Below are 452005 nucleotides of genomic sequence, written 5' to 3' on the forward strand. Positions count from 1 at the left end.
TCAACGGCATGGGTCGCCACTGGCGCTCGGGCGACCATGACTACGGCCGGGGCTGGAACCGCGACTACAGGGGCTGGAACAGCTCGCTGCGCGGCTACGATTCCGGCTCGTTCGAGTGCAAGGTCGATTATCGCGGCGGTATCCGCGACCTCGACTTCAAGGGCATTCGCGGCCTGTAACTTTTGCGACGAGCCGACAGGCTGAGAGGGTAGGCGGTTCATGCCGAAGAAAGCATGGACCGCCTATTTCTTGGCCATGATGGGCGGCGCGGATCGTGCGCGCCGGACGTGGGATGGACCTGCCATGAAGACCTTCCGTTCACGCATAGCCGTTTCGCTGGCCGCCGCTGCAGTCCTGTCCATGAGCGCGACGCCGGTCTTCGCCCGCGGCTACGGCGATTGGGGGGGCTACCGCCATCACCACCATGGTCGCGGTCTCGATGGCGGGGACGTTCTGGCCGGGCTGCTGATCGTGGGCGGCATTGCCGCCATTGCCAGCGCCGCCAGCAAGTCCTCGAAGAACAAGCGGGTTGAGGAACCCTACCGCTATCCCGGCGGGCCCGACTACGACGCCCCCGAGGATCGCGGTTATGGCAACGTCCCGCGTGAGGAGCGGGGCAATCCGCGTGATTATCCAGAAGGCGCGCGCTCGAACGACAGCTTCGACGACATGGTGGCGAGCTGCGCCGACGAGATCGAGCGCGGCGAGCGTCGCATCGATACCGTCGACAATGTCGCGCGCATGGGGGATCGCTACAGCGTCGAGGGCCGCCTTGAAGACGGCCGCGACTTCGCCTGCAGCATCGACCGCGACGGGCGCGTGCGTTCGGTAGCGGTCGACGGCCACGCCCTGATCTGACCCCGGTTGCCCAGGCCAAGGCCCGCTCCGGACGAGCGGCCCAGGCCGATCAGTCTTCCGCAGGGCCGGCATGGCCGGGCAGGGCGATCGACCAGTGGATCGCCGCGCCGCGCAAGGTAAAGCCGGCCAGCACCGCGATTGCCCAGGTCACTTGCGCCGACAGCCCGAGCGCGATGCCGAGACCGGCCAGTGCGGCCGAGAGTGCAGCGGCGGTCACGTAAAGTTCCGGGCGCATCAGGATCGAGGGCTGGCCGGCCAGGACATCGCGCACGATGCCGCCGACGCAGCCGGTGATGACGCCCATCATGATCGCCGGGACGGTGGGCACGCCCCAGGCCAGCGCCTTGATCGTGCCGAACACCGCATATGTCGCCAGACCCAGCGCATCGGCCCATTCCAGCAGCTTGCCCTCCCACCAGCGTACCGGCGTGAACCACGCGATCAGGGCGACGGCAAAGCAGACGGGCGCGACGAGCGGGTCCTGAATCCAGAATACCGGCGCCCCGATCAGCAGGTCGCGCACCGAACCGCCGCCGACGCCGGTGATGAGCGCGAAGAAGGCCACGGTCACGAAAGTCTGCCGCAGGCGTGCGGCCGCCAGCGCGCCGGTCAGCGCGAAGACGGCAATGCCCAGCAGGTCGAGCATCGGCGGCAGGGCAGGGACGGGCGGCGGCGCTATCGCGGAAATCATCGGCGTCATGCCCGTCCCTTAGCACCATCCACAGGACAGGGCAGGGGCCTTGCGTCGTCATGGCAGGGCGCTAAGTCTCCAGACCGGTCACACACAAGCAACGGACATTCCCCCCATGCCCGCAAGAAACAGAACCCCCGCAACGGAAAAGACGTCCGCGTCCAGGCTGACGCGCTTCTCGCTCCTTCCTCTCCTGCTCGCCGGTGCGGCGTGCACGCAGGCCCCCGGCGAAGTCGCGTCGGCGCCGCCGCCCGCTACCCGTCCGATCCCGGCCGAGGCGGATGGCGACTACAACCTGCTGGCCCAGAAGGAAAAACTGGCGACGATCCGGATGGATGTCGAGACCGGCTTCCTCAATCAGGAACAGCGCGACGTCGTCAACCTGCTGATCAAGGCCTCGGACCTGATGAGCGAGATCTACCTGCGCCAGCGCTATGCCGAAAACCCGCAGGTGCGCCGCGCGGTCTCGATGAACCGCCGGGCCGACCGCGACCTGCTGGTCGAGATGTTCGACCGCAACTTCGGCCCCTGGGACGAACTGGCCGAACTCCACCCCTTCTGGGGATCGACCCCGATGCCCGAAGGCGCAGGCTTCTATCCCGAGGACCTGACGCGCGAGGCACTGGAAGCCTATATCGCGGCCCATCCCGACCAGAAGGACGCGCTGCTCAGCCCCTACACTGTGGTGAAGCGCGATGGCGACAGGCTCGTCGCAGTGCCGTACTCGGTCGAGTACAGGCAGTGGCTGGAGCCTGCCGCGCAGTTGCTGGAGCAGGCCGCCGCACGCACCGGCAATCCCAGCCTGAAGAAGTTTCTCTCCCTGCGCGCTAGGGCCTTTCGCACCGACGACTATTTCGAGAGCGAGCTGGCCTGGATGGACCTGACCGGCACGCCCATCGAAGTCGCCATCGGGCCCTACGAAGTCTATACCGACCGCCTGATGGGCGCGAAGACCGCCTTCGAGAGCTTCGTGACGCTCAAGGACCCGCAGGAGTCCGCCGCGCTCGCCAAGTACAAGAACTATCTCAAGGACATGGAAGCCAATCTTCCCATCGAGGATCGGTACAAGAACTTCCAGCGCGGCTTCGCCAGCCCGATCGCGGTGGCCGAGCAGGTCCACGGCGGGGGCGACAATGTGCCCGGCGTCCAGACCATCGCCTTCAACCTGCCCAACGACGAGCGCGTGCGCGAGGCCAAGGGCGCGAAGAAGGTGATCCTGTCCAACGTGCTGGGCGCCAAGTTCGAACGCATCCTCAAGCCGATGGGCTCGCTGGTGCTCGAACCCGATCAGGCCGCGCGCGTCGACAAGAAGTACATGCAGTTCGAGACGCTGTTCCATGAACTGTCGCACAGCCTCGGGCCGGGCACGATCGTGGTGAACGGCGAGACGACAACGGTCGACAAGATGCTCAAGGAACAGGGTTCGGCGCTCGAAGAGGCCAAGGCCGATGTTGCAGGGGTCTGGAACATCCTGCTGATGATGCGCAAGGGAGAGATCCCGGAGGCGGAGAAGCCGCAGCTCTTCGCGACCTACTTTACCGGCATCTTTCGCGCGGTGCGCTTCGGCGCGGTCGAGGCGCACGGCAAGGGCGCAGCGCTGCAATACGCCTATCTGCAGGACAAGGGCGCGTTCCGCTGGAACGAGGCCGCGGGCCGCTACGTAATCGATGACGCGAAGATGGAAGCGGGCGTTCGCGACCTCCTGCATGACATCCTGATGCTGCAGGCCAATGGCGACTACGAAGGGACGAAGGCCTTCATGGGCAAGTGGGCGAAGCTCGATGCCCATGCCGAAGCCGCCGTCGCTTCGATGGCATCGCTGCCGGTGGATATCCGGCCGATCTATCCCGACGCGATCTGATCGAGGTCCGAGAGAGGCGTCTCTTCCCCCGGATAAATTCCCGCCACCCCGGATCGTGTCCGGGGTGGCGGGAGATCATCATAGTCGAAATATGCTGTCCAGCGCCCCTCAGGGGCGCATGACGACGCGTCCGAAGGGTTGGCCTTCCATGACGAAGCGATGCGCTTCCTCGACCTCGCACAAGGCGAATTCATGCTCGATCGGCATCTGGATTTCGCCCCGGGCAGCGCTTTCGAGCAATTCCGATACGACGGCATGGCCGCGCGGGGTGTGCATGGCATGGGCGATCGAAATGCCGGCGACGTTCAGCCCGTGCATGATCATCTCCAGATAGCCGAACTGGGGCATCCGGGCGCTGGCGACACCGGCAATCGCGTAGCGGGCTCCCGGACGCACGGTCTGGACGATGGAATCCTTTTCCATGCCGGCGCCGGAGTCGATGACGAGGTCGAAGCCCTTGCCGAAGGTGATTTCACGGAAGCGCTTGACCCGGTCGGGATCGCGATAATCGATGGCATGGTCCAGCCCGAGCGGGGCGATGCGAGACAGGCGTTCGTCGCCAAGGGCGGTGCCGGTGACCTTGGCGCCCGCGGCCTTGGCAAGCTGGACCGCGGCGATGCCGACGCCCAGCGTCGCGCCGTGGACCAGCACGTCCATGCCCGGCCGGACCTGCCCGAAGGCATGGAGGCTGTCGTGCGCGGTACCGAAGGTGAGCGGGACGACGGCGGCAAGGGCAAGGTCCATGCCTTCGGGAACGTGCCAGACGCTGCCCTGCGGCGCGGCGAAAAGCTCGGCATGGCTGCCGCCGAAATTGAAGCCGACGACGCGGTCGCCGATGCGAAAGCCGGTGACGGTGCTGCCCAGTGCTTCAACCGTGCCCGCCGCCTGGCATCCGGCGATATGCTGCTGATCTTCGAAAGGGATCAGGTGTCGGCAGACCATGTCCATCCCCTCGACGGAAATGTAATCTACCCGGATCAGCACGGCGTCTTCGGCCAACTGCGGATCGGGCACGGATCCGTAGCGCAGGACCTCCGGTCCGCCGTTTTCCTGATAGTAGGCCGCCTTCACCCCAATCCCTCTGCAATGCTTTGCAACATGTTAAATAGGAACGGGGTTATAATCACTTCAAGTGACATATCAGCAATTTAACTTAGCTGGGTTAGCAAATTCTGTGGACGGCTTCCGGTCTTCGCCCGCCGATCAGTCGCGCGCGAAAAGCTGGCCGAGATCCGCGAAGGCTTTCATTTCAATGGCATTTCCCGATGGATCGCGAAAGAACATCGTCGCCTGCTCGCCGGGCTGACCGGGAAAGCGCACGTGCGGGGCGATGACGAATTCCATGCCGCCTGCGGTCAGCCGATCCGCCAGTTCGTGCCATTGGTCTAGCGTGAGGACCACGCCGAAGTGCGGGACGGGGACGTCATGGCCATCGACCGGGTTTGCGCCGGCGTCGGGCGGGGTCATGTCCGGCACGCAATGGGCAACGATCTGGTGTCCGAAGAAGTCGAAGTCGATCCACTCGTCGCTGCTGCGCCCTTCCGGACAGCCCATCAGGTCGCCCCAGAAGCTCCGGGCGGCCGCAAGGTCGTGGACGGGGAAGGCGAGGTGGAACGGGCGCAGCGACATGGCGGCAGAGTTACGGGCAAGGCACGGTGAGGCCAAGCGCGATCTGCGCTCCGACTGGCCTGTCAGGGCGCTGCGTATTCCTCCGCCCGGACCTGGCGCGCAAGCTTGCGTCGGCCGAAGCGGGCGATCACGGCGCGGCCCAGCGACTGTCCCGGACGCTCCACCAGCCGATAGGTCGCATAGGCCAGCCCATAGGCGATGGGCGCGGTGATCGCGAAAGTCAGGGCGAAGCGGGCGGCTGCGGGGATGTCCTGCGCCCATCCCTCGATGGTCCAGGCGGCCACGCGGTGGAGGATCAGCAGATGGACGAGGTAGACCCCGTAGGACAGTTCGCCCAGCCAGTGGAACGGCGGTGCGCCCAGCAGCCGGGAGAGCCGGTCGATCCACGGTATCGCCCGCCAGTGCACCAGCGCGAAGAAGCCGAGGAAGATGCCCTCGCGCACGACGAGATGGAGCAGGTCGGTCTTGCCGCCGACCGGGATGGCCACCAGCGCGGCGGCAACGACGAGGCAGGCCCCCGCATTTCTCTCCAGCGCCGCCGCGATCAGCATGCCGGCCGCGAACAGGTGCATCTTGAGCGGCAGGAAGGAGGGCATCGGATAGGCTGCGCCCAGCGTCCCCGTCAGCAGGGCGATCGATACCGCGAGGATCGAGACGCACAGCGCGGTTCCGATCCAGCCGAGCCGGCCGGCAAGGAGCACGGCGAAGGGAAACACCGCGTAGAACTGCATCTCCAGCCCCAGGCTCCAGTCGGGCAGGGGGGTGCGGAAGGCATATTCGGGCAGGATTCCGAACAGGTAGGTTACGTGAAGCAGGACGTTCGAGGCGCTGGCGTCGGTATAGCGTTCCGGCGCCTGCAGGGGCTGGCCGAGGAAGCTATCGATCAGGACGCGGTCGGCGTAGATCGCCTTGCCCGCCAGCAGCGCGGCGGCGAGCAGGACGAAATAGAGCGGGGAGATCCGGAAGAAGCGCCGGGTCCAGAAGGCAGCCCAGGTGGCGGGGCGCACCCAGTCTTCCCTGTCCTTTCGCAGCTGGAACTGGAAAGTCATCAGGAAGCCGGACAGCAGGATGAACAGGTCGACGCCCAGGTCCGGCTTGCCGAGGATCGGGAGGGAAAAACCGGTAAGGATCAGGCAATGGCCGATCAGTACCCACAGCGCGGCAAGGCCGCGCAGGCCGTCGAGACATTCGATCCTGTTCAAACGCTACTCCTGCCCTGCGCCGTGGGGCCTCTTGCGGCGGTGCGACCCGCGATCCGGGCCGGTGCAGGGCATCGCCCCGGGGCCGGCCCCGGAAAGCGAACTCGCCGATCGGGGCGGCGCATTCCATCGGCTTTCGACCGGTGGAGGCGCAGCCTCGGGTAAACGAGTGGCGAGAGAATGCGTTCATCGGCTCGCCGCGCGCAGGCAAGCATTCGGCGCGCGGCGAGTGTCCCGGGAATCCCCCGCAGGCTGGCCCTGCGGGGGCAAGGGGTTAAAGGGAGACGCGCGCGTAGGCGCTCAGGCGTTCGCCGGTGCCCTTGTCGCCATATTCCACGGCTGCGGCGCGGTGCCGGTCGATCGAGGTGTCCGAGTAGAGCACGCCCACCGCAATCGGCCCGAAGCTCTGCTCGGCGCCCACGTACCAGTTGGCGTAGTTGCCGTCCGGACGCAGGCGCGTGCTCCTGGCATCGCCGTTCGAATTGCCGAACGCATAGCCGCCGCCGGCATAGGCGGTGATCGGCGTGCCGGGCAGGCCGACGCCAAGGTCGGCGCCGGCATGGCCATAGCTGCCGCCGATGGCATCCTGAGACGGCGCGTAGCTGACACTCAGGGCCAGTTGTGCCGGTCCCAGCGTGCGGGCGGCGCGCCCTTCCAGTTCCACGTAGTCCAGGTTCTTCGCGCCATCATCGGCCCCGGCAAACAGGTGACCGGCAATCCCTGCGGAAAGATCCCAGCCCGCCGCCGAGGTGGAATAGCGCGGGGCGATGGTGAAGCCCCAATCGCTGCCGCCGTGACGCCGGCTGCCGCGCAGGGTGGCGACGCTGGCCGAGATCGAGAGATCATGGCTCAGGGCGAGCGTGCCTTCGGCGCGCAGGGCCGGGGCGCTGTCGCTCCAGCTCAGGCCGTCCTCGCGATAGTCGGTCGTGGCCTCGATGCTGGCGCCGGTCTGCTCCATGGATTGCGCACAGGCCGGGGCGGATGCGAGGATGAGCGGCAAGGCAACGGCAAGGGCGTAGTGTGGGTTAAGGGACAAGTCTTTTCCTTGGTTCGATTCAATTGACGGCCAGCGAACGCACCGCCTCGATGGCGGCAAGCGCAGACGGGCGGTCCGCTTCTGCAGCAGAGGCGAGGAATTTCAAGATCTTCCCGTGATGTGCGGCCACCAGCTTCTCGAGACGTTCCGTTGCGTTCGCGCAGGGGCCGTATGCGGTCTGTCCGAGAACCTTGGTGGGGGCAATCGTGCTGGTCAGCGCCGGCGTGTTCGCGCCCATCTTGATGTGGCGCTCGACGGAGACGGTAGCGGTGAGATCGCAGCGGGTGCTGTGGGCGCGGGTGGGGGCGCCCGTCCTGCGGACCTTCGCATCGGTCTCGATCACGCCGCGATACTCAACGGCATGGTTCGCACCGCTGTGGTGGATGTCGATGGAGTGGGTGGGAGCGGTTGCAGCGGCGAGGGCAAGCGGAATCAGGGCCAGCGACATATCAATCCATCTCTATCTGCTTAAAAATCAGGCAAGAGTGATCAAAAAATGATCATGCCCCGGATAGAGCCGCTTCAATTCCCGATTGTTTCCCGAAAGTCTCGTTGTCGTGCTGCACGCGATCCGCACCGGTAGCCGAAAAGACAAAAGGCCGGCGCTGCGGGGCAGCACCGGCCTTCATGTCAGTCTGCGATGGACGGTCAGATGTGGATCGGCTTGCCCGTCACTGCCATCGCCGCTTCCTTGATCGCTTCCGAATGGGTCGGGTGCGCGTGGCAGGTGTAGGCGATGTCTTCGCTGGTGGCGCCGAATTCCATGGCCTGCGCGGCCTGGGCGATCATCGTGCCGGCGACCGAGGCGATGCACCACACGCCGAGCACGCGGTCGGTCTCGGCATCGGCGATCACCTTCACGAAGCCGTCGGGCTCGTGGTTGGTCTTCGCGCGCGAATTGGCGAGCATCGGGAACTTGCCGACCTTGACCGCACCGCGTTCCTTGGCCGCTTCCTCGGTCAGGCCGACGCCGGCGATCTCGGGGAAGGTGTAGACGACGCCGGGGATGACATCGTGGTTCACGATGCCGGTCAGGCCCGCGATGTTCTCGGCTACGGCAATGCCTTCGTCCTCGGCCTTGTGCGCGAGCATCGGGCCGGGGATGACGTCGCCGATGGCCCAGACGCCGTCGACCTTGGTCGCGAAGTCGTGGTCGGTCTCGATCTGGCCGCGCTGGTTCAGCTCAAGCCCGATCTTGTCGAGGCCGAGGCCCTCGGTGTTGGGACGACGGCCGATCGAAACGAGTACCGCGTCGGCCTCGATCACTTCTGCATCGCCGCCAGCGGCAGGCTCGACGGTGACCTTGGCCTTCTTGCCCTTCACCTCGACGCCGGTCACCTTGGTGCCCAGCTTGAGCGTCATGCCCTGCTTCTTGAACAGCTTGCCCGCTTCCTTGCGGACTTCGCCGTCCATGCCGGGCAGGAGCTGGTCGAGGAATTCGACGACGGTCACTTCCGCGCCGAGACGGCGCCAGACCGAGCCGAGCTCGAGGCCGATCACGCCGCCGCCGATGACGACCATCTTCTTGGGAACCGAGGCCAGTTCCAGCGCGCCGGTGGAATCGACGACGACGCCCTTGTCATTGTCGATCTCGACGCCGGGCAGGGGCGTGACCGAGGAGCCGGTGGCGATGACGATGTTCTTGGCGGTCACCGACTTGCCGGCGACTTCGACGGTGTGCGCGTCCCTGAACTGCGCATAGCCCTTGAGCCAGTCGATCTTGTTCTTCTTGAACAGGAACTCGATGCCGCCGGTCAGGCCCTTCACCGAATCCCGGCGCTGGCCGTGCATGGCCTCCAGGTCGAGTTCGGGCGTGACCTTGACGCCCAGCTTGGTCATCGCGCCGCTGGCGGCCTGCTCGAAGTATTCCGAGGCATGGAGCATCGCCTTGGAGGGAATGCAGCCGACGTTGAGGCACGTGCCGCCCAGCGTCTCGCGCCCTTCGGCGCAGGCGGTCTTGAGGCCGAGCTGTGCGGCGCGGATAGCGGCAACGTAGCCGCCCGGGCCGGCACCGATGACAAGGACGTCGTAATCGTAATCAGCCATGTGAGGCCTCCGTACGCTCGTGCCCGAAGCAGGTGCGGCACGAGGGGAAAATAGTCATTTCAGCACAAGTGAAAACCCCGCCCGGTCCGTCGATCCTCGAAGGTGGGCGGGGTGATCGGGATCAAAGGTCGATCAGGAGACGGGTGGGATCCTCGATCGCTTCCTTGATGGTCTTGAGCGCGGTGACCGCCTCGCGACCGTCGATGATGCGGTGATCGTAGGACAGGGCGATGTACATCATCGGACGGATGACGATTTCGCCGTTGCGCACGACCGGACGGTCCTCGATGCGGTGGAGGCCCAGCACTGCCGACTGCGGCGGGTTGATGATCGGGGTCGACATCAGGCCGCCGAACACGCCGCCGTTGGAAATCGTGAAGGTACCGCCCTTCATGTCTTCCATGGTCAGCGTGCCTTCCTTGGCGCGCTTGCCGTAGTCGGCGATGGCCTGCTCGATTCCGGCGAAGCCCAGCTTGTCGCAGTCGCGCACGACCGGAACGACGAGGCCGTTCGGGGCCGAGACCGCGATCGAGATGTCGACGTAGTCGTGATAGACGATCTCGTCGCCGTCGATCTGCGCGTTGACCGCCGGGATGTCCTTGAGCGCAAGGACCGAAGCCTTGGCGAAGAAGGACATGAAGCCGAGCTTGATGCCGTGCTTCTTGGCAAAGACGTCCTTGTACTTCTCACGCGCTTCCATGACTGCCGACATGTCGACGTCGTTGAAGGTGGTGAGGAGGGCGGCATTGTCCTGCGCGCTCTTGAGGCGCTTGGCGATGGTCTGGCGCAGGCGCGTCATCTTGACGCGTTCTTCCTTGCGCGCCGGCGCTGCAGCGGCGACCGGAGCGGCCGAGGCAGGCGCGGAAGCCGGCTTGTTCCTGGCGGCCGCGATCACGTCGTCCTTGGTGATGCGCCCGTCCTTGCCGGTGCCCTTGATGGTCGAGGGATCGATGCCGTATTCCAGCACCGCGCGGCGCACGGCCGGCGAGAGGACCGAGGCGCCCGAGAGGGCCTCTTCGGCGGCGACCGGCGCGGCTGCCGGTGCAGCAGCGGCGGGAGCCGGCGTTTCGGCCTTGGCCGCGGCTTCCTTCTTTGGAGCCGGGGCGGCGCCCGAACCTTCCTCGATGGTGGCGATCAGCGCACCGACGGTGACGGTGTCGCCTTCGGCGGCGAGCTGCTGGCCCATGGTGCCGGCGTGCGGCGCCATGACGTCGATGGCGACCTTGTCGGTCTCGAGGCTGGCGATCGGCTCGTCAGCGGCAACCGCCTCGCCGGGCTGCTTGAGCCACTGGCCGATGGTGGCCTCGGATACGGATTCGCCGAGCGTGGGGACCTTGACTTCGGTGGACATGGGTTATCTCAAGCCTTCTGCTTGCGTCGGAGTTCGTCACGGACGGAAAGGTGGAGTGCTTCGGCCACCAGCGCAGCCTGTTCGGCGGCATGGCGCTTGGCAAGGCCGGTTGCGGGCGAGGCCGAAGCGTTGCGGCCCGCGTAGCGCGGACGGCACGAGGATACGCCGGCTTCCTTGGCGGATTCCTCGATCAGCGATTCGACGAAGAACCACGCGCCGTTATTCTTCGGCTCTTCCTGGCACCAGACGATCTCCTCGAGGTTCTTCATGCGCGAGAGGCGCAGGGCCAGCGGTTCGCCCGGGAAGGGGTAGAGCTGCTCGATGCGGATGATCTGGGTGTCGTCGATCTCGTTCTGGTCGCGCGCTTCGAGCAGGTCGTAGGCGACCTTGCCCGAACACAGGATGACCTTCCTGGTGTTCTCGTCGCTCGGCGCCTTCGGGTCCGACAGGATGCGGAAGAAGTGGCCTTCGCCCACGAAGTCCGAAGCCGGAGACTTCGCCATCGGATGGCGCAGCAGCGACTTGGGCGTCATGATGATCAGCGGCTTGCGGAACGGACGGTGCATCTGCCGGCGCAGCACGTGGAAGTAGTTGGCCGGGGTGGTGATGTTGCACACCTGGATGTTGTCCGAGGCGCAGAGCTGCAGGTAGCGCTCGAGGCGGGCCGAGGAGTGTTCCGGACCCTGGCCTTCGTAGCCGTGCGGCAGCAGCATCACGAGGCCGTTGGCGCGCAGCCACTTGGCTTCCGATGCGGCGATGTACTGGTCGATGATGATCTGCGCGCCGTTGGCGAAGTCGCCGAACTGCGCTTCCCACAGGACCAGGGTCTTCGGATCGGCGCTGGCATAGCCGTACTCGAAGCCGAGCACGCCATATTCCGAAAGCGTCGAGTTCAGCACCTCGAAGCTGCCGTGGGGCAGGGTGTCGAGCGGGGTGTACTTGCGCTCGGTCTTCTGGTCGACCCAGACGGCATGACGCTGCGAGAAGGTGCCGCGTTCGCAGTCCTGTCCGGACAGGCGCACGCCGTAGCCTTCGGAGACGAGGCTGCCGAAAGCGAGCGCTTCGGCCGTGGCCCAGTCGAAGCCTTCGCCGGTCTTGAACATCTCGTCCTTCGCCTGGATCACGCGGGCGAGGGTCTTGTGGATGGTCAGGTCATCGGGAACCGTGGTCAGCGTGCGTCCGAGGCTGTCGAACAGCTTGCCCTCGATGCCGGTGTGCACGTTGCGGCGTGCTGTTTCCGGATCGACCGGCTTGTTGAAGCCGCTCCAGCGCCCGCCGAACCAGTCGGCATGGTTGGCCTTGTAGGTCTTGGCCGCCTCGAATTCCTCTTCGAGGTGATTGTTGAAGGCTTCCACCGTCTCGGCAAGGAAGGCGTCATCGATCACGCCTTCGGCCTTCAGGCGCTCGGCGTAGATGGTGCTGACCGAGGGGTGCTTCTTGATCTGCGCGTACATCAGCGGCTGCGTGAAGCTGGGCTCGTCGCCTTCGTTATGGCCGAAGCGGCGGTAGCACCACATGTCGATCACGATGTCGCGGCCGAAAGTCTGGCGATAGTCGATCGCCAGCTTGCAGGCGAAGGTCACCGCGGCCGGATCGTCGCCGTTGACGTGCAGGATCGGCGCCTGGACACCCTTGGCGACATCGGTCGGGTAGGGCGAGTTGCGCGCGAAGTTCGGCGTCGTGGTGAAGCCGATCTGGTTGTTGATGACGAAGTGGATGCAGCCGCCGGTGTTGTAGCCGGCAACGCCCGAAAGGCCGAAGCATTCCCAGACCACGCCCTGGCCCGCGAAGGCCGCGTCGCCGTGGATCAGCACCGGCAGGACCTGCTTGTGCTTGGCGCCGGGACCGACATCGTCGCCGATGTCGTCGTGGAAGACCTGATAGGCGCGGACCTTGCCGAGCACGACCGGGTCCACCGTTTCGAGGTGGGAGGGGTTGGGCATCAGGCTCATGTGGACCTTGATGCCGTCGAACTCGCGGTCCGTCGAAGTGCCCAGGTGGTACTTCACGTCGCCCGAACCGCCGACGTCCTCGGGGTTGGCGGTGCCGCCGGAGAATTCGTGGAAGATGACCTTGTAGGGCTTGGCCATCACGTTGGCGAGTACGTTGAGGCGGCCGCGGTGGGCCATGCCGTAGACGATCTCCTTGACGCCCTGGGCGCCGCCGTACTTGATCACCGACTCCAGCGCCGGGATCATCGATTCACCGCCGTCGAGGCCGAAGCGCTTGGTGCCGACGTACTTCTTGCCGAGGAACTTCTCGTACTGTTCGCCGCGCACGACGGCCTGAAGGATCGCCTTCTTGCCCTCGGGGGTGAACTCGATTTCCTTGTCGGCGCCTTCCATCCGATCCTGGAGGAAACGGCGTTCCTCGACATCGGCGATGTGCATGTATTCGAGGCCGACCTTGCCGCAGTAGTTGGCGCGCAGGATCTGCACCAGTTCGCGCACGGTGGTCCACTCGAGGCCGAGGTTGCCGCCGACGAAGACCGGACGGTCGAGCGCGTCGCCGGTGAAGCCGTGGTACTCGGGGGTGAGGTCTTGCGGCAGCTTGCGCTGGTTGAGGCCGAGCGGGTCGAGGTCCGCCGCCAGGTGACCGCGCACGCGATAGGTGCGGATCAGCATCATGGCGCGGATCGCGTCGGCGGCAGCCTGGTCGAGGCTGGCCTGATCGACCTTCTTGCCGCCCTTGGCGGCGGCCTTCTCGATCTGGACCTTGAGGGCCGTGGGATCGAGGCCCTGGGTGAGGTCGTCCTCGAACTCGGCGCCTACGCGCGGCCAGTTGTTGCGCTGCCAGCTCGGTCCGGGCTGGGGGCCGTCCATGCCGAGGTCCGGAGTGAAATCGAGATTTTCGTTGCCCATCGGAATCACCTTACCTCGTCGGATTAACAGCCCGACGTTACCGAGCAATCAGTTGGAAGCCGGCTGGTTCCCGGGGAGGAAAACCTGGCTGGCCATCTATGCAGTTAAAATTCTGCCTGTACTTGGCGACCCGGCGCATGGCCAGGCGGGGCGTGCCCCGCCAGACACATGCGCCGACCTGATCGTCAGGCGAATTCCTTGAGGGCTTCCACAAGGGTTTCACCGAGCAGCGAGGGGCTGGCCGCAACGCGGATGCCAGCTTCTTCCATGGCTGCGATCTTGTCTTCGGCGCCGCCCTGGCCGCCCGAGACGATGGCACCGGCGTGGCCCATGCGGCGTCCCGGAGGGGCGGTGCGGCCCGCGATGAAGCCGGCCATCGGCTTCTTGCGGCCACGCTTGGCCTCGTCCTTGAGGAACTGCGCGGCTTCTTCTTCGGCCGAGCCGCCGATTTCGCCGATCATGATGATCGACTTGGTCTCGTCGTCGGCGAGGAAGAGTTCGAGCACGTCGATGAAGTTGGTGCCGTTGACCGGGTCGCCGCCGATGCCGACTGCGGTGGTCTGGCCAAGACCGGCGTTGGTGGTCTGGAATACGGCTTCATAGGTCAGCGTGCCCGAGCGCGAGACCACGCCGACCGAACCCTTCGAGAAGATGTTCGCGGGCATGATGCCGATCTTGCATTCACCGGGAGTGAGCAGGCCGGGGCAGTTCGGGCCGATGAGGCGCGACTTCGAACCGGTCAGGGCGCGCTTGACGCGGACCATGTCGAGCACCGGAACGCCCTCGGTGATGGCGACGATCAGTTCGATTTCGGCATCGATGGCTTCGAGGATCGCATCGGCGCAGCCCGAAGGCGGAACGTAGACGCACGAAGCGTTGGCGCCGGTCACGGCCTTGGCTTCGGCGACCGTGTCGAACTGGGGCAGGCCCAGATGGTCGGTGCCGCCCTTGCCGGGGGTGACGCCGGCAACCATCTGCGTGCCGTAGTCGAGCGCGGCCTGCGTGTGGAAGCTGCCGGTCTTGCCGGTCATGCCCTGGGTTATGACCTTGGTATTCTTGTCGACGAGAATGGACATGGATCTTTTCCTGTTCCTGAACGTGGAAGCAGCCGGTTAGGCTGGGGAGGTTCCAAGAAACTATTTGCGTCGTGCGATACTGGCGAGATTGTCAGGCCAGCATCGCGCGACGGATATTTCCTCAGGCCAGCGAGCCGTCGATGCCCTTGCAGGCGACCAGCAGTTCCTTGACCGCGTCGATCGAGACCTGCAGGCCGGCCTTGGCCTTCTCGTCGAGCGAGATCTCGATGACTTCCTCGACGCCGTCCTTGCCGATCTTCACCGGCACGCCGACGTAGAGACCGTCGACGCCGTACTGGCCGTCGAGGTAGGCGGCGCAGGGCAGGATGCGCTTCTGGTCGCCGAGGTAGGATTCAGCCATCGCGATGGCCGAGGCCGCCGGCGCGTAGAAAGCCGAGCCGGTCTTGAGCAGGCCGACGATCTCGCCGCCGCCGTTGGCAGTGCGCTTGACGATCTCGTCGATGCGCTCCTGGGTCGACTTGCCCATCTTGATGAGGTCGGGAACCGGGATGCCCTTGACGGTCGAGTATTCGACGACCGGGACCATGGTGTCGCCGTGGCCGCCCAGCACGAAGCTGGTGACGTCGCGGACCGAAACGCCGAATTCCCAGGCGAGGAAGGTCGAGAAGCGTGCCGAGTCGAGCACGCCGGCCATGCCGACGACCTTGTTGTGGGGCAGGCCGGAGAATTCGCGCAGCGCCCAGACCATCGCGTCGAGCGGGTTGGTGATGCAGATCACGAAAGCGTCGGGGGCGTACTGCTTGATGCCTTCGCCGACCGACTTCATGACCTTGAGGTTGATGCCCAGCAGGTCGTCGCGGCTCATGCCCGGCTTGCGGGGAACGCCTGCGGTAACGATGACGACGTCGGCGCCGGCGATGTCGGCGTAGTCATTGGTGCCGGTGATGGCGGCGTCGAAGCCTTCGACGGGACCGCACTGCGACAGGTCGAGAGCCTTGCCCTGGGGGATGCCTTCGGCGATGTCGAACAGGACGATGTCGCCCAGTTCCTTCTGCGCAGCGAGGTGCGCGAGGGTGCCGCCGATGTTGCCGGCGCCGATAAGGGCAATCTTCTTACGAGCCATGATGCGTGCTTGTCCTTCCCAATGGCGGGACCTCGGACGTAAAAGGCGGCCTGCTTTGTCCCGCATAAGGCAGGTGCCGTCAGTTGCGAAGGGGGCCCTACGCCCCTCTCAACGACATTGCAACCGCGAAACGACGCGGACAGGCCACAAGCTTGCACTTTTAATTGATAACAGTTCGCAATTGCAATAGCGGCGATCAAACAAGCCGTTCGAGCGCGATATTTCAACGATTTGGCAAGGTTTGTGCGAGTCTTGCGCCGCGCGGGACATGTCTCTTGCCGATCCCGGGGCATGGCAAGAGGGCCGGGCCGAATTGCCCGAAAGGTGGGTCGTACAGACCTCGGTGCCTCTCCGACGCGTTGATTCGGACTGCCCGTCGTCCAGTCGGTTCAAGGATCGGTCGTCGTGCGCAGGGGATGCTGCGCACGTGCGGCTTCAACAGGCCCGAAGCGGGTTGCAGGTGCCGGACGGTGGAGTGATGGCGTACCCCGGGGCGGGCGTGAGGTCAGCCGTGGCGGGCGATCTTGCGGGCCAGGGCGTCGGCCATGCGGCGGTCGAGCTGGCGGCAGATCGAGATCCACCAGCGGCAGCTTTCCTCGTCGCTGGCAGCCTTGGCGGCTTCTGCATTTTCGCGCGCATGGGCAGCGGCCGAGAGGCCGTGGCGGGCGAAGTGGCGCAGGGCCTCGGTCAGCATCCGCTGGTCGTTCGCCGCCTGCATCGGCAAGTGCATCTGTTCGGAATAGGCGGCGATGGCCCGGCGGGCGGAGCCACCGAGGATGGGCTTGCAGCCGTTGTCGTTGACCGCACCCAGGGGGGCGGAGGGACACAGGGCACGAACAATCGCAGGGCTCTTTCCGCCATAGGCAGCGGCAAAGCGGATCGTCATGTCAGGCAGGCCCTTTGTGTCGTTGTTCTGATCTGGACCCTTATGGCAGTCAGGCTCTAAGCCTTTGTAATGGCCTATGGTTGCCGAATTCTTGCCGGGGCGTCCCGATGCCCCGAAAGGGGACGGATTGCGCCGGTTCAGCTGCCCGGCTGGGCGATCCAGCGGCCGCTGTTGGCGTATTGCGGCTTGATGTCGCCGGTCTCGGGCAGCTTCTGTGCGCGGTAGAGCGCATCGCCGCCGCGCTCGCGAATGGCATCGGAATAGAGCGGGACGGGCGCGGCTCTGGTTGGGGGCGCTGGCGTGTCGGCTGGACTTGCCGCGGCCGTGAACGATGCGTCCTGCGCAGCGAACTGGCGCTGGATCGCCACCGGATCGAGCGTGTCCGCCGCAGCCGCGGCGAGGGCGACGGTGTCGCGACGGTGCGGCGCGGCAACCGGCTCGCCGCCGAGGTAGGCGAAGCGGAAGGCGCCCGGGCGGCCCGCTGCGCCATGGAAGCTGTAGAAGCGATGCGCCCCGATGGTGCCGAGGTAGTCGAGGCTCGCGGCCCAGTAGGGATGGACCTGCACGGTGTGGTAATGCGTCGCCAGGCCGACGGGCGCATAGACGTAGCCCGACAGGGCGGCGCGCGCGACCTGCATCGCCCGGTCCCAGAAATAGCGCGAGGGCTTGCGGGCGAGCGAGCCGTCGCAGGTGAACGAAAACTGGCAGCCGCTGGCGCGTTCCGATCCTTCGTAGACCACGCCGCAAACGGTGCCGGGATAGGCCGGGTGGGCCACCCGGTTAAGCACGACCTGCGCGACGGCGCGCTGGCCGGCTTCGGCCTCGCTCGCGGCTTCATAGTATATGGCTGCGGTCATGCACTGCAGGGCGCGGGTGCGGTCGACGCCGCTGGCATGGATGTTGAGCGGGCGGGCAAGGGGCCGGGTTCCGCTCGCCGCTGCCGCAGCATCCCCGGCATCGGAATGCACGCCTTCGCCTGTCTGCAGGGGCGCGGTTTCCTGTTCGAGATAGTAGAAGGCGGAGCCCGGAAAGCTCGATCCGGCGCGCTCGAAGGGCATCGGCTCGAGAGTCTGCGCCTCGGCCGAGGCATCGGCGATGGAGAAGCGGCCCCAGTTTCCCGGCGAAGCGAAGGCGGGCAGGGCGATCGCGGCAAGGCCGGCAAAGCCTGCCGCCCAGCGCCGCTGCAGATGGGCGCGGTGGGCGTGGCGGTTCCTGCGCCCGCGCTCGAACCGGGCCGCGAAGTCGCGCGGGGGCGCCTCGCTTTCGCCGATCAGGGCAATCAGGGCAGGTGGCTCGGTCAATCGGTTCCTTTCGGTCGCCGCGTCAGCGTGCATCGGCGGCGCATCCTGCGCCTAACCCGCTTCGCGATCTGGCGCATCCGGCCTGTCACGGCCGTCCCGAAGCGATACACCGCGCCCTTTTACCCTTAACCGGTAAACAAATCTCTCGCGCGATCAGGTGCTTGCGTTGCCGCGCTTGCAAGGCCTGCAACGCCGCAGTATCCGCCCGGCCACGTCACGGGTTGTCCGGCTTGCCGGACCGAAGAGGGAAGCCGGTTCAAATCCGGCGCTGTCCCCGCAACTGTGACCGGGGAGTTCCGTCCCGAATGGCCACTGGCGGCTTGTGACAAAGCGCCGGGAAGGTGGGGCGGCGCGACGATCCGGGAGCCAGGAGACCTGCCCGAGATGGTCGTTCCGCGCCGGGCGGGTTGGACCGGAATGCAGCGAGTCATGCGCCGATACAGGTGCAGCCTCAGCCACGAGCGACACTTCGTTCAGGTTGGAGGTTTTGTACGTGAAGTATCTGTTTCTGCTCGGCACCGCGCTTGCCGTTTCCACGCCCGCCCTCGTTTCCCCGGCCCTGGCCGACGAGGTGGACAACACCATCGTCGTCACCGCCACGCGCACCGAGACGCCGCTGAGCCAGGTGGGCCAGTCGGTAAGCGTCGTCACCCGCGACGAGATCGAACGCACACAGGCGACGCAGGCGACCGAGGTGCTTGAGCGCCTGCCGGGCGTGACCGTTTCGGGCACCGGCGGCTTCGGCCAGATCACCAGCGTCTTCCTGCGCGGTGCGGAAAATGCCCAGAGCCTCGTGCTGATCGACGGTGTGCGCATCAACGATCCGGGCGATGTGGCCGGTGGCTTCGATTTCGGCGGTCTCACCATCGGCCAGTTCGACCGGGTCGAAGTGGTTCGCGGCTCTTCGGGCGTCCTGTGGGGCAGCCGTGCCATCGGCGGCGTGATCAACTTCATCACCGCGCGCCCGACCGAACAGTGGACTGCGCGTGCGCAAGCCGAATACGGCTGGCGCGACCGTCGGCAGGTTGGGCCTTCGGCTGCCGGCATGCTCGGTCCGGTCGGCCTGACGCTGGGCGGCAACTGGCTCGAGGGCGACGGCTATTCGGCCTACAACGAGCGCCGCGGCGCGACCGAGAAGGACGGCTTCGAAAGCAAGAGCGCCAATGCCCGTGCCGAAATCGAGCTGGCCGAGGGGCTGAGCGTCGACGCCGGCGGCTATTACACCAAGGCCGATTACGGTTATGACGATACCGGCGCCGATGCGCTCAATTTCGGGCACAAGCGCGATACGCTGGGTTACGCCAACCTGCGTTATGCCGGGCTCGACGGTCGCCTGACCGCGCGCCTGGGCTATGGCCTCACCGACACCCGCCGCATCTCCGATCACGAGATCTACGGTCCTTATACCACCAACGGCCGGAACGAGCGGGTCGAGGGACAGGTGACCTTCGCGCCGGTGGACCTCGTCAGCGTCCTGCTCGGCGCGGAGACAGAGACATCGAAGTTCTCCGATAACTTCGGTTCGAAGGACCGCACCTCGATCGACAGCTACTTCGGCATGCTGACGCTGCACCCGGTTTCGGGTCTGACGCTCAACGGCGGCCTGCGCTACGACGACCAGGCCGATTTCGGCCACCGCACCACTTTTGCGGCCAACGGCGCCTGGGCACTGGGCGAGGGCGAGGACGCGCCGGTGATCCGCGCCAGCTACGGCGAGGGCTTCAAGGCGCCATCGCTCTACCAGCTCTACACCAACGGCACTTTCAACCCGCTTGAGCCCGAGACCTCGAAGGCCTGGGACGCCGGGGTGGAACAGCCGTTCGCCGAGGGCAAGGGCCGCTTCACCCTGACCTGGTTCGACCGCAAGACGCGCAACCAGATCGATTACGACTTCGCGAACTGGAACTACTACAACGTGGGCCGCACGCGCGCGAAGGGCATCGAACTGGGCATGGTGGTGACCGACTGGGAGGGCTTCGATCTGAACCTGTCCTACACTTACCTCGATGCGAAGAACGAGCTGACCGGCGCGCGCCTTGCCCGCCGTCCGCAGAACAACTTCTACGCCAGCCTCGACAAGACCTGGGGCCTGGGGCTGCGTCTTGGTGCCGACCTGCGCGTGGGTGGCAACCGCTGGGACGATCACGCGAACACGCAGTTCGTCGAGGGGCACGTCGTCGTCGGCCTGCGCACGTCCTATCCGGTCACGCCCAACGTCGAGGTCTATGGACGCATCGAGAACCTGTTCGACGAGCACTACGAAGTGGTGCGCAGCTACGGCACGGCCGGCCGTTCGGCCTATGCCGGGGTTCGGGTGAAGATGTGACCTTGCCGCTTCCCCCGCAGTCCCGGTGGACCCGAGGGAAGCGTCTGGCGCGGGGTCTTGTCCGCGCCGGTGTCCTTGCGCTGGCATGGGCCGGCATATCCGGCTGCGGGGGCGGCTATACCGAGGCCGCCCCCGCAGCCGGGCCGGGCGATCCGGCCCATCCGACCATCGTCTCGCTCAATCCCTGTACCGATGCGATCCTTGCCGAAGTGACCGGGCCGGGGCAGCTGCTGGCGATCTCAGGATACAGCCACGATGCCCAGTCCACTTCGATGGACCTCGACAGGGCGCGCCGTTACCGCGCGGTTTCGGGCACGGTGGAGGAAGTCGCGGCGATCGGCCCGAAGGTCGTCGTCGCCAGCAGCTTCCTGCCGCCCGCGACGGCCAGCGCGCTCGCGGACCTGGGCTTCAGGGTGGTGAAGATCCCGATCGCGCCGGACCTCGATGCCGCGCGCGACCAGATCCGCGAGCTGGCGGGCCTTGCTGGCCATCCCGAACTGGGCCGCCGCCTGATCGGCCGTATCGACGGAGCGCTGGCCCGCGCCGCGCCGCCGCGGGGCGCGGCTGCGGTCCCGGCGCTGGTCTGGGAATCGGCAGGGCTCGTCGCGGGGGACGACACCCTGATCGTTGACATGATGGAGCACACCGGCTTTACGAATGCGGCCAGTGCACGAGGGCTTTCGCAGGCCGATTTCCTGCCCCTCGAAGAAGTGCTGGCCGATCCGCCGCGCGTCGTCTTCGCAGTTGGCAATCCGCTGGCCGAAGAGGACCGCATGCTCCACCACCCCGCTCTCGCGAGCCTGAGCCGCATGAAGCGTTTTCCGCTCGATCGTTCGATCCTCTGGTGCGGTGGCCCCACGATCCCGCGCGCGATTGACGCGCTCACACGGGCTCGGCGCGAACTGGACCGGCAGGACGTGGCGGCGCGGACGGCACGGGTGCGATGAACCCGCGCCTCGTTCTCCTGCTTCTGGCCGGCCTGCTTGTGGCCGTGCCGCTTTCGCTGCTGGCCGGACGCGTGTGGATCGATCCCTTTTCGCCTGCAGCGCACAATGCCTCGATCATCCTGATGCAGCTGCGCCTGCCGCGCGCGGTTCTGGCGCTGGCGGTGGGAGCGGGGCTGGGTGCCGCCGGGGCCGCGATGCAGGGCTTCCTGCGCAATCCGCTGGCCGATCCCGGGCTGTTCGGCATTGCACCGGGCGCGGCGCTGGGCGCGGTGCTCAGTTTCTGGACCGGCTATGCCGCCTCGCCGTGGCTGCTGCCGGTCTTCGCGCTGGCCGGGGCCTGCGGGGCGATGACGCTGCTGGCGCTGATTGCCGGTCGCAGCGGCGGCGTGGCACTGTTCACGCTGGCGGGCCTGATGGTCTCCAGCCTTGCCGGCGCGCTGATGAGCCTGGCGATCAGTCTGAGCCCGTCGCCCTTCGCGATGACCGAGATCGTCACCTGGACGATGGGTTCGCTGGCCGACCGCTCCTGGCGCGAAGTCTGGATCGCCCTGCCGCTCACCGCCGCCGGGATCGGCGTGCTCATGGCCGCGGGGCGCAGTCTCAATGCCCTGACGCTGGGCGAAGCCGCCGCGCGGTCGCTGGGGGTCGAACCGTTCCGGCTGCAGGCGCTGATGATCGCCGGCATCGGCCTGACGGTCGGCTCGGGCGTCGCCGTGGCCGGGATCATCGGTTTCGTCGGCCTGATGGTGCCGCACCTGGTCCGCCCGTTCACCGACCATCGCCCGTCATCGCTGATCGTCCCGAGCGCGCTGGCTGGCGCGCTGCTGCTGCTCATTTCCGATTGCCTGTGCCGCATCCTCCCGCTGGCCGGGGGCGAGCTGCGCCTCGGCATCGCGCTCAGCCTGCTGGGGACGCCGTTCTTCCTGCACCTCCTGCTCAAGATGCGCCGGGAACTGGCATGAGCCTCGGCGTCAGCAACCTCGTCGTGAAGGGACGGCTCGACGGCGTTTCGCTGCAGTGCCGTCGCGGGCTGGTCACCGCGATCTGCGGCCCCAACGGGGCGGGCAAGTCGACGCTGCTCTCCTGCATGGCCGGACTGCTGCGGCCCGACATGGGCGATGTCCTGCTGGGCGAACGGCCCTTGTCCCGCTGTTCGACGGCCCAGCGCGCGCAGTGGATCGGCTATCTGCCGCAGTCGCCAGAAGTGGCCTGGGATGTCTCGGTCGAAGTGCTGGTGTCGATCGGCCGCCTGCCGTGGAAGGACGCCCCGGCGAAGGAAGCGCAGGACGCCATCGACGAGGCGATTGCCGCGATGGATCTGGAAGCGCTTCGCCATCGCCCGGTCTCGCGCCTGTCGGGCGGAGAGCGGGCAAGGGCGCTGATGGCGCGCGTGCTGGCGACCCGGCCCGGCTGGGTGCTGGCCGACGAGCCCTTCGCCAATCTCGACCTTGCCCATGCCGCCGCGCTGATGCGCCGCTTTCGTCAGCAGACCAAGGCCGGGCGCGGCGTCGTGCTCGTGCTGCACGATCTGGCGACGGCGATGAACCACGCCGACCAGGTGCTGGTGATCAAGAACGGCAAGGTCGAGGCCGAGGGGCCGCCGGAAATCGCGCTGGCCCGCGATGTGATCCACCGCGTGTGGAACTGCCCGGCGCGCTGGCTGGGCGATCCGGGCGAGCGTGCCCTGTCGCTGGGGCAGCCTTCGCCGTTCACGCTGGATTCGCGCTAGGCCGGGGACAGCGCCGGTTCCTCGACAGGTTCCGGACAGGCGGGCATCGCGGCCCGCAACTCCTCCCCGCCGCGAAGGACAGGGAGGAAAGCGCAGCGAGCCTTACCGGCCCTTCGAAACCAGCCCGCGGGCTTCGAGCATCGGTTCCACTTCCGGATCGTATCCGGTAAAGTCGCGGTACATTACCGCGTAGTCCTTGCTGTGGCCCTGACCCAGGAAGCTGGCGCGGATGTGGTCGCCATTGGCGCGGGTCATGCCGCCGTGCTTTTCCACCCAGTCCCAGCCGTCATGCGCGAGCATTTCGGTCCAGATGTAGGCGTAGTAGCCCGCCGAATAGCCGTTGCTCCAGATGTGCCGGAAGTAGGGCGTGCGGTAGCGCGGCGGGATGAGGTCGGTGCGCAGGCCCATCTCGGCGAGGGCCTTGCCCTCGAAAGCCATCGGCGGCTGGCCGGCCTGCTCGGGAGTGAGGCGGTGCCAGTCCATGTCGAGCATCGCCGCCTCCAGCGTTTCGCCAAGGCCGAGGCCCTGATTGAACCTTGAGGCCGCCTCGATCTTCCCGATCAGCTCGGGCGGGATCGCCGCGCCGGTCCGGTAGTGCTTCGCGTAGTGGTTGAGCACTTCGGGAACCGTGGCGAAATTTTCGTTGAACTGGCTGGGGAACTCCACGAAGTCGCGCGCGGTATTGCTGCCCGCAAGCGAGGGGTACTTCTGGCTGGCGAACATGCCGTGCAGGGCATGGCCGAATTCGTGGAACATCGTCGTCACGTTGTCCCAGGTGGCGAGCGCCGGCTGGCCCTCGGCCGGGGGCACGATGTTGAGCGTGTTGAAGATCACCGGCTTGTCGCCCGTGAGGTACGACTGCTCGACGAAGTTGCCCATCCACGCGCCGCCCTGCTTGTTGGGCCGGGCGAAGGGATCGAAGTAGAACAGGGCCAGCTCGCTGCCGTCCTTGTCGTAGACTTCGTACGTGCGCATCGTCGGATGATAGACCGGAAGGTCGGTGCGGCGCTTGAAGGTGATGCCGTAAGTCTTGGTGGCGGCATGGAACACGCCGTCTTCCAGCACCCGCCAGACCTCGAAGTACGGCTTGATCTGCGCATCGTCGAGATCGTACTTCGCACGGCGCACCTGCTCGGCGTAATAGCCCCAGTCCCACGGTTGCAGGGCGATGTCGTCACCATGCGCCTTCGCAAAGTCCTGCAGTTCCTTCGCTTCGCGGGTCTGCGCGGCGGACAGGGCGGGCACGAAGCTCTGCATGAAGCTCATCGCCTTGGCCGGGCTGGTCACCATGCGGTCGTACATCTGCCAGCTGGCGAAGTCGGGCTTGCCGAGCAGCGCTGCCTTCTTCGCGCGCAGGGTGGCGAGTTCGGAGACGATGCCGGTGGTATCGTACTCGCCGCCGCTGGAGGTGCGGTTCACGCTCGCCTCGAACAGCGTCTTGCGGCTGGCGCGGTTCTTGAGCTGCGACAGTGCCGGGTGCTGGGTGAAGTTGAGCAGGGCGATGGCGTACTTGCCCTTCAGGCCCTTGTCCTCGGCATGTTTTGCAGCCGCGGCGATCGCGGCTTCGGGCATGCCGTCAAGCTGCGCGGCGCTGTCGAATACGGGGTCGGCGGCGGCGGTGCCTGCGGTCAGCTTCTGCGAAAACTCGGTTTCCAGCGAGGCGAGGCGCAGATTCATCTGCTTGAGCTGCGCCTTTTGCGCAGGGGCCAGCAGCGCGCCTTCGTGGACGAAGTCGGCATAAGTCGTTGCCAGCAGCATCGCGTCCTCGCCGGTCAGCGCCTTGCCTTGCGCGCTGTCATGCACTGACTTGACCCGGGCGAAGAGCTTTTCGTTGAGGTACATGTCATCATCGAGCGCGGCGAGCTTGGGCGACATCGCGGTATCGACTGCGTCGAGCGTGTCGTTGGTATTGGCCGAAACGAGCTGGTCGAACACGTTGCGCACGCGGGTCAGCAGGCTGCCTGCCTTTTCCAGCGCGACGATGGTGTTGTCGAAATCGGGCGCGGCCGGGTTGTCGGCGATGGCCGCGATCTCGGCGCGCTTCGCCGCGATCCCGGCCTCGATGGCGGGCTGGTAGTCGCTGTCCCCGATCGATGCGAAGTCGGGGGCGTGGAAGGGCAGGGTGGACGGCTTGGCGAAAGGCCCGGCATAGGTCGTTGCCGCATCGCCGGCCGCGGCCTTCGGGGCGTCAGTGGCGGCGGACACGGTCGTGCAGCCACTCATCAGCATCGCCCCGAGAACGAGCGGGGCGGTGGCTGTCATCAGCCGGATTTTCATGGAACAACTCTCCTGGGTGCCGGCATCCCCGGACCGGGGGGAACGCGCGGCAAACAGAGGCGGCGCGGGGGGATGCCGTTTCGGTCATGGCCGCGGTTTGAACCGCAGAAACCATGGCTTTGCAAGTCCTTGAGAGCCGTTCGTGCAAGGGTTGCGCAAGTCGGGTGGGCGGTGTTTCAAAGACTGTGCGCCCCCTGCGCCAGACGCACATTTGTTGCGTCGGCGGAAACTGCGCAGGGGGCGGTCGGTCCGGGCGTCAATTCTTCTTGAAGTGCCCGCCGGACCAGACTTTCATTTCTTCGCCGCCTTCGTTGTCGCGCACATGGTCGTCGCGCTCGCGATCGAAAATCAGCGAGCCGGTCCTGCGCGGGTCGCTCTTGCGGCGATACGGGATCTCCGGTCCGATCTTGGTTGCGTCCATTTCGTTTTCTCCTCTCGCATTGAGGAGAACGCGCGCAGGGTGCGATTGGTTCCCGTCAGGCGGGCGCGGCCCTGGCCGGCAGGCGTGATTCCACTGCGGCTTCAGCCAGCGTCTGCTTGTCCAGTTCGGCAAGGAAGGCATGGACCGCCCGGTCGAGCGGCGAGATCAGGCCGCAGTGGCGCTGCATGACGCACGATCCGCAGTCGGCAGGCTGCAGGTTCGGTTCGGTGAGCCGCACGACATCGCCGAGGCGGATGTCTTCGGCTGGCTTGCCAAGGCGAAAGCCGCCGCTGCGTCCGCGCACGGTCTCCAGAAGGCCCGCATTGCCCAGCGCATTGACCACTTTCATCGCATGATTGCGCGAGATCGCGTGGGCATAGGCCACATCCGCGATCGAAAGCAGGGCCTTGGGATCCTGGGCCTGCGTCAGCGCGGCGTGGAGCAGGATGCGCAAGGCGTAGTCGGTGTGCGCGGTCAGGCGCAAGGCGGGTCTCCGATAAAATGATGCTTTCTATTTACATCTTTTGGCGGCGCTGTATAGATGCATCCAGTTTGCATCTTTTAGGGGATTCGTCATGGCAGCACCGCTTTCCGAACAGACCATCGCCATCGTCAAGGCCACCGCACCCGTGCTGCAGCAGCATGGCGTGGCGATTACCACCCGCATGTACGAACGCCTGTTCGTGAACGAGGAAGTGAAGGCCATGTTCGACCAGGCCGCGCAGGTCTCGGGCGAGCAGCCGCGCCGCCTCGCCGCCGCGATCCTGGCCTATGCGCAGAACGTGGACAAGCTGCAGAACCTCACCGCGCCGGTGCAGCGCATGGTCCAGCGCCATGTCGAAACCGGGGTGAAGGCCGAGCACTACCCCTACGTCGCCGATGCGCTGCTCCCGGCGATCCGCGACGTGCTGGGCGATGCCGCCAGCGACGAAGTGCTGGCCGCCTGGGGCGAGGCTTACTGGTTTCTCGCCGACATCTTGATCGGCAAGGAAGCCGAAGCCTACGCCGAGCTTGAAGCCGCCGAATAAGTCCGGCGCTTCAGCGCGAGCCGACCCCGCGGGCGAACTGGGCCTGCAGGTCGGCAAGCGTGCGCTCCGGGATCGGCGGCAGCTTGCGCGCGGCCTTGCCTTCGCGCAGGGCCGCGCGGTCGCGTTCGTTCGGCTCGACCACCCGCACCCGCACAGCCGCCTTGCCCTTGGCGCGCACGCCGAGCAGCTCGGCCGCTCCGCGCGAAAGGTCGATGATCCGCGCGCTCTCGCCAAAGGGACCGCGATCGTTCACCCGCACGAGAATGCGCTGCCCGGTATCGAGTGAGGTCACCTCGACATAGCTGGGCAGCGGCAGCGTCTTGTGCGCGCCGGTGACCCAGTCGGGCCGGAAACGCTCGCCGTTGGCGGTCTGGTTGCCGGACTCGTTGCCGTACCACGTCGCATAGCCGAGCATGTCGTAGCGCGGATCCGCGGCGGGCGTATAAGTCACGCCGCGGACCTTGTAGGGCGGGCCGATGCGCACCGGCGTGTCGCTGACGGGGCGGAACTTCACCCCGCCACCGCAGGCCGAGAGTGCAAGGACCAGCAGCGTGCCGATCGGGAGCCGCAGGCGCATGGCTACTGCCGCACGCCTTCGCTCTTCTCACGGATCGCCCTGAACTCGGAGCCGGGCTTCCACTGCGGCCACTTGCCCGAGTTCGCCAGTTCCTCGCCGATGGTGCCGATCAGGTCGATGTCCTGCACCGCCCCGTCGAGGTTCCAGTCGCTCGACCATGCATCGCAGGCCTGGTGATAGCAGTTGCCGGTATAGGCATCGATCCACGCCTGACCCGCAGCGGTGCCGCCCTGCTTGAGGTCGGCCGCCCCGGCAATGCCCATCAGCAGCATCACCGGCACCCCGCGCTTGGCGAAGGAGAAGTGGTCGGCGCGGTAGAACAGGCCGCGCTCGGGCAGGCTTTCCTGCGTCACCGTGCGCCCCTGCGTTGCCGCGATGCGCGCCATGTCGTCTTCCAGCGTGTCCTGGCCCTTGCCCACCAGCACGACGTCGTTCGCCGCGCCCGCCGTCTGCAGGATGTCGATGGCAAGGTTCGCGACTGTCTTTTCCATCGGATAGACCGGGTTGGCGGCATAGAACTCGGAGCCGAGCAGCCCGCGCTCCTCCGCCGTCCACGCCGCGAAGACGACGCTGCGCTGCGGTGCGGGTTCGGCCTTCATGGCGCGGGCGATCTCGAACATCGCGGCGATGCCCAGTGCATCGTCGTTCGCCCCGGCGCGGTAGATGCGCCCCTGCGCGTCGGGTTCGCCCTTGCCGTAGGCGTCCCAGTGCGCGCCGAACATCACCACCTCGTCGGCGCGGGTCGTGCCCGGGATGCGCGCGAGGACGTTATGGCTGGCGATCTGCTCGTGAGTTACCGGCACGTCGGCAGCGAAAGTCACGCCTTTGAGCGGCACCGGACGGAAATCGGGCCGCCGCGCCGCCGCCGATAGTCTGGCAAGGTCCAGCCCGGCGTCGGCGAACAGGCGCTTGGCCGCATCGCCGGAAATCCAGCCCTGCAGGGCCAGGCTCGTCAGGTCTTCGGGCCTGCGCACGATGTCGTAGTTCTCGCCGCCCGGACTGACGACGACGTTCCAGCCATAGCCCGCGGCTTGCGTTTCGTGCACGATCAGCGCGCCCACCGCGCCCTGCCGCGCGGCTTCCTCGAACTTGTAGGTCCAGCGTCCGTAGTAGGTCATCGTTCGGCCGCCGAACCTGCCTGCCGCCGGCTCGCCTTTCTTCGCCGCGAAGTCGGGGTCGTTGACGAGGAAGACGGCCAACTTGCCCTTCAGGTCCACGCCCTTGAAGTCGTCCCAGCCGCGTTCGGGCGCATCCACGCCATAGCCGACGAAGACGACGGGCGCGTCCTCGATCGTGGCCGCATCGTCGGGGCGCACGGTCGAGATGTAGAGGTCCCTGGCCTGCTCCACCGGCATCGCGCCCTTGGGGCCGGCAAAGGCCAAGGTGCGCGCCTTTTCCAGCTTGGTGTGGAGCAGCGGGACGGTCTGGACCCAGCGCCCGTCGGGTCCGGCGGGCTGCAGGCCGAGGTCCTGGAACCGCGCGATCAGGTAGCCAATCGTGCGGTCCTCGCCCGCGGTGCCGGGCGCGCGGCCTTCGAAGGTATCGGAGGCGAGCGTCTTCACGTCGGTCGCGATGCGGTCGGCATCGACCGAGACTTTGGCGAGGGCAGGGTGGGAACTGGCAGCCAGTGCGGCTGCGGCGAGAACGGGGGGAAGTTTTCTCATGCCCCCCATCTTAGGTTGGCCGCCCCATGAGGCAAGCCGCCCCCCCAAGGCAAAGCGGGCCGGGTAAAGCCGACCGGGCAAAGCGGGCCGGGCAAAGCGGGCCGGGCAAAGCGGGCCGGGCAAAGCGGGCCGACCGGGAGCGCGCGAGGGGCAACGCCCCGCGACCGGCCCGAGTTGATCGCGCCTCATGATCGCGCGGGGGGATTGCCGCAGGGGGCATCCCTGCGGCGGGGGAGAGCGGAATTGCGTGGAGCCGAAGCCCGCGGCCCCGGCTGCAGGTCCGAAGGCAGGGAACCTTGCTGCGTTCCCTGCTTCCGGATCAGGCGCCCGCCCAGGACAATCGGGGCGGGGCCTCGATCAGCGCCCGGTCCTCAACGGGCGGCGATGGAAATGGAGGTGGTGAGCGCGGCCAGACGGCTCGGATCGTCCCTGGCGGCCAGGCGCGCGGCCATGATGGAATCGCGATCCGCAAAGGCGCGTTCCAGCGACTCGCTGCGGCAGGTGCGGGTCACGGCTACCTCACGCGGGATGCGGGCATCGGGTTGGCCGCAGACCGTCTTCACCGCAGAGGTGATGCGCATGTTCAGCCGGTCGATGCCCTGCGGGGTATCGAGGTTGAGGTCGTTGAAGCGCACTTCGCGATAAGGCAGCTTGGACCAGCTCGTGTCCTTCACGACGACCTCGGCGAGTGACGGGGTGGCGATGGCGAACGCGATTACGGCAAGGGCGGCGGCATGGATCCTCTTCATGGTTCATCTCCTGACTCTGTGTAGCGCAGGGCAAGAACCGTCAGGTCTTGCGACCTGCGGCGCGGGGAGTTCCAGGCGACCCGGAAACGCGATGCTAAGGCAAATTGCCCGACAAGACGTGCGCGCCGCGTGAAGCGATCACTACGGCGCTGTAATCATTTACAGAATTCTGAACCCCTCGACTCACCCCCGTATTGAAGGACTGGTCGGCAATAAAATTACTTGGGATTACCGGTGTTTGTAAAATTCGACTCGTCTTCTTGGTGTCCGGCGAAATCTTTACGCGCATTCGGGCGGGCGGGGAAGGGCGCGACTCGCTTGTTTGTTCGCTTGCCTCCTGCGTGCGGCAGGCCGCTTGCGTGTAAACCGGGAAATCGCAGCGAGGGGAAAGGCAGTCTGTGCCAGCAGGTTGGATGGGGCGCGCACTGGTTTCGAGCCGCTGCGTCAAGCTGGATTCCCGCCTGCGCGGTAGCGACGCGAGCGGCGCACGTTCGTTCAGCCAAGCGGTGCCTTTTCGGAATTGCGACCTGGAACCTGCATCATAGCCGTCATCGCGCGAATGGCGGCTACGCGCCTTTTCAACCCGCAAGCCCCCTTCCACCAGCGGAAAGAAACAGGAGCTGGCGTGCCCGTTGCAAACAATCACACACCTTTAAGCGATCCCAGACAATGCCCAATCACCTTTTCATCAGATGCATTGCGCACCTCAAATACAAAACCTGCTGATGAGTTTGGACTGAAGAAACGACCGTAAAAAGTGCCACTGTAGCCATAGGATGCATCAGTAACATTTCCAGAGAATGTTTTGTTTTCGCGATCTGGAGAACCCACGAAACTCATAGATGCTATTTGCACAGTTTGCGATTCAAAACTGGCAGATCCAGATATCCTATTATCAGAGGGTGTATAATGAAAATTACACGTCCCAATAACCTGCTTATCGGCTAGATTCTCCGCTTCGAAATAACCATATGCTCGCCCTTCGTAACCGGAGAAGTCCCTAGTCGGCAGATCAAATGGCTCGTCATGCCCAAAAATGGCTTGCCGATAGACAATTCGCTCTCCGATCTGCCCAAAATAGGAACTCTCTGATTTTGTGAGGCGAGTCACGAGAATGGCAGACTTCGCATCATGCTCAATAATCAGCCGGTCTTCAGTGTCGCCGTAGATATGCCAGATCGGACCAGTTTGCAGCGTATCATTAGTATACGTTTTAGAAATAATTCCCGGAAAAGCGTAGGTGATAGCGTCGGGATCGAGACGGAGTGTTAGGTAAGCGAGATCATCGCCTGCAAAGAGCGCTGCTCCTTCAATAACTGATGTCCCATTTCCTTCGAAAATCGTTGCCGAATATCCAAGACTGGTTTGCAGTGAAAACGGTTCTGTGAATGCGAACTCTTCAGTCACCTCAGGCGTCGAGGTCGGTATCGGGCTTGGAATTTCTGTGGGAGACGCAGTGGGTGTAGGAGAGCTTACCGAACCACTATTTTCTTCTCCACCACAACCTGAAAGACCCAAGAGAAGGCATGAAAGGTTGAGTGATTTTCTCGAAATGTTCACAGCGTCTCCCCCAACAAAATTTATACTCCGCAAAACACGGGCATAATTGGCTAGACCGACAGTGAACTATTGACGACAATGCAAGCGGATTAAAATTTGGAAATCTCCGCTCCGGTGAACGAATAGTCGCACTGATGGGCGGCGCCTTTTCGGAATTTTGATCTGGAACCTGCATCATAGCCGTCATCGCGCGAATGGCGGCTAAGCGCCCTTGTCGGTCGTTCCACGCTCGATCCGACGCGCCAACGAGCAGACCGTCCGGTGCCCCGTCCCGACATGATCGGTCAGCGGCCAAGATGGGTGGTAAGCGGACAAAGTTGGCTCAGCCTAGCAGGACTAAGAGCAAGCCAGAAAAAGCAGTAAAGAAGCCCAACGACACTGCGAACCAAAACATGCCAGTTTCATCCGCTTTGTCGATTCCGGGATCGGGCCAATGCGTCGCAATGCGCCCGTTCCATAGACTTTGAATGACGAACAATGACGCCAATAGGAAAAGCGCGCCGCCAAAAATATCTGCTCTTGTCACTCCGACTTTCCTAGCTCTGGCCCACCCGCGAACCTGCCGATCTTCTCACGAACATTTTGCATGGAAGGCAGTAGGCCGGATCAACGACCGCAATGTTGGCGGCTCCGGATCGGCAGATTCCCGGTTAAAATCTTGAAACTCTGCCCTTCCCGTGAACGGTTGACCGATCCTGCTGCTTGCCATGCTCGCCAAGGTGACGGCAAGGTCGGGGGAGCTGCCATTGCTTAGTTATCAATTTCCACACGAACGCACGCTTGAAAAATGCCAGTCTCACCTCCCTCGCGATGCCAAACCTCAACCACTTTGTAGTAGCGGAAATAGCCACCCATCTCCTTTGAAACATATTCTCCATGGCGAGGGAGGAATGCGAAATCGCCCACAAAGAGCGGCTTCATCTCATCTTTTTCATACACTTCAACGGTCGGCATGGCTGAAGGCTGACCTATTTCTCGCATGTCCGCAACGTCGGCGTATGGCGCTGGGCCGGTCTCAGGCCAATTTTTCGACGGTCTGGGGGCCGCTTCGCGCCCAGCCTCCGAGGGCCGCAGGTCAGCCAGGCGCCCGTTCACGACCTTCGGCGATCGCGTTGACTATCTGGGAAGCCGCACGACTGCTTTTGAGAGCGTCGTTATGAGTCATGTGGTGCGCATAATAAATGCACCATTTTTCCGAAATCGACGCGTTCGAAAAATACCATGTCTGATGCAGAGCCATCGAATATGGATCCGAAAAAATGGTTCTGTTGGCCATCTTTCTCTGCAAGATAGCCTTGGAATTTTCCATCGCGGAAAGCTCGTCGAACAGTAACACCGTCTCGCCGAAGTAATATGGGGCCGTTCGGTTCCACGTTGGCGTAACGGCCGCTGTAGACGCCCCACCAACGGTCGTCGTCGCCATTTGGGCCATGAAACCTATATACGTTGAAGTCAGGTCCGTAATCGACAGATGGTTGCTCACGGCTCGCAAGTTTAACCCATGAAAGGCCAACGCAAACGCCACCATCTTGGACCAGCGAGGCGCCAATTGCTGATTGAGCGAGTAGTCCAAGCGCTATTGCGAACATGAGCATTCCCCTGAAACCGCAGGCCCCTTCTCGTCGCATGTGATGAAAGCATCCGCAATAGAGGTGGCTTGAGAACGGCGGCTATCCTTGGGTCCGAAGCCGTAAAGCGACATTCCTCTACCGGCCCCTAGTCGACGCCTTGCCTCTCCAAGCGTGGTGGCAGGAAGTCCCTGCGTTCCTTGCCGCCAAATACTTATACAACATGCTCTGAATGCTGGCGTTGCCACGGCGCAAGCAAACCGCCAGCCATCGCTCCGGCCTTGAACGCCGGGCGCAAGTATCATCGAGGGCGCGGGCCCTTGGCGCAGCGGGTGGGCCGCGTCAGGATCGGTCCGGATGGGGAGGGGGCAGTCTGCCCCGGCGCCTCAGCGGCGGCAGCGTGAATAGTAGCCGGCGCGGCAGGCGGCGACGTCTTCGCGCCAGTCGGCCATCGCCCGGTCGTAGTCGCGGCGGTCGGCCTCGTAGTCGCGCATCTGCTGTTCGTAGCGGCGGTCGCTGTAGCCGGACGAGCGGCGGGCGTCGTCATAGGCGCGCCAGCCCTTGGCGTATTGCGCGTCACGCTTGCGAACGTAGTCGAGCTGTTCGCGGTTGAGGCGGCGGATCGTCGCCTTGTCGCGGGCGAGTTCCTCGGGCGTCATCTTCTCGTAAGGATCGTCCGCATGCACCGGACCGGACATCGTCGCCACGGCCAGCGCCGCTGCGCACAGGAAACCAAAACGCTGCATGATCTTTTAGACCCTCACCTGAACCCTGCGCGCTATTTGCCAATTCGGCGGCGGCGATGCAAAGCCATTGCGATAAACCGTTTGCAACCCATCTTGCGGGCAAGCCACTCCGCCGCTTGATCGACGCGAACAAATCTGGAACACACGCTCCCCATGAGTCTCTCCCACATTACCGTGCGCGGTGCGCGCGAGCATAACCTCAAGGGCTTCGACATCGCGCTCCCGCGTGAGAAGCTGATCGTCATCACCGGCCTGTCGGGCTCGGGCAAGTCGAGCCTGGCGTTCGACACGATCTATGCCGAGGGCCAGCGCCGCTACGTCGAGAGCCTGAGCGCCTATGCGCGCCAGTTCCTCGAGATGATGCAGAAGCCCGACGTCGAGCATATCGACGGGCTGTCTCCCGCGATCTCGATCGAGCAGAAGACCACCAGCCGCAACCCGCGCTCCACGGTGGCGACGGTGACGGAGATCTGGGACTACATGCGCCTGCTGTGGGCGCGCGTGGGCATTCCCTATTCGCCCGCCACCGGCCTGCCGATCGAGGCGCAGACGGTGTCCAACATGGTCGACAGGGTCATGGCCCTGCCGGAAGGCACGCGCCTCTACCTGCTCGCCCCCGTCGTGCGCGGCCGCAAGGGCGAATACCGCAAGGAACTGGCCGAGTGGCAGAAGGCCGGCTACACCCGCGTGCGCATCGACGGCGAGATGTACGCGATCGAGGACGCCCCCGCGCTCGACAAGAAGTACAAGCACGACATCGAGGTGGTGGTCGACCGCATCGCGGTGAAGGACGGCATCCAGACGCGCCTTGCCGACAGCTTCGAACAGGCGCTCAAGCTGGCCGACGGGCTGGCCTACGTCGACCTTGCGGACGGCAACGTCCCGGGTCGCGAGGAAGAGGAAGCGCAGGGGCGCAACCTCAAGGGTGCGGGCCTGCCGCCCAACCGCATCGTCTTTTCCGAGAAGTTCGCCTGCCCGGTCAGCGGCTTCACCATCGAGGAGATCGAGCCGCGCCTGTTCAGCTTCAACGCCCCGCAGGGCGCGTGCCCGGCCTGCGACGGCCTGGGCGAAAAGCTGCTGTTCGACCCGCAGCTCGTCGTCCCGAACGAGAACCTGACGCTCAAGCAGGGGGCGATCGTCCCCTGGGCCAAGTCCAACCCGCCCAGCCCCTACTACATGCAGGTGCTCTCCAGCCTTGCCGCGCACTTCGGGTTCGACCTCACCACGCCCTGGCAGGACCTGCCCGACGAGGTGAAGATCGTCGTCCTTTACGGCACCGCGGGCGCGCCGGTTCCGCTCACCTTCAAGGACGGGCGCAAGGAATACACCGTCAACAAGCCGTTCGAGGGCGTCATCGGCAACCTCAACCGCCGCATGATCCAGACCGACAGCGCCTGGATGCGCGAGGAACTGGCCAAGTTCCAGACCGCGCAGCCGTGCGAAACCTGCGACGGCAAGCGCCTCAAGCCCGAGGCGCTGTCCGTGCGCATTGCCGAAAGCGACATCGCCGATGCCGCGCGGCTTTCGGTGGCCGACGCCTTCGCGTGGTTCGGCGCGCTGGAAGGCAAGCTCACCGACCAGCAGCAGCAGATCGCCCGCGCCATCCTCAAGGAGATCAACGAGCGCCTCGGCTTCCTCAACAACGTCGGGCTCGACTACCTCAACCTCGACCGCACCTCGGGCACGCTCTCGGGCGGCGAGAGCCAGCGCATCCGCCTCGCCAGCCAGATCGGCTCGGGCCTCTCGGGCGTGCTCTACGTGCTGGACGAGCCGAGCATCGGCCTGCACCAGCGCGACAACGACCGCCTGCTGGAAACCCTCAAGCGCCTGCGCGACCTTGGCAACACGGTCATCGTCGTCGAGCATGACGAGGACGCGATCCGCGCTGCCGACCACGTGGTGGACCTCGGCCCCGGCGCGGGCGTCCATGGCGGCGAGGTGGTGGCCGAAGGCACGCTCAAGCAGGTGCTCAGGAACAAGCAGAGCCTTACTGCCCAGTACCTCACCGGCGCGCGCCGGATCGAGGTGCCGCAGACCCGCCGCAAGGGCAACGGTCACTTCGTCACGGTGGAGAACGCGCGGGCCAACAACCTCACCGGCGTGACGGCGAAGTTCCCGCTCGGCACCTTCTGCTGCGTCACCGGGGTTTCCGGCTCGGGCAAGTCCAGCCTCACGCTCGACACCCTCCACGCCGCCGCCGCGCGCACGCTGAACGGCGCGCGCATGATCGCCGGTCCGCACGACCGGGTGACCGGGCTGGAGATGTGCGACAAGGTGATCGAGATCGACCAGTCCCCGATCGGCCGCACCCCGCGAAGCAACCCGGCGACCTACACCGGCGCCTTCACCCAGATCCGCGACTGGTTCGCCGGCCTGCCGGAGTCTGAGGCGCGCGGCTACAAGCCCGGGCGCTTCAGCTTCAACGTCAAGGGCGGCCGCTGCGAGGCGTGCCAGGGCGACGGCCTGATCAAGATCGAGATGCACTTCCTGCCCGACGTTTACGTGACGTGCGAGGAATGCCACGGCAAGCGCTACAACCGCGAAACGCTGGAAGTGAAGTTCAAGGGCCACTCGATCGCCGACGTGCTCGACATGACGATCGAGGACGCGGAAGAGTTCTTCAAGGCCGTGCCCCCGATCCGCGACAAGATGCACATGCTCAACGAAGTGGGGCTGGGCTACGTCAAGGTTGGCCAGCAGGCGACGACGCTGTCGGGCGGCGAGGCGCAGCGCGTGAAGCTGGCCAAGGAACTGGCTCGCCGCTCCACCGGGCAGACGCTCTACATCCTCGACGAGCCGACCACCGGCCTGCATTTCGAGGACGTGCGCAAGCTGCTCGAAGTGCTCCACCGCCTCGTCGACCAGGGCAATTCGGTAGTGGTGATCGAACACAACCTCGACGTCATCAAGACCGCCGACTGGATCATCGACCTCGGCCCCGAAGGCGGCGTGCGCGGCGGTGAGATCGTGGCGGAAGGCACGCCGGAGCAGGTGGTGAAGAACAAGCGCTCGTTCACGGGGCATTATTTGAAGCCGTTGTTGGGGTGAACACCGTGAAATGCGTCGACGGTTCATGGCTGCATGAATAAACTTTCACTCGACTATTTAAGCCGAAATATAAGATAAGTTAATTTTTGTATTATTCGGTTGTGAGGCACTGATGTGCTTGCGGAGTGGGTTATTATGTTTGGTTTTCCTGCGCGTATTCTTCTGACGCTGACCGCATTAGCCCCCGTTATGTTTACCTATTCTTGGGCTACTTGGGATAGGGATCGTGCTCTTGCAAAATTGCTAGCAATTGGAGGTGTTTTACTAGTTCTTATCTGTATTCAACTCATTGCAAGGGCTCAATCAAGCCTAGAAGAGGTTGATGTAGAGATTACTGGAGCTGAAGCGGCTGATAGAGAGAATATCGCGTTCCTTTTGTTGTACGTCTCTCCACTATTTGCCGATAATGTTGGTGACTTAAATTGGTCAATTTTCTTGCCGGTTGTCGTGATATTTGGATTAGTCGTTGCTACTGGATACAACTATCACTTTAGCCCTCTCTTGGGCATCATGGGGTGGCATGCTTACAAGATTAGCACCAAAGAAGGCATAACTTACGTAATGTTAACTAGACGTGAGCTGCGTACTGCGCTTGGTCCGGTTAAGGTTCGGCAATTGACTGAATATGTCTTAATTGAGTTCAAGAGGCGGTGAATGCCAAATAATTTGTTTGCGCTAGTTGGTGACCGGGCATCTACCGACGTTTTTCGTGTGCAGCTTACGCATGAAGTGCAAAATCAGTTAGCTGGCTTGTTTGTAGCCTATGAGGCTGCGTTCCGTGATGGGGTGGACGAAGAGGTGTCGTTCACTCATGATTGGAAGGCTGATGACGATGAGATACTGACAATACCGACAAATGAACAAGTTAATACAATTTGTGCCGCCGTTGGGGGTGGTGCTCTTGCAATGCAAGCAATTGATCCAGAAGAGTTCAATTCTCAGGGCATTAGAGCTTTAATATTTTCGCCGACCGACAACGCATCTAGACTTTTGGTGCAGTACTTTTCTTCTACTCAGCAGCTGTCGAGGAAGGCATTTAGTCTTGTATTTGATGGTGATACATTCACGAGGCTGAGTAATCCTGCTTTCTCAATTGGATCCCGGGTGGACGCGATTATTGAGGGCGGCTTGGTGAAATTCAAGAACTTCAATTTCGTAAAAAGAGTTTTTGACCTTTTGGATAGTTATGTTGAAGCTTCGGACAGTCAGATTGAAGATTTTGCTGCATTGGAATGTGTGCACATTGACGATATCGAAGCTTTCAAGGAAATCACAAATCAGACTACAAGGAAGCTAATTTCCGCAGTGTCGTCCTCTGGCATACTCAGCGTTGTTGATGTTGAGACCATAAACTCCAGTGCTCAAGGCATTGGACTGAATGTAGTATTCGACAACGGGAAGATTATATTTCCACATGACAAGGCGCAATTGAAGATATTGCTAAGGTTTCTTGATCACGGCGTCTACCAAGCTCCACTTATAAATCAGCGATTTATGGCGAACTCCAAGAGAGCGATTTGATGCCGACTTCTTTGGTATCAAAGTAGTTTTCTACAGCGTGTTGGCATCCAAATAGTTCTATTTTTGGTGCTTTCCTACACACCCCCATATGCCATAAATACCCCGGTTCACCCCGGCGCGGGCCATTCGCGCCGGTCCTGATGCTCCAGTTCGAGGGGGTGAACCATGTCCGACAGTTCCAGCCCAGCCACGCCCGGCGCGCCGCATGGCGCGGCTCCGGGTTCCGGCCCGTCATCCGGTCCCTCTGCGGCAATGGCAGGCGACACTGCGCCGCCCACGCGCTTCGGGCGAGGGTGGATACCGGCTTCGCGCGATATCGGCCTGCCGTCCGACGATTGGCCCGGTTCCGCTTGCCCTGAGCATTTCGACCGGGATTGCGGCGGCGGGGCGGCCTCGCCGTCGGCGGCCTCGTCCTTCGGGCAGGCCCGGGGCTGCGGGCAGGGGGAACGGGACGGGCAGGGGGATGAAATGCCCACCGCTGACGCCTCCGCCAAGCGGGAGGGGGATGGCGTGCCCCACAATGGCTGGAGCGATGCGCGCAAGGTTGCCTTCCTCCACCACCTTGCCGACCGGGGCGATGTGCGCGCGGCCTGTGCGCAAGTGGGGATGAGCCGGACCTCCGCCTATCTCCTGCGGCGGCGCGATGCGGTCTTTGCGCAAGGCTGGTCCGCCGCGCTGCTGCTCGCGCGCGCCCATGCCGAGGAAGTGCTGGCGACCCGCGCGATCGACGGGGTGGACGAGGCGGTCTGGTTTCGCGGAGAGCTGGTCGGGCGGCGGCGGCGCTACGATTCCCGCCTGCTGCTGGCGCACCTTGCGCGGCTCGACCGGCTGGCCGAGCAGCACCACGTGAGCGAGCAGGCCGGGCGCTTCGATGAAGTGCTGGCGCTGCTCTCGGGCGCGGCGCCGGACGAGGACTTTTTCCAGCCCTCCTTGGACCCGGCGCTCGATCCCTTGCCGGAAGAGGGCGCGCCCGACCCGTTCCTGCCGCTCTCGCGCCGCGACTACGTCGATTATGCGCCCGCTGACCCGGAAGGGGCCGGGGCGGACTGGGATGCATGGCAGGCCCGCGCCTGCGATCATGTCGACGAAGTGTTGCGGCAGGCGCGGCAGGATCGCGCAGCGGACGCGCGCGACGGGCACTGCGTGGTCGCCTGGGACGGCTGGATCGGTCCGGGGCTGGACGAATTGCCCGAGGATCTGGCCGGGGAACCGGCCGGTCCCGCCGCGGGCGGGGGCGATGGCCTGCCGCTGGAGTACAAGTCGCTCGACGGTCCGGCGGCCTGTCCCCCTGGACCGTGTAAACCGTGTAAACCGGGCGGGCCTTCCGGCCTGTTTCGAAAAATCGGCTGGCGCCGGGAACGGATCGCCGGGCCTGTGGTTATCGCAAGTGAAGGCCGGCGCGGTGATGCTCCCACCCCCCTCCCACCACCGCGCTGGCCGACTTTTTGCGGGCCGGGGCCGATGGCAGGTTCGCAGGTCGCCGCAGGGCGGGGCGCGCAACGGTCCGGTACGGCCGCACGGGATGCGGCCGCTTGCACTCACGCTTTATGGGATTTCGGCTTTGGGGCCGTGGCCGCTCAGGCGCCGGACCCGCTTGGGCCGGGCCTGTCCAGGCTCAGTCGGCGAGCAGCGCCAGTTCCACGCGGCCCTTGCCGGCGCGGGTCAGGCCGATCTCGTCCGCGGCGGCGCGGCTGAGGTCGATCACGCGGTTGCCGTGGAACGGTCCGCGGTCGTTGATGGTGACGATGACCGAATCGCCGGTCGCTTCGTTGGTCACGCGCACCTTGCTGCCGAAGGGCAGGGTGCGGTGCGCGGCGGTGAGCGCCCGCGGGTCGAACAGGTCGCCGCTGGCGGTGCGGCTGCCGGCGAACTGGTTGCCGTAGTAGCTTGCCATGCCCGAACCGATCGGGTCGAACTCGGGCGCTTCGATCTCGGCGGCGTCGATCCCGGGGGTGGCCGGGGCGATGTCGGCGATGGTGACGGTGGAAGCGGCGGGCGCGGTCAGCGCCGGTGCGGCCTGCTGCTGCGGGGCCAGCTCGGGCACGGCAACGTCGGCGGCGTGGATGGGGCCTGCAAGCGGAAGCGTGACCAGTGCCGCAAGGGCGACAAGCAGGCTGGCTTTCCGGTTGCCCGGTCGAACTGACAAGATTTCCCACTCCGTCCCGTTTCAGGTGACGGGACTCCTACATGCCGCAGCGCGAAAAGGGGACTCATGCAAAAGCGGCCCGTCGCGCTTTGGCAACGGGCCGCCGGAATGTGTTAACCGTTTGAGAGGATTCAGGAAGCGTCGCGCTGGGCCAGCAACCGCAGGCGCAGGGCGTTGAGCTTGATGAATCCGGCGGCGTCCTTCTGGTCGTAGGCGCCCGCATCGTCCTCGAACGTGACGTGGCGTTCGGAGTACAGCGAATCGGGCGACTTGCGGCCGACGACCGAGGCCATGCCCTTGTAGAGCTTGAGCCGGACGGTGCCGTTGACGCGCAACTGGCTGTGGTCGATCGCGGCCTGCAGCATCTCGCGCTCCGGGGCGAACCAGAAGCCGTTGTACAGCAGTTCCGCGTACTTCGGCATCAGCTCGTCCTTGAGGTGAGCGGCGCCGCGGTCCAGCGTGATCTGCTCGATCCCGCGGTGGGCAGCGGCGTAGATCGTGCCGCCCGGGGTCTCGTACATGCCGCGCGATTTCATGCCGACGAAGCGGTTCTCGACGAGGTCGAGGCGGCCGATGCCGTGCTTGCGGCCCAGCTCGTTGAGCTGGGTGAGCAGGGTGGCCGGGCTCATCGCCACGCCGTTGAGCGCGATGCCGTCACCCTTCTCGAAGTCAATGGTGATGTATTCCGGCTGGTCCGGCGCATCCTCGGGATTGACGGTGCGCGAGTAGACGTAGTCGGGGGTCTCTTCCCACGGATCCTCGAGCACCTTGCCCTCCGACGAGGTGTGCAGGAGGTTGGCGTCGGTCGAGAACGGGCTTTCGCCGCGCTTGTCCTTGGGCACCGGGATCTGGTGCGCCTCGGCCCAGGCGATCAGCGCGGTGCGCGAGGTGAGTTCCCACTCGCGCCACGGGGCGATGACCTTGATGTTCGGATCGAGCGCGTAGGCCGACAGCTCGAAGCGGACCTGGTCGTTGCCCTTGCCGGTCGCACCGTGGGCGACGGCGTCGGCGCCGGTCTCGTGGGCGATCTCGATGAGGCGCTTGGAAATCAGCGGACGGGCAATCGACGTGCCGAGAAGGTAGTCGCCCTCGTAGCGGGCATTGGCACGGAACATCGGGAAGACGAAATCGCGCACGAACTCTTCGCGCAGGTCGTCGATGTAGATGTGCTCGTCGGGAATGCCCATGAGCTTGGCCTTGGCGCGAGCGGGTTCAAGCTCCTCGCCCTGGCCGAGGTCGGCCGTGAACGTCACGACCTCGCAGTTGTAGGTGACCTGCAGCCACTTGAGGATGACGCTGGTATCAAGCCCACCGGAATAGGCGAGGACGACCTTTTTGATATCGGACATGACGCTTGCGAGCTCCGCTGGAATCGACGCTGGAATTGCGACGCGCGCCTAACAGCGGGGGCGGGCCGGCGCAATGCCAGTGTTAAAAAGCGCCCGCAATCACTCGGCGCGAAGCAGGTCCCTTTCGCGCGCGGCCATGTAGTCGCGGGTGAGGGGCAGGGCGCGGCGGCTGCGGGTGTACTGGATCTGGTAGTTGCACATGCTCCCGCTCTCGAACGCGGCAGTCGCGCCGGCGAGGTAGAAGATCCACATGCGGTGGAAGCGCTCTCCGTAGAGGCCGACGATCTCGTCCTTGTGGGCGACGCAGCGCTTGTACCATTCGCGAAGGGTCAGTGCGTAGTGCAGGCGCAGGTTCTCGACGTCGGCTGCGATCAGGCGATAGCGTTCGCTGGCCGCGACGGTTTCGCTCAGCGCCGGGATGTAACCGCCCGGGAAGATGTACTTGCGGGTGAAGGCGTCGGTGGAGCCCGGGCCGCCCATGCGCCCGATCGTGTGCAGCAGCATGACGCCGTCGTCGACGAGCAGCTTCGCGCAGTCCCGGAAGTAGCGATTGAACTGCGCCTGCCCGACGTGTTCGAACATGCCGACCGAGACGATGCGGTCGAACTTTTCACCCTGAGCGGCAAGATCGCGGTAGTCGACGAGTTCGAAGCGGGTGCGGCCGGCCACGCCTGCGGCTTCGGCCCGCTTGCGCGCGAGGGCAAGCTGTTCCTCGCTCAAGGTAATGCCAAGGACATTCACGTCGGCATGCTTGGCCAGGTAAATCGCCATGCCGCCCCAACCGCAGCCAATGTCCAGCACCCGCTGGCCGGGAGCAAGGGCGAGCTTGGCGGCGATGTGGGCGAGCTTGGCCTCCTGCGCCTGTTCCAGCGTCATGCTGCCGCTTCCGTCCGCATTCGGCCAGTAGGCGCAGCTGTATTGCATGTGGTCCCGATCGAGGAACAGCGTGTAGAGGTCGTTGCCGATGTCGTAGTGGTGGGCGACGTTGGCCTTGGCGCGGGCGGCCTTGTTGATGCCGTCGATTACGGTGAGCGCGCGCGTTCCGATCTTCTTGAGTCTCGATCCTTCGCCGAAACTGCCGCCGCGATCCCACGGGCGATTGGCGCGCAGGAGCTGGACCAGTTCCATGATGTCGCCGCGCTCAACCAACAGCTGGCCGTCCATGAAAGCTTCGGCAGCGCCCAGTCGCGGGTCGAGGATGATCTTGCGCTCGGCGGTGGGATCGGTGAAGCGCACGGCGACATCGGGATAACCGGGCTCTGGCGTGCCTTTGCGCGTCCGGGTGCCGTCCGAATAGGTGATTTCCAGTGTGCCCTTGCGGACCGCCTTGCCGAGAAAGCGCTCAAGCAACATTTTCGACATTATGGTTTTGATCCCGCCCGATATTTCATATCCCTACGGTGGTCGAACCTGCCACAGGGAAACTGGTTCCTGAAATAATCGCAAGATCGAACCGCGCGGTCCTCTCCCGCTATTTCCGTTTCTTGTCTAATTCGGGCAGCGTAGCTGTAAGACTGCGCCTGACAAGAGGCATATACGGATGCAGAGCTTATTGCCGGGCGAGGAACAGGACGTCCCGTTCTTGGGCGAGCAGATGCTGGCCGGAATCGACGTACACCGTTTGCCCACTGGCTACCCATCCGTCGGCGAGGAACAGGGCGGTATCGGCGATGTCCTGAGGCGATGTTTTACGGCCCAGTAGGTTCATGCGATGCGAAACTTCGGTTTCGGCTTCCGTCTGGTCATGGCTGGCCAGGATCGCCCCGGGAGCAATGCCGTAGATGCGATCCTCGGCGCGGGTCCGGGCCATCGAAAGCATGGGAATGGTCGCCGCCAGCGCGTGTTTGCTCATCGTATAGGAGAAGAAATCCGGATTTGGATTGAGCAGTTTCTGGTCCGTGACATGGATCAGCCGCCGCCCGCCACGGGCTTGTGCATGGCGCAGAAAGGCCTGGGCTAGCAGGGCAGGTGTGCCGGCGTTAATCTGCATCGTCTTGTCGAAAGTGTGCTCGTCGAGGGCTTCGGCCGTATCGAGGTCGAAGACGCCAGCGCAGTTGATCAGGACCCGCCAGTCCTTCAGCCGCGCGGCAAGCCTTTCCACCATGGCGACAGCCGCCTGTCCGTCGCTCAGGTCGCAACTGACGATTTCGGCCGAGGACAGCTGTGCTTCCAGCGCTTCGGCTTGAGCGGTTGACTGGCCGTAGTGGATCACCACGTGCCAGCCAGCGGCTCCGAAGGCATGGGCAATGGCCGCGCCGATCCGCTTCGCGCCGCCTGTCACCATCATGGCCGGTCGCATGGTCATGTTGTGTAGGTCATATCGTGCCGTGTCATCGGACCTATTGGAGCATATGCGGCAGACGGGGGAAAGCGCTGGAATTCCAGTCTTTCGCAATTTTCGCATCTGAGGTGGATGGAGAAATGAAAGAGGGCGCCCCGTCGAACTTGACGGGACGCCCCATGTTTGTGCCCGATAGTGTCGCTCAGATCAGCGGCACTTGAGATCGCCGCGATCGATCGTCCGGCCGAGCAGACCACCGGCAACGCCGCCGAGGATCGCGCCGAGCGTCTTGTCGCCGTTGCCAGCCAGTTCATGCCCTGCAAGGGCGCCGACGCCGGCACCGATGATCAGGCCGGTCGTGCCATTGTCGCGGCGGCAGTAATAGCGGCCATCGCGCCCGCGCCAGACGCGGTCGTGTCGGGAGATCCGGCGCGGTTCGTAATAGCGACCGCGCGAATCGTAGATGCGGTGGTGGCGTTCCTTTTCGCGATAGCCATGGGCGGGAGCCCATGGCGGCGGATCGGCGGCGGCCGGTACGGCCGGGATCGCCAGGGCGGCGGCCGTGATAGCCAGAATGGATCTCTTGAACATTGCGTCCTCCTGCAAGTGCCTGTCTTGAACCTTTGAATTGCTTTTTGGTTCACCTGAACCCAACGCTGGATGAACAATTCGTTGGATGGCCGGGACTGGAGACAGACCGATGTAATCCTGCGATGAAGTGAACTGCAATGATGAAAGGTGCGTAAGGTGCAAATTGATCTCGTCGACGTCTTCGGTTCCGGACCGCTGAGCGGCAATCCGCTCGCCGTCGTGCGCGGGGGTGAGGATCTGGACGCTGAGTCGATGCTGAAGCTGACGCGATGGCTGGGTTATTCGGAAACGACTTTCATTCTGCCGCCGACCGACACTGCCGCCGATTACCGCGTGCGCATCTTCTACCCGGCAGGTGAGCTGCCTTTCGCCGGGCATCCGACACTGGGGACGGCACATGCCTGGCTCACTTCGGGGGGTGTGCCCAAACAAGCGGGCCGTATCATCCAGGAATGCGGTATAGGTCTTGTCGAGGTCCGGCAGGATGCCGACCGACTGGCATTTCGGGCACCCGACCTCTTGCGCTCCGGCCCGTTGTCGGATGAGGATCGGGCCGAAACGATCCGCCTCACCGGTGTGGACGAAGACCAGGTTATTGCAGCCGTCCATGCCGACAACGGACCGGGCTGGAAGCTCCTGCATCTCAAGTCAGCCGAACAGGTCGTGGCCGCAAACCCGGTGCCGCGTGCGCCGATGCCTACCGATGTCGGGCTGCTTGGCGCTTGGGGGCCGGGGCATGACAAGCAATTCGAGGTGCGCGCCTTCTTCGCCGATCCGACCGGGGCGATGGTGGAGGACCCGGTGACGGGAAGTCTCAATGCCGCAGTGGCGCAGTACCTGTTCGGGCAAGGCATGGCGAGCGGCAGATACGTTGCCGGACAGGGGCAGAGGATCGGTGCGGACGGTCATGTCCACTGCTCGCAGGAAACGGACGGCTCGGTCTGGGTAGCAGGGCGCGTGGAAACGGTGGCACAAGGCGCAAGGCTGACGTTCTGATCGGGGCGATTGCCACCTAGGCATCGCGCGCGGTTGAAGGCCGCACGGTAATCCTGTGGGGTGCCCATCCCACGCGATTGCTTCGCGCGGCTGCGTCACCTTGCAGAGATGGGTCTGTCAGGCTCGGTTCAAGCACGGAGCCGATGTTGCGGTATGCTGTGCCATCCAGGGCAGGACATCCTCGTAGGGCATGGGGCGGCAGATCCCGTAACCCTGCCCGGCGTTGCAGCCCAGGGTGGTGAGCAACTGCTGCGTCTCGGGGGTCTCTACACCTTCGGCCACCAGCGAAATGCCGAGGTTCTCGCACAGCACGACAAGGCTGTTGACCAGTGACTGGTCGAACCGGCTTTCCGTAAAGCGCGAGATGAAAGAACGGTCTATCTTGATCTCGCTGATGGCGAATTCGCGCAAGTAGCCGAAGGAAGTGAAGCCCGAACCGAAATCGTCGATGGACAGGCCGATGCCGTTTTTGCGCAACCTTTCGATGACGCGTTGGGCTTGGGCGGGATTGGCGATCAGGGCGGTCTCGGTCAGCTCCAGGGTTACGCGCCGTGGTTCGACTCCATGGCGGGCAATCAGCTCGGGCAGGCTATCGATGAATTTCGCCCTCTCGAGCATCCGTGCCGATATGTTGACTGCGATGGACGCTTTGTCGATCCGGTCCTGTATCTGCGCGAACTGGCGCAGCACCTTGTTGAGGCAATGGTTGGTGAAGGATTCGAGCAGGGGCGATTGCTCGACGGTGTGGATCAGCTGGTCGGCTGGCACCGGCGCTCCGGTTGGATGGCGCCAGCGCACCAGTACTTCGAAGCCCAGGACGCGGCCCGATCGCAAGTCGATCTTGGGCTGCCAGTGCCAGTCGACCGCGTCGCGCGACATGGCGCTTTCCAGTTCCTCCAGCATGCCCTTGCGGTCGAGCGAGGGGCCGGGACGGGCCTGGCTGTCGGTGGCTATCACGACCTTGTCGATGCCGCGCTTGGCGAGGTACATCGCATCGTCGGCCGCCGAGAGAAGGGTTTGCGGTTCAGTGCCCATCTCGGGGCACAGGGCGATGCCGATCGACCCGCCCACGTTGAGCATGCGATTGCCGCAGGCGACCGGCTGTTCGATCAGGTCGGTGAGCTTCTGGCCCATCTTCAGGGCCAGTTCGGTGGAATCGATGGCCTGCAGGATGACGGCGAATTCGTCACCTCCAAGCCGTGCCACGGTGTCCACCTCGCGCAAGTGACTGCGCAGGCGCTGGGCGATAACGGTCAGGGTCAGGTCGCCGGCGGCATGGCCAAGGCTGTCGTTGATCTCCTTGAACCGGTCGAGATCGAGCATGAGCACGGCAAAGGCATCGCCGTGGCGTCGGGCCCGGGCGCAGCACTGGCCGAGGCGGTCGAAGAACAGCGTGCGGTTGGGCAGGTCCGTCAGCGGATCGTGCAGGCTGCGGTGGGTCAGTTCCTCCTCTGCCCGGCGCAGTTCCTGCCGATACTTGCGCCAGGCAATCCCTTCCTCGATCGAGGCAAGGACCTGCTCCTGCGAGAGCTGACGCTTGGCGAGGAATTCGGTCATGCCCGACTTGATCGAATCCACCGCGATCTGTTCGTTGCTGTTGCCGGTCACGGCGACAATCGGGCAATCGGGATCGATCTCGTCGCGGATTGCGGGAATGAGATCGCGTCCGTCGCCGTCCTGCAGGCCGAAATCGAGGAAGACGATGTCGAAGTGGCTGGCCGGCATGCGGATCAGCGTCATTGCTTCGGCATGCGATGCGGCTTCGACAATCGATATGTCGCGCGGGCAGCGCCTGAGCATGCGGATCAGTCGCTCGCGATCGACGTCGTCGTCATCGACGATCAGGGCGGACAGCTCGTTACCGGTCTTGGGAAAGCCTTTCATCGTGGGGGGATCCTTGAAAGCCTGTCTTCACGGGAGTTCCTGGGTCAGGGTGTACTTGGTCATGAACTCGGCAAGGCGGGCGAACTGCGGCCCGACCTCGGACTTGACCATGTATCCGGCCACCTGTTCGTTGTAGGCGCGGCAACGGTCCTGATCGCGCGAGGAAGTGCTGAGCACGAAGATCACCGTGCGCCGCAGCTGTGGGTCCGCGCGTACGGCTTCGAGGAACTGGAAGCCGTCCATGCGCGGCATGTTGAGGTCGAGCAGGACGATCACGGGCGTTGTCAGTTTCTTGTCCGGGTGATCGCCCGAAAGGACGGCCAGCGCTTCCTTCCCGTCTCCGGCCGTCAGCGTCCGGCAGGGGACGTCATGCTTGCGAAAGCTGCGCAGCACGCCTTCGATGGCAACGTCATCGTCATCGACGATGAGGACCGTGCAGTCCGCCAGTACGGTGCATTCGCCGGTTTCAACCATTGTCGGTCTCCCGCAACAGGATGCGCGGCCAGTGCACTTCGAAGCAGGCCCCGCCTAACCTGCCCTTGCCGCGCACGACGGTGATCATGCCGCCATGCGCGTTGATCATGCGCCGGGTGAAGGCGAGTCCGACGCCGTCGCCGTCCGTGCCGGGGGAGGCGCGGTGAAACAGCTTGAAGATGCGCTCCTCATTGCCCTCGGCTATGCCGCGACCGTCGTCCTCGACGGTGAAGACGGCGAAGCGGCCTTCCTCGCGCAAGGCGATGCGCAGGTTTCCGCTGCGCTGGCCGTGGTGCTTCACGGCATTGCCGATCAGGTTGCGCAAGGAAGTGGCCAGCGGCGCACGCGGGGCCGTGATGGGGCCGCCGGCGATGTCCATCTCGACAATGAAGCTCTCGGGCACCATCGCCAGGGCGAGCGCCTCCGCGACCAGCTCGTGCGGATCGATCACTTCGGTCATCGTGTCGCGCGTGCCGGCTCGCGCATAGTCGAGCAGGTCGTCGATCATCTGCTCGGCGCGGGCAATGCGCGTGGCGATGCGATCGAAGTTGTGGCGCACGTCATGCGGGAGGCTGTCTTCACCCAGATCCTCGCGGATCCAGCTCACCAGATCACCGATCCCGCGCAGGGGAGAGCGCAGGTCGTGGCTGGCGACATATGTGAATTCCTCAAGCTGGGCATTGGTCTGCTGCAGAGCGCTCTCGGCGTTCTTGCGCTGCGATATGTTGCTGACGATCGCCATGGTCAGGGGCCGACCGGGATGCTCGAGCCGGGTGAGGGCGATTTCGACCGGCAGCTCTTCACCGGAGCTGTGCAGTCCGGTAAGATCGCGGCCGGATCCCATCATGCGCGAGCTGGGTGCGGCGATGTAGCCCTCGACGTGGCTGGCGTGCCCATGGCGATAGCGGTCCGGCACCAGCAGATCGAGCGGTTGGCCGACGAGGCTTTCCGGGCTGTAGCCGAACTCGCTTGCCAGCGTCCGGTTGGCCTGGACGATGCGCTGCCGGTTGTCGACGATCAGAAGGCCGAGCGGCAGGTTGTCGAAAATCTGGTTGAAGCGCCGTTCCGCGACGACCTGCCGCATGAGGCTTTGGACATAGACGATAGTGTGCCGGCCAGTGTTCCCGGGACTGTCGCCAAGCGTCAGGTCGACCGGATGGCTGTTGCCGTCGATACCGAACAGCGCGGACTGCCATGTCCTGCCGGGGCGCGCTTCGACCGACATGTCCAGCATCTGGCGCAGCATGTCCGCGTCATCGTCGGCCATCCCGGCGTAGATCAGCCGATGGTGCAACGAGGCAGGATCGCTCTCTCCCAGGATCGCGGCAAGGGCGGGATTGGCCCAGGAGACAACACCGGCATCGTCGATGCACATGGCTCCGATCGGGGCATGGGCCAGCGCAGTTTCGAAGCCCGTATCGAGCTGTGTCACGAGAGTCATCGACGCTCCCTTCACCTTGTCGACCGGGGCACGTCAGGGTGCGGGGCGACGTATCTGCCGTTGCCGACAGCGGGGGGGAAGGCGAAGCCGTGAGCGGACACAGCCCGCGCCTCCTATCTGCAGGCTAAGGGCCTACCTATTGGAGAGGCGCGAACGGGTCGCTCCGGATCTTTGCGTATTCAGGGAGAAGATGGGTCCGTTTCGGTGCCGTACTGGACCTTACGCGTCGATCAGATTTCTACGAAAGTGCCTGCCTCACGGTCCTTGCGGACCTTCAGGCCATCGAAGACAGAACCGTTCATCGTGATCCACACACCCGGCTTGGCTGCCTGGCAGCAGGCGAAGGCCATGCCGAGGTTGAACGCGGCATCGCTTTCCGAGAACCGCGCCGGAGCCAGTGCGCCGGCAAGCACGACCGTCTTGTCGGTCAGGTGGCCCAGCGACTGGGCGGTTTGCGCCATCGTGTCGGTGCCGTGGGTGACGACCACGCGCTTCTCCGGCGCATTGGCGATCGTTGCGGCGATGAGCGCGCGATCCTCGTCGGTCAGCTCGAGGCTGTCCTTGCGCATCAGTTCGACGATCCGGAACGGATGCGTGACGCGCGAGATTTTCAGCAGCTTCTCGATCACGCTCTCGGTGATCTGGTACTCGCTCAGAGCGTCGAAATACTGCTTGTCGATGGTGCCGCCGGTAGTGACGACGAGAATGGGTGACCTGTCCATGGCGGTGCCTTTAGCCGGGAAGGAGGGGGAGGGGCAATCGTCAGCCGAGAATGCCGGGCAGGTCGAGCCCTTTTTCGCGCGCGCACTCCAGCGCAATCTCGTATCCGGCATCGGCATGGCGCATCACGCCGCTGGCCGGATCGTTCCACAGCACCCGCTCGAGACGCCGGGCCGCGGCCCCAGTGCCGTCGGCGACGATCACCATGCCGGCATGCTGCGAATAGCCCATGCCGACACCGCCGCCGTGGTGGAGCGAGACCCAGGTCGCACCGCTTGCGGTATTGAGCAGTGCGTTGAGCAGGGGCCAGTCGGACACCGCGTCCGAGCCGTCGCGCATGGCTTCCGTTTCGCGATTGGGGCTCGCGACCGAACCGGAATCGAGGTGGTCGCGCCCGATCGCCACGGGGGCCTTCAGTTCTCCGCTCGCTACCATCTCGTTGAAGGCGAGGCCGAGGCGGTGGCGATCGCCCAGACCGACCCAGCAGATGCGTGCAGGCAGGCCCTGGAAGTGGATGCGTTCGCGCGCCATGTCGAGCCAGCGGTGCAGGTGGGCGTCGTTTGGCAGCAATTCCTTCACCTTGGCATCGGTCTTGTAGATGTCCTGAGGATCGCCCGACAGCGCGGCCCAGCGGAACGGGCCAACGCCGCGGCAGAACAGCGGGCGGATATAGGCGGGAACGAAACCCGGAAATGCAAAGGCGTTGTCGACGCCTTCGTCCTTGGCCATCTGGCGGATGTTGTTACCGTAATCGACCGTGGGCACGCCCGCTTCATGGAAGTCGAGCATCGCGCGCACGTGGACTGCCATGGATGCCTTGGCAGCCTTGGCCACTACTTCTGGTTCGCGCTCGCGGCGCCCGATCCATTCGGCGACGCTCCAGCCCAGTGGCAGGTAGCCGTTCACCGGATCGTGGGCGGACGTCTGGTCCGTGAGCAGGTCGGGACGGATGCCGCGCGCAAAAAGGTCGGGCAGCACTTGTGCGGCATTGCCCAGCAGGCCCACCGAAACTGCCTTGCCTTCGGCGCGGGCCCTGTCGAGGATCGCCATCGCTTCCTCGATGGTCTCGGCGCGATAGTCTAGATAGCCGGTGCGCAGGCGCATATCGATGCGGCTTTCCTGGCATTCGATGGCAAGGCACGAAGCGCCCGCCATGACCGCGGCGAGCGGTTGCGCGCCGCCCATGCCGCCAAGACCGGCGGTGAGCAGCCAGCGCCCGGTGAGGTCGCCGCCATAGTGCTGGCGTCCCATTTCGACGAACGTCTCGTAAGTGCCCTGAACAATGCCCTGGCTGCCAATGTAGATCCACGAGCCGGCCGTCATTTGGCCGTACATGGCGAGGCCCTTGCGATCGAGTTCGTTGAAGTGCTCCCAGGTCGCCCACTTCGGCACCAGGTTCGAATTGGCAAGCAGCACGCGCGGCGCATCGGCATGGGTGCGGAATACGCCAACGGGCTTGCCGGACTGGATCAGCAGGGTCTCGTCGTCCTTGAGGCGGCGCAGCGTCTCGACAATGCGGTCGAAGCTTTCCCAGTCGCGCGCGGCGCGGCCTATGCCGCCGTAGACGACCAGTTCCTCCGGACGCTCGGCGACGTCCGGGTGCAGGTTGTTCATGAGCATGCGCAAGGGGGCTTCGGTGAGCCAGCTTCGCGCAGTGCGTTCGGTTCCGGTGGCAGGGACGATCCGGCGCGAATTGTCGAGGCGGGTCATGGTCTTCCTTTCGCGAAGTCGAGGCAGGCTTCGATGATCTGGTGGAGCACGGGCAGCACGGCCGGCCGCGCGTCGAGCGGGGCGGGCCAGTTTTCGGGCGAGGGCGTTTCGGGCTCGGCCAGATAGCCGCGCATCGCCAGCTCCATCTGGATTGCGTGGATGCCGATGTCGGGCGCGCCGTAGTGTCGGGTGGTCCAGCCACCGCGGAAGCGCCCGTCGACGACATGGCTGTGCCCGCTTGCGGCGCAGATCGAGGCAATGGCCTCGCGCAGTGCCGGAGAGCAGGTTGCCCCGCCATTGGTGCCCACGTTGAATTGGGGCAGTTCGCCCTCGAACAGGCGTGGCACGCGGCTGCGGATGGAGTGCGTGTCGTAGAGGACAATGTCCTCGTGGCGGGTGCGCAGACGATAGATCTCGTCGCGCAGCGCCGCGTGATAGGGATCGAACCAGTGGGCCCGGCGACGCGCGATCTCGTCATCGGTGGGCCAGTCCCCGGCGTAAAGCGGCTCGCCGTCGAACGTTTCGGTCGGGCACAGGCCGGTCGTCGTCTGGCCGGGATAGAGCGAGAAACCGGAAGGATCGCGGTTGCAGTCGATCACGGTGCGTGAAACGGCAGTGCGGATCGTCGTTGCGCCCATGTCTCGCACGAAGGCGTAGAGTTCGGCGATGTGCCAGTCGGCATCCTTGCGGGCCAGCCAGGGCGAGGTCAGTCCCGCCTCGATGGTTTCGGGAATCGTGGTGCCGCCATGGGGAATGCAGACGATCAGCGGTGCGTCGCCGCGCCGGATGTCGAGCCAGCCGCTCATGCTACGCCCGGCAGCTCGATGCCCGCCGCCGCAACGATTTGGCCCGAACGGATAAGGGCGTTGGCCGCTTCCATGTCGGGATGGAAATGGCGATCCGGCCCAAGCGCGGGGATCGTCGCGCGAACGGTCTTTCGTACCGCTTCGAGGGCTTCGCTTGACGTGAGCGGCGCATGGAAATCGCAACCTTGCGCGGCGGCCAGCAATTCGATGCCGACGACTGCAGTGGCATTGCGGGCCATGGCCACGAGGCGGCGGCTGCCGTGGGCGGCCATCGAGACGTGGTCTTCCTGGTTGGCGGAAGTGGGGATGGAATCGACGCTGGCCGGATAGGCGCGCTGCTTGTTTTCGGAAACAAGCGCAGCGGCGGTGACTTGCGGGATCATGAAGCCGGAATTGAGCCCGGGTTCGGGCGTCAGGAACGCAGGCAGACCGGAGAGCGCGGGGTCGACCAGCATGGCGGTACGCCGTTCGGAGAGCGAGCCGATCTCGCAGATCGCTAGCGCGATCATGTCGGCGGCGAAGGCGACCGGCTCGGCATGGAAATTGCCGCCCGAAAGCGCCTCGTCGGTCTCCGGAAAGATCAGCGGATTGTCGGAGACGCCATTGGCCTCGATGGCAAGGGTCCCGGCTGCCTGCCGCAGCACGTCGAGCGCGGCGCCCATGACCTGCGGCTGGCAGCGCAGGCAATAGGGATCCTGCACGCGAATGTCGTTCTCGACATGCGAAGCGCGAATGGCCGAGCCTGCCATGAGGTGGCGCAGGACATCGGCGGTGGCGATTTGTCCGGCATGGCCACGCAGCCTGTGGATGCGATGATCGAAAGGCGCGTCCGAGCCCTTGGCTGCCTCTGTGGAAAGTGCGCCGGCAACCAACGCGGATTGCAGCAGCCGTTCGGCCTCGAACAGCCCCGCCAGTGCCCATGCGCAGGAGAACTGCGTACCGTTGAGCAGGGCAAGACCCTCCTTGGGGCCCAACTCTGCCGGTTCCAGCCCGGCACCGGCCAGCGCCTTCGTGGCCGCCATGCGTTCACCGCTTACGAAGACATCGCCGACACCCAGCATTGTTGCTGCCATGTGCGCGAGTGGCGCCAGGTCTCCGCTAGCGCCGACCGAACCCTGGCAGGGCACGGCCGGCGTGATGCCGCGTTCGAGCATGGCCTCGAGCAGTGCTGCCGTGCGCGCCGAAATGCCCGAAGCGCCCTGTGTCAGGCTGGCCAGCTTGAGGGCGAGCATCAGCCGGACGACATCGACAGGCGTCGGCTCACCCGTACCGGCGGCATGGCTCAGCACGATGTTGCGTTGCAGCTTGGCAAGATCGGCATCCTCGATGCGGATGCTGGCAAGCTTTCCGAAGCCGGTATTGATGCCATAGACCGGTTCCCCGCGCGCGACGATACGGGCAACGGCATCAGCGCCGCGGGCGATGGCACCCTCCGCACTGGCATCGAGGCGGACCTGCGCGCCGCGGTAGATGGCGCGCCAATCGGCAAGCGGGACGCTGCCGGGCTTCAGGGTAACGGTACTCACTGGCCTCTCCGGATGCGGGCGTGAAGGGGATTGAAGCCGATGCGATAGACAAGCTCGGCCGGGGTCTCGATGTCCCAGATCGCAAGGTCGCAGGCCTTGCCTGCCTCCAGCGTGCCGATCCGGTCACCAAGCCCGAGTGCGAGGGCCGCATGGTGGGTGACGCCGAGCAGGCATTCCTCGACGGTCAGCCGAAACAGCGTCGCGCCCATGTTCATTGCCAGCAGGAGCGAGGTCATTGGCGAAGTGCCCGGGTTGCTGTCGGTGGCGAGCGCGATGGGCACGCCCGCGGCGCGCAGGGCGTCAATCGGCGGGACACGGGTTTCTCGGGTGAAGTAGAAGGCGCCGGGCAGCAGGGTCGCGACGGTGCCGGCGTGGGCCATGGCGGCGATGCCGGCATCGTCGAGCCATTCGAGATGGTCGGCGGACAGGGCGCAGAATTCTGCGGCGAGGGCAGCGCCGTGCTGGTTGGAAAGCTGCTCGGCATGGAGCTTGACCGGCAGACCGGCCTGGCTTGCCGTTTCGAAGACTCGGTGGGTTTGCTCGCGCGTGAAGCCGATCCCTTCGCAAAAGGCATCGACCGCATCGGCCAGCCCTTCGGCGGCGAGAGCGGGGATCATGTCGTGGACTACGGTATCGATGTAGCCATCGGCATTCCCGGCGAACTCTGCAGGCACGGCATGGGCGCCAAGGAACGTCGTGGTCACGTCCACGGCACGTTCGTCGGCAAGCCGCCGGGCAGCGCGCAGCATCCGCCGTTCGGCATCGAGCGAGAGACCGTAGCCCGACTTGATTTCGATGCTGGTGACGCCCTCGGCGATCAGCGCGTCGAGCCGGGGCAGGGCACTTGCAACCAGTTCGTCCTCACTCGCTGCGCGGGTTGCCGCCACGGTCGAGACGATGCCTCCACCGGCTCGCGCGATCTCTTCGTAACTCGCCCCGGCGAGGCGCAGTTCGAATTCCTGTGCACGGTTACCGGCGTAGATGAGGTGGGTATGGCAATCGATCAGGCCGGGGGTGATCCAGCGGCCCGCGCAGTCGACCGTCTCCTCGGCCGTGAAGTCCGGGGCCTGCGTGCGCGGTCCCGCATAGGCGATCTGGCCGCCGCGCGCCGCCACGACGCCGTCTTCGACCACGCCGAGGCCGGGCCCGGCCATCGTCGCCAGACGCGCATTTACCCAGACTTTGTCGCACTTCACGAGAATCGCGGCCTCCATTTCGAGAGTGAAATCTTGGCATGGACGTGCAATAATGTATAGACATTAAATCGAGCCGACGGAGTCGCCCCATGAACACGGAAACGGTGCTGCATTTCGAACGCCTGCTTCTGCCCGGCGGCTGGCGGCGGGACGTGCGTCTCGAGCTGGAAGACGGGTTGATCGTGTCGATCACGCCCGATGCCGCGCCGCAGTCCGGCGACAAGCGGCACGCTATCGGACTGCCGGGCATGCCCAACCTTCATTGCCACGGCTTCCAGCGCGGCATGGCGGGTGCCGCAGAGTATCGTGGGGAGGGCGAGGACAGTTTCTGGACCTGGCGCGAGGCGATGTACCGCTTCGTCGATCGGCTCGATCCCGAAGCGATGCTGGCTATCGCCGCGCTCGCCTACATGGAGATGCTGGAGGCGGGCTTCACCCGCGTTGGCGAGTTCCATTACCTGCATCACGATCCTTCCGGGAAGACGTACGACGATCCGGCGCGCATGGGGGCAGCGCTTGCTGAAGCCGCTGCGGAGACCGGCATCGCACTCACGCTGTTGCCGGTTTTCTATGCGCAGGCAGGCTTCGGCGGATTGCCTCCGTCGCCGGAGCAACGGCGCTTCGTTACCGACCCCGAGAGTTTCGCGAGGTTGCTCGAAGCTTCCCGGCGCGTGCTGGCAGGACTGCACGACGCGCGCCTCGGCATCGCCCCGCATTCGCTGCGCGCGGTCACGCCCGCCGCGCTGGCAGAGGTTACCGCACTCGAACGGGATGGCCCCGTGCACATTCATGTTGCCGAGCAACAGCGCGAGGTGGACGATTGCCTTGCCTGGAGCGGCGCGCGGCCGGTGCAATGGTTGCTCGACAATGCCGATGTCGGGCCCGACTGGTGCCTCGTCCATGCCACCCATGTGAACGAGGCCGAATGGAAGGGAATGATCCGCAGCGGCGCGGTCGCCGGGCTTTGCCCCATGACCGAGGCGAATCTCGGCGACGGCATCTTTCCCGCCGCCGCAGCGTTGGCAGGCGGTCTGGGCTTTGGCATAGGCTCCGATTCCAACGTCCGGATCGACATGACCGAAGAACTCCGCCTGCTCGAATATGGCCAGCGTCTCTCGCTGCGCAGCCGTAACTGCCTGACCGGAACGCGCGGGGGATCGACCGGGCGGTTCCTCTATGAAGGTGCAGTGGTGGGCGGTTCGCAGGCACTGGCTGCCCCTGCGCCGCTCGCGCCGGGATCGCCGGCAGACCTGGTGAGCCTGCGCGCCGACGCGCCCTCAATGATCGGGCGCAGCGATGATGGCCTGCTCGATGCCTTCATATTCTCCGCCGGTCAGGGCGTGATCGAGAGCGTATGGCGCCGCGGCTGCCGGATCGTGCGGAATGGCCACCATGTCCGGCGCGAGGCGATCGTCGGCCACTTCGCGCAAACCATGAGGCGGCTTGCGCAATGACGCTGCCTCTGGGTGAACGCATCCGCGCCGAAGTGGAGGCGCGCATCGTCTCGGGCGAGCTGTCTCCGGGAGAGCGTCTTCCGACCGAAGCGGAATTGATGGCGCACTACGCTTGTTCCCGCATGACGGTGAACAAGGCGCTCTCCGCGCTTGCCGCTGCCGGGCTGATCGAGCGGCGCAAGCGTGCCGGATCGTTCGTCTCGCGCCCGCGGGTGCATTCGATGGTGCTCGACATTCCCGATCTGGCCGAGGAGATCGCGGCGCGGGGCCAGAGGCATCAATACCGCCTGCGCAAGCGCGAGATCACGGAAGGTCCTGACAGTCCCTTCGGACCGGACCGCGGCCGGGTGCTTTCGCTCGCCGGGGTTCACTACGCCAACGATGCGGCCTTTGCGGTTGAGCATCGCCAGGTCGACCTGACGGCGGTGCCGGACATCGAATTCGTTGATTTTGCGGAGCAGGCGCCGGGGTCCTGGCTGCTGCGGCACGTGCCATGGGATGAGGCCGAAACGCGCATAGCGGCGGAAGGGGCGGATGCCGAAGTGGCAAGCTGGATGATGGTTGCGCCCGGAACGGCGACGTTGCTGGTCGAACGCAGGACCTGGCGCGGCAAGGACAGCATCACCTTCGTGCGCCAGCACTTTCGCGGCGATCTTTACGATCTGGTTGCCCGCTTCGGCCAGTCGGGCGCGAGGCGCAGCTAGCGATCAGGACCCGCCCGGACGCGATCTGCGCCCGGACGGGAGAGTATCGTCAGAAGCCTGCCGAGATCGAGAACAGGATTGTCGAGTCGGCGATCTTCGAACCGTCCTTCGACGAAGCGAAGTTCGGCTGCAGGTAGGCGGCATCCGAGCGCGAGATGTCGGTATCGACATAGGCGACACCCAGCGTCACCGGGCCAAGCGCGAGATCGGCGCCGAGCGACCAGTCGAGGAACTCACCGGTTGGCGCGATGCTGGTGCCGTTCGGGCCGAGGCCCGAGTTGCCGTTCGAATAGCCCAGGTGTGCGTTGAGTGTGATCGGTGTGCTGGGCACGCCCACGCTGGCATCGGACCACACGTAGACGTTGTCGGACTTGGCGCCCGGGTTGTCGGGGATGCCCGCGTTGTAGCTGGCGGCGTTGTTGTAGACCTTGCCGAGTGCCTGCTGCTTGGGAGCATAAGCGACGCCAAGGAGGAAGTCGGCCGGGCCGAAGGTGGTCGAAGCCTTGGCGTAGAGTTCTGCGAAGTCGGTGTCTGAAGCGCCGCCCGGATACATGAACCAGGTCATGCCGACGTCGAGGTTAAGGCCACTGGCGATTTCGGTGGCATAGCCGGCGTAGAGGTCGAGCTCCATGTTGGAGCCACCGAAAGTGCCCCAGCCCGAAAGGTTGGAAGTCCAGGTGCCGGCGTAGAAGCCACTTTCATGCTCGACGTTGATGCCGCCCTGGATCGCCATTTCCTCGTCGGTCTGCGAGACGCCGCGGAAGCGGTAGTCCGAGACGAGGGCGACTTCGCCCGAAACGGTGATAGGACCGGGAGCGTCCTGCGCGAGGGCAGGCGAACCCATGCCGAGGCAGGCAGCGGCGAGACCGGCAACGCCGGAAAGCAGACGAAACTTCATATTTGGAACACCCTCATGATGACTTGTGTCTTCGTGTTCCGTCCTGCGGTCACCTCGTCGCCTGTCGCTGCGTGGCGCATGCGTGTCGCGATGACTTAGCTGACACTATTGGCGAAGGTTGTCCGCAGGCTTGCTCGTTTGTGACAAAGTATTTCGCATCTGCAGCATGGAGTTTCGGGTGTCTGAATCCGGGGCCGGCATGGTGTGCAGCCGGCAAAAGAAGCGGGCGGACACGCCTGTGCGTGTCCGCCCGCAGATGGTGACCGAATGCCGAAGCGTCCGGTCACTCAGGGTCAGTTGCTTCAGGTTGCCAGCGGTAGCGGCTTCAGAATCGAGGCCGGGCCGGTCACGCGGTCCTGATGGCCGCGCTGGCGGCGGCGGGAGATCCACTCGCTGAGCGTTTCCGCGGTTGTGTGGTCCATCGCCCGCACCCGGTCGAGGTCGAGGTGGACCGGGCGGTCGGCGGGCTGGCGTTCCAGCACCGCATTGAGCCGCGTCAGGCCGAGGAACGTTGCCGCACCGTGCAGTTCGAGACGCGGGCCGGCCTCGTCCTCGTGCTCATGGACCTTGAGGCCGAGGTTGCGGCCGTGGGGCAGGAGCTCGACCAGCGAGAGGCCGAGGCCGACGAGCACGCCGGTCAGCAGGTCGGTGGTCACCACGAGGATGAAGGTCACCGCCCAGATTGCCGCGGGCAGGTACCCGTGGGCCTTGAGCAGGTGCTGCACGTGCTTGAGGCTGACGAGGCGCCAACCGGTGACGACGAGCACGCCGCCCAGTGCGGCCATGGGTACTTCGCGAAGCAACCAGGGCAGCAGCGCGATGAAACCGAGGATCCAAGCACCGTGCAGGATCGTCGAAAGGCGGGTCTTGGCGCCGGCCTGCACATTGGCAGAACTGCGTACGATCACGCCGGTCATCGGCAGCGCGCCAACCATGCCGCACAGGAAGTTGCCGATGCCCTGCGCCCGCAGTTCCTTGTTGTACTCGGTGCGCACGCCGTCATGCATGCGGTCGACAGCAGCGGCCGACAGCAGCGTTTCGGCGCTGGCGATGAATGCGATCGCCACGGCAGCGACGATCAGACCCGGATTGGCGAGCGGGGCGAACCACTCCATGCTGGTCGGCAGTGCGAAGGCCGAACCGATCGAGGCGGGGACCTCGATCCGCGCGACGCCAAGGCCCATGCTCCAGGCAACCGCCGTTGCGGCGACGACGCCAAGCAGGGCTCCGGGGACGAGAGCCATCGACTTGGGGCGCAGCTTTTCCCAGCCCAACATGACGCCGATGGTCAGCAGGCCGAGGCCCAGCGCCATTTCGGTGGCCGAAACGCTGGAAAGGTCGAGACCCAGCACGCGGGCGGGCATCATCGCGATGTTCTCCAATCCGCTCGACATCGGCTTGGCGTCGAACAGGATGTGGAACTGGCCGATGACGATCAGCGCGCCGATACCGGCAAGCATGCCGTGGACCACGGCCGGGCTGATGGCACGGAACAGGCCGCCCATCTTGAGGGCGCCGGCAACCAGCTGGATTACGCCGGCCAGAAGCAATACCGGGCCCAGCGCCTCGAGCCCGTTCTCGCGGACGAACTCGAAGACGATAACGGCAAGGCCAGCGGCCGGGCCACTGACCTGCAACGGCGAACCGGCGAACAGACCGACGACAATGCCGCCGATGATACCTGTGACGAGGCCCTTCTCGGGCGGTACGCCCGAAGCGATGGCAATGCCCATGCACAATGGCATTGCCACGAGGAAGACCACGATCGAGGCCGTGAAGTCTCGCGCGAAAAAGGCAAATGGCCCAGCTCGCGTTTCGGCGGCGGCGGTACTCATTCCGCGGCCTCGGCGAGTTCGGTAGCGATGCGGGTGCGGGCCTTGAGCGCGACCGGAAGCTCGCGGTCTTCGCGCAGGGCCACGAATTCGCCGGTATCGCCGTCGAGGCCGAGGACCTGGCCGGCGTGAATATCGACGAACCAGCCATGTAGCGACATTTCGCCGCGGGCGATGGCCGCTGCGACCGAGGGATGGGTGCGCAAGTGGGCGATCTGCGCGATCACGTTCTCGAGACTGATGGCGCGGACGCGCTCCTGCTCGCCGAGCTCGGGGTGGCAGGTGCTCACGATATGCTCGGCCGCCGAGCCGTGGCGCAGCCAGGCAGCGACGTTGGGCATCTTGTCGAGGCCGACCGGATTGCTCAGGGCCTTCATTGCGCCGCAGTCCGAGTGGCCGCACACGATGATGTCACGCACGCCGAGGGCGGCAACGGCATATTCGACAGTGGAGGATACGCCGCCGTTCATCGTTGCGAAGGGCGGGACGATGTTGCCGGCGTTGCGGCAGACGAAAAGGTCGCCGGGCTGGGCCTGCATGATCTGTTCGGGGACGATGCGCGAGTCCGCGCAGGAAACCATCAGCGCCTTGGGCTCCTGGCCATGGGTGGCCAGCTTGCCGAACAAGTCGCTGCTGGCAGGGAAGATCGTCTTCTCGAAACTGAAGACGCGACCGATCAACTCGTTCACGTTGCTTACCTTTCCTTGGGTAGAATCGCCCTGCGGGATTTCCCCTCAGGTTCTGCTCAAGAGCTAGGTGGCGCGCTTGTCCGTCATTGTTCGCAAACGTTACGAAGTTTTGCTGCGTTGCAGCGCTCTGCTATTTCGGCGCAAGCGGCAGGCGGATCGTCGCGCGCAGGCCACCCTCGGGACGATTGCGCAGGTCGAGCGTGCCGTTCTCAGCGCGCACGGCCTTCTGGACGATCGGCAGGCCCAGGCCCATGCCGGCTGTATCGCGACTGCGCGCCGTATCCAGACGCACGAAGGGCTGGAGCGCGTCGGCGATGCGGTCTTCGGGAATACCGGGGCCATCATCCTCGATGACCACCTCCGCGCCATCGCCATCGCGCCGCACGTTGACCCGGACGTTGCCGCCGTAGTGGATGGCGTTCTCGATAAGGTTGGAAAGCGCGCGGCGGATCGCCACCGGACGGGCCTTGATGACGATGCCAGGAGTGCCCTCGAACGTGGCATCGGCGCCATGGTCGCCAGCGGTATCGACCAGTGTTTCGGCCATGATCGAGAGATTTATCCGCTCGGAAGGGATCGTTTCCCCGCCATTGTCGATATAGGCCTGGATCGATTCGATCAGCATGCGCATCTCTTCGATGTCGTGGGAAATCCCTTCGCGCACCTCGGGGCCGATGCTGACGTCATCCAGGCGCAGTCGCATGCGCGAAAGCGGTGTCTTGAGATCATGACCGATCGCCAGCATCGTCTGGGTGCGATCGACCAGCGACTGGTGAATGCGTTCCTGCATGTCGTTGAGCGCGCGGATCAACTGGCGCATCTCGTCCGGGCCGCGTTCGGGCACCGGCTGGGGTGGCCCCGAGCCCAGTTCCCGGGTTGCACCAATCACCGAACGCAGCGGTTTGAGCGTCGTGCTGAGGAGTGCCCAGGCGAGGGCCATCAGCAGGAGTGTCGGCAGGATGAGGCTGAGAATGCGCCCGACTGTCAATTTCCACGCGGCATTGGCGTGTGTGTGGAACTTCAGGAGGCTGCGGTCTGACAGCAGCACGGAACCGCCGATGTTGCCCTTGCCCGGCAGTTCCTCAAGGTGCAGTTCGATGTCGCCGGTGGCAAGGGCAGGTTCGATCTCGACGACTTGCGCGCGCAAGTTGGCAAGGCCAAGCGAACCGCGTTTGCGGTCAGTCGGAGGCGACCATTCGAGAGAGAAGCGGTCGGTGCTCAGTGCATTGGCTATGGCGCTGCGCTCCATTCCCGGAGCGCGCTCGATGGCGCGCGTCGCCAGCACGAGGTTCTCGGCAATCCGCTCGGCATCGTCACGTCGCAGTTCGAACGAGTTGACCCGCTCGAACAGCACCGTGTTGGCGATGATGTCGACGATGAGGACGAGCAGGAGAACGGCAAGCAGGCGCTCTGGCAGGCCAAGGCGCCGGAACAGTCCCATGCCGCTCTGGAGCATCAGGAACGGGTCACTTCCGCCCTGAACATGTAGCCGACGCCGCGCACGGTTACGATCGGCGACTCTTTGTCTTCAGTCTGGAGCTTGCGGCGCAGTCGGCTGACAAGGACGTCGATACTGCGATCCGAGCTGTCTCCGATACGTGAGCGTGACAGTTCCATCAGTCGCTCACGCCCCAGCACGCGCTGGGGATAACCCAGGAAGGTAGAGAGGAGGTCGAATTCCGCTCCGGTCAGGTCGACCATGACGCCATTCGGCGCGCGCAGTTCGCGACGCGCGAGCGAGACCTGCCAGCCATCGAAATAGAGCACTTCGGGCGCACGGCCGTCGGCCGGGCTCTCGATCGCGCCTTCATAGCCGCCGCGGCGCAGGACCGCGCTGACGCGGGCCGCGAGTTCGCGGGTGCTGAACGGCTTGGCAAGATAGTCGTCCGCACCCAGTTCAAGCCCGAGCACGCGGTCTTCCTCGCTGCCCCTGGCGGAGATGAAGATGATGGGAATGTCGCTTTCGCGGCGCAGGCTGCGGAAAAGGTCGAAGCCGCTGGTGCCCGGAAGCATGATGTCCAGCACGATGAGCTGGACCGCGGTTTCGCGCAAGGTGACCCACATCTCCGCCCCCGTTGCCGCGGTCAGCACGTTGAAGCCGCTCTGGCGCAGGGCCCGGGCGGTCAATGTGCGGAGCGCACCATCGTCCTCGACGAGAAGAATGGTGGGAGGCGTGGTGATCATGGCGTGGGGGGATCTGATTCTGTGTGCGAACGTCATCGTCTCTTGCATGTTGCCATGTAAATAGGAAGACCGGTGCGGTCAGGCAAACCGCACCGGCTCAAATAACGGGATGTTCGGATCAGCCCGACGTGTGAGGCAGGGCTTGGCGCACGGTCTCGACCGCATGGAGCAGACCCGCTGCCTCTGCAGGAGCAAGGCCGCCCCTGATCGACTTGCCGTCCTCGGCCTTGAACTTGAGCTGCCACGGCGAACGGCTTTGCGGCCTGTAGCCTTCGGCGATCTCGCTCACGACATTTTCGGGCAGTTCGAAGACGAGGCGGGTGTGGCGGTTGCACTCCCGGTGGATGGCGTCGACGGATGGGCAGTCCTCCTTCCACTGATCGGTGACGAGCAGGTCGGCCTGGGCGATCTGACCGCCGGCTTCATACTTCACGCCGACCACGCGCGGGGCCGGACCGGGGTGGACCAGCTCATGCCAGACCTGCCAGCGTACTGCGCCGGACTGACGATCGACGAGCGCGCGCAGGTGGACGTCGCGCGCATGGGCGCCGCCGATCGAGCGACCACGGTCCCATGCTTCGCGGGTCGAGACGACGACGTGGGGGGTGGCCGGATCGTCGTGTACTTCGACGCGCTCGCGCACCTCGTCCGGAGTGAGCTGCGCGAGGCCGGTCGGCAGCCGGTCGTAGGCCAAGGCGGAACCTGGCCAGGCGATCGGCGCTAGCACCATCGCCAGAGGGAGGAGCGAACGAGCGAGGGTCATTGCGCGCTCTTTTCTCCGGTTGCCTCAATCGCGAAATCGGAACGCGGCGTTTCGTTCTGCGCCTTTACCAGACGGTGGCGGCACGTGGGGTTCTTGGTCGGGTGCGCGGCGCAGGAAAGATTTGCCTGTTCGTTTCTGTTTGTTTCCGCGTCATTGGCGCGCCGCATGCCGATCACACCCTTGGCTTTCAGCATGGGACGGTGCGGAAAAGCCTCGGCGGCCGGTGCTACATCCACGCAGGCAAGGGTTGCCGATGAGCAGGATGCGCCCGGGTTTGCGAGGGTGGAAATCGCGAAAAGCGCTGCGGAAATCATTCTGTGCTCCCATGTGGAATCTCGATGGTTCCTGATTGGGAGTTCTTCGTGTCCTGGTTCCTTCGTCTCTGTGACGAATTGTTTCCGGACACAATTTTCGGAAATGAACGGGAAAGGCTTCGCTTGCGAAGGGAAGGGCCGCCACGCGGCTTGCGGACGGCTCAGCCCTTGGCGACAACTGCCGTGATACGGTCCGCCAGATCATCGAGATCGGCACGCGCCGTTGCGGTTTCGCCGGGTCGGTCGACGAGGCATTCCTCCAGCTTGCGCGCTGCCGCGCCCAAATCGGGAAAGCCCATTGTCCCGGCCATGCCGGCAATCTTGTGAACGATTGCGATCACTTCGGTGCGCGAGGCATCGTCTCCGAGCTTCGGGCGAAGCTCGAGGAGGGCCGGGAGATTGCCGTGCAGGCGCTCGATGAAGCGCAGGCGCAGCGGGGTTAACCGGTCTTCGAGGTCAGACACGGTCGACCAGTTCATGGACCTGTTTTGCCAGCGTCATTGCGTCGAAGGGCTTGGCGATCACGCCCAACGCGCCAAGCGATATCAGGCGCTGTCGTTCGTGTTCCTGCGCCCGTGCGGTGATGTAGACGATCGGCAGGCGGCTGCCGAAGCGTCGCCTGATCTGCGCATGGGTGGTCGGCCCGTCCATGTCGGGCATCATCATGTCGAGCAGTACGAGATCGGGCGTCCAGCTTTCCAGTATGGTCAGGGCTTCCGCGCCCGAACCGCAGGAACGCACATGAATCCCCGGATCGATTTCGAGCGCGATGGTTGCAACTTCGCGAAGGTCGGGCTCGTCGTCGACATAGAGAATTTCGATGGTCATGCGACGGTTTCCTGGGTGCGTGTGGGGGAGGTTAGGCTTTCGACGATGGCGACGAGCGCGCCGATCGGGGTGCGAGCCTTGGTGAGACAGGCATCGACCGATCCTGCGGTTTCGGGATCGGCATCCTGCGCGGAGAAGATCACGACCGGCAGCAGAGGTTCCCCGTCCCGGCGCAAGTCGGGAAGGAGGGCACTGCCGTCGCCATCGGTCAGGGTGAGGTCGAGGATCGCGAGGTCGAACCGGTTACTCGCAAGTTCGCGCCGCGCCGCGGCCAGGCTGTCCACGGCAACGACATTCGCGCGTCCATCGAGGGCCTCCGTGACGATGCGGGCGATGTCGGGATCGTCCTCGAGATGGAGAATACGCGGACGCGCGCCATCGAGAACGCGGCTGGCGGCATCGACGCTGTCGATCAGGCGGCCCACTTCGATGGGCTTGCGCAGCCAGTCCAGCACCAGCGCAGCATCGCCTTCCAGTTCGCGGGAACCGGTCTTGCCGCCCAGCGCAAGGATCGGTGTGCCGCTGTGTCGCGCCGTTTCGCGGACCATGCGGATGATCTCGATGCCTGCGCCGACCGACAGGCCCATGTCGACCACGATGCCGTCATAGTTTGATGAGGCGAGCGCCGCGCGCACTGCCTGTACATTGCCGACGAGGCTGACCGTGTATCCGGCGCGGCGCAAGGCTTCGGTAAATGCGCTGGCAGCACCGTTGCCGCAGACGAGCAGGCCCGCTTCCTGGCCTGGGGTTCCGCGCCCGGGCCCGTCGTGCAGGGCGGGCAGGTCGACGTGGAAGCTCGTGCCCTTGTTCAGCTGGCTGTCGAAACTCACTTTGCCGCCAAGGCGCTGGACGATCTCGCGCACGATCGACAGGCCGAGGCCGGTTCCGCCCTTCTGCCGGGTGTCGGAGGAGTCCGCCTGCGCGAACTTGCCGAAGATGCGGCTGCGGAATTCTTCGGGAATGCCATGTCCTTCGTCGGTGAAGGAGACGCGGTGATACCTGGCTCCGGGAGAGACGGTGACGGAAACCGTCCCGCCGTTGGGCGAGAACTTGATCGCGTTCGACATCAGGTTGGCGAAGACCTGCGCCAGCCGGTCGGCATCGGCCCTGACCCACACGGGCACCTGGGGCGCCTGAAGCGCCAGCTTGACGCCGTAGCCATCGGAGAAGCTGCGGTTTTCCTCTATCGACGTCGCCAGCGCCGCGCTGAGGTCCAGCTCGCTGTTGTGGAACGGCATGCGGCCGGATTCCATCTTTTCGATGTCGAGAATGTCGTTGATCAGACGCACGAGGCGATTGGCGTTGCTCTGCGCGATCGAGATGAGCCGTCCCGCGCGCTCGCCCAGTTCGCCTGCGGCCCCCCCGCTGAGCAGGCCCAGAGAGCCGGCGATCGAGGTAAGCGGCGTGCGCAGTTCGTGGCTGACGGTCGAGACGAATTCCGACTTGAGCTGCTCTACCCGCTTGCGTTCGGTGATGTCGCGAATGACCGCGACGTAACGCAGTCCCTCGTTGAGGACCATTGCGGAAAGCGCGATCTCGATGGGAAACTCCGTGCCGTCCTTGCGCCTGCCGACGATTTCGCGCGCCGTTCCGGCACCGTCGCTCGACAGGTGCATTTCGCGCAATTCCCGGGCGAACTCGCCGATTGCCGGCTGGCTGGCGAAAAGCATGCCGACGTCGCGCCGGTCGAGTTCGACTTCCCGGTATCCGAACAGGCGTGTGGTCGCCGCATTGGTGGTTTCGATCGAACCGCTGGGGTTGAGGGTGAGAATGCCGTCCATCGCGTTCTCGAGCACCGCCTGGCGGCGCAGCGATACGTCTTCGAGCTGGATCAGCGCCTGTTCGCGAGCGCGCAGGGTGCGCAAGATCGCGATGCCGGCAATGATCAGCAGGGCCAGAAGCAGGAACAGCAGGCTGAAGGTCACCTGACGCAGGGCCGAGATCGCCTGCTGCGACCGTGCGGAAACTTCCGTGAGCCTGTCATTCTCGCGCTTGAGGAGACTGGTGATGTGGCTCCGAATACCGTCCATCAGCCGCTTGCCCCCCTTGTTGCGGATAAGGGCGACGGCGCCGGCATTGTCACCTGCTTGCTGCAGGGAGATGATGCGGTCGGTGAATTCGCGTTTGTCGTGCGAGAGCTCGGAAATGGCAGCCAGTTCGGTGAGGTCCTCGGGCTGACCGGCAAAGGCACGGCGAAGCGCAGGTTCGATCCGGCCTAGTTCGCGGGTGCCCTTGTCGAAGGGCTGGAGGAATTCGGGGTCGCCGGTCAGGACATAGCCGCGGCCTCCGGTTTCGATGTCCTGATGCGCGGAAAACACCGAAAGAATGAGGTTGCGCTTCTCCTGCGTCTCGGCCTCGGCTGCGGCGAGCCGGTCGGTTGTCTGCACCTGTTCCTGCAGCAGCAGCGCAACGCCGCCGATCAGCAGCGGCACGATCAGGGCGATGATCTTTGCAATGCGCTGGCGCCAGCTCTCGCGTCGTGCGGCCACCGAAGCTGAGAGAGATGCCTTCACTTGGCGGCGCTCCTCTGGAAATCGTAGAAGCTCCCGAATGCCATGAGTGCCGGAACAGGCCGCGGCACTGGCGCGGCGGGTGGGCTAGAATACGCGGCTGACACCGAGAGCCACGTAAGGTTTGACGTTGCGGCCCGCCTGGTCGGTAATACCGCCCGAGACGAGGCCCTGCCATTGGCCGGTAATGCGGGTCGAGACGAAGCCGCCAACGCTCCTGCGGGTATAGCTGCGATCGCCCTGTATGCCCCCTTCGACGCCGATGCGCGTGTCGCTGCCGCCGTCGACCAGCGGGCCGAAGCGGGCCTGCGTGATGTAGGCGCGGTCGTTGATGCCCAGCGAGCCGAACCAGGTAAGACGCCAGGCATTGCCGAGCGCACCGTCGGTCTGAACTGCTGCATCGATCCTCGTGCCGCGCATGCGGTTGCCCGGATCGTCGGGCTTGAGGCTGGTGTCGGTGAGGCGCGGGCCGGCCGAGAAATTGGCCCAGCCCCAGTCGCCCGAGGTCTGGTAGACCAGCGCGACTTCGGCATTCACATATGTGGCGTCGATGCGCTGGCCATTCGCTTCGTAGCGGTATTTTCCGCCGCCGCCACCCGCGCGCAGGGCAAGTCCTTCGCCAAGGCGCGCGCCGGGCAGGGCCACGACCGCGCCGGCATAGCCGTTCGCGCCATCGCCCACCGATCCTCCGGCATAGGCAACGCCCGAATCCTGCGCGAGAGCAGGGACGGAAAATGCGAAAGTGCCGGCCGTAACGAGCCCTGCAGTCAGGAATTTGTTAGTGATGTTCATTCGGCATTCGATCCTGGTCGGCCGTGCCCCCGGCATTCGGAAAACACTGGCTCATTGCGGAACCTACCGAGAGTTGTTTGCCAAAAGGTAACCATTTCCGAAGATAATTTCCGGACGCTTTCGCAGTTTCCGGATCCGATGCAGAACTTCCCAGCCAGCCCCGTGCGCTATCATCTCGAAGTGCTTGTCGTCGATGACGACGACCTGATGAGCGACGTTCTGGCGGCACATCTCGAAGCGCTCGGCTGCAAGGTCGCTTCGGCGGCCAGTGGCGAAGAAGCGCTGGTACTGCTGGCAGGCAAGCCCGTCGACCTGCTCGTCACCGACTGGCAGATGCCGGGGATGGACGGCCTCGAACTCGTGCGGCAGGTTCGCGCCGGGCGCAGCGAGGACAGTTACCTGCATGTCGTGATGATGACCGCACGCAACGACGAAGTGGTTATCCGCAGGGCGATGGAAGCGGGCGTCGACGATTTCTTCTTCAAGCCCTTTGAGCAGGTCCAGCTTGAACTCGCAGTACAGAGCGCCCAGCGCAATCGCTTGCTTCATCGCCGCCTGCAGCGCCGCAACAGCCTTCTCGAAGTAGCCCATCGCCGCACCCAGGAGGCCCTTGAGCGGGTTCGGGCCGACCTTGACGCGGCGACGGCGCTGCATGAGCGCCTCCTGCCCACGGAAGGACTCGTAGGGGCGCTCAATTTCCGCCACCTCTACCGCCCTGCGGCCATGCTCGGCGGCGATTCCATCGGCGTATCGCCCTTGCGAGAGGGCGGAGCGCTGTTCTTCCTGATCGACGTGCGCGGCCATGGCGTGCCCGCAGCGCTCGATTCCTTCCATCTGCACCACCGCATCAAGCAGCTTCGCCCGACGTCGCCGCGCGATCTCGCCCAGTCGCTCGAAGCGATCAACCGCGAGATCCTCGACCGCGGTGACGAGAGCTATGCGACGATAGCCTGCGGCCTCGCCCGACCCGAGCGCGAGGAGTGCTGGATGGTCTGCGCCGGCCACCCGCGCCCCCTGATCGCGATAGACGACAAGGTCCTGATCCCCGAAGTCGATTACGGAATGCCGGTCGGCTGGTTCGACACGGCATCGTGGAAGCCGACACGCTTTGACTTCCCTCCCGGTGCGCGACTGGTGCTATATTCGGACGGCGTCACCGAATGCAGCAACAGTGCGGGGCAGGAGTTCGGCGTGGACAGGCTGGTACGGACACTGGCGAGCAATGCCGGAAAGCGGATACGCGATTTCGTGGGCGCCTTGGAACTGGGCCTGCTCGCAAGGCGCTCGAGCGCCGGCTTCGAAGACGACATCTCGCTCCTCGTGATTGAGAACAAGATTCCGGAGATACAATCGGCATGACGGGCAACACGCAGATCCTGAGGATCCTGATCCAGCATCCCAGGCTCGATGCCGCGGCAGCGCCGGCCTTTCGCGACGAAATGGCGGGGACTTTCGCAAACCGTCCCGAGCGCGTGCTGCTCGACCTTGGACAGGTCGAATTCATCGACAGCACCGGCCTTGGCGTGCTCGTCTCGCTGATGAAGCAGATGGGACCGGGCGGCAGGATCGCCGTGGTCGGCGCCAATGCGGCGGTGCGTCGCCTGTTCCAGATCACGCGGCTCGATACGCTGTTCGTGATCTGCGATACCGAAGAACAGGCAGATGCCACTCTCGGCTGACCGGCCCGGCGTCATCGCCATTGCGGCGAACCTCGCAGAGGTCCGCCGACTTGCCGCTTTTCTCAAGGAATTTTGCGTCCGTGCGGGAGTGGTTGAAGCCGCTTCTCTCGATCTCGAACTGGCGCTGGTCGAGGCCGCGAACAACGTCGTCGAACACGGCTACACGAATACCGGGCAGGGCGAGATGACGCTGGAGGTCAGCCTTGCAGGCGACGAATTGCGCCTGGTTCTGACTGACGGTGGCTCGCCGGTTCCGGAAGGGTACTTCAGCCAGTGCCGGGTGGTCGATCTCGACGCCACCCATGGGCGCGGTTGCAACATCATTCAGGCCTGCGTCGATGAGATAGACTATGTCAGTGCGGGGGGCTTCAACCGCCTCACGCTGGTAAAACGACTTCAGTCCTGAATCTTGTCGAGTGCCGTCGCCGCATCCTTGATCGGGGCGGCGTGATCGGGCGCCGGCTTGCCGGCTTCGCGCTGGAGGTTGCGATCCTCGATCTGCACGACGAGAGCTCCGGCGACGATCAGTACCACGGCGGTGATGATGTGGCTGCGGCCGCGGCGCAGGTTCTCGCGAATGCTCATGCCACGCTCTCCAGCTTTGATGTTTCGTCCTCCGGCTTCCAGAAGGCTGCGCGCACCATGATCGACATGGCAAGGATATTGTTGAGGCCCCACAGACCGTTGGCGATCAGCCCGCCAAGGCTGTAGCCGCCGCCGACAGTGAAAAGCCGGAGGGCGCACCAGGCGAAGCTGAACAGTGTTGCCGCCATGATCGCAATCTGGGGCCAGACAAGGCGCAGGTGATTGCCTTCCTGCCGCTGCTTGGGCGTGACCGGGAAGGAGATCTTCCTGCGCCGCACGACTGCCCACAAGGCGCGCAGCGATATCGGGAAGCTGGCGAGATAGGAGACCTTGCCCTGGAACCCGGAGAGACCCCAGGTGCCCATCAGGAACGCCAGCTCGTTGAGGACGAGAAACGGCATCGCGCGCATGAAGAAGTCGCCGGTATAGGCACTGACCGGCGGGATGGCGGTGGTCATGTAGATGATCGGCGCCAGCAGGAAGACGAGATTCCACAGCGCACCGAGGTACGACCAGAAAGTCGTGAGATACATGACCCGCTGCGCCATCGACATGCCCGGGCGCGTTACCGGGTTGTCGTGAAAGAAGATGTCGAGGCTGCCGCCTGCATACTTGAAGCGCTGGACCGTCCAGGCGAGCAGGTCCTGCGGCGAGAGCATCTTCGATTCCACTTGCGGATGCAGCACTGTCTTCCAGGTGCGCTCCTTGTCCTGGTGAAGGACGATGGTCGAATAAATGTCTTCCGAAACGTGGAACTTGTAGGGCGTCAGTTCCTGTTCCTGCGCGGCCTGCCAGCGGGCGAGCGCGTCTTCGTCTGCATTGCGGGGGCGCAGCAGGCGCGCAATGCGCGAGCGCGCATTGGCGGGGTCATGGGCGATCGCATCGGCGTAGGCGCGCAGCGCGACGAACATGACCGCCTCGCGCCGGTGGATCGACCCGGCCCCGCAGCAGAACGCCGCGTTCCAGGGATTACGGCGGCGCTGGATGATATCGTAGAACATCGCCGGATCGTTGGCGAAGGGATCCTCTCCGACCCGGATTTCGCCGAAGACTGTCTCGATCGCCTTGCCGAGCAGTCGTCCCGGCGATCCGGCGTGGCGGCCCCAGACGTCTTGCAGCCGCTCGCCTTCGGGGATGTCGTAGAACCATTGCGGAGTCTGGACGATGGCGACGTCGGGATCGCGAAAGTAGCCCAGCGTATGCTCGAGCATCGTCGGGAAGGGTCGGGTGTCGGCATCGCAGATGACGATGAAGTCGCCGCTCGTGCGCTCCATTGCATTGCGCAGGTTGCCCGCCTTGAATCCTGCATTGTTGTCGCGGGTGATGTAGCCGACGCCTTCCTCTTCGCAGACCCGTTGCATGTCCGCGCGCCGGCCGTCGTCGAGGACATGGATGCGAAAGTCTATGGAGTGGGGGTAGGCGACCTGCCTCGCATCGCGGATCGAGAGGCGGGCGAGTTCCACGTCCTCGTTATAAGTGGCGATGAACAGGTCGACGGAAACGGGACGATCGACGGCTTCGCCTTCGCGCACGCATTCGGTGATGGAAGCAGGCGGTTCCCGGCGCGGATAGTCGCGCGTCTTCCACAGGTTGGCCGTGAAGAGGAACAGGCCGAAGTAGGCGCAGGTCTCGGCCACGACCATCGGGATCGCGAACCACAGTGCGTCCATGTTGAGCGAACTGGTCCAGCGCCACCAGATGTAGACTGCACCGGCGACCAGGGAACAGATCGCCAGGAACTGCCATATCAGTTCGACGCTGCGAGATTGTGGCAGGGGCGCGGGCGGACGCCGGTTCTCGAACTTCGTAAAGTAGAAGTCTGCGCTCACGTTTGCCCCGTTTGCCTTGATCGCCCGGACCATGCTCCGGAACGGGCGTAAATATCTAGGGCAAGGGCTTGTAATGTCCACGAGTTTGGAGGCCCGGCAGACTCGCTTATCGACGAACCGATTGCGCTATTGGAACGGTTCGTTGAAGTTAACTGCGATGTAGTCACTTGCAGTTATCAGTTATATAACTGTGCGAAAGTGTCCGGAGTGCTTGCCATTGCGCGATGCGAAGGCGTATTGTCGGGCATCAATCGAAGCCTTGGGGGCAACCCCGAGCTGAGATTTTGACTGACCGCGCTTTCGCTTACCGGCAATGCGGTATCCGATTGACGCCCTTGGCCATGATCCCGGCTGGGAGTTGCAGGCAGAACATTTCCCCTCGGCTGAGAGCGTGGGAGAGATGTCCATGGCAATAGCGCGTCCAGCCGGCTCACTTCATGCCGGCGATGAGATCCACATCCGCAAGATCGGCCTGCATGACCTGATGACGGCCCTTGCCCAGGGATGGGACGATTTCCTCGACAAACGGGGAGATCTTGTTTTCGTCGGGCTGATCTATCCTGCGGCGGTGATGCTTGCGGGCATCTATGCCTACCAGGAATCGGTGCTGCCCCTTGTTTTTCCGATCGTGGCCGGTGCAGTCCTGCTTGGACCTGCCGTGGCGAGCGGATTCTATGAACTGGCCCGGCGCCGGGAACTGGGTCTCGATGCCCGCTGGCGGCACTTCCTCGATGTCTTCCATGGCCCTGCGGCCCTTTCGGTCATCAGCCTTGCCGCAGTGGTCGCGATGCTCTTCGTGGTCTGGCTGATCGCGGCCTGGTATATCTATGCCACGACCTTCGGCGCAGCCCATCCGGATGCGGCCCGCAACGTGGGGACCTTCTTTGAGACCGTGCTTTCGACTTCGGAAGGCTGGCGGATGATCGTCATCGGTAACCTCGTTGGTTTCGGCTTTGCCGTCGTCGTTCTGGCGATGAGCTTCATTTCCTTCCCGATGATGGTCGACGACCGCGTCGACTGGGGTACCGCAATGCGCACGTCGGTTCGCGTAGCGATGAAGAGCCCCGGCACGACGGCGATCTGGGGTGTCATGGTGGTCGCAATGCTGGTGCTGGGAGCGCTTCCCGCGCTGATCGGGCTGGCGGTGGTGCTGCCAGTGCTCGGCTACGCGACCTGGCACCTCTATACCCGGGCAGTGGTGCGCTGAGCGCCGCTACTGTGCCGCCGTTTCCCCGATCGGCTGTTTGGGTTGTGGAAGCGGCGGCGCACTGCCGCCGAGCGTGGCGAGATAACGAATGACCGCGGCACGGTCCTCGGGCTTGCGCAGACCGGCAAAGCCCATCTTGTTTCCCGGAATGTCCCGCGCGGGTGAGGCGAGATAGTCGAACAGCTCGGCGTAGGACCAGTTGCCGGGTTCCGACTTCATGGCATCGGAATAGGCGAAACCGGCGTGAGAGCCGATATCGCGGCCGACAACGCCCCACAGGTTCGGCCCGATCCTGTTCGGACCGCCTTGGGTGAAATCATGGCAGCTGGCGCAGACCTGGGCCTTGGCCTGACCGACTTGCGGATCGGCATCGGCGAGCAGTGTGCCCAGGTCGACGGGTGCGGCCTGCGGCTGCGTAGTGGGAGCGGCAATCGGCATCGGCTCGCGGCTGCCCATGCCGTGCATGAAGGCCATCATGCGCGCCCGCTCGCTTGGGTCATGCATGGCGTTGGGCCAGCCCCGTTGCACCGCGCCCATGTCCATCGGTGCCGCATTGTCGCCCATCGGATCGTAGCCGAGCTCGCTGGTCGGAGGCTTGCTCATGAGGTGATCGAAGAAGAAATCCAGTCCCCAGGCAACGCCGACCGCCGCCGCGATGCACATTCCCGCTGCCGTCCATCTCGACCGGATCATGGTTCAGCCTCCTCCGCCGAAGAAGATCGCCCGGGTCCAGAACGTGTAGTCGGACTCGAACAGCATGATCCGCACCAGCACCAGCAGGACCAGCGGTGGGACCAGGATCGCGTAGATCAGCGACAGTCGTTCCCAGGCCATGTGCATGAAGATCGACACGATCAGCCCGGCCTTGAGCAGCATGAACACGATGATCAGCGTCCAGCGCACGATCCCCTGAACGTGGAAGTAGTCCACGAGGTAAGACAGCGTGGAGAGTACGAAGAGGTAGCCCCAGACCTTGAGGTAGAGGCCCAGCGGGTGTTGTTGCCCCTCGGCATGGGCCGGAGCGGTCTGGGCCTCTTGGCCGGTCGCGGTGTCATGGTCCATGCCTTGCGTCCTTTCGCGTCACCACAGGTAGAAGAAGGCGAAGATGAAGACCCACACGAGGTCGACGAAGTGCCAGTAGAGACCGGCGATCTCGACGGCCGAGTAATCGCCCGTGCGGTCGTAGTGCCCGCGCAGGACCAGCGTCGCGACGATCAGCAGCATGATGACCCCGCAAGTCACGTGGAGGCCGTGGAAGCCGGTGATCATGAAAAAGCTGGCACCGAACTGCGGCGCACCCATCGGGTTCGCCCATGGGCGCACGCCTTCCTCGACGATCAGCTTGGTCCATTCGAACGCCTGCATGCCCACGAAGGTCGCGCCGAACAGGGCGGTGGCGAACATCAGTGCGGCGGTCTTGCGGCGGTCGCCGCGGTATCCGTAGTTCACCGCCAGCGCCATCGTGCCGCTGGAACTGATCAGCACGAATGTCATGATCGCGATCAGGATCAGCGGGATCGGTTGTCCGCCGATGGATAGCGCGAAGACTTCCGCCGTATTGGGCCAGGGCAGGCTCGCCGATGCGCGCATCGTCATGTAGGCGGTAAGGAAGCAGGAGAAGATGAAGGTATCGCTGAGCAGGAAGATCCACATCATCGCCTTGCCCCAATGGGTATGGCGAAAGACCTCCTGATCCGCAGACCAGTCCGCGGCAATCGACTGGATGCCCTGCGCGGCGTCGCGCGGTTCCAACTGGCTTGTGGTTACGTGGTCCATGATCCCATCGTCCCGCCTCTTCTCAAGTCACTACCAGCAGTGCAGCGAGCAGCAGCCACACCGCGAGCAGGTAGTGCCAGTAGATGGTGCAGAGCCTGACATTGCGGCAGATCCGCTGCCCGTCGGCGCGCATCGCCATCTGGCCCAGCGTGCGACCGCCTGCGAAAATCCCGCCCGCCAGGTGGAGGCCATGGATCGCGGTCAGCAGGTAAAAGAAGGCATTGGCGGGATTGGCTGAGAGGTAATAGCCCGCGGTCTGATAGTGCCACCACAGCAGGACCTGCCCGACGAGGAACAGGACTCCCAGCGCATTGCCGGCCATCACCATCGAACGCATCCGGGTTACGTCGTCCCTGCGCGAGGCGCGGGTCGCCGCTTCCCAGGCGAGGCTGCTGAGTACCAGAATTCCGGTGTTGATCCACAGCAGGGGCGGCTCGGGCATCGGGCTCCAGTCCTCGCCCGTCCCGTGATCGACTGCGCTGGGTATGCCCATGCGCACCAGATAGGCCGCCGCGATCAGGGTAAAGATGACGGTGGCGACGCCGAAATAGACGTAGACGCCGACCGTTGCCGCTGCCGGGCGATAACTGTCGGGCTCGCGATATTCGGCAATGCCGGGGTTCTCCCAGCTCTTTTCGGCAAGGCGCGAGATAAGGCTCATAACGCCGCTTCCTCGGAAGGCGCTTCGGCAGATGGTGGCTCATTCTGCGGGATGAAGTCGCGCGACGCATGGGGCACGCTGTAGTCGTAGGCCCAGCGGTAGACGGTGGGCAGGTGCGGCCCCCAGTTGCCATGGCCCGGCGGTGTCTGCGGCGTCTGCCATTCAAGGCTTGCCGCCCCCCAGGGGTTGGGATCTGCCTTGGGGCCGCGGAGCAGGTTCCAGATCATGTTGTAGAAGAACAGGAACTGCGCGGCGAAGACGATGATCGCGGCCACCGAGATTGCCTCGTTGGCCAGGTGCGCGGATTCGGGAATGAAGCTCGTCTCGCCCAGTGCGTAATAGCGGCGCGGAACACCCAGGATGCCGAGGTAATGCATCGGCAGGTACACCGCATAGACGCCCAGGAACGTGACCCAGAAATGGACCTGGCCCAGCGTCTCGTTCCACATCCTGCCGGTGATCTTGGGATACCAGTGGTAGATCGCCCCGAAGATCACCAGGATCGGCGAAACTCCCATGACCATGTGGAAATGGCCGACGACGAAGAACGTGTCGCTCAAGGGCACGTCGACGCTGACATTGCCAAGGAACAGGCCGGTCAATCCGCCGTGGATGAATGTGAACAGGAAGGCGATGGCGAAAAGCATCGGCACACGCAGGTGGATGTCGCCGCGCCACAGGGTCAGCAGCCAGTTGTAGACCTTGATCGCGGTCGGAATCGCAATGATCAGCGTCGAGGTTGCGAAGAAGAACCCGAAATACGGGTTCATGCCCGAGACGTACATGTGGTGCGCCCAGACCAGGAAGCTCAGCCCGCCGATGATCACGATCGCCCAGACCATCATGCGGTAGCCGAAGATGTTCTTGCGGGCGTGGACGCTGATGAGGTCGGATACGATCCCGAAGGCGGGCAGGGCGACGATGTAGACTTCCGGGTGGCCGAAGAACCAGAACAGGTGCTGGAACAGAAGCGGACTGCCGCCCTGCGTGTTGCTTTCCTGCCCCATCGTCATCATTGCCGGCATGAAGAAGCTGCTCCCCAGCAGATGGTCGAGCAGCATCATGATGGCCGCCACGAACAGCGCGGGAAAGGCGAGCAGGCCCATGATCGAGGCGATGAAGATGCCCCACACGGTCAGCGGCATGCGCATCAGCGTCATGCCGCGGGTGCGCGCCTGCAGGACGGTGGTCACATAGTTGAGGCCGCCCATGGTGAAGGCGATGATGAAGATCGCAAGGCTGCCCAGCATGGTTACGATGCCCCACTGGTTGCCGGGCGTGCCTTCGCTGATCGCCTGCGGGGGATAGAGCGTCCAGCCCGCGCCGGTCGGGCCGCCGGGCACGAAGAAGCCGGAAACGAGCACCAGTACGGAGAGCAGGTAGATCCAGTAGCTGAGCATGTTGACGAAGGGGAACACCATGTCCCGCGCGCCGATCATCAGCGGGATCATGTAGTTGCCGAAACCGCCCAGCAACAGCGCGGTCAGCAGGTAGACCACCATGATCATGCCGTGCATGGACACGTATTGCAGGTAGTTTTCAGGCTGGATCCACGGGAACAAGCCTGGGAAACCGAGCTGCAGGCGCATCAGCACCGACAGCACCAGCGCGACGAGGCCGATGGCGATGGCCGTCACGCCGTACTGGATGGCGATGACCTTGTGGTCCTGGCTCCAGACGTATTTACCGACCCAGGTCTTGGGATGATGCATCGGCCTCAGGTCGTCGGCAATCGTCGTAGCCATCAGCGCACCCCCCAGGTTGCTGGCGTCGAACAGGAATTGGCTTTGCGGAACATTTCCGTAACCGCATCGGGGCTGGACATCGCCAGGAGCTGGTTGAAGCTCTCCTGCTGGCCCAGCCATGCCTCGAAGCTCTCGCGCGGTTCGACCACAACGGTGCCGCGCATCTCGTGATGACCCACTCCGCACAGTTCCGCGCACAGGATGTCGAAAGTTCCGTTGGTCGTCGGCGTCATCCAGAAATAGGTGACGAGGCCGGGCACGAGATCCATCTTGGCCCGGAATTCAGGCACGTAGAAGTCGTGAAGCACGTCCTTGGAGCGCAGCACCAGCTTGACCGACTTGCCCTTGGGCAGATGCAGTTCGTTGCCCTGCACGAGAATGTCGTCGCGGCCGAACGGATCGAGCGGATTGACGCCGAAGGGGTTGTCCGGGGTCATGTACTGGACGCCAGCGGTGCCCAGCACGCCGTCAGGTCCGGGGTAGCGGAAGGTCCATTGCCACTGCTGCCCGATTGCTTCGACGACGGCGGCGTCCTTGGGCACGTCCACGTACTTGCCCCAGGCGACGAGGCCGGGCGCGAGCATTCCGACGATCCCGAGACCGGTCCAGAAGGTCAGCGTCCTTTCAAGGCGGGGGTTCTCGGGCGCATAGTGAGCGCGGTTACCGGGCCGGTGGCGGAATCGGACAATCGCAAGCGCGAGGAACAGGTTGAGCGAGATGAAGGCAATCGCGCAGATCACCAGGGTGATGTGCAAGGCGGAATCGATCGAGTCCCAGTTCGACGCAAGCGGCGTCTGCCACCACGGACTGAGCAGGTGGAACACGATCGAGCCGAGCACGAGCGCCACTATGGCGATCGCAACGCGCATAGGCATCTCCCCCTATTACCGGGCGAGCCTTTGCCGTTTTCAGTGGCAAGTTTCGACTCGCCGGGTCGGAATTAACCGACGCGTAGAACTATAGAGAAAAACGCACAGATAAGGAAGCTTGGCGCGATTCGGCCCTGTTGTCCGGCGTTACTCGCTTTGGCTGGGCAGAGGCTCACGACGCAGCCCATCCTTGAGAAACGCGTATTCCTCGGATGCCTCGGCCTTGGCAAGAAGGTCCTGCAGGGCGCGATATCGCAGGAGGGCCTGTTCGCCCAGTGCGGAAAGCCGGGCCCCGCGTTCATGGCTGCCGCCGGCCACCGTTTCCACCAGCGGTTCGGCCCAGCAACGGTTCATCGCGTCGACCAGCAGCCATGCCCGGCGATAGCTCATGCCCATCGCGCGTGCCGCGGCCGAAATGGAGCCTTCGCGCCCGATCGCTTCGAGCAGGTCGGCCTTGCCCGGACCCATGGCGATTTCGTCTCCACAATAGAGGCGCGCGTGCAGCTTGAGGCGGGGCGTTTCGGGCATGCCGCAATAATGGCCTCAAATCCGGCGCTTTTCCAGCTTGCGTGCCAAAGTGCGACGATGCAGCCCCAGACGGCGTGCGGCTTCGGAGATGTTGAAGTCGCACTCGACAAGGGTCTGGTGGATATACTCCCACTCCAGCGTCTTGATCGAGCTCTTGCGTCCGTCGACCGGGACATTGGGATCGCCCTGTGCGCTGGAGAAAGCGGCTTCGATGTCGTCGGTATTCGAAGGCTTGGCAAGATAGTGTGCCGCGCCCAGCTTGATCGCCTCGACCGCCGTTGCGATGCTGGCATAGCCGGTGAGAACGACGATATGCGTATCGGGCCGCAGGGCGTGCAGCGACTGGACGACCGCTAGGCCGGAATCGTTGCCCAGCTTGAGGTCGACCACGGCATAGTCGAAGTCCCCGGCGCGGGCGAGTTCATCTGCCTCGGCAGCCGATGTGGCGGAGGCGACGACATAGCCGCGTCGCTCGAACGAGCGGCGCAAGGTGCGCCCGAAGGCCGGATCGTCCTCGACGATCAGCAGGGTTGGCTTGTCTTCGCGCGGCTCGCTCGTGCTCATGCCTGATTGTCCTTGCCATAGGCCAGCGATTCAAGCGGCAGGATCAGCCGCACGGTCGCGCCGCCCGCTTCGCGGTTCTCGACGATGACCCGGCCGCCCAGCTTGCGCACGACGTTGACGACGAGAAACAGGCCGAGGCCGCCGCCGTCGCGTCCCTTGGTCGAGGAATAGGGCTGGCCGACGCGCCGGAGCATCTCTTTCGGGAAACCCGGCCCGATATCGCTGACCGCGATGACGATGTCGCCGTTTTCGCGCGCGATCTCGAAGATGACAAGGTCCGGCGAGACTTCCTGCGCGTTATCGATGACGTTGCCGATGACCTGTCGCAGGCCGGGGTCGGCGACGATCGTCTCATCCTCTCCGAAGCGGTTCACGAAGCGCAGCTCGCCGTCCATCCGGCTCTGCCATTCCTCGACGATCTCTCCGAACAGCGCATGGACCGTCGAGACGCTGGGATTCTCACCCCGCATTTCGCCGGCCGACATGAGGATACCGCTGACAATGGTCTTGCAACGTTCCAGCTCGACTCGCATGTCGGCAAGGTCCTCGCCGAGTTCGCCATTGGCCTTGATCTCGGGCAGGTGGGCCCAGTCGCCAAGGATCACCGACATGGAGGAGAGGGGGGTGCCCAGTTCGTGCGCCGCGCCCGAGGCGAGCAGGCCCATGCGGATGATGTGGTCTTCCTCCGCGGCCTGCTGGCGCAGTGCCGCCAGCGCCTTGTCGCTCTCGCGCCGGTTGCGGTCGAGCCGCACCACGAAGAAGACGAGCAGCACCGCGGCGAGCAGGAAGCAGAACAGGCTGCCGAAGATGTAGAGCCGGAACGGGTTGTCGGAATGCGGCGCGGGCAGTTCGAGCGGCACGTACTGGAAGGTGAGCAGCACCATGCACAGGCAGGTGTTAAGCGCGACCAGCCAGCTCCAGCGGGGTTCGAGGATGACGGCGCCGATCACGATCTGCAGCAGGAACAGGAAGGTGAAGGGGTTGGTTGCGCCGCCGCTGTGGTAGAGTTGCCAGCACAGCGCGACGACGTCGATCATCAACGCCACGAACAGCTCGGCCTGCGAAAACGACCGGCGGCGACGGATCACGCTGGCCGAGCCGAGGTTCACAAGGATCAGCACCAGCGGAGCGATCAGCAGCGCGGCCAAGGGCAGGTGGACGTGCAGGAACTGCTTGACCGAGACTATGGTGATGAGCTGGCCGATCACCGCGATCCAGCGCAGTTGCATCAGAAGGACGATGCTGCGCCAGGTCTCGCTCCCGGAAGTCGGAAAGGCGGCGAGCCTCAACACGCCTGCCTGTTGCCTTTGCGCGTCCAGACGAAAATCATCGCGGCAATCGACATGATCGCCATGGCGAACCAGGTCAGGGCATAGCCGAAGTGATTGTCGGGGAAGTGGATCACGGTAAGGCCCGGCTTCGGAGTGAGCCCGCCGGGGGCCTTGCCGGCTGCGTTCTCGCTCTGGGCGTCGATGAAGACCGGGGCTGCCGGTCCAAGATGGCGCGACCGGGAAAGGGCCGCGATGTCGCGCGAATACCAGCGATCGTTGCCGGGCCGGTTCGATTGCAGCAGGCTCCCGCCCGGCTCATCCTCACGCACCAGCCCGATGACCGAGACGCGGCCTTGCGGCACGCCCTTGCGGACTTGCGCCAGCTTGCTCCCTTCGGGAACGAAGCCGCGGTTAATCCAGACCAGCCTGCCGTCGTCGAGGCGCATCGGCGTCATCGTCCAGTACCCGGTTCCCAGTTCGGTGGCCGCCCGCACCAGTGCGGAGGCCCGGCCGATATAGGTGCCGCGTGCGTTTACGCGAAGATATTCGGCGCTGTCGCTGCCTTTCGCGATCAGGTCAGCAGTGTCGGGCAGGGCGGCGGGCGCGGCATGGACGCGCGCGTCGACGCGGGCGATCAGCGCGTGCTTCCAGTGCATGCGCTGGATTTGCCACACGCCAAGCGCGGCAAAGCCGACCGTCAGCAAAAGCAGAAGCGCGGCGAACCCCCAGGGCCGCCGCGCTTGCTTGATGTCCGGCCCTGCTGAGCGGGGCCCGGTCAGGGCAACTGCCCCATATCGTGGCTCATCGGCATCATGTTGTGATTGAGGTGGTACATGACCCAAAGCGAACCGGAAAGCGCGATCACGACTATGATGATCGTGAAGATCAGCGCCATGACCGTCCAGCCATTCTCGGCCTTCGTGTTCATGTGCAGGAAGTAGATCATGTGGACCACGATCTGCACGATGGCGAAAGCCATGATGACAAGGGCCGTCGCCTGCTTGTCGGCGATGGCCCCGGTCATCACCAGCCAGAACGGGATCGCGGTCAGGATGACCGAGAGGAAGAACCCGATCAGGTAGTCGCGCATGGAGCCGTGGCTGCCGTGATCATCGTGGTGATCGTCGGCGTGCGGGTGCGGGTGGACGTGGTGGTCTGCAGCGCTCATCACAGCATTCCCATGAGATAGACGAAGGTGAAGACGCCGATCCAGATGACGTCGAGGAAGTGCCAGAACAGCGAGAGGCACATCAGGCGGCGCTTGTTGGCCGGGATGAGGCCCTTCTTTGCGATCTGGGCTACCAGCGTGAACAGCCAGACGAGACCGAAGGTGACGTGCAGGCCGTGAGTGCCCACCAGCGAGAAGAACGCGGTGAGGAAGCCCGAACGCATCGGCGTTGCACCTTCGTGGATGAGGTGCGCGAACTCGTAGAGCTCGATCGCGAGGAACGCGGCGCCGAACACAGCGGTGACGAGCAACCAGATCTGGGTCTGGCCGACGCGGTCCTTTTCCATCGCCAGCATGGCAAAGCCATACGTGATCGAGGAGAAAAGCAGCATCGCGGTGTTGAGCGCGACGAGCGGCAGCTCGAACAGGTCCTTGGGCCCGGGCCCCGCTGCGAAGCTGCCGCCCAGGACACCGTAGGCCGCGAACAGCATCGCGAAGATGAGGCAGTCGCTCATCAGGTAGATCCAGAAGCCGAGCATGGTGCTGCCGCCTTCGGGATGATCGTGCTCGTTCAGGTCGTAGAACGCGGCAGTAATCTCGACCGCGCTCGCCTCGGGCGATGATTGCATGGTGGTGGCGTTCATGTCTCAGGCTCCCGCCGCCGCAAGCTGGCGATCGCGCGCCGCCTCGGTCTCGATGACCGTTTCGACCGGGATGTGATAGTCGCGCTTGTAGTTGAAGGTATGGGCGATGGCGTAGCCGATGACCCCGGCGAACGAGAGGGCTGCCAGCCACCAGATGTACCAGATCATCGCGAAGCCGAGGACCAGCGAGAGACCGGCCAGGATCGCGCCTGCGCCCGTACCCTTGGGCATATGGATCGGCCGGAAGCCGCTGGTCGGACGCTGCACGCCGCACCGCTTCATGTCGTCCCAGGCGTCGATGTCGTGGACGATCGGCGTGAAGGCGAAGTTGTACTCCGGCGGCGGCGAACTGGTCGACCACTCGAGCGTGCGGCCATCCCAGGGATCGCCGGTCTCGTCCTTCAGTTCCTCGCGCTTCCAGATCGAGACGGCGAACTGCACCAGCATCGCGGCAATGCCGAGAGCGACCAGGAACGCGCCGAAGGCCGCAACGATGAAGAAGGGCTGGAGCGAAGGATCGTCGAACACGCGCATGCGGCGGGTAACGCCCATCAGGCCCAGGATGTAGAGCGGCATGAAGGCGAACCAGAAGCCGGGGATCCACAGCCAGAAGCTGACCTTGCCCCAGAATTCGTTCAGCTTGAAGCCGAAGGCCTTGGGCCACCAGTAGTTGATCGCCGCGAAGATGCCGAACAGCACGCCGCCGATGATCACATTGTGGAAGTGGGCGATCAGGAACAGCGAGTTGTGCAGCACGAAGTCGGCAGGCGGCACTGCGAGCAGCACGCCGGTCATGCCGCCGACCACGAAGGTCAGCATGAAGGCGACCGTCCACATCATCGGCAACTCATAGCGGATGCGGCCGCGGTACATCGTGAACAGCCAGTTGAAGAGCTTTGCGCCGGTCGGGATCGAGATGACCATCGTGGTAATCCCGAAGAACGAGTTGACGCTCGCGCCCGAACCCATCGTGAAGAAGTGGTGGAGCCACACGAGGTACGAGAGGATGGTAATGACCAGCGTCGCGTAGACCATTGACGAGTAGCCGAACAGGCGCTTGCCGCAGAAGGTCGAGGTGACTTCAGAGAAGACGCCGAAGAGCGGCAGGATCAGGATGTAGACCTCGGGGTGGCCCCAGATCCAGATCAGGTTCACGTACATCATCGGCGAGCCGCCGAAGTCGTTGGTGAAGAAGTTGAAGCCGAGATAGCGGTCGACCGTCAGCATCGTCATCACAGCCGTCAGCACCGGGAAGGCGGCAACGATCAGGACGTTGGTGCACAGCGAAGTCCAGGTGAAGATCGGCATGCGCATCATGGTCATGCCCGGCGCGCGCATCTTGACGATGGTCGCGATCAGGTTGACGCCTGATAACAGCGTGCCGACACCGGCTATCTGCAGGGCCCAGATGTAGTAGTCGACGCCGACCCACGGGCTGTAGGCGAAGTTGGACAGCGGCGGATAGGCCAGCCATCCGGTCTGCGCGAACTCGCCCACGAACAGGCTCATCATGACGAGAACCGCGCCGGCCGTCGTCATCCAGAAGCTGAAGTTGTTGAGGAACGGGAACGAGACGTCACGCGCGCCGATCTGCAGCGGCACGATGTAGTTCATCAGGCCGGTGACGAAGGGCATCGCCACGAAGAAGATCATGATCACGCCGTGGGCGGTAAAGATCTGGTCGTAGTGATGGGCGTTGAGGTAGCCCTCGTTGCCGTTGAAGGCGATCGACTGCTGAATGCGCATCATGACCGCGTCGGCAAAGCCGCGCAGGAACATGACGAGTCCCAGCACCATGTACATGATGCCGATCTTCTTGTGGTCCACGCTGGTGAACCACTCCTTCCAGAGATAGCCCCAGAGCTTGAAATAGGTCAGCCCGGCGAGCAGCGCCGCGCCGCCCAGGGCGACGACGACGAAAGTCGCCAGGACGATCGGTTCGGTGGGAATGGCATCCCACCACAGGCGGCCCAGCAACAGGCTCCAGTGCGAATGATCTACGGCTTCCATGTCGTCAGTTCCGGGAAATCAGGAGGGGGCGCGCCGGCGCGTCGTCGTTCTGGTCGAAAGCGACGGACTGCGGGGCGGAAAGGCCGGCGCCGGTCAGCGAACGCAAGCTGGCGGGGGCCTTCACGGTATTCTCAGGGGCCTTGCCGGGCTCCTGCTTGCACAGGGCGCGGACCCAGGCCAGTTCGCGCCTGGCGGCGGCGTCGGGATTGGCGTTCGCTTCTGCGGAGGCACGGCGACCGTACTTGTCGTAGGCGAGCATCTCGACATTGCGGATGCCGGCTTTGCCAAGGCCGCCGCGCGCGTCAATCGCCATCATCTCGCTCATGCACATCTTGCCCGGCTCCACGCACATGTCGAGGATGGCGCCATAGAGGTCTGCATCGACCGAGGCATAGCGGGCGACCGGGTTCTTCTCGCTCGGCTTTTCGAGCTGGAGGTAAGTCGCGCGGTCGAGTGTGCCGGCACTGTCCTTGCCCCCGGCCTTGACGCCGTCGGCCCACCTGGTGAAGTCCGCGCCGGTAACCGAGTGCGTGGCGAAGCGCATGTTCGAAAAGCCCGCGCCCGAGTAGTTGGCCGAGAGGCCGACGAAGTCGCCAGTCTCGTTCATCACCGCGTGCAGGCGCGTTTCCATACCCGGCATCGCGTAGATCTGGCCGGCCATGGCCGGAACGTAGAACGAGTTCATCACGCTCGACGAGGTGATCTTGAACTGTAGCGGGCGGTTGGTCGGCAGGACCAGTTCGTTGACGGTTGCGATGCCCTGCTGGGGGTAGATGAACAGCCATTTCCAGTCGAGCGCGACGACTTCGACTTCGAGCGGCTCGGCATCGTGCGCAACAGCTGTCTGCGCGTCGATGCGGCCGATCGTGCGATAGGGGTCGAGCAGGTGGGTGGCCACCCAGGTCAGCGCGCCAAGGCAGATGATGATGAGCAGCGGCGCTGCCCAGATCACCAGCTCGAGCTGGGTAGAGTGATCCCAGTCCGGCTCGTAGGTCGCTTCCTTGTTCGACGCGCGGTACCGCCACGCGAAGAAGATCGTGAGCGCCATGACCGGAACGATGATCAGCAGCATCAGCACGGTCGAGATGACGACGAGGTCACCTTGCTGTTGCGCGACATCGCCGGCCGGGTCGAGCACGACCGAATTGCAGGCTGAAAGGGCGCCCGTCAGCGCCAGTGCGGCGGCGGTGCGGGCGACGGGGACTCGGGCCAGCGCGGACAGAAGGCGCGGCGATGGGGGAGACTCGGGAGAGCGCATGGCGCAGCGCCTAGGCCGATGCTGCGAATGCGAACATAGGACATTTTGTCCAATCCCCTTGATGGCGATCAATGACGATAGGGCGCAAATGTGACGTCGGGCGCTGCGTGCGTCCCGCAAGTGATTCGTCCGTGAAAGGCGCTGGAACGCGGCGCCGGGCATGGACCAGAAACAAAGGCCGCGAGATCCAGATGACCAGCACCCCCCAGACCGGCGAAGGAGTCCGCGAAGCCCTGGGCCTGCCTATCTTCAAGGAACATCACAAGCCCTCGCCGGGCGAAATCGCAATCGGCGTAATCATTGGCCGCACCTCGGAATTCTTCGACTTCTTTGTGTACGCCATCGCCTCGGTGCTGGTGTTTCCGCAGCTGTTCTTCCCCTTCGTCGATCCGCTGACCGGTACGCTCTATTCCTTCGCAATCTTCGCACTGGCCTTTATCGCGCGCCCGGTCGGTTCGCTCGTCTTCATGGCCATCGACCGAGCCTATGGCCGCGGCACCAAGCTGACGATCGCGCTGTTCATGCTCGGCGGATCGACGGCGGCCATCGCCTTCCTGCCTTCCTATGCCGATGCCGGCACCACCTCGATCTGGCTGCTGGCGCTGCTGCGCCTGGGGCAGGGCTTCGCGCTGGGCGGCACGTGGGACGGCCTCGCTTCGCTGCTCGCGCTCAATGCGCCGGAGAACCGCCGCGGCTGGTACGCGATGATCCCGCAGCTGGGGGCGCCGTTCGGCCTGATCGTGGCGAGCACGCTGTTTGCCTACATGATTGCCTCTTTGCCTGCCGCCGACTTCCTCGACTGGGGCTGGCGTTATCCGTTCTTCGTGGCTTTCGCCATCAACGTCGTCGCGCTCTTCGCGCGTCTGCGCATCGTGGTGACCGCCGAGTTCGAACACCTGTTCAACAGCCGCGACCTGCAGCCGGTCAGCGTGCTCGGCACGATCCGCAGCGAATGGCGTACCATCGTGATCGGCGCCTTCGCACCGCTCGCCAGCTTCGCGCTGTTCCACATGGTCTCGGTGTTCCCGCTGTCCTGGGTGTTCCTCTTTACCCGCGAAGCGCCGACGAGCTTCCTGCTCATCGAGGCGATGGCGGCAGCCTTCGGTGTCGTCGCGGTCATCGCTTCGGGCCGTCTGGCCGACAGGTTCGGTCGCCGCCGCCTTCTGGGCGCCTGCGCCGTGGGCATCGCTGTGTTCTCCGGTTTTGCGCCGCAGTTGCTCGATGCAGGCACGGCCGGTGAAATCGTGTTCATGGTGATCGGCTTTATCTTGCTGGGCCTTGCCTTCGGGCAGTCCTCAGGCGTCGTCGCCTCGGGCTTCGCAACCGAGCACCGCTATACCGGTTCGGCGCTGACCAGCGACCTTTCCTGGCTGTTCGGTGCAGGCTTCGCGCCGCTGGCCGCGCTGCTGCTGTCGGTCAACTTCGGCCTGATAGCCTCGGGCGGCTACCTGCTTTCGGGCGCGCTCGGCACGCTGCTGGCGCTCTGGTTCAACTCGGAGCTCGCAAGCCGCAATTGAGGCACCTGCGAGACGGATGTCTTGAGAAGGCCGGGATGTGCATTGCGCGTCCCGGCCTTTTTCCATCTTCTAGAGAGTAGGGGTTCAATCCCGGTTTCCGGCGTCTCCGGCAAGGCCGCGCAGGATCGGGCAGTCGGGCCGCTCGTCGCCGTGGCACTGCTCCGACAGGTCACGCAGGGTTGCGCGCATGGCTTCGAGGGCCGCGATCTTCTCGCCCAGTTCATCGATGTGGCGCAGGGCCATTTCCTTGACTTCGCTGCTGGCCCGCTCACGGTTGTCCCACAGGTCCAGCAGGGCCTCGATTTCGCTGAGCGAGAAGCCGAGGTCGCGCGCATTGGCGATGAAATGCAGGCGGTGGACGTCCTGCGCGTCGTAGTCGCGATAGCCGCTGTCGCGCCGCAAGGGCGGCGGGACAAGGCCGATCTTTTCGTAATGGCGGATCATGCGCTGTGACACGCCGCTCCTGCGCGATGCCTCGCCGATGTTCACAGCGAGACCCGATTGAGGCGCAGGGCATTGCTGATGACGCTCACCGAGGAGAGCGACATCGCCGCGGCGGCGATGATCGGAGAGAGCAGGATGCCGAAGAAGGGATAGAGCAGCCCCGCGGCAATCGGTACACCGGCGGCATTGTAGAAGAAGGCGAAGAACAGGTTCTGGCGAATGTTCGCCATCGTCGCGCGGCTCAGGTGCCGGGCATGGACGATGCCTTTCAGGTCTCCCCGCAGGAGCGTAACCCCGGCGCTCTCGATGGCAACATCGGTGCCCGATCCCATCGCGATCCCTACGTCTGCCGCAGCGAGGGCAGGGGCATCGTTCACCCCGTCGCCCGCCATCGCAACGATCCGCCCTTCGGCCTTCAGCTTCGCGACGACCGCGCTCTTCTGGTCGGGCAGGACTTCCGCCTCCACATCCTCGATCCCGAGTTTGTGCGCGACGGCCTGCGCCGTCGTGCGATTGTCGCCGGTGAGCATGACGACACGGATGCCGTCCGCACGCAGCGACTTGAGCGCCTCGGGCGTGGTGGCCTTCACCGCATCGGCAATCGCGACGATTCCGGCGGCCTTGCCGTCGATGCCGACGAAAATCGCCGTCGCACCATCGCGGCGCAGGTCATCGGCCTCGACCTGCATCGGCCCGGTGGCAATTCCGTGTTCTTCCATGAATCGGGCGTTTCCAAGCACGACCTTGCGGCCTTCCACGGTGCCGAGCGCTCCCTTGCCGGTAGGCGAATCGAACTCGCTAACGTCAGGAAGGGTGATCGACCGTTCCTCCGCGGCGCGGACGATCGCCGCGGCCAGGGGGTGTTCCGAAGCGCGCTCGACCGCGGCGGAGAGACGCAGCAGTTCGTTCTCGCTGCCGCCCTCGGCGGTGACGACCTTCACGACCGAGGGCTTGCCTTCTGTAAGCGTGCCGGTCTTGTCGACGACAAGCGTATCGACCTTCTCGAACTGTTCGAGAGCTTCGGCATTGCGGATCAGCACACCCATCCCGGCGCCGCGCCCCACGCCGACCATGATCGACATCGGCGTTGCCAGACCCAGTGCGCACGGGCAAGCGATGATCAGCACCGACACGGCGGCGATCAGAGCATGGGAAAAGCGCGGTTCCGGGCCCCAGATCGCCCAGATCGCAAAGGCGGCCACGGCGACGGCGAGAACGGTGGGCACGAAGAGGCCGGCGACCCGGTCTGCCAGCCCCTGAATCGGCGCGCGCGAACGCTGCGCTTCGGCGACCATCTGGACGATGCGCGCCAGCATCGTGTCTCGCCCGACTTTTTCAGCACGCACGATCAACGCACCGCTCTGGTTGATGGTGCCGCCGATGACGGTATCGCCAACGGTCTTCGTGACCGGCATGGATTCCCCGGTGATCATTGCTTCGTCGAGCGCCGAACGGCCGTCCTCGACCAGGGCGTCGACCGGAACCTTCTCGCCCGGACGCACGCGCAGCCTGTCGCCCGTGGCGATGTCCTCGATCGCGACTTCCGCCTCGCTGCCATCGTCCGCAATCCGGCGCGCGGTCCGCGGCGCCAATTCGAGCAGTGCCTTGATCGCGCCGGATGTGCGCTCACGTGCGCGCAGTTCGAGGACCTGTCCCAGCAGGACGAGGACGGTGATGACCGCCGCAGCCTCGAAATAGACCGGGACGGTGCCGTCGGCGTTGCGGAACGATGGCGGGAATGCGGAAGGGGCGAGCGCTGCGACCATGCTGTAGATCCACGCCACGCCGGTACCCATCGCGATCAGCGTGAACATGTTGAGGTTGCTTGATTTCACCGAGGCCCAACCCCGCTCGAAGAAGGGCGCACCGGCCCAGACGACGACTGGCGTCGCCAGCACCAGCTGGATCCAGATCGAGGTGCGCATCGGCACGAGGTGGTGGATCGCCGGAAACAGGTGTCCGCCCATCTCCAGTACGAAGACCGGCAGGGCGAGGGTGAGGCCGATCCAGAACCGCCGCGTCATGTCGATCAGTTCGTGGTTCGGACCGCTGTCGAGTGAAATCGTCTCGGGCTCCAGTGCCATGCCGCAGATCGGGCATGAGCCGGGATGGTCCTGCCGGATTTCCGGATGCATCGGGCACGTCCACACGGCGCCTTCGGGCACGTCCTCGGGCGGCGCGTCTGATGGGTTCAGGTAGCGCTCGGGATCGGCCTCGAACTTCTCCCGGCACCGCGCGCTGCAAAAGTAATGATCGCGCCCGTCATGCTCGCTGCGGTGCTTTGCCGTAGCGGGATCGACGGTCATGCCGCATACCGGATCGCGCACCGCTGCGTCGTCGTGCGCCGCGGCGTCGTGATGGTGATGGTGGCACTGCCCATGCTGCGTCATTGTTCGTCTCCAGAAGTGACGCAGCATGGAATGGACCCTGACACGATGTCAGAGTCAAGTGCAGTGAACTCGGTCGTTGCTCCGCCGCCCGATCTCGCGCGAAGGAACCTTACTAAGCGTCGCCGCAGCAGTTGCGCGACACGCTGGCAGCTGCCTCAAATCCTGCGGCAATCAGCGCGCCGGAAGCACCACCGCGCGGCATTCGCCAAAGCCGATCGGGACGTATCCCTCGGCATTCGCCGTTGCACGCAAGGTGACTTCGTCGCCATCTTCCAGGAAAGTGCGCGTCTCGCCGGTGGGCAGGGTGATCGGCTCCTTGCCGCCGCTGGTAAGCTCAAGCAGGCTGCCGAAGCCGTCGCGGGTCGGCGCGGAGATGGTGCCGGTTCCCAGCAGGTCGCCCGGTTGCAGGTTGCAGCCGTTCGATGCGTGGTGGGTGACGATCTGCTGCACGGTCCAATACATGTTGCTGGCCGGACCGTGGCTGAGACGGAAGGGCTCCATGCCGGCCTCGCGCATTTTTGCGCTGCACAGGAAAACCTCGAGTGTCACGGCAAGCGCGCCATGCGCGCGATCTTTGCCGTCCGTGAGATAGTCGAGCGGGGCAGGGTCGCCCTCGGGGCGCGGAGGCTGGGCCATGCGGAAGGGCGCCATGGCCTCGGGCGTCACGACCCACGGCGATATCGTCGAATGGAAGTTCTTCGCAAGAAAGGGGCCGAGCGGCTGGTATTCCCATGCCTGGAAATCGCGTGCCGACCAATCGTTCAGCAGGCAGAATCCCGCGATATGGTTCGCCGCTTCGGCCATCGCGATCGGTGTGCCCAGATCATTGCCCTGACCGATCCAGACGCCCAGTTCCAGTTCGTAGTCGAGCCGCACGCTGGGGCCGAAGACGGGTGTATCGGCCTCAGGTGGCTTGCGCTGGCCGCTGGGGCGCACGAGCGGCACACCCGACGCGCGGATCGAGGATGCGCGGCCATGGTAGCCGATGGGCACGTACTTGTAGTTGGGCAGCAGCGGATTGTCGGGGCGGAACTGGCGTCCGACGTTGTTGGCGTGGTGAATGCCGACATAGAAGTCGGTGTAGTCGCCGATCCGTGCGGGCAGGTGCAGCGTGCATGTATTGGCTGGATGAAGGTGCGGCTCGACGGCGCTGCGCTTGTCGCTCTCGGTGAGTAGCTGGCTCAGGCGAACGCGCAAGGCTCTCCGGTCGCTTTCGGGCAGGGCCATCAGCGCGTTCAGGCTGTCCGAGCCTGTGGTGCCCGAGGTTGCATCGGGGAGCAGGCCGGCCGTGGCGCAGGCTGACAGGTCGAGGATCATGTCGCCGATCGCCACGCCGATGCGCGCAGCCTTGCCCGCCGGAGAGAATACACCGAACGGGAGGTTCTGGACCGGGAAGTCGCGATGCCCTTTGGCGCTTTCAACCCAGCTTGCGAGGGCCGGATCGTGCGTCGCGTCGGTCTGCCAGAAAGTCATGTCTCGCTTATCCCTGTTTGCGGGCGAAAGCTGTGTGCCGCCCATGCCATTCGAACGCGGGCCCGGCTGCGTCGTTCCGACGCGCGAGGCAGCTATTTCCTACCATTCTTGCAGATAGGCTGCGAATTTGCCGTTCAAACTTGGCGTTGCGGTCATGCGATTTGACGCATAACTTCAGATTTATCCGATTATCTGAGAGAATACGTCAAAATGGATGCGCTGGACCGTAAGATTGTAGCGGAATTGCAGAAGGATGGCGCACTCAGCCATCCCGAGCTGGCGCTAAGGGTCGGCAGTACGGCACCGTCCTGCTGGCGGCGGGTCAAACAACTTGAGGAGGTCGGCGTTCTTCGCGGTGTGGTAAGGCTCGCCGATCCCAAGCTGCTCGGGCAGACGGTCAAGGTGATCTGCCAGGTGCGCATGCATAGTCACACCAATGAAAACGTGGCCGAGTTCGAAGCGCTGATGCGCGGGCATCCGCAGGTCACGGAATGCTATTCTATGTCGGGGGAATGGGACTATCTGCTCCACGTCGTTGCCGAGGACGTGGAGGAATACGAGAAGTTTCTGGCGCACACGCTGCTGAAGCACCCTGCCGTGGGCGCGGCATCGTCCCATTTTGCGCTCCGCACGGTGAAGTACGAAACGGCGCTGCCGATCAAGGGTACCGGTAAGGGATAGGCAACTCGCGGCTCAGCTGTTGATCGGCGAAATTCCGTCCAGGCCAAGGCGGGACAGGAGTACGTCGACAAATCCCTGTATCTCCACTTTGGTCGGAGGATTGGGCCTGATGATCGCATCCGAACGGAAGCCGACGATGGCAGTGTGAACCAGTCGCGAAAGATCGCGCGCATCGTCTTCATCGAAGCGGGTGGCGAAGTATTCCTTCATGTGTGCTAGCAGACGCGCTGGGCCGCGCGCATAGAATGCCTCGACGATTTCGGGAAAGCGCCCGCCTTCGGTCAGGATCAGGCCGAAGAGGCGACGCGAATTCTCGTCCATGAGCTTTTCGAGCAGCGTGACGCAGAGCTTGCTCAAGTTGGCAGTGCTGAAGCGGTTGTCCTTCAGGGCTTCTTCCATTTCTCGGCCGAAGCAATCGACGCGATGGTCGATGACCGCGATGAAAAGGTCTTCTTTCGATGCGAAGTGAGACCACAGCGTCGTCTTAGATCCGCCAAGCTCATCGGCTACAGCTGACATGCTGGTTGCCGCGTAACCGTGCTCCAGGAAAGAATGCGTGGCGATCGCTACGATCTCCGCGCGCTTTCTCGCCTTGTTGAGTTCCCGTTTGCCAAGTTTCTCTGTCATGTCTGTACTGTGCAGTACACTTTCCAGTTGACACTGACAAGGAGGGGCACAATAAAAAGTGTACGCATGAGTACGACATTATCCTCTCGAGTCGCGGTGGCTTCCATGCTGGCTGTGACCCTTTCGCTTTCCGCCTGCGCTGCGCCCGATCTCGGGCCGCGGCCCCAGATGCGCGCACCCGCGCATCTCGACAGTGGGCGGTCCCTGCAGACTTCGGCGACCGATGCCGCTTGGCCGCGTGAGCAGTGGTGGAAAGCCTACGGCGATCCCCAGCTCGACGCGCTGGTGGATGAGGCGCTGGCCAATTCGCCCAGTGTGGCCATGGCTGAAGCGCGCATTCGTCAGGCGCGCGGTGCTGCGCAGGTCTCTGGCGCGCAAACCCAGCCTCAGCTCGGCGGGCGTGGCTCGGCCGGGCTGACGAAGCAGAGCTACAACAACGGCGTGCCCATTTCCGTTGTGCCCAAGGGCTGGAACAGCACCGGCACGCTTGCGCTGACCGGCGATTTCGACCTCGACCTGTGGGGTAGGGCGCGCAAGGAACTTGCTGCTGCCACGTCGGAAGAAATGGCTGCGCAGGCGGACGCCCGGCAGGCGGAGCTGATGCTTTCGTCCAATGTCGTGTCGTCCTACTTCGACTTGGGGCGTCTCGTCGCACGGGGCAAGGCGCTCGCTGAAGCGGTCAAGGCGCGCCAGTCGATGGTGGACCTGACCGGCCAGCGCGTGGAGCAGGGTCTCGATAACGAGTCTCCGTTACGCCAGGCGCAGACCGCCGCGGCGCAGGCGCGCGTTGCGCTTTCGGCCAACCAGGAAGATGAACTGCTGCGCCGCCATGCGCTTGCGGCGTTGCTGGGTGCCGGGCCGGACCGCGGCCTTGCGATCCCCGCTCCCGCGATCGACAGTCTGCCCGAAACGCCCGTTCCTGCCGATGCCGGCATCGCACTTGCCGGCCGTCGTCCGGATATCGTGGCTGCGCGGTTGCGCGCCGAAGCGGCCGCATCGCGGATCGACGCTGCCAAGGCTGCCTACATGCCCGACATTTCGATCAGCGGTTTGATCGGCCTGACATCGCTCGGCCTGTCGAACCTGATCGACAGCGGATCGACTTACGGCAATGTGGGCGGTGCGCTCAGTCTGCCGATCTTCCAGGGCGGACGCCTCAAGGGCCAGTTCACCCAGGCCCGCGGCGGCTACGACGCGGCAGTCGCCAATTATAACGACACGGTCGTCGGCGCGCTCCGCGACGTCGCCGACACGCTGGCAAGCCGCAATGCGGCGGCCCAGCAGGAGAAGGATGCCTTTCAGGCACGAGAGCAGTCAGCTGCAGCTTACGATATTGCGCTCAAGCGCTATCGTGGCGGCCTGTCGAACTATCTCGAAGCCCTGACCACCGAGACCGCGGCATTGCAGGCGCGTACCTCGGCGATCGATGCCCATTTCCGGACCCTTGCCCTCGAAGTCGCGCTCAAGCGCGCTCTGGGCGGCGGGTTCGACGACAATTCCAGCGAGAAGGCTCCCGACAATGAGTAACGAGGTGCAGGACCTGCCTGCGGATGACGCAAACGGAGCCGGCGAGGCCAGTGTTATCGATCAGAAGCGGCGCAAGCCGTTGCTGATCGGTCTGGCCGTGGCCGTGCTTGCGGTCGGCGCGCTGTACTTCCTTTATGATGTGTTCATCGGCAGCCGTTCGGTCTCGACCGACAATGCCTATGTCGTTGGGGACACCGCGCAAGTGACCCCGCTGACCAGCGGGCAGGTGGCCGAAGTGCTGGTGACCGACACGCAGCCGGTGAAGAAGGGTCAGCTTCTTTTCCGTCTCGACGATACCGACCAGAAGATCGCGTTCGCCCAGGCCGAGGCCGGGCTGGCCTATGCGCAGCGGCGCTATGCCCAGTCGATCGCCAACAACAGTGCCCTTGGCGCTGCAGCCGATGCCAGTGCGCAACAGATCGCGTCTGCCAAGGCCCGCCTCGCATCGGCCAACGCCTCTCTTGCCAAGGCCCAGGCCGACTACAAGCGCCGCGCAGCCCTGGCGAACAGCGGTGCGGTGTCCGCGGAAGAGCTGGCCGCTGCGCGTGAGGCGCTCACTTCGGCGCAGGCGGCGGCAAGCCAGGCCAAGGCGGCTCTGGATGAAGCGCAATCGAACGCGGTCAGCGCGCGCAAGAAGGAGCAGGCCTCAGTGGCCCTTACTTCGGGCACCACGAATGAAACCGCGCCCGAGATCCGTCTGGCCAAGGCTCGGCTGGCGCAGGCAAAGCTCGACCTCCAGCGTACCGTGGTGCGCGCGCCGGTCGATGGCGTGATCGCGAAGCGTTCGATCCAGGTTGGCCAGAAGGTTGAGACCGGCTCGGTCGCGATGATCGTGGTCCCGGTCAACCGTCTCTACGTCAACGCAAACTTCAAGGAAGACCAGCTCGGCAAGGTCCGCTCGGGCCAGAAGGCGACCGTGGTTTCCGACTTCTACGGCAGCGATGTCACCTATCATGGCAAGGTCGTGGGCTTCTCCGGCGGTACCGGCGCAGCATTCTCGCTGATTCCGGCGCAGAACGCGACGGGGAACTGGATCAAGGTCGTGCAGCGACTGCCGGTGCGTATCGAACTCGATCCCAAGGAACTGGAGGAGCACCCGCTGCGCATCGGTCTGTCGATGGAAGCTGAAATCGACCTGACGGATCCGAAGTAATGGCGGGCGCGGCAACAGCACCTGCCGGGACGGGCCCGGGCGAGGCAGTGCCTCGCCCCCTGACCGGAATACGGCTGATCGTGGCCGGCTTCGTGCTGGCCATGGCGAACTTCATCGTCGTGCTCGATTTGACGATCGCCAACGTTTCGGTGCCGCATATCGCAGGCGGCCTGGCCGTCTCGGTTTCGAGCGGTACCTGGGTGATTACCTCCTACGCCGTCGCCGAAGCGATCTGCGTGCCGTTGACGGGCTGGCTGGCGGGGCGCTTCGGCACCCTACGCGTCTTCCTGTATTCGCTAGTAGGCTTCGCGGTCTTCTCCGCGCTTTGCGGCCTGTCCAGCACGCTGGGCATGCTGGTTCTGTTCCGCATCGGACAAGGCTTCTGCGGCGGTCCGCTGATGCCGCTGACCCAGACGCTGCTTTTGCGAATCTTCCCCAAGGAAATGCATTCACGCGCCATGGCGATGTGGGCGATGACCGTCGTCACCGCGCCGATTGCCGGCCCGATCCTCGGTGGCTGGATCAGTGACAACTGGTCGTGGGAATGGATCTTCTTCATCAACGTGCCGCTCGCCGTTCCGATCTTCTTCGGCATCGCGACTTTGCTGCGCGGGGCTGAGACGCCGACCAGGAAGCTGCCTATCGACAGGATCGGACTGGTGCTGCTGGTGATCTGGGTCGGCGCCTTCCAGATGATGCTCGACCTTGGTCGTGAAGAGGACTGGTTCAGCTCCACCAAGATTGTGATCATGGCCTGCGTGGCTGCCGTGTTCTTCGCAGCATTCGTGATCTGGGAACTGACCGAGAAACATCCCATCGTCGACTTGAAGGTCTTCCGCCACTCAGGCTTCACGGCGGCGACGATATCCTTGATGATTGCATTCGGGACCTACTTCTCGTCGGTCGTGGTCATTCCGCAATGGCTGCAGACGTCGATGGGATACACGGCCACCGATGCCGGCTTTGCCATGGCGTTCAGCGGCATCCTGGCCGTGGCCGTGTCTCCCGTTGTGCCCCGTCTGATGCAGAAGTTCGACCCGCGCCTGCTGGTGTTCGTCGGCATTTCCTGGATCGGCTTCTGTTCGATGCTGCGATCGTACTGGTCGACGGATTCGACGTTCTGGATGATATCGATGCCCCAGCTTCTGCAGGGGGCAGGGGTCTCGCTGTTTATCGTGCCGCTCACCACGATCAGCCTCAGCTCGGTCAACCTTGAGGAGACCGCGACGGCATCGGGCATCGCCAACTTCGCGCGAACGCTGGCGGGTGCCGTGGCGACGGCTCTGGTCACTACGTACTGGAACGATGCCTCGCGCATGGATACGGCCGAGATGGTCGGGACCCTCAATGGCGTCGAGCAGGTGTCCAGTACACTGCAGCATCAGGGCTTCAGCGCCGAGCAGGCTGCAGCCTCAATTTCCCAGATCGTGGAATTGCAGGGCACGGCGCTTGGGACCACGCACCTCTTCGCCATCTCTGCGGTTGTTCTGGTGATTGCCGCCTCGACGATCTGGGTCGCCCCGCGTCCGCCAAAGGATATGAAGCCGCAGGCGGCACACTGACCCCCCGAGCGTCCGGCCCCCCTCCACTGGACGTTCAAAAAAGAAGCGAGCGGACGACCACCTTGCCCGGTGTCGCCCGCTCGCTTTGCTTTCAGGGTGAGTGGATCAGCCTTCCGAGCCGCAGTTCGCGAGGATGTCGGCGGCCAGTTCCTCGAGACGCAGTTCGCTGTCGACCGCACCGGCTTCGACCGCCGCTGCCGGAGCCTGCGGGACGGTGGCGGTGTTGCGGTCCTGGGCAAGGGTGCGGCAGCCCGCGGCCTGAAGCAGCTTGAGACCCTTCGCGCCGTCTTCGCCCATGCCGGTCAGCACGGCGCCGATGGCAGGCATCGAAGCGCGCGCGATCGAGCCGAACAGCAGCGTTGCCGAAGGACGGAAACCTTCGACCGGATCGCGCTCGACAAGGCGCAGCCTGGCCGGAGCGCCGGGTTCGACGATCACGTGCTTGCCCGGATCGGAAGCGATGTAGACCGTGCCCGAGCTCAGTTCAGCGCCATCGGCAGCCGCTTTGACCGCACAGGGGAAGTCCTTGTTGGCACGGTCGATGAACATCTGCGCCAGTGCCGGTTCGGTCTGCAGGATGATCACGGTCGGGGGGCAGTTCTTGGGATAGCGCGAGAGCACTTCGGTCAGTGCATCGACGCCGCCCATCGACGCGCTGAAGGCCGCGATCTTGCCGTTGCTGACGTAGCCGCCGCCGGCTTCGGCCTCGGCCTCGGCCTTGGGGCCGCGATTGCGCGGCTTGTCGCGCACGTTCGAATTCGCCGCGGCAAGCACGATCTTGCCAAGTTTGCCCACCGTCTTGGCGAACTGCTCCGGCGTCGCCTTGAGCGGCTTGGGGAAGCATTCCACCGCGCCCAGTTCGAAAGCCTTGAGCGAGGTTTCGGTACCGCTCTGGGTAAGGCTGGACAGCATGACAACCGGCAGCGGGTTGGTGGTCATGATCTCTTCGAGGAATTCGATGCCGCTCATCCCGGGCATCTCGACGTCGAGCGTTACCACGTTCGGCATCAGTTCTGCGATCTGGTCGCGGGCCTCGGCGGCATTGGCGGCCGTGCCGACGACGCGAATGTTCTTCGTCTGCTCGAGAACATCGCAAAACAGGGCGCGCATAGCCGCTGAATCGTCGACTACCAGTACGCGGGCGTCATGCATGAGGGAGAAACCTTCTCGCTGAATAGTGAATATCGATTGCCTGTGCTGGATACCACTAATTCAGCGATCAAAATCCTTAACCAATCTACGGACATCGCCTGAGTTGGTAGCAAACGAGGTTTTGGCAAGGCGCCGTGTAGCGTGGCCTTCGTCAGTGGTTCGCAGACGATTTTTCGGCTCGATCGGAAGGTCATCGCGTTGCCCTAAGTTAACGATCTGGACGCGTGGAATTGGGCAGGTGGAGTGCCCGAATGACCGTCTCCTGACCGTTTCCCTAAGGATAACTGCGTAGGACCAGTGACATAGTGACGGAAAGGCTGTGGTCGTATTCAGCGACCAACTGTTGGGGGCACAATGAACAGCATTATCTTGCCGGCGCGCTGTGACCGCGCCGCTGCCGAAGCGATATGGCCGGAACTGGTTGCGGCAATGGGCGATGGCCCGACCGCGATCGACGGTTCGGGTGTGGAGCACGTCGGCCAGGCGGTGCTCCAGCTCCTCGTGTCCGCGCGCCGCAGCGATGGCGGAGCGACAATCACGCCGTCCCCGGCACTTCTCGATGCGGCCCAGCTGACCGGCCTGACCTCGGAACTCTTCGAAGAGAGCAAATTATGAGCCCTGAAGAAATCCAACAGATCTTCTTTGCCGAGTGCGAGGAATCGCTGGCGGCCGCGGAAAGCGGCCTCGCGGCCTGTCAGGCTGGAACGCAGGATGCCGATACCGTCAATGCCGTCTTCCGCGCGGTTCACTCGATCAAGGGCGGTGCGGGGGCTTTCGGCTACGTAGCGCTTCAGGCCTATACCCATACGTTCGAGACACTGCTGTCTGATGTTCGCGAAGGGCTGGTGGCGATCGAAAGCAAGCTCGTCGACCTGCTGCTCCGTGCGCTCGATACGCTCTCTGACCACGTAGAGGCGGCGCGTGAAGGCGGCGATGCGCCTGCCGACGCGGCGCTGATCAGCGAAATGGAAGCGTCCATGGCAGCCAATGCCGGCGGTGCTTCCGAAGCGGTCGAGCAAGCCCCGGCCGAGCCGGAAGTGAGCGAACCGGCTTCGTATGATTCGGACGCCGAAAGCAGTTCCGACTACGAACTCGATCTCGATGCGCTGCTCGACGATCTAACCGCAGGCTTTGACCCGGCTCCGGCCAAGGCAGCCGAAGCGGCGCCGGAAAAGCGTTGGAAGGTCCACCTTCGTCCGCACTCGGGCGCCATGCGCAATGGCAGCGAGCCGCTGCTGATGGTGCGCGAGATCGCCAGCCTCGGCGGCGAATGCGTGCATTGCGACATCTCGCAGGTTCCGCCGCTCGATGCTTTCGATCCGGCGCAGGGTTATCTGGGCTGGACGTTCTCGATGCCCGAGGCGGCCAGCGAGGATTCGGTTCGCGAGATATTCGATTTCATCGGTGACGACTGCGCGCTCGCATTCGGCGATGATGCAGAAATTCCCGAGGTGATCATCGTAGCCGCGGCCCCCAAGCCCGTGCCTGCACCGGTTGCGCCTGTGCCCGTGAGTGAACCGAAGGCCGCGACCCCGCAAGCTTCAGCGCCCGTCGCTGCCGCTCCGCAGCCCGCACCGTCTCCGGTTCAGGAACCGCCTGCCGATGCCGCCGCGAAGGCTGCACCGGGTGCTCCCCCGGCACCCCCGGCAGGTGGGCAATCGATTCGCATCGATCTGTTCAAGCTCGACCGCCTGATCGACCTCGTCGGCGAACTCGTGATTGCGCAGGCCATGCTCGTTCAGCGCCTTGGCGCCAACGGTATCACCGCGAACGAGGAGCTTTCGCTGCTCGAGACGCTGACCCGCGACATCCAGGAAAGCGCGATGTCGATTCGCGCGCAGCCGATCTCGAGCGTCTTCAGCCGGGTGCCGCGCATCCTGCGCGAACTGGCGTCCTCGACCGGTAAACACGTCAAGCTCGACGTCATCGGTGAGACGACCGAACTCGACAAGACGGTGATCGAACGCCTCGGTGAACCGCTCACACACCTCATCCGCAATGCCGTCGACCATGGCATCGAGAGCGCCGAGGATCGTATCGCCGCAGGCAAGGCGCCGGAAGGTACCCTCACGCTTTCGGCCGAGCACCGCTCGGGCCGCATCCTCATTTCGATCGCCGACGACGGCGCGGGCATCAACCGCGAACGCGTGCTGGCCAAGGCCGTGGAGAAGGGCATCGTCAGCGCGGATGCGCAGCTGACTGCCGAGGAAATCGACAACCTCATCTTCGCGCCCGGCTTCTCGACCGCGCAGACCGTTTCCAACATTTCCGGCCGCGGTGTCGGCATGGACGTGGTGCGCCAGAACGTTAAGGATCTGGGCGGTCGCATCACCATCGACAGCACACCGGGCAAGGGCACGACCTTCATCCTGACCCTGCCGCTCACTCTGGCGATCTCGGACGGCATGATCGTCAACGTCGGCGACCAGACCCTCGTGGTTCCGCTTGCCAGTGTGGTCGAAAGCCTGCGTCCGGGCGATGGCGAAGTGCAGGGGCTGGGCTCCAACCGCAACATGCTCAACGTGCGCGGACGCTTCATTCCGATCGTGTCTCTGCGTTCGGCGCTGGGCGCTTCGAGCGGAGCGCTGACGCCGGATGAGGGCGTCCTGATCGTCGTCGATACCGAAAGCACCGGCCAGGCCGCGCTGCTGGTCGATGAAATTCAGGACCAGCGCCAGTTCGTCATCAAGAGCCTGGCCACCAACTTTCGCGCGGTCGATGGCGTTGCCGGCGCGACCATCCTCGGTGACGGGCGCGTGGCGCTCATCGTCGATGTGGATGGCCTCGTCTCAAATGCCGCTCCGGGCCAGGAGCGTCAGGCTGCATGAGCGCGTCGCCCGCCACGACCGAGCCGATTCCCGGCGTCAGCCCGGACATCTACAGTGCGGCCGATTTCCAGGCCGTATCCGAGATCGTCTACCGGGCCGTCGGCATCGTGCTTCAGCAGGGCAAGGCGATGCTCGTCTATTCGCGCCTCGCTCCGCTGGTGCGGCAGGCCGGTTGCGTCACGTTCTCCCGCTACATCGAACTGATGCGCTCGGATGCGGAGGAACTGAACCGGGCCGTGGCGTCGCTGACAACCAATCACACCTTCTTCTACCGCGAGGCGCATCACTTCGAGCACTTGCGGCGCGAGGCACGTCCTCACCTGCTGGCCAAGCTCGAGAATAAGCAGCCGGTGCGGCTGTGGTCGGCGGGATGTTCCAGCGGGGAGGAGACCTGGTCGATGGTCATGACCCTGCTCGGTCCAGAACGGCAGGTGGGCCTCAACATGATGCGCAGTGACCTTCGCATTCTTGCCAGCGATGTCGCGCCCCATGCGATCGCGAAGGCAGACGCAGGAATTTATAGCGACAAGGAAGTGCAGCCGGTGCCCGAGGACTTGCGCAAGGCGTGGGCCCGCAGCGAGGGCGGCAACGTGTCGATGTCGGACGCGATCCGCTCGATCGTGCGTTTCCGCCTGCTCAATCTGCTGGGCGACTGGCCGATGAAGGGCCGGTTCGACGTCATTTTCTGCCGGAACGTCATGATCTATTTCGACAATCCAACCAAGGAGCGCCTGGTGCAGCGTTTCGTTGATGCCCTCGTCCCTGGCGGTTTCCTCTACATCGGTCATTCCGAACGCGTGACGGGGCCGGCTCAGCGCCAGCTCGATCTGGTTGGGCCGACGATCTACCAGAGGAGCGCCGCATGACGATCCGGGTTCTCATCGTCGACGATTCCGCGACCATGCGCGCGATCCTGATGTCGCGCCTGCGCCAGCAGCCGGACATCGAAGTGGTCGGCGCGGCTTCGAATGCCGCCGAAGGGCGGGCCATGATCAAGAGTCTCGACCCCGACGTCGTGACGCTGGACATCGAGATGCCGGGCATGAACGGTCTCGACTTCCTGGAGAAGATCATGACCTTGCGTCCCACTCCTGTGATCATCGTCTCGGGCGCCACGCGCGAAGGCAATGAGGTCACGGCTCGCGCGCTCGCGCTGGGGGCTGTCGATTGCTACTCGAAGTACGATCCGAGCGGGAAACTGGCATTCGAGGACAGCGGTCGCCTGGCCGGTATGATCCGTCAGGCCGCACAGATATCCTACGAAAAGCCCGGCAAGCCCGCCTCGGTCACGCCGGCTGCAGGCAGCAAGGCGATCCGGCGCGATGCCCGGCTGATCGCGGTCGGCTCATCCACCGGCGGGGTCGAGGCGCTGCAGGTCCTTCTGCGCGACTTCCCGGAGGACTGCCCGCCCACAGTCATCGTCCAGCACGTCAATCCGCGCTTCGCCCCGGCGATCGCGCGCACGCTCGATCAGGTCTGCCCGGCGAAGGTCGGCGTGGCGGTGCACGACATGCCGCTGCGGCAGGGTCACGTCTATCTCGCAGCCGAAGGCGATCATCACCTTCTGGTGAAGGGCACCGACGTGCTCTACGCCAAGTTACGCAAGGGCGAGCCGATTTCCGGGCATGTGCCCAGCGTCGATGCCCTGTTTCACTCGGTCGCCCAGTATGTCGGCGCCGAAGCGGTGGGCATCCTGCTGACCGGGATGGGCCAGGACGGTGCGAAAGGCCTGCTCGCGATGAGCCAGGCGGGTGCACACACCGTCGTTCAGGACGAGAGCACCTGCATCGTCTTCGGCATGCCGCGCGCGGCCATTTCGCTGGGCGCGGCGCGTGTCGTCGCTCCGATCAACCGTATTGCGCATCACGCGCTCAGCATGGCGGCCTGACGATCATGAACACGATCATCACCAGTGGAGCCACTGTGCGACTCACCGTCCTGCAGGGCCAGTTCAAGATCAGTGCGGGACCGCGCGTCGAACTCAGCACGGTGCTGGGAAGCTGCGTGGCCACCTGCCTCTACGATCCCGAAATCGAACTGGGCGGCATGAATCATTTCCTCCTGCCCGAGCCGCCTTCCGGCCGAAGTCCGGGCGAGGTGGACGTCCATTACGGCGTTTACCTCATGGAAATGCTGATCAACGAAATGCTGTCCTACGGCGCACACAAGAACCGTTTGCGGGCGCATCTCTACGGCGGCGCGAACATTCGCGCCGGCATGCAGCAGATCGGTACCGCAAATGCCGAATTTGCCCGCAGTTTTCTCAGGAGCGAGCGCATCGAACTGGTGCGCGAGGACTTGGGCGGCGCCAATGCGCGCCGTGTCGATTTCCGCCCGGCATCCGGAAAGGTCCGCTGCCGTACCGTCGCCTCCTCGGATGCACCCGAGGTCCAGGCACCACCCATGATCCGCCAGGCACCGCGTGGCGAAGTCGAACTGTTCTGAAGAAGTGAGGCATTTGATGTCCAGGACAACCAGAGTTCTAACCGTTGATGACAGTGCCTCGATGCGCGCGCTGCTCAATCACGCCCTGTCCACCAACGGCTTCGAGGTTTCGCAGGCCGACGACGGCGTCTCCGCGCTGGAATGGCTGGCGGTGAATGAGGTCGATGTCGTGATTACCGACATCAACATGCCGCGCCTCGACGGCTTCGGCCTGATCGAGCAGGTACGCGGCGGCACCCGTCATCGCGATCGCCCGATCCTGGTGCTGACCACCGAAAGCTCCGACGAAAAGAAGGCGCGTGCCCGCGCCGCCGGTGCGACCGGCTGGATCGTCAAGCCTTTCGACACCGACAAGCTTGTCGCGGCCGTGCGCCGCGTCGCCCACTGATCCGGCCCGGCAGGGTCATCGTTCAAAGCGAGGATGAGTTCATGCAACGCGAACTGATCACTTTCCAAGTCTCCGGCCAGGTCTTTGCGCTGGATATCATGCAGATCCGCGAAATCCGCGCGTGGAGCCCGGTTACGCCGATGCCCCGGGTGCCCAGCTACGTCGCGGGCGTCGTCAACCTGCGCGGCACCGTGCTGCCGGTCGTCGACCTGGCCGCGCGCCTGGGCTGGGCCGCCACGGAAGCGACGCCGCGCCACGCGATCATCGTGTGCCACGTCAATGGGCAGGCGCAGGGCCTTATCGTCGAGTCGGTCAGCGACATCGTTACCTTCGACAGCGAGACCCTGCAGGCGCCGCCATCTACCGGTAACGACAGCGTCGTGCCGTTCCTCGAGGGGCTTGCAGCCATCGACGACAACATGGTCATGGTTCTCGATCTCCAGGCGCTCAGCTCCGCCGAAGACGGCCTGATGGCAGCCTGAGAGGCACAATGCACCACGAACCCAAGTTCCTGGCGATGGCCGAGGTCCTCAACGAGCTCGGCAGTGAAGTGGAAGCGCTCGGTGAAGTCTTCTGCCGGGATGCGGCCTTTGCGGGCAGGCACATGCGCGAACTCCAGGCGATCGATCTGATTGCCCAGAAGCAGCGCGTGCTGGCCTCGATCCTGACGGCGGGGTTCAGCGAACAGGAGATGCGGCGCATCAGTCTCGATGCGCTGCGTTCCCGCTTCTGCGGCTTCCTCGAGGACGAGGATAGCACCCCTGGCACTGTTGCCGACAAGGGGCATACCGGCGAGGCCAGCCTCTGGGACTGAGGCTAGGCCGCCCGTAGGGGGCTGGCGCAATCGACTGGTCGGACTTGCGGGGGGGCGACGCGGGCCCTAGTCCGTGTCCATGACCGATGACCGTCGCCACGCGCCTGCCACCGCCCGCAATCGCGATCCAATCCTTGCTGTTCTGCGCGAAGCGTTGCCGGGCAGGGGACTGGTGCTCGAGATTGCGAGCGGGACCGGAGAGCACGCCGTGCACTTCGCCCGCGCACTTCCCGACATCACCTGGCAGCCGAGCGATCCGGATGCCGACGCACGGGCTTCGATTGCGTCATGGCGCGAGGCGGAAGGCGCCTTCAATCTGCGCGCGCCGCTGGAACTCGATGCCGCCGCCGTCTTTTGGCCGGTCGAGCGCGTCGATGCGATCGTGTGCATCAACATGATCCATATCAGTCCCTGGGAATCGACTCTGGGCCTGATGGCGGGAGCAGGGCGGACGCTGCCTGCCGGCGCTCCGCTCATTCTCTATGGACCGTTCCGACGTGAGGGCCATCCTCTCGAGCCCAGCAACGCCGAGTTCGATCTCAGCCTCAAGGACCGCGATCCGCGCTGGGGGCTGCGCCAGCTAGAGGAAGTGAGCGCAGTTGCCGATAGCGAGGGCCTGGCCTTCGAGCGCTATGTGGAAATGCCGGCCAACAATCTTTGTGTCATTTACCGTCGGCGCTGAAGCTGCGGCGCGTCAGGCGCGGCAGGACGATGAACTGGCCGATCGCGCGGACGACGAAGAACAGCGTGAAGGCCAGCCACAGGCCATGGTTGCCCAGAGGATGGAGCAGCCAGATCAGGATGCCGTAAACCGCCATGGCCACGGCCATCGTGCCCAGCATCGCGCGGGTCCATCCTGCGCCGACGAACACGCCGTCGAGCACGAATGAAGCGACGCCCAGTAACGGCAGCAGCGCCACCCAGAAGACATAGGTCCCGGTCTCGGCGATGACCGCACTGTCGGTGCTGAAGCGAGCCGCCAGCCATGCTCCCCCCAGCAGGTAGGCCAGGCTCAGGACAATTCCGGTCACGCCGCCCCAGATCAGGGCGTTGCGCACGGTGGCGGTGAAGCGATTGCGGTCGCGTGCCCCCAAAGCTTCGCCGCAGAGGACCTGCGACGCATTCTCGAATCCGTCGAGCAGCAGGGTGGAGAGCATGAAGAGCTGGAACAGGATGCCGTTGCCGGCCAGCGTGACGGCACCCTGCTGGGCACCGCTGCGCGCGAAGATGAGAATCGCTGCATTGAGGAGAAGGGTGCGCGCGAACAGGTCACGGTTGAGTGCGAAGAGGCGCACCAGCGCATGGCGCCGCCAGGTCATGCGGCGGGCGAAGGCAGCCCAGGCCTCGCGTGATGCGGGTTGGCGCAGGACGATGGCTGCCAGAAGCGCGAACTTGAGAGCTTCCGAACTCAACGTGGCAGTTGCGACACCGGCCACGCCCCACTTGGCGACGAGCACGAGCAGCAGATCGAGCGCGATGTGAACCGCATTGGCGATGATCTCGACGACGAGGATCTGCCGCACCAGTCGCTGCCCGATCAGCCATCCCACCAGCACGCAGTTGGCCAGCCAGATCGGCCCGGCCCAGTAGCGGATCGCAATATAGTCGCGGGCGCCTTCACGGACCTGTCCCGAGGCTTGGAGAAGATCCAGGCCGAGCGGGACCGTTACATGCATGGTAGCAAGGAGCAGGGCCCCGATGCCGAGCGAAACGGTGAGTGCGCGCACGAGCGTTTCGGCCTGCTCGCCGCTGTCGCGCCGTCCCGCGCTCTGCGCCGTCAGCGCGACGGTGCTGGTGCGCAGGAAATTGAAGATGTTGAGCAGCGCCATCATGTACTTCGCGCCGAGTTCGACAGCCCCTTGCGCCGGAGCGTCGCCAAGGCGCCCGATCGCCCACATATCGGCAAGCCCGAAGAGCGCCGTCGCGATGTTGGTCAGCATCGCCGGCAGGGCGATCGTCCAGAGCAGACGCGTCGTGCTGGCTTCCGGTGCAACGGAGGGCGATGAATTTTTCGTCGTCACGCTAGACCCCCCAAGCCCTTCCGCCCCTGCCGGCGCCATCGTGAGCTGAGCCTAGCATGCTATGCGAGCCGAATCAGACAACGGTGTCATAAATCGCGATACAATGTTCGCAAATGCAGAAGATTCTAGGAATTTTATGCTGCATTTGCGCATCAAGCGATTCGTGGTCTGGGGTGGGACAAGAAAAATGCGCCCGAAGGCGCATGATTCTCTTGTACTTTTTAATGATCGGCGTTCTACTGCAACTGCGAGATATCGGCGCGCCGGAGAGTGACTTAACTCCCCCCGGCGCGCTCTCTCCCAACGCCGTTAAGGTCGAGTGCGACCTTTCCCGTTCATATTGCAGAAATTTATATGCCGCGCAAAGGTTGAATTGCACGAATTGCTGCGCAGCAACTTCGAACGGGCTGCGGTTTGGCCTCTTGAAGCGACCGCACCCCATTTCGTTGGCTTCCGTCCGATACTGTCGGATCAAGTCCTTGCAACGTTTCGCGAGACCTTCTGGCGTTAACCAGATTGCTCGGGATCGGATGTCGATGCCCTTTCCGTTGCGCCGGTCGGGTGAAAAGGTCCTCAAGGCAAGAGCCACCGTAAAAAAGAAGGCGGAGAGGGTGATGGCGAAAAGGATCGGGCAAGGAATCGGCAATCGGAATTCGGCGGCAAGTGAAACGCGGCCCGGTGGCGATCTGCTCGGGGCTGGTGTGGTCAGGTTGTTGGCGATGCAGGTCAGGTTCGGGCACAGCATTTACCGGATTGAGGTGCATCCGGGCAGGCGGCGCGGACCGGTTTAGGCAAGCGCCTGTCGCTTCTTCGTGGATCGGTGTGGGCCTTGGCGCGGCGAGCCTTTCGGATCGCGTACCGGGCATGGCGCCGGAGCCTGACCGGTCCGCGAAGTTGTTCAGATGGCAGCGACCCGTTGAAGCAGGCACTCGATGTCCTCGGGATGGGCAAGACCAGCACCGGCCCGCAAAACGGCAGCCGAACCGGATGCTAGTCCGAGTCGGAACGCCTCGGTATCGCTCTGCCCACTCGCTAGGGCGAAGACCATTCCGGCGACGAAGCTGTCCCCGGCGCCTACGGCACTGGCCGCCTCGATGGGGATGGCAGGCAGGGTGACGGTCCCTTCCTTGCGCGCAAGGATGGCGCCTTCATGGCCCATCGTCACCGCGACGAGACGGGCCTTTCCGGCTTCGACGATGCCCATGGCGGCTTCCTCGATGGCCTTCACGCCTTCAAGGGAGCGTCCAAGGTAGGACTGCAATTCCCCGAGGCTGGGCTTGAGCAAAGTGAGGCCGCCTGCCTCGATCCCCGCGGCGAGCGCTCTGCCCGAACTGTCGAGGACAATCTCTATCCCACGGGAGCGCAGCAGGCCCGAGATCCTGGCGTAGTAATCGTCCGGTACGCCCGGAGGAAGCGATCCGCTCAAGACCATGTAATCGCATTGGGCTTCGCCTAACTGTTCGAGGCAGGCGCGCCATTCGCCCTCGGCGATCTGCGGGCCCTTGGGCACGAAGCGATATTCCTTGCCCGTCTCGTGCTCGAACACGGCGGAGGCGATCCGCGTCGGCCCGGCAATGGAAATCCGGGTGCGCACCAGTTGATGGCGGTCGATCAGGCCGTCGAGCGCCGGCCCGGTCGCGCCGCCCGACAGGTAGTAGCAGCGCGCATTCCCACCGAGCCTGACGAAGACCCGCGCCACGTTGATGCCGCCGCCGCCCGGAGCGTACCACTCGTTGTCGGTGCGCATCTTGTGCGTGTGGCGCATCTGGCCGACGTCATAGGATACGTCGATGGTCGGATTCATCGTGAGCGTGGCGATGTTTTTCATCTCGCTGCCTCCTTGTCCTGCTGCTTGAGCAAACTCGCGCGGCTACCCTTCGGGGTCCATGCGTTCTGCCAAATTTGCAAGCCAATCAAGGGCGAAAGCCCCTGCGCCGGACTGGCGCAGGGAGTTCAGGCCGCGTCGCGTTGTCGGGTAACCGGTAGGGCGCAGGCGGGTTCGGCGCGGCCGAAGAGAAAGCCCTGTCCCTGTACGCAACCTTCGCTGCGCAAGTAGTCGCGTACGATTTCCCGCTCGATGCCTTCTGCGGCCACCGACAGCCCGAGGCTGCGGCCAAGCCCGATCACGGCGCGGATCACGGCGCGCGAATTGGTCTCCTCGTGCAGGCTGAGAACGAAGGATTTGTCGATCTTGATCTTGGTGAACGGGTAATTGAGCAGGTAGCTGAGAGAGGAATAGCCGGTTCCGAAATCGTCCAGCGAAATGCCGATGCCGAAGGCGCGCAGGTTGCGGATGATGGCAGCAGGGCGGGGCCCCTTTTCCATCAGCACAGCCTCGGTAATTTCCAGCTCGAGCCGTTCGGCGGGAAGGCCGGAAGCGGACAGGGCGTTGATGACCGTGCTCAGCAAGTTGCCGTTTCGGAACTGCAACGGCGAGACGTTGACCGACAGCTTCACGTGATCGGGCCATTGCATCGCCGTGGTGCAGGCGGTCTGCAGCACGAAGCGACCGACCTGGTCGATCAGGCCCATCTCCTCTGCCAGGGGGATGAATACGTCGGGCGAGACGCTGCCCCGCTCGGCGTGGTCCCAGCGCGCCAGCGCCTCATAGCATTCGATCGCGCCGGTTTCGAGATTGACCAGCGGCTGGTAATAGACATCGAGTTCGCCGTTGCGCACGGCCTTGCGGAAGTCCTTCTCCAGCCTGCTCTTTTCCTGCGCGGCATGGTCCATGCGCGCCTCGAAGCTGCGGCAGCTTCCGCGCCTTTCGCCTTTCGCTGCATAGAGCGCCAGGTCCGCGAACCGCAGCAGGGTTTCCGGATCGCTGCTGTCATACGGTGAACTGGCGAAGCCGATAGTGGCGCCGATGTGGATCATATTGCCCTTCACATAGAAGGGTTCCGACAACGTGGTAATGATGGAGCGGCCGACCAGTTCGGTCTGCGTCTGGCTGGAACGGCGGAAGATCACCGCGAATTCGTCTCCGCCGATTCGGCACAGCAGCGCATCGGGCGGGATCAGTTCGCGCATGCGCATGGCTGCCTCGGTGAGCAGCAGGTCACCGAACTGATGACCATATGTGTCGTTGACGGCCTTGAAGTGGTCGAGGTCGACAAGCGCGATGGATACCGTCTCGCCGCGCCGCGTACGGTTCAGGGCATCGCGCAAGTGCTCGCGGCAGTGCGCGCGGTTGGCAAGCCCGGTCAGTTCGTCGTGACGGGCCATGTGCGCCATGCGCTGCTCGATGCGGCGGCGTTCGGTGACGTCGAAGATCGAGACGATCGTGGCTGCATAGCCCTCCATCTGCGACAGGCGGGTGGAGATGACCGCTTCCGCCGCCTCGCCGTCGCGCCGGACCATCTGCCAGCAATCGTTGGTGTCCGGGCAGTCGGCCGCCAGCATCGCTTCCGCCTCTGCGCGGGTGGCGGGTGGGAAGAGGGCGGCAATCGGCATCCCTGCCATCTCGTGCGACTCATAGCCGAAGAAGGCGCAGGCCGTCTCGTTTGCCGAGCGGATCTGGCCGCTGTTCAGATCGCATACCAGCGTGGCGATGGGGTTGCGTTCGAAGAGCAGGCGGAAGGTCTCTTCCTTCTGCTTGAGTTCGGTGATGTCGACGCGGATGCCGATGGTCCCGCCATCGCCTGTCTTGCGCTCCTCGATCATGATGCAGCGACCGTTGGAGAGGCGTTGCTCGTGGCGGATGCCGGGCTTGTGCAGCAGGGACAGGCGGTGCGAGAGCCATTCCTCCTCGCGGCCGGTGGCCTCGGGATAATCGCCGCGCTCGACGCCGATGCGCAGGGTGTCCTCCAACCTCACGCCGGGTTCGAGCAGGTCTGCGGAGCGCGAATAGATTTCCGCGTACTGGCGGTTCCACAGGACGTATCGGCCTTCCGCGTCGAGGAAGACGATCCCCTCCGGCAAGACCTCGATCGCTTCACGCAGGCGTCGTTCCGCAAGCGAAGCCGCCTGCAGCGCATGCTCCAGCGAAGACTGTACCTGCTCTTGGGCAGGTTCGCCGCTTTGCACTTGGTAAACCCCCACAGTCCCTTGCACGACCCCAGTGCCGGGAACGCTATCTTCCAGAGGTTAATTTTCTCATCATAACAACAAGAAGGCAGGAATTGGCAGGCCGGATCGGCGGTTTCGCATCGGAAGTGCGCCAGATCGGAGGAATTACGGCACTTTTCCTGCACAAGTCATTCAACGCAAAAGAAATGGCCCGTCGCACGGGGGGCGACGGGCCAAGCTTTCCTCCCCAGGAAAACAATTCGGTGATTCGGCCGGTGCTTCGGGGCGCCGTGCCTTTGCTGCATCTCAGCGGCGGGCTGCGCTGCTCAGACGGTGATAGAGGTTGGAGTACTTCGAGGAGATCGGATCGTCCTCGTGAGCCCGGAGATAGAACAGGACCGCTTCCTGCAGTAGCTGGAAGTCCTGGGTCGAAAGCACGGCGCGCGAGCGAGCCGGTTCGCAAGTGGTGGTAGTAGTCATCACTGTACTCCTTTCATGTCGCTCGTGGGTGCGGACGGGCCCGCGAACTCGTTGCTTCACTGCCCTGTGCAGCGAACCTGGGTCCCTTGTGGCCGGGGAGGAGGCTTCCCCGGCCACAAGGAAGATCGGGGTGATCGCCTCAGGCGGCGAACTGGTTCATCGTGTTGTGCTCGCCACCGGCCTTGAGGGCCGCTTCACCGGCGAAGTATTCCTTGTGGTCGTCGCCGATGTCAGAGCCGGCCATGTTCTGGTGCTTGACGCAGGCGATACCCTGGCGGATTTCCTGGCGCTGGACGCCCTTGACGTAGCCGAGCATGCCCGCCTCGCCGAAGTATTCCCTGGCCAGGTTGTCGGTCGACAGGGCCGCGGTGTGATACGTCGGCAGGGTGATCAGGTGGTGGAAGATGCCCGCCTCGCGCGCCGCGTCCTTCTGGAAGGTGCGGATGCGCTCATCGGCTTCTGCCGCCAGATCGGTGCCGTCGTAGTCGACACTCATCAGCTTCGCCCGGTTATAGGCCGAAACGTCGCGCCCTTCCGCGTTCCAGGCGTCGAAGACCTGCTGGCGGAAGTTGAGCGTCCAGTTGAAGCTCGGCGAGTTGTTATAGACCAGCTTGGCATTCGGCATGACTTCGCGGATGCGCGAAACCATGCCGCCGATCTGGCCGATGTGCGGCTTTTCGGTCTCGATCCAGAGCAGGTCGGCACCGTTCTGCAGCGACTGGATGCAGTCCAGGACGCAGCGGTCCTCGCCGGTTCCGGGACGGAACTGGTAGAGGTTGCTCGGCAGGCGCTTGGGGCGCATGAGCTTGCCGTCGCGGCTGATCAGGACGTCACCGTGGCCAAGCGTAGCTGCATCGACCTCCTCGCAATCGAGGAACGCATTGTACTGGTCGCCGATATCGCCGGCTTCGCGAACGAAGGCGATTTGCTTGGTCAGACCAGCGCCGAGCGAGTCGGTGCGGGCAACGATGACGCCTTCGTCAACGCCCAGTTCCATGAAGGCGTAGCGAACCGCGCGGATCTTCGCGATGAAGTCCTCGTGCGGAACGGTGACCTTGCCGTCCTGGTGGCCGCACTGCTTTTCGTCCGAGACCTGGTTTTCGATCTGGATGCAGCAGGCGCCTGCCTCGATGAACTTCTTGGCGAGGAGGTAGGTGGCCTCCGCGTTGCCGAAGCCGGCATCGATGTCGGCGATGATCGGAACGACGTGCGTTTCGTAGTTGTCGATCGCGGTTTCAAGACGCCTGGCCTCCATCTCGTCTCCGGTGTTGCGGGCCTTGTCGAGTTCGCGGAACATCATGCCCAGTTCACGCGCATCGGCCTGCTTGAGGAAGGTGTAGAGTTCCTCGATGAGGGCCGGGACCGAGGTCTTCTCGTGCATCGACTGGTCGGGCAGCGGGCCGAACTCGCTGCGCAGCGCGGCAACCATCCAGCCCGAGAGGTAAAGGTAGCGGCGCTTGGTCGAACCGAAGTGCTTCTTGATGGAAATCATCTTCTGCTGACCGATGAAGCCGTGCCAGCAGCCCAGCGACTGGGTGTAGTTCGCGGGATCGGCGTCATAGGCGGCCATGTCCTCGCGCATGATGCGCGCGGTGTAGCGGGCGATGTCGAGGCCGGTGTTGAAGCGGTTCTGCAGGCGCATGCGAGCAACCGATTCGGGTTCGATACCGTTCCAGGTGGGCTCTGTGCCGATGGTGCGGCCCGCCTCGATGATCTTCTGCTGGTAGGTCATGATTCGCTGTTCCCGTGAGCAATGGTGTTGCCGTTCGATGGGTCTGAGCTAGGCAAGAATTGCGCGGCGGAAAACGGTCCGCGAAGTGTCGTTGTAAAACTTTACAGATTTTCGTTGTAAAGTTGTACAGACCTGACAATAATTGAACTTATGGCTGAAAATCGTCCCTTATACCTTGGTCCAAGGCTGCGCCGCCTGCGACGCGAACTGGGTCTGACACAGCAGGCGATGGCCGACGATCTGGAAATCTCGCCCAGCTACATCGCGCTGCTCGAACGTAACCAGCGGCCGGTCACGGCAGACATGTTGTTGCGTCTGGCGCGGACCTACCGTCTCGAAATCGGCGATCTCGCGAGCGAGGACGGCGCGGACTATGCGCGGCGGTTGGGCGATGTGCTGCGCGATCCGGTGTTCGACGACATAGATCTGCCGTCGCTCGAGGTGTCTGACCTGGCGATGAGCTTCCCGGGCGTGGCCGAGGCGCTTCTGCGGCTTCACGGGGCCTATACGCGCGAGCAGCAGGCCCTGGCCGAGCAGCGCGACGCAGGGCCGGGTCGACAGGACAGCGATCCGGTGCGTGAAGCGCAGCGCTTCTTTGCCAATTCGCGCAACTACTACCACGCGCTCGATACGCAGGCCGAAGAATTGGCCGGAGAGATCGACAAGGCCGGCGGGATGGAAAAGTGGCTCGGCACAAAGGGCGTGCGCGTGCGTTTCCTGCCTTCCGATGTGCTGATGGATGCGATGCGCCGCTTCGACCGCCACAACCAGCAACTGCTGATCGACGATTCGCTCGATGGGGCGAGCCGGACGTTCCAGCTGGCCACGCACATCGCGCATACGGCCATGCGCAGTACGATCATGCAGATCGTGCGCGAGCAGGAATTTGCCAGCAACACGACCGCGACGCTCGTGCGTCGGGCGCTGGCGGGATACGGCGCGGCGGCGATCGTCATGCCCTACCGCAAGTTTGCGCGGGCGGTAGAGGCGCGCAAGTACGACATCGCGGCGCTGGGCGGTCTGTTCGGTGCGAGTTTCGAGCAGGTGGCGCACCGCCTCACCACCATGCACCGGCCCGGAGAGGAACGGGTGCCGTTCTTCTTCATTCGCGTCGACGAAGCGGGCAATGTCTCCAAGCGGCTCGATGGCGCGGGATTTCCCTTCGCGGCACACGGGGGCGGATGCCCCTTGTGGAACGTGCACCAGGTCTTCCGGCGCCCCGGCGAGATCCAGACGCAGTGGCTCGAACTGCCGGACGGCCAGCGCTTCTTTTCGATCGCGCGCACCGTTACATCGGGCAGGGGGCGCTACGGTCGCCCGCAGGTTATGCGCGCGGTGGCGCTGGCCTGTGCAGCGGAAGAGGCCGGGCGCCTCGTCTATGCTGCCGGCGTGGCACCGAACGAGGCTCCCAGTACGCCGATCGGGGTGACCTGTCGGCTGTGCCACCGCGCCGAATGCGTGGCGCGAGCGGTTCCGCCAATCGGCCGGGACATCCTTGCCGACGATTACCGCCGCGCGGCCCAGCCCTATTCCTTCGCGGAAAGCTGAGTCTAAAAGGGCGAGGATGAGCAAGGCCGATCTCAAGCCGGAGCGAAAGACGCGGCTGGGCGTCGTGGCAATCGTCGCCGTCCTGCACCTCATAGCGATTGCCGCGCTGGTTCGGGCCTTCACGCCGCAGTTCGCCGCGACTGTGCTGGATGGCGTGACCCAGGCGTTCACGGTGTCGGTCGAGGCGCCGCTGCCCAGGCCGACGGAGACGCCGCCGGTCGCATCCTCGCCATCTGAGGAGGAAGGCGCAGCCGCGCCGCCGGGCAAGAAGGCCAAGCCGCGCGAGACGGCCGCTCCGAAAGCGCCCATCGCGATCAAGCCGACACAGGCGCCGCCCGTGGCGGGCAAGGGCGACGAGAACGCTTCGGGCGCGCGCGACGAAGGCGAGGCGACGGGTGCGTCGGGCGAAGGTCGCGGGACCGGATCGGGTGACGGTGGATCGGGGCAGGGCGGCGGCGCCGTCACCCCGCCGGTCAAGATCAGGGGCGATATCAACTCGGCGAAGGACTACCCGCGCGACAGTCGCGATCTTCGCATCGGCAGCGAAGTCATCGTCGCACTGACAGTCGGCGCCGATGGCCGGGTGAAGGGCTGCCGTGTCGTCCAGCAGAGCCCGGACCCGAGCGCCGGTCAGATCACCTGCAGCCTTGCGACCGAGCGCTTTCGCTTTCGTCCGGCACAGGATGCGTCCGGACATCCGGTCGAGGCTGTTTATGGATGGAGGCAGCGTTGGTTTTATCGCGACTCTCGTGTAATCCGGTGGGAATTCGGGCGTACCTCCTGAAATTCCACGTTCTTTTCTGCAAAAATGGCTTAGGTTCAATCTCATGTCCGCTGGACTCACCTCGATCCCGAATGGCGGTGGCGGCGCTCGCAGCGCTGGTAGTGGCACGCCGAAGCGCGGAGCACTGACGTGAGCGCGGTTTTGCCGATCCGTCAGGTGGAAAAGCCTTGGGGGCGCGACGAACTTCCCGCGCCATTCGTTGCGCCGCAAGGCAAGCGCATCGGCGAAATCTGGTTTGAACCGCCCGCCGAACTGCCCTCGCTCCTCGTGAAGTACATCTTTACCAGCGAAAAGCTCTCGGTGCAGGTCCACCCCAACGATGCGCAGACGCTGGCAGAGGGGATCGGCCGACAGGGCAAGGAAGAGTGCTGGCTGGTTCTGGCAACGGAACCCGGCGCGACCCTTGGCATTGGCTTCCGCAAGGACCTGACCGAGGACGAACTGCGGGTTGCCGCACTGGACGGCTCGATCGAGGACCTGATGGTCTGGCACGAGGTTTCGCCGGGTGATTTCTTCTACATTCCCGCCAACACGGTCCACGCCATCGGCGCGGGCGTCAGCCTGATCGAGGTGCAGCAGAACAGCGATATCACCTACCGCCTGTTCGACTATGGGCGTCCGCGCGAACTCCATCTCGAAGAAGGCATGGCCGTCGCGCGGGGCGAACCCTACGCGATGAGGTGGAGCAGCAAGGTCGCTTCCGACAGGTCGCAGGTGCTGGTCGACGGGCCGTTGTTCCTGCTGGATCAGGTTGCAGGCTTGCCCGATGACGCCGCGGCGGATCGCTATCCTGGCGCCTTGCTGGTCATTCCGCGCGAAGGCTCGGTCACGGTCTCTGGCCAGTCGGTATCGCCCGGGGAATGTGCGCTGGCACCCGCATTCGAAGCTATCGGATTTGCACAAGATTGCGTTTGTCTTCTCGCGCGCGGCTGTGCAGACTGACGCCTCGATGCAATAAGGACGGGCATGATCGTCCAGACCATCCAGTTGGCATTGACGCCGGTCTTCGTACTTGTCGCCATCGGCAATATCCTCAACATTCTCTCGACCCGGCTGGGCCGGGTAGTCGACCGCGCGCGCATCCTGCAGACGATGCACATGGAGACCGAGGGGCCCGAGCACGACATGGTCGTCCGGGAAATCCGGATCATCGACAAGCGCATCACGATCATCACGCAGGCCATTCGCATCATGGTGCTCTCGGGTCTTGCCATTGGCTCGACGGTTGCGGTGCTTTTCCTCGAAGGGCTTGCGAGCTTCGACCTGCATGTCCTTGCCGCAGCGACATTTCTGGTCTCGGTCGTGCTCCTGCTCTACGCGTTGATCCTGTTCCTGCGCGAGACGCAAGTCGCTGCCGAAGCGTTGCGCATCCCGCGCGATTATCTGGAACTCGATCGCGAGATCTGAACCGGTCCCCTTTGGTCGCGGAGTGGGCAGGGCCTTCCTCTCGGATGCCTCCTGCTGTAACCCGGCAGGCACAAGCTTGGCGGCATAGGCGGGGCGAGAATGTGCGGGATTACCGGCTGGTACAGGCGCGGCGGTAAGTCGGTGCCGCGCGATGCAATCGTGCGGGCCTGCAACACGATCGTCCATCGCGGGCCTGACGACTGGGGCATTCACCTCGACGGCGACATCGGTCTTGGCCATCGCCGCCTTTCCATTGTCGACCTCGAAGGCGGGCATCAGCCGATTTACTCGGCGGATGGACGCTGGGCGATCGTCTTCAATGGTGAAGTCTACAACTTCCCGGACTTGCGCGAGGAACTTGAGGCCTGGGGTTGGATCTTCTCGACGCACAGCGACACAGAGACGGTACTGGCCGCCTACGTGCGTTGGGGCGACGATGTCTGGCCGATGCTCGAAGGCATGTACGGTCTGGCCATCTGGGATGTCAGGGAACGCCGCCTCGTCCTTGCCCGCGATCCCCTTGGCATCAAGCCGGTCTACTACACGCTGCAGCAGGGGGGCATCGCCTTCGGCTCGGAGATCCGCACGCTGCGGGCGATGACGTCGCCTGACGGCGGCTCGCTCGATTTCTCCATCGACGAACGCGGCGTCCATGACTTCTTCATGTTCGGGCACGTCCAGAAGCCGCGTTCGATCTGGCGCGAGGTGAGGACTTTGCCGCCCGGTCATGTCCTGCACATCGGGCCCGAAGGCGATCCCGAGATTCGCCAGTTCTGGCGCCCGCAGTTCAAGGAGCGCGCGGGCCTTTCCGAGGCGGAGTGGATCGAGGAGACGCAGCGTTGGGTCTCCGAGACCACGAAGCGGCACATGCTGGCCGACGTCACGGTCGGTGCGTTCCTGTCCGGCGGCGTCGATTCCAGCGCGATCGTTGCGGCGATGGCTCGCCATGCGACGGCTCCGGTCAAGGCCTTCACCATGGGCTTTCCCGGCACTTCCATCGACGAGACCGAGGCGGCTACCCGAATTGCGAAGCACTTGGGCTGCGAGCACATCACCTTGCCGCTCGAACCGCAGGACGCCGGCGTCATGTTGCCGGAAGTGCAGCGCAGCCATGACGAACCCTGCGCGGCGACGGCGGCGGTTCCGGTCTGGCATCTTTCGAAACTGGCGGCCGAACATGTGAAGGTCGTGCTGTGCGGTGAGGGATCGGACGAGATCTTCGCAGGCTACAAGCGCCAGCGCACCGCGCTTGCCGCGGCGCGGACCGGGCCTTTCCTGCGCATGCTCGAACCGGTTCTGGGCGCGGTGGACCGCATGCCCGGCATGGGAGGTAAGCGGCTCAACTACCTGCGGCAGAATGTGCGCCGGTTCCGGCAGTCGGCGATGCTGGAAAGCAATTACCAGCGCTTCTTTCAGGGCACGCAGATCTCGACGCCGTGGGTGCGCGAGGAACTGTACGAACAGGGTTTTCATGCGCGGCAGGAAGGCGATCATCCTTTCGCCGATCTTGAGAGGGAGTATTTCGGCTGGCCGGGCGCACGCGATCTCGATCCGCTGGCGCAGTTCATGCTGGCGGACCTGACGGTCCACATGCCGTCTTCCTTGCTTAACCGCACGGACCGTGGATCGATGGCTCATTCGCTGGAGGCGCGCGTGCCGTTCCTCAGCCACAAGCTGGTCGACTGGGCGCTGACGATGCCGCGCAACATGAAGTTGCGCGGCAAGGTCGGCAAGTATGCCCTTAGAAAGGCTGTCGAACCCTGGCTGTTCCCCGGCGCGCTCGATGAGCGAAAGCTGGGTTTCCAGTTGCCCTTCGCCGAGTGGTTCAGCGGCGGCTTCGCCAGCTTCGCGCAGGAAGCCTGGATATCAAGCGGCGCCTCGCGGAGCGGTTACCTGCGGCAGGACGCGGTTGAGAAGCTGTTTGCCGAGCATGCCGCGGGCCTCGCCAATCACGGTCGCATCCTCCACGCGATCGCCATGTTCTCCTGCTGGTGGGACCAGACTTTCGATGCTCGTTGACCTTGTCAGGAACCTCGAAGCCGCCGACCGCCAGTTCGACGTCTGCGTGATCGGAGCCGGCGCCGCCGGCGTCACCATCGCGCGCGAACTGATGCGGGCAGGGCACCGGGTGTGCCTGGCCGAGAGCGGCGGCATGGACTTCGAGGAGAAGACTCAGGCCCTCTACAAGGGCGAAAACATCGGCCACGAGTACTATGACCTCGAAGAATCGCGCCTGCGCTTCTTCGGCGGCACGGTGTCGATCTGGGGCGGCCGCTGCGCGCTGCTCGACGAGATCGACTTTGCCAAACGCTCATGGGTGCCACACTCGGGCTGGCCGATCACCCGCGATGACATCATGCCGTACTACCGCCGCGCGCAGGACATCTTCGAGATCGGACCGTTCGAATGGGGCGACGCCTACCGGCTTTGCGGCATTGCCGACCAGGGGTTCAGTCCGGATAAGCTGGCGACCGACCTGTGGCGCTTCGACGAGGCGACTGAGCGCTTTGCGCAGGGCCGGGCGCGGGACCTGATCGACGCGCCCAACCTGATGATCCTGCTTCACGCCAATGCGGTGAAACTGCAGGCGAGCGCCAATGGTGCCGAGATCGAGCATGTCGAGGTGCGCACGCTGGGCGGGCAGTCGGCAAGGATCAAGGCGAAGCACTATGTCCTCGCCTGCGGCGCGATCGAGAACGTGCGGCTCATGTTGGCTTCGGACGATGTCTGCGCTGGCGGTATCGGCAATGGCCGCGACCGGCTCGGCCGCTTCTTCATGGAGCATCCCACCGGCCGTATCGGCAAGGTGGAGACGGACAGGCCCTTCGACCTCTGGGCCGCCTACCAGAAGCGCTTCATGAAGTCCGGCCCGCCTTTGGCGCCGGTACTGCGTCTGGCCGATGGCCTGCAGGAATCGGAGGGCGCGATGAACTCGATCGTCACCTTCAAGCTGCAGCGCCCGCCGGAAAAGGGCGTGGCGCTGGGCAACAAGCTCTACGGTACGATCAAGCATTCGCTCAATCCGGACCGCACCGGCCGAAAGCTGGACCATATCTACCGGGGACTACGTGCATGGTTCCACCGGGTGGTGCGCGAGCGGGTGGAGGCGGCGATGGCCAATACCGGCATGACCGGCCTCTACATGATCATTCGCGGCGAGCAGGCGCCCAATCCGGACAGCCGCATCGTCCTGTCGCAGACCCGCAATGCGTTGGGGGAACGGCAGGCCGATCTCAACTGGCAACTCGATCCGCTCGACAAGCACACGGCGCGCGTCTTCGCCCGCGTCTTTGGTGAGGAGCTTCGGCGGATGGGGCGGGGGTCGGTGACGCCGAGCGAGTGGATCAGCGATGCTGCCAATGACTGGCCGGTCGATCCTACTGTCGGCAACCACCCGATCGCCGGATATCACCACATGGGCGGCGCCCGCATGAGCGACGATCCGGCGACGGGCGTCGTCGATGCCGATTGCAAGGTTCATAGCGTCGCGAACCTGCACCTTGCGGGCAGCTCGGTTTTTGCAACGGCGGGTTGGGCCAATCCGACGTTCACGCTGGTGGCGCTCGCGCTCAGGTTGGCTGAGCGGCTCGACGGGCAGCTTCAGGCGAAGTGATCGCTTGGGCCGGGAAGGGCCTACCCTTCTGAGCTACCGGCCAGATTGTGGTGTGCAGCCGCGATGAATCGGTTTATTCGGGGCGCAGGGCCTGAACGATGACTGCCGGATAGGGCAGCACAGGCCCGAGGATGCGATGTAACAAGGCGGGAACACTCCCCCGCAGATATGCCTGATACCGAATGAACGTGTTCCGGGTCGCTATGGTCAATGAGGATCTGATCCTCTGATTTGCGGTGCAAGGAGGAACGCAAGATGGCGAAGTTCGCGACTCGAATTGTTACGGGGGCGGCGCTTGCGCTGGCCTTGCCTCTGGCCGGTACGGCCCTGGCGCAGATAACCACGACGACTATCAGCTTTCCCAAGGGCGGGACCTCGGCAACGGTAGCCGGTACCATCGTCGGCGGGGCGATCCGAGATTACGAGGTTCGCGCAGGCGAGGGGCAGACCATGCGGGTCAACATGTCCGGCTCCTCGATCGTCTACTTCAACGTTCTTCCTCCGGGCAGTGACAACGAGGCGATTTTTACCGGCTCGACCGAAGGCAATTCCTTCTCTGGCACGCTCTCTGCCTCGGGGGCCTACAAGATCAGGGTCTACCAGATGCGCGCGTCGGCGCGGCGGGGAGAGAAGGGGGCGTTCAGGCTTAATGTCTCGGTGACCGGCATGCCGAACCATGGGATGGGGCACGGCTCCGGACATGGACCGGGAATGGGCCACATGGACGGCCTTGGAGGCATTGCCGGCATGGACTCGATCAATGCCATCGACGTCATGATGAACCGGGGTTTCACCAACGTGGATTCGTTCGATTCGGGCAATACCCAGTACGGCATCTTCTATAAGCGCTCGACCGGGGTCTGTGCGCAGCTGACCATGGCCGACGGAAAGGTCGTCGACGCCCGCGACATCAAGACGCATCCCAAGTGCAAGTGATGCGCGCGCTTGCGTCCTGAATCCAAAAACAGCCCGGAGCGGCGCGGTGCTGCTCCGGGCTGCCGGATCTTGGTCAGCCGGGGTAGGGCGGTCTGATCAGGCCGCCAACCTGAACGGCTCGATTTCACCCGAGAGGTAGAGCTTCTTCGCCTTGGCGCGGCTGAGCTTGCCCGAGCTGGTGCGCGGCAGGCTCTTGGGCGGAACCAGTTCGACCACGCAGTTCATGCCGGTGATCGAGCGCACCTTGTCGCGGATCATCTCGTGCAGCTCGAGGCGCTTGACCGGATCGGACACGCGGCAGTGAACCAGGACGGCCGGGGCTTCCTCGCCGTTTTCCATCTCGACGGAGAAGGCGGCGATGTCGCCGTGGTTGAAGCCGGGCAGCTGCTCGACGGCCCACTCGATGTCCTGCGGCCAGTGGTTCTTGCCGTTGATGATGATCATGTCCTTGGCGCGGCCTACGATGAAGAGGTAGCCCTCGGTCATGTAGCCCATGTCGCCGGTGTCCAGCCATCCGTCGACGAGGCATGCCTCGGTCGCTTCGGGATCGCGGAAGTAGGAATGCATCACGCTGGTGCCGCGGCACCAGACCTTGCCGATCTGGTGATCGCCCAGAGACTGGCCGTTTTCGCCGCGGATCACGACTTCCATGTCCAGCACGGGCTTGCCGCAATTGACGATGGCGCGATAGCGGGCCGGGCGGCTGAGATCGCGCGGAGAGCCCGAGAGGCGCTCCTCCTCGACCAGTTCCACGCGGATGCCTTCACCCGGGGGCATGATGGTGACGGCCAGCGTCGCTTCGGCGAGGCCATAGCTGGGCAGGAAGGCCGAAGCCTTGAAGCCCGCATCGGCGAAGGCGTTGACGAAGTTCTGCATGACGTCGGGACGGATCATGTCCGCGCCGTTGCCGGCAAGGCGCCAGCGCGACAGGTCGAAGCGGTCCGACACAGGGCTCTGGCTGGAAATGCGGCGGGCGCAGATGTCGTAGCCGAAAGTCGGCGAGTACGAGATCGAGGTGCCTTCGTTGCGGGTGATGAGGTCCAGCCATGCCAGCGGACGGCGGGCGAAGTCCTCGGTCTTGAGGTAGTCGCCCGAGACCTGGTTCGCGATCAGCGAGAGGAAGCAGCCGACGAGGCCCATGTCATGGTACCAGGGAAGCCAGGAAATGCAGCGGTCGGTTTCGATCAACTGCATGCCGTGGCTGTGCGCGGCCAGGTTCGACATAAGCGAACGGTGAGTGACGGCAACGCCGTGCGGGAAACGCGTCGAGCCGCTGGAGTATTGCAGGTAGCAGATGTCGTCCGGCTGCGCCTTGGGCAGTTCGCCTTCGGGCGCGTCCTTCGCTGCAAACTCGGACCACGTCGCATGGCCGCAGCCCTGTCGCTCTGCCGCGGCAGAGGTGAGGTGGGCGATCTCGTCCGGACCGATGAGCATGGTCGGGTCCGAGCTCTGGAGCTGGACGGCGAGTTGCTCGATATAGTTGTCCTTGCCGCCGAAGCTGGTCGGCAGGGGCAGCGGCACCGGCCACGCACCGGCGTAGACCGTGGCGCAGAACAGGGCCGCGAAGTCGATGCCGGTTTCGGCGATCAGGGCGATGCGGTCGCCCGGCTTTACACCGCGCGCCACCAGCGCATGGGCCACCGACCGTGCATCTTCGCGCAGTTCGCGGAAGGGATAGACGCGCGTCAGCGTGCCGCGCGGATCGTGGAAATTGAAGCCGCGCGAACCTTGCGCGGCATAATCCAAGGCATCGCAAAAGGTGTCGAAGTCGGCAAATCGACGGGGAAGCGCGTCCTCATTGGGAGTGCGGACAAGGTCCTTAGCCGCATTCGGCACCACGGAGATGGTGTCGCTCATATCTTCATAACCCGTTGTTGTTATACCGTTTTCCTTGCGGAACTGGGAGCTTCTAGCCGGTTTAACCTGAACCTTAGATAGCTGCCTTCAACGACCAAATTCCGCGCGCTCTCCCCATTCTGAGCCGACTGTGGCACGAATAGGGCAACATGTCTTCCAAGCGTCGCAATCCACAACCGTTGACGAAAGCCCGCCTCGAGGAATTGGCGCTGGCCTATGTCGCGCGCTTCGCAACGACGCAAGCAAAACTGCGCAGTTATCTTCAACGCAAGCTGCGCGAGCGCGGGTGGGCGGACGATGGTGCTCCCGAACTCGACGACCTTGTCGCCCGCTACGCGCAGCGCGGTTATGTCGACGATGCGAGCTGGGCGCGGATGAAGGCCGGCAGCCTGCTGCGCCGGGGCTATGGTGCCCGCCGCGTCGGCGAGGTGCTGCAGGTGGCCGGTGTCGATCACGATATCGCAGGGGATTTCCGGCCCGACGAACTGGAGCAGCGCCGCGCCGCGCTGGTCCTGGCCCGTCGCAGGCGCTTCGGGCCGTTCTCGGTTCAGGTTCCGGACATGGCGAAGCGGGAAAAGCAGATTGCCGCGATGATGCGGGCCGGACACAGGCTCGACATCGCCCGGCAGATCGTTGATGCCGACGATCCCGACGCGGTCGAGGACTGGGTCGAGTCGGTTTCCGGAGAAGATTCTTGCGCCTGAACAAAGCACTTACTGCCGCCGCCGCCACGTTCCTGATGATCGTTGGGGGGTGCTCGCAGGGCGGGCAGGAGGCCGTCGCCAAGCCGACCGCGCCCCTCGTCCATCCGGTATCGGGGCTGGAAGTCGTGCCGCTGATCATCAAGTCGCACGGCAAGGTCCACAAGTTCAGTGTCGAAGTGGCGAAGACCGAGGAAGAGCAGGCCAAAGGCCTGATGTTCCGCACCGAGATGGGACCGGATGAAGGGATGATCTTCCCTGAAGACCCGCCGCGCCGCCCAGCTTTCTGGATGCGCAACACGGTGATCCCGCTCGACATCATCTTCATCGGGACCGATCGCCGCATTCTCAATATAGCGGCCAATGCCGTGCCATATGACGAAACACCGCTGCCTGCTGTCGGGAAGGCGAGCGGCGTGCTTGAGCTGAACGGCGGCCGCGCGGCCGAACTCGGCATCGAGCCGGGCGACAAGGTCGAGTGGTAACCGGCCGCGGCCTCGCGCCTTCTGCGCAATAGGCGAGGTGCCAGGCTCCTGCCTGCGACATAGCATGCGATCCCGAAAGCGCGCCGATCCCTGGCGCGCGAATGCTGTCGGGAGAGTTGAATGGGCAAGCTGGTGGGTAAGGTCGCCCTGGTTACGGGCGGATCGCGCGGCATCGGTCGGGAAGTCGCGCTCGCCCTGGCGGCTGAGGGCGCCAAGGTCTGCATCAATTTTCGCAACAACGCCGCGGCCGCCGATGAAGTTGTCTCCATGATCGCGGAGAAGGGCGGGGAGGCGTTTGCCATCCAGGGCGATGTTGGATCGCTGGATGCGATCCATGCGATGTTCGCAGAATTCGACGGAAGGGCAGATGGCCTCGACATTCTCGTCAACAATGCCGGGATCGGGAAAATGGCCTCGATCGAGGAGACCGGAGAATCGCTGTTCGACCTCACCATGCAGGTCAACGCCAAGGGACCGTTTTTCGTGACGCAGGAAGCGCTCGGGCGCATGCGAGACGGCGGGCGGATCGTGAACCTGTCATCGATGGTGGCCCGCACGGCCTATGCCTCGTGCATTGCCTACGCGATGAGCAAGGCGGCGGTGGATCACTTCACCCGCTCGCTGGCACAGGAGGTGGGCGCGCGTGGCATTACCGTAAATGCCGTGGCCCCGGGCGCGACGATGACCGACTTCGCACCGGGCCTGTTCAACGATCCGGAAACCGTCCAACTGCTTGCCGAAGCTGCAGCGCTCAAGCGCGTGGGGCAGCCCGAGGACGTTGCCCGCGTCATTGCTTTCCTGTGCGGGCCGGACGGGGGCTGGGTCAGCGGTCAGGTCATCGAAGCAAGCGGCGGGATGCACCTTTAGTCTCGGCAAAAAGCGACTGGGCAAGCAAAAAAGGCGCCCCGGCCTGACGGTCGGAGCGCCTATTGTGTGCCTGTCGGATGTGCTCCGACAGGTCAAAACATTAGCGGCAACGGGCCGGGCGGCTCGAATTGCGGTCGATCTCGCGGCCGAGGAGGGCACCGGCACCTGCGCCGATGATCGTGCCGACCGTCTTGTCGCGACCGCCATCGACGGCGCGGCCGATCAGGGCACCGGCGACGCCGCCGATCAGCAGACCGGTCGTTCCGTCCGACTTCTTGCAGTAGTAGCGGCCATTGTCGCCGCGCCAGTAGCGGATGCCGTTGTCGGTCCTGTGATAATGCCGCTCCTTCGCGATGGCAGGGGTCGCGGTCACCATTGCGGTAGGAACGGTGAGGGCCGCCATGGTGGCGGCGATGATGGCTTTACGCATGGGGGATCACCTCTGTTGCTATGCGTTGTTCATGAATAGAACGCGCTCCATCGTGTCCTGATCCACAACGCCAGATGAACGATTGTGAATGCGCGAAAATCAGCGTCGAATGGTGTTCCCGATGCGGTGAATCGGGGTTGAGCCGACCCGAAGACTGGGCGCGGCGCGGCAATTGCACCTGCCATGTCCCCGCATTGTCGTGAATTTTGTCGCAGCCAAGTGGGCAAAGCGCTTCAACGCGCTTGGCATCGCGAGCGAAGGGCGCTAACGCGCGGCTCATGGGAATCCTGTCGAAGATCTTCACCTGGTGGGATGGTGCGACCATCGGAACCTCGCTCTGGAGCTCGCGTCATGGCGAGCACGTCGGAACTGACGCGCAGGGCAACAAGTACTATCGCTCGAAGGGCGACAAGACGAAGACCACCGAAGGCTATGAGCGCCGTTGGGTAATTTACGCCGGCGCCAACGATGCAAGCCGCGTTCCGGCCGAATGGCACGGCTGGCTGCATCATTCCTATGACGGTGTCCCCGAAAGTCACCTGCCGCCGCCGCGGATCTGGGAAGTCGACTATACGCCGAACGCCACCGGCACTGCGCAGGCCTACCTGCCGCAGGGCGCGCTGGAGCGTGGCGGCAAGCGTGCGGCTGCCACCGGCGACTACGAAGCCTGGTCGCCGGACGCCTGAAGTCTAGTGATGCGGGCCCGCGGCTCACGAATCCCCGCGCTGGCGTTGACTGCCTGTCTTCTGGCTCTTGCCGGTTGCGGTGGCGAACCTGAACCCGAGGCCGAAGACACCAGCGTTCCGGAGGCGCTTGCAGGGATGCAGGCCGGGCCGGCGCAGGCGGTGCAGGGGCAGCGGATCGGCACACCCAACAAGGACCGGGTCGTCACGCTCGGCGTCCTCAACAAGCGCAACAACCTGACCCAGGATCTCGAGATGAAGCCGGGCGAGACCCGGCGCATCGGCAACCTGGTGGTCAAGGTCGCGACTTGTGAAAAGACGCTCCCTTGGGAAAGGCCGCAGGAAGAGGGCGCCTTCGTTCAGGTCTTCGTCGAGGACCGCAGTTCGTCGAAGGAAAAGCTCGCCTGGCACAAGGTGTTCTCAGGCTGGCTGTTCAAGAATTCGCCCGGCCTCAACGTGGTCGAGCACCCGGTTTACGATGTCTGGGTCAAGTCCTGCGCGATGAGCTTCCCGGGGCAGGACGCGAGCCCGGCTTCGGCTGCATCTGCCAGCAGTGCGGCGAAGCCTTCTGGCAGCGAGAGCACGCCTGCTCCGAGCCCCGCGCCCAGTCCGGCGCCTGTACCGGCTCCGAGCCCGAGCGCCTCTGCATCGGATTCCAGCGCGAACTGAGCGGCCTTCAGCAGCGTCAGGTAGCGCTTCTGCGGCATTTCCACTGCGCCAAGCGAGGCGAGGTGTGGAGTGATGAACTGGCAGTCGAGCAGGATCGCGCCTGCGCGTCGTAAGGCCGCGACGAGCCAGGCGAGGGCGACCTTCGACGAATCGGGCACGCGCGAAAACATCGATTCGCCGCAGAACACCCTGTCGAACCCGACGCCATAGAGACCCCCGACCAGCTGCCGCCCGCTGCCGTCTAGCGCCTCCTGCCAGCATTCGATCGAGTGCGCATGGCCCAGGAAGTGCAGGTTTTCGTAGCTGTCCTGGATGCGGTGGCTGATCCAGCTTCCGCCTTCGTCGTCATCCTCGCGCACCGCGCGCGGAGCGGCGCAGGCTTCCATGACATCCGAGAACGCCACGTTGCAGGTCACGGTGAAGCGGCCGCGCCGCAGCGTGCGCGCCAGCGACTTGGACAGGTGAAAGCCATCGAGCGGGAGAATCGCCCTCTGGCGTGGCTCGATCCAGAAGATTTCCGGATCGTCGCGACTGTCCGCCATCGGGAAAATCCCGCTGCGGTAGGCGAGCATGAGCAGTTCGGGCTCGATCATGTTCGCGGTTCGCGGTGCGTGCACGGTGGTTTCCGGGACCTTGTTCACGGCGGTATTGCCTTGCAGGAGCTTAGCAAATCGTTGTGCCGTCGAATATCTTGTAAGGACACTCTTGTAATCCATCGCGGCTCCATCTAGAGGCCACGGCGCCCGCAGGAGTGTAGCTCAGTTGGTAGAGCATCGGTCTCCAAAACCGAGGGCCCACGGTTCGAGTCCGTGCACTCCTGCCAATTTTCCGAAAATCGTTGAGTTCGAAGCTTTCCCCTCAAGGGGTGACGATTCGTCACGCGATCATGCGATGGGAATTTGCGGCGAGCGGAAATCGGCTGTATCGCTGGCAGGCTTGCCAATCGCCTTGTGACGATTAGGAGGGCCGCGTCCTGCGACTCGGACCGTATGGTCCGTCCGGGGCTCACGTTCTTAGTGGCGTATCGGGGAAGATTCAGTCGCAAATGCACGGAACCGCGCGGCACAATACGGTTGAGACAAGCGCGTCAGGCAGACTGAAACGCGACGAAGCGCTTTGGCTTGGCATTTTCCTGTCATTCCTCGCGGCCCTGCCAGCCCTGCTGGCGTGGACGCCGCAGATGACGGACTATCCCTCGCACCTCGCCGGCTATCAGATCATGGTCGATCACGGGCGGGATCCGTTCCTGACCAAGTACTTCCAGTTCAAGTGGGAATGGACCGGCAACCTCGGCGTGGAACTGCTGATGGTGCCGATGGCGCCGCTGTTCGGGATCGAGCTGGCCGGCCGCATCATCGTGGCGCTGATCCCCATTCTTACCGGCCTTTCGATCATTTCGGTCAGTTGGACGCTGCGCCGCCGCGTCGGCGTCGGGGCGATCCTGGCTTTCGCGACGATCTGGTCGCCCTCGTTGCTGATGGGCTTCCTCAACTATTCGCTCTCGGTCGCGCTGGCGCTGTTCGCCTTTGCGGTGTGGGTCCAGCTCGATGAGCGTCACTGGACGCGGCGCCTGCTGTTCATCCCTGCGGGCTTCGTCGTGTGGCTTTGCCACGTATCGGGATGGGGCGTGCTGGGCGTCATGGTGTTCGGCTACGAATGGACCAAGCGGCGCAACTGGCTGGACTGGCGCCCGTTCCTCAAGCCCTGGCCGCTGATCTTCCCGCTTGTGCCGATGCTGCTGGGCATGGGCGCCAATTCGAAGGTCTCGTACGGCGGCGGCGTGCTCGATTACAAATGGGGCATCCTCTACAAGGCGATGCGCAGCTACGACTACCTGCTGGACGTGACCAGCGTGGCGGTGTTGGCGCTGGTCCTGTTCGTGGCTTTCGTCACGCGCCGCATAGACGGGCGCATGGGCTGGGCAGCCCTGATCCTCTTCGGCCTGACCCTGGTGGTACCGCGGCAGATCTTCGGCGGTGACTATGCCGACTATCGCCTCAGCACGACGGCGCTGCTTGTCGCGTGCCTCGCCATCAACTGGCCCGCGCCGCGCTGGGGCCTTGCGCTTTCCGGCCTGCTGTTCACGAGCCGCCTCGCGATCACTTCGGTGGCTTGGTACCAGGACGCGCAGACGGCCCGTCAGATGATTGCCGCGCTCGACTACATGCCCGAAGGCGCGAAAGTGGCGACGGCGGTGGCCATCCCGCGCAGCCAGTGGCTCTTCGGCCCCTTCGAGCATTTCGGCAGTTATGCCGTCGTCCGGCGCAGCGCGATGGAGAACTCCAACTTCGCCTTGCCCGACGTACACATGCTCACGATGCGCGAAACCGCCTTCCGCTTCGCCGATCCGACGCAGCGCATTCTCTACTCATCGAACCAGCGGATAGACTTGCGCAAGTTCCGTCCCGCGGTCCATGCCGAGTACCTGTGGTACATCGGCAAGGCGAAGCCGGTGGCACTGCCGGACGGCGCCCGGATCCTCTACAGCACGTCCAACTCGTTCCTTGCACGACTTGCCATACCGGCAGACCTTGCAAATCCGGTGGACGGAAGCTAAGTCGCATCTTCCTTCCGACAAGCGGATAACATTTGCCCCTCCCGGCCCCGGCCGGGGCGGCGATTTCCCCTAGCCGGAAGATATGAGAGTTTTTTCTCAGGCATCAGGCAAGAGACACGAGAGCAACTGACATGGCCAAGACCACTCCCGGCGAATTCATCCGGCAGGTGCGCGCAGAAGCCTCCAAGATTCACTGGCCCTCGCGCCAGGAAACTGTGACGACGGCGATCTTTGTCGGCATCATGACGGTGCTGCTCGCCACGTTCTTCCTTGGAATCGACGCGCTGTTCGGCTGGGTCGTCAGCTCGCTCCTGTCGCTGCTGTGATCGTCTGAAAACCGGAAGAAGAGAGAACCATGGCCCGTTGGTACATCATCCACGCCTACTCCGGCTTCGAGAACAAGGTTAAGGAAGCGATCCTGGCCGAGGCGGAGCGGATGGGGCTGTCGCAGCTCGTCGAAGAAGTGCAGGTCCCGCACGAAAACGTCACCGAAGTGAAGCGTGGCAAGAAGGTGCAGGTCGAGCGCAAGACGATGCCCGGCTACGTTCTTGCCAAGCTGACGCTGAACGACGACGTCTACCACCTCGTCAAGAACACCCCGAAGGTCACCGGCTTCCTGGGTGCCAGCGGCAAGCCGCAGGCCATCAGCGAGAGCGAGGCCGCACGCTACTTCGGCGCTGCCGAAGCCGCTGCTGCAGAGCCGCGCAAGCAGATCAACATCGATTACGAGATCGGCGATTCGGTGAAGGTCCTCGACGGACCGTTCGCCAGCTTCAACGGCATCGTCGAAGAACTCGATTTCGACAAGAACCGCGTCAAGGTTTCGGTGTCGATCTTCGGTCGCGCAACGCCGGTCGAGCTCGACTTCGAGCACGTCGAACTCAGCAAGTAATCCGGTACGACGCCGCGCCTGTCAGGGTGCGGCGTCGTACAGCGTCATCCAGACGCGGGCGCGCTCGGCAAAGCCGAGGTGTCCATAAAGCGCCAGCGCGCTTTCATTGTCCGCATAGCTGTGCAGGAACGGCACGCGGCCTTCATCCAGGATATCGGCGATAACCTTGCGCATCAGCCGCGAGGCCAGGCCCCGCCCGCGCACTTGCGGAAGCGTGCAGACGCCGCTGACTTCGACATAGCCCGGGACCCGCATGCGTTGCCCGGCCATGGCGACGAGCCTTCCCTCTTCGAACATTCCCCAGAACTGGCCCAAGTCGGCAGTGCTGTCCGCGAACGGGCCGGGTTCGGTCAGTCGCGCCAGTTCCAGCATCTGCGGGTAGTGGTCGCGGTCAAGCCTCACCAATGCAGCATCGTCGAGGGCAGGGCGTTCACCTGAGAAAACGAGCTGGATTCCCTGACGGCGCTTGGCAACGCGCGTTCCTTCGGGCTCCATCGCTTGCCTCGCCTCTTGCTCCAGTTCAACGATGAACAGGGAGCCGTGCTGGCGAACGAGGGCGGCAAGATCTGCCTGGCTTTCCCGCGAGCGGTCCTGCGTTGCTGCGAGCGGACCGATGTCCGACCGATAGCGCCGGGCCTTGCCCGATCCGATGGCGAACCCGGCCTGCTCGCCGGTCAGGGCATTCCAGATCAGACGGTCGAGGACATGTTCGCTCATGATCCGCTCCCTTCACTAAGCATGGCGCGCAGGCGCTGTTCGAACGGGGTCATTGCCAGGGCATGATCGAGGCGGGTGAGGTGGCCCAGCAGGTCGTCGGCGGGCCCTTCGCACAAGTCGGCCACGGCGCGCTGGACCAGCGGAAACACGCGTTCCTGAACGCGCGCCAGAAGCGCGCGGCCGGCATCGCTGAGGGTGAAGGCGCGCAGGCGTTGGTCACCATCGTTCTCGACTTGCTCGATCAGGCCCTCGACCAGCAGCTTGCCGATGCCGCGGGTGATGCCGGGCTGGCTCAGGTCAAGCCGCCGGGCCAGCGCACCGACAGTCAGAGGACCATGTTCCAGCGCGACAATGATCGGAAACTGGGCAGGTTGCAGGGTAATGCCTTCCAACCCGGCGAGTTCGGAAACGCCCGCCTGCAAACGTTCGCCCAGACGGCGAAAACGGCTTCCCAGGCACAGGAACCCGAGTTCGGCGATCAGATCGGTGGCTTTCGCGTTACCATTTTCCATATCGTGCTATATACCTTGGTATGCAGTGCGCGGCAATCACCTGTTTCGTGTTGCATAACAGGCGTGATCATACCGAATTCCGTCGTGTATCAGGGTGTTGGATTGGACTTAGCGCGATATTAACTAATCGGTCGCTACCCTGTGCATAAGATTTGGGGGAATTGAAGATGCGACAAACGCACGACGCGTTTGGAGGGGGCGTGGTCCGGTTGGGGCAACTCGACGGCCTTCGCGGCATTGCCGTTCTGGTCATTGTCCTTGGCTACCAGGCGCAGGCTCTCTTCACGGCAGGTTCGTTCGACCATGCAGGACCGGTGATCGACTGGCTCCATACCTGGGGCTGGAGCATCGTCGACCTGTTCTTCGTCATCTCCGGCTTCATCTTTGCGCACATCTATATCGGTGGGCGAGGGCTCGGCAGCCGCGATGACTTGGCGTCCTTCACATTCGGGCGCCTGGCGCGCCTCTATCCGCTCCATTTGTTGCTGCTGGTCCTGTGCGCCGCGCTCTACTGGGGGCTTCCGCAAAACGGCGAGGCCGCGCTGCTGACCCACCTGCTCATGTTGCAGGGGCTGGTGCAGCCAGCGGTGCAGTCCTTCAATCCGTCTGCCTGGCTCGTCTCGGTCGAAGCGATCTGCTGCGGCTTCTTCGGGCTGGCGCTTCACGCCGGACGGCCGACACTCCTCAAGGTTTCGATCGCCGCCATTTTCGTGAGTACGGTGTTCATCCTCGTTTTCGGTCTGCCGGGCGGGCCGTGGAATCAGGACCTGCTGATGCGCGGCATACTCGGCTTCTTTATCGGACAGATCCTGTGGCGGCGGCGGGTCGAGCTCCGCAAGTCGTCCCCGCTCGTGCTCTCGGTCATCTTCGCGATCGCCATTGCGCTCGACATGGGCAATGTCAGCCCGCTGCTGCCGCTCAGCCTCCTGGCCTGGCCGTCCCTGCTGCTGCTGGCCCTGCGAGTGCCGCTTTTGGAAAGCCGCGTCCTGCTCTGGCTGGGCGATCGCAGCTACGCGATTTTCCTGGTCCATGTGCCGATGCTTGACCTGATCGTGCGGATCATGGGCAGGCAGGAAGGCAGCGGCTGGTTCATGCTCGGCGCGACCCTGCTTTACGGGCTGGCCGTCCTGATCGCGTCCGAACTGCTCTATCTGCTGGCCGAAGTGCCGACCCGGCGCCTCGTGCGCGGCCGCATCGACATGCGCGATGTCAGCTTAACCCGGGCGTTACCGAGCAGGGGCTAAGAGCCGCCAGCGAATCAGGAGTTGGCATGAATCGGGCGGCGGATGAGCCAGGGCGCGATGTCGGGAGGCTGACACGTCTCGACGGATTGCGCGGGCTGGCCGCCTGCGGTGTCGCTTTCCTCTATCATACGCAGCAGTTGTTCCCCGCAGGCATGCATGGGGACGAGCCGCGCCTCTATCACTGGATTTACGACTGGGGCTGGACCCTGGTCGACCTCTTCTTCCTCATCTCCGGCTATATTTTCGCGCACGTCTGTCTGGGGCAGAACGCAGGTGAGGGCAGTGAGCCCCTGACTCGCGGCCGGTTGGCCGACTTCGCCGTCGCGCGGTTTGCCCGGGAAGGGCACGGCGCAAGTGGTCGTGATTGCCGCGTTTGCCGGTACGGCCCTGAGCCAGGCAGACTCGTGCTATCGCATGGTAGAGCAGCCGAGCCGCCGGGCGATCCGGCGGGCATGGCCGCGGCGCAAGCGACATATCGGCGCAGGAAGGACCAGTCCGGTGTGATCTCACGGGTCGGCGGGTGCCTGTGCCGTGCAACTGTCTCTTCCCTTTTCTCCGGATATCGTTTAGGGGCGCGCCCTTCGGACCGGCCCTGCCGGTGCGATTCCCGGCGGGAGGATGCCCGGTGCATCCGTCATACCGCTAAACATGAGCGCCCGATTTCGCCAATTTGCGCGGGGTCTGGCGCGAAAGTGTGAAAGGAGCGGCCTCATGGCCAAGAAGATCGAAGGTTACATCAAGCTGCAGGTGCCCGCGGGCGCCGCCAACCCCTCTCCGCCGATCGGCCCTGCTCTGGGTCAGCGCGGCGTGAACATCATGGAATTCTGCAAGGCGTTCAATGCCGCCACGCAGGAGCTCGAAAAGAGCATGCCGATCCCGACCATCATCACGGTCTATGCGGATCGCAGCTTCACTTTCGTCACCAAGACCCCGCCTGCCACCTTCCTCATCAAGAAGGCTGCCAACCTCAAGTCCGGCTCGAAGGAGCCCGGCAAGGTTTCGGCCGGAAAGATCGCGCGCTCGAAGCTGTCCGAGATCGCCGAGATCAAGATGAAGGATCTCAACGCCAACGATATCGAAGCGGCTACCCGCATCATCGAAGGCTCGGCCCGCGCGATGGGTCTCGAAGTGGTGGAGGGCTGATTCCATGGCAAAGCTGAACAAGAAGCAGAAGGCACTCACCGAGAAGCTGGGCGACAACCAGAAGCACTTCCCCGTCGGTGAGGCTCTGACCCTGCTGCGCGAACTCAAGACCACCAAGTTCGACGAGACCGTTGAAGTCGCGATGAACCTGGGCGTCGACCCGCGTCACGCTGACCAGATGGTCCGTGGCATGGTCTCGCTCCCGGCCGGCACCGGCAAGACCGTCAAGGTCGCCGTGTTCGCCAAGGGTGACAAGGCCGAGGCCGCTCTCGCTGCTGGCGCCGACAAGGTGGGCGCCGAGGACCTCATGGAAGACATGCAGGCCGGCAACCTCGACTACGACCGCGTCATTGCCACCCCGGACATGATGGGCGTCGTCGGCCGTCTCGGTAAGCTGCTGGGCCCCAAGGGCCTGATGCCGAACCCGAAGCTGGGCACCGTCACCCCGAACGTCGAGCAGGCCGTGAAGGACGCCAAGGGCGGCCAGATCGAGTTCCGCGTCGAGAAGCAGGGCATCATCCACGCCGGTATCGGCAAGATGTCGTTCTCGGACGAAGATCTGAAGACCAACTTCAACGCATTCGTCGACGCGATCGTGAAGGCCAAGCCTTCGGGCGCCAAGGGCAAGTACGTTCGCAAGATCTCGCTGTCTTCGTCGATGGGCCCCGGCCTCAAGATCGACACGACCGAGGTCGCCGGCGCCTGATTCTTTCAGGACCGGGCAAACGGTTAGGAATGGGCCGGCGGGGGAAACCTTGCCGGCCCTTTTCTTTGCCCGGATGGTCCGGGCTCAGTCCGCTTTGATTGACAAGGTGTCCCCGGTGAACGCGCCATCCGGTAAGTGCAGGGCAGCGGCCTGATAACATTCGACGACGAGGCTGATCGGCCGCCCATCGGGTAGCTGAAGTACGGCGCGGTGGGAGAGGATCGTCCCTTTCGGGCAGCCCTCCGCCCGGCCACGGAATGCTGCGAGGCGTTGGCGGGTAAAGCGAAGCGGGGCGACGACCGTGCCGAAGGGCGTATCGGTTTCGCGCAGCGCGGCATTCATCTCCGGCGTCAGGCGCGATGGCACGAACCAGTTATGTGCCTGCGACAGCGTCACCCCGCCGCAGTCGAGCTTGACATGGCGATACCCCAGGTTCGCCTTGCCCTCCACGCGCAGCAGGTCGAGCGCGTCCGAAGGCAGGGGCGCATCGTCGTTGCGGACGGCATTGGCGGAAACCCGAGGAGGATTGCCGATCCCCCTTGCCATGCACCAGTCCTGCAGTGCCAGCGTCGCGCTGTCCTGCGCGGCAAGGGCCCGTTCGAACTGACCCAGCGTGGCGCTGGCGCAGCCGTTGAGCGCAAGCGAAAGCAGCAGGGGCGCTATGGTGGCCTTAGATGCCACCGGCAACGGCCGGCCGGTCCATGGCTTCAAGGCCCCGAACCAGTGCGCGGGTGCAGGCGGCAAGGTCATCTGCGCTGGTCGAACGGATAACGAAATTGGCGCCGGTACGGCCTTCGCGCCAGAACGGGTAGGAGCCGATCTGGCAGGTCGCGAATGCCTTTTCCGTCTCGCGCAGGAGGTCCGCCACTTCGCTCTCGCCGACCCAGCAGCCGATGGTCTCGGACAGCAGCGGCGCGCCGCCTTCAAGCTGGCCTGAAAGAGCATCGAGCATGCCGGCGGTGATGCTTGGCACGCCCGCCATGATGAAGATGTTGCCGTGCCGAATGCCGGGGGCGCCGGTGTAGCGGTTGGGGATCAGGTCGGCCCCGTCCGGCGTGCGGGCCATGCGCAGGCGGGCATCGGTCAGCCCGCCGCGTGTCTCGTAGTACTGCTCGAGGATGGCGCGGGCCTCGGGGTGGACGATGACCTCGACGCCAAGCGCCTCGGAGATTGCATCGACAGTGATGTCGTCATGCGTCGGCCCGATGCCGCCGGTAGTGAACAGGTAGTCGTTGCGGGCCCGCAGGGTGTTGACCGCCTCGACGATGGCCGGCGTGTTATCCGCCACCACGCGCACTTCGGCGAGGCGGATCCCCTGGATCTGCAGCCAGCTCGCCACTTGGGCGATGTTCTTGTCGTGGGTGCGTCCGGACAGAATCTCGTCGCCGATGACGACGAGGGCGGCGGTGTAGATTCGCGAGGATTCGGCCATGGCCGCATGGCTAGGACAAATGCGCACGGATCGCTAGCCGCGGCGGGCTATAATTGCCGACCTCCGCGACTGAACCGCAAATGCCCGTCATCGATCGGCAATTCCCGGAATTCGCGGCGGTCGCGCATGAGGTCGTGGCTGAGCCGCCAGGGAGAACGGCTTGCACTTTTCGGGATGAGGTGGCGGCCTCGCTGGAGATAACCCGAAGAATAGCCGGCAAGGGGATCATCTGCCTCAAGGTCATGGTCGGGGGGCAGGAACGGCACAGCCGTATCGGCACCCCACGCATCCATCTGGCCGAGTAGGCGGCAGAGCCATTCGCTCACCATGTCGACCCGGCCGGTCCATGCCGCGTTGAGATAGCCGAATACGGCGGCGAGATTGGGTACGTTCGAAAACATGCAATTGCGATAGTACCAGTGCTCGCCGAAGTTCACGGGGCTGCCGTCGAGTGAAATTGCGATCTTGCCCAGGGTCGCCAGGCGCAGGCCGGTTGCCGTGACGATGGCATCGGCGTCGACCCGCTCACCGCTTTCCAGTTCTATGGCATCGGCGGTGACGCGCCCGATGGCGCCAGTGGCGAGAGCAGCCCGGCCCTCGCGGATCGCCTTGAAGAAATCCCCGTCAGGTACGAAACACATGCGCTGGACCCAGGGGCCGTAAGGCGGGGTGAAGGCCTTTTCATCGTAGTGTTCGCCGAGTTGATCGCGAATGCGTTGCTTGAGCCAGGCGCCCATCTGCTCGGGCTCGCGGCGCGACTTGTTGAAGAACCAGTACTGCAGCGCGTTGTTGCGCAGGCGGGTAAGGCTGTAAGCCCAGCGGCGCGGCAGGACTTTCGCGGCGGAGGTCGCAAACAGGTCGCGGGCAGGCTGGGCGAGGAACCAGCTTGGCGTGCGCTGGACCATCGTCACGCGGGCGCCGGCATCGGCAAGGGCGGGAACCAGCGTCACCGCAGTCGCGCCCGAACCGATCACGGCAATGCGCCTACCGGCAGGATCGAAATCCTGCGGCCAGAACTGCGGATGCAGCACCGGGCCTGCAAAGTCGTTGAGTCCGGCGATCTGCGGATCGTGGGGCACGTCGTAGTCGTAATAGCCCGAGCCGAGGAACAGGAACCGGGTCAGGAATTCGGCGGAGCCCTTTGCGGTCTTCGCGGTCACGCGCCAGAACGATTGGCTGCTGTCCCAATCGGCGTGGGTAACTTCGTGCGAGAAATGCATGTGGCGGTCGAGGTCGTACCGGGCTGCCACCTGCCCCAGATAGGACAGGATTTCCTCGCCGCGCGCCACCGACCTTTCGCCCGACCATGGCGCGAAAGCGAAGCCCAGTGTGTACATGTCGCTGTCCGATCGCACGCCGGGATAGCGGAACAGGTCCCAGGTTCCCCCGAGATTTTCGCGCCTGTCGAGGATGGCCATGCGCTTTCCGGGCAGATTGCGCTGCAGGTGAGCAGCCATGCCGATCCCGGAAATGCCGGCGCCGACGATCAGGATGTCGAGGGGGGCGCTGTCGATGCTCACTGCATCCTCTTACCGCCGCCGCGTTTCAAATCACGGGAAAAGCCCGAAGCGGACAAAAAAAGGGCCGATCCGAAGACCGGCCCATGGAAGTTTATTTGGGAGAGGATGCCTGAAAGGCCCGTTCGCTATGCCGACGGAGACGATTCGTCGCAAATGCGAAAAGATTTTCCGATGTTGCATGTTTTGCAATCGGGACTTTTGTCGGACGACGAGATGCTGTGCAAGCGCATGGAAAGCGGCCAAAAAAAATGGGCCGGTCCGAAGACCAGCCCTTGAAAGTTTTTTGGGAGAGGATGCCTGAAAGGCCCGCTCCATATGCTCGTGATCGGGTCATTCCGCAAATGCGAAAAATTTTCCTGAAGTTGCATGTTTTGCAACTGGAATGTCCTGAGGGCGATCCGGGTCAGGTATCGCTGCGTGCTCCGAACAGGTCGTGTTCGTCCGCATCTTCGACAAGAACGTCAACGATATCACCGACTTGCAGGTCTTTTCCGACATCGCGGAGGAAGACGTTACCGTCGATCTCCGGTGCATCGGCTTGCGAACGTCCCGTTGCGCCGATGTCGCCATCCTCATCCGGTTCGCCCACCTCGTCGATGATGACGGGCAGGATTCGGCCGATTTTGGACTGAAGCTTGGCGGCGCTTATCGCGGCGGTCTTTTCCATGATCCGGGCGTACCGCTCTTCCTTGACCTCTTCCGGCACGGCGCCCGGCAGGTCGTTGGCTGCAGCGCCTGCAACCGGCTCGAAGCGGAATGCGCCGACGCGGTCGAGCTGCGCTTCCTCGAGCCAGTCGAGCAGGTACTCGAAATCGGCTTCGGTCTCGCCGGGGAAGCCGACGACGAAGCTGGAGCGAATCGCGATGTCCGGGCAGATCTCGCGCCAGGAGCGCAGGCGTTCGAGCACCTTGGCTTCGTTGGCGGGGCGCTTCATCGCCTTGAGGACAGAGGGCGCGGCGTGCTGGAACGGAATGTCGAGGTAAGGCGTCAGCAGCCCCTCGGCCATCAGCGGGATGACCGCATCGACGTGTGGATAGGGATAGACGTAGTGCAGGCGCACCCAAGGGGCGCGGCCCTGTGCGTCCCTGAGCTGGCCCAGTTCGCGGGCGAGGTCGGTCATGTGGGTGCGGACCGCGTGGTCCTTCCACGAACGTTCCTCGTGCCGCACGTCAACGCCATAGGCCGACGTGTCCTGGCTGATCACCAGCAGTTCGCGGGTTCCGGCCTGCACCAGCTTTTCCGCTTCACGCAGCACCGCGTCGATGCGGCGGCTGGCGAGTTTCCCGCGCAGCTGTGGGATGATGCAGAACGCGCAAGCGTGGTTGCAGCCCTCTGAAATCTTCAGGTAGCTGTAGTGACGCGGCGTCAGCTTGACCCCTGCCTCGTCGTAAGCCTGCGGGATCAGGTCGAGGTAGGGGCTGAGATCCGGCGGCGCGGCTTCGTGAACGGCTTCGACGACGGCTTCGTACTGGTGCGCACCGGTCACGGCGAGCACGTCCGGGAAGCGGGCGCGGATCGTCTCGGCTTCATTGCCCATGCAGCCTGTCACGATGACACGGCCGTTTTCGGCAATGGCTTCACCGATCGCTGCCAGGCTCTCTTCCTTAGCGGAATCGAGGAAGCCGCAGGTGTTGACCAGCACGACGTCGGCACCGGCATAGTCCGGGCTCATCGTGTAGCCGTCTGCACGCAGTCGGGTGAGGATACGTTCGGAGTCGACAAGGGCCTTGGGGCAGCCAAGGCTGACCATGCCGACCTTCGGCGGGGAGGGGAGTTCTATGGCCATGGGATGGCGCGCCCGATACGCCGATTGAGGCGATGAGTCACGAATTGAATGAAACGCAGCTTTTCCAAGGATGCGCAATCGCACGCTTGCGCCTGATGCCGAAGGCTGCGAGACTGTGGCTAACAAGGCTTTTTCAATGGGATATGGCCTGAATCGGGAAGGAGTTTCTGCATGGGTCCGGTAAACTGGGTGGCGGTAGTTATCGCCGCGGCAGTGGCCCTTGGCATCAGCATTGCGTGGTTCGGCACCTTTACCCGCAAGAGCGGCCAGCTGATTCCCGGCAAGGCGGAAACGCGAGGGAACTATATCCTCGTGGCTGTGCTGATGTTCGTGAGCTCGGCGATGTTCGGGCACAGTTTCGCCCGGATCGGCGTTGAGACGCTGCAGGCCAAGCCATGGCTTTACTTCATGCAGACCGGGGGCATCGCCATTGCTTTCGTGATGCCCGCCGTTTGGCTGGTCGAACTGCGCAATCGCACTGAGCCGATGCGGCGGGTGTTCGATTGTGCGTTCTGGCTCGTTGCCTACCTTGCCATGGGTCTCGTGTTCTGGGCGCTGGGTTGATCCAGAGAAATCAGGCCGGGTCGCAACTGGCGTAGGAAATCTCGACGATTAGGTCGTCGGGCTCCAGCGCGTTGGCGTCCGGCTCCCAGAAGCCGATCACGCGAGATCCGCGGTAGATCCGCAAGCCTTTGCCGGTCGCGATCTTCTCAAGCGGTTTGCCGATCTCGTCAGGCTTGACCTTGCGTTCGACGAGCTGGACGCGGCCCGTGACCGACGCGAGATCCGACAGGTACTCGGAGATGTGTTGGCCTTCCGCCGACCCGGCCAGCAACAGGCCGGTGAAGCGCACAGGGTTGATCACGTTGTCGGCCCCGGCCTGGCGGGCCAGCAGTTCGTTGTCGTCGGCGCGCACCACCGCCGTGATCGGCACCTTGGGGGCGACATGGCGGGCGGTCAGGATGATGAGGATCGTGGTATCGTCGCGGCCTGCCGACACGAGGATCGAGCGGGCCTTGCCAATGCGCACGGCTTCCAGCGTCTCGTCACGCGTGGCATCGCCCTCCATGACGTTGCAGCCGGCGCTTTCCGCAAGTGCGAGTCTTGCCGAACTGGGGTCGATGACGACGATGCACGAGGGATCGGTGCCGCGCGCGATCAGTTCCTGTACCGCTTCGGACCCGCTGACGCCGTAGCCGAGCACGACGATGTGGTCTTCGAGCCGTTCCTGGATGCGCTTCATGCGCCAAGTCTCCCAGCTGCGCTTGATGATGAAATTATAGGCCGTACCGACGAAGATGTAGATCACCGCCAGGCGGATCGGTGTGACGATGACCGCTTCGATCAGGCGCGACTTGTCACTGACCGGGGCAATGTCGCCGAAGCCGGTCGTGGTGATCGAGATCATCGTGAAATAGACGACGTCGAGGAAGCTGACGGTGCCGTCGTGCGTGTCTTTCAGGCCATCGCGATCGAGCCAGTGGACCATGACGACGAGGAAGATAAGTCCGAGCGCCAGCCCGAGGCGAATGGCGACATCGGCCCAGACCGGGACGCCGATAGCGCGACGCAGCGGCTTGAACAGTGCCGGGTTGGGCCGCTTCTTCGACATAACCGAGGCTTAGGGTGACTTGGGCAGTTCGTCCAGCGGGTCTACCGGCTTGCCGTCTCGGCGCACTTCGAAGTGCAGTTCGTCGCCCTTGGCCAGGCCTGTGTCTCCCACGAGCCCGATCCGCTCGCCGGCGGCTACCCTGGCGCCGTCCTTGACCGTGATGCGGCTGAGGAAACCATAGGCGGTGAACCAGCCATCGCCGTGATCGATCACGACGAGATTGCCGAACTGCTCTTTTTCCTTGCCGGCGAACTTGACCGTACCGGCGGCTGCGGCCCGGACCATCGTACCCTTGGCAGCGGTGATGTCGAGACCGTCGTGATAATTCGCGCCGCTGCTGAAATCGCGGCGGACCGGGCCGGAGACCGGCCAGAGGAAGCGCGACTTGCTTGCGGCGGGCGTGATGGGTGCAGGCACAGCGGCCGAAACCGCGGGCTGTGCTGTCGCGCTCTTCTGCAGGTTGAGCAGGGTCGGGATCAGCAGGCTCTGACCTGGCTTGACCGGTGCCTCCGGATCGAGACCATTGGCGGTGGCGATCTGGTCCCAGGGCACGGCGTACTTGTAGGAAATCGCAAAGCCGGTGTCGCCCGCCTTCACGGTGTGGCGGCGGGTGCGTGGGATCTGCAGCTTCTGACCGGCCTTGACGATATAGGGCGGCTGCAGCCCATTGGCTTCGGCGATAAGGATGCGGGCAACCTTGGCGCGTGCGGCAATGCCGCCGAGCGTTTCGCCGGGGGTGACGATATGGACCGTCTCCTGCTCGGGCGAGATGATGGAGGTCGATTCGGTGCGCGCGGCGATCTCCCGCGATGCGGTCCTGACGGTGCCGGTGTCCTGCGTCTTGCCGGGAATGGTCAGCTTCTGGCCGATGCGCAGCACGTAAGGCGGCTCAAGCCCGTTTGCGCTGGCGATAGCGCTGGCAGGCGCGCCGGTGCGATTGGCGATGCCGTAAAGCGTTTCGCCGAAGGTAACTTCATAGGTGCCGCTGGCCGCTGCGGGACTGCTGTCTGTCGCGCTGCCCCGCGGGATCGCCAGCTCCTGCCCGACGCGCACCACGAATGGCGCTTGCAGGTTGTTCGCCTTGGCAAGATCGCCTGCATCCACGCCAGCGCGGTTGGCGATCCCGTTCAGGGTTTCGCCCGGCTCCACCACATGGACCGCTTCCTGCGCGGAATTGGCGGCCTGTGCCTGCGTCGGCGCAATTACCAGTCCCGGCAGCACAGCTGCCGCGGCGAGCAGTAGAGGGGCCTTCATGCCTTGTAGCGATCCACCAGATTGGACATCGACGCATCGTGCGTCAGGTCGAGCTGCAATGGCGTCACCGAGACAAATCCTTCCGCGATGGCTTCCAGGTCGGTGTTGTGACCCGGGGTATGCTCAATGCCGTGTAAACCAAACCAAAAGTAAGGAAAACCTCTAGGATCAATGCCTTCCACCACCGAACCGCGGGCGTAATCATGGAATCCCTGCCTCACCACGCGGATGCCGTTAACCTTGTGCGCGGGGATCGCGGGGAAGTTGACATTGATCAGCGTGCGCGGCGCGAAAGGTGTGTCGAGCAATGGCCGCAGCACCTTGGCGCCCCATTCTTCGGCAGCGGAGAAGTCGACGTTGTTGCCGACGCCTTCCTTGGAATAGACTTGGCTCAACGCGATCGAGGGAATGCCGGCCAACGCCCCTTCCATGGCGGCCGAGACCGTGCCCGAGTAGGTGATGTCGTCGCCCAGGTTCGCGCCGCGGTTCACGCCCGACAGGATCAGGTCGGGCGCGCCGGGCAGCACCTTGCGCAGCGCCATCGTTACCGAATCGGTCGGCGTTCCGGTAACCGAGTAGCGGCGAGGCGCGTGTTCGCGCAGACGCACCGGGCGCGTCAGGGTCAATGAGTGGCCGGCCCCAGACTGTTCCTCGCTCGGCGCGCAGATCCAGATGTCGTCGGAAAGCTGTGCCGCGATCTTCTCGAGAACGTAGAGACCCGGCGCATTGATGCCGTCGTCATTGGTGAGGAGGATGCGCATTGATCAAATTCCTTCGTCGCCCCGAATCGCCTTCGGGGCCCATTGTCCGGGGCTACATGCCGGCGAATTCACGCCGGCGCGTCGCTCAGGCGAGCGGTTCCAGCTTCTCGATCCCGCCCATCCGGGCCTTGAGCTTTTCCGGTACCGCGACCGAACCGTCTTCCTGCTGGTAGTTTTCCAGCACGGCTACGAGGGTGCGACCTACCGCCAGGCCCGAGCCGTTCAGCGTGTGCAGGAACTCGGTCTTCTTGCTGCCTTCGGGCTTGTAGCGCGCGTTCATGCGGCGCGCCTGGAAATCACCGCAGTTCGAGATCGAGCTGATCTCGCGGTAGGCGCCCTGGCCGGGCAGCCAGACTTCGAGGTCGAAGGTCTTGCGCGCGGTGGCGCCCATGTCGCCGGCACATAGCAGAACCTTGCGATAGGGCAGTTCCAGCGCCTGAAGGATGCCCTCGGCGGCTGCAACCATGCGGTCGTGCTCGGCTTCGCTTTCTTCCGGCTTGCAGACGGTGACGAGTTCGACTTTCTCGAACTGGTGCTGGCGGATGAAGCCGCGCGTGTCGCGGCCCGCCGCGCCCGCCTCGGAACGGAAGCAGGGGGTGAGCGCCGTCATGCGCAGGGGCAGGGCCTCGGCATCGACGATCTGTTCGCGCACCGCGTTGGTCAGGCTGACTTCGGCGGTGGGGATCAGCCAGCGCCCGTCGGTAGTCTGGAACAGGTCTTCGGAGAACTTGGGAAGCTGGCCGGTGCCGAAGGCGGCATCGTCCTTGACCAGCAGCGGGACGTTACATTCCATATAGCCGTTGTCCGCGGTCTGCGTGTCCAGCATGAATTGCGCAAGGGCGCGGTGCAGGCGGGCCATCTGGCCCTTGAGGAATGTGAAGCGCGCACCCGACAACAGCGCGCCGGTCTCGAAGTCTAGGCCGAGCGCAGGGCCGAGATCCGCGTGTTCCCTGGGCGTGAAGGCGAATTCGCGCGGGGTACCCCACTTCGCCACTTCGACGTTCTGCGTCTCGTCCTCGCCGTCGGGAACCTCGTCGACGGGGATGTTGGGCAGGCGTGCCAGTTCGTCATGCAGCCTGGCGGTCAGTTCCTTCTCCTCGGCTTCGAGCGCGGGGAGGCTTTCCTTGAGTTGCGTGACTTCGGCTTTCAGCGCCTCGGCGGTTTGCGCGTCGCCCTGGCCCATCGCCTTGCCGATTGCCTTCGATGCCTCGTTGCGGCGGTTCTGGCTTTCCTGCATGCGCGTTGCGACCGCGCGGCGCTGCTCGTCGAGCGAGAGGATCTGGGCGGAAGCGGGTTCAACCCCGCGGCGAGCGAGACCGGCGTCGAAAGCGGCCGGGTTTTCACGGATCAGGCGGATATCATGCATGACGCCGGGCTATGCCGTCTCGGCGAGTCCGGCGCAAGCGCGAGATGGCCTGTGTCACTCGGCCTTGCAGGTGCGAATCCCGAACATGGAATAGAGCGGGCACGTGCTGAACAGTCCCGTCATCAGAGGAACGAGCCCGACCCAGCCCCAATCCGTCTTCGGTCCTACAAAGACGAGGGCGATGAGGATGATCCCCAGAACGATGCGGCCCAATCGGTCCATCGTGCCGACATTTGTCTTGAACATGGCATTTCCCTCCTTCGATGAAGGAGCCATGCGCCCGATGGTACTAGAGGCGCATTGATTGCGATCAATGGAGGGATTTCGGCAAGTTTCCGATGGTGCCATCCCGGCAGGGGATGGTGGGCGCGACAGGGATTGAACCTGTGACCCCACCCGTGTGAAGGGTGTGCTCTACCGCTGAGCTACGCGCCCGCTTCCAAATGCGGAAGCGCGCCCCTAGACAACTCCGGACGAATTGACAAGCGTCCATTGCCGACTAAAGCGCGGGACATGACCGAAGAGACCAGTTCCGGCCCGGACGTGCCGCCCGATCGCATTGCCATCAACCCGAAGAGCGAGTTCTTCGATGCCGAAAAGCTGCGTCGCGGCATCGGTATCCGCTTCAAGGGCACCGTGCGCAACAATGTCGAGGAATACTGTATTTCCGAAGGCTGGGTGCGCGTTCAGGCAGGCAAGACGCTCGACCGTCGCGGCAATCCGCTGACGATCAAGCTGAGCGGCCCGGTCGAAGCGTGGTACGAGGATCTCGGCGAAGACGCGCCCGTCGCCAAGTAAGCGCTCTTCGCGATTGAGAGTTTCGGGGCCGGTCCTGCCAACTGGCGCAGGTCCGGCCCCTTTCGGGTAAACTCAGTAGTTTCCGGCGATGATGTCGCCGATGGGGTCGCTGTGGCGGCCCTTTTTCTTGCCTTCCGCCTGCGACGCTGCCGAATCGCCCTCGGAGGCAACGCGGGTCGACCTTGCGGCGGGAAGCGCGCCGGGCTCGGCGTTGTAGATGAAACCCGCGACCGGCCAGTGCGATGCGCCCAGGTTGTGGGCGGGGCCGTACCAGACGCGCACCTGGCTCCAGTCGTTTTCCGGTGAAACATCCAGAACGCTGACGTTGCGCTCGATCTTGCCGGGAACCGACCAGTTGGCATGGCTCACCAGGATGGTGCGGGAATCGACGATCTGCGTGACCGTTGCGACATGGCCGAGTGTGGAGTTGCCGTGCGGCTCGATCGCCAGGACGGCACCGACGCGCGGTTCGAAACCGCGGGCGTAGCGGCCCTTGGCCTGCTTCCACCAGGTATGGGCATCGCCATAGATCTGCAGGCCGGACAGTTGCCGCGCGAAGGGCACGCATTCCAGATAGTCGGAATTGCCCGATGCGCTCGGTGAACCCGATGAAAGAGGGCGGCTGCCCGCGCTGCCGGAATCGTCGTTGGACACGATAGCGTCGATCGCGCTGCGGGCACTTGCCGGAGAGATTACGGCCGCGCTCAATGCGAGAATGCTTGCTGTGCAGTAACCTTTCATGCCTGCAAGATCACCTAGGCACAGTTATCGTTTGCCTGCAAAATTGGGTTAACGGAGCGGCAAGAATTTGCCGGATGTTTGCCGGGTGCTTGCCAAAGCCTTCGGAAATCCCCAAGCGAGTCGCCATCATGCTCCCGCAAGTCATCATCATAGGCCGGCCCAACGTCGGCAAATCCACCCTGTTCAACCGTCTGGTCGGCAAGAAGCTCGCGCTCGTCGACGATCAGCCCGGCGTCACGCGCGACCGGCGCTTCGGCGATGCCGAACTGCTCGGGCTGAAATTCCAGATCGTCGACACTGCCGGTTGGGAAGACGACGAAGCGGAAACCCTGCCCGGACGGATGCGCAAGCAGACCGAAGCCTCGCTGGCGACTGCCGACGTCGCGCTGTTCGTTGTGGACGCGCGCGCCGGACTGACGCCGCTCGACGAGGAAATCGGCAACTGGCTGCGCGCCTCGCCGGTGCCGGTCATCGTGCTCGCCAACAAGGCGGAAGGGCGCGCGGGCGAGGGCGGTCTGCTTGAAGCCTACTCGCTTGGCCTCGGCGATCCGGTGGCGATTTCGGCCGAACACGGCGAGGGCATGGGCGACCTGTTCGAAGCCCTGCTGCCACATCTGGAGCCGCTGCAGCCGGTCGAGGAAGAGGAAGCCGAATTCGACGAGGAAGCGCTGCTCAAGGCGCCGCTCAAGCTGGCCATCGTCGGTCGTCCGAACGCCGGAAAGTCGACGCTGATCAACCGCTTTCTCGGTGAAGACCGGCTCCTGACCGGCCCTCAGGCGGGTATCACCCGCGATTCGATCGCGATCGACTGGCTCTGGACCGATCCCAAGACCGGCGATGAACGCGAGGTGCGCCTGATCGACACCGCGGGCATGCGCAAGAAAGCGCGCGTCGTCGAGAAGCTGGAGCGCATGGCGGTGGCCGATGCGCGCCACGCAATCGACTTCGCCGAAGTCGTGGTCCTGCTGCTCGATGCGACCAAGGGGCTGGAGCACCAGGACCTCAAGATCGCCTCCAAAGTTCTGGAGGAAGGCCGCGCCCTGATGATCGCGATCAACAAGTGGGACGTGGCGGAGGATGCCTCGAAGCTGTTCAACGGCATTCGTGCCGCGCTCGACGACGGTCTTGCGCAAGTGCGCGGCGTGCCGCTGCTCGCAGTCTCGGCACGTACCGGCAAGGGCCTCGACGACATGATTGCGGCGGCATTTTCGATCCGCGAGGCCTGGAGCCGCCGCGTGCCGACCTCTGCGCTCAACCGCTGGTTCGACGATGCCCTTTCGGCCAATCCGCCGCCAGCGCCGGGTGGCAAGCGAATCAAGCTGCGCTACATCACCCAGGCCAAGACGCGCCCGCCGGGCTTCGTGCTGTTCGGTACGCGTCTCGACCTGCTGCCAGAGAGCTATCGACGCTACCTGATCAATGGTCTGCGGCGTGAACTCGGCTTTGAGGCCGTGCCGATTCGCATCACGCTGCGCAGCCCGAAGAACCCGTTCAAGAAGGACTGACCGCGCCTCCGTTTGGGGCGTGACCGGTTTTTGATTCAGCCGGGGTGCGCCTCGGCTTCCGATTCGGCGGCGGCATCGGCCTGGTTTTCGGCTTCGGCGGCCTGCGCGCGCCTGCTTGCTTCGGTGCCCTTTATGTTTGTCAGGCTGCCGGCGCCCTTTGCCTCGGAAACCAGGTTCCATACGGCGATGAACAGCGCGGCGATGACCGGGCCGACGATAAAGCCGTTGAGACCGAACAGTTCGAGACCCGACAGCGTGGCAATCAGCACCACGAAGTCGGGCATGCGGGTGTCGCGGCCGACGAGGATCGGGCGCAGCAGGTTATCGATCATGCCGATGATGAACACGCCGCAGAAGACCATCACCCCGCCCTGGACGTAGTCTCCGGTCGCCAGCAGGTAGCCAGCGACGGGAACCCAGATGATACCGGTGCCGACGGCCGGCAGCAGCGAGAAGAAGCCCATCAGCACGCCCCACAGGAGGGCGCCTTCGATGCCGAGAGCCGAGAAGATCAGGCCGCCGACAAGGCCCTGCATCACTGCGACGACGACGGTGCCCTTCATAGTGGCGCGTACCACCAGCATGAAATGGTCGAGCAGCGCATCGCGCAAATGCGGCCTCAGCGGGATCGCGGTGCGCACCAGTTCACCGTAGCGCTCACCATCGCGCAGCAGGAAGAACGTGAGGTAAAGCATCACGCCCAGCGCAGCGATGAAGCTGAGGGCGCCTTGCCCGACGATGAGCAGGCGCGAGGCGATGTCTTGCAGGCCACTGGCGATGCCGGAGCCGAATTCGCGCCGCAGCGTCTCGAAATCGGTGGATGTGTAGCGTGCGATCGTGTTGCCGATCTGGTCGGGCAGGGCGGCGCGGATGCGCTGGAGCATGGCACCCAGATCGATCTGCCCGCTGCTGATCCGATCATAAAGAGACGTCGCTTCCTGTACGAGGCTGGCTCCCAGGAACAGGGCAGGCAGGATGAAGATCGCCAGCAGGAGAAGCAGCACCAGCGCCGCGGCCGTATTGGGCCTGCCTCCAAGCTTTGCCTCCAGTTTGCGGGTCATCGGTTCGAACAGGATCGCCGCGACGATGCCCCAGAGCACCGCCCCGAAATAGGGTGCGAGAAGCCAGGCGAAGGCGATGGTAACGAGTATGACGAGGCCGATGAATGCGTAGTCTTCAAGGCCGTATGCAGAGGGTCGCTTTGTCTCCATTGGCGGAGCAATATCATGAAATTCGGCAATTCCATCCCCGATCTTCCTTCCGGCAAGACCGGGGTGGATTTTTTCGACGAAGCGCGCGAGACAACCGTTCATCCCCCCGCATCAGGAGGTCACTCTCTTGCATTCCATCATGAAGTTCCGAATCGCCGTCAGCGTCCTGGCTATGGCGTCCGTCCCACTCGTCCCTGCCGTTGCAGCAGAGCAGCAGTCCTCCGTTTCCGGGCCGGAACGCAGCTTCAAGCCCGACGACCTGTTCAAGTTGCAGGGCGTTACCGATCCGCAGATATCGCCGGACGGATCGACGATCGTTTACGTGCGCAGCAGCGCCGACATCATGACCGACAAGGTCGAACCCTCGCTGTGGCTGGTCGATGTGTCCACGGGCGAGCAGCGTCCGCTCGTCGCCGGACCGGGCGCACACATGGCCCCGCGCTGGTCGCCCGATGGCAAGCGCATCGCCTATGTCTCGAGCGACGGCAGTTCCTCTCCGCAGCTCTACGTACTTTGGCTGGCGAGCGGGGCGAGCGTCAACGTCACCGACCTGCCCGACAGCCCGGGCGCGCTCGCCTGGTCGCCGGACGGCAGGCAGATCGCCTATACCATGCGCGTGCCGGGTGAAGGTACGAAGCTGGGCTCGCAGCCGGAAGGCCGCCCCGAAGGTGCGCAATGGGCCGAGCCGCTGCAGGTGATCGACCGTGTGACCTACCGCTTCGACGGAGCCGGTTATTTCGAACCGGGCTTCGACCATATCTTCGTCGTGTCCGCCGATGGCGGCGCGCCGCGCCAGGTCACTTTCGACAAGTTCGACGATGGCGGCCCGCTGTCCTGGACGGCTGATGGAAAGCGCATCGTCTTCAGTGCCAACCGGCATGAAGACTGGGAGCGCGACATCAACAATTCGGAAGTCTACAGCGTCGACGTCGCAAGCGGCGCGATCCGCGCGCTGACGACCCGGCAGGGTCCTGATGGGGGTGCTATCGTCTCGCCCGACGGAAAGCACATCGCCTATGTCGGCTACGACGACGTCAACCGCTCCTACGAGAACTCCGATCTCTACGTCATGAACGCCGACGGCAGCGGCGTAAGGCTGTTGACCCCGAAGCTCGACCGATCGATCGACGCGGTGGAGTGGGCGGGCAATAACGGCCTTTACGTCCAGTACGACGATGAGGCACAGACCCGGGTGGCGCGCGTCGGTCTCGACGGGTCGATCAAGCCGTTGGTTTCCGGACTGACTCCGGGCGGGCATTACGACCGGCCCTATACCGGTGGCAGCTTCAGTGTCTCGAAGGGCGGGCGCATCGCCTATACCGCCGGGACCACGAGCCATCCGGCGGACCTGTGGGTGTCCAATGGCGGTACGGGGCGCAAGCTGACCGACCTCAACGCAACCTGGATGGCAGACAAGGCGATGGCGCCGGTGCGCAAGCTGGCGGTGACTGCGCCCGACGGCAGGCCGATCGATGCCTGGCTGGTGACGCCTCCGGGCCTGCAGCCGGGCCAGCGGGCGCCCCTGATCCTTGAGATCCATGGCGGGCCGAACACGGCCTATGCTCCTGTCTTCGCCACCGATTACCAGCTCTATGCCGCGCATGGTTATGCCGTGCTCTACACCAATCCGCGCGGCAGCACGTCCTATGGCGAGGAGTTCGCCAACCTCATCGACCGCGCCTATCCCGGCACCGACTACGACGACCTCATGGCCTCTGTCGATGCAGCGATTGCCGATGGTGTGGCCGACCCGAACAACCTGTTCGTCACCGGCGGTTCGGGCGGGGGCGTGTTGACGGCATGGATTGTGGGCAAGACCGACCGGTTCAAGGCTGCCGCGACGCAAAAGCCGGTGATCAACTGGATCAGCGAAGCGCTGACGATGGACTCGACGCCGTTCACCTCGCGCTACTGGTTCGACAAGAAGCCCTGGGAAGATCCCATGTCTTACTGGAACCGCTCGCCGCTCAGCCTGGTCGGCAATGTGAAGACGCCGACGCTGGTGGTCGTGGGCAGCGACGACTACCGCACGCCGGTCAGCGAATCCGAGCAGTACTACGCCGCTCTGCAGATCCGCGGCGTGCCCACTGCCATGGTGAAGGTACCCGGCGCCAGCCACGGCGGCATTGCCGCGCGGCCATCGCAGTCGGCGGCGAAGGTTTCCGCAATCCTTGCGTGGTTCGACAAGTATCGGACTGACGGCAAGGCCGTCAGCGAGTAGCAGCAAGCTCCGCGGCCAACCGGGCGACCAGTTCGGCCGCGGGCATCGGGCGGGAAAGGGGAGCGCCCTGGCCTGCCCATTGCGCTCCGAAACCGCCTTCGCCCGCAGTCTTGGCGGCGGCGTTGAGCGCCTTGCCGGCATGATAGGCGCGCGGATAGGGCGCGACCGGAGGCAGCTCCCCGGTTGCGCCCAAGGCGGTGAAGCGATTGGCAAGGCAGCGAGCCGGACGACCGGAAATCGCGGCAGTCATCGTCGTGTGCCGTGCGCATTCACTGGCCAGTGCCATGCGATAGGCTGCGTCCGCGTTGCTTTCGGGACAGGCGACGAAGGCCGTGCCGAGCTGGGCTGCGACCGCTCCCAGATCGAGCGCGGCGCGAATGCCGTTGCCGTCCATGATCCCTCCGGCGGCGATGACCGGCAAACCGGACTGGGCGGCGAGCAGGCGGGTCAGTGCAAGGGTGCCAAGGCGGTCGTCCGGCGCGTCGGGATCGAACACGCCGCGATGGCCGCCCGCTTCCCACCCTTGTGCAACCAGGACGTCGATCCCGGCATCTTTCGCAAGCCGGGCTTCGTCGAGCGAGGTGGCGGTGGCGAACAGGAGGCATCCTGCGGCTTTCAGTGCGGCGATCGAGTCGGGATCGGGCAGGCCGAAATGAAAGCTCACCACCGGCGGCGCCAGTTCCACGAGCGTCGCCAGCATTTCGGCATTGCCGATCAGCGTCGGGTAGATCGTCTCAAGCTGCGTGGGCGGCTCGGCGCCGAACTCGGCAAAAGCGGGTGCGAGGGCGCTCAGCCACGCTGCCTCGCGCGGCGGATCGGCCTCGCATGGCGCATGGACGAAGAGATTGACGTTGAAAGGGCGGTCGGTCGCGGCGCGGAGCTGGACGATGTCGTGCGCTGCAGCTTCGGGCGTCAGCGTACCGACCGCGATCGACCCGAGCGCCCCGGCATTGCAGACGGCAGCGGCGAGGGCGGGCGTCGAGGTGCCCGCCATCGGTGCCTGGATCAACGGTATCGAAAGGTCGAGGCGCGAGATGAAGTCCATGGACGCCTTGCCTGGGCTCAGGACTCTCCTGCGGCCTCGCTCTGCAGTTGGCAGTAGTTCTGGATGCCCATGCGCTCGATCATGTCGAACTGCTTCTCCAGCCAATCCACGTGCTCTTCCTCGCTTTCGAGGATGCGCTCGAAGACTTCGCGGCTGACATAGTCGCGCACCGCTTCACAGTGGGCGATCGCTTCCTTGAGGAGCGGAATGGCATCGTGTTCGAGAGCGAGGTCCGCCTTGAGGATTTCCTCGACGTTCTCACCGACGCGCAGCTTGCCCAGCGCCTGGAAATTGGGAAGGCCATCGAGGAACAGGATGCGATCGGCCAGCACGTCGGCGTGCTTCATCTCGTCGATCGATTCGTGGCGCTCGTAGGCGGCAAGTTTCTTGATGCCCCAGTTGTCCAGCATCCGGTAGTGGAGCCAGTACTGGTTAATGGCGGTCAGCTCGTTGAAAAGAGCCTTGTTCAGAAAATCAATGACTTGTGGGTCGCCCTTCATCGCGCGTGCTCCTTTTCAACCGAGCCGCGAATATGGGCGCAGGGCTTCGGCCTGACAAGGCCGGTGGGCGCAGAATCAATGGCCTAATTCAATGGTGGACGAGAGAAACCGACAGATCGCAGCCGACTTCGTCGGCGATGATCTCTTCCGCTTCCTCAAGGCACTGGCGGCACTGCGGCGTGCGGCCCATGGCAGCGTAGAGCGTCTCGGCATTGCCCTGACAGCAGCGCGCGGCCGCCCTCAGGTCCGTTTCCTTAATCGCATTGCAGATGCAGACATACATAAGCGAATCCTCTTGTCTGCCATCATACGCAAATGAGAATGGATCGCAATATCAATTTAGAATCGCGGAATTCCGACGATTATCCAGTAGCTTGCGCATGACGAGTGAGCGCCAGAGCCATTCCAGCGGCCCCCGGCGGCAGTGGCCCAGCCACGGTTCGCTCCATGCCAGCATGAGCGTCCAGCCCAGCGCCACGAACAGCGATTGTCCGGCTGGTCCGACCCGGCCGAACAGATCGAAACCCCATCCGTAGAAGATCGCCGTCATCACCACGCTTGTGCAAATGTAATTGCTGAAGGCCATGCGACCGGCGGCGATCAGGCGCTGTCCGATTCGCGTTCGGGCAAGTGCAGGCGCGGCAAGCACGAGAATGGCGGCGTAGCCGATGGCGGTCAGAACATGCGGCACGACGAGTCCGTGGGAGATCATCATGTACATGGCGATGGGCGGGAAGTGGCGCGGCCAGGCCCAGTTCAATGCGGCCAGGGTCAGGACCAGTCCCGCGAAGCTGCAGAAAGTGGCGACGGCTTTCATGCGCCTGGCCGGCCAGGTCCCTGCGAAGAAGCCGTGGCGGTGCAGGACCATGCCCAGCATCATCAAGGGAAGGATTTCTCCATAAGTGCTGCTGGCCATGGTGAAGAGCCAGAAGGGATCGTCGTGCAGCTTGGCGGTTACGATGTCGAGATAGGAGGAGGTATATAAGGCCAGTTCACGCGCGCTTTCGTCCCAGTAGAGATCGAGCCGCGCGGTGACCGATTGTTGCTGCGCTAACGTGGCTGTGCCTAGACGGACCGCTTCCTCGGCATGGACGATGGGCAGTGCGGCCATGATTGCCCAGACATGCGTGCTGGCGAGAATGGCAAGCGCGAGGATCAGTGTCAGGCGCGTCGAAAGCTGGCGGGTCAGCAGCGCGACGATGCCGCAGGCGGCATAGACGAACAGGATATCGCCCCACCAGAGCAGCAGGTAATGCAGCGTTCCGAAGAGCATCAGCCATGACAGGCGGCGAACCTGCAGGAGTTCGCCGTCGCTGCCGTTATTCTCGGCCCTCTCGCAGAAGAGGGATAGGCTGGCCCCGAACAGGATCGCGAAGAGTGCACGCATCTTGCCTTCGAAGAAGACGAAACCGAAAGCCCAGGCCGCCTCGTCCGCAAGGCTGGCCTGATGCGGCAGGCTGGGGGTGATCGTATTGATGCTGGGGCCGGCGAAACCGGCGATATTGATGGCAAGGATGCCTAGAACCGCGGCGCCGCGAATGAGATCCAGCGTGACGAGACGCTCGGCGCTGCCTGCGATCGCCTTAGGCGACTGCAAGGCGAGTGCTGCGTCGATCAGTTCCTCACGGGGAGGCAGGTGAAGCCGCCCGCCGATAGTCTCGAGCAGGCGGCATCCGCTTCGTTCTTCGAGGCAAAGCCGCCGGCCTGCAGCTTGGTCAGCCTGCCTTCGGGGGCGAGGATCTTGCCATGTCCGACAAGTTCAGGGCGCTTGCTGACCTTTGCCCAGAGCCGTTCGGCATTGCCGGCTACGCCGAACGCGCCAAGTTGGACCCGCCATGGACCGCTGGTGTTGGGCACACCTGTCGGGGTGGGCCTTGCGGCCTCGACAGGCTTCTTCGGAGCCGGGTTCGCAAGGATCTTCGCTTTCGCGGTGGCCGGGGAAGGTGTGCCGGGTGCTGGAACGCTCTTGCGCGTGTAGTCGGCCCCGGCGGTTGCCGGGCTGGCGCTGCCGGTCGCGCGGACGGCTTCGGCTACGGCGTTTTCGGCAGTGACGATCTGCGGCGTGCGCACGCTGTCGGTTCGGGTGGCGGAGGGCAGGGTGCCATTGCCCAGTTCGGCAGTCGCGGTTTCCCGCTCCCGCGTGGCCTGAGCGTCGGCGGCGATGCGAGAAGCAAGCGCAACGCTCTTCTGCCGGTCCGCCAGCGGGATGTGCTCGTCCATCTGCTTCAGCGCATTGGTCGCCTGTTGCAGGCCGGCCTGCTGTGCAAGGCTGACGAGGGCATAGGCGCGCACCCAGTCCTTGGCGACGTGGTCTCCGTTGAAGTGTGCCACGCCGATGATGTACTGCGCCCGCGGATCGCCGCGCGCGGCAGAGGCTTCGAGATAGGGCATGGCCATGGCCCGTTCGCCATCCTGGAACAGCAGCAATCCGTAGATGTCCGCGGCCTGCACATGGCCTTGGGCAGCGGCCTTGCCGTATAGATCCTTGGCCTTGGCAATGTCTTCCGGCACGCCCCGGCCCATCTTGTAAGCCTGGGCGAGGTTGAACTGCGCATCCGGATCACCGGTGGCCGCCAACGGTTTCCACTCCCTCACGGCAGCAGCGTAGTCGCCCGCGGTCCACGCGTCGACTCCTGCTTTCACGTCAGCGAAGGCCGGCGTGGGCACGAGCGGGAGCAGAGTCGCGCAAAGGCCCAGATTGCGGAAAAATCGGAGAAATTTCTTCACAGCGAAAATTACTCGTTGATTGCCGCCAGGTTCCGCAATGGTAAGCGAAACTACGGTGCAGGTACCAGTCTTCAGATCGAGGCAGTGCCGATTTGCACTGTCCGGTTTCCTAAACGGGAATGGTGAAGGGTATCTTTCCGAAGCCCGAAAAACCGCATGACTGGGCGAAATCGGGCCCCGAGGCCGGTACGGCGTTGATTAACCGGAAATTAGGACCGATCTGCGATCCCACCTCTCGAGACTTTTACTGCGTATCGCAACTTCTCGGGGGACTTTGATTTGCGAGTACTGGCTTTGGCATCGCAGAAGGGCGGTTCCGGCAAGACCACGCTTTCGGGGCATCTTGCCGTTCAGGCCCAACGCGCCGGCGCTGGCCCGGTCGTCCTGATCGACATCGATCCGCAGGGGTCGCTGGCCGATTGGTGGAACGAACGTGAAGCCGAGTTTCCGGCCTTCGCCCAGACGACAGTCGCCCGCCTTGCGAGCGACCTGCAGGTCCTGCGCCAGCAGGGCTTCAAGCTCGCCGTGATCGACACGCCGCCGGCCATCACCATGGCCATCCAGAGCGTGATCTCGGTTGCCGAACTGATCGTCGTTCCGACCCGACCCAGCCCGCACGACCTGCGTGCCGTTGGTGCAACCGTCGACTTGTGCGAACGTTCGGGCAAGCCGCTGATCTTCGTGGTCAACGCGGCAACGCCCAAGGCGCGCATCACGGCAGAGGCCGCCGTCGCCCTTTCGCAGCACGGCACGGTTGCGCCGGTCACGCTGCACCAGCGTACGGACTTTGCGGCTTCGATGATCGATGGCCGCACGGTGATGGAAGTCGATCCCAATGGTCGCTCCTCGCAGGAAGTCACGGCCTTGTGGAACTACGTGGCCGACCGCCTGGAAAAGAACTTCCGCCGCACGGTCTTCTCCGCCCCGGCCAGCGCGCCGATGATCCAGGGCAACCATCGCCCGGTCGGTGGCTTCGGTCGCCGCGTGGCCGGTTCCTGAGGGGAGAGAAGGCATGAGCGAGCCCCGCGATTTCGCCTCGCTCTCGCCGAGGCTTCTTGCCCGCAAGGGCGGTGCCCGGCCGGCGATGCGTCCGCAGGACACCTCCAGGTTCACGGCTGGCGGAATCCCGATCGATCCGCGCAAGATGGACGACCTGGGCTGGAATGATTTCGGTCACGCCCATGGCTGCGAGGATAACGTGGCCCAAGCGCCTGCGCCAAGGCCGGAAAACCGTTTCAGCGCCAATCGTCCGGTCATGGCTCGTCCTGAACAGGCACCGGCGAGGAGCGCGAACGACGCAGGCAACGGACATGAAGTGCCCGAAGTGCTGCGCCAGATCGAACAGCTCGCCCACCGCATGCAACGCAGCGAACCGCCGGCACGGACTTTGCCGGAGGGTCGCCGCGCCGCTTTCACCCTGCGTCTCGATGCGGAACGGCATTTCCGTCTCAAGATGGCCGGCGTGGTTCTCAACCGCAGCGCGCAGGTCCTCGTGACCGAGGCGCTCGACAAGTATCTTTCTGAAATGCCGGAGCTGTTCGCGCTGACCGGCACTGCGCGCAAGCCTAGCTGAAGCAGGCAGAGGGGGGCAGAACAATGCGAGGTTTCGAAAACCGGACCCGGACGACTGGGCTTGCCGTATGCTCGGCGATGGCGGTTGTCATGCTTTCGGGCTGCGCCGGCCAGTCGCCGTTTGCATCGAGCGCCAGTGCGCCTGTGGCGCGCGGCCTCAACGACGCTGGTTCCGGAGCCGCGGTGGCGCGTGCCGAAAAGCGCGTCGCCCGTTCGCCCGAAAGCGCGTCCGCGCGCACCGAACTGGCGCAGGCTTACCTTTCGGCGGGACGTTTCGACTCGGCTGCGACCACGTTCGAGGATGCCGTCACGCTGGGCGGGGATAACGCCCGCATTGGTCTCGGTATGGCGCTGGCCTACATCGGCGCAGGCCGCAATGCCGAGGCGATCTCGGTTCTGGGCCGCTGGCGCAACGATATTCCGGCAAGCGACTTCGGCCTTGCCCTTGCCCTCGCCGGACAGCCCGAAATGGGCGTCGCCGTGCTGACCGACGCGGCTCGCAGCGAGGACGACAACAACGTCAAGACCCGGCAGAACCTCGCCTATGCCTATGCCCTTCAGGGACAGTGGATGCAGGCGCGGTTGATCGCGGGGCAGGATGTTCCGGCAGACCAGCTCGATGCGCGTCTGAGCGATTGGGCTTCGAAGGCCCGCCCCGATGCGTCGCGAGCCCGCGTCGCCGGCCTGCTTGGCGCACCGCTGCGCGCAGACCCGGGGCAGCCAACCGCGCTGGCACTGGGCAACAAGGAAGATGCAGCCCGGCTTGCACGTACCGATATTCCGACTCCTGCCTTTGGTCAGGCGCCCGCCGGTGAACTGCCGCCGGTGAAGACGGGCGAGAGCTTCTGGGGTGGTTCCGATCAGGCCGATCCGGCTCCGGCACCGGCCGCGCGTCCGGTTGAGCGGGCTTCGCTTGCTGCCGTCAACGAGGTTGTCGAACAACACGTCGAGACTGGGCCCTCCAACCGTTTCGTTGCCAAGCCGGTGATTCAGAAGGTCGCCAAGAGCGAAAGCAATTTCCAGGCGACTTTCGAACGGATGTCGACCGAGAAGATCGCCCAGCCCGAAAAGGCCAAGTCGAGCCGGACCGAAATCCAGACCCATCTCGTGCAATTGGGATCGTTCCAGTCTCGCGAAGGGGCCGAGCGAGCCTGGGGCATCTTCGTGAAGCGCAATCCTTCACTGAAGGATCACACCATGCGCATCACCGAAGCCGTCGTGAACGGCGCGCGCTACTACCGCGTGGCCGCTGAAGGCTTCGACCGGGCATCGGCGCATTCGCTGTGCTCTTCGGTCAGGAACCGCGGTGACGGTTGCCTGGCCTATTCCGAATCGCAATCGCTGCCCGGCGCCCTGCCGAAGGGCGGCGCCGTAGGAGCCCCGCTGCGCGCGCGGCGCTGAAGTCTCCTACCCAAATAGTTCCATGTGAACCTTGCAGGCCTTCGTCTTCGGACGAAGGCCTCTTTTTTTGCCCCGCTCGCCTGCCGGCGGCAGGCGATAGCGCAGGCATCCATTTTTTTCAGATGGGGGCTTGGATGGCCTTAGGCGGAGGGCTTCTTTGCCTTTACGGCAACGCCGCCCTTGAACAGCGCCAGTACACGGCCCTGCATCGGTTGCTTGTCGAACGGGGTATTGCCTGCCGCGGCCGCCATTTCGTCCGAATCGACGATCCATGGACGGTCCGGGTCGATCACGGCGATGTCCGCTTCCATGCCCTCGGCAAGGCGTCCGGCATCGACGCCCAGCAGTTTTGCGGGATTGGCGGACAGCAGCTCGAAAGCCCGGTTCATAGAGATCACGCCGTCGCGAACGAGCGTCATCGTCAGCGGCAGGAGCGTCTCCGAACCGGCCATGCCCGGCGCCGAATCGGTATAGGGCAGGCGCTTGTCCTCGGGACCGCGCGGATCGTGGCCCGAACCGATCATGTCGATGGTGCCGTCGGCAATGGCGGCGATCACGGCCTTGCGATCATCCTCGGAGCGCAGCGGCGGCGAGAGATGCGCGAAAGTCCGGAAGTTCGCGAGGGCCAGGTCCGAAAGCATGAAATAGGCCGGGCTGACGCCTGCGGTGACTTTCGCACCGCGATCCTTGGCGCGGCGCACGAGGTCGAGGCCGGCTGCCGTTGTCACCTTGCGGAAGTGGATCTTTGCGCCGGCTAGTTCGGCCAGGGCGATGTCGCGTGCGATTGCCAGGGCTTCGGCTTCGGCAGGAGCGCTGGGCAGGCCGAGGCGCGTCGCCATTTCGCCGGCGGTCGCGACGGCCTTGCCGACGAGGCCGGAGTCCTCGGCGTGGGTCACCACGACCATGTCGAGCATGCCGGCATACTGGAGCAGGCGCAGCATCGTGCCCGAATCGCGGATCCAGCTGCGCCCCGTGGCGACGGCGCGCGCGCCGGCGTCACGCATCAGGGCGATCTCGGCCAGCGATTCGCCTTCGAGGTTCTTGGTCGCGGCCGCGAGGGGGTGGACCCAGAAATCCGGTTTGCCCGATTGCGCGGCGAAGCGCACCCGCGCCGGCACGTCGAGCGGCGGGTCCTGATCGGGCATCAGCGCCGCGCGGGTGACTCCGCCAAAGTGGAACGCGGGCTTGTCGATCGAGAAGACCGCAAGGTCGACAAGCCCGGGTGTGACCAGCTTGCCGCGCGCTTCGTGAACCACGTCGCCCGCCTGCGGGGAGACATCGCCAATAGCGGTGATGAAGCCGCCTTCGCAGCGGATATTGCCGGCCTCGATCCGCCCGTCGGGAAGGACCAGCTTGCCGCCGGTGACGGTCAGGGGTGCGTGTATGCTCATGCCCAGCCCTCCAGTCCGCGCGCTTTTCGGGTCAGCACGTCGAGGCAGGCCATGCGAATCGCCACGCCCATTTCGACCTGTGTGGTGATGAGCGAACGGTCGGCGAGGTCGGCGACATTGCTGTCGATCTCGATGCCGCGGTTCATCGGGCCCGGGTGCATGACGAGGGCATTGCTTTCTGCCTTGGCGAGGCGCTCCAGCGAAAGGCCGTAGAGGTGGCGGTATTCGCGCGGGGAGGGGATGAACTGGCCCTGCATGCGCTCCATCTGGAGGCGCAGCATCATGACTACGTCGGCGTTGCGCAGGGCCGCATCGAAATCGTGGAAGACCTGGACGTTCATCCGTTCGATGTCGGCAGGCATCAGGGCCGGGGGCGCGCAGACCCGCACTTCGGCACCGAGCGAGGTGAGACACAGGATGTTCGAGCGGGCGACTCGGCTGTGCAGGATGTCGCCGCAGATGGTGACGCGCAGGCCATTGAAGGCGCGCTTGGCCTGGCGAATCGTCAGCGCGTCGAGCAGGGCCTGCGTGGGATGCTCGTGCTGGCCGTCACCGGCGTTGATGACGGGGCAGTCCACCTTGTCCGCGATCAGCTGGACTGCGCCCGAGCTGCCGTGGCGGATCGCGATGGCATCGGCGCGCATGGCATTGAGCGTCATCGCCGTGTCGATCAGGGTTTCGCCCTTCTTCACGCTCGATGTCGCCACGGCCATGTTGACGACGTCGGCGCCCAGACGCTTGCCCGCGATCTCGAAGCTGAGCAGCGTGCGCGTCGAGTTCTCGAAGAAGGCGTTGATGATCGTCAGGCCGGAGAGCAGGTCCCGCCGCTTCTGGGCGTGGCGGTTCAACTCCACCCACTGCTGCGCCTCGTCGAGGAGGAACATGATCTCATGCGGGGCGAGGCCCGCGATGCCTACGAGGCCGCGGTGCGGGAAGGCGGCGCTGCCTTCCGGGTAAGTGAATTCTGGCGATGTCATTGAAGACGATGCCTTAGGCATGCCTGCTCCCCGGCTCAAGCCGATTCGACCCGGCGATGCACGATGTCCCCAGCCACTGCTTTGCACTGCGCCCCGGCGCAGGTATGGGTGCCGGCGGAAAGGCAGGTAATTTCATGCAATTCGCGCGCAAGGTCTGGAAGCTGCTGGTAGCCTTCAAGGATGCACTGGCCCTGCTTTTCCTGCTGCTGTTTTTCGGGCTGATCTATGGTGCGCTGGCGTCGCGACCGACGCCGGGGCGCGTCGTCGACGGCGCGCTGCTGCTCGATCTCGATGGAGTCGTCGTCGAGGAGCGCAGTGAAGTCAGCCCCTTGCGGCTCCTGCTGTCTGCCGAGGCCCCGGCCGGTGAATATCAGGCCCGCGACGTCGAACGGGCCCTGCGCGGCGCTGTCAGGGACGGTCACGTCAAGGCCGTGGTGTTGGACCTCTCCCGCTTTCTGGGCGGCGGCATGGTTCACATGCAGGAAATCGGCAAGGCGCTCGACGCGGTGCGCGCGGCCGGAAAGCCGGTGCTGACGTTCGCCAATGCCTATGCCGATGACGGAGTGCTGCTCGCTGCCCACGCCAGCGAAGTCTGGGTCGATCCGATGGGCGGGGCCTTCGTGGCCGGGCCCGGCGGCACCCAGACCTATTACAAGGGCCTGTTCGACCGCTTCAAGGTAAACGCCCACGTCTACCGCGCCGGAACCTATAAGAGTTACGTCGAGCCCTACATCCGCAGCGACATGTCGCCTGCCGCACGCGAAGCCAGCGAAGATCTCTATGGCTCGATCTGGGCGACGTGGAAGGCCGACGTGAAGAAGGTGCGTCCCAAGTCGAAGGTAGAGCAGGTGGCCGGTGATCCCATGGCTTGGGTCGAAGCTTCGAAGGGGGATTTCGCGCAAGGGGCCAAGTCCGCCGGTATTGTCGACCGCATCGGCGACAAGACCGAATTCGAAAGGCGCGTTGCCGAAATCGCCGGCGATGGGCCGGGCGGCGATGGTCCCGCCTATGCCCATACCCGTCTCGACACATGGCTGGCGGCGAATCCCGCCAAGGCAGAGGGCGCCAGCATCGGTGTCATCACCATTGCCGGGGAGATCGTCGATGGCGAGGCCGGGCCGGGCAAGGCCGGGGGCGACCGCATCGCCAAGTTGCTCGACGACAACATCGACGAGGGCTTCAAGGCGCTTGTCGTGCGAGTCGATTCGCCGGGCGGCTCGGTCATGGCGGCAGAGCGTATCCGCCGTGCCATCGAGCGCTACAAGGCACGCAAGATCCCGGTTGTGGTCTCGATGGCCAACATGGCCGCGAGCGGCGGCTACTGGGTGTCCACGCCGGCAGAGCGGATCTTCGCCGAGCCGGGAACTGTTACCGGCTCGATCGGCGTCTTTGCTGTCGTCACCAGCTTCGAGAAGACGCTGGCCGACTTCGGGGTAACCAGCGACGGTGTGCGCACGACGCCGCTATCCGGGCAGCCCGACATCCTCGGCGGCTTCACGCCCGAGGTGGAGCGCATGCTCCAGGCATCGGTCGACAACATCTACGGCAAGTTTCTTGGAGTCGTTGCAAAGTCGCGCAAGACCACGCCGGAACGGATCGACCGGGTCGCACAGGGGCGCGTCTGGCCGGGGGCCGAAGCGAAGGAGCTGGGGCTGGTCGACGAGATGGGAAATCTCGACGTCGCACTGGCCTATGCGGCAAAGCAGGGCGGGGTAGGCAACGGAAAGTGGCACGCGCAGTACCTCGGCGCGAAGGAAGGCCGTTTCGAATCGATGTTGCGCAGCATGCTCGCCGGACCCGGCGACGGTGAAGCGGTCTATGACCTGACCGGCCTTGTCGCCGCGCGTCAGGAGGCCCAGACAAGGCGGATCGCAGCGCAATTCGCCAACCTCATGGGAAGTCGCGGCGCGCAGGCCTATTGCCTCGATTGCCCCGACCTGCCGGCGATCGGCGATCCCCGCGAAGCGGGCAACGGGCTGTCGCTGGCGGCCAGGCTGGCGGCTCTCGCAGGGCTGAAATAGGCCCGGTTCCGGGCCGCTCAGGCGGGGTTCATTCCTGCGGCGGCATTTCTTCGGGGCCGACGTCCGGCTGGTCGAAATCCGGCGAGTAGGGCGGGGCTTCCGCAGGCTGGCCGGGGTCGTTGGGTTCTGCCGGCGGAACCGGGGTTTCGGGCGGATTGTTCGCGGGGACGTCCCCGGGCTGCGTCGCCATGGATACCTCTCTCGTGCTGTTCGAACCCAACGTGGGGCCGAACGGATCGCCCTGCAAGGGATCATGACGAGTCGCGACGCTTGCCCTTTTCCGCGCGTGCTTATAAGGGCACGTCCCTTGAGTTTCAGGCTTCATCCGAATGCGGGCGTGGCGGAACTGGTAGACGCGCTGGTTTTAGGTACCAGTATCGAAAGATGTGGGGGTTCGAGTCCCTTCGCCCGCACCAGTTTCGCCGCGGTGAGAGGATGAAGCGAGAGAGTCGGTCGCGAGAGCGACCACAAGGATTGCACAGGAAGGCATCGAAATGCAGATCGTCGAAACCACTAACGAGGGACTGAAGCGCGCCTACACGGTGACCATCCCCGCCAAGGATATTTCCGCTCGCGTCGAGGGCGAGATCAAGAAGATCGCGCCGCAGGTGCGCATGCCCGGCTTCCGCCCCGGCAAGGTTCCTGCGAACCTCGTCAAGAAGATGCACGGCGAGGCGATTCACCGCGAAGCGCTCAACACCACCATTCGCGAAGCGATGGACAAGCTCGTTGCCGACAATGCGCTGCGCCCGGCCATGAACCCGGACGTGGCTCTGGGCGAGGGCTATGAGCAGGGCAAGGACGCCGAGCTCACCGTCAGCCTGGAAGTGCTCCCGGTCATCGCAGCACCGGCCATCGACGGCCTGAAGCTCGAAAAACTGATCGTTCCGGTTGCCGAATCGGCGGTCGACGAAGCGGTTGAGCGCATCGCCTCGCAACAGCAGCGTTTCGAGACCAAGGACGGTGCGGCAGAAGACGGCGACCAGGTAATCATCGACTTCACCGGCAAGCTCGACGGCGTCGAGTTCGAAGGCGGCAAGGCCGAGAAGGCCCCGCTGGTGATCGGCTCGGGCCGTTTCATCCCCGGCTTCGAAGAACAGCTCGTCGGCATCAAGGCCGGTGACGAGCGCACCATCACCGTGACCTTCCCCGAGGACTACCAGGCCGAAAACCTGAAGGGCAAGGAAACCACCTTCGACATCGTCGCACACGAAGTGAAGGCTCCGGCCGAAACCAAGATCGACGACGATTTCGCCAAGGAACTGGGCCTTGAGGGTCTCGACCAGCTCAAGGAACTGCTGAAGGGCCAGCTCGAGCAGGAAACTGCCGGCCTTACCCGCACCGCCATGAAGCGCTCGCTGCTCGACCAGCTAGCCGCCGGCCACGACTTCGACGTGCCGCCGACGATGGTCGAGGCCGAGTTCAGCCAGATATGGCAGCAGCTCACCCATGAAGCCAGCCACGAGGAAGATCCCGAGGCCGCGCTGAAGGAAATCGAGGCCGAGAAGGACGACTATCGCAAGATCGCCGAGCGCCGTGTGCGCCTGGGTCTGCTCCTGTCGGAAATCGGCCAGACCAACGGCGTCGAGGTTTCGCAGCAGGAAATGTCGATGCTGGTTTCGCAGGCGGCGCAGCAGTACCGCCCCGAAGACCGTCAGCGTTTCATGGAATACGTCGCCAACGACCCGATGATGGCCGCCCAGCTGCGCGCGCCCCTCTATGAGGACAAGGTCGTCGACTTCCTCATCGAGAAGGCCGAAGTCACCGAGCGTGAAGTGACCCGCGACGAACTGCAGGCTGCGATCGAAGCCGACACCGACGAAGCGACCGCGAATAAGCCGGCCGCGAAGAAGGCCCCGGCGAAGAAGGCTGCTGCCAAGAAGGCCGATGCCGCCGACGAGGGCGAGGCCGAAGCGTCTGCCGCCAAGAAGGCTCCGGCGAAGAAGGCCGCTACCAAGAAGGCCGACGACGCCGACGTGGAAGAAGCCGATAAGCCGGCTGCCAAGAAGGCTCCGGCGAAGAAGGCTCCGGCCAAGAAGGCTGAAGCTGCCGAAGAAGGCGAGGCCAAGCCTGCTGCCAAGAAGCCTGCTGCCAAGAAGGCTCCGGCCAAGAAGGCTGCCGAGAAGACCGAAGACTGATCCCGGTCGGTGCTTTGCGATTGACGGCCCGGTGTGCTCTGGCACGCCGGGCCGTTGTCGCATCCCGGTCTCTGCCGGATTTGAGGTATCGCTGAAACAATTGTCCCATTCCGGATGTCGATTGATCGGTTAATCCCCTTGAACATCGGCAAACGGCACGCGACATAGACGGTCCAACCAGAAGAGGACTCCCATGCTCGACCTGTTTGGCGCCTCGGGCGCCCAAGGAAAGTTCACCACCGATCCCGTGACCGGCGCTCTTGTGCCCATGGTCGTCGAGCAGACCAGTCGCGGTGAGCGCAGCTTCGACATCTACTCGCGCCTGCTGCGTGAGCGCATCGTCTTCGTGACCGGTGAGGTCGAGGACCACATGGCCTCGCTCATCGTCGCACAGTTGCTGTTCCTGGAATCGGAAAATCCCTCGAAGGATATCTCGATGTACATCAACTCGCCGGGCGGTGTCGTCACGGCGGGCATGGCGATCCATGACACCATGCAGTACATCAAGCCGCGCGTTTCGACCGTGTGCATCGGCCAGGCCGCATCGATGGGCAGCTTCCTGCTCGCTGCGGGTGAGCCGGGCATGCGCATCGCGCTGCCCAATGCCCGAATCATGGTGCACCAGCCCTCGGGCGGCGCGCGCGGCATGGCATCGGACATCGAGATCCAGGCGCGTGAAATCCTGCGCATGCGCAAGCGCCTGAACGATCTCTACGTGAAGTACACCGGCAAGTCGCTCGACGAAATCGAGAAGGCGATGGACCGCGATACCTTCCTCGAAGCCGAGGAAGCGCTGGCCTTCGGTCTCGTCGACAAGGTTTTCGAAACGCGGCCTGATGCGGAGAAGACGGCCGAAGGATGATGCGGCAGGGTGAATGGCGATACGCGGTGTTAGCCATTTAGCCAGTCTCAACGAATTCGGCCTAGGATTGCAAAACCGGCCCCCCGCAGAGTAGACTAATCGAGTCGCCTCAAACGGGGGCCAAAGACGGAAAATGACGAAATTGAGCGGATCTGACGCGAAAAGCACCCTTTACTGCAGCTTCTGCGGCAAGTCGCAGCACGAAGTGCGCAAGCTGATCGCGGGACCCACGGTCTTTATCTGTGACGAATGCGTCGAGCTCTGCAACGACATCATTCGTGAGGAAACCAAGGCCGGGATCGCGGGCAAGAAGGATGGCGGCGTGCCGTCTCCCCGCGAAATCTGCGAGACGCTTAACGACTACGTGATCGGCCAAGACCGCGCCAAGCGCGTGCTGTCGGTGGCGGTGCACAACCACTACAAGCGCCTCAAGCACAGCGGCAAGCAGGGCGACGTCGAGCTGTCGAAGTCGAACATTCTGCTGGTCGGCCCGACCGGTTCCGGCAAGACGCTGCTGGCGCAGACTCTGGCCAAGACGTTCGACGTGCCCTTCACGATGGCCGATGCCACCACGCTGACCGAAGCCGGTTACGTGGGCGAGGACGTGGAAAACATCATCCTCAAGCTGCTCCAGGCTTCCGACTATAACGTCGAGAAGGCGCAGCACGGCATCGTCTACATCGACGAGATCGACAAGATCAGCCGCAAGGCCGAGAACCCGTCGATCACGCGTGACGTTTCGGGCGAGGGCGTGCAGCAGGCACTGCTCAAGCTGATGGAAGGCACCACCGCTTCGGTCCCGCCGCAGGGCGGCCGCAAGCACCCGCAGCAGGAATTCCTGCAGGTGGACACGACCAACATCCTGTTCATCTGCGGCGGCGCCTTCGCGGGCCTCGAAAAGATCATCGCCGACCGCCTGCAGAAGCGTTCGATCGGCTTCGGTGCACACGTCGCCGATCCCGACAAGCGCCGCGTGGGCGAGCTCCTGCAGAAGTCGGAGCCAGAAGATCTGCTCAAGTTCGGCCTGATTCCCGAATTCGTCGGCCGTCTGCCGGTCATTGCGACGCTGGAAGATCTCGATATCGCTGCGCTCGTGAAGATCCTCAAGGAGCCGAAGAACGCGCTCATCAAGCAGTACCGCAAGCTTTTCGAGCTTGAGGACGTTGAGCTGACCTTCACCGACGAGGCGCTTGAGGCGATTGCCCAGAGGGCAATCGACCGCAAGACCGGTGCCCGTGGCCTTCGCTCGATCGTCGAGGGTCTGCTGCTCGATACCATGTACGACCTGCCGACCGAGACCGACATCGCCGAAGTCGTGGTCGACAAGGAAGTGGTTGAAGGCCGCAAGGAGCCGGTTCGCGTACTCAAGGGCGACAAGGCCGAAGCCGCGGCCTGAGGTTCAGCGCCGGACAGAACGGAAAAAAGGCCGTCCGCAGCGATGCGGGCGGCCTTTTTCTTTGAGACGCGGTGCTTTGAAAGTCAGATGACTGCTTCGCTTTCCAGGGCACAGGGTGCGTCCGGATCTGTCTCGATCTGGATCGTCGGGTGGCCGATGCCGAACTCGTGTTCGAGGTCGCGACCGAGTTGGCGGAGGAACGCGTCTTCGCGGCTTGCGCCCGGCATGACGAGGTGGGCGGTGAGCGCTGTTTCGGTCGTGCTCATCGGCCAGACATGGAGGTCGTGGACCCGCACGACGCCGGGTTGCCTCTCGAGGAAGGTGCGTACTTTCGCCACGTCGATATGATCGGGTACAGCCAGCATTCCCATACGCAGCGAATCGCGCAGAAGGCCCCAGCTCGACCAGGCGATCACGGCGGTGATAAGCAGGGACGTGATTGGGTCGATCACGGCAAGGCCACTCCCGTAGATTGCCAGGCCGGCCAGCACGACTCCGGCAGAGACCGCCGCGTCAGCCATGAGGTGGATGAAAGCGGCGCGCAGGTTGAGATCGCTCTTGCTGCCCTTGGCGAAAAGCAGGGCGGATAGCGCGTTCACGGCAATGCCGACTGCGGCCACGACGATCATTGTCATCCCGGCCACAGGTGCAGGATCGTTGAATCGCCGGATCGTCTCGACCAGGATCGCGCCGATGGCGACCCAAAGCAGCGCCGCATTGGCGATCGAGGCGAGGATCGAGGAACTCTTCAGGCCGTAAGTGAAGCGTTCCGAAGGCGGCCGGGCGGCCAACACGCTCGCGGCCCATGCCAGCATTAGCGAGAGCACGTCCGAGAGGTTGTGCCCGGCATCGGCCAGCAGTGCCATCGAGCCGCTGAACAGCCCTGCGACGACTTCAGCGATGACGAAACCGACATTGAGCGCGACGGCAATGGCGAAAGCCGTGTTGGCGTTGCCGGGCAGCGGCGGAGCGTGATGGTGGTGCCCGTGGCTATGCCCGTGACCATGGGAATGGTCGTGCCCGTGATGATGTCCGCTGCCCATGGCTGATTTCATCGCACGTGCGGGCAAGGGCCAGCAAGCTATGAAGTATCATCACATGTCATTCTATTTCATGGGAAATTTTGAACGGATGCAGGAGTGGCTTGGGGCGTGACATTTATGCCGCAATGCGGAAATGAAGTCCATGAATTAACGCATTGATAAATAGAGATTATCTGAATTTGTGACAATTTTGCATTATTTTAGCATTCCATAAATTGCCGAAGAGCGATCTAAAATGCACATAGATCGTCAGAAAGTTGTCATCTGGCGCTGCTTTTAGCGGCTGCAGCAATTCGGACGCGGGCTTCTTCCATCCGCGGCTTTGCTTGTCACACTAACCAGTTCTCAAGGGGCTTAGGATGAAGTTCCATTCAGCATTCATGACGGCGACCAGCACGTTGGCGCTTTGCACTTTTTCATTGGCGATTGGGGCCAGCTTGGCCGCAATGCCCGCTTACGCGCAGGAAACCTCTTCCGCGGTCCGCGGCGTCATCAATGGTCCCGCCGGTGTGATCGCCGGTGCGACTGTGAGCATCGTCCACCAGCCTTCAGGCACGAAGCTGGAGACCATGACCGCCGACGATGGCACGTTCGGAGCGAATGGTCTGCGCGTGGGTGGACCGTTCACTGTGACCGTTTCGGCGCCGGGCTACGAAGGCGCCACCATTAACGATCTCTATCTTCAGGCCGGACAGCCCGTCCGCCTTCCGGTGACTCTCGAAGGGCAATCGGAAATCGTGGTCTCGGCGGACTCGCTGATGCCACAGGTCGGACTTACCGATGGCCCCACCACAGCGCTAGGCCGCGAGCAGATCGAGAACGCCGCCTCGATCAATCGCGATATCCGCGATCTTGCGCGGCGCGATCCGCTTGTGACCATGGACCTTACCAACAGCCGTGCCATTGAAATTGCCGGCAACAACGGTCGCCTGAACCGCTTCTCGGTCGACGGCATGCAGATGTCGGACGACTTCGGTCTCAATAACGGTGGTCTGCCTACGAACCGCGGTCCCGTTCCTTATGACGCGATCGAACAGTTCACTGTCAAGGTCGCGCCTTTCGACATTTCCGAAGGCGACATGCAGGGCGGCGCGATTAACGTTGTGCTCCGCTCCGGCGGCAACGCGTTCCATGGCGGCGGCTTCTTCAGCTACACCGATGATGGCCTGACCGGCAGCAAGAGCGGCAAGGCTGACGTCAGTCTCGACTTCGATTCCAAGCAGTACGGCGGTTGGCTCTCGGGTCCGCTTGTGAAGGACACGCTGTTCTTTATGATGGCCTATGAGCGCACCAAGGAAGGACAGCCACTCGATGCTGGCTTCGGGCCGGGCTTTTCCAGCCAGGTTCCAGGTCTCACGCAAGACCTGATCGACGACGTGAGCAGCATCGCGAAAAGCCGCTATGGCTACGATACGATGGGTCTGATCTCGACGACGAACGAGAAGGACGAAAAGATTGTTGGCAAGCTGGATTGGAACATCAACAGCAGCCAGCGCGCATCGCTGACGTACATTCGCAATCTTGGTTCCAATCAGTTCCAGCAGAACACCTACCTGACCTCGCCTTTCGCGCTGGGCTTCCAATCCAATGGCTACGAACTCAAGGAAGAGGTCAACTCCGGGACGTTCGAACTGAACTCGACTTGGTCGGATGCGTTTTCGACGACGTTTCGTGCCTCATATCGCGACTACAACCGTTCGCAGACTCCGTTCGGCGGTCGCAATTTTCCGCAGATGGAAGTCTGTCTCGATCCCACCTCGATCAATACGAAGACCAACTCGAACACGTCCTGCGGTTCGACGCGCCTGTTCTTCGGTCCTGACGTCAGTCGCCAGTCCAATGCGCTGAATACCGAGAACCTCTCCATCGACTTCACCGCGCGTTTGCAGCTCGGCGATCACTCGCTGCGCTACATGGCCGGCTTCACCAAGGTCGATACGTTCAACCTCTTCCTGCAACGCTCGCTGGGTGACTTTTACTTCGATTCGCTTGAGGATTTCCGTAACGGGAATGTTAGCCGTATTCGCTACGCCAGCGCTGTGCCGTCAAACAACCCGAACGATGCGGCGGCGTCCTTTAGCACGACGAACTGGACGGTGGGCTTGCAGGACGACTGGCAGGTCACGAACAGTCTCGCACTGACCGCGGGCGTACGGTACGACCTGTTCGGCAACGACGTCCGTCCGCCGCTGAACAGCAATTTCCTTGATCGGGCCGGTTTCACTAATCGCCAGACCTTCAACGGCCTGGGCGTGATCCAACCGCGCGCCGCCTTCAGCTGGAATGCGAACGACCGTCTCGTGGTGCGCGGTGGCATCGGGGTGTTCGCCGGCGGTACGCCGGACGTGTTCCTGTCGAACGTGTTCTCGAACACCGGGCAGCTCACCAATTCGGTCGACATCACCTCGCTCAACTGCGGTTCGCGCGGCAATACCTGCGGTGCGTTCACTAACGTCACCGGCGGCACGATCGACTCCAGCATCATCAATTACCTGACCAGCAACACGAGCTCGCTCGCGGCGGCGCCGACCGACGTGATCGATCCGAACATCAAGCTGGCCCGTAAGATGAAGGTCACCCTCTCGGCCGATTACGAAGCGGACCTCGGGCCGCTAGGCGATGGTTGGCTTTTCGGGGCGCAGTTCCTCTACGACAAGACATTGCAGGGCTACATGTGGACCGATCTTCGCTCGGTGCAGGTGGGTACTTTGCCCGATGGTCGCCCGATGTACGGTCCGATCAATGGCGTCGCGACCACCAACCGCGACCTGATGCTGACCAACACCACTGACGGTCGCGGCATCTTCGGTACGTTCCGCGTCGAAAAGCGGCTTGGCGATTTCACTCTGAGTGGCAGTTACACGCGTTCGGACGTGAAGGACCGTTCCGCCCTGACTTCGTCGACTTCGTCGTCGAACTACGGGAACAACGCCTTCGTAGACCCGAATTTGCCTGCCTATGGCCGGTCGATCTACGAATACCGCGACCAGTGGAAGTTCGGCTTTAATTTCGATCATGCCTTCTTTGGCGATAACAAGACCAGCATCGGGCTGTTCGGCGAATATCGCTCGGGCCGTCCCTATAGCTTGACCATGCGTGACAACACCGGCACGCGCGGCACCGTGTTCGGCACGGTCGGAAACCTGAGCAACATGCTGCTTTATGTTCCGACCGCGGGAGGCGACCCGCTTGTGCAGTTCGACTCGGCAGCCAGCGAGTCTGCCTTCAACCAGCTCGTTTCGGATCTCGGCATCGAGAAGTTCCGCGGCGGCATCATCTCGAAGAACAGCCAGACGTCGCCCGATTTCTTCAAGATCGACTTGCACTTCGGCCAAGTGCTCCCGCTGCCGGTCGTTTCGGGTGGCAAGTTCGAGCTGTTCGCCGACATCGAGAACGTGCTCAATATGATCAACAAGGACTGGGGCGCGCTCCGCCAGGTTCAATTCCCATACAATTCCAACCTGGTTCGCGTGACTTGCGCCCAGGCCAGTGGCGGAAACTGCACGAAGTATCAGTATAGCAACGTGCTGGCTCCGAACGAAGTGCTGCAGACGCGCCAGTCGCTCTACGGTGTGCGGATCGGTGCCCGCATCAAGTTCTGATATCATCGATCGAGCAGAGAAAATGGAAAGGGAGGGGCCGAAAGGTCCCTCCCTTTTCTCGTATCGATAGCAGCTTGCCGACAATCTCCTGCGGGGCAACCGCGATCAGGCAGTAGGCGCCGAGCCTCTGGGTCTTACTGGTAGACGCAGGCGTCGTAGCCGTCGCGCTTCACGGTGCCGATGCGCGCGGCGATCGTGTTGCCGTAGCGGCGGGTGAAGCCCGAGGGGCTTTTGACTGCGCGGGTTTTGGGGCTGGGCAGGGCGGCTGCCATGCGTGCCGCTTCGGTTGGGGTCAGGTTGGCTGCGGACTTGCCGAAATAGCGCTGGGAGCCAGCCTCGACGCCGTAAGTGCCGATGCCGGTTTCCGCGACGTTGAGGTAGACTTCCATGATCCGGCGCTTGTCCCACAGGTTTTCGATCAGAAAAGTGAACCAGACTTCCAGGCCCTTGCGCAGGTAGCGGGTCCAGCCTTCGCCCTGCCAAAGAAACACGTTCTTGGCGGTCTGCTGGCTGATCGTCGAACCTCCGCGCAGACGACCGCCGCGGGCATTGCGCTCTATCGCCTTCTCGATCGCCTCGGTGTCGAAGCCGCTGTGGCTGCAGAACTTGCCGTCCTCTCCCGCGACGACTGCGGCAACCATGTTGCGGTCAATCCGGCTCAGCGGTTCCCAGTCCTTGGTGATGCCGTTGCCGTCCATCACCATGGTGACGGTGACCGGCGGCGGCACGAACCGGTAGAGGACAGTGAGACCCACGCTGATGGCGACGAACCAGACGATGGTTTTGGCAAGGATGCGCAGCAAGGGAGAAGGGCTCCGGAGATCAGGTTGGACGGCCCACTGGCGAATGCGTCGTGGGCCCGGTGATCTACTAGCGATCTTGTAGCTGCCGGAAAAGCGCTCCGCTGGACAGGTGCCCGACACCCCAAGATGGCAGATAGGAAAAAGGCCGGGCCTACCCCCTTTGGGTTGGCCCGGCCTCTTGTCCGGCTTGCGGTTGGCCTGAAGTCAGGCCACCTGCGGTCAGGTTGCCGGCATGAGGCGCTTTTCACCGGCAATCCGGTTCATCGCCTTCTGCAGCTTTTCGAAGGCACGAACTTCGATCTGGCGCACGCGCTCGCGGCTGACGTGGTAGACTTGGCTCAGCTCCTCGAGCGTCTTGGGGTCGTCCGTCAGGCGACGTTCGGTGAGAATGTCGCGTTCGCGGTCGTTGAGCGAATCCATCGCTTCGACCAGCATTTCGTGGCGGACCGAAGCTTCCTCGGCGTCGGCAACGGTTTCGTCTTGCAGCGGGCGGTCATCCGCGAGGATGTCCATCCACTGGCCTTCGCCTTCCTCGCGCAAGGAGACGTTGAGCGAGGCATCGCCGCCCATCATCATGCGCCGGTTCATGTTGACGACTTCGGTTTCCGACACGCCCAGGGTCGTTGCGATCTTGGCAACGTCGTCCGGGTGGAGGTCGGTATCCTCGTAGGCGTCGAGGTTCTTCTTCATCCGGCGCAGGTTGAAGAACAGCTTCTTCTGCGCGGCGGTGGTGCCCATCTTCACGAGGCTCCACGAGCGCAGGATGAACTCCTGTATCGAGGCCTTGATCCACCACATCGCGTAAGTCGCGAGGCGGAAACCCCGATCGGGTTCGAATTTCTTCACGCCCTGCATCAGGCCGATGTTGCCCTCGGAAATCAGTTCCGAAACGGGCAGGCCATAGCCGCGGTAGCCCATCGCGATCTTCGCGACGAGACGCAGGTGGCTGGTTACGAGTTGGGCGGCAGCCTCCGGATCCTCATGTTCCTTGTAGCGCTTGGCGAGCATGTATTCCTGCTCGGGGGCAAGTACCGGGAACTTGCGAATCTCGCTCATGTAGCGGTTGAGGCTTTGCTCACCGCCCAGAGTCGGCACAGCCGGGAGATTGCGTTCGTTGTTGCTCACGTTCATCCGTCCTTTCCGGTCGGCCATCGGTCAAAGACCCTTGCTAGGCGTCTTAGCTTGCGGCCACCTGTTCATGATAGCACATAAATCCGATTTCAGTTTTGCAATTCATCAATGAGTGCCGCCATGTCGGCGGGGACTGGGCTGACGAAGTGCACCTTCTCCTTCTTAACGGGATGAATGAAGCCAAGTTCCGCGGCGTGAAGCGCCTGGCGGGAAAATTGTAGCCTCTGGAGAATCGGGCGAAGCGCTGAAGGTGTACGTCCATAGACAGGATCACCCAATAGCGGATGGCCGATTGACGACATGTGAACGCGCACCTGGTGGGTGCGTCCGGTTTCGAGACGGCACTCGACGAGCGAGGCATTCCGGAGCCTCTCGAGGGTGCGGTAATGTGTCACCGCGTGCTTGCCGCGGCCTTCATCGACAATGGCCATTTTCTTGCGATTCGTGCTCGATCGTCCGATCGCGCCCGTCACCGTGCCGGCAATCGGAATCGGGTGCCCGCCGACTATCGCCTTGTAGGCCCGCTCGATCGAATGATCGGCGAACTGTGCAGCCAGCCCCTCGTGCGCCCGGTCGGTCTTGGCGACGACCAGCAATCCGGACGTATCCTTGTCGATTCGGTGGACGATGCCGGGGCGGGCGACGCCGCCGATCCCTGACAGCTGCCCGCGGCAGTGGTGGAGCAGGGCATTGACCAGCGTTCCGTCGGAATTGCCGGCAGCCGGATGGACCACGAGCCCGGCCGGCTTGTCGATGACGATGAGGAATTCGTCCTCGAACACGACATCGAGCGGGATGTCCTGCGCTATTGCCTCGGCCGGTGCCGCTGCGGGCACGCGGATCGCGAAGGGCGTGCCCTCGCTCACCTTGAGGGACGCTTGCGCCGCGGACTTCCCGTCCAGCGTCACGCGTCCTTCGCCCAGCAATGCCTTGACCCGCTCACGCGAGAGGCCGCTGGCTTCTGCCAGCATCTTGTCCAGTCTGCCGCCGCCAGGGCCGATGCAGCCCTCGATCAGATCTTCAGAGATGTTTGAACTACCCCCCATTGCGGCTAAGATTTGGGGATGGTCGTCGAAGTGACAAGTGGGGTGCTGGCAAGAATGCGCGAAGAGGCGAGAAAGGCCTCTCCGCGTGAATGCTGCGGGGTGCTTCTGGGTCACGGCGAACGGATCGACGAGGCACTGGTCGCGGCGAATGTCGCGCAGGATCCCGAGCGCAAGTTCGAGATCGATCCGCTGGTCCTGCTCTCTTCGCACAAGCAGGCGCGTGCGGGGGGCAAGCAGGTGCTGGGTTACTACCATTCGCACCCGGTCGGGCATCCCGTGCCTTCTGCCACCGATTGCGAGCATGCTTCTGGCGACCAGCGCATCTGGGCCATCGTGGCAGGAGAGGAGATCGGATTCTGGCGCGATGGGGCGAAAGGTTTCGAGCGGATCGAAATCCGTATGGTCGAGCGATGAAACCGGGCTTTTCGAAGAAATCCACCGGCATTCGGAACGTTCGATCCCAAATGAACCGCCACTACGGTTGCTTTCTGGTGCAAGAGCGGGAAAGGTCCGTCGCAAGCGGGGAAGCAGTTGCGCAAGCGACAATGGTTGTCGCCTTGCAGGCAATTGCTTGAAACCCGGACTGAAAAACGAGAGCCTTTGATTGATGACCATCAGTCCCGTCGAACTTGCCAGCCTTCTGTGTTCACGCCTTTGCCATGACATGCTCAGCCCGGTCGGTGCCCTGACCAACGGCCTTGAGCTGCTGTCGGACGAGAAGGACCCGGAGATGCGTCAGCGCTGCTTCGAACTGCTCGACCAGAGCGCGCGCATATCGGCCGACAAGCTCAAGTTCTTCCGCCTTGCTTTCGGTGCAGCGGGCGGCTTTGGCGAAATGATTCCGGTGAATGAGGCGCGCGCCCTGATCGATGCGCTTGTCGCCAGCAATGCGCGGATCTCGGTCAATTGGGCCTTCGCAAGCGATGTCATGCCCAAGCCGGCGATCAAAACCCTGTTGAATTTCGGGTTGATCGGCATCGAGGCGCTGCCGCGCGGCGGCACCATCGACTTCGCGGCGGAACTGCGCGACGGCACCAGTGAGATTGTGGTACGCTCCGCCGGTCCGCGCATCGCCTTCGATCGCGATATCGGTCGTGCGCTGGAAGGCTCGTTGCCGGAAGGAGACCTGTCGAGCCGGACTGCACCAGCGGCGATGCTGCACCAGATGGCGCAGGATGCCGGGGGCGGGCTGCAGTTTGCGCTTGCCGAAGATGCGCTGGTACTCGGCGCGGTTCTTCCGGGGGCCTGAAGGATCGCAGGTATCGCTCAGATGGGAGCCCGACGATGAATCGATGGTTGGTCAATCACGTCGTCGCGTCTCCCAACTGTAATATGCGCAAGCGGCCGATTTCGATGGTCGTGCTGCACTACACCGGCATGAAGTCGGCGCAGGAGGCGCTGGAACGGATGTGCGATCCGCAGGCCGAGGTTTCGGCCCATTACATGATCGACGAAGAGGGCATCGTCACCAGTCTCGTGCCGGAGGAAAAGCGTGCCTGGCATGCCGGACGCTCCTACTGGCGCGGTGAGGCGGACGTGAATTCGGCCAGTATCGGGATCGAACTGGTCAATCCGGGCCATGAATTCGGCTATCGTCCGTTCCCCGAGCCGCAGATGGACGCGCTCTTGCCGCTTCTTGCGGACATCATGGATCGCCACGATATTCCGCGCGCCAACGTGGTCGGCCATTCCGATGTCGCGCCGGCCCGCAAGCAGGACCCGGGTGAGTACTTCGACTGGGCCCGGCTCGGTGAACTGGGGCTCGCGCTCGAGATTCCGAAAGCCAAGATGAACCTGTTCTACGACAACCCGGGGGCCTTCTATCTCGCGCTGGAGCGGTTCGGTTACGACATTACCGATGGGCGCGCTGCCGTGCGGGCGTTCCAGCGACGTTGGCGGCCGGAAATCATCGATGGTGAAATCGATGGGGAGATCGGGGGAATCCTGTTCGAACTCTTGTTGGAGCGTGACATCGGTCGTGCTAGGTGACCGCTCGCCGGGGAGCTGGGCAGCCGCGTCCTTCGTCAAGCTCAGCATGAGCGGGGCAAAGGCCGAGGAAAGTCCGGGCTCCACGAAACAAGGGTGGCGGGTAACGCCCGCCGGGCGACTCTCGCGCAGGCGAGGGGAAGCTTAGGGATAGTGCCACAGAGAGCAGACCGCCGATGCCTCTTCGAGAGGCAGGCAAGGGTGAAAGGGTGCGGTAAAAGCGCACCGCGCTTCCGGTAACGGCAAGCGGCATGGTAAACCCCACCCGGAGCAAGACCGAATAGGGGCTGCTGGCCTTAGGCTTTCGGGCCGACAGGCGGGTCGGTTTCGGACCCAGGCAGCCCGGGTTGGTCGCTGGAGCGGCGCGGCAATGCGTCGCCGAGAGGAATGGCTGCCGCCGCGGCGTAAGGTCCCAGTCTTGGGAGACCACGCCAGGCACAGAACCCGGCTTACAGGCTCCCCGGCATATGGCTCGCGTCATCGACGCGAGCCGACATTTCACAATGAAGGATCATGCCGCCGCAGCAAAAGTGGAGATGGCTCCAGCTTCGTCTTCGCGTGCCTGGAGGAACCAGCGCTCGGTCCCTTCGATGCCGATTGCGGTCAGTGCGCCGAATACGAAAGCGCCCGTATCGATACCGATGCGGTTGCTGCGCACTTGGGGTTCCTCGGCGATCGTATGGCCGTGGATGACGAAAGCGCCGAAATCCCCGTTGTGGCTGAGGAAGGGCTCACGGATCCAGCGGCAGTCGCGCCCGAGCTGGTGATCGAGCGGGGTCTGCGGCCTGATGCCGGCGTGCACGAACAGGTAGTCGCCATTGCGTATCAGCTTGGTGAAGCTGTCGAGGAACGCGATGTCGTCGTTCGGGATCGCCTCGATCATGCGCAGTTGCAGCTCTTCCGGCTCTGCTTCGTCGATAAACCTCTCGTCTATGCCGTACGACATGATCGTTTCACGACCGCCGTATTTCAGGAAGCCGCGCAGGACATCGGCATTCACGAGGCTGGCGATGAGCATTTCCTCGTGATTGCCTTTGATGAATTCGAGCCGGCGATGCGTTGCCCACTCTTTCGCGCGTGCAACAACGGCAGAGCTGTCCGGTCCGCGATCGATCAGGTCGCCGAGAAGGATTACTGTGGTGTTTGCGCTTCCCCGATCGGCGTCATCCTGCTCGATGGCCCCTATCAGCGAATTGAACAGGTCGATCCGGCCATGGATGTCACCAATGGCATAGACCCGATCGCCTGAATTCAGTGTCGGGATACGGGCCGCTTTCTGACGTCCCAGCATGGTGCGGATCTTTGTGAACATTCTGGTTCGAGAGTTATAGGCCCCAAGGGAATGGCGGACAAGGTAATCAGCGACCCGTTTCGTGTAGTGGCAGAAAGTCCACACTTTCTTTCCCGTGTGTTGCTGAATCGAAATTTTTCTTGTGCCGTCCGGTGGTGCAGTGCAGCATTACTGGGCTGGCAAGATCGGTTCCATGAAGAGAACTGACGGCCAAGCGCAGGTGGGACGATGCATGGATAAGAAAGTTAGTGAGGGAATGAATATGCTTACGTCCGTCCGTGGCCTTTTCGCTGCAACTCTTTTCGCGGGTGCCGCACTCGCAGCAACCCCGGCATTCGCCGATGACGCCGGTGTCCCTTCGGACATCACCATCTCGGGCAATGCCGCGCTGGTTACCGAATACCGCTTCCGCGGTGTTGATCTCTCGGGTGGCGATATCGCTGTCCAGGGCGGCGTCGACATCAGCCATTCGAGCGGCTTTTACGTCGGCACCTGGGGTTCTTCACTTGACGAAGATACCGTCGGTTACGGCCACACCGAGCTCGACCTGTACGGTGGCTGGTCGGGTGACATCGCCAACGGGATTTCGGGCGATATCGGCGTGATCTACTACGCTTACCCGAACGCACCGGCCGGTGACTACGACTACGTCGAATTCTACGGCTCGCTCAGCAAGACCCTCGGTCCCGTGGATGGCACTGTCGGCGTCGCATATGCCCCGAAGCAGGATTCGCTTGGCGGCACCGACAATCTTTACATCTACACCGATCTCGGCGTGTCGGTACCGAACACCCCGGTCAGCCTGAAGGGTCACGTCGGCTACACCGACGGCTATCTCACCTATACCGCCGACGGCGATGCCTTCGACTGGTCGATCGGTGCTGAATTCGCCGTCAACAGCAACCTGAGCGTTGGCGTTTCGTACGTCGATGCGCAGGGCAGCCGTACGACCTTCGGTGACGGTTCATCGTACAATTTCGTCGACGGCGCTGTCGTCGGCTCGCTCTCGGTCTCGTTCTGATCGACAGCTGATCGCGATTGACTTCGCAGGAGGGCCCGCCCGGAATTTCCGGGCGGGTTTTTCTTTGCCTGCGTCAGATCACTTGAGATAGAAATTGACCGTCGTGACGACGCGGACCTTCTTGTAGGGTGTGTCCGAGACGCCCCAGCCACCGGTATCGCCGTCGCGGGCTTCGACCGAGAAGTAGCCCTGGGTCGCGTTCTTGATGGAGCCGACTTCCGACCCGCTGTCCTTCGCGAACTGCTCGGCTGCAGCGCGCGCGTCCTTGGTCGCTTCGGCCACCATCTCGGGCTTGATGTCGTTGAGCTTGGTGAAGGCATAGGACATGCCCGAGCCTTCCTCGAGCACGACGCCGCGGCGGACCAGTTCGAACTGCTTCCTAACCGCATCCTGCGCGCGCTCGATGTCCGTGCTGCGCAAGGTCACGCGCTGGCGCACAGTGAAGGTTGGTATGCCGTTGTCCTTGTACTGCGACACGTTGACGCCGGTCGGTTGCAGAGCATCGGCCGGGAAGCCGAGTTCGCGGAAGAAGCTGCGGATCTGCGCGGTATCGCGATCGACGCTGCCCTGCGCGTCCGACAGGTTCCCCGCACTGGCCGAATAGGCGATTGTCCAGGTTGCAAGGTTCGCAGTCACGTCGCGTTCGGCCAGGCCGCGCACGGTGACCGATCTGTCGGCATGCTGGGCGCGCTTGAGGCCATCGCCCAGGCCGAATCCGCCAACGACCATGCCGATTGCCAGTATGGTGGAACTGGCCAGCCATCGCTTCGTTGTGGCCTGGGCGAAGAACCCGGTGGAGCGGTCGGCATTATCTGGGCTATGATCAGGCATCGCAGGTCTCCCTCTTGGTCCTGCATTCCTGCCTTCGAACGGCTTTATCTGCGATGAACCGTTTCCTGTTGTCGATGAACTGAAGGAAATTTTGTGCTCAAGTACCTCCACACCATGATCCGCGTCAGCGATCCGGACGCGACGATGCGCTTCTTCGAATTGATCGGTCTGAAGGAAACCCGCCGCTTCTCGAGCGAGCAAGGTCGTTTCACGCTGATCTATCTGGCTGCGCCGGGGCAGGAGGAAGCTGAGGTTGAGCTGACTTACAACTGGCCGGCGGAAGACGGATCGCAGGAAGAATACACCGGCGGGCGCAATTTCGGCCATCTCGCTTTCGCGGTCGACGATATTTACGAGACCTGCCAGCGGCTGATGGATGCCGGCATCGCGATCAACCGCCCGCCGCGCGACGGCCACATGGCCTTCGTGCGCACGCCGGACGGAATTTCGATCGAACTCTTGCAAGGCGCCGGACGTCTCGAACCTGCCGAGCCTTGGGTGAGCATGCCGAACGTCGGCACCTGGTAAGCTCCGGTATTACGCGTGCGGCCCATCTTGGGGCCCGCACGCGTAATGTCTCAGGCAGCTCTGGGTAACGGCGACTTGGCGAAGCGCAAGATCGCGTATCCCAACAAGGAAGAGAAAAGCGACCCTACCAGTACCCCGAGTTTGGCCTCTTCGATGAGGAGGGGGTATCTCGGGAAGGCGAGCGCGCCGATGAACAGGCTCATGGTGAAGCCGATACCGCACAGCACGGACATGCCCCATAGCTGAATCCATGAGGCTCCGGCAGGCCGCGGTGCAAAGCCCAGCTTGTCCGACACGACGATCGCCGAGAAGATGCCAAGTTGCTTGCCCAGGAACAGGCCGAGGGCGACGCCCAAGGGAACCGGATCGAGCAGGCCGTCGAGACCGATGCCGGCCAGCGCCACACCGGCATTGGCAAAGCCGAAAAGCGGGACGATCACGTAACTGTTCCAGGGAACCAGCGCGTGTTCAAGGCGAAGCAACATGCTGTCGCCGCGGTGCAGGGGCTTGAGCGGGATGGTGAAGGCCATCACGACACCGGCGATGGTGGCATGGATCCCGGTGTTGAGCACGCAGTACCACAGGCCCAGTCCCAGCAGCAGGTAGACCCACAAGTGGTGGACGCCGCGCCGGTTGGCGAGGATCAGGCCGGCGAGCATGATCAGCGCGCCCACGCCCCACATCATCTTGATCTCGGCGGTATAGAACAGCGCGATGATGACGACTGCACCGAGGTCATCGACGATAGCGACAGTCAGCAGGAAAAGGCGCAGAGAAGGCGGGATGCGGCTGCCGAGCAGCCCGAGCACGCCCACCGCGAAGGCGATGTCGGTTGCGGCCGGGATGGCCCAGCCACGCTGCATCGGCTGCCCGCTGCCGGCCGTCGCGATATAGATCAGGGCCGGAGCGATCATTCCCGCAGCCGCGGCGAGGACCGGAAGCCGCCGCTTGGCTGCGCTGGACAGTTCGCCGTCGAGGATTTCTCGCTTGATCTCGAGTCCGACGACGAAGAAGAAAATCGCCATCAGTGCATCGTTGATCCACATGTGCAGACTGTCGAGCTTGGCGATCGGCGTCCACGACAGTTCATGGTGGAACACGTAATGGTAGTCGTGCGCAAACGATGAATTCGCCGCGACGAGGGCAAGCCCTGCGACGATGATCAGCAGGACGCCTGCAGATGCTTCACCGCCCATTAACTTTGTGAAAGCGCGTGCCAAATTGTTGGCGAAGTGTCGTTTCAAGCTCATAATTCGGTTTCAGTCAGGCTTTCTGGTGAACTGTTACTTCGAATACTTGCGCGTGACCTTATCGCAGGATCTGGCAAGCGTTCGAAGGATTGGGGGTCATTTGGATTGGATCGAAGCCGTAAGGCCAGTCATTACAATCCTGCAACTTGCTGAACGGGAACTTCTTCTGTTCGCTGCGTTCTGGTTTCTTATCGGCGCCATGGATGATGTCGTCGTGGACTTGTGCTGGATCTGGCTGAGGCTGACCAAGCGCGCCTGCGCAGGTTTCATCAGCCGCGAAGCGGCTGAGGCCCCACTCACCGGAAGGGCAGCCGTATTCATTGCCGCCTGGCAGGAGGAGCAGGTCATCGGCCATACCATCCACCATGCGCTCTCGGTTTGGAAGCAAGCTGAATTCATCCTCTATGTCGGCTGTTACAGGAACGATCCAGCCACGATTTCGGCAGCCATGGCGGGTGCCGGCAGTGATCCACGCGTCAGGGTCGTCATCCACCACAAGGCAGGGCCGACGACCAAAGCGGATTGCCTGAACCGCCTCTACACCGCCTTGTGCGATGACGAGCGGCGGTACGGATACCGCTTCAAGAGCATAGTCTTGCACGATTCCGAAGACATGGTCCACCCGGCGGAACTTGCCGTCATCGATGGCGCGATGACCGATGCTGAATTCGTGCAACTGCCGGTCTGGCCCGAGCCGCAGCCCAGATCTCCCTGGGTGGGCGGTCACTACTCGGACGAGTTCACCGAATCCCATGCCAAGTCGTTGGTCGTGCGCAATGCGCTGGGCGCGGCCATCCCGGCCGCGGGCGTCGCATGTGGCTTTTCTAGAGACATCATCGCCCGAATTGCCGGACTTCGCCATGCTGAGGGCGTGCCCGGTCCTTTCGCCTCGGAGTGCCTGACCGAGGATTATGAACTGGGCGTACTGGTCAGGCGGGAAGGGGGGCGGTCCCGATTCTTGCGGGCACGCGATGCCGATGGTCAGCTTGTTGCCACACGCGCTTATTTCCCTTCTCGCCTCGAAGATGCGGTTCGCCAGAAAACGCGCTGGATCCATGGCATTGCCTTTCAGGGCTGGGACCGCCTGGGCTGGGATCAGGGTTTCGCCGATTTCTGGATGGCCCTGCGCGACAGGCGCGGCCCCCTTACGGCCTTCGTTCTGGGCATGGGCTATGTCCTGCTGGTGGTTGAAGGTGTGCTGGGGATTTTCCGGCTCGTCGGATGGAACTCGCAGGTGGCAATATCGCCATCGCTGCGGATCATGCTCCTGCTTTGCTTTGCCAGTTTCCTGTGGCGCGCAATTGTCCGCTTCGTTTTTACGGCGCGCGAATATGGAATGACTGAAGGTTTGCGCGCGGTGCTGCGCATTCCGGTTTCCAACATCATCACGATCATGGCCGGACGCCGTGCGCTCGTCCGCTACATCAAGACCCTGCGCGGCGAGGCGATAACCTGGGACAAGACCCGGCATGACGTCCATCCGGCTCACGCCTCTTCACCGACAGGAAGCACCCGATGAGCGCTCGCAAACAAGTTCGCGGTCAACCGCTGGTGGCGCTGCTCGCGGTTGCGGGCGGTTGGATCGGCGGCCGCGCCGTCACCTGGGAACCGCCGGCCCTGATTCAGGAAGCCGTGGCCAGTGAGGATGTGCATAAGTCGGCAGGCGTCGGGCGGGACGGCGCGTACCGGTTCGACACTGCCGTCGGCCCGCACTCCGTGCCCTTCGCCAGTTCATCGGCCGTCCTGCCCATGCGCGAACGGAGCCCGCAACTTGCTTCGCACTTACCGGGTCATGGGCTGAAGCTGGAGCAACGAAGTTACCCCTTGGCCGGTCGTCGACCGCCAGCGTGGCTTCCGATGAGCTGGGACTTGGCGGGTATGGCGGATAGTCGTCCCACAACCGGGGCGGCCTTCCATCCGCAGCCGCGCATCGCGGGCCATGAGCTGCCCGGTGTTCAACTCGCGGCTCAACCTGCTCCCCCATCCGCGGTCGGGACGGGCGCGATCTCCGGCGACAGACCGGATGTGCCGGATCGAGAAGTACCGGTAACCTTCAAACCCAAACGCTGGTCAGGCGATGCCTGGGCCTTGATGCGCGGGAGCGGAAGTGTGGCGCTCGTCAAGGGAACCTTGCCCGCAACTTACGGGGCGAGCCAGACTGGCGCTGTGCTGCGCTATCGCATCGCCCCGCGCAGTGCTTATCGACCGACGGCCTATCTTCGCTCGACCTCGACTCTCGGGACGGTCCGACAAACATCTGCGGCTCTGGGCTTTGCTGCGCGTCCGGTGCCAACCGTGCCGATCGTCGGCGCGGTCGAAGGACGGCTGACCGACGATGCCGGAAGGCGCAGATTCCAGCCTGTGGCGATGGCAGTGACGGAACTGGCACCGTTCGAACTCGCGATGGGCCTGCGTGGTGAGGCTTACGGCCAGGCGGGCTACGTTGGCGGAAAGTTCGCAACGGCCTTTGCCGATGGGCAATTCCGCGCAGATCGCGCCCTGTTTTCGGCCGGACGCTTCGATACAAGGCTCGGCGCAGGCTTGTGGGGGGGCGTGCAGAAAGGAGCTGGGCGTCTCGATTTTGGACCTTCGGCAACGGTAACGGCGCCGCTGGGTAGGGGAACCTTCGGCCGCGTTGCATTCGATTGGCGCTTCCGTTTACTCGGCAATGCCAATCCCGGTTCCGGGCCGGCCGTGACTCTTTCCGCAGGTTTCTGAATCGCTGCTTTTCTCCGCCGCCACGCTGCGGTAGCGAGATAGCAGTAATGGACGTCTATCTTCCCATCGCCAATCTCTCGGTCAATGGCCTGATCATCGTCGGCCTTGGCGCGATCACCGGCCTCCTCTCGGGCATCTTCGGCGTGGGCGGAGGATTCCTGACGACGCCGCTGATGATCTTCTACGGCATACCGCCAACGGTTGCGGCGGCATCGGCAGCCAGCCAGGTCACCGGCGCGAGCGTGTCGGGTGTCTTCGCGCATACCCGGCGAGGCGGCGTGGACTACCAGATGGGCGCGGTCATGGTCGCAGGCGGCATCATCGGCACCGGGATAGGTGCCTTGCTGTTCAACCTGCTCGCCCAGCTTGGCCAGATCGATACCGTCATCAACATTCTCTACGTCGTCCTGCTTGGATCGATCGGCGGCCTGATGGCGAAAGAGAGCATCCAGTCGATTCGGGCGGAGCGTAGCGGCGTTTCGATGGCGGCGAAAAAGCGGCGCCACCACCCGATGGTCGCAAGTCTGCCGATGCGCTGGCGCTTCTATCGCTCGGGGCTCTACATCTCGCCGCTTGCGCCGCTTCTGCTGGGGATGGGAACGGGCATCCTGACGATGCTCATGGGTATTGGCGGCGGTTTCATCCTCGTCCCGGCGATGCTCTACATCCTTGGCATGAGCGCCAATGTCGTGGTCGGAACATCGCTGTTCCAGATCCTCTTCGTGACGATGGCGACGACGATGATGCACGCTCTTACCACCCATGCCATCGATATCGTCCTCGCCTCGCTGCTGCTGTTCGGCTCGGTGACGGGGGCGCAGTTGGGGGCGCAGTTCGCGCAGAAGGCAAGTCCGGTGAAACTGCGCCTTGTCCTCGCCATCATCGTCCTGGTGGTGGCAGCGCGCATGGCGCTCGGGCTGGGGTACAGGCCGGACGACATCTATACGATGGCGCCGCTATGAGGAACCTGCGGGCTTCCCTGTGCGCGCTGATGGCGCTGTTTCTGCTGACGGGGGCCCGCGATCCGATCCTCGTGCCCGAAGTTTCGCAGCATGAAGTCGATCTTCAACAGGGATTCACCGGCACTGAATTGCTCTTGTTCGGGGCGATCCTGTCGCCGGAAGGTTCCCGCGCGGCGCAGGACTATGACATCGTCGTCGTCCTCAAGGGACCGACCCAGTCGATCATTCTGCGTGAGAAGCAAAAGGTGGCGGGGATCTGGATCAACGCGGCGGGTACCGAATTCCGTTCGGCGCCGTCCTACTATGCCATTGCTTCGACGCGGCCGATTTCCGAGATCGTCGACGACAAGACCGCGGCGATTTACGAGTTGGGCCTACAATGGCTGCAACTTTCTCCGATCGGGGCGATCAACCCGGAAGAGCAGTCGCGGTTTTCCGCAGGCCTCGTCGAGCTGAACCAGAAAAATGGCCTCTACCGCGAGAGCGAGGGCAGCGTGAAGGTGAGCGAGCAGGTCCTCTACCAGGCGCGCATCGACCTTCCTTCCAGCGTGCCGATCGGTACCTACACGGCTGAAACTTTCGCCATATCCAAAGGTCGCGTGGTTGCCTCGGCGTCCAGCGAGGTCGAAGTGCGCAAGCTCGGTTTCGAGCGCGCCGTTGCCAATTTTTCGGACAACTATGGTTTTGCCTACGGCCTGCTCGCGGTCTTCGTATCGGTGGGCATGGGCTGGCTTGCGGGCCGCCTGTTCGCTCTGATCTGATCCGGCGCTGCGAAAGTCGACCGACGGTGCGACTTTGTGCCGGTGCAATCGAGTGTGCATTTTAGCCGGAAATTAACTCGACAGGCATACGAACCAAGATCCTTGGCGGCTTTCCAGGTGCTTGATGGATCAGATGCGTATCGATGAGTTTGAGCAGGCAACTCCGGCAGAGCGCAAAGTCGATGGGTCGTTCCAACCCGTGACGCGCAAGAGTGCGGCCGAGCCTATCGGTGTGGTCCTCGAAGTCGCAGGCGCCGGATCGCGGATTGCCTTCGATCTCGAGAAGCTGTCGATTGCTTCGCAGGACCCGGATCCTTCCATCGCCCTGTCCGGGCAGGTCGGCAGCCAGATCAAGATTCGCGTCGGCAACGGCTGGCTGCTCGCGAGCGTGCGCAACCAGAAGCAGGACAATTCGGTCCCCGGTGGCATTGTTGCCGACGTCGACTTTCTGGGCGAGGGTGAAGAGGAACGCCTCACCGGACGCATCCACAGCTTCCGCCGCGGTGTTACCTTCTTCCCGGTTCCGGGCGCGCCGGTCTTTTCGGCGACCAGCGAGGACCTTCGCCAGATCTATGCCAGCGACGGACGCAGCGCGATCCAGATCGGCAACGTTTACCCGACCCGGGACATCCGCGCCGGCCTCTATGTCGATGCCATGCTCGGCAAGCACTTCGCACTTCTGGGCTCCACCGGTACCGGCAAGTCGACCAGTGCCGCGCTGATCCTGCACCGCATTTGCGAGCACGCGCCCGAAGGCCATATCATCATGGTCGACCCGCATGGCGAATATTCCGCGGCATTCCGCAGCACCGGCGTGATCCTCGACGTCTCGAACCTGCAGATGCCCTATTGGCTGATGAACTTCGAGGAGCACTGCGAAGTCCTGCTGACTTCGCGCGGAGACGACCGCCAGCTCGACGCCGAAATCCTGGGCAAGTGCCTGCTCGAGGCTCGTTCCAAGAACAGGCTCGCCGAGCAGATGGGCAAGATTACCGTCGATTCGCCGATTCCCTACCTGCTTTCGGACCTCGGCAACATCATCAGCAACGCGATGGGTAAGCTCGACAAGGGCCACTCCAGCGCGCCGTACATGCGCATCCGCAACAAGCTCGACGAACTGAAGGGCGATCCGCGTTACCAGTTCATGTTCTCCGGCATGCTTGTCGGCGATACGATGGCAGACTTCATTTCGACTCTGTTCCGCCTCCCTTCGCGCGGGCGGCCGATCTCGATCATCGACGTTTCGGGCGTCCCTTCCGACATCACCTCGACGGTCGTCGCCGTGCTGAGCCGACTCGTCTTCGACTTCGCGATCTGGTCGCGCGAGGAAAAGACCCGCCCAATCCTGCTCGTGTGCGAAGAAGCGCATCGCTACGTACCCAACGAGAAGAATGCCGACGGTTCCTCGGTCGGACGCATCCTGTCGCGCATTGCCAAGGAAGGCCGTAAGTACGGCATTTCGCTCGGCCTGATCACGCAGCGCCCGTCCGACCTTGCCGAAGGCGTGCTGTCGCAGTGCGGCACGATCATCTCGATGCGTCTCAACAACGACCGCGACCAGGCCTTCGTGCGCGCTGCCATGCCCGAAGGTGCGCGCGGCTTCCTCGATTCGATCCCGGCGCTGCGCAACCGCGAGTGCATCATCTGCGGCGAAGGCGTTTCGATCCCGATCCGCGTCTCGTTCGACGACCTCGAGGAATTCAAGCGGCCTGCGTCTGAAGACCCGTCCTTCACCCAGCTCTGGAATACGTCCGGAGGCGAGGAAGAGATGGTCCAGCGCACCGTTCAGCGCTGGCGCGCGCAGGGTCGCTGAACGAAGGGCGCCTAGTCCTTCGCGAGAGCGCGCCGCCAATTGCCCTTCGTATAGTAGGCGATCGTCAGCAGCATCGAGGCCATGCCTCCTACCGGGAAGGCCCACCAGACCGCATCGCCGCCGATCTGCGGGTATAGCGCGTAGTAGAAGCCAAGGCGCGCCGGGTAGAGCGCGATGGCCATGATCACCAGCGGCGCCACGACGGCGCCGTAGGCTCGCATGGTGCCCGACAGGATCATCGTCACCGACATGAACAGGTAGGCGCAAGTGCAGATGAGCTGGATGCGTTCGGCAATCGGCATGGCCGGGCTGTTCCCGCCCAAAAACAGGGCAAGCAGCGGATGGTCGGCCAGGACGATGATCGCGGCGAGCGTGGTGGTCATCGCCAGGTTGCTCAGCACGCCGACGCGGGTCACGGCGCCGACGCGGGCGTGATTGCCCGCTCCCAGCGTCTGCGCCACCATCGCACTGACGGCCGAGCCTACGGCGAAGGCGGGCATCTGCAGGTAGTTCCACAGCTGCAGCGAAGCGCCATAGGCCGCGGCGGCGTTGAGCCCCTCGCGGTTGACCAGCCCGATCATGATGACGCCGGCCGATGAGAACAGCAGCATCTGCGCACCCATCGGCACGCCCTTGGTCACGATGTAGCGAAGCTCCTCGCTGCGCGGGAACACATAGCGCAGTTCGGCCCCGCGCAGCCGCAGCGGCAGGTCCTTGCGGTAGATCTGGCGGATCTGGAACAGCGTGCCCGAAAAGTTGGCGAAGGCCGTCGCCATGGCTGACCCGGCGATCCCCAGCGAGGGCACGGGCCCCAGGCCCATGATCAGCAGCGGGTTGAGCACGATGTCGAGCATGACCGTCAGGATCATCGCGTAGAGCGGCGTCCTGGAATCCCCGGCCCCGCGCAGGGCCATGGAAATGACCATCGACATCACCCCGAACGGCACGGTGACGAAGATCACGCGCAAGTAGGCGAGGGCCTCCTTCACGCTGGCCTCGGGCGTGGCCAGGGCGTTGAGCAGGGCCGGCGAGAAGATCCAGCCCAGCGCGCCGGTCACGGCGGACAGGGCCATGCACAGGCCAAGCCCGGTGCCGAATGTCGCGCGCAGCGCCTGGATGTCGCGCGCGCCGAAGTGCTGGCCGACGCGCACGGTCGTTGCCATGCCCAGACCGATCGTTGCGGCGATCACCAGGAACATCACGAGATTGGCATTGGCCGTTGCCGCCAGCGCGCTTTCGCCCAGCAGCCGGCCGACCCAGATCGTGTTGATCGAACCGTTGAGCGTCTGCAGCACGTTCGACAGCAGCATGGGAAGCGAGAACAGCAGCAGCGTGCGCAGGATCGGTCCCTGCGTCAGGTCCCCACGCTCGGTCTTGCCGGGAGTGCGCTCGGCAAGGGCCTCCGCTTCCATGGGTACGGCTTCGCTCATGTTCCCCGCGTGTCACCCCAGAGATGGATGTGCAGGCGGTCGGTAAAGCGCAGGCCCCGGTTCATGCACAGGTCCGCCAGCCAGGCGGAGCGCTGGCGCACGACCTCGCTCGAGCGGCCTTCGGGCATCAGGAAGATGCGCTCGCCGGGGATCGCATGGGCCTGCTGGAGGGCAAGCACTTCGTCCAGGTCATCCGGCACGGCGATGACGAACTTGAAGAAGGCCCGCGGATCGGCCGACCATGCGGCGAGGCGTTCGGGGATCAGCGCAAGCTCCGCAGGGTTGCCGCTGTGGGCAAGCTTCGGGCTGACGTTGAACTGGTGGATCAGCGGATCGAGCGCGGCATGGGGCGCCACCGAGCCATTGGTCTCGATCTCGACATGCATGCCGGGGCGCATCGCGTTCAGTTCACCGATCATCCGGGCAAGCGCGGCGCCCTGCAGCAGCGGTTCGCCGCCGGTGACCACGAGCCGATCCGGGGGCAGGGCGGCAACCTGCGCCGCCACGTCCGCTTCCTCGAGCGTGAGCTGGTTCGCCTTGCGCTCAAATGCCGTGTCGTCGCGGTGGGGCCGGTTGTCGCCTTCGAAGCGCCAGGTGTAGGCCGTGTCGCACCACTGGCAGGCAAGGTTGCAGCGCGAGAGCCGCACGAAAGTGCTCGGCCGCCCCATCGACGCGCCTTCGCCTTGCAGCGAGGCGAAGATTTCCGGTTCACCCGGCGTGGTCGTGGCAAGGATCAGGGGCATCGCGGGCGGGTTTCGGTTCCGACAGGTTTACACGGTTTACACAGTCCAGAGGCAATTGGCGCCGCTCAGTGGGTCGCCTTGATTACACCTGCTTTGCAATGGGTTCGAGCGCACGGGCATGGCGCCACAGTGTCAGACCCTGGCCTTGTAGGAAACGGCTAAGTTCCTTTCCGGGGGCAGGGTGGGGCGTATGCGCCGACCGACCCGGAATGAGCGGAGCAAGGCAAGGTGCCTCGCAACGTTCCGCCTGCTCCGGGCCTGTCGAAGCGCACAGGCCTTGCCGTTACCCCAGGCGTGCCAGCGCTGCGGCAAGGCGCTCGGCTTCGGCCCTGTGGTGCGCATGGTCGGCGCGGGCCTTTTCGACCGCCTCGGGCTTGGCTTTCTCGACGAACTTGGGGTTCGACAGGCGGCCTTCCAGCGAATTGGCTTCCTTCTGCGAAGCTGCCAGCGCCTTTTCGAGACGGGCCTTTTCCGCTGCGATGTCGATTACGCCTTCCAGCGGGATCGCCAGCATCGCATCGCCAGCGCCGACCTGCAGCAGCGCGCCGGCGGGGGCTGCTTCGAAGTGGATCGCGTCGAGACGCGCAAGGCGGTCGATCGCCGCGCCGTTGCGCCCGACGATCGCCCTGGTCGCGTCGCTGGGATCGGCAAGGTAGGCGGTCAGGCGCGCACCCGGCGCGATGCCGAGTTCGGCCTTGGCGCCGCGCAGGTTGCCGATCAGCGCGATCAGCCACTCGACCTCGGCCTTCGCCGCGGCGTCGACCGAAGCGTTCGGGGCGGGCCACCTGGCGGTGATCAGCGGGTAATCGCCGCGCTCGCCCATCTTGCTCCACAACTCTTCGGTGACGAAGGGCATGAAGGGGTGGAGCATGACGAGGATCTGGTCGAGCACCCATCCGGCGACGGCCTTGGTCTCCGCGTCGAAGTTGCCCTTCACCAGTTCGATGTACCAGTCGCAGAACTGGTCCCAGACGAAGTGGTAGATGGTGTTCGCCGCCGCGTCGAAGCGCAGTTCGGCCATGGCCTTGTCAAGCTCGGCCAGGGTCTCGACGACTTCGCCGATGATCCACTTGTTGACCGCCGTGGTGGCCGCCGGGGCTTCCACCGAGGTCGAGGCGCCGATGCCGTTGCTCTGGCAGAAGCGGGCCGCGTTCCACAGCTTGGTCGCGAAGTTGCGGTAACCCTCGACGCGTTTTTCATCCATCTTCACGTCGCGGCCCTGGCTTTCCATGGCCGACATGAAGAAGCGCAGCGCGTCGGCGCCGTACTTGTCGATCAGGCCGAGCGGGTCGACGACGTTGCCCTTGGACTTGGACATCTTCTGCCCGTCCGCCGCGCGCACGAGGCCATGCAGGTAGAGCCGCTTCCACGGCACTTCCTTCATGAAGTGGATGCCCTGCATTGCCATGCGCGCATCCCAGAAGAACAGGATGTCGAAGCCGGAAACGAGCAGGTCGTTGGGATAGTGCTTTTTGAGCAGCGGCGCGTCGTCGTCCGGCCAGCCCAGCGTGGCGAAGGGCCAGAGCGCCGAAGAGAACCACGTGTCGAGGACGTCCTCGTCGCGAGCTACCTTAATGTTATCCCAATTCGACGGGCCGACGGGAAAAGCTGTCTCGTTCGGTCCAATTTCGGAAATCGAACTTTCGTCCGTTCCGTAATATTGAGCGAATTTGGAGCGCGCATCTTCCCAAGTTTCAGCTACGACGAAGTGACTATCAGGCCAATTAATTGGCGAATTGACTTCAATCCCGTCGTGTGAAGAAGTTTCATAGAGCCCCTTGTTGTGGCCGAACCAAGCCGGAATGCGGTGGCCCCACCAGAGCTGGCGGCTGACGCACCAGGGCTGGATGTTCTCCATCCAGTTGAAGAAGGTCTTTTCCCAGGTCCTGGGGACGATCTCGATCTTGCCCGAGCGCACCGCCTCGAGCGGGGGCTGGGCCAGCGTTTCGGCATCGACGTACCACTGGTCGGTCAGCCACGGTTCGATGACCACGCCGCCGCGGTCGCCGAAGGGGGTCTGGATCGTGCGCGGCTCCGCGTCGTGCTCGACTTCGTTGCCTTCCTTGTCCTTGGTGACGTGGGGAATGAGGAAGCCCAGTTCCTTCATTTCGGCCACCACGGCATCGCGCGCAGCGAAGCGCTCCATGCCAAGGTACTTTGCGGGGATCAGGCCGTCCGCGGTCTGCACCACGTTGGCTTCGGCATCGAACATGTTGAGCATGTCCGCAGGCTTGATCCCGGCGCGCTTGCCGACTTCGAAGTCGTTGAAGTCATGCCCCGGGGTGATCTTCACCGCGCCCGAACCCAGTTCCGGATCGGCGTGCTCGTCGCCCACCACCTTGAAGCGGCGGCCGGTGATCGGCTGGAGGATCTCCTTGCCGATGACGGCCTTGTAGCGCTCGTCCTCGGGATGAACGGCCACGGCCATGTCAGCCAGCATCGTTTCCGGGCGCGTGGTGGCAACCTCGATGTAGTCCTGCCCGTTGGCCAGCGTCACGCCATCGGCCAGCGGGTACTTGAAGTGCCAGAAGCCGCCCTGCATCTCGCGCGTCTCGACCTCAAGGTCGGAGATCGCGGTCTTGAGCTTGGGGTCCCAGTTCACCAGCCGCTTGTCGCGGTAGATCAGGCCCTGGTTGTAAAGGTCGACGAAGACCTTCACGACGGCCCTGGTAAATTGCGGGTCCATGGTGAACTGCTCGCGGCTCCAGTCCATCGAGCAGCCCAGGCGGCGCAGCTGGCGGGTGATCGTGCCGCCGCTCTCGTGCTTCCATTCCCAGACCTTGTCGACGAAGGCATCGCGCGAGTAGTTCGTGCGCTTGTCCTGTTTCGCTTCCATCTGCCGCTCGACCACCATCTGCGTGGCGATGCCGGCATGGTCGGTGCCGACCACCCACAGCGCATCCTTGCCGCGCAGGCGCTCGTAGCGGATCACGATGTCCTGCAGCGTGTTGTCGAGCGCGTGGCCGATGTGCAGCGAACCGGTGACGTTCGGCGGCGGATTGACGATGGTGAACGGCTGCGCGTCCGGACGCTCCGGGCGGAACAGGCCGTTGTCTTCCCAATGGGAATACCACTTCGCCTCGATCGGGGCGGGGTCGAAAGTCTTGTCGAGCGCAGGGGCAGGATTCTGGTCGGTCATGGCGCGGCGCTTTGCCAGTGCAGGGCAAGTCGCGCAAGTTGCCAGTGCGGCAGGTCGCAGGTCTTTGCCTTTGTTTCGCCGTACCCGCCTGCGAAAGGACGGGATCGACGTGGCGGCGAACATTTCGTCGCAGCCGGGGAACCTCTTGCCGGTCCACGGTTTTTCCCCCAAGACGAGCGCACATGCGGGAATGGGCTGAATTCACTCTGTCGGAAAGCGACGAAGGCGGTGTTCCGACTCTGGCACTGCAGGGGCCGCTGCGCGTACATTCGCTGGGCGACCTCGAGGACAAGCTCGAGGCGCTCGACGGGCATTTTCAGCAGATCGACCTCTCCGGCGTTACCGACATCGATACGACCGGCGCGTGGCTGGTTTCGCGATTTGCGGACCGGCGAGGCGTCGAAATCATTCATGAAAGCGAGCAGGCCCGGCGCCTCTTCGCCGCCATCGGCAGCGTCGAGGGTGAGGAAGCGGAGCTCGAGCCGCCGCCGCCGCTGCTGCGCCGCACGGTCGCGGAATTCGGCGGTGTCGTGACCCTGTGGGGGCGCGGAGCGATGAGCGCCGTCGCCTTCCTGGGCGAACTGATCATGAGCCTGGGCACGATCGTCCGGCATCCCTCGCGGCTGCGGGTCAAGTCGCTGGTCCACCACATGCAGTACGTGGGCATCAACTCGCTGTGGATCATCAGCCTGATGAGCTTCCTCATCGGCATCGTCATAGCCCAGCAGGGCGCGGTTCAGCTCGCCCAGTTCGGTGCGGAGATCTACACCATCAACCTGACCGGGCGCCTTTCGATGCGCGAACTGGGCATTCTGATGACCTCGATCATGGTCGCGGGTCGCTCCGGTTCGGCCTTCGCGGCGCAGATCGGCACGATGAAGCTGACCGAGGAAGTCGATGCCATGCGCACGATCGGCGTCTCGCCGATGGAAGCGCTGGTGGTGCCGCGCGTGCTGGCCTCGATGATCATGATGCCGCTGCTCGGCTTCTGGTCGGCGATCCTCGCGATCATCGGCGGCGCCTTCATCTCGAATTTCGCGCTCGACATTCCGTTCTGGACCTTCCTGCAGCGTACCCAGGCCGTGGTGCCGATCACCGACGTGTGGATCGGCCTGCTCAAGGCCCCGGTCTTCGCGCTGATCGTCGCGCTGGCGGGTTGCTATCAGGGCATGCAGGTGACCACCAACGCCGAGGAAGTGGGCAGCCGCACCACCCAGTCGGTCGTCACCGCGATCTTCACCGTCATCGTCCTCGACGCCTTCTTCGCGATCTTCTTCACGGAGATCGGCTGGAAATGAGCGATACCCGGGAATATCCGATCGAGGTCGAGGGCCTGCGCAACGCCTTTGGCGAGCATGTGATCCATGAGGATCTCTCGCTGAAGGTCCGCAAGGGCGAGATCCTCGGCGTCGTTGGCGGCTCGGGCACCGGCAAGTCGGTGCTGATGCGCTCGATCATCGGGTTGCAGCGGCCCACCGCGGGGACCGTCACCGTGCTCGGTCATGACATGCTGCGTGCCGACGACGAGGACGAGATCGATATCCGCTCGCGCTGGGGCGTGCTGTTCCAGGGCGGCGCGCTGTTCTCTACGCTGACCGTGGGCGAGAACGTCGAAGTCCCGCTCAAGCAGTTCTACCCGGAAATCTCCGATCACCTGCGCGAGGAGATCGCCCGCTTCAAGGTCAAGCTCTCCGGCCTGCCCGAAGAAGCGGCCTTCAAGTATCCCAACGAGCTGTCGGGCGGCATGAAGAAGCGCGCCGGCCTTGCCCGTGCGCTGGCGCTCGATCCCGAACTGCTGTTCCTCGACGAGCCGACCGCGGGACTAGACCCGATCGGTGCGGCCGCCTTCGACAAGCTGACGCGTGAACTGAAGGAAACGCTGGGCCTGACGGTCTTTCTCATCACGCACGACCTCGATACGCTTTACGCGATCTGCGACCGCGTAGCGGTGCTGGCGGACAGGCAGGTGATCGCCTGCGGGACGATTCCCGAGCTGCTGGCACTCGATCACCCGTGGATCCAGGAATATTTCAACGGCCCGCGCGGCCGCGCCGCACTGGCGGCCAAGGGCGATCCCGAAGTGCACCCGGAACATGCAGGGTCAGGGCTCGTTGATGAAGACAAGACCGAAAGGGGCGAAGGGCAGACCATGGACAAGTCCGGAAAAGCGGGGGCATAGGCACGGGACATGGAAACGCGCGCCAACAATGTCTGGGTCGGAGCCGTCACGCTGGTGCTGCTGGCGCTGCTGGCGGCCTTCATCATATGGATTGCCCGCCTCAATGAAGGCGAGCGCAACGAGTACGACATCTTCTTCAAGCAGTCGGTCGACGGTCTCGCGAAGGGGTCCGAGGTCAACTACGCGGGCGTTCCCGTGGGGCAGATCTCGCAGATCGAACTGTGGCCCAAGGATCCCAGCTTCGTTCGCGTACGCATCAAGGTGGACGAAAAGGTTCCGGTGACGGTGGGCACCAGTGCCACGATCCAGGGGAGCTTTACCGGCGTTTCGGACATCCAGCTCGAAGGCGCGGTCAAGGGTGCGCCGATGCTGACCGAGCCGGGCCCCGAGGGTGTGCCGGTCATTCCGACCAAGCGCGGCGGCCTGGGCGAGATCCTCTCCAACGCACCGCTGTTGCTGGAGCGTCTCGCGACCCTGACCGAAAGCCTGAACCAGCTTCTCTCCGAGGAGAACCGGCGTTCGATCACCGGCATCCTGAGCAATACCGACAAGATGACCCGCGACCTCTCGCGCGCCACGCCGCAGATCGAGGCGACCGTGCGCGAGCTGGAGGGGACCCTGGAACAGGCGACCAAGACGCTGGCCGCTTTCGAAGGCGTGGCGACCAAGGCAGATTCTCTGCTGGGCAGCGAGGGCAACTCGCTGGCAGCGCAGTTGCGCGCCACGCTGAGTTCCGCGCAGAAGTCGATGGACCAGCTCGACAAGACGATGGAGACGGCCCAGCCGGCACTGCGCCAGGTTTCGCAGCAGACACTGCCCGCCGCGGAAGCTGCGATCCGCGATCTTCGCGCGACGAGCAAGGCGCTGCGCAACGTGACCGAGAAGATCGACGAGCAAGGCGCCGGTGCGCTGCTCAAGGGCCAGAAACTGCCGGACTACAAGCCATGACGGAAATGAGTATGGGGAATGCGATGAGCGGCTGGCTGAAGTCCGGCGCATGGCGCGGGGCGATGATCGCCGCAGCCTGTCTGGCGCTGCCGGGATGCATCAGCCTGGGCGCCAAGGTGCCCGAACAGCTGATCAAGCTGACGCCCGATGTCAGCGCCCCGGCCGGGGCGACGGCCAGCGGCCAGCTCAGCGATGCCATCGTCGTACTCGACCCCGAGGCCGACCGCAGCCTCGATGTTCTGCGCGTGCCGGTGCAGATCAACGAATCCAGCGTTGCCTATCTCAAGGACGCTTCATGGATCGAAAAGCCTACCCGGCAGTTCCGCAACCTGCTTGCCGAAACGCTGCGCGGGCAAACCGGCAAGCTGGTCGTGGAGGGTGGAGACTTCGAGGTGACCGGCAAGACGCTGATCGGCGGGCGCCTGCTCAACATGGGCTACGATGCCCCGAGCAGTTCAGTTGTGGTCCGTTTCGACGCCATGCGCCGCGTTCCCGGTGGCGAGATCGTGACGCGTCGCTTCGAGTCCGTGGTCAACAACGTTGAGCCGAAGGCGGACTGGGTCGGTCCGGCGCTGAACCAGGCGGCGAATGACGTGGCTCGGCAGGTCGCGCAGTGGGTCAAGGAAGACTGACGCGCTGCCAGCTATTTGCAGCGTCGCGTAATTCCACGGCTAGAAAAATATCAGGCGTGGTTGCAGTAATGTGCAGTCCATGAAGCTTCCTTTCTTTCTGAGAAGAGGTAAGCAGAAAATAATTCTCGGCAACGTTTTGTTGCGTTGTTATGAAATGGATTGCATCCGCACTTTAGCGGGATTCTGAAGGCGCGCCGTGCAATCTGTGTGTTGCTGCGTTGCAACACGTATCCTTTGAGCCACACTTTCGATCATCTCCATGGATTGACTGCGTTTTCTCCACTCCGTACGCGGCGCCACCCCCCGGTTCTGCCGGGCAGGGAGGATAAGAAAATGCAGGAGAATTACATGAAGAAGTTCGCCATTGCCGGCGCCGCTGCCGCGCTGTTCGTCGTTCCCGCCGCTGCCAACGCCCAGGCGTGGGTGCAGGCTGAGACCGGCCTCGACATCATTTCCGTCGGCGGTGAGTCGGACGAAGGCGTGAGCTACGGTGCTTCGGTTGGCTACGACGTCGCGCTCTCGGGCGGCATGTTCGTTGGCATTCAGGGAACCGTTGCCGACAGCAGCACCAAGGAGTGCGCACGCGACGTGGACGTTGCTGGCGACAAGCTTTGCGTGAAGACCGGTCGCGATCTGGCTGCCGTTGTTCGTCTGGGCACCAACGTTGGTGAGAGCACCAAGCTCTATGTTCTCGGTGGCTACGCCAACGGCCGCGTTCGCCTGACCTATACCGATGGTGTCGACAGCACTTCGATCGGCGACAATGGCGACGGCTTCCGTCTGGGTGCCGGTGCACAGTACACGCTGAGCAACAACATGTTCGTGAAGGGTGAATACCGCTACACGAACTACGAGAGCGACTTCAGCCGTCACAACGTACTGGTCGGCCTCGGCTTCCAGTTCTGATCCTTGTCCCGCAGGGATAGGGTGAGGCGCCTCTAGTCTTGCCCAACCACAAGCATGTGAACCCGCTCCGGTTTCGGCCGGAGCGGGTTTTCTTGTTGCGGTGAGCCTCAGCCGGCGGGGCGGTTCTCGATCAGGGCGATCATGCCTTCCAGCCATAAGCGCGGCTCGCGGGCGCGACCGATGTCGCAGACGAATTCCTGACCTCGCCGCGCGGAATCGAGGCTTCGGCGCCCGATCCAGCGGTCCGGTCGGTCATGGTAGGTGAGGCCGCGCTGCTTCAGCCACGGTGGAACCCGCCAGCGATTGAGCGGCCCGCCCGGCTGCGTCAGCCGCAACCCGTCCGCTGCCGAACGCGCGGTCGCTCCGGGACCGAACCAGATCGCATTGTTCGCGGGCCATTCGCCTTCGGCGTGGGGATGGGGCCTTGGCGGTTCTTGCCATGAGCGGCACCGGCGCACGGCTTCGGGAGAGCCGCAGGCTTCGACACCCATGTGGGCGAAAATGCGGTGATGGCGTTCGCCCGTCTCGGGATCGGCGAAAAGCCCGAAGAACAGGAAGTGATCCCCCGGCCCGACGCCGTGCCTGGCAAGGTGGCCTTGCGCCGCGCCGCACTGGCCGAACCAGCACAGGCCGTCCGCGAACATCGGATCGTCATGGCACAAGTGCGCGCCGTCGATCCTGCCGCGCGTGAGCGTGGAGACAAGTTCGCCGAGGTCCCGATCGGCAAAGCGCGTGCATGAGCGGTCCTGCGTCGGTATCGGCAGGGAGACGGGCACGCCGTCGATGATCGGAGAGGGCACGCCGCCCGCCGTCGTGTCGAATCCCTTGCGGCTGAAGACGAGCTTCACGCCGCCGGTCTCAGCTTTCGCGGGCGAGCCGGGTCAGGCGCATGGCCAGCTCGAATGCCTCGAGGCGGGTCTTGCGCCGCTCCGCCGCTTCCCAGTCTTCGCCCCACAGCTCGATCTGCCAGTCCTCCTCGAGGTTGGCGGCGCGCCACAGGGCTTCGCTGTCCGCATCCGGTTCGGTGGCGAAGAGACCGACGACGAGCGAGGCGGCAAGGCTGGTGAGCATGCGCAGGCCCGCCAGCGTGAAGTCGTCCTGTTCGTGGAGAACCTGCTCCAGGCGGGCAAGGGTCTGCGCCGGCTGCGGCTTGTGGATGATGCCCGAGACGCGGGTGAAGGTCAGGCCCCATCGATCTTCGGCCCGCTTCAGCAGGGGTTCCCAGACATCCTGCTGGCGCTTGAACAGCGCATCTTCGGGATCGGCGCGATAGCACAGGGTGTCCGTCTCGGCGTATGGCACGAGGTCGCGGATCGCCTCGGCACGATCGACGGCGATGGCATCGATGGCAAAGTCGCACAAGTCGCGCAGGACGAAACCGGCAGGGTCGATGTTCTCGCCTTGCGCCGCCCATTCCTCGGCCAGTGCCTCGGCCAGCGGCTTCGTGGTCACGACTTGCACGCGGCCCCCGGCAGTCTTGATCGGGCGCCCGTCGAGCAGGACGCGCCAGCCTGCGTCGGCCTCGCCGACGGTAACTTCCTTGTAGAATCGCTTCATTTCGGTGTGCGCCACTTCCGCGCGAGGACTTTGGGAACGATGAAGGTGTCGGCCAGGCCGACGGCGATGAGGATATGGCCGAGCCACGCGGGTAGGGCATGATTGCCGTTGGCGACGAGAATGCCCGTCACGACGAAGGCCACGCCCAGCAGGCGCACGATCTGGATTACCGCAAAGCGGGCCGCCGCCGGATCGCGCTCGCTCATTTGAGCAGGTAGGCCAGCAGTTCGGCCGGGGTCTCCGCGACCCATTCGGCGCCCGCCGCCTTCAGCTCTTCGGGATGGTGATAGCCCCAGTCGACCCCGACCGCGCGGGTGCCGGCCGATTGCGCCATCTGCATGTCATAGCCGGTGTCGCCGATCATGACCGCTTCGCCGGGCAGGGCGCCCGCTTCGAACAGGGCCTGCTCCAGCATTTCGGGATTGGGCTTCGATGGATGGCGGTCTGCGGTCTGAAGCGTGACGAACAGGTCGGCGATGCCGTTGTTCGCCAGGCAATGCGCCAGGCCGCGGTCGGACATGCCGGTGGCGACGCCGAGGGTCCAGCCCGATGCAGCGAGCGTGCGCAGGCAGGGCTCGATGCCCTCGAACAGCGGCTGCGAGACGCGGCCTTCGGCGCGCGCGGTGCGGAAGGCGAGCTTGTAGCTTTCGGCCATGGCCTGCTGCTGTTCGACATCGCTTTCGGGCAGGAGCTGGCGCATTGCCTGCGGTAACGAAAGGCCAACGGCGCGGCGGATCGTATTGCGCGGCGGGGATGCGAGCCCGTACTTGGCGAACGTCGCTTCCATCGCCTCGCAGATCGCCGCCTGTCCGTCGATCAGCGTGCCGTCACAGTCGAAGACGGCCAGTTTCACCGCTTGCCTCGCGGACCACCGGGCTTCCTGGCGCCGCCACTTGCGCCACCGGGTTTGCCACCGTTGGGCCTGCTGCCAGCGGGCTTGCCGCCGGAAGGCTTGCCGGTGCCGGGCTTGCCGCCGGGGCGGGCAGGTTTGCCCGGTTTGGCCGAACCCGCTCCCGGCTTGCCGCCGCGGGCCGGTGCCGTGTCCCGGCGCGAGCGACGCTCGCCGCGGCGTTCCTTGCGATACTGCTTGGCGTGGGCCTTGGCTGCGCGCTTCTGCTCGTCCTTGCTCGGCTCGACCGGCGCCTCTGGCAACATTTCGCCATCGGCCTCGTCGAAGCCGAGCTGTTCCAACGAATTGGCGAAGTGCTCGGGCAGGGAAGCGGTGACGTCGAGCGGGGCGCCGTCCGGATGGTCGATGATCAGGCGGCGCGCGTGCAGGTGCATCTTGCGGCTGATCGTGCCGCTGAGGAAGGCGTCCTGTCCGCCGTACTTGCCGTCGCCGACGATCGGGTGGCCGATTGCCGCCATGTGGACGCGCAGCTGGTGGGTGCGGCCGGTCAGCGGGTGCAGCTCAACCCAGGCGGCACGGTTTCCGGCGCGGTCGAGTACGCGATAACGGGTGCGCGCGGGCTGGCCGTTCTCTTCGTCGACGTGCATCTTCTCACCGCCGGTACCCGGCTGCTTGGCGAGCGGCAGTTCGATCATGCCGTCGGAGATGCTGGGAACGCCGACGACGAGCGCCCAGTAGATCTTCTTCGCCGAGCGGCCGGAAAAACGCTTGGAGAAGAAGGCCGCGCTGCCCGGCGTGCGGGCGACCAGCAGGACGCCGGAAGTATCCTTGTCGAGCCGGTGGACGAGGCGGGGGCGCGGGCCGTCGGGCGCATAGGCGTCGAGCAGGCCGTCGACGTGCTGCTTCATGCCCGAGCCGCCCTGCGTGGCAAGGCCGGGCGGCTTGTTGAGCACGATGGCTGCACGGTCCTGGGTCAGGACCATCGAATCGGCGAGTTCCAGTTCCTCTTCGCTCAGTTCGCGGCGCACATGGGCGGGCTTGCCGCCGGGCTTCGCCTCGCCGCCGGGAGGGACGCGCAGGACCTGCCCGGCGCTCAGCCGGTCGGCGACGTCGGCGCGCTTGCCGTCGACGCGGATCTGCCCGGTGCGGGCCCAGCGCGAGACGGTTGCGAAGCCGACTTGCGGCAGGTGCCGCTTGAACCAGCGGTCGAGGCGCACGCCTTCATCGTCGGCGCCGACGGTGAACTGGCGGACGATGTCATTGTTTTCGGGGCGGCTCATGCAACGTGCCTCATGATCGAAAGGCCAAGGAACAGGCTCAGGACCCCGGCAATCAGCGAGATGCCGGTATAGAAAGCCGCAAGCCCGAGCTGGCCACGCTCGGCAAGGCTGACGATATCGAGACTGAAGGAAGAAAACGTGGTGAAGCCGCCGAGCATGCCGATGGCAAGGAACAGGCGCGTGCCTTCGCCATGGCTGCCGAAGCGGGCAAGCCATCCCACGAGCAGGCCCATGAGCAGGCTGCCCAGGACGTTGACGGTCAATGTTCCCCAGGGGAACTCGCTGGCGCGGACAGGTCCGATTGCGGCGACCCAGGCGCGGCCCACAAGGAATCGCAGCCAGGCGCCAAAGCCGCCGCCAAACGCCACGTAGAGCGAGGCTACTATGAAAGAGGGATGAGGCATGGCGTCGCCTTAGCGGCGAATCGGCAATAATCCAATTCTTCCCGCATGGGCGCGCCGGCGGGGCTGTGCGGGAGGGACGGAGTCCGGTGCGCGGCGTTGAAATGTGGCCTTCGTGCCACTATATTGTGTGCATGTGGGGCCGGATTGCCGGTGGTTTCAGGCCTTTCTGCTTGTCTTTGCGCGGTCGCTTTGCTAACGGCCCGCCCAATCGAGCCGTACTCTTCCGGGGTTCGGCCCAGTTTTTGGCTTTCAGATTCGCAGTTTGCCACGCGGGAAACGACGCGGGGCGGGCTTCGTTCGTTATTTTTGTGAGGTGTTTCGGTTTATGCAGATCATGGTTCGCGACAACAATGTTGATCAGGCCCTTCGTGCGCTCAAGAAGAAGCTGCAGCGGGAAGGTGTCTATCGCGAAATGAAGCTGCGCCGTCACTACGAGAAGCCGTCGGAAAAGCGCGCCCGCGAAAAGGCCGCTGCCGTGCGCCGCGCCCGCAAGCTTGAGCGCAAGCGCATGGAGCGCGACGGCGTCAAGTAAGACGCCGTTCCCGCAGCAAATGCGGGAAACATCCATTGAGCGCGGCGTTCGTGCTTGAACGTCGCATCTGCTTGAGCCATGAGGGCGCGGAAATTCCATCCGCGCCCTTTGTGTATCTGCCTTTGGGGCGAATTTTCGTACGAGGCCTAACGAAGATGACAGAGATCACCCGCGTCCCCCTCCAGCCCGTCGCCAAGGGCGCCGTCACCAAGATCTGGCTCGGCGTTGCCGCGATTGCCCTGGCTGCCGGCGGCGTGGCTTACGCGGCGCTTCCCCCGTCGGTGGACGTGAAGACGCTGACCGCCGGTTCGGGCGAGTCCCCGACCGCCGATGACGTCGTGCTGATCAACTACAAGGGCACGCTGCCCGACGGTAAGGTCTTCGACGAGGCCAAGCAGGTGCCCATGGCGCTCAACGAAGTCGTCCCCGGCTTCACCAAGGCGCTGGTCAAGATGCAGCGCGGCGGCAAGTACATGGTCGAGATCCCCGCGGAGCTGGCCTATGGCGACAAGGCCGTTGGCGACATCCCGGCCAACACCGACCTGACTTTCGAGATCGAGCTGATCGACTTCAAGAGCCGCGCCGAGATCGAGCAGCAGCAGCGCATCCTCCAGCAGCTGCAGCAGATGCAGTCGCAGGGCGGGATGCCGGGCGCAGAGGCGCAGGCGCACCCCTGATCGGGGCCTGCTTCGCCGCTTGATGCGGTCAGGAGCGGGTGCTAGCGCCCGTTCATAGCCCATTTATCGAAACGGGGCCGCGCGTCGGCCCCGTCATCATTGAGGAACAGCCATGTCGGTCGATACCGCAACCGTGGCCAAGATCGCCAGCCTCGCCCGCATCAAGGTGAGCGAGCAGGAGCTCGAGGCGATGGTCCCTGAACTCAACGGCATTCTCGCCTGGGTCGAGCAACTCGGCGAAGTCGACGTTACCGGCGTTGAGCCGATGACGGCCGTGATCCCCAACAAGCTGCGCCTGCGCGACGACGTGATCGACGCCGATCCGCTGACCGGCGGCAACAGGCGCGACGCGGTTCTCGCGAATGCGCCGGCGGCCGAGCACGGCTTTTTCGGCGTGCCCAAGGTGATCGAATAAGTGCCGGATCGCGGATGCCGCGCGTGCCCTTCGATTAGCGCAGGGCGGGCGGAAGTCCTCGAATTTCGTCTTTCCACCTCCGCTCGTGCCGAGCCTGTCGAAGCACGCGCGCAACACTATCGGCTGGAAGCAGCATGACTGACCTTACCGAACTCGGCGTAGCCCAGATCCGCGACGGCGTTGCCGGCGGCGAATTCACCGCCGTCGAAGTGGCCGAGGCGTTCAACGCCAATGTCGCTGCCGCGCAGGATGCGCTCAACGCCTTCATCGTCACTACCCCCGATGCCGCGATCGATGCCGCCAAGGCTACCGATGCCAAGCGTGCCAAGGGCGAGGCGCTTGGCAAGATGGGCGGCGTGCCCATCGGCATGAAGGATCTCTTCGCCACCCGCGGCGTGCAGACCACGGCTGCCAGCCACATCCTCGAAGGCTTCAGGCCCGAGTACGAATCGACTGTTTCGCAGAAGCTGTGGGACGCGGGCGCGGGCATGCTGGGCAAGCTCAACCTCGACCAGTTCGCGATGGGTTCCTCGAACGAGACCAGCTACTTCGGCAACGTGATCTCGCCCTGGCGGCGCAACGACGGCGGCAATGCCGCGCTCGCGCCGGGCGGTTCCTCGGGCGGTTCGTCGGCTGCGGTTTCGGCGCGCCTGTGTCCGGCCGCGACCGGCACCGACACCGGCGGCTCGATCCGCCAGCCTGCCGCCTTCACCGGCATTACCGGCATCAAGCCGACTTATGGGCGTTGCTCGCGCTGGGGCATCGTCGCCTTCGCCAGCTCGCTCGATCAGGCCGGACCGATGGCGCGCGACACCCGCGACTGTGCGATCATGCTGGAAGCGATGGCCGGTTTCGATCCCAAGGACTCGACCAGCCTCGACATGCCGGTGCCGCAGTGGGAAGCCGGTCTTTCCGCCGATCTCAAGGGCAAGAAGGTCGGCATTCCGCGCGAATACAGCATGGACGGCATGGACGCCGAAATTGCCGCCCTGTGGGACCAGGGCGTGGCATGGCTGAAGGACGCGGGCGCCGAAGTCGTCGAGATCTCGCTGCCGCACACCAAGTATGCGCTGCCTGCCTACTACATCATCGCGCCGGCCGAGGCTTCCTCGAACCTCGCGCGCTATGATGGCGTGCGCTACGGCCTGCGCGACCTGCCCGACGGTGCCAACCTGCAGGACATGTACGCCGCCACCCGCGCCGCCGGTTTCGGCGCCGAGGTCAAGCGCCGCATCCTGATCGGCACTTACGTTCTTTCGGCGGGCTTCTACGACGCCTATTACACCCAGGCGCAGAAGGTTCGCACGCTGATCAGCCAGGACTTCGCCAAGGCCTTCGAGGAATGCGACGTCATCCTCGCGCCGACCACGCCGACCGCGTCCTTTGCACTGGGCGAAAAGTCCGACGATCCGCTGAGCATGTACCTCAACGACGTCTTCTCGGTTCCCGCGTCGCTCGCGGGCCTGCCGGCGATGTCGGTCCCGGCGGGCATCAACCGCGAGGGCCTGCCGCTCGGCCTGCAGGTCATCGGCAAGGCCTTCGACGAACAGGGCGTACTCAATGCCGGCCTCGCGATCGAACAGCGGGCCGGGTTCACGGCCAAGCCGGCCAAGTGGTGGTAAGAGACATGGCTGACAGCACTTATCGCATCCAGGGCGCAACCGGTGACTGGGAGGTCGTGATCGGCCTCGAAGTCCACGCGCAGGTCACTTCGAACTCCAAGCTGTTCTCCGGCTCGGCAACCGCGTTCGGCGCGGAGCCGAACTCGCAGGTCAGCCTTGTCGACGCGGCGATGCCGGGGATGCTCCCCGTGCTCAACCGCGAGTGCATCCGCCAGGCGGTGCGCACCGGCATGGCCATCGAGGCGCAGATCAACAAGTGGTCGCGCTTCGACCGCAAGAACTACTTCTACGCGGACTTGCCGCAGGGCTACCAGATCAGCCAGCTGTACCACCCGCTGGTGGGCGAGGGCTCTATCGAGATCGCGCTGGACGACAAGAACCCGGAAGACACCAAGACCATCGGCATCGAGCGCATCCACGTCGAGCAGGACGCGGGCAAGCTGATGCACGACCAGCACCCGACGATGTCCTATGTCGACCTCAACCGCTCGGGCGTGGCGCTGATGGAAATCGTCAGCCGTCCGGACATGCGTTCTCCCGCAGAGGCAGGAGCTTACGTCTCGAAGTTGCGGACGATCCTGCGCTACGTCGGTTCGTGCGACGGCAACATGGACCAGGGCTCGATGCGCTGTGACGTCAATGTGTCGGTGCGCCGTCCGGGTGAGGAATTCGGTACCCGTACCGAGACCAAGAACGTCAACTCGGTTCGCTTCGTCATGCAGGCGATCGAACACGAGGCGAACCGCCAGGTCGACGTGCTCGAGAGCGGTGGCAAGATCGTGCAGGAAACTCGCCTGTTCGATCCGACCAGCGGCACCACCCGTTCGATGCGGTCGAAGGAAGACGCGCACGACTATCGCTACTTCCCCGATCCGGACCTCCTGCCGCTCGAACTGGACGATGCGTTCCTTGAAGAGTGCCGCGCCTCGCTGCCCGAACTGCCGGACGCCAAGCGCCATCGCTACGAGAACGAGCTTGGCCTCTCGCCCTACAATGCGGGCGTGCTGACCGCCGAAGTCGAGACTGCGCGCTGGTTCGAACGCCTTCTTGCCGAAACCGCCAAGGCGGCCGGAAAGCAGCCTGCGGAAGTCGCCAAGCAGGCGGCCAACTGGCTGATCTCGGAACTGTTCGGTGCGCTCAACAAACTGGGCACTTCACTTGAGGAATCGCCGGTAACCCCCGAAAAGGGCGGCGATCTTCTCGCGCTGATCGCCAAGGGCACGATTTCCGGGTCAGCGGCCAAGCAGGTTCTCGAGATCATGCTCGAAACGGGCGAAGACGCTGGCGTGATCGTCGAGCGCGAAGGTCTCAAGCAGGAATCGGATACCGGCGCCATCGAGGCCGAAGTGGACAAGGTCCTCGCCGCCAATGCCGACAAGGTCGAGCAGTACAAGGCGGGCAAGGAAGCCCTGTTCGGCTTCTTCGTCGGCCAGACGATGAAGGCCATGAAGGGCAAGGGCAACCCGCAGGTCGTCAACGAAATCCTCAAGGCCAAGCTGGCCTGACGCTATCCCACCTCCCCGTCGCGGTGCGATGGGGAGGTGGATGCCCTATCTGCGCCGCCAATAGCTTCAGGCGCGCCGGGTGCCGTTCAGGTCCATCGTTCCGAACATGCCGGCCTTCACCTTGCCGGTGATGACATCGCCTTCGACAGTCGCCGTGCAGTCAAGGTCCATCGGCATCGGCATCGTCATCTTCATTTGCCAGCTCAGGCTATTGCCCGAGATGCGGCCATCCCTGATGTCCATGGATCCCAGGTCGCCGGTGATGTTGCCGGTGAAACTGTCGCCTTCCCCGGGAATCACGGTAAGGACTCCCTTCTGGTCGCCGAGCGGGGTCTTGGTGATGCAATCGTAGCTGCCGCCTACTGACATGGGGTCATTCTCCTTGTGGCGTCTGGGTGTCGTCTGGTGTCTTTGCCGGATCATTCCGCGCTTTCGTCGTCAGCAGCGCCCTGTGGGGCCTGCTGCACTTCGATCGGAAGGCCGAGCCCTGCGAGTTGCGGTTCGACGGTCTTGCGGTCGCCGACCACGACGTAGGTAAGGCCGTCGGGGCGCAGGTACTCGCTGGCCGAAGTCTCGATCGCCTTGGCACCGATGCCGCGGAACCTGGCCGCCAGCTTGACGTAGTAGTCCTCGGGGCGGCCAAGAAGTTCGTTCTTGCGGATCGCGGCCTGCACCGCGGCGTTGGTCTCGAACTGGTTGGGCAGGGCGCGGATCGTGCCTTCGGTGACGCGCTGCAGTTCCTCCTGCGTGATCGGTTTCTGGCCCGGGAAAGCGCCGACATCGGCGATGATCGCCTTGATGGCATCGCCGGTCCGGTCGGCCTGTACCGGCGCGCTGACGACGAAAGTGCGCGGGCCGGCAGGCTGGGTCACGCTGCTGTAGACGCCGTAGCTCCAACCCTTTTCCTCACGCAGGTCCTTGTTGAGGCGTGAGAGAAAGCCACCGCCGAGCACGTCGTTGGCGAGGCCCAGCGCTTCGGTATCGGCCTTGCGCCCGGTGATCGGCAGGACGCGTCCGGCCATGATCACCGACTGTGGCGAATTGGGCCGGTCGATCAGGACGATGCGCCCCTGCGCGGCCGGCACGGCGGCGCCGAGCGGCTTGACCGGGGCAGCGCGCTTCGGCGTCTTCCATGTACCGAACGCCTTTTCCAGCATCGGCTTGAGCTGTTCCATGGCGATGTCACCCACGACGGTGATGCGCGCGAGGTCCGGGCGCAGCCACTTGTCGTGCGCGGCGCGCAATGCGGCAGGTGTCAACGCTGCGAGCGAGGCGGCATTGCCCAGGCCGTCGGTCGGCTGCGCATAGGGGTGCTGGCCGAAGAGGGTGGAGCCCAACGCGCGCAGGGCCATGGTATTGGGCGAGGACAGCTTCTGCGCCAGCTCCGCCTCGGCCTGTGCCTTCACCCGCGCAACGTCCGCAGGCCTGAATGCCGGATGCAGGACGAGGTCGGCCATCAGGTCGAGCGAGGGTGCCAGGTTGTCCGAGAGCGCCGAGAGGGTGACGGTGCTGGTATCGAGCGAGCCGTCGATCTGGATCTGTGCGCCCAGGCGCTCCTGCGCTTCGGCGATCGCGGTCGCATCGAGACTGTCGGTGCCCTGGTCGAGCATCTCCAGCATCATGCCTTGCGTACCGGGCGTATCGAGCGCGTCTGCGGCATAGCCGGCATCGAAATCCATCGAGAGGACCAGCTTGGGCACGGCGGTGCGGCGTGCCAGTGCCACCGGGATGCCGTTTGCCAGGGTCGCGTGTTCGATGACCGGGAACGCGAGTTCGCCGACCGGCTGCACCGGCGGGAATTCACGCTTGGGCGCCGGGTCCAGCGCAGGCGCCTCGGCATGCGGATCGGCAGGAGGTGCGGCGCGATCGGCTTCGTCGCCCCAACCGCCCATGGTGTCGCCGCTTTCGGTGCGTGGACCGGGCACGACGTTCAGCGCATAGAGCGGGCGCGACATCCACCTGTTTAGCGCGGCCTTGACCTGCGCCGGCGTCAGCGCGGCCATGGCGGCAAGGTCACGCTTGTACTTGGCCGGATCGTCGGAATAGACTTGCCCTTCCGCCAATGTCGCGCCCTTGCCGTAGAAGCCGCCGACGCGTTCGAGCCCGCCGATCTCGCCCGATACGGTGCTGACGACGGCGCGGCGCACTTCGTCCTCGGTCGGCCCGTCGCGCAAGTAGTCGGCAAGGACCCTGTCGAAGGCCGCTTCGGCCACGGCGCGGTCGACGCCGGGCTTCACGTCCATCGTCATCTGCAGGAAGCTGAGCTGCTCGAAGACCTGGTCGTAGGCGGTCACCGCGACGGCCAGCTGCTGGCCGCGAACCAGTTCGTTGTCGAGCCGCGAGCTGGCAAGACCGCCCAGAATATGCAGGCCGACCTGAAGCGCCGGTGTGTCCGGATCGTTGATGCCGGGCGCGGTCCAGTTACGGGTGAGCCGCAGCACCGGAACCTGGTCGGTAATGTCACGGGTCAGCGGGGCGGGCAGGGTGACCGGCCCGGCCTTGACCGGTTCGATTTCGGGGCCGCGCGGGATCTGGCCGAACCACTTTTCCACCCTGGGCTTCGCGGTGGCCGCGTCGATGTCTCCGGACAGGACGAGGACGACGTTGTTGGGGCCGTAGTGATCGGTGAACCACTGGCGTACATCGGTCAGCGTCGCAGCGTCGAGGTCCGCCATCGAGCCGATCGTCGCGTGGCGATAGCGATGGCCGATGGGCAGCAGGCCGTCCGCCTGCGCATAGTCGAACAGGCCGTAAGGCTGGTTGTCGCCCTGCCGCTTCTCGTTCTGGACAACGCCGCGCTGCTTGTCGAGCTTGTCCTGGGTGACTGCGGGCAGCAGCCAGCCCATGCGGTCGCTTTCCATGAACAGCGCAAGGTCGAGCGCGCCGGTCGGCACCGTCTCGACGTAGTTCGTGCGGTCGTACCAGGTCGATCCGTTGGTTGGCGTCGATCCGGCCGCCTCGAGCGGCACGTCGAAGTCGGGCACATTGGCCGAACCGCCGAAGAACAGGTGCTCGTAGAGATGGGCGAAGCCGGTGCGGCCGCGCGGTTCGTTCTTCGATCCGACCTTGTAGTAGAGTGTGACCGAAACGATCGGGGCCTTGCGGTCGGTATGGACGACCGTCGTCAGGCCGTTGGCGAGGACGAACTTCTCATAGGGGATGTCGACCTTGGCGACGAGTTCCTGCGGAGTCGCGGTTCCGGCGGCAGCCGCGATCTGGGCGCTCTGGACCTGGGGCCCTTGCACCTGGGCGGGCGGTGCGGCGGCCGTAGGCAGGGCTGAAAGGAGAAGTGCGGCGGCAAGCGCAGTGGCGCTCGTGAGGGGCAGAATTCTCATGAGCCGAGGTCTAGCACGCTGTGACCGACAGGCCAGCGATTCCACGACCAACGCCGGGCAGGACAAGGCCGAATGCCGGGCCCGATGTTCACCGGTTGGTCTCTGACATGGTTTATCGTACTGGAATGGTTCGAAAATGGGACGGTTTCGCTAACCGTGATGCTTTAAATTATCGCGGTGAATCAATCGATTGTCGTGGAGATAGAAAAATTGCGTGATTGAAATGGCTTAACGCTGGAAGTTGCACTCGACGCGCCCGCGCGAAGGCGTACTCTGGGTCATTCCGGGGAGGGGCCGGGCGCCGCGTCGGGCCTCGTGATAAGGAGGGGCTTGTGAACTTCAGGATGCTATCCGCGGCATGTGCCGCGCTTCCGTTTGTGGCGCTTTCGGTGCCGGCCATGGCCAAGTCGGGCGACATCATTCCCAACAGCTATATCTGCGTGTTCAACAAGGCGGTGAACCGGGGCGGAGTCGAATCCGAAGCACGGCGCATGGCCGGTGCGAACGGCGGGCAGGTCTCGCATGTCTATCGCTATTCGATCCGCGGCTTCGCGACGCAGATGAGCGCGCAGGCAGTTGCGCAGATGCAGGCGCGCAATCCCGCGATCAAGAGCTGCGAGCCGAACCGCGTCATCGAACTGGGACCGATCCGCGAAGAGAAGGGCAAACCCGGCAGTGGCGGCGGCTCGGGCGGTGGATCGACGGCTCAGCAGACTCCATGGGGCGTGACGCGCGTCAAAGGCGGCATCGCAGGTACGTTCCAGCGCGCCTGGATCATCGATACCGGCATCGATACCGACCATCCAGACCTCAATGTCGACCTTGCATATGCCAATGGATTCGTGGCGCGCGAGGAAGGGCTGTACGAGGACCAGAACGGCCATGGCACGCACGTTTCAGGAACCATTGCGGCGCTCAACAATACGATCGGCGTGATCGGCGTCGCCCCGGGCGCGAAAGTCGTGCCGGTGCGCGTGCTCAACCGCAGGGGCAGCGGCGACTATGCCGGGGTCATCGCCGGCGTCGATTGGGTGGCCCAGAACGGGACCAGCGGCGATGTCGCCAACATGAGCCTTGGCGGCCCGCCCGATGACGCACTCGATGCCGCCGTCACCGCTGCAGCGGCCATGGGCGTCCGCTTCACCATCGCGGCCGGTAACAGCGCAGCGGATGCCAACAGCTATTCGCCGGCCCGCGTGAATGCACCGAACGTCTATACCGTTTCGGCTTTCGACAGTAGCGATGCCTTCGCGTACTTCTCCAATTACGGGAACCCGCCGATCGATTATTCGGAGCCGGGCGTCAGCATCCTCTCCACCTGGAAGGACGGCGGCTACAACACGATCAGCGGCACTTCGATGGCGGCGCCGCACCTGGCAGGGCTGCTTCTGCTGGGGGGCATCGCATCGGGTGGAACCGTCACCGGGGACAAGGATACGAAGCCCGATACCATCGGCATCCATTGATTTTCTGATCGCAACACCAATTTATCGGGCGGCCCGGCAGCAATGCGTGGGCCGCCTTTTTGCATTCTTGATCCCGGACAATTGAATCCGCTGCATAAGGTCCCAAATGGACCGGACAAAAAATGTCGCAGCGGTCCTTGTGTTGCAAAAATGCAACACTATATCGTCGGGATCAGGAGGCACGTAAGATCATGAATCTCGAAAAGTTCACCGACCGGGCCAAGGGGTTCCTTCAGGCGGCACAGACCGTCGCCATCCGTCTGAACCACCAGCGCATCAGTTCCGAGCATATCCTCAAGGCGCTGCTCGACGATCCCGAAGGCATGGCTGCCGGGCTCATCAAGCGTGCGGGCGGCAATCCGCAGTTCGCGACCGACGAACTCGACAAGGCGCTGGCCAAGGTCCCTTCGGTTTCGGGCAGCGGCGCGCAAGGGGCGCCGGGGCTCGACAACGATGCCGTGCGTGTCCTCGACGCGGCGGAACAGGCCGCGACCAAGTCCGGCGACAGCTTCGTCACCGTCGAGCGCTTGCTGCTGGCTCTGGTGCTGGCCACCACGACGCCGGCGGGCCAGGCGCTCAAGGCGGCCAATGTCACTGCGCAGGCGCTTGAAGCCGCGATCACCGAACTGCGCGGCGGCCGCACCGCCGACAGCGCGGGCGCGGAAAATGCCTACGACGCGATGAAGAAGTATGCGCGCGACCTCACCGAGGCGGCGCGCGAAGGCAAGCTCGATCCGGTCATCGGCCGCGACGAGGAAATCCGCCGTACCGTTCAGATCCTTGCCCGTCGCACCAAGAACAACCCCGTCCTCATCGGCGACCCCGGAGTCGGCAAGACCGCCATCGCCGAGGGCCTTGCCCTGCGCATCGCCAATGGCGACGTGCCCGACAGCCTCAAGGACCGGCGTCTCATGGCGCTGGACATGGGCGCGCTGATCGCGGGCGCGAAGTACCGCGGTGAGTTCGAGGAACGGCTCAAGGCCGTGCTCGATGAAGTGAAGGGCGCCGAGGGTGACATCATCCTGTTCATCGACGAGATGCATACGCTGATCGGGGCGGGCGCTTCGGAAGGCTCGATGGACGCGGGCAACCTGCTCAAGCCGGCACTGGCGCGCGGCGAGTTGCACTGCATCGGCGCGACCACGCTCGACGAGTACCAGAAGTACGTCGAGAAGGACGCTGCCCTGCAGCGCCGCTTCCAGCCCGTCTTCGTGGGCGAGCCGACGGTCGAGGATACCATCTCGATCCTGCGCGGGCTCAAGGAGAAGTACGAACTGCACCACGGCGTGCGGATCACCGACGGCGCGATCGTGGCGGCGGCGACCCTGTCAAACCGCTACATCACCAACCGCTTCCTGCCCGACAAGGCGATCGATCTCATGGACGAGGCCGCGAGCCGCATCCGCATGGAAGTGGAAAGCAAGCCCGAGGAGATCGAGAAGCTCGACCGCCGGATCATCCAGCTCAAGATAGAGGAATCGGCGCTGGGCAAGGAGACCGACGAGGCTTCGGCCGATCGGCTCAGGTCTCTGCGTGAGGAACTGGCGAACCTCGAGCAGCAGTCGAGCGAGTTGACCACCCGTTGGCAGAACGAGCGCGACAAGATCGCCGCCGAAGGCAAGCTCAAGGAGCAGCTCGATGCGGCGCGCCTCGAACTGGAGCAGGCGCAGCGATCGGGCGACCTGGCCCGTGCGGGCGAGTTGTCCTACGGCACGATCCCGAACCTCGAAAAGCAGCTTGCGGAGGCGCAGGAACAGTCGTCCAACGCGCTGCTGCGCGAGGAAGTGACCGAGGACGACATCGCCGGTGTCGTGAGCCGCTGGACCGGTGTGCCGGTGGACAAGATGCTCGAGGGCGAGCGAGAGAAGCTGCTCAAGATGGAGCAGGTGATCGGCGAGCGCGTGATCGGGCAGGAGCAGGCGGTGCAGGCGGTGTCCAAGGCCGTGCGGCGTGCCCGGGCAGGTCTGCAGGACCCGAACCGGCCGCTCGGTTCCTTCCTGTTCCTCGGCCCCACGGGCGTCGGAAAGACCGAGCTGACCAAGGCGCTGGCCGGCTTCCTGTTCGACGACGACAGCGCGATGGTTCGCATCGACATGTCCGAGTTCATGGAAAAGCACGCGGTGGCCCGCCTGATCGGCGCGCCTCCGGGCTATGTCGGCTATGAGGAAGGCGGCGTGCTGACCGAGGCGGTGCGGCGCCGGCCCTATCAGGTCGTGCTGTTCGACGAGGTCGAGAAGGCGCACCCGGATGTGTTCAACGTGCTGCTGCAGGTGCTGGACGACGGTCGTCTGACCGACGGGCAGGGCAGGCTGGTGGACTTCACCAATACCCTGATCATCCTGACCTCGAACCTGGGCAGCCAGTACCTGACCCAGATCGAGGACGGCAAGGACGTCGAAAGCGTGGAACCGCAGGTCATGGAAGTCGTGCGCGCGCACTTCCGGCCCGAGTTCCTCAACCGCCTGGACGAGATCATCCTGTTCCATCGCCTCGGCCAGGACCACATGGGCCCGATCGTCGAGATCCAGGTCTCGCGGGTGCAGAAGCTGCTCAAGGACCGCAAGATCGAGCTCGACCTTACCGATGCCGCCAAGCGCTGGCTGGGCCGCGTCGGCTATGATCCGGTCTACGGCGCGCGGCCGCTCAAGCGGGCGGTGCAGCGCTACCTGCAGGACCCGCTGGCCGAAAAGCTGCTGGCCGGCGAGATCCCCGACGGTTCGACCGTGCGGATCGATGACGGCGACGGCGCCCTGGCGATCACCGTGGAGTAAATGAAAAGGGCGGGATCCGCGAAGATCCCGCCCTTTCTGCATGTACCGGATACGTCGGGCTTATTGCGGCCCGCCGAAGATGTCTGCCATCTTCACGCGCGCTCCGACGAAGAAGAAGCGGCCCACTGCACTGACCGGTGTATTGAGGCCCGATTCGGCACCGGCATAGTTGAGCAGGGCGAACGACGGCTTCTGGTCGAACATGTTGTTCACGCCGCCGTAGAATTCAAACCGCTGCGATGCCTGGACCCGGAAGCTGAGATCGTGCGTGAAGCGCTCCTTGTACTTCAGGTACTCCGGCGCGACGATGTCGGGGGTGTTGGCAATGGTCTGGCGGTCGAAGCGATAGGTGCTCGACGCGTAGTTGATCTGCCAGTCGAAGCTGACCGGGCCCTTCGCCCAGGTGAGGTCCGTGGTGATCTGGAACTTCGGCGATCCGGGCAGATAGGCCCTGTTGACGGCTTCGGCGCCCGGGATGGGGATGAACTTCAGCTCATGCAGGTAATTGCCGACGAGACGCAGGCCGAAGGTGCCGGCGCTTGCGGTCGGATGCGCATAGCTGACGGTAAAGTCGAGGCCCGAGGTCTTGAAGTTCGCGACGTTGAACGGTGAAAGCGTGAAGCCGGAGATGAAGCCCGGGTTGGCGTCACCGGAACCCTGCCTTGTGATCGCACCGCAATAGATGTTGTCGAGCGATTGCTGGTCGACGCAAAGCCCGGCAAGTTGGTCGGCGCTGGCGGTGTTGATGGCATCGTTGATCTTGATGTCATACCAGTCGGCCGTCACGACAAGGCGCGGAATGAAGCTGGGCTGGATCACCACGCCTGCGGTAAAGGTCTTGGCGGTTTCCTCACGCAAATCCCGATTGGCGGTGACGAGGCCGCCAACCCGGTTGGACTGGCCGATGAAGCTGGCAGGATCGGACACGCCAAGGCTGGTCAGCAGGGCCTGGCAGTTGGCGGCGCGGTACTGGCTGCCATTCTGCACCTGCACGAAGCTGCACGGATCGTTGACCGCGAGGAAAGTCTGCGAGCTAGCCCCGAACAGTTCGGTGATGTTCGGCGCGCGAACGGCGTGCGAATACGTGCCGCGCAAGGCGATGTCGCGCACCGGCGCCCAGTTTGCGCCGATCTTCCATGCGGTGGTGGAACCCACCGTCGAATAATCGGCGAAACGGATGGCCGCGTCCACATCGAGCCGATGCGCCAGTGGCATGTCGGCAAGCAGCGGTGCGTTGACCTCCGCGAAGGCTTCCCAGACATCGAACTGGCCCTTCGAGCGACCCAGAACGTTGGTCCAGGTCAACCCCTGCTCAACGAGCGGATCGGGCACGAAGCTGCTCTTTTCCTTGCGATATTCACCGCCGACAGCGAAGCCGAGCGGACCGCCGGGAAATTCGAACATGGACCCGGTGTTGCCGGTGATCGCACCGTTGACGACATGCTGGGTCAGCTTCGTGCGGTCGGTGGTGTCGGCGCTGATCCAGTCGATGGCTTCCTGCGATGCCACGCCTTCGCCGAAAATGTTGAGCGGGACGCAGTCGCCCGGCGAGAAGGTTACCGGCGGGATCGGCGCGCGCGTGTAGACTACGGGCTGAAAAGGAGTCCAGCCCGGCATCACATTGGCCCGGCAGGTCACGCCGCCAGCGCCATCGCTGACCGCGTCGATCGCGGCGTAGAAGCGATCGCTCAGGATGTTGCCGATGTAGTTCGCGGTAACCTTGGTCTGCCCGTAAACGTAGGAAAGATCGTAAGAAAGGTTCGGCGAAATGTCGCCCTTGGCGCCAATGACCGTGCGGATGGTCTCGCGCTCGATGTCCTCCCCGCGGCGACCGAAGTCGAAGTTGTCGCGGTTGACCATAACGCCAGCGGGCCCGAAGGGGTCGCCGAACGGACTAACGGGAAAGATGAACGGGCGGACGGCGTCCGGGATGTACGGATTGTCGGCCTGGATGAAGAGGTAATAGTCGTAAGTCGGCTGGCCGAGGCTGAAGGATTGCGTGTTGGCGTACTTGCCTTCGGCATAGAGTGTGAAGGCGTCGCTGAAATCGAAATGCGCGACGGCGCTGACGATGTCGCGATTGGTTTCAGGCAAGAGGTCCGTACCGTAGTCGGAGACCAGGGTGCCGTCTCCACCGCGACGATAGAGATAGGGCTGCTGACCCGGCGGCGTAGGCTGAAGGATCTCGCCGGGATCGAAAGGCGTGCCCTGCGCGCCGAAGAAGTCCGGAACGCCGTCGTAGTTGACGTCGATGCCGCCTTCGCGCGAGGTGTCGAAATAGTGAACGTCATCGAGCGGGACGTAAAACGGTTCGCCGCTGACGAGCTGGCCCGTCGCCGAAATCTTGTTGGGGTTGAAATAGAAACCCGTCCGGTTTGTGCCCGAATAGCGCTTGCGCTGTTGCTGGGTTAACCGATCCTGTTCTCCATGTTCCCAGGCGATGGCAAAATTGCCCCGACCCTGTGCGAAGTTGTGGCCTGCGGTAAGGGCGATCAGGCGCTGTCCGGCGTCGCCACGGCTGGAAATGCCGTTCTGGACGCGGGCTGTCACACCCTCGAAGTCCTTCTTCTGGATGAAGTTGACGACGCCGGAAACGCCGTCCGCGCCATAGATGGCCGAAGCGCCTCCGGTCAGTACCTCGACACGTTCGACGAGGTCGGTCGGAATGGTGTTGATGTCGACGGCCTGAATGCCCTTGAAGGCAGCGACCTGACGCCGTCCGTCGATGAGCACGAGCGTGCGTTCGGCGCCGAGATTGCGCAGGTCCAGCAGATTGAGGCCAGTCGTTCCGATACCTGCACGATCTCCGCTGCTGTCATAGGAGCTGAAGGAATTCTGGAGCGCGGGAAGGGTCTGCAGATAGTCGGTCAGGTTGATCGTGCCGGATGCCGCGATGTCCTCGTTGGATACGGTGACCACGGGATTGGCTGCTGCCAGTTCAGGCCGTGCGATGCGCGATCCCGTGACGATGATCGGATCACCTTGCTCCGCTGCCTCGGCTGCATCCTGCGCAGAGGCGGAAGTGCCGCCAATGGCCAATGCCGCAAGGCAGATCGCACTGTGAAGTACCGCCTTGGTTGGAATCGCTTTCACAATCTTTGCCCCTCTGCTGTGATTGCCTATCGACAGCGCATTTTGATTTGACGAACCCATTTTGCAGTCGTGACGGGGACCTGCTTCTTCACTTGCATCGTTTCGCGACGTTAGCTTCCCCGCCTAAGCCGCGGCACGATCTATATCGCTTCATGGTGAAGATAGTGTTGACGGAAGTGACAGGAGTGCAAGCACTCCAAACATCACTGGTCCCGAACCCAATATTTCACCATTTGTCGGATCAGAGTTGCTTCGCACATCAGGCCCGACCCGCGTTCAGCTGTGCTGCGGCCAGAGTTTCTGACGGCTTTGTGGCGTGACATGGCGTCTGCAGGACGCGCTAACCGCATTGTCGCCACAAAAAAGGGAGCGGCTGACGATCTGTCAGCCGCTCCCCGATCAAGCCAATCTCATTTAGAGATTTCTCAGTATTTTGCCGTCAGGCCGACGAAGAACGTCCGACCCAGCACATCGTACACGGACGGGAACGTATTCGCCGCGTTGTACGCCGTACCACCTGCAGCCGAACCGACGATCGGCGGCTGCTTGTCGAAGGCATTCTGGATGCCGAGACGGAGCGTATACGATTCCTCCACGTTGAAATTCGCGGTGAAGTCAAAGTAGCTGACGCTGGGGATCTTGGACTTCAGAATGTCCGTTCCGGAGTCTTGCTTCACACCTCCGATGAGGCGCCAGCGACCGGCGAGATTGAAATTGTCGCCGCCGAAGGTGAGCGTTGCGGTATGCTTCCACTTGGGCATGGGAGCAAAGTTGCAGGCAAAGCCGAAGCGACCGGCACATTCGGTTTCCGGAAGGAACGATGCGCCCTGCTTCTTGTAGGTGGCCACATACGTTCCAGCCACGTTCAGGCCGACCGTGAAAGCGCCGACAGGGCGCTTATAGTCGAACTGCACGTCGACACCACGCGTCTTGCGCGATGCTGCGTTGAACTGGAACTGGTCAACGCCGAAGTCGATGCCGCCCGACAGCGAACCGCTGAGCGAGTTGCGGTGAATGGCCTGACAATACGGACTATTCGCATCCTGGATGATGTTATAGCACGCATCCACGACATTCTGCGGCGAGCCGCCGAGCGTGTCGATCGCGTTGTTGATCTTGATGTCGTAGTAGTCGACCGACAGGGTCATGCCCGGGATGCTCGGCGGATTGAGCACAACGCCCATGGTGATCGTGTTGGCCTTTTCGGCCTTCAGATCGATGTTGCCGCCAGAGAAGGCATTGATCTGACCTGCGACCGGCGCAGGAATGCGGCCAATCTGACCAACCGGAGCGCCCGTTGCAATGCACAGATCGGTCAGGGTGGCGTTGCCGTTCGGATTGGTGCCAGCGCACGGATCCGTGTCGAGGTTGTCGATGCTCGATACCTTCGGAGTCGCAAGCTCATACATGTTCGGAGCGCGTACGGCCCGTTGGAACATGCCGCGCAAGCGAACACCATCGACCGGGGTCCAGTTCGCGCCTGCCTTCCAGGTGAAGACGCTGCCCACAGACGAATAGTCCGAATAGCGCGCGCCGGTTTCGAGAGTCAGTTCGCGGAATCCGGGGCGATCGGAGACGATCGGGATCAGCAATTCGCCGTAGGCTTCCTTCACGTCGTAGCTGAACGCCGGGAAGGGAATGCCCTGACCGTAACCGATCAGATCGCCCGAAGCAAAAGCCTCGTCGATGTCAGCACGCGCCTTTTCCTTACGGTACTCAAGGCCCAGTGCAACACCGATATCCGTATCCGACCACGGAGAAATCGAACCGAAACTACCCGACAGAGCTGCGCCAGCGACCCACTGCTGCGTTACGTCGCGCTCACGGCCACTTGCCGAAATAAACGAAACGGCATCGGAAGACAGAGGAGTGGTGGTGAACAGATTGATCGGTACGCAGCCGTTGCTCGCGTCACGGCAGACGATGTCCGAACCCACCTGAACCGCGTCCAGCGCCTGTGCGACGCGGGCATAAGTGATGTCGTTGAGGTAGGCGATGTTGCGGGTCGTCTTGGCGTACTGGCCGAAGACGTCGTAACTCCAGGTAGAGGACAGATCGCCACGAACACCCAGCACGGCCTGCCACGACTCATTGTCGTAAGTGGTCGTACGGCCACCGCTTTCGACAATGCGCCTGCGGATGTTCACCGTCGTCGATCCGTCGGCGTTGATTGTTCCAATGCCGTTGAAGAACAGATCGCGCTGCTGATCGGTCAGGTACGGGTTGTCAGGGAAGATGTTGAAGGAATAGCCGAAGGTGCCGGTCGGCGCGCTCTGGCTGTTTACCTTGCTGCGAATGTAGCTTCCGCGACCGTAAACTTCGACGCCGTCGGCCACTTCGTACTTGGCAAGGACGGTGCCGAGCCAACGCTTCTGAGGCGTGATCAGATAGTTCGGCGGGGCGTAGTTGTAGGGCTGATAGAACGGAACCAGGTCATCGCCGGCGCCGATCTGGTAATAGTCGGCATCGGTGTTCGCAAAGGTGTTGTCGAAGACGGTCGGAACGGCCGTGGAGGATCCGCCGGGCGAAACCAGATCGTCGGAGTCGAGCGCGAAGGCCGAGAACTTGCGGTCGGACTGGAAGATGAGCCCCCGCTTCAGGTAGCCGACGGAAGCAACGATGTTGCCACGGTCGCCCAGTTCCAGGCCGCCGGTCAGGTTGACGTCATAGACCGGAGCGTCGCCGCGGCTCGTCAACTGCGTCGAGCCGTCGAAGCGAAGGCCCTTGAACTCGTCGTCGAGGACGAAGTTGACAACACCGGACACGGCGTCCGAACCATAAACCGCGGATGCGCCACCGGTCAGGACATCGACGCGCTTGATCAACGCGGTCGGGATCGAGTTTACGTCGACCACGCCGTTGTAGTCGTAGGAAACCATTCGCTTGCCATCGACAAGCACGAGGGTGCGCTGATCCCCGAGGCCGCGCAGGTTCAGCGATGCCGCACCCGGGTTGCCGTTATTAACGGCAGGGCCGCTTTCCGGAAGGAACTGAGGGTTCGAGGCCAGAAGGGATTCGACGCTCGGAGAGTTGAATTCCTTGAACGTGTCGCCGCTGACGACCGAAACCGGGCTGGAAGAGGTCAGGTTCGGGCTGGTAATGCGCGAGCCCGTGACGATGATGACTTCACCGGCATCGGCGTCGTCCGCAGTCGCCTCCTGAGCTTGTGCGTGGCCAGCAAGCAGAAGTGCGGAGACTGACAAGCAGGTGCCGCTCCGCAGGACGGCCTTCTTGATTGGATTTTTCACAGTTGGTGTCCCTTATTTTCGTGCGCTTGCCGATTGTGTGACCAAGCTGGGCAAGCAACCCGTTTTTGACGGCAGGCAAGAGTGTCTTCCCTTTGTCATCTGGCTTTCTTGCCCCGCCGTAACTGGCTTTCAATGGTTATCGTGGGCGGTGTGCAAATTGTGTTGCCGGCTGTGTTATCGGCGCAACAGTGCGGAATTGCGTGGGATTTGAGGCTTGTCGTGCAAATTGGAACCGACATTCGGCGATGTGTTACAGAGGATCGGTCTCGTCCATGAATTGGGCAAATTTGTTGCGTGCCGGCGGCCTGATGAGATCACTTGTTGCCATGCTGATCTGCAAGGCCTGTACGGGCCTCGGGGACTATCGCAATTTTTCCGTACGTCCGTTTGCGACCTGCCAATATCGCCGGATAATTTTCTTGCGCATTGACCAGCCGCGGCGGGCAATTTAATCGAGTGATTAAATTGCCCGCAAGGGGCCAGTGTGTGCAGGAAAAGGAAACGGCATGAAACTCGACAGCTCTGTGTCGGCGGTGGTGACCGGGGCGGCTTCGGGCCTGGGGGCGGCGACGGCGCGTGCTTTGGCGGCAAAGGGCGTCAGGGTTGCGATCTTCGACCTTAATGCCGAGGCCGGCGAGGCACTGGCCGCCGAAATCGGCGGCGTGTTCTGCGCAGTCGATGTGACGGACGATGCCAGTGTCGATGCCGGTTTCGGAAAGGCGAGGGCGGCCCATGGGCAGGAACGGGTGCTCGTCAATTGCGCCGGCATTGCGCCGGCATCCAAGACAGTCGGCAAGAACCGGGAAACCGGCGCGCCGCGTGCGCATGACATGGGTCTGTTCGAGAAGGCGATCGCGATCAACCTCGTGGGCACATTCCGCTGCATTGCCAGATCGGCCGCGGGGATGGTGACGCTCGATCCGGTGGACGAGGCGGGCTCGCGCGGGGCCATCGTCAATACCGCTTCGGTGGCGGCGCAGGACGGACAGGTCGGTCAGGCCGCCTATGCCGCGTCGAAGGGCGGCGTGCTCGCCATGACCCTGCCGATCGCGCGCGACCTGATGAACGAGGGGATCCGCGTGAACACGATTCTGCCGGGCATTTTCGAAACGCCGATGATGGCCGGGATGCCCGATCAGGTGCAGCAGGCGCTTGCGGCGATGGTTCCGTTTCCCAAACGGCTCGGAAAACCGGGGGAATATGCCGATCTAGCCCTTTTCATGCTTGAACATGACTACATGAACGGCGAAGCGGTCCGCCTGGACGGAGCGATCCGGATGGGACCGAAATGACAGTGCAGGACAGATGGGTGCGATGAAGGACCAGCCGATGGCGAAGGGTGAAAGTGAGGTCGCGGGCGTACCGCCCGGTGCCCGCGCCCTGTTGCTGGACACCGCCAGCGAGATCATGCGCGATGGCGATGTCATCGATATCTCGCTGTCCGAACTCAGCCTGCGTTCCGGTCTCAACTCGGCACTGGTGAAGTACTATTTCGGGAACAAGGCGGGTCTGCTCAAGGCCTTGCTGGACCGCGACTGGAAAGCGATCGTCACCAGCGTCGACGCGCTTGTCGCCAAGGATGGCTGGGACCCGGAAGCAAAGTTGCGCCGCCATCTGTGGAAGGTGGTCGATACCTTCTACATGGTGCCCTACCTCAATCGCCTGACGATGCGGGTTATCCGCGAAAGCGACGATACCGAAGCGCGCCGCATCGCCGACAGCTATCTCTCGCCGATGTACCGTGCCTACGAGCAACTCATCGGCGATGGGGTCAAGGCGGGCAAGTTTCGTGAAATCGATCCGCAATTATTCTACTTTACGGTGACCGGCGCGGTGGACCGGTTTTTCTCGGCGCGTCTCGTGCTCAAGCATTGCTTCGACCAGGACACGTTGACCGAAGGACTGCGCGACCGCTACCGCGAACATACGATCGACATCATCATGGCAGGCATCCTTGCGCGCTGAAAAAAGCCCCTTCTGGCATATCGGAGTGATCGGCGGATCGGGACTGGCCGCCGGCATCGACCTTGACGACGCGCAGGAGATTGCAGTTTCCAGCCCCTTCGGCGAGCCTTCCGGACCGGTCACGACCGGTCGCCTGAACGGTGTGCGCTTTACTTTCATCGCGCGCCACGGGGCAGGACACGTGCTGCCGCCCTCGCAAGTGAATTACCGCGCCAATATCGACGTGCTCAAGCGCTGCGGCGTGACGGACGTCCTCGCGCTGTCGGCCATAGGATCGTTACGCGAAGCGATGGCACCGGGGGACTTCGTGGCGGTCGACCAGTTCATCGACCGCACCGTGGGCCGCCAGAACAGTTTCTTCGGTCCCGGCATGGTTGCGCACGTCAGCCTTGCCGATCCCGTCTGCCGCCGCCTTTCCGGCATGGCGACCGCGGCGGCCCGGCTTGCCGGCGCCAGCGTCCACGAAGCGGGTTGCTACATCGCCATCGACGGGCCGCAGTTTTCGACCCGGGCGGAAAGCCTGATGTACCGTGAATGGGGCGCCGACGTGATCGGCATGACCGCGATGCCCGAAGCGCGTCTGGCGCGCGAGGCGGAACTGCCTTACGCCCTGCTGGGCATGGTCACGGACTATGACTGTTGGCGCGGTTCGGACGCGACGGTCGAAGTCTCCGAAGTGCTGGAAGTGATGAAGGCCAATGCCGAACTCGCCCGGCAGGCCGTGCGGGCGCTTGCCGCGAACCTGCCGACCCGGCGCGAACCCAGTCCCTTCGACTACGCGCTGGAACATGCGCTGGTGACGGCACCGGATCTGCGAGATCCGCAACTCGTGGCGCGGCTCGATGCCGTTGCCTGCCGGATTCTCGGCGAGGGCGCCTGATCGCAATTCGCCGGGCATTCGTTCCGCGCCGTTGCTCCATGCAAAAAGCCCCTCCACGGATCTTCCGGGAGGGGCTTTTTGTTTGCCTGCAGCCAGTCGTCAGTTGCTGCCGGGACCGCCGCCCGAGAAGGCATCGGCGATCGAGCAGGCCGCCGGGCCGAGAATGACGACGAACAGCGTCGGCAGGATGAACAGGATCAGCGGCACGGTCATGATCGCGGGCAGGCGCGCGGCCTTTTCCTCGGCGCGCATCATGCGCTCGTTGCGGAATTCGGCCGAGAGCACACGCAGGGCCGAAGCCAGCGGCGTACCGTAACGCTCGGTCTGGATCATCGTGGTGACGACGCCCCTGACCGCGTCGAGATTGACGCGCCAGGCGAGGTTCTCGAAGGCCTGTCGGCGTTCGGTGAGGAATGAAAGCTCGATCGAGGTGAGCGAGAATTCGTCGCCCAGTTCCGGATAGGCGCGGCCCAGTTCCCGGGCGACCCGTTCGAACGCCGCGTCGACGGTCAGACCGGCTTCGGCACAGATGACCAGCAGGTCGAGCGCGTCCGGGAGACCCTTGCGGATCGCGTCGGTGCGCTTGGTGATCATGTTCTGGATGAAGATGTCCGGGCCCTTGTAGCCGGCGAGAAGCGCGACGGCGAAGCCGCCGAACTTCTTGAAGCTGCTCCATTCCGGAAAGTAATCGATGCCGTAGATCACGATAGCGGCGGTGACGCCCAGCACGATCGGCGCGACGAGGCGCGCAAAGACGACGGCGACCGCCCACTCCTTGTTGCGGATGCCGGCTTGCGCCAGCTTCTGCTGGATTTCCTTGAGCTGGCTGTCCTGCAGGACCTTCAGGGAACCGAGGAAGGCGCCCATCTTGTCGGTCGTGTCGTTACGGCGAACGACGCTCTGGCGCTTGCGCGCGGTCGTGACGATGCCGGCCTTGAGCGCCTCGCGACGCTGGTTGAGCGACTTGACGCGCTTGGCCATCGGGTCGCGCACGGTGACGGCGGCATAGATGGCGAGCATCATCGCGACCGCGGCCACCGCAGCGAGCAGCGTTGCGACGAAGATGACGTCGAAGCCGAGGAGCGTCGGGCCGGATGCTTGTTGGATCATCGTTTCCAGTCCCTCAGATCTCGAAGCTGACCATCTTGGCCATGATGAAGGCGCCGATGCCCATCCAGACCATGCCGCCCAGGCCCGCAACGATCAGACGTTCGTCGATGAAGAACTCGCCGATGTAGCCCGGGTTGATCCACCAGATCATGGCGAAGACGATGAACGGCAGTGAGCCGACGATGTAGGCCGAAGCCTTCGATTCCGAACTCATCGCGCGGATCTTGAGCTTCATCTGCGCGCGCTTGCGCAGGACGTCGGCCAGGTTGGCGAGCGTTTCGGCCAGGTTGCCGCCGGTCTCGCGCTGGATGGCCAGGGTAATGCAGAAGAAGTTGAATTCCGGCATGGCCAGGCGGTCGGCGGTTTCCTGGAGGGCGTCCTCCATGGTCTTGCCGATCTTGATGCGTTCGGTGACGAGCTTGAATTCCTCGCCTACCGGACCGGGGACTTCCTTGGCGACCACGCCCAGCGTTTCGGTGACCGGAAGGCCAGAGCGAAGGCCGCGCACGAGCAGTTCGATGGCATCGGGGAACTTCACCGTGAAGGCGTTCGCGCGCCGCTTGATGAAGTGGCCGACCACTGCGTGGGGCAAGCCCGCGCCGAGGAAGAGGCCGAAGGCCAGCGAGAGGAAGAACGCACCCGACTTGAGGAAGAACACGAGGGTGACGGCAGCGGCAATGCCGACCGAAGAGTAGAGGTACTGCGACAGGGTCCAGGGCAGGCCCGAGCGGTGCAGGCGCAGGGCGAGTGCCTCGATGCGCGATCCCGACCCGGCGATGTGGTGCATCCTGGGTTTGCGCGCGGCCACGGCCTTGCGCATCTGGGCCTCGACCCGCGCTGTCGCGCTTTCCGAGTGCCTGTAGCGCAGGCTGCTCAGGCGACGCGCGGATTCCTTGGTCGGCGAAGGCCCCGAGAAAGCCGAGAAGAGGAGCACAATGAGGCTCGTCAGTCCCGCTACGACCAGTATCAGCTGAAGTGCGTTCATGCTGTCCTATGCCTTCCGCCTAGCCTGTTGCCGTGTCCCGCTCCGGAAGGTTGCCCTTCCGGCCGGGGGTCAGGCGTCGGCTGCAGCCTTCTTGCTCACCTTGTTCATGACCGACTTGATATCGAGCTTGCCGAGCAGCGACTTGGCGGCGGCCGGCGTCCCTGCGACATCGTCGCCCGCATCGGTGATCATCCGGGCGAGATCGCGGATGGCGCTGCCCGCCTTGCTGGAGCGGTTGGCATCGGCAAACGTCTGGCCGAGCTTCGCTGCCATCGATGCCGCCTTGAGGTCGTAGGGGATCGAGAGCTGGATCTTGTTCTCGATCGAGGCCTCGAAGTCGGACTTGCTGATTTCGGCAAGGCTCGATTGAACCTTGTTGGCAACGACGATCACCCGCGTTTGCGGGGCGTGCGACTTGAGCCACGAGAGCATGCGGATCGCATCGCGCGCGGAGGCCAGCGTCATTTCGGTCACCAGGACCACGACGTTCACATCGGCGATGAGCTGCGGAAAGTTGATCAGCATGTTGCGCGGCATGTCGATGACGGTCATCTCGAATGCCTGGCGGAATTCTTCCTCGAGTTGCACGAAAGCAGCCCCGTCCGTCATCAGCGGCGCGTTGATCGGCGCTTCTGCCGACAGGATCGCGAGATTGTCGTTCGCGCGGATCATGGCGCGTTCGATGAACAGACCGTCGATGCGGCTGGGGTTCTCGATCGCGTCGGTCAACCCGCGGCCGGGCTCCAGGTCGAGGCTCAGCGCGCCGGTGCCGAAGTGAATGTCGAGGTCGAGCAGCGCGGTCGGCAGCTTGTGGTCGGCGCTGAACAGCCAGGCCAAGGAAGTCGCCAGCGTCGAGGCACCGACGCCGCCGCGCGTACCGATGACGGCGGTTGCGATGTGCTGGCGCGCGGCGCCTGCGTCATGGCTCTTGGGCGCGGAGAACACCGCCTGCGCCTGCGCGAGGGAATCGCGAACCTGTGCCGGCGAAAGCGGCTTGAGCAGGTAGTCGTGAATGCCGCTGGCAATGAGGTCGCGATAGAGGCGAACGTCGTTCACCTGACCGACTGCGATGACGATCGTGCCCGGCTCGCACACTTCGGCAAGGGCATTGATGTCGTTGAGCGGGTCGCCGCTCTCCGACAGGTCGACCATCAGGATGTTCGGGCTGGCCGTAATCGAAAGCGACTGGACGGCATTGCGCAGGCCGCCCTTGTTGCACTTCTCCGGCTGCCAGCCCATTTCCATCGCGATCGGGCGCAGGGCGTCGAGCGAGGCTTCGTCGCACAGGTAGGCGGCGAACTGGTCACGTCCGTTGGGGCTCCCGGATTTCCAGTGAGCGTTCATGGTTCAGTTCCCACTCTTGCTTGAAGTGTTGCGAAGGCCGCTGGCGCCGGTCGGTTGCGCCTGGCGGTAGGTTTCGATGGCCTTTGACGAGCTCATGACCGTCGTTTCGCCGGTCGCGGTCGCGCCGCGCAGCAGGTCTTCGGGATTGGCAATCATCGCGGCGAGGTTGGAATTGGTCGCGCAGCCGTAGTTGCTGCTCAGGCCATTTGCGGGATTGGCGTCGCTCTTGGCCGACCAGTCCGGGCATCCCGGGACGCTGGCCTTGGTGCGGGCGATGACCACGCGCGCCGTTCCGGCCGGGACGTAGCCCTCGGTGACGGGTGCCGCCTCGCTCAGGAGCAGGCCGTAGCGCGAAGCGACCGCCTCGATCGCCGAGCGGGTAGAGGAATTGGCGGCCGGATCGTCGACATAGACCTTGTCGCCGTACTTCGCGCCCATCGCTTCGAACCAACCGGCAAGGCGCTGCTGTTCGCCATAGGCAAGGCCGGAGCCGCCGGTGGAGACATCGAGCGTGTAGTTGACCTTCTCGACGATCGGCTGGTGGATGCTGTTCATCGAGCGGTTGGACGGAATGCCGCCGCACCCTGCAAGGCCGAGCCCGAGTGCCAGAGCGAGGGCAGTGCCGGCGACGCGGCTGGCGAATGCCATGTTCGGTTTGTGCATCGTCACTACCTTTCTCACTTCAGGGTGAAGCCGGGCCTGGCGGAGTCGTCAGACGCGGTGCGCTTCGACTTCTTCTTCGACTTGCCGCTGCCCGACGCATCGCCGATGCCCGGACCGTCGACCGCCGAGGGCGACTGCGTTGGCTGGGGCGGCTTGGCTTCGCTGACGCCGTCGCTGGCCATGTTGCCGAGCAGGCGCTGCAGTTCGTTGGGAGCCTGGAAGCCGTCGGTCGGCAACGCGATCTGGTTCGCATCGACCGGATTGACGAGATACGGGGTGACGACGATCACCAGTTCGGTCTCGCCGCGCTTGTAGCTTGTCGACCGGAACAATGAGCCGAGGATCGGCAGGTCGCCTGCACCGGGCATCTTGGTGATCGTGTTCTGCGAGTTGTTGCTGAGCAGTCCCGCGATCATGAAGCTCTGTCCGGAGCCCAGTTCGATGGTCGTTTCGGTGCGGCGGGTGGTGAGCGCCGGAACCTCGAAGTTGTTGAGCACGATCGCGCCCTGGCTCGAGAGTTCCGAGACTTCCGGACGCACCCGGATCGAGATGCGGCCGTTCGCGAGCACGGTTGGGGTGTAGCTGAGGCTGACGCCGTATTTCTTGTATTCGATCGAGGTCGAGCCAAGGCCCTGGCTGATCGGGATCGGGAACTCGCCGCCTGCGAGGAACTCGGCGGTCTCGCCGGAAAGCGCGGTCAGGTTCGGCTGCGCCAGCGTCGTGACGAGGCCCACGGTCTCACCCGCATCGAGCGCGCCGAGAATGTTGAGGCCGAGCAGCTTGCCCGTACCGCCAAGGGTCGTGCCCGTGGCTGTGTTGACGATGTCCGAGCCGCCTGCAGGGGCCTTCACGTTGCCTACGCCAAGGGGGCCACCGGGCGTGAACTGCGAGCCGACGACACTGCCTTGTCCGAGGCCGAATTTGAAACCGCCTGTGCTGTCGGTTGTCGCCCACCTGACGCCCAGCGACTTGGCCAGCGAGCGGCTGACTTCGGCGATGCGCACCTGCAGGTTGACCTGCAGTGGCGTGGCCATGCGCAGGCGGCTGATCACGTTCGACTTCTCGCCGACATAGGCCTGGACGAGGCGTTCTGCCTCTGAGGCGTCTTCCGGCGTCTTGACCGTGCCCGTCAGCAGGAAGGTGTTGGAGCCCATCGTCGAGACGCCGATCTTGGCCTCGGGCATGGCCAGGCGCAGCATGTCGTCGACGCTGTCGAGGTTGGAGCCGACGCGGATATTGGCCGACCAGATGACGGCGCCTGCCGCGTTGCTGGCATAGACCGTTGTCGTCCCGCCGGCCTTGCCGAAGACGTAGAACTGGTTGCGCGACTTGACCTGGACGTCGGCGACCGCCTCATTGGCGACGAAGACGTCGGTCATCGTGCCGGGCACGTTGATGAGCTGTCCGTTGCCGATCGAAAGCGAGATGTCCTGCGCCGGGCGGACCACCGACTGGGCAACGGCAGGTGCCGGGACGGCGAGGGCCAGCGGCGACAGGGCGCAGGCGGCACTCAACACGGACTTGAGAAGGCGCTGTTTCATGACCTTGCCCTTCGTGGCAGAGAAATCGATTGCGGATTGGGTCGCCATTACTTGGCTCCCACGACTTCTTCAGTGGTGGTCTTGCCGCGGGTGACACGAACGACCGGCCCGGTGCGGACCGGAGCGGCGTCCGAAACCGGACCGCGGTTGGAGAAAGCGACGGCCATGGCGTTGCTGCGCGTGGCGCGTTCGTCGGCCGTCATCGGGCGGCTCGAACGCTGGAAGCGCGAGACGTCGCCGCCGGTGACGTATGTGGTGTTGCCTTCGATCGGGCGTTCCATCGCCTGGCGCACGAGCTTGTTTTCCTGCTCCTTGGTCGCGCCTTCGGGAACGTTGACTTCGCCGTTGGCGAGGATGCGTTCGAATTCGCCCTGGCTGTCGGCGATCGAGCGCAGCGAGAGGCTGAGCGTGCCGATTTCCTGGGCTACGGCGACCTTCTCGGCGATGCGCGGAGTTACTTCGATGGTGACGGTGCGGAACGCCTTCACCACGGTCTTGCCGTCGACGACCTCGTTGTCGGTGGTCTGGTCGGTGGCGAGGACGCGCAGGTTGCGCAGGATCGTTTCGGAAGTGCGCAGGGGATCGCCTTCGCCCTTGACCTGCTGGGTCAGGACGAGGTCGACGCGGTCACCCGGAAAGACGAAGCCGCCGACCCCGGTCTTGGCCGAGACCGGAATGGTCACGGCGCGCATGCCCGGGCCAAGCGCGGCGGCGAGGAAGCCGCGGTCGCCCGGCGCGACGAGCGAGCCCTGGGTGACGGGCTGGCCGGCAGTGAGCGGGAAGCGCACGACGGTGCCGAGCAGCTTCGACATGTCGGCTTCGCCATCGATGAAGTAAGCGTCCTTCACCAGTTCCGAAGGCCAATCCTGGAAGGAGATGGCATCGGCGGTGATGATGGTTCCCACCGGCAGGGCGCGCTGTGCGACAAGGACCTTGGGTCCCGTCGGCGCGGCCGGCGCGGCATCGGCTTGCGGCGCGGAGGCGCCTGCAAACATCGAACGGGCGACGAAGGCCGTCCCCGCTGCGACGAGCAGCGCGACAACCAGCAGCACCAGCTTCTTCTTATCCATGGCTCTGAAGCCCCCTAGAAATCCCCGAGTAGTTGTCCTCAACATCGGGTGAATTGGTTAAAATGAGGTTCATCCAAGAATTCAGCTCAACAGGGCCGCCGAATAGGCTTGCTCGCTAAGTACCCAGAGGCCTGCGAGCGAAATGGCGACGCCATAGGGAATCGGAAGGCGAGACTTCTGCCTGCGCAGCATGTGACGGAACCCGAATGCGAAGAATGCAAGCACGGCGACGATGGCGAGAGCGATCGTCCAAGGCTGCGGCAGGAAGCTGCCCACGGTCGCCAGCGTCTCGGGATCGACCAGCGGCTGGCGTGTCGCCATGGCATAGACGAACAGGCAGGCGCACCAGACCCAGGCGATCGCCGTCACGCCCGCCAGCACGTCGCGCACGACTTCGCCGGGCACGCGGCGCATGTTGAAGAAGGCCATCGCCACAGAAGCGCCGCCGCCGATCACGCCCATCATGACGATGAGCTGGACGAAGGCGGCCGGGCTGAACCAGAAGGCGAGGGCGGTCAGCAGTTTCACGTCGCCGCCGCCCATCTGGCGCATGGCGAACAGGAAGCAGGTGACGATGAAAGTGAGAACGGCGAGGCCGAGCTGGAAGCCGACATCGGCCCAGCCATATCCAGCCGAATACCACCAGACGGGCGCGCAAAGTGCGATGGCCGCGTTCAGCCAGTTGTCGATTTCACGCCGCTTTACGTCGGTATAGGCGGCATAAAGCAGTGCAGTTGCCAATGCAGCCAGCAATGCGTACGAAAAATACCCGCCTTGCATGTAGTGGTCCCCCTGATCGGGAACCGCTCTACCGATTATCACTTATCAAATAGTAACCAAGCCGCTGAGGCCGGAATTAGCCAAGTGACCGTTGCACAGACCTGCCCGATCCCATCCAGCGCCCGGCGGGAGATCCCTGTTGCGGCCCGCGAGAGCTGGTGGACCGCCCCCGATGGAACGCGGCTTCGCCGCATCGACTGGCCGGCCCCTCGGGCGGAGCAGGCACGCGGTTCGATCCTGTTCATGCCGGGGCGCGGCGATGCCTACGAGAAGTGGCTCGAGTCCCTGGACGAATGGCATGGCGAAGGCTGGGAAGTCACCTCGGCGGACTGGCGCGGACAGGCGCTGAGCGGCCGTCTGGGCGCCGACGCGCTGACCGGGCACATCGACGACTTCTCCATCTGGATCAACGACCTGACAGCGCTGTGGGACGAGTGGCGCGCACGCACGCCGGGCCCGCATGTGCTTGTTGCCCATTCGATGGGCGGCCATCTTGCGCTTCGTGCGGTTGCCGAGGGCAAAGTGCGGCCCGATGCGCTGGTGCTGTCCGCGCCGATGCTGGGCCTGCTGCCCGATCGCGTGCCCAGTTTCGTGCTGCATCAGATTGCGAAAGTGATGGTCCGGATCGGCGATCCGCGGCGCCCTGCATGGTCGGGCGACGAGAAGCCCGAACTCATCCATCGTGCCCGTAACCTGCTTCTGACCCACGATGCCTCGCGCTACGAAGACGAACAGTTCTGGCGCCGCGAACGTCCCGCAATCACCATGGGCGCGGCCAGCTGGGGCTGGATCGAACGCGCGCTCGACTCGATTCGCGGGTTGGAAAAGGCAGGCGCGCTGGAGGCCGTGCAGGTGCCGGTGCTTCTGCTGGGAACGACGCAGGATCGCCTTGTTTCGTGGCGCGCCATTGCGCGGGCGGCAAAGCGCCTGCCGGGCGGTAAGCTGATTACTTTCGGTTCGGAATGCCGCCATGAAATCCTGCGCGAACGCGATCCGGTGCGCGAAAGGGCGCTGGCCGAGATCCGCAAGTTCCTGGACCGCGTCGCGCCTGCCTGCCGGTAACGCAATGCAAGTTGCATAAAAACCGGTTCACAGGCTTCGCCGCAATGCTTTAGGGGCTCCCGGCAATGGACGCGCGTTACGATATCGTGATTGTCGGGGCCGGTATGGCCGGCGCCTCGCTTGCCGCGGCAATCGGGACGCGCGCGCGCATACTCGTCGTCGAGGGCGAGGATCGGCCCGGTTATCACACCACTGGGCGTTCTGCCGCCTTCTGGGCCGAAAGCTATGGCGGCCCCGGTGTGCAGCCGTTGACCAGCGCATCCGGCCCCATCCTGCGCAAACTGGGCATGCTTACGCCGCGTACGGCAGTGACCCTGGGGAGGACCGGACAGGAGCGCGAGGTCGAAGCCTTCGCCGAGACGTACCGGGCGATCGGCGTGGAAGTCGAACTGCTCGACCGGGCCGGGATGGAAGCGCGGGTTCCGCATCTGCGCGAAGGCTGGACCTGCGCCGCACTTGAGCCGAGCACCTGCGACATCGACGTCGGGAGCCTGCACCAGCATTACCTCACGCAGGCGCGCAAGTCGGGGGTCGAATTGCGGTGCAGGGCGGGTCTCGCCGAAGCGAGTCGCGATGGCTCGGGCTGGACGCTGAAACTGGCCGACGGGCAAGAGGTCCGGGCGGCGATCCTCGTCAACGCGGCAGGCGCGTGGGCCGATCCGGTGGCCCGGATTGCCGGACAGCGGCCTCTTGGCATCACGCCCTACCGCCGCACGGTCGTGCAGCTTGCGGTGACACCGGAAGTGCCCGGCGACCTCCCCCTTGTGCTCGACATTTCCGGCAGCTTCTACTTCAAGCCCGAAAGCGGGCGCCTCTGGCTCAGCCCGCATGACGAGACGCCGAGCCGCCCTTGCGATGCCGCGCCCGAAGAGATCGACGTGGCGCTTGCGATCGATCGCTTCGAACAGGTGGTCGACTGGCCGGTCCAGCGGCTCGAGCATCGCTGGGCCGGATTGCGCAGCTTTGCCCCGGACCGGTTACCGGTCTACGGCTTCGCCAGCGATGACTCCGCCTATTTCTGGTTCGCGGGCCAGGGTGGCTTCGGCATCCAGACCGCGCCTGCCGCCGCCGAACTGGGCGCGCGCCTGCTTTTGGGCGAGACCGGGGGCGCGGTCGATCCTGCGCCTTACGCCCCGACGCGCTTCGCCTGATCGCCACGCATTTATGGGCAGGGCTTTGGCCTTGCCTTGGCGATCCGGAATGGCTCTGGTGTCGGGATCTGCCCTGCTGGAGCTACTCGCCATCGCTGGGCGCGGTCCCGTGTTCGCCGGGCGCCTTGCGCGGCGCAATCAGGTGCCAGGCCAGCAGCACCGGCTCGAGCACCATCATGCCGATAAATACGCTCACCAGCCGCGTCACTGCGGGTGCGATGGCGACGTTTTCGTAGCTGTCCGGGATCAGTACGATGAGCACGGTCAGGGTGAACTGCAGTCCGATATAGGTGACGCTGGGCAGGCCATTCTCGATATGGCGGCCGAGCACGATGCCGAGGCAGGTCCCCGCGATGAGCAGCGCGGGACTGCCGTGGGCAATGGCCAGCACACCCAGTGCAAGCGCGCCGCCCGCAAGACTTCCCAGCGCGCGGTGGAACAGGCGCCGGGTGACGGGGACGAAGCCGCTCGGGCCGATGCCCGAGACCGGCACGATCATGACAAAGATGATCGTAATGCCTGCCTGGACCATTTCGCGCAGCCCGAGGACGGCGTGAAGTGCCGGCAGGGCGGCAAGCGCCAGGCCTGCCTGTGCGGCATGGCGCGCGGCCACCGGGTTCCAGGTGATGCGCTGGGGTTTGTCAGGCTTGAAGCCCAGCCACTTCTGGCGGGCGAGCAGGGCCGCTGCGATGCTGACGATCGTACATGCCGCTGTCCCCGCGCCGACTTCGAGCAGGCGGGTATGCGCAAAATCGAGGGTGTCCAGTCCGGGCCGTTCCAACTTGTCGAGCAGGATCATTTCGAAAGTGAGGCCGAAAAGCAGCCATGCGTAGGCGCGCCGGGCGGTCAACATGCCATAGAGCCCGAGCGCGCCGATCACACCCGCACAGACCATGGCCAACGGCAGTGACTCTTCCGCAAAGGGGACCAGAAAGACCGCAAGCAGGATGCCGATCGAGGTGCCCACCATGCGCAGGACACCGCGCAACAGGGTTTCCCCGACATCGCTCTTGAGCAGGACGAATGCCGAGAAGGCGGCCCAGGCGATCATCTTCGCGCCGATCAGGTGGGCAAAGACGATGGCGAGCAGCACGGATGCCACGCAGGCCCATTCGTCTGCCATGCGCGGCCCGGGGGTGATCAGGGCACGCAGCTCGTCGCGAATTCGTGCGTTGGTTCGGGCAAGCAGGCCGGCAGAACCGGCATCGTCAGTGTCGGGCAGGGTTTGTGTCCTAGTTTCCTGCGGACTGGGCGGCATCGCTCGCCAACTTGTCTACCCGTTCGTTCTCGACATGGCCGGAATGGCCGCGCACCCATTGCCAGTGGACCTTGTGGCGCGCAACCGCCTCGATCAGTTCGTGCCACAGGTCGGCATTGCGGACGGGCTGCTTGCTTGCGTTGACCCAGCCTTTCTTGCGCCAGCCGTGGACCCACTTGGTCATGCCGTCGATGACGTACTTGCTGTCGGAGTGGATCACCACTTCGCAAGGCTCGATGAGGGCGTTCAGGCCCTTGATGACCGCAGTCATCTCCATGCGGTTGTTGGTGGTCTCCGGATCGCCGCCGGACATTTCCTTTTCGTGGGGCCCCATGCGCAGCAGAACGCCCCAGCCTCCGGGGCCGGGATTGCCCTTGCAGGCACCGTCGGTGAAGATGTCGATCCGCTTCATCGCGCGAAGATCCCTTCGTTGACGGGATCGGCATAGAACTGCAGGCGACGGGCGAAAGCCATCGGGTCCTTTGGCGTCACCAGCGCATCGTCCGGCGTGTTCATCCAGTCGTAGGCGCGCGTGGCAAGGAAGCGCATCGCTGCCGCACGGGCGAGAATCGGCAGGGCTGCACGCTCTTCCGGCAGCAACGGGCGCACCGTTTCGTAGCCCTCCAGCAATGCGACCGACAGCTCGGGCCGGAACGCGGTTCCGTCTGCGTTGAAGCACCATGCGGCGTGAGTCACGGCAATGTCGTAGGCTGTCACGTCGGTGCAGGCGAAGTAGAAGTCGATGAGACCGGTAACCCTGTCGCCCAGCATCAGTACGTTGTCGGGAAACAGGTCGGCGTGGATTACGCTGCGCGGCAGGTTCGAAGGCCAGTGCGACGCTATCAGCGGCAGTTCGTGCTCGACGAGGCGTGCAAGGTCCGGGGCGATCGATTCCAGCCCGTCATGGCCGCATGCGCCCAGCAGTTCCTGCCAGGCCGCCAGTCCCATTGAATTTTCGCGTGCATCGGGAAAGTCCGTTGCCGCAAGGTGGACCTGCGCCAGTGCCGCGCCCACGGCACGGGCCTGTCCGGCGGTGGGTTCGCTGACCGAAACCCCGGGCAGGAATTCGATCAGCGCCAGCGCCTTGCCTTCGTGCAGGCGATAGCTGGCACCGTTGCGATCGTGAATCGTGCGCGGCACCGGGCATTGCTTAGCCGCAAGGTGATCGAGCAGGCCGAGGAAGAACGGCAGATCCGAAACGTCGGTGCGCGTTTCGTACATCGTCAGGATGAAGCGGTGGGCCTCGCCCTTCGCGTCCTGAGTCTCGATCAGCCAGTTGCTGTTGGACACGCCTTCCGCGATGCCCTTTGCCGAAATCAGCGTGCCGACGTCGAAGGCCGCGACGATGCCGGCCATGTCCTCAGCTCCGAGGCGGGTATAGACTGCCATGATCGGTCCCTCAGCGCACGAGCTGGCGCGGAAGCTTGAAAGTGATGTGCTCCTTTTCGGTCACCACTTCTTCCTGATCGACCTGCCGCAGTTCCTTGAGGCGGGCGATGACTTCGTTGACCAGTTCCTCGGGCGCGGACGCGCCGGCGGTGATGCCCACGGTCTCGACGCCATCGAGCCAGCGCGGATCGATGTCGGTGGCGCGCTGGATCAGCTGCGCACAGGCTCCGGCACGCTGGGCGACCTCGACGAGGCGCAGTGAGTTGGAACTGTTGGGCGCGCCGATCACGAACATCAGCTGACACTTGGGTGCCACTTCCTTGACCGCGGCCTGGCGGTTGGAAGTCGCGTAGCAGATGTCCTCGGCCTTGGGCGCGACGACCTGCGGGTAGCGTTCCTGGATTGCGGCGATGATCTGCGCGGTATCGTCGACCGAGAGCGTCGTCTGCGAGAGGTAGGAAAGTTCGTCCTGCGGGCCGAAGGGCAGGCGCGCGACGTCCGCGACGGTTTCCACCAGCGTCATGTTGCCTTCGGGAACCTGGCCGAAGGTACCGATGACTTCGGGGTGTCCGGCATGGCCGATGAACAGGATGTGGCGTCCGGCCTCGATCTGGCGTTCGGCCTGGCGATGGACCTTGCTGACCAGCGGGCAAGTGGCGTCGAGCCATTCCAGCCCGCGCTCGGTAGCCTTGGCCGGCACCGACTTGGGAACGCCGTGCGCGCTGAAGATTACCGGGACCCCGTCGGGTACGTCGTCGACGGTCTCGACGAAGACCGCGCCCTTGGCCTTGAGCCCATCGACCACGAACTTGTTATGGACGATCTCGTGTCGGACATAGACGGGCGCGCCGTAGATCTCGAGCGCGCGCTCGACGATCTCGATGGCGCGGTCGACTCCGGCGCAGAATCCGCGCGGGGCAGCGATAAGGAGCCGCAATGGCAGCTTGCTCGTGGACGGAAAGGGGGCATTCATGTTGCCGCCTCTAGCGCTTTGCCGCTTGCATCGCTAGGGCAAGCGCATGCCATTCGAGGAAGCCAAGATGAATGCACGCCGATTGACTGCCACAATTCTCTGCTCCGCCGCCGCGCTGACCGGGCTCAGCGGTTGTGCCAAGAAGGGTGAGATCGTGGTCGACTCCGGCGTAGGCATCACCGCGGTGCGCAGCCGCTGCCCGGCCGTGGGTATTCCCAACTACACCGGCGATGTGACGCTGTTCCGCAATGCCGGCGATCGCACGGCGGCAAACCTCGACGTCGTTGCGGCGATGACCGACGTGCGCAGCCAGTGCAACGAGGAAGTGGGTGACAAGGTTACGGCGAACGTCAGCTTCCAGGTCCTTGCCAACCGCACCGACACGAGCGGTGCGCGTCAGGTGACGCTGCCTTACTTCGTGACTGTCCTGCAGGGCGGCACTTCGGTGATTTCCAAGCGAGTCGGCAGCGTGATGCTCAACTTCGCGGACGGGCAGGCCCGCGCGCAGGCGCAGGGCACCGGCATTGCCTACATCGATCGCGCTGCTGCAACCCTGCCGCCGGAAATCCGGGACCAGATTACCCGCAAGCGCAAGGCGGGCGAAAGCGATGCTGCGCTCGATCCGCTGGCGGACCCGACCGTCAAGGCTGCGCTGGCGCGCGCCTCGTTCGAAGTGCTGGTTGGCTTCCAGCTCGACGACAGCCAACTCGCCTACAACGCGACCCGCTGATTTCCAGGCATCGGTAAAGCGACCGGGCGGGGCGCCAGGCTCCGCTCAGTCCTTTTGCATGACGGCATCGATTCGCGCGCGCGCGGCGCGGGCGATTGCCTTGCGGTCGGTGCGTTCCTCCCCGAGCAGCGGGGGCAGGAAATGGATGGTGAGCGGTATCGGTCGCCACCGCGCCAGGATTTTCATGGCATTGGCAAGGCCCGGCTCGCTGCCGACCCAGGCGACGTCCTGCACGCGCGGGCCATAGTCGAGCCAGACCGGCTGGACCGGCACGTGTTCGGTGTCGGCATCGATCGCGGAGAGCAGCGAGGACTTGAAGGGCAGCAACTGGGTGCCATCGCCCGTCGTGCCTTCCGGAAAGATCGTCAGCGCGCCGGTGTCGTGCAGGGCCTCGCGCACCTGATGGACCTGGGCCGCGACGCTGCGGCGGTCGTGCCGGGCGATGAAGACGGTATCGTTCATGGCACACAGCCAGCGTAGCGGGCCGATCGAAGCCAACCCGTCATGCGCTACGAAGGCGGACCCGGTGACGCCTGCAATGGCGGGAATGTCCAGCCAGCTCACATGGTTGGCGAGGAAGAAGGCGCTGGGAGCAGGGTGTTCGCCGGTCGTCTTCAGGCGCAGACCGACAACGGCTGCTACGAGCCTGAGGAACAGCCGGGGTGCCGGGTTGGCCGCAGTGAAGGGTAAGCAGAGGTAATAGAGTGGGACGCATGTCACCACGCAAGCCAGCAGGAGAGCGATCCGGCAGGCAATCAGGACCCAGCCCAGCGGCGCAATGCGCTGGCGGTGGGCCAGGTCCGAGATGTTACTTGCGGACTTCACCGTCCTCGCGGTCGATCCTGACGCCGAACAGTTCCATGCGGTGATCGACAAGCCGGAAACCCAGCTTCTCGGCGATCTGGCGTTGCAGGGCTTCCAGTTCCGGGTCGACGAATTCGATGACCGCGCCTGTTTCGACGTCGATCATGTGGTCGTGGTGGGCTTCGGGCGCAGCTTCGTAACGGGCGCGTCCGTCACCGAAATCGTGGCGATCGAGGATGCCCGCTTCCTCGAACAGGCGAACGGTGCGGTAAACCGTGGCAATCGAAATGCCCGGGTCGATGGCCGTGGCGCGATCGTGGAGTTTCTCCACATCCGGGTGATCGGTACTTTCGGAAAGAACTTTTGCAATGACTCGGCGCTGATCGGTGATCCGAAGACCACGTTCATGACAAAGAGCTTCGAGGTCGATGGGTTGGTGCACGTGTGACCTGTCAAAATAAGTAGGGCGCACCGGCCACGTTAGGCCGATGCGCCCGGAATCTCAACCGTGAGTCGGTTAATCAGGCGGCAGCCTTGGGCTTTCGTCCACGACGAGCGTTGGGCTTGCGGCCGAGACCGATCTTCTTCGCGAGTTCGCGACGCTTTTCGGCATAGTTGGGAGCGACCATCGGATAGTCGGCGGGCAGGTTCCAGCGCGCGCGATATTCTTCCGGAGTCATGTTGTAGTGGGTCATGAGGTGACGCTTGAGCATCTTCAGCTTCTTGCCGTCTTCAAGACAGATAATGTAATCCGGCTTCACCGAAGCGCGCACGGATACTGCCGGTTCGGGCTTTTCTTCTTCGACCGCCACAGTGCTGCCAAGTCCGGAAAGGGCGCCGTAGACGTTGGTGATCAGCGAGGGCAGATCTTCGACGGAAACGCTGTTGTTGCTTACATGCGCCGCGACGATGTCGGACGTCAGAGTGATCAACGTTTCATTGGTATCGTTTTGGATGTTTTCCATGTTTGGACCTCTTTGCGACCGCATTACTGGGGGGATTGGGCGAGCTTACACTAGCCAGCCGGTCCACTGAACCATTTCTTTCAGGAATACAAGTTCATTTCATCGATTCGGATGCAATCGTAGATGAGTTCAAATCACTTGCATCAATTTGTAGCGCCTTACCTTGAGATGTCGCAGGCGAACGTAATTGCATCGATCCGCTGACCATCGGCTGTTCGATAGTAGTCCGGCCGTTCGCCGATTTCGCTGAATCCGAAATATTTATAAAGAGATTCGGCCGGATTACCTCTTCTCATTTCAAGCAGCAGGCGTTTCGCGCCTCTGGCGCGGGCGGCCTCGCGTAAAGAATTGAGCATGATGAGGCCAAGGCCACGTCTGCGGTATTCCGGGCGGACCGCAAGAAGCAGCAGTTCTTCTTCTTCGAATCCGGTGCGCGACAGAGAAAAGCCCGCCGCAATTTCACCTTCGGGCACCGGTTTGCCATCCGGCGAAATCAGGAAGTAATGGGTGAATCCGAATGCAATGGCGTCTTCGACCTGCCGACGGTTCCAGGCTTCGCCCCAGATCGGGTCAAATCCGGCGGACATGACCGCCATGAGCCGGTCGATGTCGTCGTTCATACCTGCTTCGCCAGCGGAAGTTTTGCGTCGGGTTCACGGCCATAGACCGGGTGCAGGTCGGCCAGGAATGCCTGTTGCGGCAACCGGGCAAATGCGCGCGCGTCCGGCCAGATCTCGAGCGCATCGCCGTTTCCGCGCTTGTCGACGAGGGCCTTGGCCTGGTTGCCGGCGACCAGCGCTTCGGTGCTGGCCTGCGCGGCGACATCCGGCTTGAGCGAGGCGAGGGGGCGGGTCGTATCGCCGTTGGGCGCAAAGCCCTGGGTGAACCATTCTCCGTGTCCGCCGGTCATGGCAACGGCGACCGGGACTTCGCCATGCTCGGCGCGGGCCATTGACGCTATCATTGCAAGACTGGAGTAGCCGCGCGTCTCGGCTCCCCATGCCAGTGCCAGCGCACGGGCCGTCGCCAGCCCCACGCGCACGCCGGTGAAGCTGCCCGGGCCCAGCGCCACGGCAATGCAATCGGCGCGGCCGCGTTCGGGCAGGGCCGAAATCATCGGCACCAGTGCCTCGGCGTGGCCCCTGCCGAGCATGCGAAATTCTCCGGCGACAAGGTTGTCACCGTCGAACAAGGCAACCGAACAAGCCTCGGTAGCGCTGTCGATTACGAGAGTCCGCATGCTTTCGGGTCTGGGGTTGTCGAACTGGTCGTCTGCAGTCACGGCGGCTCAGCGCGCGGTATTGCGCCGGCTCACGCGGCTCGCACTTCGCTGACTTCCGGGACGTAGTGCTTGAGCAGGCTTTCGATGCCATGCTTGAGCGTCGCGGTGGAGGACGGGCAGCCGGAACAGGCGCCTTGCATCGCCAGGTAGACGACGCCCTCGCGGTAGCCGCGATAGATGATGTCGCCGCCGTCGTTGGCAACGGCCGGGCGCACGCGCGTCTCGATCAGGTCCTTGATCTGCGCAACAATGTCGGCATCGGCCGGATCGTCTCCGAAATCCTCGTCCGCGTCGGCCGGCACGGCAATGCCGCTGGCGTCTCCACCGACGAAGAGCGGAGCTTCCGAAACGAAATGGTCAAGCAGGATCGAGACGACCTGGGGCTTGAGGCCCGGCCATTCGACGCCGGGCGCTGCGGTTACGGAAATGAACTCCTGTCCGAAAAACACGCCGGTCACGTCGCCCAGATCGAACAGCGCTTCGGCGAGGGGGGAGGCGCCGGCGTCTTCTGGCGAGGTGAATTCGCGCGTCCCGCCGGTCATGACCTGCCGACCGGGCAGGAACTTGAGCGTGGCGGGATTGGGCGTGGTTTCGGTTTCAATGAACATGGTGAGTGGGATTTAGGTAATGTCGGCGGCGGGTCAAGTGCAGCGGCGGTGCAAGGTGCCCGAATTGAGCAGTTCCGGCAGGCTTTTCCGCGCTATTCACTGGTCCTTAAGGCTGGGCGGTCCTATAGCTTGCGGGATGACGAATTATTCGCGCGCCGCCGCTCGCTCGCTCGCCTGCCTCCTGCTGCTCGGCCAGGTCCCGGTCCAGCCCGTTCTCGCGCAGGATGTTGCCGCCCCGGCAAAGCTCGACGACAGTGACCCGTGGCTCTACCGCGGCACCGATATCCCGCACGATCCGGACTGGCATTTCGGCGAGCTTTCGAACGGTCTGCGCTATGCGGTGCGCAAGAACGGCGTGCCGCCCGGGCAGGTGTCCATCCGCATCCGCGTCGATGCCGGCTCTCTGTACGAGAAGGACTCCGAGCGCGGGTATGCGCATCTTCTCGAACACATGCTGTTCCGGCAGTCCAAGTACATCCCCGAGGGCACGGCAATCGCCGCCTTCCAGCGCCTCGGCGCGACTTTCGGCAGCGATACCAATGCCGTGACCTCGACGACGCAGACGGTATTCAAGCTGGACTTGCCCGACGCGACGCCCGCTTCGCTCGACGAGACCTTCAAGCTCATGTCGGGAATGGTCAGCGCGCCCACGCTGTCGGCCTCCAACCTCAAGTCGGACCTGCCGATCGTGCTTTCCGAAATGCGCGAGCGCGGCGGCGCTTCGAAGCGGGTGCAGGAGGCCATGCAGCAGGTCTTCTACGCCGGTCAGCCGCTCTCCGAGCGCGAGCCGATCGGCACCGTGGAATCGCTGACTTCGGCCACGCCGCAGTCGGTCCGGGCCTTCTATTCGCGCTGGTACCGGCCCGACAATGTCGCGGTGATCGTGGCGGGGGACGCCGATCCGGCTACGCTGGCCAGCTATGTGCAGAAGTGGTTCGGTGGCTGGAAAGTCGGCGGTGCGCGCACACCTGCGCCCAGCTTCGGCGATCCGGCAGCTCCGGCCCGGGCCGATCCCGGGAATCCGGTGGGTGAAACCCGCGTGCTGGTCGAACCCGATCTGCCGCCTTCGCTGATGTACGCGATCCTGCGCCCCTGGCGGGAGGTGTCGGACAACATCGTCTACAACCGGGGGCTGATGATCGACTCGATCGCGCAGGCCATCATCAACCGACGCCTGGAATCGAAGGCACGGGCAGGGGGCAGCTATCTGTCGGCCGCCGTCAATCAGGACGACGTCTCGCGCTCGGCCGATGCGACTTTCGTGTCGGTAACCCCGCTCGGTGACGACTGGGAAGCCGCACTCAAGGATGTCCGCGCGGTCATTGCCGATGCCGTCACCCGTCCGCCGACGCAGGAGGAGATCGACCGCGAGGTGGCCGAACTGGACGTCGCCTACCAGGTGCCGGTCGAGCAGCAGCGCATCCTGCCCGGTTCGAAACTGGCCGACGACCTCGTCAATGCGCTCGACATTCGCGAGACGGTTGCCGCGCCGCAAGACGTTCTGCGCATCTTCCGCGAAGCCAAGCCGCTCTTTACGCCCAAGGCCGTGCTCGACCATACGCGGGCGCTGTTCGCGGGCACCGTGACGCGCGCGTTGTTTACCACCCAGAAGGCAGGGCAGGCGAGCGATAGCGAACTGCGCCAGGCCCTGCTGGAACCGGTCAAGCCGGACGAGAGCGTGCGTCTTGCCGCCAATGCAGCCCCTGTATCCTTCGACAAGCTGCCGGCCATCGGCAAGCCGGCCAAGCCCGAGGCGGAACTGCCGGTCGGGCTGCTCGACATCGAGGAACTGACTTTCGCCAACGGCGTGAAAGTCCTGCTCTGGCCGGTTCAGGAAGAGCCGGGCCGGGTCATGGTCAAGGTGCGCTTCGGCGGCGGTTATCGCTCGATCGATCCCAAGGATGCGCCCTACATCACGCTGGGTCAGTACGCGCTGGTCGGTTCGGGCGTTGCCACGCTGGGCCAGGAAGATCTCGACCGTGTCGCCACCGGGCGCAAGATGGGCTTCGACTTCGACGTGCAGGATGCCTCGTTCCAGTTCTCGGCCGAAACGCGGCCTTCCGATCTGGCTGACCAGCTTTACCTTTTTGCCGCCAAACTCGATCTGCCCAAGTGGGATAGCAGTCCCTTCCTGCGCGCGAAGGCCGCGGCCAAGATCCAGTACGATACTTTCGCCACTTCGCCGCAGGGCGTACTGAACCGTGACCTGCAGTTCTACCAGCGCGGCGAGGACCCGCGCTTCGCAACGCCGACCCCGGCCGAGATCGAAGCGACCACGCCGGAGGGCTTCAAGCGCGTGTGGGGCAAGGCGCTGCACGACGGCCCGGTCGAAGTGCAGATCTTCGGCGATTTCGACAAGGCTGCGGCGATCGCGGCGCTGGAAAAGACGTTCGGTGCGCTCAAGCCGCGTACGCCTGCCCCGTCGACTGCCGACATTGCCAATGTCTCCGTGCCGCGCCCGTCCGACAAGCCGATCGTGCTGCATCACCATGGCGACCCGGACCAGGCGGCGGCGGTCATCTCCTGGCCGACCGGCGGCGGTTCGATGGGTATTCGCGAATCCCGCCAGCTCGAGATCCTCACCCAGCTGTTCACCAATCGCCTGCTCGATGCCGTGCGCGAGAAGCTGGGCGTGAGCTATGCGCCCTACGTCTATTCCTCCTGGCCGGTGGACCTGCAGGCCGGCGGATCGATCACCGCAATGGCGCAGGTCGATCCCAAGTCGGTCTCGATCTTCTTCCAGACCGCGGATGAGATTGCGCAGGACCTGATCAACAACCCGCCGACGGCCGATGAACTGGCGCGCGTGACCGAACCGCTGCGCCAGCAGGTGACGCGCGCGGCGTCGAGCACCTCGTTCTTCATGAGCCAGCTTGAAGGCGCGACCGAAGAGCCTTCGCGCTTCGGCACGATCCGCACGGTTCTGTACGACTATACCGAAACGACCCCGGAAAAGATGCAGGCGCTCGCCGCCCGCTATTTGGGCAAGAATGCCTCCTGGCGGCTGGAAGTCATGCCCGAAGGCAAGAATTCGGGAACTATCGCCAGCCGCTGAAGCAGGCTGGGCAAATCGTTGCGGAGCATGGCCTTGGGCCGTGCTCCGCAAGATATGGGCGCAATCGATCACACTGATCGGGCAAAGCGGCTTTGCAAAAATTGCTTCGGGAGGGTATGGGCCCCGCCTTACATTAGCTTGCGCGCGCCCGGGAGAGAGGCGCGACTTGAGGAGTAACCGAAGTGGCTAGCAATTGGACCCCGGATGGCTGGAAGGCGCAGGAAGCGCGCCACCTTCCGGTTTATGGCGATGCGGAGAAGTTGAGTGAGGTCGAGGCCACGCTCGCAAAGTTCCCGCCGCTGGTCTTTGCCGGCGAGGCGCGCGAGCTCAAGAAGGACCTTGCCGAAGTGGCCGAAGGCCGCGGTTTCCTGCTCCAGGGCGGAGACTGCGCCGAGAGCTTCGCCGAGTTCCATCCGGACAATATCCGCGACACCTTCCGCGTGCTGTTGCAGATGGCGGTTGTCCTGACTTTCGCCAGCAAGCAGCCGGTCGTGAAGGTCGGCCGCATGGCCGGCCAGTTCGCCAAGCCGCGCTCCGCGCCGACCGAAAAGTCGGGTGACCTGGAACTGCCCAGCTACTTCGGCGATATCATCAACGGCATCGAGTTCGACCCGGAAACCCGTCGCAACGATCCGGAACGCATGCTGCGCGCCTTCTCGCAGTCGGCCGCGACGCTCAATCTGCTGCGCGCTTTCGCGGGCGGCGGCTATGCGAACCTGCGCCAGGTTCACCAGTGGACGCTCGATCACATCGATCGCAGCCCCTGGGGTGAGAAGTTCTCGCAGATGGCGGACCGCATCGGCGAGGCGCTGGACTTCATGGCGGCCTGCGGCGTCGATCCGACGACCGTGCCGCAACTGCAGGGTACCAGCTTCTACACCAGCCACGAAGCGCTGCTGCTGCCTTACGAGCAGGCACTGACCCGCCGCGATTCGCTTACCGGCGACTGGTACGACTGTTCGGCTCACATGCTGTGGATCGGCGACCGCACCCGTTTCGAGGGATCGGCCCATGTCGAATTCCTGCGCGGCGTCGGCAACCCCATCGGCATGAAGTGCGGCCCCTCGCTTGAGCCGGACGCGCTGCTGCGCATGCTCGACACGCTCAACCCCTCGCGCGAGCCTGGCCGTATGACCCTCATCAGCCGCTTCGGCCATGACAAGGTCGAAGCCGGCCTGCCCAAGCTGGTGCGCGCGGTGAAGGCGGAAGGCCATCCGGTCGTCTGGTCTTGCGACCCGATGCACGGCAACGTCATCAAGGCGGAGTCGGGTTTCAAGACCCGTCCGTTCGAACGCATCCTCAACGAAGTGCGCGGCTTCTTCGCCGTTCACCGCGCCGAGGGCACCCATGCGGGCGGCATCCACATCGAGATGACCGGTCAGGACGTGACCGAGTGCACCGGCGGCGCCATCGCCATCACCGACGAGGCGCTGGCCGATCGCTACCACACCCATTGCGACCCGCGCCTCAACGGCGCGCAGTCGATCGAACTCGCGTTCGAAATGGCTGACCTGCTCAACCTCGAAGCGACCGCGCACCACAAGCAGGCCGCATAAATAAATCGGTCCAATGGGGAGCCAATGCGCCGCAAGGGCGTTAGGCTTCCCATGGACCTTGCGCACAGTTCGTCCGCTGCGGGCCGCTCCCGCAGCCTGTCCGAACGCTTTCGGGCCTTGCGCAGTGCCAGTGTTTCACTGGTCTCCCCGCTTTCGGATGCCGATGCGACGATCCAGTCGATGCCCGATGCATCGCCTGCCAAGTGGCACCTGGCGCATACCACCTGGTTCTTCGAAACCTTCCTGCTGCGCGACCATCTGGGCGGCTATCGCCTGTTCGACGAGCGCTGGCCCTACCTGTTCAATTCCTATTACGAGGCTGAGGGCGAGCGCCACGCCAGGGCCGCACGGGGCATGCTTTCGCGTCCCTCGCTCGACGAGGTGCTGGCCTATCGCGCCCACGTCGACGGAGCGATGGAAGGCCTGCTCGGGCGCGAGGAACTGGCCGACCTGATCGCGCTGGGGATCGCCCATGAGGAGCAGCACCAGGAATTGCTGCTCACCGACATCAAACATGCACTCTGGCGCAATCCGCTGGGCCCGGCCTATGGCGACCTGCCGAGCGGCGTGATGGATCGCGGCGAGGGCGCCTTGGGCTGGATCGAGCATCCCGGCGGGATCGCGATGATCGGGCACAAGGGCGCAGGCTTCGCATTCGACAACGAGGTCCCGGCCCACCGTGTCCTGCTTGAACCCTTCGCTCTGTCCCCGCGCCTCGTGACCAACCGGGAATGGGACGCGTTCATCGCGGACGGGGGCTATCGCACGGCGGGTCTGTGGCTGTCGGATGGTTGGGCCTGGGTGCAGGAGAACGCCATCGCCGCGCCCCTCTACTGGCGCGAAGGCGAAGCCTTTACGCTGGGAGGCTGGCGGGTGCGCGATCCGGAAGCCCCGGTCACCCATATCAGCCATTACGAAGCCGACGCTTACGCGACCTGGGCGGGCATGCGGCTGCCTACCGAGTTCGAATGGGAAGTCGCCGCGCGAAACAGCGATCCCGCCGCGGGCGTGCAATGCGATGGCCTTGCTGTTCATCCGGTGGGTTCGGGCCAGCTCTTCGGCGACTGCTGGCAATGGACCCGCTCGGCCTATCTTCCCTATCCCCGCTTCCGCCCGGCAGAGGGTGCGGTGGGAGAGTACAACGGCAAGTTCATGAGCGGTCAGTGTGTCCTCAAGGGTGCCAGCTGTGCCACGCCGCGCGGGCATTCGCGCGCCACTTACCGCAATTTCTTTCAACCGTATCAACGCTGGCAGTTCACCGGCCTGCGTCTAGCAAGGGATCTGTAAGTCATGGCCACTGCCGCATCCTGCCTATCCGAAGTACCGCGCGATGCACTCCAGGCGCAATTCCGGGCAGAGGTGCTGCAAGGGCTATCCCAAACGCGCAAGGCGATCCCCGCCCGCTGGTTTTACGACCGGCGCGGCAGCGAACTGTTCGAGGAAATCACCCGGCTCGACGAATATTATCCCACGCGCACGGAGATCGGCATTCTCACCGACCGGCAGGACGAGATCGCCCGCGCAGTCGGCTCGGGCCGGGTCATCGTGGAATTCGGTGCAGGCAGCGCGACCAAGACGCCGCTGTTGCTCGATGCCGCGGCGCCCAGCGCCTATGTGCCCATCGACATCTCGGGCGACTTCCTGCGCGATGCCTGCGCCCCGCTGGAGGATTGCTATCCCGAGCTGCCGATCGTGCCGGCCGAGGCCGATTTCATGCAGCCCATTGCCATAGACGCGCTGCTGCCCGAGGGCATGGAGTGCGAACGGCGGCTGGGCTTCTTTCCGGGCTCGACCATCGGCAACATGGAACCGCGCGCGGCGATCGACCTGTTGCGCTCGATGCGCGAGACGCTGGGGCCGGGAAGCCTGCTGCTGATAGGCATGGACCGGGTCAAGCCGCGTCCGGTTCTCGAAGCTGCCTATGACGACGCGCGCGGGGTGACCGCCGCCTTCAACCTCAACCTGGCCGCGCGGATCAATCGCGAACTCGACGGATCGCTCCCCCTCGATGCCCTGCGTCATCGCGCCGTCTGGAACGACCGGCATGCGCGTATCGAGATGCATCTGGTGGCGCAGCGGGACATGGGTTTCGAAGTCTGCGGGCGACGTTTCGACATGGATGAGGGCGAAACGATCCATACCGAGAACAGTCACAAGTACGACATGCGCAGCGCCTCGACACTGCTGCTCGGCGGGGGGTGGGAGCCGTTGTCGACCTGGTGCGACGCCGATGACCGCTTCATGGTCGTCCTTGCCCGCGCGATGAGCGACGAGCTTTCTGCCTGACAGCAATCGCAGCCGGGCGACTGGCCTCAGGCGTTCATGCCGCCGTTGATGCTGATTACCTGCCCGGTGATCTTCCGTGCCCCGTCGCTGCACAGGAACAAGGCGATCGGTGCGATGTCCTCCGGCTCGGGCAGGCCAAGTCCGGCACGGCGGGCGATGCGTGACATGAATTCCGTGCCCCTGCGCCGCGAGGTGTCGGTTCCAGCGACATAGCTGGGCGAGATCGCGTGGGCTCGGATCCCGTCATGCGCGGCTTCGACGGCGAAATTGCGGATGAAGCCGATGGTTGCGGCCCGTGCGGCGCCGACAAGGGACTGGCGGCGGGCGGCGTGAATCCCCGCATCGGAGACGAATGCGATGATCGTCCCGCCTTCCTGCGCCAGAAAACCGTAGGAGGCATGGGTCAGCCGCTCGAACCAGCCCACCGACACGTCGAGAAAGTCCGTGAAGGTCTCAGGCGAAGTGTCTGGAAACAGGCCGGTTATGCCCAAGGGGCCGGTGGCCGTGCAGTCGATCACCGCATCGATCCGGCCGAAGTGTTCGGCTACTTCCGCGACCAGCGTTTCGGCGGCCTCGTCCTCCCAGATATCGGCAATGAACCCGTCGATCGTGCCCTGTTCGGACAGGCCGGCAACGACGGCGTGAACCTTGTCCTCGCTGCGCCCGTGGACTGCGACTTTCCAGCCCTGGGCCAGTGCCTCCCGCGCGATGGCGCTGCCGATCGAGCCGCTGCCCCCGGCAATCAGCAGGACCCTGCCGTCAGTCACTGTCGTACTGGTTGGCCCTGAGATCGTCCGGCGCAAGGTCGGAGAACTTGGTGATGCGCGCCTCGAAGCGCAGGCGCACCTTGCCGGTGGCACCGTGGCGCTGCTTGGCGATGATCAGCTCGGACAGGCCGGTGACTTCTTCCATCTTCTGGCGCCACGCTTCCCACTTGTCCTTGACGTCGGGAGAGTCGGTATCGCTGGGGAACTTCGGCTCGGTCGCCTTCACGTAGTAGTCTTCGCGATATACGAACCACACCATGTCGGCGTCCTGCTCGATCGAGCCCGATTCACGAAGGTCCGAGAGCATCGGGCGCTTGTCGTCGCGCTGTTCGACCGCGCGCGAAAGCTGCGAAAGGGCGATAACCGGAACATGAAGTTCCTTCGCCAGGGTCTTGAGACCACGCGAAATTTCCGAAATCTCGTTGACGCGGTTGTCGGTCGCGCGGCCGGAGCCCGAAAGAAGCTGCAGGTAGTCGATGATGACGAGGCCGATGTCATGGCGGCGCTTCAGGCGGCGCGCACGGGTGCGCAGCGCGGCGATGGAAAGGCCGGGCGTATCGTCGATGAACAGCGGCAGTTCTGCCAGACGCTGGCTGGCGAAGGACAGTTGCTGGAAGTCCTCGCGGCTGATCTTGCCCATGCGCAGCGCTTCGGAGCTGATGCCCGACTGTTCGGCGAGGATACGCGTGGCGAGTTGGTCGGCACTCATTTCCAGGCTGAAGAAGGCAACGGCCGCGCCCACAGACTTTTCGGTGTTGATGCCGTCGGCATGGTCGCGCTGCAGCCGGTCGGCGGCGTTGAAGGCGATGTTGGTGACGAGCGAGGTCTTGCCCATGCCGGGACGTCCGGCAAGGATGATAAGGTCGGAATCGTGCAGGCCGCCGATCTTCTGGTTGACCGAGGTGAGGCCGGTGGTCTTGCCCGAGATATGGCCGCCCGAGTTGAACGCTTTCTCGATGGCGGAAATGGCGGTGCGGGTGGCGACGCCGAAGCTCTGCGCCTCGTTCGCGGTCGCAGCGCCTTCGGCCACCTTGTAGAGCGCGGCTTCGGCCTGTTCGATCTGCTCCATCGGCTCGACCGATTCGGAGGTGTCCATGGCCCCTTCGACGAGGCCGCGGCCGACCGAGATCAGTTCGCGCAGGAGGGCAAGGTCGTAGATCTGTTCCGCCAGTTCACGCGGGGCCAGCAGGCCCTGACCGTCGGCGGTGAGCCGGGCGAGGTAGGACACACCGCCCAGCGCCTTGAGCTGTTCGTCCGCTTCGAAATAGGGACGCAGGGTGACCGGGGTGACCACGGCCTTGCGGTCCAGCAGGCCAAGGATCCGCTCGTAGATGCGGGCGTGGACGGGTTCGAAGAAGTGCTGCGGACCAAGCTGCGTCTGCAGCTCTTCGATCACGCGGTTGTCGATCAGGACCGCGCCCAGAAACGCGGCCTCCGCCTCGACGTTGGAGGGCAGGGCCCGCCCTTCGGCGGAATCGTTGGAATCGGAGACCCGAAGCAGAAGCTGTTCTTGCGACATGAGGGGGGCGACAATGCTCTTCTCGAGTGCTGCCAGCAAGCCACGAGTGTTGCCATTTTCATCCACAGCTTGTGGAAGGATACGGAACGGCTTGCCCGCCCATGCTGCAAGCGCGTAAAGGGCGTTCGCATCATGGCGGACCCGCGCATCACGCATATCGAACTCGACGACGCGACCATTCTGTGGCGCAACGCCGATATCGAGCAGGAACGGCGCATAGCCATCTTCGATCTTATCGAAGACAATATTTTCAAACCGATACGGGCTTTCGAAGCCGGCCACGAAGGCCCTTACCACTTGCGGCTTTCGGTGCGCGACGGGCGTCTTTCGCTGGAAATTTCGGACGAGAAGGGCGCGCCGCTGGAGACGATGGTGCTGGGACTCGCCCGATTCCGGCGCCCTATCCGCGAATATTTCGCGATCTGCGAAAGCTATTACCAGGCGATTCGCAAGGCGACGCCGCAGGAAATCGAGACGATCGACATGGCCCGGCGTGGCGTCCACAACGAGGCGGCCGAACTGCTGGTCGAAAGGCTGGAGGGCAAGGTCGAAACCGACTTTCCCACGGCAAGGCGGCTTTTCACCCTGATCTGCGTCCTGCATATCCGCGGGTGAGGGGGCAGGACATGGCACGAAGGAAAAGCGCCGGCAGGACGCGCGCAGGCGGCGCCGGCTGGAAACTGCGACTGATGGGCGTAGTCCTGCTGGGGGCGATGGTGGCCGGGGCGTGGGGCTGGTGGCACTTGCGCCACTGGACGCCGGAGCGCGCGATCTACCCCGTGCAGGGCGTCGAGATCGGCGTCGACGACGGCCCGGTAAGCTGGAAGTCGATCAAGGCCATCGGCGCGGACTTCGCCTACATCGACGCAAGCGCCAGCGCCTTTGCCCGCGATCCGCGTTTCGTCGCCAATTTCGAGGCTGCCCGGGCGATCGGCATGCAGGTGGGCGCGGTCCATCGCTATGACCCCTGCCAGCCCGCGGAAAAGCAGGCTGCAAACTTCGTTACCACGGTGCCGCGCGATGCCGACCTGTTGCCGCCGGTCGTGGATCTCGAGATGCTGGCCGACAATTGCCCGGTGAAAGTCTCCGATGCGAAAGTCGAAAGCGAACTGATGACTTTCCTCAACCAGGTCGAGACCCATGCCGGCAAGGCGGTGATCCTGAAAGTCTCGCCCGGGTTCGAATCGCGCTATCAGGTGGCGAACAAGCTCGACCGCAATCTCTGGCTGGTGCGCGACCGCTTGCTGCCGGACTATGGCGGGCGGCCCTGGACGCTCTGGACGGCCAATGGCGCGCTGGCGAACGAAGTGGCGGCTGCTGGCCTGCGCTGGGTGGTGGTGCAGCCATGAGCGCGACGCCGGACCGCGAATCCCTGATCGCTGCCGCCCGCGAGGCGGCCGCGCTGGCTTATGCGCCCTATTCGAAGTTCCAGGTCGGCGCGGCGCTGTTCTTCGCGGACGGGGCGGTGGTGACCGGCGCGAACGTCGAAAACGCAAGCTATGGCCTGTCGTTGTGTGCCGAGACGGTCGCTTCGGCGAAAGTCCTGTCGAGCGGCGGGCAAGGCGGGCTGCTTGCCGTGGCAGTCACCGGCGGCGCCCCCGGCAAGCCGGGCGCCGGTGCCACGGTCACGCCATGCGGACGTTGCCGGCAGGTCCTCATTGAACTGGCGCAGCTAGGCGGCACCGACCCGCTCATCTGGTGCGATGGCAAGGACGGCGGGCTCGAACTGCGTCTGTCCGAATTGCTGCCCCACGCCTTCGGTCCCGCCAATCTGGGCTAACCGAAGGCGACAGGCGCGGCGAAATCGGCTGACGCTCAGCCTTCGCGTTCGACCAGCCATTCCAGCAGTGCTCCAAGGCAATCGCGACCCAGTTGCATGGAGCGTTCCGGGCTCCATTCCTGTTTCGGGTCCGCAGCCGGATTGTGGTCCTTGAACGGCATTTCCAGCGTCATCGCAACGCAGCCGAAGCGTTCGGCAAGCTGGTTGGTCGACATCGCCAGATTGCCCTTGCCGGGCCGTGCAACCGGGTAGCCGAGCTTGGTCTGGAAATCGGGCGTGCGCTGCTCCAGCAGGGCGGCGTAGCGGTCATACCCTTCCTTCTGCTCCGGCTTGAGCGAGGGGATGCCTTCGAAGCCTGCGAGGAATACGGCGGGAATCGCTTCGTCGCCGTGCACGTCCATCGCGAAGTCGACCCCGCTGGCGTCCATGGCATTGCGGATCGCCAGCACTTCGGGCGAACGCTGGGCACTCGGCTCGTTCCATTCGCGATTGAGATTCACGCCCGCGGCATTGGTGCGCAGGTGCCCGCGGCGCGAACCGTCGGGGTTCGCATTGGGCACGACATGCAGGCGGCAGCGCTTGCGCAGTTCGCGGCCCACCGAGCTCGACGGATCGGCGAGCAGGTCCAGCGCGCCTTCCATCCACCATTCGGCCATCGATTCGCCCGGGTGCTGGCGCGCATAGAGCCAGACCTTTAGCGGGCCTTCGCCCATCTCGAGGCAATCGAGAGGCTGGCCGTCCAGCGTAGTGCCCAGGCACTTGTAGGCGATGCCGTGCGATGCCGCCGTGCGCGCCACGAGGTCCTGGTGCCGTTCCATCGAATAGGGCGCGAAATAGGCGAACCAGGCAAGGTCGCCGGAGGGGCGGTAGGTGATGGTGAGCGTGCCGCCGTCGCGGCTCTCGTCCCATTGTCCGGCAGCGCGACCCCAGCACCGGCGATCTTCGCTGACAGCCGCGTTGTAGTTGGGCCAGCCCATCGGATAGGCCGAGCCGTTAAGGCCGGTGATCCGCAGCGTCAGTTCGCGCCCCTGCGCGCCGCTGACGCGGAAGTGGAACCACTGGTAGAATTCGGATTCGTGGTCGCGCCGGATGGCGAGGCGCGCCTCGGTGCCGTCGATGGAAAGGACTTCGATGTTGCCGGAATCGAATGCGGAAGTGATCTGGATATCTGTCATTTCACGAGGATAGTTTCCCCGGACTGGCCCGGAAAGTCCTTGAACAGCGCTTCGGCCATTTTCGCCGCACCCAGAGAGGTCTGGGCGAGGGGGGACTTGCTGCTGACGGTGAACTGCGCACGGCCTTCCCAGATCGTGCGGCCGCTGTCGCGCTCGCGGATCATCACGCGCATTTGCGTTTCCACCTGGGCAGGCGGTGGCCCGGACAGGTCGATGCCAAGGCCTACGCCGACCCCTGAGCCGTAGCTTCCGGTGCTGCCGCCCACGCCCACCGAAACCGGACTGCCGTTGCGGACAGGGGCCAGGGTGTGGCGCTCTACCGATAGCAGTGCGACCTGCTGGCTCGGGCCTGCGCCGGGCAGGGTGGCGCTGTAGCCGGCGCGGGTCAGTTCGCGCAGGACGGCGCCGGAGAAGGTTCCGAACTCCATCCCGTTCTCCTGGCCTTCGGCCGGTTCGACGGCAATCGTGCCCCGGCCGAGCGGAATGGCGCCGGTAGCATGGAACCGGGTTACTTCGACCGGCCCGACCGGCGCGACGCAGCCGGTCAGGAACAGGCTTGTCGCCAGGACGGCAGCGCCGCCAAGGGCTTGCAGGGTACGGCGCATATCAACCTCTCCGGTGCTCAGGCATTTGCCGGTGTGCCGCTTGCACCGGAAGGATGCAAGTCACTCAGGTTGCAGGGACGGCAACCGGGTCCGCCTTTGGAAAATTGTCGAAGAGAGCGGTGGCCAGCTTGCTGGCGATGCGGTCGTCGCTCCAGTCTCCGTCGCCTTCGCGCGTGGCGATGGTGGCGTAGCCTTCCCACAGGACCTTGCCGCTGGCGCCGTCGAGGATGCGGGTGTCGAGCCGGGTGGACATGAGCGCGGCGCGCGGCTTGGTAAGGTCGATGTTGATGCCAAGGCCATAGGCCGAACCGCGATTGCTGACGCCCATGGCGGCGGTGCCGCTGACCGGACTGCGCTTTTCCTCGGCGGGGACGAGTACCTGCCGGGTGATGCGCAGTTTGGCGACCTGCCCCGGCGTCGCGCCGGAATGGAGCGTGTCGTAGCCTGCACCGACCAGCGCGTTCTCGATTGCTGCTTCGTAAGTGGCCCGCTTGCCGGAATCGAACCGGGGGCCGTCGCCCGATTCCGATTCGACCGTGACCGGGCCATGGCCCAGGGCGGCTGCGGCATCGCCTTCGGCCACGAAGCGGCTGACCTCGACCTCGCCTTCACGCGAATCGCGCGAGTGCGACGCGGCGCGCGACGGAATGCGTTCGGGATAACGGTCGAGAGGATCGTCCCAGGCGGACCGGCCCCAGCCCATCGGCTGGGCGAAGGCCGGAAGCGATGCGAAAGCGGGGGATAGCAGCATGGCGGCCATGGCTGAGGCGAGAAGCGCGCGTCCGTGATTGTGCATTACCGTCTTCTCTTTTTTCGAGTTCAGTGTCGTCGCGCCCGCAGATGGTATATGAAGGCCAGCCATTGCCGGGCGATGAACGGTGCCGAAAAGTCAGGTGGATACCGTCCAAATTGCCCTCCGGCGCTTGACTTTGCAGGCAGCGACCAGTAACGGCCCGGCTTCAATTTTCCGGCGGTCGGTAACCGCCCGACACACGCAGACGAGACAAACGATGAAGATTCGCAATAGCCTCAAGTCGCTCAAGGGCCGTCACCGTGACAACCGCGTGATCCGCCGTCGCGGCCGTACCTATGTCATCAACAAGACCAACCGCCGCTTCAAGGCGCGTCAGGGCTGATTCGTTTCGCCCATCCCTGTCGAACCCGGCAGGGATAACCGGCGGACCGGCCCATTGGTTCTGAAAGACATGAGGCCCCCGCCATTCGCGGGGGTCTTGTCTTGTCCGGAACAATCGAAGCCGTCGTTTTCGACGTGGGCCGCGTGCTCGTCCAGTGGGACATGCGCCGGCTCTTTGCGAGGCTGATCGACGACGCCGATCGGCTCGACTGGTTCATGACCCACGTCATGACCGAGGAATGGCATTTCCAGCACGACGCCGGGCGCGACCTTCATGAGTTGGTCGCAGAGCGCAAGGCGCAGTTTCCCGGCAACGATCACCTGATCGACGCCTATGCCACCCGCTTCATCGAAACGATTCCCGGCAACGTTCCGGGCAGCCATGAAATCGTGCGCGAACTGGCCGGCCGCGATGTGCCGCTTTTCGCCATCACCAACTTCGCAAGCCCGTTCTGGCGCGAGTATCGCGCTGGCGAGCCGCTGTTCGACCTGTTCGGCGACATCGTCGTTTCGGGCGACGAGAAGATCGCCAAGCCCGATGCGCGCATCTTCGAGATCGCGTCCCGCCGTTTCGGGCATGAGCCCGGCGCGATGATCTTCATCGACGACAATGCTGCAAACGTCGAGGCTGCGGACCGGCTCGGCTGGAACGTCCATCACTTCACGGATGCGCCCCGGCTGCGCGAGGACCTGACGCGTCGGGGTCTGCTCTGAGGACCTCGGCTACCGTCAGTTAACGGCAGGCGGATCGGTCCGCTTCACGCTGGTTTCATCTGCAGAAAATTTATTTCGCAACTGCAGCGTAAACCCTTGGCAACTCCCCGTCCATGTTGCATCACATGGACAAACGGGAGTCACAATGTCGGCTGCTAAAAGTATCAAGTATGACGAGATGCTCGACGAGGATGGCTCGGTCCGTCCTGCCTACGCCGATTTCAGAAACTGGTATGACTCTCAGGACAAGGCCTGGCTAAAACGTCAGGACGCCGAGGCCGAAAGATTTTTTCGGCGCATCGGAATTACTTTCAACGTCTATGGTGACGATGCCGCGGAAGAGCGGCTGATCCCCTTCGACATGATCCCGCGGATCATCACTGCGCGTGAATGGCGCAAGCTGACGCGCGGGATCGAACAGCGGGTGAGGGCGCTCAATGCCTTCCTCCAGGACCTCTACCACCGGCAGGAAATCATCCGCTCCGGGCGACTGCCGATCCAGGCCCTGCGCAACAACGAGGCGTTCCTGACCCAGATGATCGGGTTCACGCCGCCGGGCGCGGTCTATACCCACATCGTCGGCATCGACCTCGTGCGCACCGGCCCCGATGACTTCATGGTGCTGGAGGACAACGCCCGCACCCCGTCCGGCGTCTCGTACATGCTCGAGAACCGCGAGACGATGATGGCGATGTTCCCCGAGCTGTTCACCAAGATCCCGGTGCGTCCGGTCTCGGACTATCCGCGGCGCCTCGCGCGCTCGCTGCGTGCCTGCGCCCCGCCGGCCTTCAAGGGCAGCAAGCGGCCGGTGGTCGCGGTGCTGACGCCGGGCATCTACAATTCGGCCTATTTCGAGCACGCATTCCTTGCCGACCAGATGGGCGCAGAACTCGTGGAGGGCAGCGACCTTCGCGTCGTCGACGGCCGCGTCGCGATGCGGACGACCTGCGGCTATCAGGCGGTCGACGTGATCTACCGCCGCGTCGACGACGATTTCCTCGATCCGCTCAGCTTCAACAAGAACTCGGTTCTCGGCGTTGCCGGTATCATGGACGTGTATCGCGCTGGCGGCATCACGATTGCCAATGCGCCGGGCACGGGCATTGCCGACGACAAGGCGATCTACAGCTACATGCCCGAGATCGTCGAGTTCTACACCGGCGAGAAGCCGATCCTGAACAACGTGCCGACCTGGCGCTGCAGCGAGCCGGACTCGCTCGCCTACGTGCTCGACAACCTGAAGGACCTCGTCGTCAAGGAAGTCCATGGCTCGGGCGGCTACGGCATGTTGATCGGGCCGACTTCCTCGAAGAAGGAACTGGCGGCCTTCGAAGAGAAGCTGCGCGCCCGGCCGGAAAACTACATCGCGCAGCCGACTCTCTCGCTGTCGACGGTCCCGATCTTCACGAAGGAAGGGCTCGCGCCCCGCCACGTCGACTTGCGACCCTTCGTGCTGGTGTCGCCCGACGGCATCGACATCACGCCGGGCGGACTGACCCGCGTGGCGCTCAAGAAAGGTTCCCTGGTGGTCAACTCGTCGCAGGGCGGGGGCACCAAGGACAGCTGGGTTCTGGACGAATAATGCTCGGTCGTGCTGCCTATGGCGTCTACTGGATGGCCCGCTACCTCGAGCGGGCGGAGAACACCGCGCGCCTGATCGACGTCGGCTTTCACCTTGCGCTGACCCGCGGGGACAAGGCTTCTCAGGACGAGGAGTGGAAGTCGGTCCTGACCACGACCGGCCAATTGGGAGCCTATGAGGCCGCGCACAAGGAAATGACCGGGCCGCAGGTCTTCAATTTCCTGCTTCGCGACAAGGAAAACCCCGCCAGCGTTCTCAGGATGGTCGAGGCGGCGCGGACCAATGCGCGGGTCGTGCGCACAAGCATCACCAACGAGGTCTGGGAAGCCACCAATGACGGCTGGATGACCTTGAGCGAGATCCTCTCGCGCCCGGTGCGCGAGAGCAACCTGGGCGAAGTGCTCACGGCCATTCGCGGGCAGGCGACCCTGGTGCGCGGCGCCATGGGTGGCTCGATGCTGCGCAACGACGTGTTCAACTTCGCGCGCATCGGCACTTTCATCGAGCGCGCGGACAACACTGCCCGCATCCTCGACGTGAAGTACTACGTCCTGCTGCCGTCGGTCGCCTGGGTCGGCTCCAGCCTCGACAATGCGCAGTGGGACACGCTGCTGCGCTCGGTCGCGGGCAGCCGGGCCTATTCCTGGCTCAATGCCGGTTCGATGGATCCGCGCGACATCGCCCGTTTCATGATCCTCGACGGGCAGTTTCCGCGCAGCCTGGTGTTCTGCTTCGAGAAGATCCGCAGCAACATGGCCGGTCTCGCCAAGCAGTACGGGCATGAGACCGGCGCCCACGAACTGCTGCGCAACGTGGGCGCGCGACTGCACCAGACGACGATCGAGGAGATCTTCGAAGTGGGACTGCATGAATTCCTTCAGGACTTCATCGGCAAGACCAACCTGATCGGCGACGCCATTGCCGCCGACTACCGCTTTATTGAATGAGGCTCGCCTAGTGCTCCTGACCGTAACGCACACGACCCGTTATGCATTCGCCGACAGTGTCACGCACGGTTTGCAGCGCCTGAGATTGAAACCCAAGTCCACCCACGGCCAGGAAGTCATCGCGTGGGACATGGACCTCACCGGTGCAAAGCGCGAAGCCGAGTACGACGACCAGCACCACAATCATACCGAACTGGTCTCGATCGAGCCGGGCGTGCCCGAGGTCGTCGTGACCTGCCGCGGTACGGTGCGCACGATCGACAACAGCGGTGTTACCGGGCAGCATACCGGGCACATGCCGCTCTGGTGCTTCCTGCGCCCGACGCCGCTGACGCGCGCGGGCAACAGGGTCCGCTCGCTTGTCGCGTCGATCGCGGTCGACCGTCACGATACGCTGAACTTCCTTCACGCCCTGTCGCACGCGATCGCGGAGCAGGTCGAATACCTTCCGGGCACGACCGATGTCACCACAACGGCGGAACAGTCGCTGACCGCGGGGCAGGGCGTATGCCAGGACCATGCCCACATCTTTATCAGCGCCGGGCGGCTGCTCGACATCCCGATGCGCTACGTCGGCGGTTACCTCCTGATGGACGAGAAGGTGGAGCAGGAGGCGGGCCATGGCTGGGCCGAAGCCTATGTCCAGGGGTTGGGCTGGGTGGGGTTCGACATCTCCAACGCGATCTGTCCCGATGAGCGATACATTCGCGTCGCCACCGGATGCGACTACAGCGAGGCGGCCCCGTTTACCGGAATCGCCGTTGGCGCTGGGGAAACCGAGCTGGATGTGCATTTGTCGGTCGGCCAGAAAATGCTAGGAGGACAGCAGCAGTCCCCGTCGAGCGGGCAACAGCAGCAGATGCAGGGTCGTTGAGGGACCGCAAAGGTCGCTGGTGCCGCTCGGGACCGCTGAAGTGTGTGCAGGGGCTTAGAATTCCATGACCTATTGCGTGGGCATGATGTTGGAACGTGGCCTCGTGCTGATGAGCGACACGCGGACCAATTCAGGCGTCGACAATATCTCGACCTTCCGCAAGATGTTCCACTGGGAAGTGCCCGGGGAGCGTATCATCGCAGTGCTGTCGGCGGGTAATCTGGCCACTACGCAGGCCGTCGTCAGCCAGCTTGAAGAGCGCAACAAGGCGCCTTCCGATCGTCACAACTCGCTGCTCCAAGCCGAATCGATGTTTCAGGTGGCAACGATCGTGGGCAATCTCCTGCAGGATACCATCGCCGCGCGCGCCGCCGACAACGGGCAGAGCGCGGCGGGAACCTTCAGTGCCTCGCTGATCGTCGCGGGCCAGATCAAGGGCATGGAGCCGCGTCTCTTCCTGATTTACCCGGAAGGCAATTTCATCGAAGCGAGCTTCGACACGCCCTTTTTCCAGATCGGCGAAACCAAGTACGGGCGCCCGATTCTCATTCGAGGCTACGATCCGAAGATGAGCTTCGAAAACGCGGTCAAACTGATGACCGTGTCATTCGATTCCACGCTCAAGGCCAACCTCTCGGTCGGCATGCCGCTCGACCTTCTGGTGATCGAACGCGACAGTTTCACGCCGCTGCACGAACGGCGGATCGAATGGGACGACCCCTATTTTCAGTCGGTCTCCACCGGATGGGGCGAAGCCTTGCGCCAGGCGCTGGATGCCTTGCCGGACTATCGCATGGACACAGACCTGCAGACCGCCGCTGAGTGATCGCAGGCGGTTTTCAGCTTCCCGGAGCTTTTACGAGAGTGAGTGCGTAGCGGCTGCCTAACGGCAGAAACTCGCGCCGTCTGCTTCCAGGTGGAAGTGATTGCGATGCGCCGAATTGTAGTCCGGGCCGAGCACCGTGCCGAATCGCTTGCACGCGCTCTGGTGGACCACGCGCAGGAACCGGCGTTCCGCATCGGTCCCGCCGTCCCAGTCGTCCAGCACGCTGATCCGCCTGCCGTCTTCCAGCACGAAGGCGGACACGTCGATGGCATTGGCGGTGGCATGGCCGGAGCGGCGGTTGGTGCCCGCGACATTGCGACAACTGTAACTGCCGTAAGTCTCGATTCGCATGACCCGGCTGCCGAGGATCTGCTCCGCTGCGCGGTCGACGCCGAATCGGGCCCAGCCGGCAAAGTCCGTCGCCACCGAACAGGTGACGGGGCCGAGATTCGATAATTCCAGCGATGCCGTGTCGCTTCTCAGGCCGGAGAGTCTGACCGTCCCGATATTCGAGCAGCCCTCGCCGAAATACTGGTCGGGCAGGGGGGTGAACGAGGCGCGTTGCGCACCCAGTTCGGACAGGCATTGGCGGAACGCCGGGCGCGGGCTGAGAGTGCCGGAAGCGGGGCGCGAGGCCGTCTTTTGCGTCGCCTGGGGAATGTCCATGCAGGCGGCAAGCGGGGCCAGCAGCGGCAGGATGAGCAGGAGTCTGCGCATGAACAAAGTCTCGCAGGGATTGGTTAACAGAATATTGCCGCGAGCATCAGGGTTTGGCCTTTGCGACGAAACGAGCGCGCGCTTCACCATCTGGGAGCGGTGTTTTCCACTGCAATGCGATTGACAATTTCAGGTGGGAGACTAGAGGCGGCTCCGGGCCACGCGGTCCCAACGCCGCGCGAGCTCTCTGCAAGGAGAGTCTTTATGACTGATATTACGGTACCGACGCGCAAGCCTGCGCGTCCGCATTTCTCTTCCGGTCCCTGCGCGAAGCCGCCGGGATACTCCCCCGAAAAACTCAGCGTCGAATCGCTTGGCCGCTCACACCGCGCCAAGATCGGCAAGTCGCGCCTTCAGTACTGCATCGACCTGATGCGCGAAGTGCTGCAGCTGCCAGAGACGCATCGCATCGGTATCGTCCCCGGTTCGGACACCGGCGCATTCGAAATGGCCATGTGGACCATGCTCGGCGCGCGCGGCGTGACGACGCTGGCTTGGGAAAGCTTCGGTGAGGGTTGGGTCACCGATGCTGTCAAGCAGCTCAAGCTGGATCCGACCGTGATCCGCGCCGACTACGGCCAGCTGCCGGATCTTTCGCAGGTGGATTGGAGCAACGATGTGCTCTTCACCTGGAACGGCACCACTTCGGGCGTTCGCGTTCCGAATGCCGACTGGATCCCGGCGGACCGTGAGGGCCTGTCCTTCGCCGACTCGACTTCCGCCGTTTTCGCCTACGACATCGACTGGTCGAAGATCGACGTCGCGACCTTCTCCTGGCAGAAGGTTCTGGGCGGCGAAGGCGGCCACGGCGTCCTGATCCTCGGCCCGCGTGCCGTCGAGCGCCTTGAAAGCTACACCCCGTCCTGGCCGCTGCCGAAGGTCTTCCGCCTCACCAAGGGCGGCAAGCTGACCGAAGGCGTGTTCAAGGGCGAGACGATCAACACCCCCTCGATGCTTGCCGTCGAGGACGCGATCTTCGCTCTCGAATGGGCCAAGTCGCTGGGTGGCCTCGAAGGTCTCAAGGCCCGTTCCGACGCCAACGCCGCTGCGCTCGACAAGATCGTCGCGGAGCGTGACTGGCTCGGTCATCTCGCTGCCGATCCGGCCAGCCGTTCGAAGACCTCGGTCTGCCTGACGGTCGAAGGCGCCGACACCGACTTCATCAAGAAGTTCGCTGCGGTCCTCGAAAAGGAAGGCGCTGCCTTCGACGTCGCCGGTTACCGCGACGCGCCGGCAGGCCTGCGCATCTGGTGCGGGGCCACGGTCGACACCCAGGACATCGAGGATCTCGGTCCCTGGCTCGACTACGCCTACGCCACCGTCAAGGCCGCTGCCTGAGATTTAACCGTCATCCCAGCGAAAGCTGGGATCGCGGGCCGCATAGCACGACGTATCGCTGAACCGGCCCGCGATCCTGCCTTTCGTCAGGATGACGAATTGAGAGATTCGTCATGACCACCAAGCCCAAAGTCCTCATTTCCGACAAGATGGACCCCAATGCCGCGCGCATCTTCGAGATCCGCGGTTGCGAAGTCGACGTGATCACCGGCGAGACGCCGGAACAGCTCATCGCCCGCATCGGTGACTACGATGGCCTTGCCATCCGTTCGTCGACCAAGGTGACCAAGGAAATCCTTGCCGCCGCCAAGAACCTCAAGGTCATCGGCCGCGCCGGCATCGGCGTCGACAACGTCGACATCCCGGCCGCTTCGGCCCAGGGCGTCGTCGTGATGAACACGCCGTTCGGCAACTCGATCACCACTGCCGAACACGCCATCGCCCTGATGTTCGCGCTGGCCCGCCAGCTTCCCGAAGCCAACGCCCAGACGCAAGCGGGCCTGTGGCCGAAGAACGGCTTCATGGGCGTTGAAGTTACCGGCAAGACCCTCGGCCTCATCGGCGCGGGCAACATCGGTTCGATCGTCGCCAGCCGTGCGCTGGGCCTGAAGATGAAGGTCGCCGCCTTCGACCCGTTCCTCACGCCTGAGCGCGCCGTGGAAATGGGCGTCGAGAAGGTCGACCTCGACACGCTGCTCGACCGTGCCGACTTCATCACGCTGCACACGCCGCTGACCGACCAGACCCGCAACATCCTGAGCCGCGAAAACCTCGCCAAGACCAAGAAGGGCGTGCGCATCATCAACTGCGCGCGTGGCGGCCTGGTCGACGAAGAAGCGCTCAAGGACCTGCTGGATTCCGGCCACATCGCCGGTGCCGCCCTCGACGTGTTCGTCACCGAACCGGCCAAGGAATCGCCGCTGTTCGGCACCCCGAACTTCATCTGCACCCCGCACCTGGGCGCCTCGACCAACGAAGCGCAGGTCAACGTGGCTCTGCAGGTGGCCGAGCAGATGGCCGACTACCTCGTCAACGGCGGCGTTACCAACGCGCTGAACATGCCGTCGCTCTCGGCCGAGGAAGCGCCGAAGCTCAAGCCCTACATGGCGCTTGCCGAACAGCTGGGCAGCCTTGTCGGCCAGCTCACGCACGACTCGGTTCCGCGGATCTCGATCCACACCGAGGGTGCTGCTGCCGAACTCAACATGAAGCCGATCGTGGCCGCCGTGCTCGCCGGTTTCCTGCGCGTCCAGTCGGACTCGGTGAACATGGTCAACGCCCCCTACCTCGCCAAGGAGCGCGGTCTGGAAGTGCGTGAGGTCAAGACCGAGCGCGAAGGTGACTACCACACCCTGATCCGCGTTTCGGTGAAGACCGAAGCGGGCGAGCGTTCGGTGGCCGGCACGCTGTTCAACAACGTCGAGCCGCGTCTGGTCGAACTGTTCGGCATCAAGGTCGAGGCCGAATTGGCCGGGCACATGATGTACATCGTCAATCAGGACGCACCGGGCTTCATCGGCCGCATCGGTTCGCTGCTGGGCGAGAACGAGATCAACATCGGCACCTTCAACCTCGGTCGCCGTGAAGCCGGTGGCGAAGCCGTGCTGTTGCTCTCGGTCGACAGCGCAGTGCCGGAAGGCGTGCTCAAGCAGGCCTGCGAAGTGCCGGGCGTGCGCATGGTCAAGGCGCTTTCGTTCTGATCTGGGCCTGACAGCTCCCAACGGAAGGGGCCGGTGCGATGCACTGGCCCTTTCTTTTTTGCGGCGGCGAAGCAGGCGAAAAGCCCCGGCGAGTGCAGCTTTGCGCCTTGCGGGCCAAACGCATTCGACAATCCGCTCCCTTGCCGTTAAGGGCCCACCCATCATGCAGGATACCGATCGCGATCTTCTGCCCGAGGGGCTTGGTGACAGGTTGCCGCAGCAGGCGGCCGTTTCGCAGCGCGTGCGTCGCACGGCGCTGGATGCCATGGCGAGCCATGGCTACGAGCGGGTCGAAACGCCGACCATCGAATTCGAGAAGTCGATGGCGAGCCGCATGGCCGGCGTCCAGGTGCGTCGGATGTTCCGTTTCGTCGATCCGGTGTCGCTGCGCACGCTGGCGCTGCGTTCCGACATCACCATGCAGGTTGGCCGCATTGCCGCGACCGGCCTTGCCGCGGCGGCGCGCCCCTTGCGCCTGTGCTATGCGGGGCAGGTCGTCACCATCAAGGGCGACGGGCTCGACCCGGCGCGCGAACGGCTCCAGCTCGGTGCAGAACTGATCGGCAGCGATTCCGTGGCCGCGGCCGCCGAGATCGTCGAAATCGCCATCGAGGCGCTGCGTGCCGCAGGTGCCAGCGGGATCTCGGTCGACTTCACGCTGCCTGACGTCGTCGATGCCCTTTCGGCCGAAGCGTTGCCTCTTGCCGCCAGCCAGATCGAGGCCGTGCGCCAGATGCTCGACGCCAAGGACGCGGGCGGTCTGGTCGATGCCGGGGGCGAAGCTTATCTGCCGCTGCTCTATGCGGTGGGTCCGTTCGAAACCGCGATCGAGCGGCTTGCTGCATTCGATAACGCGGGCGTGCTCGCCGGTCGTATCGCGGGGCTGCGCGAAATCGCCGCTCGGGTTGACGGGAAAGCGCGCCTGACGCTCGATCCTTCCGAACGTCATGGTTTCGAATACCAGTCCTGGTTCGGCTTCACGATCTACGCCGAAGGCGTGTCGGGCAGTCTGGGCCGGGGCGGTACCTACCGCATCCTGGGCCAGCTCGACGGACAGGAGGGTGAACCGGCTGCCGGCTTCTCGCTCTATCCCGATCCCCTGATCGAAGTTCTGGCGAGCGAGCCGCAGGAAACGAAGAAGCTTTTCCTCCCGCTCGGCCACGATGTCCGCGTTGCCGAGCAGCAGCGCGCGATCGGCTGGACGACGGTGGCAGCTCTTGACGAAAACGACGATCCGGTGGCGCTGGGCTGTTCGCACCGCCTGGAAAACGGCGAGGCTGTTGCTCTCTGACCTCACGGCAAGGGGGCGGCGCGAATCGGTCCGCCGCTATCGGCAGGCCGGGATTTGTGGGGTCGTGGTTTCGTGGCTTGCGACAGGTGCGCCTTCTCGGCTGAGAGGGGCGCCGTTTTCGGACCTGTCCGGTAATCCCTTTGCGAGCGCGGGCATCGATCCAAGACCGGCGTTTCACACGACTTTTCTGGCAGTGCCCTGGCGCAAGATTCTTCGCGAAGTCCTGTATGGCCTGCAAGATCGCAAGGCTCAGGCCGCGACACGCGGCAATCGCCTTGGCACAAATTGTCACCTGCACCTTGCCCTTGGAGGCCACAGGGCCTAGGGCGCGCGGCGGACTTCAAACAGTAATGAAAGCGTGCAGGCGTTGGCCAACGTAACCGTGATTGGCGCCCAGTGGGGCGATGAGGGCAAGGGCAAGATCGTCGATTGGCTGGCGAGCCGGGCGGATGCCGTGGTTCGTTTCCAGGGCGGCCACAATGCGGGCCATACGCTCGTTGTGGGCGAGCAGGTATACAAGCTCTCGCTGCTGCCTTCGGGCATCGTGACCGGTACGTTGTCGATCATCGGCAACGGCGTGGTTCTCGATCCCTGGCACCTCAAGTCGGAAGTCGAGAAGCTTCGCGGCCAGGGCGTCGAGATCAATCCGGAGAACTTCGCGATCGCGGACAACTGCCCGCTGATCCTGCCGCTCCACCGTGACCTCGACGGCCTGCGTGAGAACGCGGCGGGCGCCGGCAAGATCGGCACCACCGGTCGCGGCATCGGTCCGGCCTATGAAGACAAGGTCGGCCGCCGCGCGATCCGCGTGTGCGACCTTGCGCACCTCGATTCGCTCGAGCCGCAGCTTGACCGTCTTTGTGCCCACCACGACGCCCTGCGCGCCGGTTTCGGACAGGACCCGGTCGACCGCGAAGCGCTGCTGAACGAATTGCGCGAGATCGCGCCTTTCGTGCTGCAGTTCGCCCAGCCGGTCTGGAAGCGTCTCAACAAGGTTCGCAAGGCGGGCGCCCGTATCCTCTTCGAAGGTGCGCAGGGCGTGCTGCTCGACGTCGACCACGGCACCTATCCCTTCGTCACCAGCTCGAACACGGTTTCGGGCACCGCGGCTAGCGGTTCGGGCCTGGGTCCTTCGGCGACCGGCTTCGTGCTCGGCATCGTCAAGGCCTACACCACCCGTGTCGGCTCGGGTCCGTTCCCGACCGAGCTGGACGACGAGACCGGCCAGCGCCTTGGCGAACGCGGTCATGAATTCGGCACCGTCACCGGGCGCAAGCGCCGCTGCGGCTGGTTCGACGCCGTTCTCACCCGCCAGTCCTGCGCGATTTCGGGCGTCACCGGCATCGCCCTGACCAAGCTCGACGTACTCGACGGCTTCGAGAAGGTGAAGATCTGCACCGGTTATCGCCTGAACGGCAAGGTCCTCGACTACTTCCCGAGCCATGCCGCCGACCAGGCCAATGTCGAGCCGATCTACGAGGAAATGGACGGTTGGCAGGGCACCACTGCCGGCGCCCGTTCCTGGGCCGATCTGCCCGCGCAGGCGATCAAGTATATCCAGCGCGTGCAGGAACTGATCGAAACCCCGGTCGCGCTGGTTTCGACCAGCCCCGAGCGCGAGGACACGATCCTCGTGCGCGATCCCTTCGAGGATTGATCGCGATGCGGCGGAGCGTGCCAAGGTTCGCTCCGCTGCTCCTGCTGCTTGCCGCGGGCGCCTCGGCGCAGGACGGGCAGGCACTCCCGGAAATCGACTTCGTTCGCGTCGACAAGTCCGACCGCACGATCCAGCTCTTTTCCGAAGGCAGGCTGGTGCGCGTGATAGAGCGTATCCAGATGGGCGATCCGGTCGGCCCCAAGCGCTTCGAGGGCGACCGGCGGACGCCCGAAGGGCTCTACGAGATCGACTGGGCCAACCCCGAGAGCGCCTACTACCTCTCGCTGCACATTTCCTATCCGAGTGAGGAAGACCGCGCCTTTGCCGCGGCTCGCGGTCGTTCGGCGGGTGGCATGATCATGATCCACGGCCAGCCGAACGGGCTGGCGCAGGGACGGATGCCGGGCGACTGGACCGATGGCTGCATCGCGGTTTCCAACGATGAGATCGAATACCTCTGGCAGACCGTGCCCGATGGGACGCGGATCGAGATCCAGGCCTGATGCTGGCCCTTGATTGCGGCATCAAGACCTTTGTAGAAATCCTGAGTCGTGACGGAACGCGCCGCAAGATCGGGGTGAGGCCGCCCCCGGAGTAATGTCCCCCATGCGGATTTCCAATCGATGACTACGAGCCTGACGCAACCTGCACCTGCCGATGACGAACAAGGCCGTCTTGCGGCCCTGCGGCAGCTGGAAATCCTCGATACCGAGCCGGAGGAGCCGTTCGAGAACGTGGTATCGCTGGTGCGCACCGTTCTGGGCGTGCCGATCGCGACGGTTACGCTGGTCGATGAGGACAGGCAGTGGTTCAAGGCGCGCCGAGGACTGGATGTTAGCGAAACCCCGCGCGACGTTTCGTTCTGCACCCATGCCATTCGGCAAAGCGAGCCGTTCCTCGTCAGCGATGCGCAGGTCCATCCGCTCTTCGCCGAGAACCCGCTCGTGCTGGGGGAACCCGGGATCCGCAGCTATGCAGGCATTCCACTACAGACCGCGGAGGGTTTCAACGTCGGCACCCTGTGCGCCATCGATGTCCAGCCGCGTGAGTTCACCGAGGCGGAAGTGGCGCTCCTGTCCAATTTCGCCCGCATCGTCGTCAACGAATTCGAACTGCGCCGCATCGCCCAGCGCGATCAGTTGACCGGTGCGCTCACCCGGCGTGGTTTCCTTGAAATGGCACGCCATGAGATCGGACGTTTCAGGCGCTATGGCAGGCCAAGCTGCCTGCTGCTGGTCGACATCGACTTCTTCAAGCAGGTGAACGACACTTATGGCCACCCGGCCGGAGATGCCGCGCTCAAGGCGCTGGCGGAAACGGTGACGCTCGCCAAGCGTCCGGTCGATCTGCTGGGCCGCCTTGGTGGCGAGGAATTTGCGGTGCTGCTGCCCGAAACCGAGGCTCCCGATGCCTTCTGGGCGGCGGAACGGTTTCGCCAGGCTATCGAGGATCGGGTGATCGAGCTTGCCGACGGCCGCACCGTTGCCGTTACTGCAAGCTTCGGTATCGCGCCGCTTACCGATACGGTGACTTCCGTGGAAGACTGGCTGTCACGCGCGGACGAGCCGCTTTACGCGGCCAAGCATGCCGGCAGGAACCGCTGCGTCGTGGGCGGCAGTTCCTGAACCCGTTTCGTCAACGCGGGACTTGCTTCGAGCAGCCTGGCGCAGGCTTCTCTCAGAAGTCGACAGCGATACCCTTGTGCACCCAGTCGCCATAGCGCGTGGGAGAGAGTTCGCCGTCGGGATCGAGCGAGTCTTCCTCTGCCTTGGCGTCTTTGGGCTGCGGCGCGGGATCGTTGGTCCAGTGTGCGGGCTTCCGGAAGCCTTCGGGACGTTTGGTGGCGCGTTCGGTCATTGTCCCCATGTGGTGCCACTGGCGGGAAAACGCAATCCGCTATAGGGGCAGCGGCATGGACATTCCCGGCCTTCCGGCGCGCCGTGCCGCGCTCAACCTCATCGATGCCGTTCTGCGGCGCGGCGAAACCCTGGATCAGGCCGCAGGTGCGGCCCTGTCGCGCGTGCGCGGCGATGCCGACCGGGCGCTGACCCGCGCGATTGCCGGCGAGGTGCTGCGCTGGAAGGCGGACCTCGACGCACTGATCGACAGCGCCACGCACCAGCGCCTGCCCGACGATGCCAAGCCGCGCGCGGTCCTCGAACTCATGCTCGCGCAGGTCCTGCGCCTCGAAACGCCGCCGCATGCGGTGATCGCGACGGGTCTGCCCTTGCTGACCGGCGGGCCGAGGCGGCTGGCGCATGGCGTATTCTCAACGCTGATGAAGCGGGAGGTCTCGCTGCCGGAGGTGCCGACGCTGCCCGATGCGGTTCGCGCACGCTGGGGCAAGCGGGCAGCGGACATCGCTCAGGGCCTTGCCGAGCCGCCGCCGCTCGACCTTGCCTTGCGCGAACCGGAAAAGACGCAGGAGTGGGCGGAAAGGCTGGGCGGTACTTCGCTGATGCCGGGGCACGTCCGCCTGCCGCGCGGCGCAGCGGTGGAGAGCCTCGAGGGCTTCCGCGAGGGCGCATGGTGGGTGCAGGATCTTGCAGCCAGCCTGCCCGCGCGGCTGCTGGGAGCGGGCGAGGGGCGGCGCGTGCTTGACCTTTGCGCCGCGCCCGGGGGCAAGACCCTGCAACTGGCCGCTGCCGGCTGGGAGGTCACAGCGCTCGACATCTCCAAGCGTCGCCTCGAACGGCTGAAGGACAACCTCGAGCGTACCCGTCTGCGCGCCGATGTGGTCCAGTCCGATGCCTTCAAGTGGGAGCCCGGCGCGCCATTCGATGCGATCCTGCTCGATGCGCCGTGCACCGCGACCGGTACCAGCCGTCGCCATCCCGACGTTCTCCACCGCATCGGTGCACGGCAGATTGCGGAGATGGCCGAGTTGCAGTCGGGCCTGCTGGCGCGCGCGGTCGATTGGCTCAATCCGGGCGGATCGCTGGTCTATGCCGTCTGTTCGCTCGAAGCCGGGGAGGGGGAAGCCCAGGCCGCGCAAGTGGCGCTGACTCCGCAACCCATAGCGCAGGACGAATTGCCCGCGGGTCTATCGCCCACCGAAGAGGGATGGCTGCGGACCGATCCGGCGATGCTGGCCGAGGTGGGCGGGCTCGACGGCTTTTTCGTGGCACGCTGGCGCAAGACCTGAAAGCCGCTGCAGCGGGCAACCTTGCGTCGCTTTCGTGGCGCAAGGCCTGCGGTCAATATCACGACGAGCATGTGTCCGAGCTGTCCGATGTGAGCGAGTTCATCGCGGCGTGAATTCGCGATCCCCGTTGTTGCCTTGCTTGAGATTTCCCGGTCCGTGTCGTAATTTCGGCTCCTGACGGGGCTGGTTTCGTTGAGGGCGCGACCGATCGCCGATCTGCGGTGCTTCGCATCGATTTGCCGTTTCCGCTCCCAGCGAAGGCCCCCCGTACATGAACGATGCCAGCGAAAGCGTTCCCTTGCTGAGGCGATTTCGCGAAGGCTGCGGGAGGTAGGGGGAGCAGGTCTGTTGCGATCCTGCAGCGTTGCAGTGGTATTACCGGGGCGGCGCCTGCCCCTGATCCTTCAGCTCGACGACCAGCGGCCGGCATGGCGTGGCGGAGCGATTGGAGGCGGCGCAAGCCCCTGCCGTCGACTCTGCGGCGACAGGGACTTGCACGACTTGGATCGGGTCAGGCCTTGACCTTGGCCTGAAAGCTCTTGCGCAGCTTCATAAGTTTCGGCGGGATTACGGCCAGGCAGTAGGGATTGCGCTGGCCTTCGCCTTCCCAGTATTCCTGGTGGTAGTCCTCGGCGGGATACCAGGTGGCCGGGCCTTCGATGGTGGTCACGACCTTGCCGCCATTCTCCTCGTTCGAGCGCGCGATGGCGGCTTCGGCCCCGGACCTTTGCGCATCGTCCAGCGGAAAGATCGCCGAGCGGTACTGCGTGCCGACATCGTTACCCTGCCGGTTCAGCTGCGTCGGGTCGTGCGTGCCCATGAACACGTCGAGAATTTCGGCATAGGAGATCGTCTCGGGGTCGTAGGTCACCTTGATCGCCTCGGCATGTCCGGTCGTGCCGGAGCAGACCTGCTTGTAGCTCGGATTCTCGACGGAGCCGCCGATATAGCCGCTTTCGACCTTGCTGACGCCGACGACGTCGCGGAACACCGCTTCCGTGCACCAGAAGCATCCGCCTGCCACGATTGCCGTTTCCATGGTTTGTCCTGTCCTTGTCGTTCGGGGGGCATTCAAGGTCAGGAACATAGGAAGCTGTCCTGCCCTTGTCATCGGGAGGCGCTATTCTCGCCTTCCGGTCCGGGTTGCCTTTGTCCCGTTCTTGTCTACTTTTCCGACACTTCGTCTTCGCTGGGAGAATCGTGATGCGTCGAACACTGGTCGCCCTTTCCTCGTTTCTGGGCCTGTTGGCCGCACCGCTCTCCGCCGCCACGGTCGAAGCCGGTACCGAGGCGCGATCCGAGGCCGATTTCTGCAAGGGCTGCGAAGCGCTCGTCGAATTGGCCCTGGCTCATCCCTCACGCAAGGACGACCACGGTCGCGATGCTTATCGCCACCCGGCGGAGACCCTGTCGTTCTTCCGCATTCGGCCGGACATGAAGGTCGGCGAATACGAACCGGGCAGCGGTTGGTATACGCGGGTGCTTGCGCCCTATCTGGCGAATGAAGGGCATCTGACCGGGCTGTTCTTCAATCCGAAGCAACTGCCGTTCGAAGCGGACGACATCAATGCCACCGCCGCCGGTTTCGCCGATCAGGTTGCGACATGGACGGGGCTTCCGGCCCGGAGTTTCTCGGGCATGACTCTCGAAACCGTGCCGGACGACCAGAAGGGAACCTTCGATCGGATCCTGGTCGTGCGCATGATGCACAACATGATGCGCTGGAACGTCGCCGACGGCGAGATCAAGGCGATGCGTGCGCTGCTCAAGGACGAGGGCCTGCTCGGCATCGTCCAGCACCGGGCCAGGGCGGACGCGCCTTATGCGGTCAGCGACGGCAATCGCGGCTACTTGCGCGAGGCGGATGTGATCAAGTTCATGGAAGTGAACGGCTTCGAGCTGGTCGGCAAGTCCGAGGTCAACGCCAATCCGAAGGACACCGCGGACTGGGAGGAGGGCGTGTGGACCCTGCCGCCGTCCTATGCGCTGAAGGATAAGGACAAGGCGAAATACGCAGCGATCGGCGAAAGTGACAGGATGACGCTTCTGTTCCGCAAGCGGCCCTGATAAAGGGCCGGCCCATGGCCGAAATCACTGTCGCAGCACTGCAACTCGCCCTTGGCTCCGCCGACGAGGCGCAGAACATCGCCGCCGTTTCCGCTCTCGTCGAAGAGGCAGCGGGCAAGGGCGCCCGGATCATCCTCCCGCCCGAGCTGTTTTCGGGCCCCTATTTCTGCAAGGTCGAGGAAGAAGAACTCTTCGCGCTGGCGCGCCCCACGCAAGAGCATCCTTCGGTCATCGCGATGAAGGCGCTCGCCCGCAAGCTCAAGGTGGCGATCCCGACCAGCTTCTTCGAGCGGGACGGACACCACTATTACAACACGCTGGCCATGATCGATGCCGAGGGCGAGATCATGGGCACCTATCGCAAGAGCCACATTCCCGACGGCCCCGGTTATGAAGAGAAGTATTACTTCCGGCCGGGTAACGACGGGTTCAAGGTGTGGGACCTGTTCGGCACGCGTATCGGCGTGGGTATCTGTTGGGACCAGTGGTACCCGGAATGCGCCCGCGTGATGGCACTGATGGGAGCGGAACTGCTGTTCTATCCCACTGCCATCGGGTCCGAACCCTATGACGCCACGCTCGACACCAGCCGCATGTGGCGCCGGGCCATGCTTGGCCATTCGGTTTCGAACTGCATGCCGGTGATCGCTGCCAATCGCATCGGCATCGAAGCCGAAGCGGGCAGCGAGCAGACCTTCTACGGTCACTCCTTCATTACCGATGAGTGGGGCGATTTCGTTGCCGAGTTCGGCAAGGAGGAAAGCGGCGTCCTTGTCGCTACGCTGGACCTTGCGCGCGCGGCCACGCACCGCGCCGGCATGGGCTTCTTCCGCGATCGCCGCCCGCAGCTTTACACCCGCATCGCGCAGGACGTCTGACCGTCTTGGCGAAGCACCGCTACCTGATCGCACTGGGATCGAACATGCGGCACCGCAAGTATGGCGATCCGCACAGGGTGCTCAGGGCTGCGCTGGCCGCGCTCGACAAGGGCAAGTTCGAAGTCGAGGCCGTTTCTCCGCTTATCGACTCTGCGCCGCTGGGACCTTCGCGTCGGCGCTATGCCAATGGCGTTGCCATCGTCAGCACGCATCGCGATCCGGACGAGGTGCTGCACAAGCTGGCCAAGATGGAGCGCAAGTTCGGCCGAAAGTCGGGTGGACGGCCCTGGGGCGCGCGGGTGCTGGACCTCGATATCGTCCTGTGGGACGGCGGTCCATGGACCAGCGACAGGCTTGTCATCCCGCACCCGGCCTTTCGTCAGAGGGATTTCGTGCTGGGGCCCGCACTCACGATAGCGGGTGGATGGCGCGATCCGTTGACCGGCTTGTCGGTAAAACAGTTGCATGCGCGCTTGACCAAGCCTCGCCCTGTCCCTAGTTGACCCTTCCGCAGCCGCGAAACGGCATCGTGGGCCCGTAGCTCAGTAGGTAGAGCAGCTGACTTTTAATCAGCGGGTCACAGGTTCGAATCCTGTCGGGCTCACCATAATTTCAACTATTTAGTGAAATTATTCGCTGCGGAGCCAAGTTTCCACGGTGGCCAGCAATCAGATAGCAATCAGGCTGTAATTGCGTGTTTGTGATCGGGGATGGCCGAAATGCCGCGCGTTAATTTGGAAGGTCTTTGGACAGCATCGGCTTGGCCGCTGCCCTGATTGGTGCCGCTTCGGCCGGGATCAGCGCATGCCTGGATTGGTCGCAAGCCGGCTTCGACGCTCCACACTGTCTGCCAATATTGCAGGATCCCGGTTGAAGCTCCAAACAGTGGCATGAACAATCTTTAATCCGGCCACCTGGATCGCCTATGTACGATTGCCTTCACCGCTGCAGCGAGGATCGGCATGGATGAACGCGTCAGAGAATTCGTGAATGGAGTTGTCGACGGGGTTGCGCTCAACCCTGCTGAAGTTCGCGACCGCGTCTGGCATTTATTCATTGATGTCGACGACGAGCGGAGTCGGGTGGCCCTGCTATCTACCTATGACGCGGCGATGCGGGTTACCGTTGATCACATGAATGCCGAAGGCGAAGAGGTTGATGGCTTTCTCGGCGCCATAGCGACCGACAAGTGCGCATTCGTCATCCTCGAATCCATGGTCGATGATGTGTTCGTCGATGCCGACGAATTCGACCGCATCGTCGACCGCGAAGTCGGTGCAGGGCGAATGCATGGTCGTGAGTTTATCTACCACGCGAAAGAGGCGGCCAAGGTGGTTCGCGAGCAACGCGAGGCCTGGTGGATGCAAGCAGGCGCCGGCGGCGCCACTGTGCATTGATGCTACGTGCACACGGGTCCCTGACTACCTCGCGAGAATGATATGCCGTCGGATGATGGCTCGAATCTCAGGGCTGCAGTATTGGTAGGGATGACCCTCGAGCCTCCCACGCCAGAGCTTCCGAGAACGGTCTGAGCCCGATGCACTACCCGCAGCGCAACAGGCCCGGCGATTGTTGTGTGAGGTCAGCCAACGGTCAAAGGGCTGCTCCCTCATCCGTGGGAGCGGCCCTTTCCACATCTGGCAACTGACTGCCGATGTTCTCCAATGCTGGGACCGTGGCGTCATCTCGGCCCAATTGTTAACAAAGCTTAATCTCTGCCACTCACATGATCCGTTAACATCTGGGCTCCCCCCCGAAACAGGAGAGTCGCAATGGACCGTCGCATCGGATCGTTGATCCGCGACCTCACCAGGTCACCGAAACTCAGTCCGGGCGCTGCACGCAAGAGGATCTGGGGCTTGGTTGACAAGGTGCAGGGCGAAGAGGACATGGTCGCGCTGATGCGCGCCTATGACGTTGTCATGGGTATCGCGATTGATCATCTCGAACGTATGGGCCAGGACGTCCAGACCCTGCGCAAATTGATGTCGGCGGACCGGCAAAGCTTCGCCCTCGTCGAGGCGATGCGGGATGGTGCAGGCATCGAGCCCCGCACCCTGTGCCGCATCGTGGATCGGGAAGCGGCGGCCGGGCGGATGACGAGGTCGGAGGAACTGCTGACATTGGATGCGGCGGCCCGGAATCTGTCGCCACGGCAAAGAGCGGCGGGCCGCGCGGTAGGACTGAAGTGATCAGCCTGAGGGCGGCGAGGACTTCGCGCGACAGGTGCCAGACCTGTCCTTCGGGCGCTGCCGCTCACCGCATTCGCCGCACCGCTCAGCCGGGTTGGTCCTGCGGCGGCGGTGTCGGCCCCCTACATTGGCGCAGCCTGGAGAGGAAACGGAGCGAACCATGATCCGACAGACCGCCGCCTATAGTCTAAAGTTCGCGGACGATAAGTCAGGTCCGGCGAAGACTATTGAGTTTCAAGCCGAGGACGCGAGCGAGGCCTTGGTCATTGCCAGGACAGAGGCAGCGGATCGGGATGTAGAGCTCTGGAAGGGCAACAAGTTGCTCTGCCATCTCAAGCACGATGAGCATGACGTCTGGGAAATCAGTTAGAGCCAAGGCCACAAAGGAGAGGGGTGACATTGTCCGTCTCGCCGCGCGGTGATACCGAGATCTGCAACCGCGCGCCGGCTTCCCTCGCCAGCGTCCCGAGCCAGACCCAGAGACCGGAGCCCCGAGGCAAGATGTCAATGGAGAGGCCAGTGACCAAGCAGGGCCGGTTGTAGGGCCGCTTCGGAAGGGGCGGCCCTTCCCATTTTTCGACATGCTCTGAATTGTCCGTAGGAGCCGCTGGGAGTGTGTTGCGATTCTGGATGGGTCGTGACTTATCTGGCGCCGCTTTCGTCTCGGAGCGTGTCGCGTTGGCCGCCTGCGGGGGCATTCCGACAGATATTTGCGGGTCCTACCTACGGGTCTGGCGCACCCTAAGCGCTGGGAAACCCCTTTTTTCGGGGCTGAGCCGGTTCGAGGCATTCGTGACAGTTAGAAGAGGCAGTTTCGGGCCGGCGTGGAGCGACGCGACCGAGGGCTAGGGCGTCATGGAGGGGCGTACTCCTACTTCTGCGTTCTTCTGGTACCTTCCAGCGCCATGCTATTGAGCCCGGGCTTCGATGACGGAGGTTCGCATGCGGATTCGCCTTGCTCTTGTTGCACTCTCGATGTTGGTTGCCTCGCCGGTCTTGGCCCAATCAGTTCTCACCCCCAAAGATCGTGCCGCGGCGTTTCGTGCCGCCGGCTTCAGGTTCGCGGCCGGTAAGTGGTCAGCCTGCGGTGATCCGGGAACGCCCAGCTATTCGCCGGGGCAAATCGAGACAGTCCGCGACCTCAATGGCGATGGCCGCCCCGAAGCCGTGATCACCGAGGGCGGCACCTATTGTTTCGGCATGACGGGCACCGGTTACACAATCGTGAGCAAACAGGCCGACGGCACCTGGAAGAACATCACCGGCGGCACCGGCATTCCGAATTTTCTCGCAACAAAGGGTGTCGGCGGCTGGCCTGATATCGAGATCGGTGGTCCGGGCTTCTGCTTCCCGGTCGAGCGCTGGAACGGCAAGGCCTACGTGCTCAATCGGCATCAATACGATGGCAAGGCGTGTCGGCCGCAGATGTAGATGCGAGGGGCGCCCGACAAAGAAGACCCGGCACAATGGCCGGGCCTTCACGGGTCTGGTCGAGTCAGCTCGGGAGCGGGGGTTCCGAAGAGTGCCACCGAGAAGACTCGGGGCGGCGTATGCATTGAGATCACTACGGAAGCCAGCGGGAAAATGCGCCCTCGGCGAGAATGGGCTGGAGGGATGCTTACTTGCGCAAGATCAGCCAGACCGAGAATCCGATCAACGCGAACAGGCCGACCAGGAACAACATTTCCATGGCGTTGACGGTGCGCTCAAGCGCGTGCCGGGTCAATGTGGTTAAATGATCGGCGAGGAAGCGATTTCGGGCATTTGGACAAGGGGTATCAGGCGGCGCCTTCAGTGCTTAATTCCGCCATGGAAGAGGCCCGCAATCCATTCGAAACCGGCATCGATGGCGCTCCACAGATCGGCGAAAGCATGGACCACTGGACTTTTGCGACCTAGGGCAATGACATCGGCCAGGAAGAGCCCGATCGTTCCGAGCAGTGTCCCCATGATTATCAGAGTGAGCATCGGTTAAGCCTTGTATAGGATCAGGGCATAGTACGTCGCGAACGTCATCGCGAGGAGCGGGGCGCAAAGCAGCTTGAGGTATGTGTGCCTGCCTTCTCTGGTCACCCATACCAAGCTGAAGATCGCGGCTGCAACCGCCCATGAGGTGAGCGCAGCGCCCGATGTGATAGCCCGAGCCTGAGGGACGTAACTGGCATCGTTGACCTGCGGAATGACTGGCTCGACGAGGCTTAGGGATAGGGGAAACAGGACCTTGGTCGCCTCGAATTGCTGCAGAACCGCGAGAGACGTAGTAGCCGCGGCAAGCGCTATGCTCAGGTCCAGCGTTGTTCTTTCCAGCTTCCAGGACTTCGGGGCGAGCTCTTCGGCGACCCAGAAGCGGATGCCCACGGTGATCAGTGCAATGCCGCCGAGATACCAACCTGAAGGTGACGGCCAAGCGATATTGAACATGGTGAAGGCGCACAGGGGGAGACCCCCGAAAGCGATCAACATCAGTATGAATATTGCCCATGCGCGCATGCCACTCCCCTCTAGTAGATGCTCGCCCCAGAATAGCGGTTTAGGTCAGGTCCATTGCAAGTCCTTTTTCCGCTTACTTGCGGCAGGTCACGCATTTGACCGCAGAGCCTTGAATTAGGCCCGCATGATCATCCGATCGGGAAGCTGCTTGCTCCTGTTTCGCTGCGACAATTACCGGGCGCTGTTGCGCAACTGGTTCGGCCGGAGTTGGGGAGGGAGCGGCCGCGGCGATCACCGCCGCGGGCGGCGCCTCTATGGGCTGAACCATCACCGCTGGCTGGATGACTGGTTCGGCAACAGTGGCGGGCAACGATGGTTCGGCACCCGAAGCCTCACGCCTGGTGCGAAAATCGGTGAGGTCAGAACTGCGAGCAAGCGTGGTGAAGGTCGGCGCGGGCGTTCCGGGCTTGGCGATCTGGAACGTAAAGGGATAGCGCTCGCCATTCCAATCAATGAGAATTGTGACCGGTGCAGGAAAGGATCCCGGCTTAACCTTGTCGATCACGATCTTGCCAGCGTAGCTTTCGCCGGGGTCGACGGTGGTCAATTGCACGACCTGATCGCCCAAAGCTTCAACGGTTCGATCGAGCTGCGACTGGATCGCCGCGATGCCAACGCCGGTGCCAGCCGCTATAGCCGTTGCCTGGAACTGGCCGGCGGCGCTCGGCATGCTCCAATAGCTCCTGTAGGTCCCATGCGGGGTGATGAAGGTGTTGCGGTAGTGATCGCGCTGGCTCGCAGCACCGGCCGCGGCCAAGCCCCCAACAAGGGCAAGTCCGATCTGTGACCAGGTCGCCCTGTTCTTGGCCCGTCGCACAAGCTCATCCTTCGAGAAGACCGGGACTGACTTGCTGCCGAAGGTGGCATGGACGTTCTCGATCCCGATGTTGGCTGGCCGATCGGCGTCATTGTAAACGGCGATGCCGAAGACGAGACTGCCGTGATCGAAGGGCAGGGGTGTGATCTGCACTACGCCGTCGCGCAATTCCATGTCGACGGTCGGGACGCCTTTTTCGTAGCGGACCGCCTGCTCACCGTTTTGGATCGGTTGCACCAACCACTTCGGTTCCGCTGCTGCTTGAGTGGAGATGCTGAACAGTACAACGCCAGCCGCAAGTTTCAATTTGTTCATCGTGTGCCCCCAAACTCCCGAATCGGAAGAAGTCGAGGCAATATGAATTCAGCTTGCGGCGAGTTGTAGTTTGTTACCCGAAATAGACATCAAGTAAGCCGTTGTTTCTCGTGGCATCGTTTGCATCTTTGGTTTCTTAGGGTGCGCAACAGCGAGATGGCTTGATTCTCATTCAAGCTATTTCTTGCTGAGGACGGCCTTCAGCTTTTCGTCTTTGCCTGTTAAAGCCCACCAGACCTTCCTGAGCCGACCTGGTTCATTCTCCGGATGCTGATTTTTCTGCCATTTCTCGTATAGCCAGCGGAACTCGCAGAATGTTGAAGGGCGATCCTCGCGAATAGAGAGCATTAAAGGCTCGAGCGCTTTATAGTCTCTCATGAACTGGCTGTGATACCAGTGCTTGAAGAACTTGTCGTCGAATACCCCATTTCGAATGCCTAGTGCGACGAGTTCGTAGGTGTTCATTTGGTCTATGACTACATTTCGGTCGTCTTCGTTCGCGGGGGTGTGGTCCTTGAGGTCCACAAAAGTAAAAGTATCAGCTTTGTCGCTGTCTCGGCGCGTGAGCGAGATAAACTTATCGTACAGGATACGTCCGCCATCATCGACGAAGGTCTTCATGACCATATCGAGCGTAGCGCGCCGTCGGTTCGTCCGCCGAGTGTAGATTAGAACTGTGATTGCGGTGGCTGCGGAAATGAGGATTGCTGTCGTTGAGACAATCTGCGCAATTTGCGCAACCTTCTGAAGTTCCACTATACCCCCCAATAAAAAAGCGCCCCGATCTAATCGATCGAGGCGCCGCGTGTAAATAGGAGGTCGGGCTTAGTTGCCGCCCCAACCTTCTGACATAGTGACCTGCATACGCATCTCCTTCCAGTTGGTTCACCTCCGAGCGCTGAGCTTCAGGCTCTTTCGCTCCGTACGTTCATATATGTCTACGCAACCGTTAAGGGCAACTGAATTCCCATTAATTCCCATTAATTCGCAGTTTTTCACGCCCTTTGACAGATCCGCAGTGCAAAAAACGAGACAGTCTGATCGGTCAGAATCGATCGGAAGTAACTTCCAAAAATCGAATCAGCGACCTTCGGTAGGTTACATTAAAAGTAGTTAATGAATGGGTGGGAATGCACGTCCGGCACGGCTCTTGACTCCTTACCACATGGGTCAACGTCTAACCGTCTAAATTCCAGGCATACCCATCGCGCTGGCCGCCTTGTCATTCTGATCAGTGTCCATCTTGAATGCCTCGTCCGCTTTCAACCTGGCACAGTAAGCCTCGTTCTCCTTGGCCCAGCTCTCACGCGTGATGCTCTCATCCTCGTCGGCCGTGAGGATGAAACCGCTGGAATAGCCGCCACTGACCATGGATGGCGGCAACGAACCGCGCATTGCCAGTTCGGTTTCGAGGCGGCGAAGAAGGTCGCGCAGGTCCTCCCAACTATCCGCACCTGCCTCCAGGTTCAGGACGATCCGCCGTCGCGGAGCCTTCTCGCGTTGCATGCTCACCAACCTCTCCCCATGCCGATCGCCTCGTCGAAGCGGCCGGGATTTAGGTGCCGGAGATCAATTCTTGAAGAGGTGTTGGCGACGATTTCTGCTCCGGGTGAACTGCGTGCATTGCAGAAATGAAAAGGGCGGCCAGACCCAAAAGCCTGGCCGCCCGAGCCGCCCGCCAACGAAAGGAAGAAAGTGGGCGGGGGCTCTAATCCGGCGGTCCGCCCTAGCCGCCGGAATTCGTCACGGCATCGGCACCGTTTGGACAATGCGGGGCTGAAGTGCTGCCCCCTTACCGACAAGGCGCTGCAAAGCGCCGAGGACGTCGCTGGGCACCGACTGAGGCGGGAGATAGGGCAGAAGGCCATCACCGCCGAGTATGGCTCTCAGCGCCTCGCGAAGGTGCCTGAGGTTATGGGTTCCTGCTCCCGTGACGGTTTGCACCGCGTAAACCGCAGCATAAAGAGCGGGCAGGGCAGCGACCGCATGCCTTGCCTCGGCCATGAGAGCATCGATCAATGGGCCGGCCGCCTCCGCCGCGCTCATCTTCGCTTCATCCTTGGCAAGGTTGATCGTGGGCTGAATTTTGTCGAGCCGGCGCCTTAACTCCCGCAACCCCTCCCGAAGCGAGTCCCTTTCCGCTTCCATGGCGGCGCGTCCTGGTCCCGCTTCTGCGGCGTCCTGCACGTCGCTATCGAGGAGCAAGGCATCGGCTACGGCGACACCATCGGGCACTCCGCCCGCCTGCAAAGCCCCGGCCAGTTTAAAATATCGCTCCTCGGTGCGGCTAATTGCGGATTTGATCTCGGCTCGCTCGGTCTCGAGTTCGGCAATCCGCGCGTTCTCTGCCGTCAGATCGAGCGTTTCGAAGGCTTCCGCGACCTGGCGCATGATTTCGCTGTCCATGATCACTGCCTCCTTTCCTGCATCTCGGCGATGACCGTATCCCAGCCATGATTGACGCGATGCGATGCATTGCCGCCCCCGGGGGACCGAAAGGCGCGCGCCTGATCCCGGGCTTCTTCTTCGTTCTTCGGCACAGGCGTCCTTGCCAGCATCTTCACGATGCCCGATCCGGTGAGCCCGGCCAGGTCATCGTCGGCAAGTATCGCAAGGGCCAGATGTGCTTTGCCCTTGCACCTCGGATCAGTCTCGACAGCATGGGCGACGATCTGGATACGCGTCCTGGGTTTCGCCGGACTGGTGACGGCTGCGCTCGGGCTGGGCTCTGAGCCCTTGCGGCGCGGCGGTTCATAGGCGCGCTGGCCGGACCGGATTCGCGCCATTGCGGCGGCGGCCATACCGGTCCTGCCGGACTGATCCATCTTGATATCGAGGCGTTCAATCATGGTGTTGCCTTTCTGTGTCTGGAAAAGTGGCGGCCAGGCTTGGAATTGGCTGAGGACCTGACCGCCGAGTTGCCCAGCAAGCGAAAAACCCCTCGCTACTGGGCTCCATGGCAGGGCGAAGACCGCGGCATTCGCCCTGGAAGGACTGCGTTATTGTCGCACCTGAAGCGCGGCCATGACGGCGAGATGATCATGGTTTTCGGGCATCGGGACCGTGTCGAGCCGTCCCGCGAAGACCAGCCTGTTTCGCGGCAGTGCCCCAATTACATCCGAGACCGAAGACGGCACCGGGATACGTGCCCGCCAGGAAAGCAGGCTGTCTTGGCCGATACAGCCGGCGGCGGCGTTCCGAGTCTGCCTCACTTCACGCGATCCTGCCCCGATCGCAGAATTCAGTGCCTGCAAGCCAGCGTAGCATTCCATTAATTCTTCCGCTGCCTGCTTGGCTCTCGCTCGCAGAGCATCGGCTAGAGGTTTTGCGGCAATTGCAGCCTTGCCGGCAGCACCCCTGTGCAAGGCGCCCAGCTTGCTGCGCACGTCGTCACTTCGACCCTGAAGTTCCCGGATCGCTGCGGCAAGCTGTTCGCGCTCGTCCTGTAGCTGGTCCGGGCTCGGTGCCAGTGCGGCAGCTTCAGAGGTATGTGCGCCGGCAAGAAGGGCATCGGCCACGAGGCCCGCGGCCTTGCGTCCGGCTTCACGTCCTGCGCTCCGTGCCGCCAAAGCCTGGTTGATTTCGGTCCGGCGGGCATTTGCGCGCTCGATCGCGGTATCGATGTCGGCGCGCTGGGCTTCGAGTTGTGCCAGTTCGGCTTCTTCGCCGGTGAAATCCAGAGCGGCAAAGGCTCTGGCGGTTTGGTCGAAGATCGGATTCATGTTGCAGGTTCCTTTCGTTTGAAGATGGATCAGGCAGCGTGGGCAGGGGCCATCCGGGCGATGACGTTGTCCCAGGCCTTGTTGCCGGTGGTCGTGGCGGGCTTGCTGGCCGGTGCGACCGACTTGCCTGTGTTCGCGGCAATCGCTCGCTCCCAGACGGTGGCGACACGGTTGCGCCGTGCATTTGCGACCGCTTCGGCATCAGTGGGCATTGTCGGCAGAGCGGCGATGATGTCCGCGGCGCTGCGGTCAGGGGCACCGCCAAGCAATCCCGCCGCAATGCTCCGCCGGCCCTTCGCGTGGGGCGATCTCATCACCGCATCGTGCCGGGCGCGCTGCCGGGTCTGCTCGATCTGTGCCGCCGTTGGAGCCGGGGCCTTTGGGGCAAGTTTCGGGGCCGGCGTGGTGGTGGCCGCAGGCGTTGCGACCGTCCGAACCGGCGCTTTGCTCGCACCGCCTTCAGCGAGTTTTATGCCATTGGGATCGAGCCCGTTCGCGGCCCGGAATGCTGCAAGCCTGGAACTTCTCGTACCGGTGCCGATGGCTTTGAGCTCATGGGCGTCAATCCTGAAATTGCTCATCGTCTGCTTCCTTTCGTTCAAAAGTTCTGGATGAATGGGAACCGGCTGGCGCCCGCCGCTGAGCCGCCGCCGTTCGCTGCGATCTGACTGAGCAGAGCGATCATGGTCCCGTAGTTCTGGTTCGCTGCCGTTAGCTGGGCGGAAAGCGTCTCGGTCTGCTGATCGATCGAGGACCTCACCGTTCCGGCGCTGTCGAAGGGGCTGTCACGGTTCTCGGCGATCGAGACGACATTGGTCTCGGCGTCGATCCGGCTCTTTGTCAGGTCCGTGACCTCATTGAGCCGGTCGAAGTATTGCTGTTGTGAGCCGTAGAGCTGGCGCTCGATGTCGAGCAGCTCCTGAGCCGCTGTCGCGTAGTCATCGTATGCCGTGGTGTCCCCGGATGCGACCCGGTCCGCCAAGGGCTGGTAGCGAGCGAGGGCGTTCTGTTCACGGCTGCGGAGCGAGAGACCACTGTCGCCGATCGTGAGATCGTCAAGGAGTGACTGGAGCGAGTCGATCACCCGTTCCTGCGTATCCTTGATGATTTCGGCCTGTTTGATCCCATACAGTTCCTGCAGGTCCGCCCATTCCTCGGTGCTCGCTCCTGCTTGCATGGCAAGATCGATCAGCTTCTCGAACTGCGTATCGAGATCGTCCAGCGCGGAGCCAAGCGGGTCCCGATACTGCTTCAGTTCTCGGAAGACGTTCTCCCAGTCCAAGGCGTTCTGCAGGGCCTTGTCGAGGTCGTCGCCGGCTTTGAGGAGACGCTGTGTCGAGTTGCGGATGCCTTGGATCGCGCCGCGATCGATGGCGGTTTCCAGGGCGTACTTCATCGCCGCTTCCTGGTCCTTGTCGAACTCGGTCGCGCCTTTCTTGATCTTCAGGCTGGTGCCGCCGGTGTTGACGCGCCAGTCACCGTGCCGGACCCCGAGGGTGATCTGGCCGTAGTCTCCGACACTGCCACCGAACTGGTCGGCAATGTTCTGCAAGGACTCGTTGAAGCTGTCGCCGGCTTGCGTGACGGCATCTTCGTACTTGCCGGAATTGCTCTGCAACGTGGATCCGGAGGAGGAAAGCAGGACCCGGGCCCATTTGGTTTTCTTGAAGAGACCGCCAAGCAGGCCGCCGGCAATCGATCCGAGAATGTCCATTCCCGGGATCGGGATCAGTGATCCGATGGCGCCGCCGATCTGGGCTCCGGTCGTGCTGGTCTTGATGCCCAGCGCTTTCATGATCCCTGCGCTTTGCGTCCCGGTCTGGACACCGCCGAGAGCCTTGTCGAACTTGCCCAGGATCTTGTCGGTTGCACCTTTGCCGAAGAGGTCGGGGCCGAAGTCGAAGGCGAGACCGCGAAGCCCGCCAAGGACGCTTCCGACGGTGCCGCCCACCAACTGCCCGGCAACCACGCCGGAGAGGGTGGCGCTCAAGTTCCCGAAGAACTTGGTGCCCAGGATATCATCGAAGCCGGCGAGAAGCGGGTCGACGATGCCGTGCGCCGTCATGTCGGCGAGTTCGACAATCGAAGGTCGTTTCAGACCGACCGCTTCGGCCTTGTTGCGGGTGACGACGATGTCACCGGTACCGGCATCGATGTAGCCGTTGTCGTTGGCGGCGATCGCGTTGGCCGCGGCGAGGATGCGCTGTGCTGCGGTCTCGGTTGCGGTGGCCAGATGGTCGGCCCCGGTGCTGGCTTCGTCGACGCTGGTGGTGAGGCGACTTGTTGCGCGGCCGAGCGGTGAGCGCTGCCTGAGCTGATCCTCGATTTCCTGGAAGACACCGCCGAAGAGCTGATCGGCGAGGCGGGCGCCCTGAAGATCCTTCAGCGACTGTTTGAGATCGCCGAAGAGATCGGCCTTGCGACCGGAAAGCAGGCTGGTGAGGTCACTGCGCGCCGTATCGAGCACCGCGATCTGGGCCTCGAAGAGGGCTTTCTGGCGTTCGGCTTCGCGGGTCCGCTTCGCTTCGATCTCGGCCACTTCGGCGGCCCGGCGCTTCAGTTCCGGATACTTGTCGAGCAGGGCCTGAAGTGCGGCGGCTTCCACCTTCCGGCCATCCGCAGTGAGGGCGGCAACCTTGGCCCTGAGGTCTTCCTCGGAGCCGAGTTTCTCTTCGAGGGCATAGACCTGCTGCAGTGCTGCTGCTTCGTCGTCCCGGCCCTGGGCAAGCAAGTCCTGGATGGCGACGCGACGCTCGCTCGCCTTCTCGAGATCCTCGACCGGGCGGACCAGGGCATCGATGACGGTTTGTTTCGCGGTCTTGGCGTCCTCGATCATGCCTTCGAAGCCGATCGGTTTTCGCTTTTCGAGGTCCTTGATCAGGGCATCAAGTTCGCGTGTTGCCTGCGCCGCCTGATCGATGAACTTCGGCGAGGCGTCGAACTTGTCGTTCAAGCGGGCGATGGCTTCGGCGGCGTTGTCACCGAAGCGGGCGAGGCGTTCGGCCTCCTTTGCCGCCTTGTCGGTGCCGCTGCCTTTCTTCGCCTTGGCCGGCTTCAGGAGCGACTTGCCGCCCTTGCCATCGAGGAGGGCGAGGCCTTCCTGGTAAACCTTCTGATTGGCCAGTTCTACGCCGAGGTTTGCATAGGCCGAGGCGAGTTCGGTGAATTGCTCCGTCGTGATCTTGCCCTCGTTGCGGAGCAATTCGAGCTGGCGGACGGCATCGTCGGTATTGATCCGGCCCGCGGTGAAATCGCGTCCGACTTGGGCTTCGATGCCGGTGCGTCGCCCGATGTCGAGCCCGACCGGACCACCGCCGATGTACCAGCTCGGTTTGGTCGAAGAGGTGACGGTGCTGCGCGCAGCGGTTTCCCGTTCCTGGCTCTGCAGCCTGGCAACAATGAGTTGTGCCCGGGCCAGCGCGATCAGTTCGGCGCGCTGCGTCGAGAGCTTGCCGGTAGTGAGGTCGACGACATCGCCGAGAATGCCTTGGGCATCCTTCATGCTGTCCGTCGCAAACTTGACGTCGTCCATGGCCTCCGAGGTGTTGATCAAGCCGGAGATCAGCGGACCGAGGAGGGCCGTACCGGCAAAGACCGCGGCACCCCAGGGCCCGGCCATCACGCTGGCAACCCGTCCGACAGCGCCGCCCATGCCAGCCATCTGGAATGCTGCTTGTGAGCCCTGCTGTGCGAAGATGGTGAGCGCCGAGGTGCCCATTTGCGCCTGAATGACAGCATCCTGCATCTGTTGGCCCAGACCGATCATGGCGAAGCGGTGCGACCCTGCGGAGCGTGCCGCGTTATCGTTGGCGGCTCTGAGATGGTGGTTTGCCGTGGCGGCAGCCTCAGCGGCACCGGCTTCGCGATTGAGTTCGGCTTGGACCTTGCCCAGCACACCGGCATGAACTTGCGCCGCTGCGGCGGCTTCATGTTCCTTTGCTGCGAGAGCCTCGGCAGCTTCGGCAGCAAGCCTCAGTTCGCGCGACATCCCGGCATCTGCATTCGATGCGGCGCGGGCTGCTCTGGCATATTCCTCGGCCGCCGCGGTCCTGGCGTTCTGCAGGGTGATTGCCTTGCGCATGTCGTCGAGACCGAGATCGAGCGATCCGAAAGCGGTGCGCTGCGCCGAAATCGCCCCGGTGAGCGATTTGTCGATTACGCCGCTGAGTGTCTGGAAGTCTCGACCGGCAACGCTGGTGACATCGGCGATGTCGTTCTTCAACCTGGCGAAGATCCCGCGCTCTTCATATCGAAGTTGTATGTAGGCGGGCAGTTCGATGGCGCCATTGCGAGCCATATCAACGAACCTCCTTTGCGAGTTCTGATGCGAAGATCGCGGGCAGCTCGGCCCGGACCTGGTTCAGGATTTCAGTCAGGTTCACTCGCGCGGACCGTGCGGTGCGGGGGATTCCGACGAACATCACGACGAGGTCGCGCTTGACCTGGTGTCTGCGGGGCGCCCCGCGCTTGGTCAGGTTCTTCGCGCTGCCCTTTCGTCCGGAGAGGTCGACGCCGACATTCTCGACCGCCAGGATCGGATGGCCGTTCACGGACTTGAGCAGGATCAGGGGGCCGATCTTGGTATCGAGACCACCGTCGCGCCACAGCGCCGGGGAGAGACGCCGACGGTTCGCACCCTTGCCGACGAGGCGACGGGCATTGTCGGTCGGGATCCAGAGCCAGCGGCCTCGCGTCGGCGTGATCTGAGCGCCCTGAGTGTAGGCTGCAAGGGCTCCGAGGGTGCGCTCCGAACGTGACCGGGTGAAGAATTGTGCCGAGGCCGAAAAGCCATCGGTGCCGCGCCGGACGACCTGATCGTCAGCGGAGGAGCCGATCGCGTTGCCGAGCCGGCCGAGACCTGCACCGGCGAAGCGCTGGCGAATGGCGGACTTGCCGCGCCGTGAAATGGTGTCGACCGTTCGCAGGCCGGCGCGTTCCAGGTTCAGTTGAACATGTCGGCGATAGTCCTCGATCACGCCCGGGCTGGGCATCTTCAAGTCGGCGCTGAACATCACATTAGTTGCCATCGTGGATCCTCTCAGAGATCGCTCACGTCGTCATCGAGGACGCCGGGCGGGACTTCGGTTGCGCGGCGGCTCGAAGACCGGCGCGAGCGGGAGGGGGTGGATTGTTCGGCGGGGGTGCAATTCCTGCGGGGCGCAGAAGCTGCGGGGGTGGAACCGTTGCGGGGGGCAGGGGTGGAGACGAAGATGTTCCAGACTTCATCGTCGGCATCGCGATCGCGGAAGCCGACCACTGCGGCGCGGCCCAACCAACCAGAGAGATACTGGTTACCGGCTGCTGAGGTGCGGAGCCGCAAGTCCATGAGGTGAACCTTGTCGCCGCTCATGATCCCATGGCCTCCTTGGAGACGTGCGACCCCGGACGCTTGTGCTTCTGGCACCGGCGATTGGGCTCGAACTTCGTTGCTGTTGTCGGCATCGAGAACTCGAATGGGTCGCCGCAGCGGGGACACCATGAGCGCCATCGGGTTAGGGTTGTCCTGGTGCCGTCACGGCGCGTGTACGGGATCGATCCCACGATCACATATCGTTGCCCGCGATAGGTGCGCTCAGTGGTCATGCTGCCGCTCATTTCGCAGCACCTGTTTTGCAGCACTTCGTTGCAGCGCGTTTGCCGTGCAGTGCCGCACCCACCACCCCTAAAAGGGTGGTGGTGGTGCTGCACCGCTGCACGCAGCACTGCCGCACCTTGCAGCACCTTGGATTTCGAAGTGCTGCAGAGGTCATGTAAGATCTCCCGCGACGACGAATTTTCTGAGTTCGCGATTGGCGTCCGGAGCCTCTTCGATCCGGAGGGCACCATTCCTGATCCACTGCTTGATGATTGCCTTGACCTTTGCCTTCCCGGCCCGGTCGGTGACATCGACGCCGAGGACTTCACCGACCAGATTTCCGACCCAGGCAGTGGCTTGGATGCTCTCGCGCCACTGTGATTGACCGAGCCTGCTCTGGACCTCGCGGAGGTCGGAAACTGACACATCGTCAAATGGATCGGGAAGCTTCCAGGGCTCGACTACTGCGATGCTGTCCGAAGGCATGCCGTCCGCGGCGTTGCCGAGCTCGACGCCGACAAGCTGGAACCAGTCGGCGGCCTCGGCGGGGGCTCGATTTGCTTTGTCGTCCTGGACGCGGATGAAGCGGCGCCGTTCATCGGCGGCAATGCCAAGGCGTTGGGCTTCGGCTTCGTCCATCCGATTAAGGACCAGGGTCGATCGCGCCGCGTTCACGAGCGAGCTCGCGCCTCGCGACGACATCGCCGTCACTTCGCCCGAACCATTCTTGCTGGCATGGTGGACAAGGATAACGACGCAACTGGCGTCCTTCGCGACCCGGGCCCATGCTTTGGCGACCTTGTCTATTCGGCCGTTATCGTTCTCCTCTACATCGTGGCTGGAAACGAAGGGATCGATGACCAGAACATCGATGGCCCGGCGTTTCAGTTCAGCCGTTATCTTGTCATAGACGGGTTGAAGCAGACGAAATCCGCCATCTTCCATTGTCGCCGTGCACAGCGTGCGACCGTCGAGTGCGCTGTCGACGAATAGCCAGCCATCGAGATCGAGGTCTGTCAGTTCGTAGTGCAGTGCTGCAGCCTGGATTGCCCTTGAGAGTTCTTCGAGATCGTCCTCGAGGTTCCAGATCCAGACCCGTTTCCTGCCTCCCCATACGTCCTTTCCAAGTAGCGGGCGTCCGGTAGCCATTGAGACGGTTGAGGCGGCAAGGAATGTTGTCTTGCCGACGCCGCCAGGTGCGATGACGCAAGCCGTCGTGCCCCGGAGAAGCCATCTTCCGAGCACCCAAGGTCTTGGCGGAATTGAAGCCGGATCACGCCACAAATACGGTGTCGCTTCGATCTTTTGTGCCGGCGTCGTTTCTTCGATTGAATCGGAGAACTGCCTCAGGACGGCGGCTGGATCGGCATCGGGCCTTTCCATTTCCAACAGGGCCAGGTGCAGAGCCTCGCGCGCCCATCGCACTTCCGCTGCCCTGACGACTTCGGCCGCGCTTTCGATCGGCGAAACCATCGCCAGATCGCTCTTTTGCAGATTGTTCAGATAGCTGACGCCACCAAGGGCTGTGAGGTCCGGATCACCCTTCAATGTTCGATAGACGCTGAGCACATTCGGTACCTGTCCGCTGCTCGTGATGCCCTGAATTTGTTCCCAGATGCGGGCATGCACCGGGACAGCGAAGTGCGTCGCTTTCAGTTGTGTCGGTAGATCCTCGAGCCAAGCGTTATCGAAGAGCGCCGCGCCGAGCACGGCCATCTCGGCAAGATCGTGATCATCTGACAAGGAGGCGGGCGCTGTGCTCATTCACCCTCGCCGCTCATACCGAGATCGAAGAGCGGAAGTGCGTGCTGATCGGCCATCTCTGCAGCATGGGCCAGCGCGACGCCGCGGTCCGAAAACCATTGGCGGCGAGCTTTTCGTCCGCAGCCGATGTGGACTGTTACTGCGGTGAGGTGGGAGCCTGCGAGATCATGACCTTCGACCATTACGGCGCGGATCGCGCGATGCTTCAGGAGTTCGGGGATCTGGATTTCGACCATATCACCGCCCCTTCGGTCCGAAGACGGGACGCTTCCAGCCCGGAACATCGAGAACGGCGGCAAGCGTTCCACCGTGTTGGTTCAGGTATGCGCGCTGGGCTGCGGCGGCTTCGCCGAAATCGGAGAAGCGCTGCAGCTCGGTAACCGGGACCCATCCGATGAGCGGGGGCTGCCAGACCTGGAAGGAATAGCCAACGGTCTCACGAGCATGGAATGCTATCGGCAGTGTTGCGATGCGGGGGGCGTCATCAGCCATGAGCGCCTCCCAGGGCCAGCGGCGCTACGATCGCAGCATGTTCGATAGGTAGTGCATATCGCGCAGCGAGTGCTTGAGCGCGGAATCGGCTGAGGGTATAGGTTTCCGCGTCATAAGCGGTTTCCTGGAGAGCCCCGACGCCATCCCCCAGATGCGTCGGGGTTTTCTCGTGGCGGGCCATGTTAGGCGGCCTCGCTTGTCGAGCCGATCAGCTTGCTTTCAAGCCAGGCATCAAGATCTGCGCGACGATAGCGGACGGCGCCACCGAGTTTCGCAAATTTCGGTCCTTCGCCGGTTACGCGGAACCGATCGAGTGTTGGCTTGCCGAGTTTGAGGTAGTTCGCCGCTTCCTTCGTCGTCAGGACTGAGCTGGCGGCAATGGGGAGGGATGCCGGTTGCTGGTTCATTGCTGTCGCCTCTTTGTTGTTGGCGACAGTCCAGTTATGTCATTCGTTGTTTGATGTCGAAGGACTTAAAAGCGGTCTATTTTAAATCCGTCCCTGCGCACTTTCGAAGCGCTTTTCGAAGTTGAGACTTTTTCGATTCATGGCAGCCTTTGCCATTCCAAAGGATGGCAAACCGATCAATAACCTTTGATTTCGGCCGTCCCAGAAGAATGGCCTGTTTGGCTCTTTTGACAATATGGTGATTGTCGAACACCTGTTTACGAGGACGCCCTTTTGGGCGAGGTAGGCCGCCCGGTAGTTGATCGCGGAGTAGCTCAACTCCGCTGACCTTACCTTCAAGTATGCCGTCGTTGCGTAATCCTGTTCGCCTGAAGATAAACTCCCCGCCCAAGCACTGCGCAAAATCACCGATCTCCTCATCGACGAGGAGTGGAGAGGTTAGCTCCTCTGCCTCTTTCCAGAAAGTCCAGAAAAGCGCCGGTATAGTGCCGTCAGGTTGTGTGGGAATGCGCTCGGCATCTGCGCCAACGTGAAAAAATAACGAGAAGTCCTCGGGATTCTTTGGGCGCGAACAGAGCTCGCCAGTGCCCAATTTTTCGATCATTTCTTTCGATGCGAACTTACAAGCTGCGAGATACTCGAAGTCCGATAGTCGCTTTTCAACGATCAACTCGAGCGCCTCCTGCATTGGCACCCACTTTGACATAAATTCCGCCTCCACCGCGGTTCCGCGTTGATGACGGGGGAAGGGGATGCGGAGTGTCCCCAGCGGCTGGCCGGCCGCCCCCGTCGCGTCAGTTATCTCGCTGTCTATAATCACCGGCAAGGCCGATTTCTGCCGCTTTCCACTCTCCCTGTCAGAGGCGAGCGACAGATCGTTTTCGACAGTTCAAGCAGTTCTAGGCCTGAGCATTCGGGCCCTGAGCAAGGGCGGCCAGACTGTCTTGCTTTTCCATCACAACCAAATCTCGCCTCTCCAACTGTTCCAGCTCGGACAGATATTCACCGGCCATGGATAGAGCGTTAAGTCCGTCCAGCGCGGCATCAGAAGCTGTCGATCCGGTGGGGAGTTGTTCCGTTGCCGTTTCGAAATCCTCCTGAGCGTGGCTCAGAAGTGACCGCAAGTAGATCAGGAGTGTTTCAATCCGGTCGCGGGCTTGCCGTTCGCTGATTATCGGGCGCTGGGTCATCTTTAATGTCTCCCGCCCAGGGCAACCGGTTGTTCCCAGGCCTCGAAGTCGGCGTCGTCATCATCTGAGCCATAGTGCATGATGCCGTGGCGCAGATACCCGCCGCAGCCATCGTCGGCGGCCTCGCAGCGGTCCTCGTCGCCGTCCTCGGTGTCATCAGGATCACCGGGATAGCCGCGCCAGTCGGTCAGATCTTCCAAGCTGTCATCATGAGCATTACAGCGGTCTACGTCGCCGTCCTCGAGATCAATGTCACCGTCCATAGCGTCCATGATATCGATCGCGACGGCAACAAACGTGGCCAACTCTTCTCGGTTATGCCTCGCCATTGCAGTAATGACGGCTTCGGCGGCGGAGCGATTTGCGATGTAATCAATGTCCATTGCGCCCTCCCATGTCCCAAAGCGAGCGAATGGCGGAAAGGATGGAACGGACATGCATGTCCAGCGCATCCCCCATTGCATCAAGAGCCTCGAGATCGCCTCTCAGGAGGGCTTGGCCTCCGTGCAGTTCTGGCGAGCCGATGGTGTGATAGAGCCCGGTCCAGAGCTTGGCTTCAATCGCCTCGGCTCCGGTTGCCGTCGTTCCGGCGATGAGATTTTCGGCGTGCTCGATGCCGGCCCATAGCAACTTTTCGTCCGGGCTCAGCCTGCCCGATTCCGATCTCTTCGCTTCTGGCATCGCATCTATTGCGGCGTAGGCGGCCTTTCGCATCTCCCACGCGGCGAGAATAGCGGCATCTGCGGTTGCCACGCCGTCCGGTGTCTGTACTTGGGTATCAGCCATTGCATCGACTCCTATGGTCGGTTGATGGTCAGGCCCGGCTCGGTGCTCCTACACCTTGCCGGGCCGCTTCCGTGGGACACCATGTCCCGCGAAACTCATAAGGCGGCGCGGATCGGCACCACCTTCGAATCCTTCTGCTTCTTGCTCACAATCGCCTCGATGTGCGCGGCCCAGCTCTCCAGCGCGGCGCGCTTCTCATCATGCCAGTCGTGGCGTTGATAGATGCCGGCGACACCGGATTTGGCCCCGCTGACATGATTGAGCACGGCCTCGGTTACCTCGAAGCGGACGCCCATGCGTTGAAAGCCGGTGGCCAGGGTGCGGCGCAGGTCATGGATGCGCCAAGCCGGAAGGGGCTGCTTCTCTCGAGCCTCGCTGATTGCGGCGTCCAAGGCATTCTTGGCTTTCGTGATGCCACTGATTGGTGTCCGGCCTGTCGTCGTCAGCGCGAAGCCGGATTTCGGCCAGCGCTTGCCGTCTGGCTTCTCCTCCTCGGCCTTGATCTGCTCGGCGAGGGCAAGCTGGTCCAGTTCGGCAATGACGGGCTTCGATAATGGCACGATATGGGCGACATCATTCTTGGCCCGGTCGGCCGGAATGGTCCAGGTCGCCGTCGAGCGGTCCAGCTCGGCCCAATTGATCGCGGCAACCTCGGACCTGCGTTGGCCGGTCAGGATAAGGAGGCGGAAGAAAGGGCCGAATGGATCAGTAAGCTTCGCACTGGCTTGCCAGACGAAAACCAGTTCAGCGTCATCCAGGACTCGATCGCGCGCCTTGGGGGCCTGCGGCTTCACCATGCTTGCGAGTGGATTGTCGGGAATGTCGCCGCGCTTGTGAGCCCAGCCAAAGAGTATCGACGCATAGGCAAAGACAGAACGCCGCATGCCGCGCTGCTTTGCCGGTATGGCGTCGATAACAGGCTGCAGGTCCGAGCGAGAAATGTGCGGCATCGGCTTGCCTTGGAGGCGGGGCTTTAGATGATTGTTGACGACCAACTTGGCCTGTCGGACCGATGATGGCCTCCGGCCTTTTTCATTCTCGTAGTGATCGAGCCAAGTCGCCGCGACATTCTCGAAAGCGAGTTCGCCCTCCAGCCTTGCCTGTTCCGCGGCGACCCGAGCGGCTTCATCCTCCGCGGCGATCGCATCGATCTCTTGCTGTCTGGGATCGATGCCTTGCGCGACAAGTGCAGCGAGATCCTTTGCACGCTTCCTTGCTTGGTCTGGAGTGAGTTTGCCATGCTTGCCGATCGTGTAGCGCCTGGCTGGTGTCCGTTCGGCTTGGCCGGGGCGGGCGAGGCGATACTGGAAGACGTAAACCTTGCCCCCGGCGGGTGTGACCTTGAGGCCGAAGCCGGGGAGGTCATCGTCCCATAGCAACCAGTCCTTGCTCTCCGGATTGGCGGCGTCGACTGATCGCTTGCTGATCGTGCCGGTCGGCATCTAAGGGGCTCTCCGCTGCGTTCTAGCAATCAGATAGCAATCAGGAAGAAGCTAATCAACGATAATCGTCGATAACGTCAGATAACAAAAATGACGGAAAACTGAGGATATTGTCATCCAAGCTGGCTGGGGGTGGGGATATAAATGCTAACTTTTAATCAGCGGGTCACAGGTTCGAATCCTGTCGGGCTCACCACTTCTGCAGCGGCAGCGGCAATCCTCACAAAATCGTGTCTCTCGGCCCGGGCGCTGTCGCAGCCTTGCGGTGTAATCTACTGTTCTAAATCGCCAAATAAAAACCACGTTGTCAGCCTTAACCAAAGTAGCTGGTCGCGGCGCAACATGGTAACTTGTGGCCACAATTCTCGAGGGGATTCCAGGGGCGTCGACTTGGTCTGGCCGGTCTGGTGGCCGGATTGTCAGTGGGGGGCTGCGTGGCGATCATCGAGTTTGCATGGAACGAGTTGAAGCCGGGTGTGCTTGCGGATGCCTTCACGCAGGGCGCGGTCGCGGCGATGATCGCGCCGGACGATACCTTCCGCGACTTGTGGGACAGGCTGATGGCCGATCAGCGCGAGAAGCTTCCGTGGGAAGTTACGCTGGCCGAAATAGCGCACAATCACCATGGCAGCGGAGAGATCACCGACAGTCTGGGCGACGTGATCTATTTTCGTCCCAGCCTGCACGGCCACATCGCGCGCAAGTTCGAGATTACGCAAGGATCCGGCCAGTTCGCGATGCGACCGGGCGGCTTCGTACAGGACGGCATCCTCGTGACGCCGTCGGTCGAACTGCTGGCCGATTGCTGGGCTCTGGTGGCCCGGATCATGGCCGCCATGACGCCCGATGACATGGCACCGCCATTCTGGCGGGTCTCTGTCCAACGGCTCAAGTACCAGTGCAGCGTGGCCGCGCTGGATGGCCTGACGGCGCTGGTGGGCAACTCGCTGGGGCGTTGGGGGCAACTCGGCTTCGCGATCGATGCCGCCCGGGCGCGTGCCATGGGGCCGTTTTCGGCCAAGGGGCTGTGCGATGTCTTCGGGCTGATGAGCCTGCTTCCACTCGCTTCGTGGCCAGCGAAATGGGCCAATGCCCGCTTTGCCGATCGCAGCCGGGTCAACCGCCTCGAAGCCGGTGAGCACCTGATCGAGAAGCCCCACTACGACACGCGCTACTTCAGCGCGATCAGTGGCTCTCGCGATACGATCTGCACGCAGGTTTTCGTTGATGGAGGCTGGGTCAATCTCCCTATCGCAAGGGACAGTCTGGCGATCATTCCGGGCAAGCTGGCGCGGCGGGAGCTGGGCCTTCCTGCGACGATGCACCGGGTGATCCATCGCGAGCCCACGGACCCGCCGTTCTGGCAGAATGCACGGGATTTCAACACGACACTGCTGTTCGGGGCCAAATAGACTCAGCGCATTGGGGGGGGGCATGCGCCTCAGCCTTCAGGAACCGAAAGCCTTGTGGCGGACTGGAAGCGTCCATGGCATGCAGCATCGCGTGCCGCATGTCGGGATGGCGCCACCGGCTTCGTGGCCCCGCGCTTGGCGGCCCATCCACCGAGCCGAACGGACAGGAGAATGGAAATGAAAGTGGTGGTGACAGGCGCAGGCGGTTTCGTCGGCCGGCAGCTTGTCTCTCGTCTGCTGGAGCGCGGCGATACGGTCGTTGCCTTGGACGCGCAGGCCGGCGGCATAGCGCACGGTGTCCGGGCCGTGGCAGGCGATCTTGGCGCTAAGGCCGTTCGCGATGCGGCCCTGGCTGGCGGCTGCGATGCGCTTGTTCATCTCGCGACCGTTCCGGGCGGTGCGGCAGAGGCCGATCCCGGGGCATCGCGGCGGATCAATGTCGATGCCATGTACGACCTGCTGCTGGAAGCGAGCGCGCTGCGCCCGGGTTTGCGCGTCGTCTATGCCAGTTCCATCGCTGTTTTCGGCGATCCCCTGCCTGCGCATGTCGACGACGGGACGCCGCTTTCGCCCAAGATGATCTACGGCGGGCACAAGGCGATGATGGAGGACGCGGTGGCGATGATGTCCAACCGTGGCCTGATCGACGGCGTAACCGTGCGCCTGCCCGGTATCCTTGCGCGGCCCAAGGGGCCCTCGGGCATGAAGTCGGCCTTCATGAGCAACCTGTTCCATGCCCTCAAGGCAGGAGAGGCATTTACCTGCCCGGTGTCTGCATCGGGCATGATCTGGGCGCAATCGGTGGCGCGCTGCGCCGAAAACTTCGTTCATGCGCTGTCGCTCGATACCGCACTGCTGCCGCCCACGCGGGCGGTGACCCTGCCGGCACAGCGGATCTCCATGCGCGACCTGGCTGCGGAGGTCGCGCGCCAGTGCGGCGTATCCGAAGATCTGGTGACGTATGACGCCGATGCGGAACTGGAAGCCGCCTTCGCCGCGCAGCCGCCTCTCGCGACGCCCGCGGCCGAGAAGGCCGGGTTTACCCACGACGGCGATATCGCGTCGCTGGTCCGCAGTGCGCTCGCCACGCTCTGAGCGGCAGCAGGAATCAGAATGGCCGGAGCGCGCTGCGCACTCCGGCCATGCCCTGAAGTCATCGGGAGAGGGGGATGCCCCCTTAAAGGTTGCCGATCGCCAGGAAGCGTTCTTCGCGGCGATGGAGCAGGTCCTTGGCCGGAACGCCCGACAGTGCGTCGATCTCTTCGGAAATGGCCGCACCCAGCGCCTGCGATGCGGCTGCGGGATCGCGATGGGCGCCGCCCATCGGCTCGGGCACGATGCGGTCGATCACGTTGAGCTGGAGCAGGTCCTGGGCCGTCACGCGCATGGCGGCAGCAGCGTCTGCAGCGCGCTCACCGGTGCGCCACAGGATCGAGGCGCAGCCTTCCGGGCTGATGACGGAATAGACCGCATGTTCCAGCATGAGAACGCGTTCGGCGCTCGCCAGGGCGACGGCTCCGCCCGATCCGCCTTCGCCGACGATCGTGGCGACCATCGGGACGGGCAGGGACAGGCACGCTTCGGTGGCGCGGGCAATGGCCTCGGCCTGACCGCGCTCTTCGGCTTCGACGCCCGGGAAGGCGCCTGAGGTGTCGACCAGCGTCACGACCGGCAGGCCGAAGCGTCCGGCCAGTTCCATCAGGCGCACCGCCTTGCGGTAGCCTTCGGGCTTGCCCATGCCGAAGTTGTGCTTGATGCGGGTCTGGGTGTCGTGGCCCTTTTCATGGCCGATAACCATGACGCGCCGGTCGCCCAGTCGGGCCATGCCACCCACGATCGCCGCGTCCTCACCGTAGAGACGGTCGCCGCCCAGCGGCATGAAGTCGGTGAAGATATGGGCGAGGTAGTCACGCAAGTGCGGCCGTTGCGGGTGGCGGGCGACCTGCGTCTTCTGCCACGGCGTCAACGATGCATAAGTGCGCGCCAGCAGTTGTTCGCTCTTGGTCTCGAGCTTCTGGATTTCGCTCATCAGGTCGAGGCCGCCGGTGTCGGCGGTCGAACGCAGCTCGTGGATGCGCGCCTCGAGGGCGGCGATCGGTTTCTCGAATTCGAGATAGGAGATCATTTGGCCTCGCTTTCGGCTTCAGCCTTGTCGGCCAGCCACTGTTCGAGCCACTTGATCGTGTAGTCGCCGGACTGGAAATCCGGATCCTGGATGATCGCTTCGTGCAGAGGGATCGAGGTCTTGACCCCGCCGACGACCATTTCGCCCAGCGCCCGCTTGAGGCGCATGATGCAGCCTTCGCGGGTGCGACCGTAGACGATCAGCTTGGCAACCATCGAATCGTAGTAGGGCGGAATGCGGTACCCGGCGTAGAGTCCGGAATCGACGCGCACGTGCATGCCGCCGGCCGCGTGGAAAGTGTCGACAAGGCCGGGGGAGGGGACGAAGGTCCACGGATCCTCGGCATTGATGCGGCACTCGATGGCGTGGCCCTTGAACTCGATCTCGTCCTGCGTGACAGACAGCGGCTTGCCGTCGGCAATGCGGATCTGCTCGCGCACGAGGTCGACCCCGGTGATCGCTTCGGTCACCGGATGTTCGACCTGCAGGCGGGTGTTCATCTCAATGAAGTAGAACTCACCGTTTTCCCACAGGAACTCGATCGTGCCGGCGCCGCGATAGCCCATGTCGGCCATCGCCTTGGCAACCACGCCGCCCATGCGCGCGCGCTCTTGTGCCGTGATGACGGGCGAGGGGGCTTCCTCGAGCACCTTCTGGTGGCGGCGCTGCAGCGAGCAGTCGCGCTCGCCCAGGTGCACGGCTTTGCCATTGCCATCGCCGAAGATCTGGAATTCGATGTGGCGCGGATTGCCGAGGTACTTCTCGACGTAGACGGTGTCGTCGCCGAAGGCGGCCTTGGCCTCCGAGCGGGCCTGGCTGACCATCGTTTCGAGCTGGTCTTCGCTGGGCACGATCTTCATGCCGCGTCCACCGCCGCCCGAAGCGGCCTTCACCAGCACCGGGTAGCCGATTTCCTTGGCAAGCTCGCGGATCTCGTCGAGGTCTTCGACGGCGCCCGGCGAACCGGGGACCAGCGGCAGGCCGAGCGCACCGGCAGTGCGCTTGGCTTCCACCTTGTCGCCCATCGTGCGGATATGCTCGGGCTTGGGGCCGATCCAGGTGATCCCGTGGGCTTCGACGATCTCGGCGAACTTGGCGTTCTCCGAAAGGAAGCCGTAGCCGGGGTGAATCGCGTCAGCCTGGGTTATTTCCGCCGCGGCGATGATCGCGGCGACGTTGAGGTAGGAATCGCGGGCCGAGGGCGGGCCGATGCATACCGCGTGGTCGGCAAGGCGAACGTGCATCGCGTCGGCATCGGCCGTGGAGTGCACGGCGACCGTCTCGATGCCCATTTCATGCGCGGCGCGATGGATGCGCAGCGCAATTTCACCGCGATTGGCGATCAGTATGCGGGAAATGCCCATGGCGATCAGCCGATGACGACGAGCGGCTGGTCGAATTCGACCGGCTGGGAATTGTCCACCAACACGGCCTTGACGGTGCCCGCGGCAGGTGCGGTGATCGGGTTCATCACCTTCATCGCCTCGATGATCAGCAGGGTATCGCCCGCCTTCACGTTCTGGCCGACCGATACGAAGTTCGCCGAGCCGGGTTCCGGGGCGAGGTAGGCGGTGCCTACCATCGGCGACTTGACGGCGGTGCCGTCCATGGCCGGTGCGGCAGCGGCTTCTGTTGCTGCAGGCGCGGCAGCGGCCGGAGCGGCAGCAGCGACCGGGGCGACGGCCGCCTGGACCATCGGCGCTGCCATCAGCGTGCGGGCGACGCGGATGCGACGTTCACCGTCTTCCACCTCGATTTCGCTGAGGTTGGTGTCGGAGAGAAGTTCCGCCAGTTCGCGCACGAGTGCGCTGTCAATGTTCATGCCAGCGGCCTTGCCGCTCGTTTGGTTACCCATGCGTTCCTCGGATCAGCATATTTTGCCGCGGCTATTGCGGGGGCAATAGCACGTGACAAGGGATTAATCCTAACCTTGCACAGTTTTTCCCCGAAGGGGCTGTGCGCAGTTTTGCGTTGTCAGGCTGCTGTTGCAACCGGACGGAGATAATCGAGCAGGCGCGCAAGCGTCTCGCGCATGTCCCGGCGATGCACGACCATGTCGACCATGCCGTGTTCGTGAAGGTATTCCGCGCGCTGGAAGCCGTCGGGCAGCTTTTCGCGAATGGTGTCCTGGATCACGCGCTGGCCGGCAAAGCCGATGAGCGCGCCGGGCTCGGCGATCTGGACGTCGCCCAGCATGGCATAGCTTGCCGTGACGCCGCCGGTCGTGGGGTCGGTCAGGACGACGATATAGGGCAGCCCTGCCGCCTTGAGGCGACGCAGGGCAACGGTGGTCTTGGGCATCTGCATCAGGCTGAGAATGCCTTCCTGCATGCGCGCGCCACCAGCGGCAGTGCAGATGACGTAGCCGCACTTCTCGCGAATCGCGCGTTCGATCCCGGCAACGAAGGCCGCGCCCACGGCCATGCCCATCGAACCGCCCATGAAGCCGAAGTCCTGCACGCCCAGCACCAGCTTCTTGCCTTCGATCTGGCCGACGGCATTGGTCAGCGCATCGCCGTAGGGATAGTTGGCCCGGGCGGCCTTGAGGCGGTCGGGATACTTCTTGCTGTCGCGGAACCTGAGCGGATCTTCCTTGACCTTGGGCGTGGGCAGGATCGAGAAGCCGGGATCGAGCAATTGCCCGATGCGCTCCTGCGCGCCGATACGCCCGTGGTAGTCGCACTTCGGACAGACCGAGAGGTTGTCCTCGAAGTCCTTGACGAACAGCATCTCACCGCAGGATCGGCACTTGATCCAGAGGTTGTCGGGTGTGTCGCGCTTGCTCGTGCGCGAGAGGGAATTGCGTACGCGTGTTAGCCAGCTCATGCCGCGCTATTTGCCGTTTTTCGACGCTTCGGCAAGTCCTGCGGGCTTCTGCGGCCCCTTGAAGGGGCGCAAACGGCGGGAATGCGTGGGTTGCGAATGCAAGACAGCCCCGCAATCGCGGGGCTGACTCACGGGTTTTGCACAAGCCGCTATCGATTGAGGCTCAGAATTCGCTCCAGTCCTCGTCGTTCGTCGGTACCGACTGCAGGGCGACATTGCCCATGGCCACGGGCTGCGACCGGGGTGCCGGATGAAAGGAGGGCGCAGGTGCCGACGGCGCAGGCGGGGCGTACTTGCGCATCGGCCGCACGATGTCCTCCTCGCCGGTAACGAAGGAGGAGACGAGCGAGGTCATCTCGTTCGCCTCGTCGGCCAGGCTGCGCGAGGCGGCGGTCGATTGCTCGACCATCGCCGCGTTCTGCTGGGTCAGCCGGTCCATTTCGCTCACGGCATCGTTGATCTGCTGGAGATTGCTGGCCTGCTGCGTGGCATTGCTGGCGATCTCGGACATCAGCTCATCGATGTCGCCCACGCTGGCAACGATCTTCTCGAGCAGCGAGCCGGTATCGCCGACCAGAACCACGCCGTCGCCTACCTGCTTGCTGCTGACGGTGATCAGTTCCTTGATGTTCTTCGCCGCTTCGGCCGAGCGCTGGGCAAGTGCGCGCACTTCGTTGGCGACGACCGCGAAGCCCTTGCCGGCGTCGCCTGCCCGGGCAGCCTCGACCCCGGCGTTGAGCGCGAGGAGGTTGGTCTGGAAGGCAATCCCGTCGATCACGTTGATGATCTGGCCGATTTCCTGCGCGGACTTCTCGATTTCGCCCATCGCCACAATGGCCTTGCGAACCACTTCGCCGCCTTCGGTGGCTTCGCGGTGGGCGCCGGAGACGGCCTGCTGGACGTCGGTTGCCTTGTCGGCGGTCCGCTTCACGTTGGTGGTGACATCGTTCATCGACGAGGCGGTTTCGGCCAGGCTGGCGGCCTGGCGTTCGTTGCGCGCGGCGAAGTCGTCGGAGGCGGAGCGGATCTCGGTTGCGCCGGTGCGCACGCTTGCGGCGGCGGTCCGGACCGAGCGGATGGTATCGGCGAGCGATCGGACGGCGGCGTTGAAGTCCCTGCGCAAATCATCGTAGGCGCCGGGGAAGGGATCGCGGATCTCGCAGTCCAGTTGGTTGCTGGAGAGCTTCTTCAATCCTCCGCTCAGGGCATCGATGATTGTCTTTTCCTGCGCGGCATTGTCGCTGCGCAGGGCCACGGCGTTGTTGCGGAAGGTAGCCATGGCCTTGGTCATGCGGCCGACGCAGTCCTTGTAGTCGGTGTACTGGATCGGACTGTCGGTATCGCCGTCCGCCAGCGCTTCCATGCGCATCACGGTATTGACGTATGGGGTGGTGATGTGTCGCGCAGCGACGATCATCGCGATTACGGTAGCGGCCAGTGACGCAGACGCGGCGCCGATCAATTCGGTGCTGCCGCCGGCCAGCCATGTCGTGACGGGGCCTGTCGTACCGATGAGGGCGAGCAGCGCGGTCAGCGCCTTGAATTTCGTTCGGATGGGGGCAGTCTTCTCAAACCATTGCAGCATGTCGGACTCCTCGAAATCATGTCGGCAGCCCGGCTTGCCACAACGCTCTCCCCCGTTGGCAGGCAGACGGCCTTCGATGAGAGCCACAGTAAATGTGTAAGTGAAAATTTAGATTGGCAGAATTCTACGTGCAGGACCGTAGACGAGGTCTGTCAATTGCTATCCATTGTTATCGTTTTGAAAGGTCGGCGGTCCGAGGCGAGTGGCAACTTTGCTTGATATTCAAGTCCGCTGCTGCTGCCTATTATCGACTTGAGAGGATCATTACTGCGATCAATCGCATGAAATCGCTTTACTGTCGTGAAGTCAGGCGCGGCCAGGACAAGCGGCGGAATGAGCGGAACCAAAAAGCCCGGGAAGACAAATGTCATTCCCGGGCAAGTAATCCAGGATCTGCAGAAGCCGATCCATTGGGTCGCATGCGGCCAATGCCCGTTTTGCGCAGGAAAATCATACCATGATCAGGGTATGGGAAAGAGGAGAACAAGATTCTCAATGGCTTGCGAAACGATTGCAACTGCATAAAAGCATCATGGATGGGGCATTCGGGGGGCTCGGATGGAGGGCGAATCAGGACGTCGCGAAGATATCGCTCGGCTTTTTGCGCAGGCGCCTTTCAGTGACGCAGGGTGGGATACCGCGCTGCGGGCATTGGCGGATGCGACCGGTTCGGCGCGCGCACAACTGGTTGCCTTCGGTAATGATCATGTCAGCTTCAACTGGGTCACCGACGTCGATGAAGGCTACGCCGAGGAGTTCCTCAGGATCGAAGGCTATCGCGCCGACGTGAACTACCGGGTCGCCGCGATTGCCAAGCCCTTCGAAGTTACGTGGGAGCGGCATTACGATGCGGTTCGCAAGGTTTCCACGAATGATGTCTACCTCGATCACGTGCGCAAGTACGATGCGGAGCAGGGCGCGCAGGTGATCCTCGTCGACCGGCCCGGCGCATTCTTTGGCGTGGCCGCGCTCCATGCACGCTCGGACGGTGCGACGAATGAAGCGCAGCGCAAGGTGCTCGGTGAGGCCGCGCCGCACGTCCTGCGGGCGATCCAACTGCAGAAGGCGGTCGAGCATCGCGGTGTTGAACTTCTGCGCGGGTCTCTGGAAGCCATACGTCATGCCGCGATCCTGCTCGACGGGACCGGCAAGGTCTGCGCCATGACCCAGGCCGCGGAAAAGATGCTGGGGTGGCAGACATTCCAAGTGAGGGCGGGGGCCTTGCGAGCGGTACGTGCTGATATAGACCGGGAACTGCAGCGCCGATTGAGCGCGGCGCTGGCGGACAGTCCGCCGCAATCCGAATTGTGGATCTCCACCGCGCAAGGGCGGATACTGGTGGAAGTCTGCACGCTGCCCCGACAGGATTGGAACTTCGGCTTCTCGCCAAGGGTCGTCGTGACTTTCCGCTCGCCGCTCCCGGCCAGCGACAATCAGGTGGAGCGGCTGTGCGCGGCGTTCGGCCTGACCGGAGCCGAAGGGCAGATCGTGGCGTTGCTCGCGCAAGGTCAGTCGCGGCAGGAAGCGGCGCACCGGCGCGGGGTGAGCGTACAGACAGTTGCTACCCAGTTGCGCACGATTTTCCAGAAATGCGGGGTCAATCGCGAGGCCGAACTGGTCTCCATGGCGCGTGCCGTCATCGAGTTGGGTAACAATTGACCGGCCGGGCACGTGGCTCGCCTTTCCCGTAGCCCAGTCTTAGACCCCGTTGGTGTTGATTTACCAATAGTTATGGGAATGCGCCTAAGCCTGCACGATCACGGGATGGAGTGGCTGCGGGCGTGGCAATTGGCGTGAGATCTTCGGTTGGCCTTCTCGCACTCGTGCTGGGTGGGACGGGCTTGCCGGCTGCCGCGCAGGAAAGCGGCAATAGCGTTACGCCTGCCTTCCAGCTTTCCGCCAACGCCAGCATCGTCTCCGATTACCGGTTTCGCGGTATCAGCCTGTCCGGCAAGGATCCTGCGATCCAGGGCGGGATCGACCTCAGCCATGACAGCGGCCTGTTCATCGGCACCTGGGCTTCGAGCATTGCGAATTCCGGCGGTTCCAACACCGAACTCGACCTCTATGGAGGCTATGGCGGCTCGGTCGCCGGTATCGATTATTCCGTCACCGCGCTCACCTACGTCTATCCCGGCGGCCACAGTGTCAACTACTTCGAGGTACTGGGATCGGCATCGACGAGGCTGGGGACCGGTAGCGTCGGCCTCGATATGGGCTGGGTGCCCCGCCAGGACAATTTCGGCGGAGACAACATCTACCTCGCGGCAAAGGGGCAGGTCCCGCTGGGCAGCATTCCCGCCAGCCTGTTCGGCCACGTGGGCTATGAAAATGGCGATGTCTACTTCCGCAAGTGGGATTGGGAAGCGGGCCTCTCCTACGCGACGGGGCCGTTGACCGCATCGTTGTCCTACGTCGATACCAACTATTCCGGCGTCGATGAGGCAGGTCGTTTCGCCAGGGCCGGCGTCGTCGCCTCGCTTACCGCCAGTTTCTGATTGCAGGTACGCTTGATGTCCCGTCTCTTCCTTTCCGTAGACATGGTCGGCTCGACCCAGTTCAAGGCGACCAGGAACGCCAAGGGACCGGGGGGCTGGATGGAGATCTTCCGCACCTTCTTCACCAATTTTCCGCTGATGCTGGTGGGGCAGATGGGCTTCGAATTCCTAGATGAGGACGAGACCCCGGTCGTGGACGTCTGGAAGGCCATGGGCGACGAGGCGATCTTCACTGCGCAGCCTTCCAGCGCCGAGGAGCTGACCGGTATCCTGCGCGTCCTGTTGCGCACCATGCGGCTGTACGAGGCCAACCACTTCGAAACGCTGCCGCTGCGTCTCAAGGGTACGGCCTGGCTGGCCGACTTTGCCGAGAACAACATCGCGCTCGAGATCCCCGAGCTGTCCTCGGACGATGCGGCGCCGCACCTCGATTTCATCGGGCCGGACCTCGACCTGGGCTTTCGTCTTTCGAAATATGCCCGCCCGGCCAGTCTCGTGCTTTCGCTGGACCTCGTCGAGACGCTGCTGGAAGCGGATAACCTTTCGACCGTCGCCATGTATCTGGTCGGGCGCGAGGAACTGAAGGGCGTCATGTTCGGTCGCCCTTATCCGATTGTGTGGATGCACGATGCCGAGGAGGGATTCGACTTCCTGCCCTGGGAGCGCGAGAGCTGCCCCTACATCGCCGCCGCCCTCGATGCCCGTCCGGCGAGCGTGGAAGAACTGCGCCGCCAGATCGACGACATGCGCCACTACCTGCGCAAGATGCACGGGCTCGAACGCCCGCCGATCAAGCTGGGCTGACGGTTTCGCGCGTACCTTCGTAGCAGACCGTCAGGATCGCGATGTCGTCCGACTGCGGCACGGCGCCCACGAAACCGCGCACGCTCTGCGCAAGACCTTCGGAAATCAGTCTTGCGGAAAATTCGGCGCGTGCGCTGGCCAGGGCATCGGCGATGCGGGCCGTAGTGAACAGTTCGTCGTTCGCGCCCGTTGCCTCTGAAACGCCGTCGGTGAAGAGGACCAGCGCATCGCCTTCGCGCAGATCGAAATGGCCGGTGCGGAACGGAACGTCCTCGAACACGCCGAGCGCCATGCCCTGGTGCTTGGCCAGCCGTTCGACCGACCCGTCGGCCCGCACGATGAAGGGCGCCTCGTGGCCGCCGTCGCTGTATTCCACCTCGCCACTGCGCAAGTCGAGGATGCCGGCGAAGATGGTGACGAACATCTCGGCGGCATTGTCGCGCGACAGTTCGGCATTGACCCGTTCCATGATCCGGCCGGTGGAGCCGCCGGACATCGCGTGCGCCTTGAACAGGGTGGTGGTCATGGCCATGAACAGCGCTGCCGGCACGCCCTTGCCCGATACGTCGCCGACGACGAAGAACAGGCGGTTCCGGTCGATCAGGAAATAGTCGTAGAGGTCGCCGCCGACCTGCTTGGCCGGTTCGAGCAGGGCGAAGACGTCAAGGTCGTGGCGGTCGGGGAAGGGCGGGAACTTGCGCGGCAACATGCCGATCTGGATGTCGCGCGCCGCGGATAGCTCGCCCTCTACCCTCTCGCGTGCCGCCGTCGCTTCCTCGACTTCGATGAGGTAGCGCTGGAGCCGGGCGATCATCCCGGCCATCGCTTCGGCAAGGCTACCCACTTCATCGCCCCGGTCGCGGCTGATCCTGCGCATGGCGTCCATCTCGTCCTCGTCGGGCTGGAAGCTGCGCGTCTCCATGTTGCGGGTGAAGGTGGTCAGCCGCACCAGCGGTTCGACGATGCGCGAGACCAGAAACCAGCCGACCGCCATCGACAGCGCGAACAGGGCGATGCCGATCGCGATCGACTTGACGAGTGCCTTGTGCAGCCGTTCGTCGAGCCATGTCAGGTCGATGTCCGCCCCGATGACGTGGACGCGCCCGTCAGGGCTCTTCACCGGCATGTAGATCGAGCGGAAGCGGCCGAAGGAGTCGCTGTACTCGTCGAAGCGGATCCTGCCGTCGGCGAAGCTGCGATAGAGCTTGTCGGGCGCTGTGTCGTAGAGCGTGAAGAACTTCGTCTGGGTGCCCCGCGCGATCTCGTCGTCGGTGGCACTGGTGGCTACGGTCCGGATATCGTCGCCGAACTTCATGTAGGTGTAGACATACATCAGGCCCGAGGCATTGCCGAAGCGCGAAAGGTGCTGCTGGATCTGTTTGTACTCGGCCGGCGTGACCGAGTTCGCATCGCGGATGCGCCGGTGATATCCATCGGGAATGATCTCGCGCACGGCGTTCGTCGCGGTCTGCAGCTTGCCGTCGATGCCGGTGAGGATCTCGTTGCGGTCGGTGCCGTAGAGAACCGCCGTATATACCGTTGCCGAAACCAGGTTGAGTACAAAGAGCAGGAGCAGCAGTTGCGGCTTGAGGCCGAACCTGCGCACCCTTTGCGCTCCATCCATGGTCGCCACGAGAATGATCCCCCGATACTGTGCCTGATAACGCGATTGAAACGGAATAAGCCCTATTGCAGCGATACTTGCAAAAATTGATTAAGCCGGACCGCGACATTGGTGGGGAGAAAATTGCTCGATCTCGTTAACCGCCTCTTCCGGCTCGAGCGCGGTGAATGGCCCCGGCTGATCCAGTTCGGCCTGTTCGGATTCCTGCTGCAGATGGGCATGGGCGTCGGCTTCAGTGCCGGCGATGCGGCATTTCTGAGCAATGTCGGCGCCGACCGCCTGCCGCTGGTGTTCATGCTGACGCCGGCGGTCATGCTGCTCTACACGGTGCTGTTCTCCTATCTGCTGGTGCGCTTCTCGATCGATCGCATGGTCGACCTGACCCTGGCCGCGCTGGTCGCGGGCGGGGTGGCGTTCTGGGCCCTGATCGATGCCGGACTGCCCCCGCAATGGCAGGTTCCGCTATACTTCGCGGTGAAGCTCTACCTGGCGATGTGGTACATCGCGCTCTACTCCCTGTTCTGGAACTATACCGACGCCTATTTCGCGATCCAGGACGCCAAGCGGCTGTTCCCGCTGTTCGCCGCATTCTGCGCGCTCGGCACGGCCTGCGGCGCGATGCTGGTGAGCGTGCTGGCCGAGAGGGTGGCGGTGCAGGATTTCTTCCTGCTGTGGGCGGCCATCGCCCTGGCAACCGCACCGCTCGCCGTTCTCCTGCGCCGTCGCTGGAGCCAGATTGCCGAGAGCGACAGCGATCTGGACGAAGAAACCGGGGATGCCCTGAGTCAGCTGGCGGCGGTCGGCCGCGCCTTCGGTCGCTCGCGCTATACGATGGTCTTCACCCTGGTGCTCTTCGTCACCCTGCTGATGACCAATCTGGCCGAGTACCAGTACTCGATGGTGCTGCAGGAGGGCCGCGACGAGGCCGCGCTGGCGTCGCTCTTCGGCACGCTTTACGCGGCTGCCAACCTGTTCAACCTCGTGACCTGTCTTTTCGTGTTCAACCGGCTGGTGGCGCGGCTGGGGGTGCGCAATGTCGCCTTTATCCAGCCGCTGACCTATTTCGCGGTGTTCGGCTGGTTCTTCCTGCAGGGCGGCACGGGTGCGGCGCTGGCGGCCTTTTTCGCCTATCACGGGGTCCTGACCTCGATCGAGTACAACAACCAGAACCTGCTTTTCAACGCGGTCCCTTCGCAGGTGAAGCGGCCGCTGCGCACGGTGATGGAAGGCATGGCCGAGCCGCTGGCCAGCCTCGTCTCCGGCGGTTTCCTGATCTATGCGGCGAGCCAGGTGGACATGCGCGAGCTTTCGGGCATCGGGATCATTGTCGGCGCGACGCTGATCGCCGTCGTCGTCGCGCTGCGCCAGCTCTATCCTTCGGCGATGACCGCCAACATGCGGAAGGGCTGGATGAACTTCGGCGACCGCAGCGTGCTGGCCCCGCAATTCGAACCCGAGGCGAAAGCCCTGCTTGCCAAGGCCGCGGCGGGCGAGGGGGAGGAGGCGCAGATCGCCGCGCGGCTGCTGGACGCCGATACCGCGCGCAGTCCCTTGCCGCCGGACGGGAGCGATATCGACGCCTTGCTGGCGCGGCTGGCTCAAGACGATCCGACGCAGCGTATCGGCGTTACCGAGGCCATCGACCGACTGGCTACGCCCGAGGACGTGCACATCGTCCCGGCGCTGGCACGGTGCCTGCCGCGTCTGCATCGCGACGAGCGGCGGCGGATGATCCGTCTGCTCGGACGGATCGGGGACAGCGAAACCATACCCGACATTCTCGAGGCGGCCGCCGAACTGGCGCCAAGGGCACGCCGCGCGATTGCGACGATGCTGACCGGGCTGGGCGAGACGGCGATCCCGCGCTTGCTGGGCGGGCTGCGCGACAGGGCCTTGCCCTATCGGTCCCGCGCCATAGCCGCCCGTGCGCTGGCGCAGAATTCCTACGCCCAGTTTGCCGCCAACCTCGACCGTCTCGTGATCGGGGAACTGGATGAAGCCTCGCGCCTGAACCATGCGGCAAGCCTGCTCGATGTCCATGGCCGGACACACCGCTCCATCGCCCTGCTGGCGCGCGCCCAGCGCGAACGGGCGGAAGCGGCGATCGATTTCGTGCTCGAACTCCTTGCTGTCGGCGGGCTGCTGCCGAATTTCGATCTCCTGATCGTCTCGCTCCATTCCGCCAATCCCAAGGTGCGCGGCAATGCGGTCGAGGCGATCGAGAGTAGCATCGATCGACAATATCTTTGCCGGCTCGGCCCCTTGCTGCACGGTGAAACGCAGATCCCTCAGGCTGCGGCAAGGGATCTCGATCAGATCCTGGGGCAGGCTCTGGGGGGCGGCCAGCCGCTGGAAATGATCCTTGCGGCGGACGTCCTCCATGCCCGTCTGGATGGCGGCACCTTTATCCAGAAACTTCAGGACGTGATCCTTAGCGGTATCCCTGAGGCCGTGCGATGCCATGTCCTTGGCATCATGCAGATCGACGGCGCGGTGCAGCCCCATGCGCTGGATCTTCTGGCGGCGCTGGCGGACCATCCCGAAGTCGGCGGCGCCACGCTCGAAGCCTTGGGCGCAGCGGCGCAGGGTGCCACGTTCGAAAGGCCGGAGAGCAGGGCTTTGGCAGCCATGGCCGGGGGGACCCCGTTCTGGATCGCCTATCGTGACCTTGGCGAGGTTGCCGCGCGCTTCCCCGAACTGGCGCTGGTTCTGCTCAAGTCGCAGGACGATCGGCAATATGCGGCCTAGAAGCGTTCCGATCAAAGCGCTGCTGCTGCGCACTTTCCTTCCCGCCGTCGTGGTGGTGGCAGTGCTGCTGGCCGTACTCGTCTACAACTGGCTCTACACCTCGATCCTTGAAGGATTCGAGCGCAAGCTGGTGACGACGAGCGCACTTGCCGGGGCGATGGTCGATCCGGAAGATCACGATGCCCTGATCGCTGCCGCCTTCAAGGGCGGCGATAGCCAGGCCGCCGAGGCCAGCGCCGCTTATCGCCGCAATGTCGGGCCCATGCGACGCATTCGCGAGGAACTGGGCCTGACCTATCTCTACACCCAGGTGAACGGCGGCCCGCAGGACATTCTCTACATTCTCGACGCTTCGACGGGAGAGAACCATTCCCCGCTCGGTTCCAGCGACGATTTGCCCGACGAGACGGCCGAGGGCCTCAGGCGGGTCGAGGAATCCGGGGCGATCTATGTTTCGCCGATCGAATATCAGGAGCAGTGGGGCCTGCTGAAGACAGGTGCGGCGCCGGTGTGGGGCGCGGGCGGCCGCATTGCGGCGTCGGCCGGGGCAGACGTCAACGTCTCGGTCATCCAGGTCGCGACGCAGAACGCGCTATTCATGAGCGCGATGATCGGCATTGGCTCGGTACTTGCCTGCATCCTCGTTTCGCTGGCGCTCGTGCGGCGCATAGCCGGGCCCATCGAGGCGCTGACCGAAGAGACGCTGCAGGTCGCGGCTGGGCGCAGGCACAGTCCAACGCAAGGCAAGGCGCCGCGCGAAGTCACGGTCCTGCGCGAAGCCCTGCTTGAACGCGCGGCGAAGATTTCTCGCGAGCTGGAGGCGCGCGGGCGCCGCAGCGTGCAGGAAGACAAGTGCGCTCACGCACAATTGCTTGCGAGCGGGTCCGGTATCCCTCCGGGCGAGCCGGTGATCCTGCTGTCCGGAACCGACCGGGCGATCGCATGGGTGCCCCGCGATCCCGCCGATCCGCGCACGGTCCTTGCCCAGCGTGCGATGGCGCGCCTTGCGCGGGCGATGGCCGGGAATCCGGCACTCTGTTCGGAGTGGACCTCGCTCGCTGACTGCGAGACCGGGTCCTGCCTTGTGGTCGATGGCGTGGCCGGTTCGGTCGAATGGCATGGCAAGCCGCAGGCGGGACTTCGCATTGCGGGACGTGCCGCCGATGCCGGTCGTTTCGATCCGATGGAGCGCGTTTCGATCGTGCCGGTGACGGGCGGCGATTTCGTCGTCTGGCAGGGTGACGCATCATGATCGCGGCGCAGGTCGTTGCCGAAGCGCTGGCGCTTGCAGGCTGTCCGCCATTCGACCGGCTGACGGAGACCGAGCTGCTGCTTGTCGCCCGCCATGCCCGTCGCTTCGAATATGGACCGGGAGATACAGTCCTTGCGGGCGGCGCCGTGGCCCAGCGGCTTGTCGCGGTGGTCGGCGGCTCGGTCCTTGTCGACGGCAGGCCAGCGCCCGCCGTGTTCGACGCGCAGTCCGCGCTGTTCGGCCTTCCGGTTCGCTCGGACTACGTCGCTGGAGTTCAAGGCGCGCAGGTCTTGTGCCTTGCGAGGCCGCACCTCTTTACCATCGCGCGCGAGTGTCCCGATTTCGTGGTGGGCCTTGCAGCGATCCGGGCCGGGGCCGCCGCATGACGATCCGTTCGACGATCATGTTGCTGGCCGTGCCCCTGTTCCTCGCTCTGGCGCTCGTCAACGGGGCGCTGCTCTATACGCAGGACCGCACCGAACTGGAGCGCGCGCTTGGCGAACAGGCTCTCGCCACGGCGGTGACGGTGGCCGAATTCACGCGCGAAATGCCCGATCCGGGCAAGGCCCTTGCCCAACCGAACCGCCGCAAGGCGCTCGATGCGGCCCTTGGGCATGTCGAGGGGCTCGATGCCCTGCTTCTCATCGAACCGGACCGACCGGCCTTCGCGCTCAAGTCGGGTGCGCGTGCATGGGATCCGGCCTCGCTTGCCCGGCCGGATCGGCCATCCATCCGGACAATGGCGCAGGACGGCGCAGGGGGATGGGTCGTGGGACTTGCTCCGGCAGGAGAGGGCCGCTTCGTCGCAGCCCGCTTCAGCCGCGCACCGATCGCCGAACACTTGCGTCTCATCCGCCGGGATATCGTGCTGATCGCGCTCGGGTTGATCGCCCTGGCGAGCGCGCTGGCCATTTTCGTCGCCCGCCGATTGACCCGCGAACTGGACCTGAGCCGACGGGCTCTGTCGGGTCAGGTCGCGGACGGCGAGGTCATCTGGCGTATCCGCGAGGCGCAGGATCTTGCCGGGGCCGTGCGGCTCATGGATGCCAGTGGCGAGGCTGCTGAAGTGCGCGCAAGGCTGGTCGCCGCGCGCAAGGCTCGTCTGCGCAACCGCGACAGCGCCATGGCGCATGTCAGGGCGGTCGAATTCGCCCCTTGCACATATCGCAAAGGGGGTGCCGTTGTCGCCATGCGCGCCTGTGGCAAGGTTGCACCGGGAAGTTTCTTCGCCCACGCTGATATCGGGCGGCAGGGCGGTGCCGTCGTCCTGGGGTGCTGCGAGGATGCGGACCCTGTCGAAGCGCTGGCAGCGGCTTGCCAGGTCCGGCGACGGATCGAGGCTTGCAGCTCAGAGGCGGAACTTGACCGCGCCCTGGACCTTCTGGGCCAACTCCATCCTCTTTCGGCGCTGGTCGTGCACAAATGGCACGAGCCTTTGGCTGAAGGCGCCTTGCAGCTTGTCACTCTCGCGCAAGCCGTCGAAGCGCAGCGCGCGCGGGCTTATCTCAAGGCCGCGCCCGGTATCGGCCCGGAAGAATGGCTGGCCAGTCTCGACGCGCTCCTGACGCCGACCGGCATGTTCGCAGTGATCGGCCCCGCAAGCTCAACCGAGCGCGGAATCGAGGTCAGGTGCGATCGTAAAGATGGCGGTGAAACCGCTGATATCGAAGACTTCCTTGACTGACGGAGCGAGGCCGCAAAGCGCGAGCCTGTTGCCCGATGCCTTGGCCACTTTCGCGCCCTTGAGCAGGATGCGCAGCCCCGCCGAACTGACGTAGCTGACTTGCGAGAGATCGATCACGGTGGCCGGATTGCCCTCGATACGGGAGGGCAGCCGGGTTTCGAGCAGCGGCGCGGTATTGCTGTCGAGCCGTCCCGCCAGGGTCATGACCAGAGCCGGGCCCTTGATTTCTTCGCTGATTTCCATCGGCCCGTCTCCGCCCGTCTTCCCATCGTGTGCACGCACCTTATTGGAGAAGTTGTGAAAATTTTCCACTCGATTAAGTTGGCCGTGCCCGCAATCGTGTGGCGCCGGTACGGGGATCGAGTGGCATGGATTGCGATTATGAACGCACTCTCGCCAACGGAAGGGCAGGGTTCCCGGCGTTCCTCGAAGATATCGAAGCCTATCTCGAAAGCGTCGACCTGCCGGTAGATGTGCTGACCAAGGTCATGATCGCGTTCGACGAACTGGTCAGCAACATCCTCGAACACGGCAAGCAGCAGGACACGCCGCGCATCACCGCCTGCCTCAATGTCAGGCACGAGGAAATTACGGTCGACCTGATCGACGATGGCAAGCCTTTCGATCCGTTGACCCTCGAAGCGCCCGACACGTCGCTTGCGGTGGAAGAGCGCGAGATCGGCGGCCTTGGCATCCATATCGTGCGCCGGATCATGGACCGCGTGGAATATGCGCGCGAGGGCGAATGCAACCGGCTACGTTTCGCTAAGAAATTGCCCCTAGGATAACAGCCTCGAAGATCAGCACATTTCAGCAGGCGTCAGGGGAAACGGCCTTGTTCATCCAGCCGCGGGGACACTCCAGCGCGCCCGAATCAGGCGAAGACCGCCTTGTCGTCTGCCAGTGCGAGTCGCTTGGCCTGTGCGTGCGCGCGCTCGTTCCCTTTGCCGCGGGCGATGTGCTCGACAGGTTCAACGGCGAAGTCAGCGCGGATCTGTTGCAGCACAGCCTGCAGGTCTCGCCCGGGATGCATGTCCACGACACGCGCTTCGTCGGCTACCTCTCGCATGGCTGCGAACCCAATTGCCGCCTCGACATGGAGCGTTTCGAACTCGTCGCGCTGCGGGATATCGCTTCTGGCGAAGTGCTGACCATCGATTATGCCGCGACGGAGGACGTTCTCTATCGGCAGTTCGCGTGCCATTGTGCCGCGCAGCGCTGCCGCGTGTGGATCACCGGGCGCGCTGAAGATGCGAATGAGGAGGGCCGGCGATTTCTGGACGGGCAGGTCAAGCCGCAGAAGCGATGAGCGTGCCGCAGCGGGGCTCGGTAGCCGGGACCGCGCCGTGGTGGGCGCGACCCGATCTGCACTATCGCGAAGGGCGCCTGCACTTCGCGGGCCATGACGTCGCCGCGCTGGCAGGCGAGAGCGACGGTCCGCTGTTTCTCTATTCGCTAGCGCGTGTCGAAGCCAACCTCGACCGGGTGATCGCAGCCCTTGCCGAGACCGGCTGCGCCTCCACGGTCTATTACGCGATGAAGGCCAACCGCTTTGCGCCCCTGCTGGAGCGGCTGTCGGGAAGCGGAAAATGCGGCGTCGATATCTGCTCTCCCGGCGAACTGGACCAAGCCCTTGCCTGCGGTTTTGCGCCCGGGCAGATCAGCTTTACCGGCACCGGCGTCACGCCGCGCGATCTGGAGCGGCTGCTGGCCCACCCCGAGCTTACCATCAATTGCGACACCATGGGCATGATCCGGCGCATCGGTGAACGCACACCCGGTCGGGAGATCGGCATTCGCGTCAATCCCGGGCGCGGCACCGGCTATGGCGATGCCGAGAAGCTGACTTATGCCGGAGGACGAACGACCAAGTTCGGCATCTACCGCGAGCAGTGGGGCGAGGCCCTGGCGCTGGCCCGGCAGTATGGGCTGACGATCTCCTCGCTGCATTTCCATGTCGGCTGCGGCTACCTGACCGACCAGTTGGAGACCTGGAACCTGGCTGTCGCGGAAGCGTTCCGTTTCCTTGACGAAGCACCACAGGTGCGCACGGTCAATGTCGGTGGCGGGCTGGGGCTACCCCATCGCCCGGGCGACAGCCCGCTCGATCTGGAGCGCTGGGCCGCGATCCTGCGCCGTCATTTCGCCGGTCGGGACCTGCGTATCGCCGTTGAACCGGGAGACTATATCGCCAAGGATGCCGGGATGCTCGTGCTTCCCGTCACCGATGTCGAGCGCAAGCGTGATACCCGTTTCGTTTTCGTCGGCGGGGGCTTCAATCTCCATCCGGAACCCGCCTTCTACGACCTGCCGTGCGAGCCGGCTCCCTGCCTGCTGCGCGGCGACGGCGCAGCGTCGGCGGAGCGGGTGACGGTTGCCGGCAACATCAATGAAGCGCTCGACATCTGGGCTGCCGACACACTCCTTCCGCCCGTTGAGGAGGGGGACTTCATCGCCTTTCTCAATGCCGGTGGCTACGGCTCGGCGATGAGCTCCAACCACTGCATGCGCGGCACCTTCACCGAACGCGCCTTATAGGCGCCGTGCTGCCCCCGGAGCCGGGCGGTTGCCGAAAACTTGCGATGGGCACTGCGAAAGCGGGGTGTTATCAGCATCCTCGAATCGGTTCTTGCCGATTCACCTTGATCGCGCCGGTGCCCCGTAACAGGGGCTTAATCGGGAATGCGGTGCGGGAAGGGGATTCCTTTCCCAAGTCCGCGGCTGTCCCTGCAACTGTAAGCGGATAGCGCGATGCACAGGGCTTTTCATGCGCCATGGGCGTCTGGGAAGCAGCCACTGGGCCGAATGCGGCGTGCCGCACATGGGCCTGGGAAGGCGTGCATCAAGCTGTGACCCGCGAGCCAGGAGACCTGCCGGCGTCTGGTCGCTCTTGCCCTGGTCCAGGGGATGGCCGCGGCACGGTGAACTCCGTCTGAGCGACGAACCTGTGGCCGGGGCCGCAGCGGACTGGCGTGTCGATCGGCCCTGGCGTCCGGTTGCCTGCGCCTTCCGGCCGTTCGCCTGAGCGGTTCGTCCCGACCTTGTCGCAAGACGCCGGAGGACGAAAACGCATCATGGCTCAACCGCCGCAAAATGCCCGACCCAACCTGCGCCGCCGGATAGGTTGGCTCTTCGGCCCGCTCGTGGCCGCCAATATCGCCGCCTGGATATGGGCTTTATCGCTCTTCCACGATCAGCCGCTCATGCTCGGGACGGCCTTGCTCGCATGGGGGCTGGGCCTGCGCCACGCCGTGGATGCCGACCATATCGCAGCCATCGACAACGTGACCCGCAAGCTGATGCAGGACGGCCAGCGCCCGGTCGCCGTCGGTTTCTGGTTCGCCGTCGGCCATTCCGGCATCGTCACCATCGCGGCCATAGCCATCGCCCTGACGACGAGCGCGCTGGCGCAGTTCGAAAGCTTCAAGCAGGTCGGCGGTCTCGTGGCCACCTCGATCTCGGCGGTCTTCCTGTTTTCGATCGCTGCGATGAACCTGATCATTCTGCGCAACGTCTGGAAGACCTTCGCCCATGTTCGCGCCGGGGGCGCCTATGTCGAGGAAGACCTCGACATGCTGCTGGGCAATCGCGGACTGATGGCAAGGATCTTCCGGCCGATGTTCCGGCTGATTACCCGCAGCTGGCACATGGCCCCGCTGGGCTTCCTGTTCGGACTGGGTTTCGACACCGCGACCGAAGTCGCCATCCTCGGCCTTTCGGCCGGGCAGGCGGCGGACGGGCTTTCCATCGGTACGATCCTCGTCCTGCCCGTGCTCTTCGCAGTGGGCATGGCGCTGATCGATACCGCGGACGGCGTGGTCATGCTCGGCGCCTACGAGTGGGCTTTCGTCAAGCCGATCCGCAAGCTCTATTACAACATCACCATCACTCTGATTTCTGCGCTCGTGGCCATCGTCATCGGCGGGATCGAGACTGTCGCCCTGATCGGGGAGAAGCTGGGGCTGACCGGCAGCCTGTTCGGCATTGCGGGCGAGCTGGGCGAGAATTTCAACAGCCTTGGGTTCGCCATCATCGGCCTTTTCGTGCTGTGCTGGCTGGCCAGCTTTGCGATCTACCGCTGGAAGCGCTTCGACGACATCGAAGTGCGCGTCTCGGCATGATAACAGGCCCGGAAGCGATTGGCTTGCCGACCAATCTGTTCTAGGGCCTCGCTCCGGCGCACGGATCGATTCTGTGCACCGAAAGATCGCGCCGGTGCCCCGAAGGGGGCTTAATCGGGAATGCGGTGCGGGAGGGGCTTCCTTCCCAAATCCGCGGCTGTCCCTGCAACTGTGAGCGGATAGCGCGATGCACACGGCTCCCTTCGTTACGCGAAAGGGGCGGCCACTGGATGACGCCGCAAGGCGATCCGGGAAGGCGTGCATCAAGCAGTGACCCGCAAGCCAGGAGACCTGCCGGCGCACCGGTCGCTCTTGCCTTGATCCAGGGGATGGTCACGGCACGGTAATTCTTCCGTCTGAGCGACGAAGCTGTGCGGCTGGGGCTGCACGGTCGCGTGGTAACGGGTGCCTTTTCGCGCCCGCCCGTCGTCGCGCGTCGGTCGGACTCGTTCCGGCAAGCCCTGCCGTTGTCGCCATGGCGCTTGGGGAATTGCCGATGCCTGACCTGTCCAAGGTCCCCGTAACGATCATCACCGGCTTTCTGGGCGCGGGTAAGACCACGCTCATCAGCCATCTCATCCGCAATGCCGGTGGTCGCCGCTTGGCCGTCGTCGTCAACGAATTCGGCACGCTGGGCGTCGACGGAGATATCCTGAAGTCCTGTGCCATCCCCGATTGCCCGGCAGAGAACGTCGTCGAACTGGCCAATGGTTGCATCTGCTGCACCGTCGCAGACGACTTCATCCCCACTGTCGAGAAGCTCCTGGCGCTTGAGCCGCGGCCCGATCACATCCTGATCGAGACGTCGGGGCTCGCGCTGCCCAAGCCGCTGCTCAAGGCTTTCGACTGGCCCGCGATCCGCAGCCGTATCACCGTCGACGGCGTGCTGGCGCTTGCCGATGCCGAGGCCGTGGCCGACGGGCGGTTCGCACCCGATCTCGCCGCGCTCGAGGCGCAGCGTGCGGCCGATCCGGAAATCGATCACGAGACCCCGCTGTCCGAAGTCTTCGAGGACCAGCTCGCCTGTGCCGACATGGTGCTGCTGACCAAGGCCGACCTTGCCGGCGCCCAGGGCCTGGCGCGGGCGCGCGAAGTCATCGCTGCCGAGGCACCGCGACCGGTTCCGGTCATCGAACTGAGCGAAGGCGTCGTCGATCCGCGCGTTATCCTCGGACTTGGCGCTGCTGCAGAGGACGACATTGCCGCGCGTCCTTCGCACCACGATGGCGAGGACGATCACGAACACGAGGACTTCGACAGCGCCGTCATCGAACTGGGCGAGATTGCCGATCCTGCCGCTCTCACCGCACGCATAGAGACCCTGGCGAGCGATCACCGGGTGCTGCGCGTAAAGGGCTATGTCGCGGTTGCCGGCAAGCCGATGCGCATGCTGGTGCAGGCGGTCGGCGCGCGGGTGCGCAGCCATTACGACCGCCCCTGGCGCCCCGACGAAGCCCGTGTCACCTCGCTGGTCGCCATTGCCGAGCACGATCACCTCGATCCCGTTGCGATAAGGGCCGCGCTGCAGGGCTGAGGCCGCGATGCACGTCATCTTCCGCGAGACCCACGGGATCGAGGAAGCCTCCGTTCCGCAGGATCTGGGGCAGGCTCCGGCCGATCTCGTGGTGCTGTCCTTCTCGGACAGCGACCTTGGCGCATTCGCTGCCGGGTGGCGCAGTGCGCGCGATGCGGGGGACAATCCGCCGTCGCTGCGGCTCGCCAATCTTGCGGCACTGACGCATCCGCTTTCGGTCGACACTTATGTCGAGCGCACGCTCGCAGGTGCGAGGGCGATCCTGGTCCGGATCATCGGCGGGCTGCCTTACTGGACTTACGGTCTCCAGCAGGTCGAGGCGCTGGCACGTTCGCGCGGGATCGCCCTTGTCGTGCTGCCCGCAGACGGGCGCGAGGACGAAAGGCTCGATGCCGTTTCGACCGTTTCCGTCCCCATTCTGCGCGAACTGACCCGTTTGTGCGATGTCGGAGGAGCTGTCGCGGCGCGGGCGGCGCTTGCGCGTCTTGCGCAAGCGTGCGGATTGCGGGGGCATGCCCAGCTCGGTCAGGATATCCGAACCATCAAGGCGCTGCCATCTGCCGGAGCCTGGCTTCCGGGAGATGACACCACCTGTCCGGCGGCCTTCGCTCTGACGGCGATGCGCCCGCGCGTGCTGCTTACGTTCTACCGATCCTATCTCAGCTCCGCCGATCTCGAACCTTTCGAGGCGCTGTACGCAGCCTTGACCGCGCGCGGTTTCGATGTGCTGGGCCTATACGTGCCTTCGCTGAAGGCCCTCGAAGTTCGCGGCTGGGTGGATCGCTGGGTGAGGGCGCTTCACCCCGCGGCGGTGATCAATGCGACCGCTTTTTCCGCGCGTGACGATGCAGGCGCCACGCCTCTCGATGGCGCCGGAGTTCCGGTATTCCAGATTGCGCTGGCGACGAGCGGGCGGCAGGCTTGGCAGGAGGCCTCGCGCGGTCTGTCTCCGGCCGACCTTGCCATGCATGTCGTGCTTCCCGAGGTAGACGGCCGCATCTTCGCCGGCGTCGCCAGCTTCAAGGAGGCCGCGGCGCGCGACGACGACCTCGAATTTTCGCGCAGTGCCCACCGCGCCGAGCCATCGCGGATCGAGGCGATCGCCGATCGCGTCGCGGGGTGGGTCGCGCTGGGACGCAAATCCGCGGCCGAGCGGCACCTTGCGATGGTTCTTTCGACTTATCCCGGCAAGGGCTACCAGATGGCGCACGCCGTCGGGCTGGACGCGCTGGCTTCCGCCGATGCGATCCTTACCGATCTGATGCAGGCCGGTTACGCGGTCGAATGCGGGCACGACCTCGTCGCCGGTCTCGGCATGGCAGGGACAAGCTGGTCGCTCGATGCCTATCGCGAGGCTCTTGCGCGTTTGCCCGAGGCGTTGCAGGCCGATCTGGCGGAAGCCTGGGGCGAACCCGAAGAGGATCCCGCCGTTGCCGACGGGGCTTTCCATTTCCGCGCGGTCGAACTGGGCCATGCCCTTGTCGCCCTGCAACCCGAGCGCGGCTGGGCCTCAGAGCGCGACGACGATTACCACGACGTCTCGCGCTGCCCGCGCCATGCCTATGTCGCGTTCTACCTGTGGTTGCGTGAGCGCCGGGTCGATGCGCTCGTCCATCTCGGTGCGCACGGGACGCTGGAATGGTTGCCCGGCAAGTCGGTCGCGCTCGGCGATGCCTGCTGGCCCGAGGCGCTGACCGGTTCCCTGCCGGTCATCTATCCCTTCATCGTCAACGATCCCGGCGAAGCGGCACAGGCCAAGCGCCGGATCGGCGCGGTGACGCTGGGACATGTGCCGCCGCCGCTCGCGCCTTCACGGGAAGGTGCCGGGTTGGCCCGCCTCGAAGCGCTGCTCGACGAGTTCTCCAATGCCGACGGGCTCGACCCGGCGCGGCGCGACAGGCTGCAGTCGGCCATTCGCGAGGAAGCGCAGGCGCTGGGTCTGGAAGCGGAACTCGGCCTCGATGGGGCGACCTCGCTGGTCGAGGCGATCACCCGCATCGATCGCTTCGTGTGCGACGTGAAGGAAAGCCAGTTCGGCGACGGGCTCCATGTGTTCGGCCGCGGGGATCAGGGCGAGGCGGAGCGCAGCGGTCTGCTCGCCGCTTTGGCCGGACGACGGGTGGCCGCGGGGCCTTCCGGCTCCCCATGGCGGGGGCGCAGCGATGTCCTGCCGACTGGGCGCAACCTCTTCGCGGTCGATCCGCGCGCGGTGCCTTCGCGCTCGGCCCATGCGCAAGGCGTCGTCCTTGCCAAAGAACTGATCCGTCGCCACTTGCAGGACCATGGCGACTATCCGCGCGGGCTGGTGGTCGATCTCTGGGGCTCTGCGACGATGCGCACGGCGGGCGAGGAATTCGCCATGGCGCTCCACCTGCTCGGTGCGAAACCGGTTTGGGACAATGCGTCCGAACGCGTGACCGGGGTAGAGATCCTGCCGCTGGCCATGCTCGACCGGCCCCGTATCGACGTGACCTTGCGTGTCTCCGGCCTGTTTCGCGATGCCTTCCCGGTCCTCGCCACGCTGTTCGGAATGGCAGTCCGCTCGCTGTCCGAAAGGGACGAGACGCCGGAATGGAACCCGTTTGCCGGCAAGGCGGTTGCCCCGCGCGTCTATGGCCCCCGCCCGGGGCGCTACGGCCTCGGTCTGCGCGATACGGCCGATACCTATACCGACGAGGCGCGCAGGGCCGCCGGCGAAGCGTGGCTCGCGGCGTCCGACCATGCGCTCGACCAGCAGGGCGATGCGCATGATCCGGCAGGACTGCGCGACCGCGTCGCCGGGGCTGACGCTTTCGTGCACCTGCAGGACCTGCCCGAGACCGACCTGCTGCTCGCTGCCGATTATGCTGCGCACGAGGCGGGGTTTGCCGCCGCGCAATCTGTCGCAGGTGGCAAGGCGGCACTCTACCACCTCGACAGTCGCGATCCCGCCCGGCCGAGTGCCCGGACCCTGACAGAGGAAATCGCGCGCGTCGTGCGGGCGAGGGCGGCCAATCCAGGCTGGGTCGCCGGGATGATGCGCCACGGCTTTCGCGGCGCTGCGGAACTCGCGGCGACGCTCGACCACTTGGGCGCCTTCGCGCACCTTTCCGCTTCGGTCCCGTCCCAGTTGTTCGATCTCTATCACGACGCGACGCTCGGCGAGCCGGACGTGCGCGCGTTCCTCGGACGCGAGAATCCCGAAGCGCTGGCCGCGATGGAAGCCCGCTTTGCCGCGCTTCATGCCGCGGGCCTGTGGCAGACGCGGCGCAATTCGATCCTCGCCGGTATGGGCGGCGGACAATGAGCGGGTTCGCGATCAGGGGCTGGTGTCCGGATGCCTGGCACCCGATGGTGGCGGGAGACGGCTTGCTGGTGCGGGTGCGCCCGCGCCTCGGGCGCCTCGATCGCGATCAGGCGCTGGGCCTTTGCGATGCCGCGCTGACCTTCGGCAATGGCCTGATCGACCTGACCAGCCGCGCCAACTTCCAGCTGCGCGGGGTGAGCGAGGTCGTGTGGCCTGCGCTCGTCGAAAGACTTGTCGAACTGGAACTCGTCGAGGCCGATCCTGTCAGGGAGATAAAGCGCAACATTCTCGTCTCGCCGCTCTGGCAGGACGCCGACGATACGGTGCGGATCGCCACCGAACTCATCGCAAGGATCGCAGAACTGCCGGAACTGCCCGGCAAGGCCGGCTTCGTCATCGATGCCGGGCCGGTTCCTGTCCTGCTGGGTGAAGCGGGTGATTTCCGGATCGAGCGTGCGGCCAGTGGCGGGCTGATACTGCGCGCGCAGGGCCGGACCTCGGGCGTCGATGTGCCCCCGGGCACCGAAGTCGACCGCCTGATCGCCATGGCGCGGTGGTTTGCCGAAAACGGCGGGCTCGATGTCGGTCGCATGAGCCGGTTCGCCGCCGAACTTCCCGACTGGGCGCAAGGCTCCGTCAAGCCGGCTCCAGCGGCAGGCGCATTTCGCCCGGGACCGACGCCTACAGGTGCGGCGTGGGGCGTGCCATTCGGTCAGGTCTCGGCACTGGCGCTGGCCCGCCTGATCTCGGACCCGGCGGCTACTGCGCTGCGTGCCACTCCGTGGCGGTTGCTCATCGTCGAGGGCGCGACCTTCGCGCCGGTCGAGGAACTGGTCGACGATCCGCAGGATCCGCTCCTGCGCGTCGATGCCTGTCCGGGGGCCCCATCGTGCCCGCAGGCGAGCGTCGAGACCCGAGAGCTGGCGCGCGGCATCGCGCCGCAGGTGACGGGGCGCCTGCACGTCTCGGGCTGCGCGAAGCTCTGCGCAGCGACCGGGCGCGCCGATGTGACGCTGACCGGCCGCGAGGGCCGATACGATTTTTCGGGCGAGGGGCGTGAGCGCCTCGCTCTTGGCCGGGACGAGGTCCTGGCTCTTTTCGGAGCAGGCTGATGCCGCATGACTATGAAACCGATGGCGCGGCGATCTATCGCCAGTCCTTCGCCACGATCCGGGCCGAGGCCGACCTGACGGCCTTTTCGCCCGACGAAGAACCCGTGGCGGTGCGCATGATCCATGCCGCCGGCATGGTGGAGCTTGGCCGCCACGTCCGCTTCTCGCCGGGATTTGCACAAGCCGCGCGTGCGGCGCTGGCTGGCGGCGCACCGATCCTGTGCGATGCGCACATGGTTTCCGAAGGCATTACCCGGGCCCGCCTGCCGGCGGACAATGCGGTGTTGTGTACGTTGCGCGCACCCGAAGTGCCCGAGTTGGCGAAAGCCATGGGCAACACACGTTCCGCCGCAGCCCTGGAGCTGTGGCGTCCGCACCTGAAAGGCGCACTGGTCGCCATCGGCAATGCCCCCACGGCGCTGTTCCACCTGCTCAACATGCTGGAAGATCCGACTTGTCCGCGCCCGGCAGCGATCATCGGTTGCCCGGTCGGCTTTGTCGGCGCGGTGGAATCGAAGGCCGCGCTCTGGGTCGCGCCGCCGGCGCCGTGCTGTGTGGTCGAAGGTCGGCTGGGCGGCAGCGCGATCACCGTGGCTGCCGTCAACGCGCTTGCGAGCCGCGCCGAATGAGCGGGGCTGTAACCTGCGGCACCGTCCATGGGGTCGGCCTCGGCCCCGGCGCGGTGGACCTGCTCAGTGTCCGGGCCGACCGGCTGGTGCGCTCTGCCCGCCATGTCGCCTATTTCCGCAAGGCGGGCAGGCCGGGACACGCACGGCGCATTGCCGGCGAACTGCTGCGCCCCGACGTGATCGAGATTGCGCTGGAATACCCGGTCACCACAGAGATCCCCTTCGACGATCCGCGCTACAAGGCCTGCCTTGCCGAATTCTACGAGCAGAGCACCGAGCGACTGCTGGCGCTTGCCCGCAAGGGTGAGGATATCGTGGTCCTCTGCGAGGGCGATCCCTTCTTCTACGGGTCGTTCATGCACCTGCATTCGCGCCTGACCGGGCACGTTCCGGTCGAGGTCGTGCCCGGGATCACTGGCATGTCGGGGGCGTGGAATGCGACGAATGTGCCGATCACATGGGGCGATGATGTCCTGACCGTTGTCACCGCGACATTGCCCGAAGCCGATCTGGAGCGGCGTATCCGCGATACCGATGCGCTGGTGGTGATGAAGATCGGACGCAACCTTGCCAAGCTGCGCCGCGCCGTCGCGGCGGCCGGGCGAGAGCAGGACGCGTGGCTGGTCGAGCACGCGGCGATGCCGAACCAGCGTGTGACCCGCCTGGCCGAAGCGGAGAACGTGACGCCCTATTTCTCGATCCTGCTGATTCACGGACAGGGACGTCGGCCGTGAACGCTGCGCAGGATCGGGGCTGGGTCTGCATCGCCGGGCTGGGGCCGGGCGACGAGGCGCTGGTGACGGGCGAGGTCACGCAGGCGCTGGCCGAGGCGACTGACGTCATCGGCTACATTCCCTACGTTGCGCGGATCGCCGCGCGCGAAGGGCTGACCTTGCATCCCTCCGACAACCGGGTGGAACTGGACCGCGCATCCCATGCGCTCGACCTTGCCGCTCGGGGGCGGCGCGTCGTCGTCGTGTCTTCGGGCGATCCGGGCGTCTTTGCGATGGCCTCGGCCCTGTTCGAAGCGCTGGAAGCCGGGCCGTCAGCCTGGCTCGATATCGATATCCGCGTGCTGCCCGGAATTACCGCGATGCTTGCCGCCAGCGCCCGGGTTGGTGCGCCGTTGGGCCACGATTTCTGCGCGATAAACCTTTCCGACAATCTCAAGCCCTGGGACCTGATCGAAAAGCGCCTGCGGCTTGCCGCCGAGGCGGATTTCGCGATGGCGTTCTACAACCCGCGCTCGAAGTCGCGCCCCGCCGGTTTCGAACGCGCACTGAAGGTGCTGCGCGAGGTTTGCGGGCCGGAGCGGCCGATTCTCTTCGCCCGCGCGGTCACCACGCCTGACGAGGACTTGCGGATCGTGACCCTTGGAGAAGCGCGGCCGGAGATGGCCGACATGCGCACCGTCGTGATCGTGGGGTCGAGCCGTACCCGCATCATCGCGCGCGAAGCCGGACCGATCCTCTATACGCCGCGTTCGGCGATGGAAGCCGCCGCGTGATCCAGCCATTGCAGGACGTCTGCCGGATCATGCACTTCGTGCCGCTCGGGAATGGCGGGGCGGTCGATCATCGTCACCGGCAGGCCCAGTTCGCGGGCCGCCGCGAGCTTGGCCTGCGCGCCGGTTCCTCCGGCATTCTTGCACACGACGACCTCGATGGCGTGCTCACGCATCAGCCTGATGTCGCCTTCGACGGTGAAGGGGCCGCGATCGACAACGAGGCTGTGGCGCGGCAATGGCGGCGCGGCTTCGGGCGCATCGACGAAGCGCAAGAGATAATGATGCTGCGGCTGCGCGACGAATTCGGCGACATGCATGCGGCCCAGCGCCAGCATGATCCGGCGGGCAGGCCCGGCAAGCCCGGACACGGCAGCGCCGACATCCGCTACATGGCTCCAGCGATCGCCTTGCTGCGGTGCCCAGGCGGGGCGGGTGAGAGCGATCAGCGGCGTTCCGGCAAGGCGCGCGGCGGCTACGGCATTCGCGCTCATGGTCGCGGCGAAGGGATGCGTCGCGTCGATCAGGTGGGTCACCCGGTTCTCCCGCAGCCAGTCGGCAAGGCCATCCGCGCCTCCGAAACCGCCGACGCGCACCGGGACCGGCTGCGCACGCGGGCTGGCCGTTCGACCCGCGTAGCTGAGCGTCGTGTCCACTCCGGACCCGGCGAGCAGGCCGGCCAGCGCGCTGGCCTCGGTGGTACCGCCCAGAAGGAGAACTTTCGGCATGGCTGACACTTCCTCCTTCACTGACTCCGGCCCGTGGCTGACGATCCTCGGCATCGGCGAGGACGGGGCGGAGGGGCTTTCGGCGGCGGCGCGCGATGCACTGGCGCGGGCCGAACTTGTGATCGGCGCCCCCCGGCACCTGTCGCTGCTGCCCGCGCTTAATGGCCGCGCAGAGGAATGGCCAGTGCCCTTTGCGCTCGGCATCGAGCGGCTCCTGGCCCATCGTGGCAAGCGCGTGGTCATGCTCGCCTCGGGCGATCCCTTCTGGTTCGGCGGCGGAGCCCCGGTAACGCGCCACCTGCGCGCGGGCGAATGGATCGCACATCCTGCGCCTTCGACATTCTCGCTGGCCGCGGCGCGTCTGGGATGGTCGCTGCAGGATACGGTGTGCCTTGGCCTGCATGCCGCGCCCCTGGCGCGCCTGCGCCCGCATCTGGCTGCTGGTCGCAGGATACTGGTCCTGCTGCGGGACGGAGACGCGGCGGGCGATCTGGCCCGCTATCTGATCGGTCAGGGCTTCGGTGCCTCGGAGCTGCATATCCTTGAGGCGCTGGGCGGCCCGCGCGAGCGCGTGCGATGCGTGCGCGCCGAGGCGCTTGCCTTCGGCGATGTCGCACATCCAGTCGCAGTCGGCATTGCCTGCGCCGGGCAGGGGCGTGCCCTGCCTTGCGCATCGGGACTGGCCGACGATCTGTTCGACCACGACGGCCAGATCACCAAGCGCCCGGTACGCGCCCTGACGCTCTCCGCGCTCGCTCCCGTCCCGGGGGAAACCTTGTGGGACATCGGCGCGGGATCGGGCTCGATTGCAGTGGAGTGGCTGCTGCGCCACCCCGCGAACCGCGCGGTTGCGTTCGAAAGCGATCCCGTGCGGGCGGAGAGGGCAAGGGCCAATGCCCTTGCGCTGGGCGTCGACAGGCTCGAGGTGGTCATCGGTCGTGCGCCCGAAATCCTCGATCAGCGATCGGATGACGCGCCCGATGCCGTTTTTATCGGCGGGGGCCTGTCGCAAACGCTGCTGGAAACCTTGTGGGCGAGACTTCCTGCCGGCACCCGGCTCGTCGCCAATGCCGTAACGCTGGACTCAGAGGCCCTGTTGGCCCAGTGGCAGGCCGGGAAGGGCGGCGATCTCCTGCGGATCGAACTGGCCCACGCCGCGCCGCTCGGCAATCGCCGAGGCTGGCGTGCGAGCTTTCCCGTCGTGCAGTGGAGCATCGTTCTGTGATCGTCGCCGGTTTCGGATTCCGGCAGGGCGCGACCCTGCAGTCGATAGAGGACGCGTTGGCGCTGGCACAGCAGTTCTCGCCGCGGGTGACCCTGCTCGCGACGGCGGCGGACAAGGCGGTGAGCCCGGAAATGGCGCGACTGGCTGCAGTCCTCGGCCTGCCGCTGACGGGCGTTTCGGGGCAGGTGCTTGCCCGCATCGCCACGCCCACCCGGTCGGAGGCAAGCCTTGCCAGCCACGGCACCGGCAGCGTGGCGGAAGCCAGCGCCCTGGCCGCCGCCGGCCCCGGCGCGCAACTGATCGCGATGCGCCACATCTCCCCCGATCGCATGGCGACATGCGCCATCGCCCAAGGATTGACCCCATGACCGTACACTTCATCGGCGCCGGCCCCGGTGCGCCCGACCTCCTGACCTTGCGCGGGCGTGACCTCATCGCGGCCTCGCCGGTCTGCCTCTATGCCGGGTCGCTGGTGCCTGCCGCAGTGCTCGATCACTGTCCGCCCGGCGCACGCATCGTGAACACCGCGCCGCTCGATCTCGATGCGATCATGGCCGAGATCGCAGCGGCCCACACTGCCGGGCAGGACGTGGCGCGGCTCCATTCGGGCGATCTCTCGGTATGGTCGGCGATGGGCGAGCAGTTGCGGCGGCTGCGGGCCATGGACATTCCCTTCACGGTGACGCCGGGCGTGCCCGCTTTCGCCGCGACCGCAGCAGCGCTGGAAACCGAGCTGACATTGCCGGGCCTGTCGCAGTCGCTCGTCCTGACCCGGACCTCGGGCCGGGCCAGTGCGATGCCGGAGGGAGAGAGCCTGATCAATTTTGCCGACACTGGCGCGACGCTGGCGATCCACCTGTCGATCCACAACCTTGCCCGGGTCGTGGCCGACCTGTCCCCGGCCTATGGGCCCGACTGCCCGGTGGCTGTCGTCTGGCGCGCGAGCTGGCCGGACCAGCGGATCGTGCGCGGCACTCTTGAAACCATCGAGACAGACGTCGCGGGCAGCATGGAGCGCACCGCGCTGATCGTCGTCGGGCGGGTACTGGCCGGGGAGGGCTTCGACGAAAGCTGTCTCTATTCCACCGGTTATGACCGTCGGTTCCGTCCGCAGGATGCGTCTTCGCGCTTTGCCGGAGGGGTCGAATGAGCACGCCCGGACTGCTCGTCGCCGCGCCGACCTCAGGGACGGGCAAGACCACCGTGATGCTCGGCCTGCTGCGTGCGTTGAGCGAGAGCGGCAGCACGGTCCAGCCGTTCAAGAGCGGGCCGGACTACATCGATCCTGCGTTCCACCGGGCCGCCTGCGGGAATGCCTCGTTCAATCTCGACAGCTGGGCGATGGACGCCGGCATGCTGGATGCCGTCGCGGCGATGGCGGCCGGGGCGGATATTGCCGTGGCCGAGGGCTCGATGGGCTTTTACGACGGTGTCGCCACGCGCGGGGCGACCGGCAATGGTGCCAGTGCCGACATCGCCCGGCGCATGGGCTGGCCGGTGGTCTTCGTCCTCGACGTATCCGGCCATGCCCAGTCTGCCGCGGCGACGGCGCTGGGCTTTCGCCGTTTCGATGCCCGCATTCCCTTTGCCGGGGTAATCCTCAACCGTGTGGCAAGCCCGCGCCACGAACGCCTTGTGCGGCGAGGGATGGAGGCGATCGGAATGCCGGTGCTGGGGGCATTGCCGCGGCGCGGCGACCTCACCCTGCCGGAACGCCACCTCGGGTTGGTGCAGGCCGCCGAGCATCCCGAGCTTGACCGCAAGATCGCCGACTATGCCGCTTTCCTGCGCGAACACGCGGACCTGCCGGAGATCCGCAAGGCGGCAAGGGCTCTCGACCGCGGTGAGGGCGCGGGCCTGCCGCAGCCTCCCGCGCAGCGTATCGCCCTGGCCCAGGACGAGGCGTTCTCGTTCATCTACCCGCACATGCTGGAAGGCTGGCAGCGGGCCGGGGCCGAGATCCTGCCTTTCTCTCCGCTGGCGGACGAGGCGCCCGACAAGAGTGCGGACCTGGTCTGGTTGCCGGGCGGCTATCCCGAGCTTCACGCCGGTCGGATCGCCGCTGCATCGCGCTTCCTTGCCGGTCTGCGCCGCCATGCCGAGACCCGTCCGGTGCACGGCGAATGCGGTGGCTACATGGTGCTGGGCGAAGCCCTCGTCGACAAGGAAGGGGAGCGTCACCCCATGGCCGGCCTGCTCGGCCTCGTGACGAGCTATGCGCAGCGCAAGATGCATCTGGGCTATCGCAGTGCCCGCCTGCTTGCGCCGGTTGCCAATCTGACCGCTGGCACCCGCCTGCGCGGGCATGAGTTCCACTACTCGACGATTATCGAGCAGCCCGACGAGCCTCTGGCCGAAGTGACCGATGCCGATGGCAATGCCGTGCCCGAAACCGGTTCGCGGCGCGGCCGCGTGACCGGGACGTTCTTCCACCAGATCGCACCCTACGCATGATCTCGCTCAGCCTTATCGGGATCGGCACCGGCAATCCCGACCACCTGACCATGCAGGCGCGGCGGGCGATGAACGGGGCCGACCTGATCCTGCTGCCGCGCAAGGGCGAGGCCAAGGCGGACCTGCTCGACTTGCGCCGGGGCATCTGCGTGCAAGTGCTGGAGCGGCCCGTCCGTGTCGTCGAGTTCGACCTTCCGGTCAGGTCCGCGAATGGCGACTATCTTGGCGCGGTCAACGACTGGCACGATGCCATCGCCCGGACGTGGTCGCGGGAAATCGCCCGGAACCTGCCGCAGGGCGGGCATCTGGCGCTGCTCGTTTGGGGCGACCCCTCGCTCTACGACAGCACCTTGCGCATCGCCGCGCGCCTGCAGGATGACGGAATGGATCTGGGGATCGAAGTCGTCCCCGGCATCACCAGCGTCCAGGCCCTGACCGCGGCGCATGCGATTGCGCTCAATCGCCTTGCCGAACCGTTTGTCGTCACCACCGGCAGGCAGCTACGCGACAGGGGCTGGCCGCAAGGGACCAATGTGGTCGTCGTCATGCTCGACGGGGGCTGTGCCTTTGAAACGCTGGAGCCAGAGGGTATCGAGATCTGGTGGGGGGCCTATCTCGGCATGGAGCACGAGGCGCTGATCCACGGACCCTTGCCTGAGGTTGCCAACCGCATTGTCGAGGCTCGTAAGGCATTGAGGGAGCGCCACGGCTGGATTATGGATACCTACCTGATGCACCGGACCTTCAACGATCAGACCGGGGCAGGGGGATAGTCATGACACAGCCGCCCCCCAGCTTCGATGAAGCGTTTGCCGCGCAGCTGGAGCAATTGCTGCACTGGCGGCGCGATGTCCGGCATTTCGATACCCGTGCCATTCCCGAAGACGATATCGAGCATTTGCTTCGCTGCGCCAGTCTGGCTCCGTCGGTGGGCAATTCGCAGCCATGGCGCTTTGTTCGGGTGCACAGCCCCGCCTTGCGCGAACGACTGGCCGGCCACGTCGACGAACAGAGTGCGCGCGCTGCCGAGCGCTACTCCGATGCGAAGCAGCGCGAACACTACAAGTCGCTCAAGCTGCACGGTGTGCGCGAAGCGCCCGAAATCATGGCGGTGTTCTGCGATGGGGAGCCGGTGGCGGGCAAGGGGCTGGGCATCGCGACAATGCCCGAGATGCTCGATTATTCCGTAGTAATGGCGATCCACACCATGTGGCTGGCCGCGCGGGTGCGGGGGATCGGCATGGGCTGGGTCTCGATCGTCGATCCGAAGTTCGTGGGCGGGCTTCTCGATGCGGCGCCTTCCTGGCGGCTCATCGCGATCCTGTGCATCGGCTATCCCTGCGAAGCAGCCGCGACGCCCGAGCTCGAAGAACGTGGCTGGCAGGCCCGGGAAGCCTGGTTGGAGCGCACTTTCGAGAAGTAAGGGGCAGGCGAAAGCCTGTTCTGCCAGTGGTCAGTCAATAAACAATGGATGGCCCGCCCACTGGTGGCGGTGCATTCATCCCGCAGTGCGGTCTTCCCCGAATTTAAGGTAAGTCAGCACCATCTCGCCGAGTTCGCGCAGCAAGGTTTCCCAGTCCTGCTCGTCAGGAACGGGCTCCATCGAATCGATGCTCAGTTGGCGGACAAGCGTTGCGAAGATGATGCGCACGACCATGAGCGCTTTCGTTTCGATATGTCCGCGGATCTCTTGCCGGTAGTGTGCCAGTCCCGCCGCCAGCACCGCAGCCGCTTCCGCCTGACGTCTGCTGCCACTGCGGGAGACTTCCGGGTCAACCGAAGCCCGTCTCATCGCCAGACGCAGCATCAGAGCGTTTGCGAGCAGGATCTGCGAGAAGGCGCGGACATATCCGGGAATGTAAGCGTCGAGATTGTCCGAAGCCGATAGGGTGTCGGCGAATGCGCGCTCTTCGGTTTCGCCCATCATCGCCAGTTCACGGCCGATAACGGCCCGGATCAGTTCGTCCTTGCCCTCGAAGCGATGATAGATCGATCCGGTCGAAACCTTGCCGAGACTGCTGACTTCCTGAAGCGTGAAATCCTCGCCCCCGCGCTCGATCATGAGTGTCTTGGCTGCGGTGAGCATCCGGTCCAGCGAAGCCTGGCTGCGGGGCTGCAAAGGCTTGCGGACATCGGTCAATATCGCCGCGAGGGCCTGTTCGGCACTGGCCCCTTCGGTCTTACTGCCTGTTGCGGCCAAGTTCGTGTCTGGCTTGGGTCTGCTCATCACTTCCCTGTAATCCGGCCCGATGGACTGGTCTTCTTCGTTGGCACGTCTATCTTCGTGGGGGCCCCGATAGTGCGATCCAAGTACAACAGATCAGCCAATCCGCAAGGATTGCAACACGATTCGGTCCTCATCTTGGAAATCGTGTCCCGATTTCGCCTTTTGAACCGGGATGCCGATAGCTTCCAAAAGCACGCATTACTGTTTCACCGATGCGCCCGGTCAATCGATATGTTGTCGGTCCGGCTGCCGGACTGACGGGATCGCTGCAGTATCCGGATGCAAAAAGCCCGCCGCCTGCATGTGCAAGCGGCGGGCTTTTCATGTCGGTATCAGCTGATCTCAGAAGCGGTTGACGTAGTTCTCGCACCATTCCTGACGACCGGACTTCGGTTCCGGCGCACGGTTGGACTGCACCGCGATATCGGCGATGGAGGCAAGGGTAGCCTCGGGTGCGTGGATCATGCGGCCCAGTTCGCCCTTCCAGCCTGCGTAGCGCTCTGCCCGGAACGCCTCGAGGCGGCCGTCCTCGATCATCGCGGCAGCACGCAGGAAAGCCCGGGCGATCGTGTCGACACCGCCGATGTGGCCGTGCAGCAGATCGGCTGCATCGATCGACTGGCGGCGGACCTTGGCGTCGAAGTTGAAGCCGCCGGTGGTGAAGCCGCCGGCGCGGATCACTTCCAGCATCGCCAGCGTGAGTTCCTCGACCGAGTTGGGGAACTGGTCGGTGTCCCAGCCATTTTGCGGATCGCCGCGGTTGGCATCGATCGAGCCGAAGATGCCGAGCGCGCGCGCCATCGCCAGTTCGTGCTCGAAGGTATGGCCCGAGAGCGTCGCGTGGTTCGCCTCGATGTTGACCTTCACTTCGTTCTCGAGGCCGAAGCGCTTGAGGAACGCATAGACGGTCTGCGTGTCGAAATCGTACTGGTGCTTGGTCGGCTCATGCGGCTTGGGTTCGATCAGGATGGTGCCGGTGAAGCCGATGCGGTGCTTGTGGTCGACCACAAGCTGCAGGAAGCGCCCGAAGTTCTCCTGCTCGATGCCGATCTCGGTATTCAGGATCGTGTCGTAGCCCTCGCGGCCGCCCCACAGGACGTAGTTGGAACCGCCGAGGCGATGGGTGGCTTCCAGCGCATCGCGCACCTGCATGGCCGCCCAGGTGTAGACTTCCGGATCGGGATTGGTGGCAGCGCCTGCCATGTAGCGCGCATGGCCGAAGAGATTGGCGGTGCCCCACAGCAGCTTGCGGCCGTGCCTGGCCTGCAGTTCTTCGAGGTGATCGACAGCTTCGGCAAAGCTGGCGCGGAAGCCGGTCGCATCTTCGGCATCCGCCATCACGTCCACGTCGTGGAAGCAGTAGAAGGGCAGGTCGAGCTTCTCGACGAAGGCAAGCGCGGCTTCGCGCTTGGCGCGTGCGGCTTTGGCGTCGTTCGGTCCCGTGTGCCACGGACGGGTGAACGTGCCCGCTCCGAAGACGTCGCTGCCCGGCCAGCAGAAGGTGTGCCAGAAGCAGACGGCAAACCGCAGGTGGTCTTCGAGCCGCTTGCCCATGACGACGCGGTCCTTGTCGTACCAGCGATAGGCAAGGTCGTTCGCGCTTTCCGGGCCTTCGTAACGGACCGTGTCGAACTCGGCGAAATATTCAGCAGACATCCTTGGTATTCCTTTCACAGATCGCGAACGGCCGCGTAGGCGCGGCGGAATTTCTCAAGCTTGGGGGCAAGGCGCTCGGCCAGCAGGGGATCGGGATCGATGGCATCGACGACAGCCGGGCGGGTACAGGCTTCGGCCGCCGAAGCAGCGGTGGCGGCCATCATCGCGAGCTTTGCGGCACCAAGGGCAGGGCCGACTTCGCCGCCATCGAGGTATTCGAGCCGGACGTCGAGCGCGGCGGCAAGGATCGAACCCCAGTAGCGCGACCGGGCACCACCGCCGATGACCGACAGGGTCGAGACATGGGTCCCCGCCTCGCGCAGCGCGGCCAGCCCGTCGGCATGGGCGAAGGCCACGCCTTCCAGCACTGCCGCGGCCAGTCTGCCCTGACCGGTCTCGTTGTCAGCGCGCAGGAAGGCACCGCGCACATGCGCATCGTTGTGCGGGGTGCGCTCGCCCGAAAGATAGGGGAGGAACAGTTCCGGCCCGCTTGCCGCGCCCGCCTGCTCGGCGAGCGTGAACAGGTCGGCCGGTGCGCCCAAGCCCATGAAGCGCGCGGCCCAGTCGACGCAGGATGCGGCGGAAAGATGGACGCTCATCTGGTGCCACATGGCCGGGAGGCAGTGACAGAAGGCATGGACCGCCTGCCCGGGATTGGGGCGGAACTGTTGCGTGGCCACGAAGATCACGCCCGAAGTGCCGAGCGAAAGCAGGGCATCGCCGTCCGAGATCATCCCGATTCCCGCTGCACCGCCGGCGTTGTCGCTGGCGCCAGCCGCGACGGGCACACTGGCCATGCCCCATCGCGAGGCCACATCGGGACGCAACTGGCCGCTCACTTCGCTGCCTTCGAACAGACACGGCATGTGCTCGCGCAAGAGGCCCGTAGCCGACAGGACGGCATCGCTCCAGTCGCGCCGGGCAACGTCGAGCCAGAGGGTGCCCGCGGCATCGGACATGTCGCTCGCCTTCTCGCCGGTCATGGCAAGGCGGACGTAGTCCTTGGGCAGCAGGACCGTGCGGACCTTGGCAAAGATCTCGGGTTCGTGGCGGCGGACCCATTGCAGCTTGGGTGCGGTGAAACCCGGCATCATCAGGTTTCCGGTGATCTGCCGCGAATGGGGTTCGGCTGCTTCAATCTCTTCGCATTCGCGAAAGCTGCGCCCGTCGTTCCAGAGGATGGCGGGGCGCAAGGGACGATCGTCGGCGCCCAGCAGGGTCGCGCCGTGCATCTGCCCGGCAAGTCCGATGGCCTGAACCCTGGCGCGCAGATGCGCCGACAGTCCCTGCACGGCTGCCTCGGTCGCGGCCCACCAGTCGTCGGGCGACTGCTCGGACCACAGCGGCTGCACACGCGAGACCGTCAGCGACGAGGATGCCTGGTCGCACACGGTTCCCGCCGTGTCGATAAGCACGGCCTTTACGCCGGACGTGCCAATGTCGATTCCCAGAAACATGCCCTGAACTGCTCTCCCGTCCGATTCACGATCGTTCTTGTGCCGAGAGAGATAGCGCTAACATTCACCTGATGGCAAGAGCGCAAGAGCAAGTGAGCGCGGTGATTTTATCACAGCGCTCACTTGAGAAGGGGATTTGCGGCGGCTTGAGGCGGTCGTTGCGACCCGAAGCCGATCGCCGCACTGCGCCTTGCCGAGACCGCGGGGAAGAGCGGCTGCCGAAGCCCAGGTCGCGCGCAGATCGTGCCCACGCCCCGGAATGGCCTTTCCTGCCGCTCCGGGACATCCGTTCGGGCATGCCCGCGTCGGATCAGGCGCGGGCCACCGTGCCGCGCACAAGACGGGCGGCGGGGTGGTCGATGAAGGTCACTGATTTCATGGAAGATCGAAGGGTAACTTCCCTTCCGCCTTCTTCGGTTTCATCATGACGTCCAGCACCGCATTGTCCGACGCCCCGAATACCGCGAAAAGCGCACTGGCCCTGTCCGTCAGATTGGCGATGTGCGCGGGGCGATCCATATCCACGGCGACATAGGCCGGGATATCCTTGCCCATCGCCGTCAGCGCATCGAAACCCGGATCTCCATTGCGAAAATCCGTGCGACCCTCTGCCTGCATGCCGCCGAAGAAGTGCCAGGGATGGAGCCTCTCCGAAGGAGTCTTCATGCGGATGATTGCAATCTCTGCCGCTTCCGGTCGGTCCACCGGGATCAGTCCTGCGGATCGGGCGGCTTGCGGTGACATGCCGAATAGCCAAACCCGCTGACCCGGCATCAGGGCCTTTACCTTTTTCCGGTCGGTCAACAGCGTGATCGCACGGCGCTGCGCGCTGTCGGCCAATTGCTGCGAAGCGGCTGCGCCCACGACTTCGCTGGCGCGATCAGGATCGACGTAGGGATTGTCGAACAGGCCCAGCATGAATTTGACCCGCATGACATGACGAACGGCCTCATCGAGGCGCGTCTGGCTGAATTGTCCCGTGCGCAGGGCAGCCAGTATCGGTGCGGGATCGTCGAGCCCCCCGATCTGGTCGACACCCGCCATGACGGCTTTGCCGATCCGTTCGGCCTTCGAAAGTCCCTCGACACCCCATGGCATGCCGATTGCCATGGGCGATTGGGGATTGGCCTGGGTCGGTTCGGTGCAAGATGACGGACAATCGTTCACGATGGCCCAGTCGGAAACGACAAGTCCCTTGTATCCCTGATCCTTGCGGAGCATGGTTTCGACCACCTGCTTGCTGAATCCCGCGCCGACCGGTTCTGCAGGTTTCCCGTCGATGGTGACGCCCTTCAGGATGCCGTAAGTGGGCATCACACCGGCGACATGCGCTGCGAAGGCTCCCTTGAACGCCGACACATGGCGCGCCAGTTCGGCATCGTTGAGAATCAGGTCGCTGCCATAGGCATTATGCGCATCGAAGCCATTGGCGCTGGTGCCATAACCCACCCAATGCTTCACGATGGCGGCGACGCCATCCTTTTGCAGACCCGCGGCTCCGCCCTGCAATCCTTCGATCTCGGCACCGACAAGGCGCGAGACGCGAGCGGGATCGGAGCCGAAGGTCGCGGCGATACGCGGCCATCGGGGATCGGTCGTCAAATCGGCCTGCGGGGAAAGGGCCATGTGGATGCCGACCGCACGATATTCGCGGCGCACGATCGTGCCGAATTCGCGAACCAGGTCGGTATCGTCGATCGCGGCCAGCCCTATGGGATCGGGCCACAGGGAGAAGCCGTTGGCCTTGTTCGTCGCTCCCTGCACTTCCTGGAACTGATTGCGGGGATCGGTACTCACAGTCACCGGAATGCCCAGGCGTGTGTTTTCCGCGAGGTGCTGGATGGCGTTGTTCATCTGCGCGAAGACGCGCGGTGGCACCGTCAGGCGGGTGATGAAACTCGTTACGCCCCGATCCCGGATGGCCGTTGCGACCGCCGGCATGTCATAGCCCTGATCGGACGCTCCGAAGGGCGATCCGAGTCCGGGCAGGTTGCCGTGCGCGAGTGCGGCGACTTTCTCCTCGACCGTCATCTGCGACAACAGGTCTTCAACCCGATCGTCCGTGTTTGCGCTCGGATCCTCGTAAGGATCCATCTTCCCGTTATGGTTGAGGTCGCGCCATTTCGGCTGAGCGTGAGCGGTGCCGATCGATCCAGACAGCGCAATCGCGATGACGGAAGCGCAGGCGATGGTTCGCAAAGCCGGAAAACGAAGCATTATTCTCTCTCACTCTTGGCGTGACTTGGCGCACTTGTTAATCACTGCTTAGTTTTTGCGGCTCGCCAGTCAAGTGACCATAGCCAGTGCGCTCTCCCCACAAGAATTGACGAACGAGCCACTTGGCCAGCCGCTAAGGCTTTGCCGGCCTTCAGGTGGCTCTTTCCGGGCTTTCGACCGAGGTGCCGGAATGTGCGTGCGGAGCGCTATCGAGCATTGCGCAGGTCTGGCGAGACTGTGCTGGGTGGGATGGTGCAAAAGCCATCGCCTGCATAAAAGGAGTGTTCTGCATTGAGGCGTTTGATGCTTTGCATCTGAACTGCCGCACGATAGGCGTGAGCTATGATGAACATTCCCTGGGATCAGCCCGCGACGTTGATAGACCTGGACGGCAAGACGCCCGTCATTGGTACCATTCTCGAGTGCGTGACGCACTTTTCGCTTTTCAAGCCCTTTGCCAAGGAACAGGCACGCATCCTGCTGACACGGCCGGTATTCCGGACAGGTCAAAAGACGCGGACATGGATCCTCAACCCAAATGAAATCGAAGCGCTCGTTCAGCGCAGGGCTGCTGAAGATCAGGCTGGCGTGTAGTTCGGTTGGTGCCCGACGGCTCGGGCATCAGCTTTGACGCAAGTCTTGGATACGCATTCTTTGAATGCCGGATAGTCCGAAGAGCTGCTGGCTGGGGCGGCAGGATTCGAACCTGCGAATGCCGGTACCAAAAACCGGTGCCTTACCACTTGGCGACGCCCCAGCAGGGAATGCGCGCTTAGCGGCTAATGTTCGGGCTGAAAAGGGGCCAATCGCATGATTCGGACAATTGGCCCCAACCCATGCGATCAGGCCGAAAGGACCGCGTCGATATCGGTCGCGCTGTGGCGCTCGCGCACGCAGCCTTCGTTAGTGCGGTTGACGATGCGGCCGCGCCGGACGCCCTTGCGGTTGCCCACTTCCTCACCCCAGCGCACCACGTTCTTGTAGCTGGGAATGTCGAGGAAGGTTGCGCCGTCGTCATAGGCATCGCCGCGCAGGAATGCGCCGAACCAGCCGTACGTGGCGATGTCGGCTATCGTGTACTCGTCCCCGGCCAGGTAGCGGTTCTCGGCAAGTCGACGGTCCGCGACATCGAAGATCCGCTTGGTTTCCATGGCATAGCGGTTGATCGGGTACTCGTACTTCTCGGGCGCATAAGCGTAGAAGTGCCCGAAGCCGCCGCCGATCACCGGGGCGGTGGACATCTGCCACATCAGCCATGACATGCACTCGGCGCGCGCGGCCGGTTCGGTGGGAAGGAACTTGCCGAACTTCTCGGCAAGGTGGACGAGGATCGCGCCCGATTCGAAGATGCGGATCGGCTCATCGCCCGAGCAGTCGAGCAGGGCGGGGATCTTCGAATTGGGATTGATCGAGACGAATCCCGATCCGAACTGGTCGCCATCGCCGATCGAGATCAGCCAGGCATCGTACTCCGCTTCGCCGATGCCGGCCGCGAGCAGTTCCTCGAACATGATCGTGACCTTCTGGCCGTTGGGCGTGCCAAGCGAATAGAGCTGGAACGGGTGCTGGCCGCGCGGCAGTTCCTTATCGTGCGTGGGCCCGGAGATCGGGCGATTGGTCTTGGCCCATTGGCCGCCGTTTTCCGCATCCCATGTCCAGACTTTCGGCGGCGTGTAGGTGAGATCGGTCATGCGGGGGGCATCCTGTTTCGGTGTGAGGGGTAGGGGCACAGGCCCGGTAGGTAGGTTCGGCCCTGTCCGGGGACAAGGTCCGGGGCGGCAGGGAGTCGGTTCGGAGCGGACGATTGCTCGCCCCACGAGAAAAGGCCCGGCAGCGCCAAGCGTTGCCGGGCCTTTTTGCGAAATCCCGAAATCGAAAGGCGGCTCGATCAGCCGATCTTGCGGATCCAGCCGTGGGTATCGGCTTCCTGCCCGCGCTGGATGGCGACGAGGCGGCTCTTGAGCTTCTGGGTGAGCTGGCCGGGGCCGCCCGAACCGACGGTGAATTCACCGTCGCGCCCGGAAACCTTGCCGACCGGCGTGACCACGGCGGCGGTGCCGCAGGCGAAGGTCTCGACGAGACGACCCGACTTTGCATCCTCGCGCCACTGGTCGATCGAGTAGCGGCCCTCGGTGACGGTAAGCCCTTCCTCGCGGGCGAGGGTGAGCAGGCTGTCGCGGGTGATGCCGGGCAGGATCGTGCCGGTCAGTTCCGGGGTGAGCAGGGTGCCGTCGTCGAACACGAAGTAGAGGTTCATGCCGCCCAGTTCCTCGATCCACTTGTGCTCGGCGGCATCGAGGAAGACGACCTGGTCATGGCCGCGGGCAATCGCCTCGCCCTGCGGCACGAGGCTGGCGGCGTAGTTGCCGCCGCACTTGGCAGCGCCGGTGCCGCCCGGGGCAGCGCGCGTATAGTCGCTGACCCAGATCGAGACTGCCGGGGCGCCCGACTTGAAGTAGTTGCCCGCCGGGCTGGCGATGACGATGAACTTGTACTGCTTGGCCGGACGCACGCCGAGGAAGGCTTCGGTCGCGATCATGAACGGTCGCAGATAGAGCGAGGCACCCTCGGCCTCCGGGATCCAGTCGCGATCGGCCTGGACCAGCCGCTCGATGGATTCCACGAAGAGCGCTTCGGGCAGTTCGGGCATGGCCAGACGCTCGGCCGAGCGATTGAAGCGCGCGGCGTTGGCCTCGGGGCGGAACAGGGCGATGCTGCCGTCCGCCTGCTTGTAGGCCTTGAGTCCTTCGAAGATTTCCTGCGCGTAGTGGAGAACCGAAGCGGCCGGATCGAGTGCGATCGGCTGGCGCGGACCGATCACGGCATCGTGCCAGCCCTGACCCTCGGTCCATTCGATCACCACCATGTGGTCCGAGAAGTGCGTGCCGAAGCCCGGATTGGCAAGAATCGCAGCCCGCTGATCCGCACCGGTCGGCGAGGGGTGGGGCAGGGAAGTGAAGGTCAGGCCGGCATCGGCGAGCGTCGCCATCGAACTAGGTCCTCATCAATGTAAGTGCGGCGCGCTGTTGAACAAAAATTGCGCACAGTGCAACCGAAAAGAAATTTTGATACTTAGCTCTAACGTATTAGCATGCCGCCGCATCGACGCAAATTGCCGCGCGCACAGGGCCTGCCGTCGGGGCTGAAAGCACGCCATGCCATTGCGCGTTTTGCGTGCAATTCTCCAGCATCATTTTTGCAAGTTCAGGTGCAATGAAAGACGCGTCAGGCCGCACCTGCACAGTAGGGGCGCTTGCCTGCAAACGTGCGAGCGCAGCCTGCGGACAGGCCGGACATGAAAAAGGCCGTGCCCGATTGGCGGGACGGCCCTGTTGGCTTGCTCAATGAGAAGGGCCGCACCGGAAAGCCGGTGCGGCCCTTCGCATGGTCAGCGGCCGGAAGTGCCGCCAGCGAAAGCCTTTATCGCCTAATCAAAATTCAGCGATAATGCCTCGCGACGGAAATTGCCGACCTCTCTGCTGAACCATGAGACATCGGATCACCTCCTTTCGCGCTGTTGAGCCAAAGATCACCGCTTTCGCGGCTGGGACTTCAGGTCATCCTGGGCGCGTTTCCCGGGGCCTTCCGTCTTGAGTATTTTTGTGTCTGATTCCGCATCGCACAACAAGTCTTGCATTCGTTTTTTTTGCGGTCATTATGATGACTTCGGCCAGTTTTCCCCAGCCTGGAGGTCGATTTTGACCCACCGCTCGGGGCACCGCTGAGTGCGGCCTGAAGAGATCCGAAATTCACCGAATTCAGCGTGTTTTGACCCGGTCTCAGGGTCCGAATCGAAGTTTCGGCTGCGGGCGATTCGCGGCTGGAAGGCGCTCGGGGCCGGGCAAGGGCCATACCCTACCGGGGTCTAGTGCAGGGGATCGACAAATCGAATCAGCCGCTTGCGATCGAATCCTTGCCTTTCAGGAACCCGAAAAGGCGGGGCGACCGGTGATCGATTCGTGATTGCGACGCAACGCTGCGCGCAAGGATCCAGTCCGGCATGGCGCGGCTTCGGGATTGCTCGGCCTGACGCTCGGAATGAGGCGATACTTCGGTGAGATCGATTCGCCGGGACCGGGCGGGTTAGCGGCAGTCTTCGATGACGCGCGAAACTTCCGTCCAGCTCGGGATATGGAGCGTTGCCATGCCCGGAACTTCCACCGCGAAGCGACCGCGGCTGAAGGCCATGTCGTCAAGCAACGGGTCGCGGGTCGGGAGGCTTGTCGAAACGCCGCCCTGCACCGGATTGGCGACGAGCGTGCGTTCGCCCTGTGTGGTGCGGATCGCCATGGAGACGGGCCCGGTGGCTGCGCCCGCGCGAATCAGCGACACCCTCTGTTGCTGCCGCTCGCAGCGCAGGATGAACTGGCCGCTGGCAAAGCTGGCGAAGGAACCGGTGGAGCTTGGGGCATATTGCCAGTCTCCGGGCGTGGCGAGGGCATCGCGCCAGTCGCTTGACGGAGGAGGCAGGGGTGCCGGTGTCGGTGCAGGGCTGGGCGAGGGACGCGCAGCCGGCTGCGGAGGGGCGGGCGCCACTTGCGGAATGCAGCCGGCAAGCGCCAGGGCGCCGACCAGAACCGGAAGGAGACGAAGTGAAGCGGGGGTGGAGCGCAGGCGCGGATTTGCCTTCATGGTCCCGGTATGGAATGACAATCGCTTCATCTCAAGTACCCAGGCCCGATGACTGACCCATCTGCGCAACTATCTATCGGAAAAACAAAGCCCGCGCCCAAGGTGCGTGTCGACCAGATGCTGGTCGACCGCGGCCTCGCGGAAAGCCGGACCCGTGCACAGGCTCTCGTGCTGGCCGGGCTCGTCTTTTCCGGGGAAACCAAGATTGCAAAGCCGGGACAGAGCCTGCGTGGCGACGTGCCGCTGGAAGTACGCGGGCGAGATCACCCCTGGGTTTCGCGTGGAGGCATCAAGCTCGCCCACGCCATCGAGCATTTCGGCCTCGATCCGGCCGGCGCCATTGCCATGGACATCGGCAGTTCGACCGGCGGCTTCACCGATGTCCTGCTGACGAACGGGGCGAGCCGGGTCTTCGCGGTCGATTCCGGGACCAACCAGCTCGCGTGGAAACTGCGGCAGGACCCGCGGGTGACGGTTCTGGAGCAGACTTCTGCGCGTATTCTCACGCCTGAGCTTATAGATGCGCCTTGCAACTGGGTGGTCTGCGATGCCAGCTTCATCGGACTTGCCAAGGTTCTTGAAGTGCCCCTGCGCCTCGCTGCCCCCGCTTGCCGGCTCGTCGCCCTGATAAAGCCGCAGTTCGAGGTCGGCCGAAACGAAGTGGGCAAGGGCGGGGTCGTGCGCGATCCGGCCCTGCACGATCGTGTCTGCGCCGAAGTGCGCGAGTGGCTAGAGGGCGAAGGATGGCAAGTAGAAGGTATTGTCGAAAGCCCGATCAAGGGGCCCGAAGGCAATGTGGAGTTTCTCGTTTCGGCACGCAGAGGCGTCTAACGATTGCACCTTTGCTCCAGCCGTTACACAAATTGCCTAATCTTCATGGTCTCTTGGTGATTCGGGGGTGAATGCGGGGATGAACCTGCTTGCTTCGTCAGGTCAGTTGCGTGCCAGTTTTGCGCGATGGGCTTTGGTCTTCGTGCCGGCACTTGTGCTGCTCGGCTTTCTTTCCGGCAAAATGGCCCAGTCCGGGCCGGACAATCCGTGGTTCGCCGCGCTGGTGAAGCCGGAGGTCTATCCGCCACCGGCAGCCTTCGGCATCGTCTGGACCATTCTCTACGTCCTGATGGGCCTTGCGCTGGCGATGGTGGCTGCCGCTCGCGGAGCGCGGGGACGCGGGATCGCCGTTCTCGTCTTCGCCGTGCAATTCGCCTTGAATCTCGCGTGGTCGCCGGTTTTCTTCGGTGCGCACCAGATCACCGGCGGACTGATTGTGATCGCGGTGCTCGATGTGCTGGTCCTGCTTACGGCGGTCCTGTTCTATCGGGTTCGGCCGATCGCGGCGGCGTTGCTGGTGCCGTATCTCGCGTGGATTCTCTTCGCGACCTATCTCAATTACGCGTTCCTCGAAGCCAATCCCAAGCTGGACGGCGTAGACGTTGTGCCCGCGGTTGAGCGTTTCGAGATCTGATCCCCCTTGCGCCGCGTTTCGGCGCGCACCATCATAGGGCCATGCAAAGCGAAAATCCTTTCATCGCCGACTTCGTCAAGATGATGAACAGCGCCGCCGGCACGTTTGCGGGCATGACGCGTGAAGCCCGTGATTCCGCCAAGGAGCGGTTCAAGGAGCTCATGGGCGACATGGACTTCGTCACTCGCGAGGAATTCGACGCCGTCAAGGAAATGGCCGCGACCGCGCGCGAGGAGACCGAGACTCTGAAGAAGCAGGTCGCGGCTCTCGAGGCCAAGCTCTCCGCCAAGGGCTGACCGGTCCATCGGACGCAGATCCGGTGACGGCCTTCATTCTCATATTGTTCTGCATCGTGGCGCTGGCCTTGGGGCTGGCGCTCGGTCGTCGTGCGCACCTGCGTTGGCCGAAAACGATGCCGCGCTGGATGCCGGCGGCCGTCCTCGTGCCCGGTCTCCTGCCGCTTTCCTGGCACTTTCGCAGCATTTCCGACTTCATCGCCCCGGTGACCGGCGTCATCGACCGCAGCGGCGCGGCTGGCGAGCTGGAAGCGCTGGCCCTCGGTCTGCCATTCGCGATTCTTGCCCTGTGGGGCATTGCGATCCTCATCACGCGGCGCTTGCCTGCCTTTGCGGCCTTTTTTCCGGCCCTGGCGACTTTGTTCTATCTTGTCGGAGCAGCGCAGGCAGCGCCTCTCGTGGGAGAAGTCATCGCCGCGCGCGGGGACTGGCACGACCTGCTGATCGCTGCGCAGGTCCCGGCAACACTGGCCGTCTGCGGTTTCCTGTGGGGTGCGCTTGGGCGCGCGCGCGTGTTCGCGTCCTGGGCCTTGCGGCAGAGGTGATCGCCGGCGGCTTGCCCCATCCGGTCAACCGTAGCACAGGGGCGTCATGCAGCTTCGCGCCCCTGCCATAGTCTGTTCCACCAGAGCGCATGGCGAAACGGCCGTGATCGCCCGCCTCCTGACAGAGGATAACGGAATCGTCGCGGTCTATGTCGCGGGGGGAAGGGGACGCCACCTGCGCCCCGTGGTCATTCCGGGCAACGTGGTCGATGCCGAGATCCGCGCTCGTTCGGAGAGCCAGTTGCCCTACGCAAGGCTCGAACTGCTCGAGAGCCGCGGGCCGTGGCTGAGCGAGCCGCTGCCTTCCGCGGCGATTTCCTGGGTCACCGCGCTCACTGCGATCGCCTTGCCCGAGCGGTATCCCTATCCCGCACTCTATCAGGCCTTGTCCGCCTTGCTCGACGCGATCTGCGTCGCGCCTTCGGCGCGGGGCTGGGCCTTGCCACTGCTGTCGTACGAGGTCCTGCTGCTGCGCGAACTTGGCTACGGGGTGCCGGTGGACCGGCCGCAGGACGAGGATTGGGATGCCATCCTTGGTACTTTCGACAGTCTTGGGCGCGAACTTGCACGGTATCCGCTTGCTGATCGGCGCAGAGACGTTATGGCGGCGCGCGACCTGCTGCGTGAGCGGCTGGCACGTATCTGAAGCTGGAAGACGAGTCTGGAGACGCCATGCGCATCGCGGTTTTTGCAGGAGACGGAATCGGTCCCGAGGTCACCGAACAGGCGGTGCGCGTGCTCGAGAAGCTGGACCTGCCGGGCCTCGAACTGGTCGAAGGCGATGTCGGCGGTGCTGCCTACTACAAGCATGGCCACCCGCTGCCGCAGCAGACTCTGGACATCGCCCGTTCGTGCGAAGCGATCCTGTTCGGCGCCGTGGGTGACTTCTCCTGCGACAATCTTGAACGTCACCTGCGCCCGGAGCAGGCCATCCTTGGCCTGCGCAAGGAACTGGGGCTGTTCGCGAACCTGCGCCCGGCGCGCGTGTTCCCGGGTCTCGAGGACCTGACGACGCTGCGCCGCGAAGTCGCGCAGACCATCGACCTGCTGATCGTGCGCGAACTCAACGGCGACGTCTACTTCGGCGAGAAGGGCATCCGTACGCTGGAAGACGGCCGCCGCCAGGGCTGGGACATGATGTCCTATGCCGAGGACGAAGTGCGCCGCATCGCCCATTCCGGTTTCAAGGCCGCGATGACGCGGGGCAAGAGGCTGACTTCGGTCGACAAGGCCAACGTGCTGGAAACCTCGCAGCTTTGGCGCGACGTGGTGATCGAGGTCTCGGCCGAGTATCCCGAAGTCGAACTGAGCCACATGTACGTCGACAATGCGGCGATGCAGCTCGTCAAGAATCCGGGCCAGTTCGACGTCATCGTCACCGGCAACCTGTTCGGCGACATTCTCTCCGATCAGGCCAGCATGTGCGTCGGCTCGATCGGCCTGCTCGCCTCGGCCTCGCTGGCCGAAGGCTCTTTTGGCCTTTATGAGCCGATTCACGGTTCGGCACCGGACATCGCAGGCAAGAACCTTGCCAATCCGATGGCGACGATCCTTTCTGCGGCCATGCTGCTGCGCCACAGCCTCGGCCTCGAAGCCGAAGCGGCGCGCATCGAGGCCGCGGTGGCCAAGGCGCTTGCCGATGGCATCAAGGGCGGCGACCTTGGCGGCAGCGCCGGCACGCGGGAAATCGGTGACGCCGTCGTCGAACGGTTGTAACAGGCGCAGGACTTGCCGAGGGTAGTCCAATAGAAACGTGGGGCGCATGAACATTACTCGTTCCGATCTTGCTCAGGCCGTGGACGTCGCCGCGCAGCCGCTCGAACTGGCGATCGTGCTGCCGACGTTCAACGAACGGGGCAACGTCGCCGGCATGGTCGACCGGCTCGATGCCGCGCTCAAGGGCGTGGTCTGGGAAGCCATCTTCGTTGACGACAACAGCCCGGACGGCACTTCCGACGAGGCGCGTCGGCTGTCGCTGAAGGACCCGCGCGTGCGCTGCATCCAGCGCATCGGGCGTCGCGGCCTGGCGAGCGCGGCGATCGAGGGCATGTGCTCGACCGCTGCCCCCGTGGTGGCGGTGATGGATGCCGATCACCAGCACGATCCGGAACTGCTGCCCCAGATGCTCAAGGCCGTGCAGTCGGGCGAGTACGATCTTGCCTATGCCTCCCGCTTTGCCGAAGGGGCGAGCACCGAGGCCTGGGGCCGTCCCGACCGGGTCAAGGCATCGGGCATTGCCAACAGGATCGCCAACAAGGTGACCGGGGTCGAACTGACAGACCCGATGAGCGGCTATTTCATGCTGCGCACACAAACCCTGCGTGCCGACGCCCACCGGCTGTCGGGCGTGGGCTTCAAGATCCTCCTCGACATCCTTGCAACGGTCGACCGGCCGCTGCGGGTCAAGGAATTCCCTCTCCACTTCGCCGCCCGCGCGGAAGGCGAAAGCAAGCTGGACCAGACCGTCGTGTTCGAATTCCTCATCGGTCTTTATGACAAATGGCTGGGCCGGATCATTCCGACTCGCTTTGCACTGTTCGGCACTGTCGGTGCGATGGGCGTCGTCGTACAGCTCGCCGCGCTGTGGATGATGCTCCACGTCGTGTTCCGCGAGCGTTTCGTCTACGGCAACTGGTCGGAAAGCGCGACCTTCAACGTGGCGAACACCATCGCCGCCGTCGTGGCGATGACGTTCAACTTCGTGCTCAACAACGAACTGACTTATTCGGACAAGCGCCTGCGCGGCTTTGTTCCGCTTATGCGGGGCTGGGCGCAGTTCGGCGTGACCTGTTCGCTTGGCCTGCTCACCAACATCGGCTCTGCGGCCATGCTCAAGACCATGGGCTTTCATGACGTGGTCGCGGTCGTGACCGGCATTATCCTGGGCTCGGTCTGGAACTTCGCACTTTCGTCCAAGTTCGTCTGGGGCAAGTACTGAGCAGAGAGAGGTTCCGGGCGGATCGGCACGAGAGCGCCTGTCCCAACCGGCGCTCAGGCACCAAATCAGTGATCAGAGAAAAAGGGGCTCCGCGCGTATTGGCGCGGGGCCCCTTTTTTATGGCGTGGCGATCAGCGCCAGCCGGGTAGCCACATCCAGAAATTGTAGACGTCCTTGGGCAGCGGCAATCCCGAAAGGATCGGGAAGAACAGCACGAAAAAGCCGAGCGCGAGGACGATGGTCCCGGTGCCGATGCGCTGCCAGCGGCCCTTGCTCGCCCACATCGCATCGAGCGCAAGCGCGAGCACGCCCATGAGGAACGCACCGGGCAGGAGGTAGTGGTAATAGAACTGCACCGGCTTGGCGTTGTAGATCCACACGCCCAGCGTCGCGGCGTAGAGCAGGACGAAGACCAGTACGTCGTGGCGCTTTTGGTAGATCGCGGCGCCGATGCCCCAGAGCAGGGCGAGCAGGCCGACCATCATCGAGAAGGGATTGCCCAGCATGACGATGCCGCGCTGGGTATCCTTGACCGTTTCGAACAGGTACCAGATCACCCGCAGGTCGCCGACCCACTGGTACCATACGCTGCGGTAGGGGTGCGGTTTCTTCACGCTTTCCTGCAGGCGCAGCATGTACTCGTGCTGCTTGAGGAAGCCGAAGGGAGAGACCGGACGGTCGGTGTAGAACATCGCCGGCGCGTAAGTGGCCCAGTAAACCGCGAGCGGGAACAGGCCGAGCCAGAATGCCGCCTCGATGAGCGAGATGCCCTTGACCGGTCCGCCCTTTGGGCGCCCGGCAAAGGTCAGGCCGTTTTCGCGGATCCACAGGACGAGGAAACACAGGCCCGGCAGCATGACGGCCGGGGCACTCGTCCACTTTGCCGCGATCGACAGGCCCAGCGCTAGGCCCGAAAGCAGCAGCCGGAAACGCCCGGCCGCTTTCGAACCGGAACGCAGGGCCGCCGCGAACTGCCACAGGCCGACCATGCAAAGACCTGCCTCGATCATGTCCAGCATGGCGATGCGGCTCTGGACGAACCACATGAAGTTGGTCGCCAGCAGCATCATTGCCGCCAGCGTTGCCGCGCGGCGATGCGAGGCATGCCACATGAGCCGCCCGAAGCCGAACAGGCCCAGCGCGCCGAACAGCGCCGAGGGCAGTCTCCAGCCGATCGGGCGATCGCCCAGGAAGTGGATCGACGTGGCGATCACTTCCTTCGCGAACATCGGGTGTTCGCGGTTCGCCGGGATCAGGTCCAGCAGTTTCAGCGATGCCGGAACGTAGTGGATTTCGTCGAAGTAGTATCGCCCCGGCAGGTGGATGCGCCAGAGCAGCAGGGCAAGGAATCCGAGCGCGATGAACAGGCACCAGCCGAGCGGATCACGGTCTTTGCGGGGAGCGAGCGGCATCGGTTTTGCGGGATAGGGGGGAACGTCCCCTCCTTCAAGGGGACGCCAAACTTGTGCGGTGGACGAACTCGGGTCTCGCCATCGATGCATTCGCTTGCGCTGTGCCCTGAGCGAATCTAGAGGCATGAGCCATGAAACGCACTACCGGACAGGACCGAGCCAAGACCTCTCAATGGCGCCCCGCCACCCGCGCAATTCGCGGTGGAACATGGCGCTCGGAAATGGGTGAGACGAGCGAGGCGCTCTTCCTCACCTCGGGCTACTGCTACGACGATGCCGCGACGGTTGCCGCGCGCTTCGCCGGCGAGCAGGACGGCATGACCTACTCGCGCCTGCAGAACCCGACGGTGGCGATGCTGGAGGAACGCATTGCCCTGCTCGAAGGGGCAGAGGCGTGCCGTACGCAGGCTTCCGGCATGGCGGCGATGACCGCTGCCCTGCTGTGCCAGCTGTCCGCGGGCGACCACATGGTGTCCGCACGTGCCGCCTTCGGTTCGTGCCGCTGGCTGGGCGACAGCCTGCTGCCGCGCTTCGGGATCGACGTGACCGTGATCGACGCGACCGACAATGCGGCATGGGAAGCGGCGATCCGCCCCAACACCAAGGTCTTCTTCTTCGAGACGCCGGCGAACCCGACGATGGACGTCGCCGACCTGGAGTACATCTGCGGCCTTGCCCGTTCGCGCGGGATCACCACGGTGATCGACAATGCCTTCTGCACGCCTGCGCTGCAGCGCCCGCTCGAATGGGGCGCGGATGTCGTTGCCTATTCGGCCACCAAGCTGATGGACGGACAGGGGCGCGTCCTTGCCGGCGCCGTGTGCGGCAGCGAGGAATTCATCAACGAGAAGCTGCTTCCGTTCCAGCGCAACACCGGGCCGAACCTTTCGCCGTTCAACGCGTGGGTCGTGCTCAAGGGCCTCGAGACGCTCGACATGCGCGCCAAGAAGCAGAGCGAGAACGCGCTCAAGGTCGGTCAGTTCGTCGCCGGGCGCGTGCCCAAGATCCTGCATCCCTGGCTGGACGGCCACCCGGGCCAGGCTCTCGCGCACAAGCAGATGGATGCCTGCGGCCCCATCTTCAGCTTCGTGCTCGATGGTGGTCGCGAGCAGGCCCATGCGTTGCTCGATGCCCTCGAACTCATCGACATTTCGAACAACATCGGCGACTCGCGGTCGCTGATGTGCCACCCGGCCTCGACCACCCATCACAACATGGGCCCGGAAGGCAGGGCGGCCATGGGCGTTTCCGAAGGAATGCTGCGTATCAATGTCGGCCTGGAAGACCCGGACGACCTGATCGAGGACCTCGACCAGGCCCTGACCAGGGCGGGGCTCTGATTACGCTGCCACTTGGGGCCGATCCGGCGGCATTGCTCGCCGCGATCGTGGAGTCGACTGACGACGCGATCGTCGGAAAGACACTCGAGGGCCGTATCCTGAGCTGGAATGCGGCCGCCGAGGGAATCTTCGGTTACAAGGCCGAGGAAATCGTCGGCCGGAACGTGCGCACGCTCATTCCCGCCGATCGGCAGGGCGAGGAGGATCGTATCCTCGCCGCGATCACGCAGGGCAAGCGCGTGCCCACCTTCGAGACGGTGCGCCTGCGCAAGGACGGAAGCGAAGTCCATGTCGCGGTGACGGTATCGCCGGTGCACGACGGGAGCGGCAAGGTCATCGGCGCGAGCAAGATCGCGCGCGAGATTACCGAGCGCAAGATGATGATGGCGCAGTTGCAGGAAAGCGAGGAACGCTTCCGCCTGCTGGCTGACAATATCTCGCAACTTGCCTGGATTGCCGACAGCGAAGGCTGGATCTTCTGGTACAACAAGCGCTGGTTCGACTATACCGGGACCACGCTGGAAGCGATGCAGGGATGGGGCTGGAAGGCCGTCCACCATCCCGATCATATCGATCGCGTGGTCGAGCGTCTGCAGCGAAGCTGGGATACCGGTGAGGACTGGGAGGACACTTTCCCCTTGCGCGGAGCGGACGGACAGTACCGCTGGTTCCTGTCCCGGGCCGTGCCGATCCGCGATGAACGAGGCGGGACCATCTGCTGGTTCGGCACCAACACCGACGTTACCGAAATGCGCGATGCCGAGCAGCGGATCGAACTGCTGCTGCAGGAAGTCAATCACCGCTCGAAGAACATGCTGGCCATCATCCAGTCGCTCGCGCGTCGCGGCGATGCCAATGGGCCGGATTTCGTCAGGAAGCTTGAGCAGCGCATCCAGGGGCTGGCGGCCAATCAGGACGTCCTTGTCCGCCGTTCGTGGTCGGACATTCCGGTGCTGGAAATGATCGAGGGCCAGCTGCGCTCGCTGGGCGAGGCGCGCTCGCAAGTGACCTGCAAGGGCGAAACGGTAATGCTCTCGCCCGGTGCGGCGGAAGCTTTGGCCATGGCGACGCACGAGATGTGCACCAATGCGATGAAGTACGGTGCGCTCTCGGTGCCGGCGGGCCGGGTCGCGATCGAATGGGAGGTGATGGGAGAGGGCGAGGACGCGCGCTTCCACATCTCCTGGACCGAGAGCGGTGGGCCGGCAGTGTCGCCGCCTGCACACCATGGCTTCGGTTCGCGCATCATCGTCGACGTACCGCGCGTGAAGCTCGATGCCAGGATCGAAACGGACTATCCTCCCGAGGGATTTCACTGGGCGCTCGAATGCAGCCTTGGCTCGATTAGCTGATCTTTGCCTTCCTGATGCGGAACCGAAAGGCGTCATGCGGGCGCGCTTTGCGGTAAACGCAAGTCAGGCAGTTGTGTCCGCCAACATTCGCCGTTAGGCTGGCGCTTGTCATGAAGGAACTGTTCCAACATTCGGCAATAACCGATGGCGTCATCGTTCGCGTGGCCGTCAATTTCCTGCCCGAACAATCGCGTATCGAGGCGGGGAAGTGGTTCTGGGTCTATCATATCCGGATCGAGAACCACTCGGACCAGCCCCTTCAGCTTCTTACCCGCCACTGGCGCATCACAGATGGCAAGGGCGAAGTGAATGTCGTCGATGGCGATGGCGTCGTCGGCGAACAGCCGGTCATCGCGCCGGGCGCTAGCCACGATTACGTATCGGGTTGCCCCCTCGCGACGCCGCAGGGCAGCATGGAAGGTCATTACGTCTTCCGCGGTGCAGATGGACGCGATGTGAAGGCGCTGATCCCGTTCTTCCCGCTGGCCGCACCTGCAACAGCGGGCTGAACGAAGCACGCCTTTCCTGATCGATCCGAGCGGGAACGCTCGCCGCAAAGTCCGGCCTTGTCCGGTCTTACGCAAACTTCATTGCCCCCGCCGCCTGCGGGGCATAGGTAGCATTCCATGAAGCGAACGCACTTGCCCCTCAATGCCTTGCGAGTCTTCGACGCAGCAGCCCGCCACTTGTCGTTCACGCGCGCGGCCGACGAACTGGCGGTTACACCTGCCGCCGTCGGTCAGCAGATCCGCGCGCTGGAAGACCTGCTCGGCGTTGTCCTGTTTCGTCGTACCAGCAAGGGGCTGGAACTCACCGAGGAAGCCGGTTCGGGCCTTGCCGCGCTGCGGACCGGATTCCTCCATTTCGAGGACGCGGTGCAGACGATGCAGGCGGGCCAGTCGAGCCACGTCTATACGATCGCAGCACCACGCGAATTCTTCGCCGCGTGGCTGGCGCCACGCCTGGCTGCGTTCCGCGCAGCCAACCCGCAGGTGCGCTACGTCATCGTCGATGGCGAGATGACCGACTTCACCGAAGCCAATCTCGATCTGGCCGTGCGCTGGACGGACGGGCCGGGCGACCTGGAAGGGATTGCGCTGGCGCCCGCCGAATGGGCCGAGATCGGTGCGGGTGACTGGATCGGCTGGCCGGGAGATCCTTTCCCGGGCACCGAGGGTAAGAGTGCCGACAAGGACAGCGAAGAGGACAAGCCGCCGATCTCGGTCAGCGATGCCGGGCAGGCCGTCGCTGCCGCCGTTGCCGGGCTGGGCAGGGCGCGCGTCCCGGCCCTGCTGGCCGAAGGCCTGGTCGGGCAGGGCGGCAAGGATATGGTTCACACGGTCACGCCGTGCCGCAGGGGCTATTGGCTTGTCGCGCCGCTGCCGCAATGGCGGCAGAAGAAAGTGCGTGCGCTGGTCAGCGCGATCACCGGGACCGACTGAGGCAGACCGCTACTCCTGTCACGACATGTCAGCCGCGCCGATTGGGATCGAGCGCGGAACGTCCACTGCGTGGCGGTACCGTGCTGCGTGCAGGCGCCGGACCGGAGCCTTCGAGCGCCATAAGCGCGGCAATGCGCTTCTCGGTGGCCGGGTGGGTCGAGAACAGGTCCGAGATGCCCGTAGGTACGATGTAGAGCTGGGCGGCGGCGGGGTTGCCCTGTGCCGCATGGCTGGGGATCGCGCGCGCGGGACCAGCGATCTTCGATAAGGCCGAGGCGAGGGCGCGAGGATCGCCGGAGATCTCTGCTGCAGCCCGGTCTGCGCCATATTCGCGGGTCCGACTGATCGCCATTTGCACGATCATCGCCGCGAAGGGCGCCATCAGCATCGCGGCGATGGCGGCAAACGGGCTGGCCCGGTCGTTGCCGCGCCCGCCGAACAAAAGGCCGAAATTGGCGATCATCGAGATCGCGCCGGCAATCGTTGCGACCATGGTCATGATCAGGGTGTCGCGATTGCGGACATGGCCAAGCTCGTGCGCCATGACTGCGGCGACTTCATCGTGGGTCAGCATGTCGAGCAGGCCGGTCGTTGCCGCGACTGCCGCGTTTTCCGGGTTGCGGCCTGTCGCAAAGGCATTCGGGTTGGCGCTGTCGACGATGTAGACGCGCGGCATCGGCAGGCCGGCCCGTTGCGAGAGCTCGGCGACCATCCCGTAGAACTGCGGGGCCGACCGCGCATCGACTTCACGGGCATTGTGCATGCGCAGGACGATCTTGTCGGCGTTCCAGAACGTGAAGAGGTTCATGCCTGCCGCGACGACGAGCGCGATCATCGCCCCGCCGCTGCCGCCGAACATGTAGCCCAGCCCCATGAACAGCGCCGTCAGCGCCGCCAGCAGCATGGCCGTTTTCAATCCGTTCACTTCACCTGTCTCCAGACCTTGAAACCTAGCCGATGATCTAGGCACGGCAGGCGCGAAATCAATGTCATCGAGCGTGCAGACATACACCACCCCATGGCCGAAACATGACGCATCCGGGCAATCCGCGCTTGCCTTGACCTGCCCTATCGAACAGTTGGCGAGTGAGTGGATATCGCGAAGAGCCTGACAGCCATGCGCAGGCCGCAAGACTGGGAGTTGAAATGACCTACAAGCACATCCTTTTCAGCCTCGAAGATGGCGTCGCCCGGATCTCGCTGAACGATCCTAAGACGATGAACGGCGTGACCGAGGAGATGGGACGCGAGATGGTCGATGCGCTCGACCGTGCGGCGAAGGATGCGCGGGCGGTCGTAATCACCGGGGAAGGCAAGGGTTTCTGCTCAGGAGCGAACCTGACGGCCGCGCAGGACATGCTGACTGACCCGATGCGCGATGTCGGCGGCCAGCTCGACCGTGCCTTCAACCCCGTGATTCTGGCGATCAAGACGATGGAGCAGCCGGTCATCACCGCCATTCGCGGGCCGGCTGCGGGCTTCGGCGCCGGCCTCGCCGCGGCGGGCGATATCGTGATGATGTCGGACAACGCCTACTTCTTCTGTGCCTTCTGCCACGTCGGGCTCGTGCCCGATGGAGGTGCCACTTACCTGCTAAGTCAGGCGGTGGGCCGGGTCCGCGCCACGCAGATGATGCTGCTGGGCGAAAAGGTCGATGCCAGGACGGCGCTCGACTGGGGGCTTGCGACCAGGGTGGTGCCCGACGAGGAACTGGACGAGGCAGCGATGAAGCTCGCCCGCCAGCTTGCTGCAGGTCCGCGCTCGCTCGGCCTGATCAAGCGGATGGCCTGGGATGCGCTGGATTGCGGCATGGAGGCCGCGCTTCAGGCAGAGCGCGTCAACCAGCGTGCTGCAGGTCGCACCGAGGATTTCCTCGAGGGCGTCAATTCCTTCATCGAAAAGCGCAAGCCCGCCTTCAAGGGGTGCTGATCGCCTGCGGTCTCAGGTCGCTCCCGATTGATTCTCAAGCGGGAGCACCGAATTGCGGATGACCAGATCTGCCTTGAGTGCAGGCGCGTCGTCCGCCGCCATCGCCTGGCCACGAATGCGCGAGACCGCTTCCTGAGCCATGGCGGCCCAGGGGATGTGCATGGAGGTCAGCGCCGGCCAGATCCTTGCGGCAAGCGGGGTGTCGTCGAACCCGACCACCGAAATGGCGTCCGGGACCATGAGGCCGGAACGCTGCGCGGCCTGGATGACGCCGGCGGCCATCTCGTCGTTGCAGGCGACGATGGCCGTGGGACGGGGGCTTACTTCCAGCAGCAGGCGGCCGGCTTCCATGCCGGACTCGAACGAGTTTTCGCCCGCCGCAATGAGCGCGGGGCCGCGATCGAGGTCGTGATCGGCCATGGCGTCGAGATAGCCCAGTTCCCGCTGCTGCGCCGTCAGCGAAGTTTCCGGGCCGCTGACCAGGCCGATGCGCGTGTGGCCGAGCCGGATGAGCCAGGCGACCAGCTCGGACATGGCGGTGCGGTCGTCGCAGGCAAGACCATGTTCGCCGCGCACACGGCCGAGACGGACGCAGCGCGTTTCGGTCTCGTCGCAGAGCAGGGTCAGTTCCTCGCTCTCGGAAAGGGGCGGCAGCAGGACGATCCCGGTGGGGCGGTGCTGGTCGATGAAGCTGCGCAGGCGGGCGACGGGATCGCCTTCGACCGGGCGCAGCACCAGCGAGAACTCGCTGCCCTCCATGCCGCGCAGCATCCCGCTTTCCACCGCCTCGAGAATACCGCGATCCGAACCGTCGTGGACGAGTGCGATCAGCGAATTGCGTCCCCGGGCCAGGGCGCGTGCCTGTGCGTTGGGCACGAAACCCGTCTCGGCGATGATTGCCTCGACCTTGCTTCGGGTTTCCTCGCTCACCAGCGGGGACTGGTTGATGACGCGGCTGATCGTCTTCTTGGAAACGCCTGACAGTCGGGCGATGTCGTTGATCGTGATGCGGGAGGACGGGATGTGCATGGCGCGAGTGTATAACCCATTGTTACCGGTTACCAAGTCGCTGGATCGCGGTTTCAACGGGGAACTGGCGAAGGGCTGTTACAAGCGAAAGATTGCAGAAACCCGCCATCACGCGTAAGGGCGCACGGTTTCTGCCACTGCATCGGACCGTGATGAAGCCTGCCTCGACGCAACGCCACTATGGTATGGACTGGTTGCGCATCGGCGCTTTCGTCCTGCTCATTTTCTACCATGTCGGCTACAACTTCACACCCTGGGGCTATCAGACGCCCACGCGCGGCGTAGTCGGCTGGGCGGAAATCCCGCTGCTGGGCCTGAGTGCATGGCGGCTTTCGCTCCTGTTCGCCATCTCCGGCTATGCCAGCGCCGCCCTGCTCGGCAAGGACGGCAGCACAGGCGCCTTTTTCCGCGGCAGACTGGCGCGTTTGGGCATTCCGCTGATCTTCGGCCTGATCGTGGTCGTGCCGCCGCAGCCCTACATGGGGCTGGTCAATTCCGGCTATGAGCACGGCTATCTCTACTACCTGCTCCACGACGCGTTCACCTTCCGCACCGTTCGCTACGAGTATGTGCCGCGGGTGATGCACTTGTGGTTCGTGGTCTACCTGCTCGCCTATACCGTGCTGTTTTGCGGCTTCCGGGCGGTGCTGCCCGAAGGCCTGCGTGCAAGGATCCGTGCCGGTGCCGAGAAGGCGCTGTCAGGTCCCATGCTGCTGCCGCTGGGAATCGTTTTCGTATATCTGGTGCGTGAGTACCTGCCATTCGGATGGACCGACATTCACAGCATCCTCGTCGACCGGGCCGCGCACCTGCATTACCTGGCGATGTTCCTGTTCGGCGTCCTGCTGCGCCAGTCAGACCCGGTGCGCCAGGCGATCGCGCGGCAGTGGAAGGTCGCAGCGGTTCTCGCCACGGTCGGTTTCGTCTGGGCTGCTGGCAATGCCTATCTTCACCCCGGCAACATCCCGACGCCGCGCGAATGGCAGGCGCCACTGTACTTCGCCAAGGCCGTGCAGAGCTGGAGCACGATCATCGCCCTGTTCGGTATCGCCGACCGCTTCTGGAACCACGACGCGCGCTGGCGGGCGACTTTGGCCGAGGCCGTGTTCCCGGTCTACATCGCGCACCAGACGATCATGGTCTTCGTCAGCTACTGGCTGCGCGACAAGGGGCTGACTGCCTTGCCCGAATTCCTGTTGCTGTGCAGTTCGGTCGCGCTGGGGTCCTGGCTGTTCTACCTGATCGGCCGGGAAATCGGCCCGCTTCGTCCGCTCATCGGGCTCAAGCGGCAGAAGTCCGCCAAGCGCGTGCAGCCGGCCGAGCCGGCGCTCGCTTCGGTTTAGTCGGACAGGAAATCGACGATGTCCCGGGCGATCTGGCCCGGCATCTCGAAATTCAGCATGTGCCCGGCATCGGCATAGTCGATCCGGGTGACTTGCGCGCCAAGGGCGGCAATAGCATCGCCGATGTGCCGGAAATCCACGGTGTCGAGCGTACCGGTCAGTAGCAGTGTCGGCACGGCCAGATGGCCCAGGCGATCGAGGTCGGGCAGGGCCTGGTGCTGGTTGTCCCCCACCCACTGCTGGCCGTGGAAGGCATCGATCGAAGCCTTGAGGGCATGTGCGGCAGGACTCGCCCGGGTGCTTTCGAACAGCGGGTGTTGCCACCACAGCTCTCGGGCGCTCGCCATGTCACCGGCACGCGCGGCGCGCCCGATCTGCTTCCAGCGTTCGATCCAGTCTTCCGACCATGACCAGCCCACCATCAGCGGGCTTACCAGGATCAGGCGACGCACCCTGTTGGGGTGATCCAGCGCGAAGTTGAGGGCGGTGGCTCCGCCGAGCGACATTCCGCACAGGTCCACTTTCCGCAGGTCCAGAGCGTCGAGAAGGGCGAGGAGGTCTTGGCCATGGGAATAGGCGCGGCCCTGCGGCGCCTCCGAATCCCCGAACCCGCGCTGATCGTAGGCGATGATCGCAAGCTTGGGGGGCAAGGCGTCGATCAGGCCCTGCCAGTCGCGGTGCGATGCCCCGAAGCCGTGAATGAGGACGAGCGGCGCACCTTCACCATCGCGCCTGACGCCGGCCAGTGTGGCGCCGTCGTCGGTTTCGATGGAGAATGATTCGAAGGGCATGGCCGCGCCGTCCTCTTCCGGGTTTGTTACATCCTCTCGGCGAAACCGCCGTAGCGACCGCGATGGAACAGCATCGGGTCATCCTCGCGCACGGTTTCCATGCGCAGGATCTCGCCCATGACGAACCAGTGATCCCCGGCCTCGGTCACGGAATAAAGGCGGCATTCGATGGAAGCGATGGAATTGGCGATCACCGGCAGGTCATGATCCGAGATCGTGAATTCCACGCCGACGAACTTTTCGTCGCCCCTTGCGCTCGCCGACCGGCACACGTCCTGCTGATCGCTGCCCATGACGTTGACGCAGAAGCGTCCGGCCTTCTCGATTAGCGGCCAGGAGGTCGATTTCTTGTCCGGGAAGAAGCCGACCAGCGGCGGGTCGAGCGAGACCGAGGTGAATGATCCCACGACCATGCCGGCAGGCTTGTCTCCATCCATGGCCGTGACGACGCAAACCCCGGTAGGATAACTACCGAGGACCTTGCGAAAATCGGCCGGATCGATCGTTGTCTCACTCACTAAGCTTCATCCTTCCTCGCGGCTTCTTGCAGGCGCCGCACAGTTAACGTCGACAGTTCATTCGCGCGAGGAACCGAAGGTCGCTCGCCTACGCGTTCCTTGCGCGAAATATTCGATCTCGTCCTGCCTGTTCGAGACTGAAGGGACAAGAGGGGAAAGGCATCGCGATGTCGCCTTGGCCTTCTTTAAACGTTGCCCTTGACTGAAATCCGTAGCCTCCCCAAATTTAATCGCGCGATTAAAAAACTTGCCTTGGCTCCACCAAAAGTGCAGGGGACGAGCCAGTGGCACATGGCCTAACGGGGTCTTGCCGGACAGCCGGCGCACTGGGTGCGCACGCGGGAACGGTTTGTCGCAAGGCTCGTGTGGTAACACTAGGGAAGATGCAAAATGGCTACTGCTGAAATGATCGCCGAAACGCCTGTCGCGGCCGAAGTGGCGGAACTGATTGCGCGTTCGCGCGCGGCCCAGGCACAGATCGAGAACGCGACCCAGGAACAGGTCGACTACTGGATCCGGGGCATGGTCTATGCCGTGTGCAAGCCCGGCCTGGCGGAAGAGATCGCCCGGGAAACGGTCGATGAGACCCAGCTCGGCAACTACGAAGGCAAGTTCAAGAAGATCTTCGTCAAGACCCGCGCCACGCTGATGGACATCATCAACGACAAGTCGGTAGGCGTGATCGAGGAAGATGCCGAGCGCAACATCGTCAAGATCGCCAAGCCGGTCGGCGTGATCGGTGCGCTCTCGCCCTCGACCAACCCGGAAGCGACCCCGGTGATCAAGGCGATCAGCGCGGTCAAGGGCCGCAACTCGATCATCATCTGCCCGCACCCACGCGCCAAGCTGATCAACGCGAAGATCTGCAACCTTATGCGCGATGCGCTGGTCAAGATGGGCGCGCCGGCAGACCTCGTGATCCCGATCGAGCAACCCTCGGTCGAGAAGACCAACGAAGTGATGAAGCAGTGCGACCGCATTCTCGCCACCGGCGGTTCGGCGATGGTGACCGCGGCCTACAGCTCGGGCACCCCGGCGCTCGGCGTCGGCGTCGGCAATGCCGTCATCACCGTCGACGAGACGGCAGACCTCGACGATGCGGCCGAGAAGATCCTGATCTCCAAGACGCTCGACTACGCAGCTTCCTGCTCGTCGGACAACTCGGTGATCCTGCTCGATGCCATCTATGACAAGATGCTGGCCAAGCTGCAGGAGAAGGGCGGCCTCGTCCTCGACAACGAGCAGAAAGCCAAGCTGCAGAAGGCGATCTGGGAAGACGGCGAACACATCAACGCCAAGGTCGTTGCGCAGTCGCCGCAGTTCATCGCCAATTACGCGGGCTTCGAGATCCCCGAGGCGACCACGTTCTTCATCGTGCCCGAAACGGGCGCGGGCAAGGACCATCCCTTCTCGGGCGAGAAGATGACCGTGACGATGGCACTTTACCGCGCCAGGGACATCGACGAGGCGATTGCGCTGACCAATGCCATCCAGGCCTACCAGGGCCAGGGCCACTCCTGCGGCATCTACTCGCAGTCCGACGAGAACATCATGAAGCTGGCCAAGGGCACCCGCACCAGCCGCGTCATGGTCAACCAGCCGCAGGCCGCTTCCAACTCGGGCAACCTGTGGAACGGCATGCGCCAGACCTTTTCGCTGGGCTGCGGCTCGTGGGGCGGCAACGGCACCAACAACAACGTGACCTGGCGCGATCTCATCAACGAGACCTGGGTCTCCAAGCCGCTCACGCAGACCAAGGTGATCCCGTCGGACGAGGAACTGTTCGGCAAGGATATCATCGAGGCGATCGGGTGACACTTTAGCGGCAACCGAACGGGATCGGGAGGCGTTCCCGGTCCTGTTCGAACCGTCAAAGGAGTAGACCGATGAACAAGACTTCCCTGATTGCCAGTGCGGCCCTTGCCATGGCGCTTGGCGCGTGTTCGAAGGAGCAGCCTGCGCCGGCTCCCAGCGAAACGGCGACGCAGGCGCCGGTTGTGGAAGCATTGGAAATCCCGGAATCGCTGCGCGGACGCTGGGGCCTCGTGCCTGCCGACTGCACCAGCACGGCAGGCGATGCCAAGGGCCTTATGACGGTCGGCGAAGACAAGCTCGAGTTCTATGAATCGGTGGCCCAACTCGGCCCGATCAAGGAAGTCGGCGACGACAGCATCAGCGCATCCTACCAATTCACCGGAGAAGGCCAGAGCTGGATCCGCGAAGTGGCCTTGTCGACCCCCGATGGCGGCAAGACCCTTGTGCGCGAGGATACCGGACCGGATGCCTCGCCCGAACCGCTTACCTACAGGAAATGCCCATGAGGGCAGCCCGGGTGAACCGGGCCCAGATGACGAGACCGAGGGGCTGACATGACTGACCAGTTTGGGTTGACTGAGGATCAGGTCGCGATCCAGGAAACCGCGCGCAAGTTCACCGCCGACATGATCACGCCGTTCGCGGCGGAGTGGGACGAACAGCACCACTATCCTGTCGATGTGTGGAAGGCAGCCGGTGAGCTTGGCTTCGGCGGCATTTACGTGTCGGAAGAAGGCGGCGGGATCGGTCTCGGCCGCCTTGACGCGGCCCTGATCATGGAAGCCATGGCCTATGGCTGCCCGGCGACTTCGGCCTACATCTCTATCCACAACATGTGTGCATGGATGGTCGACAGCTTCGCCGACCAGCAGCTGAAGGACCGCTACCTGCCCGATCTGGTCGCGATGGAGAAGATCTCCTCCTACTGCCTGACCGAGCCCGGTTCGGGGTCCGACGCTGCGGCGTTGAAGACTTCGGCGCGCCTCGACGGCGATCACTATGTCCTCAACGGAACAAAGCAGTTCATCTCGGGCGGCGGCGTCAACGACGTCTATCTCGTCATGGCGCGCACGAGCGATCACAAGTCCCGCGGGATTTCGTGCTTCCTCGTCGAGAAGGACACGCCGGGCGTCAGCTTCGGCGCGCCGGAAAAGAAGCTGGGCTGGAACGCTTCGCCTACGGCCCAGGTGATCTTCGAGGATGCGCGCATCCCAGTCGAGAACCGCGTCGGCGCGGAAGGCGATGGCTTCAAGTTCGCAATGGCCGGGCTCGACGGCGGGCGCCTGAACATCGGCGCCTGTTCTCTGGGCGGGGCGCAGCGCTGCCTCGACGAGGCGATCCAGTACGTCCAGGAACGCAAGCAGTTCGACCAGTCGATCGCCGAGTTCCAGAACACCCAGTTCACGCTCGCCCAAATGGCCGCCGATCTCGAGGCCGCACGGGCGCTGCTCTATCTGGCAGCAGTGAAGGTCACGGCCAAGACCGCCGACAAGACCCGCTTTGCCGCCATGGCCAAGATGATCGCCAGCGATACCGGCTCTTCGGTCGTCGACCGCGCCTTGCAGCTGTTCGGCGGCTATGGCTATCTCAAGGACTATCCCATCGAGCGCTTCTGGCGCGATCTTCGCGTGCATCGCATCCTGGAAGGCACCAATGAAGTGATGCGCATGATTATCGGACGGGACCTGCTCAAGTGATGACGGACGAACTGATTATCCGGCACGATGGCGTCGCCGGTCACATATCCCTCAATCGCCCCAAGGCGATTCATGCCCTGACGCTCGACATGTGCCGAGGCATGTCCTCGGCGCTGGCCGACTGGGCGAGCGACGACAATATCGGCGCGATCATGATCGATCACAGCGAGGGCAGGGGCTTCTGCTCTGGCGGTGACATCAACCTGCTGCGCAAGTCGGCCCTCAACGATGGCGGCATTTCGGGGCGGCGCTTCTTCTACGAGGAATACCAGCTCAACAACCAGATCTTCAATTACGCCAAGCCGATCGTTGCCTTCATGGATGGCATCACGATGGGCGGTGGCGTCGGGATCTCGCAGCCCGCCCGCTTCCGCGTCGCGACCGAGAACACCCGCTTCGCCATGCCCGAGACCGGCATCGGCCTGTTCCCGGACGTCGGCGGCGGCTGGTTCCTGTCGCGGCTGGAAGGGCGCATCGGCCAGTTCCTCGCGGTTACCGGCGCGCGGCTGAAGGGAGAGGATTGCCTTTGGGCGGGCCTTGCCACGCACTATCTGCCCAGCGATGCGCTGGAGGAAGCCAAGCGCCGCATTGCTGCGGGGCACGAGATCGCAAACGTGCTCAGCGCCCTGTCGGTTTCTCCGCCGGCATCTCAGCTTGCTGCGGACGAAGCCTTCATCCGCAAGCACTTTGCTTTCGAAACGCTGGAAGAGATCCTGGCCTCGCTTGAAGGCGACGACAGCGAATGGGCAGCCAAGGAACTGGCGGCGCTCAGGACCAAGAGCCCGCAGGCCTGCAAGGTCTCGCTGCGCCAGTTGGCCGAATCGCTTAAGCTATCGACGTTCACCCAGAATATGGCGATGGAATACCGCATCGGCTCGCGGGTCCTGACCCTGCCCGACTTCGCCGAAGGCGTGCGCGCGGTGATCGTCGACAAGGACAATGAACCGAAATGGAACCCGGCAACGCCCGCCGGTGTCACCGATGCCATGCTGGACGCGATCTTCGCGCCGCTCCCCACCGAAGAGGAATGGAAGCCCCTATGAGCTACGAAACGATTCTGGTCGAACAGAAGGGTGCCGTCACCCTGATCACGCTGAACCGTCCGAAGGCGCTCAATGCGCTCAACTCGCAGGTCCTGTCGGAATTGATCGATGCCTTCGCAAGGTTTGAGGCCGATGCCTCGCAGCTCTGCGCGGTGATCACCGGGTCGGGCGACAAGGCTTTCGCCGCCGGCGCCGACATCAAGGAGATGTCCGACAAGCCGAGCGCCGAGTTCTATTCCGATGACTTCTTCGCCGGCTGGACCGGGCAGATCGTCAAGACGACCCGCAAGCCCTGGATCGCGGCGGTCAACGGCTTCGCACTGGGCGGCGGCTGCGAACTGGCGATGATGGCAGATTTCATCATCGCCTCGGAAAACGCCAAGTTCGGCCAGCCCGAGATCAAGCTCGGCGTCGCGCCCGGCATGGGCGGATCGCAGCGCCTTACCCGCGCCGTGGGCAAGTCCAAGGCCATGGACATGTGTCTTACCGGTCGCATGATGGATGCCGCCGAAGCGGAGCGTTCGGGCCTCGTCAGCCAGGTGGTCCCCGCAGACCAGCTGCTCGATGTCGCCATGAAGTCGGCCCAGACCATCGCTTCGATGCCGCCGCTGGCCGCGATGATGAACAAGGAAATGGTCAACATCGCCTTCGAGACGACGCTCGACACCGGCCTCGTCATGGAACGCCGCATGTTCCAGGTCCTGACCGCGACCGAGGACAAGGCCGAAGGCATGGCCGCGTTCGTCGAGAAGCGTCCGGGCGTTTGGAAGGGCAGGTAATTCCGGCGGGCCGTTGGCAAAGAGGCGCGCGGACCAGCACTCTGGCTAGCTGTCCGCGCGACCTTCCGGCGCTAGATGCCGGGAAATGCAGTTTTGGGAGCATGACATGAAGATCGCATTCATCGGCCTTGGCAACATGGGCGGCGGCATGGCCGCGAACCTCGTCAAGGCGGGCCATGAAGTCCACGCCTTCGACTTGTCCGAAGACGCGCTGGCCAAGGCGGCCGAACATGGCTGCGCGACCTATTCGGCGGTGCCCGATGCCGTCGCCGGAGTGGATGCGGTCGTCACGATGCTGCCCAACGGCGCGATCGTGAAGGGCGTCTATACCAAGGACGTGATCGGCAAGGCGCCTGAAGGCGCTCTGTTCCTCGACTGTTCGACGATCGATCTTGCCACCGCGCGCGAAGTTGCCGGACTTGCCGATGCAGCGGGCTACCAGATGGTCGATGCTCCGGTATCGGGCGGGATCGCGGCGGCCAACGGCGGTACGCTGACTTTCATGGTCGGCGGGAGCGATGCGGCTTTCGAGAAGGCCCGGACCGTGCTTGAGCCGATGGCCAAGGCGGTGATCCACGCCGGTGCGATCGGCAGCGGCCAGGTTGCCAAGATGTGCAACAACATGCTGCTGGCAATCCACATGATCGGCACTTGCGAAGCGCTGGCCCTGGCCGAGAAGGCCGGGCTCGATCCGCAGAAGTTCTACGAGATCAGCTCGAAGTCGACCGGCTACAACTGGTCGCTCAACGACTATACCCCGGCTCCCGGAGTGGGAGCGACCAGCCCGGCCGACAACGGCTATCAGGGCGGCTTTGCTTCGGCCCTCATGCTCAAGGACCTGCGCCTTGCCATGGAAGGCGCGCAGACCGCGGGGGCTTCCGTTCCCATGGGCGAGCACGCCAAGGCGATCTACGAGGCTTTCGTGGAAGCCGGAAACGGCGGCAAGGACTTCGGCGCCATCTTCACGACGCTTTGACCTGACTTATTTCGCCTGCCGCCGTTCGATCTCGAAACGCGGCAGGCGCATGCCCTTGGTGCGGCTGGTCAGGTGGAATTGCCGGCACAGTTCGCAGCGATAGGGGCGCAGCGGGAAGGGCGCCTTCTCGGCCACGCGCAGCGCTTCCTCCTCGCTGGCATAGCGCGCCTTGCGCCGGCAGATGCCCGGGCGGGTGCGCACCGCGCTCAGCCGAGCAGGCGGGGGCCGAGCAGCGAGAGGATCTTCACGTCGATCGCATAGCCGTCCTTGCGATAGGCGGCGATGGCCTTCTCGATGCCCGACACGGGCACGCGGTGGACGACGATGTCCTCGCTGTCGACGCCGCCGCCTTCGCCGACCTTGACCAGATCGTGCGCGCGAAACAGCGTGAAGCTCTCGCTCACCATGCCGGGCGAGGAGTAGAACTCGCCGACCTTTTCCATGCGGCCGGCATGATAGCCGGTTTCTTCTTCCAGTTCGCGCGCCGCGGCGATGGAGGGATCTTCGCCTTCGTGGTCGTCATGATCGCCGACAAGTCCGGCGGGAAGTTCGATGCAGCGGCGGCCCAGCGGAACGCGGTACTGGTCGACGAGAATGACGTGATCGTCCTCATCGACGGCCAGGATCACGGCCGCATGGATGCCACGCGCGCGGCCGACATATTCCCAGCGGCCGCGGCGCTTGGTGGTGATGAAGCGCCCCTCCCACATGATCTCTTCGGGGGCATCGGCATCTGCAGTCATACTTCGATCAACCTGTCGGGGATTTCGTTTACGTCGTCGTCTGCGCGGGGGAAGTGCGGAGCCACGATCGCGCCGACCTTCTCTACCGCCGCGCACATGCCGTCGGCGATGCGGCCTTCGCGGACATGGGCGAGCATCGCGCTCATCGCCTCGCCCCAGACTTCGGGATCGACCTTGGTGGCGATCGCTTCGTCGGCGACGATCTCGGCGCGGTGTTCGCGCATGGAGAGATAGAACAGTACGCCGGTACGACCCATTGTGCGGCGTTCCGCGCCGATCCGGAAAGCGCGGATCGCGCGTTCATGCACCCGCGCGGTCTTCACCGGCGGGGGGATCAGCCAGAACTTGAGCGGCTGCCAGAACTGGATGAACAGAACCGCGGCGAACTTGAGCGTCGCAATCCCGGCCGCCAGCGTGAATAGCGCGCGCGGGCTCCATTGGTGGCCCCAGTCGGCGATGAGCCGGTCATAGAGGCCGATGTAGAAATCGGGCGCGATTGCCAGTGCGCAAAGCGCGAGCAGGGCCGCGAGCGCGGCCCATGCCAGTGCGATGTCGGTATAGCCGTCGGAGCGGTCGGCCAGGATCGTCACGATCTCGCCGGCGCTCTGCAGTTCGGCCTGCGTCACGGCGGCGCTGATCCGGACGTGGTCCTGCTCGGAAAGGTAGGTGGGTGAGGGCATCTCTATCTCCGCTACCAGCTTCCGCTCGAACCGCCGCCGCCGAAGCTGCCGCCACCGCCGGAGAAACCTCCTCCGCCGCCGAAGCCGCCACCGCCGCCGCCCCAGTGATCGTCGTTTCCGCCGAAGCCGCCCGGCAACCAGATGAACGGCCCCATGCCGCTGCGCCGACGCCGTCCGAAGCCGCGTGCCTCGTTCGCCATCGGCATGACGATGACTGCCGTTACGACGATGATGAACACGATGACGCCGAGTGGAGGCCCGCCGCTACTTTCGCGCTGCTGATCGGCCTGTGCGGCAATTTTCTGGGCTTCCTCCGGCGGAAGGGTAAGCTGGTTGATGATCGCGTCGGTACCCGCCTCGATACCGCCGGCCATGTCGCCAGCCTTGAACTTGGGCACGATCACCTTGTTGATGATCAGGAAGCTCATGCCATCGGTCAACACCGGTTCGAGGCCGTAGCCCACTTCGATGCGCAGCTTGCGTTCGTTGGGGGCGATGATGAGCAGGGCGCCGTTGTCGTCGCCCTTCTGGCCGATTCCCCACTTGCGGCCAAGCTGGTAGCCATAGTCGGCAATGTCGTAACCCTGCAGACTGGGAAGGGTTGCGACGACGAGCTGGCGCTGCGACTGCTTTTCCAGCGCGGCCAGCTTCTGCGTGAGGCGTGCCTCCTCTGCAGGGGGAATCACGTCGGCATCGTCGACGACGCGGCCGGTCAGCTTGGGAAACTCCTGCGCCTGGCTCGCCTGTGGGACGAGCACGGCGCAGAGGGCCAGCATAAGGGCGAGGGCGAGTGTCGGGGCGGTGAACCGCAAGCGTGTCACCGGATTACATCTTGCCTTCGAGGCTCGGGGCGACTTCGGCGCCCGGGGTTGCCGCCTGATAAGGCACCAGCGGATCCGCACCGCGCAGCTTGGCGCCGATCATCGTCGGGAAGGTGCGGACCTCGGTGTTATAGTCCTGCACGGCCGCATTGTAGTCGCGCACGGAAATGCGGATGCGGTTTTCCTGCCCCTCCAGCTGGCTCTGCAGCATCTGGTAGTTGGTGATGGACTTGAGATCCGGATAGGCCTCGAAGCTGGCGAGCAGGCGGCCCAGGTTCGCGCCGAGGTTGGCCTGTGCCTGCTGGAACTGCTGCATCTTGGCCGGATCGTTGAGGTCGTCCGCAGTGACCTGGATCGAAGTCGCCTTGGCGCGCGCTTCGACGACACCGGTGAGGATCGCCTTCTCCTGCTCGGCTGCGCCCTTGGCAACGGCGGCGAGGTTCGGGACGAGGTTCGCGCGTTCCTGGAACGCGGCCTGCACGTCGGCCCACTTGGCCTTCGCAGCCTCCTGCTTGGTCGGGACAGAGTTGAAGCCGCAGGCGGCCAGGCTCATCGCGGCAATCGTCACGAGCGCATGGCGGCCGATGCGCGAGAGCTTCCCGACCGGGGTGTTCGAAGCTGACATGGTGTTCGCTACTCCTCAACGACCGCAAAGGGGGGCGGTCATCACCGGAGGGAATGTAGCGGTGCACAGTGGCGGTTCAAGGACTTGACCGGCGTAATGACCGGTTGCGATGACAGGATCCTGCGAAAACCGCACCCGGGAGGTCTGGATGTTTCAGGAATTCAAGAAATTCATCGCCAAGGGCAATGTTATGGACCTGGCGGTCGGCGTCATCATCGGCGCGGCCTTCGGGGCGATCGTGAAATCGCTCACCGACGAAGTGATCATGCCGCTTGTCGGCGCGATCTTCGGCGGCGCGGATTTCTCCAACCACTTCATCCTGCTGAGCACGCCCGACGGCTATGCGGGCGCGATGGACGACTATGCAGCCCTCAAGGAAGCCGGTGCGGCGATGATCGGCTATGGTGCCTTCGTTACTGCCGTGATCAACTTCCTGATCCTCGCCTTCATCATCTTCCTCATGGTGCGCTATGTGAACCGCCTTATGGAAGCTCTTGAAAAGAAAGAAGAAGAGGCGGCGCCTGCGCCTGCCGGTCCGAGCGAGATCGAACTGCTCACCGAAATTCGCGACGAATTGAAGAAGCGCGGCTGAATGCTGGGGAACTTCGCGTTTCCCGCAGCTTGCTCACTTCACATTCACGTTTGATCGCCTATATGGGGCAGTGCCGGCTTCGGTCGGCTATGACGATAAATTGCGGCGTGCAATAGGCACAGCGGACCCGGGGGCGGTACCCGGCGGCTCCACCACCAGCCTCGCCAAGGCGGCGTTGATGACGGGGCCGAACTAGGATCGACGTGTGTTGAAAAGCGGTGTTTTCGTCCGGGCTGAGTAACCCGTTCAAGGCTCAAAACTCATAAGTGCCAACGACAACGAAGCACTTGCTCTCGCCGCGTAATTCTAGGGCCTAACGGCCTGAAGTTACAAAGCTAGAACGCGGTTGGACCCACCGGTCAACAGAAGCGGATTCCAGGGGTTCGGGGTGTACCTGGCAACAGAAACACCCCACTTCATTCGGATTGGATCAGGAATTTGGCCGGTGCCGGTTTCGTCCCGGGTCGTCAGGCCGCCTCGAGCCGGTCTTCGGGCAGGGGAGCCGTCTGGACCGTCTGCGCCGCTCCGCCATCGCGCTCGGCCTTTTCGTATTTCAGGCAGTCGAGGATCTTGGCGCCGGCCATGAACACCGAACCGGTGCAGGCGAGGAACAGGAGCTTGCCGCCGAATCCGGGAAACCGGGTGAGGTAGACGCTGCCGCGCTCGATCGCTCCCAGCGCAAGCGCATAGATGATCATATACGCTTCCCAGCGGGTTTTGATCACGAAGAGGCGGGCGATTTTCCTGAACATTTCGATCCTCTTTTTCTCGTTTACCTCTTAGCAACCTTTGTGCCAGTCCCCGGTTTCCGGTCCATGTGATGGTTACCGAATTCTGAAGTGTAAGTGATTCCGACGCGATCCCCAAGGCTTGAGGCCGACGGTGACGCAGGGCCCACACGATAGTCCCTGTTGCCAATCTCCGGCCCATGCGTCATAGGGCAAGGCATCCTTCCCCAGGACAGTCTTGGTAATCTACAATGATCGCACGGCGCGTTGGTTTCGTGCGTGCGGCCAGGAAGTGTGAGGAAAGATGACGCAAAGGGTTGAACGTTCGGGCCTCCAGGTCGACGCCGGATTGGCGGCTTTCGTCGAGGAGAAGGTCCTCGCACCCATCGGGCAGGATAGGGATTCGTTCTGGAGCGGCTTTGCCCAGCTCCTGTCACGCTTCGCGTCCCGCAACAGGGAGCTGCTCGAAAAACGCGACCACCTCCAGGCGCAGATCGACGCCTGGCACATGTCGCGTGGCGGCAAGCCGATCGAGCAGGGCGAGTATCAGGCGTTCCTGAAGGAAATCGGCTATCTCGTTCCCGAGCCGGAAGGCTTTTCAATAGGAACGCAGAACGTCGATCCCGAGATCGCCACGATGGCCGGGCCGCAGCTCGTCGTGCCCGTACTCAACGCGCGCTTCCTGCTCAACGCCGCCAATGCGCGCTGGGGCAGCCTCTATGACGCATTCTACGGGACCGATGCGCTCGACGCCGCGCCCGCGCAGGGCAAGGGCTACGATCCGGTTCGCGGCGCCGCCGTCATCGCCGAAGGACGCAGGTTCCTCGACATGGCATTGCCGCTGGCTTCGGGAAGCTGGTCCGACGTCGAGAACCTGGACGTCACCCTGGCCGATCCCGACCGGTACGTCGGCGAAACGCTCAAGGGCCGCCTGTTCAGGTCGAACGGCCTGCATATCGAGGTCGTCGTCGATCCCTCGAGCCAGGTCGGCGCGACCGACAAGGCCGGTATTTCAGACATCGTCCTCGAAGCGGCGCTGACGACCATCGTCGACCTCGAGGATTCGGTCGCGGCCGTCGATGCCGAGGACAAGGTCCTCGCCTATTCGAACTGGCTGGGCGTGATCCGCGGCGACCTGACCGACACTTTCGAAAAGGGCGGCCAAACCCTGACGCGCGAGCTGGCGGCCAACAAGGTCGTCACCGTTCCGACCGGCGAGGCGCAGGAACTGCCGGGTCGCAGCCTGTTGTTCGTGCGTAATGTCGGCCATCTCATGACCAATCCGGCGATCCTCCTGTCCGATGGCAGCGAGATCCCCGAGGGCATCATGGACGCGGTGATCACCAGCGCGATCTCGGCGCAGGACGTCAAGGGCATGACCCGCTACGGCAACAGCCGCAAGGGCAGCATCTATATCGTCAAGCCGAAGATGCACGGCCCTGAAGAGTGCAACTTTACCAATGACTTGTTCGATGCAGTTGAGGATTTTCTGCAGCTGCCGCGCAACACGGTCAAAGTCGGCGTCATGGACGAGGAGCGCCGCACTTCGGCCAACCTCGCCGCCTGCATCCATGCGGTGAAGGACCGTATCGTCTTCATCAACACCGGCTTCCTCGACCGTACCGGTGATGAGATCCACACCTCGATGCGGGCCGGTCCGATGATCCGCAAGAGCGCCATCAAGGGCTCGACCTGGATCGCCGCCTACGAGAAGCGCAATGTCGCCATCGGTCTCAGGCACGGCCTTTCGGGCATCGCCCAGATCGGCAAGGGCATGTGGGCTGCGCCCGACATGATGCGCGACATGATGGAGCAGAAGGTCGGCCACCCCAGGACCGGCGCCAACACTGCCTGGGTTCCGTCGCCCACGGCCGCGACGCTCCACGCCATGCATTACCACGAGGTCGACGTGTTCGGCCTGCGCGAAGGCATGGCCGGCGAGGAGATCCCGGACCTCGACCAGCTGTTGCAGGTTCCGCTGGCCGACGGCGCCAACTGGTCCGAGGACGAAGTGCGCGAGGAACTGGAGAACAATGCGCAGGGCCTGCTCGGCTACGTCGTGCGTTGGATCGACCAGGGCGTCGGCTGCTCCAAGGTTCCGGATATCAACGACGTCGGCCTGATGGAAGACCGGGCGACCTTGCGCATTTCCAGCCAGCACATGGCCAACTGGCTGTTGCACGGCGTGTGCACCGAAGCGCAGGTCATGGACGCGATGAAGCGGATGGCCGAGAAGGTCGATGCCCAGAATGCCGGCGATCCGCTCTATGAGCCGATGGCAGGCAACTGGAACACCAGCCTTGCCTTCAAGGCCGCCTGTGACCTTGTCTTCAAGGGTGTCGAGCAGCCCAACGGCTATACCGAGCCGCTGCTGCACGCCTGGCGCCTGAAGAAGAAGTCAGCGCTGGTGACTGCCTAGGTTGCCTTAGTAAAATCCTAAACGAATCCCCCCATCCTGCATGATGGTGCAAGATGGGGGGAGGATCATGTTCTTCCGCAAAGAACGAATGGAACGGCGCGAGCCCGCGGCATTGATGGTGCGCGTCCGCGTCAACGACCGCGATTGCGATGCGATGGTCGGCAATGCGTCGTCGCGCGGGCTCATGGCAATGATGGTCGATCCGCCAGCCAAGGGGGGCCGGGTCAAGGTCGAGATCGGCGAGCATTCGCTGCCCGGCCGTGTACGCTGGTCGCATGGCGATCGCTGCGGTATCGCTCTCAAGGACGAGATCAGGGTGCCGGACTTCGTGAAAGGTATAGCGGTGCCCGTATCGCGCATGACGGAGCGGGAAGTCAGGGGCATTTCTGCAGGTTCGGGCTGGAGGTCGTTCGTCAGGTCGCGCGCAGTGCAACTGGTTGTGCTTGCCGCGCTGCTGGGCGGCAGCACTCTCGTGATCGCGCGGATGGGAAGCGGTGAGGCGTTGGAAGAGACCACCGACCTGGCGCTATCCACGCACGACTGGGACTAGGCGCGTGCCGCCAGCAACCGGCGCCTGGCGAGCTAAGGCGTCAGTTCGCGCGCAATGGCCACGAACTCGGCCACGCTGAGCGTCTCTGCACGGCGCTGCGGATCGATCCCCAGCTTGTCGAGCGCCGCCAGCGCATCGGGCACGCCCTTGAGGCTCTGACGCAGCATCTTGCGGCGCTGGCCGAAGGCGGCTTCGGTCACGCGTTCCAGCACCCGCATCGAAACGCCTTCGGGAGCCGTGCCCGGCGTCACGTGGACGATGGCCGACATGACCTTGGGTGGCGGAGTGAAGGCGCTGCGATGCACCTTCATCGACAGCTTCGCCCTGGAACGCCACTGCGCCAGTACGGCGAGGCGGCCGTAGGCGGAAGTGTTCGCTTCGGCGACGATGCGGCGGGCGACTTCTTCCTGGAACATCAGGGTCAGGGACTGCCACTGCGGTGGCCACGCTTCGCTGGAGAGCCAGCCGGTGAACAGCGCGGTGCCGACGTTGTAGGGCAGGTTTGCGACGATGTGATAGGGGCCATCGAACAGGCTGGCCGGGGCGATCTTCATCGCGTCGCCTTCGATCACCTTGAGCTTGCCCGGAAACGCCTGCTCGACTTCGGCCAGTGCCGGAAGGCAGCGACGGTCCATTTCGATCGCGGTGACTTGCGCGCCGGCCCGCAGCAGGGCGCGGGTCAGGCCGCCCGGTCCGGGCCCGACTTCAAGGACATTGTGCCCTTCCAGAGATCCGGGAATGGCGGCGATGCGGTCGAGCAACTGCTCGTCGAACAGGAAATTCTGGCCCAGTGCCTTGGAGGCGGAGAGGCCGTGCCTGGCGATGACTTCGCGCAAGGGGGGCAGGGTGGTCATGCCGCCCGCCTGGCTGCGCATTCGCCGGCCATGCGGATGGCCGCGATCATCGCGCCCGGGCTGGCCGTGTTCTTCCCGGCAATGGCGAAGGCCGTCCCGTGATCGGGCGAAGTGCGGATGATCGGCAGGCCCAGCGTGACGTTGACGCCCTGATCGAAGTCGAGTGTCTTGATCGGGATCAGCGCCTGATCGTGGTACATGCACAGGGCGACGTCATAACCGTTGCGTTCGTGGGCGGCGAAGAGGGCGTCTGCGGGGTGGGGACCGGTTACGGCGAGCCCCTCTGCCCTTAGTGCCTCGATGGCGGGACGGATGATCCGCTGTTCTTCATCGCCCATGCGCCCGTCTTCCCCGGCGTGGGGGTTGAGCCCGGTGATCGCCAGGCGCGGATGGGCGAGACCGAAATCGCGGGCCAGCGAACGGGCGACGATCCGCGAGCGTTGGACGATGAGGTCATGCGTCAGCAGGCGAGGCACCTGCGAAAGGGCGGTATGGACCGTGAGCGGCACCGTGCGCAGCGATGGACCGGCAAGCATCATCACCGCGTCCTCATGCGGCAGGCCGCAGGCATCGGCGAGAAATTCGGTCTGCCCGGGCTGGGTGAAGCCGACTACGGCCAGCTTCGATTTGGCAATCGGCCCGGTCACGACGCCGCCGGCCTCGCCCGAACTGGCGAGTGCGGCCGCTGTCGCCAGCGAATGGAGTGCGAGCGCTGCGCCTGCGATGTCAGGCGATCCGAAAGTCGGATTGCAGTCCTCATCGCCCAGAACCGGCAGGCCGACGGCGAAAGCCGCATGGGCCTGTGACGGTTCGGTGATGCGGGACACGGGCAGGTCGAGCCCGCGCGTGCGTGCGGCGGCCGTCAAAACGTCGGCACCGCCCACGACGAAGAACGGGGCGAGGCCCGCCGTTTCGCGTTTGGTCCATGCTTCGGCGATCAGCTCCGGACCGATGCCGGCAGGGTCGCCCAGCGATATCGCGAGCGGGGCCGCAAGGGCCATGTCAGCCGCTCCTTCGCAGGTCAGTTGTACTCGATGATTGCGTCACGCCGAAGGTCGCGCAGGTACATCTGGGCGCGCTTGTTGATGCGCTCGTCTTCCATCTGCGACATGAGCTGGTCAAAGCTGGGACCGCTGTCGACCTGCGGGTCGTCACGACCGCAGAGCATGAGGATGCGCACGCCGTCTTCGACCGAGCCGAACGGTGGAAGCGTCTCGCCGGGCGATAGCTGGAGAATGGCGTTCTGGATCGGACCGGGCAGGTCGCGGGCACGCACCTGGTCGTTGGCGACGACCTGGGCGCCGATCCCGGCTGCGACCTTCTCCACGTCACCGCAGCCCTTGGCCGCGCTGATTGCCTTGGCGAAGGCCTCGGCCTTCGCACCGGCCTGCGCTTCGCTGATGCCCTTGGGGAAGTCCATCGAGATCTGCTTGAGTGCGAGAACCGCATCGCGCGGGTCCGCGGTCAGCACCTGGCGCTTGTCGATCAGGTAGATGATCGAGAAACCGCCGGGAACCTCGATCGGGCCCACGAGCTGGCCGGTCTGCATTTCACGCGCAGCTGCGGCGAGCTCGCCGGGGAGCTGGGCAAGGCGAATCCAGCCCAGGTCGCCGCCGACCGCTGCGGTCGATGCCTGCGAGTACTGGCGGGCATATGCGACGAAGCTGCCGCCTTCACGCAGCTGCTGCACGATCTGCATCGCGTTCTGGCCGACCTGGTCCCGCGATTCGGGCGTCGCGGCGAGGTAGATTTCGCCGAGGCGGTACTCTTCGGTGCCCTTCGAGGCCTTCAGGCGATCGAGCACTTCGTTCACTTCATCTTCGGAGATGTTGATGAACGGCGCGACGTTGCGCTGGAGCAGGCGCTGCCAGGACAGCTCGCCGCGGATCTGGCGCTTGAGCGAATCCGGCGAAGAGCCGATCCGCTTGAGGTAGGCGTCCATCGCGTCGGTATTCTGGTTGAAGTTCTGCGCGGCGACGCGCGCGTAGGACTGGTCGATCTCGGCCTGCGCGATGTCGATGTCCGAAGCCTTGGCTTCCTGGATCTGCAGGGTTTCGTCGATCAGGTTGCGCAGGACCTGCAAGCGCAGGCGCTTCTTTTCTTCGTCGCTCACCTTGCCCTGATTGGCGGCGAGCACGAGCGCGAGGCGCTGGTCGACGTCGGTTCCGGTGATGACCGAGCCGTTCACCACTGCGGTTGCGCGGCGCATGTTGGGATTGTCGTTGCCGAACATCTTCACGTCATCGGGAATGACGATCTGGCCTTGCGGTGCCGACTGCGCATTGGCAGCAGAGGCGGCGAGACTTCCCGAGATGACGATGGCAGCGCCAATCGAATGGAGCGCCTGCTTGATGAACTTGCTGCGATTGATTGCTTGCACCGTAATCTCAATCCCGTTTTCGACCGGACCTAACCGGATGTGTTCCGGGGGCAGGGACAGGTGTCGCACGTGCCCGCCGCACCAGAATTTGCTCCTGCCGTGCTGCGGCTTAACCGAATATGAGCCAACCCGATAGCGGCTTTGATCGGGCCTGCCAACGCCTCTACACCCGCAATTCAGAGGAATTCCCCGTAGTTCCGTTCAGGGACGTCTTCCGGGACGGGAAAGGGCAGGCCAGCTTCATCGCAATCCGATGTTCTTGAGGCTGAAGCGAAGCTGGAAGGAGTTGCCTTTCCGGGCATCGCCGGTGGCCTCGTAGTCGCGGCGCCAGGTGAAGGCGATCTGCATGCAGTCGTCCTCGTATGCGGCGCCAAGTCGCGTGCGCAGGGGCTGGAAGCCGTTCGAGCCGTAGATCGGGTCTTCCGAGCGATCGGTCAGGTTGACGACCGCGGAGCCGAACACGGACCAGTAGTTGGCAAAGGCGATGCGCCCCGCTGCGCGCACTTCCTCGCGATCCTGAAGGTCTTCGATCTGGCTGGAAATGTCGCGGTTGAGCTTGGTGTAGCCCAGCTCGAGATAGGTCGCGTTGTTGCCGACCACGGCGTCGAACTCGTTGCGGCGAACCGCGAGGCTGTCCTTGTCGACGCGGAAGCGGTGGATCACCTTGAGGAAGTTGCGATAGCGCACTTCGGTGCGGCCGACGATGTCCGAGGTCTTGTTGGTAAGGCCCGTGCCATCGGGCAGCAGGGTCGGCTTGTTGCTCAGGCGGATCGACTGGCCGACGGTCGAACTGATCCGCCAGCGCGGCATTTCGAACTGCCAGTCGAGACCATAGGTGAAGCGCACGCTGTCCTCGATCCGGTCGTAGCCGGGGAAACGGTTGAGCGAGAACAGGTTGCTGTCCTCAAGCTCGATCGCGCGCGCATCTTCATTCGGGATCGAGAGGTTCCTGACCTTCGGCGTGGCGACGAGCTGGACGCGCGGGGTCAGCACCTGCGTTCCGCCGAAGACCTTGCCGACCAGCGGCCATTTCACGTCGAGGGCGGCGGTCGCGATGCCGCGTGTCTGCCAGCCCGGCTCACCGCGGTAGATCACGGTGCTCGTCTTGTCGTTCTCGTCCGAGTGGTAGACATCGCCGCGCGCAAGACCCGTCAGCGTGACTTCCTGACCCATCGAGGTCAGCTTGCGCAGCGACCATTGGGCACTGGCGAAGGCGCGCTGGGTGTCCTGGCCGTTGCTGCGGCTGATGCCGAGGGTATTGATCTGGGTCTCGAACTTGCCGCCCAGGACGGGATCGTCGAAGCGTCGCCGATAATCGAGTACCGGGAAGGCTACCGGGATCTGCCCCTGGTCGCGGCTCGACTGCATGGTCTGCGTCGCATAGCCGGCGAAGGAGAGATAGCTGTCCTGGTCGATCCGTTCGACATTGACGATGGAGCGCAGGCGGTCGTCGCGGCTGATGTCGTAGCGGCGCAGGAAAGTGCGGTCGCTGGCGCGCCGGATGGATGCCGTCACGCTCCAGTTATCGTCGATCTGGAACTTGCCGTTGGCGAAGATGTAGCCGCGAAAGGCGCTTTCGCTTTCAGTGCCCACGGTCGTGCCGATGATCGGGATGCGGTTGCTCGACGTGGCATAGCCGGTGATCTGGTAAGCACCGCTTTCGGTGAGCGCGCGGTATTGGATCGAGGCCATCGGTGCGGCCTTGGTATAGGCATAGGCCGTCGCCGTGAGGTCTCGGTTCTCAGAGATCTTCCAGTAGTACGATTCGCTGATCTCGACGCCGTTCGAGGGCGAGAGGCGGAAATCCGGGACGAGGAATCCGGACACGGCCTGCCCGTTGGTGCTGACGGTCAGGCCCAGGAGGGGCAGCTGGACCGCGCCGAACAGTTCGAGCCGCGCATCGTTGAAGCGGATGCGCTGGCGATCCTCGGAGTAGATCACCTGCTTGGCGACGATGCGCCAGCTGGGCTTCCTGGGGCATCCATGGCTGTCGACGACGTCGCAGCCGGTATAGGCGGCCTTGTTGAGGATCACGTCGCCATTGGGCAGCCGTTCGCCATCGGCGGCGGCGAGCCGGCCGCCTTCGCGCATGGCGAGCAGCAGGTTCTGCATGGCGCCGGTCTTGAGCTCGTCGGTCAGCTCGATGCGGTCGGTATAGAGTTGGTTGCCGTTCTCATCCACGAGGCGGACATTGCCGCTCGCGACGATCTGGCCGGATTGGCGGTTCCATGTGACGCTATCGGCACGGACCGACTGCTGTTCGCGCCGCAGCACGACATTACCGCTGGCGGTCACCGAATCCGCGTTCTGGTCATACTCGACAGTGTCCGCCTCGAAGGCGATCGGAATCTTTTCTTCGGTGCCGGCCGGTGCCGCGGTATCGGCTGAAGAGACCGCATCCTGTGCATAAGCGCCTGGGGCGAGCGTGAACGTGGCGATTCCTGCGGCGAGGATGCCCAGCGAAACGGGACGCAAGCGGCGATGACTGGCTTGCTGCGGTATCTGCGCGGCGGGGAGCATCACTTGCCTATCGCATCGCCGGTGCCTAACTGCAATCCAGTGATGCGGTGAACCGCACAAGTTGTGAAATCAACGGCGCCATCGCATGAAAAAAATTCAGGAGAATCCATGAATATCCAGTTCCTCGATGCGGCTACCCCCAGCGCTGAACGCCTCGTGGCCCGCCTCGTTAACCAGGATGCGATGCCCGCCGATCTCGAACCGGTGCTGGCAGAGGGTGCCAAGCAGTCGCGTTTCACCGGCAAGGCCGGGCAGGTCTTCGAAGGTTTCGTCGAGCGTGACGGCAAAGTCGTGCGCATGGTCCTCGCGGGAATCGGTGCCGCTTCGGCGAAAGATCGCCGCGCTGCCATTGAAAAGGCGGGTGCGGCTGTCGTTGCGAAGTACCTGACCTCCGGCGAGACTGCACTGGCGCTCGACGTTACCGGTGCCGGGCTCTCTGCCGAAGAAACCAGCGGCGCGCTGCTCGGCGCCGTGCTGCGTTCCTGGCGCCACGACGTCTATCGCACCAAGCTGTCCGACGAAGCGAAGCCCACGCTGGCTTCGATCTCGGTGATCGGCGCTCCGGACGGCACCGCGGCCACCTGGGACGTCGAGACTGCGGTGGCAGATGGCGTTGCCTTCACCCGCGAACTGGTGACAGAGCCTGCCAACACGATCTATCCGGAAAGTTTCGTTGCCCGCTGCGAAAAGCGCATGGCCGGCACCGGGATCAAGATCCGCGTGCTCGACGACAAGGAAATGGCCGAGTTGGGCATGGGCTCGCTGCTCGGCGTGGCGCAGGGCTCGGTTCGCCCGGCGCGCCTGCTGGTGATGGAATGGATGGGCGGCGCCAAGGGTGACAAGCCCGTTGCCTTCGTCGGCAAGGGCGTGACGTTCGATACCGGCGGCATCAGCATCAAGCCTGCAGCGGGCATGGAAGACATGAAGTGGGACATGGGCGGCGCCGGTGCGGTGGCCGGAACCATGCTTGCCCTCGCGCTGCGCAAGGCCAAGGCCAATGTCGTGGGCATCTGCGGCCTGGTCGAAAACATGCCCGATGGCAATGCCCAGCGCCCCGGCGACGTGGTCACCTCGCTTTCGGGCCAGACCATCGAGGTCATCAACACCGACGCTGAAGGCCGCCTCGTCCTGTGCGACGCGCTGACCTGGGTGCAGCGGGAATACAGCCCCGCCAAGATCGTCGATCTTGCCACGCTGACCGGTGCGATCATTCTCTCGCTGGCGCACGAATATGCGGGCCTGTTTTCGAACAATGACGAACTCGCTGCCGAGCTGACCGCGGCCGGCGATGCCTCGGGCGATCGCCTGTGGCGCATGCCGATGGGCGCGAACTACGACAAGATGCTCGACAGCCAGATCGCCGACATGAAGAACGTCGGCCCGCGCTTCGGCGGCTCGATCACTGCGGCACAGTTCCTCAAGCGCTTCATCGAGAACGATACCCCGTGGGCGCACCTCGACATCGCCGGCACCGTGTGGACCGACAAGCCCGGCGCGACGTGGGACAAGGGCGCGACCGGCTATGGCGTGCGCCTGCTCGACCGCTTCGTTCGCGACACGCTCGAAGCCTGACCGGACAGGGGAGGGACGCGGCCGATGCGGGTCGATTTCTACCAGCTCAGCCGCGATCCTGCCGAAGTCGCGCTGCCGCTGATCGCGGGCAAGGTCATCGGGTCGGGCGAGCGCCTCCTGGTGGTCTCCGCGGATGGTGAGCAGCGCAAGCGGATCCGACAGGCCCTGTGGTCTGTCGGGTCCGAAACGTTCCTTGCCAATGGCGAGGCGGGCGACGGGCATGAGGATCGCCAGCCGATCCTGCTGTCCGATGCGCCGCAGCCTGCCAACGGGGCGAAGTTCATGGCCATCGCCGATGGCCAGTGGCGCGAAGGCATCGAGCCCTTCGCCCGAACCTTCTATCTCTTCGACGATTCGACCGTGCAGCGGGCCCGCAACGTCTGGCGCGAACTGCGCGCCCGCGAAGGGGTTGAGCACTATTACTGGAAGCAGGAAGGCGGTCGTTGGGTCCAGGCCGGATAAAGGCATGCTTGCGGCGCAACCGAAACCCCGCTAGGGGCGCGCGCAACTTTCCCAAATACCATACTTCGCAAGGAACCTGACATGGCGGTTACCCGCACCTTTTCGATCATCAAGCCCGATGCCACCCGTCGCAACCTGACCGGCGGCGTCACCAAGATGCTGGAAGAAGCGGGCCTTCGCGTCGTTGCTTCCAAGCGTATCCAGATGACCCAGGAACAGGCCGAGGGCTTCTACGCCGTCCACAAGGAACGCCCGTTCTTCAACGACCTCGTCTCCTTCATGATCTCGGGCCCGGTCGTGGTTCAGGTTCTCGAAGGTGAAGACGCCGTGAAGCGCAACCGCGACGTCATGGGCGCCACCAACCCGGCCGATGCCGCCGAAGGCACCATCCGCAAGACCTACGCCGAATCGATCGAGGCCAACTCGGTCCACGGTTCGGATTCGGATGAGAACGCCGCGATCGAGATCGCCTACTTCTTCAAGCCGGAAGAGATCGTCGGCTGATCGGCGATTAATTCTTCGCAAGATGGACGAAGGCCGCCCAATCGGGCGGCCTTTTTCTTTGCGGCTCGGCCTATCGTTCGGTTAATCGATAGTTAGCTAATCGATTCCGAACTGGAGGAGGCTTGTCTTGATCGGCAGGACATTCATCATTGTAGCCGGCGCGTCGTTCATCGCAGCAGTGATCACATCGGGCGCCGCGCAGATCAGCGCGGGCACAGCGCCGGTGCAATTGCTTCAACTCGTTGCCATGCGATAGGCTCATGCTGAGCCGCAAAAGGCGGCTATTGGGCGCTCTTGTCGCCCGTCACGAGGTGCGCGAGGCAGCGTGAGTAGAGCTGGTGCTCGGCAATCAGGACCCGCGCGGCGAGTGTTTCGGGCGTATCGCCGGGAATGATCGCGACCGGGGTCTGGCCCAGGATCGGGCCGTCGTCGAGCTCTGCCGTGACGAGGTGCACGGTTACGCCACCATGCGAATCGCCTGCCTCGATGGCCCGTTCATGGGTGTGCAGCCCGGTGTACTTGGGCAGCAGGGAAGGGTGAACGTTGACCATGCGGCCTTCCCATCCTGCGACGAATTCGGGTGTGAGGATGCGCATGTACCCGGCAAGGGCGACCCACTGCGCACCCGATTCGCGGATCGCAGCGTCCATCGCCTTGTCATGTTCCGCGCGTGCCACGCCCTTGTGAGACAGGGCGAAGGTCGGCACGCCTTCAGCCTCGGCAAGCACGAGACCCTTGGCTGCCGGATCGTTGGAGGCGACCAGGACGATCTCGAAAGGACAGTCCTCGGCCCGGCTCGCGTAAAGCAGTGCGGCCATGTTGGTGCCGCTGCCGGAAATGAGGACGGCAACCTTCTCGCGGATCATTCGAAACTTCCGTTCGCGTCATGCTGAAGGGATTTCAGCATCCGTTCTTCCTCCATCGCGGACTTGCGGCGGTTCGGCCCTGAACCGCACCATGCGTTCAGGGCCTCGACGGCCTCAAGCGAAGTGCGTGGCTTCCCAGTTCTCGCGAGCGGACCAGACTTCGGCCTTGCCCTGCACGGTGCAGCCCTTCTCGCCCGGCTCGATCGCGCCGATGACGTGGACGGTCTCGCCCGCCGCTTCGAGGTCGGCCTGGAGTGCTGCCGCGTCGTCGGCGGCCACGGCAAGGACCATGCCGATGCCGCAGTTGAAGGTGCGTGCCATTTCGCCGGGCTCGATGTTGCCCTGCGCCTGGAGGAACGCCATCAGGCGCGGTTGCAGCCATGCGCCCGCGTCGATGCGCGCATGAAGGCCCTTGGGCAGTACGCGCGGGATATTTTCCAGCAGACCGCCGCCGGTGATGTGGGCGAGGGCGTGGATGCGGCCCGAGCGGATGAAGGGCAGCAGGCTCTTCACGTAGATGCGCGTCGGCGCGATCAGCGCGTCGATCAGCAGGGTTTCCGCATCGAACAGGGCCGGGCGGTCGAGCTTCCAGCCCTTGTCTTCGGCAAGGCGGCGGACCAGCGAATAGCCGTTGGAGTGTACGCCCGAGGAGGCCAGGCCCAGCAGCACGTCGCCGCTGGCAACCTTGTCGCCGGTCAGCTGCTCGCCGCGCTCGACAGCGCCGACGCAGAAGCCTGCGAGGTCGTAGTCGCCTGCGGCATACATGCCGGGCATTTCGGCCGTTTCGCCACCGATGAGGGCGCAGCCCGACATCTTGCAGCCTTCGGCAATGCCGGCCACGACGCGTTCGGCGACGCCGTTCTCAAGCTTTCCGGTGGCGAAGTAGTCGAGGAAGAAGAGGGGCTCAGCGCCCTGTACGATGAGGTCGTTCACACACATGGCGACAAGGTCGATGCCGATGTGGTCGTGACGGTCGTGATCGATGGCCAGCTTGACCTTGGTGCCAACGCCATCGTTCGCCGCGACAAGGAGCGGGTCCCTGTACCCGGCCGCGCGCGGATCGAAGAAGCCACCGAAGCCGCCGAGGTCCGCGTCCGCGCCGGGACGGGCGGTCGCTTTGGCCAGCGGGGCGATGGCTTTTACAAGGGCATTGCCGGCCGCGATCGAAACGCCGGCCTGCTCATAGCTATAGCTCTTCGAGGAGTTATCTTCGGACATTGCGCGCGCATAGTGCGCAATCGGTTTCGAGTCACGCCCGACCCGCAAAAATGACGCACAAAAAGCGCCGGGCATGCCCAAGTTCGGGCGCAGTCGCTTTCCTGCTTGGATTTCGCTCGCCGTTTGGGCAAAAGGCCCGAGTTTTGACAATGGCCACGACAATCTCCCACAAATTCCGGCGGCTTGCCCGCACCGGTTCGCTCAAGGGCGCCGCTGGGCGCAAGGGCCTGATCCTCGGCGGCGTGGCGGCCGCGGCGCTCGCCTTTGCCGGCGGCTCCGCGTTGATCGCGCAGATAGAGGGTGATCGCGGCATCCCTCCGCTCGTCAATTCCGAGGACATCCAGGTCAACGGCATCAAGGTGGACGTGTCGGACAAGACCGGCGCGGATGCCCGTCTAAAGGCGTGGAAAGAGGCGGAAAAGGAAGCCTGGAAGAAGCTGGGCGGTCCTGACATGCCGGTCGAATCGATCGATGCCATGGTCTCGTCCGTGGTGATCGAGCACGAACAGATCGGCCCGCACCGCTATATCGCCTCGCTGGGTATTATCTTCGACAAGGCCAGGGCGGGCCAGTTCGTCGGCGGGGACGGTGCGAAAGTCCGTTCGGCGCCGTTGCTGGTCATTCCCGTGCTTTATTCCGGCGGCGTGCGCCAGGTCTTCGAGGTGCGCGGGCCCTGGCAACGCGCCTGGGCCGAGTTCCAGGCGGCGCAGAGCACTATCGATTACGTGCGTCCGGCCGGCGCTGGCGGCGAATCGCTGATTCTCACGGCGGGACAGCCGGGCCGACGCAGTCGCCTTTGGTGGCGCAACGTTCTCAACCAGTTCGACGCGGCCGACGTGATCGTGCCGGTGGCCCGGCTTGAGCGTCAGTGGCCGGGCGGCCCGGTGAAGGGCACCTTCACGGCACGCTACGGCCCGGACAACAAGTTCCTCTCCAGCTTCGAGATGACGGCGGCAGGCGACGAGCAGCTGCCGGAAATGCTCGACAAGGCGGTACAGCGCGTCGATGGCATCTACCGCGATGCGCTCGATCGGGGGCTGCTCCAGCCGGACCCGACGATCACCGCCGGTCGCCTCACGCTGGACCGCGCCTTTGCCGAATTGCGCGACAAGCTGATGCCGCAGGGCGCGCCGCCGCCAGAACTTCTCACGCCTCAACCGATCCCGGGGGCAACGCCCGAAAGCGTCGCTGCCGGTCCGGTCGAGACGGTGACCGTACAGTTCGCAACGCCCGATGCAGGGGCGGTCGACTCGGCGCTGGCCGCCGTTCGCGGCGTGCCGGGCGTGAGCGGGGCCGCCACGGTGAGCCTGGCTATCGGCGGAACCTCGGTCATGAGGGTCACCGCAGCGGGTGGGGCGGAACGCCTTGCCGCGGCGCTGAAGGCGCAGGGCTGGAATGTCTCTGCCAGCGGCTCTACGCTGAGGATCAGCCGCTAGGACTGGGCCTTGGGCATGAGGCAGATCGCATTACCGCTTTCGTCCAAACGGGACAGGCCGCCGCGCATCGTCGTGGGCAATGCCAATGCGTCCGCGATCGATGCAATGTCAGAGCCGGGAAACTGGCCCTTCCATACCGCGATCCTCACCGGACCGCCGCGTTCGGGCAAGTCACTGCTTGCGGGCTGGTTTGCCGATTCGGGCGTGGGCGATGTCGTCGACGATGCCGACACGGTCGACGAAGACGCGCTGTTCCACCGCTGGAACCGTGCGCAGGAGAGCGGACGGCCCCTGCTCATCGTCAGCAACCGACCGCGCGGCAATGGCGAGGGAGCCTGGAAAGTCAGCCTGCCGGACCTCAATTCGCGATTGGGAGCCGCACTCGACCTCGAAATCGACGTGCCGGACGACGAGATGCTGGCCGCCCTGATGGAAGTGCACGCCGAAATGCGCGGCCTCGTTCTTGACCATTCCGCAACCGATTATCTTGTACCACGGTGCGAGCGTAGCCATCTGGGGGTCGAACGGCTGGTCGAAGCGATCGATCGGCTCAGTCTGGAACGCAAACAGGCCCCCACACTGGCCATCTGGCGCGAAGCCTTGATCGAGACTAAAGGCGGCGCTCCGGAAGACCTCGGGAACTAGGTCTGCTCTACGATGCTTGCCTTGCAGGCGAATTGATGGGAGATTCGGGCAATGCTCGGTAATCTTGTCCGATATCTGGATTCTGTCGTGGCGCGTGACCCTGCGCCCCGTTCGCGTTGGGAAGTGCTGCTCTATCCCGGCGTGTGGGCGCTGTTCTGGCACAAGATCGCGCATCGCCTGTTCAAGGCGCGGCTGTTCTTTCTCGCGCGCGCAGTCAATCACCTCTCCCGGTTCATGACCGCGATCGACATCCATCCGGGCGCAACCATCGGCAGGAACTTCTTCATCGACCACGGCTTCACCGTGATCGGCGAGACGGCGGAGATCGGCGATAACGTCACGATTTACCAGTGCGTCACGCTTGGCGGCTCCAACCCGACCAACGGCAAGGGCGGCAAGCGCCACCCGACGCTGGAGGACAATGTCATCGTCGGCTCCGGGGCGCAGATCATCGGGCCGGTGACCATCGGCAAGCGTGCGCGCATCGGCGCCAGCGCCGTGGTGACCGAGAGCGTGCCGGAAGGCGCGACCATGATCGGCGTGAAGGCACGTTCGACCCTTGTCGCCGCAGAAACTTACGCCAAGGACTTCATGCCTTACGGCACGCCCTGCAAGGAGCCGTGCGAACCTGCGCCCAACCAGCGCGTCGACCAGCTTGAAGAGCAGATCGATGCCCTGCGCGCGCAAGTGGAGGCGCTCATGGCCGAACGCGAAGAGGCCGCGAAGTCGACCGAACCGGCATGCAAGGGCGTTTGAGCTGAATGTCGGTTGGGCCGGCCGGACTGAATTCCAACCTCGGCAGTGTCGTTGCATTCCCTGGGCGCAAGCCGCTGCAGGTGGGGTTTGAGCGCGACGAACTGATGCGGATTCTCGATCTCTACGGGCGCATGGTCGCCGCCGGGTTTTGGCGCGACTATGCGATGGACTTCGGCAAGGATGCGGCCAACTTCAGCGCCTTTCGCCGCGCTGCCGAACGCCCGCAGGCACGGGTGGAGAAGCGCCCTTCGCTGCGCGCAAAGCAGGGCATGTGGACGCTGTTCGGCGAGGCCGGGCAAGTGCTCAAGCGCGGGCACGAACTGGCCGGCATTCTCAGTCCGCTCGAACGCAAGCTCCTCAAGATCGTCGAGGATTAAAGGGCAGGGGCGCTAGGCCCGATTGCCGTCAGCCGCGCTTGCCGGACAGCATGGCCATCGCGTGGTGCGACTGCTCCATGCCGTTATCGAACACATGGTCGCCGCGCCGGTCGCATATGCGCTCCCATGCAGCTGCGAAACCTTCGACGGTGCGCTCCGCCTCGGGTAGCAGGATGCCGTCGTTCATGGTGATGAAGGCGCCCTGGTAGACGCCGCCGCCGGCACCCACGATGGCATCGCTGGGTGCATCCTTCGATACGAGAAACAGCGCGGCGGGCACGACCGCTTCGGGGACGAAGGCATTGTAGGCTTCGTCGGGAAAGATGTCGGCGGTCATGCGGGTTCCGGCAGTCGGCGCGATCGAGTTGACGCGAATGTCGTACTTGGCGCCTTCCATGCGCAAGGTGCGCGCAAGTCCGAGGACGCCGGCCTTCGCTGCGCCATAGTTGGCCTGTCCGAAGTTGCCGCCAAGGCCCGAGGATGACGTGGTCATCAGCACGCGGCCGTAGCGCTGCTCGCGCATGGTTTCCCACACCGCCTTGGTCGCAAAGGCGCTGCCCAGCAGGTGAACGCGCACGACCAGTTCGAAATCGGCCGGGTCCATGTTCGCGAAAGTGCGGTCGCGCAGGATGCCGGCATTGTTGATCAGGACATGGACGCCGCCCCAGGCTTCCTTCGTGCGCGTGACCATCGCTTCCATCTGCGCGAAGTCCGAAACGTCGCCGCCGTCGGCCATGGCCTCGCCGCCGGCCTCTCGGATTTCCTCGACGACTGCGAGTGCGGCATCGGAATGGCCGCGGCCGTCGCGGGCGCCGCCGAGGTCATTGACCACGACTTTCGCGCCGCGCCGCGCCAGCTCAAGGGCATAGGCACGTCCCAGTCCATTGCCGGCACCGGTCACGATGGCGACCTGTCCTTTAAACGAAATGGGCATTTTCGGAGCACTCCGGCTTGGTGCGTGAGGGGGCTTGCCGCGAAATGGCAGGTTGTGCGGTGCGGTTCAATTGCAAAGCTTGACCATGAAGCGCGTGCTGCCGCTTGCTCCCGCGCGTTCTCGGGGCCATAGGCGGTCCGAACGAATCCGGCGATTCCGCGCGAAGCGGGATTGCAATTGACCAGACCGCCCTAGCGAAAGGCCCCCGCGATGAAAGTCCGCGTCCACGTCAGCCTCAAGCCCGGTGTCCTCGATCCGCAGGGTCGGGCGATTCACCACTCGCTCGAAGGCCTCGGCTTCTCGGGAGTGAACGACGTCCGCGCCGGCCGCCTGATCGAGCTCGACGTTGCCGACAGCGTAACCGACGAAGCGCTCGACGACATGTGCCGCAAGCTCCTCGCCAACATGGTGATCGAGAACTACCGTATCGAGAAGGTCGCCGCATGAGCTTCCGCTCCGCCGTCATCACCTTTCCCGGCTCCAATTGCGACCGCGACATGGCGGACGCGCTGGAGAAGGTTTCGGGCACTGCGCCGCATCGCGTGTGGCACGGTGATGCCGACCTGCCCGAAGGACTGGACTTCATCGCCCTGCCGGGCGGCTTTTCCTACGGCGACTACCTGCGTTGCGGTGCGATTGCCTCGCGCTCGCCGGTCATGCGGGCCGTCATCGAGGCTGCCGGTCGCGGCGTTCCGGTGCTGGGCGTGTGCAACGGCTTCCAGGTCCTGACCGAAAGCGGTCTCCTGCCGGGTGCGCTGCTGCGCAACTCGGTGATCCGCTTCGTCTGCCGCGATGTCCGCCTCAAGGTGGAAAATGCGCAGTCGCTGTTCACCAGCGGCTACGAAGCCGGGCAGGAAATCGTCATCCCCGTTGCGCACCATGACGGCAACTATTTTGCCGACGAAGGGACGCTCGACCGTCTTGAGGGTGAGGGGCGCGTAGCCTTTCGCTATGCCGAAGACGTAAACGGTTCGGCGCGACAGATCGCCGGCGTGCTCAACGATGCCGGCAACGTGCTGGGCATGATGCCGCACCCGGAACGCGCCATCGAGGCGACCCATGGCGGCACCGACGGTCGTGCGCTGTTCGAAAGCGCGATCAAGGGCCTGGTCGGCGCCTGAGCGCCATACAAGCCCAAGCCAAGCCGACGTCCCGGGTGCATCCCGGGGCGGTCGGCTCCATCCTCGGTGTAGTTGATTGATTGCGAGCGGGGGCAGACTGGATCTGCGTACTATCGCGCGGATGCGGCAGTCTTGAGCGGCGGGGTGTTCAGGCCGCGCTTTGCCTTGGATTGGCTGGATTGCCGAACAGGGCGATGGCATCTTGGGCGGCCATCGGGCGGCCGAAGAAATAGCCCTGGATCTTGCGGCAGCCGAGCTGCCGAATCATGTCGACTTCCTTCTGCGTCTCCGCACCTTCAGCCGTCGTCGACATTCCGAGGCTGTCGGCCATGGCAACGACGGCGCGAATGATCGCAAGGCTCTCGGGATTGCCGGTGGCAGCGCCCTGCACGAACATGCGGTCGACCTTGATCGTCGAGAAGCGCAGCTTGCGCAGGTAGCCGAGCGAGGAATAGCCGGTCCCGAAGTCGTCGAGCGCAATGCCGCAGCCCAGCGCCATGACTTCCTCGAGCGCGGCATTGGCCTTGGTCGTGTCGCGCAGGAAGATGCTTTCTGTCACCTCGATCTCGAGCCTGTTCGGGCTGAGGCCGCTGAGCCGGAGCGCGCCTACGACGCTGGCGACGAAGTTCTGGTCGAGGAGCTGTTCACCCGAGACGTTCACCGCGACGCGGATGTGTTCGGGCCAGTTTATCGCCTCCTTGCACGCTTCCTGGAGGACCCATTCCCCGATCGGTACGATCAGGCGGGTATCCTCTGCCAGCGGGATGAACTTGGCCGGGCTGACGCTGCCGTGATCCTTGCTGTTCCAGCGCAGCAGCGCCTCGAAGCTGACGACACCTTCGGTGTCTGCCGCGACGACCGGCTGATAGACGAGCTGGAATTCGTCGCGCTCCAGCGCACGGCGCAGCGAGAATTCGAGCTTGCGGCGCTCTTCGGCGTGGGCGTGCAGGGCCGGCTCATAGGTGAAGTGATCGTTTCCGCCGGTATCCTTGGCGCGATAGAGCGCGAGGTCGGCATTGCGCATCAGGGTCTCGACGGTCGAGCCGTCGCGCGGGCCGATTGCGGACCCGACCGATGCACCGACGTAGAGTGTGTGCTGGTCGACCTCATAGGGCTGCGAAAGCCGCTTGATGACGCGTTCGGCGACGCGGTCGATATGGGCAAGGTCCGAAGCGTCGCGGATGACGATGGCGAACTCGTCGCCACCGAGGCGGCCGCACAGCTCGTTGTCGGTCATCTGTTCCTTGAGCCGCTCCGAGACGCGGGCCAGAAGTTGGTCGCCGACGAGATGGCCCAGCGAATCGTTTACCGCCTTGAAGCGATCGAGGTCGATCATCAGGAAGGCGCAGCGCGTGCGCCACTTTTCGGCATAGTCCAGTGCTTCGCCGAGCGCTTCGGTGAGCATCATGCGGTTGGGAAGGCCGGTCAGCGTGTCGTATCGCGCAAGCCAGGCGATCTTGTCGGAATTTTCGCGCGCTTCGGTGACGTCAGATCCGACGCCGCGGAAGCCGTCGAAATTGCCCTTTTCATCGAGCTTGGGCGTACCGGAAAGCTCCCACCAGCGGGGTTGACCGTGGATCGTCACGCGCACCAGCAGGTTGTTGAAGTTCTCGCGCCGCTTGATGCGTTCGGCCAGGTCGTGGAGGCTGGTCGAGAACTGGCCGCTCTCCCACGCCGAACCGGCGATAAGCTGGATCAGGGGCTGCCCCTCGATTTCCTTGGCGTCCATGCCCAATGCGAAGGCGAAGCGCGGGGAAACCGACCGCACGCGGCGGGCGGTGTCGATCTGCCAGAGCCAGTCCGCCTCGCCTTCCTCGAACTCGCGCAGCAGCATCGAGACGACTTCGTCTTTCTCGACAATACCTGCTTCTGCGATCTTGGCGGTAACATGGCGGCGCGCGCTCTCGATGGCGGCGGCGATCACGATCCCGGAGAAAGCGATGCTGACCGCGGCCATGTCGAACATGCCGCGGCTCAGGAAGAAAACGATCGCCGTAGAGCCGGTAATCCCGGTGAAGAGCAGGGTGCCGAGCGGCACTGCCGGCAGCAGCACGGCCGATGCTGTCATCAGCATCGCCACCACGATCCACAGCTTCACCTGCGTTTGCGGGTCGACGAAGAAGCCCAGGCCGCCGATCGGGACCGACCAGGCCAGGCCGTTGAGAATCGAGCTGATCATCTGCGCGTGGACTTCGTCGCGCGAGATGCGACGCTTGTCCGCGTCGATCAGCGTGCGATCGATACGGACCCCGCGCCAGAGCGTGAGGCAGGCCACGGCGATCCAGATCGCGACCGCCGCCATCGGCACTTGCCCGAAGACCAGGGCGGCGGTTGCGAGCATGGCGGAAATCTGCGTCGTTACCCGCGCGAAGGTAGAGTGGCCGAGGCAGGAATATTGGATTCCCCGCAGTCGGCTCCAATCGCCGTCGTCCGGATCCGATAGCCCGAGGACCGCCAATACTGGCAGTTCCCGGGGCAAGGTGCAGTAGGTGGACGTGTGCGTGTTCACGCCCCTGCAATAACCGACCAAGTGTTATTACAGGGTAAAAGTCGTTCAATCAGTCGCGCAGGACTGAATTATTGCCGCGAACTGTCGTTATTCGACGGTTACGCTCTTGGCGAGATTGCGGGGCTGGTCGACGTCGGTGCCCTTTACGCAGGCGACGTGGTAGGCCAGCAACTGAACCGGGACGGCATAGACCAGCGGCGCGATCAGCGGGTGAACCTTGGGCATCTCGATCGTCGCGATGCAGCCTTCGCCAGCTTCCTCGATACCTTCCCTGTCGGAAATCAGCACGACCTTGCCGCCGCGGGCGCGCACTTCCTGCATGTTGCTGACGGTCTTTTCGAAGAGCGGACCGGAAGGCGCTAGGACGATGACCGGCACGGCATCGTCGATCAGCGCGATCGGTCCGTGCTTCATTTCGCCCGAGGCATAGCCCTCGGCGTGGATATAGCTGATTTCCTTGAGCTTGAGTGCCCCTTCGAGGGCGAGCGGGAAGTCCGGACCGCGCCCAAGGTAAAGCACGTCGCGCGCCGGGGCGATGAGGTGTGCCATCTCGGCGATTTCCTCGTCATGGGCGAGCGCAGCGTTGAGACAGGCAGGCGTTTCGACGAGGTGATTGACGACTTCCATCTCTTCCTCGCGCGCCATGCGCCCACGCTTGACTGCCAGATGCGCAGCCAGGGCGGCGAGTACGGCCAGCTGGCAGGTGAACGCCTTGGTCGAGGCGACACCGATCTCGGGCCCCGCATGGGTGGGCAGCAGCAGATCGGCCTCGCGCGCCATGGTGCTGGTCGGCACGTTGACGACGACGGCGATCTTCTGGCCCGCTTCCTTGCAGTGGCGCAGCGCCGCCAGCGTGTCGGCCGTTTCGCCAGACTGTGAAATGAACAGGGCCAGTCCGCCCTGCTCCAGGACCGGTTCGCGGTAGCGGAACTCGCTGGCGACATCGATGTCCACCGGCAGGCGCGCGAAATGCTCGATCCAGTACTTGGCAACCATGCCGGCATAATAGCTGGTGCCGCAGGCGACGATGGTGATGCGGTTGACGCTGGTGACGTCGAAATCGATCTGGGGCAGGGCGACGGAGTGGTCGATCTGGCGGATGTAGCTGCGCAGGGTCTGGGCAACGACGGTCGGCTGCTCGAAGATCTCCTTCTGCATGAAGTGGCGGTAGTTGCCTTTCTCGATCGCTACGGCAGAGGCGCCGGAGGTGACGATCTCGCGCTGTACGGCATTACCGTCGACGTCGTAGATCTGCGCGCCTTCGCGGGTGATGACGACCCAGTCGCCCTCCTCGAGGTAGGAGATGCGCTGCGTCAGCGGGGCCAGCGCCAGGGCATCGGAGCCGAGGTAGGTTTCACCCTCGCCATAGCCGACGACCAGCGGCGAGCCGAGGCGGGCGCCGATCAGCATGTCCGGGAAGCGGCGGAAGGCGATGGCCAGTGCGAAGGCGCCGCGAAGCTGGGGCAAGGCGGCCCTGACCGCTTCCTGCGGCGACTGGCCTGCCTCGACCAGTTCGGAGACGAGGTGCGCGACGACTTCGGTGTCGGTCTGGCTTTCGAACTTGCGTCCACGCGCGACGAGCGCCTCGCGCAAGGGGCGGAAGTTCTCTATGATGCCGTTGTGGACGAGCGCCAGTTCCCCGGTCGCATGGGGATGGGCGTTGACCGCCGTGGGCGCACCGTGGGTGGCCCAGCGTGTGTGGGCAATGCCGATCAGGCCCGGAGCCGGATCGACCGCCAGTTCCTTGACGAGGTTGAGCAGCTTGCCTTCGGCCCGGCGACGGATCAGCTGACCTTCGTGGACAGTGCAGACGCCGGCACTGTCATAGCCGCGGTATTCCATGCGCCTGAGGCCGTCCACGAGGCGCTCCGCGACTTCTTCCTTGCCGACGATACCGATGATTCCACACATGTGTCGCGCTTGCCGCCTTGTTCCGGGTGAATGTTGTTGTGGCTGGATCGAGCCTTGTCGGTCCAGCAGATGGCGCTCCGTCCGGGAATGGACAAGCTTGAAAATCGGTTTAGCCGCCGGTCTTGGCAAGCCAGCGGTGGAAAGATTGCTCAGTCGCCGTCGAGCAGGTCGCCCAGACCGCCCAGGATCGAACCCTCGCCCCGGTTTTGGCCACCACGGGAGCCGGCTGCTGCCAGCATCCGGCCGGCAAGCCGCGAGAAGGGGAGGGACTGGACCCAGACCTTGCCGGGGCCGCGCAGGCGGGCGAAGAACACGCCTTCGCCGCCGAAGATCATCGACTTGACCGATCCGGCGCGGATCACGTCGAAGTCGATGCCCGATGTGAAGGCGGCGACGCAGCCGGTGTCGACGTGCAGTTCCTCGCCCGGGGCCAGTTCTCGCTCGATCACGGTGCCGCCCATCTGCACGAAGACCCAGCCGTCGCCTTCCAGCTTCTGCATGATGAAGCCTTCGCCGCCGAACAGGCCGGTCATGATGCGCTGCTGGAAATGGACGCCGATGGAGACGCCGCGGGCTGCGGCGAGGAAGGCGTCTTTCTGGCAGATCAGGCGCCCGCCGACGTCGTCCAGCTTGATCGGGAGGATCGCGCCGGGAACGGGCGCGGCGAAGGCGACCCGCGCCTTGCCCTTGCCCTGGTGGGTGAACACGGTCGTGAACAGACTTTCGCCGGTGACAAGGCGCTTGCCCGCGCCGAGCAGCTTGCCCATGAAGCCGCTGCCTTCGCCGCCCGATCCGTCTCCGAAGACAGTCGACATCTCGATCGAGGCATCCTTCCAGACCATCGCCCCCGCTTCGGCGACGGCGCTTTCGCCGGGGTCGAGTTCGATTTCGACGAACTGCAGCTCCTGGCCCCTGATCTCGAAATCGACGTCGTCTGAAATCGAAGAACTGCGCGAATGGCTCCAGGGACTGCCGGACATGATGCCTCCTTTGCGGTGAATAGCTGGAACAAGGGTGTGGGGTGGGCGATTATCCTTGTCAAACCGCGTTCATCGGATACGCTTTGCAGTTCGTCGACCACTAACAAGGTGCGCGGCATTTCAGCGGATTCGTCGACCTCCAAAAGGTGCGCGGCGCATTTGGGTGAGGATGAAATCGATGAACCAGTGGAAGGCCTTAGTTCCCGGAATCTGCATGGCAATGGCTGTCGGTACGGCTGCAGGACCGGCCTCGGCACGCGCCGAATCGGTTTCGCCGGGGCACCTGACCGAAGTTAGCCAGCTGGTGGTTGCGCCCGATGTCATGGACAAGCAGCGCACCTCGGCAGGTTTTGGCTTCATTCGCTCAGGCAAGCCCAAGAAGGCGATTGCCGAATTCGACGCAGTGATCTCGGCGGCAGACCGTCGGCATCTGGGCGATCCGCGTCCGCGCTTCTGCGCACGCAATGAACGCGATGCCTCGCGGATCACGACCGCGACCAGTGCTTCGGGGGCGAGCCCGGTATTGATCGATTCGGCGGTCTGCGACGCGCACTTCGGCAAGGGGTATGCCCTGATCGACATGGGGCGCGGCGATCTTGCCGAGGCGGAGCTGCGCCGTGCGACCGAGCTGGCGCCCTTCGATGCGCACTACGCCAACGAATATGCCGAACTCTACAAGTCGCGCCGCGACTGGAAGGCTTCGCTCGAACTGTTCCTTCATGCCTGGGACGTGGCCGACAAGAATCCGACCGGACCCGATGCCGACCTTGCCGCGCGGGCGTTGCGGGGGATCGGCTACAACCAGATGATGCTCGGAAATCTCGATGCGGCCGAGAATTCGTTCAGGCAGTCGCTGGAATTCGAGCCAGGGAACAAGGCCGCCAGTATCGAACTGGGACATATCGCCCGCAAGAAGGCAATCGGTTCGTAATTCAGTTGCGAAGGCCGGGCTGACTTACTTTTTCTGCTCGGCCTTTTTCTTCTTCATCGCATCGTGGAAGCGGTCGGCCCAGCCGGGTTTGATCAGCTGTTCTCCGCGCACGAGACGAAGCTCGCCCGGCGCGACGTTGCGCGTGACAGCGCTGCCGGCGGCGACGATCGCATCCGCGCCGATCTGTATCGGGGCGACCAGCGCACTGTTCGAGCCGATGAAGGCGCGTTCGCCGATCACCGTCTTGTGCTTGAAGTAGCCGTCGTAGTTGCAGGTGATCGTGCCTGCGCCGATGTTCGCGCCCGCGCCGATCTCGGCATCGCCAAGGTAGCTGAGGTGATTGGCCTTAGCGCCTTCGCCCAGCACTGCCTTCTTGATCTCGACGAAGTTGCCGACCTTGGAACCGGCCTTGAGCACCGCGCCAGGACGCAGGCGGGCATAAGGGCCAATCTCGACACCGCTTTCCAGCGTCGCGCCTTCAAGGTGCGAGAAGGCGCGGACGGTGACATCGTCGGCGATCGTCACGCCCGGGCCGAAGACAACGTTCGGCTCAATCGTAACGTCGCGGCCAAGCTGCGTATCCCAGGCGAAGAAGACCGTTTCCGGTGCGGTCAGCGTCACGCCATCGGCCATGGCCGCCTTGCGACGGCGGGCCTGCCAGCGTGCTTCGGCCTCGGCCAGTTCGCCGCGGCTGTTGATCCCGCCCACTTCGTCCGGATCGTCCGTGGTGATGACCGCACAGGTGCGGCCCTCCAGCGTGGCGACATTGACGATGTCGACGAGGTAGTATTCCCCCTGCGCATTGTCATTGCCCACGCGTGAGAGCAGGTCGAACAGGTCCGCCGACTTCACCGCCATCAGGCCGGAATTGCACAGGCGGCAGGCGCGCTGGTCTTCGGTCGCGTCCTTGTATTCCACCATCATCGCGATGCGGCCGTCGTCGTGGGCCAGCACCCGCCCGTACTGCAGCGGATCTTCCGGTTCGAAGCCGAGCACCACGACCGCAGGGGAATCCTTGGCATGAAGGCGCTCGATCATCGCGCGCATCGTTTCGGTGCGCACGAAGGGCACGTCGCCGTAAAGGATCAGGATGTCGCCATCGAAGCCATCGAGCGCGCCTTGCGCCTGCTGGACCGCATGGCCGGTGCCGAGCTGCGGTTCCTGCACCGCGAAAGTCACCTTGTCGCCCAGCGCCTTTTCAAGCTGCTCCAGCCCGTGTCCGGCGACGACGACCTGCCGCTGCGGCGAGAGTTCGGCCGCGCTGGCCATGAGATGCTCCAGCATTGGCCGGCCGGCGATGGGATGCAGGACCTTGTGCAGGTTGCTCTTCATGCGGGTGCCCTTGCCGGCGGCAAGGACGACGACTGCGAGCGGGGCGAGGGGTGATGAGTCTTCGACCATGGCGGCTCATGTGCCAGCAAAATGTTGCGGTTTCCACATCAAGTCTTAACTGGGGACGCGATGAGCACATTTCCATTCGATATCGTCGGTTTTGACCTCGACGGAACCCTTCTGGACAGTCACGGTGATCTTGCAGCGGCAGTGAACCATGCCATTGCGCACGAAGGCAGGCAGGCAATCCCCGCGTCCGAAGTGCGCGACCTGATCGGCGGCGGCGCGAAAAAGATGCTGGCCCGCGCGCTGGAGGTTACCGGGGAGCCGGTCTCCGACGCCCGTTTCGACGAACTGCACCGCATTCTGCTCGATTTCTATGAAGCCAATATCGCGGTCGAGACGCGCCTGTTTCCGGGCGGCCTGGAAATGCTCGACGGGCTCGCCGCGCGCGGCGTGAAGATCGCCGTGGTGACCAACAAGCTTGAGCGCTTCGCCTTGCGGATCTTTGACGAGCTTGGCCTGTCGGACCGCTTCTTCACTGTCATCGGCGGGGATACCCTCGGGCCGGGCAAGGCCAAGCCCCACCCCGATCTCATCTTCGAGATGCTCGACCGGGCCGGGGTTTCGCGCGAGGAGGCACGCGCGGTCTATGTCGGCGATACGACTTACGATACCGGGGCAGCTGCCGCTGCAGGTCTGCCCTGCGTCGCGGTCAGCTTCGGCTTCTGCGACAAGCCGCCCCGCGAACTGGGCGCCAATGCGGTGATCGACCATTTCGACCAGCTCATTCCCGCGCTCGATTGCCTGGGGACTGCCTCGGTTCGCTGACCGGGATCGGGGGGCAGCCCCCGATCAGGGCTTGGGCGGATCGACGCCTTCCGGCAGGACCAGCACTTCCACGCCCGCGTCCGGCTGCAGGTAGCGATTGGCCGTCGCTTCGACATCGGCGGCGGTGAGCGCCATCAGGCGTTCGCGCGCCTTGACGAAGCGATCGATGCGGTCGCCTTCAGACTGGGCGCGGTCGACCAGTGAGAGCCAGCCGGTGTTGGACTTGAGCGCGTTCTGGAAGGCTTCGTAGAGCGGCTGGCGCGCGCGGGTCAGGATGTCGTCGCCGACCGGGGCCGAGCGCAGCGCGTCGAGCACCTTGTGGATCGCCTTGCGGGTCGCGGCAACGTCCGCCACGTCGACGGAGGCATCGATCGAGAATGTCCCGTAGCCCTTCCACCCGCGCGAGAGATTGCTGCTGGCCGAAGGCGAATAGGTCTTGCCCAATGCCTCGCGAAGTTCGTCGGTCAATTCGATGCGCATGACCCGCTCCAGCAATTCCAGTTCGAGGGTCTGCTGCGGATCGCTGTCGTCGCGGGTCGGGAAGGTCAGCCGCAGCAGCGCCTGGTCGGGCGCGCCGGTGTGGCGCAGGATGCGCGGCTTGCGGTCCGGCGTGAAAGTGCGTGGCGGCTGGTTCGCATAATCGCGGAATGTTGCTTCGCGCGTCGGCAGCGCCCCCAGGGTGCGCGCAACAAGAGCGATGGCCTTGTCCTCGTCGATGTCGCCGACGATGCCCAGTTCGATGGCGCCTTGGGCCAGCCTTCCGCCGATGTCCCGCTTGAGTTCGTCGAAGGTGCGGTGGCGATAGGCATCGACCGGCTGCAGGCTGAAGCGCGGATCGTTGCCCGAGAGGATCGCGCCGAGGTCTGCGCTCAGGGCGGAGGAGGGCGTCGCCCGCAGTTGGGCGAAGTAGTTGTTCACCTGCTGGCGGTACTGCACTGCACCTTCCGGGCGATAACCGGGATCGGTGATGAGCGCGGCGATCAGGTCCAATTGCAGTTCGAGGTCGCGCGGCGTGGTCTGGTAGCGCCCGTCGAAACTGGTATCCGCGCTTGTGAGGCCGAAGCCGACGGTCCGCCCGGCGAAGATCGTATCGAGATCGTCGCGGCTGTGCTTCCCGAGACCGCCTTCGTCGAGGTAGGAGACCATCTCCGTCGCCAGCGGGTCGCTCTTGGTGTCGAGCTTGTCGCCGCCATCGATGCTGATGCTCACGCGCACTTTGTCCTTTTCGATGTCCGTGCGCTTGAGGTTGAGCATTACGCCGTTGGCGAAGCGGATCTCGCGGATGCCCAGTTCGGGCTCGATCCGGTCGTTGACCACATCTCCCGGAGTGCCGAAGTCGGTGTAGCCGAAATCGCTGAGGGCAGCGGTTTCGTTGCGCTCGACCGGCGCCTTCATCGCCTGTTTCCATGTCTCCCGCAGCGCTTCGGCGCCGCCTTCGGGTGCGATCCGGCCTTCGAAGCGCAGAAGGGGCTTCCTGAGCGGGATGGCTTCGCGCTCAAGGGCGGCGAGCACGGCCTCGGGCGTTATCTGCGGTGCGAAAGTCTCGAAGCGTTGCAGCACGGTTTCGGGCGTGGAGGGCACGGTCCGGTCGGTGACCAACGCCAGTGCGGAATCGGCCAGCGTGCGGTTGCTTCGCGTGTCGGCCGAGCCCAGCGCGTCGACCAGCGTGTTGCGGATCGATGCCACCTGCTCGGCCACTTCGGACGCGGCAAATCCGTAGGCGAGGGCGCGGCGATATTCGGCCACGGCGGCCTGCAGTCCCTCGCGCCACTTGCCGTCGACGGTATCGACGATGAGCCGCGTCGAGCGTGCGGTCTCGAAGAGGTCTCCGGTGCCGAAGCCGGCACCGCGAAACGGCGGGGAAGCCTGTCGCGAGAGGCGCTGGAGGCGGCGATTGACGATGTCATAGCCGATCGAGCGCAGCAGGTTCTCCTGGCGCTGCTTCACGCTGTCGGGTTCGTCGAGCCAGTGGCCGTTGCGCAGGGCCGTCACCCGTTCCGAAAGGGCAGGGTCGACGTAGATTTCCGTGCGGCTCTTGTCTTTCGCCCGGATCGGTCCGGCATCGGGCTGCGGCTCGGAAGGTTCGGCCTGCCAGTCTCCGAAATGGCGCTGGATCCCGGCGACCATCGCGTCGATGTCGAAATCGCCCACGACGACGACGGTGACGTGCGCCGGCACGTACTCACGGTGGTAGAAGGCGCGCAGGCTTTCCGACGTGGCGGCATTGAGCGTCTGCGTCGTGCCGATCGGCAGGCGGTTGGCGTAGAGGGAGCCGGGATAGAAGAATTTCAGCCCGTCGACTGCATTGCGCAAGCCGAAGGTGTTGCGGTCGCGCATTTCGGACAGGACGACACCGCGCTCGCGATCTACCGCGCCTTGCGAGATGGTCAGTTCGCTGGCGGTCTGGCGCATGAGCATCAGCGCCGTGTCGAGTAGGGTGGCATCGCTGCGCGGCAGGTCCAGTTTGTAGACCGTGCGGTCGAAGCTGGTCGAGGCATTGGTGTCGGCGCCGAAGGCCAGGCCGTCGCGCTCGAGCAGGGGGATCATCTCGCCTTCGGGCACGCGCTTGCTGCCATTGAAGGCCATGTGCTCCACGAAGTGCGCGTAGCCCTGTTCGCTGTCGCTTTCGTCCAGCGATCCGGCCTCGACCAGCATGCGCACCACCCCGGTGCCGGCGGGCGTCGCGTTGTGTCGGACGATGTAGCGCATGCCGTTGGCGAGGCGCCCGAAGCGGTAGTCCGGATCGAGCGGGATGTCGCTGGCCTCGAAGGCCCAGGAAGTGTCGTCGCGGGGGGGCGTGTTCTCCCGGGCTGCCAGCGGGGCCGGCAGGAGCAGGAGAAGCGCAATCAGGAGTCCTCTCATCGCGCCCAGACCTGCCCCAGCCGCGCGCATATAACAAGGGCCCGGATCGCGATTGCCACCGCGATCCGGGCCCTGAAAGGCTTTATCCGCGCCCTGCTGGAGGCGCGGGGCCGGTTACTTGCCGCGCAGCTTGCGGTGCTTCGACAGGTCGAAGACTTCGCTCGGGCCGTTGTCGTCCTGTAAGAGGCCGAGGCGGCGCGCGACTTCCTGGTAGGCTTCTTCCTCACCGCCGAGGTCGCGGCGGAAGCGGTCCTTGTCCAGCTTTTCGCCGGTGGCCATGTCCCACAGGCGGCAGCCGTCGGGGCTGATCTCGTCGGCGAGGATCACGCGGCTGTAGTCGCCGTCCCAGATGCGTCCGAACTCGAGCTTGAAGTCCACGAGGCGAATGTTGATCGCCGCGAACATGCCGCACATGAAATCGTTCACACGGATGGCCATGGCGGAGATGTCCTGCATCTCTTCGTTGTTGGCCCAGCCGAAGCACGCGATGTGCTCTTCGGCGATCAGCGGATCGCCCAGCGCGTCGTCCTTGTAGTAGTACTCGATCAGCGTGTGGGGCAGCGGCTCGCCCTCGGGAATGCCGAGGCGCTTGGAGATCGAACCGGCAGCCACGTTGCGCACGACGACCTCGATCGGAATGATCTCGACCTGACGCACCAGCTGCTCGCGCATGTTGAGGCGACGGATGAAGTGGTTGGGAACGCCGATGTGGTTGAGGCGCGTGAAGACATACTCGCTGATGCGGTTGTTGATCACGCCCTTGCCCTGGATCGTGCCCTTCTTCTGCGCGTTGAACGCAGTGGCATCGTCCTTGAAGTACTGGATCAGCGTGCCGGGCTCGGGGCCCTCATAAAGGATCTTGGCCTTGCCTTCGTAGATCTGGCGGCGACGGGACATCCGATTCGTCCTTGATACGGTAAAAGTACAAACCCCGGCACGATGGAGTCGCTTTCACGACTGCGCGGGCCGGGGCGTTCGCTTCGCGCATATAGTGCAAGCCCGATCAAAAGCAAACTGCGCGGCTTCACACTTGGTGACAGCTGCGCAAGGAGGCAAGGTCGCAGCCCGGAAGGGAGCCGGAAGCATGAAGACGAACGCCGCCGATGCCGTGCAGGACTGGATCGCGCAAAGCCAGGGCAGGACATACGTTTCCGACTGGCTGACCGTCGACCAGTCGATGATATCCCGGTTTGCCGATGTTACGCAGGACTGGACGTTCCTGCATGTGGACGAAGATGCGGCGCGGGCGGTCGGACTGGAAGGCACCATCGCGCACGGCTTCCTTTCGCTCTCGCTGCTTTCGGTCCTTCGGGAAAGCGCGCGGACGCCCGAGCTTCCGGGGATTGCCAAGGGGTTCAACTACGGCCTCGATGGCGTGCGCTTTCTCGAGCCGGTTTCATCCGGAGCCCGGGTGCGCGGCCATTTCAGCGTTGCGGAGATTGTCGGGACGGGGCCGGGCCGGTATCGCCAGACCCTCAGGGTCAGTGTCGAGATCGAGGGGCGGGAGCGCCCCGCGCTCGTGGCAGACTGGCTGATCATGGCAATGACCTGAGGGAAGGCGTCAGCGACATGGCGATAGCGATCAAGACCCTGACGGGCGCGCAGATTCTCGAGGTCATCGACGATCTGGCCGCATTGCGCATCTCGGTCTTCGCCGAGTGGCCTTATCTCTATGACGGCGATCCCGCCTACGAGGGCGACTACTTGCGCGAATTCGTGGAAGCGCCCGATGGCATACTGGTGGCGGCATGCGATGACGAACGCATCGTCGGGGCGGCGACGGCCTCGCCGATGTGGGCGCAGAAGGCGGAGTTTCGCGATCCCTTCGATGCACGGGGCATCGATTCTTCCCGGCTTTTCTATTTCGGCGAGTCCGTCCTGCTGCCCGAGTATCGCGGGCAGGGCATCGGCCATGCCTTCTTCGACCATCGCGAGGCGCAGGCGAAACGGTGCAAGGCCGTGGCGGCAACGTTTGCGGCGGTCGTTCGCCCGTCCGACCATCCGGACCGACCGGCGGACTATGTTCCGCTGGACGGTTTATGGCGCAAGCGTGGTTATGCGCCGGTGGATGGGCTGGTTACCCGGTTCGCCTGGAAGGACCATCGCGACACCGGGGAAAGCGACAAGGCGATGCAGTATTGGATGCGTGCTTTGGCTGACTAGAGGGCATCGTCCAGCAGCGCGGCGACGAGATGGCGAGCTGCAAGCTCGACTTCGTGCCAGGTTTCCTCAAAACCCTCCGGTCCGCCGAAATAGGGGTCGGCGACGTCGCTGCCTTCCATGCCCGGAACATGATCGAGGAGCATCGACAGCCGCGCGCGTGGATTGCGCGGGGCCAGGCGTTCAAGATCGGTGTAATTCGCCCGGTCGAGCGCGATCACATGGTCGAAGCGCTCGAAGTCCTCGCGGCTGACCTGCCGGGCGCGGTAGTTCGAGATGTCGATGTCGTGACGCAGGGCTTCCGCCTGCGCGCGCGGATCGGGCGGGTTGCCGACGTGCCACGAGCCGGTGCCCGCTGAATCGACGCAAAGCTCCAGTCCGGCCAGTAGTGCTTCATGGCGCAGCGCGGCCTCGGCCAGCGGCGAACGGCAGATATTGCCGAGGCAGACGAAGAGGACGGACGACTGAAAAGGTTCGCGGCTCATTGACCGGCTTCTAGCGGGGTCGGCGGGCGGCGTCATCCTTGCTTGCGGAAAGGCATCGGGCGGACTGCGGGGCCGCCGTCCTGCGGTTCGCAAGGAATTTTAAGGATTGCAATGTAGTGCTCGCTGCGGGGACCGATGTGGAACTGTGGCAAACTGGCTAACCGATGCGTGATTTGATGTCCTTACCGGCACATGTCATCCGCGAGAAGGGTGGCAATGTCCTGCCCCTGGCCGCGGTGGGCATGCTTGTCGCCGCTGCGGTGGTGGGCTCGGGCATAGACCTCAGCCGCGCCTACAAGGTAGAGAACAGACTTCAGTCCGCGTGCGACGCGGGCGTGCTCGCCGGTCGTCGCACGGTTACTACCAACGGCTTCGACGCGGCCTCGCAAAGCGCTGCCAAGGCGTTCTTCACCGCGAACTTCGATGACAGTCGTCAGGAGACGCGTTCGACCGACTTCAAGGTTACGGCGGACGAAAAGGCCAATACGGTGACGGGCACGGCCACGACCGTTCTCGACACCCTGATCATGCGCCTGTTCGGCTACAACGACTTCACGCTGTCGGTCACCTGCGGTTCGTCGATGGGCGTGGGCAATGCCGACATCATGATGGTGCTCGACACGACCGGCTCGATGAACAACTCGCTGTTGTATTCGCAGACCCGCATCATGGCGCTGCGCGATGCGATGAAGAACTTCTACGATACGCTAGCCAATGCGACGTCAGGCACCAACGCGCGCATTCGCTACGGTTTCGTGCCCTATTCCTCGAGCGTCAACGTCGGTCGACTGCTCTATGATGAAGATCCGAGCTATATCGCAGATGCGCGTACCTACCAGTCGCGACAGGCCTATTTCATAGATTATTCAACGGCAACGAAGACATCGGGTACGCCGACCTACAAGAACGAGTCGTCGACCTATTGGGATAAATACAGCAACACCGGCTACAACAGCAGCAATTGCGGTAACCAGGTTCCCGGTAATGACGCCAATTATTCGGACTATGGTTCCGCGACGACAACCATGACTACGTCCGGAAGCGGTTCGAGTTCTGCTGTAATCAAGACGACGACGCAGCCTCAGAGGAAGGCCGCTTATCAGTGCGACAGGCAAGGATGGAACGGTAAGTACTATATCTGGGTATATTATTACACCCGGGATAAGGTGACTTCCGATACATATACGAATTATACGTTGGTGAATTCTCCCGGCGCAAACCGTGATTTCTACACTTGGGAATACAAGCCGGTTTCTTATTCCACGAGTCAGTATAAGGCCTTTTCTCCGGTTACGACTTACACGGGGGAAAATGGCGCAGCTGTTTCCTCTACTTGGGCAGGCTGCATCGAGGAACGAACGACAACTGCCTCTTCGAGCTTCAGCTATTCCTCGTCGAACGGCTACTCGCCTTCGGGCGCAATGGATATCGATATCGATACGGCGCCGACAGCGACGGAATCGACGAAGTGGTCGCCGCTATGGCCGGAAGTGGCGTACAGGCGCTGGAACAGCTCCGGGTATTACACGACCTCGACTTCGGATCGGGGAGGCTCTGCCTCATCCTATTGTCCTGCCAAGGCGCAGTTGCTGACTGAAATGTCGGAAAGCGCGTTCGACAGCTATGCCAACTCGCTTGCGGCGCAAGGCAGCACTTACCTTGACATCGGCATGATCTGGGGCGGACGGATGCTGTCGCCTGACGGCATATTCGGGAACACCGTCAATATCGAACCCAACAATGGCGGCGAGGTTTCGCGCCATATCGTGTTCATGACCGACGGCGTGATGGAGCCCAATTACCTGATCCAGCAGGCCTGGGGCATCGAATATTGGGACCGCAGGGTTACGAGCGATGGCTACACCGACGATACGGCCCGACACACCTCCCGCTTCCTCGCGGTCTGCAACGCGATCAAGGACAAGGGTATCCGCATCTGGGTTGTCGCCTTCACTTCCGGTCTCTCGACCGATCTCAAGACCTGCGCATCGGACAACAGTTCCTTCACTGCGAACAGTTCGGCCGAACTCAACACCGCTTTCCAGGAAATCGCCAAGCAGGTCGGCGAATTGAGGATCACGCAATGATCGCGCGCCGTTCGCCTGTCGCCCTGCTGCGTCGCTGCCGCGATGAGCGCGATGGTGTGACCGCGGTGGAATTCGCCCTGGCGTCGCCGGTTCTGATCATGCTGCTGGTCGGGATCTGGGACATCGGCCACATGGCCTACCTGTCCGCGGTGATGCACGGTGCGGTGCAGCAAGTGGCGCGCAAGGGTACTATCGAGGGCGCGGACACGTCGGCTGACGACGACTACGTGAAAAAGATGGTGTCCGGCGTTGCGCCCGGGGCAAGGGTCACGACAAGCCGCACCAGCTATTACGATTTTGCCGACATCAGCCGTCCGGAATCGTGGAACGATGCCAACGGCAACGGCGTCTGCGACAACTCCGAAACCTATGTCGATGAAAACCGCAACGGCCAGTGGGACGCGGACATCGGGAAGGACGGCAACGGCGGTTCGGGCGACGTCGTGCTATACACGGTGAAGGTCACGTACGAGCCGGTGTTCCCGCTGCCATTCCTCGACAGCATCGACAATACGCGCACGCTTTCGGCGGCTGCGGTCAAGAAGAACCAGCCCTACGCCCTGCAGGAGCGGTACGGCTCATCGGCGAGGACCTGCACATGATGCGCCGCGCCATCAAAGCGGGACGGCTCGCTCGCCTCGGACGGGATCGCCGCGGCGTCTCGATCCTCGAATTCGCGCTGATCCTGCCGATCCTGATCACGCTGGGCTTCTTCGGTACCGAAATGGCCTATATGGCTACGATCAACATGCAGGTTTCGCAGATCGCGACCTCGGTGGCCGACAATGCCTCGCGCCTTGGCCAGACGGACAACAGCTCGGTAACGCCGACGGTGACGGAGGATCAGATCTCCTCGGTCATCAAGGGCGCGCTGGTCGAAGGCAACGCCTTCGATTTCGAGAAAAACGGCCGCATCATCCTCTCCAGCCTGGAGAAGAACAGCTCTACCGGGGGGCAATACATCCACTGGCAGCGCTGCAGCGGGAACCTTGTGAAGAACTCCGCTTACGGCAAGCAGGGGGATTCGGTGACGGCCATGGGGACTTCGGGGCACACTGTCACGGCACCCAGCGGATCGGCGGTGATGTATGCCGAGGTCTATTACCGGTATCAGCCCCTGTTCGGCACGATGTTCACTTCGAACACCCAGTTCCACCAGGAAGCGGCCTACGTGGTCAGGGACGATCGCAACCTGACGCCGGGCGTCACCGGGACCAGCGGCACCAACAGCTGCAGCTAGGCTTCCTGGCCGATCCGCAGCGCTCCGGCAGCGGCGATCAGCAGCGTTGCGGCGGCGAAGGCCATTGTCCAGATCGGCTCGCCCGGGAAGAAGGCCTTCATGATCGAGCCCATGACGGTGGCCACGAGCAACTGCGGCAGCACCACGAAGACGTTGAACAGGCCCATGAAGATGCCCAGCTTCGCCTGCGGCAGGCTGCTGGCCAGGATTGCATACGGCATTGCGAGGATCGAGGCCCAGGCAATGCCGATACCGATTTCGCACAGGACCAGCGTGTCGGGATCGCGCAGCAACATGAAGCCCGCAAACCCGGCAGCGCCAGCCGTCAGACACAGGGCATGGGTGCGCGCCTTGCCGATACGACTTGCGAGCGCCGGCAGGATGAGCAGGGCGGCCAGCGCCGCCACGCCGTTATAGACAGAGAACAGCACGCCGACCCAGTTGCCGGCCTCCTGATAGGCTGCGCTCGCGGGATCGGCAGATCCGAAATGGTACTGGGCGACCACCGGCGTCGTGTTGATCCACATGATGAACAGCGCCGACCAACTGAAGAACTGCACCAGTGCGAGGCGCTTCATGATCGGCGGCATGCCGGAGAAATCGCCGACGATCCCTGCCAGCATGGAAGCGGAGCGACCGGCACGCGCCAGGCGGATCGCGAGGATAATCGCAGCGCCGTAGGCTGCCAACAGGGCGGCGAGCAGGTAGACTTCCTTCTCCAGCCCCCAGGCGCGCACGGCCAGTGCGACGAGCGCACCCGCGGCGATCCAGACGAGGCCGCCGAACGGGCTGCGCGTGGCCAGGGCTGCGGACGATGCCGCGGATTCGGTCTCCTGCGCTTCGGCAAAGGCGATCTGCTCCTCCGGGGAATATTCGCGCGTGCTGAGGACCGTCCACAGCACGGCGGCCAGCAGTGCCGCGCCGCCGGCCCAGAAACTGAAGCGCACGGTGTCGGGGATTCCGCCATCGGGCGCGATATTCGAAACGCCGATGTGATCGAGTACGTAGGGAAACAACGATCCCACGACCGCGCCTGCGCCGATGAAGGCGGTCTGCACTGCATAACCGGCAGTATGCTGGTCCTTGCGCAGCATGTCGCCGACGAAGGCCCGGAAAGGCTCCATCGAGATGTTGAGACTGGCATCGAGCATCCACAGCAGCATCGCCGCCATCAGCAGGCCGCCGCTCTCCGGCATGAGCAGGAGAGCGATGGTCGCAAGGATCGCTCCGGCGAGGAAGTAGGGACGGCGACGACCGAAACGGCCCAGCCAGGTGCGGTCGGACATGTGCCCGACGATCGGCTGGACCAGAAGGCCGGTGAGCGGTGCAGCCACCCACAATGCGGGCAGGTCGTCGATGCTGGAGCCCAGAGACTGGAATACCCGGCTCATGTTCGCGTTCTGGAGGGCGAAGCCGATCTGGATGCCGAAGAAGCCGAAGCTGATGTTCCACAGTCCGGCGAATCCCAGCCGGGGCTTCTCGTTCACGGCAGGCATGTCTCCCTGCACGGGCATCTCCATGGCATCATCCCCAAAGATCAGCGCGGAATGTATCGCCCCGAAGGCGTGTCCGCGTCTCAAGAGCCATCGCGTGGCATGAGGCAGGGCGCTCGGCAACATGCATACGAATGCCTATTGTGCACGGCGTCTATGCACAAGGTGCAGGAAGGACGGAGCTGGAGGCTCACCCGGTCGTGCTCTTGCGCGGAATCAGGCGGGTGCCGATCTGGCTGGGCGGGAGCGGGCCGTCTTCGATCTGGGCCACCAATGTATCGACCAGCAGTTCCCCTGCGCTGCGCAGGTCCTGCATGACCGTGGTCAGTGGAGGATTGGTCATGCTCGCTGCCGGCAGATCGTCGAAGCCCATCACCGCGACATCTTCGGGAACCGAACGGCCCGCTGCTGCCAGAGCCTTCATCGCGCCGACTGCGATGAGATCGCTGGCGGCGAAGACGGCATCGAAGGGCAGGCCGCTTTCGATGACCGAGGCCATGGCCTTGCCGCCCAGCTCCTCGTGGCTGATGACATTGCGCCTGAGCGCAGGGTCAGGCGCGATCCCGGCCCCTTCGAGCGCCAGGCACAGTCCCCGGTAGCGATCGGCGAATTCGGGATAATGCTCGTCCGCCTGTCCGAGAAAGGCGATCTGGCGTCGGCCGAGGCCCAGCAGGTGTTCGCCCGCGAGCTTGCCCGCCCCGATATTGTCGGATCCCACGGTTGCGCCGATGTTGTCTTCGCCCACCGAGCCCCAGCGCACGAAGTGCGTGCCCTGTCCGACAAGTTGCTTCAGCCGGCTTTCGTAGAGGGTGTAGTCGCCATAGCCCAGCAGGATCAGCCCGTCGGCGCGGTGGCTGTCCTGATAACGCACGTGCCAGTCGTCCTCCATCTTCTGGAACGAGATGAGCAGGTCGAGGCCGCGATGGGCGCACTGGCGCGTGATTGAACCGAGCATCGAGAGGAAGAAGGGGTTGATCTTCGAATCGTCTGGGGTCTGCTCCTCGAAGAAAAGCAGGGCGATGGTATTGGAGCGCTGGGTGCGCAGCGAGGATGCGTTCTTGTCGACCGAGTAATTGAGCTCTCGTGCGATTTCCTCGATCCGTGCCCGCGTGGCGGCGCTGACGGACTTGCTGCCCCGAAGCGCGCGGCTGACCGTCGGCTGGGACACCCCGGCGCGATAGGCGATGTCGAAACTCGTCGGTCTGTTGCTCGGCTTGCGACCCATTCCGTCCCTCTCCCTCGCTACGTTGCCAAAATTTTAACCTTGCGGAATTTGCGTAGACCAAGCTTGTGCAATCGAATGCAATTCTGCTTTTCCGGCATGTTGCATTGATGCAACTCAGTGAGCCCATGCCGCACCTTCGCATACGTATGCCATATTATGCGTATCGGAAACGACACTTATGCAAGGGGGATCGAGAGAGTCGCGGTTGCAAACGCCGGGCCTCGTCGAAGCAGTTGCCGGTCGCCATTTTCCGGGTCCCGGCTGGTACGTTTAGGAGAGGACGAGAATGTCGCTTCGCAAAGAGATTTCGGCTGCCCGGACCACGTCCGGCATGGCCATCGCCATCGCGCTTGTTGCCGGCATTCCCGCTGCAGCGCAGGGGCAGGATACCGCCGCTGCCGATGATGCGGACACAGCCAACCAGGTCATTATCGTCACCGGTTTCCGCGCCAGCCTCGAGAATGCCATCAACGAGAAGAAGCAGGCCCAGCAGATCGTTGAGTCTGTCTCGGCCGAAGACATCGGCAAGCTGCCCGATGCCTCGATCGCGGAGTCGATCGCCCGCCTGCCGGGCCTGACCTCGCAGCGCGTTTCCGGCCGTTCGAATGCCATCGCCATTCGCGGCTTTGCGCCCGACTTCTCGACCACGTTGCTCAACGGACGCGAGCAGACCTCGACCGGCGACAACCGCGCTGTCGAGTACGACCAGTATCCCTCCGAGGTGATCAGCCAGGTCAACGTCTACAAGACGCCGATGGCGAGTCTTGTCGGGCAGGGCCTTTCGGGCACGGTCGACATGCGCACGATCCGTCCGCTCGAAGCCGGCAAGCGCGTCGTCTCGTTCGGTGCGCGCGGCTCCTATACCGACCTCGGCAAGCTCAACACCGGTTCCGACGATATGGGTTACCGCGTCAACGGCATGTACGTTGACAAGTTCGCCAACGACACGATCGGCGTGGCGCTGGGCGCCAGCTACACCGACGAACCCTATCAGATCGAGGAATTCAACGCCTGGGGCTATGCCGACACGCCTGACGGCAACAAGGTGATCGGCGGGTCGAAGTCGTACAACACGTCGACCAAGCTCAAGCGCCTTGGCCTCAACGGCACGCTGCAGTGGCGTCCGGATCCGCGCTTCACCTCGACCATCGATGCGTTCTATTCGAACTTCAAGGACGACCAGATCAAGCGCGGCATCGAGCTTCCGCTCTACTGGGGCAATGCCACGCTGAACCCCGGCTATACCGTTGAGGACGGCCTGATTACCTCGGGCAGCTTCGACGACGTCAAGGGCGTGCTGCGCAACGACGTTTTCCAGCGCCACGCCAAGCTCTATTCGTTCGGCTGGAACAACAAGTGGGAAGGCGATGACGGCTGGGATGCCATGTTCGACGCCAGCTACTCCAAGACCGACCGCAACGAGCTTTCGATCGAGAGCTACTCGGGCACGGGTCGCGGCTCGCTCGGCGCCACCGACACCATCGGGTTCAGCAGCAAGTCGAGCGGCACGGGCTTTACCCACGGTCTCGATTACGGCGATTACGACCTGATCCAGTTGACCTCGCCGCAGGGCTGGGGCGGCACCCAGATCGCGCAGGACGGCACCCGCATCCTTGGCGGACAGGACGGTTACTACAACAACCGCATCGTCAAGGACGAACTCTGGCAGTTCCGCGTCGAAGTGCAGAAGCACATCGAGAACGGCTGGCTGGACTCGATCCGCACGGGTCTGAATTACAACAACCGCACCAAGTCTCTGGTGCCCGAGGAGTACTTCCTTGGCCTTGCCGCCAACACCGACGGGTTGACCAGCGTCCCCGTGCCCGAGGCTTACCGTCTCGGCACCACGGACCTGAAGTACCTCGGCCTGGGCCCGGTGATCAGCTACAACCCGATCGACCTGATCAACGATGGCATCTACAACCTCGTCGCGAACCCGTACGGCGACGTCGTGGTCAAGAGCTACTCGATCCGCGAGCGGATCATGACCGGCTACGTACAGGCCAACTTCGATGCGGATATCGGTTCGGCCAACCTGACCGGCAACATCGGCGTCCAGGCCAACTGGACCGACCAGAATTCGAAGGGCGCGACTGCGGTCCTGCTCGGCACCAATCCCAACGGTTCGCCCAACGTCGGTTCGCTCGTGCGAAACGAGAGTACCGACTATCTCGACGTGCTGCCGAGCCTCAACCTTTCGCTGCGCTTCCCGAGCGATTTCGTGGTCCGCTTCGCCGCATCGCGCGAGATCATTCGTCCGCGCCTCGACGACATGCGCGCCTCGCTCAGCACGAGCTACACGATCACCGGCGACGTTGCGCAGGTAACCGGCGAATCCGGCAATCCTGACCTGCGTCCGTGGCGTGCCAATGCCCTCGACCTGACGTTCGAGAAGTACTTCGGCGGCAAGGGCTACATCTCGGCGCAGTTCTACTGGAAAGACCTCAAGAGCTACGTCTACAAGCAGGACATCACGATCCCGACCAGTCTGCTGGCGCTTGCCGATCCGGGCGACGGCGTGTCGCTTTCGCCGACCGCGCAAATCCTGGTTCCGATCAACGGGCAGGGCGGCAAGCTCTACGGCGTGGAAGTGGCAACGACGCTGCCGTTCGACACGTTCGTGCCGGCGCTTGAAGGCTTCGGTGTGACCGGCAGCGTTGCCTATACCAAGACGAAGATCCAGCCCGAACCGGGCGCGCCGTCCAGCGACCTTCCGGGTTATTCGAAGTGGGTCGCCAACGGCACCGCCTACTTCGAGAAGGGCGGCTTCAACCTGCGCGGCTCGGTCCGGTACCGCTCGACATTCATCGGCGAGGTTTCCGGCTTCGCGGCCAACCGCGTGCGGCGCCGCGCGGCATCGGAACTCATCGTCGACGGCCAGATCGGTTATGATTTCCAGGAAGGCAGCGCGCTCGAAGGTCTCTCGCTCTACCTGCAGGGCCAGAACCTGACCGACGAACCCTTCATCACCACCAACCCCGGAGGCGATTCGCGCCAGATCATCGACTACCAGCGCTACGGTCGTCGTTTCCTGGCCGGCTTCTCCTACAAGTTCTGACGAATGCCCCGGCCCGGGCACGATGCCGGGCCGGACCAGACAAATCGGCGCCGGGAATCCCTCCTCCTCCAGCTCTCGGCGCCGGGCGGCGGAACCGCAATTTGGGACACAGTTTTGCGGTTCCGCCGCTCCCTGCACAGGGGATAAGAGGAGGCAGTGCCGGTGGAGCGCGCCGGGCCGAACCAGACGGGAGAGCAACAGGCGTGACCCAGAACCGCTTCAGCATCGTCATCGTCGGAGGCGGAACGGCCAGCTGGATGAGCGCCGCGGCGCTCGCCCGCTTCGCTCCTCCCGGATATGCCGTGACGCTCGTGGAAAGCGAAGCGATCGGCACTGTCGGCGTCGGTGAGGCAACGATCCCGGCAATCCGCCTGTTCAACAAGGCTCTGGGCATCGACGAGGCGCAGTTCCTGCGTGAGACATCGGCTTCCTACAAGCTGGGCATCGCCTTCGACGGCTGGCTGCGCGAAGGGCACAGCTACATGCACGCTTTCGGAACGGTGGGCCGTCACCTCGGCCTGCTGCCCTTCCGCCACTACTGGGCGCGTGCAAGGGCTTCGGGCGTTGCCAGGCCGCTGGCGCACTACGCCGCCAACGAACTGGCCGCGCGCACGGGGCGCATGGCGACCGGAATTTCCGGTCCCGGCATTCCCGAACTGCCCTGGGCCTATCATTTCGACGCCGGTCTCTACGCCGCTTTCCTGCGCCGCCTCGCCGAAGGCATGGGCGTCGTCCGACACGAAGGACGCGTCGCGCGGGTCATCCGGGATGATGCAGGCGATATCGCTGCGGTGGAAACCGACGCCGGGCAGGCGCTTTCAGCCGATTTCTTCATCGATTGTTCGGGCTTCACGGGCCTGCTCATCGAAAAGGAACTGCAGACCGGTTACGAGGACTGGCGCCATTGGCTGCCCTGCGACCGCGCGGTCGCTGCACCTTGCGAGGCGGCGGGACCTTTCACGCCATATACCCGTTCGATTGCCCGCAGCGCCGGTTGGCAGTGGCGCATTCCGCTGCAGCATCGCATCGGCAACGGTCTTGTCTATTGCAGCGAGTACTTGAGCGACGACGCCGCAACCGGGTTGCTGCTGTCGCATCTCGAAGCGCCTGCGCAGGCGGAGCCACGCGCGCTGCGTTTCACGACGGGTCGGCGCGCCAAGGCGTGGAACCGCAACGTCCTGGCCGTCGGCCTGGCGAGCGGGTTCATGGAACCGCTGGAGTCGACCTCGATCCACCTGATCCAGTCCACGATCATGCGGTTCCTGACCGTCTTGCCCTCGGGCCCCGCGAGCCCGGCCATCGTCAATGAGTTCAATCGCCGGACCGCCGAGGAATTCGAGCGTATCCGCGATTTCCTGATCCTGCATTACAGGGCCAATGCCCGCGTTGGCGAACCGTTCTGGGATCGCTGCCGCGACATGGCCGTGCCGGACACGCTGGCCGCCCGCATCGCCGAATTCGAGGAAGCCTGCCAGATCCAACCTGCCGGTGACGAGCTCTTCCAGGAACCGGCCTGGCTGCAGGTCATGGCAGGGCAGGGGATCGAACCGAAAGGCTGGAACCCCATCGCCGATGCCCTGAGCGACGACGATCTCTCAGGCTTTCTCGGCGCCATCGAGCAGGCCTGTATCGAGACAGTACGTCCGATGCCGCGCCACATGGACTTTCTGGCGGCAACTTGCGCCGCGGCTCCGTCCAGATCCCCCGAATTGGAGACACTTCGTTGAGCAGATTGACCGCTTCGCTGGCCGCAATGGCCGTATGCCTGTTCGCACAGCAAGTCCCTGTCGCAGCGGCGGCGGACAGCGATTTCCGTTCGCGCAAGCCCGAGCAGGAAGTGATCTACTTCGTTCTGCCCGATCGGTTCGAGAACGGAGATACGTCGAACGACAAGGGCGGGTTGAAGGGCGACAAGTTCTCGACCGGTTTCGATCCGGCGGACAAGGCGTTCTACCATGGCGGTGACCTCAAGGGGTTGATGCAGCGCCTCGACTATATCCAGCGCCTTGGCGCGACTGCGATCTGGGTCGGCCCGATCTTCAAGAACAAGCCGGTGCAGGGACCGGAAGGGAACAAGAGCGCCGGCTATCACGGCTACTGGATAACCGACTTCACGCAGGTCGATCCGCACTTCGGCACCAATGCCGATTTCAAGGCCCTCGTCGATGCGGCCCATGCGCGCGGGATGAAGGTCTACATGGACATCATCGCCAACCACACCGCCGACGTCATCCAGTACCGAGAAGGCGAGGAGGGCAACTATGCCTATCGCAGCAAGGCGGACTATCCCTATTCGACCCATGGTGACGCCCGGGGCAAGGCGATCAATCCGGGCTTTGCCGGTGACGAGGTGGCGACGCCGGAGAACTGGGCGAAGCTGACCGATCCGTCCTTTGCCTACACGCCTTTCGTGCCCAAGGCCGAGAAAAGCGTGAAGGTTCCCGGCTGGCTCAACGATCCGATCTACTACCACAATCGCGGCGATACGAACTGGAAGGGCGAATCCGCGCAGTTCGGTGACTTCGTCGGGCTCGACGATCTCGCGACCGAGAACCCGCGCGTGGTCGAGGGCATGATCGCGATCTACGGAGCCTGGATCGACCGTTTTGGCATCGACGGTTTCCGCATCGACACGGCCAAGCACGTCAATCCGGAATTCTGGCGCGATTTCGTCCCCGCCATGCTCACTCGCGCGAAGCAGAAGGGCATCCCCAATTTCCATATCTTCGGCGAAGTGGCGACCGGGGACTACGATCCCGCTCTGCTCGCAAGCTGGACACGCAATGCCGGGCTGCCTGCGGTGCTGGACTTCGCCTTCATGCACGCGGTGATCGATGCGGTGGACGGGAAGGCCGGGACGCAGGAACTGGCGCGGCTGGACGAGGACGATGCGCTTTACGAAGCGGGCAAGCGGGCGGCTCTGCAACTGCCCACGTTCCTGGGCAATCACGATGCCGGGCGGTTTGCGTACTTCATCAAGCAGGCCAATCCCGGGATTTCGCCGGAGGAACTCCTGGCGCGCGTCGAACTTGGCCATGCCATGCTGCTGACGCTGCGCGGCGTTCCGACGATCTACTATGGCGACGAGCAGGGGTTCGTGGGCGAGGGCGGCGACCAGCTGTCACGGCAGGACATGTTCCCCTCGCGCACCGCGATCTACAATGCGGACGGCCTCGTGGGCACCGACAGCACGAGCGCTGCCTCGAACTTCGACGAGAGCCATCCGCTCTACAGGTTCATCGCGCAGCTTTCGGCGCTGCGGGTGAGGACGCCTGCCTTGACCTCCGGCACCACCAGGCTGCGCGCCACAACCGAGAACCCCGGCCTCTTTGCCGTGTCGCGCTTCGATCCCGATAGCGGGAGGGAAGTCCTGCTGGTCTTCAATACCTCTACCGAGGCGGTGACCGCGCAAGTCTCCGTCGAGGCGAAGTCGCTGAAGTTCACAACTTTGGCCGGGGCGGGATGCCCGTCGGCGGCCACGGCGCCGGGCAGCGCCGCTGTTTCCCTACCATCGCTGGGTTTTGCCGTCTGCGCAGCTGACGATTGAGCCCTGACCCTTGTGCAACTCTTCCTCCCCCCAGGACACCGATGACAAACGATATCATTCCATCCGCCCCCGCTGCGATCGGCCAGGCGGAGTGGTGGCGCGGTGCTGCCATCTATCAGATCTATCCGCGCAGCTTCGTCGATTCCAACGGCGATGGCGTGGGAGACCTGCCGGGGATCACCTCGCGGCTCGACTATGTGGCTTCGCTTGGCGTCGAGGCGATCTGGGTTTCGCCGTTCTACGCCTCGCCGATGGCCGACTTCGGCTACGACATTTCGGACTATCGCGCGGTGGACCCGATCTTCGGCACGCTGGCCGATTTCGACGACCTCGTCGCCCGCGCGTCCGAGCTTGGGCTGAAGGTCATCGTCGACCAGGTCTATGCCCATACCTCGGACAAGCACGCGTGGTTCGAACAGAGCCGGGCGAGCCGGGACAATCCCTTTGCCGACTGGTATGTGTGGGCGGATCCCAAGCCCGACGGCTCACCGCCCAACAACTGGCAATCGGTCTTCGGCGGTCCCTCGTGGTGCTGGGACGCGCGTCGCTGCCAGTATTACTTACACAATTTCCTGCCGCAGCAACCGCAGCTCAACGTCCACAATCACAAGGTGCAGGACGCGCTGCTCGATGTCGCGCGGTTCTGGCTCGACCGCGGTGTTTGCGGCTTTCGCATCGATGCGCTCAACTTCACGATGCATGATCCCCTGCTGCGCGACAACCCGCCCGCGCCCGAGGAGGGCAAGCTACGCACCCGTTCGTTCGACTACCAGCTGCAGACCTACAACCAGTCTCATGCCGACATCCCGCAGTTCATCGAGAAGCTGCAGGCGCTGATCGCCAGCTATCCCGGCACGTTCTCGCTCGCCGAAGTCGGCGGTCGCAACGCCGTGCGCGAGATGCAGGAATTCACGCGGGGCACGAATCGTCTCGACAGCGCCTACGGGTTCGATTTCCTCTACGCCGACGCGCTCTCGCCCGCGCTCGTCAAAAGCGCCCTCGAAAGCTGGTCCGAGGAACAGGGCGCCGGCTGGCCGAGCTGGGCCTTCGAAAACCACGATGCCCCGCGCGCCCTTTCACGCTGGTGCAAGCCGGAGGATCGAGCGCCGTTCGCGCGGATGAAGGCGATGCTGCTGGCTTCGCTGCGCGGCAATCCGATCGTCTATCAGGGCGAGGAACTCGGCCTGCTGCAGGTCGATGTGCCTTTTGAAATGCTGCAGGATCCCGAAGCCATCGCCAACTGGCCGCTGACCCTTTCACGCGATGGCGTGCGTACGCCGATGCCGTGGCGGGGTAATGATGCCGCTGGCGGTTTTTCCAGCGCGGAGCCTTGGCTTCCCGTGGGCGAAGAGAACCTGGAGCGCGCGCTGGACCGGCAACAGGACGATCCGCACTCGCTGCTCAACCTGACCCGCCACCTGATCGGCGTGCGGCGAAGCAATGCGCCCTTGCGGCGCGGCGCCTGCGAGGTCTTGCTGGCCGACGAAACGCGCCTTGTGCTGCGCCGCGAGTGCGAAGGCCAGAGCGTGTTGGCGCTGTTCAACATGAGTTCCAAGCCCGCCCGTTGGCCGATCGATATCCCGACGCAGACTGCGGTGCTTGCCGCCGTCAATGGAGCGGAGGCCGGCAGCTTGCCCGCCTGGGGCGCGCTCTGGATCAACTGAGGAAAACCAAGCATGAAACCGACACGTATTCTCGCTGCGGCGGGGCTTTGTCTCGCCGCGCTTTGTGCAAACCCTGGCTGGGCGCAGGATGTTCGGCCGAGCGTCACTGCGGCTTCGCCGGATGGCTCGCTGGTGCTCTCGGTCACGACTGACAACGATGCGCGCCCGACATGGTCGCTCTCGCGCAAGGGCAAGCTGCTGATCGCGCCGAGCAAGCTGGGGTTCCTCCTGACCGACGGCCTGAACATGGTGCGCGGCTTTTCCATCGCCGGCAGCGAGAAGGCCGCGGCCGACGATACCTGGGAGCAGCCCTGGGGCGAGCGCCGCTTCGTGAGCGATCACTACAACGAGGTCGTGGTGCGCTTCCAGCAGTCGCAGGTGCAGGGCGCGCGGCGCATGAACGTGCGCTTCCGGCTTTTCGATAACGGCATCGGTTTCCGCTACGAACTGCCCGAACAGCCTGCGCTCAAGACGATGCGCATTGCCGAGGAAACGACCGAGTTCGACATCGTCCCAGAGGGTAAGGCCTGGTGGATACCGGGCGGCGAATGGAACCGTTACGAGCAGGTCTATCGGGAGACGCCGATTGACGCGGTTTCCACCGCGCATACCCCGATCACCATGCGGCTGGAGGACGGCACGCACCTGTCGTTCCACGAAGCGGCGCTGGTCGACTATGCCGGTTACTGGTTCAAGCGCGCAAGCGGCCAGCTTTTCCGCACCGAGCTGGCGCCCGGATCGGACAGCGCGAAAGTCGTGCGCGACCTGCCTTTCGCAACGCCCTGGCGCACAGTCCGCATTGCCAACGATGCTGCCGGGCTGGTTGAAAACGACCTCGAACTCAACCTCAACGAGCCCAACAAGCTGGGCGATGTCAGCTGGTTCAAGCCGGCTCGCTACATCGGCATCTGGTGGGGCATGATCCGCGGCGACTGGACCTGGGCGGAAGGTCCGCGCCACGGCGCCACGACGAAACGGGCGAAGCAGTACATCGACTATGCTGCGCAGCACGGCTTTCGCGGCGTGCTCGTCGAAGGCTGGAACATGGGCTGGAACGGCGACTGGTTCGGCCATGGCGACGCGTTCAGCTTTACCCAGCCCACGCCCGATTTCGATCTCAAGGGGCTGACCGCCTATGCCGCGAAGAAAGGCGTGCATCTGATCGGCCATCACGAGACCGGCGGCAACATCGCCAATTACGAGCCGCAGCTCGACGATGCCATGGCTCTTTATGGCAAGCTGGGCGTCGACGTGGTCAAGACCGGCTACGTCGCCGATGCCGGCGGGATCATCGCCCCCGGAGACAAGCCCGGCGAGACGAAGATGGTCTGGCACGACGGCCAGCGCATGGTGAACCACTATCTCGATGTTGTGAAAGATGCGGCCCGGCATCACATCGCGGTCAATACGCATGAACCGGTCAAGGATACCGGCCTGCGCCGGACATATCCCAACTGGGTTTCTCGCGAGGGCGCGCGCGGCATGGAGTACAATGCCTGGAACGCGTTCGCCAACGGGCCGGACCATGAGCCGACGCTCGTCTATACGCGCATGCTCTCCGGCCCGATGGACTACACCCCCGGCGTGCTGAGCCTGGAAGGCGCGCAGCATACCCCCTTGGCCTCGACGCTGGCCAAGCAGCTCGGGCTCTATCTTGCACTCTATTCGCCGATCCAGATGGCGGCCGATTTCGTCGAGAACCTGAAGGCGCATCCGCGCGAGATGGAATTCATCGAGCATGTCCCGACCGACTGGGCCGAAAGCCACCTGATCGCAGGCGAGGTGGGCGACTATGCGATCTTCGCCCGCAAGGACCGCAATGGCCCGGAATGGTTCGTGGGCGGGGTGAACGATGCCACGGCGCGAACGGTGACGCTCAATTTCGATTTCCTCGATGAAGGCAAGACCTACGAGGCGAAGATCTGGAAGGACGGCGAGGGCGCGACCTACCTCACCGAGGCCCGCCACCGCATCGCCTACGACACCAGGATGGTGCGCAAGGGCGACAAGATCGACATCTGGCTTGCCCCGGGCGGCGGCGCGGCAATGCGCCTCATCCCGCAGGACTGACGAGACTGCGATAGCGAGAAAAGCACCAACGGGGACGCAAGGCGCCGCCTTGCGTCCCCGCAATGCGCGGCGGCCGCAAAAGTTCCTGGTGTTCGGATCGGAAGATCGAGTTGGTCGGGGAGACAGGATTCGAACCTGCGACATCCTGCTCCCAAAGCAGGCGCGCTACCGGACTGCGCCACTCCCCGACCTCTCGGGCGTCGATATCAGGCGATGGTGGGCCCGGCAGGATTCGAACCCGCGACCTAGCCGTTATGAGCGGCCAGCTCTAACCGCTGAGCTACAGGCCCCAAATCGCCGACCCAGCTTCAATCGACATAGCCGGGCTGAGGCGCGTTAGCTTGCATCATCGAACTACGCAAGCTCCACGCTCGACATGATTTGTGCAACACTTGTCGGCTTGACGCCTCGATGGTCGAGATGGGCGAAAAGCGTGCGCCACCAGGCGTAAAGGGCGTCGAGATCCTCGTCCGTGCGCACGTAGGGGGTATGGCCCGGCGCCAAGGAAGGGCTGTGGAACGAAAAGACGAGGACAGGCAGGCCTTCGTCGATGGCGATGTCGACGCCGCGCAGGGCCTCGTCGGCCGTCACGCCCTCCGGCGTGAGCGGGATGCGCTCCAGCAGTCCGGTGCGGGCCAGCACGCCGCGTGCGGTCGGCGTGCGCCAGAGCTGCGGATAGATTACGTTACCGAGCTGGCGCAGCGGGCCCCAGTAGACGGTCGTGAGAGGCAGTTCGAGCAGGCGACGTTCCCGATCGACCCAATAGGGTTTGAGGGGATGGCTGCGATAGTTCGGCCCGCCATTGCCGCTGTAATCGAAATGCGACCGCACCGATGTGTCGATAGCGATGCCGAACTCGGTCAGGATCTCGCTGGTGCGCGGACCCAGGCCGTAGCGTCCGGCGCGATAGATCTGCGGGGCCGTACCGAACACGGTCTCGATCTTCTCGCGCAGTTGCAGGAATTTCTGGCGCTCGAGTTCGAAGTCAAGATTCCCTGCGTAGCTGTTGAATTCGCTGATTTCTTCTTCGAAGGGCGGATTGACCCAAGGATGAAGCTGTACGCCCACTTCGGCGCGGCCCGAACTGACGGCTTCGCCAAGGACCTGACCGGTGAGAGCCGCATTGGCGACCGGGTAATCGATCAGGTAGGTCGGCACGACGCCGAAACCTTCGCAGAACTGCTGGAACTTGCGCAGGGCTGGAACCGTCGCGACGCCATGGCGATCGCGGTTGAGGGGCGCATCCCAGTCGAACTCTTCCTCGGTATCCACGGTGACGATGAACCGCTGTCCGAAATCGCTGGAAAATGTTGCAAGGTCAGCCGCTGTGGGCGGTTCAAGCAGGTTTGACGCCGGCAAAAAGAATTCCCCCTCGATCCGCCTGCGCCTGCCAGTCGTCGCAGGTGTCAGCGCGAATGATTGACTGCGGTGCTATGGCTAGCCGCAGCAGCGGTCAACCCGGGCAGGGTTAAATGGAGGTCATTGCCTTCCCGCCGCAAAGCACCGCCCACTGCCACTGCTTCGGCTGCGGCCAGCCGCAGGGTGAAGCCCAGGCCGAACATGCCGGCAGAGAGCGTCTGTCCGCGCTCGCCGGGGGGCGTATCGAACAGGTCGTCATTGTCGCGCGCGGCGAGCGCGGCCGGCAGGGCGATGCGCATAACCACGCAGTCCCCGGCTTCGCGCGAACAGGCCAGTTCGAGGATTTCGTCTGGTGCGGTCGATCCGGCCAGGGCGGCGAGCAGGCGCCAGACGAGACGTTCGGCCTCGATGCGGTCGACCTGGATCGGATAAGTGTTCAAGTCGATGTCGACCGGCAGGGCAAAGCCGCTGCGGCGCGGATCGGTCCATGTCCGCAGCCGGGCAACGGTCTGGATCAGGATTTCGCTGATGTCGCAGTCGCCGGTTTCGACCTGCATGGCGCCCGATTCCAGCTTTACCAGCCGGTCGAGTTCCTCGAACCCGGCAAGAATGTGCGCGCAGTCGCCGGCGATGGCGGCGGCGAGGGCGCGATATTCGTGCGGCGCTGGGCCGTAGAGCTGCTGCTGGATGATTTCTGCAGCCACCTGGATGGCATTGGCCGGAGTGCGCAGCTCGTGCAGGATCTGGCGCATGCGATCGGCTTCGCTCAGGTTGCCGCCCGAACGTGCCTCGTGTGGCCGGGGACGGGCAGGGCGTCGCAGCCTTCCGAGGTAGCCGAGGAAGCGGCCGGTCTGTTCATCGAAACTGGCAATCGCATCGACCTGCCATTCGCCGGCGACGCGCGGCGCACCTGCGATCCGCACATGCGCGGCGCGCAAGGGCAGACGGTGGCGAATCGTCGTGGCCATGTCCTGGTCGGGCAGGGTTTGTCGTTCTGTCACTTCGTGCGCGGATAGGCTGAGGCCGACCAGCGACGGCGCATAGGCGCTGTCCGCCCAGGTGATGCGGCCTTCCTGATCGGTTTCGAAATCGACCGTAACGGGCAGGCGCGGCGCGGTTGTAGCCAGATCGCCTAGCGGCAGGCGTGGATCGTCGTTCGCCACTTCGAAAGTGGAGTGCGATTGCCGGGCCCTGCGGAACTCTTCGATGCGCCGGACGATGGCGCCGATTCCTGCCTCGGAATTGCGCGGCCGTTCGGCCTGGACGGCTGCTGCAGCGCGGGCCCATTCCGCCGCATGGTCCGGCGTGATCGGGGAAACGGATGGAGTGGGGGCAGGCTGTACGCCCGGAGTCGGTGCCGCAGGTTCGGGCGAGGCTGTCGCTTGCGCCTCTAGTGCGGATTCGTCTGCAAGGTCGAGGATGTCCTCAAGGCTGGGAGCGCTTGGTTCGACTTCCTGGGGTGCCGGATTGGTTGCCGGAGGCAGGCCGCGATCGCGTATGCCGAGCCTTTCGAGCAGCGCTTCGACTTTCGGTTCCAGGTCGCGGCGGTGGCGCAGGATGCCGCGCGCGCGGACCGGCAGTTCGGGTATGAGCTTGAGCCATTCGTCCTGCTGCAGCCGCGCGCCGGTGATCGCGGCGGTGGCGACGTCAGGTTCGTCGGCGGCAAGAATCGCGAGCAGTCGCGAATTGGTAATGGGCTGCAGCGGTTGGCGCAGCAGGCGGGCGCGGTCGGCCGCGGGAATGTGGGCGGCCAGTTCCTCGACACGGGCCAGTCCGGCCTCGAGCATGTCCGACTGGGCATCGCAGGGAAGGCGGCCGAGCAGATCGACGAGTTGCCTGTACTGGATACGCGCGAGTGCGTCGCCGGAGGCGGGCAGGCGCATAACCGTAGCAAGGCGATCGTCGAAATGCATTCAATCTCCAGGAGCGTCCCGTCCGCTTAGAGGGAGACAGGTTAACCACGTCCTTCCACTTGGGTGCCAATTTGACCCGAAAAATATCCTAGCAAAGTGACGAAATAGCGGAAGCGGGCAGTTTCGGGGCGTTGCAAAGCGGGACGATTACGCTATGGGATAATAATATTACAGCGTGGCCGCATTTTCGATGTGGAAATTGCAATCAGGGGTGGCTGCAGGAGTGCGGCTGACAGGAAGGTCCAAATGTTTAATCTCGATGAAATCGACCGTCGGCTGCTCGCGGAACTGCAGGACGAAGGACGCATCACCAACGTCGAGCTTGCCCAGCGCGTCGGGCTGACCGCGCCGCCGTGCCTGCGCCGCGTCCGCAGCCTTGAAGAAGCCGGGATTATCCAAGGCTATCACGCCGATCTCGACGCCTCCAAGCTGGGCTTCACGATCACCGTCTTCGCGCTGGTGAGCCTGAAAAGCCAGGCCGAAGAGGCGCTGCGGGCCTTCGAGGAACACATGCAGGGCCTGCCCGAAGTGCGCGAGTGCCACATGCTCAACGGCGAGATCGACTTCATCCTCAAGATCGTCAGCCGTGACCTGCAGAGCTTTCAGGAATTCCTGACCTCCAAGCTCACGCCCGCGCCGAACGTCGACAGCGTGAAGACCTCGCTGACGATCCGCACTTCGAAGAACCAGCCCGGCGTCCCGCTGGGCGGCTGAAGGGCTACTGGGTCGCGAGCTTCTCGACGCTTTCGGGTATCGCGAACCAGTCGTGCGCGCTGTCGCACCAGTAATGCAGCGAGGGCTCCAGCCCTTCGCTGCTGTCCAGCGTCCCGGCCTTGATGAAGATGATGCCCTGTTCGCGCGCTGCAGGAGTGTCGGTCAGTACCGGTGAGCCGCAGCGCGGACAGAATTGGCGATAGACGGTCTGGCCCGTCGTGCCGCTATCTTCGTATGTCGACAGTTCACCGGTCAGGTGCAGTCCCCCGCGCGGTGCGACGCCCACGAGCGAGAAGGCACTGCCCGCCTGTTTCTGGCAATGGGTGCAGTGGCATACGACGAGCGCGGCGAGGGGCCAGTCCACCTTGTAGCGCACGCTGCCGCACAGGCAGCCGCCTTCGCGTGTTTCCGACATCTGCGGCAATTCCTTTCCCGGTTTCGGCGCGCAGGCTGCCGGGGCTGGGGACTATTGCCAACTCTCGCAAGTCAGAGTGAGGCGGCAGCTTCCAGGGCCAGCAGGTAGCTCTTCGCGCCGAAACCCGCGATGGTGCCTTTGGCGGCCATGCCGACCCAGGACTTGTGGCGAAATTCTTCGCGCGTGTGCGGGTTGGAAAGGTGCACTTCGATGACAGGCGTCTCGATGGCGCGGATCGCGTCGTGCAAAGCGACGGAGGTGTGCGTGTAGGCCCCTGCATTCAGCAGCACCGCATGCGCACCGTCAGCCTGAGCCTCGTGCAGCCAGTCGACGAGATGGCCTTCATGGTTCGACTGGCGCATCTCGATCCCGCAATCGAGTTCGCCTCCGCGTTCGACGAGCATCGCAGCAATGTCGTCCAGCGTCTGGGACCCGTAAATCCCGGGTTCGCGCTTGCCGAGCAGGTTTAGGTTGGGTCCGTTGAGAACATAAACCAGCTTCGAAGCCATCTTGCGCCATTCCTTTGCCTGCGGCCCCTCGCGCATGCAGCGCAGGTGCCATGTCTTTCGGCGAACAGCCTTAGCGACTGGTCATGACCATGCAAGCCGGCGCGGCGATCGTATGTTTCAGGCGTCGATGGCAGGCAGGCCCGGATCGGGGGGAGGGGCGTCGTCGGCCGGTGCCGAATCGGCATCGGGCGCATCCTCGACATAGCCCTCGTCGCCTTCGGAACCTGAGTAGAAGTCGGAAAGGGCTGCCTGACGCGCCTGGTCGCGTGCAGCCGCGGCCTCGCGTTCGGCGGCCGCGCGCGCCTCGGCTTGTTCCTGCGCCTGGGCCTTGGCTTTGGCGAGTTGCTGTTCGAGTTGCGCCTCCCGGCCCGATCCGCATGCGGACAGGGCGAAGGCAGGCGCGATCAACGCAAGTATGCGCAAGATAGGGCGACCCACGACTCTGTTTTCCTTGCTGCGTGTGAAATGAAGCAAGCTTCACTCGGCCTTTAGAACGGTAAGGCTTAGAAAAGTTTTACCGCGAAAATCCGCGGCCCCCTGAAGGCGCGCAGCGGTTAACGGTCGCTTCCTTTCGCCTTGCCCCACTGGCGCATGGCCGAATAGCCGAGGTAGCCGGTGCCGAAGAGCGCGTAGAGCGGTTCGGGAATGCCGCGCAGGTAGGCGGTCATGCCGGTCGCAATGGCCTGGGCGGTAGCGGGGCTGAAAGCCCCGATCAGGCCCATCGGTAGGGCCCAGAGAATCATGGCGTACATGACGTAGAGAAAGCTCGGGCGGGCGCGGCTCGTCCAGGGGTCGGCCGATCCGGCTTCGGTGACGACGGCTGAGAGGCTGGCCCGAAGTTTCTCGATTTCCTGCGAATTCTCGAGTCGAAGCAGTTCCAGCTTGGCCCGGTCGCGCGCGTCCGGATCGGGGATGACCTTGTCGATGATGTGCGAAATCGGGCTGATCAGCGTATCGAGCAGCGGCATGGATCACTCCTGCAATGCAATTGGCGATCGCAGATAGATAACCAAACCGGTTCGTGTAGGAAAATGGCAGGTTTGAAGCGCGGTACACGCGGGGCATCGCGGCCGTTTGCGCCGCGATGCTTCCATTTTCCGAATGTCCTGGAAAATTTTGGTCGGGACGAGAGGATTCGAACCTCCGACCCCCACACCCCCAGTGTGATGCGCTACCAGGCTGCGCTACGTCCCGACCGAGGGGTGCGCCTATAGGCACCTCATTCACGGAGCGCAAGCGCGAAGAACATACTTTTGCGCATGGGTTGAACGCTTTCCCGTCGCACCTATGTTTCGCCCCGTCCCGGCACCGTGTCGAGGCCGCGCGTTGCCAGTGCTTCGCTTTATTGCTAACCGCCCGCGCACTTGGATTTTCCGTGAAGTGGATTTTCCCGGGCAGGAGCGCATCAGTCTGGATGATTGCAAGCGAGTCGCTCGAGGGACCACACAAGAAGGCGCATCTGTTTCATGCATAGTTCGATTCTTCCCATGCTCGCCGCCGCTGCACCTGCCGGTGCGCCGCCCGCCTGGGTGCAGTACCTGCCGTTCGTGGCGATGGCCGTGATTTTCTGGTTCCTCATCCTGCGTCCGCAGATGAAGCAACAGAAGGAACACAAGGCCAAGCTTTCGGGTCTGAAGAAGGGCGACGAAGTGCTGACCGGCGGCGGTTTCATCGGCAAGGTCATCAAGGTCGACGAGAACTACGCCGAAGTCGAGATCGCACAGGGCGTACGTGCCAAGACACTCAAGTCGACGATCGTCGACGTGATTCCGCCCGCAGGCAGCAAGCCCGCGAACGACTGAGTCGATTCTGCCCGGGCCATGTGAGGCCCGAAACACATCCGGGATGCGTCTATTCCGGCGCGCCCTCTCGGAGAGAAGCCCAAGGCAATGCTCGAATTTCCTACCTGGAAGAAGCTCTGGTACTGGGGCCTGACACTTGTCATCGCCGCAGCCGCGCTGCCTTCACTGTTTTCCGTTTCCGGTCTTCCCTGGCCCAGCGCCCTTCCCGATCCCGAAGTCAATCTCGGGCTCGACCTTGCCGGCGGCAGTCATATTCTGCTCGAGGCCGACAAGAGCCAGGTCGCGCAACAGCGACTGGAAAACATGGAGGAATCGGTTCGCGGACGCCTGCGTCTCGCCAATCCGCGCATTGCCATCGGCGATATCTCCAGCAGCAATGGCCGCCTGAGCTTCATGCTCAAGGATCCCACGCAGGTCGACGCCGCGCGTGACGAGATCCTCGCGCTCACCTCGGGCGCCGGCCTCACCGGCCAGCGCGACTGGGACATCAAGGTCGAGGACGGCAACCGCTTCGTGTTGACGCCGACTCGCGAAGGCCTCGATCAGGCCGTGTCCGATGCAATGGACTCGGCCATCGAGGTCGTACGCAAGCGCATCGACGCGCTCGGTACGCGTGAACCCACCATCATCCGCCAGGGCGCGGAGCGTATCGTCGTCCAGGTTCCCGGTCTCGACGATCCCGACGCGCTCAAGAGCCTGATCGGCCAGACCGCCAAGCTTGAGTTCAAGCTGGTCGACGAGACGGCTGCACCCAACGACATCCAGCAGGGCATTGTCCCGCCGGGCGACGAGCTGGTGCCATGGGCCGATCCCAATTCGCCCGGTTCGGGCGGCGTGCCGATGCTTGCGGTCAAGCGCCTTGGTGGCATCAAGGGCGATCAGCTGACCAATGCCAAGCAGGGCTTCGATCCGAAGACCAATGCACCGGTCGTCTCGATCACCTTCGACCAGACCGGCGGCGCCAAGTTCGCCAAGCTGACCAGCGAGAACGTGAACAAGCGCTTTGCGATCATTCTTGACGGCAAGGTGCTTTCGGCTCCGAACATCAATGAACCGATCCTCGGCGGTAGCGCGCAGATTTCGGGCAGCTTCTCGGTCCAGTCGGCCACGCAGCTGGCCATCGCGCTGCGCTCGGGCGCGCTTCCGGTCGACCTGACGGTCGTTGAGGAACGCACCGTCGGCCCCGACCTCGGTGCCGACTCTATCAAGAAGGGCCTGATCGCCATGGGCGTGGGCTCGCTGCTCGTCGTCCTGCTGATGATCGTGACTTACGGCCGTTTCGGCATCTACGCGACGATCGCGCTGATCTTCAACGTGCTGATGATCCTGGGCGTCATGGCGGTCATGGGCACCACCCTGACATTGCCGGGTATCGCCGGTTTCGTGTTGACGATCGGTGCGGCCGTGGACGCCAACGTGCTGATCTATGAACGCATGCGTGAAGAGCGCAAGAAGGGCCGTCGCGTCCTTGCCGCGGTCGAGAACGGCTACAAGGAAGCAAGCCGCGCGATCTACGACGCCAACGTCACCAACGCGATCGCCGGTGCGCTGCTCTTCGCCTTCGGATCGGGGCCGGTCCGCGGCTTCGCCGTCGTTCTGATCATCGGCCTGTTCACCTCGGTGTTCACCGGCGTGACGCTGACCCGCATGTGGGTCGCCTCGTGGCTGCGCAAGGCGCGGCCTACCGAACTGCACGTGTAAGGGCCCGCTGCCATGCGCCTTCTGAAACTCATTCCCGAGAACACCAACATCCACTTCCTGAAGTGGCGTGTTCCCTTCTACATCATGAGCATCATCCTCATCGCGGCAAGCTGGGGCCTGGTCATGACCAGAGGTCTCAACTACGGCGTCGATTTCGCCGGCGGTCTGGAAGTGCGCGCCACTTTCACGAAGGAGGCCGAAGCCCCGGTTGCGGAGGTGCGCCAGCAGATTTCCGCGCTCGGCTTCGAAGATCCGATCATTCAGCGTTTCGGCGATCCCAACTCGGTCTCGATCCGCGTGCGCCTTCCCGATGAAGCCGAAGGGAACCCCGGCGCGGCCGAGGCCATTTCCAACCGGATCGTCGGCGCGCTGCAGACGAACCATCCGGATGTACGGATTGACGGTAACGATACCGTTTCGGGCAAGGTCTCCGGCGAATTTCGCCAGATGGCGTTCTACGCGTTGTTGGCCGCAATGCTGGCGATCTCGATCTACATCTGGGTCCGCTTCGAGTGGCAGTTCGGCGTCGGGGCGCTCTTTGCGTTGTTCCACGACGTGTCGCTGACACTCGGCATGTTCGCGCTGTTCCAGCTTGAATTCAGCCTGCAGATCATTGCCGCGATCCTCGCCATCATCGGTTACTCGCTGAACGACACCATCGTCGTCTACGACCGTATCCGCGAGGACCTGAAGAAGTATCGCAAGATGCCGCTTCCGGAACTGCTCGACATGTCGGTCAACGAAACGCTGGCGCGTACGGTGATGACCTCGGCCACGCTGCTGGTCGCGCTGATCCCGCTGCTGCTCTTCGGTCCGGAAAGCCTCTTCGGCCTGACCGCGGCTATCGTGCTGGGCATTTTCGTGGGCACCTACAGCTCGATCTACATGGCCGCGCCGATCCTGATCTGGCTTGGCGTGAGCGGCGACAGCTTCGTGCCGACCGAGTCCGCAATCGAACGGCAGGAACGCAAGGCCCGAGAGGGCGTCGGACGCCCTTGAGCTGATTTTGAAACGCTAACGAAAAGGGGCGGTCCGGAAGCCTGAAAGTGCGCCGGACCGCCCCTTTTTTGTGTGCGGCTCCCTGGTCTCAGGCCGGAACGCTGACCTTCCGGTCTTCGAGCACACCCTTCCAGAAGCGCACGATATTCTCGGCGTTCACGCCCCAGCTGAAGCGGTTCACATTGGCGGCAACATCGGACTGGCTGGGCGGATCGGCAAGGATCTCGGAGATTGCTTGGGCGATCGATTCGGGATTGCGCTCTACAAGCCGTCCGGCGCTCGAATCCTTAACGACTTCGCTGGCCCCACCGATGTCGGGGATGACGATGGGGGTGCCGCAGGCCAGCCCCTCTATCCAGACATTGGCAAGCCCTTCACTGGTCGAGGGCAGGACCAGCACATCTGCTGCGCACAGCAGGTTGGGCAGGACTTCGTGGTTGACGAGGCCAAGGAAGTGGACCCGATCGCTGACGCCAAGGCGCGTGGCGAGGGCCTCGAGCTGCGGCATGTCCTCGCCACTGCCGGCAAGCGCCAGTCGCGCTTCGGGCAGATGGGTGAGGGCCTCGATCACGAGGCTCTGGCCCTTGCGTTCGATCAGCGCGCCGGGGGTCACCAGCAGCGGGCCCTGCGACCAGATTCCGAGGTTGGGCATCGCCGAGACCAGTGCGCGCGCCGCGCCGCGCTCCACCGGGTGGAACAATTCGCGGTCGAGGCCGGTGTAGTGCACGTCGATCCGTTCGGCAGGCATGCCCAGTTCGATCATGTCCTCGCGCAGGGCCTGCGAGACTGCGAGAAGTCCGGAAGCCTGTTGGGCCGCCGCCTTCATCTGTTCCAGCGCGCGCGGTCGCTGCCCCCAGTAATGGATGTCTGCACCGCGCGACTTGATCGTCAGGGGCAGGCCCAGTTCGCGCGCCACGATGGCCGCGGCAGGTCCGTCCGGGAAGAAGAACTGGGCATCGACGAGGTCGAAGGGTTTCTCTTCGTGCAGGCGGCGGACCAGCGGCAGAATGGCGCCCGCGATCCTGCCGGGATTGCTGTCGCCGCCGATCTTGGGGATCGTCGTGAAGCGCGGATAATGGACTTTCAGGCCCACCACGTCGCTGACTTCGGGGATGCTCTTGAGCCGGGCGTAGGGCTCGCGAAGCGATAGCGGCCAGGGCGGAATGCCGATCGGGCTGATCATCGTCAGGTCGGTCTCGCCGCGCGCGACGACCGCCCGCATCTGGTTGCCGACGAAAACGCCGAAGGAAGGCTTCACCGGGTTCGGGAAGAGCGTGGCGATGGAGAGAATTCGCATAACGGCAGCCTTAGGGTGCGCGGTTCAAAGCTTACGTACCAGCATTTCGGCAACGGCCAGCCACGCGGGATGTTCCACGATGATCTGCCTTTGACCAGTTGCCGGAGGCAGGAGGGCAATGCGTTCGCCGTCGCGATCGATCAGGCGACCGAAGGCGAAACGGCCGCCGGGGCGGGGGGCAAGCACGTCGCGGTTCATCAGTCTTGGGGCTTCTTCGGGCGGGTGCTGGCGCAGCCAGACCTGGTCTGCGGCGCGATACTCGCCGCAGGAGGCTTCCACGTCGAGCACCAGCCACGGGGCATCGCCCGCAAGGTCGCTGGGCGTGACCGCTTCGAGCGGCGTCCGGGCAGGCTCGGTGCCGTCCGGGCCGAGTACGGCCACGATGCGCGCCGGTTCGCTGGCTTCGCTGCGCAGCAGGACTTCGGGCTCCACCGCGAGCGCGGCGGCGATCCGGTTCATCCATGCGAGCGAGAGGTTGCGCATGCCGGTTTCAAGTCGCCCGATCGTCTGCGCCGTCGTCGGCGGAGAACAGGCTGCCGCGACATCGGCAAGCGTGAGGCCCTTTTGCAGACGGATGTCACGGATGCGATTGATCATGGCCTGTCCTGTGTAACCGATTTGGTTTCCACTTTCCTACAGGCATGCCGATTCGGCAAGGAGGCGTCAGAACCCCCACAAAACCGGAGGCAGGCATGAAGCAGGTACTCGTCGAACGTGAACTGAGCAGCGAAGGGCCTGTGCGCAGGAGAGGCGCCAAGGCCAGTGCAGTGCGGGCTACGCGCAGCGTGGCCGTCAATCTCGCCGAATCGCCATTGAGCTGGCTTCACGCTCGCGGCCATCTGGATGACCGTCGCTTCGCCGCTGGCGAGCGGCTGAGGACGGACTGGGAGCAAGCGCAACTCGCACCGCGCATGACGATGCGATGGGATCCTGTGCGGGTAACGGGAGGGCGCGATGCGGATTTGACACCCGCAGAGCGGCAGGTTGCGGCCAAGGCGCGCTTCGACGGCGCCATCGAGGCGGCAGGAAACGGTCTGTCCGATGTGCTCTGGCGGGTGGTGTGCGCCGGGGAAGGGCTCCCCACCGCAGAAAAGGCATTGGGCTGGCCGGCGCGCAGCGGCAAGCTCGTGCTGGGACTGGCGCTGGACCGGGTTGCGGCATTCTACCGCATTTCTTGACCTGACCCGTCAGCCTTCGACCTGTTCGGCCAGTTCCAGCCAGCGCTCCTCGGCCGCTTCCTTGTCCTGCCGGGCGTTTTCGATAGCGGCGGAAAGGGCAGCGAACTTCTTGGGGTCGCGGGTGTAAAGATCGGGATCGGCCATGGCCGCTTCGTCGCGGGCGATAGCCGCTTCCAGTTCCTCGATCCGACTGGGCAGAAGTTCGTAGTCGCGCTGGTCCTTGTAGGACAGCTTGGTCTTCTTCGGCGGCGGAGGCGGGGGCGGGGCAGCGCTTTCGGCCTTGGCCTTCGCCTTGACAGGGGCCGTGCGCTGCTTGCGCTTGGCTTCCCAATCGGCGTAGCCGCCGGCGATAACGTCAATATGGCCGGTGCCGTCCAGTCCGAGCGTGAGGTTGACGGTGCGGTCAAGGAAGTCGCGGTCGTGGCTGACGATCAGGACCGTGCCGTCGTAGTCCGAGATGACTTCCTGCAGCAGGTCCAGGGTTTCTAGGTCGAGGTCGTTGGTCGGCTCATCGAGCACGAGAAGGTTCGACGGCCGGGCGAATTCGCGGGCGAGCAGCAGGCGGGACTGCTCACCGCCCGAAAGCGTGCCCACCCGGGCGTCGATAAGGCCGGGGTCGAACAGGAAGTCCTTGAGATAGCCCTGCACGTGCTTGCGCACGCCGCGCACGTCGACCCAGTCGCTGCCTTCGGCGATCACGTCGCGCAGCTTCATGTCCGGCTTGAGCAGGCTGCGCTGCTGGTCGATGACGATGGAGGTCAGGGTATTCGCCAGGGTCACCGAGCCTTCATCGGGCGCAAGTTCGCCCGTCAGGATCTTCAGCAGGGTCGACTTGCCCGATCCGTTGGCGCCGACGATGCCGATGCGGTCGCCGCGCTGGATGCGCAGCGAGAAGTTCCTGATCACGGTGCGCTCGTTATCTTCGATGCCGAAGCGCTTGGTCACGTGCTCGGCGACGATCACCGACTTGGTCTTGCTGCCGTCGCCCGCGACCGCGAGCTTGGCGGTGCCGGTGGGCGAGAGCATTGCGGCGCGTTCGGCCCGCATCTCCCAGAGCTTGGCAAGACGGCCCTGGTTGCGCTTGCGCCGCGCGGTGACGCCGCGTTCGAGCCAGTGCGCCTCGATCTTGAGCTTGGCGTCCAGCTTTTCGGCTGCACGCGTCTCTTCCTTCTGGACTTCCTCTTCCCAGGCTTCGAAGCCGCCGAAGCCGACTTCCTTGCGGCGCAGCGATCCGCGATCGAGCCAGATCGTCGCATTGGTCAGGCGGGTCAGGAAGGTGCGGTCGTGACTGATGACCACGAAGGCGCCGTTGTAGCGCTGCAGCCAGGATTCCAGCCATTCGATCGCGGCAAGATCGAGGTGGTTGGTCGGCTCGTCCAGCAGTAGCAGGTCGGGCTCGGAGGCCAGCGCCCGGCACAGGGCGGCACGGCGGCGCTCGCCGCCCGATGCGCTGGCGGCCTCGCGCGATAGGTCGATGCCGAGTTGGTCGGCAATGGCTTCCACCTCGTGGCGCTGCGGGGCATCGTCGCCGCTGATCGCGAAGTCCAGCAGGGTGTCGAAGCCGGTGAAGAACGGGTCCTGCTCCAGCGTGACGACACGGGTACCGGGCTGGATCGAGCGCTTGCCCTTGTCCGCTTCCACCTGGCCGGCGATGAGCCGGAGCAGCGTGGTCTTGCCCGCGCCGTTGCGCCCGATCAGCGCCAGCCGGTCCCGCGGGCCGATATTGATGTCGAGGTCCTGGAAGAGCCAGCCGGAGCCCTGGATCAGGCCAAGGCCTTCCCAGCTGAGAATTGGTGCGATTGCCATGGCCGGCGCCCTACAGCGAGCGGCGGGGGGCTGGCAAGCATCGTGGGATATCCGCAACAGTGAAACCTTGCTGCCACCTTCCTGCCGCATTCAGGACTTGTTCAATGCCGGAAGCTTAGGCACCCAAGCAGGATGACAAAGCTTCTTGCCTCTTTACTGTCGGTTGCGGCCATCGGCCTTATCGCGAATGCCGTGCCGGTTCACGCCGAACCGGGTGCTGAACAGGGGCAGGTTCGCAAGGAACGCAAGGCCGGCAATGTGCGTTCTCTTCGTGAGATCGAGCAGCAGGTGCTTCCGAAAATGACCGGAATGCAGTACCTCGGACCGGAATATGATCCTGCGGCAATGGCTTATCGCCTGAAATTCATTCAGGACGGGAAAGTCTATTTTGTCGATGTCGATGCCCGCACGGGCCGCGTCATCGGCCGGTCGCGCTGAGGATACGAACCAGTGCTTCGCTTGACGCTCGCGGGCTTACGCCCCATCTCGTCGGTGATTTCCAAGGGAGACCTGATTTGCGCATCCTGATCGTCGAGGATGAACCTACGCTCGGCAACCAGCTCAAGACCACGCTCGAGCAGAACGGTTATGCCGTCGACCTGTCTGCCGATGGGGAGGACGGCCATTTCCTTGGGTCGACCGAGGATTACGATGCCGTGATTCTCGACCTCGGCCTGCCTGAGATCGACGGACTTACCGTGCTTGGCATGTGGCGCAGGGAAGGGCGAAATTTCCCTGTTCTTGTGTTGACCGCCCGTGATTCCTGGTCCGACAAGGTGGCAGGCCTCGATGCCGGCGCGGACGACTATCTCGCCAAGCCATTCCAGACCGAGGAACTGATCGCCCGCCTACGCGCGCTCATCCGCCGTGCATCGGGCAATACCTCGAGCGAACTGATGGCGGGCGATGTCCGTCTCGACACGCGTTCGGGCCGCGTCACGCTGGCCGGCGAACCGGTCAAGCTGACCGCGCAGGAATACAAGCTGCTGTCCTACCTGATGCACCACAAGGGCAAGGTGGTCAGCCGCACAGAATTGATCGAGCACATCTACGATCAGGATTTCGATCGCGATTCCAACACGATCGAAGTCTTCGTCACGCGCATCCGCAAGAAGCTGGGTGCCGATGTCATCACCACGATCCGTGGCCTCGGGTACAGCCTCGACGATCCCGCGGACGCGCCGCGAAACTGAGGAGCCGATGGACGCTCCGCGAGCAGACGGGGCAGGGAGCGAGGCAACTGTCGCCGAGACGGTGAAGGCCCGCCATACCGGCTCGCTCGCGCGGCGCATGATGCTGATTGCGGCAGGGTGGATCTCGATCCTCCTGCTGTTCGGCGGCCTTGCCCTCGATCGCACGCTGACCTCGTTGGTCACCCGCAATTTCGACGAACAGCTCGGTTACATGCTTACCGGCATGATCGGTTCGGCCGAGATTGGCCCGGATGGCGAGGTTTTCTTCATCCGACCGCTGGGTGACCAGCGGTTCCTCGAGCCGAACAGCGGCCTGTACTGGCAGATTCGCGCCAAGGGGCACGAGGATTTCCCCTCGCGCTCGCTGTGGGATCGCAGCCTCGACGTTCCCAAGGACAACTTCGACGCAAAGCCGCACGTTTACGATAGCGACCAGTTCCCCGGCGAGCCGCTGAGGATCATGGAGCGCTCGATCATCCTGCCGGGCAGCAACACCCAATGGATGTTCACTGTCGCGGCCAGTCGCGAGGATCTCGACGAACAGATCAAGATGATCCGCTCGATCCTCGTCTACAGCTTCGTCGCGCTCGGCTTCGGCCTGTTGCTCATGGCGGGGATGCAGACCTGGTACGGCCTGTTCCCGCTGCGCCACGTGCGCCGCGCGATCCAGAAGCTGCGAACGACGGGCGCCAGTCGCGTGACCGACCCGCTTCCGCAGGAAGTCGAGCCACTGGTGGACGAACTCAACGCCCTGCTTTCGCATACCGAGCTGCAGGCCGAGGAAGCGCGCCGCCATGCAGGGAACCTTGCCCATGCGCTCAAGACGCCGCTGACCGTGATCATGAACGCGGCCACGGCCAAGTCGCCCGACCTGTCCGACACGGTCATCCGCGAGGCGGCCGTGATGCGGCGGCAGGTCGATCACCACCTGGCCCGGGCGCGGGCCGTCGGGCGCCGCGCGGCCGGCATGTCGCGTGCGAGCGTGTGGCCGAGCCTCGAGGCGGTGCTGCGTGCCGTCCAGCGGCTCTACGATGACACGCGATTCGACCTAGACGGCAACCACGCCGTGACCGTTGCACTGGAAAAGCAGGATCTCGAGGAGATCCTCGGCAACCTGATCGAGAATGCGGCCAAGTATGGCGGTGGCAGCGTCTTCGTCACGGTCGACACCGGGCAGGACCCGCAGTTCTGCGAGATCTGGGTCGAGGACGATGGCATGGGCATTCCGGCCGCCGAGCGCACCCGCATCTTCGATCGCGGCGCCCGGCTCGATACCGGCAAGCCCGGTACCGGGCTGGGTCTTGCCATTGTTCGCGACGTGGTGGAAATCTATGGCGGAAGGGTCGAACTCGACGAGAGCGAGGATCTGGGCGGCCTGTTGGTCAAGTTGAAGCTGCCGCGCACGGCGACCTGAAGGAATTTGCGTTCGGAAGCTGGGGATGCGCGCCAGAAGCGCGGTTGCAGCGCCGGCCCTGCCGCTTCATTGGCGGCGATCGAAAATCAAGGAGTACCCATGACCGATACGATCAAACTTTCGCTCACGCAGGACGAAGTCGAAATCCTCGTCGATGCCCTCGAGGCCGACATGGAAGGCTATGTCGAGGCGGCGAAGGAAGCGCGCGGCAACGGCAATCGCGATGACGTGAAGACTTTCACCGATGCCGCCACGCGCATCCAGACCCTGATGAGCAAGCTTCAGGACTACGTGGAAGAATAATAGAGCGAAAGGCCGGCTCAGCCGGCCTTTGCCTGCTCGTGATGGCGGATCACTTCGTCGATGATGAACCGCAGGAACTTCTCGCCGAAATCGGGATCGAGATTGGCGTCCTCGGCCAGCTTGCGCAGACGCGCGATCTGCCGTTCCTCGCGTCCGGGATCGGAAGCGGGAAGGTCTCTTTCGGCCTTGTAGGCGCCGACGGCCTGGGTGATCCGGAACCGTTCGGCGAGCATGTGAATCAGTGCGGCATCGATATTGTCGATGCTGGAACGGTAGCCGGCGAGCACCGGATCGGTGACGGGAGTGTCCTGGGTCATGGTGGAGCCCCGCTAGCACGGCTCCTTGACCTGTGCCAGCCCGTGCAAATGGGCCGCACTTGGCTTTCCCACTTGCGTTCAAGGCTCTGAACGCGCAATGCGCGGGGCGATGACTGCACAAGTGATTAACCTGCGTTCACGTGAGACGCAGCCGTCCCTGGCTCCCATGCTCGCCCTGACTGCGGCAGGCATGAACAGCGTCAATTCCGTCATTCTCGACCGCATGCAAAGCGAGATCCCGCTGATCCCCGCGCTGGCCGGGCATCTGATCTCGGGCGGCGGCAAGCGCATGCGCCCGATGCTGACGGTCGCGGCGGCTGAGCTGTGCGGCTACCAGGGCAATCGCCACCACAAGCTGGCGGCGGCAGTCGAATTCATCCACACCGCGACCCTGCTGCACGACGACGTCGTTGACGGTTCGGACCTGCGGCGCGGCAAGGCGGCGGCCAACATCGTCTTCGGCAATCCGGCGACGGTCCTGGTCGGCGACTTCCTGTTTACCCGCGCTTTCGAACTCATGGTCGAGGACGGCAGCCTGCGCGTCCTCAAGATCCTCTCGAAGGCCAGCTCGATCATCGCCGAGGGCGAGGTCGACCAGTTGACCGCCCAGCGCAAGATCGAGACGAGCGAGGAGCATTACCTCCAGATCATCGGTTCGAAGACCGCGGCACTGTTTGCCGCCGCGACCCGGATCGCCGCCGTTGTGGCGGAGAAGAGCGAAGCCGAGGAGCAGGCGCTCGACGCGTATGGACGCAATCTCGGGATTGCCTTCCAGCTCGTCGACGATGCCATCGACTACGATTCCGAAGCGGCCGAATCGGGCAAGGACAAGGGCGATGACTTCCGTGAGGGCAAGATGACCCTTCCGGTCATCCTCGCCTATGCCCGCGGCAGTGAGGAAGAGCGCAAGTTCTGGCAGGAGGCCATCGCCGGCTTCCGGACCGAGGACGAGGACCTTGCTCATGCGGTCGAACTGATCAACCGCCACAAGTGCGTCGAGGCGACCCGTGAGCGGGCGCGTCATTTCGCCCAGCGCGCCATCGATTCGATTGTAGGCTTCCCCAGCGGCGAAGCGCGCAATGCGATGGCCGAGGCTGTCGAGTTCGCGGTGGCGCGTCGCTACTGACGTGGCAAAGCCACGGTTCGTCAGATTGCGGGCGCCTGCAACAAAGCTGTAATTGCGATGCGCGGTTTCGGCCCCTATTGAGGCCGGCCATGCGCTCCGAGCTCAATCGGGCTGTCACCGGCTATCAGCCCGGTTCGCCCCAACAACGTATCGTTTCTTCCCTGCTATCCGCGGGCGTGATCCTGCTCGTCCTGCTTCTGGCGATCTACCAGAGCGGCGTGGTGAGCCTTCCAGAGAAGCGCAACAATCCGGTCACCTTCGATGTCACCGGGCAGGAGAAGGACAAGGGCGAGAAGGCGGACGACAAGCCCAAGGCCGAGGAAAAGAAAGAAGAAAAGAAAAAGGTCGAGCCGGTCCAGAAGGAAGAGGTGAAGAAGCCTCCAGTCATTACCCCGCCGGTCGAGAAACCGGTGGTGAAGAAGCCTGCCTTTACCTTCCTCAAGCTCTCGCGCGAGGATTTCGCTTCGGCAGACATCGGTCAGATGAAGGCACCCGCGCCGACGACCAGCAGCGAATCGGGTAGTGGATCGGGTTCGAGCTATGGTCCCGGAGAAGGGCCGGGCGGGGCGATTCTCTATCGGGCGCAGTGGTACCGCGAGCCGAGCGGCGCCGAACTTGGCGGGTACATTCCCGCCAATGCCCCGCGCACGGGCTGGGGCGAGATCGCCTGCCAGACGATCGAGAATTACAAGGTCGAGAACTGCCAGATCCTCGGAGAATCGCCGCTCGGCTCAGGCTATGGGCGCGCGGTACAGAACGCGGCGTGGCAGTTCCAGGTCGTCCCGCCGCGGATCAACGGTAAGCCGCAACTCGGAACCTGGGTGCGCATCCGGATCGATTACGGGACGAAAATGGCCGGTTGAGGCTTCAGATCGGTCAGGCCGCGCGAATCGACTGCGGCCGCACCTCGTCGATATGCGCGATCAGATCTTCGAGTGGCATGGGCCGGGCAATGAAGAAGCCCTGCGCCAGCGCGAAGCCAGCCACCCTTGCGCTCAAAAGCTGGTTTTCGGTCTCGATGCCTTCGATTACGCAGTCCAGCGAGAGGGCGCGGGCCAGGCTGCGGATCGCCTCGATCAGGCGGCGGCCTTTCGTTTCGTCCAGTCTCGCCGCAAAGCTGCGGTCGATCTTGACCATGTCCAGCGGCAATTGATGGAGCGATGAGAGGCTGGAGTAGCCGGTACCGAAATCGTCCAGCGCAATGCGCACGCCGTTGCGACGCAGGCGCTTCAGGGCGCTGCGGGCATTGTCGAGTTCGGTGATCAGTGAGCTTTCGGTGATCTCGAACAGCAGGCGGCGCGGGGAATGGGTCATTGCCCTGATCCGCTCCAGCAGGGCGTCGATGGTTTCCGCATCGCCGACGTCCTTGCCTGAAAGATTGAACGTAAGCCCCATGTCTTCGGGGATCCGATCGAGCGAGGCGAGCGCCTTGTCGAAGAGGGCGAGCGTCACCTGCCGTGCACGACCGACGCGCTCGGCCGAAGCGATCAGCATTTCGGGCGGCACCCGGCCGATGGTCGGAGAATTCCACCGCGCAAGGCATTCGACGCCTTTGGGAATCATCGTTTCGGTGTTGATGATCGGTTGGAAGACGACGGACAACTCGCTCAGGAGATCGGCGGCCTGCAACGCGGAATCGAGGGCCTGTTCAGACCGGACCAGTTTTTCCAGTTCCGACGTGAAGCGCACGCACTGCCCGCGCTTGTTCTTCTTGGCGTGATAGAGCGCGAAGTCGGCGTGGTCGTAAAGGATGCTCGCGGATTTGGCCGCTGCCGGATAGGGGGCGATACCGGCGGAACATCCGACGGAGACGATCACGTCGCCCAGTCTGGCAGGCTGCCGGATTGCGGTGAACAGCGCATGGGTGACGGCCTCGGCCTGTTCGAGCCCACCGGCCGAGATGATACCGAATTCGTCGCCCCCCAATCGGGCAATGACGACATCGGCCGGGCACAGCGTCATCATCCGCTCGCCCAGAAGCTGCAGCAGCCGGTCGCCTTGCCCATGGCCGTGAGTATCGTTGATCGGCTTGAAACGGTCGAGGTCGATGAGCCCGACACAAAACCGGTCCTGCGGCTGCGCGCATTCCAGCAGCCCTTCCAGCGTCGCGAAGAAATAGCGGCGGTTGGGCAGTCCGGTGAGGGCATCGGTCATGGCCAGACGGGCATTTTCCTCGCCAAGGGCCTGTGCCTGCCGCCTCTCGCTGCTGAGGTCCCTTTGCGTGCTTTCCAGATGGACGAAGGAAGCATAGGAATCGCGCAGGATTTTCAGCACAACCAGGGACACCAGCGCGATATTGACGGCGATGGCAACCATCACCGCGCTGCCTGACAGCCAACTGTAGACCAGAAAGCTGCCCAGTACGGAGACATTCAGCAATGTCGCCGCCATCGGCAGGAAGCTCAGGCAAAAGGTGCAGCCCAGCACGGTTATGGCGATGAAGATCGCGAAGTGGCCGCGCTCGTAAGGACCGCCGTACTGGACCAGGACCGTTGCCCAGGCAAGGCAGGCCATGGCCAGCAGCAGGGATATGAAGAGGGTTGCCCGCAGGCGTTGCCGTGCGCGCTCGGGATCCAGATCGCTTGCCGACAGCGGGCGCATCCAGGTGAGCATGCGGATGATGCTGAATGCGACAAGCCCTGCCGGAACCGAGAGCGTCAGGTACTCGGGCGCGAGGTCGCGATGCGTGAAGGCGAAAATGGCGGAGTTGACGGCGACAAGGCCATACAACGGCGGAACCTGTTCGCGCAGGCGAAGATACTGCGCCACCGGCAGGGGATGTTGCCCTGGCCTGTAAGATCGGGGCTTTGTGCGCGTTTCGTCTGACAACTGATTAGGCTCCTGACGAATTCAGGTATCGAATAATGGTTTACGTTTGGTACATGCGATACGCGCGCCAGGACGGATGACCCTGAACGGGTTCTGGTGAGGCCTTCCTTCGGCCCGGCACTCCATCTAAGGGACCGGGCGTGACCAGTCTGCCGATCCATGCTGTCCTGCCGGACCTTCTTCAGGCTCTGAGCGAGCGCACCGCCTGTGTGCTGATCGCTCCGCCCGGCGCCGGCAAGACGACGGCCGTAGCGCCCGCCCTTCTGGGCGAATCCTGGTGCGACGGCACGATCATCCTGCTTTCGCCACGCCGCGTGGCGGCGCGCGCCGCTGCAGAGCGCATGGCCGACATGCTCGGCGAGAAGGCGGGTGAGACGATCGGTTACGTGACGCGCCTCGATACGAAGCGCTCCGGCAAGACGCGCGTCCTGGTGATGACCGAGGCGATCTTCGTTTCCTCGATCCTTTCCGACCCGGAACTGCCTGGGGTCAGCGCCGTCCTGTTCGACGAGGCGCACGAACGTCATCTCGACAGCGATCTCGGCCTAGCACTCGCGCTCGAGACCCGCGAAGTGCTGCGCGACGACCTGCGCGTGGTGGTCATGTCGGCGACGATCGACGGCACGCGGTTTGCGCGATTGCTCGGCAACGATGCGCCGGTGATCGAAAGCGAGGGCAAGTCGTGGCCTCTCGCGATCCGCTGGCTGGGCGCTTCGCCCGACCTGCGGATCGAGGACGCAGCGACATCGGCGATCCTGACTGCATGGCGCGAGGAGGAGGGTGACATCCTTGCGTTCCTCCCCGGCGTGCGCGAGATCGATCGGGCAGCAGAACGTCTCGCGGAGAAGCTGCCTGCCGCACTCGTTCTCCCTCTGCACGGGCAATGCGAGCCTGCCGCGCAGCGCGCTGCCATTCGCCGCGATCCGCAGGGGCGCCGCCGTGTCGTGCTATCGACCGCGATTGCCGAGACCTCGCTCACGCTCGACGGCGTTTCGATAGTGGTCGACTGCGGCCTGTCCCGCCGTGCCGAATTCGACAAGGCTGCGGGTGTGACCCGGCTCGTGACGCATCGGGCGAGCCGGGCTTCGGCGGCCCAGCGCGCTGGCCGTGCGGCGCGTCAGCAGCCCGGAACCGCCTATCGCCTTTGGGAAGAAGCTGGCCACGCGGGCCGTCCGGAATTCGATCCGCCGGAAATGCTGACCAGCGATCTGGCGCCGCTGACGCTTTCGCTGGCGCAGTGGGGAGCGGGCGATCCGGCGACCATGGCCTGGCTCGATCCTCCTCCGGCCGCGGCGCTCGATGCCGCGCGCAGCCAGCTTGCCGCTCTCGGGGCGCTTGATGGGGAAGGGCGGATCACTCCTTTCGGCCGCGACATGGCCAGCCTGCCGCTCGACCCGGCTCAGGCGGCCATGGTTCTGGGTGCAGGGGCGTTCGGCGCAGAGACGGTGGCTGCCCGGCTCGCCTTGCTCCTGCAGGAGCGCGGTCTCGGCGGCCGCAGCGAGGACCTGGCACAACGACTTGCGCGATGGGAGGCAGACCGCTCGCCGCGCGCACAAGCCTCTCGCAAGCTGGCCGATGGCTGGGCCCGCCGCGCTTCGGTGCTGATCGAGGCACGGCCCGAAGGCATGGATGTAGACAAGACAGGCGCGGATGTGCCGGTCGGCGTGCTTCTTGCGCTGGGACGGCCCGACATGGTCGCGCGCCGCCGCGATGCATCGGGCGAGACCTGGCTGTCCGCAGGCGGCAGGGGCTACATCCTCGACCCGACATCGCCGCTCGCCTCGCGAGACTGGATGGTGATCGGCGATGCTCAGGGGCAGGCGAAAGGTGCGCGCATCCTGTCCGGAGCTTCGCTGGAGGCGTCCGAAGTAGATGCCTGGCTGACAGAACGGATCGAGCGGCGTTCGATCCTGCGCTGGAACGATGCCGAGGGCCGGGTGGAAGCCCGGCAGGAGCGGCGGATTGGCGCGATCACTCTCGCAAGTGGCCCCGATCCGTCCCCCGATCCCGATGCCATTGCGGCATTCCTGCTCGATCGCGTGCGCGACAAGGGGCTGGCTCTGGTTCCGTTCGGCAAGAGCAGCCAGTCGCTGCTGCGTCGCGCCCGTTTCGCCGGGCTGAAGGCGCTGGGCGAAGAGGCGATGCTTGCCGACCTCGAGACATGGCTTGGGCCTCTGGTCGTTCGTCGTCTCGACTCTATAGACAAGGGCGCCCTGCACTCGGCCTTGCTGGGTCGCCTGACCTGGGATGACCAGCAGGTGCTTGAAAGGCTGGCCCCGGCAGAGTTTCGCAGTCCCGCCGGTTCGAGCCACGCGATCGACTACGAGGACGAGGGCGGGCCGAGCGTTGAAGTGCGCGTGCAGGGACTGTTCGGTCTCGATAGCCATCCGACTTTCGGTCAGCCGCCGCAGCCCCTGTTGCTCAAGCTGACTTCGCCTGCCGGTCGCCCCATCCAGACCACGCGCGATCTTCCCGGCTTCTGGCGTGGATCGTGGCGCGACGTGCAGCGCGACATGAAGGGCCGCTATCCCAAGCATCGCTGGCCGGATGAGCCCTGGGCCGAAGACCCCAGTCTCAAGACCCGCAATGCCTTCGAGGCTTCGCGCCGACGCTGAGATTCGTACGCGGTGTTCGCGCGATCACGCCCACAATCTCCCGGGACAATCGCCTGAGGTGTGATTCCGGCTTGATTTCCGGCGCGATTCGGAGGCAAAGCGAGCGCCATGAGTGCACGTATCTATCAGCGCCCGAAAAATGCCATGCAGTCCGGCAAGGCACTGCTGGATCAGTGGATCCTCGATTTCGTTCCGGCCGAGGCAAAGAAGCCCGATCCCCTGATGGGTTGGGCCGGTTCCGGTGACATGAATCAGCAGGTCCAGCTCAAGTTCCCCACTTGTGAGGAAGCCAAGAGCTACGCCGATCGGTACGGCATCGACGCGGTGGTCCATTCCACCCCGCCGCGCCGCCTGAAGATTCAGGCCTACGCCGACAATTTCCGTTGATCTGAAATAGTTGCACCCGGTTCGCGAACCGGGTCTTGCAATCCGGACAAACGCCAGCCATATGGCGCTCCGGGAGTCGGGTGGACGTTTGCGTTCGCGAACCTGGTCAGGTCCGGAAGGAAGCAGCCAAAACGGATTGCGACGGGTCGCTCGGCTCCTTTACCCCACATCGTCGCCCCCCCCCCTTACGCGCTTTAGGCTGCGGGGAAATGCGCCTTCCAAGCGCACCGGCAACTTGGCCGGGGACAGACTGTGGAGCTTTCTCCTTTCCCCCTGACAACCGGCTCTCCAGCGCCTAGTTTGGATGGTGATGGACGATTCACGCGACATGTTCGGCGATGCGCCCCCCTGGCTCAATGAGGAAGAGGAGGAGACTCCCCCTTCGGCGGCCGAGCTGGAAGCGGCCGGGCAAGCCTCTATGTTCGGCGATCCCGAACCGGCATCGCCCCCGCCTTCGGCATCGCCTTCGCCGACCGCTGCCGAAGTGCCGGCGCCAGAACCCGAATCGCAGGCGCTGTTCGAACCGGTAGCTGAGCCTGCACCTGCGCCCGAAGTCGCCGCTCCCGAGCCGAAAGCACAGGCACCTGAACTCGCGCCCAAGCCCGCACCGGCAAGCCCGCCTGCCGGAACTTCCGCGCAGCCCTATCGCGTGCTGGCCCGCAAGTACCGTCCGCAGACGTTCGACGAACTGATCGGGCAGGAGGCGATGGTCCAAACCCTCGCCAATGCGATCAAGCGAGACCGGCTGGCCCATGCCTTCCTGATGACCGGCGTGCGCGGTGTCGGCAAGACGTCGACCGCGCGGCTCATCGCCAAGGCGCTCAACTGCATCGGCCCGGACGGGCAGGGCGGTCCGACGATCAATCCCTGCGGTCAGTGCGAACCGTGCGTGGCAATCGCCGAAGGGCGCCATATCGACGTGATCGAGATGGACGCCGCCTCGCACACCGGTGTCGACGACGTGCGCGAAATCATCGAGGCGGTGCGCTACGCGGCCGTTTCCGCGCGCTACAAGATCTACATCATCGACGAAGTCCACATGCTGTCGCGCAATGCATTCAATGCCTTGCTCAAGACGCTTGAGGAGCCGCCGGCCCACGTGAAGTTTCTCTTCGCGACCACGGAAGTGGACAAGCTGCCGGTCACGGTCCTTTCGCGCTGCCAGCGATTCGACTTGCGCCGCATTCCGACGCCGATGCTCGCGGAGCACTTCGCCAACGTCTGCGGCAAGGAAGGCGTGGAGGCCGAGGAAGAAGCCCTGTCGATGGTGGCCGCCGCTGCCGAAGGGTCGGTGCGCGACGGCCTCTCGATTCTCGACCAGGCCATCGCCCATGCCGATCTCGACGGCGAGGGGCAGGTGCGGGCCGAGAAGGTCCGCGACATGCTGGGCCTTTCCGACAAGTCGGTGCAGCGCAAGCTGCTGGGCGCGATCCTGGACGGCGAGGGCGCGGCTCTGCTGGAGCTGATCGCAAGGCAATTCTCGCTGGGGATCGAGCCGATCGCGATGATGCGGGGCCTCATGGACCTCACCCATCGCATCGCTGTCGCCCAGGTGGCCGGTGAGGTGGTCGATGCCCATGCCGCCGAGGAACGCGACGCGATCGAGGCCTGGGCCAAGGCGCTCAAGGCAGGGCAGGTTCACCGTCTCTGGCAGCTCATGCTCAAGGGGCATGACGAAGTGAAGTCGGCGCCCGATCCGCTGGTGGCGGCGCAAATGGCACTGCTGCGGATCATGCATGCCTCGGACATGCCCGACCCCGGCTCGCTGGTGCGCAAGCTGGAAGAGATTGCAGCGCGTGCGCCGGCAGTGGCGCCTGTTGCTGGCGAAGGCGGATCGGGCGCGGGCGGCCCGGCCGCAAGCGCAACGGCTCCTGCTGCCATCGCGCCGCGCTGGGAAGCGCTGGTAGACGATGTCGAGCACATGGGCGAACTTTCTATCGCCAACACCATGCGCATGCAGGTCCGCGTCGTCGAGCTGGGACCGGGACTTTTGCGCTATTCGCAGCCGCCCGGCTTTAGCGAGGATATTGCCGGTCTCATGCGCGGGGCGCTGGCCAAGGCGACCGGTGAACGCTGGCAGGTCGAGAAAGTGGAAGGCCAGGGCGCGCCGACGATCGTAGAGCAGGCCGAGACGCAGCGGGCAGCCGAAGGCGAAGCCGTACGCAATGCCCCGCTCGTGGCTGCTACGATAGCTGCCTTTCCCGACGCCGAATTGATACAGGATGACCGTCCGGCCGCGATTGGCGGCGGCGGTCGACAGTGGAGACGTTGAGATGAAGTCCATGGAAGAGATGATCCAGGCTGCCCAGCAGGCTGCCGAGACCATCCAGAAGCAGATGAACGAGACCCAGGCGAAGCTGGATCAGATGGAAGTCGAAGGTCTTTCCGGCGGTGGTCTCGTTAAGATCCGTTGCTCGGCCAAGGGGCGCGTCATAGGCGTCTCGATCGACGACAGCCTGATGCAGCCGACCGAAAAGCAGATGCTCGAGGACCTGATCGCCGCCGCTTACAACGACGCGCGCGTCAAGGCGGACTCGGTTGCGAACGAGGAACTGGCCAAGGCGCAGCAGGGCATGGGCCTGCCGCCTGGTTTCAAGATGCCGTTCTGAAGCGAATGAGAATTCGGCTGCGAAATGCCCTCCTTCGGGAGGCGTTTCGTCATGCATTGCAGAGCCCCGGCGCCAATCGCGCCGGGGTTTTGCTTATAGGGATAATTGCTTGGGAGAATGCCAGCACTTCCACAGTCTTTGGTAATCTATGCATTGCGTAGTGGACAGAACTCCCCATATCGTCCCGGATTGACGGGAGGTCTGACCGAGATCGTCCCGCTCGCGATGAAATGGATATGACTGTGAACCTGCTTCCACTCCTTCCCCTGCGTGACATCGTCGTCTTCCCCGGCATGGTTGTGCCGCTTTTCGTCGGTCGCGAGAAATCCGTGGCCGCGCTGGAAGCAGCCATGGCCGGCGAGAAGGACATCTTCCTGCTCGCGCAGCTCGACCCCGGCTGCGACGATCCCGATCGCGACGATCTCTATGACACCGGCGTGATCGCCAGCGTGCTGCAGTTGCTCAAGCTGCCGGACGGAACTGTGCGCGTGCTCGTCGAAGGACAGGAGCGCGCCCGCATTGAATCGCTGCGTGCCGAAGAGACCGCCGAAGGCGAAATGCTTGTTGCAGAGGTCGAGAAGATCGAGGCCAGCGAGTCCGAGGGCACCGAAGTCGAAGCGATGATGCGCTCGGTGGTGGAGCAGTTCAACGAGTACGCCAAGCTCAACAAGAAGCTCTCGCAGGACGCGGGCGACCAGTTCGGCGAGATCGACGATGCAGGCAAGCTGGCCGACACCGTCGCCGCCCAGCTGTCGGCGAAGGTTTCGGACAAGCAGGCCGTGCTCTCCGAGGCCGATCCGCTCAAGCGCCTCGAGATGGTCTATTCCTTCATGGAAGGCGAACTTGGCGTCCTGCAGGTCGAGCGCAAGATCCGTGGCCGCGTGAAGCGGCAGATGGAGAAGACGCAGCGCGAGTACTACCTCAACGAACAGCTCAAGGCGATCCAGTCCGAGCTGGGTGGCGGCGACGGCGAGGAAGCCAACGAACTGCAGGAACTGCAGGACAGGATCGAGAAGACCAAGCTGTCCAAGGAAGCGCGCGAAAAGGCGATGGGCGAGCTCAAGAAGCTCAAGTCCATGCAGCCGATGAGCGCCGAGGCGACGGTCATCCGCAATTACCTCGATGTCCTGCTCGGCCTGCCCTGGGGCAAGAAGGCGAAGCTCAAGCGCGACATTTCCGAGGCCCAGACGATCCTCGATGCCGATCACTACGCGCTCGACAAGGTCAAGGACCGTATCATCGAGTATCTCGCCGTTCAGGCGCGCACCAACAAGCTCAAGGGGCCGATCCTGTGCCTCGTGGGGCCTCCGGGCGTCGGCAAGACCTCGCTCGGCAAGTCGATTGCCAAGGCGACCGGGCGCGAGTTCATCCGTCAGTCGCTGGGCGGCGTTCGCGACGAGGCCGAGATTCGCGGTCACCGCCGCACCTACATCGGCTCGCTGCCGGGCAAGATCATTACCAACCTCAAGAAGGCCGGCAAGTCGAACCCGCTGTTCCTGCTCGACGAGATCGACAAGCTGGGTCAGGACTTCCGCGGCGATCCTGCCTCGGCCCTGCTCGAAGTGCTCGATCCCGAACAGAACGCCAAGTTCCAGGATCACTACCTTGAACTGGACTTCGACCTGTCGGACGTGATGTTCGTGTGCACCGCGAACAGCCTCAACCTGCCGCAGGCGCTGCTCGACCGCATGGAGATCATCCGCCTCGAAGGTTACACCGAGGACGAGAAGGTCGAGATCGCCGAGCGTCACCTGATCCGCAAGCAGGTGGAAGTCCACGGCCTCAAGGACGAGGAATTCACGCTGACCCAGGAAGGCCTGCGTGACCTGATCCGCTACTACACCCGTGAGGCGGGCGTGCGCACGCTGGAGCGCGAGATTGCGCGTCTTGCACGCAAGTCGCTGCGCCAGATCCTCGAAGGCAAGGCCAAGAGCGTGACGATCACGCCTGAAAACCTTGCCGACTATGCCGGCGTGCGCAAGTTCCGCCACGGCGTGGGCGAGGAAGAGAATCAGGTCGGCGCCGTCACCGGCCTCGCCTGGACCGAAGTCGGCGGCGAACTGCTGACGATCGAAAGCGTCACCGTCCCGGGCAAGGGCGCCATCAAGGCGACCGGCAAGCTGGGCGAAGTGATGAACGAATCGATCCAGACGGCCTTCAGCTTCGTGAAGGCACGTTCGCCCGCCTACGGCATCAAGCCGTCGGTCTTCCAGAAGAAGGACATCCACATCCACCTTCCCGAAGGTGCGGTGCCCAAGGACGGTCCTTCGGCCGGCATCGGGATGGTCACGTCGATCGTCTCGACCCTGACCGGGGTGCCGGTGCGCAAGGATATCGCCATGACCGGCGAAGTTACCCTGCGCGGCCGCGTCCTGCCGATCGGTGGCCTCAAGGAAAAGCTCCTGGCGGCGCTGCGCGGCGGAATTACCACCGTTCTGATCCCGGAAGAGAACCGCAAGGATCTCGCCGAAATCCCTGAGAACGTGAAGGAAGACCTGGAAATCATCCCGGTCTCTCATGTGGATGAAGTGCTCTCGCAAGCGCTTACGGAGGCGCTGGAAGAAATCGAGTGGACCGAGGCCGACGAATTGGCCGCGGCCCCCGCGCACAGCTCCTCTCCGTCGGCAACCGCACACTGAAGTTGAAACGGGCGCCTGCAATTCCGGAAGGGAAGGCAGGCACCCGTCGGTAACTTTCAGTCGCGTTTGCCTGCCTGAAAGAAATGCCAGTGCGCTGCGGCCTTGTGTCGCGCGCGGACTGGCGCTAACGCGCCGCCTTCGTGCACGCACGAACGCCGGGCGCGAATTGAAACTGGAAAGGTCTTGAAATGGGTTACCGGGTAGCCGTTGTCGGTGCGACCGGAAATGTCGGCCGCGAAATGCTCAACATCCTCGCCGAGCGCGAGTTTCCCTGCGACGAGATCGCAGCGGTTGCTTCGCCGCGCTCCACCGGCATGGAGATTGAATTTGGCGAGACCGGCAAAAAACTCAAAGTAAAGAACATCGAGCACTTCGATTTCACCGGTTGGGACATTGCGCTCTTCGCCGCGGGATCGGGGCCGACCAAGATCTATGCGCCCAAGGCTGCCAGCCAGGGCTGCGTCGTGATCGACAACTCGTCGCTCTATCGCATGGAGCCCGACGTTCCGCTGATCGTGCCTGAAGTCAACCCGGACGCCATCGACGGCTACACCAAGCGCAACATCATCGCGAACCCGAACTGCTCGACTGCGCAGATGGTTGTCGCGCTCAAGCCGCTTCACGATGCCGCCAAGATCAAGCGCGTCGTCGTCTCGACCTACCAGTCGGTTTCCGGCGCGGGCAAGGCGGGCATGGACGAGCTGTTCGAGCAGAGCCGTGCGATCTTCGTGGGCGACCAGGTCGAACCCAAGAAGTTCACCAAGCAGATCGCCTTCAACGTGATCCCGCACATCGACGTCTTCCTCGACGACGGCTCCACCAAGGAAGAGTGGAAGATGGTCGTCGAGACCAAGAAGATCCTCGATCCGGCGGTGAAGGTTCAGGCCACCTGCGTGCGCGTGCCGGTCTTCGTCGGTCACGCCGAATCGATCGCGCTCGAATTCGAGAACGAGATTTCGGCCGAGCAGGCCCAGAACATCCTGCGCGAAGCGCCGGGCATCATGCTCGTCGACAAGCGTGAAGACGGTGGATACGTCTCGCCGATCGAATGCGTCGGCGACAGCGCGACCTACATCAGCCGCGTCCGCGAAGACCCGACGGTCGAGAACGGTCTGGCCCTGTGGTGCGTTTCGGACAACCTGCGCAAGGGCGCAGCCCTGAACGCAGTTCAGATCGCCGAGCTGCTTGGCCGCCGTCATCTGAAAAAGGGCTGAGTTATGATAGGTTTCCTTCCATGGACCCGAAGGAAACCTATTCGCCACTGAATTGCCCCAAGCCTGTCGCCGAGGGCATCTGGATTTTTGACGGCCTGATGATCCGCATGGATCTCGGGCCGTTCAAGATTCCGTTCCCCACGCGCATGACGGTCGTGCGGCTGGGCGATGGAACCTTGTGGATCCATTCGCCGATTGCGCCGGACGAGGACCTGTTTTCGGCCGTCGATGCCCTGGGGTCGGTGCGACACGTGATTGCGCCGAATTCCATCCATTATTGGTACATGGCCGACTGGCTCGAGCGCTATCCCGGTGCCCGCAGCTATGCCGTCCCCGATCTGGCCACAACGGCCAAGCGCCCCTTCCGGATCGATCATCCGCTGATGGATGGTGCGCGTTTCGCATGGGAAAGCGAAATCGACTGGATCCTGGTGCCGGGCACAAAGGTTAGCGAAGCCGTGTTCCATGTCCCTTCCGCAAGGACGGTGATCCTTGTCGACCTGATCGAGAATTTCGAGGCGGCAAAGCTCTCCAGCCCCTTGATGCGCTTCATGCTGAAGCTCGTCGGCGGCCTCGATCCCAATGGCATGGCGCCACTCGACCTGCGCATGACATTCCGGCCCAAGCGCAAGCAGGTGCGAGAGCGGTTGCAGCGCGTGGTGGACTGGCAGCCCGAGAAAGTGATCATGGCCCATGGCCGCATCTACGATCGGGACGGCGCCCAGGAACTGCGCCGTGCCTTTCGATGGGCGATCTGAAAAAGCCTCAGGGTCTCCCCGATTTGATCTTGCGCATGGCGACCGATGCCTTCGGCGGCAAGGATGCAAATCGAAAGGGGCCCGATGATGTCGAAGAGCAATTTCAAGGACTGGCCGAACATGGCCAAAAATCTCAAACCGGCGGTAGGTGAACTCAGGCGCGCGGCGCCAGGACCGATGCAGGCCTTCGCGGACATGGGCAAGGCGGCGCTTCAGCCGGGAGCTCTCGATACAAAGACCAAGGAACTGATTGCCCTGGCGATCTCGGTCGCGGTGCGCTGCGATCCTTGCGTGACCTACCACGCGTCTGCGGCGCAGCGCGCGGGCGCCGGGCGCGATGAAGTGGCCGAGGCGATGGGGCTGGCTGTCTATATGGGGGCGGGTCCTTCCGCGATGTATGCCGCGCAGGCGCTCGAGGCTTTCGACCAATGGCAGGAAAAGGCAGAGGGCTGACCCTTTTGCGCGCGGGGCGACTGGTCTAGCTTCAGGGCATGACCAGAACCATGACCGGCGGCTGCCAGTGCGGTCGCATTCGCTATTCCGCGCAGATCGAGAACGACGAGGCATACCTGTGCCATTGCCGCATGTGCCAGAAGGCGACCGGCGGGTTTGCCGCTGCCTTCGTGCAACTGGCGACGGCCGGTGTCGTCTGGGATCATGAGCCGGAGTGGTACGCCAGTTCCCCGGTGGCACGGCGCCCGTTCTGTTCGCATTGCGGCACGCCGCTGGGCTTCGACTTCATCGAATCGAGCGGGAACATGGACCTGACGCTGGGCAGCTTCGACGAGCCGGGATATTTCCGTCCGGTCGCCCATGCCGGCTGCGAAAGCTTGCATGAAAGCTGGCTCGATACCAAGGACCTGCCACGGCATTACAGCGCGACGACGGAAAGCGTCGCGTCGCGCTGGAAGGCCGCAGGTCTGGAGGTTCCCGAGTGAGCGAATTGCGCAAGGATTACATCGAAAGTTTCGGCGGCACGCGTCTGGCGGTTCATACCATCGGGCAGGGGCGCCCGCTGGTGCTGGTCCACGGCCTGTTCTCCAGTGCCGAGGTCAACTGGATCAAGTACGGCAATGCGCAAATCCTCGCCGGGGCCGGCTTTGAGGTAATCATGCCCGACCTGCGCGCGCACGGCGAAAGCGAGGCACCGCACGATCCGCAGGCCTATCCCGAAGACGTACTGGTCGAGGACCTGACGCTGCTGGTCGCCGAACTCGGCCTGTCGGACTACGACCTTGGCGGCTTCTCGCTCGGCGCGCGCACTTCGGTGCGCGGCGTGCTGGCGGGTCTTTCGCCGCGCAAACTGATCCTTGGCGGCATGGGCCTGTCCGGACTGTCGGGTTGGGCGCGGCGCAGCGCGCATTTCGTCGATGCCATCGACCGTTTCGGTTCGATCGAGCGGGGAGACCCGGCCTTCATCGCGCAGGCCTTCATGAAGTCGATGAAGATCGACCGGATCGCCGCGCGTCTGTTGCTCGGATCGGTCGACGATACTTCTGCCGATGCGATCGCCCGGATCACGATGCCCACGCTGTGCGTATGCGGAAAGGACGACGGCGACAACGGATCGGCGCAGGAACTGGCCGAGGCGCTGCCGCAGGGGCGCTATGTCGAGACGCCGGGCAATCACATGTCCTCGGTCACCTTCAAGGACATGGGCCGCGCCATGGCTGAATTCCTCGCCGCGTGAGCACGCCTGTCCTGACCCGCTAGGCCAATTCTGGGGGTGATTTTCCTGCTCGGTTGAACTTGTGTCGGGCGCGGCTAGTCTTGCCCCATCGCAAAATACCGAGAGGCAAAATCCCCCCATGAAATTTGCATCTACCGCATTGGCTGCGCTGGCCGTCAGTCTGGCCGTTCCGGCCGTGGCAAAGGACGCTGCAGCCGATTATCCGATGACGCCCGATGGCGCCGCCCGGTTCGTCGCGGCTGCCGAAAAGGACCTGTTCGACGCTTCGGTCGACAATGCCCGGATCAACTGGGTTAATTATACCTACATCACCGAGGATACCGACGCGCTCGTTGCCCAGTCGAACGCGGCGATCACCGAAAAGCAGGTCGATTATGCGGTCGAGGCTGCGAAGTACGCCAGGGTGCAGGGGCTCGACGCCGATGTCGCGCGCAAGCTGGGCGTCCTGCGCCAGGGCATTGTCCTGCCCGCACCGACCACGCCGGGCGCTGCCGACGAACTGAGCGCGATCACCACGCGCCTGTCCTCGACTTACGGCAAGGGGAAGGGCGCGCTCGACGGCAAGCCGATCAACGGTTCGGACATCGAGGCCGAGATGGGCAACCTCGACCATACCCCGGCCGAATACGCCGAGATGTGGGAGAGCTGGCACGACAATGTCGGCAAGCCGATGAAGGACGACTACGCCAAGATGGTGACCATCGCCAACGAAGGGGCGAAGGAGCTTGGCTATTCCGACGTCGGCGCGATGTGGCGTTCGGGCTACGACATGACGCCGCAGCAGTTTTCGGCCGAAACCGAACGGCTGTGGCAGGAAGTGAAGCCGCTTTACCTCGCGTTGCACACTTACGTGCGCCACAGGCTCAACGCCAAGTACGGCGACCGGGTCCAGCCCGACACCGGGCCGATCCGTGCCGACCTGCTGGGCAACATGTGGGCGCAGGAATGGGGCAACATCTATCCGCTGGTGGCACCGCAGGGCGCAGGCGACCTGGGCTACGACATCGGCGACCTGCTCAAGGCCAAGGGCAAGACTCCGCTCGACATGGTGAAGACGGGAGAGGGCTTCTATTCCTCGCTCGGCTTTGCGCCGCTGCCGGACACGTTCTGGACCCGCTCGATGATCACCAAGCCGCGCGACCGCGAAGTGATCTGCCACGCTTCGGCATGGGACGTCGACAACAAGGACGACATCCGCATCAAGATGTGCACCAAGGTGAACTCGGACGACTTCGTCACGATCCACCACGAACTGGGGCACAATTACTACCAGCGGGCCTATAACAAGCAGCCCTATCTCTACCTCAACGGCGCCAACGACGGCTTCCACGAGGCAATCGGAGACTTCATCGCGCTCTCGATCACGCCGCAGTACCTCGTCGACATCGGCCTGCTCGACAAGAGCAAGGTCCCGAGTGCGGACAAGGACATCGGCCTGTTGCTGCGTCAGGCGATGGACAAGGTGGCCTTCCTGCCCTTCGGCCTGCTGATCGACCGCTGGCGCTGGGGCGTCTTCGACGGTTCGATCCGGCCCGCAGATTACAACAAGGCATGGACCGACATGCGGCTCGAGTATCAGGGTATCAAGCCGCCTGTGGATCGCCCAGCCGATGCCTTCGATCCCGGCGCGAAGTACCATATCCCGGGCAATACGCCCTACACGCGTTACTTCCTTGCCCGCATCCTCCAGTTCCAGTTCTATCAGGCGGCGTGCCAGCAGGCAGGCTGGAAGGGGCCGCTGCATCGCTGCAGCTTCTACGGCAACAAGAAGGTTGGCGAGAACCTCGACCGCATGCTGGAGATGGGCATGTCCAAGCCCTGGCCCGAGGCGCTCAAGGCTTTCACCGGTTCGAGCAAGATGAGCGCGAAGCCGATGCTTGAGTATTTCGCTCCGCTCAAGAAGTGGCTGGACGAGCAGAACAAGGGCCAGAAGCAGGGTTGGTA

The 452005-nt window shown here is 64.0% G+C and carries 431 protein-coding genes, 9 tRNA genes, 3 other RNA genes, 1 pseudogene and 3 riboswitches (2 of these 447 cut by a window edge); of the genes and pseudogenes, 219 read left to right on the forward strand and 225 right to left on the reverse strand.

From position 1 onward, the window contains the following. Both B5483_RS00620 and B5483_RS00625 read left to right on the forward strand, forming a co-directional pair. Positions 1–179, forward strand: the final stretch of a protein-coding gene (locus B5483_RS00620) for a hypothetical protein (RefSeq protein WP_342743627.1). 499 nt of this gene lie to the left of the window's left edge; only the last 179 of its 678 coding nucleotides appear in the window; its start codon lies beyond the left edge, outside the window; its stop codon occupies positions 177–179. Between the two features lie 40 nt (positions 180–219). After that, entirely contained in the window at positions 220–858 is a 639-nt protein-coding gene (locus B5483_RS00625; protein ID WP_245828770.1) for a hypothetical protein, read from the forward strand. A 49-nt stretch (positions 859–907) separates the two neighbouring features. On the opposite strand, the gene B5483_RS00630 is transcribed toward B5483_RS00625, so the two are convergent. After that, a complete protein-coding gene (locus B5483_RS00630) occupies positions 908–1558 on the reverse strand; it encodes a trimeric intracellular cation channel family protein (RefSeq protein WP_054945178.1) in 651 nt (216 codons plus the stop codon). A 106-nt stretch (positions 1559–1664) separates the two neighbouring features. Here B5483_RS00630 and B5483_RS00635 point away from each other — a divergent pair, with 106 nt between their 5' ends. Next, positions 1665–3410, forward strand: coding sequence for a dipeptidyl-peptidase 3 family protein (locus B5483_RS00635; RefSeq protein WP_079729172.1), 1746 nt, complete (start codon positions 1665–1667; stop codon positions 3408–3410). A 108-nt stretch (positions 3411–3518) separates the two neighbouring features. On the opposite strand, the gene B5483_RS00640 is transcribed toward B5483_RS00635, so the two are convergent. From B5483_RS00640 to B5483_RS00695, 12 genes are all read right to left on the reverse strand, one after another. Further along, on the reverse strand, positions 3519–4481 hold the full coding sequence (locus B5483_RS00640) for a quinone oxidoreductase family protein (RefSeq protein WP_079729173.1): 963 nt from the start codon (positions 4479–4481) through the stop codon (positions 3519–3521). A 132-nt stretch (positions 4482–4613) separates the two neighbouring features. Beyond that, positions 4614–5039, reverse strand: a complete 426-nt coding sequence (locus tag B5483_RS00645; protein ID WP_054946835.1) for a VOC family protein — start codon at positions 5037–5039, stop codon at positions 4614–4616. Positions 5040–5101: 62 nt separating this feature from the next. Further along, on the reverse strand, positions 5102–6241 hold the full coding sequence (locus B5483_RS00650) for an acyltransferase family protein (protein WP_079729174.1): 1140 nt from the start codon (positions 6239–6241) through the stop codon (positions 5102–5104). Between the two features lie 271 nt (positions 6242–6512). Further along, positions 6513–7274 (reverse strand): TorF family putative porin, encoded by a 762-nt coding sequence (locus B5483_RS00655; RefSeq protein ID WP_139383878.1) that lies wholly within the window; start codon positions 7272–7274, stop codon positions 6513–6515. Positions 7275–7293: 19 nt separating this feature from the next. Continuing rightward, positions 7294–7722 carry a hypothetical protein gene (locus tag B5483_RS00660; protein ID WP_079729175.1) on the reverse strand — a complete coding sequence of 143 codons (429 nt, stop codon included), beginning with the start codon at positions 7720–7722 and terminating at the stop codon, positions 7294–7296. Between the two features lie 200 nt (positions 7723–7922). Then, a complete protein-coding gene (lpdA, locus tag B5483_RS00665) occupies positions 7923–9320 on the reverse strand; it encodes a dihydrolipoyl dehydrogenase (protein ID WP_054946831.1) in 1398 nt (465 codons plus the stop codon). Between the two features lie 121 nt (positions 9321–9441). Next, entirely contained in the window at positions 9442–10671 is a 1230-nt protein-coding gene (gene odhB, locus B5483_RS00670) for a 2-oxoglutarate dehydrogenase complex dihydrolipoyllysine-residue succinyltransferase (protein WP_054946830.1), read from the reverse strand. An 8-nt stretch (positions 10672–10679) separates the two neighbouring features. Next, entirely contained in the window at positions 10680–13532 is a 2853-nt protein-coding gene (locus B5483_RS00675; protein ID WP_079729821.1) for a 2-oxoglutarate dehydrogenase E1 component, read from the reverse strand. Between the two features lie 185 nt (positions 13533–13717). Next, positions 13718–14608 carry a succinate--CoA ligase subunit alpha gene (gene sucD / locus B5483_RS00680; protein WP_054946828.1) on the reverse strand — a complete coding sequence of 297 codons (891 nt, stop codon included), beginning with the start codon at positions 14606–14608 and terminating at the stop codon, positions 13718–13720. Between the two features lie 121 nt (positions 14609–14729). Next, positions 14730–15692: a malate dehydrogenase gene (mdh, locus tag B5483_RS00685; protein ID WP_054946827.1), complete on the reverse strand. Its 963-nt coding sequence runs from the start codon at positions 15690–15692 to the stop codon at positions 14730–14732. A 505-nt stretch (positions 15693–16197) separates the two neighbouring features. Further along, positions 16198–16578 (reverse strand): hypothetical protein, encoded by a 381-nt coding sequence (locus tag B5483_RS00690; RefSeq protein ID WP_054946826.1) that lies wholly within the window; start codon positions 16576–16578, stop codon positions 16198–16200. Positions 16579–16715: 137 nt separating this feature from the next. Next, positions 16716–17912 (reverse strand): cell wall hydrolase, encoded by a 1197-nt coding sequence (locus tag B5483_RS00695; protein ID WP_079729176.1) that lies wholly within the window; start codon positions 17910–17912, stop codon positions 16716–16718. Positions 17913–18080: 168 nt separating this feature from the next. Further along, a riboswitch (cobalamin riboswitch) is annotated at positions 18081–18276 on the forward strand. Between the two features lie 96 nt (positions 18277–18372). Between B5483_RS00695 and B5483_RS00700 the strand changes: the two genes are divergently transcribed. Genes B5483_RS00700 through B5483_RS00715 form a run of 4 tightly spaced genes read left to right on the forward strand, consistent with a single transcriptional unit; the run spans position 18373 to position 22881 of the window. Further along, positions 18373–20205 (forward strand): TonB-dependent receptor domain-containing protein, encoded by a 1833-nt coding sequence (locus tag B5483_RS00700; RefSeq protein ID WP_079729822.1) that lies wholly within the window; start codon positions 18373–18375, stop codon positions 20203–20205. Continuing rightward, positions 20202–21152, forward strand: a complete 951-nt coding sequence (locus B5483_RS00705) for an ABC transporter substrate-binding protein (RefSeq protein ID WP_079729177.1) — start codon at positions 20202–20204, stop codon at positions 21150–21152. The genes B5483_RS00700 and B5483_RS00705 overlap by 4 nt, the downstream gene beginning before the upstream one ends. Then, positions 21149–22114 carry a FecCD family ABC transporter permease gene (locus B5483_RS00710; RefSeq protein ID WP_054946823.1) on the forward strand — a complete coding sequence of 322 codons (966 nt, stop codon included), beginning with the start codon at positions 21149–21151 and terminating at the stop codon, positions 22112–22114. Before B5483_RS00705 ends, B5483_RS00710 begins: the two co-directional genes overlap by 4 nt. After that, the gene (locus tag B5483_RS00715) at positions 22111–22881 is read left to right on the forward strand and encodes an ABC transporter ATP-binding protein (RefSeq protein ID WP_054946822.1); all 771 of its coding nucleotides are present in this window, start codon (positions 22111–22113) and stop codon (positions 22879–22881) included. The genes B5483_RS00710 and B5483_RS00715 overlap by 4 nt, the downstream gene beginning before the upstream one ends. A gap of 102 nt (positions 22882–22983) precedes the next feature. Here B5483_RS00715 and B5483_RS00720 read toward each other — a convergent pair whose 3' ends face one another. The 3 genes from B5483_RS00720 to B5483_RS00725 all read right to left on the reverse strand — a co-directional run bounded on the left by B5483_RS00720 (position 22984) and on the right by B5483_RS00725 (position 26063). Beyond that, positions 22984–25158 (reverse strand): M3 family metallopeptidase, encoded by a 2175-nt coding sequence (locus B5483_RS00720; RefSeq protein WP_079729178.1) that lies wholly within the window; start codon positions 25156–25158, stop codon positions 22984–22986. Between the two features lie 256 nt (positions 25159–25414). Then, a complete protein-coding gene (locus tag B5483_RS23065; RefSeq protein ID WP_176167925.1) occupies positions 25415–25579 on the reverse strand; it encodes a hypothetical protein in 165 nt (54 codons plus the stop codon). Between the two features lie 55 nt (positions 25580–25634). Beyond that, positions 25635–26063 (reverse strand): Rrf2 family transcriptional regulator, encoded by a 429-nt coding sequence (locus B5483_RS00725; RefSeq protein ID WP_079729179.1) that lies wholly within the window; start codon positions 26061–26063, stop codon positions 25635–25637. A 91-nt stretch (positions 26064–26154) separates the two neighbouring features. Here B5483_RS00725 and B5483_RS00730 point away from each other — a divergent pair, with 91 nt between their 5' ends. Next, positions 26155–26607 (forward strand): globin domain-containing protein, encoded by a 453-nt coding sequence (locus tag B5483_RS00730; protein WP_054946820.1) that lies wholly within the window; start codon positions 26155–26157, stop codon positions 26605–26607. Positions 26608–26617: 10 nt separating this feature from the next. On the opposite strand, the gene B5483_RS00735 is transcribed toward B5483_RS00730, so the two are convergent. The 8 genes from B5483_RS00735 to B5483_RS00760 form a co-directional block, all read right to left on the reverse strand. After that, on the reverse strand, positions 26618–27184 hold the full coding sequence (locus B5483_RS00735) for a septal ring lytic transglycosylase RlpA family protein (RefSeq protein ID WP_079729180.1): 567 nt from the start codon (positions 27182–27184) through the stop codon (positions 26618–26620). 2 nt (positions 27185–27186) lie between these two features. Beyond that, the gene (locus tag B5483_RS00740; protein ID WP_079729181.1) at positions 27187–28848 is read right to left on the reverse strand and encodes a M28 family metallopeptidase; all 1662 of its coding nucleotides are present in this window, start codon (positions 28846–28848) and stop codon (positions 27187–27189) included. Between the two features lie 371 nt (positions 28849–29219). Further along, entirely contained in the window at positions 29220–29597 is a 378-nt protein-coding gene (locus tag B5483_RS00745; RefSeq protein ID WP_079729182.1) for a UrcA family protein, read from the reverse strand. Between the two features lie 642 nt (positions 29598–30239). Further along, entirely contained in the window at positions 30240–31157 is a 918-nt protein-coding gene (locus B5483_RS22735; RefSeq protein ID WP_139383879.1) for a hypothetical protein, read from the reverse strand. A gap of 322 nt (positions 31158–31479) precedes the next feature. Continuing rightward, complete coding sequence (locus tag B5483_RS22740; protein WP_139383880.1) at positions 31480–31683, reverse strand: hypothetical protein; 204 nt, start codon at positions 31681–31683, stop codon at positions 31480–31482. A 224-nt stretch (positions 31684–31907) separates the two neighbouring features. Beyond that, on the reverse strand, positions 31908–32111 hold the full coding sequence (locus tag B5483_RS00750; RefSeq protein ID WP_079729183.1) for a hypothetical protein: 204 nt from the start codon (positions 32109–32111) through the stop codon (positions 31908–31910). A 121-nt stretch (positions 32112–32232) separates the two neighbouring features. Continuing rightward, positions 32233–32730, reverse strand: a complete 498-nt coding sequence (locus B5483_RS00755) for a hypothetical protein (RefSeq protein ID WP_079729184.1) — start codon at positions 32728–32730, stop codon at positions 32233–32235. Between the two features lie 381 nt (positions 32731–33111). Beyond that, on the reverse strand, positions 33112–33471 hold the full coding sequence (locus B5483_RS00760; protein ID WP_054946697.1) for a hypothetical protein: 360 nt from the start codon (positions 33469–33471) through the stop codon (positions 33112–33114). 153 nt (positions 33472–33624) lie between these two features. On the opposite strand from B5483_RS00760, the gene uvrA reads away from it, so the two are divergent. From uvrA to B5483_RS00775, 3 genes are all read left to right on the forward strand, one after another. After that, positions 33625–36519 carry an excinuclease ABC subunit UvrA gene (gene uvrA / locus B5483_RS00765; RefSeq protein WP_079729185.1) on the forward strand — a complete coding sequence of 965 codons (2895 nt, stop codon included), beginning with the start codon at positions 33625–33627 and terminating at the stop codon, positions 36517–36519. 135 nt (positions 36520–36654) lie between these two features. Continuing rightward, positions 36655–37173, forward strand: a complete 519-nt coding sequence (locus B5483_RS23405) for a hypothetical protein (RefSeq protein WP_245828771.1) — start codon at positions 36655–36657, stop codon at positions 37171–37173. Further along, positions 37174–38040: a Kiwa anti-phage protein KwaB-like domain-containing protein gene (locus B5483_RS00775; protein ID WP_079729186.1), complete on the forward strand. Its 867-nt coding sequence runs from the start codon at positions 37174–37176 to the stop codon at positions 38038–38040. A gap of 107 nt (positions 38041–38147) precedes the next feature. Here B5483_RS00775 and B5483_RS23070 read toward each other — a convergent pair whose 3' ends face one another. Then, complete coding sequence (locus tag B5483_RS23070; protein WP_176167926.1) at positions 38148–38318, reverse strand: hypothetical protein; 171 nt, start codon at positions 38316–38318, stop codon at positions 38148–38150. A 190-nt stretch (positions 38319–38508) separates the two neighbouring features. Here B5483_RS23070 and B5483_RS00780 point away from each other — a divergent pair, with 190 nt between their 5' ends. Next, the gene (locus tag B5483_RS00780; protein ID WP_176167927.1) at positions 38509–39735 is read left to right on the forward strand and encodes a hypothetical protein; all 1227 of its coding nucleotides are present in this window, start codon (positions 38509–38511) and stop codon (positions 39733–39735) included. Here B5483_RS00780 and B5483_RS23075 read toward each other — a convergent pair. The 5 genes from B5483_RS23075 to B5483_RS00805 form a co-directional block, all read right to left on the reverse strand. Next, positions 39656–40186: a septal ring lytic transglycosylase RlpA family protein gene (locus B5483_RS23075; protein ID WP_079729188.1), complete on the reverse strand. Its 531-nt coding sequence runs from the start codon at positions 40184–40186 to the stop codon at positions 39656–39658. The genes B5483_RS00780 and B5483_RS23075 overlap by 80 nt on opposite strands. Before the next feature lie 131 nt (positions 40187–40317). Then, positions 40318–41535 (reverse strand): argininosuccinate synthase, encoded by a 1218-nt coding sequence (locus B5483_RS00790; protein ID WP_054946702.1) that lies wholly within the window; start codon positions 41533–41535, stop codon positions 40318–40320. A 99-nt stretch (positions 41536–41634) separates the two neighbouring features. Beyond that, on the reverse strand, positions 41635–42897 hold the full coding sequence (locus B5483_RS00795; protein ID WP_079729189.1) for an SAM-dependent methyltransferase: 1263 nt from the start codon (positions 42895–42897) through the stop codon (positions 41635–41637). A gap of 187 nt (positions 42898–43084) precedes the next feature. Continuing rightward, entirely contained in the window at positions 43085–43840 is a 756-nt protein-coding gene (locus B5483_RS00800) for an SDR family oxidoreductase (RefSeq protein WP_054946704.1), read from the reverse strand. 183 nt (positions 43841–44023) lie between these two features. Then, positions 44024–44407 carry a glycine zipper 2TM domain-containing protein gene (locus B5483_RS00805; RefSeq protein ID WP_054946705.1) on the reverse strand — a complete coding sequence of 128 codons (384 nt, stop codon included), beginning with the start codon at positions 44405–44407 and terminating at the stop codon, positions 44024–44026. 156 nt (positions 44408–44563) lie between these two features. On the opposite strand from B5483_RS00805, the gene B5483_RS00810 reads away from it, so the two are divergent. After that, on the forward strand, positions 44564–45403 hold the full coding sequence (locus B5483_RS00810; RefSeq protein WP_079729190.1) for a PhzF family phenazine biosynthesis protein: 840 nt from the start codon (positions 44564–44566) through the stop codon (positions 45401–45403). Positions 45404–45520: 117 nt separating this feature from the next. Here B5483_RS00810 and B5483_RS00815 read toward each other — a convergent pair whose 3' ends face one another. The 8 genes from B5483_RS00815 to hutI form a co-directional block, all read right to left on the reverse strand. After that, complete coding sequence (locus tag B5483_RS00815) at positions 45521–47287, reverse strand: putative bifunctional diguanylate cyclase/phosphodiesterase (RefSeq protein ID WP_079729191.1); 1767 nt, start codon at positions 47285–47287, stop codon at positions 45521–45523. A gap of 27 nt (positions 47288–47314) precedes the next feature. After that, a complete protein-coding gene (locus B5483_RS00820; protein WP_054946708.1) occupies positions 47315–47761 on the reverse strand; it encodes a response regulator in 447 nt (148 codons plus the stop codon). Continuing rightward, the gene (locus tag B5483_RS00825) at positions 47754–49202 is read right to left on the reverse strand and encodes a PAS domain S-box protein (protein ID WP_139383882.1); all 1449 of its coding nucleotides are present in this window, start codon (positions 49200–49202) and stop codon (positions 47754–47756) included. The genes B5483_RS00820 and B5483_RS00825 overlap by 8 nt, the downstream gene beginning before the upstream one ends. Before the next feature lie 230 nt (positions 49203–49432). Beyond that, positions 49433–49924: an asparaginase domain-containing protein gene (locus B5483_RS00830; RefSeq protein WP_054946709.1), complete on the reverse strand. Its 492-nt coding sequence runs from the start codon at positions 49922–49924 to the stop codon at positions 49433–49435. A 40-nt stretch (positions 49925–49964) separates the two neighbouring features. Then, positions 49965–51632, reverse strand: coding sequence for a urocanate hydratase (gene hutU / locus B5483_RS00835; RefSeq protein ID WP_079729192.1), 1668 nt, complete (start codon positions 51630–51632; stop codon positions 49965–49967). After that, positions 51629–52438 carry an N-formylglutamate deformylase gene (gene hutG, locus B5483_RS00840; RefSeq protein WP_079729193.1) on the reverse strand — a complete coding sequence of 270 codons (810 nt, stop codon included), beginning with the start codon at positions 52436–52438 and terminating at the stop codon, positions 51629–51631. The genes hutU and hutG overlap by 4 nt, the downstream gene beginning before the upstream one ends. Continuing rightward, positions 52435–53964, reverse strand: a complete 1530-nt coding sequence (gene hutH / locus B5483_RS00845; protein WP_079729194.1) for a histidine ammonia-lyase — start codon at positions 53962–53964, stop codon at positions 52435–52437. The genes hutG and hutH overlap by 4 nt, the downstream gene beginning before the upstream one ends. Next, entirely contained in the window at positions 53961–55178 is a 1218-nt protein-coding gene (gene hutI / locus B5483_RS00850; RefSeq protein ID WP_217698185.1) for an imidazolonepropionase, read from the reverse strand. The genes hutH and hutI overlap by 4 nt, the downstream gene beginning before the upstream one ends. A 71-nt stretch (positions 55179–55249) precedes the next feature. Here hutI and B5483_RS00855 point away from each other — a divergent pair, with 71 nt between their 5' ends. Both B5483_RS00855 and B5483_RS00860 read left to right on the forward strand, forming a co-directional pair. Continuing rightward, on the forward strand, positions 55250–56614 hold the full coding sequence (locus tag B5483_RS00855; protein WP_079729195.1) for a formimidoylglutamate deiminase: 1365 nt from the start codon (positions 55250–55252) through the stop codon (positions 56612–56614). Further along, on the forward strand, positions 56611–57318 hold the full coding sequence (locus tag B5483_RS00860; RefSeq protein WP_054946714.1) for a histidine utilization transcriptional repressor HutC: 708 nt from the start codon (positions 56611–56613) through the stop codon (positions 57316–57318). The genes B5483_RS00855 and B5483_RS00860 overlap by 4 nt, the downstream gene beginning before the upstream one ends. A gap of 49 nt (positions 57319–57367) precedes the next feature. On the opposite strand, the gene B5483_RS00865 is transcribed toward B5483_RS00860, so the two are convergent. From B5483_RS00865 to bcsS, 11 genes are all read right to left on the reverse strand, one after another. After that, positions 57368–58216, reverse strand: a complete 849-nt coding sequence (locus tag B5483_RS00865; protein ID WP_079729196.1) for a TorF family putative porin — start codon at positions 58214–58216, stop codon at positions 57368–57370. A 302-nt stretch (positions 58217–58518) separates the two neighbouring features. After that, entirely contained in the window at positions 58519–60051 is a 1533-nt protein-coding gene (locus B5483_RS00870; protein WP_079729197.1) for a SulP family inorganic anion transporter, read from the reverse strand. Continuing rightward, on the reverse strand, positions 60048–60737 hold the full coding sequence (locus B5483_RS00875) for a carbonic anhydrase (protein ID WP_054946717.1): 690 nt from the start codon (positions 60735–60737) through the stop codon (positions 60048–60050). The genes B5483_RS00870 and B5483_RS00875 overlap by 4 nt, the downstream gene beginning before the upstream one ends. Before the next feature lie 130 nt (positions 60738–60867). Then, entirely contained in the window at positions 60868–62193 is a 1326-nt protein-coding gene (locus B5483_RS00880) for an ATP-binding protein (RefSeq protein WP_079729198.1), read from the reverse strand. Then, positions 62193–62921: a response regulator transcription factor gene (locus B5483_RS00885; RefSeq protein WP_054946719.1), complete on the reverse strand. Its 729-nt coding sequence runs from the start codon at positions 62919–62921 to the stop codon at positions 62193–62195. The genes B5483_RS00880 and B5483_RS00885 overlap by 1 nt, the downstream gene beginning before the upstream one ends. 118 nt (positions 62922–63039) lie before the next feature. Further along, entirely contained in the window at positions 63040–63684 is a 645-nt protein-coding gene (locus B5483_RS00890; RefSeq protein ID WP_054946720.1) for a hypothetical protein, read from the reverse strand. Continuing rightward, the gene (locus B5483_RS00895; protein WP_054946721.1) at positions 63681–63998 is read right to left on the reverse strand and encodes a hypothetical protein; all 318 of its coding nucleotides are present in this window, start codon (positions 63996–63998) and stop codon (positions 63681–63683) included. Before B5483_RS00895 ends, B5483_RS00890 begins: the two co-directional genes overlap by 4 nt. Positions 63999–64159: 161 nt before the next feature. Next, positions 64160–64462, reverse strand: coding sequence for an Hpt domain-containing protein (locus B5483_RS00900; RefSeq protein WP_176167928.1), 303 nt, complete (start codon positions 64460–64462; stop codon positions 64160–64162). Beyond that, complete coding sequence (locus B5483_RS00905) at positions 64455–64826, reverse strand: response regulator (RefSeq protein ID WP_079729199.1); 372 nt, start codon at positions 64824–64826, stop codon at positions 64455–64457. Before B5483_RS00905 ends, B5483_RS00900 begins: the two co-directional genes overlap by 8 nt. Continuing rightward, the gene (locus B5483_RS00910; RefSeq protein ID WP_079729200.1) at positions 64823–67339 is read right to left on the reverse strand and encodes an ATP-binding protein; all 2517 of its coding nucleotides are present in this window, start codon (positions 67337–67339) and stop codon (positions 64823–64825) included. Before B5483_RS00910 ends, B5483_RS00905 begins: the two co-directional genes overlap by 4 nt. Positions 67340–67423: 84 nt before the next feature. Beyond that, positions 67424–68128 carry a cellulose biosynthesis protein BcsS gene (gene bcsS, locus B5483_RS00915; RefSeq protein ID WP_079729201.1) on the reverse strand — a complete coding sequence of 235 codons (705 nt, stop codon included), beginning with the start codon at positions 68126–68128 and terminating at the stop codon, positions 67424–67426. A 138-nt stretch (positions 68129–68266) separates the two neighbouring features. Here bcsS and B5483_RS00920 point away from each other — a divergent pair, with 138 nt between their 5' ends. The 3 genes from B5483_RS00920 to B5483_RS00930 are packed head-to-tail and all read left to right on the forward strand — an operon-like array spanning position 68267 to position 70213. After that, positions 68267–69487: a PP2C family protein-serine/threonine phosphatase gene (locus B5483_RS00920; protein WP_079729202.1), complete on the forward strand. Its 1221-nt coding sequence runs from the start codon at positions 68267–68269 to the stop codon at positions 69485–69487. Then, positions 69484–69807 (forward strand): STAS domain-containing protein, encoded by a 324-nt coding sequence (locus B5483_RS00925; RefSeq protein WP_079729203.1) that lies wholly within the window; start codon positions 69484–69486, stop codon positions 69805–69807. Before B5483_RS00920 ends, B5483_RS00925 begins: the two co-directional genes overlap by 4 nt. Further along, positions 69791–70213: an ATP-binding protein gene (locus B5483_RS00930; protein WP_079729204.1), complete on the forward strand. Its 423-nt coding sequence runs from the start codon at positions 69791–69793 to the stop codon at positions 70211–70213. The genes B5483_RS00925 and B5483_RS00930 overlap by 17 nt, the downstream gene beginning before the upstream one ends. Here the strand turns inward: B5483_RS00930 and B5483_RS00935 are convergent. Together B5483_RS00935 and B5483_RS00940 are read right to left on the reverse strand one after the other, a co-directional pair. Then, positions 70204–70392 (reverse strand): hypothetical protein, encoded by a 189-nt coding sequence (locus B5483_RS00935; protein WP_079729205.1) that lies wholly within the window; start codon positions 70390–70392, stop codon positions 70204–70206. The genes B5483_RS00930 and B5483_RS00935 overlap by 10 nt on opposite strands. Then, positions 70389–72221, reverse strand: a complete 1833-nt coding sequence (locus B5483_RS00940; protein ID WP_245828772.1) for a glycosyltransferase — start codon at positions 72219–72221, stop codon at positions 70389–70391. The genes B5483_RS00935 and B5483_RS00940 overlap by 4 nt, the downstream gene beginning before the upstream one ends. Positions 72222–72627: 406 nt before the next feature. Between B5483_RS00940 and B5483_RS00945 the strand changes: the two genes are divergently transcribed. Beyond that, entirely contained in the window at positions 72628–73428 is an 801-nt protein-coding gene (locus B5483_RS00945; protein ID WP_054946803.1) for a DUF2189 domain-containing protein, read from the forward strand. Between the two features lie 6 nt (positions 73429–73434). Here B5483_RS00945 and B5483_RS00950 read toward each other — a convergent pair whose 3' ends face one another. The 14 genes from B5483_RS00950 to cyoA form a co-directional block, all read right to left on the reverse strand. Continuing rightward, positions 73435–74121: a c-type cytochrome gene (locus tag B5483_RS00950; RefSeq protein ID WP_079729207.1), complete on the reverse strand. Its 687-nt coding sequence runs from the start codon at positions 74119–74121 to the stop codon at positions 73435–73437. Positions 74122–74124: 3 nt separating this feature from the next. After that, complete coding sequence (locus tag B5483_RS00955) at positions 74125–74490, reverse strand: cytochrome C oxidase subunit IV family protein (protein WP_054946731.1); 366 nt, start codon at positions 74488–74490, stop codon at positions 74125–74127. Between the two features lie 18 nt (positions 74491–74508). Beyond that, complete coding sequence (locus B5483_RS00960) at positions 74509–75204, reverse strand: heme-copper oxidase subunit III family protein (protein WP_054946732.1); 696 nt, start codon at positions 75202–75204, stop codon at positions 74509–74511. Between the two features lie 22 nt (positions 75205–75226). Continuing rightward, positions 75227–75865: a cytochrome c oxidase subunit 3 gene (locus B5483_RS00965; RefSeq protein ID WP_079729208.1), complete on the reverse strand. Its 639-nt coding sequence runs from the start codon at positions 75863–75865 to the stop codon at positions 75227–75229. Further along, positions 75862–77610, reverse strand: coding sequence for a cytochrome c oxidase subunit I (locus B5483_RS00970; protein ID WP_079729209.1), 1749 nt, complete (start codon positions 77608–77610; stop codon positions 75862–75864). The genes B5483_RS00965 and B5483_RS00970 overlap by 4 nt, the downstream gene beginning before the upstream one ends. Beyond that, entirely contained in the window at positions 77610–78479 is an 870-nt protein-coding gene (locus tag B5483_RS00975) for a cytochrome c oxidase subunit II (RefSeq protein WP_079729210.1), read from the reverse strand. The genes B5483_RS00970 and B5483_RS00975 overlap by 1 nt, the downstream gene beginning before the upstream one ends. Positions 78480–78626: 147 nt before the next feature. Further along, entirely contained in the window at positions 78627–79007 is a 381-nt protein-coding gene (locus B5483_RS00980) for a winged helix-turn-helix domain-containing protein (RefSeq protein WP_054946736.1), read from the reverse strand. A 15-nt stretch (positions 79008–79022) separates the two neighbouring features. After that, positions 79023–79571, reverse strand: coding sequence for a response regulator transcription factor (locus B5483_RS00985; protein WP_054946737.1), 549 nt, complete (start codon positions 79569–79571; stop codon positions 79023–79025). Beyond that, on the reverse strand, positions 79568–80863 hold the full coding sequence (locus B5483_RS00990; protein WP_079729211.1) for an ATP-binding protein: 1296 nt from the start codon (positions 80861–80863) through the stop codon (positions 79568–79570). Before B5483_RS00990 ends, B5483_RS00985 begins: the two co-directional genes overlap by 4 nt. Next, entirely contained in the window at positions 80857–81546 is a 690-nt protein-coding gene (locus B5483_RS00995) for an SURF1 family protein (RefSeq protein ID WP_079729212.1), read from the reverse strand. Before B5483_RS00995 ends, B5483_RS00990 begins: the two co-directional genes overlap by 7 nt. A 71-nt stretch (positions 81547–81617) precedes the next feature. Further along, positions 81618–82010 (reverse strand): cytochrome o ubiquinol oxidase subunit IV, encoded by a 393-nt coding sequence (cyoD, locus tag B5483_RS01000; RefSeq protein ID WP_054946740.1) that lies wholly within the window; start codon positions 82008–82010, stop codon positions 81618–81620. After that, positions 82010–82654 (reverse strand): cytochrome o ubiquinol oxidase subunit III, encoded by a 645-nt coding sequence (gene cyoC, locus B5483_RS01005; RefSeq protein ID WP_054946741.1) that lies wholly within the window; start codon positions 82652–82654, stop codon positions 82010–82012. The genes cyoD and cyoC overlap by 1 nt, the downstream gene beginning before the upstream one ends. A 3-nt stretch (positions 82655–82657) precedes the next feature. Then, positions 82658–84664, reverse strand: coding sequence for a cytochrome o ubiquinol oxidase subunit I (cyoB, locus tag B5483_RS01010; RefSeq protein ID WP_079729213.1), 2007 nt, complete (start codon positions 84662–84664; stop codon positions 82658–82660). Positions 84665–84668: 4 nt separating this feature from the next. Continuing rightward, positions 84669–85922, reverse strand: a complete 1254-nt coding sequence (gene cyoA / locus B5483_RS01015) for a ubiquinol oxidase subunit II (protein WP_079729214.1) — start codon at positions 85920–85922, stop codon at positions 84669–84671. A 191-nt stretch (positions 85923–86113) separates the two neighbouring features. Between cyoA and B5483_RS01020 the strand changes: the two genes are divergently transcribed. Continuing rightward, complete coding sequence (locus B5483_RS01020; RefSeq protein ID WP_079729215.1) at positions 86114–87439, forward strand: MFS transporter; 1326 nt, start codon at positions 86114–86116, stop codon at positions 87437–87439. A gap of 84 nt (positions 87440–87523) precedes the next feature. Here B5483_RS01020 and cueR read toward each other — a convergent pair whose 3' ends face one another. The 3 genes from cueR to fahA all read right to left on the reverse strand — a co-directional run bounded on the left by cueR (position 87524) and on the right by fahA (position 91746). After that, entirely contained in the window at positions 87524–87928 is a 405-nt protein-coding gene (gene cueR, locus B5483_RS01025) for a Cu(I)-responsive transcriptional regulator (protein ID WP_054946745.1), read from the reverse strand. Beyond that, positions 87925–90273: a heavy metal translocating P-type ATPase gene (locus B5483_RS01030; RefSeq protein WP_079729216.1), complete on the reverse strand. Its 2349-nt coding sequence runs from the start codon at positions 90271–90273 to the stop codon at positions 87925–87927. Before B5483_RS01030 ends, cueR begins: the two co-directional genes overlap by 4 nt. 171 nt (positions 90274–90444) lie before the next feature. Beyond that, positions 90445–91746: a fumarylacetoacetase gene (fahA, locus tag B5483_RS01035; RefSeq protein ID WP_079729217.1), complete on the reverse strand. Its 1302-nt coding sequence runs from the start codon at positions 91744–91746 to the stop codon at positions 90445–90447. A 210-nt stretch (positions 91747–91956) separates the two neighbouring features. Between fahA and B5483_RS01040 the strand changes: the two genes are divergently transcribed. Further along, positions 91957–92427 carry an Lrp/AsnC family transcriptional regulator gene (locus tag B5483_RS01040; RefSeq protein ID WP_176167929.1) on the forward strand — a complete coding sequence of 157 codons (471 nt, stop codon included), beginning with the start codon at positions 91957–91959 and terminating at the stop codon, positions 92425–92427. A gap of 12 nt (positions 92428–92439) precedes the next feature. On the opposite strand, the gene B5483_RS01045 is transcribed toward B5483_RS01040, so the two are convergent. Beyond that, positions 92440–93054, reverse strand: coding sequence for a TetR/AcrR family transcriptional regulator (locus B5483_RS01045; protein ID WP_054946749.1), 615 nt, complete (start codon positions 93052–93054; stop codon positions 92440–92442). A 66-nt stretch (positions 93055–93120) separates the two neighbouring features. On the opposite strand from B5483_RS01045, the gene B5483_RS01050 reads away from it, so the two are divergent. Genes B5483_RS01050 through B5483_RS01060 form a run of 3 tightly spaced genes read left to right on the forward strand, consistent with a single transcriptional unit; the run spans position 93121 to position 97296 of the window. Next, complete coding sequence (locus tag B5483_RS01050; protein WP_079729219.1) at positions 93121–94581, forward strand: efflux transporter outer membrane subunit; 1461 nt, start codon at positions 93121–93123, stop codon at positions 94579–94581. Further along, entirely contained in the window at positions 94574–95734 is a 1161-nt protein-coding gene (locus tag B5483_RS01055; protein WP_079729220.1) for an HlyD family secretion protein, read from the forward strand. Before B5483_RS01050 ends, B5483_RS01055 begins: the two co-directional genes overlap by 8 nt. Next, complete coding sequence (locus B5483_RS01060; RefSeq protein ID WP_079729221.1) at positions 95734–97296, forward strand: DHA2 family efflux MFS transporter permease subunit; 1563 nt, start codon at positions 95734–95736, stop codon at positions 97294–97296. Before B5483_RS01055 ends, B5483_RS01060 begins: the two co-directional genes overlap by 1 nt. 105 nt (positions 97297–97401) lie before the next feature. Here B5483_RS01060 and cheB read toward each other — a convergent pair whose 3' ends face one another. Then, positions 97402–98448, reverse strand: coding sequence for a chemotaxis-specific protein-glutamate methyltransferase CheB (gene cheB, locus B5483_RS01065; protein WP_079729222.1), 1047 nt, complete (start codon positions 98446–98448; stop codon positions 97402–97404). A gap of 354 nt (positions 98449–98802) precedes the next feature. Between cheB and B5483_RS01070 the strand changes: the two genes are divergently transcribed. The 9 genes from B5483_RS01070 (at position 98803) to B5483_RS01110 (ending at position 105605) form a co-directional block, all read left to right on the forward strand. Continuing rightward, positions 98803–99063 carry an STAS domain-containing protein gene (locus tag B5483_RS01070; RefSeq protein WP_054946754.1) on the forward strand — a complete coding sequence of 87 codons (261 nt, stop codon included), beginning with the start codon at positions 98803–98805 and terminating at the stop codon, positions 99061–99063. Further along, positions 99060–101276, forward strand: a complete 2217-nt coding sequence (locus B5483_RS01075) for a chemotaxis protein CheA (RefSeq protein WP_054946755.1) — start codon at positions 99060–99062, stop codon at positions 101274–101276. Before B5483_RS01070 ends, B5483_RS01075 begins: the two co-directional genes overlap by 4 nt. Then, positions 101273–102142 carry a CheR family methyltransferase gene (locus tag B5483_RS01080; RefSeq protein WP_054946756.1) on the forward strand — a complete coding sequence of 290 codons (870 nt, stop codon included), beginning with the start codon at positions 101273–101275 and terminating at the stop codon, positions 102140–102142. Before B5483_RS01075 ends, B5483_RS01080 begins: the two co-directional genes overlap by 4 nt. Further along, complete coding sequence (locus B5483_RS01085) at positions 102139–103164, forward strand: protein-glutamate methylesterase/protein-glutamine glutaminase (RefSeq protein ID WP_054946757.1); 1026 nt, start codon at positions 102139–102141, stop codon at positions 103162–103164. Before B5483_RS01080 ends, B5483_RS01085 begins: the two co-directional genes overlap by 4 nt. 5 nt (positions 103165–103169) lie before the next feature. Beyond that, a complete protein-coding gene (locus B5483_RS01090) occupies positions 103170–103721 on the forward strand; it encodes a chemotaxis protein CheD (RefSeq protein WP_054946758.1) in 552 nt (183 codons plus the stop codon). Between the two features lie 16 nt (positions 103722–103737). Then, entirely contained in the window at positions 103738–104109 is a 372-nt protein-coding gene (locus B5483_RS01095) for a response regulator (RefSeq protein ID WP_013833019.1), read from the forward strand. A 41-nt stretch (positions 104110–104150) separates the two neighbouring features. Continuing rightward, positions 104151–104591, forward strand: a complete 441-nt coding sequence (locus tag B5483_RS01100) for a chemotaxis protein CheW (protein ID WP_054946759.1) — start codon at positions 104151–104153, stop codon at positions 104589–104591. 8 nt (positions 104592–104599) lie between these two features. Further along, positions 104600–104923 (forward strand): hypothetical protein, encoded by a 324-nt coding sequence (locus tag B5483_RS01105; protein WP_079729223.1) that lies wholly within the window; start codon positions 104600–104602, stop codon positions 104921–104923. A 79-nt stretch (positions 104924–105002) separates the two neighbouring features. Continuing rightward, positions 105003–105605, forward strand: a complete 603-nt coding sequence (locus tag B5483_RS01110) for a DUF938 domain-containing protein (protein ID WP_054946761.1) — start codon at positions 105003–105005, stop codon at positions 105603–105605. Here the strand turns inward: B5483_RS01110 and B5483_RS01115 are convergent. From B5483_RS01115 to B5483_RS01135, 6 genes are all read right to left on the reverse strand, one after another. Next, positions 105586–106944, reverse strand: coding sequence for an MATE family efflux transporter (locus B5483_RS01115; protein WP_079729224.1), 1359 nt, complete (start codon positions 106942–106944; stop codon positions 105586–105588). The genes B5483_RS01110 and B5483_RS01115 overlap by 20 nt on opposite strands. 73 nt (positions 106945–107017) lie before the next feature. Continuing rightward, a complete protein-coding gene (locus B5483_RS22750; protein ID WP_139383885.1) occupies positions 107018–107689 on the reverse strand; it encodes a hypothetical protein in 672 nt (223 codons plus the stop codon). Positions 107690–107842: 153 nt separating this feature from the next. Then, entirely contained in the window at positions 107843–108772 is a 930-nt protein-coding gene (locus B5483_RS01125; protein WP_079729226.1) for a 1-phosphofructokinase family hexose kinase, read from the reverse strand. A 125-nt stretch (positions 108773–108897) separates the two neighbouring features. Continuing rightward, complete coding sequence (locus B5483_RS01130; RefSeq protein ID WP_079729227.1) at positions 108898–110970, reverse strand: putative bifunctional diguanylate cyclase/phosphodiesterase; 2073 nt, start codon at positions 110968–110970, stop codon at positions 108898–108900. Between the two features lie 288 nt (positions 110971–111258). Continuing rightward, positions 111259–111432 carry a hypothetical protein gene (locus B5483_RS23080; protein WP_173364728.1) on the reverse strand — a complete coding sequence of 58 codons (174 nt, stop codon included), beginning with the start codon at positions 111430–111432 and terminating at the stop codon, positions 111259–111261. A gap of 139 nt (positions 111433–111571) precedes the next feature. Continuing rightward, positions 111572–113164, reverse strand: coding sequence for an isocitrate lyase (locus B5483_RS01135; RefSeq protein WP_054946765.1), 1593 nt, complete (start codon positions 113162–113164; stop codon positions 111572–111574). Between the two features lie 150 nt (positions 113165–113314). On the opposite strand from B5483_RS01135, the gene B5483_RS01140 reads away from it, so the two are divergent. From B5483_RS01140 to B5483_RS23085, 7 genes are all read left to right on the forward strand, one after another. Then, positions 113315–114712 (forward strand): helix-turn-helix domain-containing protein, encoded by a 1398-nt coding sequence (locus B5483_RS01140; RefSeq protein ID WP_054946766.1) that lies wholly within the window; start codon positions 113315–113317, stop codon positions 114710–114712. 16 nt (positions 114713–114728) lie between these two features. Then, complete coding sequence (locus B5483_RS01145) at positions 114729–115496, forward strand: TonB family protein (protein ID WP_079729228.1); 768 nt, start codon at positions 114729–114731, stop codon at positions 115494–115496. A 129-nt stretch (positions 115497–115625) separates the two neighbouring features. Next, positions 115626–116438, forward strand: a complete 813-nt coding sequence (locus B5483_RS01150) for a class I mannose-6-phosphate isomerase (protein WP_079729229.1) — start codon at positions 115626–115628, stop codon at positions 116436–116438. 24 nt (positions 116439–116462) lie between these two features. Then, positions 116463–116903, forward strand: a complete 441-nt coding sequence (locus B5483_RS01155) for a DUF2721 domain-containing protein (protein ID WP_054946769.1) — start codon at positions 116463–116465, stop codon at positions 116901–116903. Positions 116904–117002: 99 nt separating this feature from the next. Continuing rightward, positions 117003–118922 (forward strand): asparagine synthase (glutamine-hydrolyzing), encoded by a 1920-nt coding sequence (gene asnB, locus B5483_RS01160; RefSeq protein WP_079729230.1) that lies wholly within the window; start codon positions 117003–117005, stop codon positions 118920–118922. Next, the gene (locus B5483_RS01165; protein WP_079729231.1) at positions 118912–120516 is read left to right on the forward strand and encodes an FAD-dependent oxidoreductase; all 1605 of its coding nucleotides are present in this window, start codon (positions 118912–118914) and stop codon (positions 120514–120516) included. The genes asnB and B5483_RS01165 overlap by 11 nt, the downstream gene beginning before the upstream one ends. A 255-nt stretch (positions 120517–120771) precedes the next feature. Beyond that, positions 120772–121452: a hypothetical protein gene (locus B5483_RS23085; protein ID WP_176167930.1), complete on the forward strand. Its 681-nt coding sequence runs from the start codon at positions 120772–120774 to the stop codon at positions 121450–121452. Positions 121453–121548: 96 nt separating this feature from the next. Here the strand turns inward: B5483_RS23085 and B5483_RS01175 are convergent, their stop codons facing one another. After that, on the reverse strand, positions 121549–123309 hold the full coding sequence (locus B5483_RS01175; protein ID WP_079729232.1) for a fatty acyl-AMP ligase: 1761 nt from the start codon (positions 123307–123309) through the stop codon (positions 121549–121551). A 149-nt stretch (positions 123310–123458) separates the two neighbouring features. Here B5483_RS01175 and B5483_RS01180 point away from each other — a divergent pair, with 149 nt between their 5' ends. The 3 genes from B5483_RS01180 to B5483_RS01190 all read left to right on the forward strand — a co-directional run bounded on the left by B5483_RS01180 (position 123459) and on the right by B5483_RS01190 (position 125362). Continuing rightward, positions 123459–124013 (forward strand): regulatory protein RecX, encoded by a 555-nt coding sequence (locus tag B5483_RS01180; RefSeq protein WP_079729233.1) that lies wholly within the window; start codon positions 123459–123461, stop codon positions 124011–124013. Next, on the forward strand, positions 124004–124495 hold the full coding sequence (locus tag B5483_RS01185; protein WP_054946775.1) for a DUF192 domain-containing protein: 492 nt from the start codon (positions 124004–124006) through the stop codon (positions 124493–124495). Before B5483_RS01180 ends, B5483_RS01185 begins: the two co-directional genes overlap by 10 nt. 120 nt (positions 124496–124615) lie before the next feature. Then, positions 124616–125362 (forward strand): SDR family NAD(P)-dependent oxidoreductase, encoded by a 747-nt coding sequence (locus B5483_RS01190; RefSeq protein WP_079729234.1) that lies wholly within the window; start codon positions 124616–124618, stop codon positions 125360–125362. A gap of 100 nt (positions 125363–125462) precedes the next feature. Here the strand turns inward: B5483_RS01190 and B5483_RS01195 are convergent, their stop codons facing one another. Both B5483_RS01195 and B5483_RS23355 read right to left on the reverse strand, forming a co-directional pair. Next, entirely contained in the window at positions 125463–125792 is a 330-nt protein-coding gene (locus B5483_RS01195) for a glycine zipper 2TM domain-containing protein (RefSeq protein ID WP_079729235.1), read from the reverse strand. After that, positions 125785–126072, reverse strand: a complete 288-nt coding sequence (locus B5483_RS23355) for a hypothetical protein (RefSeq protein ID WP_217698186.1) — start codon at positions 126070–126072, stop codon at positions 125785–125787. Before B5483_RS23355 ends, B5483_RS01195 begins: the two co-directional genes overlap by 8 nt. Between B5483_RS23355 and B5483_RS01200 the strand changes: the two genes are divergently transcribed. Together B5483_RS01200 and B5483_RS23410 are read left to right on the forward strand one after the other, a co-directional pair. Beyond that, positions 126071–126478, forward strand: a complete 408-nt coding sequence (locus B5483_RS01200; protein WP_054946778.1) for an NADH:ubiquinone oxidoreductase subunit NDUFA12 — start codon at positions 126071–126073, stop codon at positions 126476–126478. The genes B5483_RS23355 and B5483_RS01200 overlap by 2 nt on opposite strands. Positions 126479–126730: 252 nt before the next feature. Next, positions 126731–126913 (forward strand): annotated as a pseudogene (locus B5483_RS23410) (DUF2155 domain-containing protein); the annotation flags it as partial. Between the two features lie 35 nt (positions 126914–126948). On the opposite strand, the gene aat reads toward B5483_RS23410, so the two are convergent. Next, on the reverse strand, positions 126949–127737 hold the full coding sequence (aat, locus tag B5483_RS01210; RefSeq protein ID WP_054946805.1) for a leucyl/phenylalanyl-tRNA--protein transferase: 789 nt from the start codon (positions 127735–127737) through the stop codon (positions 126949–126951). A gap of 154 nt (positions 127738–127891) precedes the next feature. On the opposite strand from aat, the gene B5483_RS01215 reads away from it, so the two are divergent. From B5483_RS01215 to nusG, 4 genes are all read left to right on the forward strand, one after another. Continuing rightward, positions 127892–127967, forward strand: a tRNA-Trp gene (locus B5483_RS01215). 222 nt (positions 127968–128189) lie between these two features. Beyond that, the gene (locus tag B5483_RS01220; protein WP_079729236.1) at positions 128190–129701 is read left to right on the forward strand and encodes a hypothetical protein; all 1512 of its coding nucleotides are present in this window, start codon (positions 128190–128192) and stop codon (positions 129699–129701) included. Positions 129702–129832: 131 nt separating this feature from the next. After that, on the forward strand, positions 129833–130027 hold the full coding sequence (gene secE, locus B5483_RS01225; RefSeq protein WP_007011721.1) for a preprotein translocase subunit SecE: 195 nt from the start codon (positions 129833–129835) through the stop codon (positions 130025–130027). A 29-nt stretch (positions 130028–130056) separates the two neighbouring features. Continuing rightward, positions 130057–130593 carry a transcription termination/antitermination protein NusG gene (nusG, locus tag B5483_RS01230; RefSeq protein ID WP_054946781.1) on the forward strand — a complete coding sequence of 179 codons (537 nt, stop codon included), beginning with the start codon at positions 130057–130059 and terminating at the stop codon, positions 130591–130593. 21 nt (positions 130594–130614) lie between these two features. On the opposite strand, the gene B5483_RS01235 is transcribed toward nusG, so the two are convergent. Next, positions 130615–131310 (reverse strand): GNAT family N-acetyltransferase, encoded by a 696-nt coding sequence (locus tag B5483_RS01235; protein WP_079729237.1) that lies wholly within the window; start codon positions 131308–131310, stop codon positions 130615–130617. Next, positions 131307–131822, reverse strand: coding sequence for a MarR family winged helix-turn-helix transcriptional regulator (locus tag B5483_RS01240; RefSeq protein WP_054946783.1), 516 nt, complete (start codon positions 131820–131822; stop codon positions 131307–131309). Before B5483_RS01240 ends, B5483_RS01235 begins: the two co-directional genes overlap by 4 nt. Positions 131823–131989: 167 nt before the next feature. On the opposite strand from B5483_RS01240, the gene B5483_RS01245 reads away from it, so the two are divergent. From B5483_RS01245 to rplA, 4 genes are read left to right on the forward strand one after another with little or no spacing between them, the layout of a single operon-like run. Further along, entirely contained in the window at positions 131990–133066 is a 1077-nt protein-coding gene (locus tag B5483_RS01245) for an acyltransferase family protein (RefSeq protein ID WP_079729238.1), read from the forward strand. Positions 133067–133092: 26 nt separating this feature from the next. Continuing rightward, positions 133093–133764 (forward strand): acyltransferase family protein, encoded by a 672-nt coding sequence (locus tag B5483_RS23730; RefSeq protein WP_342743629.1) that lies wholly within the window; start codon positions 133093–133095, stop codon positions 133762–133764. 13 nt (positions 133765–133777) lie between these two features. Beyond that, on the forward strand, positions 133778–134209 hold the full coding sequence (gene rplK, locus B5483_RS01255; RefSeq protein ID WP_054946786.1) for a 50S ribosomal protein L11: 432 nt from the start codon (positions 133778–133780) through the stop codon (positions 134207–134209). 4 nt (positions 134210–134213) lie between these two features. Next, on the forward strand, positions 134214–134915 hold the full coding sequence (gene rplA, locus B5483_RS01260; protein ID WP_079729240.1) for a 50S ribosomal protein L1: 702 nt from the start codon (positions 134214–134216) through the stop codon (positions 134913–134915). 84 nt (positions 134916–134999) lie between these two features. On the opposite strand, the gene B5483_RS01265 is transcribed toward rplA, so the two are convergent. The 3 genes from B5483_RS01265 to B5483_RS01275 are packed head-to-tail and all read right to left on the reverse strand — an operon-like array spanning position 135000 to position 137804. Next, complete coding sequence (locus B5483_RS01265; protein WP_245828774.1) at positions 135000–135596, reverse strand: hypothetical protein; 597 nt, start codon at positions 135594–135596, stop codon at positions 135000–135002. Then, positions 135586–136347, reverse strand: coding sequence for a competence/damage-inducible protein A (locus tag B5483_RS01270; protein WP_079729242.1), 762 nt, complete (start codon positions 136345–136347; stop codon positions 135586–135588). Before B5483_RS01270 ends, B5483_RS01265 begins: the two co-directional genes overlap by 11 nt. Positions 136348–136394: 47 nt before the next feature. Continuing rightward, entirely contained in the window at positions 136395–137804 is a 1410-nt protein-coding gene (locus tag B5483_RS01275) for a flavin-containing monooxygenase (RefSeq protein WP_245828775.1), read from the reverse strand. Between B5483_RS01275 and B5483_RS23090 the strand changes: the two genes are divergently transcribed. Further along, the gene (locus B5483_RS23090; RefSeq protein WP_176167917.1) at positions 137793–138143 is read left to right on the forward strand and encodes a hypothetical protein; all 351 of its coding nucleotides are present in this window, start codon (positions 137793–137795) and stop codon (positions 138141–138143) included. The two genes, B5483_RS01275 and B5483_RS23090, sit on opposite strands and share 12 nt — an antisense overlap. 127 nt (positions 138144–138270) lie before the next feature. On the opposite strand, the gene rimO is transcribed toward B5483_RS23090, so the two are convergent. Continuing rightward, positions 138271–139653: a 30S ribosomal protein S12 methylthiotransferase RimO gene (rimO, locus tag B5483_RS01280; RefSeq protein ID WP_054946790.1), complete on the reverse strand. Its 1383-nt coding sequence runs from the start codon at positions 139651–139653 to the stop codon at positions 138271–138273. A gap of 171 nt (positions 139654–139824) precedes the next feature. Here rimO and B5483_RS01285 point away from each other — a divergent pair, with 171 nt between their 5' ends. Beyond that, positions 139825–140217, forward strand: a complete 393-nt coding sequence (locus tag B5483_RS01285) for a DUF1761 domain-containing protein (protein ID WP_054946791.1) — start codon at positions 139825–139827, stop codon at positions 140215–140217. 10 nt (positions 140218–140227) lie between these two features. Here the strand turns inward: B5483_RS01285 and B5483_RS01290 are convergent, their stop codons facing one another. The 6 genes from B5483_RS01290 to B5483_RS01315 form a co-directional block, all read right to left on the reverse strand. After that, positions 140228–141265, reverse strand: coding sequence for a potassium channel family protein (locus B5483_RS01290; protein ID WP_054946792.1), 1038 nt, complete (start codon positions 141263–141265; stop codon positions 140228–140230). A 9-nt stretch (positions 141266–141274) separates the two neighbouring features. Continuing rightward, entirely contained in the window at positions 141275–142519 is a 1245-nt protein-coding gene (locus tag B5483_RS01295) for a LysM peptidoglycan-binding domain-containing protein (RefSeq protein WP_079729244.1), read from the reverse strand. Further along, positions 142516–143280, reverse strand: a complete 765-nt coding sequence (surE, locus tag B5483_RS01300; RefSeq protein ID WP_079729245.1) for a 5'/3'-nucleotidase SurE — start codon at positions 143278–143280, stop codon at positions 142516–142518. The genes B5483_RS01295 and surE overlap by 4 nt, the downstream gene beginning before the upstream one ends. Before the next feature lie 85 nt (positions 143281–143365). Next, complete coding sequence (gene serS, locus B5483_RS01305) at positions 143366–144646, reverse strand: serine--tRNA ligase (protein ID WP_079729246.1); 1281 nt, start codon at positions 144644–144646, stop codon at positions 143366–143368. Between the two features lie 54 nt (positions 144647–144700). Further along, positions 144701–144892, reverse strand: coding sequence for a YgaP family membrane protein (locus tag B5483_RS01310; RefSeq protein ID WP_054946807.1), 192 nt, complete (start codon positions 144890–144892; stop codon positions 144701–144703). A gap of 114 nt (positions 144893–145006) precedes the next feature. Continuing rightward, positions 145007–145081 (reverse strand) — tRNA-Val (locus tag B5483_RS01315). A gap of 78 nt (positions 145082–145159) precedes the next feature. On the opposite strand from B5483_RS01315, the gene B5483_RS01320 reads away from it, so the two are divergent. Continuing rightward, the gene (locus tag B5483_RS01320; RefSeq protein WP_054946796.1) at positions 145160–145444 is read left to right on the forward strand and encodes a DUF3297 family protein; all 285 of its coding nucleotides are present in this window, start codon (positions 145160–145162) and stop codon (positions 145442–145444) included. A gap of 72 nt (positions 145445–145516) precedes the next feature. On the opposite strand, the gene B5483_RS01325 is transcribed toward B5483_RS01320, so the two are convergent. Next, entirely contained in the window at positions 145517–146152 is a 636-nt protein-coding gene (locus tag B5483_RS01325) for a CHAP domain-containing protein (protein WP_369817921.1), read from the reverse strand. A 161-nt stretch (positions 146153–146313) separates the two neighbouring features. Between B5483_RS01325 and der the strand changes: the two genes are divergently transcribed. Then, positions 146314–147690, forward strand: coding sequence for a ribosome biogenesis GTPase Der (gene der, locus B5483_RS01330; RefSeq protein ID WP_079729827.1), 1377 nt, complete (start codon positions 146314–146316; stop codon positions 147688–147690). Between the two features lie 35 nt (positions 147691–147725). Here the strand turns inward: der and B5483_RS01335 are convergent, their stop codons facing one another. Next, positions 147726–148901, reverse strand: coding sequence for an AI-2E family transporter (locus B5483_RS01335; RefSeq protein ID WP_054946809.1), 1176 nt, complete (start codon positions 148899–148901; stop codon positions 147726–147728). Between the two features lie 139 nt (positions 148902–149040). On the opposite strand from B5483_RS01335, the gene B5483_RS01340 reads away from it, so the two are divergent. Continuing rightward, positions 149041–151122, forward strand: coding sequence for an alpha/beta hydrolase family protein (locus tag B5483_RS01340; protein ID WP_079729247.1), 2082 nt, complete (start codon positions 149041–149043; stop codon positions 151120–151122). Here the strand turns inward: B5483_RS01340 and B5483_RS01345 are convergent. The 5 genes from B5483_RS01345 to B5483_RS01365 form a co-directional block, all read right to left on the reverse strand. Next, positions 151112–152167 carry an NAD(P)H-dependent flavin oxidoreductase gene (locus B5483_RS01345; RefSeq protein ID WP_079729248.1) on the reverse strand — a complete coding sequence of 352 codons (1056 nt, stop codon included), beginning with the start codon at positions 152165–152167 and terminating at the stop codon, positions 151112–151114. The genes B5483_RS01340 and B5483_RS01345 overlap by 11 nt on opposite strands. Positions 152168–152184: 17 nt before the next feature. Further along, the gene (gene bfr / locus B5483_RS01350) at positions 152185–152667 is read right to left on the reverse strand and encodes a bacterioferritin (protein ID WP_054947887.1); all 483 of its coding nucleotides are present in this window, start codon (positions 152665–152667) and stop codon (positions 152185–152187) included. Positions 152668–152755: 88 nt separating this feature from the next. Then, positions 152756–152950 carry a (2Fe-2S)-binding protein gene (locus B5483_RS01355; RefSeq protein ID WP_054947886.1) on the reverse strand — a complete coding sequence of 65 codons (195 nt, stop codon included), beginning with the start codon at positions 152948–152950 and terminating at the stop codon, positions 152756–152758. A gap of 51 nt (positions 152951–153001) precedes the next feature. Then, entirely contained in the window at positions 153002–154264 is a 1263-nt protein-coding gene (locus B5483_RS01360) for a DUF418 domain-containing protein (protein WP_245828776.1), read from the reverse strand. 17 nt (positions 154265–154281) lie between these two features. Beyond that, on the reverse strand, positions 154282–155394 hold the full coding sequence (locus B5483_RS01365) for an SPOR domain-containing protein (RefSeq protein WP_079729250.1): 1113 nt from the start codon (positions 155392–155394) through the stop codon (positions 154282–154284). A 279-nt stretch (positions 155395–155673) separates the two neighbouring features. On the opposite strand from B5483_RS01365, the gene B5483_RS01370 reads away from it, so the two are divergent. The 3 genes from B5483_RS01370 (at position 155674) to B5483_RS01380 (ending at position 158367) form a co-directional block, all read left to right on the forward strand. Beyond that, a complete protein-coding gene (locus B5483_RS01370; protein ID WP_054947883.1) occupies positions 155674–156393 on the forward strand; it encodes a ParA family protein in 720 nt (239 codons plus the stop codon). 13 nt (positions 156394–156406) lie between these two features. Further along, a complete protein-coding gene (locus tag B5483_RS01375; protein ID WP_079729252.1) occupies positions 156407–156967 on the forward strand; it encodes a hypothetical protein in 561 nt (186 codons plus the stop codon). Between the two features lie 77 nt (positions 156968–157044). Continuing rightward, positions 157045–158367, forward strand: a complete 1323-nt coding sequence (locus B5483_RS01380) for a tetratricopeptide repeat protein (protein WP_245828777.1) — start codon at positions 157045–157047, stop codon at positions 158365–158367. A gap of 140 nt (positions 158368–158507) precedes the next feature. Here B5483_RS01380 and B5483_RS01385 read toward each other — a convergent pair whose 3' ends face one another. Both B5483_RS01385 and B5483_RS01390 read right to left on the reverse strand, forming a co-directional pair. Beyond that, entirely contained in the window at positions 158508–159758 is a 1251-nt protein-coding gene (locus tag B5483_RS01385) for a dihydroorotase (RefSeq protein WP_054947880.1), read from the reverse strand. Continuing rightward, complete coding sequence (locus tag B5483_RS01390) at positions 159755–160735, reverse strand: aspartate carbamoyltransferase catalytic subunit (RefSeq protein WP_079729255.1); 981 nt, start codon at positions 160733–160735, stop codon at positions 159755–159757. Before B5483_RS01390 ends, B5483_RS01385 begins: the two co-directional genes overlap by 4 nt. A 134-nt stretch (positions 160736–160869) precedes the next feature. Between B5483_RS01390 and sppA the strand changes: the two genes are divergently transcribed. Then, positions 160870–162756, forward strand: a complete 1887-nt coding sequence (sppA, locus tag B5483_RS01395) for a signal peptide peptidase SppA (RefSeq protein ID WP_079729828.1) — start codon at positions 160870–160872, stop codon at positions 162754–162756. A 28-nt stretch (positions 162757–162784) separates the two neighbouring features. Here sppA and B5483_RS23095 read toward each other — a convergent pair whose 3' ends face one another. Further along, a complete protein-coding gene (locus B5483_RS23095; RefSeq protein ID WP_176167931.1) occupies positions 162785–162946 on the reverse strand; it encodes a hypothetical protein in 162 nt (53 codons plus the stop codon). 141 nt (positions 162947–163087) lie between these two features. Between B5483_RS23095 and B5483_RS01400 the strand changes: the two genes are divergently transcribed. From B5483_RS01400 to clpX, 4 genes are all read left to right on the forward strand, one after another. Then, positions 163088–163172 (forward strand) — tRNA-Leu (locus B5483_RS01400). Between the two features lie 78 nt (positions 163173–163250). After that, complete coding sequence (gene tig / locus B5483_RS01405) at positions 163251–164894, forward strand: trigger factor (protein ID WP_079729257.1); 1644 nt, start codon at positions 163251–163253, stop codon at positions 164892–164894. A 193-nt stretch (positions 164895–165087) separates the two neighbouring features. Beyond that, entirely contained in the window at positions 165088–165756 is a 669-nt protein-coding gene (gene clpP / locus B5483_RS01410; RefSeq protein WP_054946451.1) for an ATP-dependent Clp endopeptidase proteolytic subunit ClpP, read from the forward strand. Positions 165757–165889: 133 nt separating this feature from the next. After that, complete coding sequence (gene clpX, locus B5483_RS01415) at positions 165890–167152, forward strand: ATP-dependent Clp protease ATP-binding subunit ClpX (RefSeq protein ID WP_054946450.1); 1263 nt, start codon at positions 165890–165892, stop codon at positions 167150–167152. A gap of 83 nt (positions 167153–167235) precedes the next feature. Here the strand turns inward: clpX and B5483_RS01420 are convergent, their stop codons facing one another. Next, positions 167236–168195, reverse strand: coding sequence for a cation diffusion facilitator family transporter (locus B5483_RS01420; protein WP_079729259.1), 960 nt, complete (start codon positions 168193–168195; stop codon positions 167236–167238). Between the two features lie 359 nt (positions 168196–168554). Between B5483_RS01420 and B5483_RS01425 the strand changes: the two genes are divergently transcribed. Next, a complete protein-coding gene (locus B5483_RS01425) occupies positions 168555–171797 on the forward strand; it encodes a TonB-dependent receptor (RefSeq protein WP_245828779.1) in 3243 nt (1080 codons plus the stop codon). Positions 171798–171931: 134 nt separating this feature from the next. On the opposite strand, the gene mtgA is transcribed toward B5483_RS01425, so the two are convergent. The 3 genes from mtgA to B5483_RS01440 all read right to left on the reverse strand — a co-directional run bounded on the left by mtgA (position 171932) and on the right by B5483_RS01440 (position 174777). Beyond that, positions 171932–172597 carry a monofunctional biosynthetic peptidoglycan transglycosylase gene (gene mtgA, locus B5483_RS01430; RefSeq protein ID WP_176167961.1) on the reverse strand — a complete coding sequence of 222 codons (666 nt, stop codon included), beginning with the start codon at positions 172595–172597 and terminating at the stop codon, positions 171932–171934. Positions 172598–172819: 222 nt separating this feature from the next. Continuing rightward, positions 172820–173731 carry an RNA polymerase sigma factor RpoH gene (rpoH, locus tag B5483_RS01435; RefSeq protein ID WP_054946446.1) on the reverse strand — a complete coding sequence of 304 codons (912 nt, stop codon included), beginning with the start codon at positions 173729–173731 and terminating at the stop codon, positions 172820–172822. Positions 173732–173820: 89 nt separating this feature from the next. Then, positions 173821–174777: an RluA family pseudouridine synthase gene (locus tag B5483_RS01440; RefSeq protein ID WP_079729260.1), complete on the reverse strand. Its 957-nt coding sequence runs from the start codon at positions 174775–174777 to the stop codon at positions 173821–173823. Positions 174778–174795: 18 nt separating this feature from the next. Between B5483_RS01440 and B5483_RS01445 the strand changes: the two genes are divergently transcribed. The 4 genes from B5483_RS01445 to rnpB all read left to right on the forward strand — a co-directional run bounded on the left by B5483_RS01445 (position 174796) and on the right by rnpB (position 177231). Then, positions 174796–175191 carry a M67 family metallopeptidase gene (locus B5483_RS01445; protein ID WP_054946444.1) on the forward strand — a complete coding sequence of 132 codons (396 nt, stop codon included), beginning with the start codon at positions 174796–174798 and terminating at the stop codon, positions 175189–175191. Positions 175192–175384: 193 nt separating this feature from the next. Next, positions 175385–176026: a histidine phosphotransferase family protein gene (locus B5483_RS01450; RefSeq protein WP_054946453.1), complete on the forward strand. Its 642-nt coding sequence runs from the start codon at positions 175385–175387 to the stop codon at positions 176024–176026. A gap of 35 nt (positions 176027–176061) precedes the next feature. Then, entirely contained in the window at positions 176062–176766 is a 705-nt protein-coding gene (locus B5483_RS01455) for an N-acetylmuramoyl-L-alanine amidase (protein WP_054946443.1), read from the forward strand. A gap of 7 nt (positions 176767–176773) precedes the next feature. After that, positions 176774–177231: RNase P RNA component class A (gene rnpB / locus B5483_RS01460), an RNA gene on the forward strand. A 43-nt stretch (positions 177232–177274) separates the two neighbouring features. Here rnpB and B5483_RS01465 read toward each other — a convergent pair. Then, positions 177275–178075 carry a metallophosphoesterase gene (locus tag B5483_RS01465; protein WP_054946442.1) on the reverse strand — a complete coding sequence of 267 codons (801 nt, stop codon included), beginning with the start codon at positions 178073–178075 and terminating at the stop codon, positions 177275–177277. A gap of 241 nt (positions 178076–178316) precedes the next feature. Between B5483_RS01465 and B5483_RS01470 the strand changes: the two genes are divergently transcribed. Next, entirely contained in the window at positions 178317–179075 is a 759-nt protein-coding gene (locus tag B5483_RS01470) for a TorF family putative porin (RefSeq protein WP_079729831.1), read from the forward strand. Between the two features lie 78 nt (positions 179076–179153). Here the strand turns inward: B5483_RS01470 and B5483_RS01475 are convergent, their stop codons facing one another. Then, positions 179154–179906, reverse strand: coding sequence for an SIMPL domain-containing protein (locus B5483_RS01475; protein WP_245828780.1), 753 nt, complete (start codon positions 179904–179906; stop codon positions 179154–179156). A gap of 93 nt (positions 179907–179999) precedes the next feature. On the opposite strand from B5483_RS01475, the gene B5483_RS01480 reads away from it, so the two are divergent. Then, positions 180000–180434, forward strand: coding sequence for a VOC family protein (locus tag B5483_RS01480; protein ID WP_079729262.1), 435 nt, complete (start codon positions 180000–180002; stop codon positions 180432–180434). 50 nt (positions 180435–180484) lie between these two features. Here the strand turns inward: B5483_RS01480 and nhaA are convergent, their stop codons facing one another. Beyond that, positions 180485–181684, reverse strand: a complete 1200-nt coding sequence (nhaA, locus tag B5483_RS01485) for a Na+/H+ antiporter NhaA (RefSeq protein WP_079729263.1) — start codon at positions 181682–181684, stop codon at positions 180485–180487. Between nhaA and B5483_RS01490 the strand changes: the two genes are divergently transcribed. From B5483_RS01490 to B5483_RS01510, 5 genes are all read left to right on the forward strand, one after another. Further along, the gene (locus tag B5483_RS01490) at positions 181593–183203 is read left to right on the forward strand and encodes a glycosyl transferase family protein (protein WP_342743630.1); all 1611 of its coding nucleotides are present in this window, start codon (positions 181593–181595) and stop codon (positions 183201–183203) included. The genes nhaA and B5483_RS01490 overlap by 92 nt on opposite strands. After that, complete coding sequence (locus B5483_RS01495; RefSeq protein ID WP_079729264.1) at positions 183200–184402, forward strand: hypothetical protein; 1203 nt, start codon at positions 183200–183202, stop codon at positions 184400–184402. Before B5483_RS01490 ends, B5483_RS01495 begins: the two co-directional genes overlap by 4 nt. A gap of 47 nt (positions 184403–184449) precedes the next feature. After that, a complete protein-coding gene (locus B5483_RS01500; RefSeq protein WP_054948197.1) occupies positions 184450–185364 on the forward strand; it encodes a sulfite exporter TauE/SafE family protein in 915 nt (304 codons plus the stop codon). Continuing rightward, entirely contained in the window at positions 185361–186125 is a 765-nt protein-coding gene (locus B5483_RS01505) for a TIGR02186 family protein (RefSeq protein WP_054948196.1), read from the forward strand. Before B5483_RS01500 ends, B5483_RS01505 begins: the two co-directional genes overlap by 4 nt. 124 nt (positions 186126–186249) lie before the next feature. Continuing rightward, positions 186250–187938 (forward strand): ATP-binding protein, encoded by a 1689-nt coding sequence (locus tag B5483_RS01510; protein ID WP_054948195.1) that lies wholly within the window; start codon positions 186250–186252, stop codon positions 187936–187938. Between the two features lie 11 nt (positions 187939–187949). Here the strand turns inward: B5483_RS01510 and B5483_RS01515 are convergent, their stop codons facing one another. The 3 genes from B5483_RS01515 to B5483_RS01525 form a co-directional block, all read right to left on the reverse strand. After that, positions 187950–189368, reverse strand: coding sequence for an MATE family efflux transporter (locus B5483_RS01515; RefSeq protein ID WP_245828782.1), 1419 nt, complete (start codon positions 189366–189368; stop codon positions 187950–187952). Beyond that, positions 189365–190111: a 7-carboxy-7-deazaguanine synthase QueE gene (locus B5483_RS01520; RefSeq protein WP_079729265.1), complete on the reverse strand. Its 747-nt coding sequence runs from the start codon at positions 190109–190111 to the stop codon at positions 189365–189367. Before B5483_RS01520 ends, B5483_RS01515 begins: the two co-directional genes overlap by 4 nt. Before the next feature lie 283 nt (positions 190112–190394). After that, entirely contained in the window at positions 190395–193250 is a 2856-nt protein-coding gene (locus B5483_RS01525) for a valine--tRNA ligase (protein WP_079729267.1), read from the reverse strand. 182 nt (positions 193251–193432) lie between these two features. Between B5483_RS01525 and B5483_RS01530 the strand changes: the two genes are divergently transcribed. The 5 genes from B5483_RS01530 to B5483_RS01550 all read left to right on the forward strand — a co-directional run bounded on the left by B5483_RS01530 (position 193433) and on the right by B5483_RS01550 (position 197915). After that, on the forward strand, positions 193433–194548 hold the full coding sequence (locus B5483_RS01530; RefSeq protein ID WP_054948192.1) for an ABC transporter permease: 1116 nt from the start codon (positions 193433–193435) through the stop codon (positions 194546–194548). Next, complete coding sequence (locus B5483_RS01535; protein ID WP_054948191.1) at positions 194545–195429, forward strand: ABC transporter ATP-binding protein; 885 nt, start codon at positions 194545–194547, stop codon at positions 195427–195429. The genes B5483_RS01530 and B5483_RS01535 overlap by 4 nt, the downstream gene beginning before the upstream one ends. Before the next feature lie 9 nt (positions 195430–195438). After that, complete coding sequence (locus tag B5483_RS01540; protein ID WP_054948190.1) at positions 195439–196377, forward strand: MlaD family protein; 939 nt, start codon at positions 195439–195441, stop codon at positions 196375–196377. Between the two features lie 11 nt (positions 196378–196388). Further along, positions 196389–197009: an ABC-type transport auxiliary lipoprotein family protein gene (locus B5483_RS01545; RefSeq protein ID WP_054948189.1), complete on the forward strand. Its 621-nt coding sequence runs from the start codon at positions 196389–196391 to the stop codon at positions 197007–197009. A 348-nt stretch (positions 197010–197357) separates the two neighbouring features. Next, the gene (locus B5483_RS01550; protein ID WP_079729268.1) at positions 197358–197915 is read left to right on the forward strand and encodes an outer membrane protein; all 558 of its coding nucleotides are present in this window, start codon (positions 197358–197360) and stop codon (positions 197913–197915) included. Between the two features lie 107 nt (positions 197916–198022). Here the strand turns inward: B5483_RS01550 and B5483_RS01555 are convergent, their stop codons facing one another. The 6 genes from B5483_RS01555 to crcB are packed head-to-tail and all read right to left on the reverse strand — an operon-like array spanning position 198023 to position 202006. Beyond that, on the reverse strand, positions 198023–198763 hold the full coding sequence (locus tag B5483_RS01555) for an Nmad3 family putative nucleotide modification protein (protein WP_079729269.1): 741 nt from the start codon (positions 198761–198763) through the stop codon (positions 198023–198025). A gap of 10 nt (positions 198764–198773) precedes the next feature. Further along, entirely contained in the window at positions 198774–199472 is a 699-nt protein-coding gene (locus tag B5483_RS01560; protein ID WP_079729270.1) for an ATP12 family chaperone protein, read from the reverse strand. Beyond that, positions 199469–199678, reverse strand: coding sequence for a hypothetical protein (locus B5483_RS01565; protein ID WP_079729271.1), 210 nt, complete (start codon positions 199676–199678; stop codon positions 199469–199471). The genes B5483_RS01560 and B5483_RS01565 overlap by 4 nt, the downstream gene beginning before the upstream one ends. Then, entirely contained in the window at positions 199675–200325 is a 651-nt protein-coding gene (locus B5483_RS01570; protein WP_079729272.1) for an HAD-IA family hydrolase, read from the reverse strand. The genes B5483_RS01565 and B5483_RS01570 overlap by 4 nt, the downstream gene beginning before the upstream one ends. Continuing rightward, on the reverse strand, positions 200322–201602 hold the full coding sequence (locus B5483_RS01575) for an RluA family pseudouridine synthase (RefSeq protein WP_054948386.1): 1281 nt from the start codon (positions 201600–201602) through the stop codon (positions 200322–200324). Before B5483_RS01575 ends, B5483_RS01570 begins: the two co-directional genes overlap by 4 nt. Then, complete coding sequence (gene crcB, locus B5483_RS01580; protein WP_054948385.1) at positions 201599–202006, reverse strand: fluoride efflux transporter CrcB; 408 nt, start codon at positions 202004–202006, stop codon at positions 201599–201601. The genes B5483_RS01575 and crcB overlap by 4 nt, the downstream gene beginning before the upstream one ends. 325 nt (positions 202007–202331) lie before the next feature. Between crcB and rpsU the strand changes: the two genes are divergently transcribed. From rpsU to gatB, 5 genes are all read left to right on the forward strand, one after another. Beyond that, positions 202332–202538: a 30S ribosomal protein S21 gene (gene rpsU / locus B5483_RS01585; protein WP_007011585.1), complete on the forward strand. Its 207-nt coding sequence runs from the start codon at positions 202332–202334 to the stop codon at positions 202536–202538. Positions 202539–202693: 155 nt separating this feature from the next. Continuing rightward, entirely contained in the window at positions 202694–203215 is a 522-nt protein-coding gene (locus B5483_RS01590) for an FKBP-type peptidyl-prolyl cis-trans isomerase (RefSeq protein ID WP_054948384.1), read from the forward strand. A gap of 112 nt (positions 203216–203327) precedes the next feature. Beyond that, positions 203328–203630 carry an Asp-tRNA(Asn)/Glu-tRNA(Gln) amidotransferase subunit GatC gene (gene gatC, locus B5483_RS01595; RefSeq protein ID WP_054948383.1) on the forward strand — a complete coding sequence of 101 codons (303 nt, stop codon included), beginning with the start codon at positions 203328–203330 and terminating at the stop codon, positions 203628–203630. 134 nt (positions 203631–203764) lie between these two features. After that, positions 203765–205252, forward strand: coding sequence for an Asp-tRNA(Asn)/Glu-tRNA(Gln) amidotransferase subunit GatA (gene gatA, locus B5483_RS01600; RefSeq protein ID WP_079729273.1), 1488 nt, complete (start codon positions 203765–203767; stop codon positions 205250–205252). Positions 205253–205257: 5 nt separating this feature from the next. After that, the gene (gene gatB, locus B5483_RS01605; RefSeq protein ID WP_054948381.1) at positions 205258–206757 is read left to right on the forward strand and encodes an Asp-tRNA(Asn)/Glu-tRNA(Gln) amidotransferase subunit GatB; all 1500 of its coding nucleotides are present in this window, start codon (positions 205258–205260) and stop codon (positions 206755–206757) included. A gap of 66 nt (positions 206758–206823) precedes the next feature. Here gatB and B5483_RS01610 read toward each other — a convergent pair whose 3' ends face one another. Beyond that, complete coding sequence (locus B5483_RS01610) at positions 206824–207126, reverse strand: hypothetical protein (RefSeq protein WP_054948380.1); 303 nt, start codon at positions 207124–207126, stop codon at positions 206824–206826. Between the two features lie 50 nt (positions 207127–207176). Further along, positions 207177–210092: a M16 family metallopeptidase gene (locus B5483_RS01615; protein WP_079729275.1), complete on the reverse strand. Its 2916-nt coding sequence runs from the start codon at positions 210090–210092 to the stop codon at positions 207177–207179. Positions 210093–210424: 332 nt separating this feature from the next. On the opposite strand from B5483_RS01615, the gene B5483_RS01620 reads away from it, so the two are divergent. Continuing rightward, positions 210425–211558 carry a S8 family serine peptidase gene (locus B5483_RS01620; RefSeq protein ID WP_245828783.1) on the forward strand — a complete coding sequence of 378 codons (1134 nt, stop codon included), beginning with the start codon at positions 210425–210427 and terminating at the stop codon, positions 211556–211558. 191 nt (positions 211559–211749) lie between these two features. Further along, positions 211750–214329 carry an ATP-dependent chaperone ClpB gene (gene clpB, locus B5483_RS01625; RefSeq protein WP_054948378.1) on the forward strand — a complete coding sequence of 860 codons (2580 nt, stop codon included), beginning with the start codon at positions 211750–211752 and terminating at the stop codon, positions 214327–214329. Between the two features lie 60 nt (positions 214330–214389). On the opposite strand, the gene B5483_RS01630 is transcribed toward clpB, so the two are convergent. After that, positions 214390–217422, reverse strand: coding sequence for a TonB-dependent receptor plug domain-containing protein (locus B5483_RS01630; protein WP_245828784.1), 3033 nt, complete (start codon positions 217420–217422; stop codon positions 214390–214392). Positions 217423–217847: 425 nt separating this feature from the next. Then, the gene (locus B5483_RS01635; RefSeq protein ID WP_245828785.1) at positions 217848–220625 is read right to left on the reverse strand and encodes a TonB-dependent receptor domain-containing protein; all 2778 of its coding nucleotides are present in this window, start codon (positions 220623–220625) and stop codon (positions 217848–217850) included. A 551-nt stretch (positions 220626–221176) separates the two neighbouring features. Here B5483_RS01635 and B5483_RS01640 point away from each other — a divergent pair. The 3 genes from B5483_RS01640 to mtnP are packed head-to-tail and all read left to right on the forward strand — an operon-like array spanning position 221177 to position 223515. Continuing rightward, positions 221177–221962 (forward strand): SDR family oxidoreductase, encoded by a 786-nt coding sequence (locus B5483_RS01640; protein ID WP_079729278.1) that lies wholly within the window; start codon positions 221177–221179, stop codon positions 221960–221962. A gap of 22 nt (positions 221963–221984) precedes the next feature. Continuing rightward, entirely contained in the window at positions 221985–222635 is a 651-nt protein-coding gene (locus tag B5483_RS01645) for a TetR family transcriptional regulator (protein WP_054947317.1), read from the forward strand. Continuing rightward, complete coding sequence (gene mtnP / locus B5483_RS01650; protein ID WP_079729279.1) at positions 222625–223515, forward strand: S-methyl-5'-thioadenosine phosphorylase; 891 nt, start codon at positions 222625–222627, stop codon at positions 223513–223515. Before B5483_RS01645 ends, mtnP begins: the two co-directional genes overlap by 11 nt. 99 nt (positions 223516–223614) lie before the next feature. Here mtnP and B5483_RS01655 read toward each other — a convergent pair whose 3' ends face one another. The 7 genes from B5483_RS01655 to B5483_RS01685 form a co-directional block, all read right to left on the reverse strand. Further along, the gene (locus tag B5483_RS01655; RefSeq protein ID WP_054947236.1) at positions 223615–224625 is read right to left on the reverse strand and encodes a type II secretion system F family protein; all 1011 of its coding nucleotides are present in this window, start codon (positions 224623–224625) and stop codon (positions 223615–223617) included. A gap of 13 nt (positions 224626–224638) precedes the next feature. Then, complete coding sequence (locus tag B5483_RS01660; RefSeq protein WP_054947237.1) at positions 224639–225610, reverse strand: type II secretion system F family protein; 972 nt, start codon at positions 225608–225610, stop codon at positions 224639–224641. Positions 225611–225679: 69 nt separating this feature from the next. Then, positions 225680–226954, reverse strand: coding sequence for a pilus assembly protein CpaE (locus B5483_RS01665; protein WP_054947238.1), 1275 nt, complete (start codon positions 226952–226954; stop codon positions 225680–225682). A 3-nt stretch (positions 226955–226957) separates the two neighbouring features. Continuing rightward, positions 226958–227617 carry a CpaD family pilus assembly protein gene (locus B5483_RS01670; RefSeq protein ID WP_245828786.1) on the reverse strand — a complete coding sequence of 220 codons (660 nt, stop codon included), beginning with the start codon at positions 227615–227617 and terminating at the stop codon, positions 226958–226960. Positions 227618–227631: 14 nt separating this feature from the next. Beyond that, entirely contained in the window at positions 227632–229206 is a 1575-nt protein-coding gene (locus B5483_RS01675) for a type II and III secretion system protein family protein (protein ID WP_054947240.1), read from the reverse strand. Then, entirely contained in the window at positions 229206–230228 is a 1023-nt protein-coding gene (cpaB, locus tag B5483_RS01680; protein ID WP_054947241.1) for a Flp pilus assembly protein CpaB, read from the reverse strand. The genes B5483_RS01675 and cpaB overlap by 1 nt, the downstream gene beginning before the upstream one ends. A gap of 81 nt (positions 230229–230309) precedes the next feature. After that, entirely contained in the window at positions 230310–230969 is a 660-nt protein-coding gene (locus tag B5483_RS01685) for an A24 family peptidase (protein ID WP_245828787.1), read from the reverse strand. A gap of 123 nt (positions 230970–231092) precedes the next feature. On the opposite strand from B5483_RS01685, the gene B5483_RS01690 reads away from it, so the two are divergent. Continuing rightward, on the forward strand, positions 231093–232070 hold the full coding sequence (locus tag B5483_RS01690; protein ID WP_079729280.1) for an alpha/beta hydrolase: 978 nt from the start codon (positions 231093–231095) through the stop codon (positions 232068–232070). A gap of 65 nt (positions 232071–232135) precedes the next feature. Beyond that, positions 232136–233221, forward strand: coding sequence for an NAD(P)/FAD-dependent oxidoreductase (locus tag B5483_RS01695; RefSeq protein ID WP_079729282.1), 1086 nt, complete (start codon positions 232136–232138; stop codon positions 233219–233221). Positions 233222–233303: 82 nt separating this feature from the next. On the opposite strand, the gene B5483_RS01700 is transcribed toward B5483_RS01695, so the two are convergent. The 4 genes from B5483_RS01700 to ispH are packed head-to-tail and all read right to left on the reverse strand — an operon-like array spanning position 233304 to position 236841. Further along, entirely contained in the window at positions 233304–234479 is a 1176-nt protein-coding gene (locus B5483_RS01700; RefSeq protein ID WP_245828788.1) for an FUSC family protein, read from the reverse strand. Then, on the reverse strand, positions 234454–234891 hold the full coding sequence (rnhA, locus tag B5483_RS01705) for a ribonuclease HI (RefSeq protein ID WP_079729283.1): 438 nt from the start codon (positions 234889–234891) through the stop codon (positions 234454–234456). Before rnhA ends, B5483_RS01700 begins: the two co-directional genes overlap by 26 nt. After that, on the reverse strand, positions 234888–235868 hold the full coding sequence (gene thrB, locus B5483_RS01710) for a homoserine kinase (protein WP_079729285.1): 981 nt from the start codon (positions 235866–235868) through the stop codon (positions 234888–234890). Before thrB ends, rnhA begins: the two co-directional genes overlap by 4 nt. A 10-nt stretch (positions 235869–235878) precedes the next feature. Next, positions 235879–236841: a 4-hydroxy-3-methylbut-2-enyl diphosphate reductase gene (ispH, locus tag B5483_RS01715; RefSeq protein WP_054947247.1), complete on the reverse strand. Its 963-nt coding sequence runs from the start codon at positions 236839–236841 to the stop codon at positions 235879–235881. 67 nt (positions 236842–236908) lie between these two features. Here ispH and B5483_RS01720 point away from each other — a divergent pair, with 67 nt between their 5' ends. Beyond that, complete coding sequence (locus tag B5483_RS01720; RefSeq protein WP_079729837.1) at positions 236909–237571, forward strand: hypothetical protein; 663 nt, start codon at positions 236909–236911, stop codon at positions 237569–237571. A 45-nt stretch (positions 237572–237616) separates the two neighbouring features. On the opposite strand, the gene B5483_RS01725 is transcribed toward B5483_RS01720, so the two are convergent. From B5483_RS01725 to B5483_RS01750, 6 genes are all read right to left on the reverse strand, one after another. Beyond that, a complete protein-coding gene (locus B5483_RS01725) occupies positions 237617–238396 on the reverse strand; it encodes a lysophospholipid acyltransferase family protein (protein ID WP_054947248.1) in 780 nt (259 codons plus the stop codon). Next, complete coding sequence (locus tag B5483_RS01730) at positions 238380–238817, reverse strand: Fur family transcriptional regulator (RefSeq protein ID WP_054947249.1); 438 nt, start codon at positions 238815–238817, stop codon at positions 238380–238382. Before B5483_RS01730 ends, B5483_RS01725 begins: the two co-directional genes overlap by 17 nt. A 79-nt stretch (positions 238818–238896) precedes the next feature. Next, positions 238897–239340, reverse strand: coding sequence for a Ros/MucR family transcriptional regulator (locus B5483_RS01735; RefSeq protein WP_079729287.1), 444 nt, complete (start codon positions 239338–239340; stop codon positions 238897–238899). Between the two features lie 158 nt (positions 239341–239498). Continuing rightward, a complete protein-coding gene (locus B5483_RS01740; RefSeq protein WP_054947251.1) occupies positions 239499–239960 on the reverse strand; it encodes a GNAT family N-acetyltransferase in 462 nt (153 codons plus the stop codon). After that, positions 239957–240580 carry a tRNA (adenosine(37)-N6)-threonylcarbamoyltransferase complex dimerization subunit type 1 TsaB gene (gene tsaB / locus B5483_RS01745; protein WP_079729288.1) on the reverse strand — a complete coding sequence of 208 codons (624 nt, stop codon included), beginning with the start codon at positions 240578–240580 and terminating at the stop codon, positions 239957–239959. The genes B5483_RS01740 and tsaB overlap by 4 nt, the downstream gene beginning before the upstream one ends. Positions 240581–240651: 71 nt before the next feature. Further along, positions 240652–241230: a NifU family protein gene (locus B5483_RS01750; protein ID WP_054947253.1), complete on the reverse strand. Its 579-nt coding sequence runs from the start codon at positions 241228–241230 to the stop codon at positions 240652–240654. Positions 241231–241366: 136 nt separating this feature from the next. Between B5483_RS01750 and B5483_RS01755 the strand changes: the two genes are divergently transcribed. From B5483_RS01755 to egtD, 4 genes are all read left to right on the forward strand, one after another. Continuing rightward, on the forward strand, positions 241367–244285 hold the full coding sequence (locus B5483_RS01755) for a M16 family metallopeptidase (RefSeq protein ID WP_054947254.1): 2919 nt from the start codon (positions 241367–241369) through the stop codon (positions 244283–244285). A 182-nt stretch (positions 244286–244467) separates the two neighbouring features. Next, a complete protein-coding gene (locus B5483_RS01760; RefSeq protein WP_054947255.1) occupies positions 244468–245841 on the forward strand; it encodes a class II 3-deoxy-7-phosphoheptulonate synthase in 1374 nt (457 codons plus the stop codon). Between the two features lie 51 nt (positions 245842–245892). Next, positions 245893–247128 (forward strand): ergothioneine biosynthesis protein EgtB, encoded by a 1236-nt coding sequence (egtB, locus tag B5483_RS01765; protein ID WP_079729289.1) that lies wholly within the window; start codon positions 245893–245895, stop codon positions 247126–247128. A 3-nt stretch (positions 247129–247131) separates the two neighbouring features. Continuing rightward, a complete protein-coding gene (gene egtD / locus B5483_RS01770; RefSeq protein WP_079729290.1) occupies positions 247132–248127 on the forward strand; it encodes an L-histidine N(alpha)-methyltransferase in 996 nt (331 codons plus the stop codon). Positions 248128–248153: 26 nt separating this feature from the next. Here egtD and B5483_RS01775 read toward each other — a convergent pair whose 3' ends face one another. Beyond that, the gene (locus B5483_RS01775) at positions 248154–248894 is read right to left on the reverse strand and encodes an SDR family NAD(P)-dependent oxidoreductase (RefSeq protein ID WP_054947258.1); all 741 of its coding nucleotides are present in this window, start codon (positions 248892–248894) and stop codon (positions 248154–248156) included. Next, positions 248887–250413 carry a replicative DNA helicase gene (locus tag B5483_RS01780; protein ID WP_079729291.1) on the reverse strand — a complete coding sequence of 509 codons (1527 nt, stop codon included), beginning with the start codon at positions 250411–250413 and terminating at the stop codon, positions 248887–248889. The genes B5483_RS01775 and B5483_RS01780 overlap by 8 nt, the downstream gene beginning before the upstream one ends. A 132-nt stretch (positions 250414–250545) precedes the next feature. Between B5483_RS01780 and B5483_RS01785 the strand changes: the two genes are divergently transcribed. Genes B5483_RS01785 through B5483_RS01795 form a run of 3 tightly spaced genes read left to right on the forward strand, consistent with a single transcriptional unit; the run spans position 250546 to position 252193 of the window. Further along, on the forward strand, positions 250546–251028 hold the full coding sequence (locus B5483_RS01785; protein ID WP_054947321.1) for a UPF0262 family protein: 483 nt from the start codon (positions 250546–250548) through the stop codon (positions 251026–251028). Between the two features lie 11 nt (positions 251029–251039). Further along, a complete protein-coding gene (locus B5483_RS01790; RefSeq protein ID WP_079729292.1) occupies positions 251040–251762 on the forward strand; it encodes a glycoside hydrolase family 25 protein in 723 nt (240 codons plus the stop codon). Beyond that, positions 251759–252193, forward strand: coding sequence for a cytidine deaminase (locus B5483_RS01795; RefSeq protein WP_079729293.1), 435 nt, complete (start codon positions 251759–251761; stop codon positions 252191–252193). Before B5483_RS01790 ends, B5483_RS01795 begins: the two co-directional genes overlap by 4 nt. A gap of 35 nt (positions 252194–252228) precedes the next feature. On the opposite strand, the gene B5483_RS01800 is transcribed toward B5483_RS01795, so the two are convergent. The 3 genes from B5483_RS01800 to B5483_RS01810 form a co-directional block, all read right to left on the reverse strand. Further along, positions 252229–253368, reverse strand: a complete 1140-nt coding sequence (locus B5483_RS01800; protein WP_079729294.1) for a M14 family metallopeptidase — start codon at positions 253366–253368, stop codon at positions 252229–252231. Next, positions 253365–253973, reverse strand: coding sequence for a DUF4136 domain-containing protein (locus B5483_RS01805; protein ID WP_079729295.1), 609 nt, complete (start codon positions 253971–253973; stop codon positions 253365–253367). The genes B5483_RS01800 and B5483_RS01805 overlap by 4 nt, the downstream gene beginning before the upstream one ends. Before the next feature lie 64 nt (positions 253974–254037). Then, entirely contained in the window at positions 254038–254769 is a 732-nt protein-coding gene (locus tag B5483_RS01810; RefSeq protein ID WP_245828789.1) for a DUF4136 domain-containing protein, read from the reverse strand. A gap of 214 nt (positions 254770–254983) precedes the next feature. On the opposite strand from B5483_RS01810, the gene ykgO reads away from it, so the two are divergent. The 6 genes from ykgO to B5483_RS01840 all read left to right on the forward strand — a co-directional run bounded on the left by ykgO (position 254984) and on the right by B5483_RS01840 (position 260051). Further along, positions 254984–255109 carry a type B 50S ribosomal protein L36 gene (gene ykgO / locus B5483_RS01815; protein WP_004210176.1) on the forward strand — a complete coding sequence of 42 codons (126 nt, stop codon included), beginning with the start codon at positions 254984–254986 and terminating at the stop codon, positions 255107–255109. 101 nt (positions 255110–255210) lie between these two features. Then, positions 255211–255822, forward strand: a complete 612-nt coding sequence (locus B5483_RS01820; protein WP_054947264.1) for an HAD family hydrolase — start codon at positions 255211–255213, stop codon at positions 255820–255822. Between the two features lie 145 nt (positions 255823–255967). After that, entirely contained in the window at positions 255968–257404 is a 1437-nt protein-coding gene (locus B5483_RS01825) for a circularly permuted type 2 ATP-grasp protein (protein WP_054947265.1), read from the forward strand. After that, on the forward strand, positions 257404–258351 hold the full coding sequence (locus B5483_RS01830; RefSeq protein ID WP_054947266.1) for an alpha-E domain-containing protein: 948 nt from the start codon (positions 257404–257406) through the stop codon (positions 258349–258351). The genes B5483_RS01825 and B5483_RS01830 overlap by 1 nt, the downstream gene beginning before the upstream one ends. Before the next feature lie 10 nt (positions 258352–258361). After that, complete coding sequence (locus B5483_RS01835; protein ID WP_054947267.1) at positions 258362–259225, forward strand: transglutaminase family protein; 864 nt, start codon at positions 258362–258364, stop codon at positions 259223–259225. Positions 259226–259289: 64 nt separating this feature from the next. After that, positions 259290–260051, forward strand: coding sequence for a proteasome-type protease (locus tag B5483_RS01840; RefSeq protein ID WP_054947268.1), 762 nt, complete (start codon positions 259290–259292; stop codon positions 260049–260051). 57 nt (positions 260052–260108) lie between these two features. On the opposite strand, the gene B5483_RS01845 is transcribed toward B5483_RS01840, so the two are convergent. Further along, positions 260109–260768, reverse strand: coding sequence for an extensin family protein (locus B5483_RS01845; protein WP_054947322.1), 660 nt, complete (start codon positions 260766–260768; stop codon positions 260109–260111). Between the two features lie 204 nt (positions 260769–260972). Between B5483_RS01845 and B5483_RS01850 the strand changes: the two genes are divergently transcribed. The 6 genes from B5483_RS01850 to B5483_RS01875 all read left to right on the forward strand — a co-directional run bounded on the left by B5483_RS01850 (position 260973) and on the right by B5483_RS01875 (position 268379). Continuing rightward, a complete protein-coding gene (locus B5483_RS01850) occupies positions 260973–262106 on the forward strand; it encodes a phosphoserine transaminase (protein ID WP_054947269.1) in 1134 nt (377 codons plus the stop codon). A gap of 113 nt (positions 262107–262219) precedes the next feature. Continuing rightward, the gene (serA, locus tag B5483_RS01855; RefSeq protein WP_054947270.1) at positions 262220–263806 is read left to right on the forward strand and encodes a phosphoglycerate dehydrogenase; all 1587 of its coding nucleotides are present in this window, start codon (positions 262220–262222) and stop codon (positions 263804–263806) included. A 163-nt stretch (positions 263807–263969) separates the two neighbouring features. Next, positions 263970–265097, forward strand: a complete 1128-nt coding sequence (locus B5483_RS01860; RefSeq protein WP_054947271.1) for an ATP phosphoribosyltransferase regulatory subunit — start codon at positions 263970–263972, stop codon at positions 265095–265097. Positions 265098–265464: 367 nt separating this feature from the next. Next, the gene (locus tag B5483_RS01865) at positions 265465–266754 is read left to right on the forward strand and encodes an adenylosuccinate synthase (RefSeq protein ID WP_054947272.1); all 1290 of its coding nucleotides are present in this window, start codon (positions 265465–265467) and stop codon (positions 266752–266754) included. A 5-nt stretch (positions 266755–266759) separates the two neighbouring features. Beyond that, positions 266760–267257 carry a L,D-transpeptidase family protein gene (locus tag B5483_RS01870; protein ID WP_079729296.1) on the forward strand — a complete coding sequence of 166 codons (498 nt, stop codon included), beginning with the start codon at positions 266760–266762 and terminating at the stop codon, positions 267255–267257. A 120-nt stretch (positions 267258–267377) separates the two neighbouring features. Continuing rightward, positions 267378–268379 (forward strand): GGDEF domain-containing protein, encoded by a 1002-nt coding sequence (locus tag B5483_RS01875; protein ID WP_079729297.1) that lies wholly within the window; start codon positions 267378–267380, stop codon positions 268377–268379. Between the two features lie 52 nt (positions 268380–268431). Here the strand turns inward: B5483_RS01875 and B5483_RS01880 are convergent, their stop codons facing one another. Then, positions 268432–268611 carry a DUF1674 domain-containing protein gene (locus tag B5483_RS01880; protein WP_176167932.1) on the reverse strand — a complete coding sequence of 60 codons (180 nt, stop codon included), beginning with the start codon at positions 268609–268611 and terminating at the stop codon, positions 268432–268434. Between the two features lie 55 nt (positions 268612–268666). On the opposite strand from B5483_RS01880, the gene B5483_RS01885 reads away from it, so the two are divergent. After that, complete coding sequence (locus B5483_RS01885; protein ID WP_079729298.1) at positions 268667–269899, forward strand: RsmB/NOP family class I SAM-dependent RNA methyltransferase; 1233 nt, start codon at positions 268667–268669, stop codon at positions 269897–269899. Between the two features lie 511 nt (positions 269900–270410). Here B5483_RS01885 and msrA read toward each other — a convergent pair. Next, positions 270411–270938, reverse strand: a complete 528-nt coding sequence (gene msrA, locus B5483_RS01890) for a peptide-methionine (S)-S-oxide reductase MsrA (RefSeq protein WP_079729299.1) — start codon at positions 270936–270938, stop codon at positions 270411–270413. A 164-nt stretch (positions 270939–271102) separates the two neighbouring features. On the opposite strand from msrA, the gene B5483_RS01895 reads away from it, so the two are divergent. The 8 genes from B5483_RS01895 to B5483_RS01930 all read left to right on the forward strand — a co-directional run bounded on the left by B5483_RS01895 (position 271103) and on the right by B5483_RS01930 (position 276467). Beyond that, a complete protein-coding gene (locus tag B5483_RS01895) occupies positions 271103–271966 on the forward strand; it encodes a class I SAM-dependent methyltransferase (RefSeq protein ID WP_079729300.1) in 864 nt (287 codons plus the stop codon). Between the two features lie 14 nt (positions 271967–271980). Next, complete coding sequence (gene aguB / locus B5483_RS01900; RefSeq protein ID WP_054947279.1) at positions 271981–272844, forward strand: N-carbamoylputrescine amidase; 864 nt, start codon at positions 271981–271983, stop codon at positions 272842–272844. Positions 272845–272849: 5 nt separating this feature from the next. Further along, entirely contained in the window at positions 272850–273347 is a 498-nt protein-coding gene (folK, locus tag B5483_RS01905; protein WP_054947280.1) for a 2-amino-4-hydroxy-6-hydroxymethyldihydropteridine diphosphokinase, read from the forward strand. 28 nt (positions 273348–273375) lie between these two features. After that, a tRNA-Lys gene (locus B5483_RS01910) sits at positions 273376–273451 on the forward strand. A 355-nt stretch (positions 273452–273806) separates the two neighbouring features. After that, entirely contained in the window at positions 273807–274241 is a 435-nt protein-coding gene (locus B5483_RS01915) for a hypothetical protein (protein WP_079729301.1), read from the forward strand. 375 nt (positions 274242–274616) lie between these two features. Beyond that, positions 274617–275036 carry a hypothetical protein gene (locus tag B5483_RS01920; RefSeq protein WP_079729302.1) on the forward strand — a complete coding sequence of 140 codons (420 nt, stop codon included), beginning with the start codon at positions 274617–274619 and terminating at the stop codon, positions 275034–275036. Between the two features lie 160 nt (positions 275037–275196). Beyond that, on the forward strand, positions 275197–275406 hold the full coding sequence (locus B5483_RS01925) for a hypothetical protein (protein WP_079729303.1): 210 nt from the start codon (positions 275197–275199) through the stop codon (positions 275404–275406). Between the two features lie 572 nt (positions 275407–275978). Then, positions 275979–276467: a hypothetical protein gene (locus B5483_RS01930; protein WP_079729840.1), complete on the forward strand. Its 489-nt coding sequence runs from the start codon at positions 275979–275981 to the stop codon at positions 276465–276467. A gap of 360 nt (positions 276468–276827) precedes the next feature. On the opposite strand, the gene B5483_RS23100 is transcribed toward B5483_RS01930, so the two are convergent. The 21 genes from B5483_RS23100 to B5483_RS02030 all read right to left on the reverse strand — a co-directional run bounded on the left by B5483_RS23100 (position 276828) and on the right by B5483_RS02030 (position 294036). Further along, positions 276828–277004 carry a hypothetical protein gene (locus B5483_RS23100; RefSeq protein ID WP_176167933.1) on the reverse strand — a complete coding sequence of 59 codons (177 nt, stop codon included), beginning with the start codon at positions 277002–277004 and terminating at the stop codon, positions 276828–276830. Between the two features lie 3 nt (positions 277005–277007). Then, positions 277008–277457, reverse strand: coding sequence for a hypothetical protein (locus B5483_RS01935; protein ID WP_176167934.1), 450 nt, complete (start codon positions 277455–277457; stop codon positions 277008–277010). A 142-nt stretch (positions 277458–277599) separates the two neighbouring features. Then, positions 277600–278658, reverse strand: a complete 1059-nt coding sequence (locus B5483_RS01940) for a hypothetical protein (RefSeq protein WP_079729305.1) — start codon at positions 278656–278658, stop codon at positions 277600–277602. A 177-nt stretch (positions 278659–278835) separates the two neighbouring features. Then, positions 278836–279414, reverse strand: coding sequence for a DUF4760 domain-containing protein (locus tag B5483_RS01945; protein WP_176167935.1), 579 nt, complete (start codon positions 279412–279414; stop codon positions 278836–278838). A gap of 429 nt (positions 279415–279843) precedes the next feature. Next, positions 279844–280170 (reverse strand): hypothetical protein, encoded by a 327-nt coding sequence (locus B5483_RS01950; RefSeq protein ID WP_139383889.1) that lies wholly within the window; start codon positions 280168–280170, stop codon positions 279844–279846. Positions 280171–280401: 231 nt separating this feature from the next. Beyond that, positions 280402–281064 (reverse strand): hypothetical protein, encoded by a 663-nt coding sequence (locus B5483_RS01955; protein WP_079729308.1) that lies wholly within the window; start codon positions 281062–281064, stop codon positions 280402–280404. A 2-nt stretch (positions 281065–281066) separates the two neighbouring features. Beyond that, complete coding sequence (locus B5483_RS01960) at positions 281067–281507, reverse strand: hypothetical protein (RefSeq protein ID WP_079729309.1); 441 nt, start codon at positions 281505–281507, stop codon at positions 281067–281069. Positions 281508–281657: 150 nt separating this feature from the next. Next, positions 281658–282380 carry a hypothetical protein gene (locus B5483_RS01965; protein ID WP_079729310.1) on the reverse strand — a complete coding sequence of 241 codons (723 nt, stop codon included), beginning with the start codon at positions 282378–282380 and terminating at the stop codon, positions 281658–281660. A 29-nt stretch (positions 282381–282409) separates the two neighbouring features. Further along, positions 282410–282961 (reverse strand): hypothetical protein, encoded by a 552-nt coding sequence (locus tag B5483_RS01970; protein ID WP_079729311.1) that lies wholly within the window; start codon positions 282959–282961, stop codon positions 282410–282412. A gap of 17 nt (positions 282962–282978) precedes the next feature. After that, positions 282979–286677, reverse strand: a complete 3699-nt coding sequence (locus B5483_RS01975) for a phage tail length tape measure family protein (RefSeq protein ID WP_079729312.1) — start codon at positions 286675–286677, stop codon at positions 282979–282981. A 1-nt stretch (position 286678) separates the two neighbouring features. Continuing rightward, the gene (locus tag B5483_RS01980; RefSeq protein WP_139383890.1) at positions 286679–287407 is read right to left on the reverse strand and encodes a hypothetical protein; all 729 of its coding nucleotides are present in this window, start codon (positions 287405–287407) and stop codon (positions 286679–286681) included. Positions 287408–287418: 11 nt separating this feature from the next. Then, positions 287419–287730 (reverse strand): hypothetical protein, encoded by a 312-nt coding sequence (locus tag B5483_RS01985; protein ID WP_079729314.1) that lies wholly within the window; start codon positions 287728–287730, stop codon positions 287419–287421. A 396-nt stretch (positions 287731–288126) separates the two neighbouring features. Beyond that, on the reverse strand, positions 288127–289719 hold the full coding sequence (locus B5483_RS01990) for an AAA family ATPase (protein ID WP_079729315.1): 1593 nt from the start codon (positions 289717–289719) through the stop codon (positions 288127–288129). Beyond that, positions 289716–289955 (reverse strand): hypothetical protein, encoded by a 240-nt coding sequence (locus B5483_RS01995; RefSeq protein ID WP_079729316.1) that lies wholly within the window; start codon positions 289953–289955, stop codon positions 289716–289718. The genes B5483_RS01990 and B5483_RS01995 overlap by 4 nt, the downstream gene beginning before the upstream one ends. A 1-nt stretch (position 289956) precedes the next feature. After that, a complete protein-coding gene (locus B5483_RS02000) occupies positions 289957–290211 on the reverse strand; it encodes a hypothetical protein (protein ID WP_079729317.1) in 255 nt (84 codons plus the stop codon). A 182-nt stretch (positions 290212–290393) separates the two neighbouring features. After that, a complete protein-coding gene (locus tag B5483_RS02005) occupies positions 290394–290618 on the reverse strand; it encodes a helix-turn-helix transcriptional regulator (protein WP_079729318.1) in 225 nt (74 codons plus the stop codon). A 76-nt stretch (positions 290619–290694) separates the two neighbouring features. Further along, on the reverse strand, positions 290695–291444 hold the full coding sequence (locus B5483_RS02010; RefSeq protein WP_139383891.1) for a hypothetical protein: 750 nt from the start codon (positions 291442–291444) through the stop codon (positions 290695–290697). 73 nt (positions 291445–291517) lie between these two features. Then, positions 291518–291808, reverse strand: coding sequence for a hypothetical protein (locus tag B5483_RS02015; RefSeq protein ID WP_079729320.1), 291 nt, complete (start codon positions 291806–291808; stop codon positions 291518–291520). Positions 291809–291810: 2 nt separating this feature from the next. Continuing rightward, positions 291811–292191, reverse strand: a complete 381-nt coding sequence (locus B5483_RS02020; RefSeq protein ID WP_079729321.1) for a hypothetical protein — start codon at positions 292189–292191, stop codon at positions 291811–291813. Next, positions 292181–292594: a hypothetical protein gene (locus tag B5483_RS02025; RefSeq protein WP_139383892.1), complete on the reverse strand. Its 414-nt coding sequence runs from the start codon at positions 292592–292594 to the stop codon at positions 292181–292183. The genes B5483_RS02020 and B5483_RS02025 overlap by 11 nt, the downstream gene beginning before the upstream one ends. A gap of 95 nt (positions 292595–292689) precedes the next feature. Beyond that, on the reverse strand, positions 292690–294036 hold the full coding sequence (locus tag B5483_RS02030) for a tyrosine-type recombinase/integrase (protein ID WP_079729323.1): 1347 nt from the start codon (positions 294034–294036) through the stop codon (positions 292690–292692). Between the two features lie 129 nt (positions 294037–294165). On the opposite strand from B5483_RS02030, the gene B5483_RS23105 reads away from it, so the two are divergent. The 3 genes from B5483_RS23105 to B5483_RS02040 all read left to right on the forward strand — a co-directional run bounded on the left by B5483_RS23105 (position 294166) and on the right by B5483_RS02040 (position 296543). Next, positions 294166–294232: transfer RNA gene (locus tag B5483_RS23105), tRNA-Ser, on the forward strand. Between the two features lie 238 nt (positions 294233–294470). After that, on the forward strand, positions 294471–295448 hold the full coding sequence (locus B5483_RS02035; RefSeq protein WP_079729324.1) for a hypothetical protein: 978 nt from the start codon (positions 294471–294473) through the stop codon (positions 295446–295448). Positions 295449–295619: 171 nt separating this feature from the next. Beyond that, positions 295620–296543: an NAD-dependent epimerase/dehydratase family protein gene (locus tag B5483_RS02040; protein ID WP_245828790.1), complete on the forward strand. Its 924-nt coding sequence runs from the start codon at positions 295620–295622 to the stop codon at positions 296541–296543. 82 nt (positions 296544–296625) lie between these two features. On the opposite strand, the gene B5483_RS02045 is transcribed toward B5483_RS02040, so the two are convergent. The 5 genes from B5483_RS02045 to B5483_RS02065 form a co-directional block, all read right to left on the reverse strand. Next, positions 296626–297573: an acetyl-CoA carboxylase carboxyltransferase subunit alpha gene (locus B5483_RS02045; RefSeq protein WP_054947283.1), complete on the reverse strand. Its 948-nt coding sequence runs from the start codon at positions 297571–297573 to the stop codon at positions 296626–296628. Beyond that, on the reverse strand, positions 297570–298937 hold the full coding sequence (accC, locus tag B5483_RS02050) for an acetyl-CoA carboxylase biotin carboxylase subunit (RefSeq protein ID WP_054947284.1): 1368 nt from the start codon (positions 298935–298937) through the stop codon (positions 297570–297572). The genes B5483_RS02045 and accC overlap by 4 nt, the downstream gene beginning before the upstream one ends. A gap of 5 nt (positions 298938–298942) precedes the next feature. Beyond that, positions 298943–299395 carry an acetyl-CoA carboxylase biotin carboxyl carrier protein gene (gene accB / locus B5483_RS02055; protein WP_245828791.1) on the reverse strand — a complete coding sequence of 151 codons (453 nt, stop codon included), beginning with the start codon at positions 299393–299395 and terminating at the stop codon, positions 298943–298945. A 152-nt stretch (positions 299396–299547) separates the two neighbouring features. Beyond that, positions 299548–300399 (reverse strand): acetyl-CoA carboxylase, carboxyltransferase subunit beta, encoded by an 852-nt coding sequence (gene accD / locus B5483_RS02060; protein ID WP_079729326.1) that lies wholly within the window; start codon positions 300397–300399, stop codon positions 299548–299550. A 163-nt stretch (positions 300400–300562) separates the two neighbouring features. Beyond that, the gene (locus B5483_RS02065) at positions 300563–301984 is read right to left on the reverse strand and encodes a methyl-accepting chemotaxis protein (RefSeq protein WP_054947287.1); all 1422 of its coding nucleotides are present in this window, start codon (positions 301982–301984) and stop codon (positions 300563–300565) included. 558 nt (positions 301985–302542) lie between these two features. Here B5483_RS02065 and B5483_RS02070 point away from each other — a divergent pair. The 3 genes from B5483_RS02070 to B5483_RS02080 all read left to right on the forward strand — a co-directional run bounded on the left by B5483_RS02070 (position 302543) and on the right by B5483_RS02080 (position 305286). After that, positions 302543–303643, forward strand: a complete 1101-nt coding sequence (locus B5483_RS02070; protein ID WP_079729327.1) for a helix-turn-helix transcriptional regulator — start codon at positions 302543–302545, stop codon at positions 303641–303643. 134 nt (positions 303644–303777) lie between these two features. Next, complete coding sequence (locus tag B5483_RS02075; RefSeq protein ID WP_231634724.1) at positions 303778–304482, forward strand: TorF family putative porin; 705 nt, start codon at positions 303778–303780, stop codon at positions 304480–304482. A 15-nt stretch (positions 304483–304497) separates the two neighbouring features. Beyond that, on the forward strand, positions 304498–305286 hold the full coding sequence (locus B5483_RS02080) for a hypothetical protein (RefSeq protein WP_079729328.1): 789 nt from the start codon (positions 304498–304500) through the stop codon (positions 305284–305286). On the opposite strand, the gene B5483_RS02085 is transcribed toward B5483_RS02080, so the two are convergent. After that, positions 305273–306910, reverse strand: coding sequence for a PP2C family protein-serine/threonine phosphatase (locus B5483_RS02085; protein ID WP_079729329.1), 1638 nt, complete (start codon positions 306908–306910; stop codon positions 305273–305275). The two genes, B5483_RS02080 and B5483_RS02085, sit on opposite strands and share 14 nt — an antisense overlap. Before the next feature lie 123 nt (positions 306911–307033). Between B5483_RS02085 and B5483_RS02090 the strand changes: the two genes are divergently transcribed. Genes B5483_RS02090 through B5483_RS02105 form a run of 4 tightly spaced genes read left to right on the forward strand, consistent with a single transcriptional unit; the run spans position 307034 to position 312594 of the window. Then, positions 307034–309658, forward strand: a complete 2625-nt coding sequence (locus B5483_RS02090) for an MFS transporter (RefSeq protein WP_245828792.1) — start codon at positions 307034–307036, stop codon at positions 309656–309658. Then, positions 309648–310910 (forward strand): histidine kinase, encoded by a 1263-nt coding sequence (locus B5483_RS02095; protein WP_079729331.1) that lies wholly within the window; start codon positions 309648–309650, stop codon positions 310908–310910. The genes B5483_RS02090 and B5483_RS02095 overlap by 11 nt, the downstream gene beginning before the upstream one ends. Next, the gene (locus B5483_RS02100; RefSeq protein ID WP_054947291.1) at positions 310907–311296 is read left to right on the forward strand and encodes a cyclic nucleotide-binding domain-containing protein; all 390 of its coding nucleotides are present in this window, start codon (positions 310907–310909) and stop codon (positions 311294–311296) included. The genes B5483_RS02095 and B5483_RS02100 overlap by 4 nt, the downstream gene beginning before the upstream one ends. Beyond that, complete coding sequence (locus B5483_RS02105; protein ID WP_079729332.1) at positions 311293–312594, forward strand: hypothetical protein; 1302 nt, start codon at positions 311293–311295, stop codon at positions 312592–312594. Before B5483_RS02100 ends, B5483_RS02105 begins: the two co-directional genes overlap by 4 nt. Here the strand turns inward: B5483_RS02105 and B5483_RS02110 are convergent. Next, the gene (locus tag B5483_RS02110; protein WP_079729842.1) at positions 312514–312837 is read right to left on the reverse strand and encodes an STAS domain-containing protein; all 324 of its coding nucleotides are present in this window, start codon (positions 312835–312837) and stop codon (positions 312514–312516) included. The genes B5483_RS02105 and B5483_RS02110 overlap by 81 nt on opposite strands. Before the next feature lie 125 nt (positions 312838–312962). On the opposite strand from B5483_RS02110, the gene B5483_RS02115 reads away from it, so the two are divergent. The 10 genes from B5483_RS02115 to cobJ all read left to right on the forward strand — a co-directional run bounded on the left by B5483_RS02115 (position 312963) and on the right by cobJ (position 324783). Beyond that, positions 312963–313382, forward strand: coding sequence for an ATP-binding protein (locus B5483_RS02115; protein ID WP_054947293.1), 420 nt, complete (start codon positions 312963–312965; stop codon positions 313380–313382). Between the two features lie 47 nt (positions 313383–313429). After that, on the forward strand, positions 313430–313903 hold the full coding sequence (locus B5483_RS02120; protein WP_054947294.1) for an SET domain-containing protein-lysine N-methyltransferase: 474 nt from the start codon (positions 313430–313432) through the stop codon (positions 313901–313903). Then, positions 313900–315132, forward strand: a complete 1233-nt coding sequence (locus tag B5483_RS02125) for a diaminopimelate decarboxylase (protein ID WP_079729333.1) — start codon at positions 313900–313902, stop codon at positions 315130–315132. Before B5483_RS02120 ends, B5483_RS02125 begins: the two co-directional genes overlap by 4 nt. A gap of 97 nt (positions 315133–315229) precedes the next feature. Then, positions 315230–315486, forward strand: a riboswitch (cobalamin riboswitch). Positions 315487–315668: 182 nt separating this feature from the next. Further along, positions 315669–316715, forward strand: a complete 1047-nt coding sequence (locus tag B5483_RS02130) for a HoxN/HupN/NixA family nickel/cobalt transporter (RefSeq protein ID WP_054947296.1) — start codon at positions 315669–315671, stop codon at positions 316713–316715. A gap of 75 nt (positions 316716–316790) precedes the next feature. After that, positions 316791–317028, forward strand: a riboswitch (cobalamin riboswitch). Positions 317029–317211: 183 nt separating this feature from the next. Further along, on the forward strand, positions 317212–318249 hold the full coding sequence (gene cobW / locus B5483_RS02135) for a cobalamin biosynthesis protein CobW (protein WP_054947297.1): 1038 nt from the start codon (positions 317212–317214) through the stop codon (positions 318247–318249). Between the two features lie 7 nt (positions 318250–318256). Further along, entirely contained in the window at positions 318257–321535 is a 3279-nt protein-coding gene (cobN, locus tag B5483_RS02140) for a cobaltochelatase subunit CobN (RefSeq protein ID WP_079729334.1), read from the forward strand. Then, positions 321532–322647 carry a cobalamin biosynthesis protein CobG gene (locus B5483_RS02145; protein WP_079729335.1) on the forward strand — a complete coding sequence of 372 codons (1116 nt, stop codon included), beginning with the start codon at positions 321532–321534 and terminating at the stop codon, positions 322645–322647. Before cobN ends, B5483_RS02145 begins: the two co-directional genes overlap by 4 nt. Further along, entirely contained in the window at positions 322647–323276 is a 630-nt protein-coding gene (locus B5483_RS02150; protein WP_079729336.1) for a precorrin-8X methylmutase, read from the forward strand. The genes B5483_RS02145 and B5483_RS02150 overlap by 1 nt, the downstream gene beginning before the upstream one ends. Beyond that, complete coding sequence (cobI, locus tag B5483_RS02155; RefSeq protein ID WP_079729337.1) at positions 323273–324010, forward strand: precorrin-2 C(20)-methyltransferase; 738 nt, start codon at positions 323273–323275, stop codon at positions 324008–324010. Before B5483_RS02150 ends, cobI begins: the two co-directional genes overlap by 4 nt. After that, positions 324007–324783 (forward strand): precorrin-3B C(17)-methyltransferase, encoded by a 777-nt coding sequence (gene cobJ, locus B5483_RS02160; RefSeq protein ID WP_079729338.1) that lies wholly within the window; start codon positions 324007–324009, stop codon positions 324781–324783. The genes cobI and cobJ overlap by 4 nt, the downstream gene beginning before the upstream one ends. Here cobJ and B5483_RS02165 read toward each other — a convergent pair. Then, complete coding sequence (locus tag B5483_RS02165) at positions 324747–325508, reverse strand: cobalt-precorrin-6A reductase (RefSeq protein ID WP_079729339.1); 762 nt, start codon at positions 325506–325508, stop codon at positions 324747–324749. The two genes, cobJ and B5483_RS02165, sit on opposite strands and share 37 nt — an antisense overlap. Here B5483_RS02165 and B5483_RS02170 point away from each other — a divergent pair. From B5483_RS02170 to bluB, 6 genes are read left to right on the forward strand one after another with little or no spacing between them, the layout of a single operon-like run. Then, complete coding sequence (locus tag B5483_RS02170; protein WP_054947304.1) at positions 325507–326733, forward strand: bifunctional cobalt-precorrin-7 (C(5))-methyltransferase/cobalt-precorrin-6B (C(15))-methyltransferase; 1227 nt, start codon at positions 325507–325509, stop codon at positions 326731–326733. The genes B5483_RS02165 and B5483_RS02170 overlap by 2 nt on opposite strands. Continuing rightward, positions 326730–327101 carry a cobalamin biosynthesis protein gene (locus tag B5483_RS02175; protein ID WP_079729340.1) on the forward strand — a complete coding sequence of 124 codons (372 nt, stop codon included), beginning with the start codon at positions 326730–326732 and terminating at the stop codon, positions 327099–327101. Before B5483_RS02170 ends, B5483_RS02175 begins: the two co-directional genes overlap by 4 nt. After that, positions 327098–327883: a precorrin-4 C(11)-methyltransferase gene (cobM, locus tag B5483_RS02180; protein WP_079729341.1), complete on the forward strand. Its 786-nt coding sequence runs from the start codon at positions 327098–327100 to the stop codon at positions 327881–327883. The genes B5483_RS02175 and cobM overlap by 4 nt, the downstream gene beginning before the upstream one ends. After that, positions 327880–329187 carry a cobyrinic acid a,c-diamide synthase CobB gene (locus B5483_RS02185; RefSeq protein ID WP_079729342.1) on the forward strand — a complete coding sequence of 436 codons (1308 nt, stop codon included), beginning with the start codon at positions 327880–327882 and terminating at the stop codon, positions 329185–329187. Before cobM ends, B5483_RS02185 begins: the two co-directional genes overlap by 4 nt. Next, positions 329184–329960, forward strand: coding sequence for a precorrin-6A synthase (deacetylating) (gene cobF / locus B5483_RS02190; RefSeq protein ID WP_079729343.1), 777 nt, complete (start codon positions 329184–329186; stop codon positions 329958–329960). Before B5483_RS02185 ends, cobF begins: the two co-directional genes overlap by 4 nt. 2 nt (positions 329961–329962) lie before the next feature. After that, positions 329963–330610, forward strand: a complete 648-nt coding sequence (gene bluB / locus B5483_RS02195) for a 5,6-dimethylbenzimidazole synthase (RefSeq protein WP_079729344.1) — start codon at positions 329963–329965, stop codon at positions 330608–330610. A gap of 75 nt (positions 330611–330685) precedes the next feature. On the opposite strand, the gene B5483_RS02200 is transcribed toward bluB, so the two are convergent. The 4 genes from B5483_RS02200 to B5483_RS02215 form a co-directional block, all read right to left on the reverse strand. Further along, a complete protein-coding gene (locus tag B5483_RS02200) occupies positions 330686–331414 on the reverse strand; it encodes a TetR/AcrR family transcriptional regulator (RefSeq protein ID WP_079729345.1) in 729 nt (242 codons plus the stop codon). 342 nt (positions 331415–331756) lie between these two features. After that, positions 331757–333070 (reverse strand): xylose isomerase, encoded by a 1314-nt coding sequence (gene xylA, locus B5483_RS02205; RefSeq protein ID WP_054947311.1) that lies wholly within the window; start codon positions 333068–333070, stop codon positions 331757–331759. 14 nt (positions 333071–333084) lie between these two features. After that, complete coding sequence (gene xylB / locus B5483_RS02210; protein ID WP_079729346.1) at positions 333085–334527, reverse strand: xylulokinase; 1443 nt, start codon at positions 334525–334527, stop codon at positions 333085–333087. Between the two features lie 375 nt (positions 334528–334902). Further along, entirely contained in the window at positions 334903–336744 is a 1842-nt protein-coding gene (locus tag B5483_RS02215) for a glycoside hydrolase family 3 protein (protein WP_079729347.1), read from the reverse strand. Between the two features lie 342 nt (positions 336745–337086). On the opposite strand from B5483_RS02215, the gene B5483_RS02220 reads away from it, so the two are divergent. Further along, positions 337087–337338, forward strand: a complete 252-nt coding sequence (locus B5483_RS02220) for a hypothetical protein (protein WP_054947314.1) — start codon at positions 337087–337089, stop codon at positions 337336–337338. Between the two features lie 88 nt (positions 337339–337426). Here B5483_RS02220 and B5483_RS02225 read toward each other — a convergent pair. The 4 genes from B5483_RS02225 to B5483_RS02240 form a co-directional block, all read right to left on the reverse strand. Beyond that, a tRNA-Gln gene (locus B5483_RS02225) sits at positions 337427–337501 on the reverse strand. A gap of 85 nt (positions 337502–337586) precedes the next feature. Then, positions 337587–338435: a glutathione-dependent disulfide-bond oxidoreductase gene (gene yghU, locus B5483_RS02230; RefSeq protein WP_079729348.1), complete on the reverse strand. Its 849-nt coding sequence runs from the start codon at positions 338433–338435 to the stop codon at positions 337587–337589. A gap of 197 nt (positions 338436–338632) precedes the next feature. Further along, positions 338633–339733, reverse strand: coding sequence for a branched-chain amino acid aminotransferase (locus tag B5483_RS02235; RefSeq protein WP_054947316.1), 1101 nt, complete (start codon positions 339731–339733; stop codon positions 338633–338635). Positions 339734–340827: 1094 nt separating this feature from the next. Beyond that, positions 340828–341376, reverse strand: coding sequence for a hypothetical protein (locus tag B5483_RS02240; protein WP_079729349.1), 549 nt, complete (start codon positions 341374–341376; stop codon positions 340828–340830). Between the two features lie 48 nt (positions 341377–341424). Here B5483_RS02240 and B5483_RS02245 point away from each other — a divergent pair, with 48 nt between their 5' ends. The 7 genes from B5483_RS02245 to B5483_RS02275 all read left to right on the forward strand — a co-directional run bounded on the left by B5483_RS02245 (position 341425) and on the right by B5483_RS02275 (position 346620). Continuing rightward, on the forward strand, positions 341425–342207 hold the full coding sequence (locus B5483_RS02245; RefSeq protein ID WP_079729350.1) for a TlyA family RNA methyltransferase: 783 nt from the start codon (positions 341425–341427) through the stop codon (positions 342205–342207). A gap of 79 nt (positions 342208–342286) precedes the next feature. Next, complete coding sequence (locus B5483_RS02250) at positions 342287–342841, forward strand: TspO/MBR family protein (RefSeq protein ID WP_054945320.1); 555 nt, start codon at positions 342287–342289, stop codon at positions 342839–342841. A 41-nt stretch (positions 342842–342882) separates the two neighbouring features. After that, positions 342883–343137 carry an accessory factor UbiK family protein gene (locus tag B5483_RS02255; RefSeq protein WP_054945291.1) on the forward strand — a complete coding sequence of 85 codons (255 nt, stop codon included), beginning with the start codon at positions 342883–342885 and terminating at the stop codon, positions 343135–343137. A gap of 23 nt (positions 343138–343160) precedes the next feature. Further along, a complete protein-coding gene (locus B5483_RS02260; RefSeq protein WP_245828793.1) occupies positions 343161–343682 on the forward strand; it encodes a hypothetical protein in 522 nt (173 codons plus the stop codon). Between the two features lie 46 nt (positions 343683–343728). After that, a complete protein-coding gene (gene recO / locus B5483_RS02265) occupies positions 343729–344328 on the forward strand; it encodes a DNA repair protein RecO (RefSeq protein WP_079729352.1) in 600 nt (199 codons plus the stop codon). A 26-nt stretch (positions 344329–344354) separates the two neighbouring features. Beyond that, positions 344355–345398: a 3-isopropylmalate dehydrogenase gene (gene leuB, locus B5483_RS02270; protein WP_079729353.1), complete on the forward strand. Its 1044-nt coding sequence runs from the start codon at positions 344355–344357 to the stop codon at positions 345396–345398. Positions 345399–345444: 46 nt separating this feature from the next. Further along, positions 345445–346620, forward strand: coding sequence for a glycosyltransferase (locus tag B5483_RS02275; RefSeq protein ID WP_054945295.1), 1176 nt, complete (start codon positions 345445–345447; stop codon positions 346618–346620). 131 nt (positions 346621–346751) lie between these two features. Here B5483_RS02275 and B5483_RS02280 read toward each other — a convergent pair whose 3' ends face one another. Continuing rightward, entirely contained in the window at positions 346752–348032 is a 1281-nt protein-coding gene (locus tag B5483_RS02280) for a phospholipid carrier-dependent glycosyltransferase (RefSeq protein WP_054945296.1), read from the reverse strand. Positions 348033–348163: 131 nt separating this feature from the next. Between B5483_RS02280 and B5483_RS02285 the strand changes: the two genes are divergently transcribed. From B5483_RS02285 to B5483_RS02300, 4 genes are all read left to right on the forward strand, one after another. Next, positions 348164–349372 (forward strand): trans-sulfuration enzyme family protein, encoded by a 1209-nt coding sequence (locus B5483_RS02285; protein ID WP_054945297.1) that lies wholly within the window; start codon positions 348164–348166, stop codon positions 349370–349372. A gap of 32 nt (positions 349373–349404) precedes the next feature. Continuing rightward, a complete protein-coding gene (locus tag B5483_RS02290) occupies positions 349405–350724 on the forward strand; it encodes a PAS domain S-box protein (RefSeq protein ID WP_176167936.1) in 1320 nt (439 codons plus the stop codon). Positions 350725–350834: 110 nt separating this feature from the next. Then, complete coding sequence (apaG, locus tag B5483_RS02295; RefSeq protein ID WP_054945298.1) at positions 350835–351233, forward strand: Co2+/Mg2+ efflux protein ApaG; 399 nt, start codon at positions 350835–350837, stop codon at positions 351231–351233. Positions 351234–351350: 117 nt separating this feature from the next. Beyond that, the gene (locus tag B5483_RS02300; protein WP_079729354.1) at positions 351351–352166 is read left to right on the forward strand and encodes a LysR family transcriptional regulator; all 816 of its coding nucleotides are present in this window, start codon (positions 351351–351353) and stop codon (positions 352164–352166) included. 28 nt (positions 352167–352194) lie between these two features. Here B5483_RS02300 and htpX read toward each other — a convergent pair whose 3' ends face one another. After that, a complete protein-coding gene (gene htpX / locus B5483_RS02305) occupies positions 352195–353091 on the reverse strand; it encodes a zinc metalloprotease HtpX (protein WP_176167937.1) in 897 nt (298 codons plus the stop codon). Positions 353092–353252: 161 nt separating this feature from the next. On the opposite strand from htpX, the gene B5483_RS02310 reads away from it, so the two are divergent. After that, on the forward strand, positions 353253–354095 hold the full coding sequence (locus tag B5483_RS02310) for an enoyl-CoA hydratase-related protein (protein ID WP_245828794.1): 843 nt from the start codon (positions 353253–353255) through the stop codon (positions 354093–354095). Between the two features lie 12 nt (positions 354096–354107). Here the strand turns inward: B5483_RS02310 and B5483_RS02315 are convergent, their stop codons facing one another. Next, positions 354108–355124 (reverse strand): LacI family DNA-binding transcriptional regulator, encoded by a 1017-nt coding sequence (locus B5483_RS02315; RefSeq protein WP_079729356.1) that lies wholly within the window; start codon positions 355122–355124, stop codon positions 354108–354110. Between the two features lie 152 nt (positions 355125–355276). Between B5483_RS02315 and B5483_RS02320 the strand changes: the two genes are divergently transcribed. Next, on the forward strand, positions 355277–356467 hold the full coding sequence (locus tag B5483_RS02320) for an acyltransferase family protein (protein ID WP_079729357.1): 1191 nt from the start codon (positions 355277–355279) through the stop codon (positions 356465–356467). On the opposite strand, the gene B5483_RS02325 is transcribed toward B5483_RS02320, so the two are convergent. Next, a complete protein-coding gene (locus tag B5483_RS02325) occupies positions 356464–357258 on the reverse strand; it encodes an alpha/beta fold hydrolase (protein WP_079729358.1) in 795 nt (264 codons plus the stop codon). The genes B5483_RS02320 and B5483_RS02325 overlap by 4 nt on opposite strands. A 26-nt stretch (positions 357259–357284) precedes the next feature. Then, positions 357285–357776, reverse strand: a complete 492-nt coding sequence (locus B5483_RS02330; protein WP_054945304.1) for a flavin reductase family protein — start codon at positions 357774–357776, stop codon at positions 357285–357287. Between the two features lie 390 nt (positions 357777–358166). Between B5483_RS02330 and B5483_RS02335 the strand changes: the two genes are divergently transcribed. The 6 genes from B5483_RS02335 (at position 358167) to mmsB (ending at position 364086) form a co-directional block, all read left to right on the forward strand. Next, complete coding sequence (locus B5483_RS02335; protein WP_054945305.1) at positions 358167–359591, forward strand: aldehyde dehydrogenase family protein; 1425 nt, start codon at positions 358167–358169, stop codon at positions 359589–359591. Between the two features lie 71 nt (positions 359592–359662). Then, positions 359663–360097: a hypothetical protein gene (locus tag B5483_RS02340; protein WP_054945306.1), complete on the forward strand. Its 435-nt coding sequence runs from the start codon at positions 359663–359665 to the stop codon at positions 360095–360097. 48 nt (positions 360098–360145) lie between these two features. After that, positions 360146–361288: an acyl-CoA dehydrogenase family protein gene (locus B5483_RS02345; protein ID WP_079729359.1), complete on the forward strand. Its 1143-nt coding sequence runs from the start codon at positions 360146–360148 to the stop codon at positions 361286–361288. After that, complete coding sequence (locus B5483_RS02350) at positions 361288–362331, forward strand: enoyl-CoA hydratase/isomerase family protein (protein ID WP_054945308.1); 1044 nt, start codon at positions 361288–361290, stop codon at positions 362329–362331. Before B5483_RS02345 ends, B5483_RS02350 begins: the two co-directional genes overlap by 1 nt. Further along, the gene (locus B5483_RS02355) at positions 362328–363110 is read left to right on the forward strand and encodes an enoyl-CoA hydratase-related protein (protein WP_054945309.1); all 783 of its coding nucleotides are present in this window, start codon (positions 362328–362330) and stop codon (positions 363108–363110) included. The genes B5483_RS02350 and B5483_RS02355 overlap by 4 nt, the downstream gene beginning before the upstream one ends. A gap of 106 nt (positions 363111–363216) precedes the next feature. Continuing rightward, entirely contained in the window at positions 363217–364086 is an 870-nt protein-coding gene (gene mmsB, locus B5483_RS02360; RefSeq protein WP_079729360.1) for a 3-hydroxyisobutyrate dehydrogenase, read from the forward strand. A gap of 6 nt (positions 364087–364092) precedes the next feature. On the opposite strand, the gene B5483_RS02365 is transcribed toward mmsB, so the two are convergent. Genes B5483_RS02365 through B5483_RS02385 form a run of 5 tightly spaced genes read right to left on the reverse strand, consistent with a single transcriptional unit; the run spans position 364093 to position 366955 of the window. Continuing rightward, the gene (locus B5483_RS02365; protein ID WP_054945311.1) at positions 364093–364287 is read right to left on the reverse strand and encodes a hypothetical protein; all 195 of its coding nucleotides are present in this window, start codon (positions 364285–364287) and stop codon (positions 364093–364095) included. A 5-nt stretch (positions 364288–364292) separates the two neighbouring features. Beyond that, positions 364293–364829 carry an NUDIX hydrolase gene (locus B5483_RS02370; RefSeq protein WP_079729361.1) on the reverse strand — a complete coding sequence of 179 codons (537 nt, stop codon included), beginning with the start codon at positions 364827–364829 and terminating at the stop codon, positions 364293–364295. Further along, positions 364826–365509, reverse strand: a complete 684-nt coding sequence (locus B5483_RS02375) for a TPM domain-containing protein (RefSeq protein ID WP_079729362.1) — start codon at positions 365507–365509, stop codon at positions 364826–364828. The genes B5483_RS02370 and B5483_RS02375 overlap by 4 nt, the downstream gene beginning before the upstream one ends. A gap of 11 nt (positions 365510–365520) precedes the next feature. Continuing rightward, positions 365521–366285, reverse strand: a complete 765-nt coding sequence (locus B5483_RS02380; RefSeq protein ID WP_054945314.1) for a TPM domain-containing protein — start codon at positions 366283–366285, stop codon at positions 365521–365523. 49 nt (positions 366286–366334) lie between these two features. Then, positions 366335–366955, reverse strand: a complete 621-nt coding sequence (locus B5483_RS02385; RefSeq protein WP_079729363.1) for a LemA family protein — start codon at positions 366953–366955, stop codon at positions 366335–366337. A 148-nt stretch (positions 366956–367103) separates the two neighbouring features. On the opposite strand from B5483_RS02385, the gene mscL reads away from it, so the two are divergent. Next, a complete protein-coding gene (gene mscL, locus B5483_RS02390) occupies positions 367104–367547 on the forward strand; it encodes a large conductance mechanosensitive channel protein MscL (protein WP_054945323.1) in 444 nt (147 codons plus the stop codon). A 33-nt stretch (positions 367548–367580) separates the two neighbouring features. After that, positions 367581–367924: a transfer-messenger RNA gene (gene ssrA, locus B5483_RS02395) on the forward strand. Positions 367925–368014: 90 nt separating this feature from the next. Here ssrA and B5483_RS02400 read toward each other — a convergent pair. Beyond that, a complete protein-coding gene (locus tag B5483_RS02400; RefSeq protein ID WP_079729364.1) occupies positions 368015–368299 on the reverse strand; it encodes a hypothetical protein in 285 nt (94 codons plus the stop codon). A gap of 280 nt (positions 368300–368579) precedes the next feature. On the opposite strand from B5483_RS02400, the gene B5483_RS02405 reads away from it, so the two are divergent. Together B5483_RS02405 and B5483_RS02410 are read left to right on the forward strand one after the other, a co-directional pair. After that, the gene (locus tag B5483_RS02405) at positions 368580–370694 is read left to right on the forward strand and encodes a malate synthase G (RefSeq protein WP_079729365.1); all 2115 of its coding nucleotides are present in this window, start codon (positions 368580–368582) and stop codon (positions 370692–370694) included. A 67-nt stretch (positions 370695–370761) separates the two neighbouring features. After that, entirely contained in the window at positions 370762–371244 is a 483-nt protein-coding gene (locus B5483_RS02410) for a PilZ domain-containing protein (protein ID WP_245828795.1), read from the forward strand. Between the two features lie 32 nt (positions 371245–371276). On the opposite strand, the gene rsmA is transcribed toward B5483_RS02410, so the two are convergent. The 4 genes from rsmA to B5483_RS02430 form a co-directional block, all read right to left on the reverse strand. After that, on the reverse strand, positions 371277–372098 hold the full coding sequence (gene rsmA / locus B5483_RS02415; RefSeq protein WP_079729845.1) for a 16S rRNA (adenine(1518)-N(6)/adenine(1519)-N(6))-dimethyltransferase RsmA: 822 nt from the start codon (positions 372096–372098) through the stop codon (positions 371277–371279). Further along, positions 372095–373099, reverse strand: a complete 1005-nt coding sequence (gene pdxA, locus B5483_RS02420) for a 4-hydroxythreonine-4-phosphate dehydrogenase PdxA (protein ID WP_079729366.1) — start codon at positions 373097–373099, stop codon at positions 372095–372097. The genes rsmA and pdxA overlap by 4 nt, the downstream gene beginning before the upstream one ends. A gap of 20 nt (positions 373100–373119) precedes the next feature. Beyond that, positions 373120–374478: a peptidylprolyl isomerase gene (locus tag B5483_RS02425; protein WP_054945319.1), complete on the reverse strand. Its 1359-nt coding sequence runs from the start codon at positions 374476–374478 to the stop codon at positions 373120–373122. Positions 374479–374718: 240 nt separating this feature from the next. Continuing rightward, complete coding sequence (locus B5483_RS02430; RefSeq protein WP_079729367.1) at positions 374719–376998, reverse strand: LPS-assembly protein LptD; 2280 nt, start codon at positions 376996–376998, stop codon at positions 374719–374721. Positions 376999–377106: 108 nt separating this feature from the next. Between B5483_RS02430 and B5483_RS02435 the strand changes: the two genes are divergently transcribed. The 3 genes from B5483_RS02435 (at position 377107) to ndk (ending at position 379536) form a co-directional block, all read left to right on the forward strand. Beyond that, positions 377107–378570, forward strand: a complete 1464-nt coding sequence (locus B5483_RS02435; RefSeq protein WP_079729368.1) for a leucyl aminopeptidase — start codon at positions 377107–377109, stop codon at positions 378568–378570. 24 nt (positions 378571–378594) lie between these two features. Next, on the forward strand, positions 378595–379032 hold the full coding sequence (locus B5483_RS02440; protein ID WP_054947467.1) for a DNA polymerase III subunit chi: 438 nt from the start codon (positions 378595–378597) through the stop codon (positions 379030–379032). Between the two features lie 81 nt (positions 379033–379113). Further along, positions 379114–379536, forward strand: a complete 423-nt coding sequence (gene ndk / locus B5483_RS02445) for a nucleoside-diphosphate kinase (RefSeq protein ID WP_013833239.1) — start codon at positions 379114–379116, stop codon at positions 379534–379536. A gap of 281 nt (positions 379537–379817) precedes the next feature. Here the strand turns inward: ndk and purN are convergent, their stop codons facing one another. Together purN and purM are read right to left on the reverse strand one after the other, a co-directional pair. Then, a complete protein-coding gene (gene purN, locus B5483_RS02450; protein ID WP_079729369.1) occupies positions 379818–380402 on the reverse strand; it encodes a phosphoribosylglycinamide formyltransferase in 585 nt (194 codons plus the stop codon). Between the two features lie 114 nt (positions 380403–380516). Then, entirely contained in the window at positions 380517–381620 is a 1104-nt protein-coding gene (gene purM / locus B5483_RS02455) for a phosphoribosylformylglycinamidine cyclo-ligase (protein ID WP_079729370.1), read from the reverse strand. Between the two features lie 149 nt (positions 381621–381769). Between purM and B5483_RS02460 the strand changes: the two genes are divergently transcribed. Genes B5483_RS02460 through B5483_RS02475 form a run of 4 tightly spaced genes read left to right on the forward strand, consistent with a single transcriptional unit; the run spans position 381770 to position 384834 of the window. After that, a complete protein-coding gene (locus tag B5483_RS02460; protein WP_054947464.1) occupies positions 381770–383056 on the forward strand; it encodes a hypothetical protein in 1287 nt (428 codons plus the stop codon). Between the two features lie 15 nt (positions 383057–383071). Then, positions 383072–383701: an HdaA/DnaA family protein gene (locus B5483_RS02465; protein ID WP_054947463.1), complete on the forward strand. Its 630-nt coding sequence runs from the start codon at positions 383072–383074 to the stop codon at positions 383699–383701. Between the two features lie 51 nt (positions 383702–383752). Then, entirely contained in the window at positions 383753–384457 is a 705-nt protein-coding gene (epsC, locus tag B5483_RS02470; protein ID WP_054947462.1) for a serine O-acetyltransferase EpsC, read from the forward strand. Positions 384458–384462: 5 nt separating this feature from the next. Continuing rightward, the gene (locus tag B5483_RS02475) at positions 384463–384834 is read left to right on the forward strand and encodes a DUF2794 domain-containing protein (RefSeq protein ID WP_054947461.1); all 372 of its coding nucleotides are present in this window, start codon (positions 384463–384465) and stop codon (positions 384832–384834) included. Between the two features lie 28 nt (positions 384835–384862). Here B5483_RS02475 and B5483_RS02480 read toward each other — a convergent pair whose 3' ends face one another. Continuing rightward, the gene (locus B5483_RS02480) at positions 384863–385768 is read right to left on the reverse strand and encodes an SDR family NAD(P)-dependent oxidoreductase (RefSeq protein ID WP_054947460.1); all 906 of its coding nucleotides are present in this window, start codon (positions 385766–385768) and stop codon (positions 384863–384865) included. A gap of 210 nt (positions 385769–385978) precedes the next feature. Here B5483_RS02480 and purS point away from each other — a divergent pair, with 210 nt between their 5' ends. Then, positions 385979–386215 carry a phosphoribosylformylglycinamidine synthase subunit PurS gene (gene purS / locus B5483_RS02485; protein WP_054947459.1) on the forward strand — a complete coding sequence of 79 codons (237 nt, stop codon included), beginning with the start codon at positions 385979–385981 and terminating at the stop codon, positions 386213–386215. Continuing rightward, positions 386212–386889 carry a phosphoribosylformylglycinamidine synthase subunit PurQ gene (purQ, locus tag B5483_RS02490; protein ID WP_054947458.1) on the forward strand — a complete coding sequence of 226 codons (678 nt, stop codon included), beginning with the start codon at positions 386212–386214 and terminating at the stop codon, positions 386887–386889. The genes purS and purQ overlap by 4 nt, the downstream gene beginning before the upstream one ends. Before the next feature lie 148 nt (positions 386890–387037). On the opposite strand, the gene B5483_RS02495 is transcribed toward purQ, so the two are convergent. The 3 genes from B5483_RS02495 to B5483_RS02505 form a co-directional block, all read right to left on the reverse strand. Continuing rightward, complete coding sequence (locus B5483_RS02495) at positions 387038–389230, reverse strand: putative bifunctional diguanylate cyclase/phosphodiesterase (protein ID WP_231634734.1); 2193 nt, start codon at positions 389228–389230, stop codon at positions 387038–387040. A gap of 255 nt (positions 389231–389485) precedes the next feature. After that, positions 389486–391309: a glutamine--fructose-6-phosphate transaminase (isomerizing) gene (gene glmS / locus B5483_RS02500; protein ID WP_079729371.1), complete on the reverse strand. Its 1824-nt coding sequence runs from the start codon at positions 391307–391309 to the stop codon at positions 389486–389488. A gap of 149 nt (positions 391310–391458) precedes the next feature. After that, a complete protein-coding gene (locus B5483_RS02505; protein ID WP_054947456.1) occupies positions 391459–392289 on the reverse strand; it encodes a TIGR00266 family protein in 831 nt (276 codons plus the stop codon). A 214-nt stretch (positions 392290–392503) separates the two neighbouring features. On the opposite strand from B5483_RS02505, the gene B5483_RS02510 reads away from it, so the two are divergent. After that, positions 392504–393220: a tetratricopeptide repeat protein gene (locus B5483_RS02510; protein WP_245828796.1), complete on the forward strand. Its 717-nt coding sequence runs from the start codon at positions 392504–392506 to the stop codon at positions 393218–393220. Positions 393221–393244: 24 nt separating this feature from the next. On the opposite strand, the gene glmU is transcribed toward B5483_RS02510, so the two are convergent. Then, on the reverse strand, positions 393245–394621 hold the full coding sequence (glmU, locus tag B5483_RS02515) for a bifunctional UDP-N-acetylglucosamine diphosphorylase/glucosamine-1-phosphate N-acetyltransferase GlmU (RefSeq protein WP_079729372.1): 1377 nt from the start codon (positions 394619–394621) through the stop codon (positions 393245–393247). Positions 394622–394681: 60 nt separating this feature from the next. Here glmU and B5483_RS02520 point away from each other — a divergent pair, with 60 nt between their 5' ends. Then, entirely contained in the window at positions 394682–395383 is a 702-nt protein-coding gene (locus tag B5483_RS02520) for an HAD-IA family hydrolase (protein WP_079729373.1), read from the forward strand. 24 nt (positions 395384–395407) lie between these two features. Here B5483_RS02520 and B5483_RS02525 read toward each other — a convergent pair whose 3' ends face one another. Then, positions 395408–398245, reverse strand: coding sequence for a M16 family metallopeptidase (locus B5483_RS02525; RefSeq protein WP_079729374.1), 2838 nt, complete (start codon positions 398243–398245; stop codon positions 395408–395410). A 114-nt stretch (positions 398246–398359) separates the two neighbouring features. Next, complete coding sequence (purC, locus tag B5483_RS02530) at positions 398360–399142, reverse strand: phosphoribosylaminoimidazolesuccinocarboxamide synthase (RefSeq protein ID WP_007011290.1); 783 nt, start codon at positions 399140–399142, stop codon at positions 398360–398362. A gap of 187 nt (positions 399143–399329) precedes the next feature. Here purC and B5483_RS02535 point away from each other — a divergent pair, with 187 nt between their 5' ends. Beyond that, positions 399330–399797 carry a MaoC/PaaZ C-terminal domain-containing protein gene (locus B5483_RS02535; RefSeq protein WP_079729375.1) on the forward strand — a complete coding sequence of 156 codons (468 nt, stop codon included), beginning with the start codon at positions 399330–399332 and terminating at the stop codon, positions 399795–399797. Positions 399798–399814: 17 nt separating this feature from the next. Next, entirely contained in the window at positions 399815–400408 is a 594-nt protein-coding gene (locus B5483_RS02540) for a GNAT family N-acetyltransferase (RefSeq protein WP_079729376.1), read from the forward strand. Here the strand turns inward: B5483_RS02540 and B5483_RS02545 are convergent. Beyond that, the gene (locus tag B5483_RS02545) at positions 400405–400890 is read right to left on the reverse strand and encodes a low molecular weight protein-tyrosine-phosphatase (protein ID WP_079729377.1); all 486 of its coding nucleotides are present in this window, start codon (positions 400888–400890) and stop codon (positions 400405–400407) included. The two genes, B5483_RS02540 and B5483_RS02545, sit on opposite strands and share 4 nt — an antisense overlap. A gap of 176 nt (positions 400891–401066) precedes the next feature. Here B5483_RS02545 and B5483_RS02550 point away from each other — a divergent pair, with 176 nt between their 5' ends. From B5483_RS02550 to B5483_RS02560, 3 genes are read left to right on the forward strand one after another with little or no spacing between them, the layout of a single operon-like run. Continuing rightward, complete coding sequence (locus B5483_RS02550; RefSeq protein WP_245828797.1) at positions 401067–402977, forward strand: TadE/TadG family type IV pilus assembly protein; 1911 nt, start codon at positions 401067–401069, stop codon at positions 402975–402977. After that, entirely contained in the window at positions 402974–403579 is a 606-nt protein-coding gene (locus B5483_RS02555; protein ID WP_079729379.1) for a TadE/TadG family type IV pilus assembly protein, read from the forward strand. The genes B5483_RS02550 and B5483_RS02555 overlap by 4 nt, the downstream gene beginning before the upstream one ends. Beyond that, a complete protein-coding gene (locus tag B5483_RS02560; protein WP_054947449.1) occupies positions 403576–404217 on the forward strand; it encodes a TadE/TadG family type IV pilus assembly protein in 642 nt (213 codons plus the stop codon). The genes B5483_RS02555 and B5483_RS02560 overlap by 4 nt, the downstream gene beginning before the upstream one ends. Here B5483_RS02560 and B5483_RS02565 read toward each other — a convergent pair. Both B5483_RS02565 and B5483_RS02570 read right to left on the reverse strand, forming a co-directional pair. After that, entirely contained in the window at positions 404214–405713 is a 1500-nt protein-coding gene (locus B5483_RS02565) for an MFS transporter (RefSeq protein WP_079729847.1), read from the reverse strand. The genes B5483_RS02560 and B5483_RS02565 overlap by 4 nt on opposite strands. A 187-nt stretch (positions 405714–405900) precedes the next feature. Then, positions 405901–406935: a LacI family DNA-binding transcriptional regulator gene (locus B5483_RS02570; RefSeq protein ID WP_079729380.1), complete on the reverse strand. Its 1035-nt coding sequence runs from the start codon at positions 406933–406935 to the stop codon at positions 405901–405903. Between the two features lie 331 nt (positions 406936–407266). Between B5483_RS02570 and B5483_RS02575 the strand changes: the two genes are divergently transcribed. The 5 genes from B5483_RS02575 (at position 407267) to B5483_RS02595 (ending at position 417274) form a co-directional block, all read left to right on the forward strand. Next, positions 407267–409993 carry a TonB-dependent receptor gene (locus B5483_RS02575; protein WP_079729848.1) on the forward strand — a complete coding sequence of 909 codons (2727 nt, stop codon included), beginning with the start codon at positions 407267–407269 and terminating at the stop codon, positions 409991–409993. 203 nt (positions 409994–410196) lie between these two features. Beyond that, the gene (locus B5483_RS02580) at positions 410197–411720 is read left to right on the forward strand and encodes a tryptophan halogenase family protein (protein WP_079729381.1); all 1524 of its coding nucleotides are present in this window, start codon (positions 410197–410199) and stop codon (positions 411718–411720) included. 26 nt (positions 411721–411746) lie between these two features. Beyond that, a complete protein-coding gene (locus B5483_RS02585) occupies positions 411747–413540 on the forward strand; it encodes an alpha-amylase family glycosyl hydrolase (protein WP_079729382.1) in 1794 nt (597 codons plus the stop codon). A gap of 41 nt (positions 413541–413581) precedes the next feature. Further along, positions 413582–415204, forward strand: coding sequence for an alpha-amylase family glycosyl hydrolase (locus tag B5483_RS02590; protein ID WP_079729383.1), 1623 nt, complete (start codon positions 413582–413584; stop codon positions 415202–415204). 12 nt (positions 415205–415216) lie between these two features. Beyond that, on the forward strand, positions 415217–417274 hold the full coding sequence (locus tag B5483_RS02595; RefSeq protein WP_079729384.1) for a glycoside hydrolase family 97 protein: 2058 nt from the start codon (positions 415217–415219) through the stop codon (positions 417272–417274). 111 nt (positions 417275–417385) lie between these two features. On the opposite strand, the gene B5483_RS02600 is transcribed toward B5483_RS02595, so the two are convergent. The 4 genes from B5483_RS02600 to B5483_RS02615 form a co-directional block, all read right to left on the reverse strand. Next, a tRNA-Pro gene (locus B5483_RS02600) sits at positions 417386–417462 on the reverse strand. 26 nt (positions 417463–417488) lie between these two features. After that, positions 417489–417564: transfer RNA gene (locus B5483_RS02605), tRNA-Ile, on the reverse strand. A gap of 64 nt (positions 417565–417628) precedes the next feature. Beyond that, complete coding sequence (locus B5483_RS02610; protein ID WP_054947819.1) at positions 417629–418633, reverse strand: polysaccharide deacetylase family protein; 1005 nt, start codon at positions 418631–418633, stop codon at positions 417629–417631. Positions 418634–418680: 47 nt separating this feature from the next. After that, positions 418681–420546 carry a sensor histidine kinase gene (locus tag B5483_RS02615; RefSeq protein WP_079729385.1) on the reverse strand — a complete coding sequence of 622 codons (1866 nt, stop codon included), beginning with the start codon at positions 420544–420546 and terminating at the stop codon, positions 418681–418683. Positions 420547–420792: 246 nt separating this feature from the next. Between B5483_RS02615 and B5483_RS02620 the strand changes: the two genes are divergently transcribed. Beyond that, positions 420793–421260: an Lrp/AsnC family transcriptional regulator gene (locus tag B5483_RS02620; RefSeq protein WP_013833269.1), complete on the forward strand. Its 468-nt coding sequence runs from the start codon at positions 420793–420795 to the stop codon at positions 421258–421260. Positions 421261–421264: 4 nt separating this feature from the next. Here B5483_RS02620 and B5483_RS02625 read toward each other — a convergent pair whose 3' ends face one another. The 5 genes from B5483_RS02625 to B5483_RS02645 form a co-directional block, all read right to left on the reverse strand. Continuing rightward, on the reverse strand, positions 421265–421675 hold the full coding sequence (locus B5483_RS02625) for a GFA family protein (RefSeq protein ID WP_079729386.1): 411 nt from the start codon (positions 421673–421675) through the stop codon (positions 421265–421267). A gap of 71 nt (positions 421676–421746) precedes the next feature. Next, positions 421747–422184, reverse strand: a complete 438-nt coding sequence (gene aroQ / locus B5483_RS02630; RefSeq protein WP_079729849.1) for a type II 3-dehydroquinate dehydratase — start codon at positions 422182–422184, stop codon at positions 421747–421749. A gap of 117 nt (positions 422185–422301) precedes the next feature. Beyond that, complete coding sequence (locus B5483_RS02635) at positions 422302–422622, reverse strand: hypothetical protein (protein ID WP_079729387.1); 321 nt, start codon at positions 422620–422622, stop codon at positions 422302–422304. Positions 422623–422738: 116 nt separating this feature from the next. Next, on the reverse strand, positions 422739–423152 hold the full coding sequence (locus B5483_RS02640; protein WP_054947815.1) for a holin family protein: 414 nt from the start codon (positions 423150–423152) through the stop codon (positions 422739–422741). Positions 423153–423301: 149 nt separating this feature from the next. Beyond that, positions 423302–423378: transfer RNA gene (locus tag B5483_RS02645), tRNA-Pro, on the reverse strand. Positions 423379–423650: 272 nt separating this feature from the next. Between B5483_RS02645 and yajC the strand changes: the two genes are divergently transcribed. The 3 genes from yajC (at position 423651) to secF (ending at position 426686) form a co-directional block, all read left to right on the forward strand. Beyond that, on the forward strand, positions 423651–423986 hold the full coding sequence (gene yajC, locus B5483_RS02650) for a preprotein translocase subunit YajC (RefSeq protein WP_054947814.1): 336 nt from the start codon (positions 423651–423653) through the stop codon (positions 423984–423986). A gap of 87 nt (positions 423987–424073) precedes the next feature. After that, positions 424074–425687, forward strand: coding sequence for a protein translocase subunit SecD (secD, locus tag B5483_RS02655; protein WP_079729388.1), 1614 nt, complete (start codon positions 424074–424076; stop codon positions 425685–425687). 12 nt (positions 425688–425699) lie between these two features. After that, positions 425700–426686: a protein translocase subunit SecF gene (gene secF / locus B5483_RS02660; RefSeq protein ID WP_079729389.1), complete on the forward strand. Its 987-nt coding sequence runs from the start codon at positions 425700–425702 to the stop codon at positions 426684–426686. Positions 426687–426774: 88 nt separating this feature from the next. Here the strand turns inward: secF and B5483_RS02665 are convergent, their stop codons facing one another. Together B5483_RS02665 and B5483_RS02670 are read right to left on the reverse strand one after the other, a co-directional pair. After that, a complete protein-coding gene (locus tag B5483_RS02665; RefSeq protein ID WP_079729390.1) occupies positions 426775–427983 on the reverse strand; it encodes a glycosyltransferase in 1209 nt (402 codons plus the stop codon). 24 nt (positions 427984–428007) lie between these two features. After that, a complete protein-coding gene (locus tag B5483_RS02670; protein WP_054947810.1) occupies positions 428008–428580 on the reverse strand; it encodes a helix-turn-helix domain-containing protein in 573 nt (190 codons plus the stop codon). A 95-nt stretch (positions 428581–428675) separates the two neighbouring features. Between B5483_RS02670 and B5483_RS02675 the strand changes: the two genes are divergently transcribed. Continuing rightward, the gene (locus B5483_RS02675) at positions 428676–429161 is read left to right on the forward strand and encodes a DUF6456 domain-containing protein (RefSeq protein ID WP_079729391.1); all 486 of its coding nucleotides are present in this window, start codon (positions 428676–428678) and stop codon (positions 429159–429161) included. 9 nt (positions 429162–429170) lie between these two features. Here B5483_RS02675 and B5483_RS02680 read toward each other — a convergent pair whose 3' ends face one another. Continuing rightward, positions 429171–430967, reverse strand: coding sequence for an ABC-F family ATP-binding cassette domain-containing protein (locus B5483_RS02680; RefSeq protein WP_054947808.1), 1797 nt, complete (start codon positions 430965–430967; stop codon positions 429171–429173). 132 nt (positions 430968–431099) lie between these two features. Here B5483_RS02680 and B5483_RS02685 point away from each other — a divergent pair, with 132 nt between their 5' ends. The 4 genes from B5483_RS02685 to B5483_RS02700 all read left to right on the forward strand — a co-directional run bounded on the left by B5483_RS02685 (position 431100) and on the right by B5483_RS02700 (position 433877). Then, positions 431100–431405, forward strand: coding sequence for a PepSY domain-containing protein (locus tag B5483_RS02685; RefSeq protein WP_079729392.1), 306 nt, complete (start codon positions 431100–431102; stop codon positions 431403–431405). 77 nt (positions 431406–431482) lie between these two features. After that, on the forward strand, positions 431483–432160 hold the full coding sequence (locus B5483_RS02690; protein ID WP_054947806.1) for a response regulator transcription factor: 678 nt from the start codon (positions 431483–431485) through the stop codon (positions 432158–432160). Between the two features lie 7 nt (positions 432161–432167). Then, positions 432168–433574, forward strand: coding sequence for a sensor histidine kinase (locus B5483_RS02695; protein ID WP_425435025.1), 1407 nt, complete (start codon positions 432168–432170; stop codon positions 433572–433574). Positions 433575–433673: 99 nt separating this feature from the next. After that, a complete protein-coding gene (locus tag B5483_RS02700) occupies positions 433674–433877 on the forward strand; it encodes a hypothetical protein (RefSeq protein ID WP_079729393.1) in 204 nt (67 codons plus the stop codon). A 17-nt stretch (positions 433878–433894) separates the two neighbouring features. Here the strand turns inward: B5483_RS02700 and B5483_RS02705 are convergent, their stop codons facing one another. Next, on the reverse strand, positions 433895–434194 hold the full coding sequence (locus B5483_RS02705) for a chorismate mutase (protein WP_054947804.1): 300 nt from the start codon (positions 434192–434194) through the stop codon (positions 433895–433897). Between the two features lie 109 nt (positions 434195–434303). On the opposite strand from B5483_RS02705, the gene B5483_RS02710 reads away from it, so the two are divergent. Together B5483_RS02710 and B5483_RS02715 are read left to right on the forward strand one after the other, a co-directional pair. After that, entirely contained in the window at positions 434304–435320 is a 1017-nt protein-coding gene (locus B5483_RS02710; protein WP_079729851.1) for a polyprenyl synthetase family protein, read from the forward strand. Positions 435321–435409: 89 nt separating this feature from the next. After that, complete coding sequence (locus tag B5483_RS02715) at positions 435410–436183, forward strand: hypothetical protein (protein WP_079729394.1); 774 nt, start codon at positions 435410–435412, stop codon at positions 436181–436183. A gap of 13 nt (positions 436184–436196) precedes the next feature. Here the strand turns inward: B5483_RS02715 and B5483_RS02720 are convergent, their stop codons facing one another. After that, positions 436197–438089 (reverse strand): putative bifunctional diguanylate cyclase/phosphodiesterase, encoded by a 1893-nt coding sequence (locus B5483_RS02720; protein WP_054947803.1) that lies wholly within the window; start codon positions 438087–438089, stop codon positions 436197–436199. A 200-nt stretch (positions 438090–438289) separates the two neighbouring features. Here B5483_RS02720 and hrpB point away from each other — a divergent pair, with 200 nt between their 5' ends. From hrpB to B5483_RS02780, 13 genes are all read left to right on the forward strand, one after another. After that, positions 438290–440764: an ATP-dependent helicase HrpB gene (gene hrpB, locus B5483_RS02725; protein WP_079729395.1), complete on the forward strand. Its 2475-nt coding sequence runs from the start codon at positions 438290–438292 to the stop codon at positions 440762–440764. Positions 440765–440872: 108 nt separating this feature from the next. Beyond that, on the forward strand, positions 440873–441151 hold the full coding sequence (locus B5483_RS02730; RefSeq protein WP_054947801.1) for an ETC complex I subunit: 279 nt from the start codon (positions 440873–440875) through the stop codon (positions 441149–441151). Positions 441152–441220: 69 nt separating this feature from the next. After that, an RNA gene (gene ffs, locus B5483_RS02735) (signal recognition particle sRNA small type) lies at positions 441221–441315 on the forward strand. Between the two features lie 146 nt (positions 441316–441461). Next, on the forward strand, positions 441462–443423 hold the full coding sequence (locus B5483_RS02740; protein WP_176167938.1) for a DNA polymerase III subunit gamma/tau: 1962 nt from the start codon (positions 441462–441464) through the stop codon (positions 443421–443423). A 1-nt stretch (position 443424) separates the two neighbouring features. Beyond that, entirely contained in the window at positions 443425–443760 is a 336-nt protein-coding gene (locus B5483_RS02745; RefSeq protein WP_054947800.1) for a YbaB/EbfC family nucleoid-associated protein, read from the forward strand. A gap of 236 nt (positions 443761–443996) precedes the next feature. Continuing rightward, complete coding sequence (gene lon, locus B5483_RS02750) at positions 443997–446399, forward strand: endopeptidase La (RefSeq protein ID WP_231634779.1); 2403 nt, start codon at positions 443997–443999, stop codon at positions 446397–446399. Positions 446400–446587: 188 nt separating this feature from the next. Further along, positions 446588–447613 (forward strand): aspartate-semialdehyde dehydrogenase, encoded by a 1026-nt coding sequence (locus B5483_RS02755; protein WP_054947798.1) that lies wholly within the window; start codon positions 446588–446590, stop codon positions 447611–447613. A gap of 20 nt (positions 447614–447633) precedes the next feature. Continuing rightward, positions 447634–448371, forward strand: a complete 738-nt coding sequence (locus B5483_RS02760) for a DUF4336 domain-containing protein (protein ID WP_079729396.1) — start codon at positions 447634–447636, stop codon at positions 448369–448371. Further along, on the forward strand, positions 448359–448523 hold the full coding sequence (locus tag B5483_RS23110) for a hypothetical protein (RefSeq protein ID WP_176167918.1): 165 nt from the start codon (positions 448359–448361) through the stop codon (positions 448521–448523). Before B5483_RS02760 ends, B5483_RS23110 begins: the two co-directional genes overlap by 13 nt. Continuing rightward, on the forward strand, positions 448492–448824 hold the full coding sequence (locus B5483_RS02765) for a carboxymuconolactone decarboxylase family protein (RefSeq protein ID WP_217698187.1): 333 nt from the start codon (positions 448492–448494) through the stop codon (positions 448822–448824). Before B5483_RS23110 ends, B5483_RS02765 begins: the two co-directional genes overlap by 32 nt. 38 nt (positions 448825–448862) lie before the next feature. Then, complete coding sequence (locus B5483_RS02770; RefSeq protein ID WP_054947796.1) at positions 448863–449309, forward strand: GFA family protein; 447 nt, start codon at positions 448863–448865, stop codon at positions 449307–449309. Next, the gene (locus B5483_RS02775) at positions 449306–450061 is read left to right on the forward strand and encodes an alpha/beta fold hydrolase (RefSeq protein ID WP_079729397.1); all 756 of its coding nucleotides are present in this window, start codon (positions 449306–449308) and stop codon (positions 450059–450061) included. The genes B5483_RS02770 and B5483_RS02775 overlap by 4 nt, the downstream gene beginning before the upstream one ends. A 118-nt stretch (positions 450062–450179) precedes the next feature. Then, positions 450180–452005: the 5' portion of a M2 family metallopeptidase gene (locus B5483_RS02780; protein ID WP_054947794.1), read on the forward strand. 1 nt of this gene lie beyond the right edge of the window; only the first 1826 of its 1827 coding nucleotides appear in the window; the start codon lies at positions 450180–450182; its stop codon straddles the right edge of the window (only 2 of its three bases are visible, at positions 452004–452005).

It is taken from the genome of Novosphingobium mathurense (assembly GCF_900168325.1).
In the GTDB taxonomy this organism is placed as follows: Bacteria; Pseudomonadota; Alphaproteobacteria; order Sphingomonadales; family Sphingomonadaceae; genus Novosphingobium; species Novosphingobium mathurense.

Bases quoted from the DNA above. Each gene is read 5' to 3' on its own strand.
- B5483_RS00625 (WP_245828770.1), top strand. From the start codon at position 220: ATGCCGAAGAAAGCATGGACCGCCTATTTCTTGGCCATGATGGGCGGC.
- B5483_RS00630 (WP_054945178.1), bottom strand. From the start codon at position 1,558: ATGACGCCGATGATTTCCGCGATAGCGCCGCCGCCCGTCCCTGCCCTG.
- B5483_RS00635 (WP_079729172.1), top strand. From the start codon at position 1,665: ATGCCCGCAAGAAACAGAACCCCCGCAACGGAAAAGACGTCCGCGTCC.
- B5483_RS00645 (WP_054946835.1), bottom strand. From the start codon at position 5,039: ATGTCGCTGCGCCCGTTCCACCTCGCCTTCCCCGTCCACGACCTTGCG.
- B5483_RS00660 (WP_079729175.1), bottom strand. From the start codon at position 7,722: ATGTCGCTGGCCCTGATTCCGCTTGCCCTCGCCGCTGCAACCGCTCCC.
- lpdA (WP_054946831.1), bottom strand. From the start codon at position 9,320: ATGGCTGATTACGATTACGACGTCCTTGTCATCGGTGCCGGCCCGGGC.
- odhB (WP_054946830.1), bottom strand. From the start codon at position 10,671: ATGTCCACCGAAGTCAAGGTCCCCACGCTCGGCGAATCCGTATCCGAG.
- B5483_RS00675 (WP_079729821.1), bottom strand. From the start codon at position 13,532: ATGGGCAACGAAAATCTCGATTTCACTCCGGACCTCGGCATGGACGGC.
- sucD (WP_054946828.1), bottom strand. From the start codon at position 14,608: ATGTCCATTCTCGTCGACAAGAATACCAAGGTCATAACCCAGGGCATG.
- mdh (WP_054946827.1), bottom strand. From the start codon at position 15,692: ATGGCTCGTAAGAAGATTGCCCTTATCGGCGCCGGCAACATCGGCGGC.
- B5483_RS00690 (WP_054946826.1), bottom strand. From the start codon at position 16,578: ATGACGATCCGCTTTGCCGCTGCCTATGGCGGAAAGAGCCCTGCGATT.
- B5483_RS00695 (WP_079729176.1), bottom strand. From the start codon at position 17,912: ATGCACGCTGACGCGGCGACCGAAAGGAACCGATTGACCGAGCCACCT.
- B5483_RS00710 (WP_054946823.1), top strand. From the start codon at position 21,149: ATGAACCCGCGCCTCGTTCTCCTGCTTCTGGCCGGCCTGCTTGTGGCC.
- B5483_RS00715 (WP_054946822.1), top strand. From the start codon at position 22,111: ATGAGCCTCGGCGTCAGCAACCTCGTCGTGAAGGGACGGCTCGACGGC.
- B5483_RS00720 (WP_079729178.1), bottom strand. From the start codon at position 25,158: ATGAAAATCCGGCTGATGACAGCCACCGCCCCGCTCGTTCTCGGGGCG.
- B5483_RS23065 (WP_176167925.1), bottom strand. From the start codon at position 25,579: ATGGACGCAACCAAGATCGGACCGGAGATCCCGTATCGCCGCAAGAGC.
- B5483_RS00730 (WP_054946820.1), top strand. From the start codon at position 26,155: ATGGCAGCACCGCTTTCCGAACAGACCATCGCCATCGTCAAGGCCACC.
- B5483_RS00735 (WP_079729180.1), bottom strand. From the start codon at position 27,184: ATGCGCCTGCGGCTCCCGATCGGCACGCTGCTGGTCCTTGCACTCTCG.
- B5483_RS00740 (WP_079729181.1), bottom strand. From the start codon at position 28,848: ATGAGAAAACTTCCCCCCGTTCTCGCCGCAGCCGCACTGGCTGCCAGT.
- B5483_RS00745 (WP_079729182.1), bottom strand. From the start codon at position 29,597: ATGAAGAGGATCCATGCCGCCGCCCTTGCCGTAATCGCGTTCGCCATC.
- B5483_RS00750 (WP_079729183.1), bottom strand. From the start codon at position 32,111: ATGCCGACCGTTGAAGTGTATGAAAAAGATGAGATGAAGCCGCTCTTT.
- B5483_RS00760 (WP_054946697.1), bottom strand. From the start codon at position 33,471: ATGCAGCGTTTTGGTTTCCTGTGCGCAGCGGCGCTGGCCGTGGCGACG.
- uvrA (WP_079729185.1), top strand. From the start codon at position 33,625: ATGAGTCTCTCCCACATTACCGTGCGCGGTGCGCGCGAGCATAACCTC.
- B5483_RS23405 (WP_245828771.1), top strand. From the start codon at position 36,655: ATGTTTGGTTTTCCTGCGCGTATTCTTCTGACGCTGACCGCATTAGCC.
- B5483_RS00775 (WP_079729186.1), top strand. From the start codon at position 37,174: ATGCCAAATAATTTGTTTGCGCTAGTTGGTGACCGGGCATCTACCGAC.
- B5483_RS00780 (WP_176167927.1), top strand. From the start codon at position 38,509: ATGCCCACCGCTGACGCCTCCGCCAAGCGGGAGGGGGATGGCGTGCCC.
- B5483_RS00790 (WP_054946702.1), bottom strand. From the start codon at position 41,535: ATGTCCGATATCAAAAAGGTCGTCCTCGCCTATTCCGGTGGGCTTGAT.
- B5483_RS00795 (WP_079729189.1), bottom strand. From the start codon at position 42,897: ATGTCGAAAATGTTGCTTGAGCGCTTTCTCGGCAAGGCGGTCCGCAAG.
- B5483_RS00800 (WP_054946704.1), bottom strand. From the start codon at position 43,840: ATGACCATGCGACCGGCCATGATGGTGACAGGCGGCGCGAAGCGGATC.
- B5483_RS00805 (WP_054946705.1), bottom strand. From the start codon at position 44,407: ATGTTCAAGAGATCCATTCTGGCTATCACGGCCGCCGCCCTGGCGATC.
- B5483_RS00815 (WP_079729191.1), bottom strand. From the start codon at position 47,287: ATGAAAGGCTTTCCCAAGACCGGTAACGAGCTGTCCGCCCTGATCGTC.
- B5483_RS00820 (WP_054946708.1), bottom strand. From the start codon at position 47,761: ATGGTTGAAACCGGCGAATGCACCGTACTGGCGGACTGCACGGTCCTC.
- B5483_RS00825 (WP_139383882.1), bottom strand. From the start codon at position 49,202: ATGACTCTCGTGACACAGCTCGATACGGGCTTCGAAACTGCGCTGGCC.
- B5483_RS00830 (WP_054946709.1), bottom strand. From the start codon at position 49,924: ATGGACAGGTCACCCATTCTCGTCGTCACTACCGGCGGCACCATCGAC.
- hutU (WP_079729192.1), bottom strand. From the start codon at position 51,632: ATGACCCGCCTCGACAATTCGCGCCGGATCGTCCCTGCCACCGGAACC.
- hutG (WP_079729193.1), bottom strand. From the start codon at position 52,438: ATGAGCGGCTGGCTCGACATCCGGCGCGGCGACGCACCGCTGATCGTC.
- hutI (WP_217698185.1), bottom strand. From the start codon at position 55,178: ATGGAGGCCGCGATTCTCGTGAAGTGCGACAAAGTCTGGGTAAATGCG.
- B5483_RS00855 (WP_079729195.1), top strand. From the start codon at position 55,250: ATGAACACGGAAACGGTGCTGCATTTCGAACGCCTGCTTCTGCCCGGC.
- B5483_RS00860 (WP_054946714.1), top strand. From the start codon at position 56,611: ATGACGCTGCCTCTGGGTGAACGCATCCGCGCCGAAGTGGAGGCGCGC.
- B5483_RS00865 (WP_079729196.1), bottom strand. From the start codon at position 58,216: ATGAAGTTTCGTCTGCTTTCCGGCGTTGCCGGTCTCGCCGCTGCCTGC.
- B5483_RS00870 (WP_079729197.1), bottom strand. From the start codon at position 60,051: ATGAGTACCGCCGCCGCCGAAACGCGAGCTGGGCCATTTGCCTTTTTC.
- B5483_RS00880 (WP_079729198.1), bottom strand. From the start codon at position 62,193: ATGCTCCAGAGCGGCATGGGACTGTTCCGGCGCCTTGGCCTGCCAGAG.
- B5483_RS00885 (WP_054946719.1), bottom strand. From the start codon at position 62,921: ATGATCACCACGCCTCCCACCATTCTTCTCGTCGAGGACGATGGTGCG.
- B5483_RS00890 (WP_054946720.1), bottom strand. From the start codon at position 63,684: ATGACCCTCGCTCGTTCGCTCCTCCCTCTGGCGATGGTGCTAGCGCCG.
- B5483_RS00895 (WP_054946721.1), bottom strand. From the start codon at position 63,998: ATGATTTCCGCAGCGCTTTTCGCGATTTCCACCCTCGCAAACCCGGGC.
- B5483_RS00905 (WP_079729199.1), bottom strand. From the start codon at position 64,826: ATGACCATCGAAATTCTCTATGTCGACGACGAGCCCGACCTTCGCGAA.
- bcsS (WP_079729201.1), bottom strand. From the start codon at position 68,128: ATGAACATCACTAACAAATTCCTGACTGCAGGGCTCGTTACGGCCGGC.
- B5483_RS00920 (WP_079729202.1), top strand. From the start codon at position 68,267: ATGCAGAACTTCCCAGCCAGCCCCGTGCGCTATCATCTCGAAGTGCTT.
- B5483_RS00925 (WP_079729203.1), top strand. From the start codon at position 69,484: ATGACGGGCAACACGCAGATCCTGAGGATCCTGATCCAGCATCCCAGG.
- B5483_RS00930 (WP_079729204.1), top strand. From the start codon at position 69,791: ATGCCACTCTCGGCTGACCGGCCCGGCGTCATCGCCATTGCGGCGAAC.
- B5483_RS00935 (WP_079729205.1), bottom strand. From the start codon at position 70,392: ATGAGCATTCGCGAGAACCTGCGCCGCGGCCGCAGCCACATCATCACC.
- B5483_RS00945 (WP_054946803.1), top strand. From the start codon at position 72,628: ATGGCAATAGCGCGTCCAGCCGGCTCACTTCATGCCGGCGATGAGATC.
- B5483_RS00950 (WP_079729207.1), bottom strand. From the start codon at position 74,121: ATGATCCGGTCGAGATGGACGGCAGCGGGAATGTGCATCGCGGCGGCG.
- B5483_RS00955 (WP_054946731.1), bottom strand. From the start codon at position 74,490: ATGGACCATGACACCGCGACCGGCCAAGAGGCCCAGACCGCTCCGGCC.
- B5483_RS00960 (WP_054946732.1), bottom strand. From the start codon at position 75,204: ATGGACCACGTAACCACAAGCCAGTTGGAACCGCGCGACGCCGCGCAG.
- B5483_RS00965 (WP_079729208.1), bottom strand. From the start codon at position 75,865: ATGAGCCTTATCTCGCGCCTTGCCGAAAAGAGCTGGGAGAACCCCGGC.
- B5483_RS00970 (WP_079729209.1), bottom strand. From the start codon at position 77,610: ATGGCTACGACGATTGCCGACGACCTGAGGCCGATGCATCATCCCAAG.
- B5483_RS00975 (WP_079729210.1), bottom strand. From the start codon at position 78,479: ATGCGCGTTGCGATCGCCATAGTGGCGCTCGTGCTCGGCTCGATCGTG.
- B5483_RS00980 (WP_054946736.1), bottom strand. From the start codon at position 79,007: ATGCCCGAAACGCCCCGCCTCAAGCTGCACGCGCGCCTCTATTGTGGA.
- B5483_RS00985 (WP_054946737.1), bottom strand. From the start codon at position 79,571: ATGAGCACGAGCGAGCCGCGCGAAGACAAGCCAACCCTGCTGATCGTC.
- cyoD (WP_054946740.1), bottom strand. From the start codon at position 82,010: ATGAGCGCTGCAGACCACCACGTCCACCCGCACCCGCACGCCGACGAT.
- cyoC (WP_054946741.1), bottom strand. From the start codon at position 82,654: ATGAACGCCACCACCATGCAATCATCGCCCGAGGCGAGCGCGGTCGAG.
- cyoB (WP_079729213.1), bottom strand. From the start codon at position 84,664: ATGGAAGCCGTAGATCATTCGCACTGGAGCCTGTTGCTGGGCCGCCTG.
- cyoA (WP_079729214.1), bottom strand. From the start codon at position 85,922: ATGCGCTCTCCCGAGTCTCCCCCATCGCCGCGCCTTCTGTCCGCGCTG.
- B5483_RS01020 (WP_079729215.1), top strand. From the start codon at position 86,114: ATGACCAGCACCCCCCAGACCGGCGAAGGAGTCCGCGAAGCCCTGGGC.
- B5483_RS01030 (WP_079729216.1), bottom strand. From the start codon at position 90,273: ATGACGCAGCATGGGCAGTGCCACCATCACCATCACGACGCCGCGGCG.
- fahA (WP_079729217.1), bottom strand. From the start codon at position 91,746: ATGACTTTCTGGCAGACCGACGCGACGCACGATCCGGCCCTCGCAAGC.
- B5483_RS01040 (WP_176167929.1), top strand. From the start codon at position 91,957: ATGGATGCGCTGGACCGTAAGATTGTAGCGGAATTGCAGAAGGATGGC.
- B5483_RS01045 (WP_054946749.1), bottom strand. From the start codon at position 93,054: ATGACAGAGAAACTTGGCAAACGGGAACTCAACAAGGCGAGAAAGCGC.
- B5483_RS01050 (WP_079729219.1), top strand. From the start codon at position 93,121: ATGAGTACGACATTATCCTCTCGAGTCGCGGTGGCTTCCATGCTGGCT.
- B5483_RS01055 (WP_079729220.1), top strand. From the start codon at position 94,574: ATGAGTAACGAGGTGCAGGACCTGCCTGCGGATGACGCAAACGGAGCC.
- B5483_RS01060 (WP_079729221.1), top strand. From the start codon at position 95,734: ATGGCGGGCGCGGCAACAGCACCTGCCGGGACGGGCCCGGGCGAGGCA.
- cheB (WP_079729222.1), bottom strand. From the start codon at position 98,448: ATGCATGACGCCCGCGTACTGGTAGTCGACGATTCAGCGGCTATGCGC.
- B5483_RS01070 (WP_054946754.1), top strand. From the start codon at position 98,803: ATGAACAGCATTATCTTGCCGGCGCGCTGTGACCGCGCCGCTGCCGAA.
- B5483_RS01075 (WP_054946755.1), top strand. From the start codon at position 99,060: ATGAGCCCTGAAGAAATCCAACAGATCTTCTTTGCCGAGTGCGAGGAA.
- B5483_RS01080 (WP_054946756.1), top strand. From the start codon at position 101,273: ATGAGCGCGTCGCCCGCCACGACCGAGCCGATTCCCGGCGTCAGCCCG.
- B5483_RS01085 (WP_054946757.1), top strand. From the start codon at position 102,139: ATGACGATCCGGGTTCTCATCGTCGACGATTCCGCGACCATGCGCGCG.
- B5483_RS01090 (WP_054946758.1), top strand. From the start codon at position 103,170: ATGAACACGATCATCACCAGTGGAGCCACTGTGCGACTCACCGTCCTG.
- B5483_RS01095 (WP_013833019.1), top strand. From the start codon at position 103,738: ATGTCCAGGACAACCAGAGTTCTAACCGTTGATGACAGTGCCTCGATG.
- B5483_RS01100 (WP_054946759.1), top strand. From the start codon at position 104,151: ATGCAACGCGAACTGATCACTTTCCAAGTCTCCGGCCAGGTCTTTGCG.
- B5483_RS01105 (WP_079729223.1), top strand. From the start codon at position 104,600: ATGCACCACGAACCCAAGTTCCTGGCGATGGCCGAGGTCCTCAACGAG.
- B5483_RS01110 (WP_054946761.1), top strand. From the start codon at position 105,003: ATGACCGATGACCGTCGCCACGCGCCTGCCACCGCCCGCAATCGCGAT.
- B5483_RS22750 (WP_139383885.1), bottom strand. From the start codon at position 107,689: ATGCTGTGCCCGAACCTGACCTGCATCGCCAACAACCTGACCACACCA.
- B5483_RS01125 (WP_079729226.1), bottom strand. From the start codon at position 108,772: ATGAAAAACATCGCCACGCTCACGATGAATCCGACCATCGACGTATCC.
- B5483_RS23080 (WP_173364728.1), bottom strand. From the start codon at position 111,432: ATGACTACTACCACCACTTGCGAACCGGCTCGCTCGCGCGCCGTGCTT.
- B5483_RS01135 (WP_054946765.1), bottom strand. From the start codon at position 113,164: ATGACCTACCAGCAGAAGATCATCGAGGCGGGCCGCACCATCGGCACA.
- B5483_RS01140 (WP_054946766.1), top strand. From the start codon at position 113,315: ATGGCTGAAAATCGTCCCTTATACCTTGGTCCAAGGCTGCGCCGCCTG.
- B5483_RS01145 (WP_079729228.1), top strand. From the start codon at position 114,729: ATGAGCAAGGCCGATCTCAAGCCGGAGCGAAAGACGCGGCTGGGCGTC.
- B5483_RS01155 (WP_054946769.1), top strand. From the start codon at position 116,463: ATGATCGTCCAGACCATCCAGTTGGCATTGACGCCGGTCTTCGTACTT.
- asnB (WP_079729230.1), top strand. From the start codon at position 117,003: ATGTGCGGGATTACCGGCTGGTACAGGCGCGGCGGTAAGTCGGTGCCG.
- B5483_RS01165 (WP_079729231.1), top strand. From the start codon at position 118,912: ATGCTCGTTGACCTTGTCAGGAACCTCGAAGCCGCCGACCGCCAGTTC.
- B5483_RS23085 (WP_176167930.1), top strand. From the start codon at position 120,772: ATGGCGAAGTTCGCGACTCGAATTGTTACGGGGGCGGCGCTTGCGCTG.
- B5483_RS01175 (WP_079729232.1), bottom strand. From the start codon at position 123,309: ATGAGCGACACCATCTCCGTGGTGCCGAATGCGGCTAAGGACCTTGTC.
- B5483_RS01180 (WP_079729233.1), top strand. From the start codon at position 123,459: ATGTCTTCCAAGCGTCGCAATCCACAACCGTTGACGAAAGCCCGCCTC.
- B5483_RS01190 (WP_079729234.1), top strand. From the start codon at position 124,616: ATGGGCAAGCTGGTGGGTAAGGTCGCCCTGGTTACGGGCGGATCGCGC.
- B5483_RS01195 (WP_079729235.1), bottom strand. From the start codon at position 125,792: ATGCGTAAAGCCATCATCGCCGCCACCATGGCGGCCCTCACCGTTCCT.
- B5483_RS01200 (WP_054946778.1), top strand. From the start codon at position 126,071: ATGGGAATCCTGTCGAAGATCTTCACCTGGTGGGATGGTGCGACCATC.
- B5483_RS23355 (WP_217698186.1), bottom strand. From the start codon at position 126,072: ATGAGCCGCGCGTTAGCGCCCTTCGCTCGCGATGCCAAGCGCGTTGAA.
- aat (WP_054946805.1), bottom strand. From the start codon at position 127,737: ATGATCGAGCCCGAACTGCTCATGCTCGCCTACCGCAGCGGGATTTTC.
- B5483_RS01220 (WP_079729236.1), top strand. From the start codon at position 128,190: ATGCACGGAACCGCGCGGCACAATACGGTTGAGACAAGCGCGTCAGGC.
- secE (WP_007011721.1), top strand. From the start codon at position 129,833: ATGGCCAAGACCACTCCCGGCGAATTCATCCGGCAGGTGCGCGCAGAA.
- nusG (WP_054946781.1), top strand. From the start codon at position 130,057: ATGGCCCGTTGGTACATCATCCACGCCTACTCCGGCTTCGAGAACAAG.
- B5483_RS01235 (WP_079729237.1), bottom strand. From the start codon at position 131,310: ATGAGCGAACATGTCCTCGACCGTCTGATCTGGAATGCCCTGACCGGC.
- B5483_RS01240 (WP_054946783.1), bottom strand. From the start codon at position 131,822: ATGGAAAATGGTAACGCGAAAGCCACCGATCTGATCGCCGAACTCGGG.
- B5483_RS01245 (WP_079729238.1), top strand. From the start codon at position 131,990: ATGCGACAAACGCACGACGCGTTTGGAGGGGGCGTGGTCCGGTTGGGG.
- B5483_RS23730 (WP_342743629.1), top strand. From the start codon at position 133,093: ATGAATCGGGCGGCGGATGAGCCAGGGCGCGATGTCGGGAGGCTGACA.
- rplK (WP_054946786.1), top strand. From the start codon at position 133,778: ATGGCCAAGAAGATCGAAGGTTACATCAAGCTGCAGGTGCCCGCGGGC.
- rplA (WP_079729240.1), top strand. From the start codon at position 134,214: ATGGCAAAGCTGAACAAGAAGCAGAAGGCACTCACCGAGAAGCTGGGC.
- B5483_RS01270 (WP_079729242.1), bottom strand. From the start codon at position 136,347: ATGGCCGAATCCTCGCGAATCTACACCGCCGCCCTCGTCGTCATCGGC.
- B5483_RS01275 (WP_245828775.1), bottom strand. From the start codon at position 137,804: ATGGCTGCTCACCTGCAGCGCAATCTGCCCGGAAAGCGCATGGCCATC.
- rimO (WP_054946790.1), bottom strand. From the start codon at position 139,653: ATGGCCATAGAACTCCCCTCCCCGCCGAAGGTCGGCATGGTCAGCCTT.
- B5483_RS01285 (WP_054946791.1), top strand. From the start codon at position 139,825: ATGGGTCCGGTAAACTGGGTGGCGGTAGTTATCGCCGCGGCAGTGGCC.
- B5483_RS01290 (WP_054946792.1), bottom strand. From the start codon at position 141,265: ATGTCGAAGAAGCGGCCCAACCCGGCACTGTTCAAGCCGCTGCGTCGC.
- B5483_RS01295 (WP_079729244.1), bottom strand. From the start codon at position 142,519: ATGAAGGCCCCTCTACTGCTCGCCGCGGCAGCTGTGCTGCCGGGACTG.
- surE (WP_079729245.1), bottom strand. From the start codon at position 143,280: ATGCGCATCCTCCTCACCAATGACGACGGCATCAATGCGCCGGGTCTC.
- serS (WP_079729246.1), bottom strand. From the start codon at position 144,646: ATGCATGATATCCGCCTGATCCGTGAAAACCCGGCCGCTTTCGACGCC.
- B5483_RS01310 (WP_054946807.1), bottom strand. From the start codon at position 144,892: ATGTTCAAGACAAATGTCGGCACGATGGACCGATTGGGCCGCATCGTT.
- B5483_RS01320 (WP_054946796.1), top strand. From the start codon at position 145,160: ATGACCGAAGAGACCAGTTCCGGCCCGGACGTGCCGCCCGATCGCATT.
- der (WP_079729827.1), top strand. From the start codon at position 146,314: ATGCTCCCGCAAGTCATCATCATAGGCCGGCCCAACGTCGGCAAATCC.
- B5483_RS01335 (WP_054946809.1), bottom strand. From the start codon at position 148,901: ATGGAGACAAAGCGACCCTCTGCATACGGCCTTGAAGACTACGCATTC.
- B5483_RS01340 (WP_079729247.1), top strand. From the start codon at position 149,041: ATGAAGTTCCGAATCGCCGTCAGCGTCCTGGCTATGGCGTCCGTCCCA.
- B5483_RS01345 (WP_079729248.1), bottom strand. From the start codon at position 152,167: ATGGACTTCATCTCGCGCCTCGACCTTTCGATACCGTTGATCCAGGCA.
- bfr (WP_054947887.1), bottom strand. From the start codon at position 152,667: ATGAAGGGCGACCCACAAGTCATTGATTTTCTGAACAAGGCTCTTTTC.
- B5483_RS01355 (WP_054947886.1), bottom strand. From the start codon at position 152,950: ATGTATGTCTGCATCTGCAATGCGATTAAGGAAACGGACCTGAGGGCG.
- B5483_RS01375 (WP_079729252.1), top strand. From the start codon at position 156,407: ATGAGCGAGCCCCGCGATTTCGCCTCGCTCTCGCCGAGGCTTCTTGCC.
- B5483_RS01380 (WP_245828777.1), top strand. From the start codon at position 157,045: ATGGCGGTTGTCATGCTTTCGGGCTGCGCCGGCCAGTCGCCGTTTGCA.
- B5483_RS01385 (WP_054947880.1), bottom strand. From the start codon at position 159,758: ATGAGCATACACGCACCCCTGACCGTCACCGGCGGCAAGCTGGTCCTT.
- B5483_RS01390 (WP_079729255.1), bottom strand. From the start codon at position 160,735: ATGACATCGCCAGAATTCACTTACCCGGAAGGCAGCGCCGCCTTCCCG.
- sppA (WP_079729828.1), top strand. From the start codon at position 160,870: ATGCAATTCGCGCGCAAGGTCTGGAAGCTGCTGGTAGCCTTCAAGGAT.
- B5483_RS23095 (WP_176167931.1), bottom strand. From the start codon at position 162,946: ATGGCGACGCAGCCCGGGGACGTCCCCGCGAACAATCCGCCCGAAACC.
- tig (WP_079729257.1), top strand. From the start codon at position 163,251: ATGCAGATCGTCGAAACCACTAACGAGGGACTGAAGCGCGCCTACACG.
- clpP (WP_054946451.1), top strand. From the start codon at position 165,088: ATGCTCGACCTGTTTGGCGCCTCGGGCGCCCAAGGAAAGTTCACCACC.
- clpX (WP_054946450.1), top strand. From the start codon at position 165,890: ATGACGAAATTGAGCGGATCTGACGCGAAAAGCACCCTTTACTGCAGC.
- B5483_RS01420 (WP_079729259.1), bottom strand. From the start codon at position 168,195: ATGGGCAGCGGACATCATCACGGGCACGACCATTCCCATGGTCACGGG.
- B5483_RS01425 (WP_245828779.1), top strand. From the start codon at position 168,555: ATGAAGTTCCATTCAGCATTCATGACGGCGACCAGCACGTTGGCGCTT.
- rpoH (WP_054946446.1), bottom strand. From the start codon at position 173,731: ATGAACGTGAGCAACAACGAACGCAATCTCCCGGCTGTGCCGACTCTG.
- B5483_RS01440 (WP_079729260.1), bottom strand. From the start codon at position 174,777: ATGGGGGGTAGTTCAAACATCTCTGAAGATCTGATCGAGGGCTGCATC.
- B5483_RS01445 (WP_054946444.1), top strand. From the start codon at position 174,796: ATGGTCGTCGAAGTGACAAGTGGGGTGCTGGCAAGAATGCGCGAAGAG.
- B5483_RS01450 (WP_054946453.1), top strand. From the start codon at position 175,385: ATGACCATCAGTCCCGTCGAACTTGCCAGCCTTCTGTGTTCACGCCTT.
- B5483_RS01455 (WP_054946443.1), top strand. From the start codon at position 176,062: ATGAATCGATGGTTGGTCAATCACGTCGTCGCGTCTCCCAACTGTAAT.
- B5483_RS01465 (WP_054946442.1), bottom strand. From the start codon at position 178,075: ATGTTCACAAAGATCCGCACCATGCTGGGACGTCAGAAAGCGGCCCGT.
- B5483_RS01470 (WP_079729831.1), top strand. From the start codon at position 178,317: ATGCTTACGTCCGTCCGTGGCCTTTTCGCTGCAACTCTTTTCGCGGGT.
- B5483_RS01475 (WP_245828780.1), bottom strand. From the start codon at position 179,906: ATGCCTGATCATAGCCCAGATAATGCCGACCGCTCCACCGGGTTCTTC.
- B5483_RS01490 (WP_342743630.1), top strand. From the start codon at position 181,593: ATGATCAGCAGGACGCCTGCAGATGCTTCACCGCCCATTAACTTTGTG.
- nhaA (WP_079729263.1), bottom strand. From the start codon at position 181,684: ATGAGCTTGAAACGACACTTCGCCAACAATTTGGCACGCGCTTTCACA.
- B5483_RS01495 (WP_079729264.1), top strand. From the start codon at position 183,200: ATGAGCGCTCGCAAACAAGTTCGCGGTCAACCGCTGGTGGCGCTGCTC.
- B5483_RS01500 (WP_054948197.1), top strand. From the start codon at position 184,450: ATGGACGTCTATCTTCCCATCGCCAATCTCTCGGTCAATGGCCTGATC.
- B5483_RS01505 (WP_054948196.1), top strand. From the start codon at position 185,361: ATGAGGAACCTGCGGGCTTCCCTGTGCGCGCTGATGGCGCTGTTTCTG.
- B5483_RS01510 (WP_054948195.1), top strand. From the start codon at position 186,250: ATGGATCAGATGCGTATCGATGAGTTTGAGCAGGCAACTCCGGCAGAG.
- B5483_RS01515 (WP_245828782.1), bottom strand. From the start codon at position 189,368: ATGAGCGAAGCCGTACCCATGGAAGCGGAGGCCCTTGCCGAGCGCACT.
- B5483_RS01520 (WP_079729265.1), bottom strand. From the start codon at position 190,111: ATGCCCCTGATCCTTGCCACGACCACGCCGGGTGAACCGGAAATCTTC.
- B5483_RS01525 (WP_079729267.1), bottom strand. From the start codon at position 193,250: ATGACCGACCAGAATCCTGCCCCTGCGCTCGACAAGACTTTCGACCCC.
- B5483_RS01530 (WP_054948192.1), top strand. From the start codon at position 193,433: ATGCGGGAATGGGCTGAATTCACTCTGTCGGAAAGCGACGAAGGCGGT.
- B5483_RS01535 (WP_054948191.1), top strand. From the start codon at position 194,545: ATGAGCGATACCCGGGAATATCCGATCGAGGTCGAGGGCCTGCGCAAC.
- B5483_RS01540 (WP_054948190.1), top strand. From the start codon at position 195,439: ATGGAAACGCGCGCCAACAATGTCTGGGTCGGAGCCGTCACGCTGGTG.
- B5483_RS01545 (WP_054948189.1), top strand. From the start codon at position 196,389: ATGGGGAATGCGATGAGCGGCTGGCTGAAGTCCGGCGCATGGCGCGGG.
- B5483_RS01550 (WP_079729268.1), top strand. From the start codon at position 197,358: ATGAAGAAGTTCGCCATTGCCGGCGCCGCTGCCGCGCTGTTCGTCGTT.
- B5483_RS01560 (WP_079729270.1), bottom strand. From the start codon at position 199,472: ATGAAGCGATTCTACAAGGAAGTTACCGTCGGCGAGGCCGACGCAGGC.
- B5483_RS01565 (WP_079729271.1), bottom strand. From the start codon at position 199,678: ATGAGCGAGCGCGATCCGGCGGCGGCCCGCTTTGCGGTAATCCAGATC.
- B5483_RS01575 (WP_054948386.1), bottom strand. From the start codon at position 201,602: ATGAGCCGCCCCGAAAACAATGACATCGTCCGCCAGTTCACCGTCGGC.
- crcB (WP_054948385.1), bottom strand. From the start codon at position 202,006: ATGCCTCATCCCTCTTTCATAGTAGCCTCGCTCTACGTGGCGTTTGGC.
- rpsU (WP_007011585.1), top strand. From the start codon at position 202,332: ATGCAGATCATGGTTCGCGACAACAATGTTGATCAGGCCCTTCGTGCG.
- B5483_RS01590 (WP_054948384.1), top strand. From the start codon at position 202,694: ATGACAGAGATCACCCGCGTCCCCCTCCAGCCCGTCGCCAAGGGCGCC.
- gatC (WP_054948383.1), top strand. From the start codon at position 203,328: ATGTCGGTCGATACCGCAACCGTGGCCAAGATCGCCAGCCTCGCCCGC.
- gatA (WP_079729273.1), top strand. From the start codon at position 203,765: ATGACTGACCTTACCGAACTCGGCGTAGCCCAGATCCGCGACGGCGTT.
- gatB (WP_054948381.1), top strand. From the start codon at position 205,258: ATGGCTGACAGCACTTATCGCATCCAGGGCGCAACCGGTGACTGGGAG.
- B5483_RS01610 (WP_054948380.1), bottom strand. From the start codon at position 207,126: ATGTCAGTAGGCGGCAGCTACGATTGCATCACCAAGACCCCGCTCGGC.
- B5483_RS01615 (WP_079729275.1), bottom strand. From the start codon at position 210,092: ATGAGAATTCTGCCCCTCACGAGCGCCACTGCGCTTGCCGCCGCACTT.
- clpB (WP_054948378.1), top strand. From the start codon at position 211,750: ATGAATCTCGAAAAGTTCACCGACCGGGCCAAGGGGTTCCTTCAGGCG.
- B5483_RS01640 (WP_079729278.1), top strand. From the start codon at position 221,177: ATGAAACTCGACAGCTCTGTGTCGGCGGTGGTGACCGGGGCGGCTTCG.
- B5483_RS01645 (WP_054947317.1), top strand. From the start codon at position 221,985: ATGAAGGACCAGCCGATGGCGAAGGGTGAAAGTGAGGTCGCGGGCGTA.
- B5483_RS01655 (WP_054947236.1), bottom strand. From the start codon at position 224,625: ATGATCCAACAAGCATCCGGCCCGACGCTCCTCGGCTTCGACGTCATC.
- B5483_RS01660 (WP_054947237.1), bottom strand. From the start codon at position 225,610: ATGAACGCACTTCAGCTGATACTGGTCGTAGCGGGACTGACGAGCCTC.
- B5483_RS01665 (WP_054947238.1), bottom strand. From the start codon at position 226,954: ATGAACGCTCACTGGAAATCCGGGAGCCCCAACGGACGTGACCAGTTC.
- B5483_RS01670 (WP_245828786.1), bottom strand. From the start codon at position 227,617: ATGCACAAACCGAACATGGCATTCGCCAGCCGCGTCGCCGGCACTGCC.
- B5483_RS01675 (WP_054947240.1), bottom strand. From the start codon at position 229,206: ATGGCGACCCAATCCGCAATCGATTTCTCTGCCACGAAGGGCAAGGTC.
- cpaB (WP_054947241.1), bottom strand. From the start codon at position 230,228: ATGGATAAGAAGAAGCTGGTGCTGCTGGTTGTCGCGCTGCTCGTCGCA.
- B5483_RS01695 (WP_079729282.1), top strand. From the start codon at position 232,136: ATGGACGCGCGTTACGATATCGTGATTGTCGGGGCCGGTATGGCCGGC.
- B5483_RS01700 (WP_245828788.1), bottom strand. From the start codon at position 234,479: ATGCCGCCCAGTCCGCAGGAAACTAGGACACAAACCCTGCCCGACACT.
- rnhA (WP_079729283.1), bottom strand. From the start codon at position 234,891: ATGAAGCGGATCGACATCTTCACCGACGGTGCCTGCAAGGGCAATCCC.
- thrB (WP_079729285.1), bottom strand. From the start codon at position 235,868: ATGGCAGTCTATACCCGCCTCGGAGCTGAGGACATGGCCGGCATCGTC.
- ispH (WP_054947247.1), bottom strand. From the start codon at position 236,841: ATGAATGCCCCCTTTCCGTCCACGAGCAAGCTGCCATTGCGGCTCCTT.
- B5483_RS01720 (WP_079729837.1), top strand. From the start codon at position 236,909: ATGAATGCACGCCGATTGACTGCCACAATTCTCTGCTCCGCCGCCGCG.
- B5483_RS01735 (WP_079729287.1), bottom strand. From the start codon at position 239,340: ATGGAAAACATCCAAAACGATACCAATGAAACGTTGATCACTCTGACG.
- B5483_RS01740 (WP_054947251.1), bottom strand. From the start codon at position 239,960: ATGAACGACGACATCGACCGGCTCATGGCGGTCATGTCCGCCGGATTT.
- tsaB (WP_079729288.1), bottom strand. From the start codon at position 240,580: ATGCGGACTCTCGTAATCGACAGCGCTACCGAGGCTTGTTCGGTTGCC.
- B5483_RS01750 (WP_054947253.1), bottom strand. From the start codon at position 241,230: ATGTTCATTGAAACCGAAACCACGCCCAATCCCGCCACGCTCAAGTTC.
- B5483_RS01755 (WP_054947254.1), top strand. From the start codon at position 241,367: ATGACGAATTATTCGCGCGCCGCCGCTCGCTCGCTCGCCTGCCTCCTG.
- egtB (WP_079729289.1), top strand. From the start codon at position 245,893: ATGGACCTTGCGCACAGTTCGTCCGCTGCGGGCCGCTCCCGCAGCCTG.
- egtD (WP_079729290.1), top strand. From the start codon at position 247,132: ATGGCCACTGCCGCATCCTGCCTATCCGAAGTACCGCGCGATGCACTC.
- B5483_RS01780 (WP_079729291.1), bottom strand. From the start codon at position 250,413: ATGTCGCAAGAACAGCTTCTGCTTCGGGTCTCCGATTCCAACGATTCC.
- B5483_RS01785 (WP_054947321.1), top strand. From the start codon at position 250,546: ATGGCGGACCCGCGCATCACGCATATCGAACTCGACGACGCGACCATT.
- B5483_RS01790 (WP_079729292.1), top strand. From the start codon at position 251,040: ATGGCACGAAGGAAAAGCGCCGGCAGGACGCGCGCAGGCGGCGCCGGC.
- B5483_RS01795 (WP_079729293.1), top strand. From the start codon at position 251,759: ATGAGCGCGACGCCGGACCGCGAATCCCTGATCGCTGCCGCCCGCGAG.
- B5483_RS01800 (WP_079729294.1), bottom strand. From the start codon at position 253,368: ATGACAGATATCCAGATCACTTCCGCATTCGATTCCGGCAACATCGAA.
- B5483_RS01805 (WP_079729295.1), bottom strand. From the start codon at position 253,973: ATGCGCCGTACCCTGCAAGCCCTTGGCGGCGCTGCCGTCCTGGCGACA.
- B5483_RS01810 (WP_245828789.1), bottom strand. From the start codon at position 254,769: ATGCACAATCACGGACGCGCGCTTCTCGCCTCAGCCATGGCCGCCATG.
- ykgO (WP_004210176.1), top strand. From the start codon at position 254,984: ATGAAGATTCGCAATAGCCTCAAGTCGCTCAAGGGCCGTCACCGTGAC.
- B5483_RS01825 (WP_054947265.1), top strand. From the start codon at position 255,968: ATGTCGGCTGCTAAAAGTATCAAGTATGACGAGATGCTCGACGAGGAT.
- B5483_RS01830 (WP_054947266.1), top strand. From the start codon at position 257,404: ATGCTCGGTCGTGCTGCCTATGGCGTCTACTGGATGGCCCGCTACCTC.
- B5483_RS01840 (WP_054947268.1), top strand. From the start codon at position 259,290: ATGACCTATTGCGTGGGCATGATGTTGGAACGTGGCCTCGTGCTGATG.
- B5483_RS01845 (WP_054947322.1), bottom strand. From the start codon at position 260,768: ATGCGCAGACTCCTGCTCATCCTGCCGCTGCTGGCCCCGCTTGCCGCC.
- B5483_RS01850 (WP_054947269.1), top strand. From the start codon at position 260,973: ATGACTGATATTACGGTACCGACGCGCAAGCCTGCGCGTCCGCATTTC.
- serA (WP_054947270.1), top strand. From the start codon at position 262,220: ATGACCACCAAGCCCAAAGTCCTCATTTCCGACAAGATGGACCCCAAT.
- B5483_RS01860 (WP_054947271.1), top strand. From the start codon at position 263,970: ATGCAGGATACCGATCGCGATCTTCTGCCCGAGGGGCTTGGTGACAGG.
- B5483_RS01870 (WP_079729296.1), top strand. From the start codon at position 266,760: ATGCGGCGGAGCGTGCCAAGGTTCGCTCCGCTGCTCCTGCTGCTTGCC.
- B5483_RS01875 (WP_079729297.1), top strand. From the start codon at position 267,378: ATGACTACGAGCCTGACGCAACCTGCACCTGCCGATGACGAACAAGGC.
- B5483_RS01880 (WP_176167932.1), bottom strand. From the start codon at position 268,611: ATGACCGAACGCGCCACCAAACGTCCCGAAGGCTTCCGGAAGCCCGCA.
- B5483_RS01885 (WP_079729298.1), top strand. From the start codon at position 268,667: ATGGACATTCCCGGCCTTCCGGCGCGCCGTGCCGCGCTCAACCTCATC.
- msrA (WP_079729299.1), bottom strand. From the start codon at position 270,938: ATGGAAACGGCAATCGTGGCAGGCGGATGCTTCTGGTGCACGGAAGCG.
- B5483_RS01895 (WP_079729300.1), top strand. From the start codon at position 271,103: ATGCGTCGAACACTGGTCGCCCTTTCCTCGTTTCTGGGCCTGTTGGCC.
- aguB (WP_054947279.1), top strand. From the start codon at position 271,981: ATGGCCGAAATCACTGTCGCAGCACTGCAACTCGCCCTTGGCTCCGCC.
- B5483_RS01915 (WP_079729301.1), top strand. From the start codon at position 273,807: ATGGATGAACGCGTCAGAGAATTCGTGAATGGAGTTGTCGACGGGGTT.
- B5483_RS01920 (WP_079729302.1), top strand. From the start codon at position 274,617: ATGGACCGTCGCATCGGATCGTTGATCCGCGACCTCACCAGGTCACCG.
- B5483_RS01925 (WP_079729303.1), top strand. From the start codon at position 275,197: ATGATCCGACAGACCGCCGCCTATAGTCTAAAGTTCGCGGACGATAAG.
- B5483_RS01930 (WP_079729840.1), top strand. From the start codon at position 275,979: ATGCGGATTCGCCTTGCTCTTGTTGCACTCTCGATGTTGGTTGCCTCG.
- B5483_RS23100 (WP_176167933.1), bottom strand. From the start codon at position 277,004: ATGCTCACTCTGATAATCATGGGGACACTGCTCGGAACGATCGGGCTC.
- B5483_RS01935 (WP_176167934.1), bottom strand. From the start codon at position 277,457: ATGTTCAATATCGCTTGGCCGTCACCTTCAGGTTGGTATCTCGGCGGC.
- B5483_RS01940 (WP_079729305.1), bottom strand. From the start codon at position 278,658: ATGAACAAATTGAAACTTGCGGCTGGCGTTGTACTGTTCAGCATCTCC.
- B5483_RS01955 (WP_079729308.1), bottom strand. From the start codon at position 281,064: ATGGACAGCGAAATCATGCGCCAGGTCGCGGAAGCCTTCGAAACGCTC.
- B5483_RS01960 (WP_079729309.1), bottom strand. From the start codon at position 281,507: ATGATTGAACGCCTCGATATCAAGATGGATCAGTCCGGCAGGACCGGT.
- B5483_RS01965 (WP_079729310.1), bottom strand. From the start codon at position 282,380: ATGAATCCGATCTTCGACCAAACCGCCAGAGCCTTTGCCGCTCTGGAT.
- B5483_RS01970 (WP_079729311.1), bottom strand. From the start codon at position 282,961: ATGAGCAATTTCAGGATTGACGCCCATGAGCTCAAAGCCATCGGCACC.
- B5483_RS01975 (WP_079729312.1), bottom strand. From the start codon at position 286,677: ATGGCTCGCAATGGCGCCATCGAACTGCCCGCCTACATACAACTTCGA.
- B5483_RS01980 (WP_139383890.1), bottom strand. From the start codon at position 287,407: ATGGCAACTAATGTGATGTTCAGCGCCGACTTGAAGATGCCCAGCCCG.
- B5483_RS01985 (WP_079729314.1), bottom strand. From the start codon at position 287,730: ATGAGCGGCGACAAGGTTCACCTCATGGACTTGCGGCTCCGCACCTCA.
- B5483_RS01990 (WP_079729315.1), bottom strand. From the start codon at position 289,719: ATGAGCACAGCGCCCGCCTCCTTGTCAGATGATCACGATCTTGCCGAG.
- B5483_RS01995 (WP_079729316.1), bottom strand. From the start codon at position 289,955: ATGGTCGAAATCCAGATCCCCGAACTCCTGAAGCATCGCGCGATCCGC.
- B5483_RS02000 (WP_079729317.1), bottom strand. From the start codon at position 290,211: ATGGCTGATGACGCCCCCCGCATCGCAACACTGCCGATAGCATTCCAT.
- B5483_RS02005 (WP_079729318.1), bottom strand. From the start codon at position 290,618: ATGAACCAGCAACCGGCATCCCTCCCCATTGCCGCCAGCTCAGTCCTG.
- B5483_RS02015 (WP_079729320.1), bottom strand. From the start codon at position 291,808: ATGACCCAGCGCCCGATAATCAGCGAACGGCAAGCCCGCGACCGGATT.
- B5483_RS02020 (WP_079729321.1), bottom strand. From the start codon at position 292,191: ATGGACATTGATTACATCGCAAATCGCTCCGCCGCCGAAGCCGTCATT.
- B5483_RS02025 (WP_139383892.1), bottom strand. From the start codon at position 292,594: ATGGCTGATACCCAAGTACAGACACCGGACGGCGTGGCAACCGCAGAT.
- B5483_RS02030 (WP_079729323.1), bottom strand. From the start codon at position 294,036: ATGCCGACCGGCACGATCAGCAAGCGATCAGTCGACGCCGCCAATCCG.
- B5483_RS02040 (WP_245828790.1), top strand. From the start codon at position 295,620: ATGGAAATGAAAGTGGTGGTGACAGGCGCAGGCGGTTTCGTCGGCCGG.
- B5483_RS02045 (WP_054947283.1), bottom strand. From the start codon at position 297,573: ATGATCTCCTATCTCGAATTCGAGAAACCGATCGCCGCCCTCGAGGCG.
- accC (WP_054947284.1), bottom strand. From the start codon at position 298,937: ATGGGCATTTCCCGCATACTGATCGCCAATCGCGGTGAAATTGCGCTG.
- accB (WP_245828791.1), bottom strand. From the start codon at position 299,395: ATGAACATTGACAGCGCACTCGTGCGCGAACTGGCGGAACTTCTCTCC.
- accD (WP_079729326.1), bottom strand. From the start codon at position 300,399: ATGAGCTGGCTAACACGCGTACGCAATTCCCTCTCGCGCACGAGCAAG.
- B5483_RS02065 (WP_054947287.1), bottom strand. From the start codon at position 301,984: ATGCTGCAATGGTTTGAGAAGACTGCCCCCATCCGAACGAAATTCAAG.
- B5483_RS02070 (WP_079729327.1), top strand. From the start codon at position 302,543: ATGGAGGGCGAATCAGGACGTCGCGAAGATATCGCTCGGCTTTTTGCG.
- B5483_RS02080 (WP_079729328.1), top strand. From the start codon at position 304,498: ATGTCCCGTCTCTTCCTTTCCGTAGACATGGTCGGCTCGACCCAGTTC.
- B5483_RS02085 (WP_079729329.1), bottom strand. From the start codon at position 306,910: ATGGATGGAGCGCAAAGGGTGCGCAGGTTCGGCCTCAAGCCGCAACTG.
- B5483_RS02095 (WP_079729331.1), top strand. From the start codon at position 309,648: ATGCGGCCTAGAAGCGTTCCGATCAAAGCGCTGCTGCTGCGCACTTTC.
- B5483_RS02100 (WP_054947291.1), top strand. From the start codon at position 310,907: ATGATCGCGGCGCAGGTCGTTGCCGAAGCGCTGGCGCTTGCAGGCTGT.
- B5483_RS02105 (WP_079729332.1), top strand. From the start codon at position 311,293: ATGACGATCCGTTCGACGATCATGTTGCTGGCCGTGCCCCTGTTCCTC.
- B5483_RS02110 (WP_079729842.1), bottom strand. From the start codon at position 312,837: ATGGAAATCAGCGAAGAAATCAAGGGCCCGGCTCTGGTCATGACCCTG.
- B5483_RS02115 (WP_054947293.1), top strand. From the start codon at position 312,963: ATGGATTGCGATTATGAACGCACTCTCGCCAACGGAAGGGCAGGGTTC.
- B5483_RS02125 (WP_079729333.1), top strand. From the start codon at position 313,900: ATGAGCGTGCCGCAGCGGGGCTCGGTAGCCGGGACCGCGCCGTGGTGG.
- B5483_RS02130 (WP_054947296.1), top strand. From the start codon at position 315,669: ATGGCTCAACCGCCGCAAAATGCCCGACCCAACCTGCGCCGCCGGATA.
- cobW (WP_054947297.1), top strand. From the start codon at position 317,212: ATGCCTGACCTGTCCAAGGTCCCCGTAACGATCATCACCGGCTTTCTG.
- cobN (WP_079729334.1), top strand. From the start codon at position 318,257: ATGCACGTCATCTTCCGCGAGACCCACGGGATCGAGGAAGCCTCCGTT.
- B5483_RS02145 (WP_079729335.1), top strand. From the start codon at position 321,532: ATGAGCGGGTTCGCGATCAGGGGCTGGTGTCCGGATGCCTGGCACCCG.
- B5483_RS02150 (WP_079729336.1), top strand. From the start codon at position 322,647: ATGCCGCATGACTATGAAACCGATGGCGCGGCGATCTATCGCCAGTCC.
- cobI (WP_079729337.1), top strand. From the start codon at position 323,273: ATGAGCGGGGCTGTAACCTGCGGCACCGTCCATGGGGTCGGCCTCGGC.
- B5483_RS02170 (WP_054947304.1), top strand. From the start codon at position 325,507: ATGGCTGACACTTCCTCCTTCACTGACTCCGGCCCGTGGCTGACGATC.
- B5483_RS02165 (WP_079729339.1), bottom strand. From the start codon at position 325,508: ATGCCGAAAGTTCTCCTTCTGGGCGGTACCACCGAGGCCAGCGCGCTG.
- cobM (WP_079729341.1), top strand. From the start codon at position 327,098: ATGACCGTACACTTCATCGGCGCCGGCCCCGGTGCGCCCGACCTCCTG.
- B5483_RS02185 (WP_079729342.1), top strand. From the start codon at position 327,880: ATGAGCACGCCCGGACTGCTCGTCGCCGCGCCGACCTCAGGGACGGGC.
- cobF (WP_079729343.1), top strand. From the start codon at position 329,184: ATGATCTCGCTCAGCCTTATCGGGATCGGCACCGGCAATCCCGACCAC.
- bluB (WP_079729344.1), top strand. From the start codon at position 329,963: ATGACACAGCCGCCCCCCAGCTTCGATGAAGCGTTTGCCGCGCAGCTG.
- B5483_RS02200 (WP_079729345.1), bottom strand. From the start codon at position 331,414: ATGAGCAGACCCAAGCCAGACACGAACTTGGCCGCAACAGGCAGTAAG.
- xylA (WP_054947311.1), bottom strand. From the start codon at position 333,070: ATGTCTGCTGAATATTTCGCCGAGTTCGACACGGTCCGTTACGAAGGC.
- xylB (WP_079729346.1), bottom strand. From the start codon at position 334,527: ATGTTTCTGGGAATCGACATTGGCACGTCCGGCGTAAAGGCCGTGCTT.
- B5483_RS02215 (WP_079729347.1), bottom strand. From the start codon at position 336,744: ATGCTTCGTTTTCCGGCTTTGCGAACCATCGCCTGCGCTTCCGTCATC.
- B5483_RS02220 (WP_054947314.1), top strand. From the start codon at position 337,087: ATGATGAACATTCCCTGGGATCAGCCCGCGACGTTGATAGACCTGGAC.
- yghU (WP_079729348.1), bottom strand. From the start codon at position 338,435: ATGACCGATCTCACCTACACGCCGCCGAAAGTCTGGACATGGGATGCG.
- B5483_RS02235 (WP_054947316.1), bottom strand. From the start codon at position 339,733: ATGGCGACGCTCGCCGATGCCGGCCTGACCTTCACTTCCCTGCCCCAC.
- B5483_RS02240 (WP_079729349.1), bottom strand. From the start codon at position 341,376: ATGAAGGCAAATCCGCGCCTGCGCTCCACCCCCGCTTCACTTCGTCTC.
- B5483_RS02245 (WP_079729350.1), top strand. From the start codon at position 341,425: ATGACTGACCCATCTGCGCAACTATCTATCGGAAAAACAAAGCCCGCG.
- B5483_RS02250 (WP_054945320.1), top strand. From the start codon at position 342,287: ATGAACCTGCTTGCTTCGTCAGGTCAGTTGCGTGCCAGTTTTGCGCGA.
- B5483_RS02255 (WP_054945291.1), top strand. From the start codon at position 342,883: ATGCAAAGCGAAAATCCTTTCATCGCCGACTTCGTCAAGATGATGAAC.
- recO (WP_079729352.1), top strand. From the start codon at position 343,729: ATGCAGCTTCGCGCCCCTGCCATAGTCTGTTCCACCAGAGCGCATGGC.
- leuB (WP_079729353.1), top strand. From the start codon at position 344,355: ATGCGCATCGCGGTTTTTGCAGGAGACGGAATCGGTCCCGAGGTCACC.
- B5483_RS02275 (WP_054945295.1), top strand. From the start codon at position 345,445: ATGAACATTACTCGTTCCGATCTTGCTCAGGCCGTGGACGTCGCCGCG.
- B5483_RS02280 (WP_054945296.1), bottom strand. From the start codon at position 348,032: ATGCCGCTCGCTCCCCGCAAAGACCGTGATCCGCTCGGCTGGTGCCTG.
- B5483_RS02285 (WP_054945297.1), top strand. From the start codon at position 348,164: ATGAAACGCACTACCGGACAGGACCGAGCCAAGACCTCTCAATGGCGC.
- apaG (WP_054945298.1), top strand. From the start codon at position 350,835: ATGAAGGAACTGTTCCAACATTCGGCAATAACCGATGGCGTCATCGTT.
- B5483_RS02300 (WP_079729354.1), top strand. From the start codon at position 351,351: ATGAAGCGAACGCACTTGCCCCTCAATGCCTTGCGAGTCTTCGACGCA.
- B5483_RS02315 (WP_079729356.1), bottom strand. From the start codon at position 355,124: ATGCACATCCCGTCCTCCCGCATCACGATCAACGACATCGCCCGACTG.
- B5483_RS02320 (WP_079729357.1), top strand. From the start codon at position 355,277: ATGAAGCCTGCCTCGACGCAACGCCACTATGGTATGGACTGGTTGCGC.
- B5483_RS02325 (WP_079729358.1), bottom strand. From the start codon at position 357,258: ATGCCCTTCGAATCATTCTCCATCGAAACCGACGACGGCGCCACACTG.
- B5483_RS02335 (WP_054945305.1), top strand. From the start codon at position 358,167: ATGGCTACTGCTGAAATGATCGCCGAAACGCCTGTCGCGGCCGAAGTG.
- B5483_RS02340 (WP_054945306.1), top strand. From the start codon at position 359,663: ATGAACAAGACTTCCCTGATTGCCAGTGCGGCCCTTGCCATGGCGCTT.
- B5483_RS02345 (WP_079729359.1), top strand. From the start codon at position 360,146: ATGACTGACCAGTTTGGGTTGACTGAGGATCAGGTCGCGATCCAGGAA.
- B5483_RS02350 (WP_054945308.1), top strand. From the start codon at position 361,288: ATGACGGACGAACTGATTATCCGGCACGATGGCGTCGCCGGTCACATA.
- B5483_RS02355 (WP_054945309.1), top strand. From the start codon at position 362,328: ATGAGCTACGAAACGATTCTGGTCGAACAGAAGGGTGCCGTCACCCTG.
- mmsB (WP_079729360.1), top strand. From the start codon at position 363,217: ATGAAGATCGCATTCATCGGCCTTGGCAACATGGGCGGCGGCATGGCC.
- B5483_RS02370 (WP_079729361.1), bottom strand. From the start codon at position 364,829: ATGACTGCAGATGCCGATGCCCCCGAAGAGATCATGTGGGAGGGGCGC.
- B5483_RS02375 (WP_079729362.1), bottom strand. From the start codon at position 365,509: ATGCCCTCACCCACCTACCTTTCCGAGCAGGACCACGTCCGGATCAGC.
- B5483_RS02380 (WP_054945314.1), bottom strand. From the start codon at position 366,285: ATGCTGGCCCTCTGCGCCGTGCTCGTCCCACAGGCGAGCCAGGCGCAG.
- B5483_RS02385 (WP_079729363.1), bottom strand. From the start codon at position 366,955: ATGTCAGCTTCGAACACCCCGGTCGGGAAGCTCTCGCGCATCGGCCGC.
- mscL (WP_054945323.1), top strand. From the start codon at position 367,104: ATGTTTCAGGAATTCAAGAAATTCATCGCCAAGGGCAATGTTATGGAC.
- B5483_RS02400 (WP_079729364.1), bottom strand. From the start codon at position 368,299: ATGTTCAGGAAAATCGCCCGCCTCTTCGTGATCAAAACCCGCTGGGAA.
- B5483_RS02405 (WP_079729365.1), top strand. From the start codon at position 368,580: ATGACGCAAAGGGTTGAACGTTCGGGCCTCCAGGTCGACGCCGGATTG.
- B5483_RS02410 (WP_245828795.1), top strand. From the start codon at position 370,762: ATGTTCTTCCGCAAAGAACGAATGGAACGGCGCGAGCCCGCGGCATTG.
- rsmA (WP_079729845.1), bottom strand. From the start codon at position 372,098: ATGACCACCCTGCCCCCCTTGCGCGAAGTCATCGCCAGGCACGGCCTC.
- pdxA (WP_079729366.1), bottom strand. From the start codon at position 373,099: ATGGCCCTTGCGGCCCCGCTCGCGATATCGCTGGGCGACCCTGCCGGC.
- B5483_RS02430 (WP_079729367.1), bottom strand. From the start codon at position 376,998: ATGCTCCCCGCCGCGCAGATACCGCAGCAAGCCAGTCATCGCCGCTTG.
- B5483_RS02435 (WP_079729368.1), top strand. From the start codon at position 377,107: ATGAATATCCAGTTCCTCGATGCGGCTACCCCCAGCGCTGAACGCCTC.
- B5483_RS02440 (WP_054947467.1), top strand. From the start codon at position 378,595: ATGCGGGTCGATTTCTACCAGCTCAGCCGCGATCCTGCCGAAGTCGCG.
- ndk (WP_013833239.1), top strand. From the start codon at position 379,114: ATGGCGGTTACCCGCACCTTTTCGATCATCAAGCCCGATGCCACCCGT.
- purN (WP_079729369.1), bottom strand. From the start codon at position 380,402: ATGATCCGCGAGAAGGTTGCCGTCCTCATTTCCGGCAGCGGCACCAAC.
- purM (WP_079729370.1), bottom strand. From the start codon at position 381,620: ATGTCCGAAGATAACTCCTCGAAGAGCTATAGCTATGAGCAGGCCGGC.
- B5483_RS02460 (WP_054947464.1), top strand. From the start codon at position 381,770: ATGGCCACGACAATCTCCCACAAATTCCGGCGGCTTGCCCGCACCGGT.
- B5483_RS02465 (WP_054947463.1), top strand. From the start codon at position 383,072: ATGAGGCAGATCGCATTACCGCTTTCGTCCAAACGGGACAGGCCGCCG.
- epsC (WP_054947462.1), top strand. From the start codon at position 383,753: ATGCTCGGTAATCTTGTCCGATATCTGGATTCTGTCGTGGCGCGTGAC.
- B5483_RS02475 (WP_054947461.1), top strand. From the start codon at position 384,463: ATGTCGGTTGGGCCGGCCGGACTGAATTCCAACCTCGGCAGTGTCGTT.
- B5483_RS02480 (WP_054947460.1), bottom strand. From the start codon at position 385,768: ATGCCCATTTCGTTTAAAGGACAGGTCGCCATCGTGACCGGTGCCGGC.
- purS (WP_054947459.1), top strand. From the start codon at position 385,979: ATGAAAGTCCGCGTCCACGTCAGCCTCAAGCCCGGTGTCCTCGATCCG.
- purQ (WP_054947458.1), top strand. From the start codon at position 386,212: ATGAGCTTCCGCTCCGCCGTCATCACCTTTCCCGGCTCCAATTGCGAC.
- B5483_RS02495 (WP_231634734.1), bottom strand. From the start codon at position 389,230: ATGCTCGCAACCGCCGCCCTGGTCTTCGGGCAAGTGCCGATGGCGGCG.
- glmS (WP_079729371.1), bottom strand. From the start codon at position 391,309: ATGTGTGGAATCATCGGTATCGTCGGCAAGGAAGAAGTCGCGGAGCGC.
- B5483_RS02505 (WP_054947456.1), bottom strand. From the start codon at position 392,289: ATGTCCGGCAGTCCCTGGAGCCATTCGCGCAGTTCTTCGATTTCAGAC.
- B5483_RS02510 (WP_245828796.1), top strand. From the start codon at position 392,504: ATGGCAATGGCTGTCGGTACGGCTGCAGGACCGGCCTCGGCACGCGCC.
- glmU (WP_079729372.1), bottom strand. From the start codon at position 394,621: ATGGTCGAAGACTCATCACCCCTCGCCCCGCTCGCAGTCGTCGTCCTT.
- B5483_RS02520 (WP_079729373.1), top strand. From the start codon at position 394,682: ATGAGCACATTTCCATTCGATATCGTCGGTTTTGACCTCGACGGAACC.
- B5483_RS02525 (WP_079729374.1), bottom strand. From the start codon at position 398,245: ATGAGAGGACTCCTGATTGCGCTTCTCCTGCTCCTGCCGGCCCCGCTG.
- purC (WP_007011290.1), bottom strand. From the start codon at position 399,142: ATGTCCCGTCGCCGCCAGATCTACGAAGGCAAGGCCAAGATCCTTTAT.
- B5483_RS02535 (WP_079729375.1), top strand. From the start codon at position 399,330: ATGAAGACGAACGCCGCCGATGCCGTGCAGGACTGGATCGCGCAAAGC.
- B5483_RS02540 (WP_079729376.1), top strand. From the start codon at position 399,815: ATGGCGATAGCGATCAAGACCCTGACGGGCGCGCAGATTCTCGAGGTC.
- B5483_RS02545 (WP_079729377.1), bottom strand. From the start codon at position 400,890: ATGAGCCGCGAACCTTTTCAGTCGTCCGTCCTCTTCGTCTGCCTCGGC.
- B5483_RS02550 (WP_245828797.1), top strand. From the start codon at position 401,067: ATGTCCTTACCGGCACATGTCATCCGCGAGAAGGGTGGCAATGTCCTG.
- B5483_RS02555 (WP_079729379.1), top strand. From the start codon at position 402,974: ATGATCGCGCGCCGTTCGCCTGTCGCCCTGCTGCGTCGCTGCCGCGAT.
- B5483_RS02560 (WP_054947449.1), top strand. From the start codon at position 403,576: ATGATGCGCCGCGCCATCAAAGCGGGACGGCTCGCTCGCCTCGGACGG.
- B5483_RS02565 (WP_079729847.1), bottom strand. From the start codon at position 405,713: ATGCCTGCCGTGAACGAGAAGCCCCGGCTGGGATTCGCCGGACTGTGG.
- B5483_RS02570 (WP_079729380.1), bottom strand. From the start codon at position 406,935: ATGGGTCGCAAGCCGAGCAACAGACCGACGAGTTTCGACATCGCCTAT.
- B5483_RS02575 (WP_079729848.1), top strand. From the start codon at position 407,267: ATGGCCATCGCCATCGCGCTTGTTGCCGGCATTCCCGCTGCAGCGCAG.
- B5483_RS02585 (WP_079729382.1), top strand. From the start codon at position 411,747: ATGGCCGTATGCCTGTTCGCACAGCAAGTCCCTGTCGCAGCGGCGGCG.
- B5483_RS02590 (WP_079729383.1), top strand. From the start codon at position 413,582: ATGACAAACGATATCATTCCATCCGCCCCCGCTGCGATCGGCCAGGCG.
- B5483_RS02595 (WP_079729384.1), top strand. From the start codon at position 415,217: ATGAAACCGACACGTATTCTCGCTGCGGCGGGGCTTTGTCTCGCCGCG.
- B5483_RS02615 (WP_079729385.1), bottom strand. From the start codon at position 420,546: ATGCATTTCGACGATCGCCTTGCTACGGTTATGCGCCTGCCCGCCTCC.
- B5483_RS02620 (WP_013833269.1), top strand. From the start codon at position 420,793: ATGTTTAATCTCGATGAAATCGACCGTCGGCTGCTCGCGGAACTGCAG.
- B5483_RS02625 (WP_079729386.1), bottom strand. From the start codon at position 421,675: ATGTCGGAAACACGCGAAGGCGGCTGCCTGTGCGGCAGCGTGCGCTAC.
- aroQ (WP_079729849.1), bottom strand. From the start codon at position 422,184: ATGGCTTCGAAGCTGGTTTATGTTCTCAACGGACCCAACCTAAACCTG.
- B5483_RS02640 (WP_054947815.1), bottom strand. From the start codon at position 423,152: ATGCCGCTGCTCGATACGCTGATCAGCCCGATTTCGCACATCATCGAC.
- yajC (WP_054947814.1), top strand. From the start codon at position 423,651: ATGCATAGTTCGATTCTTCCCATGCTCGCCGCCGCTGCACCTGCCGGT.
- secD (WP_079729388.1), top strand. From the start codon at position 424,074: ATGCTCGAATTTCCTACCTGGAAGAAGCTCTGGTACTGGGGCCTGACA.
- secF (WP_079729389.1), top strand. From the start codon at position 425,700: ATGCGCCTTCTGAAACTCATTCCCGAGAACACCAACATCCACTTCCTG.
- B5483_RS02665 (WP_079729390.1), bottom strand. From the start codon at position 427,983: ATGCGAATTCTCTCCATCGCCACGCTCTTCCCGAACCCGGTGAAGCCT.
- B5483_RS02670 (WP_054947810.1), bottom strand. From the start codon at position 428,580: ATGATCAATCGCATCCGTGACATCCGTCTGCAAAAGGGCCTCACGCTT.
- B5483_RS02675 (WP_079729391.1), top strand. From the start codon at position 428,676: ATGAAGCAGGTACTCGTCGAACGTGAACTGAGCAGCGAAGGGCCTGTG.
- B5483_RS02680 (WP_054947808.1), bottom strand. From the start codon at position 430,967: ATGGCAATCGCACCAATTCTCAGCTGGGAAGGCCTTGGCCTGATCCAG.
- B5483_RS02685 (WP_079729392.1), top strand. From the start codon at position 431,100: ATGACAAAGCTTCTTGCCTCTTTACTGTCGGTTGCGGCCATCGGCCTT.
- B5483_RS02695 (WP_425435025.1), top strand. From the start codon at position 432,168: ATGGACGCTCCGCGAGCAGACGGGGCAGGGAGCGAGGCAACTGTCGCC.
- B5483_RS02700 (WP_079729393.1), top strand. From the start codon at position 433,674: ATGACCGATACGATCAAACTTTCGCTCACGCAGGACGAAGTCGAAATC.
- B5483_RS02705 (WP_054947804.1), bottom strand. From the start codon at position 434,194: ATGACCCAGGACACTCCCGTCACCGATCCGGTGCTCGCCGGCTACCGT.
- B5483_RS02710 (WP_079729851.1), top strand. From the start codon at position 434,304: ATGACTGCACAAGTGATTAACCTGCGTTCACGTGAGACGCAGCCGTCC.
- B5483_RS02715 (WP_079729394.1), top strand. From the start codon at position 435,410: ATGCGCTCCGAGCTCAATCGGGCTGTCACCGGCTATCAGCCCGGTTCG.
- B5483_RS02730 (WP_054947801.1), top strand. From the start codon at position 440,873: ATGAGTGCACGTATCTATCAGCGCCCGAAAAATGCCATGCAGTCCGGC.
- B5483_RS02740 (WP_176167938.1), top strand. From the start codon at position 441,462: ATGGACGATTCACGCGACATGTTCGGCGATGCGCCCCCCTGGCTCAAT.
- B5483_RS02745 (WP_054947800.1), top strand. From the start codon at position 443,425: ATGAAGTCCATGGAAGAGATGATCCAGGCTGCCCAGCAGGCTGCCGAG.
- lon (WP_231634779.1), top strand. From the start codon at position 443,997: ATGACTGTGAACCTGCTTCCACTCCTTCCCCTGCGTGACATCGTCGTC.
- B5483_RS02755 (WP_054947798.1), top strand. From the start codon at position 446,588: ATGGGTTACCGGGTAGCCGTTGTCGGTGCGACCGGAAATGTCGGCCGC.
- B5483_RS02760 (WP_079729396.1), top strand. From the start codon at position 447,634: ATGGACCCGAAGGAAACCTATTCGCCACTGAATTGCCCCAAGCCTGTC.
- B5483_RS23110 (WP_176167918.1), top strand. From the start codon at position 448,359: ATGGGCGATCTGAAAAAGCCTCAGGGTCTCCCCGATTTGATCTTGCGC.
- B5483_RS02765 (WP_217698187.1), top strand. From the start codon at position 448,492: ATGGCCAAAAATCTCAAACCGGCGGTAGGTGAACTCAGGCGCGCGGCG.
- B5483_RS02770 (WP_054947796.1), top strand. From the start codon at position 448,863: ATGACCAGAACCATGACCGGCGGCTGCCAGTGCGGTCGCATTCGCTAT.